410 protein-coding genes, 2 tRNA genes, 1 other RNA gene, 1 pseudogene, 1 CRISPR repeat array, 4 riboswitches and 2 other annotated features are annotated in these 461,373 nt (G+C 46.0%); of the genes and pseudogenes, 333 read left to right on the forward strand and 81 right to left on the reverse strand.

Going from position 1 to position 461,373, the window contains the following annotated elements:
• Positions 1–448: 448 nt before the first annotated feature.
• Together BN1938_RS04815 and BN1938_RS04820 are read left to right on the forward strand one after the other, a co-directional pair.
• Positions 449–904, forward strand: a complete 456-nt coding sequence (locus tag BN1938_RS04815) for an EamA family transporter (RefSeq protein WP_050639520.1) — start codon at positions 449–451, stop codon at positions 902–904.
• Positions 905–939: 35 nt separating this feature from the next.
• The gene (locus BN1938_RS04820) at positions 940–1,392 is read left to right on the forward strand and encodes an EamA family transporter (protein ID WP_050639521.1); all 453 of its coding nucleotides are present in this window, start codon (positions 940–942) and stop codon (positions 1,390–1,392) included.
• On the opposite strand, the gene BN1938_RS04825 is transcribed toward BN1938_RS04820, so the two are convergent.
• Complete coding sequence (locus BN1938_RS04825) at positions 1,381–1,935, reverse strand: helix-turn-helix domain-containing protein (RefSeq protein ID WP_050639522.1); 555 nt, start codon at positions 1,933–1,935, stop codon at positions 1,381–1,383. The genes BN1938_RS04820 and BN1938_RS04825 overlap by 12 nt on opposite strands.
• A gap of 13 nt (positions 1,936–1,948) precedes the next feature.
• Entirely contained in the window at positions 1,949–2,389 is a 441-nt protein-coding gene (locus BN1938_RS04830) for a MarR family winged helix-turn-helix transcriptional regulator (protein ID WP_025656851.1), read from the reverse strand.
• Positions 2,390–2,728: 339 nt separating this feature from the next.
• Between BN1938_RS04830 and hisD the strand changes: the two genes are divergently transcribed.
• From hisD to BN1938_RS04875, 8 genes are all read left to right on the forward strand, one after another.
• Entirely contained in the window at positions 2,729–4,015 is a 1,287-nt protein-coding gene (gene hisD / locus BN1938_RS04835; protein ID WP_050639523.1) for a histidinol dehydrogenase, read from the forward strand.
• A gap of 47 nt (positions 4,016–4,062) precedes the next feature.
• The gene (gene hisS / locus BN1938_RS04840) at positions 4,063–5,313 is read left to right on the forward strand and encodes a histidine--tRNA ligase (RefSeq protein ID WP_050639524.1); all 1,251 of its coding nucleotides are present in this window, start codon (positions 4,063–4,065) and stop codon (positions 5,311–5,313) included.
• Positions 5,314–6,284: 971 nt separating this feature from the next.
• Positions 6,285–6,393: riboswitch (TPP riboswitch) on the forward strand.
• 73 nt (positions 6,394–6,466) lie between these two features.
• Positions 6,467–7,288: a hydroxyethylthiazole kinase gene (thiM, locus tag BN1938_RS04850; protein WP_050639525.1), complete on the forward strand. Its 822-nt coding sequence runs from the start codon at positions 6,467–6,469 to the stop codon at positions 7,286–7,288.
• On the forward strand, positions 7,275–7,958 hold the full coding sequence (gene thiE / locus BN1938_RS04855; protein WP_050639526.1) for a thiamine phosphate synthase: 684 nt from the start codon (positions 7,275–7,277) through the stop codon (positions 7,956–7,958). Before thiM ends, thiE begins: the two co-directional genes overlap by 14 nt.
• Positions 7,955–8,632 (forward strand): HAD family hydrolase, encoded by a 678-nt coding sequence (locus tag BN1938_RS04860; protein WP_050639527.1) that lies wholly within the window; start codon positions 7,955–7,957, stop codon positions 8,630–8,632. The genes thiE and BN1938_RS04860 overlap by 4 nt, the downstream gene beginning before the upstream one ends.
• Before the next feature lie 117 nt (positions 8,633–8,749).
• Positions 8,750–9,577 carry a bifunctional hydroxymethylpyrimidine kinase/phosphomethylpyrimidine kinase gene (gene thiD / locus BN1938_RS04865; protein WP_050639528.1) on the forward strand — a complete coding sequence of 276 codons (828 nt, stop codon included), beginning with the start codon at positions 8,750–8,752 and terminating at the stop codon, positions 9,575–9,577.
• 2 nt (positions 9,578–9,579) lie between these two features.
• Positions 9,580–10,782 carry a putative hydroxymethylpyrimidine transporter CytX gene (gene cytX, locus BN1938_RS04870; protein ID WP_050639529.1) on the forward strand — a complete coding sequence of 401 codons (1,203 nt, stop codon included), beginning with the start codon at positions 9,580–9,582 and terminating at the stop codon, positions 10,780–10,782.
• 94 nt (positions 10,783–10,876) lie between these two features.
• Positions 10,877–11,773 (forward strand): damage-control phosphatase ARMT1 family protein, encoded by an 897-nt coding sequence (locus tag BN1938_RS04875; RefSeq protein WP_050639530.1) that lies wholly within the window; start codon positions 10,877–10,879, stop codon positions 11,771–11,773.
• A gap of 75 nt (positions 11,774–11,848) precedes the next feature.
• On the opposite strand, the gene pepI is transcribed toward BN1938_RS04875, so the two are convergent.
• On the reverse strand, positions 11,849–12,733 hold the full coding sequence (gene pepI / locus BN1938_RS04880; RefSeq protein ID WP_050639531.1) for a proline iminopeptidase: 885 nt from the start codon (positions 12,731–12,733) through the stop codon (positions 11,849–11,851).
• Between the two features lie 234 nt (positions 12,734–12,967).
• Here pepI and BN1938_RS04885 point away from each other — a divergent pair, with 234 nt between their 5' ends.
• The 8 genes from BN1938_RS04885 (at position 12,968) to metF (ending at position 20,006) form a co-directional block, all read left to right on the forward strand.
• A complete protein-coding gene (locus BN1938_RS04885; RefSeq protein ID WP_050639532.1) occupies positions 12,968–13,246 on the forward strand; it encodes a hypothetical protein in 279 nt (92 codons plus the stop codon).
• Between the two features lie 74 nt (positions 13,247–13,320).
• On the forward strand, positions 13,321–15,015 hold the full coding sequence (locus tag BN1938_RS04890) for a glycosyltransferase family protein (protein WP_050639533.1): 1,695 nt from the start codon (positions 13,321–13,323) through the stop codon (positions 15,013–15,015).
• Positions 15,016–15,046: 31 nt separating this feature from the next.
• Complete coding sequence (locus tag BN1938_RS04895; protein WP_050639534.1) at positions 15,047–15,964, forward strand: NAD-dependent epimerase/dehydratase family protein; 918 nt, start codon at positions 15,047–15,049, stop codon at positions 15,962–15,964.
• Between the two features lie 110 nt (positions 15,965–16,074).
• A complete protein-coding gene (locus BN1938_RS23300) occupies positions 16,075–16,248 on the forward strand; it encodes a hypothetical protein (protein ID WP_156320695.1) in 174 nt (57 codons plus the stop codon).
• A gap of 366 nt (positions 16,249–16,614) precedes the next feature.
• On the forward strand, positions 16,615–17,196 hold the full coding sequence (locus BN1938_RS04900; RefSeq protein ID WP_050639535.1) for a hypothetical protein: 582 nt from the start codon (positions 16,615–16,617) through the stop codon (positions 17,194–17,196).
• 55 nt (positions 17,197–17,251) lie between these two features.
• Entirely contained in the window at positions 17,252–17,899 is a 648-nt protein-coding gene (locus BN1938_RS04905) for a response regulator transcription factor (protein WP_050639536.1), read from the forward strand.
• A 1-nt stretch (position 17,900) separates the two neighbouring features.
• Complete coding sequence (locus tag BN1938_RS04910; protein WP_050639537.1) at positions 17,901–19,010, forward strand: sensor histidine kinase; 1,110 nt, start codon at positions 17,901–17,903, stop codon at positions 19,008–19,010.
• A gap of 132 nt (positions 19,011–19,142) precedes the next feature.
• Positions 19,143–20,006 carry a methylenetetrahydrofolate reductase [NAD(P)H] gene (gene metF, locus BN1938_RS04915; protein WP_050639538.1) on the forward strand — a complete coding sequence of 288 codons (864 nt, stop codon included), beginning with the start codon at positions 19,143–19,145 and terminating at the stop codon, positions 20,004–20,006.
• Positions 20,007–20,022: 16 nt separating this feature from the next.
• Here the strand turns inward: metF and BN1938_RS04920 are convergent, their stop codons facing one another.
• Positions 20,023–20,946 (reverse strand): LysR family transcriptional regulator, encoded by a 924-nt coding sequence (locus BN1938_RS04920; protein WP_050639539.1) that lies wholly within the window; start codon positions 20,944–20,946, stop codon positions 20,023–20,025.
• A gap of 193 nt (positions 20,947–21,139) precedes the next feature.
• On the opposite strand from BN1938_RS04920, the gene BN1938_RS04925 reads away from it, so the two are divergent.
• From BN1938_RS04925 to BN1938_RS04960, 6 genes are all read left to right on the forward strand, one after another.
• Positions 21,140–21,703: a DUF305 domain-containing protein gene (locus BN1938_RS04925; protein WP_050639540.1), complete on the forward strand. Its 564-nt coding sequence runs from the start codon at positions 21,140–21,142 to the stop codon at positions 21,701–21,703.
• A 161-nt stretch (positions 21,704–21,864) separates the two neighbouring features.
• The gene (locus BN1938_RS04930) at positions 21,865–23,106 is read left to right on the forward strand and encodes a DUF6070 family protein (protein WP_050639541.1); all 1,242 of its coding nucleotides are present in this window, start codon (positions 21,865–21,867) and stop codon (positions 23,104–23,106) included.
• Between the two features lie 114 nt (positions 23,107–23,220).
• Positions 23,221–24,426 carry a DUF6070 family protein gene (locus BN1938_RS04935; RefSeq protein WP_050639542.1) on the forward strand — a complete coding sequence of 402 codons (1,206 nt, stop codon included), beginning with the start codon at positions 23,221–23,223 and terminating at the stop codon, positions 24,424–24,426.
• Positions 24,427–24,549: 123 nt separating this feature from the next.
• A complete protein-coding gene (locus BN1938_RS04940; RefSeq protein WP_050639543.1) occupies positions 24,550–25,425 on the forward strand; it encodes a ribokinase in 876 nt (291 codons plus the stop codon).
• A 1,198-nt stretch (positions 25,426–26,623) separates the two neighbouring features.
• Positions 26,624–28,153 (forward strand): Na+/H+ antiporter NhaC family protein, encoded by a 1,530-nt coding sequence (locus BN1938_RS04955; RefSeq protein ID WP_050639546.1) that lies wholly within the window; start codon positions 26,624–26,626, stop codon positions 28,151–28,153.
• Positions 28,146–28,757 (forward strand): C39 family peptidase, encoded by a 612-nt coding sequence (locus tag BN1938_RS04960; RefSeq protein WP_242843808.1) that lies wholly within the window; start codon positions 28,146–28,148, stop codon positions 28,755–28,757. Before BN1938_RS04955 ends, BN1938_RS04960 begins: the two co-directional genes overlap by 8 nt.
• A 52-nt stretch (positions 28,758–28,809) precedes the next feature.
• Here the strand turns inward: BN1938_RS04960 and asnA are convergent, their stop codons facing one another.
• On the reverse strand, positions 28,810–29,820 hold the full coding sequence (gene asnA, locus BN1938_RS04965; RefSeq protein ID WP_050639547.1) for an aspartate--ammonia ligase: 1,011 nt from the start codon (positions 29,818–29,820) through the stop codon (positions 28,810–28,812).
• Between the two features lie 704 nt (positions 29,821–30,524).
• On the opposite strand from asnA, the gene BN1938_RS04970 reads away from it, so the two are divergent.
• From BN1938_RS04970 to BN1938_RS04985, 4 genes are all read left to right on the forward strand, one after another.
• A complete protein-coding gene (locus tag BN1938_RS04970) occupies positions 30,525–31,526 on the forward strand; it encodes a helix-turn-helix transcriptional regulator (protein ID WP_050639548.1) in 1,002 nt (333 codons plus the stop codon).
• Positions 31,527–31,556: 30 nt separating this feature from the next.
• Positions 31,557–32,540: an ABC-2 transporter permease gene (locus BN1938_RS04975; RefSeq protein ID WP_050639549.1), complete on the forward strand. Its 984-nt coding sequence runs from the start codon at positions 31,557–31,559 to the stop codon at positions 32,538–32,540.
• A 131-nt stretch (positions 32,541–32,671) separates the two neighbouring features.
• Entirely contained in the window at positions 32,672–32,875 is a 204-nt protein-coding gene (locus tag BN1938_RS04980) for a hypothetical protein (RefSeq protein WP_050639550.1), read from the forward strand.
• Between the two features lie 151 nt (positions 32,876–33,026).
• Positions 33,027–33,857: a PHP-associated domain-containing protein gene (locus BN1938_RS04985; protein ID WP_050639551.1), complete on the forward strand. Its 831-nt coding sequence runs from the start codon at positions 33,027–33,029 to the stop codon at positions 33,855–33,857.
• Positions 33,858–33,887: 30 nt separating this feature from the next.
• On the opposite strand, the gene BN1938_RS04990 is transcribed toward BN1938_RS04985, so the two are convergent.
• A complete protein-coding gene (locus BN1938_RS04990; protein WP_050639552.1) occupies positions 33,888–34,772 on the reverse strand; it encodes an AraC family transcriptional regulator in 885 nt (294 codons plus the stop codon).
• Between the two features lie 204 nt (positions 34,773–34,976).
• Between BN1938_RS04990 and BN1938_RS04995 the strand changes: the two genes are divergently transcribed.
• The 6 genes from BN1938_RS04995 (at position 34,977) to BN1938_RS05020 (ending at position 43,386) form a co-directional block, all read left to right on the forward strand.
• The gene (locus BN1938_RS04995; protein WP_050639553.1) at positions 34,977–37,229 is read left to right on the forward strand and encodes a glycogen/starch/alpha-glucan phosphorylase; all 2,253 of its coding nucleotides are present in this window, start codon (positions 34,977–34,979) and stop codon (positions 37,227–37,229) included.
• A gap of 345 nt (positions 37,230–37,574) precedes the next feature.
• On the forward strand, positions 37,575–38,936 hold the full coding sequence (locus BN1938_RS05000) for an ABC transporter substrate-binding protein (RefSeq protein WP_050639554.1): 1,362 nt from the start codon (positions 37,575–37,577) through the stop codon (positions 38,934–38,936).
• 69 nt (positions 38,937–39,005) lie between these two features.
• A complete protein-coding gene (locus BN1938_RS05005; RefSeq protein WP_050639555.1) occupies positions 39,006–39,848 on the forward strand; it encodes a carbohydrate ABC transporter permease in 843 nt (280 codons plus the stop codon).
• Entirely contained in the window at positions 39,848–40,720 is an 873-nt protein-coding gene (locus BN1938_RS05010) for a carbohydrate ABC transporter permease (protein ID WP_025656881.1), read from the forward strand. Before BN1938_RS05005 ends, BN1938_RS05010 begins: the two co-directional genes overlap by 1 nt.
• 17 nt (positions 40,721–40,737) lie before the next feature.
• On the forward strand, positions 40,738–42,219 hold the full coding sequence (gene malQ, locus BN1938_RS05015) for a 4-alpha-glucanotransferase (protein WP_050639556.1): 1,482 nt from the start codon (positions 40,738–40,740) through the stop codon (positions 42,217–42,219).
• Between the two features lie 135 nt (positions 42,220–42,354).
• Positions 42,355–43,386: a LacI family DNA-binding transcriptional regulator gene (locus BN1938_RS05020; RefSeq protein WP_050639557.1), complete on the forward strand. Its 1,032-nt coding sequence runs from the start codon at positions 42,355–42,357 to the stop codon at positions 43,384–43,386.
• Between the two features lie 584 nt (positions 43,387–43,970).
• Here the strand turns inward: BN1938_RS05020 and BN1938_RS05030 are convergent.
• On the reverse strand, positions 43,971–44,645 hold the full coding sequence (locus BN1938_RS05030; protein WP_050639559.1) for an MgtC/SapB family protein: 675 nt from the start codon (positions 44,643–44,645) through the stop codon (positions 43,971–43,973).
• A gap of 182 nt (positions 44,646–44,827) precedes the next feature.
• Between BN1938_RS05030 and BN1938_RS05035 the strand changes: the two genes are divergently transcribed.
• The 3 genes from BN1938_RS05035 (at position 44,828) to BN1938_RS05045 (ending at position 47,024) form a co-directional block, all read left to right on the forward strand.
• Complete coding sequence (locus BN1938_RS05035) at positions 44,828–45,745, forward strand: LysR family transcriptional regulator (protein ID WP_050639560.1); 918 nt, start codon at positions 44,828–44,830, stop codon at positions 45,743–45,745.
• A 126-nt stretch (positions 45,746–45,871) separates the two neighbouring features.
• On the forward strand, positions 45,872–46,402 hold the full coding sequence (locus BN1938_RS05040) for a hypothetical protein (protein WP_050639561.1): 531 nt from the start codon (positions 45,872–45,874) through the stop codon (positions 46,400–46,402).
• A 13-nt stretch (positions 46,403–46,415) separates the two neighbouring features.
• Positions 46,416–47,024, forward strand: a complete 609-nt coding sequence (locus BN1938_RS05045) for a signal peptidase I (protein ID WP_050639562.1) — start codon at positions 46,416–46,418, stop codon at positions 47,022–47,024.
• 387 nt (positions 47,025–47,411) lie between these two features.
• Here BN1938_RS05045 and BN1938_RS05050 read toward each other — a convergent pair whose 3' ends face one another.
• Positions 47,412–49,532 (reverse strand): sensor domain-containing phosphodiesterase, encoded by a 2,121-nt coding sequence (locus BN1938_RS05050; RefSeq protein ID WP_050639563.1) that lies wholly within the window; start codon positions 49,530–49,532, stop codon positions 47,412–47,414.
• A gap of 63 nt (positions 49,533–49,595) precedes the next feature.
• Complete coding sequence (locus BN1938_RS05055; protein ID WP_050639564.1) at positions 49,596–50,579, reverse strand: putative ABC transporter permease; 984 nt, start codon at positions 50,577–50,579, stop codon at positions 49,596–49,598.
• A 217-nt stretch (positions 50,580–50,796) separates the two neighbouring features.
• Here BN1938_RS05055 and BN1938_RS05060 point away from each other — a divergent pair, with 217 nt between their 5' ends.
• The 6 genes from BN1938_RS05060 (at position 50,797) to BN1938_RS05085 (ending at position 55,833) form a co-directional block, all read left to right on the forward strand.
• Complete coding sequence (locus tag BN1938_RS05060; protein WP_050639565.1) at positions 50,797–51,024, forward strand: FeoA family protein; 228 nt, start codon at positions 50,797–50,799, stop codon at positions 51,022–51,024.
• Positions 51,021–53,066, forward strand: coding sequence for a ferrous iron transport protein B (feoB, locus tag BN1938_RS05065; protein ID WP_050639566.1), 2,046 nt, complete (start codon positions 51,021–51,023; stop codon positions 53,064–53,066). The genes BN1938_RS05060 and feoB overlap by 4 nt, the downstream gene beginning before the upstream one ends.
• Before the next feature lie 112 nt (positions 53,067–53,178).
• Positions 53,179–53,580, forward strand: a complete 402-nt coding sequence (locus BN1938_RS05070; protein ID WP_050639567.1) for a ribosomal maturation YjgA family protein — start codon at positions 53,179–53,181, stop codon at positions 53,578–53,580.
• A 70-nt stretch (positions 53,581–53,650) separates the two neighbouring features.
• Entirely contained in the window at positions 53,651–54,385 is a 735-nt protein-coding gene (locus BN1938_RS05075) for a tRNA pseudouridine synthase A (RefSeq protein WP_050639568.1), read from the forward strand.
• A 488-nt stretch (positions 54,386–54,873) separates the two neighbouring features.
• On the forward strand, positions 54,874–55,359 hold the full coding sequence (locus BN1938_RS05080) for a hypothetical protein (protein WP_050639569.1): 486 nt from the start codon (positions 54,874–54,876) through the stop codon (positions 55,357–55,359).
• Positions 55,360–55,833, forward strand: a complete 474-nt coding sequence (locus BN1938_RS05085; RefSeq protein ID WP_025656894.1) for an acyl-CoA thioesterase — start codon at positions 55,360–55,362, stop codon at positions 55,831–55,833.
• A 40-nt stretch (positions 55,834–55,873) separates the two neighbouring features.
• Here BN1938_RS05085 and BN1938_RS05090 read toward each other — a convergent pair whose 3' ends face one another.
• A complete protein-coding gene (locus BN1938_RS05090) occupies positions 55,874–56,152 on the reverse strand; it encodes a hypothetical protein (protein WP_025656895.1) in 279 nt (92 codons plus the stop codon).
• The gene (locus tag BN1938_RS05095; protein WP_050639570.1) at positions 56,112–56,909 is read right to left on the reverse strand and encodes a hypothetical protein; all 798 of its coding nucleotides are present in this window, start codon (positions 56,907–56,909) and stop codon (positions 56,112–56,114) included. The genes BN1938_RS05090 and BN1938_RS05095 overlap by 41 nt, the downstream gene beginning before the upstream one ends.
• Positions 56,910–57,037: 128 nt before the next feature.
• Between BN1938_RS05095 and BN1938_RS23635 the strand changes: the two genes are divergently transcribed.
• Positions 57,038–57,184: a hypothetical protein gene (locus BN1938_RS23635; RefSeq protein WP_187376287.1), complete on the forward strand. Its 147-nt coding sequence runs from the start codon at positions 57,038–57,040 to the stop codon at positions 57,182–57,184.
• A gap of 127 nt (positions 57,185–57,311) precedes the next feature.
• Here the strand turns inward: BN1938_RS23635 and BN1938_RS05100 are convergent, their stop codons facing one another.
• Positions 57,312–57,551 (reverse strand): hypothetical protein, encoded by a 240-nt coding sequence (locus tag BN1938_RS05100; protein WP_050639571.1) that lies wholly within the window; start codon positions 57,549–57,551, stop codon positions 57,312–57,314.
• Positions 57,552–57,826: 275 nt separating this feature from the next.
• On the opposite strand from BN1938_RS05100, the gene BN1938_RS05105 reads away from it, so the two are divergent.
• The 9 genes from BN1938_RS05105 (at position 57,827) to trmD (ending at position 65,934) form a co-directional block, all read left to right on the forward strand.
• Positions 57,827–60,505 (forward strand): sensor histidine kinase, encoded by a 2,679-nt coding sequence (locus BN1938_RS05105; protein ID WP_050639572.1) that lies wholly within the window; start codon positions 57,827–57,829, stop codon positions 60,503–60,505.
• Positions 60,502–61,230 (forward strand): response regulator, encoded by a 729-nt coding sequence (locus tag BN1938_RS05110; protein WP_025656898.1) that lies wholly within the window; start codon positions 60,502–60,504, stop codon positions 61,228–61,230. The genes BN1938_RS05105 and BN1938_RS05110 overlap by 4 nt, the downstream gene beginning before the upstream one ends.
• A gap of 67 nt (positions 61,231–61,297) precedes the next feature.
• Entirely contained in the window at positions 61,298–62,209 is a 912-nt protein-coding gene (locus tag BN1938_RS05115; protein WP_050640008.1) for a S8 family peptidase, read from the forward strand.
• A 118-nt stretch (positions 62,210–62,327) separates the two neighbouring features.
• Positions 62,328–62,678, forward strand: coding sequence for a YlxM family DNA-binding protein (gene ylxM / locus BN1938_RS05120; protein WP_330377547.1), 351 nt, complete (start codon positions 62,328–62,330; stop codon positions 62,676–62,678).
• A 1-nt stretch (position 62,679) separates the two neighbouring features.
• On the forward strand, positions 62,680–64,035 hold the full coding sequence (gene ffh / locus BN1938_RS05125; RefSeq protein ID WP_050639573.1) for a signal recognition particle protein: 1,356 nt from the start codon (positions 62,680–62,682) through the stop codon (positions 64,033–64,035).
• Positions 64,036–64,082: 47 nt separating this feature from the next.
• Positions 64,083–64,328: a 30S ribosomal protein S16 gene (gene rpsP, locus BN1938_RS05130; protein WP_009003357.1), complete on the forward strand. Its 246-nt coding sequence runs from the start codon at positions 64,083–64,085 to the stop codon at positions 64,326–64,328.
• Between the two features lie 23 nt (positions 64,329–64,351).
• Positions 64,352–64,582 carry a KH domain-containing protein gene (locus tag BN1938_RS05135; RefSeq protein ID WP_025656902.1) on the forward strand — a complete coding sequence of 77 codons (231 nt, stop codon included), beginning with the start codon at positions 64,352–64,354 and terminating at the stop codon, positions 64,580–64,582.
• A 156-nt stretch (positions 64,583–64,738) separates the two neighbouring features.
• On the forward strand, positions 64,739–65,245 hold the full coding sequence (gene rimM, locus BN1938_RS05140; RefSeq protein WP_050639574.1) for a ribosome maturation factor RimM: 507 nt from the start codon (positions 64,739–64,741) through the stop codon (positions 65,243–65,245).
• The gene (trmD, locus tag BN1938_RS05145) at positions 65,242–65,934 is read left to right on the forward strand and encodes a tRNA (guanosine(37)-N1)-methyltransferase TrmD (protein ID WP_050639575.1); all 693 of its coding nucleotides are present in this window, start codon (positions 65,242–65,244) and stop codon (positions 65,932–65,934) included. Before rimM ends, trmD begins: the two co-directional genes overlap by 4 nt.
• Before the next feature lie 309 nt (positions 65,935–66,243).
• Here trmD and BN1938_RS05150 read toward each other — a convergent pair whose 3' ends face one another.
• Entirely contained in the window at positions 66,244–66,927 is a 684-nt protein-coding gene (locus BN1938_RS05150) for a type II toxin-antitoxin system PemK/MazF family toxin (protein ID WP_050639576.1), read from the reverse strand.
• Between the two features lie 272 nt (positions 66,928–67,199).
• On the reverse strand, positions 67,200–68,012 hold the full coding sequence (locus tag BN1938_RS05155; RefSeq protein WP_050639577.1) for a CAP domain-containing protein: 813 nt from the start codon (positions 68,010–68,012) through the stop codon (positions 67,200–67,202).
• A 448-nt stretch (positions 68,013–68,460) separates the two neighbouring features.
• On the opposite strand from BN1938_RS05155, the gene rplS reads away from it, so the two are divergent.
• The 9 genes from rplS to BN1938_RS05200 all read left to right on the forward strand — a co-directional run bounded on the left by rplS (position 68,461) and on the right by BN1938_RS05200 (position 75,342).
• Complete coding sequence (gene rplS / locus BN1938_RS05160) at positions 68,461–68,808, forward strand: 50S ribosomal protein L19 (RefSeq protein ID WP_025656905.1); 348 nt, start codon at positions 68,461–68,463, stop codon at positions 68,806–68,808.
• 150 nt (positions 68,809–68,958) lie between these two features.
• Positions 68,959–69,627, forward strand: a complete 669-nt coding sequence (gene lepB, locus BN1938_RS05165) for a signal peptidase I (protein WP_050639578.1) — start codon at positions 68,959–68,961, stop codon at positions 69,625–69,627.
• Positions 69,628–69,640: 13 nt separating this feature from the next.
• Complete coding sequence (gene ylqF / locus BN1938_RS05170; protein ID WP_050639579.1) at positions 69,641–70,492, forward strand: ribosome biogenesis GTPase YlqF; 852 nt, start codon at positions 69,641–69,643, stop codon at positions 70,490–70,492.
• A 33-nt stretch (positions 70,493–70,525) separates the two neighbouring features.
• Positions 70,526–71,071 (forward strand): signal peptidase I, encoded by a 546-nt coding sequence (gene lepB / locus BN1938_RS05175; protein ID WP_050639580.1) that lies wholly within the window; start codon positions 70,526–70,528, stop codon positions 71,069–71,071.
• Positions 71,064–71,828, forward strand: coding sequence for a ribonuclease HII (locus BN1938_RS05180; protein WP_050639581.1), 765 nt, complete (start codon positions 71,064–71,066; stop codon positions 71,826–71,828). Before lepB (BN1938_RS05175) ends, BN1938_RS05180 begins: the two co-directional genes overlap by 8 nt.
• A gap of 147 nt (positions 71,829–71,975) precedes the next feature.
• Positions 71,976–72,338 carry a YraN family protein gene (locus BN1938_RS05185; protein ID WP_050639582.1) on the forward strand — a complete coding sequence of 121 codons (363 nt, stop codon included), beginning with the start codon at positions 71,976–71,978 and terminating at the stop codon, positions 72,336–72,338.
• A 14-nt stretch (positions 72,339–72,352) separates the two neighbouring features.
• The gene (gene pgeF, locus BN1938_RS05190; RefSeq protein WP_050640009.1) at positions 72,353–73,213 is read left to right on the forward strand and encodes a peptidoglycan editing factor PgeF; all 861 of its coding nucleotides are present in this window, start codon (positions 72,353–72,355) and stop codon (positions 73,211–73,213) included.
• Positions 73,214–73,225: 12 nt separating this feature from the next.
• Positions 73,226–74,116 carry a mechanosensitive ion channel family protein gene (locus BN1938_RS05195; RefSeq protein ID WP_050639583.1) on the forward strand — a complete coding sequence of 297 codons (891 nt, stop codon included), beginning with the start codon at positions 73,226–73,228 and terminating at the stop codon, positions 74,114–74,116.
• Positions 74,117–74,130: 14 nt separating this feature from the next.
• Positions 74,131–75,342, forward strand: a complete 1,212-nt coding sequence (locus BN1938_RS05200; RefSeq protein WP_050639584.1) for a metallophosphoesterase — start codon at positions 74,131–74,133, stop codon at positions 75,340–75,342.
• Between the two features lie 115 nt (positions 75,343–75,457).
• Here the strand turns inward: BN1938_RS05200 and BN1938_RS05205 are convergent, their stop codons facing one another.
• Positions 75,458–75,808, reverse strand: a complete 351-nt coding sequence (locus BN1938_RS05205; RefSeq protein WP_050639585.1) for a hypothetical protein — start codon at positions 75,806–75,808, stop codon at positions 75,458–75,460.
• A gap of 373 nt (positions 75,809–76,181) precedes the next feature.
• Between BN1938_RS05205 and BN1938_RS05210 the strand changes: the two genes are divergently transcribed.
• From BN1938_RS05210 to BN1938_RS05290, 17 genes are all read left to right on the forward strand, one after another.
• Positions 76,182–76,580, forward strand: coding sequence for an SRPBCC family protein (locus BN1938_RS05210; RefSeq protein ID WP_050639586.1), 399 nt, complete (start codon positions 76,182–76,184; stop codon positions 76,578–76,580).
• A gap of 277 nt (positions 76,581–76,857) precedes the next feature.
• Positions 76,858–78,222, forward strand: coding sequence for a phage portal protein (locus BN1938_RS05215; protein ID WP_050639587.1), 1,365 nt, complete (start codon positions 76,858–76,860; stop codon positions 78,220–78,222).
• Between the two features lie 31 nt (positions 78,223–78,253).
• Complete coding sequence (locus BN1938_RS05220) at positions 78,254–78,655, forward strand: head-tail connector protein (RefSeq protein WP_050639588.1); 402 nt, start codon at positions 78,254–78,256, stop codon at positions 78,653–78,655.
• Positions 78,639–78,980 carry a putative minor capsid protein gene (locus tag BN1938_RS05225; protein WP_050639589.1) on the forward strand — a complete coding sequence of 114 codons (342 nt, stop codon included), beginning with the start codon at positions 78,639–78,641 and terminating at the stop codon, positions 78,978–78,980. The genes BN1938_RS05220 and BN1938_RS05225 overlap by 17 nt, the downstream gene beginning before the upstream one ends.
• A gap of 33 nt (positions 78,981–79,013) precedes the next feature.
• Positions 79,014–79,403 carry a hypothetical protein gene (locus BN1938_RS05230; protein ID WP_050639590.1) on the forward strand — a complete coding sequence of 130 codons (390 nt, stop codon included), beginning with the start codon at positions 79,014–79,016 and terminating at the stop codon, positions 79,401–79,403.
• Between the two features lie 12 nt (positions 79,404–79,415).
• Entirely contained in the window at positions 79,416–79,913 is a 498-nt protein-coding gene (locus BN1938_RS05235; protein ID WP_050639591.1) for a phage tail tube protein, read from the forward strand.
• 38 nt (positions 79,914–79,951) lie between these two features.
• Positions 79,952–80,398, forward strand: a complete 447-nt coding sequence (locus BN1938_RS05240) for a hypothetical protein (protein WP_050639592.1) — start codon at positions 79,952–79,954, stop codon at positions 80,396–80,398.
• Positions 80,398–81,000, forward strand: a complete 603-nt coding sequence (locus tag BN1938_RS05245; protein WP_050639593.1) for a Gp15 family bacteriophage protein — start codon at positions 80,398–80,400, stop codon at positions 80,998–81,000. Before BN1938_RS05240 ends, BN1938_RS05245 begins: the two co-directional genes overlap by 1 nt.
• A 15-nt stretch (positions 81,001–81,015) precedes the next feature.
• Positions 81,016–83,238: a phage tail tape measure protein gene (locus BN1938_RS05250; protein ID WP_050639594.1), complete on the forward strand. Its 2,223-nt coding sequence runs from the start codon at positions 81,016–81,018 to the stop codon at positions 83,236–83,238.
• Position 83,239: 1 nt separating this feature from the next.
• Complete coding sequence (locus tag BN1938_RS05255) at positions 83,240–83,902, forward strand: hypothetical protein (RefSeq protein WP_050639595.1); 663 nt, start codon at positions 83,240–83,242, stop codon at positions 83,900–83,902.
• A gap of 10 nt (positions 83,903–83,912) precedes the next feature.
• Positions 83,913–85,721, forward strand: a complete 1,809-nt coding sequence (locus BN1938_RS05260) for a phage tail spike protein (RefSeq protein ID WP_050639596.1) — start codon at positions 83,913–83,915, stop codon at positions 85,719–85,721.
• Positions 85,722–86,165 (forward strand): endolysin-like domain-containing protein, encoded by a 444-nt coding sequence (locus BN1938_RS05265; RefSeq protein ID WP_050639597.1) that lies wholly within the window; start codon positions 85,722–85,724, stop codon positions 86,163–86,165.
• Between the two features lie 13 nt (positions 86,166–86,178).
• Positions 86,179–86,940 (forward strand): hypothetical protein, encoded by a 762-nt coding sequence (locus BN1938_RS05270; protein WP_050639598.1) that lies wholly within the window; start codon positions 86,179–86,181, stop codon positions 86,938–86,940.
• 13 nt (positions 86,941–86,953) lie between these two features.
• Positions 86,954–87,502: a collagen-like domain-containing protein gene (locus BN1938_RS05275; protein ID WP_050639599.1), complete on the forward strand. Its 549-nt coding sequence runs from the start codon at positions 86,954–86,956 to the stop codon at positions 87,500–87,502.
• 11 nt (positions 87,503–87,513) lie between these two features.
• The gene (locus BN1938_RS05280; RefSeq protein WP_050639600.1) at positions 87,514–88,110 is read left to right on the forward strand and encodes a hypothetical protein; all 597 of its coding nucleotides are present in this window, start codon (positions 87,514–87,516) and stop codon (positions 88,108–88,110) included.
• A gap of 95 nt (positions 88,111–88,205) precedes the next feature.
• Positions 88,206–88,430, forward strand: a complete 225-nt coding sequence (locus BN1938_RS05285) for a hypothetical protein (protein ID WP_050639601.1) — start codon at positions 88,206–88,208, stop codon at positions 88,428–88,430.
• A 4-nt stretch (positions 88,431–88,434) separates the two neighbouring features.
• Positions 88,435–88,728 (forward strand): phage holin family protein, encoded by a 294-nt coding sequence (locus BN1938_RS05290; protein WP_050639602.1) that lies wholly within the window; start codon positions 88,435–88,437, stop codon positions 88,726–88,728.
• Positions 88,729–88,782: 54 nt separating this feature from the next.
• Here the strand turns inward: BN1938_RS05290 and BN1938_RS05295 are convergent, their stop codons facing one another.
• Positions 88,783–89,253, reverse strand: coding sequence for a hypothetical protein (locus BN1938_RS05295; protein ID WP_050639603.1), 471 nt, complete (start codon positions 89,251–89,253; stop codon positions 88,783–88,785).
• Between the two features lie 55 nt (positions 89,254–89,308).
• A complete protein-coding gene (locus tag BN1938_RS23845) occupies positions 89,309–89,626 on the reverse strand; it encodes a helix-turn-helix domain-containing protein (RefSeq protein WP_082202811.1) in 318 nt (105 codons plus the stop codon).
• A 137-nt stretch (positions 89,627–89,763) separates the two neighbouring features.
• Between BN1938_RS23845 and BN1938_RS05305 the strand changes: the two genes are divergently transcribed.
• The 17 genes from BN1938_RS05305 (at position 89,764) to BN1938_RS05385 (ending at position 108,807) form a co-directional block, all read left to right on the forward strand.
• Positions 89,764–89,970, forward strand: coding sequence for a toxin-antitoxin system, antitoxin component, Xre family protein (locus BN1938_RS05305; protein ID WP_242843809.1), 207 nt, complete (start codon positions 89,764–89,766; stop codon positions 89,968–89,970).
• Positions 89,971–90,050: 80 nt separating this feature from the next.
• Complete coding sequence (locus tag BN1938_RS24060; RefSeq protein ID WP_255350406.1) at positions 90,051–90,173, forward strand: hypothetical protein; 123 nt, start codon at positions 90,051–90,053, stop codon at positions 90,171–90,173.
• A 2-nt stretch (positions 90,174–90,175) separates the two neighbouring features.
• On the forward strand, positions 90,176–90,385 hold the full coding sequence (locus tag BN1938_RS05310) for a hypothetical protein (RefSeq protein ID WP_050639605.1): 210 nt from the start codon (positions 90,176–90,178) through the stop codon (positions 90,383–90,385).
• Positions 90,386–90,422: 37 nt separating this feature from the next.
• The gene (locus BN1938_RS05315; protein ID WP_050639606.1) at positions 90,423–90,626 is read left to right on the forward strand and encodes a hypothetical protein; all 204 of its coding nucleotides are present in this window, start codon (positions 90,423–90,425) and stop codon (positions 90,624–90,626) included.
• Positions 90,627–90,712: 86 nt separating this feature from the next.
• Entirely contained in the window at positions 90,713–91,144 is a 432-nt protein-coding gene (locus BN1938_RS05320; RefSeq protein ID WP_050639607.1) for a sigma factor-like helix-turn-helix DNA-binding protein, read from the forward strand.
• Between the two features lie 46 nt (positions 91,145–91,190).
• Complete coding sequence (locus BN1938_RS05325) at positions 91,191–92,159, forward strand: LysM peptidoglycan-binding domain-containing protein (RefSeq protein ID WP_050639608.1); 969 nt, start codon at positions 91,191–91,193, stop codon at positions 92,157–92,159.
• Positions 92,160–92,295: 136 nt separating this feature from the next.
• Positions 92,296–92,889 (forward strand): hypothetical protein, encoded by a 594-nt coding sequence (locus BN1938_RS05330; RefSeq protein WP_148487127.1) that lies wholly within the window; start codon positions 92,296–92,298, stop codon positions 92,887–92,889.
• 12 nt (positions 92,890–92,901) lie between these two features.
• Entirely contained in the window at positions 92,902–93,726 is an 825-nt protein-coding gene (locus tag BN1938_RS05335; protein WP_050639610.1) for a transglutaminase domain-containing protein, read from the forward strand.
• A gap of 289 nt (positions 93,727–94,015) precedes the next feature.
• On the forward strand, positions 94,016–94,303 hold the full coding sequence (locus BN1938_RS05345) for a ribosomal-processing cysteine protease Prp (RefSeq protein WP_242843810.1): 288 nt from the start codon (positions 94,016–94,018) through the stop codon (positions 94,301–94,303).
• Positions 94,304–94,709: 406 nt separating this feature from the next.
• Positions 94,710–95,237 carry a phage major tail protein, TP901-1 family gene (locus BN1938_RS05350; RefSeq protein WP_050639612.1) on the forward strand — a complete coding sequence of 176 codons (528 nt, stop codon included), beginning with the start codon at positions 94,710–94,712 and terminating at the stop codon, positions 95,235–95,237.
• Positions 95,238–95,283: 46 nt separating this feature from the next.
• Positions 95,284–95,646 carry a tail assembly chaperone gene (locus tag BN1938_RS05355; RefSeq protein WP_050639613.1) on the forward strand — a complete coding sequence of 121 codons (363 nt, stop codon included), beginning with the start codon at positions 95,284–95,286 and terminating at the stop codon, positions 95,644–95,646.
• 89 nt (positions 95,647–95,735) lie between these two features.
• The gene (locus BN1938_RS05360) at positions 95,736–96,020 is read left to right on the forward strand and encodes a hypothetical protein (RefSeq protein WP_187376288.1); all 285 of its coding nucleotides are present in this window, start codon (positions 95,736–95,738) and stop codon (positions 96,018–96,020) included.
• On the forward strand, positions 96,007–98,514 hold the full coding sequence (locus BN1938_RS05365) for a phage tail protein (protein ID WP_050639614.1): 2,508 nt from the start codon (positions 96,007–96,009) through the stop codon (positions 98,512–98,514). Before BN1938_RS05360 ends, BN1938_RS05365 begins: the two co-directional genes overlap by 14 nt.
• Before the next feature lie 59 nt (positions 98,515–98,573).
• Positions 98,574–100,028 carry a distal tail protein Dit gene (locus BN1938_RS05370; protein WP_242843820.1) on the forward strand — a complete coding sequence of 485 codons (1,455 nt, stop codon included), beginning with the start codon at positions 98,574–98,576 and terminating at the stop codon, positions 100,026–100,028.
• Positions 100,028–104,632, forward strand: a complete 4,605-nt coding sequence (locus tag BN1938_RS23640) for a phage tail spike protein (protein ID WP_050639616.1) — start codon at positions 100,028–100,030, stop codon at positions 104,630–104,632. Before BN1938_RS05370 ends, BN1938_RS23640 begins: the two co-directional genes overlap by 1 nt.
• A gap of 4 nt (positions 104,633–104,636) precedes the next feature.
• Positions 104,637–106,541 (forward strand): DUF859 family phage minor structural protein, encoded by a 1,905-nt coding sequence (locus BN1938_RS05380; RefSeq protein ID WP_082202814.1) that lies wholly within the window; start codon positions 104,637–104,639, stop codon positions 106,539–106,541.
• A 331-nt stretch (positions 106,542–106,872) separates the two neighbouring features.
• The gene (locus tag BN1938_RS05385; protein ID WP_050639618.1) at positions 106,873–108,807 is read left to right on the forward strand and encodes a sialate O-acetylesterase; all 1,935 of its coding nucleotides are present in this window, start codon (positions 106,873–106,875) and stop codon (positions 108,805–108,807) included.
• A 245-nt stretch (positions 108,808–109,052) separates the two neighbouring features.
• Here the strand turns inward: BN1938_RS05385 and BN1938_RS05390 are convergent, their stop codons facing one another.
• Both BN1938_RS05390 and BN1938_RS05395 read right to left on the reverse strand, forming a co-directional pair.
• The gene (locus tag BN1938_RS05390; protein WP_050639619.1) at positions 109,053–110,603 is read right to left on the reverse strand and encodes an exonuclease domain-containing protein; all 1,551 of its coding nucleotides are present in this window, start codon (positions 110,601–110,603) and stop codon (positions 109,053–109,055) included.
• A gap of 188 nt (positions 110,604–110,791) precedes the next feature.
• Positions 110,792–111,010, reverse strand: coding sequence for a hypothetical protein (locus BN1938_RS05395; RefSeq protein WP_050639620.1), 219 nt, complete (start codon positions 111,008–111,010; stop codon positions 110,792–110,794).
• A gap of 267 nt (positions 111,011–111,277) precedes the next feature.
• Between BN1938_RS05395 and BN1938_RS05400 the strand changes: the two genes are divergently transcribed.
• The gene (locus BN1938_RS05400) at positions 111,278–111,868 is read left to right on the forward strand and encodes a hypothetical protein (RefSeq protein WP_050639621.1); all 591 of its coding nucleotides are present in this window, start codon (positions 111,278–111,280) and stop codon (positions 111,866–111,868) included.
• A complete protein-coding gene (locus BN1938_RS05405; RefSeq protein WP_050639622.1) occupies positions 111,865–112,287 on the forward strand; it encodes a YkgJ family cysteine cluster protein in 423 nt (140 codons plus the stop codon). Before BN1938_RS05400 ends, BN1938_RS05405 begins: the two co-directional genes overlap by 4 nt.
• A gap of 105 nt (positions 112,288–112,392) precedes the next feature.
• Here the strand turns inward: BN1938_RS05405 and BN1938_RS24175 are convergent, their stop codons facing one another.
• Positions 112,393–113,625, reverse strand: a complete 1,233-nt coding sequence (locus BN1938_RS24175; protein WP_082202818.1) for an Ltp family lipoprotein — start codon at positions 113,623–113,625, stop codon at positions 112,393–112,395.
• 218 nt (positions 113,626–113,843) lie between these two features.
• Positions 113,844–114,452, reverse strand: coding sequence for a hypothetical protein (locus tag BN1938_RS05415; RefSeq protein WP_050639623.1), 609 nt, complete (start codon positions 114,450–114,452; stop codon positions 113,844–113,846).
• Positions 114,453–114,845: 393 nt separating this feature from the next.
• Here BN1938_RS05415 and BN1938_RS05420 point away from each other — a divergent pair, with 393 nt between their 5' ends.
• On the forward strand, positions 114,846–115,043 hold the full coding sequence (locus BN1938_RS05420; RefSeq protein WP_050639624.1) for a helix-turn-helix domain-containing protein: 198 nt from the start codon (positions 114,846–114,848) through the stop codon (positions 115,041–115,043).
• 836 nt (positions 115,044–115,879) lie between these two features.
• On the opposite strand, the gene BN1938_RS05425 is transcribed toward BN1938_RS05420, so the two are convergent.
• From BN1938_RS05425 to BN1938_RS05430, 4 genes are all read right to left on the reverse strand, one after another.
• Positions 115,880–116,953, reverse strand: coding sequence for a DEK C-terminal domain-containing protein (locus tag BN1938_RS05425; RefSeq protein ID WP_050639625.1), 1,074 nt, complete (start codon positions 116,951–116,953; stop codon positions 115,880–115,882).
• A gap of 195 nt (positions 116,954–117,148) precedes the next feature.
• Positions 117,149–117,250 carry a Uma2 family endonuclease gene (locus BN1938_RS23850; RefSeq protein WP_242843811.1) on the reverse strand — a complete coding sequence of 34 codons (102 nt, stop codon included), beginning with the start codon at positions 117,248–117,250 and terminating at the stop codon, positions 117,149–117,151.
• 219 nt (positions 117,251–117,469) lie between these two features.
• On the reverse strand, positions 117,470–117,679 hold the full coding sequence (locus BN1938_RS24180) for a helix-turn-helix domain-containing protein (protein ID WP_369794744.1): 210 nt from the start codon (positions 117,677–117,679) through the stop codon (positions 117,470–117,472).
• Positions 117,680–118,763: 1,084 nt separating this feature from the next.
• A tRNA-Thr gene (locus BN1938_RS05430) sits at positions 118,764–118,836 on the reverse strand.
• A 198-nt stretch (positions 118,837–119,034) separates the two neighbouring features.
• On the opposite strand from BN1938_RS05430, the gene BN1938_RS05435 reads away from it, so the two are divergent.
• Positions 119,035–119,481, forward strand: coding sequence for a MarR family winged helix-turn-helix transcriptional regulator (locus BN1938_RS05435; RefSeq protein WP_082202820.1), 447 nt, complete (start codon positions 119,035–119,037; stop codon positions 119,479–119,481).
• Positions 119,481–120,251 (forward strand): sulfite exporter TauE/SafE family protein, encoded by a 771-nt coding sequence (locus BN1938_RS05440; RefSeq protein ID WP_050640012.1) that lies wholly within the window; start codon positions 119,481–119,483, stop codon positions 120,249–120,251. Before BN1938_RS05435 ends, BN1938_RS05440 begins: the two co-directional genes overlap by 1 nt.
• 149 nt (positions 120,252–120,400) lie before the next feature.
• Here BN1938_RS05440 and BN1938_RS05445 read toward each other — a convergent pair whose 3' ends face one another.
• From BN1938_RS05445 to BN1938_RS05460, 4 genes are all read right to left on the reverse strand, one after another.
• Entirely contained in the window at positions 120,401–121,555 is a 1,155-nt protein-coding gene (locus tag BN1938_RS05445) for a glycerate kinase family protein (protein WP_050639627.1), read from the reverse strand.
• Positions 121,556–121,678: 123 nt separating this feature from the next.
• Positions 121,679–122,140, reverse strand: coding sequence for a GNAT family N-acetyltransferase (locus tag BN1938_RS05450; RefSeq protein ID WP_050639628.1), 462 nt, complete (start codon positions 122,138–122,140; stop codon positions 121,679–121,681).
• Between the two features lie 416 nt (positions 122,141–122,556).
• A complete protein-coding gene (locus BN1938_RS05455; protein ID WP_050639629.1) occupies positions 122,557–123,615 on the reverse strand; it encodes a CdaR family transcriptional regulator in 1,059 nt (352 codons plus the stop codon).
• A gap of 162 nt (positions 123,616–123,777) precedes the next feature.
• Positions 123,778–124,608, reverse strand: coding sequence for a prepilin-type N-terminal cleavage/methylation domain-containing protein (locus tag BN1938_RS05460; protein ID WP_050639630.1), 831 nt, complete (start codon positions 124,606–124,608; stop codon positions 123,778–123,780).
• Between the two features lie 455 nt (positions 124,609–125,063).
• Between BN1938_RS05460 and BN1938_RS05465 the strand changes: the two genes are divergently transcribed.
• The 28 genes from BN1938_RS05465 (at position 125,064) to BN1938_RS05605 (ending at position 167,838) form a co-directional block, all read left to right on the forward strand.
• Complete coding sequence (locus BN1938_RS05465; RefSeq protein ID WP_050640013.1) at positions 125,064–125,924, forward strand: NAD(P)-dependent oxidoreductase; 861 nt, start codon at positions 125,064–125,066, stop codon at positions 125,922–125,924.
• 56 nt (positions 125,925–125,980) lie between these two features.
• On the forward strand, positions 125,981–126,781 hold the full coding sequence (locus tag BN1938_RS05470; RefSeq protein WP_050639631.1) for an MBL fold metallo-hydrolase: 801 nt from the start codon (positions 125,981–125,983) through the stop codon (positions 126,779–126,781).
• Positions 126,782–127,074: 293 nt separating this feature from the next.
• The gene (locus tag BN1938_RS05475; RefSeq protein WP_050639632.1) at positions 127,075–127,542 is read left to right on the forward strand and encodes a prepilin-type N-terminal cleavage/methylation domain-containing protein; all 468 of its coding nucleotides are present in this window, start codon (positions 127,075–127,077) and stop codon (positions 127,540–127,542) included.
• 40 nt (positions 127,543–127,582) lie between these two features.
• Entirely contained in the window at positions 127,583–128,032 is a 450-nt protein-coding gene (locus BN1938_RS05480) for a hypothetical protein (RefSeq protein ID WP_050639633.1), read from the forward strand.
• Positions 128,033–128,233: 201 nt separating this feature from the next.
• The gene (locus BN1938_RS05485) at positions 128,234–129,016 is read left to right on the forward strand and encodes a prepilin peptidase (RefSeq protein WP_050639634.1); all 783 of its coding nucleotides are present in this window, start codon (positions 128,234–128,236) and stop codon (positions 129,014–129,016) included.
• A 42-nt stretch (positions 129,017–129,058) separates the two neighbouring features.
• Positions 129,059–130,258, forward strand: coding sequence for a type II secretion system F family protein (locus BN1938_RS05490; protein ID WP_050639635.1), 1,200 nt, complete (start codon positions 129,059–129,061; stop codon positions 130,256–130,258).
• 13 nt (positions 130,259–130,271) lie between these two features.
• Positions 130,272–131,774 (forward strand): hypothetical protein, encoded by a 1,503-nt coding sequence (locus BN1938_RS05495; RefSeq protein ID WP_050639636.1) that lies wholly within the window; start codon positions 130,272–130,274, stop codon positions 131,772–131,774.
• A complete protein-coding gene (locus BN1938_RS05500; RefSeq protein ID WP_050639637.1) occupies positions 131,746–132,462 on the forward strand; it encodes a hypothetical protein in 717 nt (238 codons plus the stop codon). Before BN1938_RS05495 ends, BN1938_RS05500 begins: the two co-directional genes overlap by 29 nt.
• A 10-nt stretch (positions 132,463–132,472) precedes the next feature.
• A complete protein-coding gene (locus BN1938_RS05505; RefSeq protein ID WP_154253307.1) occupies positions 132,473–134,164 on the forward strand; it encodes a GspE/PulE family protein in 1,692 nt (563 codons plus the stop codon).
• Between the two features lie 92 nt (positions 134,165–134,256).
• On the forward strand, positions 134,257–135,306 hold the full coding sequence (locus tag BN1938_RS05510) for a type IV pilus twitching motility protein PilT (protein ID WP_050639638.1): 1,050 nt from the start codon (positions 134,257–134,259) through the stop codon (positions 135,304–135,306).
• Positions 135,307–135,358: 52 nt separating this feature from the next.
• Positions 135,359–147,844 (forward strand): GLUG motif-containing protein, encoded by a 12,486-nt coding sequence (locus BN1938_RS05515; protein WP_050639639.1) that lies wholly within the window; start codon positions 135,359–135,361, stop codon positions 147,842–147,844.
• A gap of 45 nt (positions 147,845–147,889) precedes the next feature.
• Entirely contained in the window at positions 147,890–148,603 is a 714-nt protein-coding gene (locus tag BN1938_RS05520; protein ID WP_050639640.1) for a hypothetical protein, read from the forward strand.
• Between the two features lies 1 nt (position 148,604).
• Positions 148,605–148,994, forward strand: coding sequence for a hypothetical protein (locus BN1938_RS05525; protein WP_050639641.1), 390 nt, complete (start codon positions 148,605–148,607; stop codon positions 148,992–148,994).
• 64 nt (positions 148,995–149,058) lie between these two features.
• Complete coding sequence (locus BN1938_RS05530; RefSeq protein ID WP_050639642.1) at positions 149,059–150,264, forward strand: type II secretion system protein; 1,206 nt, start codon at positions 149,059–149,061, stop codon at positions 150,262–150,264.
• Positions 150,265–151,258: 994 nt separating this feature from the next.
• The gene (locus BN1938_RS05535; RefSeq protein ID WP_050639643.1) at positions 151,259–151,960 is read left to right on the forward strand and encodes an ABC transporter ATP-binding protein; all 702 of its coding nucleotides are present in this window, start codon (positions 151,259–151,261) and stop codon (positions 151,958–151,960) included.
• 11 nt (positions 151,961–151,971) lie between these two features.
• Positions 151,972–152,625: an ABC-2 transporter permease gene (locus BN1938_RS05540; RefSeq protein ID WP_050639644.1), complete on the forward strand. Its 654-nt coding sequence runs from the start codon at positions 151,972–151,974 to the stop codon at positions 152,623–152,625.
• A 34-nt stretch (positions 152,626–152,659) separates the two neighbouring features.
• Entirely contained in the window at positions 152,660–153,370 is a 711-nt protein-coding gene (locus BN1938_RS05545) for an ABC transporter ATP-binding protein (protein WP_050639645.1), read from the forward strand.
• Positions 153,371–154,948 (forward strand): putative ABC exporter domain-containing protein, encoded by a 1,578-nt coding sequence (locus BN1938_RS05550; protein ID WP_050639646.1) that lies wholly within the window; start codon positions 153,371–153,373, stop codon positions 154,946–154,948. It abuts the gene before it with no gap.
• 85 nt (positions 154,949–155,033) lie between these two features.
• The gene (locus BN1938_RS05555) at positions 155,034–155,510 is read left to right on the forward strand and encodes a methylglyoxal synthase (protein ID WP_050639647.1); all 477 of its coding nucleotides are present in this window, start codon (positions 155,034–155,036) and stop codon (positions 155,508–155,510) included.
• 686 nt (positions 155,511–156,196) lie between these two features.
• Entirely contained in the window at positions 156,197–157,051 is an 855-nt protein-coding gene (locus tag BN1938_RS05560; RefSeq protein ID WP_050639648.1) for a helix-turn-helix transcriptional regulator, read from the forward strand.
• The gene (locus BN1938_RS05565) at positions 157,044–159,128 is read left to right on the forward strand and encodes a HelD family protein (RefSeq protein WP_050639649.1); all 2,085 of its coding nucleotides are present in this window, start codon (positions 157,044–157,046) and stop codon (positions 159,126–159,128) included. The genes BN1938_RS05560 and BN1938_RS05565 overlap by 8 nt, the downstream gene beginning before the upstream one ends.
• A 531-nt stretch (positions 159,129–159,659) precedes the next feature.
• Complete coding sequence (locus BN1938_RS05575; RefSeq protein WP_050639651.1) at positions 159,660–160,637, forward strand: LacI family DNA-binding transcriptional regulator; 978 nt, start codon at positions 159,660–159,662, stop codon at positions 160,635–160,637.
• A 402-nt stretch (positions 160,638–161,039) separates the two neighbouring features.
• A complete protein-coding gene (locus BN1938_RS05580; RefSeq protein WP_050639652.1) occupies positions 161,040–162,059 on the forward strand; it encodes a Gfo/Idh/MocA family protein in 1,020 nt (339 codons plus the stop codon).
• A 3-nt stretch (positions 162,060–162,062) separates the two neighbouring features.
• A complete protein-coding gene (locus BN1938_RS05585) occupies positions 162,063–163,058 on the forward strand; it encodes a VOC family protein (RefSeq protein WP_050639653.1) in 996 nt (331 codons plus the stop codon).
• Positions 163,059–163,165: 107 nt separating this feature from the next.
• Positions 163,166–164,230, forward strand: a complete 1,065-nt coding sequence (locus tag BN1938_RS05590) for an autoinducer 2 ABC transporter substrate-binding protein (protein ID WP_070102455.1) — start codon at positions 163,166–163,168, stop codon at positions 164,228–164,230.
• A 129-nt stretch (positions 164,231–164,359) separates the two neighbouring features.
• Positions 164,360–165,856 (forward strand): sugar ABC transporter ATP-binding protein, encoded by a 1,497-nt coding sequence (locus BN1938_RS05595; protein ID WP_050639654.1) that lies wholly within the window; start codon positions 164,360–164,362, stop codon positions 165,854–165,856.
• Positions 165,853–166,851 (forward strand): ABC transporter permease, encoded by a 999-nt coding sequence (locus BN1938_RS05600; protein ID WP_050639655.1) that lies wholly within the window; start codon positions 165,853–165,855, stop codon positions 166,849–166,851. The genes BN1938_RS05595 and BN1938_RS05600 overlap by 4 nt, the downstream gene beginning before the upstream one ends.
• A 12-nt stretch (positions 166,852–166,863) precedes the next feature.
• Positions 166,864–167,838 carry an ABC transporter permease gene (locus BN1938_RS05605; RefSeq protein ID WP_050639656.1) on the forward strand — a complete coding sequence of 325 codons (975 nt, stop codon included), beginning with the start codon at positions 166,864–166,866 and terminating at the stop codon, positions 167,836–167,838.
• A 413-nt stretch (positions 167,839–168,251) separates the two neighbouring features.
• Here the strand turns inward: BN1938_RS05605 and BN1938_RS05610 are convergent, their stop codons facing one another.
• Entirely contained in the window at positions 168,252–168,908 is a 657-nt protein-coding gene (locus tag BN1938_RS05610; protein WP_050639657.1) for an Rpn family recombination-promoting nuclease/putative transposase, read from the reverse strand.
• A gap of 116 nt (positions 168,909–169,024) precedes the next feature.
• Here BN1938_RS05610 and BN1938_RS05615 point away from each other — a divergent pair, with 116 nt between their 5' ends.
• From BN1938_RS05615 to BN1938_RS05630, 6 genes are all read left to right on the forward strand, one after another.
• Positions 169,025–170,059 (forward strand): MerR family transcriptional regulator, encoded by a 1,035-nt coding sequence (locus BN1938_RS05615; protein ID WP_242843812.1) that lies wholly within the window; start codon positions 169,025–169,027, stop codon positions 170,057–170,059.
• A gap of 295 nt (positions 170,060–170,354) precedes the next feature.
• The gene (locus BN1938_RS05620; RefSeq protein ID WP_050639658.1) at positions 170,355–171,509 is read left to right on the forward strand and encodes an alpha/beta fold hydrolase; all 1,155 of its coding nucleotides are present in this window, start codon (positions 170,355–170,357) and stop codon (positions 171,507–171,509) included.
• Between the two features lie 435 nt (positions 171,510–171,944).
• Entirely contained in the window at positions 171,945–172,088 is a 144-nt protein-coding gene (locus BN1938_RS23660) for a hypothetical protein (RefSeq protein WP_187376289.1), read from the forward strand.
• 118 nt (positions 172,089–172,206) lie between these two features.
• Entirely contained in the window at positions 172,207–172,329 is a 123-nt protein-coding gene (locus tag BN1938_RS23865) for a 4Fe-4S binding protein (RefSeq protein WP_255350409.1), read from the forward strand.
• A gap of 91 nt (positions 172,330–172,420) precedes the next feature.
• Complete coding sequence (locus BN1938_RS23005) at positions 172,421–172,957, forward strand: GyrI-like domain-containing protein (RefSeq protein WP_070102452.1); 537 nt, start codon at positions 172,421–172,423, stop codon at positions 172,955–172,957.
• A gap of 228 nt (positions 172,958–173,185) precedes the next feature.
• The gene (locus BN1938_RS05630) at positions 173,186–174,556 is read left to right on the forward strand and encodes a sodium-dependent transporter (RefSeq protein ID WP_050639659.1); all 1,371 of its coding nucleotides are present in this window, start codon (positions 173,186–173,188) and stop codon (positions 174,554–174,556) included.
• Positions 174,557–174,913: 357 nt separating this feature from the next.
• Here the strand turns inward: BN1938_RS05630 and BN1938_RS05635 are convergent, their stop codons facing one another.
• Positions 174,914–175,243 carry a type II toxin-antitoxin system RelE family toxin gene (locus BN1938_RS05635; protein ID WP_050639660.1) on the reverse strand — a complete coding sequence of 110 codons (330 nt, stop codon included), beginning with the start codon at positions 175,241–175,243 and terminating at the stop codon, positions 174,914–174,916.
• 398 nt (positions 175,244–175,641) lie between these two features.
• Between BN1938_RS05635 and BN1938_RS05645 the strand changes: the two genes are divergently transcribed.
• From BN1938_RS05645 to BN1938_RS05665, 5 genes are read left to right on the forward strand one after another with little or no spacing between them, the layout of a single operon-like run.
• Entirely contained in the window at positions 175,642–177,378 is a 1,737-nt protein-coding gene (locus BN1938_RS05645; RefSeq protein WP_050639662.1) for an NAD(P)/FAD-dependent oxidoreductase, read from the forward strand.
• The gene (locus BN1938_RS05650) at positions 177,375–178,664 is read left to right on the forward strand and encodes an NAD(P)/FAD-dependent oxidoreductase (protein WP_050639663.1); all 1,290 of its coding nucleotides are present in this window, start codon (positions 177,375–177,377) and stop codon (positions 178,662–178,664) included. The genes BN1938_RS05645 and BN1938_RS05650 overlap by 4 nt, the downstream gene beginning before the upstream one ends.
• Positions 178,661–179,053 carry a DUF1667 domain-containing protein gene (locus BN1938_RS05655; RefSeq protein ID WP_050639664.1) on the forward strand — a complete coding sequence of 131 codons (393 nt, stop codon included), beginning with the start codon at positions 178,661–178,663 and terminating at the stop codon, positions 179,051–179,053. The genes BN1938_RS05650 and BN1938_RS05655 overlap by 4 nt, the downstream gene beginning before the upstream one ends.
• Entirely contained in the window at positions 179,050–180,789 is a 1,740-nt protein-coding gene (locus BN1938_RS05660; protein WP_050639665.1) for an FAD-binding oxidoreductase, read from the forward strand. The genes BN1938_RS05655 and BN1938_RS05660 overlap by 4 nt, the downstream gene beginning before the upstream one ends.
• A 47-nt stretch (positions 180,790–180,836) precedes the next feature.
• Positions 180,837–182,402 (forward strand): FGGY-family carbohydrate kinase, encoded by a 1,566-nt coding sequence (locus tag BN1938_RS05665; RefSeq protein ID WP_050639666.1) that lies wholly within the window; start codon positions 180,837–180,839, stop codon positions 182,400–182,402.
• A gap of 915 nt (positions 182,403–183,317) precedes the next feature.
• On the opposite strand, the gene BN1938_RS05670 is transcribed toward BN1938_RS05665, so the two are convergent.
• A complete protein-coding gene (locus tag BN1938_RS05670) occupies positions 183,318–183,968 on the reverse strand; it encodes a helix-turn-helix transcriptional regulator (protein ID WP_050639667.1) in 651 nt (216 codons plus the stop codon).
• 168 nt (positions 183,969–184,136) lie between these two features.
• On the reverse strand, positions 184,137–185,030 hold the full coding sequence (locus tag BN1938_RS05675; protein ID WP_050639668.1) for a LysR family transcriptional regulator: 894 nt from the start codon (positions 185,028–185,030) through the stop codon (positions 184,137–184,139).
• 459 nt (positions 185,031–185,489) lie between these two features.
• On the opposite strand from BN1938_RS05675, the gene BN1938_RS05680 reads away from it, so the two are divergent.
• From BN1938_RS05680 to BN1938_RS05715, 7 genes are all read left to right on the forward strand, one after another.
• Positions 185,490–186,434 carry a glycyl-radical enzyme activating protein gene (locus BN1938_RS05680; protein ID WP_050639669.1) on the forward strand — a complete coding sequence of 315 codons (945 nt, stop codon included), beginning with the start codon at positions 185,490–185,492 and terminating at the stop codon, positions 186,432–186,434.
• A 149-nt stretch (positions 186,435–186,583) separates the two neighbouring features.
• Positions 186,584–188,953: a glycyl radical protein gene (locus BN1938_RS05685; RefSeq protein WP_050639670.1), complete on the forward strand. Its 2,370-nt coding sequence runs from the start codon at positions 186,584–186,586 to the stop codon at positions 188,951–188,953.
• Positions 188,954–189,406: 453 nt separating this feature from the next.
• Positions 189,407–190,522 carry a YkvI family membrane protein gene (locus BN1938_RS05695; protein ID WP_050639672.1) on the forward strand — a complete coding sequence of 372 codons (1,116 nt, stop codon included), beginning with the start codon at positions 189,407–189,409 and terminating at the stop codon, positions 190,520–190,522.
• Positions 190,523–190,629: 107 nt separating this feature from the next.
• A complete protein-coding gene (locus BN1938_RS05700) occupies positions 190,630–191,853 on the forward strand; it encodes an iron-containing alcohol dehydrogenase (protein ID WP_050639673.1) in 1,224 nt (407 codons plus the stop codon).
• A complete protein-coding gene (locus tag BN1938_RS05705; RefSeq protein ID WP_050639674.1) occupies positions 191,840–192,751 on the forward strand; it encodes an NAD(P)-dependent oxidoreductase in 912 nt (303 codons plus the stop codon). Before BN1938_RS05700 ends, BN1938_RS05705 begins: the two co-directional genes overlap by 14 nt.
• A 98-nt stretch (positions 192,752–192,849) precedes the next feature.
• Positions 192,850–193,230 (forward strand): RidA family protein, encoded by a 381-nt coding sequence (locus tag BN1938_RS05710; RefSeq protein WP_050639675.1) that lies wholly within the window; start codon positions 192,850–192,852, stop codon positions 193,228–193,230.
• Positions 193,231–193,387: 157 nt separating this feature from the next.
• A complete protein-coding gene (locus tag BN1938_RS05715) occupies positions 193,388–194,599 on the forward strand; it encodes a MalY/PatB family protein (protein ID WP_050639676.1) in 1,212 nt (403 codons plus the stop codon).
• A 39-nt stretch (positions 194,600–194,638) separates the two neighbouring features.
• Here the strand turns inward: BN1938_RS05715 and BN1938_RS05720 are convergent, their stop codons facing one another.
• From BN1938_RS05720 to BN1938_RS05750, 6 genes are all read right to left on the reverse strand, one after another.
• Positions 194,639–195,256, reverse strand: coding sequence for a hypothetical protein (locus BN1938_RS05720; protein WP_050639677.1), 618 nt, complete (start codon positions 195,254–195,256; stop codon positions 194,639–194,641).
• A 546-nt stretch (positions 195,257–195,802) separates the two neighbouring features.
• The gene (locus BN1938_RS05730; RefSeq protein WP_050639679.1) at positions 195,803–196,063 is read right to left on the reverse strand and encodes a Txe/YoeB family addiction module toxin; all 261 of its coding nucleotides are present in this window, start codon (positions 196,061–196,063) and stop codon (positions 195,803–195,805) included.
• Entirely contained in the window at positions 196,060–196,317 is a 258-nt protein-coding gene (locus BN1938_RS05735) for a type II toxin-antitoxin system RelB/DinJ family antitoxin (protein WP_050639680.1), read from the reverse strand. The genes BN1938_RS05730 and BN1938_RS05735 overlap by 4 nt, the downstream gene beginning before the upstream one ends.
• Before the next feature lie 524 nt (positions 196,318–196,841).
• Positions 196,842–197,774: a DUF4097 family beta strand repeat-containing protein gene (locus tag BN1938_RS05740; protein WP_050639681.1), complete on the reverse strand. Its 933-nt coding sequence runs from the start codon at positions 197,772–197,774 to the stop codon at positions 196,842–196,844.
• 9 nt (positions 197,775–197,783) lie between these two features.
• On the reverse strand, positions 197,784–198,452 hold the full coding sequence (locus BN1938_RS05745; protein WP_050639682.1) for a permease prefix domain 1-containing protein: 669 nt from the start codon (positions 198,450–198,452) through the stop codon (positions 197,784–197,786).
• Complete coding sequence (locus BN1938_RS05750; RefSeq protein WP_050639683.1) at positions 198,442–198,798, reverse strand: PadR family transcriptional regulator; 357 nt, start codon at positions 198,796–198,798, stop codon at positions 198,442–198,444. Before BN1938_RS05750 ends, BN1938_RS05745 begins: the two co-directional genes overlap by 11 nt.
• 227 nt (positions 198,799–199,025) lie before the next feature.
• Here BN1938_RS05750 and BN1938_RS23325 point away from each other — a divergent pair, with 227 nt between their 5' ends.
• The 12 genes from BN1938_RS23325 to BN1938_RS05805 all read left to right on the forward strand — a co-directional run bounded on the left by BN1938_RS23325 (position 199,026) and on the right by BN1938_RS05805 (position 211,235).
• A complete protein-coding gene (locus BN1938_RS23325) occupies positions 199,026–199,334 on the forward strand; it encodes a hypothetical protein (protein ID WP_148487133.1) in 309 nt (102 codons plus the stop codon).
• Positions 199,316–200,365 carry an RAMP superfamily CRISPR-associated protein gene (locus BN1938_RS05755; protein WP_148487134.1) on the forward strand — a complete coding sequence of 350 codons (1,050 nt, stop codon included), beginning with the start codon at positions 199,316–199,318 and terminating at the stop codon, positions 200,363–200,365. The genes BN1938_RS23325 and BN1938_RS05755 overlap by 19 nt, the downstream gene beginning before the upstream one ends.
• A 27-nt stretch (positions 200,366–200,392) precedes the next feature.
• Entirely contained in the window at positions 200,393–202,102 is a 1,710-nt protein-coding gene (gene cas10, locus BN1938_RS05760) for a type III-B CRISPR-associated protein Cas10/Cmr2 (protein WP_050639685.1), read from the forward strand.
• A complete protein-coding gene (gene cmr3 / locus BN1938_RS05765; RefSeq protein ID WP_050639686.1) occupies positions 202,090–203,301 on the forward strand; it encodes a type III-B CRISPR module-associated protein Cmr3 in 1,212 nt (403 codons plus the stop codon). The genes cas10 and cmr3 overlap by 13 nt, the downstream gene beginning before the upstream one ends.
• Positions 203,294–204,319: a type III-B CRISPR module RAMP protein Cmr4 gene (gene cmr4, locus BN1938_RS05770; protein ID WP_050639687.1), complete on the forward strand. Its 1,026-nt coding sequence runs from the start codon at positions 203,294–203,296 to the stop codon at positions 204,317–204,319. The genes cmr3 and cmr4 overlap by 8 nt, the downstream gene beginning before the upstream one ends.
• Complete coding sequence (gene cmr5 / locus BN1938_RS05775; protein ID WP_187376290.1) at positions 204,316–204,753, forward strand: type III-B CRISPR module-associated protein Cmr5; 438 nt, start codon at positions 204,316–204,318, stop codon at positions 204,751–204,753. The genes cmr4 and cmr5 overlap by 4 nt, the downstream gene beginning before the upstream one ends.
• A gap of 28 nt (positions 204,754–204,781) precedes the next feature.
• Positions 204,782–205,663, forward strand: a complete 882-nt coding sequence (gene cmr6, locus BN1938_RS05780) for a type III-B CRISPR module RAMP protein Cmr6 (RefSeq protein ID WP_050639689.1) — start codon at positions 204,782–204,784, stop codon at positions 205,661–205,663.
• Positions 205,664–205,851: 188 nt separating this feature from the next.
• Positions 205,852–206,420: direct repeats of the CRISPR family, unit length 33 nt; unit sequence GTCACCGCTTGCGTATGCGGTGTGGATTGAAAT.
• A 154-nt stretch (positions 206,421–206,574) separates the two neighbouring features.
• Positions 206,575–207,918 carry a GNAT family N-acetyltransferase gene (locus BN1938_RS24185; protein ID WP_330581543.1) on the forward strand — a complete coding sequence of 448 codons (1,344 nt, stop codon included), beginning with the start codon at positions 206,575–206,577 and terminating at the stop codon, positions 207,916–207,918.
• A 2-nt stretch (positions 207,919–207,920) separates the two neighbouring features.
• Positions 207,921–208,340 (forward strand): DUF1810 domain-containing protein, encoded by a 420-nt coding sequence (locus BN1938_RS05790; RefSeq protein WP_082202828.1) that lies wholly within the window; start codon positions 207,921–207,923, stop codon positions 208,338–208,340.
• 151 nt (positions 208,341–208,491) lie between these two features.
• Positions 208,492–209,244, forward strand: a complete 753-nt coding sequence (locus BN1938_RS05795) for an N-acetyltransferase (RefSeq protein WP_050640018.1) — start codon at positions 208,492–208,494, stop codon at positions 209,242–209,244.
• A 252-nt stretch (positions 209,245–209,496) separates the two neighbouring features.
• Positions 209,497–210,588, forward strand: a complete 1,092-nt coding sequence (locus tag BN1938_RS05800) for a radical SAM/SPASM domain-containing protein (RefSeq protein WP_050639691.1) — start codon at positions 209,497–209,499, stop codon at positions 210,586–210,588.
• 26 nt (positions 210,589–210,614) lie between these two features.
• Positions 210,615–211,235, forward strand: coding sequence for a TetR/AcrR family transcriptional regulator (locus tag BN1938_RS05805; protein WP_050639692.1), 621 nt, complete (start codon positions 210,615–210,617; stop codon positions 211,233–211,235).
• 24 nt (positions 211,236–211,259) lie between these two features.
• Here the strand turns inward: BN1938_RS05805 and BN1938_RS05810 are convergent, their stop codons facing one another.
• The 4 genes from BN1938_RS05810 to BN1938_RS23870 form a co-directional block, all read right to left on the reverse strand.
• Entirely contained in the window at positions 211,260–211,586 is a 327-nt protein-coding gene (locus tag BN1938_RS05810) for a hypothetical protein (RefSeq protein ID WP_025656968.1), read from the reverse strand.
• 70 nt (positions 211,587–211,656) lie between these two features.
• A complete protein-coding gene (locus BN1938_RS05815; RefSeq protein WP_050639693.1) occupies positions 211,657–212,922 on the reverse strand; it encodes a DNA polymerase Y family protein in 1,266 nt (421 codons plus the stop codon).
• Between the two features lie 42 nt (positions 212,923–212,964).
• Positions 212,965–213,627, reverse strand: coding sequence for a DUF3298 and DUF4163 domain-containing protein (locus tag BN1938_RS05820; protein WP_050639694.1), 663 nt, complete (start codon positions 213,625–213,627; stop codon positions 212,965–212,967).
• A gap of 80 nt (positions 213,628–213,707) precedes the next feature.
• Positions 213,708–214,142: a hypothetical protein gene (locus tag BN1938_RS23870; protein ID WP_050639695.1), complete on the reverse strand. Its 435-nt coding sequence runs from the start codon at positions 214,140–214,142 to the stop codon at positions 213,708–213,710.
• A 460-nt stretch (positions 214,143–214,602) separates the two neighbouring features.
• Between BN1938_RS23870 and BN1938_RS23330 the strand changes: the two genes are divergently transcribed.
• The 6 genes from BN1938_RS23330 to BN1938_RS05850 all read left to right on the forward strand — a co-directional run bounded on the left by BN1938_RS23330 (position 214,603) and on the right by BN1938_RS05850 (position 219,334).
• The gene (locus BN1938_RS23330) at positions 214,603–214,779 is read left to right on the forward strand and encodes a hypothetical protein (protein ID WP_156320696.1); all 177 of its coding nucleotides are present in this window, start codon (positions 214,603–214,605) and stop codon (positions 214,777–214,779) included.
• 157 nt (positions 214,780–214,936) lie between these two features.
• Positions 214,937–215,554 (forward strand): GNAT family N-acetyltransferase, encoded by a 618-nt coding sequence (locus BN1938_RS05830; RefSeq protein WP_276508102.1) that lies wholly within the window; start codon positions 214,937–214,939, stop codon positions 215,552–215,554.
• A gap of 49 nt (positions 215,555–215,603) precedes the next feature.
• The gene (locus BN1938_RS05835; protein WP_050639697.1) at positions 215,604–216,296 is read left to right on the forward strand and encodes an aspartate/glutamate racemase family protein; all 693 of its coding nucleotides are present in this window, start codon (positions 215,604–215,606) and stop codon (positions 216,294–216,296) included.
• A 128-nt stretch (positions 216,297–216,424) separates the two neighbouring features.
• On the forward strand, positions 216,425–217,177 hold the full coding sequence (locus BN1938_RS05840) for an arginase family protein (RefSeq protein ID WP_082202831.1): 753 nt from the start codon (positions 216,425–216,427) through the stop codon (positions 217,175–217,177).
• Between the two features lie 163 nt (positions 217,178–217,340).
• Complete coding sequence (locus BN1938_RS05845; protein WP_050639698.1) at positions 217,341–217,709, forward strand: YkvA family protein; 369 nt, start codon at positions 217,341–217,343, stop codon at positions 217,707–217,709.
• A gap of 437 nt (positions 217,710–218,146) precedes the next feature.
• The gene (locus BN1938_RS05850; protein WP_050639699.1) at positions 218,147–219,334 is read left to right on the forward strand and encodes an MFS transporter; all 1,188 of its coding nucleotides are present in this window, start codon (positions 218,147–218,149) and stop codon (positions 219,332–219,334) included.
• Between the two features lie 175 nt (positions 219,335–219,509).
• Here BN1938_RS05850 and BN1938_RS05855 read toward each other — a convergent pair whose 3' ends face one another.
• Entirely contained in the window at positions 219,510–220,292 is a 783-nt protein-coding gene (locus tag BN1938_RS05855; protein ID WP_050639700.1) for a class I SAM-dependent methyltransferase, read from the reverse strand.
• Positions 220,293–220,446: 154 nt separating this feature from the next.
• On the opposite strand from BN1938_RS05855, the gene BN1938_RS05860 reads away from it, so the two are divergent.
• The 9 genes from BN1938_RS05860 (at position 220,447) to BN1938_RS05900 (ending at position 228,724) form a co-directional block, all read left to right on the forward strand.
• Complete coding sequence (locus BN1938_RS05860) at positions 220,447–221,058, forward strand: TetR/AcrR family transcriptional regulator (protein ID WP_050639701.1); 612 nt, start codon at positions 220,447–220,449, stop codon at positions 221,056–221,058.
• Between the two features lie 371 nt (positions 221,059–221,429).
• Complete coding sequence (locus BN1938_RS05865) at positions 221,430–222,122, forward strand: ABC transporter ATP-binding protein (protein ID WP_050639702.1); 693 nt, start codon at positions 221,430–221,432, stop codon at positions 222,120–222,122.
• Positions 222,110–222,865 carry a hypothetical protein gene (locus BN1938_RS05870; RefSeq protein WP_050639703.1) on the forward strand — a complete coding sequence of 252 codons (756 nt, stop codon included), beginning with the start codon at positions 222,110–222,112 and terminating at the stop codon, positions 222,863–222,865. The genes BN1938_RS05865 and BN1938_RS05870 overlap by 13 nt, the downstream gene beginning before the upstream one ends.
• 2 nt (positions 222,866–222,867) lie before the next feature.
• Positions 222,868–223,950 (forward strand): hypothetical protein, encoded by a 1,083-nt coding sequence (locus BN1938_RS05875; protein WP_050639704.1) that lies wholly within the window; start codon positions 222,868–222,870, stop codon positions 223,948–223,950.
• Between the two features lie 200 nt (positions 223,951–224,150).
• Complete coding sequence (locus tag BN1938_RS05880) at positions 224,151–224,591, forward strand: MarR family winged helix-turn-helix transcriptional regulator (RefSeq protein ID WP_050639705.1); 441 nt, start codon at positions 224,151–224,153, stop codon at positions 224,589–224,591.
• A gap of 4 nt (positions 224,592–224,595) precedes the next feature.
• Positions 224,596–225,966 (forward strand): MATE family efflux transporter, encoded by a 1,371-nt coding sequence (locus BN1938_RS05885; RefSeq protein WP_050639706.1) that lies wholly within the window; start codon positions 224,596–224,598, stop codon positions 225,964–225,966.
• Entirely contained in the window at positions 225,963–226,496 is a 534-nt protein-coding gene (locus BN1938_RS05890; RefSeq protein ID WP_050639707.1) for a methylated-DNA--[protein]-cysteine S-methyltransferase, read from the forward strand. The genes BN1938_RS05885 and BN1938_RS05890 overlap by 4 nt, the downstream gene beginning before the upstream one ends.
• A gap of 132 nt (positions 226,497–226,628) precedes the next feature.
• Complete coding sequence (locus tag BN1938_RS05895) at positions 226,629–227,324, forward strand: response regulator transcription factor (RefSeq protein WP_050639708.1); 696 nt, start codon at positions 226,629–226,631, stop codon at positions 227,322–227,324.
• Positions 227,324–228,724: a HAMP domain-containing sensor histidine kinase gene (locus BN1938_RS05900; RefSeq protein ID WP_050639709.1), complete on the forward strand. Its 1,401-nt coding sequence runs from the start codon at positions 227,324–227,326 to the stop codon at positions 228,722–228,724. The genes BN1938_RS05895 and BN1938_RS05900 overlap by 1 nt, the downstream gene beginning before the upstream one ends.
• Positions 228,725–228,910: 186 nt before the next feature.
• Here BN1938_RS05900 and BN1938_RS05905 read toward each other — a convergent pair whose 3' ends face one another.
• From BN1938_RS05905 to treR, 10 genes are all read right to left on the reverse strand, one after another.
• Positions 228,911–229,450, reverse strand: a complete 540-nt coding sequence (locus BN1938_RS05905; protein WP_050639710.1) for a DUF1697 domain-containing protein — start codon at positions 229,448–229,450, stop codon at positions 228,911–228,913.
• A gap of 96 nt (positions 229,451–229,546) precedes the next feature.
• Complete coding sequence (locus BN1938_RS23875; protein WP_369794745.1) at positions 229,547–229,744, reverse strand: GNAT family N-acetyltransferase; 198 nt, start codon at positions 229,742–229,744, stop codon at positions 229,547–229,549.
• 118 nt (positions 229,745–229,862) lie between these two features.
• Positions 229,863–230,303, reverse strand: coding sequence for a GNAT family N-acetyltransferase (locus BN1938_RS05915; protein WP_050639711.1), 441 nt, complete (start codon positions 230,301–230,303; stop codon positions 229,863–229,865).
• Between the two features lie 240 nt (positions 230,304–230,543).
• Positions 230,544–231,008 (reverse strand): GNAT family N-acetyltransferase, encoded by a 465-nt coding sequence (locus tag BN1938_RS05920; RefSeq protein WP_242843813.1) that lies wholly within the window; start codon positions 231,006–231,008, stop codon positions 230,544–230,546.
• 50 nt (positions 231,009–231,058) lie between these two features.
• Complete coding sequence (locus BN1938_RS05925; RefSeq protein WP_050639713.1) at positions 231,059–231,694, reverse strand: CatA-like O-acetyltransferase; 636 nt, start codon at positions 231,692–231,694, stop codon at positions 231,059–231,061.
• A 27-nt stretch (positions 231,695–231,721) separates the two neighbouring features.
• Positions 231,722–231,964: an AbrB/MazE/SpoVT family DNA-binding domain-containing protein gene (locus tag BN1938_RS05930; protein ID WP_050639714.1), complete on the reverse strand. Its 243-nt coding sequence runs from the start codon at positions 231,962–231,964 to the stop codon at positions 231,722–231,724.
• Between the two features lie 109 nt (positions 231,965–232,073).
• Positions 232,074–232,541 (reverse strand): GyrI-like domain-containing protein, encoded by a 468-nt coding sequence (locus BN1938_RS05935; protein WP_050639715.1) that lies wholly within the window; start codon positions 232,539–232,541, stop codon positions 232,074–232,076.
• The gene (locus BN1938_RS05940; protein ID WP_050639716.1) at positions 232,538–233,872 is read right to left on the reverse strand and encodes a replication-associated recombination protein A; all 1,335 of its coding nucleotides are present in this window, start codon (positions 233,870–233,872) and stop codon (positions 232,538–232,540) included. The genes BN1938_RS05935 and BN1938_RS05940 overlap by 4 nt, the downstream gene beginning before the upstream one ends.
• A 110-nt stretch (positions 233,873–233,982) precedes the next feature.
• Complete coding sequence (locus tag BN1938_RS05945; RefSeq protein WP_050639717.1) at positions 233,983–234,576, reverse strand: SOS response-associated peptidase; 594 nt, start codon at positions 234,574–234,576, stop codon at positions 233,983–233,985.
• Between the two features lie 21 nt (positions 234,577–234,597).
• Positions 234,598–235,329 carry a trehalose operon repressor gene (gene treR, locus BN1938_RS05950; protein WP_050639718.1) on the reverse strand — a complete coding sequence of 244 codons (732 nt, stop codon included), beginning with the start codon at positions 235,327–235,329 and terminating at the stop codon, positions 234,598–234,600.
• Positions 235,330–235,638: 309 nt separating this feature from the next.
• Between treR and asrA the strand changes: the two genes are divergently transcribed.
• The 3 genes from asrA to asrC are packed head-to-tail and all read left to right on the forward strand — an operon-like array spanning position 235,639 to position 238,564.
• On the forward strand, positions 235,639–236,673 hold the full coding sequence (gene asrA, locus BN1938_RS05955; protein ID WP_050639719.1) for an anaerobic sulfite reductase subunit AsrA: 1,035 nt from the start codon (positions 235,639–235,641) through the stop codon (positions 236,671–236,673).
• Between the two features lie 13 nt (positions 236,674–236,686).
• Positions 236,687–237,478, forward strand: a complete 792-nt coding sequence (asrB, locus tag BN1938_RS05960) for an anaerobic sulfite reductase subunit AsrB (protein WP_050639720.1) — start codon at positions 236,687–236,689, stop codon at positions 237,476–237,478.
• An 18-nt stretch (positions 237,479–237,496) separates the two neighbouring features.
• The gene (gene asrC, locus BN1938_RS05965) at positions 237,497–238,564 is read left to right on the forward strand and encodes a sulfite reductase subunit C (RefSeq protein ID WP_050639721.1); all 1,068 of its coding nucleotides are present in this window, start codon (positions 237,497–237,499) and stop codon (positions 238,562–238,564) included.
• Between the two features lie 115 nt (positions 238,565–238,679).
• Here the strand turns inward: asrC and BN1938_RS05970 are convergent, their stop codons facing one another.
• Positions 238,680–239,159, reverse strand: a complete 480-nt coding sequence (locus BN1938_RS05970; RefSeq protein ID WP_082202834.1) for an alpha/beta hydrolase fold domain-containing protein — start codon at positions 239,157–239,159, stop codon at positions 238,680–238,682.
• 183 nt (positions 239,160–239,342) lie between these two features.
• Between BN1938_RS05970 and treP the strand changes: the two genes are divergently transcribed.
• The 4 genes from treP to BN1938_RS05990 all read left to right on the forward strand — a co-directional run bounded on the left by treP (position 239,343) and on the right by BN1938_RS05990 (position 245,192).
• Entirely contained in the window at positions 239,343–241,367 is a 2,025-nt protein-coding gene (gene treP, locus BN1938_RS05975) for a PTS system trehalose-specific EIIBC component (RefSeq protein ID WP_050639723.1), read from the forward strand.
• Positions 241,368–241,370: 3 nt separating this feature from the next.
• Complete coding sequence (gene treC / locus BN1938_RS05980) at positions 241,371–243,002, forward strand: alpha,alpha-phosphotrehalase (protein ID WP_050639724.1); 1,632 nt, start codon at positions 241,371–241,373, stop codon at positions 243,000–243,002.
• Between the two features lie 357 nt (positions 243,003–243,359).
• Positions 243,360–244,199 carry a MerR family transcriptional regulator gene (locus tag BN1938_RS05985; RefSeq protein ID WP_050639725.1) on the forward strand — a complete coding sequence of 280 codons (840 nt, stop codon included), beginning with the start codon at positions 243,360–243,362 and terminating at the stop codon, positions 244,197–244,199.
• Complete coding sequence (locus tag BN1938_RS05990) at positions 244,200–245,192, forward strand: serine hydrolase domain-containing protein (protein WP_050639726.1); 993 nt, start codon at positions 244,200–244,202, stop codon at positions 245,190–245,192.
• 7 nt (positions 245,193–245,199) lie between these two features.
• Here BN1938_RS05990 and BN1938_RS05995 read toward each other — a convergent pair whose 3' ends face one another.
• Complete coding sequence (locus BN1938_RS05995; RefSeq protein WP_050639727.1) at positions 245,200–246,288, reverse strand: AraC family transcriptional regulator; 1,089 nt, start codon at positions 246,286–246,288, stop codon at positions 245,200–245,202.
• Positions 246,289–246,482: 194 nt separating this feature from the next.
• Between BN1938_RS05995 and BN1938_RS06000 the strand changes: the two genes are divergently transcribed.
• From BN1938_RS06000 to BN1938_RS06075, 14 genes and pseudogenes are all read left to right on the forward strand, one after another.
• Positions 246,483–247,841 (forward strand): MFS transporter, encoded by a 1,359-nt coding sequence (locus BN1938_RS06000; RefSeq protein ID WP_050639728.1) that lies wholly within the window; start codon positions 246,483–246,485, stop codon positions 247,839–247,841.
• A gap of 41 nt (positions 247,842–247,882) precedes the next feature.
• A complete protein-coding gene (locus tag BN1938_RS06005; RefSeq protein WP_050639729.1) occupies positions 247,883–250,564 on the forward strand; it encodes a family 78 glycoside hydrolase catalytic domain in 2,682 nt (893 codons plus the stop codon).
• Positions 250,565–250,747: 183 nt separating this feature from the next.
• Positions 250,748–251,032, forward strand: coding sequence for a hypothetical protein (locus BN1938_RS06010; RefSeq protein ID WP_050639730.1), 285 nt, complete (start codon positions 250,748–250,750; stop codon positions 251,030–251,032).
• Positions 251,033–251,202: 170 nt separating this feature from the next.
• A complete protein-coding gene (locus BN1938_RS06015) occupies positions 251,203–251,763 on the forward strand; it encodes a glutathione peroxidase (RefSeq protein WP_050639731.1) in 561 nt (186 codons plus the stop codon).
• A gap of 139 nt (positions 251,764–251,902) precedes the next feature.
• On the forward strand, positions 251,903–252,325 hold the full coding sequence (locus tag BN1938_RS06020; protein WP_050639732.1) for a helix-turn-helix transcriptional regulator: 423 nt from the start codon (positions 251,903–251,905) through the stop codon (positions 252,323–252,325).
• A complete protein-coding gene (locus BN1938_RS06025) occupies positions 252,322–252,912 on the forward strand; it encodes an ATP-dependent Clp protease proteolytic subunit (RefSeq protein ID WP_050639733.1) in 591 nt (196 codons plus the stop codon). Before BN1938_RS06020 ends, BN1938_RS06025 begins: the two co-directional genes overlap by 4 nt.
• 242 nt (positions 252,913–253,154) lie before the next feature.
• Complete coding sequence (locus BN1938_RS06035; protein ID WP_050639734.1) at positions 253,155–254,375, forward strand: hypothetical protein; 1,221 nt, start codon at positions 253,155–253,157, stop codon at positions 254,373–254,375.
• Positions 254,376–254,445: 70 nt separating this feature from the next.
• On the forward strand, positions 254,446–255,201 hold the full coding sequence (locus tag BN1938_RS06040) for a GDSL-type esterase/lipase family protein (RefSeq protein ID WP_187376291.1): 756 nt from the start codon (positions 254,446–254,448) through the stop codon (positions 255,199–255,201).
• A gap of 133 nt (positions 255,202–255,334) precedes the next feature.
• A complete protein-coding gene (locus BN1938_RS06045) occupies positions 255,335–255,718 on the forward strand; it encodes a hypothetical protein (RefSeq protein ID WP_050639736.1) in 384 nt (127 codons plus the stop codon).
• A gap of 371 nt (positions 255,719–256,089) precedes the next feature.
• Positions 256,090–256,716, forward strand: coding sequence for a hypothetical protein (locus BN1938_RS06050; protein WP_050639737.1), 627 nt, complete (start codon positions 256,090–256,092; stop codon positions 256,714–256,716).
• Between the two features lie 117 nt (positions 256,717–256,833).
• Positions 256,834–257,535, forward strand: a complete 702-nt coding sequence (locus tag BN1938_RS06055) for a hypothetical protein (RefSeq protein WP_050639738.1) — start codon at positions 256,834–256,836, stop codon at positions 257,533–257,535.
• A gap of 228 nt (positions 257,536–257,763) precedes the next feature.
• Positions 257,764–258,830: pseudogene (locus BN1938_RS23880) on the forward strand (SNF2 helicase associated domain-containing protein); the annotation flags it as partial.
• Positions 258,831–258,842: 12 nt separating this feature from the next.
• A complete protein-coding gene (locus BN1938_RS06070; RefSeq protein ID WP_242843827.1) occupies positions 258,843–259,667 on the forward strand; it encodes a DEAD/DEAH box helicase in 825 nt (274 codons plus the stop codon).
• A gap of 19 nt (positions 259,668–259,686) precedes the next feature.
• On the forward strand, positions 259,687–259,896 hold the full coding sequence (locus BN1938_RS06075) for a DEAD/DEAH box helicase (protein WP_050639742.1): 210 nt from the start codon (positions 259,687–259,689) through the stop codon (positions 259,894–259,896).
• Positions 259,897–260,061: 165 nt separating this feature from the next.
• Here the strand turns inward: BN1938_RS06075 and BN1938_RS06080 are convergent, their stop codons facing one another.
• Positions 260,062–260,859 (reverse strand): ABC transporter permease, encoded by a 798-nt coding sequence (locus BN1938_RS06080; protein ID WP_050639743.1) that lies wholly within the window; start codon positions 260,857–260,859, stop codon positions 260,062–260,064.
• Positions 260,852–261,619 carry an ABC transporter ATP-binding protein gene (locus tag BN1938_RS06085; RefSeq protein WP_050639744.1) on the reverse strand — a complete coding sequence of 256 codons (768 nt, stop codon included), beginning with the start codon at positions 261,617–261,619 and terminating at the stop codon, positions 260,852–260,854. The genes BN1938_RS06080 and BN1938_RS06085 overlap by 8 nt, the downstream gene beginning before the upstream one ends.
• A 538-nt stretch (positions 261,620–262,157) precedes the next feature.
• Here BN1938_RS06085 and BN1938_RS06090 point away from each other — a divergent pair.
• The 19 genes from BN1938_RS06090 to leuD all read left to right on the forward strand — a co-directional run bounded on the left by BN1938_RS06090 (position 262,158) and on the right by leuD (position 283,516).
• Entirely contained in the window at positions 262,158–263,576 is a 1,419-nt protein-coding gene (locus BN1938_RS06090; protein ID WP_050639745.1) for an FGGY family carbohydrate kinase, read from the forward strand.
• Positions 263,563–264,132 (forward strand): P-loop nucleotide/nucleoside kinase family protein, encoded by a 570-nt coding sequence (locus BN1938_RS06095; RefSeq protein WP_050639746.1) that lies wholly within the window; start codon positions 263,563–263,565, stop codon positions 264,130–264,132. The genes BN1938_RS06090 and BN1938_RS06095 overlap by 14 nt, the downstream gene beginning before the upstream one ends.
• 19 nt (positions 264,133–264,151) lie before the next feature.
• Entirely contained in the window at positions 264,152–265,432 is a 1,281-nt protein-coding gene (locus BN1938_RS06100) for an ABC transporter substrate-binding protein (protein ID WP_050639747.1), read from the forward strand.
• Between the two features lie 134 nt (positions 265,433–265,566).
• Positions 265,567–266,490 carry a carbohydrate ABC transporter permease gene (locus BN1938_RS06105; RefSeq protein ID WP_050639748.1) on the forward strand — a complete coding sequence of 308 codons (924 nt, stop codon included), beginning with the start codon at positions 265,567–265,569 and terminating at the stop codon, positions 266,488–266,490.
• A complete protein-coding gene (locus tag BN1938_RS06110; protein ID WP_050639749.1) occupies positions 266,480–267,331 on the forward strand; it encodes a carbohydrate ABC transporter permease in 852 nt (283 codons plus the stop codon). The genes BN1938_RS06105 and BN1938_RS06110 overlap by 11 nt, the downstream gene beginning before the upstream one ends.
• Before the next feature lie 33 nt (positions 267,332–267,364).
• Positions 267,365–268,573, forward strand: a complete 1,209-nt coding sequence (locus BN1938_RS06115) for a cupin domain-containing protein (RefSeq protein ID WP_050639750.1) — start codon at positions 267,365–267,367, stop codon at positions 268,571–268,573.
• A 15-nt stretch (positions 268,574–268,588) separates the two neighbouring features.
• Entirely contained in the window at positions 268,589–269,614 is a 1,026-nt protein-coding gene (locus tag BN1938_RS06120) for a LacI family DNA-binding transcriptional regulator (protein ID WP_050639751.1), read from the forward strand.
• Complete coding sequence (locus BN1938_RS06125; protein WP_050639752.1) at positions 269,615–270,583, forward strand: 1-phosphofructokinase family hexose kinase; 969 nt, start codon at positions 269,615–269,617, stop codon at positions 270,581–270,583.
• Positions 270,583–271,440 (forward strand): class II fructose-bisphosphate aldolase, encoded by an 858-nt coding sequence (locus BN1938_RS06130; protein ID WP_050639753.1) that lies wholly within the window; start codon positions 270,583–270,585, stop codon positions 271,438–271,440. The genes BN1938_RS06125 and BN1938_RS06130 overlap by 1 nt, the downstream gene beginning before the upstream one ends.
• A gap of 46 nt (positions 271,441–271,486) precedes the next feature.
• A complete protein-coding gene (locus tag BN1938_RS06135) occupies positions 271,487–272,113 on the forward strand; it encodes a YesL family protein (protein WP_050639754.1) in 627 nt (208 codons plus the stop codon).
• A 295-nt stretch (positions 272,114–272,408) separates the two neighbouring features.
• Positions 272,409–272,846 carry a tetratricopeptide repeat protein gene (locus tag BN1938_RS06140; RefSeq protein WP_050639755.1) on the forward strand — a complete coding sequence of 146 codons (438 nt, stop codon included), beginning with the start codon at positions 272,409–272,411 and terminating at the stop codon, positions 272,844–272,846.
• 141 nt (positions 272,847–272,987) lie between these two features.
• Positions 272,988–274,730: a potassium-transporting ATPase subunit KdpA gene (kdpA, locus tag BN1938_RS06145; RefSeq protein ID WP_050639756.1), complete on the forward strand. Its 1,743-nt coding sequence runs from the start codon at positions 272,988–272,990 to the stop codon at positions 274,728–274,730.
• 19 nt (positions 274,731–274,749) lie between these two features.
• Entirely contained in the window at positions 274,750–276,816 is a 2,067-nt protein-coding gene (gene kdpB / locus BN1938_RS06150; protein WP_050639757.1) for a potassium-transporting ATPase subunit KdpB, read from the forward strand.
• Positions 276,817–276,862: 46 nt separating this feature from the next.
• A complete protein-coding gene (gene kdpC / locus BN1938_RS06155; protein WP_050639758.1) occupies positions 276,863–277,468 on the forward strand; it encodes a potassium-transporting ATPase subunit KdpC in 606 nt (201 codons plus the stop codon).
• Positions 277,469–277,965: 497 nt separating this feature from the next.
• A complete protein-coding gene (locus BN1938_RS06160; protein WP_050639759.1) occupies positions 277,966–278,595 on the forward strand; it encodes an epoxyqueuosine reductase QueH in 630 nt (209 codons plus the stop codon).
• A 121-nt stretch (positions 278,596–278,716) separates the two neighbouring features.
• Positions 278,717–280,093, forward strand: coding sequence for an argininosuccinate lyase (gene argH, locus BN1938_RS06165; protein ID WP_050639760.1), 1,377 nt, complete (start codon positions 278,717–278,719; stop codon positions 280,091–280,093).
• Between the two features lie 118 nt (positions 280,094–280,211).
• The gene (gene asd / locus BN1938_RS06170) at positions 280,212–281,297 is read left to right on the forward strand and encodes an aspartate-semialdehyde dehydrogenase (RefSeq protein ID WP_050640020.1); all 1,086 of its coding nucleotides are present in this window, start codon (positions 280,212–280,214) and stop codon (positions 281,295–281,297) included.
• A 453-nt stretch (positions 281,298–281,750) separates the two neighbouring features.
• Positions 281,751–283,025 carry a 3-isopropylmalate dehydratase large subunit gene (gene leuC / locus BN1938_RS06175; protein WP_050639761.1) on the forward strand — a complete coding sequence of 425 codons (1,275 nt, stop codon included), beginning with the start codon at positions 281,751–281,753 and terminating at the stop codon, positions 283,023–283,025.
• A complete protein-coding gene (leuD, locus tag BN1938_RS06180; RefSeq protein WP_050639762.1) occupies positions 283,025–283,516 on the forward strand; it encodes a 3-isopropylmalate dehydratase small subunit in 492 nt (163 codons plus the stop codon). Before leuC ends, leuD begins: the two co-directional genes overlap by 1 nt.
• 121 nt (positions 283,517–283,637) lie before the next feature.
• On the opposite strand, the gene BN1938_RS06185 is transcribed toward leuD, so the two are convergent.
• A complete protein-coding gene (locus BN1938_RS06185; RefSeq protein ID WP_050639763.1) occupies positions 283,638–284,783 on the reverse strand; it encodes a DDE-type integrase/transposase/recombinase in 1,146 nt (381 codons plus the stop codon).
• A 734-nt stretch (positions 284,784–285,517) separates the two neighbouring features.
• Here BN1938_RS06185 and BN1938_RS06190 point away from each other — a divergent pair.
• The 6 genes from BN1938_RS06190 (at position 285,518) to BN1938_RS06215 (ending at position 292,709) form a co-directional block, all read left to right on the forward strand.
• Positions 285,518–286,504 carry an ornithine cyclodeaminase gene (locus BN1938_RS06190; protein ID WP_050639764.1) on the forward strand — a complete coding sequence of 329 codons (987 nt, stop codon included), beginning with the start codon at positions 285,518–285,520 and terminating at the stop codon, positions 286,502–286,504.
• A 180-nt stretch (positions 286,505–286,684) separates the two neighbouring features.
• Positions 286,685–287,485, forward strand: a complete 801-nt coding sequence (locus BN1938_RS06195) for a TrmB family transcriptional regulator (RefSeq protein ID WP_050639765.1) — start codon at positions 286,685–286,687, stop codon at positions 287,483–287,485.
• A gap of 17 nt (positions 287,486–287,502) precedes the next feature.
• Entirely contained in the window at positions 287,503–288,801 is a 1,299-nt protein-coding gene (locus tag BN1938_RS06200; protein WP_050639766.1) for a Na+/H+ antiporter NhaC family protein, read from the forward strand.
• 68 nt (positions 288,802–288,869) lie between these two features.
• A complete protein-coding gene (gene thrC / locus BN1938_RS06205) occupies positions 288,870–290,408 on the forward strand; it encodes a threonine synthase (protein WP_050639767.1) in 1,539 nt (512 codons plus the stop codon).
• A 3-nt stretch (positions 290,409–290,411) separates the two neighbouring features.
• On the forward strand, positions 290,412–290,759 hold the full coding sequence (locus BN1938_RS06210; protein WP_050639768.1) for a hypothetical protein: 348 nt from the start codon (positions 290,412–290,414) through the stop codon (positions 290,757–290,759).
• Between the two features lie 258 nt (positions 290,760–291,017).
• Positions 291,018–292,709: a phosphoenolpyruvate carboxykinase (ATP) gene (locus BN1938_RS06215; protein ID WP_050639769.1), complete on the forward strand. Its 1,692-nt coding sequence runs from the start codon at positions 291,018–291,020 to the stop codon at positions 292,707–292,709.
• 779 nt (positions 292,710–293,488) lie between these two features.
• Here the strand turns inward: BN1938_RS06215 and BN1938_RS06220 are convergent.
• Positions 293,489–294,271 carry an EFR1 family ferrodoxin gene (locus BN1938_RS06220; RefSeq protein WP_050639770.1) on the reverse strand — a complete coding sequence of 261 codons (783 nt, stop codon included), beginning with the start codon at positions 294,269–294,271 and terminating at the stop codon, positions 293,489–293,491.
• A 162-nt stretch (positions 294,272–294,433) separates the two neighbouring features.
• On the opposite strand from BN1938_RS06220, the gene ssrS reads away from it, so the two are divergent.
• The 25 genes from ssrS (at position 294,434) to BN1938_RS06340 (ending at position 326,788) form a co-directional block, all read left to right on the forward strand.
• Positions 294,434–294,612, forward strand: a non-coding RNA gene (gene ssrS / locus BN1938_RS23015) — 6S RNA.
• Positions 294,613–294,833: 221 nt separating this feature from the next.
• The gene (locus tag BN1938_RS06225; RefSeq protein WP_050639771.1) at positions 294,834–295,694 is read left to right on the forward strand and encodes a YihY/virulence factor BrkB family protein; all 861 of its coding nucleotides are present in this window, start codon (positions 294,834–294,836) and stop codon (positions 295,692–295,694) included.
• A 77-nt stretch (positions 295,695–295,771) separates the two neighbouring features.
• Positions 295,772–295,998 (forward strand) — a binding site (T-box leader).
• 345 nt (positions 295,999–296,343) lie between these two features.
• Positions 296,344–297,363 (forward strand): phenylalanine--tRNA ligase subunit alpha, encoded by a 1,020-nt coding sequence (pheS, locus tag BN1938_RS06230; RefSeq protein WP_050639772.1) that lies wholly within the window; start codon positions 296,344–296,346, stop codon positions 297,361–297,363.
• A gap of 64 nt (positions 297,364–297,427) precedes the next feature.
• Positions 297,428–299,845 (forward strand): phenylalanine--tRNA ligase subunit beta, encoded by a 2,418-nt coding sequence (gene pheT, locus BN1938_RS06235; RefSeq protein ID WP_050639773.1) that lies wholly within the window; start codon positions 297,428–297,430, stop codon positions 299,843–299,845.
• Between the two features lie 122 nt (positions 299,846–299,967).
• Positions 299,968–300,975 carry a signal peptide peptidase SppA gene (sppA, locus tag BN1938_RS06240; protein ID WP_050639774.1) on the forward strand — a complete coding sequence of 336 codons (1,008 nt, stop codon included), beginning with the start codon at positions 299,968–299,970 and terminating at the stop codon, positions 300,973–300,975.
• A gap of 19 nt (positions 300,976–300,994) precedes the next feature.
• On the forward strand, positions 300,995–302,020 hold the full coding sequence (gene queA / locus BN1938_RS06245) for a tRNA preQ1(34) S-adenosylmethionine ribosyltransferase-isomerase QueA (protein ID WP_050640021.1): 1,026 nt from the start codon (positions 300,995–300,997) through the stop codon (positions 302,018–302,020).
• Between the two features lie 550 nt (positions 302,021–302,570).
• Positions 302,571–303,908 carry an ABC transporter substrate-binding protein gene (locus BN1938_RS06250; RefSeq protein WP_050639775.1) on the forward strand — a complete coding sequence of 446 codons (1,338 nt, stop codon included), beginning with the start codon at positions 302,571–302,573 and terminating at the stop codon, positions 303,906–303,908.
• Between the two features lie 39 nt (positions 303,909–303,947).
• Positions 303,948–304,805 carry a carbohydrate ABC transporter permease gene (locus BN1938_RS06255; protein WP_050639776.1) on the forward strand — a complete coding sequence of 286 codons (858 nt, stop codon included), beginning with the start codon at positions 303,948–303,950 and terminating at the stop codon, positions 304,803–304,805.
• Between the two features lies 1 nt (position 304,806).
• Positions 304,807–305,637: a carbohydrate ABC transporter permease gene (locus BN1938_RS06260; RefSeq protein WP_050639777.1), complete on the forward strand. Its 831-nt coding sequence runs from the start codon at positions 304,807–304,809 to the stop codon at positions 305,635–305,637.
• A gap of 150 nt (positions 305,638–305,787) precedes the next feature.
• Complete coding sequence (locus tag BN1938_RS06265) at positions 305,788–307,602, forward strand: cache domain-containing sensor histidine kinase (RefSeq protein ID WP_050639778.1); 1,815 nt, start codon at positions 305,788–305,790, stop codon at positions 307,600–307,602.
• Positions 307,590–309,119, forward strand: a complete 1,530-nt coding sequence (locus BN1938_RS06270) for a response regulator transcription factor (protein WP_050639779.1) — start codon at positions 307,590–307,592, stop codon at positions 309,117–309,119. Before BN1938_RS06265 ends, BN1938_RS06270 begins: the two co-directional genes overlap by 13 nt.
• Positions 309,103–312,228 (forward strand): glycosyl hydrolase, encoded by a 3,126-nt coding sequence (locus tag BN1938_RS06275; protein WP_242843814.1) that lies wholly within the window; start codon positions 309,103–309,105, stop codon positions 312,226–312,228. Before BN1938_RS06270 ends, BN1938_RS06275 begins: the two co-directional genes overlap by 17 nt.
• A 353-nt stretch (positions 312,229–312,581) precedes the next feature.
• Complete coding sequence (locus BN1938_RS06280; RefSeq protein ID WP_050639781.1) at positions 312,582–313,025, forward strand: LytTR family DNA-binding domain-containing protein; 444 nt, start codon at positions 312,582–312,584, stop codon at positions 313,023–313,025.
• 2 nt (positions 313,026–313,027) lie between these two features.
• Positions 313,028–313,432, forward strand: coding sequence for a hypothetical protein (locus BN1938_RS06285; protein ID WP_050639782.1), 405 nt, complete (start codon positions 313,028–313,030; stop codon positions 313,430–313,432).
• Positions 313,433–313,536: 104 nt separating this feature from the next.
• Positions 313,537–314,232 carry an ABC transporter ATP-binding protein gene (locus tag BN1938_RS06290; protein WP_050639783.1) on the forward strand — a complete coding sequence of 232 codons (696 nt, stop codon included), beginning with the start codon at positions 313,537–313,539 and terminating at the stop codon, positions 314,230–314,232.
• A 3-nt stretch (positions 314,233–314,235) separates the two neighbouring features.
• Positions 314,236–315,948, forward strand: coding sequence for an FtsX-like permease family protein (locus BN1938_RS06295; RefSeq protein ID WP_050639784.1), 1,713 nt, complete (start codon positions 314,236–314,238; stop codon positions 315,946–315,948).
• A gap of 120 nt (positions 315,949–316,068) precedes the next feature.
• Positions 316,069–316,947 carry an AraC family ligand binding domain-containing protein gene (locus BN1938_RS06300; RefSeq protein ID WP_050639785.1) on the forward strand — a complete coding sequence of 293 codons (879 nt, stop codon included), beginning with the start codon at positions 316,069–316,071 and terminating at the stop codon, positions 316,945–316,947.
• Complete coding sequence (locus BN1938_RS06305; protein ID WP_050639786.1) at positions 316,931–317,353, forward strand: DUF2000 domain-containing protein; 423 nt, start codon at positions 316,931–316,933, stop codon at positions 317,351–317,353. The genes BN1938_RS06300 and BN1938_RS06305 overlap by 17 nt, the downstream gene beginning before the upstream one ends.
• 192 nt (positions 317,354–317,545) lie before the next feature.
• Positions 317,546–319,087 (forward strand): ABC transporter substrate-binding protein, encoded by a 1,542-nt coding sequence (locus BN1938_RS06310; protein ID WP_050639787.1) that lies wholly within the window; start codon positions 317,546–317,548, stop codon positions 319,085–319,087.
• A gap of 259 nt (positions 319,088–319,346) precedes the next feature.
• The gene (locus BN1938_RS06315; protein ID WP_050640022.1) at positions 319,347–320,279 is read left to right on the forward strand and encodes an ABC transporter permease; all 933 of its coding nucleotides are present in this window, start codon (positions 319,347–319,349) and stop codon (positions 320,277–320,279) included.
• A 17-nt stretch (positions 320,280–320,296) separates the two neighbouring features.
• On the forward strand, positions 320,297–321,169 hold the full coding sequence (locus tag BN1938_RS06320) for an ABC transporter permease (RefSeq protein ID WP_050639788.1): 873 nt from the start codon (positions 320,297–320,299) through the stop codon (positions 321,167–321,169).
• A 12-nt stretch (positions 321,170–321,181) separates the two neighbouring features.
• Entirely contained in the window at positions 321,182–321,766 is a 585-nt protein-coding gene (locus BN1938_RS06325; protein ID WP_050639789.1) for a TetR/AcrR family transcriptional regulator, read from the forward strand.
• An 89-nt stretch (positions 321,767–321,855) separates the two neighbouring features.
• A complete protein-coding gene (locus BN1938_RS06330) occupies positions 321,856–322,860 on the forward strand; it encodes an ABC transporter ATP-binding protein (protein WP_369794746.1) in 1,005 nt (334 codons plus the stop codon).
• A 12-nt stretch (positions 322,861–322,872) separates the two neighbouring features.
• A complete protein-coding gene (locus tag BN1938_RS06335) occupies positions 322,873–323,844 on the forward strand; it encodes an ABC transporter ATP-binding protein (RefSeq protein WP_050639791.1) in 972 nt (323 codons plus the stop codon).
• A 145-nt stretch (positions 323,845–323,989) separates the two neighbouring features.
• Positions 323,990–326,788: an ATP-binding protein gene (locus BN1938_RS06340; RefSeq protein ID WP_050639792.1), complete on the forward strand. Its 2,799-nt coding sequence runs from the start codon at positions 323,990–323,992 to the stop codon at positions 326,786–326,788.
• A gap of 105 nt (positions 326,789–326,893) precedes the next feature.
• Here the strand turns inward: BN1938_RS06340 and BN1938_RS06345 are convergent, their stop codons facing one another.
• Complete coding sequence (locus tag BN1938_RS06345) at positions 326,894–328,348, reverse strand: GntR family transcriptional regulator (RefSeq protein WP_050639793.1); 1,455 nt, start codon at positions 328,346–328,348, stop codon at positions 326,894–326,896.
• A 348-nt stretch (positions 328,349–328,696) separates the two neighbouring features.
• Here BN1938_RS06345 and BN1938_RS06350 point away from each other — a divergent pair, with 348 nt between their 5' ends.
• The 14 genes from BN1938_RS06350 (at position 328,697) to BN1938_RS06415 (ending at position 352,021) form a co-directional block, all read left to right on the forward strand.
• A complete protein-coding gene (locus tag BN1938_RS06350) occupies positions 328,697–330,424 on the forward strand; it encodes a two-component system response regulator (RefSeq protein WP_050639794.1) in 1,728 nt (575 codons plus the stop codon).
• Positions 330,408–334,019, forward strand: coding sequence for a response regulator (locus tag BN1938_RS06355; RefSeq protein ID WP_050639795.1), 3,612 nt, complete (start codon positions 330,408–330,410; stop codon positions 334,017–334,019). The genes BN1938_RS06350 and BN1938_RS06355 overlap by 17 nt, the downstream gene beginning before the upstream one ends.
• Before the next feature lie 49 nt (positions 334,020–334,068).
• Complete coding sequence (locus BN1938_RS06360; protein ID WP_330377751.1) at positions 334,069–334,443, forward strand: Hpt domain-containing protein; 375 nt, start codon at positions 334,069–334,071, stop codon at positions 334,441–334,443.
• Positions 334,440–338,327, forward strand: a complete 3,888-nt coding sequence (locus BN1938_RS06365) for a PAS domain-containing hybrid sensor histidine kinase/response regulator (protein ID WP_050639796.1) — start codon at positions 334,440–334,442, stop codon at positions 338,325–338,327. Before BN1938_RS06360 ends, BN1938_RS06365 begins: the two co-directional genes overlap by 4 nt.
• 72 nt (positions 338,328–338,399) lie before the next feature.
• A complete protein-coding gene (locus tag BN1938_RS06370; RefSeq protein WP_050639797.1) occupies positions 338,400–339,515 on the forward strand; it encodes a glycosyl hydrolase family 18 protein in 1,116 nt (371 codons plus the stop codon).
• Positions 339,516–339,659: 144 nt separating this feature from the next.
• On the forward strand, positions 339,660–340,454 hold the full coding sequence (locus BN1938_RS06375; RefSeq protein ID WP_050639798.1) for a Fic family protein: 795 nt from the start codon (positions 339,660–339,662) through the stop codon (positions 340,452–340,454).
• 509 nt (positions 340,455–340,963) lie between these two features.
• Positions 340,964–341,317 carry a MazG nucleotide pyrophosphohydrolase domain-containing protein gene (locus BN1938_RS06380; RefSeq protein WP_050639799.1) on the forward strand — a complete coding sequence of 118 codons (354 nt, stop codon included), beginning with the start codon at positions 340,964–340,966 and terminating at the stop codon, positions 341,315–341,317.
• A 378-nt stretch (positions 341,318–341,695) separates the two neighbouring features.
• The gene (locus BN1938_RS06385; protein ID WP_050639800.1) at positions 341,696–344,335 is read left to right on the forward strand and encodes a family 78 glycoside hydrolase catalytic domain; all 2,640 of its coding nucleotides are present in this window, start codon (positions 341,696–341,698) and stop codon (positions 344,333–344,335) included.
• A gap of 69 nt (positions 344,336–344,404) precedes the next feature.
• Entirely contained in the window at positions 344,405–344,920 is a 516-nt protein-coding gene (locus BN1938_RS06390; protein WP_050639801.1) for a VOC family protein, read from the forward strand.
• Positions 344,920–345,957 (forward strand): zinc-dependent alcohol dehydrogenase, encoded by a 1,038-nt coding sequence (locus tag BN1938_RS06395; RefSeq protein ID WP_050639802.1) that lies wholly within the window; start codon positions 344,920–344,922, stop codon positions 345,955–345,957. Before BN1938_RS06390 ends, BN1938_RS06395 begins: the two co-directional genes overlap by 1 nt.
• A gap of 297 nt (positions 345,958–346,254) precedes the next feature.
• Positions 346,255–346,698 (forward strand): VOC family protein, encoded by a 444-nt coding sequence (locus tag BN1938_RS06400; protein WP_050639803.1) that lies wholly within the window; start codon positions 346,255–346,257, stop codon positions 346,696–346,698.
• A gap of 12 nt (positions 346,699–346,710) precedes the next feature.
• Positions 346,711–348,135, forward strand: a complete 1,425-nt coding sequence (locus tag BN1938_RS06405) for an MFS transporter (RefSeq protein WP_050639804.1) — start codon at positions 346,711–346,713, stop codon at positions 348,133–348,135.
• A 148-nt stretch (positions 348,136–348,283) separates the two neighbouring features.
• Complete coding sequence (locus tag BN1938_RS06410; protein ID WP_050639805.1) at positions 348,284–350,914, forward strand: glycosyl hydrolase family 2 protein; 2,631 nt, start codon at positions 348,284–348,286, stop codon at positions 350,912–350,914.
• A gap of 21 nt (positions 350,915–350,935) precedes the next feature.
• Entirely contained in the window at positions 350,936–352,021 is a 1,086-nt protein-coding gene (locus BN1938_RS06415; protein ID WP_050639806.1) for an AraC family transcriptional regulator, read from the forward strand.
• A gap of 153 nt (positions 352,022–352,174) precedes the next feature.
• Here BN1938_RS06415 and BN1938_RS06420 read toward each other — a convergent pair whose 3' ends face one another.
• The 4 genes from BN1938_RS06420 to BN1938_RS06435 form a co-directional block, all read right to left on the reverse strand.
• Entirely contained in the window at positions 352,175–353,134 is a 960-nt protein-coding gene (locus BN1938_RS06420) for a glycyl-radical enzyme activating protein (RefSeq protein ID WP_050639807.1), read from the reverse strand.
• Positions 353,135–353,178: 44 nt separating this feature from the next.
• On the reverse strand, positions 353,179–354,852 hold the full coding sequence (locus BN1938_RS06425) for a PucR family transcriptional regulator (protein WP_050639808.1): 1,674 nt from the start codon (positions 354,850–354,852) through the stop codon (positions 353,179–353,181).
• A gap of 388 nt (positions 354,853–355,240) precedes the next feature.
• Positions 355,241–355,489: a hypothetical protein gene (locus tag BN1938_RS06430; RefSeq protein WP_148487139.1), complete on the reverse strand. Its 249-nt coding sequence runs from the start codon at positions 355,487–355,489 to the stop codon at positions 355,241–355,243.
• 10 nt (positions 355,490–355,499) lie between these two features.
• On the reverse strand, positions 355,500–358,145 hold the full coding sequence (locus BN1938_RS06435; RefSeq protein ID WP_050639810.1) for a pyruvate formate lyase family protein: 2,646 nt from the start codon (positions 358,143–358,145) through the stop codon (positions 355,500–355,502).
• 304 nt (positions 358,146–358,449) lie between these two features.
• Between BN1938_RS06435 and BN1938_RS06440 the strand changes: the two genes are divergently transcribed.
• The 6 genes from BN1938_RS06440 (at position 358,450) to BN1938_RS06465 (ending at position 365,753) form a co-directional block, all read left to right on the forward strand.
• Positions 358,450–359,472 (forward strand): biotin synthase BioB, encoded by a 1,023-nt coding sequence (locus BN1938_RS06440; protein ID WP_242843815.1) that lies wholly within the window; start codon positions 358,450–358,452, stop codon positions 359,470–359,472.
• Positions 359,473–359,520: 48 nt separating this feature from the next.
• Positions 359,521–360,885 carry a uroporphyrinogen decarboxylase family protein gene (locus BN1938_RS06445; protein WP_050639812.1) on the forward strand — a complete coding sequence of 455 codons (1,365 nt, stop codon included), beginning with the start codon at positions 359,521–359,523 and terminating at the stop codon, positions 360,883–360,885.
• A 65-nt stretch (positions 360,886–360,950) separates the two neighbouring features.
• The gene (locus BN1938_RS06450; protein ID WP_050639813.1) at positions 360,951–361,871 is read left to right on the forward strand and encodes a CobW family GTP-binding protein; all 921 of its coding nucleotides are present in this window, start codon (positions 360,951–360,953) and stop codon (positions 361,869–361,871) included.
• 118 nt (positions 361,872–361,989) lie between these two features.
• Positions 361,990–362,628 (forward strand): corrinoid protein, encoded by a 639-nt coding sequence (locus tag BN1938_RS06455; RefSeq protein WP_025657088.1) that lies wholly within the window; start codon positions 361,990–361,992, stop codon positions 362,626–362,628.
• An 8-nt stretch (positions 362,629–362,636) separates the two neighbouring features.
• Positions 362,637–362,820, forward strand: a riboswitch (cobalamin riboswitch).
• A gap of 198 nt (positions 362,821–363,018) precedes the next feature.
• The gene (locus BN1938_RS06460; protein ID WP_050639814.1) at positions 363,019–365,199 is read left to right on the forward strand and encodes an ASKHA domain-containing protein; all 2,181 of its coding nucleotides are present in this window, start codon (positions 363,019–363,021) and stop codon (positions 365,197–365,199) included.
• Positions 365,200–365,276: 77 nt separating this feature from the next.
• A complete protein-coding gene (locus tag BN1938_RS06465) occupies positions 365,277–365,753 on the forward strand; it encodes a superoxide dismutase family protein (protein ID WP_050639815.1) in 477 nt (158 codons plus the stop codon).
• 196 nt (positions 365,754–365,949) lie between these two features.
• Here BN1938_RS06465 and BN1938_RS06470 read toward each other — a convergent pair whose 3' ends face one another.
• Positions 365,950–367,059: a GGDEF domain-containing protein gene (locus BN1938_RS06470; RefSeq protein WP_050639816.1), complete on the reverse strand. Its 1,110-nt coding sequence runs from the start codon at positions 367,057–367,059 to the stop codon at positions 365,950–365,952.
• Between the two features lie 168 nt (positions 367,060–367,227).
• On the opposite strand from BN1938_RS06470, the gene cobK reads away from it, so the two are divergent.
• The 38 genes from cobK to BN1938_RS06665 all read left to right on the forward strand — a co-directional run bounded on the left by cobK (position 367,228) and on the right by BN1938_RS06665 (position 403,554).
• Positions 367,228–368,049 carry a precorrin-6A reductase gene (gene cobK, locus BN1938_RS06475; protein ID WP_050639817.1) on the forward strand — a complete coding sequence of 274 codons (822 nt, stop codon included), beginning with the start codon at positions 367,228–367,230 and terminating at the stop codon, positions 368,047–368,049.
• 151 nt (positions 368,050–368,200) lie between these two features.
• Positions 368,201–368,728 carry a cob(I)yrinic acid a,c-diamide adenosyltransferase gene (locus BN1938_RS06480; RefSeq protein ID WP_050639818.1) on the forward strand — a complete coding sequence of 176 codons (528 nt, stop codon included), beginning with the start codon at positions 368,201–368,203 and terminating at the stop codon, positions 368,726–368,728.
• 78 nt (positions 368,729–368,806) lie between these two features.
• A riboswitch (cobalamin riboswitch) is annotated at positions 368,807–369,003 on the forward strand.
• A 104-nt stretch (positions 369,004–369,107) separates the two neighbouring features.
• Positions 369,108–369,857: an energy-coupling factor ABC transporter permease gene (locus BN1938_RS06485; RefSeq protein ID WP_025657094.1), complete on the forward strand. Its 750-nt coding sequence runs from the start codon at positions 369,108–369,110 to the stop codon at positions 369,855–369,857.
• 1 nt (position 369,858) lies between these two features.
• Positions 369,859–370,170: an energy-coupling factor ABC transporter substrate-binding protein gene (locus tag BN1938_RS06490; RefSeq protein WP_050639819.1), complete on the forward strand. Its 312-nt coding sequence runs from the start codon at positions 369,859–369,861 to the stop codon at positions 370,168–370,170.
• Positions 370,171–370,191: 21 nt separating this feature from the next.
• Complete coding sequence (gene cbiQ, locus BN1938_RS06495) at positions 370,192–370,965, forward strand: cobalt ECF transporter T component CbiQ (RefSeq protein WP_050639820.1); 774 nt, start codon at positions 370,192–370,194, stop codon at positions 370,963–370,965.
• Complete coding sequence (locus tag BN1938_RS06500; protein WP_050639821.1) at positions 370,962–371,822, forward strand: energy-coupling factor ABC transporter ATP-binding protein; 861 nt, start codon at positions 370,962–370,964, stop codon at positions 371,820–371,822. The genes cbiQ and BN1938_RS06500 overlap by 4 nt, the downstream gene beginning before the upstream one ends.
• A 51-nt stretch (positions 371,823–371,873) precedes the next feature.
• A complete protein-coding gene (locus BN1938_RS06505; protein ID WP_050639822.1) occupies positions 371,874–372,656 on the forward strand; it encodes a sirohydrochlorin cobaltochelatase in 783 nt (260 codons plus the stop codon).
• 19 nt (positions 372,657–372,675) lie between these two features.
• Complete coding sequence (cbiD, locus tag BN1938_RS06510; protein ID WP_050639823.1) at positions 372,676–373,842, forward strand: cobalt-precorrin-5B (C(1))-methyltransferase CbiD; 1,167 nt, start codon at positions 372,676–372,678, stop codon at positions 373,840–373,842.
• On the forward strand, positions 373,839–374,654 hold the full coding sequence (gene cobI / locus BN1938_RS06515) for a precorrin-2 C(20)-methyltransferase (RefSeq protein ID WP_330581546.1): 816 nt from the start codon (positions 373,839–373,841) through the stop codon (positions 374,652–374,654). The genes cbiD and cobI overlap by 4 nt, the downstream gene beginning before the upstream one ends.
• Positions 374,655–375,428 carry a precorrin-4 C(11)-methyltransferase gene (gene cobM, locus BN1938_RS06520; RefSeq protein WP_050639824.1) on the forward strand — a complete coding sequence of 258 codons (774 nt, stop codon included), beginning with the start codon at positions 374,655–374,657 and terminating at the stop codon, positions 375,426–375,428. It begins immediately after the preceding gene.
• The gene (gene cobJ / locus BN1938_RS06525; RefSeq protein ID WP_050639825.1) at positions 375,421–376,152 is read left to right on the forward strand and encodes a precorrin-3B C(17)-methyltransferase; all 732 of its coding nucleotides are present in this window, start codon (positions 375,421–375,423) and stop codon (positions 376,150–376,152) included. The genes cobM and cobJ overlap by 8 nt, the downstream gene beginning before the upstream one ends.
• Positions 376,145–377,377 carry a bifunctional cobalt-precorrin-7 (C(5))-methyltransferase/cobalt-precorrin-6B (C(15))-methyltransferase gene (locus tag BN1938_RS06530; protein ID WP_050639826.1) on the forward strand — a complete coding sequence of 411 codons (1,233 nt, stop codon included), beginning with the start codon at positions 376,145–376,147 and terminating at the stop codon, positions 377,375–377,377. Before cobJ ends, BN1938_RS06530 begins: the two co-directional genes overlap by 8 nt.
• A 49-nt stretch (positions 377,378–377,426) precedes the next feature.
• Positions 377,427–378,866, forward strand: coding sequence for a cobyrinic acid a,c-diamide synthase CobB (locus BN1938_RS06535; RefSeq protein WP_050639827.1), 1,440 nt, complete (start codon positions 377,427–377,429; stop codon positions 378,864–378,866).
• Between the two features lie 3 nt (positions 378,867–378,869).
• Complete coding sequence (gene cobT, locus BN1938_RS06540; RefSeq protein WP_242843816.1) at positions 378,870–379,949, forward strand: nicotinate-nucleotide--dimethylbenzimidazole phosphoribosyltransferase; 1,080 nt, start codon at positions 378,870–378,872, stop codon at positions 379,947–379,949.
• A 76-nt stretch (positions 379,950–380,025) separates the two neighbouring features.
• Entirely contained in the window at positions 380,026–380,793 is a 768-nt protein-coding gene (gene cobS / locus BN1938_RS06545) for an adenosylcobinamide-GDP ribazoletransferase (RefSeq protein WP_050639828.1), read from the forward strand.
• Positions 380,784–381,383, forward strand: coding sequence for a histidine phosphatase family protein (locus tag BN1938_RS06550; protein ID WP_050639829.1), 600 nt, complete (start codon positions 380,784–380,786; stop codon positions 381,381–381,383). Before cobS ends, BN1938_RS06550 begins: the two co-directional genes overlap by 10 nt.
• The gene (gene cbiB, locus BN1938_RS06555; protein ID WP_050639830.1) at positions 381,380–382,348 is read left to right on the forward strand and encodes an adenosylcobinamide-phosphate synthase CbiB; all 969 of its coding nucleotides are present in this window, start codon (positions 381,380–381,382) and stop codon (positions 382,346–382,348) included. The genes BN1938_RS06550 and cbiB overlap by 4 nt, the downstream gene beginning before the upstream one ends.
• 92 nt (positions 382,349–382,440) lie before the next feature.
• A complete protein-coding gene (locus BN1938_RS06560) occupies positions 382,441–383,526 on the forward strand; it encodes a pyridoxal phosphate-dependent aminotransferase (RefSeq protein ID WP_050639831.1) in 1,086 nt (361 codons plus the stop codon).
• Positions 383,514–385,034 carry a cobyric acid synthase gene (locus BN1938_RS06565; RefSeq protein WP_050639832.1) on the forward strand — a complete coding sequence of 507 codons (1,521 nt, stop codon included), beginning with the start codon at positions 383,514–383,516 and terminating at the stop codon, positions 385,032–385,034. Before BN1938_RS06560 ends, BN1938_RS06565 begins: the two co-directional genes overlap by 13 nt.
• Complete coding sequence (hemC, locus tag BN1938_RS06570; protein WP_050639833.1) at positions 385,031–385,912, forward strand: hydroxymethylbilane synthase; 882 nt, start codon at positions 385,031–385,033, stop codon at positions 385,910–385,912. Before BN1938_RS06565 ends, hemC begins: the two co-directional genes overlap by 4 nt.
• A gap of 1 nt (position 385,913) precedes the next feature.
• Entirely contained in the window at positions 385,914–387,455 is a 1,542-nt protein-coding gene (gene cobA, locus BN1938_RS06575; RefSeq protein ID WP_050639834.1) for a uroporphyrinogen-III C-methyltransferase, read from the forward strand.
• A 34-nt stretch (positions 387,456–387,489) separates the two neighbouring features.
• Entirely contained in the window at positions 387,490–388,410 is a 921-nt protein-coding gene (locus tag BN1938_RS06580; protein ID WP_050639835.1) for an ABC transporter permease, read from the forward strand.
• Positions 388,407–389,288, forward strand: a complete 882-nt coding sequence (locus tag BN1938_RS06585) for an ABC transporter permease (protein ID WP_242843817.1) — start codon at positions 388,407–388,409, stop codon at positions 389,286–389,288. The genes BN1938_RS06580 and BN1938_RS06585 overlap by 4 nt, the downstream gene beginning before the upstream one ends.
• Before the next feature lie 6 nt (positions 389,289–389,294).
• The gene (locus BN1938_RS06590; RefSeq protein ID WP_050639837.1) at positions 389,295–391,136 is read left to right on the forward strand and encodes an ABC transporter ATP-binding protein; all 1,842 of its coding nucleotides are present in this window, start codon (positions 389,295–389,297) and stop codon (positions 391,134–391,136) included.
• Between the two features lie 10 nt (positions 391,137–391,146).
• A complete protein-coding gene (locus BN1938_RS06595; RefSeq protein ID WP_050639838.1) occupies positions 391,147–392,763 on the forward strand; it encodes a peptide ABC transporter substrate-binding protein in 1,617 nt (538 codons plus the stop codon).
• Between the two features lie 104 nt (positions 392,764–392,867).
• On the forward strand, positions 392,868–393,920 hold the full coding sequence (locus tag BN1938_RS23020; RefSeq protein WP_082202845.1) for a bifunctional adenosylcobinamide kinase/adenosylcobinamide-phosphate guanylyltransferase: 1,053 nt from the start codon (positions 392,868–392,870) through the stop codon (positions 393,918–393,920).
• A complete protein-coding gene (locus BN1938_RS06605; protein ID WP_050639839.1) occupies positions 393,917–394,552 on the forward strand; it encodes a precorrin-8X methylmutase in 636 nt (211 codons plus the stop codon). The genes BN1938_RS23020 and BN1938_RS06605 overlap by 4 nt, the downstream gene beginning before the upstream one ends.
• 70 nt (positions 394,553–394,622) lie before the next feature.
• Positions 394,623–395,096: a precorrin-2 dehydrogenase/sirohydrochlorin ferrochelatase family protein gene (locus BN1938_RS06610; RefSeq protein WP_050640026.1), complete on the forward strand. Its 474-nt coding sequence runs from the start codon at positions 394,623–394,625 to the stop codon at positions 395,094–395,096.
• A 15-nt stretch (positions 395,097–395,111) separates the two neighbouring features.
• Positions 395,112–395,342 (forward strand): hypothetical protein, encoded by a 231-nt coding sequence (locus BN1938_RS06615; protein WP_025657116.1) that lies wholly within the window; start codon positions 395,112–395,114, stop codon positions 395,340–395,342.
• Positions 395,343–395,629: 287 nt separating this feature from the next.
• Positions 395,630–395,700: transfer RNA gene (locus tag BN1938_RS06620), tRNA-Gly, on the forward strand.
• Positions 395,701–395,893: 193 nt separating this feature from the next.
• Positions 395,894–396,163: a type II toxin-antitoxin system RelB/DinJ family antitoxin gene (locus tag BN1938_RS06625; protein WP_050639840.1), complete on the forward strand. Its 270-nt coding sequence runs from the start codon at positions 395,894–395,896 to the stop codon at positions 396,161–396,163.
• The gene (locus BN1938_RS06630) at positions 396,156–396,425 is read left to right on the forward strand and encodes a Txe/YoeB family addiction module toxin (RefSeq protein WP_050639841.1); all 270 of its coding nucleotides are present in this window, start codon (positions 396,156–396,158) and stop codon (positions 396,423–396,425) included. Before BN1938_RS06625 ends, BN1938_RS06630 begins: the two co-directional genes overlap by 8 nt.
• A gap of 596 nt (positions 396,426–397,021) precedes the next feature.
• Positions 397,022–398,428, forward strand: coding sequence for a group II intron reverse transcriptase/maturase (gene ltrA / locus BN1938_RS06640; protein ID WP_050639843.1), 1,407 nt, complete (start codon positions 397,022–397,024; stop codon positions 398,426–398,428).
• 373 nt (positions 398,429–398,801) lie between these two features.
• Entirely contained in the window at positions 398,802–399,269 is a 468-nt protein-coding gene (locus tag BN1938_RS06645) for a hypothetical protein (RefSeq protein WP_050639844.1), read from the forward strand.
• Entirely contained in the window at positions 399,266–400,606 is a 1,341-nt protein-coding gene (locus BN1938_RS06650; protein WP_050639845.1) for a TrkH family potassium uptake protein, read from the forward strand. The genes BN1938_RS06645 and BN1938_RS06650 overlap by 4 nt, the downstream gene beginning before the upstream one ends.
• Positions 400,607–400,621: 15 nt before the next feature.
• Positions 400,622–401,275, forward strand: a complete 654-nt coding sequence (locus tag BN1938_RS06655; RefSeq protein WP_050639846.1) for a potassium channel family protein — start codon at positions 400,622–400,624, stop codon at positions 401,273–401,275.
• Between the two features lie 91 nt (positions 401,276–401,366).
• Positions 401,367–402,803 carry an ATP-binding protein gene (locus BN1938_RS06660; RefSeq protein WP_050639847.1) on the forward strand — a complete coding sequence of 479 codons (1,437 nt, stop codon included), beginning with the start codon at positions 401,367–401,369 and terminating at the stop codon, positions 402,801–402,803.
• A gap of 58 nt (positions 402,804–402,861) precedes the next feature.
• Positions 402,862–403,554: a response regulator gene (locus BN1938_RS06665; protein ID WP_050640027.1), complete on the forward strand. Its 693-nt coding sequence runs from the start codon at positions 402,862–402,864 to the stop codon at positions 403,552–403,554.
• 33 nt (positions 403,555–403,587) lie between these two features.
• Here the strand turns inward: BN1938_RS06665 and BN1938_RS06670 are convergent, their stop codons facing one another.
• From BN1938_RS06670 to BN1938_RS06695, 6 genes are all read right to left on the reverse strand, one after another.
• Positions 403,588–404,307, reverse strand: coding sequence for a PHP domain-containing protein (locus BN1938_RS06670; protein ID WP_050639848.1), 720 nt, complete (start codon positions 404,305–404,307; stop codon positions 403,588–403,590).
• Positions 404,304–404,636, reverse strand: a complete 333-nt coding sequence (locus BN1938_RS06675) for a hypothetical protein (RefSeq protein ID WP_050639849.1) — start codon at positions 404,634–404,636, stop codon at positions 404,304–404,306. The genes BN1938_RS06670 and BN1938_RS06675 overlap by 4 nt, the downstream gene beginning before the upstream one ends.
• Before the next feature lie 3 nt (positions 404,637–404,639).
• Positions 404,640–406,046, reverse strand: coding sequence for a [Fe-Fe] hydrogenase large subunit C-terminal domain-containing protein (locus BN1938_RS06680; RefSeq protein WP_050639850.1), 1,407 nt, complete (start codon positions 406,044–406,046; stop codon positions 404,640–404,642).
• A 44-nt stretch (positions 406,047–406,090) separates the two neighbouring features.
• A complete protein-coding gene (locus tag BN1938_RS06685; RefSeq protein ID WP_025657127.1) occupies positions 406,091–406,513 on the reverse strand; it encodes an ATP-binding protein in 423 nt (140 codons plus the stop codon).
• Positions 406,514–406,858 (reverse strand): DRTGG domain-containing protein, encoded by a 345-nt coding sequence (locus BN1938_RS06690; RefSeq protein ID WP_025657128.1) that lies wholly within the window; start codon positions 406,856–406,858, stop codon positions 406,514–406,516.
• Positions 406,859–406,959: 101 nt separating this feature from the next.
• Positions 406,960–407,181 carry a hypothetical protein gene (locus BN1938_RS06695; protein ID WP_050639851.1) on the reverse strand — a complete coding sequence of 74 codons (222 nt, stop codon included), beginning with the start codon at positions 407,179–407,181 and terminating at the stop codon, positions 406,960–406,962.
• 773 nt (positions 407,182–407,954) lie between these two features.
• On the opposite strand from BN1938_RS06695, the gene BN1938_RS06705 reads away from it, so the two are divergent.
• The 9 genes from BN1938_RS06705 (at position 407,955) to BN1938_RS24065 (ending at position 418,811) form a co-directional block, all read left to right on the forward strand.
• On the forward strand, positions 407,955–408,449 hold the full coding sequence (locus tag BN1938_RS06705; RefSeq protein ID WP_050639853.1) for an NADH-quinone oxidoreductase subunit NuoE family protein: 495 nt from the start codon (positions 407,955–407,957) through the stop codon (positions 408,447–408,449).
• 4 nt (positions 408,450–408,453) lie between these two features.
• The gene (locus BN1938_RS06710) at positions 408,454–409,014 is read left to right on the forward strand and encodes an ATP-binding protein (protein ID WP_050639854.1); all 561 of its coding nucleotides are present in this window, start codon (positions 408,454–408,456) and stop codon (positions 409,012–409,014) included.
• 31 nt (positions 409,015–409,045) lie between these two features.
• Entirely contained in the window at positions 409,046–409,432 is a 387-nt protein-coding gene (locus BN1938_RS06715; RefSeq protein ID WP_025657131.1) for a (2Fe-2S) ferredoxin domain-containing protein, read from the forward strand.
• A 15-nt stretch (positions 409,433–409,447) separates the two neighbouring features.
• Entirely contained in the window at positions 409,448–411,235 is a 1,788-nt protein-coding gene (gene nuoF / locus BN1938_RS06720) for an NADH-quinone oxidoreductase subunit NuoF (RefSeq protein ID WP_050639855.1), read from the forward strand.
• Between the two features lie 15 nt (positions 411,236–411,250).
• Positions 411,251–412,993, forward strand: a complete 1,743-nt coding sequence (locus tag BN1938_RS06725) for an NADH-dependent [FeFe] hydrogenase, group A6 (RefSeq protein ID WP_050639856.1) — start codon at positions 411,251–411,253, stop codon at positions 412,991–412,993.
• Between the two features lie 958 nt (positions 412,994–413,951).
• Positions 413,952–415,664, forward strand: coding sequence for a [Fe-Fe] hydrogenase large subunit C-terminal domain-containing protein (locus BN1938_RS06730; RefSeq protein WP_050639857.1), 1,713 nt, complete (start codon positions 413,952–413,954; stop codon positions 415,662–415,664).
• A 1-nt stretch (position 415,665) separates the two neighbouring features.
• Positions 415,666–416,841 (forward strand): SpoIIE family protein phosphatase, encoded by a 1,176-nt coding sequence (locus BN1938_RS06735; protein ID WP_050639858.1) that lies wholly within the window; start codon positions 415,666–415,668, stop codon positions 416,839–416,841.
• A gap of 59 nt (positions 416,842–416,900) precedes the next feature.
• Positions 416,901–418,334 (forward strand): phospholipase D-like domain-containing protein, encoded by a 1,434-nt coding sequence (locus tag BN1938_RS06740; RefSeq protein ID WP_050639859.1) that lies wholly within the window; start codon positions 416,901–416,903, stop codon positions 418,332–418,334.
• 342 nt (positions 418,335–418,676) lie between these two features.
• On the forward strand, positions 418,677–418,811 hold the full coding sequence (locus BN1938_RS24065; RefSeq protein WP_255350407.1) for a hypothetical protein: 135 nt from the start codon (positions 418,677–418,679) through the stop codon (positions 418,809–418,811).
• 387 nt (positions 418,812–419,198) lie between these two features.
• Here the strand turns inward: BN1938_RS24065 and BN1938_RS06745 are convergent, their stop codons facing one another.
• The 3 genes from BN1938_RS06745 to BN1938_RS06755 are packed head-to-tail and all read right to left on the reverse strand — an operon-like array spanning position 419,199 to position 422,569.
• Positions 419,199–421,322, reverse strand: a complete 2,124-nt coding sequence (locus BN1938_RS06745) for a DUF6449 domain-containing protein (RefSeq protein ID WP_050639860.1) — start codon at positions 421,320–421,322, stop codon at positions 419,199–419,201.
• The gene (locus tag BN1938_RS06750; protein WP_050639861.1) at positions 421,297–422,199 is read right to left on the reverse strand and encodes an ATP-binding cassette domain-containing protein; all 903 of its coding nucleotides are present in this window, start codon (positions 422,197–422,199) and stop codon (positions 421,297–421,299) included. The genes BN1938_RS06745 and BN1938_RS06750 overlap by 26 nt, the downstream gene beginning before the upstream one ends.
• Positions 422,192–422,569 (reverse strand): GntR family transcriptional regulator, encoded by a 378-nt coding sequence (locus tag BN1938_RS06755; RefSeq protein ID WP_050639862.1) that lies wholly within the window; start codon positions 422,567–422,569, stop codon positions 422,192–422,194. Before BN1938_RS06755 ends, BN1938_RS06750 begins: the two co-directional genes overlap by 8 nt.
• 1,159 nt (positions 422,570–423,728) lie before the next feature.
• Between BN1938_RS06755 and BN1938_RS06760 the strand changes: the two genes are divergently transcribed.
• From BN1938_RS06760 to folK, 9 genes are all read left to right on the forward strand, one after another.
• Positions 423,729–424,202, forward strand: coding sequence for a complex I 24 kDa subunit family protein (locus BN1938_RS06760; protein WP_025657141.1), 474 nt, complete (start codon positions 423,729–423,731; stop codon positions 424,200–424,202).
• Positions 424,203–424,206: 4 nt separating this feature from the next.
• On the forward strand, positions 424,207–426,093 hold the full coding sequence (gene nuoF, locus BN1938_RS06765) for an NADH-quinone oxidoreductase subunit NuoF (RefSeq protein ID WP_050639863.1): 1,887 nt from the start codon (positions 424,207–424,209) through the stop codon (positions 426,091–426,093).
• A gap of 12 nt (positions 426,094–426,105) precedes the next feature.
• Complete coding sequence (locus tag BN1938_RS06770) at positions 426,106–427,794, forward strand: [FeFe] hydrogenase, group A (protein ID WP_050639864.1); 1,689 nt, start codon at positions 426,106–426,108, stop codon at positions 427,792–427,794.
• Between the two features lie 776 nt (positions 427,795–428,570).
• Complete coding sequence (locus BN1938_RS06775) at positions 428,571–429,845, forward strand: class 1 isoprenoid biosynthesis enzyme (protein WP_050639865.1); 1,275 nt, start codon at positions 428,571–428,573, stop codon at positions 429,843–429,845.
• 230 nt (positions 429,846–430,075) lie between these two features.
• Complete coding sequence (locus tag BN1938_RS06780; RefSeq protein ID WP_050639866.1) at positions 430,076–431,371, forward strand: bifunctional folylpolyglutamate synthase/dihydrofolate synthase; 1,296 nt, start codon at positions 430,076–430,078, stop codon at positions 431,369–431,371.
• Positions 431,371–431,922, forward strand: coding sequence for a GTP cyclohydrolase I FolE (folE, locus tag BN1938_RS06785; RefSeq protein WP_369794747.1), 552 nt, complete (start codon positions 431,371–431,373; stop codon positions 431,920–431,922). Before BN1938_RS06780 ends, folE begins: the two co-directional genes overlap by 1 nt.
• 18 nt (positions 431,923–431,940) lie before the next feature.
• Complete coding sequence (locus BN1938_RS06790) at positions 431,941–432,423, forward strand: HD domain-containing protein (RefSeq protein WP_050639868.1); 483 nt, start codon at positions 431,941–431,943, stop codon at positions 432,421–432,423.
• A 17-nt stretch (positions 432,424–432,440) separates the two neighbouring features.
• Positions 432,441–433,265: a dihydropteroate synthase gene (folP, locus tag BN1938_RS06795; RefSeq protein WP_050639869.1), complete on the forward strand. Its 825-nt coding sequence runs from the start codon at positions 432,441–432,443 to the stop codon at positions 433,263–433,265.
• A gap of 36 nt (positions 433,266–433,301) precedes the next feature.
• On the forward strand, positions 433,302–434,123 hold the full coding sequence (folK, locus tag BN1938_RS06800; protein ID WP_050639870.1) for a 2-amino-4-hydroxy-6-hydroxymethyldihydropteridine diphosphokinase: 822 nt from the start codon (positions 433,302–433,304) through the stop codon (positions 434,121–434,123).
• 115 nt (positions 434,124–434,238) lie between these two features.
• On the opposite strand, the gene aroA is transcribed toward folK, so the two are convergent.
• Together aroA and BN1938_RS06810 are read right to left on the reverse strand one after the other, a co-directional pair.
• The gene (gene aroA, locus BN1938_RS06805) at positions 434,239–435,531 is read right to left on the reverse strand and encodes a 3-phosphoshikimate 1-carboxyvinyltransferase (protein ID WP_050639871.1); all 1,293 of its coding nucleotides are present in this window, start codon (positions 435,529–435,531) and stop codon (positions 434,239–434,241) included.
• Between the two features lie 29 nt (positions 435,532–435,560).
• Positions 435,561–436,655 (reverse strand): prephenate dehydrogenase, encoded by a 1,095-nt coding sequence (locus BN1938_RS06810; protein ID WP_050639872.1) that lies wholly within the window; start codon positions 436,653–436,655, stop codon positions 435,561–435,563.
• A gap of 1,099 nt (positions 436,656–437,754) precedes the next feature.
• On the opposite strand from BN1938_RS06810, the gene BN1938_RS06820 reads away from it, so the two are divergent.
• The 4 genes from BN1938_RS06820 (at position 437,755) to BN1938_RS06835 (ending at position 445,177) form a co-directional block, all read left to right on the forward strand.
• Positions 437,755–439,827 (forward strand): elongation factor G, encoded by a 2,073-nt coding sequence (locus BN1938_RS06820; RefSeq protein WP_050639874.1) that lies wholly within the window; start codon positions 437,755–437,757, stop codon positions 439,825–439,827.
• 751 nt (positions 439,828–440,578) lie between these two features.
• Positions 440,579–441,937 carry a Trk system potassium transporter TrkA gene (trkA, locus tag BN1938_RS06825; RefSeq protein WP_050639875.1) on the forward strand — a complete coding sequence of 453 codons (1,359 nt, stop codon included), beginning with the start codon at positions 440,579–440,581 and terminating at the stop codon, positions 441,935–441,937.
• A 10-nt stretch (positions 441,938–441,947) separates the two neighbouring features.
• Complete coding sequence (locus BN1938_RS06830) at positions 441,948–443,393, forward strand: TrkH family potassium uptake protein (protein ID WP_050639876.1); 1,446 nt, start codon at positions 441,948–441,950, stop codon at positions 443,391–443,393.
• 83 nt (positions 443,394–443,476) lie between these two features.
• Entirely contained in the window at positions 443,477–445,177 is a 1,701-nt protein-coding gene (locus BN1938_RS06835; RefSeq protein WP_242843818.1) for a CvpA family protein, read from the forward strand.
• A 287-nt stretch (positions 445,178–445,464) separates the two neighbouring features.
• On the opposite strand, the gene BN1938_RS06840 is transcribed toward BN1938_RS06835, so the two are convergent.
• Positions 445,465–445,887, reverse strand: a complete 423-nt coding sequence (locus BN1938_RS06840) for a hypothetical protein (protein WP_050639877.1) — start codon at positions 445,885–445,887, stop codon at positions 445,465–445,467.
• A 274-nt stretch (positions 445,888–446,161) separates the two neighbouring features.
• On the opposite strand from BN1938_RS06840, the gene BN1938_RS06845 reads away from it, so the two are divergent.
• From BN1938_RS06845 to BN1938_RS06890, 8 genes are all read left to right on the forward strand, one after another.
• The gene (locus tag BN1938_RS06845) at positions 446,162–446,761 is read left to right on the forward strand and encodes a DUF3793 family protein (RefSeq protein WP_050639878.1); all 600 of its coding nucleotides are present in this window, start codon (positions 446,162–446,164) and stop codon (positions 446,759–446,761) included.
• A 4-nt stretch (positions 446,762–446,765) separates the two neighbouring features.
• On the forward strand, positions 446,766–447,197 hold the full coding sequence (locus BN1938_RS06850) for a flavodoxin (RefSeq protein WP_050639879.1): 432 nt from the start codon (positions 446,766–446,768) through the stop codon (positions 447,195–447,197).
• Between the two features lie 79 nt (positions 447,198–447,276).
• The gene (locus BN1938_RS06855) at positions 447,277–448,059 is read left to right on the forward strand and encodes a ZIP family metal transporter (protein ID WP_050639880.1); all 783 of its coding nucleotides are present in this window, start codon (positions 447,277–447,279) and stop codon (positions 448,057–448,059) included.
• Positions 448,060–448,897: 838 nt separating this feature from the next.
• A riboswitch (glycine riboswitch) is annotated at positions 448,898–448,992 on the forward strand.
• A gap of 2 nt (positions 448,993–448,994) precedes the next feature.
• A complete protein-coding gene (locus tag BN1938_RS06865) occupies positions 448,995–450,410 on the forward strand; it encodes an alanine/glycine:cation symporter family protein (protein WP_050639882.1) in 1,416 nt (471 codons plus the stop codon).
• 478 nt (positions 450,411–450,888) lie between these two features.
• Complete coding sequence (locus tag BN1938_RS06875) at positions 450,889–452,109, forward strand: MFS transporter (RefSeq protein ID WP_050639884.1); 1,221 nt, start codon at positions 450,889–450,891, stop codon at positions 452,107–452,109.
• Between the two features lie 135 nt (positions 452,110–452,244).
• Positions 452,245–452,464 (forward strand) — a binding site (T-box leader).
• Between the two features lie 114 nt (positions 452,465–452,578).
• The gene (gene leuS / locus BN1938_RS06880; RefSeq protein WP_050639885.1) at positions 452,579–455,008 is read left to right on the forward strand and encodes a leucine--tRNA ligase; all 2,430 of its coding nucleotides are present in this window, start codon (positions 452,579–452,581) and stop codon (positions 455,006–455,008) included.
• Between the two features lie 76 nt (positions 455,009–455,084).
• Entirely contained in the window at positions 455,085–455,456 is a 372-nt protein-coding gene (locus tag BN1938_RS06885; protein WP_050639886.1) for an ACT domain-containing protein, read from the forward strand.
• An 18-nt stretch (positions 455,457–455,474) separates the two neighbouring features.
• Positions 455,475–456,554 carry a cobalt-precorrin 5A hydrolase gene (locus BN1938_RS06890; RefSeq protein WP_050639887.1) on the forward strand — a complete coding sequence of 360 codons (1,080 nt, stop codon included), beginning with the start codon at positions 455,475–455,477 and terminating at the stop codon, positions 456,552–456,554.
• Positions 456,555–456,630: 76 nt separating this feature from the next.
• Here BN1938_RS06890 and BN1938_RS06895 read toward each other — a convergent pair whose 3' ends face one another.
• The 3 genes from BN1938_RS06895 to BN1938_RS06905 all read right to left on the reverse strand — a co-directional run bounded on the left by BN1938_RS06895 (position 456,631) and on the right by BN1938_RS06905 (position 461,229).
• A complete protein-coding gene (locus tag BN1938_RS06895; RefSeq protein ID WP_050639888.1) occupies positions 456,631–457,641 on the reverse strand; it encodes a uroporphyrinogen decarboxylase family protein in 1,011 nt (336 codons plus the stop codon).
• 150 nt (positions 457,642–457,791) lie between these two features.
• Positions 457,792–459,039, reverse strand: a complete 1,248-nt coding sequence (locus BN1938_RS06900; protein WP_050639889.1) for a PocR ligand-binding domain-containing protein — start codon at positions 459,037–459,039, stop codon at positions 457,792–457,794.
• A 189-nt stretch (positions 459,040–459,228) separates the two neighbouring features.
• Positions 459,229–461,229, reverse strand: coding sequence for a hydantoinase/oxoprolinase family protein (locus tag BN1938_RS06905; protein WP_050639890.1), 2,001 nt, complete (start codon positions 461,227–461,229; stop codon positions 459,229–459,231).
• Positions 461,230–461,373 lie beyond the last annotated feature (144 nt).

Consider the following 461,373-nt stretch of genomic DNA (forward strand, 5'->3'; position numbering starts at 1 on the left):
CCTGAAGCGCCTGGAAAAGGGCGAGGTAAAGATCCGGGAGGCAGAGGGGAAAGAGCCCCGCATCGTGCAGATCCCGGGGGGCCATATCCACGTGGGAAAGACGATGGCAGTCTATACCAGATATGCCGGCTGGAAGGCGGAGGAAGAACAAAGTGTGCAAGCCCCTCACTCATAAGGGGCTTGCACACTTTGGGGCCGCCGCGATGCCGCTTTGCGGCTATATACCTTATCGCGGCGTGTGCATCCTCCCGGAGGGTTTTTATGATATAGGAAATTCCAGAGGAATTTCCTATATCATAAAAAATAAGACGCCCTGATATCATAAAAGGTATCAGGCGCGTCTTTTCACTATAGATCAGAGGGTCAACAGTTCGTTTAAAAGAACTTGATCCTCAATACTTTTATTACGATTCGTGCAGCGCCGAAGGCGCGCGGAAAGGAGATTTATATGGGTTTTTTGATATTTATTTCACCACTTTTATTGGGAATTCTGGGCAATGTATTTTACAATGTAGTAGGAAAATCGACACCTGAGAAAATAAATCCTTTTGTTTCTCTTGCAGTTACCTACTGTATGGCGCTTCTGGTTTGTATTGCCCTGTTCCTACTGACAAGCAGAGACAAAAATTTGCTTGCTGCTGCCGCTGAAGCAAATTGGACGTCCTATTGTCTGGGAGTGTGTATTGTGTTTGCTGATCTTTCACTCATTTTATTGTTCAGAGCCGGCTGGGATATCAGCATTGGATCTTTGATAGCGAATATTGCCTGCTCAGTCATTGTTGTAATCATTGGCGTGTGTTTTTTTGGAGAAAATATCACCGCGATGAAAATTACTGGTGTAATTGTCTGTGCGGTTGGACTTTATATCATTAATTCCCCTGAAAAGGCTGCAAGTAAAAAATGATAAGCTAATGTCACATTTACAATGGAGGATAAAATATGAAAGATACAAAAAAAGTTGCAAAATTAAATTATCTGGCTCCAGCAATCTTAATGGTTGTCTCCCGTGTTCCTTATATGATTATTCAGAAGGTTACACCAGAAACCATCGATCCTTATGTTTCTCTTTGTCTGTGCTATGGTGTGTGTCTTATTGTTGTTATTGGAATGTTTTTTTTAACGAAAAAAGGGCAAAACTTTATGTTGGAATTGAAAAAAATCAACTGGACTGCACCTGCACTTGGCATATGCCTTGTATGTATGGACGTATCCGTACTGCTGATGTTCCGTATGGGGTGGAATCTCAGCGTTGGAAGTGTCTTACTATATGTATTGCTGGCAATTGCCCTGGTGATTGTTGGAGCCGTTTTCTATAAAGAAAAAGTTACCCTTAAACGGTTGGTCGGCATAATTATGTGTATTGTCGGCGTTATTTTAATTTCAGAGATATAGGTCACAGGGCTCTTCTTTGTGGTGGTAATTCAAGCGGTATTCTCTGGGAGAAAGACCTGTGGCTTTTTTAAATACTGTGCTGAAATAGGAATAATTTTCATACCCCACGCTTGTAGAGACCTCGTAGACCATAAGATCAGTGGAGGATAACAATTGCTTTGCCTTATTGATGCGTAAAAGAGTAAGATAGTTGACAAATGTTATCCCCACTACTTTTTTAAATATGAGACTCAGATAGCTGGGTGATATATGTATGGATTTTGCTACAGAAGATAAGGAACAATCAAAATCCATGTAATGATTGTCCAGGTAATCCTTAGCCTGATTAAGTATCATCTGCTGCTGGTTTCTACGGGATACGTCGAAGGATGCATCATTAATAACTGGTTTATCCGGCTTCGGCTCAAGGATTTGTACCGGTGCGGATTTCTCATTGCCCGTCACAAACATGTCAACGTCCAACAGCGAGCAGATGCCGTCGCCGACGCAATTCCGCAATAAGTTAAAATCAAAAAACCTCTCATCGACCAAAAGAACTTTCATATTCCCTCACCTCTCATTTTACATCAATTTCCTCGTAGTTAATTGTAGATATAATGTCTAACATTCTGCAAAATTGCTGGATCTCTTCCTCGGAAAAATTTTCTTGGATTCGTGCGATCGCTTCATTGTCCTGCCTGCGGTAGACTTTGTATTTTAGTACAGCTTCCTCATTGACAGTTAAAATGTTCTGTCTGCGATCATCGGGATCCGGGACTTTCAGTACCAGCCCCTGACGGATCAATGCATTGATTTTCAGCGTAATGGCAGGTTTTGAGACCTGGAGTAAATTTGCAATTCTGGAAGCCGTGCATTTTCCCTTCATTGAAAAAATAAGCTCCAGGTAGAGCAGGCTGTTATAGGTAAGAGTCTCATCTACAAACTGCTTGTTCATCAGTCGCAGGTCACATAAAACAGTACTGTAATAAAATGCATCCAAAGCCGTTTTTAAATCCATTGGTTTACATCCCCCCGGGTGAAGTTTAATTTTCTCTTTTGTAAATAGTTAAGTTGTTTTAATTATTATAGCTTAACTAAATTGGCTTGTCAAGAAAGTTTTTGGATAACATTGGGCTTGACAAATGAGAGTTGTATTGCTATTATTTTAACTGATATTAGGCAGATGCTTGATCCACGCTTGTTAGGGAAAAATTCTCTTGCAGGCGTTTTTTTTATTTTAAAACGTAAACGTCCGGAACAGAGAAAAAAACATATAAAGTGTAAGGAAACCCAGTAAAATCAATGGGCCCAGGCGTTTAACAAACGTCTATATAATCAAAAGAAAAGGAGAAAAGCCATGGTAACAATCAGCAAATTTAGTTATGAAAACCCAAGATTCAATCATCTTCTTAAACGAAGAAGCAGCATTCCAGAAGAGGTGGAAACTACGGTCAGGGAAGTGCTGAAGGATGTAAAGACACGGGGCGACGAAGCTTTGTATGAGTACATGAAGAAATTCGACCATGTTGATATGAATGAAATTGGCTTATTCGTAACAGAGGAAGAATTTGCAGATGCAAGAGAAAAAGTATCAGAAGAATTTAAAGAGTCTGTAAAAAGTGCCTGTGACAATTTATTTAGATTTCATAAAAAGCAATTACCTGTGAGCTTTTCAGAAACCTATGAGGATGGTGCTGTACTCGAACGAAGATATACTCCCATTAACAGTCTGGCTATTAATGTTCCCGGGAATATGGCGCCGCTCGTCTCTACATTATATATGAACGTGATTCCCGCCATCGTGGCCGGAGTTCCGAACATATACATACTGACAAAACCAAGAATAGACGGAACAATTGATGAACATTTACTTTATGTTGCTGACTATCTGAATATCAGAAATTATTATAAAATTTCCGGTTCCCAGGGCTTAGCTGCTGTCGCTTATGGAACGGAAACTGTCAGAAAAGTCGATGCAATAACGGGGCCTGGGAATAACTTTACACAAATGGCAAAGAAGCTGTTGTTTGGTGAAGTGAAAATTGATTCCATCGCCGGGCCTTCTGAAATTGCAATTATCGCTGACAAAAATGCGAATCCTGTTTTTATAGCTGCAGATATGATGTCTCAGGCAGAGCACGGCACGGGATTTGAGGCAAGTACTGCTTTCTGTTTATCGGAAGAGCAGGCACAAAAGATTAAGGCTGAAATCAACCGTTTGTGTAAAGAACATGGTCTTGTAAAAGCAACCCAAAAAACATTTGAAAATTATGGAGATATTTTTATTGTTGATTCTATCGAGGAAGCTGTGGATGCCGTAAATGAAATTGCTCCGGAACACGCGGAACTGTTATTGGATGATTATCAGGATGCACTTACAAAATTAACGAATGCCGGCGCAGTATTTGTGGGTGAGTACAGTACCGAACCCGTGGGTGATTATTTCTGCGGAACAAATCATATTCTCCCAACATGCGGGACTGCAAAATTTTCTTCCGGCATGTCAGTATTGGAATTTATGAGAGGATATAGTGTCATCCATTATCCGGAAGCTGCATTAAAGAAGAATGCGGATTATATCATTCAGCTTGCAGAGTCCGAGGGAATGTCGGCACATGCCCTGGCAGTTAAAATTAGAAAATAGAATCGAAAGTATTGGTATTTTACCGATGCTTAAAAAGGAGTAAGGTTATGGCGTTAAAGAAAAAACCGGTTACCGGAATGAAGGACATGATGCCCGGGGAAATGGAAATCAGGGATTATGTGATTGGGCTGATCAAGGAGACATATAAATCATTTGGATTTTCCTCAATCGAGACTCCCTGTGTAGAACATATTGAAAATTTGTGCAGTAAGCAGGGCGGGGACAACGAAAAACTAATCTTTAAGATTTTGAAACGCGGAGAAAAGCTGAAGATCGATACAGCCAAAGCGGAGAGCGATCTGGTGGATGGCGGTTTGCGTTATGATTTAACGGTGCCGCTGTCCCGGTATTATTCCAATCATGCGAATGAGCTGCCATCTCCCTTTAAAGCTTTGCAGATCGGAAATGTGTGGCGTGCGGACAGGCCGCAGCGGGGACGCTTCCGTCAGTTCATGCAGTGTGATATTGACATTTTGGATGAACCGGGCAACCTGGCGGAGATAGAGCTGATTCTGGCGACCACGACGCTGCTTGGAAAACTTTCCTTTCAGAACTTCACCATCCGTATCAACGACCGCAGATTCCTGAAAGCAATGGCGGCATACAGTGGATTTGCAGAAGCGGATTATGAAAGTGTCCTTATCACACTGGATAAGATGGATAAAATCGGTATAGACGGCGTGGCAGCAGAATTAGAGGAAAACGGATATGCGAAAGAATCCGTGGACAAATACCTTCAGTTATTTAAAGAGATTACGAATGATGTGGAGGGTGTACGAAGCTGTAAAGAAAAACTAAAAGGTTTTCTTGAGGATGAGGCGGCGGATTCATTGGAAATGATCATTACCAGTGTGGAAAGTGCAAAAGAAGCGGATTTTAGAATCAGTTTCGATCCTGCGCTTGTGCGGGGAATGTCCTATTATACGGGAACCATTTTTGAAATCGCAATGGATGAGTTCGGCGGAAGTGTCGGCGGCGGCGGGCGCTATGATGAAATGATCGGAAAATTTACCGGACAGAGTATCCCTGCGGTCGGCTTTTCCATCGGATTTGAACGCATCGTTATGCTTCTGCTGGAGCGGGGCTTCGTGGTGCCGTCAGGCAGGGAAAAGAAAGCATTTCTAATAGAAAAGAACCTGCCGGCGGAAGGAATGCTCAAAGTATTGGAGCTTGCCAAAAGAGAACGCGCGGCGGGCAGGCAGGTCATGATTGTAAAAATGAAAAAAAATAAAAAGTTCCAGAAAGAACAGTTGATAGAACAGGGATATACAGACATTACAGAGTATTACGGGAGTTAGCGACGAGCTTTAGCCTCGGTGCGGATGGGGGCGCTCCATAAATGGATAGCCGAAAGCCTCCCGGAGAACATCCATGTCCTTTCAAAAACGCGGCCGCGGGCCTAAGAAATTCTAGGCGGGAAACAGCCCTGAAAATGGAGCACCACTGACACATCACGAGAAATCCGATGATTTCTCGCGCTGGGTCAGCTGATTTTTGGATTCGGAATCCAAAAATCTCTCCATTTTCAGGGCTGTTTCCCACCAAGAATTTCTAAGGTCCGCTTTGAGCGTTTTTGAAAGGACATGGATGTTCTCCGGGAGGTTTTCGGCGATCCCTTCATGGAGCTGGTTCATCCGGCCGGCAGGAAAAGGACACGTTCCTAAGGTGGGGCCTCAAACGAGGGCAGCGTATGGATATAGAATTGGCGGGACTTTTTTGTCCCCAGTAGGTGTACATAAGCAAGGGGATACGGCTTACAGTTAATATACACCTTGAAGATGAAAAGATACGCATAGCCAATCCACATCCGTTGCCCTGGCCGAGGATCCCACCCGGTTGGCGAGCTTTCCTGCCGATTGGATGAGCCAGCTTTATGACAGGGAGGCCGGGGAGGCGCTGGGGCTGTATATGCCGTTGCGAAATGCTGGAGTGNATGCTGGAGTGCGCTTAGTGATTCTTGAACAGCCGATGCCGGATAGGCGGGGAACAACTTGATCTCCAAATCAAGTTGTTGCTGAACCCAGCGCGGGAAATCATCAGATTTCCCGTGATGTGTTCAGCGTACCCGCCTATCCGGCATCGGCTGTTCTAGAATCACTTAGCAGCATGGGTGCATATCGCAACGGCATATACAGCCCCAGCACCTTCCCGGCCTCCCTGTCATAAAGCGTCCCCATCCGTCGACAAGTCTAAAGCTAGCCGACTAACTCCCGATTTTTTTAAAGTTATAGTTGAAATTCTTTGAGAATAGAGTATAATGATTACTGTAAAACCTGGAAAGGGGAGCTTGCATGAAGCAGGCTGAGAGTAAGCTGTATTGCTTAGACCCATAACCTGATTTGGATAATGCCAACGTAGGGATACATTGAACTGCATTTTATGCGGATATGCCTTATTTTGGTGTATCCGCATTTTTACATTCAAAATAACGATACACAGGAGGTAGGTACCATGATGAGAGAATGTTTTGACAAAGTTAGAGAAAAGTCGCCGCTGGTGCATAATATTACCAATTATGTGACAGTAAATGATGTGGCGAACATCCTGCTTGCATGCGGCGGCAGCCCGATTATGTCGGATGAGCCGGAGGATGTGGTGGATATCACTTCAATCTGCGGCGGACTCAATATCAACATCGGGACACTGAACCAGCGGAGCATCCGCAGTATGTTCCTGGCGGGGGAGAAGGCCAATGAGCTGGGGCACACCGTGCTTCTGGATCCCGTGGGCGCAGGGGCCAGCGGCCTTAGGACCGGCACGGCGAAGGAACTGATGGCAAAGATAAAATTCGATGTAATCCGGGGAAATATTTCGGAGATCAAGACACTGGCTCAGGGGAGCGGTACGACAAAGGGCGTGGATGCCGATGTGGCGGATGCAGTTACGGAGGAGAACCTGGAGCAGGCGGCAGCCTTCGTAAAAGCCTTTTCAAAAAGCTGCGGCAGCATTGCAGCTGTGACCGGGGCCATCGATTTGGTCAGCGACGGAGAAACCTGCTATGTGATCCGCAACGGGCGTCCCGAGATGGGAAGGATTACGGGAACAGGATGCCAGCTGTCCGGTATGATGACCGCCTTTATCACGGCGAATCCGAATCATAAGCTGGAAGCGGCAGCGGCTGCAGTCTGCGCTATGGGGCTTGCAGGGGAGAGCGGATTTGCACGGATGCAGGACGGGGATGGAAATGCAACCTACAGGAACCGTATTATAGATGCCATTTATAATATGACGGGTGAAGAACTGGAAAGAGGTGCAAACTATGAAGTGCGCTAAAGAAGAGCTGCTCTTGTATGCAGTAACAGACAGAAGCTGGCTGGGAGAGTCCACACTTTACCAGCAGGTGCGGGATGCTCTGGAAGGCGGCGCTACATTTATCCAGCTGAGGGAAAAGGAGCTGGAGACGGAGGCCTTTCTGGAGGAAGCCAGAGAGATCAAAGCTCTGTGTAAAAAGTATCAGGTTCCTTTTGTCATCAATGACAGTGTGGAGATTGCCCTGGCCGTGGATGCGGACGGTGTGCATGTAGGCCAGAGCGATATGGAAGCGGGAGATGTGCGCAGGAGGCTGGGAGAAGATAAGATCATCGGCGTATCCGCCCAGACGGTAGAGCAAGCCCTTCTGGCCCAGGAACACGGGGCCGATTACCTGGGGGTCGGGGCTGTCTTTCCGACCGGCTCGAAGTCGGACGCGATAGAAGTGGATATGGAGACGGTCAAGGCAATCTGTGGGGCAGTGAATATTCCGGTTATCGCAATCGGCGGCATTGGGGCGGGCAATGTCATGGAGCTTGCCGGCAGCGGTATTTGCGGTATTGCGGTCATCAGCGCACTCTTTGCACAGCAGGATATTAAAGAAGCGGCGCGGGAACTGAAGGAATTAACGGAAAAGATGCTAAAGGCGCCTTTTGAGGACGCAGCTGTATCCGGGCTGCAGCAGAAAAGATGAGGCAGATACAGGGGGCAGTATTTGATGTAGACGGAACACTTCTGGACTCCATGGAAATCTGGGAGAATCTCAGCGAGAGATATCTGGAATCCATGGGTGTGAAACCAGAGCCGGGACTGAGCAGAATCCTGAACACGATGAGTACAAGGCAGGGAACGCAATATCTGATTGAACACTATGGGCTGCAGCTGGATATCCGGCAGGCCATGGAAGGGATCAATAAAATGCTGTACGGGTTCTACAGCTGCGAAGCCCCTCTCAAAGAAGGCGTGGCGGAATGCCTGGAAGAACTGAAAAGGCAGAAGATTCCTATGATTGTTGTGACTTCCAGTGACCGCGTGAATGTAGAAGCAGCGTTCACAAGACATGGAATTCTGTCCTATTTTCAGGAGATCCTGACCTGTTCGGAGATGCATACAGATAAGACAAAACCGGATATTTTCCTGGAAGCGGCACGCAGGCTGCAGGCAGCGCCTGCAGATATCCTGGTTTTCGAAGATGTTCTGCATGCCCTGAAAACGGCAGGAAAAGCAGGCTTTCAAACTGCTGCCGTTTTCGACAGATATAGTGCCGGACAGGAGAAGGAAATCAGAGAAACAGCCGATTATTATTTGAAAACATTTAAGGAATTCAGTACCTGCGCAGCAAAGTGCACGGTACGGTCTGAACAGTAACTGAATTCAGCCAGATCATAAGTTATTAAAATCAACAAACCCAGCGGCAGACCGGGGGCACCACTCTCTGCCGCTCTATAAAATTAATGCAGACATAAAGAAGGGAAACGAAAGATTATGAGAACAGCATTAACAATCGCTGGAAGTGATTCCAGCGGAGGCGCCGGCATCCAGGCAGATATTAAGACGATGACAGCAAATGGCGTGTACGCCATGAGTGCAATTACCGCTCTTACCGCTCAGAATACGACCGGCGTAACAGGAATTATGGAAGTAACACCAGAATTTTTAAAGGAGCAGATGGACTGTATTTTTACAGATATCCGGCCGGATGCAGTAAAAATAGGGATGGTATCATCATCTCCGCTCATAGAGGCCATTGCCGGCAAGCTGCTTGAGTATCGGGCAGAACATGTTGTTCTGGACCCGGTTATGGTAGCCACGAGCGGTTCCAGGCTGATCAGCGAAGACGCTGTGCAGACACTAAAAGAGAAACTGATTCCTCTGGCAGAGGTAATCACGCCTAATATACCAGAGGCAGAGGTTCTTTCCGGCATGCAGATTTTGTCAGAAGAGGACATGGAAAAAGCTGCCGCAGCAATCAGTACCCGATATCAGTGTGCGGTGCTCTTAAAAGGCGGTCACGAGTTAAACGACGCGAATGATTTATTACACAGCAGAGGACGTGCTCACTGGTTTTATGGTAAACGGATTGAAAATCCGAACACACACGGCACCGGATGCACGCTTTCCAGCGCCATTGCCTCCAATTTGGCAAAAGGATTTCCGATGGAGCAGGCAGTAGAACGCGCAAAAGATTATATATCCGGTGCCCTGGGGGCCATGCTGGATCTGGGGCAGGGCAGCGGGCCGATGAATCATGGTTTTGCAATAGATGGCAGCTTTACGGCGGAGGCACCTGAAGCAGAAATGGAGGTGGGCTAAACATGAAAACAAAACGAACATCTATTTTTGAAAACGGATTGATCTGGTTTGGCGCAGGGGTTTCTATTGCTGAGATCCTGACGGGGACCTACCTGGCCCCTCTGGGGTTTTCTAAGGGAGTGCTCGCCATTATACTGGGCCACGTCATTGGCTGTACCATGCTTTTCCTGGCCGGCCTGATTGGTGCTAAGACCAGAAAGAGTTCGATGGAAACCGTTAAGATGAGCTTTGGACAGAAGGGAAGCCTTTTGTTTTCGATCCTGAATGTGCTCCAGTTGGTGGGCTGGACATCCATCATGATATATGACGGAGCTCTGGCCGCCAATGGTGTTGTGAAGACAGGCGCCTGGGTATGGTGCCTTGTGATTGGAGCACTGATTATTCTTTGGATCGCAATCGGGATAACAAATCTTGGAAAGATTAATACAGTGGCAATGACAGCCCTGTTTATCCTGACCCTGATTTTGTGCAAGGTGATTTTCTTTGGAGGCGGAGCCCCCGGAATGATCAGTCCGGAGGGGATGACCTTTGGAGCGGCGGTAGAGCTATCCGTTGCCATGCCGCTGTCCTGGCTGCCGCTGATCAGCGACTATACACGTGAGGCGGCAAAGCCGGTGAAAGCAACCGCGGTCAGCGCCATTGTCTATGGGATCGTAAGCTGCTGGATGTATACCATAGGTATGGGAGCCGCCATCTTTACCGGTGAAGGAAATATTGCCTCCATCATGGTGAAGGCGGGGCTGGGCATTGCCGGGCTTCTGATCATTATTTTTTCTACAGTTACAACTACGTTTTTGGATGCATACTCTGCGGGTGTATCCAGTGAATCTATTATCAAAGGAATCAGCCCAAAGCAGGTGGGAATCGTGGTAACAGTAGTTGGAACCGTGGCGGCAATTGCATTCCCCATGGATGATATCACAGATTTCCTCTACCTGATCGGTTCTGTTTTTGCCCCAATGATCGCCATCCAGATAGCAGATTTCTTCCTGTTGAAAAAGGACGAGAGCAGCAAAGCAGCAAATGTGCCGAATCTGGTTATATGGGTGATCGGATTTCTGGCTTACAGAGGGCTGATGCATGTAGATATGCCCGTGGGCAATACGCTGCCGGATATGCTGATCACGATTGTAATCTGCTTTGCAGTCAGAAAGGTTGCACTATTGGGAAAAAACACCTATAATGTGAATAGTGAGAATCCATAGTTATTGTTTACAGGTTTGACTGTGAACGGTAAAAGAGGGATAATCGGCAGCTTGGAGACAGGCTGCCGGTTCAATTATAAGGAGGTGGAAAAGAATGAGGATAAGTGCAGCATGTATCCAGTGCATGGTGGATAAACAGTCGGAAAACATAAAGGATTTTGAGGATGAGCAGATAAAATCAGCATATCTGAAGGAAGTCCTCCGCATAATTGGCAACAGCAGGGAAGAGGACACGACACCCGTTTTGTCGGCTTGCGTACAGAAGGCATATGAAAAATACTTTGGGGAAAGTATGGATTACAGCACAATTAAGCATTCCTTTAACAAGAAAATGCAGCTGGCGGAGGAGGGGATCAGGAAAGAAATCGAAGCCGCCCAGGATCCGCTTTCCTGTGCCCTTTCATTTGCAAGAACAGGAAATTACATAGACTTTGGCGCCCTGCGGGAAGTTGAAGACTCAGTTCTGGATATGCTGGTGCGTGAGGCGGGTAAAAAAGAGGTAGATAAGGATACGCTAAAACGCTTTGAAAGGGATTTGGAGAAAGGCGGCAGCCTGGTATATCTGACCGATAACTGCGGTGAGATCGTATTGGATAAGCTGCTGATCGAATTTTTGAAGAAGCAGTACCCGGCTCTTCGGATTACAGCAATTGTAAGAGGAGAGGCGGTAATCAATGATGCAACTGTTGAGGACGCAAAAGAGACCGGCCTGACAGATATCGTGCCCGTAATAGGAAATGGAACTGATATCCCGGGAACATCCCTTTCTGATATCAGCGATGAGGCCTCCCGGCTGATTCACGGTGCTGATATGATTATATCCAAAGGGCAGGGAAATTTTGAGTCGCTTCATGGATGCGGGCTGAACATTTATTATCTTTTTCTATGCAAATGCTACTGGTTTGTTAAACGTTTCCGGATGGAGAAGAACGGAGGGATATTTATACACGAAAGCGCGCTTGGAGCGGGCGGTATCTATATTGCAAAGTAGAAGTGAAATTCTTGTAACAGTTCAGAATTGTCTGAACTGTTACAAATTCTTTCGCCTGTCATCTGAGAAGCCGCCCTATGAATCGTACTGATCCATCCACTCATTCAGGAGTGTACAGTACTTCTCATTTTCTTCCACAAAGCACATATGCCTGCATCCGTCAAATAATTCCCAACGTGAATTCGGGATCAGATCATACATGGTTTTGGCTACAAGCGGTGTGCAAAGGTCATTTGTACCGCTGATTATCAGTGCAGGTTCCCTCATATCTACGATCTTATCCCTGTATTCCCATCCGCCCAGGCTGCCGGTCGGGTTGTATTCATTCGGTCCCCAGCCTGCCACATAAGCCTCGGTTCCGGATTTTTTCGGACGGCGCAGGCATTCCGGTGAATCTTCAGTTACAGCTCCCGCACAGTGAAGCAGCATAAATCTGTCATTCGCGGCAAGATAAGCCGGATCATCAAAATCCCCGGTTACTTCCGCTTTTGCAATAGCATCCTGATCTTCCTGCGACATAAACCTGATCATACGGTGCTGTTCGTGAGCCCACAGCTCTGCGGCAGGCAGCGTGCTGGAGAGAATGACCGACTTTATCCCCTTAGGTTTGTAATCACAGAGATATTCAATTGCAAGCATGCCTCCCCAGGATTGTCCGAGCAGATGCAGTTCGTCCAAACCGAGATGCTTTCTCAGTTCAATCAGCTCGTTGTCCCATGTCTCGGAACACCATAACTCAGGATGGCCGTCCACATAAGAATTGCCGCAGCCAATCTGATCGTAGGAGATGATGGCGCGTCCCTCCTCCGCAAGCCTGTCCAGCACCTCAAAATAGTTGTGTGTGGATCCGGGTCCGCCGTGCAGTAAAACAAGCGGTTTCTTATTACCTTTGCATTCCCCAACAATGCGGTAATAAGTCTGATACCCTAGATAAGGCATATAACCTTCAATGACTTTCATATAAGTTCCTCCTTGCCGTTTTCGGCTTTTTCATACTTTTCGATTATAACAGACATAATAGGCACTTTCAATTCGGACTATGTGGATTCTTTTACAATCTATATGGGAAGTAATAACAAAAATGTTATAAAATGGATAAAAAACTCGAAAACCGGCTTTCTAAATTCATACAATTCTCTTGTTTTAGAACATCCGGTTTGGTAAAATAATAAGAATAAGATTTGAGATGATGAAATGGCGGACAGTTTATACCAAAAATACATCCTGATGCACAAAAATATACCCGTTGCGGAGATTGAGCTTGACAATGCTTCTGCTTCTGTTTCCGCCATTGGTGAAATATACGCACCGGCTCATGTTCCGGTTGGTATTGCCGTAAAAAAGGGCAGAATTGACCGCACCGCTCTCAATGAGTGGTGGAAAGGCAGGGCGTTTGTGGCCGTTGACAATCTTAGCGCCGATGTAGGGGAAGATATTGCTTACAGTGGCTCCGATAAGGAACTGGACAGATGATATATTTAGTGCGGTTGCTCTAGAGCGGGCAGCGTCATTTTGAAGTAAGGGATTGAGCGGAAGGCGGATACACGATGGGAAAATGCTCGCAAAAGACAAAACAGTTTCATAAGCAGAAGGTTGCCCTTATGATTATCACAATCGCAGCGGTCACCGGCTTTCCATATCTGCAAAAAGGCTTGTGCGGGTATTTCCCGGATCTAATGTACCACATGCTGCGGATTGAAGCGGTAAAAGATGCATTACTGGAAGGGGTGTTCCCTGTCCGTATCTATGAAAGATTCTTCAATGGATACGGCTATGGAAGCCCGTTGTTTTATCCGGATATTTTCCTGATTTTTCCAGCTTTACTCAGAATACTATCGGTTCCCCCCTTAGCAGTATGGAAAATATTCGCGCTGTGCCTGACAGCTGGGACATCACTGACAAGTTACTTTTCTATAAAATACATTTGCCGGGACCGGGAATTTTCAATTGCGGCAGCCTTTATGCTGATGCTGTCCCAGTTTTACCTGGCAGATCTGTGCCATCGGGTCGGGCTGAGTGAATATCTCGCATTTATATTTATCCCGGTCTTGATTGCAGGAATTTATGATTTTTTTGTATATGGGGGAAGAAAAACATGGCTCATGGGAATCGGGTTTGCGGGGCTGCTTCTTTCACATACAATTATGACCTTCATCGGCGTGATACTTACGGTTCTTATATTTGTCAGAATGCTTTTTGTGCGCAGGGAGAATCTCTTTTTATTAGATATGGAACGTATGCGGAGACTATTTGTTACGGCGGGAGCAGTGATTCTTTGTACCGCATACTTTACGTTTCCCATGTTAGAGCAGATGATTTCGGGAACATTTCAATACATGACTCCATGGGCGAAGGTCGGAGATTATGTACAGCCCTTTTCTACATTTTTTAGGGTTACAGGATACTTCTCCCACATTGCATACGTAGGAATTGGAATTCCGATTCTGATTCTCCTCATTGTATGCCTTTTTTTGAAGAAACCGAAGAATAAATGGACAGTAGCTTTTTTTGTTGGGGGATGCGGGATGTTTTTACTGACAACACCGTTATTTCCGTGGGAAAAGCTGAATGATACCATTCTTAATATGATACAATTTCCTTATCGTTTTTATCCCTACGCGTTATTTTTTCTTATCGTAGGAATTACGATGATATTAGTAAAGAATTTCCCGACGGGAGTGAAAGGGCGCAAAGCAGTTTTAGTATTTGTGATCGCAGGTTCCGTGCTCGGGGGAATTGTGCAGAATGCAACGATTATAAGCAGTGAAGAGTCTAAGCAGATTGATGCCGCCTATCTGGAGGAGAATACGGGTTATGTGGGCGCAGGAGAATGGCTGCCACAGGGGCTTGACCCGGATGTGACCGGTTTGACGGCGGGTAAGACGGTCAAAGCAGATGAAGAACTAACGAACCAGAAGCTGAGGCATGAAGGAAAATACTATTATTTCACTACAGAGGATGATGCACATACGTATATACTTCCCCTGATGTACTATAAAGGCTATGAAGCATGGCTCTCTTGCGGGGACGGTTCCTCAGTCCGGCTTATGCTGGATAAATCAGATAATTCGCTTGTTCGTGTGCACAATACAGAGGGGAAAGAAGGGGAAGTACGGATAGAGTACGATGGGACTGCACTGCAGAAGATTTCCAGTATCATCTCATTGGTAGCACTTTTGGGGATATTATTGTATATTGTGATAAGCCATATAAAAAAGGTGAATATTAATAACACGGAATAACGAATCAACTATTCTTAGAGGAGGGAAGACAATGAGTAAAAAGATTTTAGTGTTGGGCGGGAGTTATTTTGCAGGAAGAGTATTTGTAATGGTGGCATCTCAGCGAGGGTATGAGTTGACGGTAGTGAACCGGGGAAGATTCTCCGTGAAGTCCTATGAGAATGTAACAGAATATGCGTGTGACAGGCATGACTATCAGACGCTGTCCAAACTTCCGCTGGAAAAAGAATATGATGCGGTGGTGGATTTTTGCGCATATGCGCCGGGAGATATTGAGAACTTGTGGAATTACCTGCCGTGCAGCGCCCATAGATATATCTATATCAGTACTGCAGATGTACATGAGAAGACAGCAGGAATAAGGAATGAAGAGTCCCCAATGATGAGCGAAGGAGGAGCAGACCAGGTACAAAGCTATACATACAACAAAATGCTCTTAGAAAAGGAATTATTTGTAAGCGCAAGGCAGCATGAGGCTGAATATGTAGTCCTGCGTCCCACATTTATCTACGGTCCATTCAACTATGCGCCAAGGGAATCCTATTATATTAAGAAAATAATAGAGGGAACGCCCCTTCCGGTGCCGAAAGAAACTTCGGGTAAGTTCCAGATGGTCTTTGTAAAAGACGTGGCAAATGCGATTGTAAGCTGTATAGAAGAAGAGAAGGCGGCGAATCAGGCGTATATTTTGAGCGCCCCGGAAGTGCTGGATTATCATTCATTCATCCAGCTGCTCAGAGACATCAGCGATCTGCCGTTTACAGTAGACGAAGTGCCGCTCAAAGAGATCACAGAAAAGAACATGCCCCTGCCATTCCCGCTTACCGAAGCGGATAATGAATTATTTGCCGGTGAAAAAATCACAAAGGATCTGCCTTTCCAGTACAGCAGTCTGCAGGAAAAAATGAAGTTTACATATCAGAACTTGCGCTCTGTGTACCAAAAATAAAATGAGTTGTCAATAAATCCCCAAATAAAGCATCCTTATGGGCGTGATCATTTTTTTATGTTTTTGGTTTATAAATTACCGTATGATGATTTTGAACAATCAGATCCAGTATGTTTTATCCGGTAAAAGCATTTTCCCCGAATGTAAGAATCGGATATATTATGCTGAGCATTTCTAAAAATAAAGTCCGGGACATGATTAATGTATATATGAAAGAGAATTCCCGGTTCTGGTTATCGGATGAGAATGGGAATTTTGTGCTGGGTACAGGAAGAGCGGACTAAAAAACGCCAGATATGAAGGCCTGATTTCCGTCAGCATTTCGCAGATAAAGGAAGAGCCGGTGAAGTGATGGTCTCGGGGCATCTGCACCTCGCCGTAGGCGACTTTAAATGGGCAGATGCCGTTACTGTGCACGCCCGTAGGGTGTGAACAGTAACATCATAAGCAGAAAATAATTTGTATGTGCCTAACGCCGTTGACGGACAAGCCCCCGCCTGTCTGCCAACGGCTCTTTTTATTTTATAAACTTTTCCCTGCCCCTGTAATAAGTCTGCAATATGTGGAGAGTATGATTGTTTTGTAAGGGGAGTTCCTCTTTACGCATTACGCAATAGGAAGTTATAATAAGCAGAAAGGAGAGTATATTGATGAAGGAAAAATGGAGCAGGTACAAAGTTGCACTGATGGCAGCAGGGCTTGTGATCTGTATGACGGCTGCGCTGGGTGCAGGGATCGGCTGGTCTAATTCCATGGCAGAAAAGGACGTGGTGAAGGCTGCATCGAAGGAAGTCGAGGAGAATTTGATGGAGGGAGAAATTACATATTCACCTGGATGGAAGGATACGGATCTGTATCGAGACCATGTGGAAGATGCAGATCTCGGGAAGAAAACCTGCGAGAAGTTCGGCAAGGATTTCGAGACGCTGACTATGGGTGAGGTTACCCGGGAGATGACGAATTATGAGGAAGCGCTCTGGCTTTTGAAGAATATCGGAGACTGTCCGCTGTATGCGAAACATGCAGAGAAAAAGGCGGACGGTACGACACAGTGGTCGCTGGAAGCCTATATCGGGGATATTTATGCATTTACCGGAGCTGAAAAAGTGATTGAGCAGTTCTGCCGTGAAAAAAGTATTAACGGAGATACCGCAGTTGTCTCGAATCTTTCCGAAGAAGATCTGATTGAGATCGGAATCAGGGCCTATAATACATCGGATCATCCCAAATAAGAGCGCTGCCTTAATGACACAGATATATCATAACAAAATGAGAAGAGGGACATCAATGGCAGATATTTTGATTGTTGAGGATGATAAGAGTATTAATGAACTAATCAGGCGAACCGTCCGGATGACCGGTCACAGGGGGCTTCCTGTCCATGACGGACGGGAGGCCTTAAAGGCCGTGGAGCAGAAGGCACCGGACTTGATTCTGCTGGATATGAACCTGCCTGACATCAGCGGATTTGAACTACTGAAGCACTGGAAACAAATTCCGGTGATCTGCGTGACTGCCAGGGGAGAGATTGAAGACCGGGTGAGAGGGCTCAACGGCGGGGCAGAAGATTATATTGTAAAGCCCTTTGCAGTAGAGGAGCTTGTAGCCAGAATCCAGGCTGCTCTGAGACGCCGGCACAAGGAACAGACATATTACCGGCTGGGCAGTGTGGAAGTAGATACGGCGCAGGCCGTGGCCAGAAAAGACGGGATACCGGTGGAGCTGACAACCAGGGAATATGAACTTCTGAAGGTGCTCCTGGAGAATAAGAATATCGCACTGTCCAGGAACCGGCTTTTGGATCTGGCGTGGGGGATGGACTACTGTGGGGACGACAGGACTGTGGACGTTCATATCCGGCGTCTGCGGCAGAAACTGGGACTGGAAGATTACATCAGGACCATATTCAAATACGGTTACCGATTGGAGATATAACATGCAGTTATGGAAGAAAAACTTTCTGATTACATTTCTGATGTTCCTGCTTATTATCTACGGAAGCCTGCTTCTTCTCCACGGCCTTCTCTACAGGAATGAGCTGGAGCAGTGGATATCCCGGGCCGTTTCAGAAGAAAAGGGAATTGCACTCTTTCTGCGGGAAATCCAGACTGATGAAGGTGAAACATCACGAATCAATCTGTCGTCGGTGTTTCGGAGTTATATGCTCTCGGGTGTGAAACTGAGAGTGGAGCAGGATGGGAGAATCAAAGCAGACCTTTTGCCGGCGGATCTGCCGAACGATAAACCTGTACAGATCATCGAGCATCAGAACATCTCCTATGTACTGATTCAGGACAGGCTGGAAAATGCGGGATCGGTCACAAAAATTGCATATATGGAAAGTATGGCTCCCCTGCAGCAGAATCAGCAGCGGCGTGCGCTTTTCATGGCTGGGATGGGGATACTTCTGTCTGCAGTTGTGGGGGGAATGCTGTACTTTACGATGAAGAGGATCAACCGGCCCGTCAGCCGGATCGCCCACGAGTTAAGGACTCCGCTCACGGGAATCCAGGGGTATGCGCAGTACCTGATGCTTGGAAATCTAAGCGAAGAGGATCGTTTTTTTGCGGCACAGCAGATGGAACAAAGTGCGCGGGAAATGAATGATATCGTCGAAAAGCTGCTGATTATGGGCGGCGTGCGGGAAGGCAGGGTTCTGATGCAGAAGATAGATCTGGCCCGTATGTTAAATGATATTCAGAGTCTGTATCCATACATTGAGGTGAAATGCACACGGGATTTCGTGCAGGGCGACAGGACACTGGTGCGGTGTATGCTGGAAAATCTGATCCAGAATGCGGCCGCCGGGGGCAGTCAGGTGAGAGTCAGTGCGGATGCTTACCGAATCACTGTGTGGAATGACGGTCAGGCAGTCAGTGGAAAGAAGCTGAAATGGATGAACAGAAGCCAGGGGACTCCGGCATCTTATACAGACCGGCATGGGTTTGGCATCAGTCTTTGTCATGACATTGCCGGCGTGCATGGCTGGAAATTGTTTTATAGATCATCTGAGGCGGATGGGACGACGGCGGAGATCCTGCTGTGAGTCCGGGGAAAGAGCCGGAAAACGATTGACCATAGTTATTTTCTATGCCAATCTATATAAAATGCATATTACCTGATAACATTCTTTTCATGCTATACTCTTTTCACACTACTAGGGAAAGGAAAATCAGCCATGAAAACAACAGAAATATTTAAAGAACATACCGTTTTGTCTTTTGAGGTTTTTCCACCGAAACGGACGGGGGCAGTAGACACCATATACAGTACCCTTGAGGAATTGCAGAAGCTGCATCCGGATTTTATCAGTGTTACGTATGGGGCGGGAGGGAGCGAGAACTGCAAGGCAACTCTTGAGATCGCATCGGCCGTTAAGAATAATTACCACATCGAGAGTGTGGCGCATCTGCCGTGTATTGGCCTGAGCAAAGAGGATGTCTTATCGCAGATCCGGCATTTTAAGGAGGCAGGGATAGAAAATATACTGGCTCTTCGGGGCGATATCCCAAAGGACGAAGAGATGAGCGGAGACTTCCGGTATGCCGGCGAGCTGATCGCTTTCATCCGGGAACGCTGCAGCTTGAACGTGATAGCGGCCTGTTATCCGGAGGGGCACACAGAATCAGAAAATATTGCAGCGGACATCCGTAACCTGAAAACAAAAGTAGATGCCGGTGCAGATCAGCTGATCACACAGCTGTTTTTTGACAATGATTATTTTTACAGATTCAGGGAAAGATGTTCTCTGGCCGGAATCCATGTACCAATACAAGCCGGAATCATGCCGGTTGTCAATAAAAAACAGATCGAGCGCATGGTATCGCTGTGCGGTGTGCATCTGCCCCGCAAGTTTACCGCAATGATGGAGCGCTACGAGCATAATCCGGAAGCAATGCGCGATGCGGGTATCGCCTACGCGGCAGACCAGATCATAGATCTGACGGCACAGGGCGTCGACGGGATTCATTTGTATACCATGAATAATCCTTACATAGCCGCAAAGATATATGAAGCGGTACACCGGGTGCTTGCAGCATAGAAAGAAGATACAGCGGCTACTGCAGCACAGGATATCCGTATTCCCCGATCAGTTTTTTTAACTCTGCGATATATTTTTTGGCGGCAGAGCTTAAGGGCGCCTTCTTGTTTGTGATGAGGCCGACACGCATGATTTCCCCGGTTTTTAATTTGACAGAAACGATATGATCACCGTTTAAATCACTGCTCAGCACGCCGGTACAGATCGTATAGCCGTTGAGTCCGATCAGCAGGTTGAACAGAGTTGCCCTGTCGCTGACATGGATGATTTTCCGGCGGGGTTCTGTACTTAGTATCTCTTCCGAAAAATAGAAGGAGTTGTATGTTCCCTGTTCAAATGTCAGGAAAGGATAGGGCTCCAGGTCTTCCAAAGTGACCTCTTCTGCTTTAGCAAGCGGATGGGCAGCGCTGACAAATACATGGGGGTGGGCATGAAAAAGCGGTGTAAATTCCAGCTGGTTTTCCCTGAGCAGTTTCTGCAATACTTTTTGATTGAAGTCACTGAAATAAAGAACACCTACCTCACTCCGGTAATTGGCTACATCCTCGATAATCTCATAAGTTCTCGTCTCACGCAGTGTAAATTCATATTCCTCCGCATCCAGGGACGCAATCAGATGAACAAAAGCGTTGACTGCAAATGCATAATGCTGCGTGGATACGGAGCAGAGCTGCTTAGCCGGCTTCCTGTCTGTATATCTTAATTCCATCAATTCCGTTTGTTCGATAATCTGCCGTGCATAGGAGAGAAACTCCGTGCCGTCTGCGGATAAAGAGATCCCTTTAGGCGTGCGGTAAAATATCTCGATGCCATATTCCTGTTCCAGTTCTTTCACGGCAGCAGACAGACTGGGCTGCGAAATAAAAAGCTGCCGTGCGGCTTCCGTAATGGAACCGCATTCTACAATCTTAATTATGTATTTTAACTGTTGAATTGTCATAATATCACCTCATATTGAGAATATTCTAAAACATAATGAAGGAAAACACAAGGGAGTCCGCTATGCCGGTGGCTGGGGCTCCTGAATCATTTTTACAGAATCACATATGTTGAGCCTCCGGAACCAAACTGTGTTCTTACGCATAAAATAGCATAAGTGAACGAGATCAGGCCATCATAGAGGAGAATAAATTATGCAGGATCAGCAAAGATTCAGTAATGTTACAAAATCATACCTCTGCTGCTTTTACGGGATATTGGAGGAAATGATTGAGAATATGACAGGAGCAGCGCTTACGGACAGTCTTTCGCATAACTTCATCGTTCAGATGATTCCGCACCACAGAGCAGCAATTGAAATGTCACATAATCTGCTGCAGTATACCACTTGCGTGCCGTTACAGGACATTGCCCTAAATATCATAGAAGAACAGACAAAAAGCATCGGGAATATGCAGAATATACTTCAGTGCTGCAGTAAAGTGCAGAATTCACAGCAGGATATATGCTTATATCAAAATGCCTTTCAGCAGATTACGCAGACGATGTTCAGCCAAATGGAAAATGCCTGTGCAGCCAATAACATCAATGCTGATTTCATGCGTGAAATGATCCCGCACCACCAGGGCGCGATTCAAATGTCTCAGAATGTACTTCGCTTCGATATCTGTCCGGAGCTGGTTCCCATCCTGCAGGCAATCATAACATCACAGCGGGAGGGTGTAAATAAGATGGAGCGGCTGCTCCGATGTATCTGAATTTAACAAAGTGTAAAGGGGGATTCCGGCCGCGGGGATTATATGGTTACTGTCAGACCATGCCGCGTATCTTGGAATCTCCCTTTTATGCTGCTCTTGACTTTTGCAGGACAGAGGTGTAAAATTATGAAATCCTACAATTGTAAGATTAAGGAGGCGGCATGGGGAGAAGAAGAGCGGCTGTTATTTTTATAATGGTGATATTAGCCTTTGCGGGCATTATGCTGGTCTGGGGCATGGGAAAAGCACAACGGGAACCGGATTCTGGGGAGGAAGAGACGATTGATGTAAGAATGCTTCGCCCGGATGAGCGGGAGAGCACGGAGAATATGGAACCGGTCCTGATTACGATGGGCGAAGAAGAGAAGAGCAGGATACGTGAGACGGTCCTGCAGGCAGTGGCAGGCTGCGGTGATATTTACCAAAGTGTGGATAAGGGCAGTGCAGATAATGTTGTGCTGAAGGAGGAGGATATGCACCGGCTGGCAGTCTGCCTTGCCGGCCAGGGATATGCTTCGGCATGCAGTTCCAATGACTTTAATATGCAGGGCGCAGAAGCTTTGGATGAAGCGCTGAGGCAGGCAGAGCAGGGAAAGTCAGTATCAACGGAGTTTTTTACTGTCACCAAAAGCGGGACATTTGAGTGGAGGCAGTTGGAATTTGATGCAGGTGAGCTGGTGATGACCTATGCTTCGGCAGCGTGGGAAAAAGGCAGGGATGCGAACATTTCCTATATGGAAAAGGTTCGGATGTATGACTGGAGATATACGGAAAAGGGCTGGCTTATGCTGGAGAAAGCGAAGTCCAAAAACCATGAACTGGACATGCACAGCATGTACCGTGTACTGCCCCTTACAGAGGAATGCAGGGAGTACTGCAGAAAATATATTGAGCCGGTAAAATATAAAACAAGCAATCTTTTCCTGACGGAATGGGATGAGGAGACCATGGATAAGCTTGTGTTCAATGATATATTTGATACCTTATATGAGATGGAATACGGGCAGGTCTACGATGACCGGCAGAGTCCGGGAAAGGTACCTGCTGCACTGTATGAGAGCGTAATAACATCCTGGTTACCGATATCAGCGGAGAAGCTGCAGCAGATGCCGGGATATCATGAAGAAGAGAAAAGCTATGACTGGACGGCTGTGGGACTATGGAATACGTCGCATCAATCGCAACAGGAACCTGAGGTTGTAGAGGTCAGGCATGAACCGGGCGGTACGGTGACATTGGTGGTGGATGCAGTATATATTCTGGAGGGGCAGGACGCCGCATTTACACATGAAGTGACGATGAAGCCTGATGAAAGCGGACATATGAAGTATGTGAGCAATCATATCCTGGAGGCCGGAAAAGACAGGATTCCTGACTACATACCAAGGATGGACTATAAGTAAAAGGAAAAAATAGGCTGATTTTGCTTAAACTGCGGCATGTCTTTCTATAGCGGCGGGAACTGAAATCTTGCACGTTAGATATACTCAGGGTGGATACAAAAAGGAGCAGGCATAATGAAAAAGAATAGAATAAAAAAATGCTGCAGAAGTGGGCTGTTTATATTGGCAGGTTTTATACTTTCCTTATCCGGCTGTCAGGGACAGATGGAGCCGGCCCTGGAAGGCAGTCCGATTCAGTCCGGTGTGGATACGCACGATACAACTGAAAAACCAGACGGCCGGAAGAAACTGGAAGACAAAGAGATTCTCCGTGAGGCAGAAAATGCTGCCGGCCTGTATGAAAAAATATACAGGGAAGCACGGAGCAGCCAGGCACTGGACAGTCTGGCAACGAAGGATAAGATCTTAAAAAAGCTTGGAGATGCTGGATATTCTGCCGTGGATTGGGACAATCAACTGGACATGTACAATTTTAAATCTATGCAAGACTTCTGTACCCGTGCGGTACAGGGGGAAGCCGGAGATAAAGTCCTGCTGCGCCTGCTGGATGACGGAGGCCTGATCTGGTACAGCCTTAAGTCCGGTAAAAAAGAACTTAAGATAGATCGGTATGCCGTATCCTGGGTAAACGGCACATCTGCTGCCTCTTATCTGGATACATTTACGGCCTGTACATGGAATTATACAGAGAAAGGTTATTTATTATTTGAAAAATACCAGCCTCCGGGCTATGACGGTCCAACCGGCCATCATGCAGTGCGGATAGAACCGTTGGATCAGGAATGCCGGGAGTTGAACAGAAAATACATTCTGCCGATAGGGTATGAGGACAACAATCTGTTTTTAACAGACTGGTCAGAAAATGATTATGGTGAACTCAGTTTTGAAGATTTGTATGAAAAACTTTACGAGATAGAACATGGCCGCCGGGCCGATGCACACGATGATGAAATACGTGTAACGCAGCAGGAATTTGCGGAAGTGATGCAGCCCTGGTTCCGGGTAGATGAAGCGGTACTGCTAATCATGTCAGCATTTGATGCAGATGAAGGGAGCTATAAGTGGAAAGTGCGCGGTATGGGAGACTTTCCTTCCTGTATTCTGCCGGTTCCGGAGACGACCTCATACAGAGATAATGGGGACGGCACCCTTACGTTAAAAGTGGAGGCCGTCTGGGAAGACGAAAATACGGATTGTGCCTTTACACATGAGGTGACTGTACGCCCGGAAAGAGATGAAAAGTTTCAATACGTATCGAATCACATCCTTCCAACTCCGGATCAAAAAATCCCTCCATATATAAAAAGGAAAGGAGAATAAGATAATAGGATATTCGGATATCTGTCCTTGTACTTGCGGGCCGGATTTTGTATAATAATCTGTATATGTAAAATACTGAAATAAATTGGCGGGCGGGAGTCCGGCAAAGAAAGTGAGGGAGTCATGAAGGTATTAAATTTAGGTTCTTTAAATCTGGACTACGTTTATTCGGTTGACCATATGGTGTTACCAGGTGAAACGCTGAGTTCTTATGGAATGGAGACATTTTGCGGGGGCAAGGGGCTTAATCAGTCCATCGCGCTTGCAAGGGCAGGTGCAGAAGTATATCATGCCGGACTTGTAGGAGACGGCGGAGAGATTCTGATTGATACCTGCAGAGAAGCGGGCGTGCACACAGACTTTATCCAAAAACTGGAGGGGCCGTGCGGACATACTATAATCCAGGTAGACAAAAACGGCCAGAACTGCATCCTCCTGTACGGCGGATCAAACCAGAAGATGACAAAAGAATACATAGATACAGTACTCGGACATTTTGACAAAGGGGACATCCTATTGCTGCAGAATGAGGTGAACCTTGTAGACTACATGATTGACCAGGCCTATGCAAAACAGATGATGATCATTTTGAATCCATCTCCATATAACAGCGCCCTGGATACCTGCGACTATTCCAAAGTGTCCATGTTCCTTATGAACGAAATAGAAGGAGCACAGGTAACAGGAAAGCAGGAGCCGGAAGAGATCCTGCAGGAGCTGAGAGAACGGTATCCCACAGTAAAAACCGTGCTCACACTCGGAGGCGACGGCGCAGTTTACCAGGACGGTGACAGCATCTGCCGTCAGGCAATCTTCCCCGTAAAAGCAGTGGACACCACCGCAGCCGGAGATACCTTCACCGGATATTTCATCACATCCATCATAGAAAAAATGGAACCGTCCGAGGGGCTGAAACTCGCGGCAAAAGCATCCTCAATCGCGGTATCCAGGGCGGGGGCAGCTGCCTCCATCCCGGCACGCGCAGAGGTGGTGGTTTAAGGGGGAGGCGGTATTAGCGGCTGAGAGGTCGCCTGTCTGTAACGGCACTCCTGCCGCAGCCCGGGAAACTTTCCTGCCCCTTCTGACGGCAGCCCATTTGCCAAGTATCACTAGATAAAAACCACACCGGATTGGGAGGCACCGGCGGCATTCACCCCGCAATTCTGATGAATTGCGCGGCTCAGGCCGCCTTAAATGCTGCTTCGGAAGCAGCATTTAGCCTCCCAATCCGGTGTGGTTTTTATCTAGTGATACTACGGCGCATTCTATGCCGTCAAAAGGGGCAGGAAAGTTTCCCGGGCTGCGGCAGGAGTACCGTTACAGACAGGCTGCGTTCATCAAGGCGCAGGAAAACCCGCTCCATGGAGGCAACCTGACGGGGCAGCGGATGGAGTTGGATAAGGGCATACGATACCCCCATAGGAAGTAAAATAGAGGAGTTACTGCTGGGCACGCTATATTCCGATAAACTCCCCCTTTCATGCAGCCCGGCCCCTACAACCAGCATCCGTTGCTCTCGTCCAGAAGCCCCATCCGGCAGGGAGATCTTTTCCTACCGATTGGATGCGTCAAGCTAAGTGAAAGGCGGGCCTGGTTCCCGCGGCGGGGAGGTGTGTGCCATTTCAAACTCCATAGAGCGCGCGTTAGAATCCGTTAGTGAAAAAACAGGAAACTTGGAGGGCAGAATTTGTTTTACCAAAACAAATTCTGTTGCCGCCGGCGGCGCGAATGCATCGGCATTCGGGCCAACTGCGGCAAGCACCCTCCAAGTTTCCTGTTTTTTCACTTACGGATTCTTCGCAAGCGGACAGGATATTGAAATGGCACACACCTCCCCGCCGCGGGAACCAGGCCCGCCTTTCACTTAGCGCCCCCGCACAAATTACAAAAAAAGATTGTATTCTGCGCGTTAATTCGATAAAATAAGTATAGTGTCGGCAAAAGCAGACGCGTCCATATCTGTATTTTCCCGTTTTTTCGCCCCGGAGAACGCCTGCCATACATATTTCCGGGAGAGAGGCTGTGCGGTGAAGTATCCATGGAGATACCCCGCACCTGGCGCCATGCGGACGGGCCTTCAGCAGAACTGCAGAATCAGGTATCCACAGGAACATCCCGTTATTTATACCTTGTGGGCGGTGCAGGAGCAAAACTTTGGAATAAGATACAGGAATAAAAATGAGAGAGAGGTTGATTTATGGACGGTTCAATGTTTATCGGAACATGGTGGTCTTTGGTACCGCCGCTTTTAGCCATTATTCTGGCTTTTGTAACAAAAGAGGTTTACAGCTCATTATTCATCGGTGTTGCGGTGGGAGCGCTGCTGTATACCGGGTTCCAGCCGTGGGATTCTTTTGTTGCATTTTTTGATATCATGAAGAGCAGTATGAATCTGAATATTCTGATATTCGATGTACTGCTTGGTATGATTATCGTATTGATGGCGAAATCAGGAGGGTCTGCCGCCTATGGAAACTGGGCGGGGAGCAAGATTAAGACGAAGAAGAGTGCGCTTCTTGCGACATCGGGCCTGGGTCTTCTGATTTTCGTGGACGATTATTTTAACTGCCTGACCGTTGGTTCTGTTATGAGGCCGGTAACGGACAGGTATAAAGTTTCCAGGGCTAAGCTGGCGTATATCATTGATGCCACAGCGGCGCCGGTCTGTATTATCGCTCCGATTTCAAGCTGGGCTGCAGCAGTAAATTCTTATGTTCCTGAGGATGCTGGTATCACAGGTTTCCAGTTGTTCTTAAGAACGATACCTTACAATTTATATGCATTGCTGACGATTGCCATGGTGTTCTTTATTATCATCTCAGGTTTTGATTTCGGCCTAATGAAGAAACATGAGGACAATGCGGCAAAAGGGGATCTGTTTACCACAGGAGCGGAAGAATTTGATCAGATTAAGGAGGAGACTTCTTCTGCAAAGGGAAGGGTTATCGATCTTGTACTTCCCGTGGTAGTATTGATTATTTCGGCCATAGGGGCTATGATATTTACCGGTTTTCAGGGCGGCGCCACGGGCGTAGTCGATGCATTTGCGGGATGTGATGCGGAGACAAGCCTGATCTTTGCCACCATGTTAACCATTATATTTATGCTTCTTTTATATCTGCCGCGAAAGGTTATCACATTCAGAGGCTTTATGGACAGCTTTGTGGAAGGGTTCAAGCTGATGATTCCGGCTGTTGCAATTCTGATTTTTGCATGGTCTCTGAAAGGAATGGGCGATGCGCTTGGTATTGCTGATTTTGTAGGAGGTATTGTAGGGGCGAATGCATCCGCAAGCGTGGCAATCCCGGCAATTATGTTTGCAGTGGCAATCTTCCTGGCATTTTCCACGGGAACTTCTTGGGGAACTTTTGCAATCCTTGTACCGATCGTTGTTGCCATGTTCTCTTCCGCTAATAATATGGAAATGATGGTTATTGCTGTATCTGCAGTTCTGGCAGGCGCAGTGTGCGGCGACCATATTTCTCCGATCTCAGATACGACAGTTATGTCCTCGGCGGGGGCACAGAGCAATCATATCAATCACGTATCGACGCAGATGCAGTATGCGATGGTTGTTGCAATCGTTTGCGTGGTTGGTTATATTATTGCCGGATTTGTAAAGGTATGGTGGATTACGTTGTTGCTGAGCCTTGCAATTCTGTTTATTGTTTTGTCACTCATGAAAAAGTTTACGCCGAAATGCGATGTGGTGAATGCAGATGATTAAACTTGAGGTACCTTACATAGACCAAAGTGTCAAATACCCGACAGGGTGTGAGAGTGTATCAGCAGTTATGCTGCTCCAGTATCTGGGGTATTCTATAACTGTGGACGAGTTTATTGAAAAATATCTGGAGCTTGGGAAGCTGGAAGAGCAGGATGGAGAGCTTTACGGACCAAATCCTAACGAATGCTTCTGTGGAAGCCCTTATGACGAAGAATCCTTTGGCTGTTATGCGCCGGTCATCAAAAATGCACTGGAGAAAGCGGTTGGAGATTCCTACGAAGTCATAGATGAGACAGGGACACCGATTGAGCAACTGCTGAAAATGTACATTGACCAGGGAATGCCCGTTGTTTTCTGGGCATGTATCAACATGCGTGAACCAATTACCGGCCCATGCTGGAAGCTAAGGGGCTGCGGCAGCGAGTTTACCTGGATATCCAACGAGCACTGTATGCTGCTGGTAGGTTATGATGAGGAAGGATATTATTTTAATGATCCCTATGAAAATAATGGGGTGATCCGCTATGCAAAAGATGTAGTGGAGGATCGTCATGCGGCACAGCATTCAATGGCTGTGGGGCTTAGGAAAGTGAGAGTAGAATAGAAAACAGGAGGGAATCTGCGGCGTATGCCTTCAGATTCCCTCCTGTTCCTAATTATAAAAGCTGTATTCCGTTCTCCAAAGCCAGGTTCAGCACATCTTCGGGCCAGATGGAAGACTGTACCTCTCCGATGTGGGCCTTGCGCAGATAATACATACAGATTCGGGACTGCCCAATTCCGCCGCCCACGGTATAGGGAAGCTCTCCGGCAAGGAGCGCCTTCTGAAAAGAAAGTTCGGCCCGATCTTCACAGCCTGCAAGCTTTAACTGCTTTCTCAAAGCGTCCTCATCGACACGGATTCCCATGGAGGAAAGTTCCAGACCGATATCCAGTACCGGATAGTAGACGATGATATCCCCGTTCAGTTCCCAGTCATCATAATCCGGGGCACGGCCGTCATGCTTTTGGCCGGAAGCCAGTGTCTTTCCGATCTGGGAAATAAACACGGCTTTTTTAGCCTTGGCGATCAAATGTTCTCTTTCTTTCGGCGGCTTGCCCGGATACATCTCTTCCAGCTCCTGGGCTGTTATGAAGTAAATATCATCCGGCAGCAGGGGCTCTATGTAATTATAGCGCCTGGAAATGAAATCTTCTGTCTCCTTCAATGCGCCGTATACTTTGCGAACTGTATATTCCAGCGTTTCCGTATTGCGTTCTTCTTTCGAGATGATTTTTTCCCAGTCCCACTGGTCCACATAGAGGGAGTGGATGTTATCGGTATCCTCATCCCTGCGGATCGCGCTCATATCCGTGTATAACCCTTCTCCGGAATGAAAATCATAATGCTTCAGTGCATACCTTTTCCATTTTGCAAGAGAATGCACGATCTCAGCGGGGGCATCCTCCTGTTCCCTGATTCCGAAGGAAACGGGACGTTCCACGCCGTTTAAGTTGTCATTCAGCCCGGATTCGGGGCGGACAAAAAGCGGTGCGGACACACGGGTTAAATGAAGTGACTTTGCCAGTGAACGCTCGAAATGGTCTTTTATTTCCTTGATGGCGACTTCGGTTTCCCGTATGGTAAGGGGAGAGCGGTACCCCTGGGGAATTGTCAATTGTTCCATAATATAAACTCCTTTGTTATTTTCTATACATTAATATTATTGAAAATCCGATATTCCTATTCTACATTCTCATGATAAAGAAGTCAATGAGGAGTGAAGAATGATAAATTAACAGATAATTGGAAGATTATATGACAAATAACTAAAAATATGTTGACAATAAAAGAGATAAATGTTATTATTATAACAAGAATAAAACTGATTGAACAATCATTTAAAAAGAAGAAGTAATCTTGTAAAACAAGAGGAAAATTCTTCGTAAATGAAAGCTCAATACAGTTTTAGCTTATCGGATCACAGTGAATGGTTAGAAAAGAGAGATGGAGAAATTATCATAATGACGAGAAAGTTATGAGAGAAGTAAAATCCATCAGGGAGAGAAGATCAGAGAATCTAAGTCCGGTAAGGAAGTCTAAGAATAGGAGGTACGGTCCGCCAGCATACTTAATTTAAAAACCAAACCCTATCAAAAGATAGAGAAAGAGGTAAAAAAAGAATGATAGAGATATCAGAATAGAGATGGGTGTTAATCATTATTAGGTTAGCATCCATCTTTATATTGTATATTTTAAGGAATGTTGTTAAAATAAGATAGGTACAGGTTTGGACGTGTTTAAGATTCATGGTTGCAAAATGGAGTGGCTTTTGCGGCAATGAATTTTCAAACATACCCTAAAATGTGGGATTATACAGGGGAGAATATTATGGCAAAATCTTGCAACCAAAAGGAGAAAATCCTGTATCTGATGAGGCTGTTTCTGGAAGAAACAGATGCAGATCATCCATTATCAAGAAAACAGCTGGAGGAAAAGCTTGGAGAGTATGGAATCCGGACAGAGAGAAAGAGCCTGTACAGTGATATAGAATCGCTGAAAAGGTTTGGCCTGGACATTGCGTACAGAAAGGAGCGGCCGGAAGGCTACTATCTGGCAGGACATGAATTTGAACTGGCAGAGCTGAAACTTTTAGTAGATGCAGTCCAGTCCTCCAGATTTATCACTGAGAAGAAATCACACAGCCTGATCCACAAGATTGAAGGGCTGGCCAGCCGCCATGAGGCGAAACAGCTGCAGCGCCAGGTCGTGGTAACCAACAGGATCAAGGCGATGAATGAAAGTATCTATTATAATATAGACAAGCTGCACGCGGCAATTGCTTCGAACCAGCAGATTCTTTTCAAGTATTTTGAGTGGACGATTGACAAAACCATCCGTCTGAAGAAGGACGGCAGCCCCTATCAGGTCAGTCCGTGGGCGCTGACGTGGGATGACGAGAATTATTATCTCATCGGATTCGATATGGATGCGGGGATGCTGAAGCATTTCAGAGTGGATAAGATGCTGGAGATCGAGCTTTTGGAGGAGCCAAGGTCCGGCAGGGAGGAGTTTGGCCGGTTTGATCTGGCCCATTATGCGAAAAAAACATTTGGTATGTTTGGTGGGGAGGAGGAGACCTTACGTATCAGATTTCATAATAAATACATAGGTGTTGTCATTGACAGATTTGGGAAAGATGTATCTGTGAGGCCGGATGGTGAGCAGCATTTTATCGCCAGGGTCGAAGTGGCGGTGAGCGATCCGTTTTTTGGATGGCTGACGGGACTTGGGAAGGATGTAAGGATTCTTTCACCGGCACATGTGGCGGATGCATATCTGACTCTGCTGCGGGAGATCTCGGAGGTATATGACAGCGGGGAACAAAGGTAAATATTAACAAGGGATAAGGAGATTTACAAAATGGAAGTAAACTTAATATTTCAACGACTGCAGGTCGAGATCAACGGCGGCCTGACGGCATTGACAACGAAGGGGCGGAACCTGACGCCGGAGGATATGATTACTCTGGCCGTGTTTGCAGCTATTGGCCTGCTCTTCTGTTTCTTTGGGCTGAAGATGGTCCGTTTCTGGGCTGCTTTCTTTGGCCTGGTGATCGGAGTGACAGGCGGTACTTATGCGGCCTATTACTTTAACGTCAGTGATAATATTGCCTGGATTATAGGCCTTGTTGCAGGTATTATTCTGGCGGTTCTGGGAGCGCGGTTTTATCTGGCGGGGGTCTTTGTTGTCGGGTGGTTCCTGGGAACCGTGGCCAGTGCCTACTTTATACAGCCGGCGGATTGGATCTATACGCTTGTTTGTGTTGGAATCGGCCTGGTGATCGGATTGATTACCCTGAAGTTCGCGGAGCCGGTCACGATGGTAGTTACTTCACTGTTCGGCGGATTTACTGCGGGACAGGCGGTCTATGGGCTGCTTCCTCTGGAAAATGAGATTGTGCGGATTGCGGCGATTGCGGTTCTGGTTATTCTGGGTGTGATCGTACAGTTCTTACTGGAATCCAAAAAGCGCAAAAGACTTCATCTGAAAAAAGCGGAAGAGATAAGGAAAAAGCATTCTACTGCCAATGAAGTGGACAAGGCAAGGGCAATGATCGACAATCTGGACAGTGCAGAGCCTGTCAAAAAGAAGAATCCTGCTGCCGGTGCGGCAGCTGCAGCAGGGGCTGCTGCCAGTAAAGCGGCTGTGGAGGCAGAGAACGAAGCAGAGGCAGACGAAGCGTTCCTGAATGAAGAAGAATTTATGGAAGACGATGATCTGCTGGATGAGGAAGAGTATCTGGACAACGAGGATCTTCCTGGTGATGAGGAGTATTTGGACGGAGACCTGGATGATGATATTACTATTCTGGATCTGGACGATGATAAAGAGACAATGAGATAATAATATACTTTTAGTTCCAATTACAATAGTTTAAAATTATTGTAAAATGATTTGAAATAAAAAAGTAAAGTCCGTTTTATGACACACCCTTTCTGATATGATGGATTCATATGAGAGAGAGGTGTGTTTTTATGTCATTAAGAAAATCATTGCTGAGCGGAGCTGTCATGGGAATCGGAGCGGCTGTACTGTTGATTATGGCCGTATTATATTGTTTTACCGAGGTTCAGGTTCCGGGATATGTTTATATATTTGGATGGATCGGAAGTATCCTGGCCATAGTGGATATAGTTGGAAAGATAGAACGGCAGGAAAATGGACAGAATATTAAATAAATATAAACCTAAATCGTAAACCCCCTGAAATAAAGGAAAGCACATGACGGTAAAAAATGCGGCAGATGAAAAGACTGTGAATTTATTGCCAGCCCTCTGACAAAGTTGTATAATACATATAAATATATAAACTAAAAAAGGGGGCTTACTTATGAAGATTGATATGCACTGCCATGTAAAGGAAGGTTCTATAGACAGCAAAGTAAGCTTGGATGAATACATTACGATTCTAAAGAGCAAAGGGTTTCAGGGTATGGTGGTGACAGATCACAATACTTATAAGGGATACCGCTACTGGAAACATCACATGAAGGGGAAGATCCATACCGATTTTATTGTACTGAAGGGAATCGAGTATGACACAAGGGATGCCGGACACATCCTGGTTATCATGCCGGAGGGGGTTAAGATGAGACTGCTGGAGATGCGCGGCATGCCCGTATCCGTCCTGATCGACCTGGTGCACCGCAACGGCGGGATTCTCGGGCCTGCGCACCCATGCGGCGAGAAGTATCTGAGCATTACGAATACAAAGAGATTTTATACGAACCCGGAAGTGATGAAGCGTTTTGATTTTGTGGAAGTATTTAATTCCTGTGAATCCGAGGCATCCAATGCAGGTGCCCGGAAGCTGGCCGAAAAGTATGGCAAGGTTACGGTAGGTGGAAGCGATTCCCATAAGCCGGGCTGTGTGGGACGGGCCTATACCATTCTGCCCGAGCCGGTGAACTGTGAGACGGAACTGATCTCCATGATCCATAAAAAGACAAAGCTGGAGACCGGAGGAACGCTGTATGAGAAGACGACAAAAGACCGGATCGGGAAGGTCAATAAAGTGCTTGTCTACTCTTTCTGGTTTTACAACAAAGGCGGAGAACTTCTCAAACGCCACGGAAGGAAAGAGAAGATGGAGGTAGAGAACCCCATCGATCCCATAGATCCGATTGAAATGTACTATACAGGAGAACAAAAGCTGTCATAAACGGCAGCTTTTGTGACAGTTCAGGTTTACCTAATCTGTTAGGGCCTTTCTGTATTCTCTGGGGGTCTGCCCATATTTGCGTTTAAAAAGCCGGTTAAAGTAGGAGAGATTGTCAAAACCCGTCCTTGTGGCAATCTCCAGTACAGATAAGCCGGAGGCGGCAAGCAGCCGGGCGGCCATGCTGAGGCGGTAGTCGTTCAGATATTCTGTGAACCCCATATCCATGTGGCCCTTAAAGAATTTCATAAAGTGGGATTTGCTGTAAAAAGTTAGGGCGGCCATATCCGCTATCGTGATCGTATCGGCATAGTGTTCTTCAACATATTTCAAAATCGTTTTTAATTTTTCCAGAGATTTCGCCTTGATTTTTGCGGCGGAATCTCTGTTTGTCTGTGAGGAGACCAGCAGAAAAAAGAACTGGAAGAGATATCCTTTCACCGCCAGCTGGTATCCCTCCGGCCGGGCGGCGCATAAGTCATCAATATGGCTGATGCAGCCGGCAAGATCCGCATATGCTAAACAGGAGGGGGTGAGGAAGGTGAGGACGGCACGTTCTGCACTCAGCAGAGGCTGCAGAAACTGTGTGGTACAAAGATCGCTGCTATCTGACACCAGCAGCGCAGGCTTAAACAGAATATTTTCGTACTCCATGCTGCATCCGTCTTTCTGCCGGATCGAGTGGAGCTGGCCGGGAAGGATGAAGACGATATCTCCGGCGGTTATTTCCCGGGTCTGAAGGTTAACAGATACCAGGCCCTGTCCTTTTTTTATAACAATAAACTCAATTTCTTCGTGCCAGTGGAGCGGAACTTGTATAAAATCAAGCGGAATGGAACATAGATAAGTATTATAAGGAAAATCAGCATTTGTATGGGATTTGGTTTCATGGTAATTCTGGTACTCCGTGAGATTCAAAACGGTGCCTCGCTTTCTGTAGCAATGTAGGTGAGTTATAAAAGAATGATAGTATTGTACTATAATTTAAGAGTATTTTGCAAGAAAATGAACAGGAATCGTATTAAAATGCATAACATAGATGACAGTTCAGGCCTTCCTGGACTGTTTCTGACATAGACTTAATGTAAGGCCAATTAGAGTTTTTATGAAAGGAGTAATATTATGAGTATACAGGATACAATGACACAGAAGCTGGGGAAAGGGATTTCAGAAGCTTCTAACGAGGAGATCTATTTCGCACTTCTGGAGATCGTGCAGGAAATGGCCCGGCAAAAAGAGAAAAACGGCGGCAAAAAGAAGCTCTATTATATTTCTGCTGAATTTTTAATTGGAAAATTACTCTCCAACAATATGATCAATCTGGGTATCTACAATGAGGTCCGGGATGTTCTCGCGGGAAACGGCAGAGACATCTGTGAGATCGAAGAAATAGAGTCTGAGCCATCCCTGGGAAATGGGGGACTTGGAAGGCTGGCGGCCTGTTTTCTGGACTCGATCGCTACACTGGGGCTGAACGGGGACGGAATTGGCCTGAATTATCATTTCGGCCTGTTTAAACAGGAGTTTAAGGAGGAACTGCAGAAAGAGACCCCGAATCCATGGATTGAGAAGCAGAGTTGGCTGACTAAAACGGATGTGTCCTATCCGGTCAGCTTTAGGGGAATGACCCTGAATTCCAGAATGTATGATATCGAAGTTACGGGATACAACAATATCACAAATAAGCTGCATCTCTTTGATGTAGAGACTGTAGATGAGAGTATTGTGGAGGAGGGGATTGAATTTGATAAGAAGGACATCGCCAGGAATCTGACTCTGTTTTTATATCCGGACGACAGTGATGAGGATGGACGCCTGCTGCGGATTTATCAGCAGTATTTTATGGTCAGCAACGGTGCAAGGCTTATTCTGGATGAATGTGTGGCAAAAGGCTGCAGACTCTATGACCTGCCGGATTACGCGGTCATACAGATCAACGATACGCATCCGACAATGGTAATTCCGGAGCTGATCCGGCTGCTTATGGAGCGGGGGCTGGAGATGGATGAGGCCATCGATGTTGTTTCACGCACCTGTGCCTACACGAACCATACAATTTTGGCAGAGGCACTGGAGAAATGGCCGGTGGATTATCTGAAAAAGGTGGTGCCCCAGCTGGTTCCCATCATCGAAGTGCTGGACGATAAGGTGAGAAGAAAGTATGCAGATGAGAGCGTGGCTGTTATAGACAGAAATGATACGGTCCATATGGCTCATATCGATATCCATTACGGATTCAGTGTGAATGGGGTTGCATCTCTGCACACGGAGATTCTCAAAGACAATGAGCTGAATCATTTTTATAAGATTTATCCGGAAAAATTCAATAATAAAACGAACGGAATTACATTCAGAAGATGGCTGCTTCACTGCAATCCGCAGCTTACCGAAATGCTTGATTTTATCGTGGGTACGGGATACCGTTCTGATGCAAAACAGCTGGAAAAGCTGATGAATTACCGCGGGGATAAGAATGTACTGAGCCGTCTCCTGGAAATAAAGAAGGAGAATAAGAAGGTTCTCTGCGGTTATCTGAGAGATACCCAGGGGCTTGAACTGAATCCGGATTCTATCTTTGATATCCAGGTAAAACGTCTCCACGAATACAAGCGCCAGCAAATGAATGCCCTGTATGTGATCCATAAATATCTGGAAATCAAAGCGGGCAGACGGCCGTCCACTCCGATTACCGTCATCTTCGGGGCAAAAGCCGCGCCGGCCTATGTAATTGCAAAGGATATCATCCATATGATTTTATGTCTGCAGGAGATCATCAACAAGGATAAAGAGGTAAGCCCTTATCTCCAGGTGGTTATGGTAGAAAATTATAACGTGACGAAAGCGGAAAAACTGATCCCTGCCTGTGATATTTCCGAGCAGATTTCCCTGGCATCCAAGGAGGCCAGCGGCACCGGTAATATGAAGTTCATGCTGAACGGAGCTGTTACACTGGGCACGGAAGACGGGGCTAATGTGGAAATCCATGAGCTGGTGGGAGATGATAATATCTTTGTATTCGGAGCATCCAGCGATGAAGTCATTGAACACTATGCAAAGGCAGACTATGTGTCCCGGGATTTCTATGAAAAAGATAAGGATATCAAGGCGGCCGTGGACTTTATCACCAGCAAAAAAATGCTGGCGGTGGGGAATGAGGAAAACTTAAAGCGCCTGCAGAAAGAACTGATGAGCAAGGACTGGTTCATGACGCTTCTGGACTTCAAAGAGTATGTGAAGAAAAAAGAGGAAGCGCTCAAAGCCTATGAGAACAGGACCGAGTGGGCGAAGAAGATGCTGGTAAATATTGCAAAGGCGGGATATTTCTCCTCAGACAGGACAATAGAGGAATATAATAGAGATATCTGGAAACTATAAAAAGGTATAATACTGGCTTCAGAAAACAGCCTGGCATTGCACCGTATCTGCTCTAATGACTGGGGGCACAGTGCACCGCAAAGCGATGTTATAACAAGAAGACAGTTGGGGGCGGAGCCTTGCGGCGGAGGCCCGTCCCGAATCTCAATACACCTGTACAAATTGCACAAAATACGTAAGAAAAAACTGTGAGAAATTACAGAATCTTAATTCTGGGATTGCAATTATGATGTGGCAGGTGTATATTTAATACCAGGATTGGAAACGTTACCGAGATCGATACCGACAACGATTCCAAAACATAAGGAAACAAGAAAAAGTTTATTCAGAAAAGGAGAAGTAAGTATGAAGATGAAAAAGTTTTTATCAGCAGCACTGGCAGCTGCGATGACTGCAGGCCTTTTAGCCGGATGCGGGAGCAATAAAACAGATTCCGCATCCTCTGATTCATCCAAAAAAGATGATAAAGGTTCTGTCTATTATTTAAGCTTTAAGCCGGAGCAGGCAGAACAGTGGGAAGCAGTTGCCAAAGCATATACGGAGGAGACCGGAGTGCAGGTAAAAGTGCAGACTGCGGCTTCCGGGACCTATGAGCAGACGCTGAAGTCCGAGATTGCAAAGAAGGATGCCCCCACGCTGTTCCAGGTCAATGGACCGGTGGGATACCAGAACTGGAAGGACTACTGCATGGATCTGTCCGACACAGAGCTGTATTCCTGGCTGAATGACAAGGACATGGCCATTAAGGGAGAAGACGGAGGCGTATACGGTATTCCATACGCGGTGGAAGGATACGGCATCATCTACAATGAAGAGATTATGGATAAATACTTTGCCCTGGAAGGCGCGAAGGCCTCCTCCATCGAAGAGATCAACAATTTTGAGAAGTTAAAAGAAGTGACCGAGGACATGACAGCCAAGAAAGACCAGCTGGGAATTGAAGGCGTATTTGCTTCCACATCCTTTGCACCCGGCGAGGACTGGAGATGGCAGACACATCTGATGAACCTTCCGATCTATTATGAGTACCAGGATAAAAAGGTGAAAGATGAGAAAGAGATTACTTTTGAATATAACGAAGAGTTCAAGAATATTTTTGATCTTTATCTGAATAATTCCGTTACAGAGCCGGCTATGTTGGGTTCTAAGACCGTTTCTGATTCCATGGCTGAATTTGCGCTTGGAAAAGCAGCGATGGTGCAGAACGGTAACTGGGCCTGGGGAGACATCAGCGGCGTTGACGGTAATACGGTAAAAGAAGATAAGATTAAATATCTTCCGATTTATACAGGCATCAAAGGAGAAGAGAAACAGGGCTTATGCGTAGGCGGCGAGAACTATTTCTGCATCAACAGCGAGGCTTCTGAGGCAGACCAGAAGGCGTCTCTGGACTTCATCCAGTGGCTGTTCAGTTCAGATGAAGGCAAGGACAAAGTAACAAATGAACTGGGATTTATCACACCGTTCAACACCTTTGAGGACGACCAGAAGCCGACCGACCCGCTGGCACAGGAAGTGATCCGCTATATGGAGAATCCCGACCTGACAAGTGTATCCTGGGACTTCCAGACATTCCCGAGCCAGACATTCAAAGACAACCTTGGGGCATCACTCCTGGAATATGCGTCAGGCAATAAGGAATGGAATACAGTCGTGACAGATTGTATCGAAGACTGGAAAGCAGAAAAAGAAGCAACAGCTGAATAAAGAAAACAAGGAGGGTGAGTGCGGAAAATCGGTCTGCCTCACCCTCAAATACAGAACAGGAGGAGTATTATGCAGAAGACATATAAAAAATATTTTTGCATATTCGTGCTTCCGACACTGATTGCATTTACATTATTTTTCGTGATTCCATTTGTTCTTGGTATTGGATTATCATTCTGTAAATTTACCACAGTGACAAATGCAAGATGGGTTGGATTAGATAACTATCTGAAGGCATTTGCAAATAAAGACTTTTTGAATGCCCTCTGGTTTACCGTAAAGTTTACAATTGTTTCTGTCATCAGCATTAATGTGATCGCCTTCATCTTTGCATATGCGCTGACAAGAGGAATCAAGGGAACAAATCTGTTCCGTACTACATTTTTCATGCCGAACTTAATCGGCGGTATCGTGCTCGGTTATATCTGGCAGCTGATGATCAACGGTGTGCTTACCAGATTCGGCGTGACTATAACGACAGATGCGAAATACGGATTCTGGGGCCTGATTATTCTCATGAACTGGCAGCTCATCGGATATATGATGATTATCTATATCGCGGGCATCCAGAATATCCCCACAGAACTGGTGGAGGCCGCTAAGATTGACGGGGCCACAAAGCTGCAGGCGCTGTTCAAGGTGACCATACCGATGGTGATGTCCTCCGTGACGATCTGCCTGTTTCTGACTCTGACCAACTCCTTCAAGCTCTTTGACCAGAACCTGGCGCTGACGGCAGGCGCTCCGTCCAAGAAAACGGCAATGCTGGCGCTGGACATTTATACGACTTTCTATAATAGAAACGGCTGGGAAGGCGTAGGCCAGGCAAAGGCGGTTATATTCTTTGTAATAGTAGGAATCCTGGCTCTGACGCAGCTTTATTTTACGAGAAATAAGGAGGTGGAAAGCTAATGGCTGGAAAGAAGAGAAAACAGGAAGAAGTACAGACAATGGAAGTATCAAAAGGCACAGGGGCTTTGATGACCGTGATTTTTGCCGTACTGGCCCTGGTATTTATATTCCCGATTATCCTGGTATTTATCAACTCCTTTAAGAGTAAGCTTTATATCAGTGATCAGCCTTTTGCGCTTCCCAGCAGCGATACGTTTGTGGGCCTGAATAACTATATTGACGGCGTGGCTAAAACAGGACTGATCAAGGCGGCCGGTTATTCCATCTTCATAACGGTATTTTCGGTGCTGCTGATCGTACTGCTGACGGCAATGACTGCATGGTGGCTGACGCGGGTAAAAAGTAAAATATCTACGGTCTTGTATTATCTGTTCGTATTTGCTATGATTGTACCGTTCCAGATGGTGATGTTTACGCTGTCCAAGGTGACGGATACGTTAAATCTGGGGAATCCGGTTGGGATAATCTTTGTATATGTTGGGTTCGGTGCAGGACTATCGGTGTTCATGTTCGCAGGTTTTATTAAGGCGATACCGATTTCCCTGGAGGAGGCTGCGATGATCGACGGCTGCACGCCGATCCAGACGTTTTTCAGGATTGTGCTGCCGGTACTAAAGCCAACTGCAATCACCGTTGCAATTCTGAATGCGATGTGGATATGGAATGATTATCTCCTTCCCCTGCTTGTATTGGGAAGCGATTATCAGACGATTCCGATCGCAGTGCAGTATCTCAGGGGCGGATATGGTTCGGTGGATATGGGAGCCATGATGGGTATGCTGGTTCTAGCAATCCTGCCGATCATCGTATTCTACCTGCTCTGCCAGAAATATATTATTAAAGGCGTGGCTGCAGGGGCAGTGAAAGGATAACAGAAAGGGGAAACGCGATGAGAGAAAGTGGAATTTTATTACCCGTTTTCGCATTGCCTTCTGAGTATGGGATTGGATGTTTTTCAAAAGAAGCCTATGAGTTTGTGGATCAGTTAAAAAAGGCGGGACAGAGTAAATGGCAGATTCTTCCGCTGGGGCCGACCGGATACGGAGATTCTCCGTACCAGTCTTTCTCTACATTTGCCGGAAATCCGTATTTCATAGATTTGGAGACTTTAATCCGGGAAGGACTTCTGACGGAGGAAGAATGTAAAGCATATGATTTTGGGAAAACGAAGGACAGTATAGATTATGAAAAGCTGTATCTGGGCAAATTCAAAATCCTGGAGCAGGCGTACCGCAGGTTTGACGGCAGCAGGAGTGGGGAGTACCATGCATTTCTGGAGGATAACAGGGAATGGCTGGACGAATACTGTCTGTTTATGGCCCTGAAAAACCAGCATGGCGGTGTCAGCTGGAGGGAATGGAAAGCTCCTTACAGGGACAGAGATGAGAAAGCCCTGGAGGAGGCCAGAGGGGAACTGGCAGAAGAGATTGATTTCTACCGTTTCCAGCAGTTTGAATTCAACAGGCAGTGGAAACGGCTGCATGCCTATGCCAATGAAAATGGCATAGAGATCATCGGTGATATTCCGATCTATGTGGCGTTTGACAGTGCTGATACCTGGGCGGCTCCGGAGCTGTTCCAGTTTGATGATAATAAGGAGCCGACCGCGGTGGCAGGCTGTCCGCCGGATGGATTCTCCGCCACAGGGCAGCTGTGGGGAAATCCGCTGTATGACTGGGAGTACCATAAAAAGACTGGTTATTCCTGGTGGATGCGGAGAATCGCCTACTGCTTCCGGCTGTACGATATCGTCCGTATCGACCATTTCCGGGGATTTGACGAATATTATGCGATTCCTTATGGTGAGAAGACCGCCGTGAACGGCAAATGGATGCCCGGGCCGGGAATCGGTTTTTTCAGGGCAGTGGAGGAGAAGCTTGGCAGACTGAATATTATTGCGGAGGATCTGGGGTTTTTAACAGACAGTGTCTTAAAGCTTTTGGAAGACACTGGTTTTCCGGGAATGAAAGTCATACAGTTTGCATTTGATTCCAGAGAATCGGCGAACTATCTGCCGCACACATATACCCCAAACTGCGTGGTATATACCGGGACCCATGACAACGATACAACACGGGGCTGGTATCATCATGTGGATAAGGAGTGCCGTGATTTTGCAAAAGAATATCTGCACAAGCATGCGCTGGATGAAGATGAGCTGGCATGGGACTTTATCGCCATGGCCATGGGCAGTGTGGCGCAGCTGTGTGTGATACCGGTTCAGGATTATCTTTGCAGAGACAGTGAGGCAAGGATCAATACACCTTCGACACTGGGAAATAATTGGGTATGGCGGTTGAAAAAAGATGAGTTAAATGATACTCTTATAGAAGAGATACGTAAGATAACGAAACTGTACGGTCGTCTGTAACAGTTTAGACATGTCGGAACTGTTACGGTCTTCTATCTCGTAAAGGACAGCATACCGAAGAGAAACTTCTATAAAAATAAAATTGGCCCGGTGGAGCGTGCATGTCCAAAATACTTAATAAGGGCAGGAATCAGCATGGAGACAATTAAGGATATAGCCAGGATATGCGGGGTTGGAGTCAGCACCGTATCCCGTGCAATCAACAATCATCCGGATATCAATCCGGAGACGAAAGAGATGGTTATGCGGGTGATTAAGGAGCATAATTACATCCCCAACAACAGTGCAAGGAACCTGAAACGTTCCGATGCCAAAGCCATAGCAGTTTTGGTCAAAGGGATAACGAATCCCTTCTTCAATGACATGATAGGCATTATCGAACAGGAAACACAGCGGAAGAAGTATACGTTCATCCTGCAGAGGGTGGAGGAACACGAGAACGAACTGGATGCGGCGATTGAGCTGGTTAAAGAAAAAAAGTTGAAGGGAATTATCTTCCTGGGCGGCTTTATTACGCACTCCAGTGAGCATCTTGCACAACTGGATGTCCCCTTTGTCCTGAGCACTTCCGGGATCGTCAATGAAGAGACTGAGGAGGGGCCGCTCTGGTCTTCCGTGTCGGTGGATGATTATGCCGAGAGCTATAAGATGACGGATTATCTGTGCAGGGCGGGCCACAAAAAGATTGCGATTATATCTGCGGATCAAGAGGATGAAAGCATTGGTAAGCTTAGGTTTGAGGGATATCTGAAGGCTCTGGAAGACAACCATATACAGCCGGATGAAGCGCTGATCTGCCATATGGACTACGTGACGGACAGCTATTCCATGAAGACCGGTTACCGTCTCATGAAGTCCCTGCTGGCAAAAAAGCAGGAGTTCACTGCGGTATATGCGATTGCTGACAGTCTTGCAATCGGGGCATGCCGTGCACTCACAGAGACCGGTATCCGGATTCCGCAGGACTGTTCAGTGGCGGGATTTGACGGTCTGGAGATCGGGTCATACTATACTCCGACACTGACGACCATCCGTCAACCGGTAGAGAAGATGGCGAAGGTTACGATCGATCTGCTGTTTAACATAATACGGAAGAACGGGCAGCATAAAAAGGTTGTGCTTCCGGGAGAATTGCTGGTTCGGGAGTCTACCAGAGGATTGGTGTGAGGGACGCCTGCCGTGGAACGGGACGGAGACGAGCCGGGAAGGGATAGACGCGGGCAGTCGGAAGGGCATATATGTCATTTTATAATGCGGACACGGAGCTAAGAAATTCTAGGAGGCAAACAGCCGTGAAAATGGGGCACAGCTGACACATCGTGAGAAATTTGATAATTTCTCGCGCTGGGTCAGCTGATTTTGATTCGGGATCAAAAAATCTCCCCATTTTCACGGCTGTTTCCCTCCAAGAATTTCTAAGCTCCGCTTTAGCATTATTGAAATGACATATCTGCCCTTCCGACTGCCCGCGTCGCTCCCTTCCCGGCTCGTCTCCGTCCCGTTCCACGGCAGACTGGTTCATCAATGCGGAAGCAGAAGCTTGCTTTGCAGGAAATGCTCCCTGGTGGGAGGCTAGGGGCATCGGCATCGGATGGTTATAGGATGTGCGCAATGTTATCCTATATGGAAGATGTGTATATATTTGTTAATATATTACAGGTATGTATAAGGAAAATTATAGTATATACAAATACGCTGCTCCCGATACGCGTCCCCCATCCGCATAAATAACTAAACCACATTCGCTCCGCTTAGATGTCCACGGATTTGATTTGTGGGTTTTCTTTGAGCAGGTCTATGACATCCTGAAATGTATAATCGTCCGGAAATGCCACGTTCAGTTTCAGTTTTAATGTTTCTTCGTCTATACGGGTTGCTTTCATCGTTAGAATCTTAAGGTCCCGGATGGCGAAGGAATCTTTCAGGATACTTTTGAGATGATCTGTTTCCCGGATCTCGAGGGTGATCTGCTGGATTGAAAGTGTTTTGAGCCAGCGGAAATTTTTGTGCAGGATGAACTGGATTATGATAATGCAGATGGTCGTCATTACCCCGAGCACATACATTCCAGCCCCGAAAGCCATTCCGATTCCTACGGTTGCCCAGATGCCGGCGGCAGTTGTGAGGCCGCTGACGGTTACATTGCGGGTGAAGATGATGCCAGCCCCGAGAAATCCGATGGCAGTTACGATGCCTGCCGCCACACGGGAGGGATCCAGACCGATGTGATTCAGCGGCAGTATATCATTGAATCCATATTTGGAGATAATCATCATGACGGCGGAAGCGAGGGCTACGATTGTATGGGTACGGATTCCGGCGGTTTTAAAATGATTTTCCCGCTCATACCCCACGACCATACCGCAAAGAGCCGCACCTAAAATTCTGGCAAGATATTCAAGCTGTACTAGTACTTGTGGCAACATAAGGGTTCCTCCTTCCCGTATCCGGGTTTGTTTAGATAAAAGATTTTTATGCTTAATATTATTTTACCATGGAAGAGGGGAAAACACAAAAACTGGAAAAGTTTTTCAGGCTCTTCTGCTATCATTGTATGCGCAAATAAGGTATAATTCTTGAAAAGAATATAATTATGAGGGCGGAACGAATGGAGATAAAAGATTTAAAATACTTTGTAGAGATAGCGGAGCAGAAGAGTATGCGAAAGGCTGCAGCCAGCTTGTATGTTTCGCAGCCGAATCTGACCCGGGCGATACAGAGTCTGGAACATGAATTCGGGTCAGCGCTTTTGAACAGAACAAATAAGGGTGTGGAGATGACCACATTTGGCGAGGGGTTCTATTATTATGCCAAATCAATCTTAAAGCAGGTCGATGAGATTTCTAAGATAAAGATGAGTACTGAAAACTACATAGAGTCCAGAATCAGTATCGCAATCGGCAAATTGATTATGAGGGATGACATGATCTACCAGTATTACGAGACAATTCGCGCCAGACGGACCGGTATTCATATCATAGAGACGACGATCGAAGATGTATTGAACCAGGTTGAACAGACCAAGGCTGACATCGGAATCGTGACAATCAACAACATGCAGAGAGCCGCTTTCCACAAGCTGACCGAATTAAAGGAGCTGGAAATGTATGAGATCGGCGAGGGCACCCTGTATATCCACCTAGGTAAAAAGAATCCATTTTATGAGAGGACTACAATAGATGCTGAAGAACTGCTGCCATACAGCCGTGTCAGGCTTCCGCTCGACTTCTTTGCCAATATAAACAACAGCACGACAATAGATGGTAAGCTCCAGGTCAGCGATTTTGATAAAACAATCCAAATGAACAACTACCATGCAATCATCAACATGGTAAAAAGAACCGATTCCTTCATATTTGGAAACAAATGGCAAGTAGAAGAATTAAAAAGAGGCCAGATCAACAGCCTGTTACTGAATCACTGTGACGTACACCAGAAATTAATCTGGATAAAGCGCAAAAGAGAGATATTGTCCCCGCAGGCCGAGGACTTTTTGAAACTCTTCATGGATTGCTATGCCGACTAAAAATCATAGTTGTGATAATCAATACGTATCACGGGACAATAAGATATAAGCATTAGCCAAACCTCCTGTCCCAGTATATAATGAAGTCAGTTAAAAATTGGAGCAAACCTTAGGAGGGAATTTGGTATGAAAAAATGGCAATTAAGTAAAAAGAAAATGCTGGGGTTCTTAACAGCAGGAGCAATCGTGGTAACAATGGCGGGGTCTTATGCGGTGTGGGATGAGCTTTCAACATCCACCAATACAGCATTAACAATAGGGAAGCCAATTACTTTATCTGTTGGAACTGGCATAACATATGACAATACTGCAGAAGCAAGAGACTGGGGGGATACAGCACCTGTTTATACAAGTGGAGAGGTGACATTTTCAGCAACGAATATACCTAGTGGTGAAACAGCCAATCTGACTTTAACACCAGAGGTCTCAGTAACGACACAACCTACGGGTGGTGGAGTAACAAAAGATGATTTTACAGTCACAGTAGTAGAATCAGGGTCTGATGTAGCCATAAAGGATGCGGTTCCCTTTGATGCGTCAAAAAAATATAAGGTAAAAGTACAGCCTACAGGAGCCAATGCGGAAAAGACTGCGGAAACTGTTTTAGATGTAAAATTAAATGCATCATTGACAAAGGCAACTACGCCAGCGTCATAAGGTAATCTATTTTATGTTAAAACTTATAAAAAAGATACCCAATATTTTGTTAGTAGTTTTAGCGTTATACTTTGTATTAATAAAAATGTACCCAGAAAGAGTAAAAACATTTTTAGGATACCAAACATTTGTAATTCTAACAGACAGCATGGAGCCAGTCATACCGACTGGCTCTGCTGTGCTTGTTAAAAACCTAAAAGATGACGAAGAACCTAAAGAAGGAGATATCGTATCCTTCCGTGTAGACCGTCTGGGTGAGGATGCCGTCTTCACTCACTATTACCGTGGAACAGAAACCGAGGAAGACGGTTCTATCCGATATCTGACCCAGGGAGCAACGGCCGAGCGGCCAGATGACTATATAACCCATCGTCAGGACATCATAGGCACCTACGTTTTTCACATCCCCTATGCCGGCAGGATCGTCCTATTCCTAAAAAGCCCATTTGCATTAATAGAACTAGGTATCATAATGATCATCATGATAATCTACCAATTACTTTGGGACAAATTCGACAAAGAAGAGCAGGCAGAAAAAGAAAAACAGGAGACAGAACAAAAACCAGAGAACCAAAAAACATTAGAGGGCACAGAGACAAAAAACAATATATGCACCAGTTAAACCAGAAAAAAATGAGATACAGGCCTGCACAGCCAGTCCAATCCGCCGCACCCGCCGCGAGTCCCAAAGGGACGAGAAAATCCTCCCGCCCTGATGCGTCCAGCTGAGAGAAAGGGGAGTCTGGCTTCTGCAGGGGATGCCTGTGCCGTTGTAAAATCCTAAGAGCGCGCATAGAATCAGTTACAGAGAAAATATGGGGAATAGAGGGCAGGATTTGATTCACAAAATCAAATCCTGTTGCCGCCGGCGGTGTGAATGCATCGGCATTCACGCCAACTGCGGCAAGTACCTCTATTCCCCATATTTTGTCTGTTACTGATTCTCAGCAAGCGGCCGGATATTACAACGGCACAGGCATCCCCTGCAGAAGCCGGACTCCCCTTTCTCTCAGCGCCCCTCAGCCAGTATTCCTCCGTCCCCTTCAAGCCCCCGTAAAAGATCCGCAACCTCCAAAGGCCGATAAAAGTAAAACCCCTGTATCATATCGCAGTCCGTCTGCCGAACAATCTCCAATTCCGCATCTGTCTCCACGCCCTCCACGCAGACCTGTTTCTTCGACCGGTGGCAGGCGTAGACAATGCTCATTATAAAATCAAGATTCTCCGAAGAATGCGTGATCTCATTCATCAATGTACGATCCAGCTTGATGACATTTACCGGATATTTAAAGAGCATCTGCAGAGAAGAGAATCCATTCCCAAAGTCATCTAATGCAAATTTGATTCCCATTTTCAGGCATTCGGCGACGAATTCCTGCAGCCGGATGGGCATCTCATCGAAATGGGTTTCTGTCAGTTCCAGCATCAGATGCCCTTGCAAAAGCCCGCTTTCCGCTATGGTCTGCCGGATGAAAGGCAGAAACGTGTCATCCAGTATCTGCAGATAACTAACGTTAAAGGATAAAAGAAAATCAGGCTGGAAGACCAGGATCTGTTTGCAGAGTGAGACAACCTGCCCAAAAACCCATTTCCCCACGGGAAGTATCATGCGTGTCTCCTCCAGCAGGGGGATAAATACTACAGGAGATATTTCCTGTCCGCGATAGCGCCAGCGAAGCAGTGTCTCTCCCCCAATGATCTTTCCTGTATCGCGGGAGACTATGGGCTGTACCACGATCCGGAAGCCCTCGCAGCCTTTTTCTACATTTTCACTCAGGCTCAGGGCCATGCTGGACTTATCTTTCTGTTTTGCTATCACATCGGAAGAAAATTTACTGTATTTCAGATCAGAATTAAGTTTGGCAATGCTGATCAATGTCATTGTATTTTCAAGAATTTCCTGCGGAGTGTCGCCGTTATCCGGGAAATGCAGAATCCCGAAGGAAGCCGCCTGCTTTGTGGACAGCTTCTGTTTGGAATAGCACTCCTCAATGGTGAGCCTGATGTTTTCAACGGCTTCATTTTCGTTATATGACACATTCTGTTTTGAAACAGCCATAAAGCGGATCCCATCGAGCCGGTAGAAGGTGAAGAGACTTCCCAGTTTCTCCAGCAGGCAGTTTGAAATTGCACGCAGCAGCATATCGCCGGATGCACGTCCTTTGGAGTCGTTGATGTAGGTAAAATGGTTGAGGCCAAAGCCCACAATCAGGGTGGTCTCCATTGTGCCATTGCGTGCCGCCAGGTCATTCAGTGCGGACTGCTCACGCAGAAAACCGGTGACAGCATCCAGGGAGAAGTCGCTGTCCAGCCTTGAGACACAGCCGGAAAAAAAGAGGGCCGTGTTTTTATCCCCTGACCATTTTACAATACCGCGGCAGTGTACCCATGTAGAAATCCCGTTTTTGTCTGTAATCCGGTAGCGCAGGCTGTGCACCCCTTTTTTCTGCTCCATTATGTGCCGAAGATCCTCGTGATATAACATACGGTCCTGCTCATTGCTGATTTTCTCTCCCCATGCATCAATCAGATTGTAAACAATGTTGTCCAGGAATCCGAAATCATCTTTCATATTATCCGATATGTAATAAAGGTTGCTCTGTAAATCGCCGAAATACAGGTAATAAGGCGCGTCAGGTATGGCAACAGACCGGAAAAAGGCTTCCGCGTCAAAATAATTATTACGGATAAAGGTCTGAAAAGCTGTGCTGCCATCAGAAAGCGGGGTTATATTGTCATCCCAAAACTTTTTTGTGTCAGGAGTAAAGCTTTGCCTTTCACTTTTTTCTATATCCCTGCTGTTTTTATCATAGGCGAGTTCAATTCTATATATTTTTTCGTTCAGTTCGAACAGAGTATCTCTTAATATATAAGTTACATGAGTCAGAGGATTGGTGTATTCCCAGTCATGGAACCTGCCCATTGCAAGAACGGAATCCGTACAAAACGGGCATGGTGTCGAAAGACCCTGAAGAATTTCATAGCATTTTCTGTTCTGGTATTCCTTGTGATCGGGGCAGCCAAAGGCATTCCTGGCACTATGATTCATGTAGGCCATTGTGTGGTTTTCCATATCTATCACAAAAATGAGTTCCTGCAGATTTTCAAAAAACTCCCAATTATTCTCCATAAATATAATCCCTTCCCTATGGCGGCGCCATTTCCATGTTATGAATTATGATTTCATAGCAGGCTATTTTTTCTTTTTAAGATTAAACTTTTTTCGCAATTCTTCCAGTTGATGCTTACTGCTTCTGGATTCCATCTTAGGAAATGCTTTTACAAGACGGCGGCTGACACGCGGTGTTTTACTGCCAAGTTCCTGGTAGTGGTTTTTAAGTTCTGCAATGCGGCTGCGCATTTCTTCGGAGACTTCCTGGGTCTTTTCCTTCAGATCAGCGGCGGCTTCCTGCGTCTTTTCGCGTAAGCCGGAGGTGGCTTCCTGTGTCTTACCCAGCAATCCGGAAGTGGCTTCCTGTGTTCTTTCTTTCAGTCCGGAGGCGGCCTCCTGTATGTTTTCCCTTAGTTCAGCAGCGGCCTCGTCCAGTTTCTGCTTGGAAACCTCCTGCTTTTCCATGGCGAAGATTACTTTTTCATAGATATCTTCACCGATCTGATTGGATATCTCGTGCAGTTCTCCCGCAATCTTTTCCATGCTGGCCAGACGCTTGTTAAACTTGAATATTGCGGTTGCAGTCACATAGAGATCCGCAAACATAGCAATTCCCAGTAACACAATCAGTACAATCCCTGCCGTACGGGGGAGAAAAGTCAGCAGTTTATGGATCAGCGGGTGGATAAAATCCATGATGGCCACGCAGGCGATTCCCCAGACCAGAGAGAAAATCAGGCATACATAACCGCCGATATTAAAAGGCTGTTCCGAATAGTCCCACCATTTATTGTGGAATATCTTGTCCATTGCCCATCCGGTAACGCCTTCGAGAAGGGTGACCAGAATGACGGAAGAAACATACAGAAGAATCAGGTTGTCCTTGTAGGGTGTGAGAAATGCAATAACTATAGTGACTCCCACACCATAGATAGGGCAGATAGGGCCGTTCAGGAATCCTCTGTTCACAAATCTGTGCTCCTTGAAAGCGGCAAATCCCACCTCAGAGCACCAGCCTAAAAATCCGTATACAAAAAAGTAAAGTAATATGTAATAAATGTCCATAATCATGTCCCTCTTTAGCGGCAGTTATTTTATATTTCGATGTTCTGCATCTCATATGAATCCCGCATATCAGAATCACAGAAATCGGAAAGCTATTATTTATAGAGTAAATCTTGTGACAAAAAATGTCAATCTATTTGACTTACTGTGTGAAAAGATTTATAATTCCTTATGGAGAATAATTATCAATACCAAATACATTTTACAGGAGAAAGCCATGAGGTTAAAAGAAGGCAGAAACCATCATACTTACCAGGTACAGGAGATCAATACGGAGCTGAATCTGGAGCGCAGGCTGGAGGCGCTTGGACTTACTACGGGGGCTAATATCACAATCTTGAATAATGATAAAAAGGGCGCCATTACGGTAAGGTTCCGCGGAACGAGATTTGCAATGGGAAAACGGATCGCAGACAATATTGTGGTCGAGGAGGTCCGGGCATGAGCGATAAAGTGATTAATGTTGGATTTATAGGAAATCCGAACTGCGGGAAGACAACGTTATTTAATGCATACACGGGCGCCAATCTGAAAGTGGCGAACTGGCCGGGAGTTACGGTAGAAAAAAAAGAGGGAAAGGCATTTTATAAGGATCAGGAGTTCAAGCTGATTGACCTTCCGGGTATATACAGCCTGACTTCGTATACAATGGAGGAAAAGGTATCCAGAGAATGTATTATGAGCGGCGAGGTAGATGTCATTGTGGATGTGGTTGACGCCTCCTGTCTGGAGCGGAATCTTTATCTGACGCTGCAGCTCATTGAGCTGGGAAAGCCAGTCGTACTGGCGCTGAATATGATGGATATCGTGGAAGAACGCGGCATGGAGATCGACCTGCACCGTCTGCCTGAGATGCTGGGCATCCCTGCAATACCGGTTTCCGCCAGAAAGATGAGCGGTCTGGAGATCCTGATGCATGCGGTGGCACACCACAAGGATTATGCAAGACAGAGCCCTTTTATTCATCACCATACTGAAAACACAAAACATATACATAACCATCACCGTGATTACGCAATGGTTTATCAGGATGAGATAGAAGATAAGATAGACCTGATTATAGAACAGTTTCTGCGTCTGTATCCAAGGATGGAAAATAAAAGATGGCATGCCATTAAGATGCTGGAACAGGACCATGCAGTTATGGAGAAATACCCTGTGAATATGCCGGAGGTTATGGACCGTAGTTATGAGAAGGATATCATTAACCAGAAATATGATTTTATAGAAGAGATTATTCAGGAGACCCTGGTGAATAAGAGCAAGAAAGAGGAACGGACGGACAGAGTCGACCGGTTTATGACCAGCAAATGGCTGGGGCTGCCTATCTTTCTAGGAATCATGGCTCTTGTCTTCTTCCTCACTTTTACCGTGGGGGACTGGCTGAAGGGATACTTTGAGATCGCACTTGAGTGGATATCCGGAGCGGCAGGCAGCCTGCTTACCGCCTGGAATGTGAATGCCATGCTGCAGTCTCTGATCGTGGATGGAATTATCTCGGGCGTCGGAGGGATCCTGACATTCCTGCCGAATATCTTTATCCTGTTCCTGGCGCTTGCCTTTTTGGAAGACAGCGGCTACATGGCGAGGGTGGCGTTCGTCATGGACGATATCATGGGGCACCTGGGGCTTTCCGGGAGGGCATTCCTGCCTATGCTGCTTGGATTCGGATGCTCCGTCCCGGCTATTATGGCATCCAGGGCACTGGAAAATAGAAAGGACAGGCTGAAAACGATCATGGTGACGCCATTTATGTCCTGCAGTGCGAGGCTGCCGATTTATGTGCTGTTTTCTTCTATGTTTTTCGGAAAACATGCCATGATGGCCTGTTATTCCATGTATCTGCTGGGAATTATTGTTGCGATTACAACGGCCTTTGTTCTTTCGAAAATCGACGGAAGCAAGGCGGAACATTCCCTTCTGATTGAGCTTCCGGAGTATAAGACTCCGAACGCGCGTACAATTGCGATCTATGTCTGGGAAAAGGTAAAAGATTATCTTACCAAGGCGGGAACCGTTATTTTTATAGCTTCGATTATTATGTGGATCATCCTGAATTTTGGAACTGCGGGATATGTGACAGATATTTCCCAGAGTTTCGGATCTATGATCGGAAAGGCCATTGTGCCAATATTTAAACCGCTGGGTCTTGGCTACTGGCAGATCATTGTAGCCCTGATTGCGGGGATTGCCGCGAAGGAAGTCGTGGTATCCAGCTGCAGTGTACTGTTTGGTATCCAGAATATTACCACAGGCCATGGAATGGCAAGCTTTGTGGGAACACTGGGGGCTATGGGCTTCGGAGCGGCCAACGCCTATGCATTAATGGTATTCTGCCTGCTCTATGTACCTTGTACGGCTACAATCGCTACGATTAACCGGGAGGTAGGGAGTAAAAAGATCACAGTCGGGATCGTGCTATTCCAGCTGGCAGTGGCCTGGTGCGTAAGCTTCCTGGCTTATCACATAGCAGGGATATTCTTCTGAGGAGTTTAAGCAGCAGAGGTATTTTCGAAAAAATGATGTCTGCTGCCTATAGCTGTAATTGGCAACATCAACAAAGGGATCGTGCAGGCCAGCCTATATAAAAGGAGTACTTATGAAAAGGAGTAGAATTATTTATTTTGCTTTCATTGTAATTACAATGGTATTAGGGCTTGCGTCAAGGCAGTTTGGTGATTGTCTGCCGGTATTTCTAAGGAACTATGCGGGTGATGCCTTGTGGGCTATGATGGTATTTTGGGGAATTGGATTCCTATTTTATAAAATGTCTGCTGCAAAAGTGATGCTGGCGGCATTGGCGTTCTCTTTTGCAATAGAGTTTTCCCAATTGTATCAGGCAGATTGGATAAATGCATTGCGCCGCACTACATTGGGAGGATTGATTTTGGGATATGGTTTTTTATGGAGTGATTTGGTGTGTTATACCGTTGGAATTCTGATAGGAGCAGGTATTGAGCTTGGGATATCGAACTGGACGGGAATGAGGCGAAAAAAGTAGCTGGCATGGTGCGGCCGCTGCAGGTGTGAGTTTCGCATGCGGAATTCGATGATATGGAGGAGTGATAAGAATGCATAATATTAAGTTGGTTTTGGAGTATGACGGGGCGCGTTATCAGGGATGGCAGAGGCTTGGTAAGGGGGAGTCGACAAATACTGTGGCGAACAGGCTGCTGGATGTGATTCATAAAATGACCGCGGAGGATGTGGAGCTGTTTTGTGGGGCCAGGACTGAGGTTGGGGTTCACGCTTATGGGCAGGTGGTTAATTTTAAGACTACTTCGGATATGAAAGCGGATGAAATACGGCAGTATCTGAACCGTTATCTGCCTATGGATATTGCGGTTCTTTCTGCGGAGGAGATGCCGGAGCGTTTTCACGCTTCCCTGAATGCGAAGTCCAGGACTTATCTGTATCGGATTGCTATTGGCGCGGTGCCCAGTGTATTTAACCGGAAATATACTTATTATGCATTCCGCACCCCGGATGTGGGTGTTATGCAGCAGGCGGCTCTTTTATTGGCCGGAAGACACGATTTTAAACATTTTTCAACTGTTAAGAAGAGTAAGTCTACGGAAAAAGAGATTTATAATATCGACATCTATGGTGATGCGGAAGAGATTCAAATTCGTCTTCGGGCAAATGATTTTCTGCATAATATGCCAAGGATGATTGGTGGGACCTTGCTTGATATCGGGCTTGGGAAACGGAAGGCGGAATGTATTGATGCAGTCTTTTCGGGGGAGGAAGAGGCCAGCGCGCCTTGTGATCCGAAAGGGATGTTTTTGGAGATGGTGGAGTATTAGGGGTGGCGGGTATGGGGCCGCTGTGCGGAATTGGAATATGCCTCTCCCGGATGCGGTATTAGGGCATAAGTGCCGCTAATCAAAATCGGAACCGGCATGGTGAACACCGCGGACACTTGCGAGAATTCTGATGAATTCTCACTGCGGGTCTGCTTGTTTACAGTCCTTGTGGGCCTGTAAACAGTTCACATGCCGGTTCCGATTTTGATGAAGCGGCACTAATGCCCTAAAAGACGCATCCAGGAGAGGCATATTCCAATTCCGCACAGCTGGTCTCATGACGGCCGGCAGGAAGGACGGCGGCACGGGGGAGGTGCTTTATGCGGGGGCGGTGGATTGGGTTGGGCGGATGGTGCTGGATGATTTATGGGATTGAGCGCCTCCATACGCAGGCTTGGCTAAAGCACGCTTGCTAAACTTTGCTTGATTTATGGCGCGGGGGGATATTATAATGAGGGGGAAGGTGTAGGGGATTATAGGAGGAGATTATGTTTCGGTCTTTGAGTGAAGGGGAACTGGCGGCGCGGGGGGCGCTTTTGATTGAGAATGTTCAGGATGGTTTTTTGCGGTTTGAGGCTGTGACTCTTAGAGGGGATAAGCTGGCTATGCAGTGTTTTTTGGAGCGGTGTCTGGTGGTGAATGAGGGCGCTTCTTTTGCGGATTTTTATTATTCGGTGCTGGCTGAGGAGAAACAGCGGGGATTTGTGGCCGGGTTGAGTGATGCGGAAAAAAATGTGTTTTTGCAGTTTGAAACGGAAACCAGGCAGGTATACTATCCTTTGGTGGCGGAAAATCTGGTTTTTCTTGCGGAGATTACTGCCAGGAACTGGCTGTTTTCTACTTTTTATTTTACGAAGCAAAAGGCGGTGGTCTGGGGGAATTATGGCCTGGAATATCCTTTGTTTTGTGAAGAGGGGGAGACGCTGGAGAGTTATAAAAATATAGCGCAGGAATGCGGATTGGAGTTGTTTTAGATGATAGAAGAGAGAAGAGTTGCGGATTCCAGGGTGGAAACGGTGCATATGGTACGGCCGAATCATTTGAATGCCGCGGGGCGTTTGTTTGGAGGTATTTTGATGCAGTGGCTGGATGATGTGGCCGGGCTTGTGGCGAAGCGCCATACCAGGAGCAACATTATTACGGCCTCGGTGGATAATCTGCGGTTTATTCAGGGGGCTTATCAGAAGGATGTGATTGTGATTATCGGGAAGGCGACTTATGTGGGGAATACGTCCATGGAAGTCAGGGTTGATACTTATGTGGAAAATATGGACGGGATGCGCAGGCCGATTAACCGAGCCTATTTTACGATGGTTGCGCTGGACGAGAATGACAAGCCTAAGCGGGTGCCGCGCCTGATTCTGGAGAGTGAGGAAGAGAAGGCGGAATGGGAAGCAGCAAAAAAGAGAAGAGAGATGAGGATAAAAAGGAAAGAAGAAGGTTTTTAGGCCTTCTTCTTTCTTTTTTATCCTCCGGGGTATTGGGGGATCATTTTTTCTTCATAAAAGAGCTGACCATATTGATGGTTCTGTCGATCTGCGCCTGTTCATCTTTGGATTTTCCATCTTTCATTATTTCCAGGATCAGAGACATCTCGTCCCCGGAAAAACTGATGCCCTTTTTGTTTGCGTTTGTGATCAGGGCCATCATGATGGGAGCCAGGTCTCGGCCGGATTTGCCGGCGGTCTGGGAAGCTGCCATCTGAATCAGTTCCAGTTTTATGGGGTCAATATTTTTCATAGCCGGATTGTTCATCCATTCGTTCATCTGTATCATCTCCTTCCATAAATGAATCATTTCCCGTAGGGACATTGTCTGCTGTGTCAGTTTGGGGTGGTGCATTTTCCGCCGAAGCAGGGGCCCATGGTTCATTTCCATGGGAAATGTCTTCTGTGGTATCTTCCATGGAGGAAGCCTCTTTTGGGGCATCTGCGTGAGCAGGATCCTCCCCGGTGCCCGGGTCAAAGGATGTATCCCCGGAAAACATGCTATTGTACATCTGGAACATATTCTGCTGGTCAGGAGTCAGCATCCCCATCATCATATCCATGGGGTTGAAGCCTCCGGAAAACATATTTCCCATGCCGCCCATGTGGCCAGTTCCGCCGCCGGAAGCTCCGGCAGAACTGTTTTCGGATGAAAAACCGCTGTCTGTGTCTGAAAAACCATTTTCCTGGCCCTGTGAGCTTTCCTGGAACATTTGCATCATTTCCATTATATTCATCATGTTCAGAAATGTGTCCATCATTTCCGCCTGCTGCTGCGGCAGATAGGGCCTTAACTCCTGGAGCATCTCCATCATCGATGGCGCCTGGCCGCTGCCAAAGGCCTGGCTATGTAAATCATTTTCGAAATTCTGAAAAAAAGAAATTGTCTGCTGGAGCTCCTGGAATTTTATGAATACTCCCAAAAACTGCTGGTTAGAAGCAGGAGTGTAGGGCAGAAACAGCTTCAGCATCTGAAGCTGGGGCGGTGTAACCAGTTCATCAAAGGGTGTCATTGGTTTTGGCGTTTTCTTTTCCATATTCACTCCTGTTTATCACGTTGTAAATATATATGATGAGAAGTATAAAAATATGAGGATGGGATAAGACTAAAGTAAGGGTTCCTACATACTATAATAGGGAATAGAAAGGAAAGGGCGGTATCAAGATGAAAAGAAAACTGATTATCGATGGAAATGCGGTGTATGAGATAGACGAGGATTGCATGCTGAAGAAACGGATGGAAGAGAAGAAAGGGAACAAAGAGCAGGGGGGAAAAGAAAGACCGCAGGATCAGAATAAGGCAAAACCATAAAATAGCCCCGGTACAAAGATCTGTACCGGGGCTGTTTTTATTTCCTGCCTTTAGGCGCCCGAAACGTAAGTGTTACGGGATGGCCCGGGCAGGAATTCATGTTCTGGTAAGTTTTACTGGTTTGGAATTAGCATCCGCAGCTGTTTCCGCATCCGCCGCCAAAGCCGCCGCAGCAGCAAAGCAGGATGATGATCCACAGGCAGCTGTCGTTTCCGCCGCAGCCATTGCCGCATCCGCCGCCAAAGCCGTTGCCGCCGCAGCAGCAAAGCAGGATAATGATCCACAGGCAAGAAGACATCCCGTTTCCGCATCCTCCGCAGCTAGTTTCGCATCCACATCCGCAGTTTGTAGCACTTAAATCACTCATGTTAAATCCTCCATATATGTTTGATTACAGTTCATAATATGTAGGTGGTTACAAATGTGTGAAAAGATTTCCCTAATTATTTTTTTAAAAAGATTTTAATACGATTTTAATATCCGGCCTGGGTTCTTTCACACCTATTTTATGGTGCATATGTTATTTTATAGTAAGAATAACCCGGACAGCGATGTATCCTAAGGTCGGAAAGGGTTTCATCTTGCAATGCAGAGGATTCTGAAGTAAGATAGCAGAAAGGAAACGGCAAAGGAAATGATATGATGAAGGAAGACAGCAGAAAGCCGGATCTGTTTTTGAAACAGCTGATGGAGGCTGAGAAGGAACAAAGCGGAAAAGGCAGATTAAAAATATTTTTTGGTTACGCGGCAGGCATAGGAAAAACCTATGCCATGCTGTCGTCTGCCCACAAGGCGAAAGACGCAGGGATTGACGTGGTCGCAGGCTACATAGAACCGCATACCAGGCCGGAGACGATGGCTTTGACGCAGGGCCTGGAGATGCTTTCGGTAAAAGAGGTGGAATATCACGGCATACGTCTTCATGAATTTGACCTGGAGGCAGCACTGTTCAGAAAACCCGAACTGATCCTGGTGGATGAACTGGCGCATACAAATGCACAGGGCTGTATCCACGCCAAACGTTACCAGGATATAAAGGAGCTTTTGAAGGCGGGGATCAATGTTTATACTACGGTCAATGTACAGCACCTGGAGAGCCTGAATGACACGATTGCAGGGATTACGGGGGTGATTGTGCGGGAACGGATCCCCGACAGCGTATTTGACGAAGCGGATCAGGTGGAGATGGTGGATATTGAGCCGGAGGAACTGCTGGAGCGGCTGAAGGCCGGGAAGATCTATAAGGAAAAACAGGCGGACCGGGCGCTTTCCAACTTTTTTACAAAGGATAACCTGATCTCTCTGCGGGAAATTGCACTGCGGCGTATGGCTGACCGGGTGAATCTTGCCCAGGACAGTATGATCCATGCCAGCAACGAGACGGCGGAACATCTTATGGTATGCCTGTCCCCGTCGCCCTCCAACGGCAAGGTGATCCGGCAGGCCGCCCGGATGGCGAATGCATTTCACGGCAAACTGACTGCGTTATATGTAGAAACGCCGGATTCGGCCAATATGTCGAAGGCGGATCAGAAGGGGCTGAATGATAATACGCGGCTGGCGGAACAGCTTGGGGCAAAGATCGTAACATCCTACGGCAATGATATCGTAGAAGAAATTGCGGCATATGCGCAGGCGTCCCGTGTCTCCAAGGTTGTTCTGGGCAGAACTTATACGAAACGGAGGCTGTTGTTTATCCGGGACAGCGTATCCGAACAGCTTTCCAGGCTGGCACCGAACCTTGAAATCTTTCTGATCCCGGATGCATTTGATAAGAGGTACAGAGGCCGCGTAAAGAAGAGGCGGGAGGAGACATACAAGAAGGCCTGGCTTGATGCGATTATATGTATTGTCAGCCTGGGCGTGTCCACGGCAATTGCCCTGATCTTTACCAGGCTCGGCTTCAGCGACGCCAATCTGGTCATGGTATATATCCTGGGTGTGTTGACATCAGCCATGTTTACCAGCCATCAGATCTGGGGGATAATTACAAGTGTTTTCAGCGTGCTTGTGTTTAATTATTTTTTTACGGATCCGGTGCGGACGCTGTCTGTCAATGATCCGGGATACTTTATTACGTTTTTCGTGATGTTTGTCACTTCCCTGTGCAGCTCGGCGCTTACCAAGCAGGTGAAGAACTATGCCCGCCAGAATGCCAGGAAGGCCTACCGTACCGAACTGCTTTTGGAAACCAGCAGAAAGCTGCAGGATGCGGGTACCACCCAGGAGATTGCTTCAAGAACAATTCAGCAGCTGGGAATGCTTCTGGAGAAGAATATTTATTTCTATCTCGGGAAACCATCGGCGAATAACAGACCGATTGTATATAAGAAAGATCCGGATGCGCCGGATGTGCTGGGGGAGGAGGAATTGGGAGTTGCCCAGTGGACCTTCCGCAACAATAAGCATGCAGGCTTCTCCACCCAGACGCTTCCGGGTTCCCGCTTCCTTTTTGCCGCGGTCAGGAGCGGGGAGAGAGTCTTTGCGGTCGTCGGGATTGATATGGAGAAGAAGGCGATCCCGGCTTTTGAAGAAGGCGTTATGGGGGCTATTTTGAACGAGTGTGCGTTTGCGTTGGAGAAGGAGGCGCTCCTCGTACAACAGCAGGAGATTGACCTGAAGCTGCAGAAGGAACAGCTGCGTGCGAATCTTCTGCGCTCTATTTCCCACGATCTGCGTACGCCTCTTACCAGCATATCGGGCAATGCCGAGACCCTTTTGATCAATGAAGGCGAAGTGGAAAGAGAGCAGAGAAAGAAGATTTACAAAGATATCTATGATGATTCCATGTGGCTGATTAATCTGGTTGAGAATCTGCTTTCTGTCACCAGAATTGAAAATGGCACGATGGAACTGAATCTTCAGGGAGAGATCGTGGAGGATGTGATCGAAGAAGCACTGCATCACGTGAACCGGCGCGGAAAAGAACAGAAGATCCACGTGGAATGTGATGAGCTGCTGATGGCGAAGATGGATGTAAAACTGATGCTTCAGGTATTGATTAATCTGACGGACAATGCGGTAAAATATACGCCGGCAGGCTCCGAGATCTGGATTAAAGCGCTAAAACAGGGAAACAGGGCCGTGATCTCGGTAGCGGATAATGGACCGGGGATTCCGGCAGAGCACAAGCCCAAGCTGTTCCAGATGTTTTATACCGCAGGCCATGCGGTTACCGACGGCAGGCGGGGGATGGGCCTGGGGCTGACTCTGTGCAAATCCATTATCAATGCTCATGGAAGCGAGTTAAAAGTATATGACAATGTTCCGAAGGGAACCGTATTTTGTTTTGAATTGGAAGTGGAGGAAGTAACATTATGACAGTGAATGGCAAACCTTTTATTCTTGTTGTCGAGGATGATATGCCGGTCAGAAATCTGATCACCACAACGCTGGAATCCCAGGATTATAAATATGAGACTGCTGCTAACGGAAACCAGGCGGTCATGGCCGCGGCTTCCGGCAATCCGGATATCATACTGATGGACCTGGGGCTGCCGGATATGGATGGTATTGAGGTGATCCGAAAGATCCGGACGTGGTCTGTAGCGCCGGTGATCGTGATCAGCGCAAGAAGTGATGACAGGGATAAAGTGGAGGCTCTGGACGCCGGGGCGGATGATTATCTGACAAAACCGTTCAGTGTGGAGGAGCTGCTTGCAAGGCTGCGTTCCACGCTGCGCAGGGTGCAGTATCTCATGCGGACGAAGGATCAGAACTCCAGTGTGTTTAAAGATGGGGATCTTGTGATTGATTACGGCGCGGGAACGGTCTTTGTGGGAGAAAAAGAGATTCATCTTATGCCTTTGGAGTACAGCCTGCTCTGTCTGCTCGCGCAGAATGTTGGAAAAGTGCTGACATACCAGTTTATCCTGGATAAAGTCTGGGTGAATGCGATTGAAAGCGATATGTCCTCTCTCAGAGTATATATGGCGTCACTCCGCAAAAAAATTGAAAAAGACAAATCCAATCCGCAGTATATCCAAACCCATATAGGCGTAGGGTACCGGATGCTGCGGGTAGATGAGAAGACGGAGGTTAGCTGACAGGCGGGGCACAAAATTAGTAGACAGGGACAACATTTCTGAATATCATATTAAAAAAGGTGTTTTCATGAAATGGGTAAAGCAGACTGTTGGATATTGGTGCCCGGATATCATTACTAATAAATACCTGGGACAGGGTGTGCGCGCAGCGGTACTGGATACCGGAATCACGCTTCACCCTGATTTTGATAGAAGAATTATTGGTTTTCGCGATTTTGTTAATCATAAAGAGAAAATATATGATGATGGTAAGCACGGAACGCATGTTTCTGGAATTTTGGCCGGGAGCGGGAGACTGTCCTCGGGGGTATACGCCGGGATGGCGCCGCGGGCGGAGATTCTGGTAGGGAAGGTACTGGATCATACGGGGAACGGCTCGGTGGAAGATGTTCTTGAGGGAATTGACTGGCTGCTTATGATCCACAAAAGGGTGAAACTCCGCATTGTGAATATCTCTGTGGGAACACAGCCGGGAGTGGAGAGAGCACAGGAACAAAGGCTTGTGGATGCTGTGGAAGCGCTTTGGGATGCAGGGCTTGTGGTGGTCGTCTCAGCAGGAAATTACGGACCGGGCGCGGGGACAGTTGCTGTTCCGGGTACCAGCAGGAAAGTGATAACTGTAGGTGCAGTGGGGGAGAAAAGATCGATCATTGCGGGGCGCGGCGGCAGAGAATGGAATTATTCGGGGAACGGCCCCACGGATGCTTGCGTTATTAAGCCGGATCTGCTGGCGCCGGGGACGAATATCCTGAGCTGCAACGGAGATTATACCAACCGCTGGCAGAAGCCATATGTCACAAAAAGCGGCACGTCGATGGCAACGCCTGTGGTGTCGGGAGCGATCGCCTGCATGCTGTCAAAATTTCCGGATATGACCAATGTGGAGGTGAAGCTTAAGCTCCGTGAGTCTTGTGTCAGAAATGAGTGCGCGGCACAGGGCTGGGGGATGCTCAACGTAGGGAAACTGCTTACGATGTAATTTGCTGCAAAAACAGGTTGGAAAATCAAATAAAAAACAGATGAAAAATAAAGCAGGTGTCAAGAAAAAATACTTGACACCTGCTTTGCTTTTTAGTATGATAACAAAGGTGATGATTGTGAATGAGATTTTAGAACAGGCGTTGTTATATGATTTTTATGGTGAACTACTCACAGATCACCAAAAAGAGATTTACGGGCAGTTTGTGCTGGAAGATCTGTCATTAAGCGAGATAGCGCAGTCTGAAGGGATCAGCAGGCAGGGTGTCCACGACCTGGTCAGGCGCTGCCAGAAGATTCTGGAAGGGTACGAGAGCAAGCTGCATCTTGTTGAGAAGTTTCTTTCTGTAAAAAAGATGGTGCAGGAGATTAATGATGTGCTTGACTCTTACGAGAGTCGGGATGTGGAGCCGGAAGTAATGGCTGAGAGAATCCGGAGGATTTCGGATACTATTATAGAGGAGTTATAGAATGGCATTTGACAGTTTAACTGAAAAGCTTCAAAACGTATTTAAAAACCTCCGCAGTAAGGGACGGCTTACGGAAGACGATGTGAAGACGGCCCTGAAGGAAGTAAAGATGGCGCTACTGGAAGCAGACGTCAATTTTAAGGTAGTCAAGGGATTTGTCAAAGATGTACAGGAACGCGCGGTCGGGCAGGATGTGATGAACGGACTGAATCCGGGCCAGATGGTTATCAAGATCGTAAACGAAGAGATGGTCAAGCTGATGGGATCCGAGACGACGGAGATACAGCTGCAGCCGGGCAGTGCGATCACGGTGATTATGATGGCGGGCCTTCAGGGAGCCGGTAAGACGACGACGACGGCTAAGCTGGCGGGAAAGTACAAGTTAAAGGGCAAGAAACCGCTGCTTGTGGCATGTGATGTATACAGGCCGGCAGCAATCAAGCAGTTACAGATAAATGGAGAGAAGCAGGGCGTGGAAGTATTTTCCATGGGAGACAAGAACAAGCCTGCGGACATTGCAAAGGCCGCTTATGAACACGCGGTAAAGAATGGCAACAACATTGTGATACTGGATACCGCCGGACGTCTTCACATTGATGAGGATATGATGGGGGAGCTTCAGGAGATCAAGGAGGCAGTTACAGTGCATCAGACGATCCTGGTCGTGGATGCAATGACCGGACAGGATGCGGTGAATGTTGCCGGAAGTTTCCATGAAAAGATCGGAATTGACGGAGTCATTGTCACGAAGCTGGACGGTGACACCCGGGGCGGGGCGGCGCTGTCGATCAAAGCCGTAACCGGAAGGCCGATTTTATATGTAGGTATGGGAGAAAAACTTTCCGATCTGGAACAGTTTTATCCGGACCGAATGGCTTCCCGTATTCTGGGTATGGGGGATGTCCTGACCCTGATTGAAAAAGCAGGGGCGGAGATAGACGAAGAAAAAGCCAAAAAGATGACAGAGAAGATGAAGAAGGCCCAGTTTGATTTTGATGATTATCTGGAAAGCATGAGCCAGATGAAGAAGATGGGCGGTCTGTCAAGCGTCATGAGCATGATGCCGGGACTCGGCGGCATGAACTCGAAGCTGCCGGATTTGGATTCCGAGGAGAATGATAAGAAAATGGCTCGGATGGAGGCCATGATCCATTCCATGACACTGGAAGAACGCAGCAACCCGGATCTGTTAAATCCATCCAGAAAGCACCGGATAGCCAGAGGCGCCGGCGTGGATATATCAGAAGTGAACCGTATGGTGAAGCAGTTCAATGAGGCCAGGAAGATGATGAAGAAACTTCCGGGCATGATGGGCGGCAAAGGTGGTAAGAAAGGCAAGTTCAGGCTTCCTTTTTAACACATAAATTAACAAAAAAGAAAAAATAATAAGAAGAGGTGAAAAAAATGGCAGTAAAAATCAGATTAAAAAGAATGGGACAGAAGAAGGCTCCTTTCTATAGAATCGTAGTTGCAGATTCCAGATCTCCAAGAGACGGTAAGTTCATCGAGGAAATCGGAACATATGATCCGAACCTGGAGCCAAGCGGGATTAAGGTAGACGAGGAAGCAGCTAAGAAGTGGTTAAACAACGGAGCTCAGCCTACAGAAGTAGTAGGAAAAATCTTGAAAGCAGCAGGCATTGAGAAATAAGCTGTTCCGCGGAGGTGGCTTAGATGAAAGAATTAGTTGAAGTAATTGCGAAAGCATTAGTAGACGAACCGGACAGCGTTGTTGTGACTGAAAGACAGGACGGCAGGACTACTGTGTTAGAAGTTCGTGTCGCCGACGGCGATATGGGCAAGGTTATTGGAAAACAGGGCCGTATTGCAAAGGCAATCCGTTCTGTAGTGAAGGCAGCTGCTGCCAAGGAAGATAAAAGAGTTGTTGTTGATATTATACAATAGCAGAATTTAAGGGGACAGCCTTCATGCGCCAGCATAAAGAGACTGCCCCTTTCCTTTTATCCGTAGAATGGCAGGTGTCTGACTCGTTTTATGGAGACTGGACGAGATGCAGTCTTATGTGACGTTAAATTAAGAATACAGATACAGGAGAAGAATATGGAACAGTTCTTACAGGTAGGGGTGATTTCCTCTACTCATGGAATCCGCGGGGAAGTCAAGGTGTTCCCGACGACGGACGATGCGGCTAGATTTAAAAGTTTAAAACAGGTGATACTTAATACGGGAAAAGAACACATTCTCATGGAGATACAGGGCGTAAAGTTTTTTAAGCAGTTCGTCATTGTAAAGTTTAAGGGAATTGATGATATAAATGATGTAGAAAAATATAAAGGAAAAAGCCTGCTGGTGTCCCGGGAGGATGCGGTCAGCCTGGAGGAGGACGAGTACTATATCGCGGATCTGATCAGTATGAAGGTGTACACAGAGGACGGTGAGTTCGGCGTGCTGAAGGATGTGATCGAGACCGGAGCGAACGAAGTCTATGTGATAGAGTCACCGGAACATGGAGAGGTGCTGATCCCGGCGATTCACGACTGTATACTGGATGTGAATGTGGAGGAACAGACGATGAAGGTGCATCTGCTGGAGGGACTTATATCATGAATTTTCACATACTGACTTTATTTCCGGAAATGGTAATGGACGGGTTGAATACAAGCATTATAGGGCGGGCTGTGAGTAATGGCCTGCTGTCAATTGAAGCCGTAAATATCCGGGATTATGCATTTAATAAACACCAGAGCGTGGATGATTATCCTTACGGTGGAGGGGCCGGCATGCTGATGCAGGCGGAGCCGGTGTATCAGGCGTACCAATCGATCGCCGGGAGGCTGGAGAAACAGCCCAGGGTGGTGTATCTTTCACCGCAGGGAAAGACTTTTACTCAAAAGATGGCGGAGGAACTGGCGCAGGAAAGTGAACTGGTGCTTCTTTGCGGGCATTACGAGGGGATCGACGAGAGGGTGCTGGAAGAGATTGTGACGGATTATGTCTCCATTGGGGATTATGTGCTTACAGGGGGAGAACTTCCCGCTATGGTCATGGTGGATGCGATATCACGGCTGGTTCCGGGTGTTCTGCACAATGACGTGTCGGCGGAATTTGAATCCTTTCAGGATAACCTGCTGGAATATCCGCAGTATTCCAGGCCGGAGGAATGGCATGGAAAAAAAGTGCCGGAGGTGCTGCTTTCCGGGCATCATGCAAATATTGAAAAGTGGCGGCGGGAACAGGCTGTATTGAGAACCAGGGAACGGCGGCCGGATCTGCTGGAGAAGAGGGGCGGGGTGTAAAGAGCCATTTCCTTTAATAGTATGGAAGAACAAAGTATGCAAGCCCCTCAAGAGTGAGGGGCTTGCATACTTTGGCAATGCCGCAGTGCGCCTTATGGCTATATATCTTATTGCGGCATCCCCCGGAGGGGGTTATATAATAGGAAAGTGCACTGCACATTCCTATTATATAAAAAGAGATCGCCATAAATGACGATCTCTCGGTTACAAAATTACTAGGATTTCTCCTACGTTTACAACATCATACTAGCATAAAGCAGTAGATATGTCAAACTATTTTGTAATCTATATTAGCATATGTACTAGGTTTTAAGCTATACCACAAGTTTTCATTTTCTTACTGATTTCATTCAAAATGGCTGGCTTCACATCACCAATCTTTTGGTAATGTACTCTGGATAAGCTTACCTGTGTAATACGTGTCACATTAGCCCACCTGTCCATCAAAGGATATCCGTATACTTTGTCCACTTTTACATTATAGTCCATACTTTTAGGCTCTTGAGAGGAAAGCGGTATAACAACCAGGGAATCCTTGAGGTTTTTTAATATAATGGCAGGATGTCTGCCGCCAAATTCACTGCCGATGTTATATCCAAAATCTACCCATACAACAGCTTTACGTATTAAAACCAAAGAACGGGAAATTAGTTCTATAGCATCATTTGGAATATCGCTTTTTTTGACGGAAATAACGTATTTACCGGTGTCTTTATTGTATTGATAATACTTGGTTACGACAGCTTGCTTTTCAGGGAGGAGCCACTGAAAAGAAGATGGTTTGATGGTATTAGGCAAGGCAGAGGGAGGGATTTGAAAAGACTTTTCATTCATAATTAAATTAGTTTTTAGGGATGTCCATTTATAGTATTCATTTGCTAATTTAATCTGTTCTGGTTCGGTGTGATTTGTATGAGTAAAATGTTTCCGCAATGTGTAAACGGCTTCATCAAAAGAGTGGCTTGCATCTTCCAGTGTTGCTGTATGCTTCATAGATTTCTCCTTTTGGAATTATGATTTTATTTTAGCAGATTTTCTGGCATAGTACAACAGGAGAAAGAATCAAACTAACAAACTAAAAGTGATGAATTGGAGGAAGGGTTTCTTAAATAAGGTCTAGGCGAGTATTCTGTTAGTGCACCTTCAGGACAAACTGCGGGCAAACATTTTGCAGGTTATTTAAAGAGGGATATCTGTGCGCATTTCGTGATGCTTCCACAGATATCCCATTCCTTAATATTGGCAGAGTTTTACTGAATCTGAGTTTAATAGGTAAACAACTGGGTCCAGTAGTTAGTTCCGGAGGCGTTCTGATAGAGCCCTACCCCTATTGTGGTGTAATTCTTATTGAGAATATTGGCTCTGTGTCCGTCACTGTTCATCCAGCCGTTCATAACCTGCTCAGGAGTTTTCTGTCCCCAGGCAATGTTCTCGCCGGAACCTCGGTAGGTGACGCCCTGCTGTGTTAATGCAGTGCTGAAGGAACTGCCGTCCGGGCGTGTGTGTGAAAATGAGGTCTCGATTTCTTTCGCACGGACCTGAGCGGCTGCCTGTACAGACACGTCTGCTTTGACAGGGGAAAGACCGGCTTTGGCGCGTTCCTGGTTTACCAGAGTTACGACCTGCTGGATGAATGCGTTATCGCTCTCGTCAACATCCGGCTGCTCGGGAGTTTCCGGTTGATTATTGTCCGGAAGCTCTGGGGTACCAGGCTGGTTTCCGTCCGGGAGATCCGGATTCTCTGGCTGGTTGTTGTCCGGAAGTTCCGGGTTTTCCGGCTGGTTGTCATCCGGGAGATCCGGGTTTTCCGGCTGGTTGTTATCCGGGAGATCCGGATTCTCCGGCTGTCCCGGAATGATGCAGTCAAGCCAGTCCGGGATGGTGCAGTCATAGCCGAGTGCTTCAAGTTTTTGTTTGAGTTCCTCTGTGCTGCTCAGAGGGCCTGCAATATAGATCCCTTTGGATTGAAGCACCTGTCTGGTTTCTTCAATAGATACCGCCTGTACTGTGAGGGGCGAGAATCCTGCTGTTCCTATGGCTGCTGCAGTGAGCAGAGCCGGTAATATCTTATGTTTCATGAATATGTACCTCCTAAAATGTTGTTTAATTGTTACAAAAATATTACGGAATGATCGTATCATGAAAAAAAGAAGAAATATACAGGTAACATCTGGAATGACGGCAGTTTCTATGGTAAACTATATTTAATTTGCTGCCGCAAGAAGGTATAATTGGGCAAAAGCCCCCAGATAGGCTGAGCAGCGATAACAGTTCAGGCTTGCCTGAACTGTTACGAGTAACGTGGAAAAGAGACGAAAAAAGGCTTGAAACTTATAGGAAAGTATGGTAAAATACAACAGTTGTGAAATGAAAAGCGATGGTCCTCTGATGCAATAACAGACTTGCTGGTATCGGATATTTTATTGCAGAGCATCTGCACGGAATCGTGTGTGCTGTGTGACAGGAATACTGATAGGAACATGTAAGCAGGCATTAAGAACGTCTAAATATTAAGGAGGTCACACAATGAACGATATTATTAAGAGTATTGAAGCAGAGCAGTTAAAAGAGAATGTACCGGAGTTTAATGTAGGTGATACCGTTAAAGTATATGCCAAGATTAAAGAGGGTAACCGTGAAAGAATCCAGGTTTTTGAGGGAACAGTCCTGAAGAAACAGGGGGGAAGCACAAGAGCTACTTTCACAGTAAGAAAGAATTCCAACGGAATCGGCGTTGAAAAGACTTGGCCGTTACACTCACCAAACGTTGAAAAAGTAGAAGTTGTACGTAAAGGTAAAGTAAGAAGAGCGAAACTGAACTACTTGAGAGACCGCGTTGGTAAGAGAGCAAAGGTAAAAGAATTAGTAAAATAGTAACTATGAGAGGGACAAGTACAACATGTATATTGTCCCTTTTATATATCATGAAGATATTCAGTGAATTTTACTGCAGACAGTTTCGGGTTGCTGTTTACAGGCTCGCCTTTGAACAGTACCAGTTTTGGCAGTTTATAGGGGAAGAATATGCGGGATTTAAACTTTCGGAAAAAGCGCCGGGGACGGGCGAATCAGAAGCGCAGGCGGAAAAAGAAACAAGAGCTGAAGTTTGACACCGGCAGGCCGGAACTCCGATTCCGGAGAGAAAAGACCCAGGCACAGAAGCAGAACAGGGGAGAGATTGCGAACTGGATCGTACAGATTATCATTGTCTGCGCCATAGCTTTTATGCTCGTCTGGTTTTTTGGACAGAGGGTCAGCAATGCAGGGGACTCCATGAAGCCTGTTTTGAAGAATGGAGATGTTGTTCTGGTAAACAGGCTTGTTTATAATGCAAGCAAACCAAAACGCGGCGATATTGTTGCGTTTAAGCCAAACGGAAACGAAAATACTCATTATTCTATTAAAAGGATTGTCGGACTTCCGGGGGAAACCGTGCAGATTAAAGACGGAAAAGTCTTTATTAATGAGGAAGAAGTGACACAGCATATTTTTGCGGAGGATATAGAGGAGGCAGGAATCGCCGATGAGCCGCTGCAGTTGGGCGGGGATGAATATTTTGTGATGGGCGATAACCATGCCGGCAGCGATGACAGCCGGATGGCAGACATCGGTAATGTAAAACGAAGCGAAATCTTTGGGAAGGTCTGGTTCGTGGCCAGTCCGGGCCCGGATTTTGGCTTTGTCAGGAGATAGAGGAGGAGTACAGATGCATTTTCAGTGGTACCCGGGTCATATGACCAAGGCAAAACGCATGATGCAGGAAAATATAAAGCTGATAGACCTTGTCATAGAGCTGGTGGACGCCAGAATTCCGGTGAGCAGCAGAAATCCCGAGATCGATGATCTGGGAAAGAACAAGGCCAGGCTGATACTGCTGAACAAATCGGATTTAGCAGAGGACAAGTGGAATGATGCGTGGGCAGAATATTTTAAGGAAAAAGGATATTCCGTAGTAAAGGTGAATTCCAAAAAAGGCGGAGGGATTAAGTCCATACAGGGCGTAATCCAGGAGGCCTGCAAAGAGAAGATAGAAAGAGACAGGAAACGGGGAATACTGAACCGTCCCGTCCGGGCAATGGTAGTGGGGATTCCGAATGTTGGAAAATCTACGTTTATTAATGCACTTGCAGGGAAGGCCTGTACAAAGACCGGCAATAAACCCGGCGTAACAAAGGGAAAGCAGTGGATCAGGCTCAATAAAAATGTGGAGCTTCTGGATACTCCGGGAATACTCTGGCCCAAATTTGAGGATCAGACCGTGGGGCTTCGGCTGGCATTTATCGGATCTATAAAGGATGAGATACTGAATACAGAGGAACTGGCTATGGAGTTAATTGGATTTTTGAAGCAGTCCTATCCCGGAATTCTGGAGGAAAAATATCAGATAGAGGAATCGGAAGATCATTTTGCCTGCCTTAGAAATATCGCGGAGAGCAGGCACTGTCTGGTAAAGGGAAGCGAGCTGGACACGGAAAAAGCCGCCCGTCTTATGATGGACGATTTCCGCAATGGCAGGCTGGGAAAAATAACACTTGAATTTCCTCAGGATTATGCATAATATAGAAAGAGACGCCAGAAAGAAGGTTAAGATATGGACCAGGAAAGAAGCATCATAAGAGAACTGCTTGGCTGGATCGTGTATATATTGATTATTGTTGGGCTGACCTATGTGATTATTACATTTGTTGGTCAGCGCACACGTGTCAGCGGCTCTTCTATGGAGACGACACTGTCGGACGGAGATAATCTGATTGTGGATAAGATCTCATTCCGTTTTCGAGAACCAAAGAGATATGAAATCATCGTATTCCCTTATCAGTATGAGGAGGATACATACTATATAAAACGGATCATCGGACTGCCGGGAGAGACTGTGCAGGTGATGGGAGGCCGTGTGTATGTTGACGGGGAAGAACTTGATGAACACTATGGAAATGAAGAGATGCAGGATCCGGGGATTGCGGAGAATCCGATCACTTTGGGAGAAGATGAGTATTTTGTACTGGGAGATAACCGGAACCACAGCGCGGACAGCCGTGACGCCAGTGTAGGAGTCCTGCATAGAAAAGACCTGCTGGGAAGGGCCTGGATTCGCATATGGCCATTAGACAGGTTCGGGGTGATCAAACATGAGTAACAGTATCCGCAGTATTAAATTAGAGTTTGAACAGGCAGAGCCCCGTGAATTATCGGTACTATACGAAAAATATGAGGGGGATTCCCGCAGCGGGGTACAGAATCTGATTGCCAGGTATAAAAAACAGGAAGCAAAGCTGAAGGAAGAACGATTCCGTCTGGAGCAGATGAGATGCTATGAAAAGAAGTATCAGGAACATACATTTATCTGCGGCATTGACGAGGTGGGCAGAGGACCTCTGGCAGGCCCGGTAGTAGCGGGAGCAGTGATCCTTCCCAAAGATTGTGAAATCTTATATATCAACGATTCTAAAAAGCTCTCAGCGAAAAAGAGAGAAGAGCTTTACGACGAGATTCTGGATAAAGCGGTAGCCACAGGGATCGGGATGGCCAGCCCCGCAACCATTGATAAAATCAATATACTCCAGGCTACATACGAAGCCATGCGCATAGCGGTGCAGGAGCTGAAAACGGCTCCCACGCTTCTTTTGAATGATGCGGTTACCATACCGGGAATCACGCTTCCCCAGGTACCGATCATCAAGGGGGATGCCAAAAGCGTTTCAATCGCCGCGGCAAGTATCATCGCCAAAGTGACCAGAGACCGGCTGATGGCAGAATATGACAAGATCCTGCCCGGTTACGGGTTCGCAGAGAATAAGGGATATGGCTCTGCTGCTCATATCGAGGCTTTGAAAAAATTGGGACCGACACCGATTCATCGGGTATCTTTTATAAAAAACTTTGTTTCAGAATAAGATTTGTGGTGTTTTCTGGGTACAGGATGAAATGCCATACCGCAAATACAGACGGTATGGCAGGTGTTGGCAATAGAGTGTGGAATCGTTACTATGCACGGCCCATAGGCCGTGAAAAGTAACGTGAAATTGCAGTAGTAACAGAATATGAAATATGCAGAAAAGCAGAATAACCGGAGAACCGGCACGGACTATGAAAAGGCGGTCGGATACTATCTGGAGCAGCAGGGATATGTAGTTCTGGAATATAATTACCGCTGCCGCATCGGAGAGATCGATCTGATCGCAAGAGACGGGGAATATCTCGTGTTCTGTGAGGTGAAATACCGTCGGGATTCAGGGAAGGGCAGCCCACTGGAGGCGGTAGGCCCAAAGAAGCAGAGGGTGATTTACCGCTGTGCCTCACATTATCTGATGGTGCATGGCCTTACGGAGATACCGTGCAGGTTTGATGTGATCGGGATTGAAAGAGGTAGGATTACACATATCCGGAATGCTTTTTGCGGATGACAGAAAGGGAGTATATGAGCTTAGGACTGCAGTATAAAGATCAGAAAAAGATTTTTCAAGAGATAGAGACGGATACTCCATATTTGGAATATCCGTTGTTTCAAAATACGGGGATCGTGCATCATGGATTTTCAACCAGACTGGGGGGCGTCAGTGAGGGGTGCTATTCTTCGCTGAATTTGAGCTTTACCAGAGGGGATAAAGAAGAATCTGTGAGGGAAAACTTCAGGAGGATTGGGGAAGCTATGGGGATAAAATGTGAAAACATGGTATTCACCCAGCAGACTCATACCGCAAATGTCCGCGTGGTTACGGAAGCAGACCGCGGAATGGGGATAACCCGGGAGAGAAGTTATACGGATGTGGATGGGCTTGTGACAAACGTTCCCGGTATATGTCTGGTTACGTTTTTTGCGGACTGCGTGCCGCTGTACTTTGTGGACCCGGTGAGAAAGGCGGTGGGCTTAAGCCACTCAGGGTGGAGAGGAACTGTATCCAAGATTGGCAAAGTGACGGTAGAACTGATGGAGGAACAGTATGGCTCCAACCCTTCGGATATCCTGGCGGCGGTAGGGCCGTCGATTTGCCAGGAATGTTATGAAGTAAGCGAAGATGTGATTGAACAGTTTAAACTGCATTATAAAGAGGAATTCTGGGGAGAGTTATTTTACAGGAAAGAAAACGGCAGATATCAGCTGAATCTCTGGAGGGCAAATGAGCTGGTCTTTCTTGAGGCGGGGATAAAACAGGAACATATTGCGGTGACAAATCTGTGTACACACTGCAACAGTGAAATCTTATATTCCCACAGAACGGCAGGAGATAAGCGGGGAAACCTGTGTGCTTTTCTGGCCCTGAGGGAAAAGACAGAATAAGGAGGCTTAAATATGATATTAGCAGCATCTGATTTGAAATCGGCGGAGGAAGTGGCGGCAGAGGTGACAGGGGAAGTGAACCGTGTGGCCGAGTATTTTCAGGAACATCTTCCGGCGCTGATCGGATTTGGGATAAGAGTCGTTCTGGCATTTGTATTCTTTCTGGCAGGGCGTGTGGTAATTCGATGGATCCAAAGGATTGTGAAGCATTCGCTGCAGCGCACCAGCGCCGACCAGGGCGTCATCCAGTTTGTAGATTCTCTGTTAAAATTCAGTTTATATGCGCTGCTGATTTTTACGATTGCTACAAAGCTGGGCGTGGAATCGTCTTCTGTAGCGGCACTGATTGCTTCTGCCGGTGTCGCAATCGGCCTGGCGCTGCAGGGCAGTTTATCCAACTTTGCGGGAGGCGTGCTGATCCTTTTGCTGAAGCCCTTTGTGGTAGGAGATTATATAATAGAGGACACAGGGAAAAACGAGGGAACCGTAAAGGAGATTCAGATATTTTATACAAAGCTGTCTACCGTTGATAATAAGACGATTGTGATTCCAAACGGTACGCTTGCGAACAGCAGCCTGACAAATGTTACCGCCAGGCCGGAGCGTCAGCTGGACCTGAAAGTGGGGATCGCCTATCATGCCGATCTGAAAAAGGCGAAAGCGCTGCTGGAGGAGCTGCTGACAAAGGATGACGCGATTATGCAGGATGAGGATATCAAGGTGTTTGTGGATTCTCTGGCGGACAGCGCGGTGATTCTGGGCCTGCGTGCGTGGGTAAAAACAGATGAGTTCTGGCCCACAAAATGGCGGCTGCTGGAGGAGATTAAGCTGACTTTTGACAGAGAAGGAATTGAGATACCATATAATCAGCTGACGGTGCATATGTACGGGGAAGAAAAGTAGAGGAGCTGGACTAAATGCTGGCAGTTTTTTTATCACCTGTTTATATTTTGCTGAATGTTTATATGCTCAGATGGCTGCTGCGGTGGATGAAGGCCTGCAGCAGCCATTTTGGCAGAAAAAGCGTGCGGGCTGCTATGATCGCAGTATATATCATTTTGTCGACGGCAGTACTGACCGGATTTCTGTTTCCGCTGGGGGAGCTGGGACGTCTGCTGAAGCTGACCGGAAATTACTGGCTGGGGGTAATGCTTTACTCCTTGCCTGTGATTGGCGCGGCGGATGCGATCCGGCTGATCCTGCGGCGGTTCGGGCGGTTATCCGGGTCTGAGGAGGCCGGCAGAAAGCGACTTGCTGTGACCGGCGCTGTTTGTATTACAGCGGCGGCTGTTCTGTGTATAACGGGAGCGGTAAATGCCAGGATTGTGCGGGCTACGGATTATGATATTACGGTGAATAAAGATGCGGGAAGGCTGAAAGAGCTCAGGATTGTGCTGGCAGCGGATTTGCATATGGGGTACAATGTGGGCTGCAGCCAGATTGAGAAGATGGTGGAGAGGATTAATGAGCAGAGACCCGATATCGTAGTGCTTGCAGGGGATATTTTTGATAATGAGTATGAGGCGCTGGACGATCCTGAACGCCTAATATCTATCTTAAAAGGGATTCGGAGCCGGTACGGAACCTATGCATGTTATGGAAACCATGATATAGAGGAGAAGATTCTGGCTGGCTTTACATTTGGAGGAAAGAGGGATAAGAAGGAAAGTGATGTCCGTATGGATGCCTTTTTGGAAAAGGCGGGGATCACACTTCTGCAGGATGAGGGCCTGCTGGTGGATGACAGCTTTTATCTGTACGGGCGGCCGGATCTGCACCGGCCCGGCAGGGGGATTAAAGAGCGGAAGACTCCGGAAGAAATCACGGCGGACATGGACAAGCGCCTGCCGATTATCGTGATCGACCATGAACCGGCTGAACTGGATGCGCTTGCCGGCGCGGGAGTGGATATGGATCTGTGCGGACATACGCATAATGGGCAGACATTTCCTGGTAATCTGGCAATCGGCCTGATGTGGGAAAATCCTTATGGTTATCTGCAGAAAGGGCAGATGCATAATATAGTGACCTCGGGAGTCGGCGTGTTCGGGCCTTATATGAGAGTAGGGACTAAGGCGGAGATTTGTACGGTGAGAGTTGAGTTTAACAGATGGGCGGGCATGGATTAGCATATTTAATAAAAGTAGACAGGTTATTCTTTAAGTGATTTTTTAAACTTGGTTTAAAAGCTATTTAGAGAATAACCTGTCTTTTTTCTTTTATTTAGTTGTTGTTATTATGTGGTCAAGCTTTCTTACCTTTCACGAGTGAAACAATAGCAAGTATGGCACAGATTAAGCACCATCCTGCCCAGATCTTAAGGTCAGCGTAGCTGCCAGCCAAAGCAAACCCGCATATAGCACCAATACCGAATATGACGATTAGAGCGATATTTCCACCTTTACTCCCTTTCCTAGTGACAATGGAAATGATACCACCTGCCAGCAGCATGATAGCTACAATTAATCCGGCTGATCCGCTTACTTCTCCGGTTGCGTCCAGTGTATTAGCAACACCGGCTGCACAAGACTGAAATGTTACGAATACAAACATGATGATTGACAAAATTCCAGATACGAGTTTCCATGTTTTCATTTTTAGTTCCTCTCTTTCCTCTTCCAGTGATAAACTTTAGGTAACATTTTTATGTTAAGCAGTTAAGCATAACATCGGTTAAGTGAATTACAATAAGTCAAACATCTTGTTATAAATGAAACATATGTATAAATATATTATAAACCAACTGATATTATTTGCAATACGAAATTAAACGAAAATTGTAAATAATGATAATCTATGTGATTAAAGATTAATGTTGATAGTTCAACCATTTTAATGTATTCTGTTAAATAGAAAGTTTAATTCAAGCTAATAGGGTTCGTTAGAGAAATGGTTACCGGTTAATGATGGGATAATAGTAAATGAATATCTTTGAATGATGATACTAAATAATACAGGGAGAACAAACATGGCTATTTCAAATATGAAAGCAACGTTCCAATGTGAGATCCAGAAAGTATGGAATATCGTAACTTCACTTGATAATTATTCATGGAGAAGTGATCTGGACAGGATAGAAGTGATCGACGAAAACAGATTTATTGAATATACAAAAGAGGGATATGCCACAACCTTTACAATTACAAATACAGAGCCTTGCCGGCGATGGGAGTTTGATATGGATAATGACAACATGAGCGGGCACTGGATTGGCATTTTTACGTACGCGAACGGAATAACCACCATCGATTTCACAGAAAATGTCACGGCCAAAAAACTCATGATGAAGCCTTTTGTCAAGTCGTACCTGAAAAAACAGCAGTCTGCTTATGCTGCGGATCTTGAAAAGGCAGTCTCCACTCTCTAACACAATTAACAAAAGCAATATGCTATTATAATTATAGAACAGTTCAAGGAATTGTTCGAGGTATTTCTCATTAACATGTCTCCTTTGATACGGCGCCGATTTTTATGATCCTAGGGGGCTTTTAGTCATGACCTTTCAAATATGCCGCGATGTAATCCGCCAAACAAGTATCCTGAAACAGGGTGCTTTTTTTGTGGATAAAATCCAGCATCAATTTAATAAACGAGAAATTACCAGATATTTTATATCCTGTACATTGCAGAATGAGAGGTGAAAAATGAGAGTTATACAAAATTATTTACAAACACAAACATCCTACAGAACTGTCAGCGATTCGATGTATGACAAGATAGGCGAATGGCTTACCTGGTATCAGAATGCCGGCGGACCTGTGGTTTCGGAAGGGGCTGCAGAGAGTATGCTGAAATACCGCAGGCTGGGGCTGGCAAAAAAAGTCTGTGAGGACTGGGCAGATCTGCTGATGAATGAAGGGATCTCTGTAACGGCAGGGAGTTTTGACAGCCGGCTGAATCAGATTTTGGAAGAAAATCACTTTACAGTCAGAGCAAAACGCATGTTAGAAACGTCCTTCGCACTTGGTACAGGAGCATTTACAGAGTATCGGGATCCGGATGGAAACATACGGCTTGATTGCATTCGGGGCGATATGATCTGCCCGATTACCTGGAATGGAGGAGAAATTACAGAATGTGCATTTGGTTCAGTCAGGACTGTAAATGGGAATGATTACATTTATCTTCAGATTCACAGGAAGGGGATGCCGGGAAGCGGAGAAAACAGCAGTCTTTACTACATAGAGAATAAATACCTGGATGTAGTGACCGGGGAAACAGCCGAACTTCCGACAGGTATGCAGGAAGTCGTTCCGACAGGGTGCAATATGCCGATGTTTCAAATTATTACTCCAAATATAGTAAACACCCAGGAGCCTGACAGCCCGATGGGAAGTTCTGTTTATGCGGATGCAATTGACCTGATTGAAGGCTGTGACCTGATCTATGACAGTTACATGAATGAGTATATTTTGGGTAGGAAAAGGCTTCTCGTTCCCTATTCTGCCGCCAGGATGATGCAGACACAAAACGAAGGGGGCGCAATGCCTGTATTTGACCCTAATGCCGCAGTTTATTTTACCATGCCGGGAGAGCAGGAACGAGACCTGAAGCTGACAGAGCAGGATATGAACATCCGTATTACCGAGCACGAGCAGGGGCTTCAGAAATGTCTGGAACTTTTATCGCTGAAGTGCGGCATGGGGGCCGGATGGTACAGATTAAAGGACGGCAGGGTAAAAGCGGACAGGGGGAGTATAGCGGATAAAACAGATTTATACCGTAATCTGCAGAAACATAGGATTCCCATAAAAATGGCCGTTAGGGCAATGGTCAAGTGTCTGCACTTTTTAGAAAATGCCACGGATGAGATTGAGGTTCAGGTTTACTTTGATGATTCAGTATTAGAGGATCCCGATACAGTCGTTGACAGAAATATCAGGCTGGTACAGGCGGGATTAAGGTCAAAGCAGACCGCGATTCGTGAGATCATGAAGTGCTCGAAGGAAGAGGCAGAGCAGGAACTGGCTTTGATTGCTGCGAATCCACAAAAGGAGGTACTTATATGAAGTACACGAGTAAGGAAGGAGGAGCGGTAATATGCCATATGTGACAGAGCAATATTATCATGAAGTTTTTCATGGTGAGCCGGTCGAGCATGCGGAATTCCAGGCCCTCTGCGAACGGGCAGGGGAGATCGTCGAAGAGATAACCATGTACCGTCTGACTTCAGAGGCAATGCTGGTTATGCCGGATCATATACAGCAGCTTGTAAAGAAGGCAGTCTGCGCCCAGATTGAGTATCTGGATGCCAATGGCGGACCTGAACTGGATCATGGATTTGAACTGCAGAGCGCACGGCTTGGGAAATTCAAATATAGCAGCGGCCGGGAGAAGGACAGCAGAAGCCAGCCGGCGGTTTATGCACCCCGCGCGATGCGCATTTTAGCAGCCACAGGGCTGCTATACCGGGGAGGTGGCAGTCATGCGTCCGATTCCTAAGAGACTGCTCATCCATACAGCTTTATATGCCAGGGAAGATAGCGCCGGACGCTGGGCGGAGGCAGCGATTTCCAACCAGCAGGATCTGCAATTCGTGCGCATAGAACCGTCAGAGGAGATGGTGCGCGATAAGAATAATGCGGAAATCCAGTCGGCCGCCACTTTATTTTATGATTGTAAAAACAGTCTCCCAAAAGATATAAAATTTGCCGTTGATGATGTAATCTTTTTCAATGGACAGAAACTTAAGATCCGGTCTGTAGAGGCGATGTACGATGAAAAGCGCCTGCACCATTATGAAATAGAACTGATGAAACATGCCTGAACTTCCGGGTATGAATGAGAAGGAGGCAAAAAAATGGCACCGCAAACAGAGTTTTTGGATGTATTGCTGAATACAGTAGAGGCAAACTGCAGCCTGGGTACAGAGATATCCTTAAAGGAGCTGGGAGCAAATGAAGGCATATATGTGGAATTGGGGCAGGGATCCACGGATACGGTTTACTATAATAAACAGATGATCAAAGTCATCCCGGCAATGTTCATGAGCAGGCATAAGAGCCAGAAACAGTGTATGGACTGGCTCTGCAGTATATGCGATTATCTGCAGCGGCTGAAAATATATCCCCATGGTGAAACATTCGCCTGGCTGGATACAGCTGTTGTTGAGGAACCTAGTAAAACAGGCAGGGACGAAGACGGAACATACCGTTATTCCTGCCTTTTAAATTGTAAAATTTATTTTTGAAAGGAAAAGATTATGATGGAAAAATATGACATGCAGTTATTTGCAGAACCGGGACTTCCGGTAAACACAGTTACACCAGAGATTAACTATGAGACAGAAGCATTTATCAACACAACGCCGGATGCTGAGACTGCAAAATGGGAGTCTCTGGCAGCCCTGACAAAGAATATGACGCAGACCCTGAACGAAGTACTCTATCAGACCAGCTATTACAAAGATAAGGGCTGGGGCAGCACAGAAGTAACGGGAGCACAGCTGACCCTGACCCTGACCGGCGATGTAAAACCGGGAGATCCTGCGTGCGACTATATTCTCAGCGACGCAGTAATGTATGAGCTGGGAAGCGCCAGAAAGACACACCTGAAACTACAGAAGGGTTCCGATGTGATTATCTGGCCTGTAACACTGGCTAACATTACACCGGGCTATGGGGACTCCAATCAGCCGAACGCGCTGACTGTCACCATCCATGGAAATGGAAAACCGGTGATTGGAAAAACGGAGGCTTAGGAAGGCGTAAAGCCTTCCTTTTTTTGGAGGAAGAAGATATGGCATATCAGGCAAAAAGAAACCAGCATTATATAGAACAGTTGGAGCTTGTCGACGAGGCAGGCAGCATTGTTCATACACTGAATGTGGATTTGGATCCGGATGAAGTGGCGGAAAATCTGAGTAAAAAGTATGTAGAGCTGCTGCGTATTAGAGCCGAAGCACAGGGAATTGATATCACCAGCCCTGAATCCCTGACAGAAGCTTACACAAAATTAGGCGACGCGGTAATGGCGATGATTGAGTCCGTATTCGGAGCCGGGAATACAAAAATAATTTACGAATTTTACGGCAGTCGTTATAACCAGATTCTAACAGAAGTGATGCCGTTTATTACCGAGATTGTTGTACCCAAGGTAAGAGAGCTGGCCCGGGAGAACCGGAAGAACGCACTGGAGAAATACAGCCGGAAGAAAAAGCGGTTCTCAAAAAAGAAGGTGGGCTGATGGGATTTCTGACTGATATTCCCGCTACCCGGATACCTACCGATAAGGCCGCTGTCTTTGTGATCCCTGCTTTTGATGTTGTGCTGGAGGTACAGCAGCTCTTTCGTGAAGAAAAACTGACAGAGTGGGAGAAACTGGATACTGCTCTTAAGATGCTTGTGAAAAATGAGTGGAACCTGAAACTGTTTTCTGCTAACGAAAAAGCAGAGCTTCTGAACGAAATTTATAATCGCTGCATCAGCATGAAGAGACGCCCTGAAATCAGGAAGAATCCGGTTCCGATTCTGGATTTTGAGGAGGACGGGGAGTATATTTACGCCTCCTTTATGCAGGATTACGGGTTGGATTTGATCGACATGCAGGGACAACTATCGTGGCGTAAATTCATTGCTCTGTTTGATGGCCTGTCGGATGATACAAAAATAAAAAGGGTAATGAAGATCCGGAGTATGGAGATGCCGCCGTTCAATGGAAAGAACCAGAAGCAAATCCAGGAACTCTCGGAGCTGAAATCTTATTATGCTCTGCCAGTGCGCGGAAACGGAGGGCAGAGGGGGCTGGATGCACTCTTCGCCGCACTGGAGGGTATGGCAAAACAATAAAAGGAGGTGAGAAATATGGCAGTAGATGAAAACGCGCAGATCGTGCCATGGAAACCATCGAATCAGATTGCTGAATACAAACTTCCGAATCAGATTGTGGAATATAAACCCCCGGATATAGTAATTGATGTAGAGGATGACATTATTGATGTAGACTACATAGAAATGGCCGAGGCTGACAAGAAAACCGAGGAAAAAAAGAAAGATCCTAAGACTATCCTGAAAGAAAATACAGGAAAAATGATAAAAAGTTCTCTTGATGATGCCGCAGGCAGTATTTCTCCTATTTTTAAAAGCATAGCCGGTCTCAGTGAGGGGATGACCGGTACAGCAAAGTTAGCATTCGACATGGGATCCGCTTTTTTGGATGTAGGTGCAGTTGTTTTAGGCTCAGCAGACGATATGCGCGGCGCGATGAATGGATTTATGATCCAAACCGGTAAGAGCAGCGAGGAAATGGACCGGTATCAGGGTGTCCTGGAAGATATATATGCCAATAATTATGGACAGAGCTTTGATGAGATTGCAAATGCGATGGCACAGGTTACAACAAACATGGGAGATATGGATGATGTAAGCCTGCAGAGTATCACAGAATCGGCATTTACGTTGAAAGATGTATCGAACGGGGCACTGGAGATTAAGGATACCACAAAGGCAGCCAAAGTAATGATGGATCAGTTCGGAACATCGGGCGAAGAGGCGATGAATCTGCTTGCTGCCGGATATGAGGGAAATCTGAATTCTTCCGGAAAACTGCTGGAAAGTATATCCAAGTATTCGGAAAGTTTTTCAGGCATTGGACTGGATGCGGATGACATGTTCAACATATTCCAGAAAGGTGCAGACTCGGGGGCCTGGAGTGTGGAGAGCATTAGTCAAGCCATGGGGGAATTTTCAAGCCGTGTACTGGAGGGCTCAGAGGAGACCAGGAAGAGCTTTGAGACAATCGGGCTGAACGCCGACGAGATGACGGAAAAATTTGCAGCCGGAGGAGAAAGCGCAAAGGAAGCCTTTGAAGAAACCATGGAAGCCCTGGCCGGGATGGAAGACCCGATGGAACAGAATGCTGCGGGAATGGAGTTATTCGGCAGCATGTGGGAAGAACTGGGGCCGGAAGCGGTGGCACAGCTGACGGAAATACAGGATGGTGTTTATGGTACGGCCGATGCGATGGGGCAGATGAAGGAAATGAATTCCGACGATCTGGGATCCATGTTCGGAGAATTGCAGCGGAGTGTTGAACTGCTGATGATACCTCTGGGGGAGGCGCTGCTTCCGTTGATGATGGAGTTGGTTGAATCTGTTCTGCCGTTGGTGCAGGAGGTGCTGATGCCAATTATCAAGTTGTTCGGAGACTTCTTGTCACCAATAATGGAATTAATTAGTGATGCACTGACACCGTTAATAGACATATTTATTGCGCTGATAGAAATTGCGCTTGCTCCATTAATGCACAATTTGGAAGAAAAGTTTTTACCGCTGTTTCAGATTGTATTTGCTATAGTCATAGCGGTTGTAGAAGAGGGAGCCGGGAAAATTGTCACAGCAATACAAAATATTAGTGAGTTTGTTAAGAATGTGTTTGCAGGAGACTGGCAGGCGGCATGGGAGAATATTAAAAACATTTTTTCTTCGTTATTTGGAGACAGTGTTTTTTCTTTGGCAGAGCATATTAAAAATATTTTCAGTGGTCTGATCGATTTTGTGAAAAATGTATTTACTGGAAACTGGCAGGGAGCCTGGGAAAATGTAAAGAATATTTTTTGGGATATTGTTGGTGGATTAGGAGATATTTTCAAGACTCCGCTAAATCATATCATTGATATATGGAATAACCTGGCGGGCAGACTCGGAAGCATTAAAATACCGTTTTCAGGCGGCAAGACATTCAGTCTTCCAACACTGTCAAGACTGCGTGTGGGTATGGATTATGTCCCATCGGATGATTTTCCGGCATTATTACACAGGGGAGAGGCAGTGCTGACCGCAGAAGAAAACAAAAAGCTGCATCAGCTAGGCGGCCTGGCAGGGATAGAAAAAATGCTGGCTGCAACGGAGTTAAATGTAAGCGGAATGCCGGCCATGGAGGCAGCATTGCATGCCGTGGATGTAAACATTTCCAGTAAAGCGGGGCCTCCGGTCAGAATAGAGGTTCCGGTGAACATAGAAGGCCGGGAAGCTGCCAGGGCAATAGCCTGGTGGATGGGCGAACAGCTAAGTTGGGAGGAGATGTAAGATGTGGATTAATAATAAGCCATTATATTTATTCGGGGGAAAACTCCGTATGGATTATTCCTATACTTCCCCCGAGTTGGAAAATGAATATTTTCAGGGGAGGAACAGGTCGGGCTTTACCCTTCTGGCGAATAATTATAATTTGGGGACATTAACCTTGCCTATTGTATTTGAGGGGAAGGACAGTCACGATGCAGCCCTGAAAAAATCTAAATTTGAGAACGAAGCTTTTGGGCGTTCCGATATCATTATTGGGGACGGGTTCATGTATTTTGCTTTTCTGGAAAGTATTGGGGAGGCATCATTTCCTTCTGGTCAGCTGATCGAAGTTACTTATGTATTTAAGGGGATTCGGCATGGGAGGTATCGGGAAGTTAAGAAGAATACGGTTTATTGTGAAAGCACGCTGCCCAGAACGGACTGTATTCTGGAAGTTACGGTAGGTCAGAACGGTAAAAATTATAAAGTGGGGACTGTTGCATTTCCAGATGTGATACAAGGACAGTTAATAAAGGTTGATGGGATTAATAAGAGAATTCTAATCAATGGCAAGAATTCTGCAGAGAAAGCAGACTGGGTAACAATGCCTGCTCTGGTACCCGGCAGAAACTATTTTGAATGTAAGGATACCCTGACAATCGGGTACTATCCAGTATATTTTTAGGAGGTTTTGTATGCTTAAATTAGTATCAAGCGGAGGTGTAATGATCGACACAGATGCTTTCTATATTATACAGAAAGCATCTGGAATTGATGAACTGATATTTAATATATCTGTTTTTGATAAAAACTACCCTAAGATTATGGAAGAAACAGTAATCGAATATGAACAGCCGTACCTGATAAAAGCTATAGATGCGGGACCACAAACAGTGAAAGTAAAATGTCAGCTTAACCTGGATGAACTGAAGGCAAATTTGTATCCTAAATATTCTAACGGAACAAAAACTCTGGGGGAAACGATCAACAAGGTATTACCTAAGGGCTGGTCATTTATAGATCAGTCGGAGTCTACAGAAAGGCGTAAGATAGAGGGCGGGTATACTCCTTATGAAATTATAATGGAGTGTATAAACACTTATGATGTGGCTTTTAGGTTTGATGTGAAGGGGAAAAAAATAACGGCATATAAGACTGATAATTTTAAACCGCTTGGTGCATTTGCATCAGGCGATTTGAATCTAAAAGAGATTAACTATAAAGGAAAGTCTACATCTTTTTTCACAAGGCTCTATGCCTATGGGAAAAATGGGATTTCTTTTGCCAGTATTAATGAAGGAAAACCGTATATTGATAACTTTCAGTATTCGAAAAAAGTCATTTGTGCATATTGGCAGGATGATAGATATGAAGAAAAAAAGGATCTGCTGGAGGATGCGAAGAAAAAACTGAATGCCGCATCTATACCTGATCGAATTTATGAATGTACAGTAGCAGATCTGGCAAAAACGAATCCAGATATGTACAGCTTCCAAGATTTTTCTTTGTTTTCAATAATTAGGCTGATTGATGATATTAAAAAAACCTCCGTATACTATCAGGTGGTGGAATATCAGCAATATCCGTTTTACCCGGAGAAAAATGTGGTTACTCTGTCGAGCACTGTGCCTAAGATACAAGAGTCTGTCAAAGATATTAAAAATGAAATAACAAATCAGAACAGCAGCTTTTGGAGTGTAATGCGCAATGCTATAGACTCTGCAACGGATTGGGTTTCAGGAGTGAATGGTGGTTATGTAGTATTGCATAAGGACGAGAGCGGTATTCCCTATGAGCTCGTGATTACGGATACACAGGATCTTGTCACTGCAAAAAATGTGTGGAGATGGAATCAGAATGGCCTTGAACAATCCACGCACGGATACAGCGGTCCTTATAATCCTGCAATTAAGATTGACGGTACTATTGTCGCTGACTTTATAACAGCAGGTACGATGCTGGCGGACAGAATCAGGGGTGGAACGCTTGAACTTGGCGGAAAAAATAACGAAAGCGGAGTTATAGTCGTGCGAGACGAAAAGGGCGAAAATATAGTTTTACTTAATAAAGATGGTGTATATTCAGAGGGAAGATTTCATTCGTACTCACCAATCAATAAGCAAAGCGTAGAAATAGCATCAGGAAATCTGATACTGAGAAAAAATAATGAACCAACCGCTGAAATATACGCTGTTAATGAGGGTGCTTATAAAGGTATGACGATTTCTACACGAGATGATATTGGGAAAATTAGTTTAACTACAAATTCAACGAAGGTAGAAGGCAGAGAAGTAATAGTAGACGCTGTTAATGATACAATTATAAGAACCAACGGTACACAGACTAACTGGGTGGGAGGGAACCTAATGGAAACAATAGAAGGACGGGCTATAATAAATGATAGAGAAACAATATCTGGTCGTGCAGAGTTTTCAGACGGAACTTACCTGGAGTTTGAAAAAGGGCGGTTAGTCGGTGGAAATTCAAAAAATGGAGGTTTTTAAATGGCAGATTTGGGACAGGCGATACGGAATATGGTGAATATGTGCAATGATAATACATATGGGTACCAGCTTGGCGGTTGGGGGCCATACGATTATGATTGTGCCAGCTCCATTATAACGGCATTGCGAAACGCGGGTTTTGATACCGGTGCAGCGCAATATACAGGAAACATGAGCGCAGAATTATGTGCAAGAGGCTGGGAAAGGTTACCTGCGGATGTCGCTAAAGAGCCTGGTGATATCCTACTTAATGAGGTAAATCATACTGCTATGTATGTTGGAGACAACCAGATTGCAGAATTTTCATCGGATTATGATGGTTTAAGCGGAGACAGCTCTGGCAACGAAGCAAGCGTGCACGGGTACTATGACAATCCATGGGACTGTGTGCTGAGATGGCCGGAAGGCATAGGAATAACTCTGGTCCGATGGATCCCGGCATAAGGAGGTGAAAACTATGAACAACATGGAACGGGACGTATACGTCCTTACAAATACATACAAAGAACCAATAGAGATGGTTCAGGGAACAAATGGAATTCCATTGATTTTTTATTTTAGAGACTATGATATACCGACAGGCACAACTGCTAGTGTATTTATTCAGAAACCGTCAGGAAAAGCGATACAGGCTGCAGGGGTAGTTAGTGTGAATGAAGACTCTGTTACAGTAAATACGACGACACAGATGACCGCAGAAGTTGGAGAATCTATTCTACAGATGCAGTTGATGTTGAATGGGAAAAACATTTTTACGTTTAATCACCCGCTAACAATTTCAAAATCAGCTATTCCGGTGAATTCGGAAAATGGATCTTCATTTATAGACGAATGTATTGAAAAGCTGGAGATGGCAACGGCAAAGGCAGAAACGGCAACAGATGAGTCGAAGGAAGCAACGGAATCGTCAAAAAAGACAACAGAGGAGATGAAACAAAAGGCTCAAAATGGAGAGTTCTCAGCAACAGTAGATGCAGGCAATACAATAACAGGTGAACCGGGCACAACGGCCATTGTCAGAAATTCAGGAACTGCCAAAGATGCAGTGTTTGATTTTACAATCCCCAGAGGAATGCCGGGGGTGTCGACATCCTTGTCACCCGGGATTTTCGAAATGTATGTGAACGATTCAGGGCATTTGATGCTCAGACACAATGACAATGAACCAGCGCCGCCATTAACAATACAGGATGGACGGCTGATTTACACTTTATTATAAGGAGGAAAAGATTATGGCACAGACAATAGATTTAGGCAGCGTAATAGGCCCCCAGGGACCGAAAGGAGAAACAGGCGCAACAGGCGCGATAGGGCCGCAGGGGCCAAAAGGCGATACTGGGGCAACAGGCCCGCAGGGGCCAGCCGGCGCAAAGGGCGCAACGGGTGCCGCCGGCCCACAGGGGGCTGCAGGGGCCAAGGGAGCTGATGGGGCAACCTGGATTTTTGGAACAACGGCTCCAACTACGCAGGGGAAGACGGGAGACTTTTTTTTAAACACTGCGAATTACGATATTTACAGCAAATCCACGGGAAGCTGGGCTAAAACAGGGAATATCAAAGGCGCTACAGGGGCGCAGGGCGTAAAAGGTGATACCGGTGCTACCGGCCCTCAGGGGCCGCAGGGACTAAAAGGCGATACGGGCGCAACAGGAGCAAAAGGTGCTACTGGCGCACAAGGCCCTAAAGGTGACACAGGAGCGCAGGGACCGAAAGGGGATACCGGTGCTGTTCCGACGTTTTCTATTAATGCAAGCGGACATTTGATCGCTACTTATGAATAGGAGGAGATGATATGGCAATCAGAGAAGTTGACCTCGGTAAAGTCCGGGGGGATATCAATGATTCCCAGGCTACATTTACCCAGTCTGAGACGCGTACTAATATCGTAAGCGGAGAAAAGGGAAGTGTGATATTTGGGAAAATTAAAAAGTGGTTTGCAGATTTGGGGGCGGCTGCATTTTGTTCTGTCGCGAATAACGCAACAACAACAGCCGCAAATACGGTACTTGATGGCAGAATGGGAAAAACGCTGCAGACTGGTATAGATGAACTGAATAGCAGTTTGAACACTGCAAATTTTAATCTTACTGTATCCACCTATTACCCTACAACCAATGTTATTGTAAGTGGGCGCACTGTACAGCTACATTGCGCTGGATTGCTGGCAAAAGATGTCCCTATAGACGCAGAGCTTACAATTGGTACGCTGCCGGAAGCATATCGCCCTGCATATACAATCATTAAATACGTACTTGGAACAGGGACAACAGGTCGATTGTTTCGGATATGCATTGATGCTGACGGTAAAGTAACCTATAAAGCTACAGCAGCCGTTGCAGCAAACGTAGGTGTAAATATCAATGAGACCTTCATTGCAAGAGTAAGATAATTGTTGTTGAGTATAAATTCTGGAATTTTTATCGTTTTAAATTGAAAATCTATGTGCTTTGTGATATGAAGTCAGAATTATAAAGGAGCATTTAAATGGAACCAGAGATCGCAGTTGCCATCTGCTCACTCATAGGTACACTAGTCGGCAGCTTAGCTGGAATCATGACAGCGAATAAGTTGTCTACATACCGGATTGAGCAGTTGGAAGAAAAAGTTAAAAAACATAATAACCTAATGGAACGTATGATAATCGTGGAGCAGTCTACAAAGTCGGCACACCACCGGCTGGACGAGCTCTATGCGGAAAGAGAGGAGTGAATACATGGAGCAGATAATGAATTATGTCAAACCTGAATTGCTAGTGGTGGCTGTTGTACTTTATTTTATTGGTTTAGGGCTCAAGAGTGCGCAAGCAGTGAAGGACAAATTTATTCCGCTGATATTGGGCGGTGCGGGCATTGTACTTTGCGCCGTCTGGGTATTGGCGGGCAGCCCGCTTACAGGCGGACAGGAGGCGGCGACGGCAGTATTTACAGCGGTTACGCAGGGAATACTTGTTGCAGGCCTAAGTACATATGTGAATCAGATTGTTAAACAGGCAGGGAAGAAAGAATAATCCAAAGACTTACTGGAGATCGGGAGAGCGGTGTATCCGCTCTCCTTTCGCTTTTTACTTTACAAGTTTTCCTACAACGAAATAAGGGATGAACATGATGTAATAATTGTTGATCACGATCCCTTCCCCATATTTAGCAGTATAGTTGGAGATACATTCCTGCAGGAACTGTTCTGTTACTTCCAGAAAATCAGCCGTCTCGTGGCAGTTCTGGCAGCCGTGTTCATAGGCGTCGATGAGACCCTGCAGACCGATGCGCTTATTATAAGCCCACAGCCTTGCCTGCCGTTCCTGTTTGCGGTTCCATGCATCTGTTGGATCCAGAATGTCTCCTGTTGTTGTGTGATGATGGCCTAATTCCTCCGCGATGATACAATTTTTTTCCACCGAAGTCTCCAGTTTATTCGAAAGTGCTATATTCCCATCTATATATAAACCGGAAGTCTTACCCTCGAATGGAAAATCTTCATCAACGTTGACTCCATCTTCATAGGCTTCGTTTAATAATTTTTCGTATTTATTCATTTTATCAACTCCTGTTTCTACATTATACAAAGAAACATGTACAATAAACAGGACTTTACAACTTTCTTCTGTTTCTTAAAAATTCAATATAAGTGGCAACATCATCCAGCTCAGCCTGAGTCAGATCCTCTGTGTCCAAATGAGCCGCAATCGTAGTTGGCTGAGATTTTGTTTCGCCATCCATCAGATAGGATGTTGTTGTGCTGAGCGCCCTGGAAAAAGCCACTATTTTGCTTTGTGGAAGATCCACCTTTCCTGCTTCAATTTTAGCAATGGATGTCTTATCAGCGTAGCCTACTTTTTTTGCCAGCTCTTCCTGAGACCATCCTAAGCTATTTCTTAATTTTTTGATTCTGTCGTACATGGTTTCCATTCTAACACCTCCGTATATTAGAAGGATACCACAAAATTGAATTAAACTCAACAAAATCAATTTAAATAGTTGACATAAATTCAACTTTAATGTATGCTTGTCTTAGGTTGAACCAAAATCAACAAAAGGGAGGGCGCATGATGACAGATACGGAAGCATTGGAAGAAATGATGATCCGTTCAAACGCTTCAATTTCGTTTGTTTCCGAAAAGATTGGAATCACAAATAAGGCGTTTTCTATGAAAATGCACAATATTTCAGAGTTTCTGGCCTCAGAAATCGTTAGTGTAAAACAGATACTTAATCTTTCCAATTTGGAACGGGATAGAATTTTTTTTATGTGAAAGGTTGAATTAAAATCAACGAACATAAAGCGTAAGAACTTGAAAACAACGTGCAAATGATGATAAGGAGGCAAATTTGAATGAGTGATAATGAATATTACAGAGCATTAATTGATGCGGTGGCCAGATATGTTGATAAAGAAAAGTATCCGGATATTAAAATTATCTGTGCCATACTTGGGATTCAGTACGAGGAGGGATAAACATGTATATAAGCCTGGATGACCAAAATAAAAAGCAGGTAAGCGATAAAGATGCGTTTGCGTATGCGTGCGGCAGGATCAGATATGGATGTGCCAAGGAGCAGGATACATTTTTTTATCTGGCCCGTATTTGCGAAGATATGGAAGACTTTGCAGAAACCTTGGTGGAATGGTGGTATGCCGGGAATTGGATGTATCAGATAGAAGTTTAAATTCGGAATTGAAGTAAAAAATAAGGAGTATAAGAATATGAAACACAGGAGAAACCGTAAAGAAATCAGGAGAGACCGTCAAAGCCATTATGCGGGACTGGCCAATGATAATCCGGATGCAAAAGCCGGAAATATATTCAGGCGTCCGGCATATCAGGCGGGAAAATTGCTGCAGGAACAGGGAAGACAGCTGGAACATAAGACCGTGTCCGAATATCTTGCTGAGAAATATGGCGTATAGCATGTCTGAAAATTGCCTGTGCAGGATATTGTTCCAGTTTGCCACAATGAATTTTCAGATACGCCTGAGGGAAAGGAGGGAGCGATATGGATAAGAAGCAGTTAATGCAGTACCGGGCTCTTCTAAAAGAACAGCCGGACCTGGAGCGGGAGATCAGCAGGCTGTATAGATATCTGGAATGCAAAGCCGCAGAAGGAAAAATAATAGGTAATGAGGGCATGTTTATAGAAACAGAAACTGACAAACCTGGGCCTGCTACAAAATCAGGGACTGTGGTTGAGATTAAGAGACAAATTATAATTAAAGAAAAGCGTCTGGAAAAAATTGAAAAAGAAAGAACAAGAATTGAGCAGTTTATAGCAGATATGCCGGATAGTATGGTCAGGCAGATTTTTGAACTCTGTTTTCTGGCCGGAAAAACACAACGTGAAGTAGGAGAGTCTGTAGGGTACAGCCGAGGACGGATTTCTCAAATCATAAGTACATATTTGAAGGATCAGGAGGAATCGTTTATATAGATTTAAAACATTACATCTTAAAGTTCTTTTAGTGGAGGAAATTAAAATGAGTATGAAAATAATTGACGTAAGTGAACATCAGGGAACAATTAACTGGGAGGCTGTTAAAAGCCAGATAGACGGTGCGGTTATTCGCTGCGGATATGGAGATAATGCAACATCTCAGGATGATATACAATGGAACAGAAATTCCAAAGAGTGTGAGAGGCTCGGTATTCCTTATGGAGCATATCTGTACAGTTACTGTAGCAGTGAACCCCATCTGGAGAGTGAAGTTGCCCATATTAAGAGATTACTTTCCGGGCGGAAATTGAGTCTTCCATTTTATATTGATATTGAGGACCCGGGACTTTCGTTTTCTACATTTAAAGCTGATTATTTTATCAGGATGGGGCAGGCCATCGAAGATGCGGGGTACTGGTTTGGCGTTTATGCAAATTTAAATTGGTTTCATAATTGTATTGGCGGAAAATTGAACAGATTTACAAAGTGGTGCGCTGCCTACGGCACCAATAATGGGCAGCCACAAACGCGGCCGAATATCGGAGAGGATATCTGGCAGTATAGCAGTGTCGGAACCGTGGGAGGCATTTCCGGAAATGTAGATATGAACTTATGTTACAGAGACTTTGTAAAGGAGATAAGAGGCAGCAGTTCCGGCAATAACTCAATAAAACCGGCACCGGCCCCAACACCGGAGATACACCATAAAACACAGATATACACTGTGAAGAGCGGAGATACCTTGTCAGGCATTGCTGAAAAATATGGAACTACTTATCAGCAATTGGCACAAATGAATGGGATTTCAAATCCGGATCTAATCTACTCAGGGCAGGAGCTGAAGATTAACGGTACAGCAGATCCGGCTGTAAAAATGTACACTGTTAAAAGTGGAGATACGCTGTCTGGAATCGCAGCCAGATACAACACTACCTACCAGAAATTGGCCCAAATAAATGGGATTGGTAATCCGGATCTTATACATCCGGGACAGGTTATTAAAATAAGGTGAAATAATAATTTGTACCGTGGGTGTAAAACGGTATGAAGGATAAGCAAAAAGGACCTATGATAAATCAGCTAACAGGGAAATGACAATGGCGTTTTTCTCAGTTATAGTCATGACAGCAGAGCAAAGGAAAAATATGATGAACGAAAATATATTAAATGAGATTGAAAGCGATTGCTTTCATACCATACTTACCGAAAATCAGGTGGCAGCGTTAGCAGCGGATGGCAGTATCTTTGGAAGTGGCCTGGCAATTAATGACCTTATGTTAAAGCCTAATATAAGTGCAAGCGGAGCTTTGGCAGTCTTCGATAACAAAGGCAATCTCATCCAAACAGGATTAAACAATATATCATTATTAAATGTATCGGATTTGATCACAAATGATCAGAATCCACTATTAGTAAAAGTACAGAAAGATGGAATTATTAGGTTTACAAATGGATTGCAATTTTGCTGGGGAATGAATTCTCAAATAATAAATATCAATGAGCAGATGGGTAACTCCGGTATTTATAGAAATAATGGAGTAATCGACCCAATTGGGTTTTCACATTCTTTTAGCAATATACCTGTAGTAACTATGAGTATAAAGACATCTAGTAGTGTATGGCTGGGCGGGATTCGAGCTTCAAAGGGGGGCATTACTTCATTTCGAGTTTTATATCCCGGTTTGGTCGAGAATATAACAATTGAAATATGTTGGACTGCGGTAGGAGAATGGAAAGAATAGGAGGAGTATACAGTGGATGTAAAAGGTGCGATAGATTATGTAAGAGATCAATTGATACAAAGATTAAATATAGTTCCGGTTTCGATTGATACAGAAATGAATGATATAAAGACACTTGCCAGTTATATTTTTACTCAGGCCTGTTTTAGCAGAAATATTAATGCAGAAAACGGTGATTATCTTTGGTACAACATGTCTGGTGTAGATTTTTATGGTACTTATAGTAACGGAGTAGTGACTATTACATACTGTTTTAATTATTATTCCACAAAGGACGAAGAGCGGATGGCTACGGCTAAAGCTAATGAACTCATTGTACAATTGGGACTCCATTCAATGGAAAAAGCTCAGCAAGTGAAGGTTTTATATAATTATCTGGCTGATAAATGCCGCTATGATAAATCAATGAAAGCAATAGCTTTCCAAAAGAACGATGGAACGTTAACGACCAAAAATATTGGTAGAAATTCTATGTATGATGTTGTTGTATTAAATAAGGCAGTGTGCCAGGGATATAGTAATACAATGTACTATATCCTTAATAAAATTGGAACAAACACGAGGATTATTCAGGGGTACGAATGGTATAAAAAAGAATTGTATACTCATGCATGGAATTTGATTCAATTGTCTGGACAATGGTACAATACATGTCTAACGGCTGCTATTCATTATTTACATGATCAGGCCGCAGGATCGAATGTGGACAATTGGCTATTAAAGAATGATGCTGATTTATGCATGAATCCAGTTAAATATATCCGACTAGTGAATTTTGAAAAGAAATCCTTTATCGCGGGCCATTCTATGACAAGTGAAAGTTTTAATTTTGAATAACCATTTAAGGGTGGCGAATTATGACTATATAGTAAAAGTAAGACCGGATGAGATAGAGAAAGAACGCACTATAACCGAAGTAAAACGATTAGGAGCGTATGGCAATAAACTAGAGATTATATTATTCAGATTAAAAGAATCTATTTCAAAGATTAACACATTTAACAGAAAAGATATGCTATTTTATAAATATAAGAAACATAGAGGCATCCCGGAAGGGGTGCCTTAAGTATAATTTAATAAATGATAAACGTAAGATAAAAAATAATTTTTAAAGAGGAATAAAAAATTGATTAAAGTAAGAGCCCGGAGGGGGAAGATAACAGTCACCGGACACGCAGGCTACGGAGCTCCTGGCAGTGATATTGTATGCGCCGGGGTTTCCGTTTTATTCCAAACTATGCTGAGGGCGATTCAGGATGTGACGCCTGACCGTATAGATTATAAAATTGCCCCGGGAGAAGCAGAGATGACATATGCTATATTGTCTGACAGGGGCGTCGCAATTGTGGACGCTTTTTTTACAGGCATAGTAATGATGGCTGAGGAATATCCGGAAAATGTTCAAATTATATAAGTGTGAAGTAACAGATCCGATACCCGGATCTTTTATTTTGTCTTTTACTTTTGCAGACATAAAAGAACAATAGTATTGGATTATAACAGTGTACTGAAAATCCACCTCAATTGAAAGAGGAAAGCCAAATTCGGAAATATGGCAAAATGAAAAAAGCAGTTTACTGGAGTCCAGAGCATAACAAGGATCTTTTAGAAAAGGGTCCCTACAGAGCAGGGGGTGATGGACATGCTTGTGTAAAGAATGTGTCTATGAAAAATTTATAGCACAAAAAGGCTCATACGCTGAATCTCAAATGTCTCTAAAATATACAGAGCAAAGAGACACAGAACAAAACAACATAAGAAGCGCATGCCATGTCATCATGGAGCAGAAGTTTCAATTTTATTAACGGAGGTAAAAAAGAATGAGAAAGATGAATTTACAGTTATTTGCAGAAGCTATTCAGGGAAAAAAATTGGTATACCTTTATCGTATTAAAAAAGATGCTGCAGCAGAAGGTGGTACACTGCTGGCTTTTACAACGGAAAATGGACGCACCAAAAGCAAGGAAACAGAATCCACAGCAACGAAAGACGGTTCCATCAGAACACCTGGTACTACAGAGGTGGAAGTAACAGCAACCAGTATCCTGTCAAAAGGCGATGTTATGATCGATAAGCTGGAAGATGCAATGGACAACGATGAAGTTATTGAGATCTGGGAGGCCAACCTTGCTGAACCGGCAGCAGAAGGCGAGAACAAGTTTAAGGGCATGTATTTCCAGGGATTTCTGACTAGTTTTGAAAAGACATCCTCTGCTGAGGCATTTGTAGAATGCTCCCTTACCTTTGGAATCAACGGCAACGGAAAGCGTGGAGAAGTATCCGTTACTCAGGAGCAGCAGGAAGTAGCGGATTATGTATTTACTGATACACCGAAAACAGGAGTCTAAGAGAGTGGGGCAATCCCCTCTCTTTTTTCGTTAAGGAGGAAAAAAGATGTTATTGAATATAAAAAATAAAGAAGTGGATGTACACTTTGGCATCAAATTTATCCGCGAGCTGGATAAATCAAACTATTTCGTAAAAGACGGCACAAAGTTTGGTGCGGGTCTGGAACTGAAGGTTCCCATGCTTTTTACATACGATACAGTTGCTTTATCTGAAATTATTTACGCTGGCACTTGTATGGAAAAAAGCAGGCCGACGATCAACGATGTGGACGAATTTATTGAAAACTGTGAAGATCTGAACGGTTTATTTGACGAGGTGCTCAGTGAACTAAAAAAGGGAAATGCTACCAGACTGAAGATGGAACAGCTGGAGATGAGTCTGGGTCTGGCAGAGCAGAGAAAGAAGTAAATGCCAGTTCTTCGAAAGAAACTTATGAAGAAATTATATTAAACTGCCTGCGGTTTCTTGAGATCAATGATCTGGAAGAAATTGACCGCATGACTTTCTATGAATATGAGCTCAGAATGAAAGCCTGCCGCCTGAAAAGGGTGGATGAGGAATACAGGATATATCTCCAGGCCTGGGTGAATAGAGAAGTAAAAGCGGAGAGAAAGAAGGGGAAGGGGAGGACAGAACCCGTGTATAAGAGATTTGACCGTTTCTTTGATTATGAGAAGAGGCTGGAAGAAGCCAGAGGGAACTCTGTCCAAAAACGGCCTGTTTCTAGTACTGCGGGCAGGTATATAGAATTTCTGGAAAGGAGGAAGAATGGAGAATTATAATATGGAGGCGGTAATAAGCGCAAGAGACAATGGATTTACCAGTACAATAAATAGTGTGCTTAGCAGCCTTAAAAATTTAGAAGGCGCATCGGAGTCTGCTGTAAAGTCTGTTGAATCCTGTGCGGATGCTATATCCGGGTTGATGGGCAGCGTAGGAGGGTTAGGTGACCTTCAGGAATTGTGTAGCGCAATGAAAACATTCGGAAATGTTACAAAAACAGCATTCCAGCAGATAAACAAGTTTGCAGGGAAAATGGATGCTGTTAAAAAATTAAAAAAAGATATTATCGACTCCGTGGCCGAATTGAAGGGACTTAAATCAGAAGCAGAAAAAACTTCTAAGGGTGCCCAGAAAAGTAAAGAGACATCTGCGAAAAAAAATGAAGATGAAACTGGAGAAGCAAAAAATCCTATAAGTGCTCTTAAAAGTAAGGGGGCATCTGCAAAGAAAAGAGTTGAATCAATGGGAGACAAAGTAGGAGAGGCGTCTTTCATATTCGGTTCGGCCACTGGCAGATTCTCAAAAGACCCACCAAATGCCTGGAAAAAAATTGATAAGATACGGAATGAAGGTGTACTTAATTCATTAGGAAACAAAGTCGGAGAAGCCTCTTTTAAATTCGGTTCCGCCACTGGTAGATTTTCGCCAGAACCACCGGCTGCGTGGAAAAAAATTGATAAGATACGTGATGCAGGCGTGTCTAATATATTAGGAGATAAAATAACGGAAGCAATCTTCGCATTCCAAACGGTTACTGGTAAATTTGAGGGTTCGGCTATGTGGAAAGGAATTGACCTGTTAAGCAAAAAGGTTTCAAATATGCCTCAGATGATACAGAAAATTGGATCTTCGTTTCAAGCAGCGTTTAAACTGGGGGAGGCAGCTATGATGGGGTTGACACCAATCATGGGTGCAGCACTGAAAACCATAGGGCCTGCAGCGATAATCGGAGCGGCAATTGCAGGATTAGGCTTACTACAGGGTCAATTTGGAGACCAGATAAACGGATTATTGCAGATAGCTGTTGAGCAGGGACCTCAAATTATTCAAAGTTTAGTTGACGGTATTGTAAACAGTCTGCCTGTATTTATGCAAGCCGGAAGTGAACTGCTGGTAAATCTTTTAGATGCCATAACAGCGAATCTTCCAGTAGTCGTGCAGGGCGGAATTCAGATAATTTCCTCATTGGTACAGGGACTAATTGATAACTTGCCGCAGATTATACCTGCTGCGTTAAATATGCTCACAACACTTATAGAAGCAATTATAACAAATTTGCCGATGTTGGTTCAAATGGGGCTTTTGCTAATTGTTGCACTGATTACCGGAATTGTAGACAACCTTCCACAAATTATCACCTCGGGAATAGCACTTATTATGACGCTTATTGCAGGTATAGGTTCTATGATTCCCGACATTTTGGCGGCTGGCTGGGAGATTATCAAAGCTCTGGGAATGGGAATAATAAAAGCAATCCCTGAAATTTTGACCTGGGCTATTGATGGTATTAAAGGCCTTTTCAGTGATTTATGGGACTTTATAACGGGAAAGAATGAAGAAGGTGTTGATAAAACATCAGAAAAAATGGAGGAGCTTGCCACCGATCTGACAGACAAAACTTATGGGGCTACTACACAAGCAAAGGTAGATTTTGAGGTTTTGAACACGGAAGGTTCTGGCAATATTGATAATTTACTTCAGAATGTGGGGAATTTAAGTGACACCATGCAGACTGTGCCGGTAGAAAGTATGGATGCGATGCGGCAGCAATGCGGCGAAAGTGTCACTACGATGGAAAATGATGTTTCTGAGGGCATGAACAAAGTAGTAGACAGTACAACACTTGCTATGGAGAGTTTCGGGCAGGCCATAAAGGCGGGCATGACGAATGCGCAGCGTAATGTAGAATCAGGAATGAAGCGCATGCAGGCGGCTGTATTGGAGGTAATACCCGGTATGTATTCAGCGGGAATGAATATTATGTCAGGATTGGCTAATGGGATTTTTGCCGGGTCAGGAATGGTCATTGATGCCGCATATAGTATTGCTAATAGAATAGCCCAGACAATGAGGCGTGCACTGGACATTAAATCTCCTTCGAAGGTTACCACTAAGATTGGAGAATATGCAGGGCTTGGCCCGGCTATAGGCCTGATGAACATGCTTCCAAAGGTGCAGAGGGCAAGTACAGAAATTGCAGATGCAATGCAGCCTGTTGTAACATCTGATTTCCTTGGAACATCCAGCAGATATGGCATAAGTTCCCCCAAAATTTCTGTGAATGCAGACAACCAGGGAATGGTTAATACATATCTTAAAGCTGTGCTTAATGAAATAAGAGATGCTGTCTGTGAGCAAGGCAACAAAACTTATGTATTTGAAGCTCCGTTAAATCTGGAAGGAAAACAGATCGCAAAGGCAAGTGCAGTGTATACACAGGCGGAGATAGACAGACAGGAGAGATTAAAAAAATGGATGGGAGGCTATAGGTAATGTATGACTTTATAGATATAACGCAAGTTCAGGACAGTCCAAGCCTTCCGGCCGAAGCAATGAGCATTAATGGTGTATACCTGGAACATGAGGTGGAGGGGTATCGTACCCTGTATGTAACCGGACGCGAACTGCCGGAGGCCGAAATTGAAGAACAGCAGATTGGGAAATCGGATGGAACAGAATACTTGAGTAAAAGATTTGTTCCAAGAGTGATAACAGTGACATATCAGCTTATGGGTGATACTCCGGAAGAGTTCAGGGAAAGAGTTAACAGGATGAACCAGATTTTAAATCAGGAGGAAGCTAAACTTGTTTTTCAGGATGAACCTGATAAATATTTCATTGGTACAAAGAGTACAGGAGATGAGATTCCCGGCGGAATATTAAATGTGACTAGTAGTTTTCAGTTTTACTGTACAGACCCATATAAATATTCCGCAACTGAGAAGACATTTCAGGCATCAGCGGGAAGTAATGGTGTATTAGAAGCTACGATTGTCAATAATGGAGCAGGTGCTGTTCCTATTAACTACGGGATAACACACAATCATGAAAATGGGTATATTGGGATTGTATCAGATCTGGGAGTACTTCAGTTTGGCGATGCTGACGAGGTAGACAAAGAAATACGGCAGAAATCACAGGTTTTACTTAACTATAAGACTGCATCAGATTTTTCAGCAATGACAGACGGTCAGGGGGTTATGGCTGAAAGTTTCCCTAAAAACGGTACCTTCAAAACAACTACGGTTAATGGTAAACAATGGCTGGGACTAGATAATGTAGGAACCGGAAGTAAATGGCATGGTGCCTGTAAAAAGGTTACGATTCCAGCAAATACAAACGGAGCTGTTAACTTTACTGCGAAGGCAAAAGTGTGGTTTCAGACTGCCAAGGTAAACGAAACCGGATTACTCCAGCTTACTGTTGGAGATACAGACGGGAAGCATTTGGCTTCAATTCACATATTTAAATCTAATTTGGTGGCAAATGAAGCCGTCTATGTTATGCATATTGATACAAAAGAGAGAAAAAGAGTATCATATACGCCTAATAGTAAATCCAGCTCAAGTGCAGATAAAGGTTCCATATACATAAAAAAGATGGGAGCAAAGTTTGAGTTTTATTGTAATGGCACGAAACATAGTTTCCAAATGCCGGAATTGAAAGATAAGAAAGCTTTGACGCTAAGTGTATTTTTAGGACAATTTGGAACATGCGGTGCAGAAAATTTAGTAAATAGGATGTATTTTAACAGTGTCTCTTTTCAAAAAGATAATGTAAATTATTGGTACAATATTCCAAACAGATATACAAAGGGCAGTTTTGCTTATGTGGATGGAAAAGAAACAAAATTTTATGTAGATGGAGTGGAAAGTTTGGGAGATGAGATTGTCGGCAGTAAGTATTTTCTTGCTCCTCCGGGAGAAACGAAAGTACAGTTTTATTGTTCTGATTTCAGTTCACCGAAACCTACAATATATGCAAAAATAAGGGAGGCATTTTTATAGTGGACAATATTAGAATTGCAGTATTGAGCGCATACGATAACGTATGCGCTTTTATAGACAATGAAGCTCCGGATGCAATGCACTACTATGACGATGAACTGCATATGTATCTGGAAGGTGCAGCGAGCACCTACACATTCAAAACCAGTGCAGATCACCCGGATGCCCTGAATTTAATTGAGGGAAATAAACTTGCTTTCACGTATCGCCAAAAAGATTATTATTTTAATATTATGCGTGTGGTACAGGACGAATATGAGATAGAAATCGAAGCATATTCACTCGTGTTTGAGCTGCTCAATGAGGAAAAAGGTCCATACAATGCAGAAAAAGCGATGACGTTGGCAGAATACGTGAAAGCGTTTAACTATGAGCAGACCGTTACCCTCGGCATTAATGAAGTGACTGATAAATCGATAAAAAATGAATGGAAAGATACAGAAACGATACTGGCACGGTTCTATTCTCTGGCAGATGTATTTAATGCAGAACTTGAATTCATACCGAAGCTCAATCCAGATTACTCTCTTAACAGTATTATAGTAAATGCATACCGTAAGCATTCGGATACGGATCAGGGAATGGGGACTGACCGGACCGATATGGTACTGCGCTATGGGAGAAACGTAAAAGGTGTTACGAAGACCAGTGACATAACAGAGCTGTATACCGCAATAAGAGCCACCGGAAAGGATGGCCTTACTGTTATGGGATTGGATAAAACGGAATTGGATGCAAAGGGAAATATAGAATATATAAGCCCTAAAAACAATGGTAATATCTATGCAGTGCAGGCCAGAGACCGTTTCCCATCCAATTTAATGATGAATGAAAATGAACGGTACATAGCTAAAATATGGGAATGCGATGCAGAAAATGCCAATACTCTGTACGAGGAGGCGCTTAAGGAACTGAAGACGTACTGCGTTCCTCAGGTTGAATACGAAGTGGATGGATACTTTGATACAGATATTGGCGATACAATTACGATTGCAGACGATGAGTATAATCCACCGTTGTATCTGCAGGCCAGAGTAACCGAGCAGCTGCAAAGTTTTACAGATCCATCAAGGAATAAGACGACATTTAATAATTTCAAGGAACTGAAAAGTCAGATAGATCCAAAACTATTAAAAAAAATGAATACTTTGATCGCAGCAAACAAAGTGTATTCTTGTTCTATTATAACAGATAACGGTATTACCTTCAAAAATGGTCAGGGCGAAACAACACTTATGGCTTCTGTTATGGACAGTGGTGCAGACAGAACTGCAGATGTGAAGATAAAATGGTATAAAGATAATACTGCAGCCGGTTCAGGTTCTTCTTTATTGGTAAAAGCCGCTGAGGTCTCCGGAAAAGCAGTGTATAGGTTTGAGGCTCTGGAGGGAACCAAAATTCGCGGTTCGTACGAAGTAACGGTTACAAATATTGATGATGGTGCTGTCGGTCAACAGGGGCCTTCAGGAGAAAAAGGGGATCAGGGTGCAGCCGGTCCACAGGGCCCACAGGGGCCCCAGGGTGAAAGAGGCGAACAAGGGATGCCGGGCCCGTCTGGAGATCCGGGAAAAACTTCTTATTTTCATGTGAAATATAGTCCTGTAGATAACCCAACCTCATCTCAAATGACTGAAATTCCAGATAAATATATCGGTACCTATGTTGATTTTAAAGAAGCCGATTCAAATGATCCGGAAGTATATAGATGGCAGCGACTGACAGGTGCGCAGGGCCCTAAAGGGGACCGTGGCATACCTGGTGAAAATGGTGAGGATGGAAACACTTCGTATTTGCACATAAAATATTCAAATGACGGAGGTGTCACATTTACGGAAAACAATGGTGAAACGGCAGGAAGCTGGCTTGGAGTATATGTGGATCTCTATCAGCCGGATTCATTAGACCCAGGGGTATACAAATGGAAAAAGATAGAAGGCGATGCAGGAATAAAAGGTGATCAGGGAGAAGCCGGAAAAGGGTTAGCAGAAAGAAAAGCATATTATCTGGCTTCCCCTCAAAACACCGGAATTATGGTGAACAGCAGCGGGTGGGAGCCGTCAATTCCAACGATCACGGCAATAAACAAATATCTGTGGATATACGAAGAGTATATATATACGGATGGCACCAGTGACAACACGACGCCGCGAGTAACCGGCGTATATGGTGATAAGGGAGACAAAGGTGATAAAGGCGATCAGGGTGACCGAGGGCTGCAGGGCCTGCAAGGAGTCAAAGGAGACCAGGGAATACCGGGCTTAAAAGGTGAAGACGGAAAAAGCAGTTACACCCATATAGCCTACGCAAATAGTGCAGACGGCATGACGGATTTCTCAGTCTCTGACAGTAACCGGACTTACATAGGAATGTATGTGGATTATACGGCAGCTGACAGTACAACGCCTTCCAATTATGCGTGGAGCAAGATAAAGGGAGCAGACGGGGCACAGGGAACGCCGGGAAAAGCAGGGGCCGATGGAAAAACACCATATCTGCATATTGCTTATGCAGACAGTGCAGACGGCACAAGTGGTTTTTCTGTATCCGACAGTGTAAATAAGTTATATATAGGACAGTATACAGATTATACATCTGCAGACAGCACAGATTCCTCCAAATATTCATGGACGAAGATTAAAGGCGAAACCGGAGCGGCAGGTCCTCAGGGGCCTCAGGGCGTCCAGGGCCCGAAAGGGGCTGATGGAAAAACGTATTACACGTGGTTAAAGTATGCAGACAGTCCCACTACAGGCATGAGTGACGATCCGACGGGTAAATCCTATATTGGTCTGGCTTATAATAAAACAACAGCTGCAGAGAGCAATAATTACAGCGATTACACATGGTCACTGACAAAAGGGGGCAAAGGCGATCAAGGTGCGGCCGGCAGCAAAGGGGCTGATGGAAAAACTTATTATACATGGATAAAATATGCCACAAGTGCAGCCGGGGCAAATATGTCTGATGATCCTGCAGGAAAGACATACATCGGTTTGGCCTACAATAAAACAACTTCTTCCGAAAGCACAAATGCTTCGGATTATACATGGTCTTTAATCAAAGGTGATAAGGGAGACAAAGGGGAAAAGGGCGATAAAGGCGATCAGGGTGACCGCGGGCTGCAAGGGCTTCAGGGTCCAAAAGGCGATCAGGGAATACAAGGTGCAAAAGGTGCTGATGGAAAGAGCAGCTACACACATATCGCGTATGCGAACAGTATGGATGGAGTAACTGATTTTTCTGTTTCTGACAGCAACCGGGAGTACATTGGAATGTATGTGGATAACTCAGTCATAGACAGTACATCACCGTCCAAGTATGCATGGAGTAAAATAAAAGGTGCAGATGGTGCGCAGGGTATGCCAGGAAAAGCAGGGAGTGATGGAAAAACCCCTTACCTGCATATTGCATACGCAAACAGTGCGGACGGAAAGACAGGCTTTTCCGTATCTGACAGTGTTAACAAGCTGTATATAGGACAGTATACAGATTATGTGTCAGCTGACAGTACGGATGCCACAAAATACTCATGGACAAAGATTAAAGGAGAAACCGGAGCCACCGGGCCTCAGGGACCGCAGGGAATTCAGGGATCTCAAGGTGTTCAGGGACCAAAAGGAGCAGATGGAAAGACTTATTATACCTGGTTAAAATACGCAGACACACCTACCACAGGGATGAGCGATGATCCTGCAGGCAAATCCTATATTGGTCTGGCCTACAATAAAACGACGGCTGCTGAGAGTACCAGTTACAGTGATTATGCATGGTCATTGATTAAAGGTGCTAAGGGTGACCAAGGCGTAGCCGGAGGCAAAGGTGCAGATGGAAAAACATACTATACATGGATAAAATACGCCACGAGTGCAGCCGGGGCAAATATGTCTGATGATCCTGCAGGAAAGACGTACATTGGTCTGGCCTACAATAAAACGACTTCCGTCGAAAGTACAAACGCTTCCGATTATACATGGTCTCTGATCAAAGGAGATAAGGGCGATGATGCAGCTATAGTTAGCGCAACGGAACCATCCGATAAAACCAGGCTCTGGTGTGATACATCAAAAGAGATTCCTTTGATTAAGCGCTATAACGATACTACGGAAGCCTGGGAAATCGTAAACGATCAGACACAGGATATTTGGGAACTTACTCAAAGCACTAACGTATCTTTTACTAAGACATTCAAAGAAATAGAATCAGTAGTGCAGCAGCAAACTCATATACAGGGCGAACTGGAAAACTTAATAGATGATGTAGGCACTCAGTTTAAGCAGACAAAAGAATCTTTTGAATTTAATTTTGAACAGCTTACTAAAAATCTGAACGTACTGGCTTCAGGTACAGACGAAAACTTTAATGAACTAATAAAGTATATACGTTTTTTGGACGGAAATATTATTATTGGTGTAGAGGGAAACCCCTTAACATTAAAAATGCAGAATGACAGGATATCATTTTTTGAAAATGAAAATGAAGTGGCGTATATCAGTAATAGGCGAATGTACATCAATGATGCTGAAATCTTATCATCATTTATACTTGGGAATTTCGCTTTTTCTCCTCGTGAAAATGGAAACCTGTCATTTGGGAAAGTGAGGTGACATAATGGCAAGTTACGAAACACGAATAAATTTAGTCAGCGAGACAAACAAAGATATAGAGAAAAATACCAGTAAAGTAACAGTAGCCTTGGAATTTCGTCGTACAGACTATCCATATTATGGATATAATTTGACTGGAGAAGCAAGTTGGAATATAACAGTAGATTCTCAGACTACAGGTAATATCAGCTTTACATTTAATTGGAATATTCCCCAGAATGTATGGCAAGAGGTAGGACGCAAGACATTTACGGTTACTCACAATAAAGATGGTACCAAAATAATTGGAATGTCAGGTATGATCTATTTTGGATCAGGAGTTTCACCCGGCACACTTTCTGCCACAGGTAACGCAAGGTTAAGCACAATACCAAGGGCGACTACTCCGACACTGGCTAATAATAACCCATTGATAGGGAGTGCCGTTACAATCAATTTGCCAAGAGCCAGTAGTGCATTTACTCATACATTGAATTATACTTTCGGCAAAGAATCAAGTAGCATTGCGTCTGGTGCAGGTACTTCGGTAAGCTGGACTCTTCCTAAGACACTTGCTGAACAACTCCCCAAGACGTCGAGTGGCACTGGAAAAATAACGTGTATGACATATAACGGATCAGAGTTAGTTGGAACCAAAACCATAAGTTTTACAGCAACCGTTCCGTCAACAATGAAGCCGTCTATAAAAAGCATTACGATATCGGAAGCGGTAACTGGACTGAATGCACAATTTGCAGCCCATGTACAAAACAAAAGTAAGCTTAAGGTTGTTACGGATGCAGAAGGTATATATAAAAGTGAGATTACTTCTTATAAAACAGAAGTTAACGGCAAATCGTATGCCGGAAGTTCTGTAACTACCGGATACATAACAGCGTCAGGGAGTGTCGAAGTAAAAGTTACGGTAACGGACAGCAGGGGCCGGTCGTTTTCTAAGTCAGAGCATGTAAATGTTGCAGCATACTCAAATCCCCAAATTACCTCATTTACTGCCGCTAGATGTACAGCAGCAGGTGATCTGGACGATGAAGGAACAGAATTAAGTATTGGACTGAACTTCAGTGTATCAAATGTTGGAGATAAAAATACGAAAAGCTATGTTGTGGAGCTGTTAAAAAATGGTACATCGTCGTGGACTCCAGTAGTAAGCGGAAGTAAATATTCTTACAATAGTACGTATATAACTTCTTCGTCTTTGAGTTTAGATTCCTCATACACATTACGGCTTAGGGTCACAGATTACTTTACAACAACAACAGCAACGGTTGACATAAGCAGCGGATTTACCCTAATGGATTTTCGTTCAACAGGGAAGGGAATGGCAGTTGGTAAAGTAAGTGAAAAAGATGCTTTTGAGGTGGGGATGGATGCGGACTTTAAAGGCAGCGTGATGATCGGTGGAAAAAAACTGCTTGATATAATTTATCCTGTGGGAAGTATCTACATGAGTGTAAAGAACACAAATCCCGGTACGTTATTTGGCGGCACATGGGCTGCCTGGGGGGCTGGAAAAGTGCCGGTGGGGGTGAATACTGCTGACGGTAATTTTAATACAGTGGAAAAGACCGGTGGTGCATCGACACACAAGTTAACGACAGCACAGATACCAGCTCACAGCCATAGTATACCAGCGCTATCAGGCTCAGCAGCATCTGCAGGTGCCCATACACATACCACAGATGTTTATGGCAGTACAGGAGACTTTTCCAATAATGCAACAAACCTTTGGATCAGGGGCGGTGCAAGTGTTGCTGCCGCATACGGCGTATCAAAAGCAACAAAATCTGCTGGTGCCCACACTCACACTGTAACCACAAAAGCAGGTACTTCTGGAAGCGCAGGGACAAGCGGCGTACATAATAACCTTCAGCCTTATATTACTTGCTACATGTGGAAAAGAACTGCTTAAACAGAAAGTGTTATAAGGGGTAATTAAAAATGGAGAGGGCGAGGAACATCGTCCTCTTCTGTAATTTAAATTATACAAAAAAGCATTAAGACAGTGTAAACGAGTGAAAATAAGCGTAAATTTTATAGAGGTAAAAGTATAGATGGTATTCCAAGTGAACAGACAGTTGTCAGGAAGAATCCGCTACATAGATCTCATTCTCAATCGTGTATGGACAACCTGGATAACAGGTTCTGTTGAATTGACAATAATAATATAAAACAAAAGTACAATGCTATTTATGCATTATAAATGGTTTTTAAAGATCAATTAGGAATGGAAGGAGAAGCGTATGAAAAAAGTAATCATTACGTTCGTAATAACTATTATTTTATTTCTTACTCAGGATGCAGATGTACATGCACTGGTAAAATACGATGATAATAAGAGTTATTCAATGAACGATATGGAAATTCTCAATATTACGAATGAGCAAATAAAAGAACAAACAGAAAAAAACGCACAACAACTAGAAAATAAGCAAGTAGACATTATAGTTTTTGCAGGGCAAGACAACATGCGGGGGAGTGAAATGCCCGAAGAGATAACAACTGAGTCAATATGGAATTCAGGATATGAATTGAGATACAATGCTGGCAATCATGTTATTGGCATCAAAAGATTGTGTGATTCAGAAAGGTTAAATAGTACTTTGATACCAGCATTTGTAAATTCTTACTATAATAATACAGGAGCGCCTGTATTAGCAATAGATGTTACAAAAAGAACCTCTTCCATTAATGATTGGTCAGAGAATGGAGAAAAATATAAGGAATTAAAAACTAAACTGGAAGAGGGGATCAAATATGTTACTAATAATCCACAGAGTTTTACATTAAGAAATATTTACATGGTATGGTATCAGGGAGAAAGTGACGTGTATGATTTAGAAAACTACGAAATAAAGCTAACTAAATTTTTGGAAAATGTTAAATCGCTCGGTGTTAAACAGAATTTTATGATACGTATAGGCCACTTATATCGTGCTTCGGGTACTAGTGACGACAATAGACAACGAGACAGTTTTGACAGTTTTACACAGATGATTAAACTACAGACCGAGTTTAACAGAAAAAGTGATTTATCTGTGTTAGTTTCTACAAAAGCTGCGGTTCTCTCTTTAGTAAAAGGACCGTCGTCTGGCAGAGAGAAAATCTCTGATATGATGATAAATCAGTTAAGGCTATCTCAGCGGGCATTAGAAATAGTTGGGTCTGAGGCTGGGAAAAATGCCGCCTATTACGTAAACAAAAATAAAGAACCTCGTTTGCTGGATTTAGAATATAAAGATGATGATTTTGACTATTACTATACTGGTTTTGATGACTCACAAGGATTAACAGATTTGCAGTCAAAGTTTTTATACAAGAAAATGAAAAAATACATTAAAGAGGGAAATGAATCCGGCGTTCTGCAATATGGCAGCTATGCGAAACAGCGTGCTTACCAACTGGAACTAGTTAGTTATAATGAGGAATATTTAAACGGCAATAAAATCATATACATGGATAACGGATTTAAGAGTGGAAACTATATCGGGTTGGATTGTTCGGGTTTTACTTCTTTTGTATATCATTATACTTTTGGATTACCATTTGATTATACTCGGTATGCACCAACAGTAAATGGTAGAAGAGCTCCCATAAAAGGCACCCCTTGGACTACCAGAGAGTATTTAAACAATCCAACTTCATTAGAATTTGGGAAAAATAATAAAATTAGTACATTAAAATATGTAGGAGAATTAAAAAGTGAGACTCAAGATTACACCTTATATTCAGCGGCGCAGAATTTTCCTTTAAGGACAGGTGATTTAATCATTGGAAAAAATAATGATATTGACGCCCATATTGTTATATATATTGGAAAAGACAGTATAAATGGTAATCACGTGGTACTGAATTCAACCTCATTATCTAATCATAATGTTTCTAACAATGGTATTAGATATCATGTGGATTTTGCATATTTAACTCCAGATAATTTTGACGGCGCAACTAATTTCAGTCATAAATATACAGATGTTACCGTGCTAAGGTTGAATAATAATGTAATGCCGAATAATTTCATTGGCAATGAGTTTAATGTTAATTTCTCTAATCTTCAAACCAAAGTGTCAGGATATAAGTTCCAGGGGCTTTATAAAGAGAATACAGAAATTCCAGATCATGAAACTTGGTTAGAAAACCATAGCGTATATATATCAAAAGAAGAAAACCAACTTTAAGACGCTTTTTTTAGCGTACACATAGAATAATTTCCTATGTGTTTGCACGGTTGTCAAAGAATCAGAATAGGATGCTCATTGATAATAGACAGGGGGTATCCTGAGGAGGCATTTTTAGGATATCCCCTATAATATGAAATCTTTAACTATTTAATTTGTTATTTGAAATCAGAACAATATGGAGATTACACGTGTTTGATAGTGTATTCAAAAGCTATTCCTGCTGACGCAAGTATCTTAATTATTTATATATTTTTGTTTCCCCCATAAAATATCCTTCCATTCTCAAGATTATACTTATAGGCGCAGGCAGTTGCATAAAGTTTATTTACATGAATACACTTTTTGGCATTAGAACATTCCATGAATTTACTGCAGCATCCGAAGCTTCTCACTCTGGAATGATAGTTTTTTAAGCAGTACAGCACATTTTCTTTTATATACCCAAAGATTGATCGATCAGAATAATCAAAGATAATATGTCGGAATGTCTTATCTGACGGCACAGCTTTTCGCTTTCCGGTATGCGGCAGAGGTATATTTTCAAATTGCAGATTCCTTATAAGCAGTTCTATGGTATCATTCATCTGAATATTCATTACGACGAAGTTCTTTCCGGGATTCACGCAGTCATCTTTTACCGGAGGGTATTCGGGCTCGAATATGCAGATGGACTTTGACATTTCCTCCTTTGACGTGGTCGATAGATTTGCATACAGATGCAGAGAGTTCAATGGAAGCTCTTTTTCCTGGATAATAGATAAAAGCATCTGATTAAGTTCTGCTTCAAAAGAGGTGACGGCAGCAAAAGTATTAGAAATCGCCTCCTTTTCCAGAAGATTTAACATATCAAACAGATCCTTCTCACTGCAAATCCTGATATCAGATCCCTTTGCCTGCAATTCCATAGCTTTTTTGATTTTTGAACCATAATTACCGCATGCCCATTGTTCGCTGCCATAGGTACCGACAATTACATAGTCCGTTTTACCCGAAACAGATCCGACGCATCGCCCGCCGTGGCTCTCAATGATTTCCTTGATTTCTGACTTGCTGCCGTGAGAAAAATCTCCGGTAAGGCAGAAAGCCATTCCGGCTACAGCATCAACTTTATCATGACAGGATTCTGTTAAAGCATCATCTGTAATCACACTTGGAAGAGATTCGTGTAATATGTGGAGCGCCTGGTTTTCTTTTTTCTGCAAAGATGTTCTCGCGTTTGAGCGGTCATCGGTGTATTGGAATTGCTTAGTGGTGACGATAGTATCTGGCAGATGTTCTTTCATATATTGAAAACATTCGTGTACCATAAGGGAGTCAGACAGTGCTCGGTGTGCAGATACTGTACTGCAATGGCAGAATGATGCTAACGCACCGAGTTTGTGACTGCTCAATTCAGGAAGCATCTTTCTGGATAATGTTAAAAGATCGATGTAATAATTATCGATAAACCTTCCTAATAATTTTGCGGTAAACCTGTTCAGGATGTGCAGATCAAAACTTGCAATATTATAGCCAATGAGAGGCTTATCATCAATAAAAGCAATGAATTCAGGAAGAACATTATCCAGTGACGGAGCAGCAGACAACATATCATTAGTAATACCGGTTAAGTTTTCAATCTCTGACGAAATACGGATTCCTGGATTAACTAAACTGCTGAATTCCTCTTTGACTTCATTATTTCGGACAAGAATCCCTGATATTTCAATGATTTCACATGTTTTAGAGTTACGCCCTGTGGTCTCTAAATCAAAAGAGATGTAGTCTGAAAAATCATATAATTTTTGTTTCATGGCCTGAGTATCCTCTTTAGTCAATACCCGCACTGAGAAAAACACCACAATGATGTTAAGTATTTGGCTTAACATTGCTTGCATGATAAATATAAATCAACATAAATTAATAATAGCAGTTGCTGGAAAGTAAATCAATAAGAATACCATAATATTGGGATCAGACATTTCCAGGGTCTCTTTCTATCTTAGGTATTCTCCTGTAAAGAGGTATGTATCTCAGCGTTTTTTGATGAGTTAGCTGTATCCTTTTCGTTTTCAAGCTGTTTTATTTTCTTAAGAAGAGCGCTTTCCATCCGGTCAGAAACTTCCAGGTTTTCATTTTCCTTATTATACAATATATCTTCCTCTATTATTTTTGCCTGCTTTTCGATTTCCTTTTTTAAGGATAATTTTATTTCATCCATATAACGCACCCCTGTAATAATTATAACGCTATAAGAATAAAAAATATCTGGAAAAATATGGAAATAATCAATACGACACGATTGATTCTTAGTGGTAAGAGTGGTAGTATAGCCTTAACCCCACATCTTTTTATGAGAGGTGAATCATATGCCAGATGGCGGAGGAAAAGCTTTAAAAGAACATATTAAACATATTGCCGATAAAAATAAAGAAACTGAAAAGAACAATAAAAATAAGAAATAGTTTGTAACTTAGGAGCGCTGATTATGATGTGGGGGAGTATAGTCAAGTTACTTGATGAGATTGTTATAGCTGCTATCATTTCAATGTTAGGTTTTATATGTGGAAAGACATATAAAAAGATACGGAGCTTTTTTTACAAAAGGGCTATGAGCTTCTCCATAGACGGGCTCTGGTATTCCCGCCATAATAATTTTCAGGGAGAAAATATTATTGAGATCATTCAATTTAAGCAAAACAGGGAAGATGTCCTATTTAAACTTATACAATACAAAGAACATAAAAAGAACAGATATACATTCCGGGGAAGAGGGGTTTTCACCACAGATGTGGTTTCTTTATTCTATTGCTCAGATAGTAAAGATCTGAGACAAAATGGTGTTATGACATTGAAAATCTCTTCGCATGATATTAATGATATATGTATGAAAGGTACCTACTATGAGATAAATTCAGAAAGAGCTAAATCCCAGGGATTCTATCCATTTGGGGCATATGAGGTTTATAAGTTAAAAATACCCTTTTTAAAAAGAGCAGATCTCAGATGGAACAGGGGAACATTTTCAAATTATAAAACGGTTGACGAAACGGTAAAAAAGTATGGGGAAACCAAATGAGTTGCAGGAAATGCGGCAAGTGCTGTAGAAGTACGGATTTAGAAAAAAGAATCGTAATTATTTATCCAAGTGATCTGATACATATATCAAATACACTTCACATAAGCAAAAAAGAGTTTATCCACAAGTATTGTGAGAAGGATGATATCCAATGTGAAGGGTATGTTATAAAAATATATATACTAAAAAATATCAATAATCAATGCATTTTTTTATCTGATAACAATTTATGTGAAATATTTGAACACAGGCCTATACAATGCCGGAAGGCACCTTACAGCTATTTTGCATACGAGGATATATGGGAACATATGCCTTGTTTTGATCTGGAGGAAATGTCTAAAAGCAATAGCGCTGAAAATGATGAGGAGCTGGTGTTAGAATTATTGAGAGGGTATAATATTGAATCTAAAGTATAGATACTACGGGTTTTTCCATTCAATAAAAAGCCGCAATCCCGGGGAATGGGGCTGCGGCTTTTTTGAGTAATTTTTTTCAACTGAAATATGTTCTCAACGCAGATATTAATTCAAATGTGAAATTGCATAATCAGCTTCTTCGGCTGTGAACTGTTCACCGTATTCGGAGGTCAGTTGTTCCCGGATAGCTTCAGCAGACATAGCCAATGATTCCTGGTAGTCTTTTGCTTTTGCTAATGCGTTGGCATTCCAGTCAGCCTCCAAATTATCCATGGCATATTGAGCTTCTTCGGCCGTGAACTGCTCTCCATTTTCAGAGATAAGCTGGTTGTATATACCTAATTTTGACATATGCAAGGAATCGCTATAAGATTTCGCCTTTGCCAATGCATTGGCATTCCAATCAGCATTCAGATTGTCCACAGCATACTGCGCTGCTTCTGCAGGAAATTGCTCACCATATTCGGAAGTAAGCTGGTTATATATTCCGGCTTTAGACATATACATCATATCACTGTAACTGGCAGCTTTTGTTAATGCAGCTTTATACTCAGCAGGAACATCTGGCTCGGGTTCTGGTTTCGCTGTGCTGTCTGTTTTGGTTTCAGGCGTTTTTGCAGTATCATTTGGCGCTGTCTCATTTTCTTTTGCTGTCGAACTTGCCGTTTTATTCTCCGTATTCTTTGTGGTTTTATCCCCTGCATTTCTTGTCCCAGATCCTGAAATTCCGACGAACAAGCATATGATGACTACAATTACTATAGGGACAATGATAGAGATTAAAGCCTTAGTGTTCTTACTTCTGAACATGAATAATACATGCAGTGCACCGAATATAGATGCTAACACGGCCCATATTCCTAAATCAGAGTAACTTCCTACATTTGCTGCAGCGAGAAGTGCGCCGACAATATAAAATCCGGCAGGAACAAGATACCCAGCTGTTGTTTGTTTTTTCTTTAAGCATATTGTAACAATTCCGGCAATCAACATGCATACAGCCAATAAAAATCCGGCAGATCCACTGACTTCACCATTTGAACTTAAAGCATTTGCTGCTCCTGCAACACATGATTGCAGCGAGACTATTAGAAACAATATAATTGAAATGATTCCTAATACCAAACGGAATGTTTTGAAAGCCGCGTTTTTTGGTACCGGAGGATTTGCTTTTGGATGATTTCCATTATTTTGGTCCATGGTATAATAAGTTTGTTCTGCCTCCTGTTGTACAGGCGGGGTCTCTTGAACGGCTGCATCCCCGGATATTTTTGTTCCGCATTCAGTACAAAACTTTGCTCCTTCTGGAATTTCTGCTCCACATTTGCTACATTTCATAAATAATTCCTCCCTCTTTTTCCTTAGTTTATATTATAGAAAAAACACGACAGATGTGTTAATTCTACTCCTTTAAACTTGATGGCGGCGTTTGCTTGTTTAGATGCAACACCGCTCCCTCCTGGATTCAATTACCTTATCAGCCCAGATTTTATCATCGGATAAATCATTGCCGAATTAAGGCTGGAATGGTCTGCTGATGAGGGAGCGGCTTGTGTTTAGTTAATTGGTGTCAGATCAAATGTTAATTCTTTAGGTGTTCCATATTTGCTTTTGAATTCCTCTTCATTCATCTCTCCCGACACGATTTTGCCAAAGTCCTTCCAATAATCTTCGTTGTAATCCATAAACGAATATGTCGCTATTATCTCATCAAGATTCGCGGAATCATCCGCAAGTAAATAAGCTGCGTCATCAATAGAACCACCGGAGGGAACCTGTATTAAGTCTAAATCTTGTGCCTCAATCAGGCTTTCCAATTTGAATCCGTCAGGTAATCTGCCTTCCCAGCTTTTAACATAGCCAAAGGCACTGTCAGTTTCGTTTTTGATATTGAACATGATAGAGATTCGTTTTGTAAATTTACCGTTCGGATCATTATATGGTTCAACTGAATAATGTTCTGCTGTGATTGTAATCTGATCAATAGTGTAAGAATTTTGAACTTTCTCTTCTTTGTCAGTACTCTTATCTTGAGACTGTTTTGTATCGGAGCTCTCATCGGCCGTTTTGTCTGTTGATTGTGCCGGTTTGTCGCTTGCTGAACAAGCGGTCAGTAAAAGCGCCATTCCCAGGATTGTTAAAACTTTAAGTATTTTGTTTTTCATATGATGCCTTCCTTTCTTTTTAACCTTATTTTGAACCTACACGTCCTATTCCATAAAACATTTTTGGCTTAATAATTATTTCATTAAGCACATCTTTTCTTTTATATCCAAATTGCTTTTTTGTATTGTACCATAGACATATTCAATAAGCAAGGAAAGGAGATTTCACAAAAGAGAGGCGCAAAAGAGAGGATCTAGAAATGCATTCAAATTGCTTTCAGTGTATGACAGTATTTATATGCTGTAATATAGAAACATTTCCAAAATTGACTTGTCATTATACGAGGTGGAATGAACTCGTTAAAAAATGAAAATAGTTAATATACGACACGTTACGTATACTTTTCTTGGAAAGCATGATAATGTAGAAATATAGGGGGGACGGTCGATTTTATGTCAGATATCGGTTTTAGTATACGTAAGTTACGGCTTCAGAAACACATGACACAACAGCAGCTTGCAAGATTTCTGCATATAACAAGGACGACTCTTTCAAATTATGAACGGGGGAAGCGTTTGCCTGATATTTATATGATTAAGAAGATTGCAGATATCTTTGAGGTTTCAATAGATTCTCTTTTGGAGGGATAGTGGTAAAAAGATGGCTAACTGCAACCATCGATTTCTTCATGATGAGATCAGAAAATGGAAAGTACATTACTGTGATTCAAATAAAGTAATGCCCGGAATCTTCAGGACTCCGGGCTTGAATGTGGTGGGAAAGGAACTATTTTGAGGAGTAGTTCCAATCTTGTATATATATTAACACATTTCATGATGAATACGCAACATTATGTGCCGCTTATCCACTAAAATATTCATATAGCGAAAGAATTTTTGAAAATATTCATAACACGGAGTTTTCTTCTTGATATATATGTACTTTGACATCCGTTTTCAGATGGTTGTGATATTCAGTATTTATCTTGAACAGATCTGGTTCCTTAACTATCTTTTCCAACAATATAAAAAAGGCCGCAACCCCTTAATACCTCCGGGTTTGCGGCCTTTTTTACGAAAGCTGGAAATCGGACTTGAACCGACGACCCCTTTATTACCAGTGTTCTGACATAGTCCTGCTAACGCCCATTTTAAGCCATTCTACGGCTAAAAAACTCAATTTGACTAAATTACTTCAAATTTGCTTAAAAAAAATTTCTGGAAGCAGTGTTTTAGTTAACTATATTTAAATGATACTCGTGGGAATGGTGGTATGATATCTACCATCCGCTCTTATCTTGTATCTTGCCATATTGTATCACCCCTTTTATAAAATGGCAGAAAAATAGTGTGTTTGACTAAACCACGCTTGGAATGGTACAACATCCTTGTTCGGGGGATATTGTCGCTATGTTTCGGGCGTAGATTGAAATGGGGGTGATAGTTTCTCAAGACCACTCGGTATTGGCGTACCGGGCGTTTTTTATTTATCCAACGCCAGGATAACCCATCCGGAATAAATTTCCTGTTATTCCATTATACTGCATTGTCTCATTATATTCGCTAGGTATATACAGCGGCTCTAATCCATATATCTCCATAACTTTGTATGATGCAATATCCCCCAAGCTGTTAAATTTAAAGTACAAATGATACTGTTCCCCAATAAACTCATAAAATCCAGCACCGTTGTAGTGAGCAATGTGTTCTAAGAAAATAATATCCTCGGAAACGTTGCCATCTTCGTTAAGCACTGCTTTTGTTATGTAGAAACTGAAATTAGCATCATCTATATTTTCGACATGAAGAACGATACTTGTATTGATGTCAGCAAGGTTATGTATCTTGTAAGTACTGCTTACTGGAGGCAGAGGGCAGGCAATGTTGCCGATATAGTCTCCGGTCATATCTATCTCTTGCTGTGGAGGTGTTGTTGGCTGTTCCTGTGATGTTGTTTCGCTTTCGTCAATTATATCTGAACTTTCTGTCTCGGAAGAGTTACCGTGTTCTATTATGTTGCCGGTATTCTTATCAACAAAATTCACAATAGTTATCAATTGGTCTTCCGGAACAGCGCTAAGTGCTTGGTATATATTGCCCTCAATGTAGAATACTAAGGCAACAAATCCTTGAATCTCATTATATGTATCTGGATTTACCTTAATCGTAAATTCAGTAAGATCATCATTGTAGGAGATAGAATTAAATGAAGGGTAATTCTCTTTGTCTTTAAGGATTTCATCAATTCCATCGTCAATACTGTCTTTATAGTCAGAAAGCAGTTGTTGGTGAGCTCGCTTAGTCATTTTCAGAGTAATGGAACCGTTGGCATTTTTGACAATTTCTTTTACTCCTGCAGCTTTCGCTTCTTCATCTAGGGTATCATCTGAATCACCGACTAACGATGCCGGTAACGTGATCTCAACGTCAAAAAGGTTCTTTTCGGCTTTCAAAGTTACATTATCTCCGGAACTCTTATCAGATGCATCTGGTTTGCTACATCCAACGATTGAAAGTAACATCACTAAAATTAAAGAGATTCCTAATATCCTTTTCTTCATACAAATAATTCTCCTTTCGTTATCATACATTTCAAAATATATGTTAAGTCGTCTGACGTAACATCGATTTATCCGGTCCTGTTGGCACAGAGGCGGTTCTTATTAAATTAATTTTGCAATATTGATAGTAAAATCATCATATATGCAGACATTAATATCTTCATCTAATGTATATAGAGTAGATTCCTGTTCCTTCTAAAAATCATATACCATGACGATATGTTTCTGTGGATCCATAATCCAGTATTCGCGGATTCCAGCTGTGCGGTATTTGAAAAACTTCACACCGTAATCCATCTGTGGATTAGACGGTGATGTTATCTCTATTACCCAGTCGGGCGTGCTACTGCAGTCTTTGTTGGTGAGCTATTTTTATCGCATATAACACTTATTCAATGACCTTATCGTAATATGTGGACATAAGGCTGTAAATTCCTTTTAATCTATGTTCGGTCTTTACGATTTCTTCAGCAGATTTTTCATCTTCCCACCCCATTAGATATGAAGGGGTGATGCCTATGTTTTTGCTATCAGTTCTATTTTATAGGAAGGTATATTTGTTACAATGTTATTTTCGTATTTGTATAATGTTTGCTTAGAAACACCGATTTTTTCGGCTAATTCTGTTTGTAAAACATTTATTGATTCGCGTAGATTCTTAATGCGATCACCTTTTAATTTGATAGTAACTTTATTATACCATAAAAAAGTTATAAATGCATTGATATGATGCCGGTAGCTTAAGGAGTTACTGAGAAGTGAGAAGAGGTGAAGTTAAAGTGATTCTTACTAGATAAGCAACGTGGGGGTATCGCAGAAAAAGGTTATTCACAGGCACTGGGCGTGGATCTAACATATCCGTGTTATGTGTAGAAATATGCTTATTGTTCCAGGACACTGGATCCTGACGTGGATGTATGGAATGAGTCATATTTCGTTGATATCTGGGAGCTTTATATAAAGGACTATGAAATTCAAAGCAACATATCAGATGAACGGCTGTGGTGGTATGCAAACCCATCCGTATAAGTTATGAAAACGGGCGTTCCGAAATACGGGAGGCTTTTGAGATTGCCAAGGAAATCCCAGAAAAGATGACCGCATTCCCTTCGAAGATGCTGAATGTCTGGGGACAGGCACAGGGAAAGAAATCATCAAATACATAGTGTATTGGCATTTATTTATCCCAAATAGCAAGAAGATAGCTGAACGGAAGAGAAAGGATAAAGTTGATTATGATGCATGAAAGAAAACAGGTGTTTTGACCGTAACGAATACATCTATGTTGTACAGAACGCGGTCATGAAGTATGTCATGGATATATGCAGGGAGAATGAATGCAAAATAGAATGTCTCTGATTCGATCTTGCCAACGCGGCGAAACTGATGCTCGACCTGTCAAACGAAGGGGAGGTGGTGGAAGAAGGGATCCTTCTTACTTTTAGGCATAAAACCCGGAAATTAAACCGGACTTGAATGTGATGGGAAAGGAACTAATTTTGAGGAGTAGTTCCAATCTCATAATCATTCTAACATATCGATGATTGGCTGACAAGAAAACGTGTCTATTGTCCACTGACACCCTTGTTTTCTGTCCAATTTCTTAATTTGACTAAATAAAATTTTAAAAAGTACTTAAAAGCCTTTAAATATAAGGCGTAAAGGACGTTTGTTTTGACTACTTTTTTCGGAATTTCTGGGTATTTTTAAGGATTTCTGGGGATTTTTCGAAAACACGTTCGATTCAAAAAAGACCGCTAAAAAAGCCGCACCCCCTTAATACCCACGGGTTTGCGGCCTTTTTTACGAAAGCTGGAAATCGGACTTGAACCGACGACCCCTTCATTACGAGTGAAGTGCTCTACCTACTGAGCTATTCCAGCCTGTGGCTCGTCAGACGAACCTTGATTATTATATCTCTTTTTTCTATGAATTTCAACTGTTTTTTTTAAAACGTCTATTATTTTAAAATCATTTGACAAATTTTTCTTTTATGCTAATATAGTTCATTGAAGAACAGTTCATAAATGAACTATATTTTGCATGAGCGGGTCAGTTAAACTAATCAATCAGGAGGCAGAATGATGATTTCTACAAGTGAATTTTTATCTATTACGAATCAATTCAATAAGCTGTACAGCGGAAGCATTAATGCGGTTGCGGCCGGGTACGGCATGAGTAAAGTGGAAGTGGATGTACTTTTATTTCTTCACAATAATCCTCAGTACGATACGGCCAGAGATATCGTGGAGTACCGCCATATAGCCAAATCTTATGTATCTAAGGCAGTTGAACTGCTGGTAAAGAGAGGGGCGCTTTCAATCAGGGAAGACGATAAAGACAGAAGAATCAGCCATCTGCAGGTTACAAAAGAAGCAGCCGGGCCGCTTGAAAAAGCGCTGGAGGCACAGGCCGCGGTTATGGAGCGGGTTTTCAGGGGGATTACGAGTGAAGAAAAACAGATGTTTGCTAAAATTCTCTATCGTATATCAGGTAATCTGGACACAATGAAACGAGGTGAGGAATGATGATAGTGAAGATACTTGTCTGTCTGGCCGCTGGAATGGGGGCCGGGATCGGAACGGGACTGGCGGGACTTTCTGCGGCGGCAGTGATCTCCCCCATGCTGATTACATTTCTGGGATTTGATGCATATGAAGCGGTGGGAATATCACTGGCATCTGATGTGCTTGCATCGGCAGTCTCTGCTTATACATATGGAAAACATAAAAACCTGGATATCAAAAACGGGATCGTGATGCTCCTTACCGTCCTGGTATTCACCCTGTTCGGCAGTTATATCGCTTCTTTGGTTCCGAATACGACAATGGGAAGCTTTTCTGTCTTTATGACACTGCTTCTGGGTATTAAGTTTATCGTAAAACCGGTGATGACGACAAAAGAAAAGCAGGCGGAAAAAAGCGTCAGGACAAAAATTATCCAATCAATTCTGTGCGGAATCGTGATCGGATTTATCTGCGGATTTATTGGTGCAGGCGGAGGCATGATGATGCTTCTGATGCTGACAAGTGTTCTGGGATATGAATTAAAGACAGCCGTGGGGACGAGTGTTTTCATCATGGCATTTACGGCTTTTACAGGTGCCGTATCCCATTTTTCAATCAGCGGCGGGCTGCCGGATATACCTGCCCTTGTGTTATGTATTCTGTTTACTTTGATTGGCGCGAGATTAGCGGCTAAATTTGCGAATAAAGCCCCGGCGAAGACCCTGAACCGGGCTACAGGAATTGTTCTGTCTGTGCTGGGGATTGCGATGATTGCAGTGAAAATTTTCTAAAAGAGCCGCCAGAGTGCGGCATCCGGACAGGAAAGCCGGCACTTCGGGAGCGGAACAGGAGGGAACGGGAGATGTGCGTGAATTGACGATTCGTTTGTGGGTGTTTAGCTGTCGTGCCCTATGTAAATTTCACATAGGGCAGTTCCTTTTTATTTGTAGCTGTGGTTTGACAGTGCTTCTATAAGGCGGAAGACCTGCTCTGTGCTGTCTGTAAGGTTTTGAGCAGCATTTTCCGGGATGAGGGCCTCTTCCAGGGTGGTAATTCCACGCACTATGGGGAAGTAGGCGTCTATTCCGGCGCTGTTGCAGGCACGTGCGTCCGGGGTGACGCTTCCGGCGAATGCCAGAACTTTGGCGCCGTATTTTTTTGCGAGGGCGGCCACTCCGGCGGGGGCTTTACCCATGGCAGTCTGGTTGTCAAGACGGCCTTCTCCTGTGATTACGATGTCTGCGGTTTTCATTTCTTCTTCCAGGCGGACTGCATTTAGGATCAGGTCAATGCCGGGGGTAAGACGGGCGTTCAGGTAACTGAGGAGGGCAAAACCGAGGCCTCCGGCTGCACCGGCTCCGGGAGCGGCGGCGTGGCTGACGCCAAAGTTGTCAGCGGTGATTTGGGCAAAATGGTCCATGGCGGCGTCCAGTAAGGGCTTCATCTCTTCGGTAACCCCTTTTTGCGGGCCGTATATGTATGTGGCGCCGTTGCTGCCGCAAAGGGGATTGGTTACGTCGCAGGCGGCCTGAAAAGTACATTCGGACAGCCATGGTAAGACGTGATCGCTGCAGATGCTGGTAATTCCGGCGAGGGCCTGGGCGCCTTGGCCTGCTTCAAGTCCGTTTTCATCCAGAAATTCATATCCAAGTGCCTGGAGCATGCCGATTCCGCCATCGTTGGTTGCACTTCCGCCGATTCCGATGATAAAATTGCGGCATCCTTTTTCTGCCGCATCTTTGATCAATTCTCCTACACCATAGGTGGTGGCGGCCATTGGATTTCGTTTGTCTCTTGGAATCAGGGTGATCCCGGCGGCAGAGGCCATTTCGATAATGGCGGTGTGGGTTTCTTTCAAATATCCGTAACAGGCGCATACCGGTTCGCCCAGAGGGCCTGTTACGGTAAGTTCTATGCGCTCCCCGCCCAGCCCTTCTATGAGGGCATCGGTTGTGCCTTCGCCTCCGTCCGCCAGCGGTCTGACAATCACATTTGCTAGAGGATTGGCTTTTTGAATACCTTCCCGGATTGCACGTCCGGCTTCCATAGAACTTAAACTGCCTTTAAAAGAATCAACAGCAACTACTATCTTCATAATAAAACCTCCGTATTTGAAATATAATTTTTATTGATTGATTAGACGAATAGTTACGCAGCAGAATGCCATTTTGCCGCAAAGCAGAGACATACGGAATATACCCATTTTGTTCATAGTGGACTATAGCTTTTTAGCCATAAACAGGCATGGGTTTTCTTCATCCCAATGAAGTGGAAAAATCTCTAATGGCACGAAACCCATCTTGTGGTAAAATCTCCTGGTTCTCTCATAGGGTTCATATTGAACGGTATCGGCTAATGTTTTAACGGTTAAAAATTCGAAATTGTTGGAACAACAATATTCTTCCACAGCCGATATAAGTCTTGTGCCTAAACCGCCACGCTGATACCTGTTGATAACACCCATGACGCATACCTCGGCCGTATATGTATTATGAATTTTTATCGCAACAAATCCAACAGGATTCTGCTCATCAAATACTGCATAAAAAGGCATCGTCTTAACTTTACTAACATAATCAACAATAGATGCCTCAACTCCAAACCAATCGGGTAATTCACGCAAAATAATATTGCATATATCGGACTTTACTTTTTGGTCAAAAACTTCTTGTATTTGCATCTCTTACACCTCACAAAATATAAAATTTTTTCTATGTTACATTTGAGTTTGTTTGAAAAGAACGTAGTATAATCACCTGCTTGTTTTCCATATCATTCAAGGTGTGCTTATGGACATCCAATTAAAAAACAAATAGGGTTTTATATTAAAATCATAACCTACAAATCATGGAAAGAACTGTGTTTATGCGGGGGTATATCACTTCACATCGAATCGCTTACTATTGACATTTACTATGCTTTAGTACAGACACAGAGACAATGATGTCCTGCATGTATTTAGTATATCAAAATTTCAGCGCACATCCATGTTACAGATACTAAAAATAGAAGGAAAAACTGTTGATATTTGTTGTTAGTAACAAAGCGTGTTTGAAAATCATCCCCGCATACAGTGGTATAAATAAACAAGGAACTTTATGAATGCTGCTTGCAGAGTAAAGCAAACTGCAGCATGAAAGCATCATGGAATACCCGCGGATTGAGTCCTGTTCTTTCAGTGATCTTGTCCAATTGGTACTGCAGAGTATTCTTGTGGATAAAGAGTTCCTCGGAAGCAGTTTTTAAAGAAAGGCTGCAGTTGAAGTACGTTTTCAAGATATGCAGCTCCCTGGGGTTCAGCTGCTTTAGGACATGATCCGCATAAAGCCTCTGTATACTGCCTGGCAGGCTTTCCATGACAAACTCAATGGAAATGTCTTCTATATCACAGAATACGGCGTTCCGCTGCCGTGCATGTTCCCGGGCGATCTGGGCACTGTGATAGGACTGGTTCAGTTGATAGAGTGTACAAAACGGCCCCATGCCGGAATGAACACGTTCCTGAAACCTGCTGCTGAATTCAGACGGAGAAAAACGGCCGTAGGTTTCCCTGTCAAATATGACGACCCACTCATTGGGATAAAGATAAAGGGAGAGCCGGCATCCCAGAGCGGCAAAATAAAAACGCAGTGCAGGCTCCAGGGTGGTGTCCGGCATTTTTATAGAAAGCACGGCATATTCCCGGGCGGGATCGAGCGCGTATTTATCCAGAAGCAATTCCAGCTGCTTCTGATTCTGAATGTTGTCATAAATAAGCGATGTCACCAGATAATGCAGGGATCGGTTTTCAGAGAGCATTTCTTCATTCAGCTGCTGCTCCTTGAGAAAAACTTCTGTGATTTTAGTAATGAGGAAGCCGAACTGCCTGAGTTCATCCGGATTTCCGGTGATTCCGATTGCAGCGACTGGATGCCCTTCCAGAAAAATGGGGTAGTTAATTCCATTCTGTGTGCCTTTAAAACGATGTCCGCTGTCTACATATACGGGGGCGCCGGTTTTCACAGCTTCACTGCCGGCCTCATGGAAAGTACCGATTCGCTGAGGATTCGTACTGCCGATGATGATGCCGGAGGCATTGATCAAGTTGATGTCATTTTTGACCACCTCGTAGACTGCATTGACAATCTGTGAGGCGAGCTGCCTGGAAAGTTCCATAGAGAGTCCTCCTGTCTGGTTGATATGTATATTGTAATATACTTTTGGTATCAATGCCAGGAAATGTTTTCCTATGGCAGACAAAATGAGCAAATTAAAAAACCACCGCTGACCGGCTGTGCCAGCCAGTTGGCAGATGGTTTATATTTTATATGAGGTGATTTAGTTTACTTCCGTGTACGCATTATCACCAAGCCAAGCCTGAAGAGAGGAAATATCATATACGGGTGGATTAGCAGCCCCCCAATTTCCTATACTTATATTTTTAACATCTGGTGCTTTATATACTTTTCCATCCACATAGATCAAATTAGCATACCATGAGCCCCAACTAGTGGAAGAAGTATTGGCGAAGAGAATAACGGGAGGACTGTCCTGTTTGATGCTGCCTAAATAATAAGGGTGCCAATACAAATCCTTGTTTTCAAAAGGTGTTCCCTTTTTCTGAGAATCTGTTACCGATAAGAGCCCTCCGTTATTTACTGCATTTTCTATAAGTTTATTGCGGTCCAGAGAAGTTAGCTTAGGATCCTTTTTTTGTTCTGTAATAAAGTCGCTCGCCTGTTTTACAAAATTATTCATCCTCGTAAGGGTGGCAGTTCCCTCTACGTCTATGTAAATCCGGGGATCATGTTTGATATCATAAATCACATGAAGATTGTTTTCCGATAAATATCCGAAGGATAAGATCTCCGCATCATCGTCTTCAAACTGTATAGTAGTCTCAAATGATCCGCCTGCGTTCGCCTGTTTCAAGATTACAGGCCTGCTGTCGTTCAGGATCTGCGAGGTAAGGGTTCCTTCGGCAGCAAGATCAACGGCAGTCCTGGCAGCAGCCTGAAGTACTTCGCTGCACTCATTAATAGCAGCAGCATTTTTGGCTTTAGACACATATCTTAAGAGTGAAGGGACAAGGACGGCCGCTAATACTAAAATGATAACAATCACAACAATTAATTCGACTAATGTGAACCCACCGTTTTTCCGCTTCATAAAATACCTCCCCAGATATTCTCTTTTGTAAAATGTGTGTTCAGTATAGCATTTTCAACGGAAGATTTCAATGTGATTTAGCGTTACTATTTACGGGACCGTGTACCACGATGCACGACATCTGCGCCAATAAAGTGATGGGGCCGGGCATCTGGCTCCTAGCCACAGGCGGCTTTAAATGAGCCGGATGCCGTTATTATGTACGGCCCATAGGCCATGAATAGTAACGAGTTGGCAGTGTGATGCAAGAAATAATAATTTATCTATTGTGACAGGTTTTCTAATATACTATAATAAAACAATGAGTCTTTGCAGTAACAGTTCAGGCAGGCCTGAACTGTTACGCAGTGTGAAGTTAAATCATGAATCAGCAGAAGCAAGATAACAAAATACAAACTAAGATCCGGAAAAAAGTTGAAATCATTTTCCGGCAAAATGAAGACGAGGGTGATGGAATGAAGAAGATAGGGTTTATTGGAATAGGAATCATGGGGAAATCTATGGCGCGAAATCTGATGAAAGCGGGCTATGAACTGCATGTCTTTGCACGGGACAAAGCGAAGGCAGAAGATTTAATTGCAGAGGGGGCGCTTTTCCATGACACGATCAAGAGCTGTGTGGCGGGATGTGAGGCCGTTATTACAATTGTGGGATTCCCAAAGGATGTGGAAGAGGTATATTTTGACGCAGGCAATATTTTGGACAGTGCAGAAGCAGGAGCATATTTGATCGATATGACAACGACCAGCCCGCAGATCGCGGAGAAAATATATACAGAAGGTACAAAGAAAGGCTTCCATGTAATGGATGCCCCTGTAACCGGCGGTGATACCGGAGCAAAAGAGGGAACCCTCTCTATCCTTGCCGGCGGGGACCGGGCGGACTACGAAGCGTGTCTTCCGCTGTTTGAAGCTATGGGGACAAATATCAATTATCAGGGGAAGGCCGGTTGCGGACAGCACTGCAAGCTTGCAAATCAGATTATGATTGCCGGGGCGCTGTCGGGAGTCTGTGAGGCGCTTGCCTACGCCAGGGCAAAAGGGCTGAACCTGGAAATTGTTTTAAAATCAGTATCCACTGGTGCGGCAGGCAGCAGACAGCTGGATACATTCGGGCCGAAGATTCTGGCTGACGATTATGCGCCCGGATTTTTTATGAAGCATTTTATAAAGGACATGAAACTGGCTTTAATTGAGGCAAATATGAGTGAGCTGGATCTGGGGATGCTCAGCCAGGTGCTTGCTAACTGTGAAGAACTGGAAGCAGAAGGATATGGAGAGCTGGGAACACAGGCGCTGATGAAGTACTATGAATAGGCGGCAGGCCGCCTAAAAGGGGCGAGGGAAATGTACATTAGAAAAGGGTGCAGGCTATGAAATTGACGATATTAGGTACGGGGAATGCAACGGTGACAGACTGCTATAATACGTGCTTTGCTTTGACGGAGGAAAACAGGCATTTTCTGGTAGATGCAGGGGGCGGCAATCAGATCCTCCGGATTCTGAAGGAGACGAATATACCGTTGGAAGAAATTCACGATATATTTATTACGCATGAGCACATAGATCATCTGCTGGGGTTGTTCTGGCTGATAAGAATGATCGGGCAGAACATGAATCAGGGAAAATATGAGGGAAAGGTCAGGATTTACTGCCACAGCGGTCTGATCCCGACGATCACAACGATAGCGGAACTGACGATCATGAAAAAGGTGACGAAACACCTTGGAGGACGTATTCAGCTGATTCCGCTTGAAAGCGGGGATACGAAACAGATACTGGGCTGCGAAGTTACCTTTTTTGATATAGGATCAACAAAGGCCCGGCAGTTTGGATTTACTTTGAAAACAGCGGACGGGAAAAAGCTGTCCTGCTGCGGGGATGAACCATATAATCCGTGTGAAGAGGAGTATGTCAGAGACAGCGACTGGCTGATGCATGAAGCATTCTGCCTATACCGGGAAGCAGATAAATTTAAGCCATACGAAAAACATCATAGTACGGTAAAAGAGGCATGTCTGCTGGCAGAGCAGCTGAGAGTCCCAAATCTGATACTTTATCATACAGAAGAAACGCATTTGGAGGAACGGAAAGAACTATATACCGAAGAAGGAAGAAAATATTACAGCGGAAATCTGTATGTACCGGATGACCAGGAAGTCTTCCGGATCTAGCAGATTTTGTGCTGTAAAAGTGAAATAAACGGGCGTACTTGCTCAGAATATATATTTTGAGATGAAAAGAACAAAGAAAGCACAAATAATAGCTTCAAATCTCATGAAAATTAAAAAGTAATCAGGCAAATGCGCCACAGCTTATTGACAAAAACTGACAAACAGAGGTAAAATCAAACCAGTATCAGATACGCATGTCATGATGCATGATATGCGGTCTTTCCGAGAGTCATATTATTGATTCTATTCGGTGCAAAGGGAGGACGACTAACATTATCCAGGAGGAAAAATTTATGTTTAAAAAATTAAGACAGAAGGCTAAAAATAAGAAAGGGTTTACGCTGGTTGAACTGATTGTTGTAATTGTAATTATTCTGGTTCTTGCGGCGGTATTGGTCCCAAGTTTATTGAGATATGTAGATAAAGCCAATAAAGCTAATTGTAAAGCTGATGCAGCAACTATCTTATCTCAGTTGCAGGCAGACTATGCAGCCAGCCAGGCGAATGAGCAGACAGGTGTGTCTGCATTAGGTGATGATTATAAAGTAAATGGTGTTGAAGTTTTGAACAGAGCGGCAACTGTTGAAGCACCTGCTAACAAAGCTGTATATACTGTGACGGCAGTTGCTGATTCAAGCGCTGGTGCCCAGACTTATAACGAAATTACTCGGTTTGCATATAACAACGGTAAGTATACTGCAACTTGGAATATGAATGGTGGAACTGGAGTTACTGCAGGCTGGACAGTAACAAAGAACTAATTCTTGAATTTAGTTCCAGAGAGGAGGTTCATAATTACATATGCCCAAGCAAAATTATGAATCCCTCATCTACAAAAACAAGTTCCTAAGAGCATGTAAAACGGCTCTCATAGTCCTGCTGATCTCCGCAGTGGTTCTTGCACCGACCCTGTGGATATGGGACCAGTCAGTTCAGGAACGGCAGGCTCTGCGTGAAGCGAAGAATGTTGTTCTGAACATGAATCTCCTCAGCCTGGAGTATTATGGCTCCCCCACCTCCATAATGGACAGAATCCGTTCAAGCGGGATGGTGAAGTCTGCGGAGGAGGAGATCGTCAGTTATTCAGGAGCGGAGGGAGAGATCCATTTAGTTTCATGGAATACCAGAAAGAACTGCGTAGATACCATGAGTTATCGGAAGGGAAGATTTTTGGTGCAGTATCAGTATGATTCAACTGATGATACTGATACATGGGAAGTCTACTGGAAGATTCATCAATATGCTGATTAGATGAGGAGTGGGAATTTATTCGGTTGAAACCGGGTGAATTCCCCTTTTTATGAAAGGGAAAAAGTGGAAACGAAGTAGCAATTCAGGCAGGCCTGAACTGTTACGAAAAAACACTGTTTTCTTTTCATAAGAAGTAATTGATTTAAGCAATTCAATGTGCAATCACCGAGCGTGGTTTGAAACAAAATTCGGAGAATAAGTATGGGTTTAATTATATGTGAAGCGCTGTTGTGTATCCTTTTGTTTTTTGCCGGCGCCTGTGTGTTTTCTTTTTTAAACGTGATTGTCTATCGTGTCCCCAAGAAAATGTCCTTTATCCGGGGGCGTTCCGTCTGTCCGGCCTGCCACCATGAACTGGGGGCGGCGGATTTAATCCCCATTTTCAGCTATCTATTCCTGCGGGGGAAGTGCCGTTACTGCGGCGGGAAAATTGGAGCCAGGGATACGCTTGCCGAGGCAGCAGGCGGTGCGGCTGCACTGTTTTGCGCCATATACTATGGATATGACGGCGGGGATTATGCGAAAGCTGTGCTTGTCTTTGCATTCGCAGGGGTTCTGACCGTTGTGGCACTGATGGATCTAGACACCATGGAGATTGCGGACGGCTGCTCCATAGCCATTGTGGTTCTGGCTGCAGCGGGGCTGTTTTTTATGAAAGAGGTTACGATCGGGCAGAGGCTGATCGGAATGGTTTGCATCAGCGTGCCTATGCTGCTTCTTGCGATCGCAGTCCCTGGAGCATTTGGAGGCGGCGATATCAAGCTGATGGCAGCAGGCGGGCTGTTCCTTGGATGGCGGACGGTTCTGGCGTCCGCGATTATCGGTATCCTTTTGGGAGGCGGATATGGAATCTATCTGCTGGCGTCGGGAAAGAAGGGGCGCAAGGAACAGTTTGCATTCGGGCCGTTTCTGTGTGCGGGCATGATACTGGGCCTGCTCTTCGGGAACCAGATGATTGACTGGTATCTGGGGATTCTGATATAATAAAGTATTACCTAAAATTAGGGGATCAGGGAGGGACGTCTGATGGCACAATACAAGTATAAGGCTCAGACGATAGACGGAAAAAAGATATCGGGCGCCATGAATGCGGGAAGCGAGGCGGAGCTGCAGCTCAGGCTGCACGAGCAGGACGCTTTTCTGCTTTCAGCAAAGGAAGTGCGGTCCGGAAAGAACCGGAAGCAGTTTAAGGCAAAGGTGCTGGCGGATTTTTCCAGGCAGCTGTCCACGCTGGTCGGTGCGGGCGTTACTTTGGTGCGGGCGCTCAATATCATTGCAAACGGGGAGTCCATTAAGCCAAATGAACGGCAGGTGTATGAAGACATGATTCGCCAGATCCGGCAGGGAATATCCCTTTCGGAGGCGATGGAGTCACAGAACGGGGCATTTCCTCCCCTTATGATTTATATGTACCGCTCTGCGGAGAGCAGCGGCAATCTGGAACTGGTTTCCATGCAGATGGCTCTGATGTTCGAGAAAGAGCACCGTCTGAACGGAAAGATATCCAGCTCCCTTGTGTATCCTAAGATACTGGGTGTTATGATCATCGCGGTTATCATGGTGCTCACAAAGTTTGTTATGCCGCAGCTTCAGGAGCTGTTTGACACCATGGATACTCTGCCGCTGCCGACACGTATTCTAAATGGGATCAGCGATTTCATGCAGAGCTACTGGTATCTTGCCATAGCGGCGCTGTTGGGGCTGTGGGTCGGATGGAAGGCGCTGCTGAGGATTCCCGGTTTCCGAAGGAGATGGCACAGGGTGCGTCTGCATATGCCGGTATTCGGCAAGCTGCAGAAGGTGATCTGTACCGCGCGTTTTGCAAGGACATTAAGCTCCCTTTATTCGGCGGGAATTCCGATCGTACCCGCACTGCAGATTGCAAGAAATACGGTGGGCAACGATTACATAGATTTACAGTTTGACGAAGTGATTCCCTATGTCCGGGCCGGCAACAACCTGAGCGATGGCCTGGATATGGTGGACGGGTTTGTAAAGAAGCTGTCTGATACAATCCGGGTAGGGGAAGAAACCGGAAGTCTTGACTCCATGCTGCTGGCAACGGCGGATGCCATGGAATTTGACGCGGACATTGCGATCAATAAGATGGTGTCGTATGTTGAGCCAATCATGCTGATCATCATGGGGATTGTGGTGGCATTTGTTATGGTGGCTGTGTTCAGCGCACTGTACGGTTCTTACGACAGCATAGCAGGCATGGAATAGGAGGCAGAAGGATATGGTAGTTGTATATTTGTCAAACCGGTATATCCGCGTTGTGGACGGGGAGGTATCCGGGGGAAGCATACACGCAAAATCTCTTTATTATACAGTGGATACCAGAGGATGTATCCTGAACGGAACTATTACGGATGAGGACGGGTTCCGTGAAATGATCCGTAATCTTTGGGAGACCAATCATATACCCAGAAAAAATGTATATCTGGTGATCGACAGCAGCCAGTTTACTACGAAAGTGGTGGACGTGCCGGCTCTCAAGCCAAAACAGATGATGGAATATATCAGCCGTGAATTCACGGATGTGGAGCGAATCTCCAATCCGGTTTACGGCTATTTCCCGTTATCCAGGGGGGAGAGGAAGAAGGAAAAGCTTAAACGGGTCTTTGCATCCGTAGCGCCTAGAGAACTTGTACGCGGATATGTGGAATGCTTTGCCGGCCTGGATATTGCAATCAGCGGTGTGGAGAGCGCAGTGGGCGTGACCATGAGGCTGGCTGAAAAGCTTTCGCAGCTAAGTGACGCAACCTGCATCGTACAGTTTGCGGACGACATGTCGCTGATCAATCTTCTTCTGGTGAACGGTGAATATAAATATTCCAGCAGAAACAGGATGTTTTCCGAGTCCGGAACCCCGGAGTTTGCTGCGGAGACGGCGCGTACGGTCAGCACGCTTCTACAGTTTGCCAAGGCACAGGATCTGGCACAGAAGATTCCGCAGGTGTACATAGCCGGATTGTCGGAAGACGAACTGCAGATTTATCAGGACAGTATCTATCAGATTGATGCGGAGATGGAAGCGGATGCATTACAGCTGGAGCCGGTGGTGAAGCTTGGAAAAGCTGCCGGAGGCAGTCAGGAACTGACACATTTTGCTCTGACTGTGGGAGGGCTGTTGAAGACAGATCCCAGGACCTCCATTATGTCCCGGGTTGTGAAGGATCCGGAGAAAGAAGCCGGGAAGAGAAAGCGCAGAAAGATGCTGGTTCCGGTGTTTGTTCTGGCTGCGGTCATGTTCCTGCTTGCCGGGATTCTGGGCGGCCGGGCCATGTATTATAATGTGCAGCTGAAAGAATTGGAAGCGTACAACCAGAGAACGGATGTTGTGGCGGCATGTGAGGAGTATGACAGGCTGAATGAAGAACTGCAGGCGGCTTCCTCGCTGGGAAACAGCATGGTGAGCCTTAAGAGCAGCGTGCTGGCCTATCCGAGAGTGGACAGCGCAACCGAAGAGGTTGTAGCCTCCTGTGCATCAGGGCTGGTTACGGCGGAGATCAGCAGTTATGATGCGGAGAACGGCCTGCTGAGCTTTGACGCAAAGGCGGGGAATGTAGATCAGATCAACCGCTTTATCGGTCTGTTAAGCAAACAGGAGATATTTGCCGCGGTAGATTACACAGGATATTCCCAGGGAACAGATGACCAGTGGAGTGTAAAGGTGAACTGTATTATGGCGGCAAGACAGGAGGAAAGTGATGACACTGAAGCTGACAGAGAGGGATAAAAAGTTATTGGTGATACTGGCAGTGTTCGTCCTGATCGTCGGCGTTGGGGCCGGTGTGCTGATGCCGCTGCTGGATAAGGGGCAGGAGCTTCAGGAAAAAGCAGCAGATGCCAGAATCGAACAGCAGGAACGGGAACAGAAGGTCGTTTCCCTTCCGGTTCTCAGAGACAGGGAATCAACGGTGCTGAGTAATATCGAAGAGATGAGGAAAGACTTTTATCCTGTCATGAAAAGCATGGAGATTGATAAGATGCTCACAGAACTGGCCCTGTCGAAGGGGCTGATCGTGAAAGATCTGGACATTAAAATGCCTGCGTCGGGCGAATTCAGTACGATGAAGGATTATTCGGCATTTACCGATGCAGGTGAGCCGGAAACAGCTGATGCCGGGGTTACATACAATGGAATCTATACAGCCGTGGTATCTATGACACTGCAGGGAAGCAGGGGGGAGATCCAGTCGATGATGGATGACTGCGCGGCAAATGAGCCGGGAATAAGAATTACCGATTTTATGTGGCAGACATTAAAAGAGTCCGAGACCAGAACCCTTGGCATGACTCTGGAAATATATATGTGCAGGGATACCGAACAGTACATTATGGAACAACAGGCGGCGCAGGCAGCTGCCAATGCGGCGGATCAGGCGGCGCAGACAGACGCCGCGGATGAGACAGAGGGAGAATAGAGGCGGTTTTATGGAGACAGCAAGTATTAAGAACCTCAGAATCGGGGATATATTAAAAGAATACAAGTATGTGACGGATGAACAGATCCAGATGGCCATAAACTACCAGAAGGAGCACAAAGGAGTGCGTATCGGCGGCGCTCTCATAGAGCTTGGCTGCATTACGGAAGCACAGATGCTCCAGGCGCTGGGACAGCGCCTGGAGATGCAGGTTGTGGAGATTGCCAATCTGGATGTGGATCCCGAAGTGGTGGAGAAGATTCCCAGGCAGCTGGCGGAAAAGTATGAGATGCTTGCGGTAAACGAAAAGGACGGGCTGCTGAACCTTGTCCTCAATGATCCCATGAATTTCTATGGAATCGAAGATATCCGCCAGATCACGGGTATGCAGCTGAATATCAGCCTGAGTCCGCGTGCGGAGTTACTTCGGGCAATCCATTACTACTACTCGGAAGTCGGGGCCAAGAAGGCGGCCCGGGTCGCAAACGAAAGCATTCGGGAAGAGGAGCGGTTGGAGGAGCTGGAGATCAGCGAAGATGATGACGATGATACGCCGGTCATCAATCTGCTGAACCGTTTGATTAACCGGGCGTACAGCACCAATGCTTCTGATATCCATATTGAACCTTTTGAGGATAAAACTTTGGTTCGCATGAGGATCGACGGCGCTATCGTGGAATACGTTTCTCTGCAGAAAAGCCTGCATGCTTCTTTGGTCGCACGTATTAAGATTCTCGGCGGGATGGACATTGCGGAGCGGAGAATCCCCCAGGACGGACATTTTCGGATCAAGGTGGAGGGACTCTACATCAATATCCGTGTATCCGTGCTGCCCACGGTATTCGGGGAAAAGGCCGTACTGCGCCTGCTGGCAAGTAATTCCCCGATCGATTATCCGGATACGTTCGGCATGGAGGAGAGCGATTATCAGAAGATTCAGAGGATGCTCTGCTCGCCAAATGGTATTATTTATTTTACAGGCCCCACCGGTTCGGGGAAGACAACCACGCTGTACATGATCCTGCAGGACATCGCCAAAAAGGCGGTAAATATCTCAACGATTGAGGATCCGGTAGAAAAGAATCTTCCGAAGGTGACACAAACCCAGGTGAATAACCAGGCAGGGCTTACGTTCGAGTCCGGACTGCGGGCACTGCTCCGTCAGGACCCGGATGTCATCATGGTCGGGGAGACACGTGATGTGGAGACAGCAACGATTTCGGTGCGTGCGGCGATCACCGGGCATCTGGTATTTTCCACGCTGCATACCAATGATGCGTCCTCCTCGATCATCCGTCTTGAGGATATGGGGCTGCAGCCCTATATGATCGCAAACTCTCTGGTGGGGATTATCGCCCAGCGTCTGATGAGAAAGGTATGCCCTGACTGTGCGGAAGAATACGAGGCCTCAGAAGAAGAGCAGGATATGCTTGGTGTCAGCGGCCCCGTGCGTATGAAACGCGCCAAAGGCTGTCCCCTCTGTAACTATACAGGATACCGGGGGCGGACTGCCATCCATGAGATCCTGATGATCGATAAGAATATCCGGAAGCTGATCACGATGGGAGCAACATCGGAAGAGATCGAAGAGTATGCAGCGGAGAATCAGGATATGAGAACACTGAAGTTATGCGGCACACAATTAGTGCTGGAAGGAGTCACTACTATAGAGGAGCTCCGAAAGGTAGCCTATTATTCATAGTATCGTAACAGTTCAGGCAGCCTGAACTGTTACATTAAATCAAATAGTCCGCAGGCGGGACCGTGCGCGGCAATTGACAGGAGGCAGCAGTTATGCAGGATATAAACAGTATTATATTAATGGCAAGAGAGCTGGAGGTGTCGGATGTACATATGTCATCCGGTATGCCTCTGTTGTTTCGGATTCACGGCCGTCTGACACAGGCGCCGGTGCAGCCGACAAAGGAAGAGACGGATGCGATGCTGTATGGGTTGCTGAGCGGGAAACAGAAGGAAGCGCTGAGTGAAGGCTATGATATTGACTTTGCGCTGCAGACCTCCGATGGAAACAGGCAGAGGGTCAATGTATTCCGGCAGCAGGGGGAGGCGGCCGCCACAATACGGCTGCTGAACAGCCATATCCCCACGCTGGAGGAACTTCATATGCCGAAGAAGCTGTATGAACTGGCAGAGGAACCGAGAGGGCTGATTCTGGTAACGGGGCCTACCGGGAGCGGGAAATCTACAACGCTTGCGGCAATGATTGAACACATCAACCAGCTGAAACCGGTTCACATTATTACAATCGAGGATCCGGTGGAATATAAGTATGAAAGCAAGCAGGCCCTGATCCACCAGCGGGAGACCGGGAAGGATGTCATCAGCTTCGCATCGGCTCTCAGAAGTGCATTGCGTGAGGATCCGGATATCATTCTGGTGGGAGAGATGCGTGATTATGAGACCATATCTGCGGCAATGACAGCGGCTGAGACAGGGCATCTGGTTCTGTCAACGCTGCATACGACCGGAGCGGCACAGACCATCGACCGTGTGATCGACGCCTGCCCTAGCGGCAGTCAGAATCAGATTCGGACACAGCTTGCAGGTGTTCTGAAAAGTGTCGTGACCCAGTGCCTGATGCCCACGGCGGATGGCCGGGGGCGGATTGCGGCTACAGAGATGCTGCTGGGAACGGATGCGGTTTGTAATCTGATTCGTGAAAATAAAACACATCAAATGGGCAGTGTTATGCAGGCAGGGAATGCGAGCGGCATGCATACGCTGAACATGGATCTTGTCCGTCTGGTATCACAGGGGAGGATTACCAGGGAAACGGCGTCACAGTATACCAATGACAAAAGGGATCTGGAGCAGTATTGGTAAGCTAAACTGTTTGGGAGCGGTGGAATAATTAATATCAACGGGAAGTGGGCCTATGCGGGAAAGAAGAAAGGCAGAAAACTTTAAAAAGGGATATACGACAGTGGAACTGGTTGTCGTAACAGTGATTATGCTGATACTTGCCGGTACCCTTGTTGTGAGCCTGGTCACATGGTATCGTAATGCGCAGTTTCGAAAACAGAACGAATATGCGCAGACGATTTTTTCTGCTGCCCAGAACCGGCTTTCCGAGTACAGCTATTCCGGCTATCTGGGAAAACTGGAGAGCCTGCTGGAAGATAACGGAGCGAAGAGCATAGATGAAGAGCTGAAAAACAAAGAACTGATCGGAAGCAGCGGGGATCCTTACGATCTGGAGAAAGTATGGTACGAGTCTGAGGGAAAGGGCACAAAAGCCAAAAAGTATCAGGGCACCATCTATTCTCTGACCGGTACGCCTGCCGATTATAAAGCGTATAAAAACAGCAGCTGGAACGGCGTTTCACCGGAAAAACAAAGATTAGTACAGGCATTGTACAGGATGCTGGAAACTTACATATATGATACATCCATATTCAGCGGCGGCACGGTCTGCGTGGAATTTTCTGCGTCGGACGGACAGGTGTTTGCAGCAATGTACAGCGACAAGCAGGAGAACTTCGTATACGGAACCCCGGATGCGGAGGCAGAGAAAACAATTGACATAAGAGACCGTACTTATTCCAGGCGCAAGAGCGTAATGCTGGGCTATTATGGTGTTGATACGATGGCAAAAGCGACCAGTCCGAATGCAGAAAAGCCGGTGATAAGCGAAGTGCGGCTGAACAACGAAGATACGCTGAACCTGTCTTTCCGGCTGAGCAAGGCAGAGGAAGCATGGAACCAGCTGACGTATCAGCTGGATGTCTATAATGCAACATCGAATAAAATCGGGCTGACGATTCTGCTGAATGCACAGGAGGAGTCAGACAGTGGAAAATACCAGTGGCCGTCCGCTTATAATGAGAAAAAACAGGTACTGGGTACCGTTACACGCTATTGGTATGATAAAAAGGGAAAGCAGACAGCAAAGACGCTTGGTAACTACAAATTTTATCTATATGTGGAGACAAATGGGACGGTGCATCTTGTACTGGATGCAGCCGATCTGAACGCTACATCACAGACCTATATTGAGGGATACCAGGGGAACGGAATAGGCAATAAGAATTACAGCAGGCCGTCCTATTCCGGTATGGGCGGTGCAGCGGAAGAATTGAGCGACAGTTATAGTTTCCACAGATTCGGACTGAGCGCAGAAAAGATCTACTGCAAGATAAAAGGGAGCGGTACGGGATATAAGCCCACTGCATTAAAGAAAAGTAATCTGGCGGATATCTACTACGGCGATGAGAGCACATCCTCAGAGAAAGACGGCGTGACAACTTACCGCTATGAGATAGCCAATCCGCGCCATCTCTTTAATATGCGTTACATAGAGGATATTGAGGAAACAGGCGGAAATTATACAAAGCTGTTTGCAGGTAATGAGCAGGAACTGGAGGAGTATGCGTATCAGCTGCCGGAGAACATCACGTGGCTTTTGACAAAGGATATTAACTGGAAAGCACTTGTAAAGAATAAGTACCTGTTCCATGGCGGCATCGTACAGGAAACAAACACAGATTTTCCCTCCATCTGCTATCTGCGGCAGAAGTCCATTTTCGAGACCAAAGGATACTCTGCCAAAAACTGGAAGGCGGAAAAGGAGAATCATACGATAAAGGGGCTGACGGTCACAGCACGGACAAATGATTCTTTGGAATTAAAAGGTACGGGAAAAGAAATCAATTCCACAGGCTTGTTCCTTGAGAACAAAGGAAATATCCGGGGAATCAGCCTGGATTCCATTGTTGTGTCGGGGATCAGCAACGTGGGGGCATTCTGCGGCATTAACAGCGGCAGCCTGGAGAATCTGGCAGTGAAGAGCACGTCAAATGCCAGCAGTATATCCGGAAAACAAAGGCTGGAAGACAACGGTTCTTATACAGGAGGGGAAAATGTAGGCGGCATTTTTGGCGCACAGGATGGGAAGGCTTCGGCGGACAAGCAGACTTTTCAGAAGCTTTTGAACCGTGCCTCGGTGAAAGGTACCCGGTTTGTCGGCGGAATTGCGGGAAGACTGACAGGGGATAAGCAATCCGAAATAAAAATGAGTGAATGTGGGAATTATGGCGCCGTATCCGGAATAAGTGAGAGCGCAGGGATAGAGCCGATGTTTATTGGCGGAATCATCGGATATGCGGAGAATAAGACCCAATCTACGGATCATTTTGTGATTGAGGACTGTACCAGCTCTCCGCAGTATGAAGCGAAAGCGGTTGAGGAAATCATAGAGGGGATCCAAAACGGCGGCAGCGAATTAAAGGGAACCTATGTAGGCGGGATCGCAGGTTATAACCAGTGGTGTGAGATCAAAAACTGTTCCACAGAAAACGAGAACAGCCGCCGCCAGGGATATATTTTCGGCAATCAGTATGTAGGCGGGATTGTGGGATTTAATTCCGGCCCTGCCAGCGGGATTGAGGGCAACAACCGTGTCAATGAAGCACATGTGATCGGTGATACATACGTAGGCGGAATTGTAGGCTGCAATGCAGGCGCGCAGAGAAACAGGGGCGGAAATTATGTGGATGCCGAAGGAAATGTCTTTCAGGATGTCGCCGATGGAGTCCACGTGGTGGAGCCGGAGAAAGAACCTTCCCTGGAGGTGAAGATCAGCGGATGGATCAATAAAGGCATCATAGTGGCGGCAGGCAATTATGCCGGGGGAATTACCGGATTTAATGCCGGCTGGATCTTTGGATGCAACAGTGATGTGGCAAACAGCGCAGAGGACGATTCCCTCAGCGAGGTCACGAATCTTGGCGGGGATTATGCCGGCGGAATTGCCGGATATAACAACGGGATTATCGGAAATACAAAAAGAGGTGCGGACGGGAAAGCGACGGAGGCAAGCGGAGATGCATTATCTGCGATCTGTTATATAGCAGGGCGCAATTACGTGGGCGGAATCGTCGGTTATAATGATGTGGATGCGCTGGTGGAGGACTACGAGCTGGCCGGCGGATATGTAAATGCATCCGGAAACTTTGCCGGTGGTTATGCAGGCTTAAATGCGTCGGTCTGCCTGCTGCAGTATACGTATGATACGGCTACGGATACCTATGGGGCGGGCAGCGCCAGAAAGCTGGTATCCAAACCAAATGCAGTAGAAGGCGCCTATTTCGTGGGAGGCATCATCGGGGGCAATCTGGTATGTACAGACTCCATTATTCAAACGGTATTCCAGACCGATAACTTTCTGGGAAATATAGAAGCCAAGGCATATGCGGGAGGATTTATCGGATATAATGCGCTTCTTACTGCTGAAGGGAACCAGAAGGCGAAGGTGGCGGCATATCAGGAAGGCCTGAATATCAAAGCAGACGAAAATGCTGAAATAACATACAATTTTGTGGAGGAAGTACCCGGTGATTTTGCATTCTATACGAATACAGGGCTTAAAATCTCAGGCTATGAAGAGGGCGTAACCAGCAGCAAATTTGGCGGGGTGCGCGCGGAAGTCTTTGCCGGCGGCGTACTTGGCTACAGCAAAGATTTGAATAATCTGACCATACAGAACGTAGAGAACCTGACACCCGTGACTGCAAGCGGTGTCATCAGGGAAAGCGTGGCAGGGGAGCAGACTGGCCGGGATGAAGCTGCTGAATTCGCATATGCGTATGCGGGAGGTATTATCGGTATAGTAGGTAACAATACCACATTGGAAAGCTGCAGCAACAGAGACGTGGGTGATGTTACTACGACAGGAGGAGCAACCTATACGGGGGCGCTCTGTGAGATTAACAGAGGAATTATTGAGAAATGTAAGGCTTCCAGCATCGGCGACAGCAGCAAGGATCAGGTAGGCGGGGTCTGCGGTATCAATCTGGGAATCATAATGGATTGTGAGATTAACAGCAGTACAATCACCGGAAGAGATAATGTAGGCGGAATAGCAGCCGAGAATTTCGGCCTTATCCACAACTCGAAACTGAGAACGGCCAGAATATTATCTTCCGGCAAGAATGCCGGAGCTGTAACAGGATTTAACGGGAAGTTCGGAGGACATGAGGGAAGAGTTGCATTAACGGATGTGGAAACGCTGGACAGCAATGTGGTTTATGTGACCGGAAATATAAATGCAGGTGGCCTGATCGGAAAAAATGAGGGCAGATTAACTGCATCCGGATATGCCAAGGTTACGATCAGTGGTTTTGTAAGCGGTACACAAAATGTAGGCGGTATCATAGGAGAGAACAGTCAAAGCATATCGTCATTTATCAGCCGCTCTGTTATTACCGCGAGTGAAGGAAATGCTGGCGGCATCATTGGAAGAAATACGGGCAACTATTCCATAACAGAATGTGATAACTATGGGACGGTCACGTCAGTATCCGGATATGCCGGCGGCATTGTGGCAGAGAACAGCGGAACGGTTAAAAACTGCAAAAATGGCGGCAATATTTTAGCTTCGGCAGGAAATGCCGGCGGTATCAGTGGAAATAACACAGGTAATATAGAACTGTGTGAAGTGAAAGGCAATCTGCGGATTACTCTTACGGCTCTGAAGCGTGTCGGGGGAATCAGCGGCTCAAACAGCGGTATGATCCAGCAGTGCACAATAGACAAGATCTCCGTCAGGAATACTTCCAAGAGCACAAACGAAAGCCTTGCAGGGGGGATCGCGGGCCTGAACAGCGGCATGATCCGGCTTGCAGGGGGAGAAATCCTGGATTCTGAAGTGATCACCTATGCGAATGGCAGCAGCGCAGGAGGAGTCGCAGGGGAAAACTCAGGGGGCGGAAAGATTTCAGGCGAGACAGGGAACGGGACTTCCGTACTGATAAAGAATGTGGATCTTCAAACAGCACCTACCGTATCCTACTGTAATCTAGGCGGCGTAGCGGGAAGGCAGCTGGGAGCATCTAGTGCGATCGAACACTGTGAAGTTGTGGATACCGCCATTGGCACCATAGCATTGCTTGGCAATACGGATATGGGTTATGGAGGAATCGCGGGAATCAACGAAGGGAACCTTTCAGACTGTTCCTTTGACGGAACCCTCCAGGTCGGCGGAAATGGAAGCAATATCGTCAATGCGGGCGGGATCACCGGAAAGAATACGGCCGGCGGTCTGATCGAGCACTGCTACATTGGTGTGGATAAAAACAATGAGAGCACGGTAATCCGTTCCGGAGTAAGCAATAAGGATAACCAGACGTATACGGCATACCTTGGCGGGATAGCAGGCTGGAATTTTGGTACGGTACGAGAATGTGATAACTTTGGTGAAGCGGATCGCCAGAAGTCTACAGACACGGTAGTTATCAGCGGAAACGGCGGTATCGTTGGCGGTATTGTGGGCAGAAATGAGGCAGGAGCTGTAGTTACAGGTACCGATGCAGAGAAGCTGTCCACTGGAAAGGGCTGGTCTGTACAGCACTATTATTACATCAACGATTCCGGTACCGGCGGAATCTGCGGCTGGTCCGGTTCAGGAAGCAGCATGAGCTTTGTGGAGAATCATGCCAGTGTAGCGAACAAGAGCGGCATTAAGGACAGTACTGCAGTTGGAGGACTGATCGGCCGTTTAGAAAATCAGGAAAGCAATACATTCTCGATGGACCACTGCTTAAATACAGGAAAGGTGGATGGGCCATCTAATACAGGCGGATTTGTGGGGAGATGGAAGTATAATGGCGGATCCATCCAAAACTCTTCCAATACTGGAAAAATCGGTACAGAAGTGACCTCCCTTGTTAGCGGAGGGATGATCGGATCGTTGTATGACCTGACGGATCACGCCAGAATTTTATTTACAGGATGCAGCAATCAGGGAGAGGTAAAAGGGGGGTATGCAGGCGGTCTTGCAGGCAGGCCCGCAGTATGCAATACGTCAAACCAGGCCATCTTCAGTGACTGTATCAATACGGGCAAGGTAACCGGAACTACGGCCGGCGCGGGAATAATGGCCAACTTTAACAATGAATTTATGAGCGTTTCATTCAGCCGGTGCAGAAATTATGGGACAGGTACGAATTTTTACGGGATAGCCAACTATAACAATGGTTTGGTGAGAATGCAGGATTGCTTTGACTTTTCCGGGGCAGGTCTGACTCGTAAAGTATCGGATTCCGATAAGGCCAAGATTGTGAATTCCTACTACTATACAAAGGAAATAGAGGCAGGGATGACGGAGGAAGAAGCCCAGTTAGCAGTTGAGACGGCGAAAGAGAAGAAGGAAGAATCGGAGGCTGCATTGCAGTCTGCAAAAACAAAAGTAAATCAAATCAAGAACCCCGGGTATGGGGATGGGATTTATTATTCTTTAGATGTGGAAGAGAGCTTTTATAGTTCTGTAAAAAATGACGGCGGCGCATTTAAAGATATGTTTGACGGAAAGACCGAAAACGGAAACGGATGCCAGGTACGGCCTGCCGATGGCGGGGAAATTAAACAGAGCAATCCCCTGACTGTGAAATATACCCTGGCTGAGACTGCTCTTGGATATGATGAAAGTGAGGGGGTCCAGGAACTCTCATATCCTTCCGTGAAGTCCTTTGGCGTCTACTGGGGAGCAAATTCCACCGGATCATGGACCAGGTACTATATCTATACAGTGTCCTATACAGCGGCAGACGGATCGGTCAAATATCTGAAGGCAAAAGATGAAAGCCCGGAAAACTTTATAACTGCAAAATTCACAGACGGCAAAACAGTCAAAGCTTACAAAAACTTTGGAGACAGCCTGTGCCAGGCAGTGACAACGGATCATCCGGATGAGGCTACCAGATTTTTTACATTTGGGTTAAGCTATGTATCTGGCGGAACACAGAACTCATTTGGAAGATTTGAGCTGGATAACAGCAGCCAGATCAGTGATATTACCTTTCAGGCAGATTATGTTGCCACATATAAGGGGAATATCTATGGTTTATTGAAGGGAGACAGCATAAGCGGAACGGGATACAGTACGGCAGGAACGGTCTGTGAATTTGTTGCAAATGCTGTTCTGCCGGGCATAGAACTGAACGTAACCGATGGTATTGTGCGCAATGTCTCCGAACCGGAAAACCCGCTGGATAAAGAAGCATGGGACAGTGCATCTGCCGCTTATGAAACTGCAAAGCAGAACCTGGAAACAGCGGCTGCCGCCCTGGAACAGGCGGAAGAAGATCTGGAAACGATAAGGAACGGCGGGAGCGTTGGTGTTGACGGGCAGGCACCGCTGGATGACCCGAACAAATCAGGATCCTCCATGTATGCCTCAAAAACGGCACAAACAGAGTATCCAAGCTATAACCTGAGATCCGCAAGCAAAGCGGTTCCCAATTTCCTGGAGGCTGCAAAGATTCCTTCGATCACCGCAAGAGAGGCAAAAAGAAGGCTGGAAGCTGTCAGCTATTCTAAATTAGATCAGAAGAATGGAAACCCGCTGACGCTGGTAGAGCAGTATTATCTGGATGCGTATGACTTAAAGATGAAGGCAGAGGCTCCGGAGTTTTCCGTGATAAATGCCGGCGGTAAGACAACGCTGAAGATAAAGGAAGTGCCGGGGGCATATGGATATCAGGTCTGCTGGCAGGCAAAAGAAAAAGGCAATCCGGACACCCCGTATTTTGTGCCGAATACAGTAACTTCACTGGAGAACGGGCAGGGGTATGCAGAATATGACATCCCGCAGGATGCCGAGTGGTTCGGCCGGGAGTACACATTTTATGTCAGGGCTGTAAATGGGACTGCCTACATGACCTATTATGACGCAGACGGAACATTTCAGGATAAGGATGGGCAGTACAGGGCGCCCACCGATCCGATGCCGGAAAATGACGGACAGTTTATAGCCGCCAATGTTTCAAAATGGGGCAGTATCAAGATGCTGCTGACAAAACCTCAGACCGCACCGAAGGTACATCTGGAACTGGTGTATCTGGACAACACCAAGTCATTTGGGTGGAAACCAGTACTGGAAAATCCGGAAGATTTTGAAGAGGGAACAGTGATTCCGGTCTACATGTCGGTGTCACCGGCAGGCACTGTGGCAACAGAGGGCAATAAGCAGGCAGTGATCACGGTTCAGGCCGGCCATACATACACAACGGATAAGGTCATTACCAAATTTGCAAATGACCGGAGGGACAACATTAATTTTGCTGTGAAGGCGCTTGCCATAGAAGGCAGGGCATCGGAATCCCCTCTTATCATGTACCAGTCAGCATATTATGGGATAGACACTTTAAAGAATGAGGATCTGTATACCGCAAAATGGAACGGCTTTTATGGAAATACACCGGACGGCCTGAGTTATCAGCTAGGAAAGACTCCAAGCGGATCAAACGTAGATCTGTATATCGAGGCGGAGCTGATCGTGCAGAATTATTTGAAATATGAGGATGGCACTAAAATTGATATTTCTGTTTCCAACGGCCAGTCCCATATCACAAGCACAGGAGGCGCCACCAAGATCAGCACGCTGGCGAACCTGCCATCAGACCTTCTGGAGGAATACGATCAATATAGTATACAAAGTTATCCATGGCAGAATCAATGGTATATCTGCCAGTATGGGCATATTGTGAAGCAGAATGCCACAAAAGAAGAGCTGTATACGCTGAAAGATGCGGACCGTGACAATGAGTCAATTGTAAACAGCGGTACAAAGAGGCTGAATCCGGGGTATGTGGTGCGCCTGGAGAAAGACGGCACTTATACGATCATATACAGCGCACTGCTTGCGCATAGCGATACCTTCAAAAATCAGGTGAAACAAAATGTGCTGAATGTCCATGATAATCCTGCAAATGGGCAGAGGGATTATATCAGCCAGTCAACATCGGCGAATCAGATTCCGATTCAGCCAAACCCGGTTATTTCAAAGGATGATTACGAGGTACAGCCGCTGGAAAATGGAGCCGCTTACACGTTTAAATGGGATCAGTGCCTGTTGGAATCCGGTGCAGAGTATATCCTGCAGCTATACGGGCATACTTCTTCGGGAGAACGGACGCTGCTGGAATCGCAGACCGTTGTGAATGCAAATGAGTACACCTTTAAAGACAGCGGCGGAAGCTGGAATTATTCAAAAATGACGCTGCGGGTGACCCGCAAGGGCATACCGGCCGGGGAGACGGCTGTACAGTCGAAAAAACTTCCGTTTTACACGGAGCATACTTTTGAAGTGAAGCTGGCACTGGAACAGATTGCCATGCCTGCCGTACAGCTGCACAAGGATGCGGCCGGGGTGACGGATAAGGATCACATGTATTACGACGTTAAATGGACAGGAATTGCGGATGAGAATTCAGAAGGCATCATGGATCATCTGGCCGGATACACCGTTACCATAGAGCGCAGCGCGGATGATAAGGTCTGCAGTCAGTACAGCGCAGAGGAAACGGAAGTATTAAAGAAAGATTTAAGGGAAAATGGCTATGAGGAATCTGTGGATGAGGCAGCGGGGACGGTTACATACAGCAAAAGAATAGAAAATTCAGACGAGGACATCTACCGCGATGCAACACAGGTGGATAAGACCGTAGTTATTACAAAGAACGCAGACGGTTCCTATGCGGTAACTCGCAGAGAGATCTGGACATTTTTATCTCTGAGCGGAGCGGAAAGAGTTTCTTCCGCCGCTTTAGAGCGAAGTGTTGACCTGAGTGAATTTACCGGCGGAATGACAATCCATGTATCGGTCAAAGCATTAGCAGAGAAAGATTCCGTGATGTACAAGGACGGTCCCGCAGGTGTCATCCGCGAGATGGAACTGCCGTCAAGGCTTCCTGTGCCGGATGTGGCAGACCTGGCCATGGCAGAAAAATACAGCACCGAAGAATATATGACCATAGATGCGATGAACGATGACGGACTGCATCTCACAATGGATGGCAGCGGCTATGGCACGGCAAACGGCAGGTATGAACTTCATCTGTTATTCTTTGAGGCAAGTGCAGTAGGTGCGGACGGGGAATTGATTCAGGGTGCACAGCCCAAATATGTCATGAAGGATACCATATCCATGGGCGGCAATCTCGCAGGCGGAACATATAACCTGCATGGAACAGAGATAGAAGTTACGGACCATACCGGAAAGACGTCCTCAATCAGTCTTTCCGATTGTGCTGGAATGTATATGGCAGCGGCTGTCCGTGCGGTATCTGACAGCCAGATCAGTTCCTACTGGTCTCATGAATACAAGTATAACAGGAGTTACGCCGAATTCCGGATACCCCGTGTACAAAATGCGGTTCCGGAAATGACAAAGTCCAGAACCAGTGTGGTATACACAGAATCAGGTCATTACGAAGGAGATACGGCGGGGCAGGATGACAACAAGACGGAACAGACTACGCTGATTTGTACAGTGGAAGCGTATGCAGAACACTATTTGCTGCAGATCATCCACAATTCCCAGAACAGCAGACAGGAGGCAGGTTATGATACGCTGCTGGAGATGGACTGGATCTATGCAAAACGGGACGGAGACAAGTACCACATTTATGTGCTGTCATCAGATGCAAAAGAGATGGAAGGCCTGGGCGAAAAACTGGAGGATACGTATCTTCCGGATGCAAATCTGGCCAATGCGGGATATGCAGGCAGTCTGCCGGCCGACGGCGGCAGCCTGGATCTGCCATATGAGCTGCAGATCACAGCAGACGATGGTACTGTATTTACGGCAGTATCTTATCTAAAATGCCAAACATCTGAAAAAGGTAAACAGGAATTTGTTCTTGTACTGGCGGACCCGGAAACGGTGAATGGCGCAGGAGCTTCAGAGAAAATCAGGACTTCGCAGGTAATGGCAAAAGGCATTTCAGAAAATATAGAACGGTATGAAGACTCTGCCTTCGGAAGCTGGTACCAGAAGTCGGACGAAGTAACTGAGATTGCAGGTACGACAGGACCGGTCGAAGGCCAGGATGCTCCGGCCGCTCTATCTGCAAGAGATGGGGCTGCCTTGGAAGTGGACGGCAGCAACGCCCGGATGAGACACTTTATTTACAAGCTGCCAGATGAGGCGGGCGGGGTACAGTATAGAAGTGCATATGCCAGAGCGGAGGAAAATTCGATGAGTTCCCTGCTGCTGCTTGAAAACGGGCAGTATCAGATTGCAGACGGAAAGCTGGCGGATACAGAAATCATGGCAATTGAGCCGGATGGAAAGGGAATCAGCGACTGGACAGCGGTTGACATTTCTGTAAATGCAGTATCAAAACTGGAGCATAATGCGGCAGCGCAGGAGGGCTATCCGGTCAAAGTGGAAGCGGAACATCCGCAGATCCGTATGAATATACGGCCGGATGCAGCAGATTACACCGCGGAGATATCGGGAGCATCCCAGGCGGCGCAGATTTATATGCTGCAGTTTACAAAGGGGAACGGAACTTATTATCATGTATTTTATAAGGATACGTCGGACGCAGATCTGGCAGCCGGATATCCGCTTGCAGGTTCACAAAAGTCAGACAATCGTTATGCGGATGTGGACCATGCCATGATTACTGCACCAGCCCCGGGAGAGTATTACCCGTTATGCAGTGCTTATGATGAAAATGTTTATTATTTAGGAGACATCGGCGCAGGCAGAACCATTGGACTGCCTTGGAAACTGGAGACGGAGGATCAAGGCAGTACGCTGGTTACCTACGGGCAGCTGTCACAGGATGGCGCGGTATTTCTACTCACTCTGCCGGATATGGATCGAATCGTATCTGAGAATTTTGCAGGGAACAAGGACACCAGGCAGGTCACATTCCTGTCCTGCGATGCGGATACCGGAGAAGGCGGGGCAAGCATGTCCAGCTGGTACCGCAGTGATTCCGGGAACATGGTGAAGCAAAGCTACAGGAATCAAACTTCATGCAGTGCCGTATGGCAGGAAGAGGATTCCGGCATCAGCATCCGGTATTCAAATACAGATAATGGGTATGAGCATACCGCGGAATTCGCTGCGGTATGGGACGCCGGCGAAAAAAGGTACACGGTAAATGAGGCGGGTGCCATCGGAAACTATGGAATTCTATTCCGGTTTGAATATGAGGACGGAAACGTAAGCCTGAAATATGCTTCAGATCAGACCAAGAGATTTACTCTGACAGATCCTGAAAGCATAAAAGCAGTTAAGATTAAAGTAACGGACTGGTCCGGATATGGATGGACAGAATGGACCAGTCTGGAAGATCTTATCCTGACATCAGAAGCAGATCAGTATGTTGCAGATGAGCCGGATCATGCTGCCGTGCCTGCAGGAGATGCGAATGCAAAAGGCTATAAGGCGCAGGAGATCCCGGATGTCAATGAGAAGGAAAATGAAAAATCCGGGCAGCAGGACAGCGGCACGGGTGCAGAAAACAATGATAATGCAGAACCTGCAGAAAATGCAGAAAGTACAGGAAATACAGGGAAGTCCGGTGATCCCGGAGGTTCCGGAGGCACTGAAGACAGCAGGCAATAATTAGCAAAAGGGGTCAGACCCCTTTGAGGAAAGGAGGCGTAAAAGATGAAAAGGAAGAAATACAATCAGGGTTCCGCAATGGTATATGTGCTGGCGGTTATGGCAGTTATCGTCGTTTTGTGCCTCTCCCTTCTGCTGTTATCCTATTCCCTGTTTGCAACATCTCTGAATTATGGGGATCAGGAGCAGTGCCAGATTCTGGCGGCTTCACTGAGCAATGAACTGCAGGACGAGCTGGAAAATGACGGCAAGTCCTGGTACATTCCCTACAATGGGGAATGGGTAGACAAGGGGCAGAAAATATACTCCTATAATGTAAAAAATGAAGATGGCAGCAAAATAGAAAATACAGAAGCCTCCGGCCTGGTGACGTTTATCACGCAGAATATATGGACCGAAAACTGGCCGTATTACAGTGAGGATGAAGACGATAAAAAACATAATAAAAAGAATGCTGCGCGAAAACTACAGTTTGACAGCGAGAAAATAGAAGATGAAAAGTTTCAGAAACTGGCAGCCGGTCTTACGGTTGAAATGTACTGGTATAATGTAATGGCAGATTACGACAGTGCGGAAGCCTCTAAGAAGGACGACACGACGCTGGTAATCACCGTAAACTGTGAGAGCGGGAAAAACTACAGTACAATTACCCGCGCATACCAACTGAGCTGCTCCGAAGACAAGAGCGTACCAGACGGGAAGTATGAAATCTGGAATTGGTCTTTGACAGATACTGGCGACGAAGTGGGGGAAGAGTAAGATGCAGAATGAAGCGAAAAACAGAAAAACGTGTCATCCCTTTGATTCAGACAATAAACGGAAAGGGTCTACCATGGTAGAATTGGTTGTGGGATTTGTAATCCTGGTGCTGCTTGTCGGTACCTTCACAAAAGTAATCTCACAGTCCTACAAGCTGCTCACACGTTCCCAGAATATGAGGCGAAATACAGAGGCTGTTTATTCATCCTATTACAAGCAGAAACACGGAGCAAAAGACAGCGGAGAGGCAGTGTTAAACAAAACAGAAGAGAAAATGACCCTGCAGCTGGTATACGAAGGAGAAAACCTGCCTCTGAAAAGCCAGAAAATAGGAATTACCAAGGGAAACAACATAACAATTTATGATTTTACAATTGAGGATACTCCGTAACAGTTCAGGTCAGCCTGAACTGTCACGATACGCTTAATAAACCGTGATAATGGTGGGGAAACAGATGGAAAAATGGATTGCCGGAATTCGTAAAAACTTCAAATCCAAAAAAGGGGTTACCATGGTTGAGATGGTAGTAACAATCGTCTTAACGGGTATTCTTTTCACCATGGCCTGCAGCATGCTGATCTCCTGGGTGAAGGTATATGACGAGCTGAAAACGACAGAACAGGCTGAGCAGCTGGCAGATACCCTGATGAATAAAATTTCAGGTGAAATCGCAGGCGCGCAGACCGGAAACATTGTGGATGCCGGAAGCGCAGGGGCCGGGGAAAGCACCAGGAAAGCCATACGCATAAGTACAGATAATCAGTCGATCGAGTTATATGACAGAACAGGAAGCCACATCACGATCGGCACGACAGAGCGTAGGCCAAAAGACGGCGGAGGGCGCGAGCTTAACATCCATTATGAAGCGGTAAAGAATCCGGATCCAAAAATATCAGAAAACATATACGACGAGATTGACTGGAAATATTCCACCAAAATGTACATGAAATACAGCATAGAATCTCTAAAATTTGAAACCGTGCAAAACGCAGCGGACGAGATTCTCCCTCTTGTAGATGTAACACTAAAGATTAAAAGCGGTAAATACGGGACTGCCTGTACGGTGTCGAAAACGGTGGAGTGCTATAATTCACCGGAGATCACGGGTCCTGTTACCGGAGGCACGACAGAGCCGGAGCCTCCTCCGGTAGATCCCGAAGTCCCCCCGTCCCCTCCGAATCAAGAAGAAAATAACAGCGGCGGATATATAGAGGTAAACGGCGGTACGTTGAGTTACCATGCCGGAGTGCCAACCTTTCAGGATTTAAAAGATCAGGCAGATGCGATGAAACCGCCGAATGATACAGAAATCATAAAAGTACCGCAAGGTATTTATTATGACGAGAGTGTTCAAAGATATTATTATGTAACCGAGGATACGATTACCCAGAAATACAATTGCGGCAGCATGGCACAGATTAAAAATTACACGAACAATTGGACGAAAGTCCTGGCTTTAAATGATCAGTTGATCACAGAGGATGATATTATAGGCGGAGACCATTTCGGCAGTAAGCTGCAGGAGGGCAGTATCTATAGTTTTGGCGGTAAATATTACATATGCGTCAGCCCCAGCGGCGGATGGCCGGGCGTCAATCCTGAAAATAATAATAACTGGAAACAGATCGATAATTCCTACTTCAGAACAGGGGGCAGTTAGTAAACTCGCTTTGGGGACGCCGAAAAACCGGGAAGCCGGCCCCATGCCGTGAGTATATATGCCATTTTAAAAATCCGCTCCGTTTACGTAAGAGTCCCTAAAGGAAAAAACATAAAAAATCGCGGTCCAGCGGCATGCAACCCCAAATTTGATAATTTGGGGTCTTAGGCCGCTTCAGAATTTGACGTGAGACGTCAAATTCTGCCCGCCATTTTTTATGTTTTTTCCTTAAGGGACTCTAACGTACACTCTAGGACTTTTAAAATGGCATATATACTCACGGTATGGGGCCGACTTCCCGGTTTTTCGGCTGGCGCATCCGACCGGTAGGAAAAGCTTGCCCACTGGGAGGGGCTCGGAAGCGGGGGCGGCGTATAAATTCGTATGGTGAAACATATCAGCATTACTTACCCTTTTCTTCAATGTCTTGGGCTGATTCAGTAAGAACCAAACGAATTAATACGCTGCCCCGGTTACGGAGCCTTCCTCAGTAAGCAAGCTTAACTGCCGATTGGATGAGCCCAGCAATATGAAGGGATAGCCACCTGCCAAATGCATATATGCCGCTGCGAAGTGCTAAAGCGGACCTTAGAAATTCTTGGAAGCCGACAGCCGAAAAAGCAGGGAGATTTTGTGATCACCAAATCACAAAATCAGGCGACCCAGCGCGAGAAATCATCGGATTTCTCGTGATGTGTCGCCTTGTGCCCTGCTTTTTTGGCTGTCGGCTTTCTAGAATTTCTTAGGTTCGTGTCCGCACTTCGCAGCGGCATATATGCATTTGGCAGGTTTGCGGCTATCCCTTTATTTTGCGGCTTTCATTTTGCGACCTTCATTTTGCGGCCCCATCCATCGACAAAACTTACTTGACAAGACGATGGTTTCATTGTATCATTGTACTAAAGGAATAATACAGATCTGCATATTAGTGAAGTGAAGTTACCGCTGTATAGATTTATACACAATCCGTTTTATAGATGAGGAGGGATGACGAATGCTGGTAGTATCAAACCTGAGTAAGAACTACAAATCCTTTTCTCTGGATCATGTTTCGTTTACTGTCAGAGAGGGCCGGATCACCGGTTTTATCGGCAATAACGGCGCCGGTAAAACAACAACGCTGAAATGCATCTTAGGCCTGGTCCCATACGATTCCGGCCATATACTTCTTGAAGGAAGAACGATGTATCATAATGAGCTGGCGTATAAAGAGCGGATCGGCGTGGTCTTTGATGACGGATATTTTTATGATAAGTTTACTATGTCTGCTATGAAAAACATTGTGGCCGGGGCTTATGACGGCTGGGATGATTCGGAATATCACAGGTATATGGAGAAGTTTGGACTAAAGGAGTCTCAGAGGATCGATACACTTTCAAAGGGCATGAAGATGAAATTTGCGCTTGCCCTGGCGTTATCCCATCATGCGGAGATCCTGATTCTGGATGAGCCGTCCGGCGGTCTGGACCCGAAGACGCGTCAGCTATTCTGTACGGAGTTGTCAGAACAGAAAGAGAAAGGGAAGACGATCTTTTTTTCTACGCATATTACTTCTGACCTGGATAAAATCGGGGATGACATCATCCTGATTGATGAAGGGCAGATATTAGCCGCGGCATCGAAAGAGGAGTTCCTGAGACAATCAAAGCTTCCGGATCCTACAATCGAAGAGGCTATGCTAAAAATAATTGGGTGAGGAGGTGCATCATGAAGATTATTCATCTCATAAAAAAAGATCTTTTACTGGCAGGGATGTATTTCGTTTTTGCCATCATGATACTGCTTGCAGTCCCGATATTTTTAAGCAATCAGACTGTTCATATGAGCAGCGTGTATATTCTGTTCATATCGGTCAGCTTTGCCTGCTATTTCCTCTTTAATAACATTTTTTTAATGGAGGATAAGTATAAGGGCAACCTATATCTGCTGGCGGTTCCATATAAGAAAAGCATGATTGTGGCCGTAAAATATATCCTGGGTCTGCTGATAACTATACTGGAAATGCTTATATACTTTTTGCTTTCCAAAATTACGCTTCAAAATATAGTTTTAGTAAGGGAAGACTTAACCTTATCCTCCCTTTCTATTACATTTTTGGCGATGTCGGTTGTTTTAAGTATTTTCTTCCTGCTGTATTTTCGATTTTCCTATACGAAAATAAAAGCTGCGTTGCTTGTTGTAATGATTATGCTGCCCACATGGGGGCTGGTGGCTTTGTTTTCAATAATTGGGAAAAATTTGATTGCGGAAGCAATCGTAATGGATACGGGCATATCCGTATTGTTGATAGTATTGGGATTAGCTGTTATGATAGTGTCTGCGGGACTTTCTGTTAAGTTTCTCAAACAAAGAGAGTTTTGACTGGAATAAATTTAAAACATGAGGAGGAGAAGTTATGCTGGAGATACAGGAGTTGAGTAAATCATATGGGAAGCACCTTGCCGTGGATCAGGTGAGTTTTTTTATCCCGGACGGGCAGGTGGGGATTCTTCTGGGGCCGAACGGCGCAGGAAAGTCTACGATTATTAAGAGCATCGCCGGGCTTTTGAGGTACAAGGGAAGGATCGGTATACAGGGGATCCCGGCCAAGCAGCTGGAGGCCAAGAAGCTGTTTGCCTATGTACCGGAGATTCCTTCTATGTTTGAGGCGCTGACCGTGAGGGAGCATATAGAATATGTGAGGATGGCATATGGCAGCAGTACTACAGAGGAAGAGGTTACGGCGCTGCTGGAGCGGTTTGAGCTGGACGACAAGCAGGATAAGCTAGGCAATGAGCTGTCAAAAGGGATGATGCAGAAGGTCAGTATCTGCTGTGCTCTTGTCATTAAACCCAAAGTGATTCTTCTGGATGAGCCCATGGTCGGACTGGATCCCAGAGCGATTAAAGAACTGAAAGAGGTGATCCTTGAGCTGCGTGACCAGGGTGCTACCGTTCTGATCAGTACACACATGCTTGAGATGGTTGAGGAACTGTGGGATGTGATGTTTGTGATGGAGAAGAGCCACATCATAGGTTCTTATCAAAAATCAGAGGTCGGGGAAAAGGACCTGGATGCCCTGTTTTTTGAAATGACCAGTAGTTGGGAGTCAGGTGGTGAAGCATAGATGAAGGCATTATTATATCTTACAAAACGGAGTTTTATAAACAACCTGAAAAAAGCGGTGAAAAAACCGGCATCTCTGCTGGTCATGATTATCTGTATTGTTTATGCCATCTTTTTAGCGGTTATGCTGGGTCAGCTCGTAACAAAGATACATTTCAGCTCGGCAAAGGGATTGACTGTCATAATTACACTTTGGACCTTATACATTTTCCTTAGTAATTTTGCAGGCTACGCCTCTAAAAAAGGCGTTATTTTCAAGCCATCCCATGCACACTTTGTATTTACCGCCCCGATCAGTCCGAAAAAGGTCCTGCTGCACAGTGCCTGGATGAACTATCTTCTTACTATTGCGGTGAGCGTTTTATTCCTGATTGCGGGACTCACGGTATTTGGCATTACGCCGTGGAAGATGATCCTGTTTTTCCTGGTGGAGTGTGTCGTGGAAACGGTTTTTGAGGTCAGTGTGATGATCTTTTTGTACACGAATGATAAAATACCTCAAAAAGTAATGAAGGCGCTTAGCACAGGGATCAAGATCTTTCTCGTGGGAGTTGCGGTTCTGATCGTTATTTATTTTAAGAAGCAGGGAGTTACACTCGAAACTGCGGCTGCATTTTTCGACTGGCCGGGGCTGCAGATGATACCGGTTGTGGGCTGGAATATCTCCGTCTACCGCCTGATTCTTCTGGGCCCGGATGTACTGAATGTAATCTGTACCGTGCTGTATCTGCTGACAGTGGCGGTGATGATCACGGCAGCCGTCCGTATGAAATGCGATGGCGACTATTACGAGGACGCCGCCAAATTTGCAGATGACTATGCGGAAATGAGAAGGCGGAAAGTAAACGGCGAGATGGTCATGTCGATAGGAGAGAAGAAAAAACGCTTCCGCCGGGTAAAGGACACATACAAAGGAACCGGTGCAAAGGCCATTTTCTACAGACAGCTGCTGGAATACAAAAAGGAAAAGTATTTTATATTTTCCAAAATGACTCTGCTATGCCTGGCCATCGCGATCCTGCTTTCCCGCGTTATGAGAGACAACGCTTTAAAATCCGGGGTGCCTCAGATGTATATGCTGGGCATTATCATGTACATGACACTGATCCTGACCGGATACCTTGGAAAATGGGAAAATGAGCTGAAGACGCCCTATCTGTTTCTGATCCCGGACAGCCCGGTCAGAAAATTGTGGTACGCGACTTTGATGGAGCATATCAAGGCTCTTGTGGATGGCTGTATTTTCTGCATCCCGTTGAGTATAGCGTGGGGAATCGGGCCTGTTCAGAGCATCCTGGCAATTCTGACATACGCGGTACTGCAGGCTAACCGGCTGTATACCAAAGTCATTGCACAGTGCCTTCTGGGCGATACACTGGGTAAAACCGGGCAGGACTTTGTGCGTGCGATTTTCCAGATGACGATCCTTGGAATCGGGCTTGCAATTGCGCTGGCAGCAGGATTTATGGTTAATGTTGATTTGGTCTTTCCAATTATTTTCATTTATAGTATGATAATGACAGTAGTCATCGGTTTACTGGCCTCTATCCGTTTTTATTCTATGGAGCAGCTGGCATAGCACAGACGATTACAAATACTTTGAAAAAGATGAGCTGCAGGAGAGTTCACGAAAGTGGTCCTGCAATAATTGGGAGGTATTATTTATGCTGGAAGACAGTTACGTAACTTTAGAAATTGGAAAAGCAAAGCACATAGCACTGGTAGCCCATGACGGCAAGAAAAAAGAACTGGTGGACTGGTGTGACAGAAATAAAGACATCTTAAAGAGTCATTTCTTATGCGGAACAGGTACAACGGCGAAGTTGATTTCGGAAAGAACCGGGCTTCCGGTGAAAGGCTACTGCAGCGGTCCCCTGGGCGGTGACCAGCAGATTGGCGCTAAGATCGTGGAGGGCCAGATTGATTTTATGATCTTTCTCTGGGATCCGCTGGAGGCGCAGCCGCATGACCCGGATGTAAAGGCTCTGCTTCGAATCGCAGTGGTTTATGATATTCCGATTGCGAATAACCTGGCAACGGCGGATTTTATGCTGAATTCTAAGTTTATGAATGAGACTTACTGCAGACAGGTGGAGAACTTTAATAAGACTATTCAGGAACGGGTTGAGAGAATGAAGTAGGGGCGCTGGGGCGCTGAGAAAACGGCGGGTATGGCTTCCGGCAGAGACGTGTATACTAAAGGGCGTCCCGCAGCTCATACCCTGTGGGGGGAGCCGAAGCTGAACTGCGGAATCATGTATGCCGTTTCAGAATCCGCGCCACTTGCTAAGAAACAGTAACAGAGAAAATGTGGGGAATAGAGGTACTTGCCGCAGTTGGCCTGAATGCCGATGCATTCAGGCCGCCGGCGGCAACAGGATTTGATTTTGTGAATCAAATCCTGCCCTCTATTCCCCACATTTTCTCTGCAACTGTTTCTAAGCGCGTTCTGAGGGTTCTGAAACGGCATACATGATTCTGCAGTTCAGCTTAGGCTCCGCCCACAGGGTATGAGCTGCGGGACGCCCTTTGGGTATACATGTCTCTGCCGGAAGCTATACCCGCCGTTTTCTCAGCTGGGTGCATCCGGACGGGAGGCGGCTCGGAGGATGCGGAGATAAAATATAAATGAGGGATGAGATGGAATCTTTTTTTGTTTGTTGTTTGGGGGAGGAATTTGGGCGGGATTTGAGACGATGGGAGAAACGGAAGGGATGGGGGATGAGGAGTTAAGACTGGGCGGAGTGAAATATAAGATAGCAAGAATGCGCAAAACAAATCTTGTGGAGTTTGATAATATTAGGAATTGTGAAAGGAGGAGATTTTTATGGATAAGAATGTTGTTGAGAAAGTTTCGGCGGCAATTGAGTTTATTGAGGAGCATTTGATGGAAAAGCTGGATTTGGATCGGATCTCGACTGCTGTTCATTATTCGAAGTATTATCTTCACAGAGTCTTTATGCGTACGGTTGGGCTGACAATTCATGATTATGTGCAGCGCCGGCAGCTGACGGAAGCGGCTAAGCTTTTGGTTTTTTCTGAGAAACCGATTGTTGAGATTGCGGCGGCAGCGGGGTATGAAAGCCAGCAGGCATTTACAAATATTTTTAGGGAGATGTATAAGCTGCCGCCGAATCAATATCGCAGGAATGAAAAGTTCTATCCTTTGCAGTTGAGATTTCAGTTTGAGGGGGAATATGAAATGCTTCAAAGTAAAGATTTTATGGAATGGAGTATTGATTTTGCGGCAGAAGATGATATTCCCTGCTGGATGGATCTGGTGCGTCTTGTTATTGATGGGTTTCCGCATTTGTATGAAGATGAATATGAGGCGGAGCTGAAACGGCGGATTAGATGCAGGCAGGCTCTGATTTTAAAGGACGGACCGATTGCGGTGGGGATTATGCTTTTTTCATATGAGAACGGTTGTATTGATTTTATGGGAACCCACCCTCTTTACAGGGACAAAGGGATTCCGAAGGCTTTTTTGGAGAAGGTTTCGAGCGAACTGGTAAAGGGGAAGGAGATCAGCGTTACCACTTTCAGGGAGGGTGATAAAGCGGACACAGGGCAGCGTCGGGAGATTCAGGGACTGGGCTTTTCGGAGGCGGAGCTTCTGATTGAGTTTGGCTATCCCACACAGCGCTTTGTCCTGTCTGAGGAGGCTGTAAATAATGAGTGAGCTTAGCAGAAGTGATAAGAAAACGGAAATCGAATGTGTTGAATCCGTGCAGTTTCCGGAGGAGGCCGCCCACCTGGATATGATCAATGGCAAATTGGATGCCGCTCTGCAGGAGGCCCATTCCGATCTGGAACGGATGGATCAGGAGTATATGGATGCGAAAAGGTACATGGCAGATTACCGCGGAGAACTGGATCCCCATGAAATGTTTCAGAACGAGCTGGCGCTCAGGCAGATCGACCATACGGGGGCTTTCGCCGCAGGGGTATGGGAAAAACTTTCAAAGCTGAAAGGGTCCCCCTATTTCGCCCGGATAGATTTTCAGGAAGAGGGCAGGAAAATGGCCGAAAAGTACTATATTGGGCGTTTTACTTTCAATTATGAAAATGAACTTCTGATCTATGACTGGCGCTCTCCGGTTGCCGGGATGTTTTATGACTGTGAGTCCGGACCGGCTGGATATGACGCACCTATAGGCAGAATTGAGGGTAACCTGACACGCAAACGCCAGTATAAGATAAAAGACGGTGAATTGGAATATACGCTGGAAAGCGCGGTAAATATTCAGGATGATGTTTTACAGCGTGAGTTGTCCCACACCTCGGATGAAAAGATGAAATCGATCATTTCCACCATCCAAAAGGAACAGAACCAAATCATCAGAAACGAAAATACCGGAACCATTCTCATTCAGGGCGTGGCAGGCTCCGGGAAAACGTCCATAGCGCTGCACCGGATTGCATTTTTACTGTACCGGTTCAAGGACAGGCTGAAGGCGGGAAATATCACAATCATTTCGCCTAATAAAGTCTTCGGAGATTACATATCTACCGTTCTTCCGGAACTGGGAGAAGAACCCATTTACGGTGTGAGCTTTACCGATATAGCCGCCGTACAGCTGGAGGGAGTCATTGCCTATGAGCCGGATAAAGACCCTCTGGAAACCAACGACGCAAAATGGGCGGAGCGGGCGCGCTTCAAATCCACTTTAGACTTTGTGGAAAAGATGGAAGCCTTTTTAGAGGAACTGCCCCACTTTATCTTTGAACCCCAAGCCTATACTTTCGGTCGCTTTACTGCAGAGGCAGACTTTATACAAAGCCGTTTCCTTGCTTACCCTTCATATCCAATCAAAAAAAGGCTGCAGCAGACCGCGGAAGATATCCATGACCGTTTTGATACAGATAACTTCATGGGCGACGATATTCCACGTCCGGGAAGCATATTAAAGAGCCTGAACAAAATGCTGAAGATAAAAAGCAGCCTGGCCCTGTACAAAGCGTTCTATCAATGGATTGGACAGCCTGGCATGCTTGTATTCCCTGCAAAGCAGACCCTGGAATGGGCGGATGTATACCCGTTTCTCTATCTGCACGCGTCCTTTGAGGGGCTGCAGCAAAGCAAGCGGATCAAGCATCTGGTAATCGATGAAATGCAGGACTACACCCCCATCCAATATGCCGTCATCAACCATCTGTTTCCCTGTCCCAAAACCATCCTGGGAGATTTCGGGCAGTTTATCAATCCCAACCATCTTAACACTATCGAAGACCTGCGCCGTCAGTACAGCGAAGCAAGCCTGGTGGAATTAACCAAAAGCTACCGTTCAACATACGAAATCATCACATTTGCAAAGCAAATCCAGCAGACGGCCCGCTTAGAGCCCATAGAACGCCACGGTCCTGCCCCCCAGATGATCCCATGCGAAGACACCCGGGACGAAATCCGAAAAATCAAAAAAGCAATAAAAACCTTCCAGGAAAGCGGATACGCGTCAATGGGAATCATCCTGAAAACAAACAAAAAAGCCGCCGCAGTACATAAACAGCTCTCCCGGGATCACAAGATCCACCTGATCTCCCCCGAAAGCACCAGTTTCACCAACGGAATATCCATCACCTCCATCCAAATGTCAAAAGGTTTAGAATTCGACGAAGTCATAATCCTGGATGCTGATTCCGAAACCTACAAAACCCAATACGACAAAGGCCTCCTCTACATAGCCGCCACCAGAGCCATGCACCAGCTCACAATACTATATACCGGCTCCCCATCCCCATACCTGCCGAAGAGATAAAAGCCCCCAATCCTATCAGCTTCTCCAACCCAATCCGCCGCTCCCCCACGATTTCCTCCAAAATGAGCAAACCTTCCGTCTTGATGAAGCCCAGCCTGATGGAAGGGGGATGCGGTGATCCGGCGGGGACAGCTCCGGGGATTTTGCAGGCATAGAATACGCGTTAGAGACTGTTACATCAAAGCGGGAGTCTCACATGGACAAAATTTGCTCACCAAAGCAAATTTTGAGAAGACCTGAGCCGGAAAATTCATCAGAATTTTCCGGTGAATGTCTTCGGTTCCATGTGAGGCTCCCGCTTTGATGTTACAGTCTCTTCGCGTATGGACAGCCAGCAAAATCCCCGGAGCTGTCCCCGCCGGATCACCGCATCCCCCTTTCATCAGGCGCCCCTACAGCCTACAGCCAAATTTACTCATCCCCAAATATCTCATCTTGTGTATCGCTGTGTATTGTGTTAGTCTTGAATCATAAAGTCACGAAAGAAAACAGCAAAAAGTGAAAGCAGTAAATACAAGGAGGTCTTTCAGTATGGCTACCATTAAAGATGTAGCAAAGCGTGCGGATGTGGGAATTGCTACGGTGTCACGCATGATTAACGGAACCGGTTATGTTTCGGAAAGTTCCAGAAAAAGGATTGAGGAAGCGATCCGTGAACTCAATTTTATTCCGAACGAACGCGCGCGGAATTTATCGAGGAAAAAGTCGGGAATCATCGGGGTAATTATTCCAGATTTCCAGACGCCGTTCTATGCTTCTTTTATCCGCCAGGCAGAGATAGAGCTGTACAGATATGGGTATAAGACGATGGTCTGCAATACGGTTAAGACGAGCGACCGGGAGCAGGAATATATTGATATGCTGGACCGGAATATGGTGGATGGGATTATTACCTGCGCCCTGTCTGTGGAGGATACGGTGTACCAGCAGATCGACAAGCCGATTGTCAGTATGGACCATGATCTGGGACCTAAGATACCGCTGATCCATTCTGACCACCGCAAAGGCGGAAGGATTCTGGCGGAATATCTGGTGGAACAGGGGTGCAGGAGAGTGATCCAGATCGGCGGATTTTTCAGGGTAAATACGCCGTCCAACGACCGGTATCTGGAATTTGAAAATGTGATGAATAAATACCATATCTCAGTCCGCACGCTGGAAATGGAGTGGAATCGGATGGACTATTCCTATTATGTAAATCTGCTGAAAAATTATGAAGATGAAGTGCGGCAGGCAGATGGGATATTTGCTTCTGATATGGGGGCCATAGCGCTGTATCATTTTGTGACCGACATGGGGATAAAGGTACCCCGGGATTTGAAAATAGTGGGATATGACGGCACGGATTTTACCCGCATGGTGACACCGGTTGTGACAGCTGTCTGCCAGGATATTCCGCTCCTGGCTAAGAAATGTGTGGATACAATTATGAAACTGATACAGGGAGATCAGGATATTGAGTACCACCAGATTACGGATGTGTATCTTCAGAAGGGTGGTACTGCTTAAAGATAGAATTGTTAAAAACGACCAAAACAAGAATGATTACTATTTTATGGAAACGTTTCCTTTATGCATTGTGCTTATATGGAAACGTTTTTATAATGTTTATTAGTAACAAATAAATAAAAAATGATAAAAACGCATTGACAATTATGGTAAAAGTGCACATAATTAATATATGGCCGACAGGACATAACATTACGAACTTGTTACTGAGAATGCTCCGTAACGCATGCCCTGGCGGGCGGGTCTGCAGCAAAGGTGCAGAACAAAAGATAATCAACGCATGCGAAAGTAAAAATATCCGGATAGGAATCAAGGGTGAAATAATTTTAGAAGAAAGGAAAAAATGCAGGCACACCGATCACCCTGTGTGTATGCATCTTTCAACTACAAGCAGGCTTGTGCTTGAAAGTCTTGGTACAAAATATGAAACAGGTAAAATGGGCGGTCGTTGGCACAGGCTATATCGCCAATGAATTTGCAAAAGGGATGCAGGAAGTAGAGGATGCCGTGCTTGCGGCAGTCGTTTCAAGAAGTATCGTAAGCGGAAGGGCATTTGCCCAGAAATATGGCTGCGTTCAGGTGTATACAGACTTTGAGGGTATGCTCGAACAGGAAGAGATCGATGTTGTGTACATAGCAATTCCGAATGACTGCCATTATGCATATATCATGGCGGCGCTCGACAGAGGAATCCCTGTTTTGAGTGAGAAGCCGATGGTAGATAATCTGCGGCAGCTGGATGATGTGTTCAGAAAAGCAGAGGAGAAACAGGTCTTTGTGATGGAGGGAATGTGGACAAGATGCTTCCCGGCGGTAATAGAAGCCAGGAATTGGATAGAAAAAGGCAGGATCGGAAAACCTCTGGCCGTACACGCGTCTTTTGATATCAAACCGGACATTGACGACTGGCAGCCGTGGAAAGGCGGTGTGCAGCATGCTGCGGGAGCACTCAGAGATGTGGGGATCTACTCGCTGGCGATGGCTTATCTTGCATTCCCGGAGGGGCCTGTTCAGGCTTATTCCACAATGAAGTCTAACGGGGAAGTGGATGAGAGTTTCCATATGCTGCTGGAGTACGAAGATGGCGGGGCCGCATTTGTTGGAGGTGCATTTAATCAGGTAAGTACACCTGAGACGGAAATTGTCGGGGAAGAGGGCAGAATCATAATCGGTTCAGAGTTCTGGCATCCGACTACGGCTACACTGATCATGAATGATGGTACTAAGGAAAAGTATATGGAGACATATCCCGCCTCCGGCTTCCAGTTTGAGATCAGGGAAGTACAAAAGTGCCTTAGAAACGGTGAGTTGGAATGCCCGCATTTTACCTGGGAAGAAAGCAGGAAGATAGCAGCCTTAATAGAAAATACAAGAAAAGACTGGGGCATTTATTACAAGGCAGACACGGAAGGAGAAGTTTAGGACATGAAGGGCGCAATCAAACAAATCTGTGTTCTGGTAGATGATCTGGATACAGCAATGAAAAACTACTGGGAGAAATTTGGAATAGGGCCATGGGATATCCGACATTTCACGCCGGATACCGTCAGAGATTTTTATGTACATAACAAACACATTGAAACGGGATTTGATTTCATCTGTGCGGTAACCTGGGAGGGAGATGTAGAGTATGAACTGATCCAGCCGGTCGAAGGACCGAATATCTACTGGGAGTATCTGAAAAAATACGGAAGCGGCCTTCACCATTTTAAAATTGTGATTCCGGATGATGAAGAACTGAAAGCATATGTAAAAGAACTGGAGGAGAAAGGGCTCAAGGTGATGCAGACGGGGTGGATCGACAACGATGTACACTATTATGTGGATTCTCACGAGCAGCTGGGCCTGACACTCGAGCTTGGAAACGGAGGCAGAATCGGCGAGGCCCCGGAAGTATATCCGGCAAAGGATGCAAAGAGACCAGTGTCCCACAGGCAGAATATCAAGCAAATTGCAATTGTCGTGGACGATGCAGAAAAATACATGGAGAATTACGCTTATTATCTTGGAATTGACGGATGGGATGTGAGGCATTTCACACCGGAGAAGTTAAGAGACTTTAAGGTGAACGGCGCGCACATTACAGAGGGATTTGATTTTATCTGTGCAGTGAAATGGGTTGGCGGCATGGAGATCGAGATCATACAGCCCATAAAAGGAGATAACATTTACTGGGATTTCCTTGAAAAGCATGGCCCCGGGTTCCATCATATCAAAGATGTATACCCGGATGAGGAGATCAAAGAGGAATGCAGGAGACTGAGCGGATACGAAGTCCGGATCATGCAGACGGGATGGATCGATGGAGACAGCCATTATTACATGAGCACAGAGAATCTCCTCCACATGATCGTGGAATTCGGCAATGGCGGCAGGATTGAAGCGCCGGATTACGTATACTGCGCAAAGAACGGGAAATGAGAGAGTCATCTCTGGTTTTAAGCAGAGGATTCAGAGAAGCGGGCTGGGAAGGGTTTCCCGCGGACCGCATCTTCAGGAGAAAAGTAAAAGAACAGGAGCGATAAAATATGAAAAAGAAAATCGTAAGTCTGGTATTAAGTATGGCAATGGCGTCAGCACTTTTGGCAGGATGCGGCAGTGTCGAGGATTCCGGTAAGGATTCCGGCAGTAAGGCAGAGAGCGGGCAGACAGAGGATAAAGCAGATAAAAAAGAGGATGGAAATTACACGATTGCAGTAGTACCAAAGCTGACGGCGCTGGCATGGTATGAGAGAATGGAAGAGGGCGTTGATGAGTACGCAAAAGATAACGGTGTGGATGCATTCTTCACAGGGCCGTCCGAGGCAGACGGCGCGCTGCAGGCACAGTGCATTGAGGATTTAATCTCACAGGGCGTTGATGCCATCTGTGTAGTACCATTTTCCACGGAGTCACTGGAGCCGGTATTAAAGAAAGCCAGGGATCAGGGCATCGTAGTGATCACACATGAGGCTCCGGGTATGACCAATGCAGATTATGACATTGAGGCCTTCAATAACGACGAGTACGGCAATCACCTGATGGAAGCGCTTGGCGATTCCTGCCAAGGGAAAGGCGAGTATGTGCAGACGGTAGGAGCACTGACAAGCGCGTCTCATATGGAATGGGTGGCGGCAGCGGAGGCACTGCAAAAGGAAAAATATCCGGATATGAAAAAATACGGAGACCTTATCGAGACATCCGACGACCAGGATACCGCATACAATAAAGTGAAAGAAGCACTGACGGCGAATCCGGGAATCGTGGGAATCCAGGGCTCCGCAATGCCGGACGTTGCAGGCGCCGCACTGGCTGTTGAAGAAATGGGAATGTCAGGAAAGATTAAGATCGTGGGAACGGCTCTTGTTTCCAATGCGGGTGAGTATGTAAAGAACGGCACCATTGATATGATCAGCTTCTGGGACCCGGCCCTTGCAGGAAAAGCCATGGTAGAGACGGCCGTAAAGCTCCTCAATGGCGAAACAATCGAAGACGGTGTTGATCTTGGTGTGGAAGGTTACAACGAGATGAAGCTGGATGGAAATATTTTGATTGGAAATGCATGGATTGATGTGACGAAAGACAATGTAGACGATCCAGCATATGATTTCTGATTCACGGTTAAAAAAACAGGGGTGGGAGGTTCTCAATGGAGCGGCATCCCACCTATTTTCATATTTATCAGCAGGCTGCATTACTTAACAGCTTAGACACGGAGTACTCAAAAGAAGTGGAAGAGAACTATGGATAAAATATTTCTGAGATTAGAAAACATTAAGAAAACATTCGGCGGCGTCCAGGCGCTTAAAAACGTGGAATTGGAAATCCGGGCCGGTGAGATCCACTGCCTTGCAGGAGAAAACGGATGCGGAAAATCAACGCTGATCAAGGTGATTTCCGGCGCCCATGACCCGACAGCAGGATCCATTTATATTGAAGGGGAAAAGATAGAGAAACTGACACCCATTGATTCGATCCGAAAGGGCATCCAGGTGATTTACCAGGATTTTGCGGTCTTTCCCAACCTGACGGCAGCCGAGAACATTGCCATGAATCATGCTCTTTTGACTGGTGCGAAGACTATGAACTGGAAAAGGTCCAGGGAGCTTGCCATCCGTGCAATGGAACAGATCGGCGCCCATATGGATCCGGATGTCCTGGTGGAAAGGCTTTCCATAGCCAATAAACAGATGGTGGCGATCTGCCGTGCGATTATAAATGATGCCAAACTGCTGATTCTGGACGAGCCGACAACGGCGCTTACCCAGAAGGAGGTCGGCATGCTCAACACCATAATAAGGAATCTGAAGGAAAAGGGCATGGCAATCGTGATTGTCAATCACAAACTGGATGAAATCTATGAGATCGCGGACAGGCTGACCATCTTAAGAAACGGTGAGAACGTGGCGACCGGGCCGATTGAGGAGTTTGACAGAAAACGGTTCATCAAGTGCATGACCGGGCGCGATGTGGATGAGGTGTATTACCGCCCCGAGGGCAGCAGAGAAGTCATTCTGAAAGTGGAGAATCTTACGAGAAAGGGTGCATTTAAGGATGTCAGCTTTGATCTGAAAAAGGGCGAGGTTCTTGGCATCACAGGGCTTCTGGGTTCCGGCCGCGGGGAACTGGGAGACGCGCTGTTCGGCATTGCTCCGGCCAGCGGGGGAAAGATTACGCTGAATGGAAAGCCCGTATCCATTAAGTCCATAGGGGATGCCATGAAAGCGAGAATTGGATATGTACCGGAGGACCGGCTTACCCAGGGACTTTTCCTGGACTGTACAATCCAGGAGAATACCGTGGCCGCATCCATTCGGAAATATCTGAAAAAGGGCAGGCTGAACTACCGGGAGATGTATGACGCGACGCAGGCATGGATCCGGAAAATCGGCTGTAATGCGAAGTCGCCGAAACCGCTGATCCGGACTCTTTCCGGAGGAAATGCGCAGAAAATGGTCATTGCCAAGTGGCTGAATACCAATCCGGCGCTGCTTGTGCTCAACGGCCCCACCGTGGGTGTGGATATCGGTTCTAAGGCAGACATCCATAAGATACTGAGGGAACTGGCGGAGCAGGGCGTTGGAATTATTGTGATATCGGATGATGTCAGCGAGTTGATACAGAACTGCAGCAAGATTTTGATTATGAAGAACGGCAAGACCGCCGGCAGCATCAATTCAAAGGAATTAGATGAGACAAGGCTTTCCCGGCTGCTTACAGGTGAGGAGGAGACAGTATGAAAGACAGAATAAAAAGAGGGCTGACTGCAAACGAAATGATTGTCGTATACATTATTGCCGCCCTGTGTATTCTTATTGGGGCTGTCAATCCGGCATTTGCAAGTGCATCCACGGTGGTTTCACTGCTGCGTTCCATGCTGGTAACCCTGATATTCGCAGCGTTTGAAATGATGGTTATCATTTCCGGCGGAATCGATGTTTCCTTCCCGGCTGTAGCCAGCTTTGCAATGTATGCAACGGCAATGATCATGAATGCAGCAGGGCTTAACAGTGTGGTGCTGGCTTTTATGATAGCAATCGTGATCGGTATGCTGTTTGGTTTTCTCAATTCCGTTCTGGTTGCACGACTCGGAGTTCCGCCGCTGATTGCGACGCTCGGGGTGAGCAGTGTGGCAAACGGGGCCACGCTGGCATTCCTTGGCTCCAGGGAAATCAACCGTCTTCCGGAGAGCTTTGGAAGATTGTCTAAAGTATTCATTTATGAATATGTGGGAGACAGCGGAATTACATATCAGCTGACGGCACTGATCCTGATACCGGTTGTGATCTATATCGGGCTGTGGATTCTCCTGAAATATACCATGCTGGGCCGTGGAATCTATGCAGTGGGCGGAGACAAGAATGCGGCCAGAATTGCAGGCTTTGGGGTTGTATTTATCCAGTCCTTTGTGTACATACTTGCGGGGGCGCTGGCTGGAGTCGGCGGCGTGACTTATATGATCCTGATGCGGCAGGCGCATCCACAGGTTTTGATGGGAACAGAGATGATGGTGATTGCGGCGGTTGTCATGGGCGGCACGAGAATCACAGGCGGGCACGGTTCCATATCTGGGACGATACTGGGCGTCACGCTGATAGCCCTGATTCAGAACAACCTGATCATGCTGGGGGTTCCGACCTATGCACAGACATTTGTGGTAGGGCTTTTGATCGTAGCCGGTACATCCATCACCTCACTGAGAACTAAGAAAATACAAAATAGTGTGAAAATATAGGAAGGTGGCACGATGGAAAATATAAAAAGCAGACTGAAAAATTCAGATAAAAACAGCATGATGCTATTGCTGATTGCCGTCCTTATTTTTGGAGTCATGGCAGTCCTGGCGCCTTCTTCCTTTCTTGGCATAAAAAATATCCAGGGAATGTGCACACAGTTTCCGGAATTCGGCTTGATTTCATTTGGCATGATGCTGGCTATGATCTCGGGCGGGATTGACCTGTCGCTGGTTGGAATCGCGAATTTTTCCGGGATCACTGCAGCCTATATCATGGTGAAAATGGGCGGAGGCCCTGTGTCTATTCTCCTCGGGTGCATTGCTGCTGTTATAGTGGGGGCGCTTTGCGGCTGTTTTAACGGCTTTATGATCGGATACCTTCAGATCCCCGCCATGCTGGTAACTCTGTGCGGACTGCAGCTGTACACGGGCTGTGGGCTGATGATTACAAAGGGTCCCGCAATCACTGGGCTTCCGGAAGGCTACAGCATTCTGGGAAACGGCACACTGGCTGGGGTACCGATTGCATTTATTCTTTTTATCCTGGGCGCCCTGCTTGTTTCCTTCCTGCTCCGTTCAACCGTATATGGACAGCATGTGCGGTATATGGGAACCAACTCTATGGCGTCACGGTACAGCGGGATCAATAATCTGGCGGTTACGATCAAGACGTATGCCGTATCCGGTGTGCTGGGAAGCCTGGCCGGATTGATCATGGTGTCCAGATACAATTCTGCAAAAACAGACTATGGCAGTTCTTATACACTGCTTTCCCTGCTGATTGTCGTTCTGGGCGGAACAAACCCGGATGGGGGAAAGGGCAGCGCAGTTGGGGTGCTGCTGTCTGTAATCGTGCTGCAGCTGGTGTCCAGTGCGTTCAATATCATGCGTGTCGATTCCTCTTTGAAAACATTTGTCTGGGGGGTGATACTTATAGTAGTCATAGTAATTGGGCAGATTGGGGGAAGAAAGCGGGGGCGGGAGTGAGATGGGACGCTCTGCGCCAGGCTTGCCGGGAAGGCTGCGGGGCTGTGTATGTCCTTTCCGTATGCACCCGTGCTGCCAACTGATTCTAAGAGATAATAATGCCGGGAATGTGGGCACGGGATGACACAGCGAGAGAAATTTGATAATTTCTCTCACTGGGTCATCCGGAAACATGATTCGGAATCATGTTTCCTCCCACATTCCCGGCATTATTTTCTCTAAGAATCAGTAAGCGCACTCTAGCATACGGAAAGGACATACACAGCCCCGCAACCTTCCCGGCAAGCCTGGCGCAGAGCTGGTGCATCCTGGCGGGAGGAGAGGATGGTTCTTTCATTTTTAGAGAGTTCTGTCGGGGGCAGACTATGGAAAGGCTGCACGTTGGGTCTTGATTATAATAGGTGGTATTTTGGTTAGTTTTTATTATTTCCTTGGAGGGAGTGTGGATCTGTTGAGGGAGCGAACTTGTTATAGTACCTCATGGAATCTTCAGGGGTTAAGGAGAAGCCTTTTGACAGTTTGGTCAAGATGGTTTCCTTACTGTATCCTTCTTCTGTATAATCTTTTACTAGTACTTTGATTCCTTTCTCAAGCCCCTTCCCAATTCCTTCTTGATATAAGTCATCCAATGCTTTACATATAGTTATGGTTCCTCCTTTTTCCGTAATTGACGCTTTTAGATGTTGTGCTGATCCCAGCATTGTGCGAACGGCATTATAGGAATCCTGATCGATTTGTGCGAAATATGAGTTATGATTCAGCACATAATCTTTCATATCCTCTTTATTTTTTCTATATTTTAACATGTCAAATATGATCTGTAAATCAGTTTGAAAACACTCCAGGTTTTCTAATTTTTTCGGATCTATCAGGTTGATTCTGTAATTTGGGACATACTTTTTCAGCATATGGCAGTCTTTCCTGTCTACCCCAAGGAGTCCGTACAGATCCAGGCTGCCATCCCAGTCCTCTTCGCCGTAGTAAAAAACAATATTCAGGACTGGCGATAATAAATCCATCTTTTTCAGCCCGGAAAGAAATTCAGCCGATTCTTTTAAATCCTTTTTCATTATTTTCTATTCTGTTACAAATAAAATATCTATAAAATTACCCCAAAGGATAACCTACAAGGAAACGATTTGATTGTATATTTCAGATATACGAAGTATAATTGACAAAGGAGGGAATGGAATTGGAGTATTTAACATCAAATGAAATCGCAAAAAAATGGAATGTCAGCAGCAGAATGGTTGCTTACTATTGTAAAGCAGGAAAAATTGTGGGCGCAATTATGAGGGGGAAGACATGGCTGATCCCTGCTCACGCAGAAAAGCCGAGTGACCACCGCTATCGAAAAAATAGGATGATGGTTCAGGACAATCCAGAACTTCAAGGCGCCTTGCAGAGCATTAACAAGCTGGATTCAGATAACAGCACTGTTTACAGAGTAAAGGATTTATATCAAAATCTTGGCCTTACGAGGGAAACCCTGCGTTACTACGAAGAGATTGGATTGATTGCACCGGAACGGAATCAGAGCAGCCAATACCGGGAATTTACCTTTGAAGATGTTTCCCGCCTGATGTCCATTGACTTTTATAAGAAACGTGGGTTTTCGCCATTAGAAATCCGAGAGTTGACAGCAGCCGGGAAGCATAGCGATTTAGACGTGCTGGATAAAAAAATCAGCGATATAGAAGAAACGATTCGAGCCGGACAGCGGATTCTGGGGCGGCTGGCAGAGACAAAAGCGTTCTGTGAATATGCCGCACAGTCTAAAAAAGTATTCTCAGTGAAGGAACTTCCGCCCTATTGGGTTTTGGAAACCTTTGACGCGGTATCCTCTCTGAAAGAGTATCAGGAGCGGGTACTTGTATCGCTGGATTTACAGGAAGAAGATATTTTATCGAACCTGGTGCGTGTCGTTACCTTTGATTCAGCCGGATATAAAGGCACGAAGATGTGTCTGGTAAGTAAGGTCACTAATGAAAGAAAAGCGGCGGGAAGATTGACTTTGGAATACGGCAGGTGTCTGCATATGGTTTTTGACGCGGACAGCCATGACGATTCTCTGATGGAGAAAATGTTTTTTGAAAGCCATACATGGGCCGCTGATCATCAGGAGAGCTTCCGGGGCGTTGTCTATATTTTTGTCCGATTTGTGGAAATGGCTGAATTGGGGGAGCGCAATTTTTACGAGGTTTGGATTCCGCTGAAATAAATAAAAAGCCTATTGACTTGGGGGCTTCCACCACCTTTATACTATTTTCTGAAAGGTGGTGGTGCGGTGAAGATCAGAAGCTATGGCAGGGATTATACGCTTGTAGTTGTGGGCCAAATCGTCTCGTTATTTGGCAATGCAATTCTGCGATTTTCCCTGCCTTTATATCTGCTGCGGGAAACCCATCCCGGTCATTGGCGCAGGAATGGTTTCAATGGGGATTGCGATATATTCGAAAAAAGTACTCAAGAAATTAGGAGGAAACAGCGCTGAGACTAAGAAGAGGTGAACGGAATTGAATTTAAAAGGAAAGAAGGTTTTAAGGGTGACAGTGATTCTGTTGGGCACGCTTGTCGTATTCATTGTCCTGTTGTTCATATTGTTGTGGCTCAATAGTCCGGGCAGGATCGAGCCGCAGGCTCATACAAACGGAAAGCCCATAGAAGGCAGTATATCGGAGATCGTGCGGATGCCTATTGGCGGCGTGGAGCAGGGCATGATCATCCAGGGGATAAATCAAGATAACCCCATACTGCTGTTTTTGCACGGCGGGCCGGGAAACCCCGAATATGTCATGGCAAAAGAGGCGGGAGTAAAGCTGGAGGAAGCGTTCACAGTTTGTTATTGGGAGCAGAGAGGAAGCGGCATGTCATACTCCTCCTCGATTCCCAAGGGCAGCATCACGCTGGAGCAGATGGTGTCCGACACCATAGAGGTTACGAATTACCTGCGGGAGCGGTTTGGCAAAGAAAAAATATATATCATGGGTCACTCATGGGGGTCCTTCCTGGGAATCCATGCTGCATATGAACATCCTGAACTATATAAGGCTTACCTGGGAATCGGGCAGGTCGTCAATCAATTTGAATCTGAAAAATTGAGCTATGATGTTCTGCTTGCAGCCGCAGAGGAAAAAAATGACCAGCAGGCCATAGACAAGCTGAAAAAGTATACATTGACGGTCCCCTCCGATGTAACGACGGAGTATCTTATGCTCCGCTCAGATTTGCTGAGTAAATATGGATATGGTGTATACCACATTGCCAAATCCAAAATGGAACTGCTGATGCCTGTTATGAGCGCGAAGGAATATACGATAAAGGATAAATATGGCTATGCAATGGGGTCATTGCTCAGTCTGGAACAGCCAATGAATCAAGCGCAGTATACCACTGATTTGAACGAAACAGTTCCGGCCCTGGAGATTCCCGTGTATATCTTCCACGGGGCCTATGACAGGCAGGTATCCTTCGACTTGTCAAAGGCATATTTTGAACAGTTGCAAGCGCCGCATAAGGCGTTTTATAGTTTTGAAGAATCCGCCCACAGCCCATTTCTGGAAGAGCCGGAGAGCTTCATGGAGATTGTGAGACGGGAGGTGCTGAAAAACGAGGGTTGTGCGCTCTACGGCCTGGCGGCACCATCCGGTTCCATCATGTGGTGCTTGTAGAGAACTGATGGTTCAGCTTATGCCTGAAAACTATCGGGAGATTGAAATTTTCCTTGACTTTGAAACAGAAAAGGTTGTTACACTTATGGAACTTACTCCCGATTGGTGGATATGAACAATTTTGATTAAGGAGTACAATGGCCAGAAGGGTTTAATTGAACTTACAGTCACATCAAACATGACGCCTATATGTCGTGCTTGGTGTGCTATAATAAGCGCATTGAACAATGCAGCGGTATCTAAATTAGGCAAAGCTATGAAAATGGTTGTAAATTGCTTTCTTACTTCTGGTATGACTATGAAAGAAACTTCTGCAAAAAAGGACGTTTCTATAGAGGATTTAACAACGCTGCTGAACAGTTAACTTCCCAATATAACAGGAAGCTGAGAATTATAGAGAAGTTGACAAATCAGGATTGCAAAGGAGAATTAACAATGAAAAAAATCGGATTAGGGATTTCAATATTACTTTTCGCTATCGTAATCTTTCTTTCTTCATCAGGAATGGGATTGCTTACTATGGGGATTGGTATTGTAGGATTGATTTTTTCACTCATTGGATTTATGGAACATGAGTAATCAAATTCCAGTTTGGCGGAAAAAAACTGAAAATTGTTGGTATAAAGAAATAAAATACGTGGGCTGCGGTGTATGCACGACGCTGTGTCCAATGGGCAATTTGTCAGTTGAAAATCAAATGGCGGTACATCACAATCGATGCACCATGTGTTATCGCTGCATCAGTCATTGTCAGCATCAGGCGATTACGCTGTTAGGCGATACCTTGCATGAACAATGCAGAATTGAGAATAACCTGTAACGGGTAAATCAGGCGATTATATTTTGCGGCATTTTATGGAGAAACGCCGGTTAGATCGGAAAATAGTTGATAAAAGCAGGAGGATAATTATATGTCACGAATATCAAATATTGAAATTAAACAAGAGCCGGAGCATTACACGCTAACAATTCGTAAGACGATTAATTTTATGAAAGACTATTCAGATTTTGCAATGCAGGCGTTTGCGTTGACTGGCGATTACTTGAATGAAATGAATGTATATCCCATAAGCGGCCCCGTTGTCTGCTTCCATAATCAAGAGCTGGAAAGCCTTGATGTGGAAATGGGTTGGCAAATTGCTCAAAAAATTGAGAATAGAGATATTATGCTATGCAATATGATACCAACCCGAAAGGTCGTATCGGCAATTGATTTAGGCCCTTATGAGAAGCAAGACCCTACGCTGATGGATATATTTGAATGGGTAAAAGAAAATGGGTATGAACCGCAAGGCTCAATTTACTATTATTATTTGAATGATACTGAACGGCCAGAAGCAGAGTATCTCACTCAAATGTCAATGCCAATCAAACAGGCAGACGAAGAATATGGAAGCTGCGGTTGCGAGTTAGACCCAATGTATAAAAGAGCTTTAGAATTGATTTAACAGCACTTTCAATTCCGGTTTATAGAGAAGATGATCTGATTCAGCATTTGGCAGTCTTTCCTGTCTATCCTTTCATTTCGCATCCTTTTCCTAAAAACATCCCGCTTGACATACAAAACCCAATGCCGTAAGATTATTCTTGATGTATTGAAAAGTCTGCATTTCAGCGCATTGCAGAGAAAAAGCAGATTTGAGGCAAGCAAAACTAAAGAGAGGTTTGAGAGTGAAATGAAAAGAGAAAAGTTTGGTTCCAGGCTGGGATTTATCCTGATATCAGCAGGATGCGCCATCGGTCTGGGTAATGTCTGGCGGTTCCCCTTCATTACGGGGCAGTACGGAGGGGCTGCGTTTGTATTGATTTATCTGTTTTTCCTATTGGTTCTGGGGCTGCCGATTATGGTAATGGAGTTTGCCGTAGGGAGAGCAAGCCAGGTGAGCGCTGCCTTATCCTTTGACAGGCTGGAGCCTGAAGGGACAAAGTGGCACTGGTATAAGTACGGTGCAATGGCAGGCAACTATCTTCTGATGATGTTCTATACGACAATCGGAGGCTGGATGCTGCTGTATTTTATTAAAATGGCAGGCGGCAGATTCGAGGGTCTGAACGCAGAAGAGATTGCCGGTGAGTTCGGCGCGCTGACCGCCCGTCCGGTTCTTATGGCTGTCTGCATGATCATTGTAGTAGCACTTTGCTTTGGAATCTGCAGCAAGGGCCTGCAGAAAGGCGTGGAAAAAATCACGAAAGTGATGATGCTGATTCTGCTGGCGCTGATGATTATACTGGCAGTACGTTCCGCAACTCTTGAGGGTGCAGAAGAGGGTCTGCGTTTCTATCTGTCCCCTGACTTTTCAAAGGTAAAAGAAGCCGGGATTATGGATGTGGTATTCGCAGCCATGGGACAGGCGTTTTTTACCCTGAGCCTTGGTATTGGAGCGATCGCCATATTTGGAAGTTATATAGATAAGAAGAGAACCCTGACAGGAGAGGCTGTCTGCGTTACGGTTCTGGATACATGTGTGGCCCTGGTTGCAGGCCTGATTATCTTCCCTGCGTGTTTTGCATTTGGGGTAAAGCCGGACAGCGGGCCAAGCCTGATCTTCATTACCCTTCCCAACATTTTCAATTCCATGAGCGGAGGGCGGATCTGGGGAACTTTGTTTTTCCTCTGCATGTTTTTCGCAGCCGCCTCGACAATCATTGCAGTATTTGAAAATATCATATCCTTTGCCATGGATCTGACGGGATGCAGCCGTGGGAAAGCAGTGCTCACCAACTTGGGAGCGATTATCGTCCTCTCCCTACCATGTGTACTGGGCTTCAACATCTGGAGCGGCTTCGCCCCCATGGGTGCAGGCACAAACGTACTGGACTTTGAAGACTTCCTCGTAAGCAACAATCTCCTCCCTCTGGGCAGCCTGATCTACCTCCTGTTCTGCACCAGCCGCATCGGATGGGGATGGAAAAACTTCTGTAAAGAAGCCAACACAGGCGCCGGAATCAAATTTCCAAAATGGGCCAGAATCTATGTTTCCTATATCCTGCCCCTGGTGGTACTGTTCATATTCGTACAAGGATACTGGTCACTGTTCCATAAATAACGGAGATAAAATGAAGAAATTTTATAGCAATTTAAGATAAATGTAAAATATATGTGTTATGTAATAGCAAGTACTTTTAAAAAGCGAATAAAACATCCACCGGGGCATGCTCCATGTGATGGTCATAAAATTTCAGACCGTAGGAAATCCGACCAATGGATTCCTGCGGTCTTTTTTTGCGCCATAAAAAAGGTTTTGTTTTTCATCGCCAGTTTTTCTCATCTGCGCCATGTTAAATCGTATTCGTATAATTATCCAGTCAATTCGGAGGCATAACATACACAAAGCTTTGAACGGAGGCTTGTGCAGATTACAGAGGAAAGACATAGAAAAACACCCTGACAGGCAGGATGTTTTCTAAAGTCCGTGTTTGTTTCTTCGTTTGGCGGCTTCCTGGTATACCTGGTTATCGGCTCTTACGGATACAACGATGATGTTCATAATGCCATCGTGTTCTTCCAACGAGTAGACAACACGAATTCCGATTCCACGGAATTTAATTTTATAAAGACCGGACAGACTTATTCCGTCTTTATTTCCAAGTAGCTTTCCATAGCCTCCCTGGTGAATGGAGACGGGGTTTTCGCTCACCTTTTGGATTCCCTTGGCAACCTGCGGGTGGACAGAGTGGTTCAGCTTTTTCATGTCATCGATTGCTTCGGGAAGGAAGTTGATTTGATATCTCATTCGATTTCCACATCCTCCGCTTCATTCAGTTCGGCTTCGGAGATTCCGAGGTCCGCCATTGCCTCATGGGTCGCCTTCGGCGAGGGGGGCTATGCGCCGGTAGCGCATGTTAAGCACGGACCGAAACAGAGCGGAGACCAGATGCCCCGAGACCATCACTTCATTGGCTCTGATGCCGTGCAGCAAGGTGCACGGCACGGTCTGAACAGTAACATCTCTGTCACCCACCCCCCCCTCTACAAAAGTTGGGGTGGAAATGTCTGATAATTTGACGTATAATGTCAATATGGTATAAATAGTATGAAAATAGATGCGTAGAAACATCATCATACAGAAAATAAAACGGCTTCGGGTGGGCGTCCGGAGATATCGGAATAAAAGGGGAAGGAAGGGATTTCATGAATGTTAAATCGCTTCGAAAGAAGCTTGGCAGCCGTTATGGTTCCGCCGTCACGGTTCGGGTGGAGGATGGATGTATCGTCGTCTCCGGGCAGTTGAAGAGCTGGGATGATATCGTGGCGGCATGCTGTATGTGTGTGGACAAAAAGTCCGGCATGCATGTGGTAAATGATATCTGTCTGGAGGGAGCAGAAAGACCTCCTGTGCGGCTTCCGTCGTTTCGGGACCAGTCGCTGGAGGGGAGCCGTCCGGATGTCCTGATCATCGGGGGCGGTATTTCGGGAACGAGTATTGCAAGAGAACTGTCTAAATGGAAACTGGACATTCTGCTTGTAGACAAAGAGGCGGATCTGGCTGTGCAGGCGTCCGGCAGGAATGACGGGGAGGTCCATCCGGGAGTGGATTTGAATAAGGGCAGCCTAAAGCAGCATTATGTCCTGCTTGGCAATAAGATGTATGACAGGGTCTGCAGAGACTTAAGTGTTCCTTTCGAGCGCTGCGGGCAGTATGTCGGTTTCACAGACTGGTGGATGTATCCTGCCGTATGGGCCTATGCCTGGCAGAGAAAACACATATGTAAAGTGACGGATACCCGCATGATGAGCAGAAAAGAACTGGCAGACAGAGAGCCGAATCTGAATCCGGAATTTAAGTTTGCCATGTACAATTCCTCGGCTGGCTGTGTCTGCCCGTACGGACTCACGATCGCCTATGGGGAAAATGCGGTGGAGAACGGAGCCAGGATATCTTTGAACACGGCGGTGCTGGGAATGGAACTGACAGACGGAAAGATCGTTTCCGTGGAGACAAACAGGGGCAGGATTTATCCTGAAATCGTGGTCAACGCGGCAGGAGTGCTTGCCGAAGACATTGCTAAAATGGCGGGCGACAGGTTTTATTCGATTCACCCGAGGCGGGGAACGAACTCCATACTGGATAAGAAGGCAGGCTCTCTTGTAATGGGTATCTCATCCATAAAAACATGGAAGACGAACGCCTCTCACACAAAGGGAGGCGGAATCCTCCACACAGTACATGATAATCTGCTGGTCGGGCCCAATGCGGTAGAGACGCCGGAAAAAGAGAATTATGCCACAAGCAAAAACAGCATTGATGCCGTCTTTGCAAAACAGAAAATGACTGCGAAAGCACTGAGTGAACGTGATATTATTACCTATTTTACCGGCGTCAGGGCCGCGACCTTTGAGGAAGATTTTATTATTGAAAAGGGACATAAAACCCGGAACCTGATCCACTGTGCCGGCATACAGTCACCGGGGCTGACGACGGCGCCGGCAGTGGCGCTGGACGTCGAAAAGATGGTAGTGGAAGCACTGGAAAAGAAGAGGAAAGTAGAGCCCAATCCGGATTTTGATCCCGTGCGCAAGGCGCCTCCGGTTCTGAGCAGGCTTTCTGATGAAGAAAGGAACCACCTGATCCGGGAAAATCCTGATTATGGAGAGATCGTCTGCCGTTGTGAAGAAATCAGTAAAGGGGAAATACTGGATGCCCTGAAGTCTCCGATATGTGTACCTACGGTTGATGGGATTAAAAAAAGGGTCCGACCGGGGATGGGGAGATGCCAGGGAGGATTCTGCATGCCTCTTGTGACGAAGATCATCAGTGAATATCTGCGGGTTCCGGAAGAGCAGGTGAGAAAAGCAGGGGAGGGAACCGAAATCCTTCTGCGCGATACGAAGAAAATACAAAAGTCGGGGGAGGCGGCAGAGATATGAAAGCGTATGATGTCATAATAATCGGCGGCGGCCCCGCAGGTCTGGCGGCAGCCATATCGGCGGATAAGCAGGGGGCAAAAGTTCTGCTGCTAGAGAGAGAGGCAAGGCTGGGCGGTATTTTGAAGCAGTGCATCCATGATGGCTTTGGGCTGGTTCGCTTTGGAGAGAAGCTCTCCGGGCCGGAATATGTGGAACGTTTTCTAGGCGAATTCCGGGAAAGGAAAATAGAAGCAGAGCTTCTGACCTTTGTAACAAAGATGGAAAAGAAGGACAGAGTGTTTGCGCTGACAGCTGTAAACCGGCGGGGTGTGCAGCAGTACATGGCAAAAGCGCTGGTACTTGCCACGGGCTGCAGGGAGAGAACGGCAAAGCAGGTGCAGATTCACGGTACCCGCCCGGCTGGAATTATGACGGCTGGAACGGCCCAGCACTTTGTGAATCTGCAGGGGAAGATGCCGACAGAGCGCTGTGTGATTCTGGGCAGTGGTGATATCGGACTGATCATGGCAAGGCGGCTGACGCTGGAAGGCGCCCGGGTGCTGGGAGTCTACGAGGTGAAGCCGCAGCCCTCGGGACTTACGAGAAATATTGTGCAATGCCTGGAGGATTACGATATTCCTCTTCATTTGTCCCATACGGTCACAAGAGTATTCGGGGAGGGACGACTGACGGCAGTAGAGGTGGCGGAAGTGGATGAGCATATGAACCCAATAGAATCCACCAAAAAAAGAATAGCATGCGATGCATTAATTTTGTCTGTGGGTTTGATACCAGAGAATGAAATGGCGGAAAAACTGGGGATCAGGCTGGACAGCCGTACAAAGGGTCCTTTCTGCGATAATCATTTCATGACGGAGACTGCAGGCGCTTTCTCATGTGGGAACGCACTGCATGTCAATGATCTGGTGGACTATGTGTCTGAGAGCGGCGAACTGGCTGGAACTGCCGCCGCAAAATACGCATTTGAAGCACCCTGCGGCGGCAGCGGTACAGCCGAAAAGGCAGCGGAGCTGGAGCTGTCCGTGGATTCTTCCCTGCAGTACATTGTTCCACAGAAGCTGCGCATAGGTACAGGCGGTGAGAAGGTGGTTTTCTATTTCCGCAGCAGGGAGAGTGTTGCAGTTGGAAACTTTGTGTTCACCGTGAATGGAAAAGAGGTCTTTATCAAAAAGTACCGGAATCTGAAGCCGCCGGAGATGGAACGGCTGGAATTGGAGCTGAGCCTGTTCGGGGTAGCGCCGGGCAGCAGGATTGAAGCTGCAGTCCGAAAGGAGGCGGGAGCATGAAAGAGTTAACCTGTATTGTATGCCCGAACGGATGCCGCCTTGAAGCAGAGGAGAAAGACGGAAAATGGATTGTCCGGGGCAACCAGTGTAAAAGGGGAGAACACTTTGCCATAGAAGAAATGACGCATCCCATGCGCACAATCAGCACCACTGTGAGCACGGTTTTTCCGGAAGCGCCTGTGATCTCCGTGCGGGTTTCGGCGGAGATTCCGAAAGAACGGATTTTTGATGTGATGAGGGAAATTAATAAAGTGACGGTCCGGGACAGATTTGCAGCGGGCACTCCGGTCATTAGAAATGTGCTGGGACTTGGTGTGGACGTGATCGTGACGAGCGGTATTCTAAAAGAAGAGAACAGTATATGCCAGAAGGGAGAAGAGCAGCTATGAGCAAGCCGTACAAAGATTTTGAACCAAAATGGGTGAAAACACCTGCGCCAAAGGATAGTTACAGATCTATTTTCCGGTGGGGGGATCCGGAATATGTGAAGTATCCGAAGGAATCCCTTTATAAAATGATGAAACAGATATTTAATATGACGGATGAGGATTTCAGTTCTTATGACGGAGACATTGGGATGGATCCGGTGAAGCTGGACGTTCCGTGTGATCTGGCGCAGGAGCATATGGAAGCGTTGAAGAAAATTGTGGGACAGGAATTCGTTACCGCGGAGGATTACCCAAGGCTTGCAGTGGCATACGGGAAGACCGGTTATGATGCGGCCAGGCTGAGACAGCGCAAGATTGAAAATCTGCCCGATGTGGTTGTATATCCGGGCACCACGAAGCAGATCGAAGAGATCGTAGCATACTGCACAAAACACAGTATCCCTCTTTATGTGTACGGAGGAGGAAGCAGTGTGACCCGCGGCGTGGAACCGGTAAAGGGCGGAGTTTCCCTGGATATGCGAAAACGCTATAACAAGATCGTCTCTTTCAATGAGAAGGACCAGACAATCACCGTGCAGAGCGGCATGTCCGGACCGAAACTGGAAAGAGCGCTGAATCATGCCCAGAAACTCATGGGTGCAAAACGCGCCTATACCTGCGGCCATTTTCCGCAGTCCTTTGAGTACAGCAGCGTGGGCGGCTGGGTCGTTACCAGGGGGGCAGGGCAGAACAGTACCTATTATGGATGTATTACCGATATTGTGCTTTCCCAGAAATATGCGACGCCAATCGGAAATATGCAGACCAGTCATTATCCACGGGAGGCAACCGGCCCGAACCTGAATGAGATTATGATGGGAAGCGAGGGGACTTTCGGCGTACTGACAGAGGTGACGCTGAAAGTGTTCCGGTATATGCCAGAGAACAGAAAACGGTTTTCTTATATATTCAAAGACTGGAAGACCGCCCAGGAGGCGGCAAGGGAAATGATGCAGTGCGAGGCCGGATACTCCTCTGTATTCCGCCTGTCTGACCCGGAAGAAACGAATCTGATGCTCCGGCTCTATAATGTAGACGAAACGCCCCTGTGGAAACTGCTGGATACCCGCGGATATGCGGACATGGAGCGCTGCCTGTTCCTGGGATTTACGGATGGGGAGAAGGGATTTTCCGAAAATGTGGCTAAAAATATCCGCAGAATCGCAAAGGAGTACGGCGGAATGAGCCTGACTTCTTTCGTGACAAAGAGCTGGGAAAAGGGCAGGTTTACAGATCCGTATCTCAGAGATACGCTGCTGGACTTTGGCATTATGACAGACACGCTGGAGTGCTCCGTGAACTGGTCCAATATGGGCAGGGTGCATGAAGAGGTGCGCAAGGTCTGCCATGCCCTGCCTAATACGATTGTAACAACGCATATGTCCCACTGTTATCCGCAGGGGGCCAATCTGTATTTTATTTTCATCACACGAATGGACGATGCAGAGGCATTTAAGGCATATCATGCAACTATTCTGGATGCAATTCAGAAGTCCGGGGCAGCCATGAGCCATCATCATGGCATCGGAAAGATGTTCGCACCGTGGCTGGAAGGCCAGATTGGACGCAATGAGTATGGCGTCATCCGCGCCCTGAAGAATTATTTTGACCCCGGATATAACATGAATCCGGGCGGGACGCTGGGGCTGGATCTGCCGGAAGAGGAAAAGCGCTTTTTGAGAGAGGATATTCATTAGGACATCCGGGACTGGTGAAATAAGCGTATCCTTATGGAGGGAAGACCATGGGAGTAAAAGAAGAAAGGATCGTACTGACCTTTGATGTGGGAACCCAGAGTTCCCGCGCTCTGTTGATCAACAACCGGGGGGAGATACTGGGAAAGGGACAGATCAGGCATGATCCGCCCTACATTTCCAGAGAACCTGACTGGGCCGAGCAGGATGCGGACTTTTATTACCGCAGTATCTGTGAAGCTGCGCAGAAATTAAAGGCTGAAACCAGCCTGTGGGATCGGATTGAAGCCGTTTCTGTGACGACGATCCGCGACACGGTTATTTGTGTGGATAAAGTGGGAAAGCCCCTGCGCCCTGCAATCGTCTGGCTGGACAAAAGAAAAGCGGAAGGCGGCCCCAAGTTTTCACAGGTCACACGGATGATGCTTAAGGCCGTAGGGATGGAAGAGACTGCAAAAGTCCAGTACCAGAAAGCACACTGCAACTGGATCATGCAGAAAGAGGCGGATATCTGGGCCAGGACAGAGAAATATCTTCTGCTCAGCGGTTATCTGACATTTCTCCTGACGGGCAATATGACGGATGCAGCAGCCTGCCTGGTGGGGCGCCTACCGATAGACAGCCAGTGCAGGAACTGGCAGCGGAAAGGGGCTCTGACCCGCCCGGTATTCGATGTGGAACCGGATAAGCTTTGCGAGGTCAGGGAATCCGGGGATCTATTGGGGAATATTACGAGGAAGGCGGCGGAGGATACCGGCCTCAGGGAAGGACTTCCGGTGCTGGCATCCGGCTCAGACAAAGCCTGTGAAATACTGGGCCTGGGCTGCATTTCCAAGGAGAAAGCCGCCATTGGGTTCGGCACCACAGCCACAATCACATTCAACATCAGCCGCTACCTCGAACCGGAGCGTTTTATTCCGCCTTATCCGTCCGTAATCCCTGGCTGGTACAACCCGGAAATCGAGATTTACAGGGGATACTGGCTGATATCCTGGTTCAAAAAAGAATTTGCCGAAAAAGAGGTAAAACAGGCGGAGCTGCTGGGCGTAACTGCAGAACAGCTGCTGAACAAGCGTCTGAAAGAGGTTCCGGCAGGCTGCGGCGGCCTCCTCTTCCAGCCCTACTTCACACCAAACGTGACGATGCCGGTAGCCAGAGGAGCCATCATAGGATTCTCCGACCAGCACACAAGGATTCATCTGTACCGCGCAATCATAGAAGGCATCAACTTCGCCCTGATGGACGGCATGCGCTTACTGGAAAAACGTTCCGGCCACACATTCAAAGAGATCAGGCTGGGAGGCGGAGGATCCCAAAGCGATGAAATCTGCCAGATCACGGCCGACATGTTCGGCATACCGGTCAAACGAATGCAGAGCCATGAGGCCACTGGAATAGGGAGTGCTATGGCGGCATTCGTAGGCATGGGAGAGTTTATAAATTACGAGGAAGCGCAGGAGTCTATGGTGCACCTGAAAGATGTATTTGAACCGGATATGAATCAACACCGAATATATCACGATCTTTATCATGATGTGTATCAAAATATATACGGGAAGCTGGTGCCGCTATACGAAAAGCTGCATGAAATATATCACAAGAAAATCGGGAGTTAGTGACGCGCTTTAGTCGCGGCACGGATGGGGGCGCTCCATGAAGGGATAGCCGAAAGCCTCCCGGAGAACATCCATGTCCTTTCAAAAATGCGGCCGCGGACCTAAGAAATTCTAGGCGGGAAACAGCCCTGAAAATGGAGCACCACTGACACATCACGAGAAATCCGATGATTTCTCGCGCTGGGTCAGCTGATTTTTGGATTCGGAATCCAAAAATCTCTCCATTTTCAGGGCTGTTTCCCACCAAGAATTTCTAAGGCCCGCTTAGAGCGTTTTTGAAAGGACATGGATGTTCTCCGGGAGGCTTTCGGCTATCCCTTCATGGAGCTGGCGCATCCAACCGGCAGGAAAAAGCTCGTTTCTAAGGAGGGGCCTCAAACGGGGGCAGCGTATGGATATAGAATTGGCGGGACTTTTATGTCCCCATTAGGTGTACATAAGCAAGGGGATACGGTTCCAGTATCAAAATAATTCAATACGCATCTTGAAGATGAAAAGACACGCATACCCAATCCACATCCGCTGCCCTGGTCCGGGATCCCACCCGGTTGGCGAGTTTTTCTGCCGATTGGATGAGCCAGCTTCATGACAGGGAGGCCGGGGAGGTGCCGGGGCTGTATATGCCGTTGCGATATGCTGGAGTGCGCTTAGTGATTCTTGAACAGCCGCTGCCGGATAGGCGGGGAACAACTTGATCTCCAAATCAAGTTGTTGCTGAACCCAGCGCGGGAAATCATCAGATTTCCCGTGATGTGTTCAGCGTACCCGCCTATCCGGCAGCGGCTGTTCTAGAAACACTTAGCAGCACGGGTGCATATCGCAACGGCATATACAGCCCCGGCACCTCCCCGGCCTCCCTGTCATGAAGCGTCCCCATCCGTCGACAAGTCTAAAGCTAGCCGACTAAATCCCGATTTATTGGTCCGGTAAGTTTTTCAGATGTGCAAGTTCCCTATACACAGTAGGTATGCTGCATCCCAGAATGCGTGCAATCCGCGGAACCGATCCTTTGACCAGGAAGACCTTTTTTTCCTGGAGTTTAGAAAGGATTGCTATCCTGTCATTTCTTGAAAACTCTGTAGGGACGTCCTCATGGTACAGGCCGTGCAGTGTCTGGGCAATCGCATTAGAGACACTGTCCTGAAAGGTTTCACTGTCTGAATTATCGCTGTTGGCAACCTTTGCTTTTCCTGTCTCAAGACCACCAAGCATTAGCGCGATGTTGCTGAGCAGCTGGTAGTCTGTTGTATCCATGTTGATACAGAGCATTCCCAGAAGGGTATCACCGGATTTTATAAAATATGTGGAAGAGCGGAGAAGCTTGTTATTTTCTGTATGACCTGAATAGCTTGCTATGTAATCCCGGTTCCTCCATTCTCCGCTGCTGACCATTTTTTTGGCAAAGTCTGTCATAGGGGCGCCTACGCTGCGTCCGCTGATATGGTTGTTTGTAATGGCGACAATACTTTCTGTTCTGCAATCCAGAACTGCCACCTCAAAGCTCTTTCCAAGAGCCTCCCCCAAAAAAGGAACAAGATTCATGTAATAATTCATAAGATCATCCATATGCATCACCTTAATAAAATTTGTCTTTTAACTATCTTACTGAAAACCATATATAGTTGATTGGTATATTCATTTACCAACATATGGTAAATTCAGCCTATCATGAATTTGACGCAAGGTCAAGGCATCTCATAATCCCAAAATGTCAAATGTTAGTGTAACGTTACTCTATACCGGCCGTGAATCAGGAAACTGGCGGAAATAGTTCTGTGCAAACGTGATAAATGCCCGGCTGATCGGAGAGATGGAATTGAGATCATTGTATATAATCCGTATTTCCCTGAAAGGCTCTTCGATCAGCGGCTTTGCAGTAAAAGGAAGGTTCAGGTATTTTTTAAAGGACATCTCCGGGAGAATGCTGACGCCAAGGTTCTGGGCGATCATGGAGACAGTCAGGTTGTCATCGGAAACGGAGTAGACGACGTTAAGTTTTAACTGATATTTGCGGATCAGCTGCCCAACCTGATGGTTTGGTCCTTCACCCGGCATGATGAATACCTCCGATTCCAGATCGTGCAGGGATAGCGCCTCCTTTTCGGTGAGGGGATGGCCGCAGGGAAGGATTGCCTGCAGGCTCTCACGGAACAGAGGAATCGTCTTAAAAGGAAGCTCTGCAGATACGGACGAAAATCCAAAATCCACCCTGCCGCCGGCAAGCATTTCTTCGACTTCTTCATAATTGCCGTCAATGATTACAATATGAATTTTTGGATACTGCAGATTAAACTGGCGCAGAAGGTCCGGGAAGCATTGGATTGCCAGGCTCGGGATTGTGGCAATGCATAGTGTGCCTGATTCAAATTCGTGGTAAGAAGTAAGGGTAAAGTCCAGCGTGTTCTGTGCGTCTACTATATTGCGTATGTGAGGGAGCACATCAATCCCTGCCCGTGTGAGGCTGATGTCATTATTTTCACGGTTTAAAAGTTTAAATCCAAAGGATTTTTCAAGGGTAGAGATGGAATGGCTGACCGCGGACTGCGTATAGCCGAGTTCATTGGCAGCTTTTGAAAAACTGCGGTGCTCCAGGACCTTGAGAAAAATTTCGTATTTTACAGTATCCATAAATTCCTCCTAAATTGTGCAATATAACGGCAACTTTTATAAGCCACTTACAAATGGCTAAAGAGCCATATAAGTTTACTGGATATATATGTTTATGAACATGCATGCGATTTCATTTCTGATAACCCCGCGGAAGGTGATCTGGTGTTTCGTGCACTATGAACAAAATGATAATATTTTTTTATTAAAATTTACCCTATGAAAAAAAGTGAACAGCAGAATGAAAATTACTTGTTGGATTTTTAACGATTTTATTGGTACGATAATTTTATAAAAATTGATTGATTATTTCGACGAAATCAAATAAAAACAAATGAAATTCTTGAATTATTGAGTAATTATAAAGCAAAAGTTTTGAAATTACAACTACTTTTTTGAGGATGCAATGAAAAGTGAACAGCAGAGCAGAAGAACAAAGTGATAATTAATTATTAAAAAACGTGCGAGGGAGAGAAGATTATGGAAGCGTTGACAGGCAGGATTTTTAATATTCAAAAATGTTGTAACAGGGATGGGCGCGGGATGCGTACCACGGTCTTTTTTAAGGGCTGCGGGCTCCGCTGTCTCTGGTGTGCGAATCCGGAAGGCATCTCCTTTAAGCCGGAAATCACACTGAATCCTGTCAATTGTATGGGATGTGGTTTCTGCCTGAAGAAATGCCCCAATGGCGCCGTCTTTCTGGACGAAGAGGGTGCGATGCAGTACGACCGGGCAAAGTGTACTGCCTGCGGACTTTGTGTACAGCTGTGTCCCACCGAGGCGAGAAAGCAGTTTGGGCAAGATTACACGGTAGATGAATTGTTCAGGCGCATTTATCAGGATCGCTTTTATTTCGAGCATTCCGGAGGCGGAGTAACATTTTCCGGAGGAGAGACCTTGATGCAGCCCCGGTTCCTGTATGCGATTGCAAAGAAATGCAGGGAATATCACATCAATGTTGCGATAGAGACCTGCGGATGCGGGGACTATGAAGCTTTTGCCCCCTGTCTGGACTACATAGATTTTATTTATTTTGACATCAAGCATATGGACAGCGGGATGCACCAGAAGATTACAGGCAGGCCAAACGAAGAAATTCTGGAGAACTTAAAAAAAATCTGCGCCCATGGCAATGAAATCTGTGTGCGCACCCCGGTTGTTCCAGGGTGGAATGATTCGGATGAAAATATCCGGACCACGGCACAGTTTATCAGTACTCTGACTGCCGTACGGCGGTACGAACTGCTTGCATACCACAGGCTTGGCATTAACAAATATAAAATACTGGACATCGAATATCCGCTGCCGGATATCGAGGAGCCGGATACCGGCCATATGCTTCATCTGGTGGAAGCGGCTAATGAAATACTGATTCCTGCAGGAAAGAAATGTTTTTATAACATTGACAACAGTGCAGATGAGTAAGGCGGGCCAGGCACATCACTATGCTGATAGATCGGGAACGGCATCAGAATAAAGCCTGTGAGCGATTGCTAACTTTGGAAGTACAGCAGTATGCTCCAAAGTTCAATAAGATAAACAACTTAACAAATTTTCAAAAAGGAGGAAACACAATGAGCAGTAACAAAGTTGAATTCTTAAAGGCGCGGCTGCGCGACACCAATCCGTCTATTTCCCTGGACAGAGCCAGACTGGTAACCGAGTTTTACCGGACCCCTTCCGTTGAATCTCCGATTTCCAGGAAGGCACATTTGCTGGAATATCTGTTGAAAAACATGAAAATTTTCATCAATCCACAGTCCATTTTTGTGGGAGACCATGGTGAGAGATACAGATCTGTTCCCGCATATCCGGAATGGGGCTCAAACTGGATACTGGAGGATATCGATACCTTTGATACCCGCTCCACCGACAATATGGAATGGGTGAACCCCGGAGACAAAGAGGAACTGATCCGGATCTGTACGGAATGGAAGGGACATGGTTTCAGAGAGATTGTAGACAGTAAGATTCCGGACGATATGAAGCAGGCCGCCCTGGACGGTTTAATTACAATCGGTTCACGTATCGTTTCCACAGCAAGCCATATGCCGCAGTATGATGTGATTTTCCAGAAGGGCTTCCGTAAATTGATGGAAGAGATTCAGGAAAAGCTGGATCATATAGAGCATTATGACTTTATTACCCAGGAGCAGAAGGATACATGGGAGGGGATGCTGGTCACATTAAATGCAGCGATTATGTTCGCACACCGTTACGCGGATCTTGCCCGTGAAATGGCACAGACAGAGGAAGACGAAAAACGCAGAGAAGAGCTTTTACGCATTGCCGTCACCTGCGAACGTGTTCCGGAATACCCGCCGGAGACATTCTATGAGGCCATGCAGTTTTTCTGGTTCATTCATTTGATCTATCAGATAGAGAATGCGGGACACAACCATTCAGTGGGACGTTTTGACCAGTTTATGTATCCCTATTTCCAGCATGACATTGAGGCGGGAATCGCTACGGAAGACGATATCGTTGAGATGATCGAATGTATGCTGATCAAGTGGACCGAAATATTCGAGCTGCGTGACCATATTGAAGCAGAGGCCTATGCCGGATTCCCAATGTGGACGAACCTTACCATCGGCGGGATTGATGCGGACGGTAAGAATGCGTGCAACCGCCTGACTTACCTGTTCTTAGAGGCTGCGGACGGGGCACAGACGACACAGCCTGCGATCTCCTTCCGTTATAACAAGAAGATCGACAGGGAAACCTTCAGAAGAGCTCTTAAGCTTACCCAGAAGGGTCTCGGACAGCCGGCATTCTTCAATGATGATATTAATATTCCGCGTGTACTGGCAAATGGATGCAATGATATCCGCGAAGCCCGTGACTACGCGATTGAGGGATGTGTAGAGGCACAGGTTCCGGGCAAAACGGATTTCCGCCCTGTTGCCGGATTTATCAATATCCTGAAAGTACTGGAACTGACGATGTTCAATGGAGTGGATCCGAAGACGGGCCGCCAGTTTGGGCCGAAGACAGGCACAATGGAAGAGATGGATACCATGGAAAAATTCATGGACGCCTATAAGGCACAGCTGTCTTATATCATCGATTACCACCTGAAGGCATATGGAATCTGTTCCGCACTTCATTCACAGATCTGTCCGACGGTATTCGCATCTACCCTAGTGGACGGCTGTATTGAAAAGGGCCGCATCCTGCAGAAAGATGGCGCAAAATACAGCAGTACCGGCACCTTCATCAGCGGCGTGGCTAATGCAGCCGATTCGCTGGCCGCGATTGACCAGGTTGTTTTCCGCCAGAAACTGCTGACCCTGCCGGAACTGGTTGAGATACTTGCCAATAATTATGAGGGGCATGAGGAATGGCATCAGATGCTCCTGAATAAATATGTGCACTTCGGCAATGATGAAGATTTAGTAGATGATTACTGCCGCCAGGTTGTAACCTACTGTGCAGAAGAAAACCGTGCACATAAAGATTCCCGCTTTGGCCAGTATGAACTGATCCTTCTGAACCAGACTTATAATATCTGGCAGGGACGTGTCGTAGGCGCTACGCCGGACGGACGTATGGACGGGGAGCCGCTTGCGAACAATGCTTCACCTTCCAACGGTATGGACCGCAATGGCCCGACCGCAGTAGGCAACTCCATCGGAAAGATGGATACGATTATGGTTCCAAAGGGAGTTCTGGTAAATCACAAGTTTGACCCTGCCGTTGCAAAGGGCGAGAAAGGGCTGGAAATGCTGGAATCATTTGTGAAAGGTTACTGCGAAGCAGGCGGGCAGCATGTGCAGATCAATGTAGTGGATTCGGAGACCCTGCGTGATGCCCAGGCACATCCGGAGAACCATAAGAACCTGATGGTGCGTGTGGCAGGCTACTCCGCATTCTTCGTAGAGCTTGACCCGCGTGTACAGGAAAATATCATCGGGCGTACAGAACATACCAACTGCTGTTAATTCATGGGGCCGTATCATAGCTTATTTTGCAGCTTGCAGCGAACCCGCCCCGTCGGGGTATACATTATTCTGCAGCTATGCTGCAGATCCGCCCGCAGGGCATGAGTTACGGGGTGCCCTTTGGGTATACATTATTCTGCAGCTTGCTGCAGACCCGCCCGCAGGGCATGAGTTACGGGGTGCCCTTTGGGTATACATTATTCTGCAGCTTGCTGCAGACCCGCCCGCAGGGCATGTATTACGGGGTGCCCTTTGGGTATACATTATGGGAACGCTTTAGTATACATACACGGCCCCAGTCTCTCCAGGCGGATATAGAATGCCCCGGTGAATCAATATTATAAATCATGCAGGAAGCCGCCCGGGAGAGTGGTGTTTCTCCGGGCGGCATAGAAAGAGGCGTAACAAAAGAACAAGAGAGTAAAAGAACAAGAGAGAGAGGGATACAAATATATGGATAAGAAAAATATGAGCTGGTTCACATTTTTTAAATTAGCCGGTGCGCTGCTTGCATTCCTGATTGGCTCCGGTTTTGCATCCGGGCAGGAGACCATCCAGTACTTTTCAGGCTATGGTTATATGGGGATTGCGGTGGGCATCATCAACTTCCTGATGATGTATCTGACTTATGTAGCATATGCATACGCGGGGAGGACCCGCGGCCTGGCCAACCTGAACGAAGTCGCCACATTTTACGCCGGGAAATATGCAGGAAAATTATTTGAGATCTTTGCGTGGCTGTTTGTAGCCTGCTGTTTTATCTTCATGTGTTCAGGCGGCGCATCCACATTTAACCAGCAGTGGGGCGTACCGATGCCGATCGCTACCGCTATCATGGTAGTGGCTGCTGTAGCAACCGCAATCTTCGGGTTGAAGCGCACGGTTGACGTAATCGGATGGCTTGGGCCGGTTATCGTCTGCTTTACGTTGATCGTCGGGCTGATATCGGCTTTCACATTCTTCCCACGGATTTCGGAAGGCATAGCCCTTCTCGACAGCGGGGCCGTTACGATTACCCGGGGAACCAATCATTGGCTGACAGCAGGATTTTCTTTCGGAGGCTGTTCCCTTCTTCTGGTTTCCAACTTTGTTTCTACTCTGGCATATGACCAGCGTGAATATAAATTTGGCCGTTTCAAAATGATTCTTTTTACAGGTGCATTCTTCATTTCCACAGTTTCTGTCCTGATGGGGCTGAACCATTTGGGAAATATTGAAGAGGCAGCAACAGTTGCGATTCCTAACCTGGCACTGGCTTCCCATATCATGGGTTCCGTGGGCACGCTGTTTGCGGTTGTCATCATATTGGCCATATATTCCACGATCTGTCCGTCACTGTGGAATACCATTAACTTTTTCATTAAAGATGATAAAAGCCCGAAGTACAAGATTGCGATTGCAGGATTTGGCGTGCTTACTTATGTACTGTGCCTCTTCGTGCCATATCAGAAGCTGCTCGGTGTTATCATGACCTATTGCGGCTACACAGGATTTATCGTATTCTTTGTGATTGTGATCCGGTACTTTATGGTAAAATCCAAGGACGACAAAGAAGGAATCAAAGCTTAATCCATCCGGCAATGTGATGGAATGAAAAAAATTTACCGAGTACATCATTAGGTCTGCTTAAGTGGCGGTTAATTATTATATGATGTACTGGCTTAGGAGGTTTTAACATGTTTAGACCAGTTGCACAGCTGCCTTTGGATTACAGCGTATTTAAAGATAAAAAGTCCATTTTCTCCTGGGCGCCGTCCGGAGCAATTCTTTTCGGAAACGGTGCTGCCGCAAAGACAGGGGAAGAATTGAAAAAACTGGGCGTAAAGAAGGCGACGCTCGTAACGGATCAGGGGCTGGTGAAGTTCGGGATTGCTGCAAAGATTATTGAATCTGTAAAGAATGCGGGCATCGGGCTGAACGTATACGACCAGTGTGAACCGGATTCGTCTGTAGAGACTGTAGAAAAAATAGCAGATTTAAGCAAAGAAGCAGATGTCATAATTGGCCTTGGCGGCGGGAGTTCTATGGATCCCGCCAAGGCAGCCGCAATTGTTGTTACGAATGGCGGCAGTATCAGGGATTATCAGGGGTGTGACAAATTCAAGACCGCACCGCTGCCCATTGTAGCCATTCCGACTGCGGCGGGGACTGGAAGCGAGTGTACGCCGTTTGCGGTGATTGCAGACCGGCAGAGAGAATGGAAGATGCCGATCGGCGGTACCGGGATCATGCCGGCGCTTGCGATCTGTGACCCGGAACTGACCTACTCCCTTCCGGCAGGTATTACTGCGGCAACGGGGATGGATGCACTGACCCATGCAATTGAGGCTTACACATCCCGCTGTACGGAACCGATTTCTGATGCGCTGGCATGCCAGGCTGTAAAATTGATTGCACACGCCCTGCGTCCGGCAGTCTACCGCGGTGACAGCGACAAGGACGCCCGCTATGATATGATGATGGGCGCGATGCTGGCAGGCTATGCATTTACTACGGCCAGCCTTGGGATTTCCCACTGCATGGCACATCCTTTGGGAGCACAGTACCATGTTCCGCACGGCGTCGCGAATGCCCTGTGCCTTCCGGTGGTGATGGAATTCAACATGGGGGCCTGGCCGGAGCGTTATGCAGATATTGCCGGTTTTTTTGGGGTCAATACTGCGGGGTTGTCCGTGAGGGAGGCCGCGAAAAAGGGCGTTGCGTGTGTCTATGAACTTCTGGAGGATATGCCGGTTCCGCCGCTTGCCTCCTACGGGGTGACAGAAGAGAGCCTGGAACGCCTGGCCGACGATGCAATGCTGGGGGGCGACCGTCCCAACAATGCAAGGATGACGACAAAGGATGATTTTATCCGCCTGTACAGGAAAGTTATGGAGCTCAAGAAAGATGAGAAAATTTAAAAAGCTTGTAGTGCTGGAACCTGTCCGGTTTGATAAAGCGGCAGAAGAAGCACTGTTTGAATATGCGGAAAATGTACGGATCTACCGCGACATTCCTCCTGATGACGCGGAAAAAATCAGACGTATGAAGGATGCAGAAGCGGTGCTTGTGTTCTATACGAGCCAAATCAGTGCACAGGTGATTGAGGCCTGCAAGGATCTCCGGTACATCGGAATGTGCTGCAGCCTTTATACGCCGGCAAGCGCGAATGTGGATATTAGTTATGCCCGGGGGAAAGGAATCACTGTGACCGGAATCCGGAAGTATGGTGACCAGGGCGTACCGGAGTTCATCTCGAGTGAACTGGTGCGCCTGTTCCACGGATTTGGACCGAGGCGCTGGCGGGAAGAGGAAATGGAGCTTACAGGAGTAAAGCTCGGTATCGTGGGCATGGGAGATGTGGGCACAGCAGTTGCAGAATTAATGCTTGCATTTCAGATGGATGTTTATTATTTCAGTCGGACCCGCAAGCCCGGTATAGAAGACAAGGGCGCAAGGTATCTGCCATTTCACAGGCTGTTGGAAACGGTGGATGTGCTCACGACACATCTTCATAAGAATACGGTCATCATGGCGGAGAATGATTTTAAGCGCTTTGGAATGGGGAAAGTGCTGATTAATACGACTTTTACACCGCCTTACCCGCTGGATGCGCTAAAGGGCTGGCTGCAGCAGCCGGGTAACTATTATATAGTGGACAGTGCGGTTTCGATCGGAGGGAAGGATGGAGAAATCTATCAGATGCCGAATGTGATTTGTCCGGATGTCATAGCGGGGCAGTCTGTTTTGTCAGGCGTCCTGCTTAGGAAGAAGGTATTGCAGAATATAGAAGAGTACCTGTCTTCACAAGTCTTTTGATACCCGCTCTTGCAGCAATGAATTTTCAGATACACTGCCAGGGGACGGGATCGGCTGCTCGAAAGAGCATATTATATTTTAAGTTAAGGAGAGAGCTTATGCGAGAAATTATATCAACTTCATCAGCCCCAGCGGCTATAGGACCTTATTCACAGGGAAATCAGATCGGGAAACTGCTCTTTTTGTCGGGGCAGCTTCCGGTTGATATGGGGACCGGCGCTTTTCCGGAAAGCGTGGAAGAACAGACGGAGAAATCGCTGACCAATATCCGTTCCATTCTTGAGGCCAAAGGAGGTACGATGGATCACGTTGTAAAGACAACAGTATTCCTTAGCGACATGAACCATTTTGCCGCCATGAACCGTATATACGAGAAATTCTTCACAACAGGCGCATATCCCTCACGCAGTGCGGTAGAAGTGGCAAGGCTGCCCAAGGATGCACTGGTGGAGATTGAGGCAATTGCCTATATTGAATAATCTTAACAGTTCAGGCGTGAATATTACGTTGAAAATGTACCCCTGTTCCGGAGGAACACTCGGAATACTCAAGGCGGGCGTGAACTGTTACACATCATCTCATGGTCTACAGACCGCCCTATAAATGGACAACTGCATCAGGTAAGGAGAAAAAAACATGAAGTACAATTTTGATGAAATTATTGACCGGCGCCATACAAGCTGCATGAATACTGACGGGTTCAGACAGTACATTTTCCATGCGGACGAAAACATGAAATTCCCCTATGCGGATGAGGAGTTTATCCGTATGTGGATTGCAGACATGGAGTTTGCCACACCGGACTGCATTATCGATGGAATACAAAAAAGACTTGACCGAAAGATTTTTGGATATACCAGACTCTTTGGGGATGCGTATTTTCAGGCATTTCAGGCATGGACCAGAAGGCTGTATGGCTGGACATTTCCTCAGTCAGATCTCTACATATCCCATGGAGTTATCCCTGCGTTATATGAACTGACCGGTTATATATGTAAGCCGGGCGATAAGGTACTGATTCTGACCCCGTCCTATGCATACTTCAAGTATGCCGCAGAATATAACAATGTGGAATATGTCTGCTCAGACCTGCTGAACCGGAAGGGGGACGGCTATTATGAAATGGATTTTGAGGATATCAGGAATAAGGCGGCGGACCCGGATGTGAAATTATGTATATTCTGCAGTCCACACAATCCTTCCGGGCGCATCTGGACAGAGGAGGAACTGCGTACATTTGCAGATATCTGCATGGAGAACGGACTGCTGATTATCTCGGATGAAATCCATTGTGATCTGATCCGCAGCGGGCTTTCACACACTCCCCTTGCAAAGCTGTATCCCAATAGTGACAGGATTATCACCTGCATGGCTCCGAGTAAGACATTTAATACCGCCGGCCTGCAGTTTTCCAATATTATCATTCCGAATGAAGATGTACGCAAGCTCTGGCTGGCACGGCATAACTTTGACCTCAACCCGCTTTCGCTGGCGGGTGCGCAGGCGGCCTATGAAGGTGGATACGACTGGATGATGGAACTGAGGCAGTATCTGGATGCGAACTTCGAATTTGTGAGGGCTTATCTGGAGAAGCATCTGCCGAAAGCCGTATTTCGGATTCCGGAGGCAACCTATCTTGGATGGGTGGATATTGCGGCATATGTAGAAGACGGTATGAATCTGCCATTGTTCTTTGCGGAAAATGCGGGAGTACTGCTGGAGGGAGGCAATATGTTTGTACGGAATTCAGACACGTACATCCGCCTCAATGTGGCCTGCCCAAGGGCTCTGCTTAGCGAGGGGCTTTCGAGAATCTGCGGGGCTCTGAATAGACGTGAACGGAAGTGACAGTAAAGGAATACTTTATGTGATTGTTTTTTGAGTCGTTCAGAGGTTTTTTCGACAACAGGACTCCGGCAAATCGTCGTCTTCTAAGGATGAATATCGCAGAATGCTCCAAGTGCTTTTTAGCAACAATGTGTTCATATGTATAAGTCCTATGACCGGTTTCGCATCTTTGCACACGACACTTTTAATAACCGATTTTGGAACTATTATTTGTGGCACCAGTCTTTTCATTGCATGGTGCCACAAACAATAGCGATCTTGTAAAAATTTGCACGCTGCCATGTAAAGTATGTCGGAATAGTACTGAACATCAGACTCGCTTCCGTACTCGGACAGCTCTTTCGCAGTGGCGGCGATCCAGATAGCAGCAAGTTCTTCTTCGTTTTGAGCCTCTATCAGCATTTTAGCCGTTTGGATCGTTCCCCTATTTGTTAGCTTGGTGAAATAGAAAAATTGTTTTGGATTTTTTTCTATCAGCGCTTTCCGCTCTGTTACTTCTTCATGCTGAAGCCAATCGTATCCGTAGAAATAACCGTCTTTCTTATAGTCTACAAATATTGTTTCAGCGGATACAGGGGTGGAGAGCATCTTAGGAAAGTGATTGCTGCTATTCTTCCAGACCTTATAGACGTCCTCCCACTCTATTTCCTCAAACATAAACTTCCTCCATTCTCATCCAGTTTATACTTTGATTCTTTTTATTCCAAGCAATATAAAACGGCTGATTCCCTAGCGTGATAAATGATACGGGTGATCCGAACCTGAGTACACATCAGAATACAGAAAGCTGATGATATCCTTATCATTAATCAGATTAACCATCCATCCTTCGAAATCTGCATCCTCATTTCTCGCAAAGTACATTTCATCTGATATACAAACTGGTAGCCATAATGCATTAGGAAGTGGTTCGGGAGGTTTTTATACAGCAAAGACACATTCAGTTGCCCGATGTGGAATTCAGCAGGCGCATAGAAGCAAGCGCTGTCATCCCCTTCTTGATATGGCCGAGCCTGCAGCAAAGGATATGACGGCCCCCGGCGCCAAATTCTTTCTTAAGAAATCGAGACCACGCCTCATGGTCTTTAAATTCTTGAACCGAGACTCGCATATCTTCAACTCTGTCCTGATCCGGGAACACATGCCAGTTCCGTATCTTTCAAATCCCTTTGCATTTATCAATGAGAATGGCTTCCCTGTCCTCTAATCTTCGTAATGTCCCCGACATGATAGTATTTCTAGTACTCCGCTACTAATACGATAAACAAATCGATTTGTGTCATCAATACGCCTACTCCAAAAGCCACTCAACTCACCTTTTAACGGTTCGGGCTTGCCGATGCCATCAAAATACCCTCGCTCTATATCCTTTAGCAAGACATTGATACGTTTCAGCGTTTTCCTATCCTGCATCTGCCAGTATAGATAATCATCCCATGCCTCATCAAACCATACTTTTTTCATTCACCCTCTACCTCGATTGGCTCATGCTCTATACCCTTTCCGGCATTAAGGGCGGAAACACCGCGTCGTAGGTGTGCCATATTGCTTTCGGAATAGAATGGATCAGCAGACAATTCAAAAGGTATACGCCGTTCTCTTGCAACTTTTTTTAAAAAGATATTGATTGCCGTTGACATACTCAAACCAATATCATCAAAAGTCTGCTCTGCACCACGCTTAACATCATCATCAACACGTAAACTAATCTGTGCCATAAAATCACTCCTTCCTTGTGCTTTTATTATACTGCTTCATAAAGCAAAATACAAGCATTTTTATATACATTTGCTTCTCAATACAGTATGCCACTTTGCCTGCAGATAATATAAATTGCAATTAACGCTGAATGTTTCATATGATTTTTAAGGATATAATGTCAAATCCTGTTGCCATCATCTCCGACATGCTAATGCTTCAAAAGGAGTTCAGTCCTATACCCAGGTGATAGCTACAGGATCGGCGAGACAGTTGCAGTTTCATGCAGAACATATTATGAAACATATTACAGATTCCGTGTTGCAGAGTCTGCCGATTATGGCAGGAGAATCGTGAGCGGCAGTATGTTAGGAGATACGAATAAGAAGCAGTTACTTTATAAATGCGTGTCGTGAAACATTTTTATAAATTCACAGGAGCAGTATAACATGTATGAGTTATACTGCTCCTGTGTCCTGCTTAGTGAAAGGGGGCAGACCCTTATGCAAAGGGGGCTGACCCCTTTGAGGTTTTTATAAGTCCATTACAGTCTCTTCACTTCAGCCCCTCCGCTGACACTCTCAAAACTGAAGGAAGCTCCTCCGCCCTTATAAGTACCCCGTCCTTCTTTCTGTGACATCTCGAAGTCGCAGTTAAAATAACCGCTGACGGTGTCCAGTTTGTAAGTGAATCCGTCGTTCTCCGGTATGGTGAAGGACGCATTGCCACTGACGCTGTCGGTTCTTATCTTATCCGGGCAGACTTTTGAGGTTACGGAGATGAGCCCGGATACCGTATCGGAATCAATATTCCGGAAGCTTCCTTCTACTTGTATATCGCCGCTGGTTGTATTCGTCTCCAGTTTGCCGTCTACATACAGCGTGTTTCCGGTCAGACTTCCGCTGGTACTGTCCATGGAGAGCCCACTGGTTTTGCAGCCGGTCAGATCAAAATCACCGGACGTGGAATCCAGGAGGAACTGGCCTGCCGTTATTCCGCTTATCTCTGCATCTGCGGAGATCGTATCAATCCGGAACGAGCCCATGGATTCTGCGGTTTTCTCCGGAATTTTAACAAAAAGTTCCTTGTTAAGAGTGGAGTTGTTAAAAAACCCCCTTTTCTGTGCCTTTTGATATTGAATGATCAGTTTGCCGTTTTTAACATAATATTGAAGCTGTTGTTTTTCGCTCAGATCCTGTGATGCTTTTTCATAAAACTGTACGGTCTTGCCGTCGTATGTTGCCACATGGATCCGCCCGTCAAGCCAGTTGAGTTCCAGGTCTTTTATCTCATTTCCGTCGATCTTGGCACTTCCTGTTTTATATTTTCCGGAATCAGCATAGTTGTAACCGTTGTTGATTCCAATGGAAATGACGTTGATCTTTCCGAACAGACCGAGAATAAGTATTACAGTTAGGGCCACAGCCGCGATTGTCCAGGCTATGATCCTGATGACTGCCGATTGCCTTCTATTCATGATTGCCTCCTATTTTTTCAGTTCAAATATAGCCTTCAGGATTCCTTCCACTGCAACACCGATCAGGAATATGACCCAGGTGATATGCCATGCCATTGTCCAGAAGCTGACTACGATATAAATGACCACAATGACAGCCCACAGTGCGCTGCTGAGCGCTCTCATTGCCCTGCGGCTGGAATCCGTCTGCTCCTGCCATTCCTTGAATTCTTCCACGATAGAGTCATCGGTTCTCTGGTAGCGCGGTTTGGTCAGGTTGTTGTAAATAAGCAGTGCCGTTGCGACTGCAATCATAATAAACATGAGAGCCGGTGCTAGTTTGTTCTCGAAAACAGTATCGGAGAGCAGGATAGGAGGGAGAACACTCATAATGTACATCATTACCGCAACAGAAATCAGGACTGCCGACTTCCTGCGTCCCTTATCCAGCGCTTCTTTCGTTACAGGCAGGCTTTCGGAGGATGGCGCCCCGTGAAGCCCTGCCAGGAGCTCATCCATATCGCCGATGCTTGCAACCGCTATGTTGTATGCCGCCTCGGGGGTTCTGCCTTCTGCGATCATGTCGTGGTACTTATCGACTAGATTCTGCAGAATCTCTTCCTTTAACTCTACGGACTTCCTGGTCGGTTTGACATCCCGGAACAGATGATCCATATATGCTCTTAATTTATTTTCCATGTGTATCCTCCTTCTTCTCACCACTCCTGATTAAAATATCAATGAGCCCTTTGGCTTCCTCCCACTCCGCTTTCATCCGCTGGTAAGCCAGATCCCCCTCCGGCGTGATGGAATAGTAACGCCTTCGGGCGCCTGTGTTCTCGTCCCCCCAGTAAGAACAGATATATCCCGCGCTTTCCAGCCTACGGAATGCCGTATACAGGGTGGCTTCTTTGAGCTCATACTGATTGTCTGTCTTTATCTGAATGTCTTTGTTAATCTTATATCCATAACTGTCTTCTTTGGTCAAATGGGCCAGAATGATTGTGTCCGTATGTCCGCGAATCAAATCGGATGCTATTGACATATATTCATACCTCCTTTTCTGTACTTACATTTAAGCATAGTATACCTCGCCTGTCAATGTATATATGAGAATAAAATATATTCATGACAAATGTCATGTGGTTTTATGGTGTACTATGGTGTTTAAGAAAAAACGCTTTATTTATAGAATATAGTACGAAAAAGGACATATTCTATTGTTGGTTTTTTTAATACATGATAAAATACTAAAGTGGTGATAAAGTTTTCTTGGAAAATTTCAAGGGGATTTTATTGCCTTTTTATTTTACATGGAAGTTTGAGGGACTTATAAATAATAATAGAAGTAACAGTTCAGACGCATCTGAATTATTGCATATAGAAAATCCTCTAACTGAAATAAGCAGCATACAAACGATTGTGTTGGTCATAAAAGGAGCCGTTATGGCAGAAAAAACGGAAAGAGAAAAAAACAAAGAAACAGAAGAATTAAAACAAATAATTGTAGACAACATCATTGAGAATTATATACATAAGGAAGGACAGAAAGAAGGGAAAGCATGGAGAGTAGAACACTAACAGGCCATTTGCTGACGCCTATGTTCAGTTATGGTGAGAATCAAAAATTTCCTGAATTCAGAGCCACGGAGCTGAAGGGCATGATGCGCTATTTATATCGGATTGCATGTCCTGCTAAGCTTAGTGTGCTTAAGCAAGATGAGGCGGAACTTTTCGGAGGAAGTACCGGAGACAGAAAGGAACAGGCAGGACATGCATCTCCTGTACAATTGTTTTTGATGCAGGCAAGGCAGGAAAGGTTTGAGGCTGAGAGTTTATTGCTGCATGATGAAAAAAGACAGAGATCCATATTTAATTGTATATTTCAAGATGAGTTTAAACTAAGAATCAGTATGGACAAACGGATATCCATTCAAAACGAATTGCTTTCAAAAATAGCAGATATAGATTGGTATAAGGAAGAGGCGGCTTTGGCGCTTGTTCTCTGCGGCATGGGAAAACGCAGCAGAAAAGGTAGGGGAAGAGTCATGCCGGACGAATATCAGCAGAAGGATAAGGCTCAGGCATTGGCCTGGATTTGCGATGGTTTGAACAAGATCGCGAAAGCAACGAGTGAAGAGCTAAAACCAGAAGAAAAGAAATATGAAATAAGAGACGGCACAATATATCCGTACGTACAGAAGAAAGGGCGGAATTCTGGTAATAGGGATCTGAAACGGCCCGCCATAAAGAAAATTGTTTTGGGAGAGTGTCTGTCAGAATGGAAAGAATCTGCTTCACGCAGCGGGGGCAAAAAAAGCCTGGATGTTTTTTTGAAGGCGGTTGATACGGAATGCCATTATTTGAGGGGAAAACAAAAATATGAATTCCTTAAAGATGGGCAGATACTTAAGTTGAGCAAAGCCATTGGACAAATCGATGGAAAGGAACGCTTTGCATCTTCACTCATCATTGGGTTCATACAGACAGATGAAGGGATATATCCGGTTTACACCTTTGTAAAAGCATTTCCAAATCTAAAAGAGGAACTGGATGCAGACTGCTCCCTGCGTGAACAATTTATCGAAATGGTTGAAAAGTACAGGATATAGTACAAAAACGAGAAGGGAGATGAAGGTGTGAGACATTTGCTGTTATTTACAATAGGGCCGGTACAGCCATTGATTGTAAATTCACGGAAGGTAAGCGACATGTTTGCGGGAAGCCGCCTTTTATCAAGTCTGATGCAGGATGCGCTTCAGATTTTGGAGCATCAGCAGGAGGTTCGGATTTTATTCCCCTTTATAGAGAAAGGGGAGGGGAATTGCCCCAATATACCGAACAAGCTGATTGCAGAATTGAACCTCACAGAAGGAAAATCGCCGGAGGAGATTGCCACATTTTTGGAACTGTATATTAAAAAACAGTTTTTTACAGTCTGCATGGGTTATTTGAATGATGTAGGAATTATGGAAACAGAGGAGGGATCGGCGGCGCGGCAGCTCCGGGATTTTTTAGAGGTTTTTTGGATTGCCGAGGAATATGAGAGCCAGCCCTATTCAGAAGTGTACCAAAAGCTTTTCAGAAAGATGAATCTGGTAAAAAGCATACGCACGTTTTCTCAAAATCAAGAACCCTGGAATCGAAAATGTGCTCTATTTCCTCAATATAATGCCATCTATGCAAAATGCGGGAAAAGTGCAGGTGTCAGGCAGTATCCGGCAAATATAAATCCTACAGACGTTTATGATATTTCCGAAGTTCCCAAATTGACGTACGCAGTAAAGCCGAAAGAAGCACTTTCAGCGATTGCCATGGTGAAACGTAGTTATGGCAGAATATTAGGAATGTATTCATTGCGTCAGATGCTGCTCAGGCATCAAATCGGTAAAATAAAAAACGGGAAGCAGATCTTAGTAGATCTGGAGAACAGGGCAGGAGGAAAAACAGTAAGTTCGACAGGAGATCAGATTGCTAACGCTGTGTATGATTACGGCCATGGCAACCCGCCTGATTATGAAGAGTATGATAAGGATGCGTGGGAATACGCGGTGCAGCTATATCACACCATACAGGAAGAGGATATATCCCTCAGCGATTATTATGCAATGCTGAAATTTGACGGCGATAATATGGGAGAAATATTTCTGAATAAGCATACAGTGAAAGAGCAGCAGGAACTGAGCAGGAGTATCAGCGATTTTGCGTCAGAGATACCCAATGTACTAAAGGAATTTAATGGACTTCTGGTTTATGCAGGAGGGGAGGATTTCCTCGGTTTTTTACCATTGGATACACTGTTGGCGTGTCTGGATAAGCTGCAAAAATTATTTCAGGAGAGGGTGAAGCTGACCTTTTCGGCGGGAATAGTGATAGCGCATCTAATGCAGCCTTTGAAAATGGTTGCACTTGCTGCTGAAGAGATGGAAATGAAAGCAAAACAGGCAGAAGGAAAGGATGCATTTGTGCTGGGCATCTTGAAACGGAGCGGAGAAAGAGTGGTATCTCCACCGTACAAATTCGATGATTATTCAGGATGCGCCTATCCGAAGATGACGGATTTAAGGCGGCTGCTGGAGACGATCTGTAAGAATGAATGCCCCAGGGCCCTGCTGAACAATATTATCACTTTGTTCCGTTGTTTTCTAAAGGAAGACGTCCGACCGGAGAAAGCAAGGGCAGAGATTTTATTGAGAGAGTCTGTCAGTGTTTCTAAAGCACAGGATGCAGATGAACTGGCGGACTGTCTGGTACTTTTTTATGAAAGAGAAGAAAGCCTGGATGCTTTTCTGGACACATTGAATGCGGTATTATTTCTTGCAAGGGAGGTGGGATCATGTATTATTTAATAGAACCACTGGATAATTTTTTCTTCCGTACGTCCGTACCGTTTGAGGCTGGGGGAGAAACGACGGCTATTGAGAGCCTGGATATGCCATTACCCTCCGTGTATGCAGGAGCATTTAAAAATTTACTGGGGATGAACTCAGGTGTGGATGGAAAGATTCAAATCGGCTTTAACGGACTGTTTTTGGAAAATGAATTCCTGCTTCCTGTACCGGCAGATCTAAGCTGGCAGGAGGGGACGGAAAGTGATTGTGGAGATTCTCCAAAAGGAGACTTGGAAAGACTTGGTACGATGGAGCTTACACCGAAACCTGTCTCTAACTTTCCTTTAAAATATTGTCTGTGCCAAAGAGGGGGGCATTCTAAAAAGAAAAAGGAACCAAAGAATTTATTCATGCCGGATCAGGAAATCGAGGCATACTTAAATGCGGAGAAAGCGGAATTTAGCGGCATAGATTTGGATGACAGATATCTGGTAAAAGAAGAGAAGGTCGGAATCGCAGTTGATGCCGGAAGCGGAACATCAAAAGAACATCAACTGTATCAGATCAGCATGGTCAGACCTGCGAAGGATCAGGAGTTAAAGCTGGCGGCAGACGTGAGGATTCGGAAACGGGACATGCCCGGTTGTAAAGATAAGAACAAAGAAACGGGGGGAATTCATGATTCCAAAACGACAGGCGTGGTGAGATTTGGCGGAGAAGGTAAGCTGGCTTTTGTCAAGGAAGGTCCATGCAGCCTGCAGATAAAGGTAAAGCAGGAGGATGCAAAGTATTTTAAGATATATCTTGCAACACCTGCAATTTTTGAAAAGGGATGGCTTCCCGGCTGGGTGGATGAGAATCGGTTAGAGGGGATGTTTACCTTTAAGGAACGTCAGGTAAAAGTCAGGCTGTTAGCGGCCTGTGTTGGAAGGTACATTCCCTGCGGCGGTTTTGGGTTTGATAAAGAAGAGGACAGATATCATCCGAGGGAAATGCGATTTGCAGTACCGGCGGGAAGTGTCTATTATTTTGAATTGCTGTCCGGCACCTTTGCAGATGCAGTAAAACTGTTCCATGGAAAATGTATGAGCGATTATAGAGAAAGCAAAGGGTTTGAATATCCGAAATATAAAAAATACCGTTATTGTGACAGAGGGTTTGGATATGCCCTGGTGGGAAAACTGCGGAAAGAACAGGAGGAAATAATTCATGGATAAAGAGACATCTACGTTAATGATGATGCAGACACTTACGCCAACTCATGTTGGAAGCGGGACAGAATTAAGTTATGTAGATTTGCCGCTTCAGCGGGAGACACATACAGGATTTCCCAAAATAGAAGCGTCTACTTTAAAAGGCAGTATTCGAAATGCCGTGAGTTCTTCAGAAGGCTTAAATAAGAAAGGCACTGTGTATGCAGGCGTAAACATGCTTTTAGGAGATCCTGACAAAGGGGACTATGCATCCGCCGTGTCTATCACCGATGCAAGGCTCTTATTCTTTCCGGTCAAGTCTGCTCTTGGAATTTTTGCATGGATAACCTGCCCTTATGCAATGAAGCGTTTTTTGAAAGATTATGAGATTGTTTCGAAATGTGTATTAAAGAACGGCATACATGTGGGTTATGGCGGAACGGATCAAAAGTGGGAGCCGGAGAAGCTGGAGCCGGAAGAAGGAAGCGTCTATTATGCTGATCGAAAGAACTTGGAAATAGCTAAGAGGAAAGGCAATTTTTACGAAGTGAAAAAAGATACAGCTGAGCTGCAGATTATGCTGGAAGATTATACTTACAGAGCTGAAGAGAATAAGACGTTTGGAAAACTGCTGGAGATGATATCCTCGCATCTGAAGGATATGGGAATGGATTGGAAACAATTTATCAGTCATACTGTGCTGGTGCAGGATAATGATTTTGTCCACTTTGTCAAGCATTCCACAGAGGTGGCAACCAGAATAAAAATAGATTCGGATACAGGCACTACCCAAAGTAATGCGCTTTTTACGGAGGAATATCTGCCGCCGGAAACTATAATGTACAGCCTCTTCTTTTTTGGAAAATCGAACCAGCCTCAGAAAAGAGCGAATACGGACGGTGAATTCAATAAACAGCTGACCCCAAAAGAGGTTAGAGAAGAATTTCTAAATCAGTTTAACCAGGATATATTTCAAGTCGGAGGAGACAGTTCATTAGGAAAAGGTTTTGTGAAAAAATGTTTTTGGAAGGAGGAGGAATGATGGGAGCAATCCATGACGAAATGTCCAAAGAGGCTTATGAAATGGTGCGGAAAGCAGGCATTAATAATTCTGAATTTCGAAGTTTGGCAAGAGCTTTTCCATCAATGCTCCAGGTAAATGGTTTGGGTAATGCAATCGCGTTTTTATATGCAAAAAAGAATGATCAAAACAAGAAAGATAAGAAAAATGAAAAAGATGTCAAGAATGTTCATGACATACTTTATAAGGAAATAGAATGCTGGACATGGAGAATGTTAGAGCAACAGCAGGAGGAGCAAGCCCAAAAGTCAGAATATCCAAAGCTTCCCCTCGATTTGATGGAGCGGATTACAAAACTCGATAGCACTGGATATCGGATCTATACAGACGAGATTATGCATCTGTGCTTGTGGATCAAGCGGTTTGCAGAAGGTATGATTAAAGCAGAGAAGTAAGCCATGCACAGCCGGAGGAAGGGGAAAAATGATTGAGATGAAAGAGATTTATCAGCCAGCCAGGCTGGGGCAAAATAGTCAGAATGAAAAAGTGACACAACGTTTGGGCTATCTGCCCAATGACTCTGTAGATTTCATATGTCAGATGAATAAAAAGGAAGTAACCCAAGTAAATCTTTATCTTTTACAGAATCGATTTCGTATCCAAACAAAAAAATATATTAAAGGAAAGCCTTCGTATAAGGAAAGCCCATTTTTAGCGGAAATCATAAAAAACCAATATGAACATACGCTTTCTTCAGAAATACTTTACGGAAGGAAAATGGAAATATTCTTAAAGCAGCTTTTAGAGCGAAATAAGGAGATGGCAGGGGCTTTTAGTGAAAAAGAGGAGTATTGTTTTCACATCCCGAGTAAAATGATTTTAGGTGAAGGCGGGAATTCGGCTTATTCTGACCATGTATTGATGAAACTGCACCCACTGTATGGCGTGCCATATTTACCGGCCAGTACAATAAAGGGGGCGTTACGGAGCTGTTGGAATGAACTTTTTGAAAGGAAAGATGAAAATAATACAGGGAGCGTGGAGTATCAGCTGTTTGAAGAAGGCGAAAAATTGATTTTCTTTGATGCCTATCCCCAGAGTTTTTCTATATCTTTAGATGCACAAAGTCCGCATTATAAAGACTATTACGAGCGGCAGGCTGCACCGACTGATAATCAAAAGGTAGTGCCCATTACATTTATATGTATAAAAGATGTTACATTTAAATTGCATATCGCCTGTCAGAATACAAAATTGTGGAAACAGGAAAAAACACGGATAGATGAAGCAGTAAAATGTATGGTGGAAATATATGGATTAGGGGCTAAAACAGCATTGGGGTATGGCGTAGGAGTAATGCAGTAAGTGTTAAAAACAATAAAGTGCGAATCGGTAGCGGACAGGAATTTCCCGGGAGATTCGCACATTAAAAATAAGGAGGGGAAGGAGATATAGACGGAAAAAATAGAAATTTAAAGAGATGAATCAATTGATTTTGTGGGAAATGTATATTATTATGATCTTGAAGTAAATCAAACTTGTTTATTTTTGCTGTCACCGCTTGCGTATGCGGTGTGGATTGAAATTTCCTGAAGGAGAATCGTATTTCGGTAACGAAGGGTCACCGCTTGCGTATGCGGTGTGGATTGAAATCAAACAGGACATTTCTTGCGAGGGCATCAACTACGTCACCGCTTGCGTATGCGGTGTGGATTGAAATACGAAAGACGGACAAGTGTTTATCGGAAAAGAGGTCACCGCTTGCGTATGCGGTGTGGATTGAAATAGCCAAGCATCCAGCATCTGGCGTGGTGACAGATCATGTCACCGCTTGCGTATGCGGTGTGGATTGAAATTTCCATGTATGCGCCAACTTCAATTCGGCTTGAGTCACCGCTTGCGTATGCGGTGTGGATTGAAATACCCATATACCAGGCAATTGCGCGGGCGGCTTCCGTCACCGCTTGCGTATGCGGTGTGGATTGAAATAAAAGATGATGTAAATAGTTATAGGAATACAGTGTCACCGCTTGCGTATGCGGTGTGGATTGAAATTCGTGGATAACGCTGCTATTTATGACGGAACGCCGTCACCGCTTGCGTATGCGGCGTAGATTGAAATAAATAAGATTACCAGCTAACCCACCGGGAAAAGCCATTGTCACCATCCTAGTACCTCGAATAATAATTAATTTGCTGTTAAACTAACCTAAATTTTCGATGTACTAAGTATGGTTTAAAATTTAAAGAAAATAGCAATTATTAAGGACAAAATTATGTTAAAAGCAATTATTATTGGAAGTCCTGGTGCAGGAAAAAGTACATTTGCCCGGAGGCTTAGAAATTTGACAGGATTACCGCTATATTACCTGGATATGCTGTGGCATAAGCCGGATCAAACAAATATCACAAGAGAAGAGTTTGATACGCTGTTGAATGACATTATAAAAAAGGATAGCTGGATTATTGACGGTAATTATCAGAGAACACTTGAAGCCCGTCTGAAAGCATGCGACACCGTTTTTCTAATGGATTATCCGCTGGAAATCTGCCTTTCAGGTGCAGAATCCCGCATAGGAAAAAAACGCGAGGATATGCCATGGGTCGAATCGGAATTTGATGAAGAATTTAAACAATGGATGATTGATTTCCCGGATAAGCAATTGCCGCAGATATATGAACTGCTGAATAAATATCGGAAGGAAAAAGAGATCATCATTTTTACATCAAGAAAAGAAGCAGATGATTATTTATGTAACGCCAGTAAAAAGGTATCCCCAGGGGTACCCCTTAGTGCATGTCCTGCGGGCGGATTTGCAGCAGAGCGGCAGAATAAGGTATATATGTTGCAGCAGCGTCACAAAGCAGAACCGCTCTTTGCAGGTTGGGATGAGACGCTTATCTGGTCATGCCTGCAGAATGTGATGGGGCACATATATGTGGATGATATAGAGGCCCCCAACTCTGTTATGGCTATGTTAGGAGATTTTTGTTTTCTGGCGGGAAAACCGGATGAAGAATTAGCCGCATATAAGCCCGATTGCTGTAAACAAGACTTTATGATTATGATTCCGCAGACTGATCAGTGGAGCAAAGTGATTGAAAAGTATTACGGGGAAAAGGCGAAAAAGGTTGTGCGCTATGCCTTTAAAAAGGAAAAAGAGATCTTCGACAAAGCTGCATTAGAAGCAGCAGTTGCCGGGCTGTCGGCGGATTATCGAATAGAGATGATAGATGAATCCATTTTCAGGCAGTGCAGTCTTTTCGAATGGAGCCGGGATCTGGTATCTCAATATAAAGAATATTCAGAGTACCGGGACCATGGGCTGGGAGTGGTGATTTTGAAAGAAGATGAGATTGTTTCCGGTGCTTCTTCTTATGCATGCTATATAGGCGGAATCGAAATAGAGATTGATACAAAGGAGGAATATCGCAGACAAGGTCTCGCTTATGCTGCCGGTGCAAAGCTGATTTTAGAATGCCTGGAACGGGACTGGTATCCCAGCTGGGATGCTCAGAATAAAGGGTCTGCCGCATTGGCAGAAAAGCTGGGGTATCGTTTTGACCATGCCTATAGTGCTTATGAGATTTGGGGATATGGATGCAATAATGGAGAATGAGAATGAAGGATGAATTAGAGCGTTTTCTATCCGCACAGCAGAACTATTATAAGATTGCTCTGCAGGAGATACAGGCCGGGCAGAAGAAAAGCCATTGGATGTGGTTTATTTTCCCGCAGATTGCAGGACTTGGTCATAGTACAGCGTCTCAGTATTATGCAATCAAAGACCTGAATGAAGCGAAGGAATATATGGAAGACTTGATCCTTGGAAGAAATTTGATTGAAATATCACAGGCTCTGCTGGATTTAGATTCTAACGATGCGCTTAATGTGATGGGCTGGCCGGATCATCTGAAACTGAAGTCATCTATGACACTATTTGCTTTGGCAAAACCGGAGTGCGAAGTGTTTCAGCAAGTGCTTGATAAATTCTTCTGCGGGGAAAAGGATCAGAGAACAATAGATATTTTGAAGTACTGAATTCACTGAAATTAAAATATTGAAATGTCTTCGTTATTTTACCTCGCAGGGGTTATATATGACATACAGATGTCATGTTTTATATGTTAACCTGAATAAAGAAAATAATCGCTGCGCAGGTTATGCGGCGGAGAAAAGAGAGAAAACATATATGGAATTGATTGTATTGACAAAGGAAAATCTGGAGAAGGAACACATCTGCTGTGCAATTTCCAACAATAAGGACTGCCAGGTTGCCTCCAAGAAGGCATGGCTGGGGGACAGACTGGACGAAGGCCTGGTATTTTTGAAGGGGGATGTGCGGGGGAAATGCTTTATAGAATATATTCCTGCGGAGTCGGCCTGGGTGCCGGTCAAAGCGCCGGGATATATGTATATTGACTGCTTCTGGGTATCCGGTAAGTTTAAGGGACAGGGATATTCCAGTCAGCTGCTGGAAGAATGTATCCTGGACAGCCGTAAAAAAGGGAAGAAAGGGCTTGTTGTACTGTCTTCCGCAAAGAAACGGCCATTTCTGATGGATCCAGGATATTTGAAGTATAAGGGATTCGAAACGGTGGACACGGCAGAGCCCTTTTATGAACTGATGTATCTGCCATTCACTGAAAATGTGGACAAACCGGCATTTATGGAACATGTGAAAAAGCCCCATGTGGACGAGAAAGGATATGTAGCATACTATACAAATCAATGTCCGTTTACGGCAAAATATATTCCGATTCTGGAGGCGGCAGCACTCAAAAATCAGGTGCCGTGGCGCTCGGTAAAAATAGAAACAGCAGAACAGGCTCAAAGTGCGCCGGCGCCCTTTACCTCTTTCAGTCTTTTCTATGACGGAGAATTTGTAACAAACGAGATATTGTCGGAAAAGAAGTTTGAAAGTATGATACAGAAAAAGAACTAGTTGTGGGGGCGCTGGAAAATGAATGATTCATACGCTATATTGCTGCCCGGCTTTATAATCTGCCTCAATATGTAGTTTGTGAATTTCATTTCCAAACACCCCCTTAAGTATTGCAAATAAAGAAAAATTTTTATCTGCTCTTGACAGGCTAATGTTTGCTAGCTATACTGGAAATGTAAAGCGAGTGGTCATTAGCCTGTCCGTTTACTGTGCAAGGCAGGTTGATATTTGCAGAAAGAAAAGAGGGAAAGGATGCAGACATTTGAATTAGAAGAATATTTAAGCGGTGGTGTAGAAAATATTATAAAGGGGATACTGAAAGCTTCCCTGGACAATCCGAAGGAAAGTGCATTTATGGTGCAGTATGCAGCAGCTTCGCGGGCAGCGCGGAAACTGCGCCAAAGAGCGGAAGCGGGAGGGGAACATATACCTCCGTTTTTGATAGCAAGTATTACCAGTCTGTGCAATCTCCACTGCAAAGGCTGTTATGCACGGGCAAACCATCTGTGTGAGGAAGAGATTACAAAGAGGCAGATGACCCGGGAAGAGTGGGGCAGCCTTTTTTCACAGGCCGAGGAGACTGGAATCGGCTTTATTTTGCTGGCAGGAGGGGAACCTCTATTAAGGCGGGATGTTCTGGAAGAGGCGGCAGTACATAAGCGGATTTTATTCCCTGTGTTTACAAACGGGACCATGCTGGATGCATCCTATGAACAGTTATTTTCCGATCACAGGAACCTGGTGCCGGTCTTCAGTATTGAAGGAGAGCGGGGAAGAACAGATGCGAGGCGTGGAGACGGCGTTTATAAAATATTGTCAGATTCCATGGAACGGATGAAAAAAGCGGGAATTCTGTTTGGCACATCCATTACTGTGACAAAAGAAAATATAGCAGAAGTGACTTCCTGCGATTTCACAGAAGAACTCGAAAAGGCCGGGTGTAAAGCTGTGATTTATGTGGAATATGTTCCCGCTGACGGGAAGACGCAGGAGCTGGCGCCGGATGATGCAGACCGGGCCTTTATGGATAAAAGACTTGCAGAACTTCGAAGCCGGAATACGTCCATGCTGTACATATCCTTCCCGGGAGACGAGAAATCATCGGGCGGCTGTCTGGCGGCGGGCAGGGGATTTTTCCACATCAACGCGGACGGAGGGGCAGAACCGTGCCCGTTTTCCCCATATTCAGATACAAATATCCGGGGGAAAAGTCTGCGGGAAGTACTTCGTTCCCCCCTGTTTGCGAGGCTTCAGGCCGGTGGGCTGCTGAATGCAGAGCACAGCGGCGGCTGTGTACTGTTTGGACGGGAGAGTGAAGTACAGGCGCTGCTGCAATGCGAATAAATCATGCACATTTAGAGGAGACACGTATGACAACGAAAGAACGGATTATGGAGGAAGCGTTGACACTCTTTGCGGAAAAGGGATATCAGGGAACCAGTGTGAAGAATATTGCGGATGCAGTGGGGATCAAAGACAGTTCTCTGTATAAACACTACAAAAGCAAACAGGAGATTTTTGATACGATTGTACAGGAGATGTCCCTTAGGATGGAGCGGATCTCTCTGGATTTCGGCCTTCCGGGTGAATCGGATATGGGAGAAGCCGCTGCACTGTATGGCGGTCTGTCGCTTGAGGCATTGCAGGCACTTAGCAGGGGTATCTTTCTGTTTTATCTGAAGGACGAATTCGCTGCCAGGTTCAGAAGGATGCTGACGATAGAGCAGTACCGCAGCAAAGACATATATAAAGTATACCGCCAGATCTTTATGGAAGCCAGCATCTCCTATCAGAGCGCCCTGTTTGAAGAAATGTGCAGGAGGAAAATCTTCAGAGAGGCAGATCCGGAAGTGATGGCTCTTCACTTTTATGCCCCCATTTTTTTCCTCCTTAATAAATACGACCAGGAGCCGGAGCAAGAAAAGGAAGCGCTTATGGTTCTTGAGCGGCATGTGAGAGAGTTTGCACGCATTTATCAAGTGGAAAACTGAAATAGTAAAAAAGGCCCCGGCGGGTCATATGCTCTGGGAGGACTTCCAGAGCACCGTCCATTTCTGATGCTCTACATAGTAGAGCAGATGGAAGAGATAGCGGCGGGCATCTACCACTGCATCACATTCGTATTCTACGGTGGGAATGCCGCAGTAATTCTTTTTTTCAAAGGAAAGCACATGCAGATTTGTCAGTGTGCGGATCTCGCCGTCCTCCCCCTGGAATTTGATCAGTTTTGGGATGGCGGTTCCGGTGCTTGTATACCAGACACCGCAGGCCACTGGTTCCTGGCGTCCCCGGATCTTACCGGCATCCGGTGTATGAACATTAATTCCGATTCCCATACCCATAACTTATATACCTCCTGTCTTATAGCGTAAGATACACATCAGCTTTTTCATCTCTTAACAGATCCCTGTATTAAAAAATAGTAAGGCACGAATAGTCTACATCCCGCTTTTCCCGGGAAATGCCTCCTTCCAGATGGTCGATCGGCGTGTCCAGAAAAGCGGCCCGCCGGACCGTATCCATGCCATATCTCTTCCGGATAGAATCGATGGTGCTGTCCCATGTTTCCAGCTTTGCGTAGTCCGCCGTATCAAAAAGGCTCATTTGCCGAAGGGCCGTCCCATCCTGCAGCCTGCCTGTATGGATGCCCAGATGCCGGATTGCTGTTCTGCCATCCCAGAGCTGGTCAAACAGGCGGCACGCAGAACGGTACAGCTCCGTGGTAATGTTAGTGGGGTTGTCCAGAATCATCTGATGGCTGGCATAGCTCAGATCAAAACTTTTGATTCCCACAGACATCAGTTCTGCCTGTACCTGATTCTCCCTGAGCCTGGAGCCCACCGTCTCGGCAAGCCCCAGAAGTACCAGGTGGGCGATCCCGGCATCCGTCACATCAAAGGCAATGGTGGTAGAATTGCCAAAACCCTTCTGCGGCGGCGGGTCAGGCTCCACAGAGGAAAAATCAATTCCATTGGCAAAAGCCCAGATAACCTTGCCGTGTTTTTTTAAATGAGAGGAGAGAAGCTCGGGATCGCTTGCCGCAAGTTCGCCAATCGTTCGGATACCAAGCTTCAGGAGCTTGGAGGCCGTGGCCCTGCCCACAAAAAATAAATCCGAGACGGGCAGAGGCCACATTTTTTCCTGGATTTCCTCCGGAAAAAGGGTGTGGACCCGGTCAGGCTTGCGAAATCCGCTGGCCATCTTTGCCAGCAGCTTGTTGCTGGAAATCCCTATATTTACGGTAAAGCCAAGCTCTTCACGGATACGGTCTCTGATCCTCATGGCGGTTCCGGCAGGACTTCCAAAGAGGTGCAGAGTGCTGCTCATATCCATAAAGGCCTCGTCAATACTGTACTGTTCCACCGTGGGCGTATATTCGTTCAGGACTTTGATAAAGGCATCGGAACATTTCTGGTAAAGTCCATAATTGGGGGGGACCATATAAAGGGAGGGACATTTCTGACGGGCCTCCAGGACCGTCTGCCCGGTATGGATGCCGAAGCGTTTTGCAGGAGTGCTTTTGGCCAGAATAATGCCGTGCCTTGCGGCCACATCCCCGGAAACCGCGGAAGGAATGGTGCGCAGATCCAGGGTGCCGCCCAGATGATGAAGACGGTATGCGGCTTCCCAGGAGAGAAACGCACTGTTTACATCAATATGGTAGATAACAGTATTCATGGATACTACCTCCTTTAAAACAATTGTATCAGAACATATGTTCTATATACAAGAGGTAATATTTTCCGGGTAAGGAAGCCTGAATTCGGGGATTCCCGTGGCATAGGGGGCAATGTCATACTGCTGATAGTATATGACAATACTGCGCGGTTCAAGAAAATAACTTTGAGGATTAAAATGCTCCCGTATAAGAGTCGGATAATTATCAAAATAAGAAGAGGGGGAGGACGCCAAACGCTCTGCGGTCTGCCTCTCAATCTCTTCCAATATGTTTTCCGGATAAGAAGAATCTCCGGAATATATCGTCCGGAGGCAGATACGGTAACCGGTAGTAAAGTCCCATGTATCTGAGTTCCGGCGGGTCATGCCGTGGGCCCCGCCCATGTAGGTATACTGGTCGTTATAAAGGCTGGCGATAGAATCATGATTCAGTGTGATTTTGAACTGGGTATCCATCTCGTAAGAATTAAAGGGAATATGATCATCTTGAATGTACCGGGCACTTTCAACGGCCTGGGGGAAAAGAACTGTTTGGCAGTAATTTTCTGCCGCCCGGGAATTACAGATATAGTATTGGTTAATCTTCCTGGCGGCAGCCAAGCTGCATGTGGTTGTAAAAAAGGGATAACGGATCTTGTAGATAAAAACAGGGATATTGTGGTAGTACATTGTACTTTCCAATGTTTTTTGGGAAACTGTCTGCATGGCGGCCTCGAAAAAATAAAATTAATATACTATATTGCAAAATGCCGGGAAATATACCTTCCAGAGAATGAGCCGGCACATCAATAGCCCCATGTCTTTAGGGTCCATGCTTCGCTATCGGAATTGCGGACGAGAATCCAGTTCCAGTCAGTGTAGGTGGAATTGGGATTCAGGCTTCCGTCTCCTCCGGAAGCGTCCACATCGAAATTGGACAGCAGGACGAGCGCATCTTTGGCTTCATACTGTTCGGCCCATTCATCGGCCTGTTTGCGGCTGATTTCTTCGTCATACCACAGGTCGGTCAGAGTACAGCCGGTGAACGTTTCTGTAAATTGGTCACGGACAATCTGCTTGGCGTCTTCAATCTCCTGTGCTGTGTATACGCCCGGAAGGCTTTCTGCATTTTCGGCCGGCTCCACATCTTTGTCTCTGCGTGGGCGGGTTATGAAAAAGATTCCGATGCATACACAGATCACGGAAACGATTCCTATAATAAGTACTTTTTTCTTTGACATTGAAACCTCCTGTTAATCTCGTATTGTGGTGACACGGACATACCGGGAAATACTTATAGGCTTTTTGGGCCGGCCGGCTGAGTTATCTTTATCTTAACATAGGAGCGGAATGGAAAAAAGGTGGAATTTCAGCTCCTTAAAATAAAAATTGCCAAACACATCATATGCCTGTTAGTAATCTCCCGAATTTACAGTTGTGTTGACAAAAACCGCCAATAGGCTCTGAAAACCCATGAAGCCCAATATCAACCCCAATATTTCTGGTGCGCCCAGAATACTATTGTTTTATTCGTCTGAATATCGTATATTAATATATACTAGGAGAATTATCTTTGGGAAATATAAAGAGAAAAGTGATGCAATAGTTATTAAAAAAGCTTGAAATATTCGTATGAATGATGTGCGATAAAGATAGTTAAGGAAGGCAAGTTTCTTACAAAAAATTATTGGAGGTATTCATATGACAGACAGTGAAAAATTAGATTTGTTGCTTGAAAAAATGGGGGATCTTGAAAAAAGGATGAAAGAACTGAAACGCCAGCAAATGAAAGATACCGCAGAACTAAAAGCAATGGATGAAATTATTTTTGATGAGGTTAAGCGGGCTTGCCACCGCTCCGTATCAAATAACTTATAACAATCACAAACAGAGAAATCAAGCCCGGAATCCATAATCAGGATTCCGGGCTGTAATTATAGGTTACTATTTTAAACTTTAACGGGAATGTCGTTTTTCGTTACCGCTAATTTGCGATTTAGTTCATCAATTCTATTCAATTAGAATTTAGTGAGGTATGGTTTTGAAAATAGAAATTAAAGATATACGAAAAAAAGATCATAAAAAAGCAATTCAATTTGCAATTAAGGGTATGCACTTTGATTGGTATCTGGACAATAAATTTCTGCTTAATGCTTATGGCAGATATTTTTGGTATCTCGAAATAAATCGTGCAACACAGATTTTGGCGGCATATGCAGATGGTGAATTTGCAGGTGTTTTATTGGCAGAAATAAAAAGCGAAGAAAAGAAATACCAGAGTTTTCTGCAAAAAAGCTACATTAAAATTGTTGATGTGATACAGAGGACTTTTTTTAAGGGTGGTGCTGATCTTTATGAAGATACCACAAAAGAACTGTTAGCACATTATTTGAAATCCAATACGCCTGATGGTGAAATTCTATTTCTTGCTGCAGACCCGGATTGCAAAATTAAGGGTATAGGTACGGCTCTGCTCAATGCTTTGGAAGAAAAGGAAAAGGGGAAAACGCTTTATCTTTACACGGATGATGCCTGCACATATCAGTTTTATGAGCATAGAGGATTTGAAAGAGCGGAAGAGAAAGAAATCATCTTGAAAATGCCGAAAGGCAGAGTTCCATTAAAATGTTTTGTTTACAGTAAGACAGTATAGTAAATTCTCGCTTGCCGGGAAGGAAATCAGAATTCGAGGAGGTCTGGTAATGAAAACAATTGGGCTGATTGGCGGAATGAGTTGGGAGAGTACAGTTCCATATTATCAAATCATAAATAAAGAGGTTAAAAACAGACTTGGCGGACTTCATTCTGCAAAGGTTATTCTTTATAGTGTAGAATTTGATGAAATTGAGAAATGTCAGTCAAACGGTGATTGGGAAAAGAGTGGAGATATTCTGGGCAATGCAGCGAAAGGATTAGAGGCTGCCGGGGCAGACTTCATTCTGATTTGCACGAATACGATGCACAAAGTAGCCCCTCAAATCCAATCAATGATACATATTCCTATCATACATATAGCGGATGCCACGGCAGAAGAGCTTGAAAAATGTCAAATCCGGAGCGTGGGATTGCTGGGAACAAAATACACTATGACACAAGAATTTTACAAGCAAAGGCTGATTGACAGAGGCATAGATGTGGTGATTCCGGATGTAGAAGATATTGATGTTGTGAATGATATTATCTTCCAAGAACTATGTATAGGCAAAATCAAGGAGGAATCCCGTAAAAAATTCCAAAAGATCATTGATAGTTTAAAAGATAAAGGGGCAGATGGCGTTATCCTTGGTTGTACGGAAATCGGACTTCTTATACATCAGGCAGATTCTTCACTGCCTGTTTTTGATACAACTGTGATCCATGCAAAACGGGCAGTAGAAATAGCATTAAACAGTTAACACTCAGCAGATATAGAAAAGTTAGGATTTATGGAGGAGAACATGAAACAGGAGTATATGATAAATGCCTGTAATGGAAATCCTGGGACATGGAAAATGGTGAAGCAAGAGGAAAGGAGAACAGATAGTTGAGAAATCTGATTATGGATTTTACGCATTGTTATTCCGAAATGACATGGAAAGAACTGCAGGACATCCAATACATAGACTGTTCTGATATCCCGCAATGCAGCATGTACTGTACACCCGAAGCCGAAGATGAGATCCGGTGCAGACTCAAGTCCTGGGGCCCCTCGGGAATTCATTTTCTGGATTCGGGAAATTATCATTATGTTACGAAACTTTTCCTGGAAAAAATCAAGTTTCCGTTCTCTCTGATATTGTTTGATTATCACAATGACATGCAGATTCCTCTGGTCCATGACCTGACAAGCTGCGGGAGCTGGGCGGGAGAGGTGCTTTTCACGCATCCATATCTGGAGCAGCTTGTGCTGATCGGACCGGACAGCCGGACGATCGAAGAAATACCGGATGCCAGAAGGCGCCGGCTGCTCTGTGTCAGTCTCCAGGAACTGGAACAGCATAAAGCAAGACAGGCTTTGAAAAAGATACCGGAGCATATCCCCCTGTACATTTCTATTGATAAGGATGTACTGGGGAAAAATTATGCAAGAACAAACTGGAGCCAGGGAGGAATGTCTGTCAGGATGCTGGAAGAGATTCTGGAACTCCTGCTTGTGAACAGAGATGTTATTGGTGCAGACATCTGTGGGGAATGCCCTGCGGGGGAGGCACTTCCAAAGTACCTTGAGGATGAACGGATAAACAGCAGGACAAATAAGGAACTATATCTGTTTCTGAAAAGGTTTATTGTAAATTAAAGCCGTATAATAACAGTAAATGTCAGGAGAATTATTGGTATATCTGTACTATCCGTTCCTATATTGACCTATCATGCGATGTAATAACAGTAGAAAGCCGGAGTTGGTTATCGCAACGGGTGATCCTAAAACAAGCATTACTAATACAGGCAGGGAGATTATGATGAATCTAAAAGAACGGGCGAAAAAAATTAAGACGGATATACCGGCTGTTTACTTGGCCTTAAAAGACGAGAATACTCCAATTGCAGCAAAGATTTTTGCTGCAATTACAGTTGACTATGCTCTTTCACCAATTGATTTAATTCCGGATTTCATACCTGTTTTAGGATATCTGGATGATATTATTTTACTACCTGTCCTTGTTGCAGTTACTATAAGCTTTATACCAGAAAATATCATGGAAAATCATCGTAAATCAGCCGGGGATCTATGGAAAAATGGCAGACCGAAGAAGTGGTACTATGCTTTTCCTATTGTCTTAATCTGGGGGTTATTAATTTGGCTAATCGTAAAGAACTGGATAAGATGAAAAATCTGGTTATAGAATTGACACATTGCTATTTAAAGAAAATTTGAAACCACCCTTTCATTACAGTTAAATATCCCCGTAAGAATCAGGACGTACAAGCCCTGATTCTTACGGGGATATGTCTATTTTGTGTTAGATAAACTCTCCTCCGCCAGGAAGGCAGGGCCCTCGGCCCCAGACGCGGACAGCTTGTGCACCGGAGTGAAGAAATAACAAAAATTGTGCTGTATAGTAAATGCTGTATAGTAAATAAGTAATATATTGACAAAAGTTAGTGATATTATTATAGAGTGGTAATTTTACCTTTGATATTATTATTTTGAAAGCGAATAGATATTCACAGAGACTGGAAAAGCCTTTTGAGGATTCTGTGTAACAGTTCAGACCTGTCTGAACCGTCAGGATTCTGTTAAGAAAGTAATATTGGAGGAACCGAAATGAAGAACAAAAATACGACATATTTTATACTGATATATGGATTGTTTTTTACCTATGCGGTAGGGACATCTATTTTGGGCACGTTCATGGTAGATTTCCTGAACGATTTTGGAATGGATGTCTCGGAAGGCGGCATTTTCACAGTTCTGTACAATACTGGCTGTTTAGCAGGGGTAATTGTATCCGCTTTTGTATTGAAATACTTTCAAAACAGGATATGGATTTTAATTACATACGGGGTATTTGCTTTGGGAATGCTCGCTGTAAGCCGGGCAGATACCCTTACGGTTTTTCTTATATTGCTGCTTCTGATTGGAATAGCAACCAAATTTCTGGATTTGACGGTAAACACGGAGATATCAGCATATCATGATGAACAGAAAGGATTCTATATGAATCTGCTGCATGGCTGCTTCGGCGCGGGATCCTTTGCCGGGCCGCTTCTGGCTGCAAAGCTTCTGACAGTTTTGCCGCGGTGGCAGATGATTTATGGCTATATCGGAGCTGTGAGTGTGGTTTTGCTGGTGTTTTTTTTGCTCAAAGGGAAAGCCCCGGTGAGAACGGCGGCAATCGGGACACAAAACCAAAACCGTATGAAATTTGGAATATTAAAAAAGCCGGCTATTATATATTTACTGCTTGCCATGTTCTTTTACTGTGGACATCAGGGCGGAATCAGCACATGGGTGCCGCTGTATCTGCAGTATCAATATGATGCCGGGACATTTTCTGCAAGTATGGGTTCTTCATTGTTCTGGGTCTGCCTTGTTATAGGAAGACTGGTCTGTGCCAGGCTGACGATCCGGTTTAAGGAAGAGTATATACTGGCAGTGGGGCTGGCGCTGGCTATTGTGCTGCATCTGGCGGGCGTATTGATACCGGTGATGGCTTTTGCAATGATTGGATATGCGGCGGCAGGACTGTTCGCAGGAGCGGCCATTCCGTTAATTTTGACCATAGGGTACAAGGAATGCGCGGACTGCCAAAGTACTGTCTCGGTTGTTTTCTTTGTCAGTATCAGTATGGGGCATACTGTTTTTCCATGGATTATGGGAATGATCTGCGGGACATTCGGGCTGACTTGGGGCATGGTCTCCAATGTTCTATGCCTGGTGGGAACGTTAGTATTTACTATTTTATATTTAAAAACAAAGCATACGGCGGCACCGGCGAAAGTAATACGGTGAAGCTGAACTAAGCGCCTAGTACATCGTATAATAATTAACTGCCACATAAGCAGACCTAAATTTCCGATAGCACTGCTCCACAAGCCTCAGCGTAGCCCACTACGCCTGCGTTTGTGGAGCAGCACTCTCAAAAATTTATTTCAGCTTATGAGTCAGTTACTTATTTTACGATGTACTAGTTCTTCTGCAGAAGCCATGCCGCACCTATCAAGTTTTCCTCCAAATCATTGTACTCGCTCCTCTGGCTTATGACATACCGTTCAAACATGGCCTTATGTTCAGGATAATGGATCATGAGTTCATTTGCCCGGGATGTAATCCAACTCATTTCTTTTTCCGCAGTATCAGAAACAGGATCTGTACAGGATTTGCATTCAATCATATGCAGTCCCAATTCATGAAAACACTCACACCATTCATCATATGTAGGATACGGCTTTTCAAACTGCAGCTGCCCGTTTGCCGCCTGGTCTGTAACATACGCATCGTCAATCAGGAGAAATCCCTCGTTTTTAACGGTGGACATCAATTTGGATATCGTTTCCTTAAAACTGCCTAAAATGTTGCCTACTGCACCAAAGATTACACAGTCATAATTTTTTTCAGTCTCTACTGAAATATTAACATCCTGCACCTCAAATTTACACAAGTCAGAGACACCATATTCCTGCGCCTTACATTTTGCATAGTCAATAAACTCCGGCAGTATATCGACTCCTTTAAAGTGGATATTTAACTCTTTTGCGAGCCGGACGGAGACCGCGCCCTTACCGCAGGCCAAATCCAATACCTTTGTGTCTCTGTTCATGGGTATATGATTTTGAAATGTAAGCAGCATCTCTTCGGGGGAGCTGCCTAATTCCCAAAAATCCTGTAACAGATAGGGCAGGAATGGGATGATTCCTGTTTCGTCAGATGTAAGAGATTCGGCTAATTTTTCTTTTACTTTTTCATTCATGTGTTAGCTCCTTTTAAATGCGAATTATAATTCATATTCTTATTATACAGATCGGGCGCCGCCGTGTCAATAAAATACGAATTAAACTTCGTATTTTAGTTGCGGCAGATTTTTTTATATAGTATAATATTCCGGAAAGCAGGTGAATCATTATATGCCAGATATTAGAAAACCTCAGCAGACCCGTTCCATAGAGAAAAAGAACAAGATTATTAAGGCCGGATTTGAACTGTTTTGCGAACAAGGCTACTATGCTACCACGACGACACATATCTGCCAGAGGGCGGGGATATCTACCGGCGCTCTATACAGCTATTTTAAGGATAAAAAAGATATATTTATTGCGGCTTTTAAGGATTTTCTTGAGGGAGAGTATTTTAATGAGCTCCTCGAATCACTTGGTAGTTCCGTGGAACCTTTCAGCATTGACTCATTTTTAGACCGGTGCATTGATGTTTTAATTGAAATCTATCAAGGTTCCTATACAGCCTTAATAGAACTGGCTAACATGCAGTTAGAAGATAAGGAAATCATGGAAAAGTTCAGCCACTTTGAAGATACTTTTATGGCTGCGGTTGTGGAAGCATTAGCAGCACATAAGATTAAAACAGATAACTTGTCTGAAAAATATTATCTCGTTTATATACTGATTGAGGCATTAGCGCAGGAAAAAGCATTCAATAACCATGACTCTGTAAACTATGATAAGTTGAAAGAGGAAACGTACAAAATCATCAAAGGATATCTATTATTAGAGCACAGCTGACCGGCCAGATCTTCCGGGTGTGCAAGAAACGGAAGGCAAATCGGGTGTGCGGGTGGGAACCCATTGGAGTAAAAAAGAGAACATGCTGGGCGGAATTTATTTTACCAAACAAATTCCGATGCCGTATGCGGTTCGAATACAACAAGCAGTATTCGGGCCAAAAGCGGTATGTATCAGCATGTTCTCTTTTTTGTGTACGGATTTTCTGAAGATAGCCGGAATGTGACATATGATACACGGTTTAGTTTGGAGTATGGTTTACCTTGGAATTCGTTTCTCCTCTTCAACATTAAGGTTAACTTTAGGTTGCATTTATCTTCTCTTTAAGGTGCCGCCGTAAGATGAATGTATCTTAACAAGGGAGGTTACATATGAACATGTTATCATGCAGCAATCTGAAAAAAATATACCAAAAGCAGTGTGCAGTCAACAATCTGAGTTTTTCTGTCCGCAGAGGCGAAGTCTTTGCCCTGCTCGGAAGCAACGGCGCGGGCAAGACGACCACCATAAAAATGATTCTGAACCTGATCCCAAAGGATGCGGGAAAGGTGGAGATAGAGGAGGGGATCCGGATCGGGTATTCCCCGGAGACTCCGTATTTTCATCCGTTCCTGAACGGCCGGGAGGTGCTGGAATTCTACGGAGGCCTTCAAAAGATACCGAAGGCAGAGTTGAATAAACAGATTCCCGAATTGCTCAAGCGGGCGGGGCTGGAAGAAAGCAAGACGAGGGTGAAAGATTATTCCAAAGGGATGCTGCAGCGGCTGGCTCTGGCACAGGCCCTGCTGGGGGATCCGGAGCTTCTGATCCTGGATGAGCCCTCTGCCGGCCTGGACGCGCTGGGGCGTGTTGAGATGATGCATACGATTCAATGCTTAAAGATAGAGGGGAAAACAATTATCATCAATTCCCATATCCTCAATGACATTGAGCGTGTGTGCGACAGAGGAATTATTATGAAAAAAGGCTGCCTGCTCCATGAATGGGAAAAGGGAAAAGACAGGAGAAGCCTGGAAGAGATATTTGTAGAGAAGATCGGAGGAGCAGATAGATGGGAATCATGAAAAATGCTTTAAGAGAGCGGATAAGAAGAAAAGATATTTATGTTGTACTTGTAATCGGTATTCTGATAGTCATGATGTGTATGAGCGGAGCGGCGACACTGTCCATAAACGGCGTGCCGGTGACCGAATTCAGTATGATGATGCCCTTAGTGCTGAATGTGGTCTCCGTAATCGGCGGTGGGATCGCCATTGCGCTTAGTCTGCGGACGATACCGAATGAATATGAGAGAAAAACCAGCCATCTGGTCTGGATCCGCGGCATCAGCCAGTGGAAATATCACGGGCAGCTTGCCCTTGCAGGCATTATCAGTTCCTTGGGCGCTTTATTCATCCTGTATGCCGGAGTCATGATATTTGCGGTAGTCAAAGGGGAATATGCGGTTCTTGCAAAATGTGTCCCTGCATTTTTGCTCTTTTCAGTCAGCACGGCGGCCGTGAGCCTGTTTGCAAGCGCGGTCAGCCTGATTTTGCCCTCAATGGCAGCAGGAGTGCTTGCCGCAGCGTTCATGCTGGCGGGAACAATGCATCCCGTTTTGGAAACTCTGTCAGGAATTGTATCCGGCCTGGCACGGCAGGTACTGCGCGGTATCCTGTTTCTAATACCGGATCTGTACGCAGTGGAGTCACAGGCGGGAAGGTTTCTTTCCGGCAAAAGTATTCAGATCCACAGCATACTGGGCGGTCTTCTGGTTCTCTACGTATGTGGGTTGCTGCTGTATCTGTTCCGCAGAAAGGAGGCGTAGAGATGAAGAAAAATATGAAAAAGGCAGTCACAGAGATGCCTGGTATAAAAAAAGACAGCACAGAGAAGCCCAGTACAAAGAAGGATAGCATAAAGAGGATCAGCAAAAAACGGATCAGTGTCCAGAAGGTGATCGCAGCCGCAGTCGGAACAGCACTGTTGGCAGGCTGGATTTTTACGGCAGACCGGGGAATCGGAATCCAGGAGAAGCAGATTTACAGCAAAGCACTGGAAGAACAGGAACAGGCAGATAAACTGGGCTTTTCTAATTTCAGGCTGGAGGATTATCCGGTTGCCATGTACGATGGAAAAGCAGACTACGTATTTTACAAGGGCAGCATAGAAAAGCGTTCCCCGGTACTCGAAACATTTGCGGGGACGGCATATCCGGTGGGAGACCACTATGAAGTAATCATTCCCACGCTGGAGCGGTTCGATGGCCTGCTGTCCCTGGCGGGAGGCGTAGAAGGTATGGTGTCAGGAAGCGGATATGGAGAGAAAGAGCAGATTGCTACAATCTGGCACGAGGCATTCCATGCATGGCAGCTCAGTCATTACAAGATTCTGGGGGAGGACCTGTCACCCGCCGAAATGGAGAAAGAACTGGAGCAAAGCGGGAAGGAAACCGGTGATTCGGACGAAGCCCTTTTTGTAAAAGAAGTGGATCAGAATAAAGTGCAGAAGCAGCGCCTGGAAAAGGAAATGCAGCTTTTGAAAGCAGCAGCTGAAGAGAAGGACACTGATAAGATGAAAGCAGTTATATTGCAATATAAGGAGCTGCAAAGGCAGCGGCGGGAAAATATGTCTCCGGAAGCAATTACTGCAGAACAGCGGTGTGAGCTGACGGAGGGAACGGCATATTATGTAGAGGGAAACATTCTGAGATCCCTGCGCAGCGAGAAAGAATACCAGGATAGGTATCTCGATTCTCTGGATGTGTTCGAGGGCGGCAGGGGAAAGTATTATCGCACCGGTATGGCCAAATGCCTTATTCTGGACAGACTCGATCCGGACTGGAAAGAGAGCCTGGATTTTACAAAGAGTCTGGACCAGCTGCTGGACAAAGCCACGGACTACATGCTTTAACCGGCTGCGCCTAAAGCGGTAATTCCCCATAGTATTGGTTCAGACCTGTCCGAACCGTTACAATGCCTCTATGTTTTTGGATGTGATTTTGGGATGGTTTTTTGGCTGTAAACGGCTTAAAAGGTTGACAAAGCATTACGATGCCTTTATTATTACTAATAGTAATTATTAACGGTAAATAATAGAAGGAATAGAGTCTTATGAATGCAAAAGAGTTGGAAAAATTATTGGACTGCTGTTTTATTGCCAAGAAGATAATCGAAACACTTCCCGCACTCCCAAAGGGGATCAAACCCCGCCATATCCACGTTTTACACGTGATTTATAAACTGGAGGTTCATCAGGAAGAATGCTGCGTGAGTGATATAAGCAGGACATTAAACATTACTTTGCCAAGCGTTACCAAGCTGGTAAAAGAACTGGAAGAAAGGGAGCTGATAAGAAAACTCACAAAGTCACAGGATAAGCGCACTATATTACTGAAACTGACCGATAAGGGAGATGAATATGTAAAAAAGTATGTTCTGGAGTTTCATGGTAAATGGGCAGATAACCTCGCTGATATTTCAACAGATCAAGTAGAGCAGACAGTCCAGACTATCACAAGACTGCAGAAAACGATGCCGGGATTGGAGAATTAAAATTATGGAAGCAAAAGGGAAAAAAGAAATTTCATTTACGGAAGGTTCTGTGGGAATTGCGCTTATAAAATTTGCAGTTCCCGTTTTGGGCGCATTGGTTCTGCAGGCGGCATATGGAGCGGCTGACTTGCTGATCGTCGGAATATTTGGCGATGCGGCAAGTATCTCAGCAGTAGGCACAGGCAGTGTATTTATGCATATGATTACATTTATCATTACAAGTCTGGCTATGGGTTCCACGGTCATTATCGGTCAGCATATTGGGGAGAGGAACCCAAAGGCGGCGGGGGATACGGTCGGCACAACCATTATTATGTTTGGGGCACTCGGTATCATAGTGACCATACTGCTGGAAGTATTTGCGGAAAATATCGTGCATATCCTTCAGGTGCCGGCAGAATCAGTGGAGAAGACAATTCAATATATTCAGATTTGTTCGGGTGGTATTATTGTTATTATTGCTTATAATGTCATTAGCAGTATCCTCAGAGGTGTTGGAAATGCGAATCTGCCGTTTCTATTTGTTGGGATAGCATGCGTGGTAAATATTATCGGAGATTTATTTTTTGTGGGAGTCTTACATATGGATGTTGTCGGAGCCGCACTGGCAACGGTTCTTGCACAGATGGTATCGGTAATCATATCATTAGCGGTTTTAAGACGGAAGAATCTGGGCATTATTTTTTCAAAACAGCAGCTGAGGGTATCCGAAACGGAGCTGAGGAAAATTCTGCGGGTTGGAGTCCCCATTGCTTTGCAGGAGACAACGGTACAGATTTCGTTTCTGGTGATTAATTCTATTATTAATGGTATGGGGCTGATGCCATCAGCAGGCTATGGAGTTGCACAGAAGTTGGTTTCCTTTATGCTGCTGGTTCCTGTTTCTGTTATGCAAAGTGTGTCCGCATTCGTTGCACAAAATGTTGGTGCAGGCAAACATAAACGCGCATTCAAGGGATTCTATACGGCTATGCTTGGCGGCGGTATAGTGGGAGTTTTCATGTTTTTATTCAGCTTTTTTGGCGGAGAGCTTATTTCTTCCATATTTTCCGGTGATCAGGAAGTTATTGCGCAGAGCGCCGCTTATCTGAAAGGATACTGCCCTGAATGTATTCTGACCTGTGTATTGTTCAGCAGCATCGGATACTTTAATGGAAATGGGGTGTCAAAGCCTGTCATGTTCCAGGGAATCATCTCAGCTCTGTGCATTCGGATTCCTGTCTCTCTTTTTATGTCAAGGCTGCCGGGTTCATCACTGACATATGTAGGATTAGCCACGCCGATCGCAACGGTTTGGGGAATTGCATTTTTTGCATGTTGTTTTATATGGTTCAGAAAAAAGCAGAAGAACTTATTTGGAGGTGTAATGCAATGATTTACGTATATCATTATAATTCCCCATTGGGGGGCATTACGATTTCAAGCAGCGGAACAGCGATAACAGGTCTTTGGTTTGACGGGCAGAAATATTTTGGTGTTACACTTCCAGAAAACTGTGAAGAAAAGGAGCTGGCTGTTTTTGATGAAGCAAAACGCTGGCTGGACATTTATTTCAGCGGAAAAGAGCCGGATTTTACACCGCCGTTATTGATGCAAACCACGCCCTTCCGCAAAGCAGTATGGGAAATTCTGCTTACCATTCCCTACGGGCAGACGATGACCTACGGCGGGATCGCGGACAGGATTGCAAAGCAAAAAGGCCTCGATAAAATGTCGGCACAGGCAGTCGGAGGCGCCGTTGGGCACAATGCCATTTCTTTGATAATACCCTGCCACAGAGTAGTCGGAACCAACGGAAGTTTGACGGGTTATGCAGGCGGGATCGAGAAAAAGGTGCAGTTGCTGACACTGGAAAAAGCAGATATGTCGGCATGTTTTGTACCAAAAACAGGAACGGCAGTATAATCCGGGAATAGCGCGGTCACGTAAAATCGGAGTAATATGTTATACCCAAAGGGCATGAGTTACGGGGTGCCCTTTGGGTATGCTATTTTACATAGGAATACCGGATTCACAGCGAAATGGGAGGAATGGATAATGTATACAATTCTGGCGGCGGACGATGAGGCAGAGCTTCTGGATGTACTGGAACTATATCTGGACAGAGAACATATCGGGATCAGAAAGGCGAAGGACGGGATCGAGGCAATGGAAATCTTCCGGAGGGAGGAAGTGCACCTTGTCCTTCTGGATATTATGATGCCCGGGCTGGACGGATATGCGGTACTCAGAAAGATCAGGGAGACCAGCCGGATTCCGGCCATTATGCTGACTGCGAAGAGTGAGGATTATGATAAGATCCTGGGGCTGGAACTGGGGGCGGATGATTACATCACAAAACCTTTTAATCCTCTGGAGGTTGTGGCACGTATCAAAGCGCAGCTCAGAAGAAATTATGACTACCGTGAAGAAACAAAGCAGGCCAGGGAAGTGCTCCGTCTCAGGGGACTGCTGCTCAGCGAAGAGGAAGGGACAGTGGAGCTGGACGGCAGGGCAGTAGAGCTGACATCCACGGAGTTTAAGATTTTAAAGCTGTTCATGGGACAGCCGGGAAGGATCTTTACAAAACAGCAGATTTTTGAAAGCGTGTGGGAGGATTCCTACGCGGGGGACGACAATACTGTTATGGTACATATCAGCAACCTGAGGGGCAAGCTGGAGCAGTCGGGCGGGCAGCCGCCTCAGATTAAGACAGTAAAGGGCCTGGGTTACAAGATGGAGAGGGAGACGTGATGAGAAAGAGAAAAAAGTCAGGCAGCGTATTCAGGCAGCTGGTGGGCAGTTATGTTCTCTTTGCTGTCTTTCTGGTAATAGGACTGAACGTATGCATGTTCGGGATACTGATTGGCATCGGGGGCGGCAGTATCGAGACTCTGGCGCCCTATGATATGGTGGACGGCAGCGGCAAAATCCAGAATCTGAGTGTACTTGAAAAAAATGGCGGCTGGATTGAAAAGCTGGATGAAGACTATCGCGTTCTGGAGGTATACGGAGATAAACTGGATGAACCAAAGTCGTATACCCAGGAAGAGATCTACGAATATCTGGTGACCGATAATTATCTAGAAACGACTGCCTCAGCAAAGGATTACAGAGGATTTATAAAGACGGTGAAAAAAGGGGGACAAACTTTCTATTATTTAATTAAAATAGACCGGAAGGCGCTGTCAATGACTTATAATTATAATGCAGGGAGCAGCCAACAGGGCAGGAAGCTGACCGTCGGGTTTCTTTTATTGTTTGTACTGTTCTTTGCCGGCAATTGCTTTCTGATGAGCCGTTATCTATCCAGAAAGATACGCAGGCCATTGAGGGAGATCACCGGTGGAATGGAGCAGGTGATTAAAAACGGTGTGGATCAGGTGCGGCTGGATTTTCGTGCACAGCGTGAGTTCGAGGAGATACGTGATAGTTTTAACATCATGACGGAACGCCTGGAAGAGGAGAAGCGGGAAAAACGGATCAGCGAAGAAAAGAAAAACCGTATGCTGCTGGAATTGTCCCATGACATCAAAACCCCTGTCTCTACGATTAAAAGTTATGCAAATGCGCTGGAGGAAGGGCTGGTAAAGGCGGAAGACTTGAAGGAATGCTATCGGATTATAGACAAAAAGGCGGCCAGGGTGGATGTGCTTGTCAATGAAATGTTCCTGCTGCTGAAGCTGGACAACCCGGAATATGAGCTGGAGCCGGAACAGACAGACCTCTGCGAGCTGGTGCGCTCAGCATGCGCCGAATACTATGAAGAGCTGGAAGACAAGGGAATTGAGATGCATATTGAGATCCCGGAGACTCCAATTACGGCGGCTGTTGACAGAAAAGAGTTTACCAGAGTCATTGAAAATCTTCTAAGTAATATTGGAAAATACAACCGGACCGGGCAGGGAGCCTGGATCACCGTCAGGGAATCAGGGGGAAGAGCGGAGATTATTGTACAGGATGACGGGGAGGCGGTTGCAGAAGATATCCGCCCGATTCTGTTTGATCCGTTTGTGCGCGGGGATAAAGCAAGAATATCCAAAGGCGGAACCGGGCTGGGGCTTGCCATAGCCAGGAAGATTGTGGGCAAGCTGAGCGGAACGATCGAGTATGCTTATGAGGAGGGGAAAAACCGGTTTAAGATTACACTTTGAATGATGATGTATAGGATCATGCAACAGAGATCCTGCAGTACTTTTGCAGCACTGTGCCAGCTGGATAAAAGTACTGCAGGGCCTTTGTTTTCCAAATGAAAATTGTACTCTCAACGATCTCTGTTGCAATAGAGAAGACTGGATGCTGTCAGGCTATCAGCTTTCAAACGGCCTTGCTGCTTTATATCACAGCCCAACTATTTTTCTTACAGTATTTGCTGTTCGTATTGTAATCTTGTCCTTAACATTTGCACGGGCTGTCTTTGACCACCAATTTGTTTTCTGATAATCCTTCCGGCTAAATGACCAGAAAATTACATTTTTGTAATTATGCACTTTCTCATATTCCGCTTTCGGCTTGCCGATTTCATCAAAAAACTCTTCATAAGATAAAGGGGGCAAAAGAAATATAATGTTGTCGTATATTTCCTTATTACTATCTCCCCACCAATCAGGAGCATTAATTAATAGTTCTTTTAATTTTTCCTGCAAAACAATAAAAACTGGAATATCTAAATCAAATCTATCTTTAATTATTCGTTTAACTTTGTTGGAAAGAACGTTTTTATCATCAATAACACTTGAAAAGATTACATTACCACTATTAAGATAAGTTGTAATATCTGTAAAACCAAGTTCTGCAAAGGCCTCTTTTAATTTACTCATGTCTATCTTGTTTTTACCGCCAATATTTATTCCCCTAAACAAGGCTATATATCTTTTCATATGAGACTTTTTCCTTTCTAAACACCGGGTTATTATTTGGAATCGTCAGCTAATGGCTTTTCCTATCGGAAATCACACTCCTAATTAGAATGCCGCTCAGATGCTGCTTCTATGTATATACATCCTATACGCTCTTGTAATCTCGGGTTCGCCATCTCCCTGAACCATACAAAAAAATTCCCAGCCATAACGCTCATAAAAAGAGGTGTGATTTGTTATAAGATATAAGGTATCAATTCCTTTCTCCTTCATGTCCATACATACATAATTCAATAAAGTACCGGCAACTCCAATGCAGCTTGATTCTTTATTTCAGGCATTTCTATTAGACGTATTATTTTATAATTCATTTGATTTATTCCTCCGTCAACTCCCCATTTCTATGCTGTTGAACTTTCAAATAATTGGGGATTTATCGTTCTCTTTTCAGATAAACCATATCAACCAGTTGTATTCCATCTTCAAACATTGGGTGATCGTAATTATCTACAAAAAAGTTCTTAATTCTATGGGATTCTGTAAAACCACATTTTTTATAAAAAGATAGGGCCGAAGGACAGTCTCCAGTACCAACATACAGAACAGTGCAGTCGGAATAAGAATTAAATAAAAATTCTATCAGGCTTTTCCCGTAGCCTTTACGTTGACATTCGGGCAGCACTGCAATGTTTTTAAGCTCATAAATGCCATCGTTTTCATTGGTTATCACACATTCAGCTTTTATGCCATTATCATCCAGAACAAACATTTCGCCTTTTTCAAGGTATTTGTCTATCATACTTTCCTGCTCATCAGCCAACAACAGCAAATCAATATATTCTTTTTTTTCACCTGTAACTTTTTTGATATTCATTATTCACCTCTACAACTTGACAATGACCTTACTACTTTTTAAATCTTTGAACCGCCGAGACTGTAATGATAAAAAGGATTAAGCCAATACCAGTGACGGAGTAAAATATTCCTGTACTCCAATATAGATAAGCGCACACAATCAAAAGAATCAATAACAAAATTGCCATGACATTCAAAATTATTACGCTCTTTTTCATACATATCTCCTCACAAATTCTGATTATTAACGAACTATAAATTAACGAATCTTTTCTTTTTTCTTGATATTGAATCCTGTTTTTAAATATAGCTTTATAGCACCCTGGTTCCATTCGGCTACCTGTAAGACAATTTCATTATAGCCTTGTTCTTTTATATGATTCATTCCCCATAGTAACAACTTTTGTCCTATTCCCAACCTTTGAAATGATTTTCTGACAATCAGATCGTCTATTTCATTTCCAAAACAAGTAACAGCCCCTGCTATAACTCCGTTTTGCAGGTAAATAAAAGTAGTGTCTATTTTATCGCTCATTTGAGAATATTTAGAATAATAATTAATTGGTTCAATCTCCAAATCTTTTCTCATTTCATAGAAACATTCATTATAAATCCGCATGTATTCATCCCAATATTTTTCTTGGAAGGGAACACAAAGTATATCATTATGGTATTCTAAGGCTTCTTTAAATGACAACTCATAAGCGATTATCTCTTTCATCATGATATCTCCATCGATTCAAATTTCCCAATCCTACAAACTGAAATTTGATATTATCCAACATTCAATTCTTCCTGAAATTTTTCAAAAAACAATGCAACATGATAACCATCTGCGATTGCGTGTGATACTTGTATGGTAATAGGTAATATATAACGGTCATTTACTTGTTCATATTTCCCTAAAGTAATCATCTTTACAATCTTATTCTCCAATGATTTTGAATTAGAAGAAAAATGTTCAAAATGTAACCACGGTATACAAGAAACATTAAATATATTGGCTGGCAATTCTCCTTGAGGAACAATTGTTGTAGAGTTTGCATACTTTTCCACTATTTCTTTATATTGAACATTATAGTCATCACAATCTTCTTGCATTTCTGCATAAAGGGTGCAGAATAATCTAGTATCTTTATTCATTGAAGAGAAAGTAGGTACTATCTTATTCCATTTAATCAGTTTATCATTCAAAATATCATATTTGAAATTTTCAATTACATTTATCGCTTTATAAAGTCGATACAACATTACTGCTTGAAAATTAAGAGTTTCTTTTTTGCATTTTTTTAGAACCTCTGTTACGTCTACTTTAGCAGTGAATTCAATTGTAGTTCCTACACTCATAAAATAATGAAAATAATCTGCTCGATTTAATCTTTGTAGGTCTATCAATTCATATTTTTCCATAAGCACCTCGTTCAATTCTAATTTAAATTACCAAACCTCTCTTCCTACGGTTTCACCCCAGTCATACTCGCCGTCCAAATTTAGTTTTCCCTGAAACTCGGCAGCTCTTTCTTCAAGTGTTTTATGTCTAAATGGTTTAACCAAAGTGATCATGCCGTTGGCTACTTGAACATCTAATACATCATCAATAGAAATATTTGCTTCCTGCAGGATATCTTTCGAGATGCGTATTCCCTGACTATTGCCCCATGCTTTAATATGTAACTGCATAAAAACACCTCCATTTGTTATGGTATATACCATTGACGTAAACGAATCAACTAGTTCTACCCGTTTGATTTATCTTGTTATTCCTGAATATTACCTTAACAAACTGCAATTACTGAACTCTGTCAATAGGAAAGAACATATAATTTTTACCGGTTTTAGGACAAGTAAAATCATGTACTGCTCCTGCCAATGTAAGATTATTATCAACCATATACTGTATCATCTCAGAAAATGTATCATTACCAGCACATTCCACATATAAATACTCATAGCCAGGAATGTTCCATTTCGTCCACCCCTCTGGTGCAGCGGCGTCATCATCACATTCTGCTCCCGCAAGGTATACCCCTTTAGTATAATTCTCTTCCCAGGGTTTAAATGAATAGGAGAAATCAGACATAGCTCCCCAGATACCCACGATATGTCCTTGTTCATCTTTTTTTGCCAGATGCTGTATTTCACAAAATGCTCCATTCGCATCTTCCCATAATTTCTGTATAAAACCATCCCCATCTAACGTGGAGCCTTCTTTTCCGATCACAACAAATGATTCTTTTACACATCTCTTTACTTTCATAATTCTCCTGAGGGGGGCATATCCCCTTTCCATTTCCGGATCGCTTCGAACCTCTTTTTAACCTGCAGTTCCTCCCCTTGTCCGGTCGGATGATAATAGTGCCGGTCTTTCAGGGAATCCGGCATGCACTGCATGTGCGTCAATTTTTCTTCCGTATCGTGCGCATATTCATATCCTTTTCCGTACTCCAGTTCTTTCATCAGGCGGGTAGGCGCATTGCGGATCTGCAGAGGAACCGGTTCGGCCCGCAGATTGCGGACATCCTTTTTACAGTCTTCACATGCGGTATAGAGTGCGTTCGACTTTGGAGCAAGAGAGAGATAAGTGACCGCGTGTGTGAGATGCACGTCGCATTCCGGCATGCCCAGAAAATGACAGGCCTGATACGCAGCTACCGTAACCTGCAGGGCATGGCTGTCCGCCATTCCGATGTCCTCGCTGGCAAAACGGATCAGGCGGCGGGCAATATAGAGGGGATTCTCCCCGCCCTCCAGCATTCGCATCATCCAGTAGATAGCCGCATCGGGATCACTGTTTCTCATGGATTTATGCAGAGCAGAGATCAGGTTATAATGTTCTTCTCCATTTTTATCATAGAGGAGCGATTTTTTGCTGATACACTGTTCCAGCCCCTCATTCGTTACCGTGATTCCGGCTGCGCTGATTTCTCCATTCAGCACCGCCATCTCCAGTGTGTTCAGGGCCGTTCTGGCGTCTCCATTTGCAAAAGCAGCGATGGCCTCAATCTGGGCAGGCGTAATATGTACATTCTGACCGCCGAAACCGGAAGGACTCACCAGGGCATGGCCTAAAAGTTTCACCAGATCCTTTTCTTCCAGTGCTTTCAGTACAAATACGCGGCAGCGGGAGAGCAGAGCGGCATTGACTTCAAAGGATGGATTCTCTGTCGTAGCGCCAATGAGTATAATGCTGCCCTTCTCGACAAAAGGCAGAAATGCATCCTGCTGGGCTTTGTTAAAGCGATGGATCTCGTCTACGAACAAAACGGTACGAATTCCCATGCGCCGGCTCTGTTCGGCCTGATTCATGACTTCTTTGATTTCTTTTATTCCGCTGGTAACGGCGCTGAAATTAATAAAATCAGCTTTTGTCTGTCCGGCGATAATGCTGGCAAGAGTGGTCTTGCCAACACCCGGAGGCCCCCAGAATATCATAGAAGAGATCTGGTCCCGTTCGATCAGCTGCCGGAGGACCTTCCCCTTTCCGAGCAGATGCTCCTGCCCCACAAAATCTTTGAGCGTATCCGGACGCAGGCGGCTGGCAAGAGGGGCCGTCTGCCTGCGGTCGTCAAATAAATTCATTTGTTCCATAATGTTCATCTCCTGTTTCAACATCTGGCGGGATGCCTGCCGGTCTATAATCAGACGCCGGTCGGTGTAAAGCGGAACATCCCGGAAGGGAAAATGTCTGGCAGAGCTGTTTACATGTTGGTAAATGGCAGGCTCTGCTGTTCGTATTCGGTGTCTTTTTTCAGTGGGCCGGGAACTTTTCTGAGAATCAGCTCCGTCTGATCATCGTCAAACAGCCAGGCGTCCAGCTCCTGCCTGTCAAGGACCAGCGGCATCCGGTTGTGTACGCTCTTCATAGAATCGTTGGCCTCTGTTGTCAGGATCACAAAGCGGGGGCCTTCCTCATATTCCTTATAGAACCCGGCCAGAAAGCAGATGCTGCCGTCCGGGTTCTGAAAGGTATATTTTTCTTTTTCGGAATTCCATTCATAAAATCCAGTGGCGGGTACGGCACACCTCCTGGTACGTACACTGTCTTTAAACGTTCTTTTTTCCATAGCAGTTTCGGCCCGGGCATTGATAATCAGGCTTTTACTGCCGAATCCGGGGAATCCCCAGGTAAACAGCTCCTCTGCAAATTCATTGTGATGCCCGGTAATGACGGGGGCTGTATTAGACGGATAGATGTCTTTTTTTCCGGAAACAGACATTTTCCTGTCCAGATGACGGACAAGCTTTTCAATCTCCTGGGCTGTCTCGTCGTCAATATAATAACGTCCGCACATGTCTCAAACTCCTCTCAGATGTTATACAGGCCCCCGCTTTCTGGTTGCAGTATCCTGGAAGCAGAAATAATCGGGGCGGTGCCTGGACTGGGTAAACTCAAACATGATACCGTCAGAATTAAATGTCTGGCCGCTGATAACTGCAAGGCAGTTATAATCGTTCAGTTCCAGATACTTTTCGTCAATTTCGGTGGCACGCTCCACGGTCATCTTTCTCTTACTGGTTACAATAGCCATTCCCAGTTCATTTTCAATATATTCATAAATGGATTTTTCCGCGATTTTTTTTGTAAGCCCCGGCACAAGAGATTTGAGAAACATATTAATATCCAGGATCAGTGCCTTATCCTCCAAATAACGGACCCGCTGAATATAATACAGCTCGCTTCCCACGGCAAAGCCTGTATTTGCCGATACTCGGGCATCGGCCGTGATTTCTGTGAACTGAATGACTTTCGTGGAAGTCTTCCGGTGGTTTCTCTCTGCGGATTCCTTAAAACTTTCGATCCCCCCCAGCGTAAAATCAGCCTGATCCACCGGCTGATAGATTACGCGGACTCCCTTTCCGTGCAGGGACTGTACATAGCCCTGCTCTGCCAGTTCCAGGACGGCACGCCGGATTGTGTTCCGGGAACTGCTGTATATGTCCACCATTGTATTTTCAGAGGGCAGCAGCTCCTGATAAGGGTATTCACCGTTTTCTATTTTTTGTTTCAGATCCTTGTATATGGATTCAAATTTTGCTTTTGGCATGGTATATTTTCCTTTATATTGGCATACTTGTTTAAACATCTAATTTTATTATAATTCATAGGATAGAGATGTCAAGTCTTTGTGAGGGAAGGTTGGTGTTTATCTGCGGAGAGAAAATAACAACAATAATTATATTTTATCATATAATAATAATAAATAATTTTTTATTATAGTAAATTAATGGTAAGATAAATAGGAATGTGATACCGGAGTTACTGGTCAGACCGAACAGTAAAATTTCTGGAACGAAACAGTTCAGGCAAGTCTAAATGGTTACTCTGGGACAACAATGAAAAGGAGGCTTTCAGAATGGATTATGTACTTAATACCGCTCAGGCCGATGAGGTTCTGTGCGCACTCAAAAAGGACTACTGCGTTTATGCCCCGAAGCGTTTCCTGAAAGAAGGGCGTTTTTCGGATACCGACATTATCCGCTATGACCAGGTGGATCATGTCAGCGAGATTGTATGGGATGCAAAGTCAGATTATCCTGCAAAGGAGGTAATCAATCCAATCCAGGAGACAATTCTTTATTTCACGGAAGACGAGTACCGTGAGAGTAAAGGACCTAAAAAACCAATTCTGATACTTGCCCGTCCCTGTGATATCAATGCACAGCATATTCAGGCAAAGATTTTTGCTGGCAACGGAGGGTATGAGGATTTCTATTATCAGCGTGTCAGAGAGCGGGTTAAGTTCGCCATGATGGAGTGTAATGGGGGAGACGATACTTGTTTCTGTGTTTCAATGGGAACGAACCGGACGGATGACTACTCACTGGCGCTTAAGTTTTCAGAAGAAGGGCTGAAGGTTCATGTGACGGATGAGAGTTTCCAGCATTATTTTGAAGGGATGCCTGACACCAGCTATACACCGGTATTCGTAGAGGAGAATGAACTGAAGGTCAGGATTCCTGATCTGTCGGATAAAGAGGTGCGTAAGGCACTTAAAAAACATCCGATGTGGAAGGAATTCGATGGAAGATGCACATCCTGCGGCAGCTGTACGGTGGCATGTTCTACCTGTACCTGCTTTACGACACGGGATATTCTCTATGGGGATAATCCGGAAGTGGGAGAGCGCCGCCGGGTGACTGCTTCCTGCCAGGTGGAAGGGTTTGACCAGATGGCAGGGCAGAGAGAGATGCGAAGTACTGCGGCGGACAGGATGCGCTTCAAGGTCTTACATAAGTTTTATGATTATAAGGCGCGGTTTGGGGATTCCCACATGTGCGTTGGCTGCGGCCGGTGTACACACCGCTGTCCGGAAATGATATCGATTAGTGCAACTGTTAACAAAATGAATCATGCGGTGGAGGAGATTAAAGCCGGCATGGAACAGTAAAGGAGGGACTGTTATGATGAATCCTGTTATGCCAAAACCGTGCACAATTCTGGATGTGCACAAAGAAAGCGAGCATGAGTGGACTTTCAGAGTCGCTTCTGATGTCTGTCCAGCTCATGGCCAGTTTATGCAGCTGTCTATCCCAAAGATTGGTGAGGCTCCAATCTCTGTTTCGGCACAGGGCGAGGGATGGCTGGAGTTTACGATCCGTTCAGTAGGGAAAGTGACGGACTGTATCTTTTCAAAGGAGCCGGGAGATATACTGTTCTTACGCGGACCTTATGGAAAAGGGTGGCCTGTCGATGAATTTGCCGGGAAACATATAATCGTTATTACAGGGGGAACGGGCTTGGCACCGGTGCGCTCTATGCTCCGCAGTTTTGCAGAGAAGCCGGAATATGTGAAGAGCGTGCATCTTATTTCTGGCTTTAAGAATGAGGAAGGAATCATTTTCAGCGGGGATCTGGCGAAGTGGAAGGAGCAGTTTGTTACGACCTATGCGCTGGATACCGACAAGAAGGAAGGCTGGAGGACTGGCTTTGTAACAGAATTTGTAAAAGAGATCCCATTTGACGAATTTCAGGGAAATTATGCAGTAATTGTAGTAGGACCGCCGCCGATGATGAAATTCACCGGGCTTGAACTTATGAAATACAACGTAGATCCGGAGAAGGTCTGGATGAGTTTTGAGCGGAAGATGTCATGTGCCATCGGAAAATGCGGGCACTGCAGGATTGATGAGGTCTATGTCTGTACAGACGGACCTGTGTTCCCCTATACAATAGCACGTGATTTGGTGGATTGAGAAAGGAGTGTAAATGGTATGAATCAGGATATTAATATCAAAAAACTGCGGATTAACTGCTTTCGCCAGTCCAAAGTCCCCGGACAGTTTATGCTGCAGATGAGGGTTCCGGGAGGATTCATTGATTCCTCCTATCTTTCAGTGATTGAGCATATTGCAAAGACTTGGGGCGATGGGAACTTCCATTTTGGAACAAGGCAGACGTTCGATATAACCGGTATTCCTTATGAGAATGTTCCGGCCGTGAATGCTTATTTGGAAGATTATATCAAAGAGGTGGATGCCCAGCTTTGCCAGGTAGATATGGACACAGTATCGCATGAACCTCAAGAATGGGATCCAAAGAGCGGATACCCGACAATCGGTGCACGGAATATTACGGCATGTATCGGGAATTACCACTGTATCTGTGGAAACTGCAATACATATGAACTGGCGCGGAAGATAGAGCCTATCATTTTCCCAAGCCATTATCACATTAAGATTAATATTGCGGGATGCCCGAATGACTGTAATAAGGCACATTTGTGTGACTTCGGAATCATCGGGGTGGCGCGTATGGTTTATCACCCTGAACGCTGCATTGGCTGCGGCGCCTGTGCACGCACATGTGAAAAGGCATCTACCAGAGTGCTGAAACTCAATGAAGATACCGGAAAGATCGAGAAGGATGCCTGCTGCTGCATTGGCTGCGGCGAGTGCGTCAGAGCATGTCCAACCAGTGCATGGACCAGAGAACCCACGAAGTATTACCGCGTAATCTTAGGCGGCAGGACAGGACGCCAGACTCCGCGTACCGGTAAGATGTTTCTGAATTGGGCAACAGAGGATGTAGTTCTTTCCGTTCTTCGCAACTGGCAGAAGTTCTCTGCATGGGTTATGGACTATAAGCCGGAATATCTCCATGGCGGCCATCTGATTGACCGTGCGGGTTATAAGAAGTTCAAAGAGATCATTCTGGATGGGGTGGAGTTGAATCCGCAGTGTCTTGTGGCAGAAGATATTTTCTGGGATGAGACAGAATACCGTTCGAACTTTAATGTGAAGCCGCTGGGAATGCATCAGACGGCAGGGCCGGCTGAGTAAAACTTTATAGAGTTTATGGGGCAGCAGTACTGACGGATTAACGTAGTGCGGCTGCCTTTCTTTAAGTACATTAAATTTACTTTTTAGTTAATCCTCTTTGAACTGGAACGTGTCATCACCTTTCACTAATCAAATTTTTAATGAAATCTATTCGCTTTTTTACATTTGTTCGACTAATTTTTGCATTCAAACAAGAATCATATCTATGGAAAGTACCGTGCGTTTCGTTTAAAATGACGCTTGTACCCATTAATTTCAATTTATATGCATATGCAATTCCTTCGTCATGGAGGCAGTCATATTCGGCGGTTTCTATATAAGTTTTAGGTACCTTGCCCGGTAATTCATTATCCAGCGGAGAAGCTTTTATTCGCTCCTGTTCATTTTTCCCTTTCAAATAATACTTCCACATCTTTTGATTATTAACAGCATTCCAAAGAGGCGTGTCCACATATACTTTCATTGATTCTGAAGATAGTGTAGCATCTGTAACCGGATAAATCAGCATTTGCCCGCAAGGTGGTACTAATTGCTCTTTTTCGCAGATGTTTATAAGACAAGCTGCTATAGCTGCACCTGCACTATCGCCGGCGATTCCCCAGGTGTCCCGCCATCCATTCCATAGTTATTATAAAAAACTCTTGACTTGTTTAAACAAGTATGGTATAAAATGATTAAAGGACTTGTTTGAACAAGTTGGACAACGACAGGGCAGGCAGTGAATAAACAGACACGTAAAAGCAAAATCTAACAGATGTTAAGATTAGGAGGAAGAGTAATGGGCAGATATGCAGAAGACGCAAAAGAGCTTTTGGAACTGGTCGGTGGAAAGAAGAATATCGCCGCAGTTTCTCATTGTATGACGAGGATGCGGTTTGTTTTGAACGATCCGTCTGCAGCGGATGTGAAAAAAATCGAAGCCATGAAGGTTGTAAAGGGCAGTTTCACACAGGCGGGACAGTTCCAGGTCATTATTGGGAACACAGTGGCGGATTTTTACAATGATTTTGTTGCTACTGCCGGAATTGAAGGAGTATCCAAGGACGCTGTGAAGCAGGCTGCCAAGAGCAATCAGAATCTCCTGCAGCGCGCAGTGGCGGCGATAGCAGAGATCTTCGCGCCTCTGATACCGGCGATTATTGTAGGAGGTCTGATTCTGGGATTCCGTAACTGCATCGACAGCCTCTACCTATTTGAAAACGGAACCAAGACACTGTGCGATATTAGCCAGTTCTGGTCCGGGATAGACAGTTTTCTCTGGTTGATCGGCGAGGCGGTATTCCATATGCTGCCGGTGGGAATCTGCTGGTCAGTGACCAAAAAGATGGGTACGACTCAGATGCTGGGAATTGTTCTTGGTCTGACACTGGTTTCAGGGCAGCTTCTGAATGCCTACTCCGTAGCGTCCACGGCAGCGGCAGACATTCCGTTCTGGGATTTTGGCTTTTTCAAGGTAAACATGATCGGATATCAGGCACAGGTGATACCGGCGATTCTGGCGGCTTTTACTCTTGTATACCTGGAAAAATTCTTTCGGAAGATTACGCCGCAGGTGATTTCCATGATTGTAGTACCATTCTGCAGCCTGCTCCTGGCAGTAATCGCAGCACATTTTATTCTGGGGCCGGTCGGCTGGCAGATAGGTTCTGCCATATCGAGTGTCGTATATGCAGGAATTACAGGTTCGTTCAAAATCGTATTCGGGGCGGTCTTTGGATTTGTCTATGCGCCGCTTGTTATTACCGGGCTTCACCATATGACGAATGCCATTGATCTGCAGCTTATTGCGGATTACACCGGAACCATGCTGTGGCCGATGATCGCACTCTCTAATATTGCACAGGGCTCCGCAGTACTTGGGATGATCTTTCTGCAGAGAAAGAACGCGGAGGCACAGGAAGTGAATGTACCGGCATGTATCTCTTGTTATCTGGGTGTAACAGAGCCGGCGATCTTCGGTGTTAACTTGAAATATCTGTTCCCATTTGTATGCGGGATGATAGGTTCCGCCTGCGCGGCAGTTGTCTGTGTGGCTACCGGAACGACGGCAAATGCCATCGGTGTCGGTGGAATCCCCGGAATCCTTTCCGTCAAGCCGCAATATATGCTCTACTTTGCTGTGTGCATGGTGATTGCGATTGTAGTGCCTTTTGTACTGACCATAATTGCAGGAAAGAAAAAGGGCGTGGCATCAGCCGGAAACAAAGAAGATTCCCCGGAAGTAATGGGAGAAGAGAAAGGGCCTCTTAATTGTGTACAGGCGGAGGAGATACTGGGGGAAGATGTTGATTCAGAAGCACAGCTCACAGAGAAATTCCCGAAAAAAGCACACGCAGAAATGGAACTGAAGGCATTTTTAGACGGAAAAGTCATTTCTTTAAAAGAAGTGGGAGACGGCGTATTCTCAGAGGGAATCATGGGCGACGGCCTTGCCATTCTCCCGGAAAGCGAAACGCTCTGTGCACCGGCTGACGCAAAAGTGACGGTACTCATGGAGGATTCCCGCCATGCCTGCGGCCTGACGCTGGACAACGGCATGGAAGTGCTTCTTCATATAGGAATCGATACGGTGGATATGCAGGGTGATGGATTTGAATATCTGGTAAAAGAAGGCGAGGATGTTATGACAGGAACCCCTCTTATCAGATTCAGCAGGGAGAAGATAAAAGCTGCAGGCCATCCGGACGTGACGGTTTGCATCATTACCGGAGAAGGGGATGCAAAAGAGATTCAGTATCATACGGGCGGCCGGGCGGCAACAGGCGAAACGGCAGTTGTAACCTATTGGAATACGGAGGCATGAAACATGGCAGACTTTAAAAATAAAACAGTGTACCAGATTTATCCCAAATCTTTCAGAGATTCGAACCAGGACGGAGTTGGCGACCTGCGCGGAGTCCTGGAAAAGCTGGATTATCTGCAGGAACTGGGCGTAGATTATCTCTGGCTGACACCATTTTTTGTGTCGCCTCAGAATGACAATGGCTATGATGTGGCGGATTATCGGAACATCGATCCGCTGTTCGGAACAATGGAAGATCTTGAGGAACTGATTGCCGGGGCTGACAGACGGGGGATTGGCCTGATGCTGGATATGGTATTCAATCATACTTCCACAGAGCACGAGTGGTTTCAAAAGGCTTTGATGGGCGATGCGGAGTATATGGATTATTATATTTTCAAAGCTGGGTCTCCGGAGAAAGCGCCGTCGAACTGGGTGTCCAAATTCGGCGGCCCCGCATGGGAATATGTGCCTCATCTTGAAAAATGGTACCTTCATCTGTTCGATGTAACACAGGCGGATCTGAACTGGGAGAACCCGAAAGTGAGAGAGGAACTGAAAGAAGTCATCCGTTTCTGGAAGGAAAAGGGCATCAAAGGGTTCCGGTTCGACGTTGTAAATCTCATATCTAAGCCGGAAATATTCGAGGATGATTCACAAGGGGACGGAAGAAGATTCTATACGGATGGCAGGCACGTGCATGAGTTTCTAAAGGAACTGGTACATGATACCGGGATTGAGGATATGGTAACCGTCGGAGAGATGTCTTCCACATCACTGGATAACTGCATTCGTTATTCTAATCCGGAAGAAAAAGAGCTTTCTATGTGCTTTAACTTTCACCATTTGAAAGTAGATTACAAAAACGGAAATAAGTGGGAGTTAATGGATCCGGATATAAGGGCATTGAAATGTCTTTTTGAAGAATGGCAGACCGGAATGCAGAAAGCAGGAGGCTGGAACGCGGTATTCTGGTGCAATCACGATCAGCCGAGAATCGTATCCCGATTCGGAGACGATAAAAAGTACTGGAAGGAATCCGCCAAAATGCTGGCCGCGGCTATTCATCTTATGCGCGGTACCCCATACATTTACCAAGGAGAGGAATTGGGAATGACCAATGCAGGATACCGGGATATTTCCCAGTACCGGGATGTGGAAAGCCTGAATTATTATGAAATCCTGCTGTCTCAGGGAAAGACTCCCGGAGAGGCATTGGATATCCTCTCCGCGCGTTCCCGGGATAATGGGCGCACCCCTATGCAGTGGACTGCTGGAGAAAATGCAGGTTTCTCAGAGGCGTCACCGTGGATCGGCCTGCCGGAAAATTATAAAACCATTAATGCAGAATCGGAGGCGGCAGACGAGGATTCGATCCTCAGTTTCTACAAAGCATTAATTCGTCTTAGAAAAGAAAACCCGGTAATAGCCGAAGGGGAGATAGAATTTTTGCATCAGGAAACCCCGGATGTACTGGCGTACAAAAGATCACTTGGGGGAGAAGAAATGCTTGTGCTGTGCAACTTCAAAGACAGAGAAGTGGTGCTGGAGGAGCTTTCGCAAGAGGGGTATCATAAAATCTTGGGGAATTATAAAGATTGTGCACCATCCCTGCGGCCATACGAAGCTGTGGTATTTGGAAGGGGTGTAAAGTGAGGCGGAAATGTTTGGAATTCTGACAAAATTTGAAAGGGTACTTGAAAAATTCAAGTACCCAATGTATAATTTACTTAGAAGTAATCAAAAGACTTTGGTTCGTCTGATGATTGCGCTTCGGATACCATAGTAATTTATAGTTACCAGCTATCCTCTATTGCCGTAGAGGATAGCTGTTTTTTGTTCTGATGGTTATCTATGTAAGCAAGTGCTGCAAAAATTACCAGCACTAATGTCAATACTTCAAGTGTATTCATGCTTCATCCCTTCTGCTCAAAATTTCCCGCCTTGACTTTCCCCTTGGGGCAAGGTGTAAGATTAGGGTAGATTTTCTACATACCAAGAGGAGGAAAACGGATGCTAACGATTGGAGAGTTTTCAAACATATGCAAGGTGTCCACGAAGACACTGCGCTACTATGCAGAGATAGGGCTGCTCCTGCCCAATGAGGTGAACCCGGAGACCGGTTACAGATATTATTCCATTGACCAGCTGGAAACGATGTTATTGATTAACCGGCTGAAGTCTTATCAATTTTCTTTGGAGGAGATCGGCGAGATTCTTCGATCTGAGGAAGAACAGGAGGCGAAGCTTTATATTGCGCTCAGCAGGAAGGCGAAAGAGATCGGGAATCAGAGCAGAAAACTGAATGAGACGCTGGAACAGCTAAGTAGTGATATTTCAAATCTGAAGGCAGGTAAATCAATGATGTCCTACTTGGAGACGATTGATGTTCAGCTTACAGAAGTGCCGTTGATGTATCTTTTGTCAATCCGGAAAATGGTGAACGAACAAGAATTTTCCGAAGCATATGGGAGCTGCTATCACAAATTGTTCCGGAAGATTGAGGCGGATCGACTGACTGTATCCGCGCCGCCTATGGTACTTTTCCACAGTGCGGAATATAGTCCTTTTGGTTTAGATACTGAATTTGCCATACCGGTGAAAGAATACGCGACCGGCACCAGGGATTTTTGTCCGGGATTGTGCCTGAAAACGGTTCTTCACGGCTCATACTCCAATCTGCCTTCTGTGTATACAAAACAGCGCGAATGGGCGGAAAAAGAAGGGTATGAGAGCAGCAATGCTCTGTATGAAGTGTATGTAACGGATCCATCCCAGGTTTCGAATGAAAGCGAACTTATTACGGAAGTATACTATCCGGTAAAAAGAAAAGCAGCAGAGAGGAGCGTTTAAATGAATCTGGAACGAGTGGCAGAGCTTGAGAAGACAATTAAAAATGAGTATAGCAATACGGCAGGAATCGTAGTACTAAAAGAAGGACAGATCCGGTATGAAAACTACTTTAACGGATGTACCGCGCAGAGCCGTCTTCATGTTTACTCCGTGACAAAAAGCATCATTTCCATATTAATCGGGATTGCCATAGAGAAGGGATGCATTCAAAGTGTCAGCCAGAAGGTACTGGACTTTTTCCCCGACTATACAGTGAAGAAACGAGAAAAAACAATTCAGAATATAACGCTTGAAAATCTGCTGACAATGACAGCACCCTATAAATATAGGTTCGCTCCCTATGTCAAGTATTTTACAAGTGATGATTGGGTGTCATTTGGTCTGGACTATCTGGGAGGACGGGGAAACATAGGCGATTTTAGATATGCGCCTCTCATAGGTCCTGATATTCTAACAGGGATTCTCATGAAAACAACGGGACAAACCGTGTTGGATTTCGCCAGGGAGAATTTATTCGGACCGCTTGGCATTACCGTGGAGCGCAGTATCACTTTCCAAAGCAAAGAAGAACAACTCGCATTTAATAAGGCCACGGACATCAGCGGATGGGTATCCGATCCGGCCGGAGTAAATTCCGCCGGATGGGGACTGACCCTTTCGCCTGCAGACATGGCAAAAATAGGACAGCTTTACCTGGACAGAGGAATCTGGGCCGGAAAACAGATCGTTTCCAGGGCGTGGGTAGAAGAAAGCACAAAGGAACACAGCCGCTGGAAAGGCGAGAACCTGCCCTATGGGTATTTATGGTGGCTGGTGGATGAAAAAGGAAAGGGGTATGCAGCAATGGGCGATGGGGGGAATGTCATTTATGTCAATGCGGAAAAGAAAATGGTTGTAGCTATAGCCTCTATGTTTACGCCTAAGGCGAAAGATAGGATAGAATTTATTAAAAAGGATATAGAACCGATATTCGGAGAGGAATCCGGTGAATAGCGGCAGGTTAGTCCGGCGGTTTTACCCTTTTGGCCTTCCGGTACTCGGAGGGTGACATTCCGGTTTCCAGCTGAAAGGATTTATAAAAATAAGAATGATACTGATAGCCCAGATATATCAGTATTTCAGAAACAGACATGTCAGTATTCACTAAAAGATTTTTTGCTTTCTCCATTTTCAGGGCATGCACATATTGGGCATAGTTCAAGCCGGTATTTTTTTTGATCAGTCTGCCGTAATAATCAGCCTGGTAATGAAAGTGGTCACAGAGTTTTTCCAGGCTGATATCGGCTATGTGGCTGTCAATATATCTGGCGACAGCCTGAAATAGTTTATTCCCCTGAAGTCGTTTGGAAAAGGTATAGATATCGGTAGTATCGGAGCGTTCGAAAGCATTCAAAATTCTCAATGTATGTATCTGGGCGATTCTTTCATATCCGGGTTTGGTCGATTCCATTTCACGGAAGATAAAATCAAGGTTCTCTTCGATATCTTTCGCCAGTTCTGGAGCTGCATGGAGCTTCAAATAACTTACATCACTCTTGGCCGTGCCTTTGATAAGAAAAAAATTGCGGATGCTTTTATTGGTCAAGTGGTTCAGAAAATAGGAATCCAGCATTTTACTTGTGATACAGCAGTAAAAAGCAATTCCTTCACTTTTGGAGCGAATGTCCAGATGGGCGCACTGGGTATCAAAAATACAGATATCATGTTCGGTTAAATGAATGGTCTGGTTTTCGATCTGCGTGGTTCGTGTGCCTTTGTATACATAGATCATCTCAAAATAATCATGTCTGTGAAGATTGTCGTCTTCGTTATTATTTTCCAGGAGATAGGTTTTTTGTGATACCGGCAGGGGGCATGGGGAGTATGTAGACAAAACATACCCATTCTCCTGCGTTGGTGTACAGTATTCTACTGTCATAAAATAGTCATAGGGAATCTGCAGAACCTTATCGATGTATCCCTCAGAGCTGTAGGGCTGCCAGGTGTGGGCCTTTTGTGTAAATGAGAGATGCTCTGCCGCATAATTCTTCAGGTTCTTTTGTTCTTCCCGTTTGAATACCTGTTCAATGTATTCTAAAATCTGTTTCATGAGTCGTTCCTCCAATACGATTGGAATCCCTATGTTTACTCGTATTTTAGCAATTCCATAAAGAAAAATCAATGATAAGTCGGATTAAAGTCATTACATTTATGGCAAAGTCGGATTATGCAAATTGTAGAGTTGAGAAATAAAACTTAAGATGAACCTGTGATTAATAGTTGTTGAAAAAGGAGGAAATCAACATGAGTAAACAAAAGACAGGTTCATTGCCAATGTGGAAAAAGATTGCCTATGGACTGGGAAATGCAGGGGGCGGCTTTACCTGGGGAACCATCACCACATTTTTATTACTTTATTGTACGAATGTGATTGGGGTCAGCGCCGCGATTATCGGTACGCTTCTTATGTTTGCAAAGGTATTTGATGGTATTACAGATATCTTTATGGGCAGGATCATTGACCTTACAAAGTCTAAGATGGGAAAAACAAGGTTTTGGTATTTAATGAGCTGTATTCCAATGGGAGTCTGTATGTTCCTGATTTTTAATGTCCCGGGATCGCTGGGGGAAGGGGCAAAAAGTGCATGGATTTTTATTTTCTACCTGCTGATCAGTGCTGTTTTTTATACAATGAATCAAGTTGCCTATAATATGATGCTTGCCCGTGTAACAAAGGATCAGCATGACCAGGTTACGATGAGCGGCGCGGCAATGTTGAGCGGAACCATAGGAAGTGTGGTGGTAGCATCCGTTACATCCGGCCTGGTCGAGGCATTTGGAGGAGGGCAGCAGGGATGGAGAATGATTGCTCTGATCTATGCGGTTGTTGGCGTTGGGATCCTGTTAATCCCGTTTTTCACACTAAAAGAACTGCCGGAAGAAGAATTCGATTCCTCTGTCAGGGAGAGCGATACCGAAGCACCGGCAAAAACAGCAACGATTTCATTCGGCCGGACCATTATTGAACTGTTTCAGAATAAATACTTTATATTAATCCTGTTATTGTATTTTGTGGGATATGCAAACTCCGGTATTATGCAGTCAAGCATGGCGTACTACGCAACGTATTCGATGGGAAATGCGGGTCTTATGGGCATATTAGGTATGTGTACCACGATTCCTCTGATACTGGGGCTTCCGTTTATGCCGAAATTCATCGACAAACTGGGAATGCGCAGGGCCTGTGTTTACGGGGCCGTCCTCTCGGTTGCAGGCTGTATTGTGGCAGTTTTTGGACAGTTTACAGGAATGATAATTCTAATTGCAGGCCTGCTGATTAAAGCGCTTGGAATGGTTCCGGGATCTGCCACCTACACGCCGTTTTTAGTAAAAGCAGACGAATTCCATTACCAAAAAAAGGGGCATCGTGTTACCGGCTCACTGTTCTCCTGTGCAACAGTCGGAACAAAGATAGGCCAGGGGCTTGGGACTGCTATCTGTGGATGGATCCTGACATGGAGCGGGTTCGACGGAACAGCGGCAGTCCAAACTGCAGCGGCTAATAATGCCATTAACTTTTTATATCTTGGATTCCCTTTCATCTTTTCAATTATTACGGCTATTATTTATGCAAATATGAAAGTGGAAGAAGAGATCAGATGATTGTATGGGAAACAATGTATTAGCCGCGGAAGGAGAACATTATGCTGAGATTAAAAGATTTGAAATGTATGCACCTGGTGCAGCCTTTGGGAATTGAGGGAATACCATACTTTTCATGGATTTTGGAAAGTGATGAGGAAAATGTAATGCAGCGGTCATATCACCTCCAGGTGAGGGACAACGAAAATAGGATTGTATGGGACAGCGCGAGGCAGACTTCTGAACAGTCTACATATGTGGAGTACAGAGGGGATGACTTAAAAAGCAGAACCAGGTATCTTTGGAAGGTCAGGGTTGAGGATAATCATGGAAACAAAGCTGAGGCTTCCAGCGAATTTGAGACAGCATTCTTAAACAGAAAGGACTGGCAGGCGAAATGGGTAAAATCGCCGCTTCCGATCATAGAACGCCAGGCACATCTGGGGGATCAGCCTCCGGCAGCCATGTTCCGCCAGAAGATCATTCTTAATAAGAAGGTGAAAATGGCGAGGCTTTATGCAACCTGCCACGGGGTCTATCGGCTGACAGTTAACGGGAAACGTCCAGATGACCGTGAATTTGCGCCTGAGTGTACTGTGTATAGAGAGTATTTGTGCTATCAAACTTACGATGTTACGGAACTTTTAAATACTGGTATAAATATCATAGGGATGCATGTGGGCGATGGCTGGTATCACGGATTTATGACAAAGGCCCAGGATGAAACTTATGATCCTGCGCTTGCGGTCTTGACGCAGCTGGAAGTGACATATGAGGATGGGACTGCAGATTGTTTTGGCTCAGATGAAACCGTAAAGGTGAAGGAAAGCCCTGTCCGGTGTTCGGATCTGTTTGCCGGCGAACGCTATGATGCAAACAGAATGCCATACGGATGGGAAAGCGCAGAGTTTATTGACGACGAATGGTTAGATGTGGTGCCGGCAGATTTTGGCTATCAGAACTTAAAAGCGCAGTATGGGCAGCCGGTGCGCCCTATTATGATTTTGCCGGTGAAAAATGTCCTGACTTCACCGAAAGGCGAGCGGATTATTGATTTCGGCCAAGTAATTGCCGGCCGTGTGCGTCTGAACATCCATGAACCAAGTGGGACAAAGGTGACAGTGATCCATACGGAAGGGCTGGATGCAAAAGGAAATTTTTTCGACAACAATCCGACGGCAGATCAGAGGATTGAATATATTTCAGATGGAAATGAACAGGTATACGAGCCGTATTTTACATTTCAGGGGTTCCGTTATGTTATGGTCGATGGTATAAAGGATTTAAATGAAGAGGATATTACTGCTGTTGTATTAAGTTCTGAAAAAGAAAATGCCGGAACATTTGCCTGCTCCAATGCAGATATTAACAGATTATATGAGAATACGCGCTGGTCACAGCATGCGAATATGCTTTCGCTGCCCACTGACTGCCCACAGCGTGAAAAAGCAGGATGGACAGGAGATATTCAGGTATACACAAAAACAGCATTATTAAATGAAGATATCACTCCGTTTCTGACCAGATGGCTTGAAAACCTGGCATGTGAGCAAAAGGAAAATGGTTCCGTGCCCTTCGTAGTGCCATTGGCAGGAGCCTATATCGGGCAGTATGAAATGTATGCCGAACAGTTCAAGACGCCGGAGGCAGTGTCTCCCGCGGGCTGGGGAGATGCGGCAGTATTGGTTCCATTTTACATGTATTGCCTGACAGGAAACATGCAGATTCTGAAGCAGCAATATGAGTCCATGAAAAACTGGTGTGATTTTGTTCTTAGGACGGCAAGAGAAAACCGTCCGGATGGCAGTATGATTCCTGAGGAAGTGGAGCAATATCTGTGGAATACCGGACATCATTACGGGGAACATTTAATACCGAGTTATTCCAGGGACGGGTATGGGGAAGGAACCTTTGAGGCGATACGGGTATCGACAAAATATGTGGCTCCGATCTATGGATATCATTCTGTATCAAGTATGTCGGAGATTGCAAGAGTTCTTGGAAATGATGGAGATGCAGATTATTATGGGGAAATGGCGCAAAACATGAAAGCTGCTATTCAGAAAGGCGTAATCGATGAGAAAGGCAATATGCCTGCTGATCTCATGGGCGCATATGCAATGCCTCTTTTTTATAGGCTAGTACCGGAAAATCTCAAGCAGACCTTTGCGGAAAACTTAGTTCGTAAAATAGAAGAGAACGACGGGTGCCTGGATGTCGGATTTTTAGGAATACCGGTTCTGCAGGACGCCCTGTGCCGGATTGACCGCCGGGATCTGGCTTATGATCTTTTATTTAACGAAAAAGCACCGTCGTGGCTATATGAGGTCAAACACGGTGCAACGACCATCTGGGAGAGCTGGTTTGCCCTAGATGAAGACGGCGCCCCTTTTATATCAGAGATCTATGGAATGCCATTCTGTATGAGCCTGAACCATTATGCATTTGGCTGTGTGGACGACTGGATGTTCCGCAACATAAATGGAATTAATTATGAAGAACCCGGCTTTAAAAAGATTCGGATTCAGCCGCAGCCAGATGACCGGCTGGACTGGGCGAAACGTACTTTTAAATCAGCGTACGGAGAGATCGTTTCGGAGTGGGAGAAGAAAGACGGGAACTTTGAGTTATTTGTTAAAATCCCCTGCAATACAACTGCGGTTATTGTTCTGCCGGACGGGCAGAGGTTTGAACGAGGCAGCGGGGCATATCGCTTTCGGACGGATAGTTCGGATGCCCGATAAAAGGAGGAAGATTATCATGGTAACAACAGCCCTTTGTGATTGTATGCGCCGGCGGCCGGTATATGGGATGCGCGCCTATGATTGAGGCATACCCGACATGCGTGCATTTGAATCAGCTGGGATATCATGCATTTGCTCTGAATTACCGCTGCAAAGAACATGAACGGGACATACAGAAGGCATATGGATGAAGGCAATCCTCTTTTTTTAAATAAGACACCAAAACAGATCCTGGGCAGTTTGAGGGTGGAAATCCGGACAGATGCTGATATAAGCGATAAGTATGATGAGTTTATATTGGAATGGATGGCAGATGTATATACTTATATGCAGTGGAAATGTGAGATCTTATCCAGCAAGATTGCAGCAAAGATTAAACCTGAAGAATTATATTCTTTATATAATCCCTTACATGAGACTTCATTGGAAAACAGCATAGAAAAGCTGAAGACTATATACAAACCGTAAATAGAAAGCTTTACCAGTATATAACAAAAAGGCAGAAGAGGAGGTTACTGCCGACATCCTGCTGCGTTGGCTGCGTATTATGTAAACTTTAAAAGGACATACTAATACTGCATTGAGTAATTAAAAGTGAAGGAATTATAAGCAATAAACGCAGGAAAGGAAAAAATGAAATGGATTTAAGCAAGATAGAACTGGAACGGATCGATGGAACCAAAGAGAGTATGGAGAAATATCTGGGCAACATTCTACTGATTGTCAATACTGCCAGTAAATGTGGATTCACACCTCAATATGAAGCACTGGAAGCGCTTTATAAAAAATACCATGAAAAAGGATTTGAAATCCTGGGATTTCCCTGCAATCAATTCAAGGAGCAGGAACCGGAAGAGGAGAGTAAAATTGCAGAATTCTGTAAATTGAACTATGGCGTCACCTTCCCTCTTTTTTCAAAAATAGATGTAAAAGGCAAAAATATGCATCCGCTTTATCGGTTTCTCACAGAAAAGAAAGAATTTCAGGGGTTCGATGAAGGACATCCTTTAAGCGGAAAGCTGCACGAGATTATCTCGGCAGAGGAACCGGATTATAAAAACAGCAGTGACATTAAATGGAACTTTACAAAATTCCTGATCAACCGGGACGGAACTGTGATTGACCGGTTCGAGCCTACTGCGGATATGGACCGCGTAGAACATGCACTGGAAGAGCTGTTTCCAGAAAAGGAAGTCTAACAGTAAAAAGAAAATAAGGTGAGCAGCTGTGGAAAACCATAGCTGCTTCTTTTAGATTTCGCATTTGGCGCCAAAACCGCACTTTTTATTAAGACACGCGATCGGAAACTTGTTATAATGATAAAAAGGAGGCGTAACTATGGAACAGCAAAAAGAGATTGTCGGTAAGGTCTTGAATTATATCGAGGATAATATTGAGAAAGAAATTAACGTAGATAAAATTGCTAAAAATGTTGGCTATTCAAGATTTTATCTTAATCGCATATTTTCCGAATGTACGGGAATTACCATTTATAAATACCTTCAAAGCCGCAGGCTTACAATGGCTGCTGAAAAATTGATATTATCAAACGAGCCGATTACAAAAATTGCTTATGAAGCTGGATATGATTCTCAACAGGCATTTACACTCGCTTTTAAGCAATTGTATTTATATCCGCCTAAAATTTATAGAAGTATGGGGGTGTTTGTACCAAAGCAAAACAGAATTTCCCTTTGTGGAAATTTCAATAACACAAGATATAATCTATTCATCAGTATGTTCAAGGAGATGGCAGCATGAGTACAATTCCTTACGTTATTGAGCAGACGAGCCGGGGAGAACGCAGCTATGATGTTTTCTCTCGTTTGTTGTCAGACAGAGTTGTTTTTCTGGGAGAAGAAGTAAGTGATACTTCTGCCAGTTTAATCGTGGCGCAATTCCTCTTTTTAGAGGCCCAAGACCCGGAGAAAGATATTCATTTATACATTAACAGTCCGGGAGGTTCTGTTTCTGCCGGATTTGCGATTTATGACACCATGAAATACATCAAGTGCGATGTCTCTACAATATGTATTGGTATGGCTGCAAGCTTTGGTGCATTCTTGTTAGCGGGAGGTACACATGGAAAGCGTATGGCTTTGCCTAATGCTGAAATCATGATACACCAGCCGGCCATGCATGGAAACGGTATTCAAGGACCAGCCAGCGATATAAAAATAATGTCTGATTATATGCAAAAAAACAAACAAAGATTAAACAGAATATTATCTGAAAACACAGGGCGTACTATTGAAGAAATTGAAAGGGATACCGATAGGGATAATTTTATGAGTGCCGAAGAAGCATTAAAATATGGTCTGATAGATTCCGTTATTTCCAGTAGATAACAAAACCAGCCGAGTAATCAAGGGGGGCGACAGCAAAGAAAGCCTTTACGATTTGGCAAAACACATCCCTGTTCCGATCGATCCTGGAGTGTTTGTAAAAACATGGATATTTACGCATGGTATAGCAACGATTGTTTCCACGAACACAACGAATATCCAACCGGAAGAAATAAGGCGGTTACTTACAGAAGCATGTGCAAGTTTTAAGTTATATCACAATGAAAATGATTCGGAGAAAAGATATGAAATCGGATAAAAATTATGTGTATACAGAACGTGCGCATTATATGTGCCCTAATATGCACTTTGGGATTATGGCAAAGATAGAATGTAATTATGATGAAAGACTGCTAAGGCAAAGTATAGACACTCTTCAAAAAGCACACCCGTTTCTGCAAAGTTTAATTGCAGAGGAAACAGACACTGGCAGATTGTTTTATCAAATACAAGATTCTTTGCATATTCCCGTAATTGTAAAAGAAGAGGTTGATTTGTGGCAGCAGGATTATGAAGAAATATCTTTGCGCGGATGGAATGTCAAGAAAGAATGTCTGCTAAAAATAGTGATTTATCCAAAGGGGAAAGAATTTCAAATATTATTTATTGCCCACCATCTATTGTGTGACGGCAGAGGGCTTTTACAACTGGCAGAGGAATTTTCAGAGCATTATGCGAATGGAGTAATGCCGCAGTTTGTAGAGGAACGCTTAATTCAAGGCTTACATGATCTTCCCTCAAACAGTGATTTACCTTTAATCAGTAAATTGATGATAGGCGACGCAAATAGAAGGTGGAAAAAAGAGGGAAAGCAGGTAATGTATGAGGAATATAGCAGATTTGAAAGGGCCTATATTCAAGAACACAAAATGAAACGGGAAGTACTCACCGTTTGCAAACAGGAGTTAGCGGAAATACAGACTTTATGCAGACAACATTGCATTACCGTAAATGACTGGCTGATTGCAAAAATGATGTTGGAAGAAAATACAGATAAAGTGGTTATTGCAGCTGATATTCGTAATCAGACGAAATGTTACAGACAAGGAGCAATGGGGAATTATTCGACTGCTTTTAGCGTTTCTGTGAAAAAGACTGGGGAAAATGTTATATCCCTTGCAAAGCGCGTATCGTCACAAGTCCTAAATATATGTCAGCACCCGCAGAAAGAAATGCTTGTGCTTGCCTGTTATATACATATGCAGCCAGAGCTAATTGACGCTGTTGCAATATCTGCATTAGGAGATTTTGGAAGTAAAGCAGGAACATTTGTAGGAAGAAATATGTTTGGATATGGTTCACAAAACGGTTATAGCATTACTAATTTAGGGAAAATTCAAAGTAATATAATTGCAGAAGCTGTTTTTATACCGCCTGCTTCACCTGCCAATAAAAAAACTTGGGGTGTTCTAACGGTGAATAACCAAATGAAAATATGCGCGTCAAAATTAATTGCAGAAAGTTAATATTGTAATGCAGGAAAAAGGGGGACGCTGTTCTGTCTGCGGAAAGAAAATAGGAAGGACTTCAGGGAGAATGAATAAGGCCATCAAAGGAATTATTATAATCGCCGCAGCATTGATTGTGGCTGCAGGCGCAGTTCTTTTCTGCTTTGTTTATAAAGCAAAAGAACCACCGGCGCCCCAAATAGAGTCAACGGGAAAAACAGAAGACAAAAAGATAAGGGTCGCATGTATAGGGGACAGTATCACATATGGAGCCGGAGTACTTGCTACCCGGGACAGAGATTCCTATCCTGCCATTTTACAGGAATTACTAGGGGATTGCTATCAGGTACTTAATTATGGGCTGAGCGGCCGTACTTTGCTCGATGAAGGGAACAAGCCATACAAACAAGAAGATTTCTTCGAAGAAGCGCAGGAAGCAGAGCCCGATCTTGTTTTGATTATGTTAGGCACGAACGACTCCAAGCCAAATAACTGGGATTCCGCGGCATATGAAAAAGAGCTCGGGGAGTTCGTGGACTTGTACCAGAACATACCCAGCCATCCCGAGGTATATCTCATGACATGCTGTGATGCCTTTGCCACAGACGGCAAGAAAGAAGTTGCATTTGGCGTAGATAAAACGGTTATTGGAAATGAAGTAAATGCAATTATTAAACGGGTAGGGGAGTATTGTGAAGTGCCGGTTATCGATATTTACGGTACGACAAAAGACCATCCGGAGTATTTTGCTGACGGAGTCCACCCGAATGCCAGGGGGAATCGAATCATCGCAGAAATGGTGTATCAGTGTTTGTGTGAACATATCCGCCGTCAAGAACAGTAAGGCTATTTTATTAACAATCCCGTTAAGTTAATAACTTTGGTTGTAATTTTCCTCCCATACGCTTATCATTAAATTATAGAAGAGATGCTGTGTGTAACTATTCAGATTCCACGTGAGAAAGGGAGGGACTGATATGGGCGGAAAACTTGCAAAACCTTTACTGTTACTTGACAACAGCAATATGATGTCGGTATTGAACGAGGGCGAATTTAAATGCAGCAACCTTACGTTTGAAGAAACGAAGGCAATCATAGACATGTACGATGAGGATATGATTCTCCGCTGCTTTACCAATGTTGACATTGAGACAGTTATTTTTGACTACCTTGGTATTACAAAACGGAACTTCGAATTTAAAAAGATCAGGAATATGAGGTCGGGACAGGATGCGATTGTGTTTAAGCTCTACGTCACCCCCTCGGAGACCCAGCCTGTGATACAGGCTGATGACGGCGTAGAGGCGAGGAAGATCCAGAATATCTATGTCTACTGTCAGCATTTGACACGTATTAAATAATTAGTGGAGTAATTTGGGTAATATTTTGAGAATATGACGCAGATTGTAAGAGATGAGCTTTAGTTTTAGCGACAGATGGGGGCGCACCGGAAATTGACAGCCGGCTGGCGCCCCCATCTGCCGTCAAGGCTGAAGCTCGCTGTATATGGTTCATGTTTCGTTACTGTTTTATAGTATGTTTTAGTTTATTGACACAGCTTTTAAAATCAAATTTTATTAACAGAATTAAAGAGATTTTTTTATTTCTCTGTGGTATGATGTTTTATAGTGAATAAATTAACAGAGTGGTTTTTTATTGAGGGAAGTCCAGTGATGGCTGAGGGGGAACAAGTGGAAGCCGCGGAGAAGCGATATCAGATCGAGGAGGACATATGCATAAAAAAATCCGGACAGCGAATGAAGAAATCGGCAATGTAGTATTTTTGATTTTGTTTACAATCGTATGGTATGCAGGGCTTTTGGGAAACATACTGCGGGAAGGGTTTCAGCCTTTTATCCTGATCTTTCTGGCAGCAGGGCTTCTGCTTCCGTTTCAGGCAGTGCGTATGGTGCAGAAGGCAGTTTACTACAGAAGGCTGCATGCGCAGTGCGTGGAGGAGGGGCATCCGAAGAAGGGCAAGATCGTGAATATTGTGCGGGAGTATTATGTAGATTCCAACAGCAGAAACAGGCAGTATATTACATATTATTTTCTGATTATTGAAGTATTCGATTCGAATACGGGGGTCTCACAGCGGATCAAGAGTGAGCCTTATCGGATCCCGCTGCACAAATATCTGGGAGCGCCCTATGTGAAGGTGTATACTGATTCCACAGGGTGGCACCATGTTATCGAGGACTTTCAGTTGAAAGAGAACCGCAGTGAACCGGGGATCACACTTGAAAATCCTAACATTTATCTGAAGGACTTTAATAGTCCGCATCCGTTTCAGAAAGTGATCTCGGCGGTAATCCTAATATGGATTCTGTTATTTGTGCTGGGAATCTTTCGGAAGTAAAAGGGGTCAGTCTCTTCTGCAAAGGGGACAGGCCCCTCTGCATTTAGAGAATTTTTGTTGAGTGGCAGAATCCATTATACTATAATCATTTTATAAAGCACTGTCAGGAGGTTACAGATGCTGCTTTTATTGAGAGACAAAGTTTTATTGGAAGTGTATGACAATGGAATATGTAATGTGTTGGATTTTGAGCGCCTTCCGTTTGCGCTTAGAAAGCAGAACATAACACTGGCGGATTTTATCGAATGGGCCTCTAACCGAACATTATCTATTGGGAGAAGTTATGCAAAAGAGATCTTGAACAGTTTACGGCTGTCCCAGACTAACCGCTATGCAGTATGCAAAGCCTGCAGAGGATTAAGTCTGGAGGATTCGTACTGGAGCAGGCAGGATGGCGATGGAAAAACATGGGAAGAGGTTAATTTATTTCATAACCCATTGACGCTTTTTATTACCGAAATATCTCTGTCGGGAAGAAATGTCCGACATCCGGCAAATATTTCGTCAAAGAGCCAGATCCATACGCCGGAACTTACAACTTTAGGAGCCAGTGCGAAAGCATGGATCAGGCGGGAAAATGCTCTTTATCTTCATAAGGTTGGGAAATATGAAATCCCGGCACACGACCATGCATTTTCTAGTAATCCGCATGTGATGTCCCAGACAACAGCGGATGAGAAAACTTTGTACGAGGCGGCTTCAGAGGCGCAGGCGGAGCTTAAAATTGATATGAGTAAGCTGAAGGCTATGAGGCGTCCCGGGTTTTTAACGGCGGAACAGTGGAGACAGGTGCAAAAAAGAGCAGACATGATTTCTTAACCGGCGGGATCATATTACAGAAGATTTGAAAAGGTACAATTTGATAAGTTTAAGGAGAAAACTTGGCAATGCAGGAATGGGAAAGGAAAATTCAATGAACAGGTGCAGAATTCGGAGACTGCCATTTACGGAACAAATACCAGGATGAATCATAAACTGAGCAACTTTACGGCACGGGGACAGGAATGGGCCGGTTATATCCATAGGATTGTAGAGGAAGAACTGGAAATGGAAAGGCGTCTTTGTGAATCCGGCTGGTATTATGGCAAGCAGACGAATAGGCACAATGTTATAGATCTGTCCGGATGGAAGCTGGATGAGTTCTATCAGCTGCTTGGATCAGAAAAGGTTGAGTATGAAGACCGAAGCGCAGCGAAAAAGGAAAAACGGATGATCTGCTGCAAAGAAGCGACTCCAAGAATCAGCATGGAAATTAGAAAAAATACGATGGAAACACAAAAAGAGTTCCACGGCGTGCAAATAACCTGTGAAATGCCGGTGTTTTTTAAAGGGGTGGAAGCATCCTATTTTGTGGAAAAGGATTGTTTATGCAGAACCGGACAGGAATATATGGAACGCATCAGGCTTCTGGCGGATCAGTCAAGGAATGGGTTGCTGTCTTTCAAAGTGGGAAGGAACAATTTGTCAGAGTTTTATTATATGGTGCTGCCGAGGCTCCGGGATGTGGTCGATGTTACGGAAGCAGATACAGAAGAGATTCACGAATACCTGCGCCCGAGGTACAGTTTATGTTCTATCTGGATGCCAGAGATCACAATAGCAGCTGCCGGCTGCATGCAAAATATGGAGAACGCGAAGTGTCGGTATTTGACCTGTTAGACGAAAATCAGGACAGGCCGCTGGAACGCTTCAGAATGGAAAACAAGGAGGCTGAAATACTGCTTATCACAAGGCGCCTGTTTCCGGAAATTGATGTGGAAGAAGATGAACTGCATTGCGGGCATGATGAGGACCTGATGTATTCCGTGCTGGAGCATGGGGTGGAGACACTATAGGAGTATGGAGAAGTCCAGTGTACCCAGAGATTCCGCAATATGAATGTGCTCAGAAAGGTAAAGGTGTCGGTGGGGGTATCGATTTCCAGCGGACTTTTGAATCTGGATATTACGACAGAAGATATCCCACGGGAAGAACTGCTGGATGTTCTGAAAAGCTACCGTTCCCGCAAAAAATTTTACCGTCTGAAGAGCGGGGATTTTCTGAAGCTGGAGGATAATACGCTGGAACTGCTGGGTGAGCTGATGGATTCTATGCATCTTTCCCCAAAAGACTTTGTGAAGGGGAAAATGCATCTCCCGGTTTACCGTACTCTTTATCTGGATAAACTGCTGAAGGTGCTGCTGATTACAGGAAGCCAGGAGGAGCGCCGGCAGAAGCTGGATGAATATACGTCCTATGATGTGCTGGTTACTTCGTATGACCTGCTGAAAAGAGATATCGTTTCTTATGAGGATAAGGAGTTTCTGTATGAGATTATCGATGAGGCTCAGTACATCAAGAACCATACCACGGCGGCATCCAAGGCGGTAAAAGTGATCAAAAGCCAGTTCCGGTATGCAATGACCGGAACTCCCATCGAAAACCGGTTAAGTGAGCTGTGGAGTATTTTTGATTATCTGATGCCGGGATTTTTATATAGTTACGAAATATTCAAGAGAGAGATAGAAACCCCGATCGTGAAAAATGGAGACGAGGATGCAATGAAGCGCCTTCAGAAAATGACGGGTGCGTTTATCCTGCGCAGGCTGAAAAGCGATGTATTAAAGGATCTTCCGGATAAACTGGAAGAAATCCGATATGTTAAGATGGAGAAGCCGCAGCAAAAGATTTACGATGCACAGGTGGTGCATATGCAGACACAATTAGCGGAACAGGATGACGCTCAGTTTCATAAGAATAAGATTCAGATTCTGGCGGAGTTAATGAAGCTGCGGCAGATATGCTGCGATCCGGGACTTTGTTTTGAAGATTACCGGAATGAATCGGCCAAGCTGGAATCGTGTCTGGAACTGATCCAAAGCGCCATTGACGGCGGGCATAAGCTTCTGCTGTTTTCGCAGTTCACCACAATGCCTGAACCTGACCGGGGCGGATGTAGTTATCCATTATGATCCCTGGTGGAACCTGGCGGTGCAGAATCAGGCGACAGACCGTGCACACCGTATTGGACAGACCAAGAAGGTGACGGTGTATAAATTGATTGTTAAACACACAATAGAGGAAAAGATTCAGAAACTGCAGGAGGCCAAAATGGATTTGGCGGATCAGATCGTGAATGCGCAGACGGGTGGGCTTGGCGGCATGAGTCAGGCAGAACTGCTGGAACTTTTGGAGGCATGACAGCAGATATTAGGAGACAGATTCGGATATAAGGAGAGATTGAAAATATGTAGGGCAGCTGTGGGAATAAACCGCAGCTGCTTTTCAAATGTTCAGAACGAACATATAGAGAGAAGATGTGAGCAAAGGGGTCAGACCCCTCTGCAAAAGGGTCAGACCCCTTTGTCAAACTCTTTTCTGATAAACTTTTTCAAGCAGGTTGATCAGTGCGTAAAGCCCCATTGCCATAATACAGAGCAGGACGATTGACATGAGCAGCCAATCCATTTTGAATACCTGTGAAGAGTATATAATCAGATACCCAAGTCCATTGCGCGCCGCCAGGAACTCCCCGATGATGACGCCGACCAGGCAGAGCCCGATATTGACCTTCATGTTGCTGATTATGGCCGGTATGGAACTGGGCAGAACGACTTTCGTCAAGGCGTGCCATTTGTTCCCCCTCAGTGTATAGATTAATTTTATCTTTTCCTCGTCCACCGTCGTGAAGCTGGTGTAAAGATTCAGTATGCTGCCAAATATTGCGACGGACATGCCGGCTACAATGATTGTAGTTTTAGTGGCGCCCAGCCAGACGATCAGAAGAGGCGCCAGAGCAGATTTTGGCAGGCTGTTAAGGACAACCAGATAGGGGTCCAGGATTTCCGATAGTTTTTTACTGCACCAAAGGGCGACCGCCAGCATAACGCTGATCAGGGTGACAAGCAGGAAACTGACGATCGTTTCATACAAAGTGGTCCAAATATGGAGAAAGATCGTCTTATCCAGAACCATTCCCCAGAAGCAGAGGGCTATTTTAGACGGGCTGCTGAAGATGAAGGAGTCAATGATTCCCACATTTGCAGTGAATTCCCACAGGAACAGAAAACTCAAAAGGATTGCAATCCGGGAGACCCGTACAATCCTTTTGTGGCGTTTCCGGCTGTCCAGATAACTTTGCTGTCCAACAGAAATCTCATTCATTTTTATTCAACTCCTCCCATATAATATTGAAATAATTTTTGAACTCGGGAGCGTTCCTTCGAAGAAGGGGGGTATCCTTCTCAAGGGTAAATGTGATCGGGACTATCTTAGCAATCGTGGCAGGCCGTTTTGTCAGGATTATGACGCGGTCCGCAAGGCTTACGGCTTCCGAGAGGTCGTGAGTTACCAGCAATGCGGTCTTGTGTGCATTTCTAATAATCTGTCCGATATCATCGCCTACGGAAAGACGAGTCTGGTAATCCAGGGCGGAAAATGGTTCATCCAACAAAAGAATATCCGGCTCCAGGACAAGGGTGCGGATCAGAGCAGCGCGCTGCCGCATCCCTCCCGACAATTCGGAGGGTTTTGAATTCATGAACTGTTTGAGGCCGTACAATTCGAGAAGCTCTTTTGCCTTCGCTTTCGATTTTGCAGAAAGCATATGCTGGATTTCCAGACCAAGCAGCACATTGCTGTAGACGGTCCGCCACTCGAAAAGATGGTCATGCTGGAGCATGTATCCGATATTCATGGTACTTTCTCTTAAATATTTTCCGTTTGTTTTCAACAGCCCCTTTTCCGGCTCCAGCAGGCCGGATATAATCGAGAGCAGCGTAGATTTGCCGCATCCGGACGGACCGACAATGGCGACAAATTCTCCGGAGGCGATGGAAAAGGAAATATCTGTCAGTGCTTTGGTTTCTCCTTCTAATGTGTGATAAGCATAATTTATGTTCTTTAATTCAAGTATTGGTTCCATGCAGACACTCCATTCGACAAGTATATAGTTAGTTTATGAGAAAACTTAAGATGGGTGAATGAACTCGCAGATAGAATCAGGAGCTGCCCTTTAATTTCCGATTTTACAGGTATATCTATGATAACTGACCGGAAACTGCAAAAGTCATTTCGCAATTCTATGAACGTTATCTGTCATGTAGAAAGAAATACGGCGGAAAATGTTTTTCATTGGAAAACAAAAAGAAACAATAAAATAAGAAAAAAGAATACACGGGTGTAAAAAATACAAAATCATGAGTCAAAACCCGTACATTCATTTCTGCCCTTTGCAAGTTGATGTTAACAAAGATGGAATTCTTAGAAACACTAAAGAATTATTTGTTTAAACCGATTTAAAAATAGAATATTAGTAATAATATCAGAAAATTATAGTTTAAAATTGTTAAATATTGACAAAACTGGATGCGAACTCTGAAAATAATTGACAAATATATTTAAGTATAGTATATTCAAATTAAATTTAAAGCGCTTTAAAAACGAAAGGAGGTGATAGCAATATGGATGGATTTTTGGGAATTGATGTCGGAACAACGAATAGTAAAGCAGTTCTTTTGGGGGGAAATGGCGACATCCTCTCAATATGGAAACAGGAGACCCCTCAGGTTTTAAAGGGCGGTCGTTCTTATTTTGATATTGAGAAAATAGATGCCTGTGTTGACCATTGGATAGAAGAAGCCGGAAAAGTCTCTGAATTAAAAAGTGTTGGATTTTCAAGTGTAGGAGAATCGGTGATCCCTTTGAAATCAGGTAAAGTCTTAAGCATGCCGCTGGTCTGGCATGAACAGACAGATGACATTCCAAAATGGAAAGAAGAGATCTTTTGTAAGAAATCCGGGTTTGCTAATACAGGGGTACATAAATCATCAACATTTGCCGTGTATAAGATGATATGGATGATGGAGCACGTGCTGTCCGGGATTCCGGATATGTGGCTACCGATCAGCAGTTATTTGACTTATAGCAGAACGGGCATTGCAAGATGGGATACATCCCAGGCAGGGCGCAGCTATCTTTATGATATCCATAAAAAGACATGGGATCTGGAGACTGCAGAGAAGCTGCATATAAAGCTTCCCAAATCTGTGGGAAGCTTAGGCGGGTACTGCGGGAGTAAAGACGGGATCGTGTATGGTCTGGGCGGTCATGACCATTATGTTGGCTTGTACGCAGTGAGAAAGCTATATGGAAGTTCAGATTTGTTTTACGATTCCATGGGCTCTTCTTCTGTACTGGCGATGGTAAAAGCAGACGGCGAAAAAAAACTGCGGGGCACAGCCACATTTAATCCAAAGGGCGGCTGTCTGGTTACAGGATTTGAACCGGAGGAATATGTGGTGAACAGATCCCTGGACTATTATGGGAGAGTGCTGAAATGTCTGGCAGGGTTAGCCGGAAAAAGTGCCGATCAGGCATTCTATGCTGATGACAATCAAGGACTTTTTAACCTGCCGGATGCGGACAGGCTCTGCAGGCTGGCATGCCCGAAAGATTATGGCAGATATGCAGAGCATGCGCGCCATATTAACTTGCTGGATGTAAAGGAAAACATGTCCTTTTCAGAGCTGATCTTAAGCGGTTATGTCTATATGGCGGTCGGGACAGAGAAAATGTATGCGGATTTAAGCAGGTACTGTAACGGTTCCCAAAAGGAGATGCCATATTTCACAGGCGGCGGCATTACGGATAACCAGTTATTTATGCAGTTCAAAGCCGCGGCGCTTGGCAGAGAAATTACAATTTTAAAAACATCAGAAATCAGTGGGCTGGGTGCAGCGATCTCCGGACTATGCGCCAGCGGAAGGGAAAACTTGTTAAGGGACATGAAAAAAAAGCTTCTTGCGGAATCAAAGGTTGTGCCCCAATTGCAGTACGCAGATTACTTAGCGGAGATGAAAAAAAGATATGAAGCAGGATAGCGGAAGATTAATTTTGATATCTGGTCTGCCAGGGAGCGGAAAGACAACATGCGGCAGATGGCTGTCTGACAAATATAAGATACCATACGTGGATTACGATGGAGTCATCCAGCCATTTATGACAGAGGTTTATGACAGATTTTATCAGGGAAGAGCATACGATGAATTTTGTGCTATCTGGCGTGAGTGCTGTTATGAAACCTTTTGGAATGTAATTGCGGAAAATTTAAGGGCAGGCATAAACATAGCGGCGTCCGCACCGTTATCTCAGGAAATGAGGCAGCCGGACTTTTTTGCCGGAATAAAAAGTAAGTATGACATAGAGTTCATGGTTTTGTCCCTTATTCTGCAGGTGCCGGAAAAAGTACTCTATTCAAGGATTGTCAGCCGCCAGGCAAAGCGCGATGAGCAGAAGGTCAGGCAGTGGGACGATTACTATAGACAGCAGGAGCACACAATTCTGTGGCAGCCGGAGTATCAGATTATATGCCATACCGGAGAGGAATACAGAACGGACGAAAGTGTCCGGACATTTTTGTATGATGAGGAAGTTTAAGTGAAAAAGGAGGAAAAGTATGAAAAAATTAGTTTCCATTTTATTAACTATCATGATGATTGGAACGCTGGCAGCCGGATGTGGAAAATCTTCGGAGGACACAAAGTCTTCTGATGGAGAAAAAGTAAAACTGACCTTTTGGGCAGGCTTAACCGGGGATGACCAACAGGCAATGGCTGATATGGTGAAGCAGTTTAACAGTGAACAGGATAAGATCGAAGTTGACTTTTATTCCGTTACCTGGGGAGAGATTTTTACAAAATTATCTGCCGCAAGCAATACAGAAAGCGGACCGGACGTCATGCTGATGCATCCGACGGATTTGTCTACATATGCAGGCAAGGATATGATCGTACCCCTGGATGATTTAATTAAAACAATGGATGTGAACCAAGAGGATTATTCAGATGTCATATGGAAAGGAAACCAGGTGGATGGGCAGCAGTATGGAATTCCGCTGGACTTCCATTGTATGTCAATGTTTATTAATCTGGATTCTTTTGAAGCGGCCGGCCTTACTGCAGAAGATGCAAAAGTTACATCCGTGGATGAATTTAATGCACTCTGTGAGAAATTAAAAACGGATGACCAGTATGCAGTCGGACTTGGCAGTAATTACGCACATACCTACAGATATTGGTACGGACTTCTGGGACAGGCAGGCGGCAGTTTCCTTGATGAGGATATGACAAAAGCCGAATTTAACAGCGAAGCCGGTGCAAAAGCGCTGGATTTTTTGGCAGATTGGGTTGCAAAAGGTTATGCCCCCGAAGCTGAAGCCGATATCGATGCGGACTGGCTGGGCGGAACAACTGCAATGGTGATAGAAGGACCGTGGTTTACACCGTCCGCTATGGCATCTGATCTTAATTTTACTACCGTACCATTCCCGCAAGTTTTAGGAGATAATTCTGTCTGGGGAAGTTCTCACACGATCACGGTGCCCAAATACGATAAAAGAAGTGACGAAGAGACCGAGGCAACACAGGAGTTTATCGGATGGGTAGTAGAAAATTCATTTAACTGGGCCGCACAGAGCGGACAAATCCCTGCAAACCAGAAGGTACGTGATTCGGAGGAATATAAGGCGCTCGAGATGTACCAATATGCACAGGCATTTATTGATCAGGCAGAATATGTGAAATATGAGCCGCTGTGTCCGGGAACCAGTGAATTTGGTGCGGATAATGAGCTGTCACCGGTTGCAAATGCAGTATACAGTGTGATCAGCAAGGAAAAGGATTCCGTTTCGGCTCTGGATGAAGCTGCAGAGAGTGTGGATAAAATACTGGGTAATTAAAGGCGGGAGAACATCGTACGGTAACGGGCAGGCCTCAATGAATATGGCGCCTGCTGTCTGAGAAATACCGTATTAGGCGGCAGTGCTGTAAATCTCACCATACACTGCCGCCGGATAATAACGGAGGGATGAGCGTGGTAAATAAAAAGAAAAAAATGAAAAAAGCCGGGATACTGATCCTATTTCTCGCACCATATTTTGTGCTGCTGTTTATATTTAAAATTCTCCCGATATTTGCCAATTTTTACTACAGTTTCAGAGAAATAGAGGTGCAGACGGCAGGTACTTTCATCGGGCTGGAAAATTATAAGATGCTTTTTCAGGACCCTTTGTTTTATAAGGTTCTGAAAAATACATTTACATACTTACTGTATGTAGGCCCCGTGAATATTATATTTGGTTTTCTATTGGCATTGCTTTTAAACCAGAAACTGAAAGGGACAACCTTTTCAAGGGCTGTCATATTTGTGCCCTATATTTTAATGACAACCCTGGTCGGTATTACATTTAGATACATATTGGATGGAAACAATGGGATCCTAAACCACTATCTGTCGTTTCTTGGTATCGAGCCGGTCTTCTGGCTGACAAAGACTTCCACAGCAATGCTCGGAATTGCGGTGGCTTCCATATGGTGGACGATCGGCTATAATACGGTGATTTATCTGGCGGCTCTGCAGGATGTTCCTCGGGATTTGATAGAAGCTGCTTCTATTGACGGAGCCAATCGGTTCCAGAGATTAGTGCGGATTATAATCCCATATGTAAAAAACACAACATTTTTCGTAGTGCTGACAACGGTTATTTATTCCATGCAGGTATTCGGGCAGGTTTATGTTATGACATCGGGAGGCCCTAATTATAGTACACTTACATTTGTGCAGTACCTGTATATCAAGGCATTCAGGGAGTTTAAACTGGGCTATGCAGCAGCGATAGGCGTGATTTTATTTATCATCATTCTGCTGCTGTCAGTTGTGATTTACGGGGGCTTCCTGGACCGCGATGAATGGAGGATCAAGCGGAGCCAGAAAAGGAGGGGAAAACATGAAAAGTAAAAAGAAAAACAGTCGGATTACAAAAGGTATATTATATATCATACTGATTCTGGTTGTTTTATTGTTTATATTTCCTCTGATTTGGATTGTATCAACATCCTTTAAATCGACGGCAGAGATCTTCAATGGTCTATATAATTGGCTTCCGATTCAGCCAACTCTTGAAAATTACGCAGAGGCCGTGCAGGCCTATCCGTTGGGCGTGTGGATGAAAAACAGCGTGATTGTCGTTGCATTGGTTATTGTATTATCCTGTGTTTTCTATATACTGCCGGCATATGCACTGGCAAGAATAGAGTTCAAGTATTCGGGTGTACTTGTCATGCTGATGGTTGCAACGATTATGATACCCAAAGAATTATCTTCGATTATGTCTTATAAAATCGTAGCAAAATTGGGGCTTCTGGATACCTACTCGGCAGTAGTGATTCCACAGATATGCGATGCCATCGGTGTGTTTTTACTGTATCAGTTTTTCCGCGGCATCCCCAAAGAGTACAGCGAGGTATGCCAGTTAGACGGAGGAGGCCATTTTACCATACTGACGAAGATATGTCTTCCGCTGTCGGGGCCGGCCATATCGGTTATGGTCATTTTGACTTTTGTATCATCGTGGAATAACTTTTTCTGGCCGCTGCTGGTGACATTTACGGATAAATCCATGACACTTCCGGTCGGGCTGGCAACGATTATGACTAGTTACAGCGAGTCATCGGCCTCGAGGCAGTATGGTCTTCTGATGGCAATCTCGATTCTGACCTCTATCCCTGCGCTTGCCATTTTTATCGGGATGCAGAAGAAGTTCGTGGAGGCGATCACATCTACAGGAATTAAGGGATAAGAACACAAAATAACAGCATAGGAGACAAGAAAGATGAAAGATACAAAAGCGGTTTTATCAGATTATATTCAAAATATGCACGGGATACTAAGGCTTCGTCCGGCCTGGGTGGCGCACGATTTTCTAAAGCCGGGAAAAAGGCTGGGGCTGAAGGAGGAAGACTATGATGCAGGTGAACGCGGCAGCATAATGGAAAGATGGTTCTGCTCGGAAACGCATGCAGATAACAGAATTGATATACCGGATGAGGGCTATTCTTATCTGGAGATCCCGGGTGAAAATATAACGGTGCGTGATGCACTGCAATTATGCAGGACAGAGATTCTGGGAGCGGAATATGCAGAAAAGCACGGCTGCCTGGGACGGCTGATTAAAATATATGATTTTGGCACCAGGCTGTTTTTCCATATCCATCCAAGGGCAGAGGACATGAAAAAGATAGGAAAAAATTCCAAGGATGAAGCATATCATTTTCTGGATGCGCCGCTTGGAAAACATCCGGAGAGTTTTTTTGGAGTACATCAGTATATTGTGGAGCAAAACCTCCAAAAAGAGATATTCCTTCCGATCCTGAAAGAATGGAAAGCCGGAGAGGAGGAGGTCTTAAAGCATTCCCGGGCTTTTTTAAATGTACCGGGAGAAGGATTTTTCCTGGATTCGGGAATACTTCATGCGCCGGGAAGCGCATTGACAATGGAGATCCAGGAGTCTTCCGATGTCTGTACCGTATTTCAGCCCGTTGTGGAGGGCTGCAGCATCCCAAAAAGCATGCTGTATAAGGACGTGGCACAGGAAGCGGTTGAGAATAGAGGGGAGGAAGCGGCCTTAGATCTGATTGACTGGGAGGCAAGCAGCGATCCGGATTTTTATGAGAAGAGGCATATTTATCCGAAACCGGTAGAGGAGACAAGACAGGGGGATATCTCGGAAGACTGGATCTATTATGGGACTCCGAAATTCAGCGGGAAAAGGCTGATTCTAAAACCGGGTGAAGAATTCTTCAGCCGTGAAAGAGGCGTACACAATATCTTTGTCTGGAAGGGGCAGGGGACCGTCGGCGCCCAGGAGGTGGCTGCAGGACAATTTGACCTGCATTCCTGTATGGATGAGCTCTTAATTACTTGCCAAAGGGCAAAGGAAGGTTATATAATTAAAAACACAGGCAAACATGACCTTGTCTTATATAAGTATTTTGGACCTGACATCAATATAGAAAATCTGCCGAAAATGGGGCACAAGTAAGAAAAGGAAGAGATAATGGGGAACATAACACTAAAGGATATTGCAAAAAAAGCAGGTGTTTCGGAGGCAACTGTTTCACTGGTATTGAATAATAAGAGTGTCGTGAACAGCCGTACACGGGAGCGGGTACTGAAGTGCATAGAGGAGATGAACTATAAGCCGAATCCCCTGGCGAGAGGGTTAGCTCTCAGAAAATCTATGACAATAGGGTTAGTCTGCCCGGATTCCGAGAACCCCTATTACGGGAAGCTCATGAAGCTGCTGGGGCATTACTGCAATCAATATGGGTACTCACTTGTGCTTGGCGTGTCCAATAATAATCCGGATATGGAAACTCGCATTATGGAAAATTTTGTGGATAAACAGTACGATGGAATTATTGTGCTTCCGCTGAATATCAGGAAAAATGAAAGCAGAGTTTTTACGGATGTGAAGGAGAATAAGATTCCGATCGTGTTCTGTACTTCCTATTATACAGGCTTTAAAAAGGAATGTGTTTTGACAGACTATGCGGAGGGCAGCTACCAGCTGACCCGTTACTTATTAGAAAATGGGCATCGCGAGCTATGGTATTTTGTTACCAGTGATAAAAAGCTGCCGGTCGCTCAGGAACGTATCAGCGGTTACAGGAAGGCATATGAGGAGAGGGGGCTGGACGTGGAACAGGACTGGATTGTAGGCTGTGATGATATCAGTGTGGAATACGGTTATGTAAAAACGAAGCAGCTTCTCCAGAGCGGCCGGACACCGGATGGGATACTGGCACTGAATGATTATATGGCATATGGAATCAAAAAGGCGATCCAGGAATGCGGATATCGTATACCGGAAGATATTTCTCTGGCGGGATATGATGATGTCTTCTATCATCTGATTGCCGATAAACCACTGACAACGGTACACCAGGATTTGGACAGCATGGCAGCCAATACCGTAAATCTGCTGATGCAGAAGATGAATAAAGACTTCCAGCCAAAACAGCCGGTTCAGCATCTGATTCGTCCGTCTTTAGTGGTGCGCAAAACGACAAAGGGGGATTAAATGAAGGGCGGAAGGTACTTTATTTTAAGCCTGAATCCCGGCTATGACCAGTGGCATATTGTGCGAAGCAGACCTGCCGTACAGAATGTGTTCCGGGCAGACGAGGTGCTGCATATCATATCGGGAAAAGGGCTGAATGTAGCCAGGGCATTAAAGAATCTGGCATGTGAAGAATATGTTTGCATGAATATTTTAGGCGGAATGACAGGGGAAATAATCCGGGATCTGGGCAGGAAGGAGCATCTGAACTGCCTGGAGTACCGTGTTGCCGGCGAATCCCGGATCAATACATGTGTCATGCTGGAGTATGACAAAAAGACACTCTCTTATAATGATCCGGGACCCGTGCTTTCCAGAAAAGAGGTCTCGGGCCTTAAGATATTTTTAAAGGGCATAATGGACACAGAAGAAAAGCAGTCTTTTGTTATAAGCGGTGCGCCCTGCAGGGGAATATCGGAACAAGATTTTCGGGAGATCCTGGAATATGCGGTTTGTAAAGGACATCGTTTAGTTGCGGATGTTTCAGGAAGCTGGCTGAAAATAGCAGGGGATTACCCATTAAATTTGATGAAAGTGAATAGAGAGGAATTCCAGGAAGCGTTTCAGTTGGATGCTTTTCTTTTTACAGAAGAATTAAAGCGCTTTAAATACGAGAGAGGAATCGAAGAACTGATTGTTACGGATGGTGAAAATGGAGGTATAGCCTGTGGTAAAAACGGGGAATGCCTATTTGGAAAAGCCGAAAAAGTACAGGGCGGAAACTATTCAGTAGGTTCGGGGGACTCTTTTTTAGCAGGATATCTGGCAAAATATGCACAGGATGCGTCTTTAGAAGAATGCCTGAAATACGCCGGTGCATGTGGCCTTGCAAATACATATAAATTTGGTCCGGCAATGATAACGAAAGAAGAAGTAAATAAACTGGAAAAATACATAACGATAGGAAAGAAAGGAGAAAGTGTGGTATAATGTCATTAGTCACGTTAAAAGAAATCTTAAAAGATACAAGGGAAAAGAAATATGCAGTTCCGGCATTTAATTTTAATGGTTATGAGGATGCACAGGGGATGATGAACAGTGCGCTTCGGGTGCGTTCCCCCATAATTCTCATGGCTTCTATGGGAGCAGCCAGATATATCGGGCTCAAACAGACAGTCGGGATGATTAAGGGGATGGCGGAATCCGTAGACATTCCGGTGTGTCTCCATTTGGATCATGCAACAGATGCGGCGTTTCTCAAAGAAGCGGTAGTCGCCGGTTTTACCTCGGTTATGATAGATGCATCCAAAAAAGATTTTGAGGAGAATATAGAAATCACGAGAGATGTCGCAGCATATGCGAATAAATTCGGATGTTCGGTGGAAGCGGAGCTTGGAAGAATCGGCGGGCGGGAAGAAGAGATCGTTGTTGATGATGCCTCGAGTGCACTGACTGACCCGGAGAGAGTACCGGAATTTGTAGAAAAAACAGGAGTAGATGCACTTGCAGTCGCAATCGGCACTGCACATGGCTTTTATAAGAGTACGCCGAAACTGGATTTTGAACGCCTTAGGAGAATCGCTGAGCTGACATCCTGTCCGCTGGTTCTTCACGGGGGGACTGGGGTGTCGGAATCAGATTTTCAGACATGCGTCAGCCTGGGCATGAGTAAGATCAATGTGGGGACCGAATTTAAAGCGGCGTATACAAATGCAATCAGAGATGCTGTTGCTGTGAATGAAACAGCGGAGGTAGATCCAAGAAACTACATGAAATATGTAAAAACAAAGTGTGAAGAAATTGCGGAAGGAAAAATGAGATTATTTCATTCCGCCGGTATGGCCTGATTCATCAGACTGCCACATTCGTCTTCACATAGAAGGGAGGCTATGTATGATTCAGAGAGTGTTCAGCCAGGATAACGGTTTTATGCCGGTTCTTTATAAAATCAGCAACCTGTTTTTACTGAATATATTATGGATTCTTTTCAGCCTTCCCATAATTACGGCCGGTGCCGCGGCGGCGGCCCTCTATACGGTTACCCTGAAAATGTGCAGGAATAAAGAATCCTATATATGCCGTTCCTTTGTAAAGGCCTTCCTGAAAAATTTCAGGCAGGGGACATTGATATGGCTGGCGTATGCAGCAGTTGGGGGAATACTTTATTTCAATCTTTATGCGGCGGCGTCCGGGAAATTGTTTGCGCAGGCTTTTTTCCTGACGGTATTTACAATCATGTCGATTTTATATGTAATGATAGGAATCTATCTGCCGTCAGTATTGGCGAAATTTGATACAACAATTAAACAAATATTGAAAATATCCATATTTTTATGCTTTAGGCATATTGGCCGCACAATCCTGATGCTGATTGTAATACTCATACCGTATCTGGCAGTGGCCATTGATCTGTATCTTTTGCCGATATTAATTATCATTGCTGTTTCAGGAACAGCATATATTTTAGCCTGTATCCTGAATAAAATATTTTCAAAATATATACAGGAAGTTGAAACATAAAGTAAGAATCAGAAAATTTGAAGATGCGATAAAAGCGGGAAGCCGTGGGAAAAGAATACCCACGGCTTCCTGCTTTTTTAAGAATATTCTGAAAACGGAGGTCAAGGGGGTCAGACCCCTTTGCAAAGGGGTCTGACCCCCTTGACCTCCTCCTTATGGTTTTTATACTTTTTTAATACCCTCCCCATGTTCTTTCACACCTATTTAATACAAAGCATGCTATTTTTTAGTTGTAAAGAGAAGATAGGGGTGCGGCGGTTAAGCAGTATGCATCCGAAGCAGGGAGGCTTTTATAATGAAAAAAGAATCTAACGAATATGGGAGTGGAAAATTATTTGATATGGAGGATGACCTGAAGAACCTCTGCAGGGTCATCAGGAATTATGTGTCCGAACATAAGTGGGAAGAGTGTGACCGCCTGATTCCTAAGTATATGGAGTTATATCCGGACAGTGCGGTGCCGCATAATTTACGGGGTATTGTTATGGAAAAACAGGGCAGGCATGCGGAAGCCATGAAACACTTCCGGGCGGCACAGGCCTTGGACGCATCCTATGTACCTGCAAACTTTAATATGGAACGGTTCGCCTCTTTTGAAAAAGAGGGCAGGGTGGAACCGGCATTTGACGTGAATGACTGTATCAGGATGAAAGGCGAAGTGAAAGGGAAAAAAAACTATTTTTTTCTGAGAAACCTGGGGTATGATGCAGAACTGGAAAATCCCTGGTCCTGACCGCTTATTTCTGGGAAAAGATTAGAATTGCGGACTGCCCTTAATAGGGTTTTAATGCCATTTTAATACCAGAATGTATTTTTATTATCCCAATTTTATATAGACTGGCGTAAATTAGAGACCTGTAAGGAGGAGAAATAAATGGGAAATACAATTTTACAGTATGTGCTTTATGTTGTCATCCTGGTAGCGCTTGCAATACCGCTTGGGTGCTACATAGGAAAAATTATGAATAGTGAAAAGGTATGGCTTAGTAAGATATTGTCACCGGTAGAGGGGCTGGTTTATAAAGCCCTCAGAGTGAATAAAGAGGAGCAGATGGGCTGGAAAAAATATGCGGCCAGCGTAGGACTTTTCAGTATTTTCAGCTTCATTGCGTTATTCCTGATTCTTATGCTGCAGGGACATCTGCCATGGAATCCGGAAGGAATCAGCGGAATGAGCCCGGACCTGGCGTTTAACACAGCGGTCAGTTTTGTGACTAACACAAACTGGCAGGCTTACAGCGGTGAGACAGGACTCTCTTATTTTTCACAGATGGTGGGTCTGACCGTACAGAACTTCGTATCTGCGGCAGTCGGAATCTGTGTACTGTTTGCCTTAATCCGTGGATTTATAAAAGTAAAGTCGGAAGGGCTTGGAAGCTTTTGGGCCGATCTTACGAGAGTGGTCCTGTACATTCTTGTTCCATTGTCAATCGTAGTAAGCGTTCTGCTTGTGTCTCAGGGTGTTGTGCAGAATATGAACAGCTATGAGACAACACAACTGGTAGAGCCGGTCACAACGGAAGAGGGAGAGGAGATAACAGAGGCAACAATCCCTATGGGGCCGGCGGCAAGTCAGATCGCTATTAAACAGCTGGGCACAAACGGAGGCGGTTTCTTCGGCGTGAACTCAGCGTATCCGCTGGAGAATTCGACGCCATTTTCCAACATGATTGAGATGCTGTCTCTTCTATTAATACCTGTGGCGCTGTGCTTCACCTTCGGAAGAAATGTTAAGGATAAAAAGCAGGGCATTGCGATTTTCGCTGCAATGATGATTATGTTGGTTCTTGCATTGTCAGGTGTTGCAATCTCAGAACAGAATGCGACTCCCCAGCTTGCTGCAGATGGTGCGGTTAATATAGAGCACACGGACGGACAATCCGGCGGTAATATGGAAGGCAAAGAATCCAGATTCGGGATAGCAACCTCTTCCACATGGGCAGTCTTTACAACCGCGGCCTCTAATGGCTCCGTCAATTCCATGCACGATTCCTACACTCCGCTGGGAGGGGCCATACCGATGCTCCTGATGATGCTTGGCGAAGTCGTATTTGGAGGGACCGGATGCGGGCTATATGGAATGCTTGGATTTGCGATCATGACGGTCTTCATCGCCGGTCTGATGGTCGGGCGGACGCCGGAATATCTGGGGAAGAAAATCGAACCGTATGAAATGAAGATGGCATGCGTTGTCTGCCTGGCAACACCGGTTGCAATCCTGATTGGCAGCGGTATCGCAGCGGTGCTCCCATCTACGTTAGACAGCCTGAATAACCCGGGAGCACATGGATTGTCCGAGATTTTGTACGCATACTCTTCAGCCGGTGGAAATAACGGCTCCGCCTTTGCCGGATTCGGCGCGGATACGCTCTTTATCAATCTATCACTCGGGCTGATTATGGCCTTTGTCAGATTTGTCCCGATGATGGCGGTTCTGGCGATTGCCGGAAGCCTTGTCAGGAAAAAGAAAGTGGCTGTCACGGCAGGAACTTTGTCCACCAGCAATGCAATGTTTATTGGACTTCTGATCTTTGTAGTCCTGCTGGTTGGAGCCTTAAGCTTCTTCCCGGCATTGTCGCTGGGGCCAATTGCAGAATATTTTCAGATGATAGGATAAGTTGGGAGGCATAACGAAAATGGCAGAAAAGATGAAAGACACAATGGTGAATAAAAAGATGCTGATGCGGGCAGTTAAGGACGCATTCATCAAGCTGTCACCGAAAACAGAAGTAAAGAATCCGGTTATGTTCCTGGTTTATGTATCGGCGATACTGACAACAATCCTTTTTGTACTCGCATTGTTCGGCATCCAGGACGCAGGGGCTGGTTTTATCTTAGGAATCGCAGTTATACTATGGTTTACCGTACTCTTTGCAAATTTTGCGGAGGCAATTGCGGAAGGCAGGGGAAAAGCGCAGGCAGATTCTTTGAGGGCATCTAAAAAAGATGTGATGGCGAATAAAATTCCTTCTGCTGACCAGAAGGATCAGATTGAATATGTCAAATCTGCTTATTTGAAGAGAGGGGATCTGGTGCTCGTTCATACAGGGGAACAGATTCCTGCAGACGGAGAAGTCGTAGAAGGCGCTGCATCTGTCGATGAAAGCTCGATTACAGGGGAATCTGCTCCCGTAATCCGCGAGGCGGGAGGCGACAGAAGTGCAGTCACCGGGGGAACAACGGTCATATCGGACTGGATTGTTGTAAGAGTGACCAGTGAGGCTGGAGAAAGCTTCCTGGATAAGATGATTGCCATGGTGGAAGGCGCATCCAGAAAGAAGACCCCAAATGAGATTGCACTGGAAATCTTTCTGATAGCGCTGACGGTAATCTTTATATTAGTAACAGTATCCCTGTATGCATACTCCAGGTTTTCAGCGGGCCAGGCAGGAATCGAGAATCCGACATCAGTGACATCGCTGCTTGCACTGCTTGTTTGCCTGGCGCCGACTACAATCGGCGCGCTGCTCTCGGCAATCGGCATTGCCGGAATGAGCAGACTCAATCAGGCTAATGTATTGGCCATGAGCGGAAGGGCAATCGAGGCGGCAGGAGATGTTGATACACTACTTTTGGACAAAACAGGAACCATCACGCTTGGAAACAGGCAGGCAAGCGAGTTCATCCCCGTAGACGGACACACGGAACAGGAAGTAGCCGACGCTGCACAGCTTTCTTCTCTTCCTGATGAGACGCCGGAGGGAAGAAGCATAGTTATATTGGCGAAGGAGAAATTTAACTTCCGTGAGAGAAGTCTGGAAGAGCTTCATATGGAATTCATTCCATTTACTGCTAAGACCCGGATGAGCGGAGTGAATACTGCGGAGAGTGAAATACGGAAAGGTGCGGCAGAGGCTGTACGTGAATATGTGGAATCATATGGGCAGAAATTCAGCGCTCAATGCGATGAAATCGTACGCAGGATTGCCGAAAAAGGAGGTACGCCGCTGGTTGTAGCCAAAGACCATCAGGTTTTGGGAGTGATTTACCTAAAGGATATCATCAAATCAGGCGTGAAGGAAAAATTCGCCGATCTGCGCAAGATGGGGATTAAGACGGTTATGATTACCGGAGATAACCCGATGACGGCAGCGGCGATCGCGGCAGAAGCGGGCGTGGATGATTTCCTTGCGGAGGCAACGCCGGAGGGGAAGCTGGATATGATCCGTACGCTGCAGGCAAAAGGCCATCTCGTGGCAATGACCGGGGACGGAACAAATGACGCACCAGCGCTGGCGCAGGCCGACGTGGCAGTTGCAATGAATACAGGAACACAGGCCGCGAAGGAAGCGGGAAACATGGTGGATCTGGACTCTTCGCCGACGAAACTGATCGAGATTGTAAAAATCGGAAAGCAGCTGCTGATGACGAGGGGAAGCCTGACTACTTTCAGTATCGCCAATGACCTGGCAAAATATTTTGCAATCATCCCCGCACTGTTTATGAGCCTGTATCCCGGATTGGGGGCTTTGAATATCATGAATCTGCACAGTGCAGAGAGCGCAATATTTTCAGCAATTATCTACAATGCCCTGATTATCATTGCCCTGATACCTCTGGCATTAAAGGGTGTAAAGTACAGGGAAGTATCCGCAGGCAAACTATTGTCGAGAAACCTGCTGGTTTATGGATTGGGCGGAATCATAGCACCGTTTATCTGCATCAAATTAATAGATATGCTGATAGTAGCTTTAGGATTCTAAATATCAGCCAGTGTGCAGAAAGTAAATAAGAAAGAGGTGTCGATAGATGAAGACTTTAAAATCAGTAGTTGGGAAAGCGTTTCTGGCGCTTGTCATATTCAGCATTTTATGCGGGGTAATCTATCCCTGGCTGATGACTGGCATATCACAGTTGTTTTTCAAAGATAAGGCAAACGGAAGTATCATTGAAGTAGATGGCGTACAGTATGGGAGTGAGCTGCTGGGACAGCAGTTCACAGGTGATGAGTACCTGTGGGGAAGGATTATGAATATCAATACCGAGACCTTCACAAATAAAGATGGGATGGCGACGGTATATGCAGGACCTTCTAATAAGACTCCTGCCGGTGAGGAATTCGAAGCACAGATTCAGGAACGAGTCGAGAAAATCAAGGCAGGAAATCCGGATGCAGAGGAGGAGCAGATACCTGTAGACCTGGTAACCTGTTCCGGCAGCGGCCTGGATCCGCACATCAGTGTGGACGCCGCAGAATATCAGGTTCCACGGCTTGCAAAGGAGCGGGATATGACGGAGGAAGAGGTACAGGATATCATAGACAGGTATACAACCGGGAGATTCCTTGGTATTTTTGGAGAAAAGGTGGTAAACGTACTTCAGGTGAATCTGGCATTGGATGGGATACTAAAGTGATTTGGATACGCAGTGGGAGCGGGGGGACGCCGAATAACCGGGCAGCCTGTCCCATGCCGGGAGCATATATGCCATTTTATTAATCCGCTCCGTTAGCGTAAGAGACCCTAAAGGAAAAAACATAGAAAATGGTGGTCCAGCGGCATGCAACCCGAAATTTGATAATTTCGGGTCTTAGGCTGCTTCAGAATTTGCAGTGAGACTGCAAATTCTGCCCATCATTTTCTATGTTTTTTCCTTAAGGGTCTCTAACGTTCACTCTAGGATTTATAAAATGGCATATATGCTTCCGGCATGGGACAGGCTGCCCGGTTTTTCGGCTGGTGCATCCAGTCGGTAGGAGAGGGGCGTCCAATGGGAGGGGCTTCGAAGGCGTAGCTGTGTATTAATTCGGTTGATGGGGCGTGGAATATATGCTCATAAGTTGCGGGATGTCAGGGAGGTGTGATATAATACCTTCAGATTATTATGAATCGATAGAAAGGTCTCTGTTAAAAATGAACTATCGCTATGTAAATTATCAGAAAGAACTGGACCGCCTGATTTCTTCTCTGCAGAAAGAGGGGCGGGTGCCGAGGCTTCTGCTGCACAGCTGCTGCGCTCCCTGCAGCAGTTATGTGCTGGAATATTTATCGGAATATTTTGAAATTACAGTTTTCTATTACAATCCCAATATTTTCCCGGAAAGTGAATACACAAAACGGCTGCTGGAACAGCAGACATTAATTTCGGACATGAATTTTAAGCATCCGGTTTCTTTTCTTGCCGGGAATTATGATAAAGATAAGTTCTATAGCATGGCCGCAGGCCTTGAACATGTAAAAGAGGGCGGTGAGCGCTGCTTTAAGTGTTACGAACTGCGTTTGAATGAGACCGCGCAGATGGCGGCAAAAGGCGGTTTCGATTACTTTACAACCACGCTGAGTATCAGTCCGATGAAAAATGCGGAAAAGCTGAATACAATAGGAAAAGAAGTAGCATCCAGATATGGGATAAAATACCTGCAGTCCGACTTTAAAAAGAAAAACGGCTATAAAAGGTCCATAGAACTCTCGAAAACACACGGGCTTTACCGCCAGGATTACTGCGGATGCCAGTTTTCGATGGAGAGCAGAAGAAAAGAATAATGAGAAGATTCTGAAAACGAACCGCAAAGGGGTCAGACCCCTTGAAATTTATTGTAGACACCAGCACGTTACTATGATAAACTAATGAGAAAATCTAAAATACAGAAAAGAGGATAAGGAAATGGCGCAGTTATGGGGCGGTCGTTTCACAAAGGAAACGGACCAGTTAGTGTACAATTTTAATGCATCAATTTCTTTTGATAAAAAGTTCTATGAACAGGATATCCGCGGCAGTATCGCGCATGTGACGATGCTTGCAAAACAGGGAATTCTGACAGCGGAAGAAAAAGAGCAGATTATAGATGGGCTGGAAGAAATTCGGGCCGATGTGGAAAACGGCGTTCTGGAAATCACGGACGAGTATGAGGATATCCACAGCTTTGTGGAGGCCAATCTGATTGACCGTATTGGGGAACCCGGGAAGAAACTACATACAGGAAGGAGCCGCAATGACCAGGTGGCTCTGGATATGAAGCTTTATACCAGAGATGAGATTCTGGATCTGGATAAGCTGCTCAAGGAGCTTCTTGAGGTTCTGCTGAATCTAATGAAGGAAAATACGGAGACTTACATGCCTGGATTCACACATCTGCAGAAGGCACAGCCGATCACGCTGGCACACCATCTGGGCGCATATTTCGAAATGTTCAAGAGAGACCGTTCACGTATGAAGGATATCTATAAGCGCATGAACTACTGTCCGCTTGGTTCCGGGGCGCTGGCAGGGACGACTTATCCCCTGGACAGGGAGTACACGGCCGGGCTTCTGGAGTTTGACGGGCCAACGCTGAACAGTATGGATTCTGTGTCGGACAGGGATTACCTGATCGAGCTTCTGTCTGCCATGTCAACTGTGATGATGCATCTGAGCCGTTTTTCCGAAGAGGTGATCATCTGGAATTCCAATGAATACCAGTTCGTAGAGATTGACGATGCCTACAGTACAGGAAGCAGCATTATGCCGCAGAAGAAAAATCCGGATATCGCAGAACTTGTCCGCGGAAAGACAGGACGCGTATACGGTGCTTTGATGTCACTTCTCACAACGATGAAGGGAATTCCGCTTGCCTATAATAAGGATATGCAGGAGGACAAAGAGCTGGTGTTCGATGCCATTGACACGACAAAGGGATGTCTGGCGCTGTTTACGGGAATGATCCGGACAATGCGTTTTAATGAAACGCGTATGGAAAACAGTGCGAAACACGGATTTACGAATGCAACGGATGCAGCGGATTATCTGGTCAATCATGGCGTGCCGTTTCGGGATGCGCATGGTATCGTGGGGCAGCTGGTTCTTTACTGTATCGAAAAAAATGTCGCGCTGGACGATATGTCCCTGGAAGAATTCAAGGCAATATCCCCGGTATTTGAAGAAGATATCTATGAGGCAATCAGTATGAAAACCTGCGTGGAAATGCGAAACACAATCGGCGCTCCTGGAAAAGCAGCCATGGAAAAAGTTATCGCTTTGCAAGAGGCGTATTTGAGCATATAACATATAAGAAAATAATATTCCAAAGGACATCCGGTAAGGTATGCCTGGTCGGGCGGGATCCGCAGCAGGCTGTGGAACAAATATTGTCAAAACCAAAGGAAAAGAGAAGGAGAGAAAAATGGAACAGAAATTAAGAGTAGGTATTTTAGGCGCAACAGGAATGGTCGGACAGAGATTCATCTCTCTGCTCGAGAACCATCCTTGGTTTGAAGTAGTAACTGTAGCGGCAAGCCCGCGTTCTGCAGGTAAGACATATGAGGAGGCAGTGGGAGACAGGTGGAAAATGGATACGCCAATGCCGGAAGCCGTAAAGAGCCTTGTTGTGCTGAATGTGAATGAAGTTGAAAAAGTAGCTTCTACCGTAGATTTTGTATTCAGTGCGGTGGATATGACAAAAGAAGAAATCAAGGCAATTGAAGAAGAATATGCAAAGACAGAGACTCCGGTTGTATCAAACAACAGTGCACACCGCTGGACACCGGACGTTCCGATGGTAGTGCCGGAAATTAATGCAGACCATTTTGAAGTAATTGCAGACCAGAAAAAGCGTCTGGGAACAACAAGAGGATTCATTGCCGTTAAGCCAAACTGTTCGATTCAGAGCTATGCTCCATGTCTTGCAGCATGGAAAGAATTCGGACCGAAAGAAGTTGTGGCAACCACATACCAGGCAATTTCCGGAGCAGGAAAGACCTTCAAAGACTGGCCGGAAATGGTAGAAAATATCATCCCCTATATCGGCGGTGAGGAAGAAAAGAGTGAGCAGGAACCTCTCAGAGTGCTGGGAAAAGTGGAAAATGGCGAAATTGTAAAAGCAGAGCTGCCTAAGATCACATGCCAGTGTATCCGTGTCCCGGTTCTGAACGGACATACGGCTGCAGTATTTATAAACTTCGAGAAAAAACCAACCAAAGAGCAGCTGATCGAGAAACTGGTGAGCTATCAAGGCTTTCCGCAGGAGGCAAAACTGCCGAGTGCTCCAAAGCAGTTTATCCAGTATCTGGAGGAAGATAACCGCCCGCAGGTTAAAGTTGACGTAGACTATGAAAATGGTATGGGCGTGTCCATCGGACGGCTGAGAGAAGATACCATGTTTGATTATAAATTCGTGGGACTGTCACATAATACAGTACGCGGAGCGGCAGGCGGAGCGGTATTGTGCGCAGAGGCACTGACAGCGAAAAAATATATTCAGGCAAAATAAGTTGGGAAGGGGCGCCTGCCGCCAGAACGGAGTGCCAACCCCCTGGGGACGCATCTGGTGATTTCTGGTGCAGGCCGTTTGCAAAGAAAACGTAACATCAAAACAGGAGCCTCACAGAGAACCGACGGCATTCACTGCATAATCTTTATGATTATGCAGTGAATGCCGTCTTAGAATTTGCTTTGGTAAGCAAATTCTATCTCTGTGAGGCTCCTGTTTTGATGCAACGTTTTCTAATGCGCACTTTGATGCACCAGAAATCACCAGATGCGTCCCCAGGGGATTAGCACTCCGCTCTGGCGGCAGGCTGGGCGCATCCGGCCGGGAGGACGGGGACGCTGGGGACAGGGATGGGCGGCGGGAATGGAAAAAGGATAAGATCTCATCTTTTCTTTGACGCTTTATTATGATAGAATGACAGGTAGAATTTATTTGAAAGAGGAGGTTGTTGTGATGGGAATGACTATGACGCAGAAGATTCTGGCGGCTCATGCGGGGCTTGATTCTGTTGTGGCCGGGCAGTTGATAGAGGCGAAACTGGATGTGGTAATGGCAAATGATATTACCGGGCCTATGGCTCTGCCTATTTTTAAGGAGATGGCGGAGAGGGTTTTTGATAAAGATAAGGTTGTTTTGGTTCCGGATCATTTTACGCCGAATAAGGATATTAAGTCGGCGGAGAACTCTAAGTCTATCCGTGAGTTTGCTAAGGACCAGGGGCTGAAATGGTATTTTGAGCAGGGAAAATCAGGGGTGGAACATGCGATTCTGCCTGAGGCTGGTGTTGTGACCGCAGGCGAATGTATTATCGGTGCGGACTCCCATACCTGTACATATGGCGCTCTTGGGGCATTTTCAACGGGCGTGGGCACGACGGATATTGCGACGGGAATGGCAACGGGGGAATTGTGGTTTAAGGTGCCAAGTGCAATAAAGTTTGTTCTGACCGGCAAGCCGGGGGCTTTTGTGAGCGGTAAGGATATTATTATTCATATTATCGGAAAGATCGGTGTGGACGGCGCTCTCTATAAATCTATGGAGTTTACAGGGGACGGCCTGAAGGAACTTTCTATGGATGACCGTTTTACGATGGCGAATATGGCGATCGAGGCAGGGGCAAAGAACGGGATTTTCCCGGTGGATGAGAAGGCGCAGGCTTATATAAAAGAGCATTCCGTGAAGGAATATAAGATCTATGAAGCAGATGAGGACGCCGATTATGATGAAGTGATTGAGATCAATCTGTCAGAGGTGCGTCCGACCGTGGCATTCCCGCATCTTCCGGGGAATGCAAAGACCATTGACGAGATCGAAGCTATGGAGCCGATCAAGATTGATCAGGTGGTCATTGGTTCCTGTACAAACGGAAGGATGGAGGATATGCGCAAAGCTGCTGCAATTCTGAAAGGCCGTGAAGTTCATCCGGATGTGCGTGTCATGGTAATTCCTGCCACACAGAAGATATACAAACAATGCATGGCAGAGGGACTTCTGGATATTTTTGTAGATGCGGGATGTGCGGTCAATACACCAAGCTGCGGGCCCTGCATGGGCGGACACATGGGCGTAATGGCAGCCGGAGAAAAGTGCGTTTCCACAACGAACCGCAACTTTGTAGGCCGTATGGGACATGTGGAATCCCTGATTTATCTGGCTTCCCCAGAAGTGGCTGCTGCAAGTGCAATCGCAGGATGTATTGCAAATCCTGAGAAAGTAGGTGACAAATAATGAAAGCATTGGGACACGTTTTTAAATATGGAGATAATGTAGATACCGACGTAATCATACCGGCAAGATATCTGAATTCCTTTGATGCACAGGAACTGGCAAGCCACGCGATGGCCGACATTGACCCGGAGTTCGTAAACAAGGTACAGCCGGGAGACCTGATTGTGGCAAACAAAAACTTCGGCTGCGGCTCCTCCAGAGAGCATGCGCCGCTTTGCCTAAAAACTGCAGGGGTAAGCTGTGTAATCGCAGAAACATTTGCCAGAATCTTCTACCGCAACGCAATCAACATCGGACTTCCGATCATTGAATGCCCGGAAGCTGCCCAAAATATAGACGCCGGAGACGAAGTCGAAGTAGACTTTGACAGCGGAAAGATCTATAACCGCACAAAAGGCACAGAATTCCAGGGACAGCCGTTTCCGGAATTCATGCAGAAACTAATCGTAGCCGGAGGCCTTGTAAACTACACGAACAGTAAGAAGGGGTAGGCGGTGCTTGTGGAGGGGGGGGGCCGCCGCCGGATTGACCAGTCAGGAGATAGGTAAGTCTTTTGTTTCAGGAGATAGGTAAGTCGATTCAACAGGTGGTAAGTCGAATTGTTAATTAGTATCAGTTTAAAACATCCATTGCCGTTATACAAGCGGTTTTTGTATCAAGCATACCAAGTGGAAAGTCGTGAAGCCAAATGATATATGTTTTATCACCGTTTGGCTGCACTCCTACCTGTAAGCCTCGAAGTGATGAACTTACAGAATACAGTGTTTTGTTGATTTTTACTTCTCCATGTTTGTTAATCTTTCTTGGCAGGTAACCAATCGGATATTCCAGTTCTGCTAACGCTTCTTCGTATAGCAGAGTAGATTTTTTATAAAAATCGGATGGAGTACTCATTTGTAAGGCTTCATGTGGGCGGATGTTGTTGTATTCTTCCACCCACAAATCAATGGCGGCTTGATTGGCCTCTCTGCCACCAGGTATTTTTCCTTGAATCTCCCTGCTTATATCTGCATGCATGCGTTCGTGGGCACCATTTTGCGTTGGACAGCCTGGATCGGTACGATCCGGAAGAATGCCAAGAGACATCCACCATGCGCTTAAGGTTGTCAAACCAAGGAAGCCATTTGAGGAAGCAAAAGGAGTACCATTATCACTGCGAATGATTTTGGGAAGTCCGTAGTGATAGAATAATTCTTCAAATACAGCTTTGACAGCATCAGCAGTTGTTCTCTCCATCAGGCGGATGGTAAGAATGTATCGGCTGTGCAGATCACGTACGGTCAGTGGAACACAGCGTTCCCCCTGGGACATCCACCAGCCTTTAAAATCAACGGTCCAGACATCATTGGGTTGAAGAGCTTCCAACTTATTACGCAGCTTGGAAGCAGTTGGATCGGGATGCCGAAAGCGTCGTTTGGGAATCAACCCAGCTTTTCCCAAAATGCGATAAATACTACTCTCAGATGGTGTTGGCGACTCTGGATAAGCGCTCTTGTAAAGAACGGCCAGTTTCTTAGGCCCCCAGGCCGGATGAGCGGAACGCATTTTAATTAAACGAATGACGGTATCTTCATCCAGCTGATTCGGAGAATTAGAAGGGGCCTTGCTCTGATCCGCGAGGCCGGAGAAGCCAAATTCCAGAAAGCGGTTTTTCCACTTATGTCCAGTTTTTTCTGAGATTCCAAACTTTTGACAGAGAGCCTTAAAGCTATCAGTTCCACATAGATATTCTGTGATAAATTGTTTACGTTGTTCCATAACAGAGGTCTCCTTCCATGGCATACAGAAACACCTTCTTTCGTTGGTTATTTCTGTATAGTTTAACATTTGGACTTACCTATGTCCTGAAACTTTTTACTTACCTATGTCCTGAAACTGGACAGGAACCGGATATAGGGATGTCTGGAAACGGGTTACTGCTGTAAGCCGGAGTAAAGTAAAATAGAAGGAAAACCGGGGCAACCTGGCCACATCATCCGAAGCCCGATGGCTTCGCATGCTGAGGCCAGGGAATCTTTTGATTCGGTATCAAAAGATTCACCCCGGTTTTCCTTCTATTTTACTTAACTCCGACTAACAGCAGTAAGACGCTTCCAGACATCCCTATATCCGGTTCCGGCGGCTGGACGCATCCAGGCAGAAGCAAACGCTTACCCCGGGAGGGACTGAAGACGGGAGCAGCGGATGTGAAGCGGCGATGCGGAATGTGTGGAAATAGTGATACTCTTGGAGTGGGGATTCCCTGGGATACTTGCTGCGCGTATCCCAGTACATTTGGCTGAGCGGAAAGAATTTAATGCGTATATATGTTTCACACCATAAAAGGCATAAGGACTTTGCCCCGCCCGCCCAGCAGTTCCCCCTCCGCACAGGCGACCTCCCCCTAATTGACAAATTTCGACTTCCTGCCTATAATGATAATAATAGTCACCCAAGGGGGATACTACGGATACGGATTTGGGGACCGGAATTTTATTTTAGGAGGAAGCAAGATGCTGCTATTGTCTAAGGAGGATATGAAAGAGGTATTCACAATGCGGGATGCCGTGGAAGCGGTGAAGGAATCTTTCCGGCTTTTTTCTGCCGGGAAGGGCGAGGCGCCGGGGCACGCGAATATACATGCACCGGAACATGGAGGATCTATGATGTATACGCCGTCTTTTGTGGAGGAGATGGATCTGGGGTGCCTCAAGGTCGTTAACGTAATACCGGAAAGTGGTGAAAAGGGAATGCCGCCATCACCGGCTCAGGTTATACTGATTGATTCTACGAATGGAATGGTTGTTTCCGTGCTGGACGGGCATTATGTGAATGAACTCCGCACGGGCGCAGTTTCTGGTGCGGCTTTTGACGTACTGGCAAATAAAAGATGTGAAAAGGGGGCTCTGATCGGAACCGGCGGCCACGCGGCCACGCAGCTGGAGGCAATGCTGACAGTGAGAGATTTGAATCAGGTTAAGGTATTTGATCAGGATAAAGACCGGCTTTGGGCATTTGTGGAGAAGATGAATCGGGAGCTGGGGGATTACGGAGCACAGATTCTGGCGGCTGAAAACTCGGATGATGCCGTGGAGGATGCGGATCTGCTGATTAGTGCAACTCCTTCCGTGGCGCCGGTATTCGATGGCAGAAAGGTGAAGAAGGGGGCCACTGTCAGCTGTGTCGGTTCTAACCAGCCTCATATGCAGGAACTGGATCCGGTCGTGCTGAAACGGGCATCCGGAATCTATTTTGATTCCAGGAAGGCAGTGCTGTCGGAGGCGGGGGATATTATTATACCTCTGGAAACAGGGCTGATCACAGAGGATGATTTTACCGGTGATCTGGGCGATGTGCTTTTGGGGGATATAGAGGGCCGCAGATCTGAGGAAGATATTATTGTTTTTAAGACAGTTGGAATCGGAACCCAGGATCTGGTAACAGCAAAAAAGATATATGATAAGGCGGTTGCGGCCGGAGTAGGGACATTCCTGGCGTAGGAGCAGCGAAGGGGTGCAAAAGCCTGGAAAAAGATTGGGAAAGGAGAGCGGTAAGAATGGCATATCCGCCGCTGAAGGGGCGGAAGGTGTGCCCGAATCTGTCTGCCGTAACAAGCAGACGGGCATAACAAGGTGATGAGATGCGGCTGTGTGAAAAGGCTGCAATAAAAGGAGAGAAAAATGCTGCAGGATGACAGAGTTTATCTGTTGAATAAAATCGGGTTTACAGATTCGGAGGCAAAAGTATACCTTGTTTTGCTGAAAAATGGGGGCATGACAGGATATGAGGCAAGTAAGTATTCGGCGGTTCCCCGTTCGAAAATTTATAATGTGCTGGAATCCCTTGTCATGAAAGGATTTATATTGTATTCTGAGGAGGAGTGTTCAAATCGTTACGCGGCAGTGCCGTTTGAGGAGATTTCAGGAAGGGTCAGGGATGAGACGGATAAGATCTTGAATCAGCTTGAGGAGCTGCTGCATGATTACAGGGCGGAGACGGATTTGGACAGATTCTGGCATATTCGGGAGTATGATAATGTGATCGCAGTATGCCGCAGCATTCTGAAGGATACACGTTCGGAACTACTGTTGCAGATCTGGGCAGAGGATCTGCCAAAGATACTCGAAGAGATACAGGAACTGGAGAAAAAGGGAATCCGCCTGGGGATCGTTTACTTTGGAGAAGAGCAGGACGAATTGCCGCTGGACCACTGCTGCAGACATGGAATGCTGGAAGAAAAGAAACAGGAGATGGGAGGGCGTTTTCTGACGTTGGTTTCCGATAAAAAGGAAGCGCTATTCGGCCAGATCGTCAGTGACGCTGTATCAGAGGTCATCTGGACAAAATCAAAGCCTATGGTCGCTATGGCGGCGGAATGTGTCCGGCATGACCTGTATTGTTATAAAGGCGCAGATTTATACAAAAGCCAGATACAGGAGGAACTGGGGATAGATATCCGAAGTTTACGGGAAATATTTTGACAAAGAGAGGGTATGGAATGAGACAGGAAAGTACAAAAACAGAAGCAGATAGAGGAAGGGCTGTGGCGCTGCTGCCCATAGCCGTATTTCTTGTTATATTTCTGGGCGCGGGAATAGTGACCAAAGATTTTTATGCAATGCCGGCAATCGTAGGATTTTTGATAGCGCTGTTTGTGGCATTTATGCAGAATAAAACAGTAAGTTTTGGGGAAAAGATAAAAATCGTTGCATCAGGGGCAGGAGACGAGAATATTATCACAATGAGCCTGATCTTCTTATGTGCCGGCGGATTCTCCGGCGCTGTGACGGCGGCAGGCGGCGTGGAGAGCACGGTTAATTTCGGGCTCTCCATTCTTCCGGCAAGATTTGCCGTGGTTGGTCTGTTTGTGATTGGCTGCTTTATCTCGATTTCTATGGGAACTTCCATGGGGACGATTGCCGCTCTGGCTCCGATTGCAATCGGAATCTCGGAAAAGACAGGATTCTCTCTGGCAATCTGTATCGGTGCGGTCGTCTGCGGCGCCATGTTCGGAGACAACTTATCCATGATCTCGGACACGACCATTGCGGCAGTTAAGACACAGGGATGCGAGATGAAGGACAAGTTTAAAGCGAACTTTCTGCTGGTGCTTCCGGCCGCTGTTATTACAATTATTATTTTTCTGATTATTACCAGAGATGTACGTCTGAGCAGCACTACAATCATGGAGTATAATCTTTGGAAGGTGCTTCCTTATATATTGGTACTGGTGGGGGCGCTGATTGGAATCAATGTATTTCTGGTTTTGATCGGCGGCACGGTAATATCGCTGATTGTGGGTGTTGCAACAGGCAGTATAGCGGTGGCCGATTTGTTTAATGTAGTCGGAGACGGCGTGACCTCCATGTATGACATTACGGTGATCTCTATTATTGTTGCCTGCATTGTTGCTCTTGTAAAAGAATACGGGGGGATACATTTTATACTGAGACTGATTAAGAGCCGGATCAGAGGAAAACGAGGGGCGGAACTTGGCATTGCACTGCTTGCACTGTTTGTAGATCTGTGTACGGCTAATAATACGGTGGCGATTGTTATGGCAGGGCCGATTGCAAAGGAAATCAGTGATGAATATGAGATCGCCCCAAAACGTTCGGCCTCCCTGCTTGATATGTTTACCTCGGTGGGGCAGGGTATGATTCCCTACGGCGCACAGATGCTGTCGGCTGCAACCCTGACCGGCCTCACACCGTTCGATATCACCCCATATCTGTTTTACCCCATGCTGATGGCGGCGAGCGGAATTCTGTTTATTATATTTCGCAAACAAAATTGATAAAAACTAAAACATATGATATAATGCAGTGCAGTAACACAGCGAAGAAAGAAAAAGAGGGTAAGAGAATGAATCTATTATACAAAAGTACAAGGGATGCCAACAATACAGCGACCGCTTCCAAAGCAATTCTGAAGGGACTGGCCGAGGACGGCGGTCTGTTTGTGCCGGAGAGCATTCCAAAACTGGATGTAACAATGGACGACTTGAAGGATATGACCTATCAGGAGACTGCCTATGCGGTAATGAAGCAGTTTTTAACTGATTTTTCCGAAGACGAACTGAAGCACTGTATTAATTGCGCATATGACGAGAAGTTTGACACAGAAGTAATTGCGCCGCTGGTCAAGGTGGGGGATACTTATCACCTGGAACTTTTCCACGGAGCTACCATTGCGTTTAAGGATATGGCACTTTCCATCCTGCCGCACCTACTGACAACTGCAGCCAGGAAAAACCATGTAACAAAGGACATCGTCATCCTGACGGCAACCTCCGGGGATACAGGGAAGGCTGCTCTGGCGGGATTTGCGGATGTTCCTGGTACCAAGATCATTGTATTTTATCCAAAGGACGGTGTGAGCAGGGTACAGGAACTGCAGATGGTGACACAGAAAGGAAAGAATACATCCGTAGTTGCCATCCACGGCAACTTTGATAATGCCCAGAGCGGAGTAAAGGCTCTGTTCGAGGACCGGGAGCTGGAAAAAGAACTGGCTGATGCAGGATATCAGTTCTCTTCTGCTAACTCTATTAATATCGGCAGACTGGTGCCTCAGGTTGTGTATTATGTGTACGCGTATGCAAAACTTCTGCTGAATCAAGAGATTGAAGCGGGAGAAAAGATCAATGTGACCGTGCCCACGGGGAACTTTGGTAATATCCTTGCTGCATATTATGCAAAACAGATGGGGGTACCGATTGAGAAGCTGATCTGTGCATCCAATGAAAATAAAGTGCTGTTCGATTTCTTTAAGACAGGCAGATACGACAGGAACCGCGAATTTGTGCTGACCTCTTCCCCTTCTATGGATATACTTATTTCCAGCAATCTGGAGCGCCTGATTTACACGATTGCAGGCCAGGATGCACGGAAAAATGCCGCTCTCATGCAGCAGTTGAAGACAGAGGGGGCATACGAGATAACCCCGGACATGAAAGAAAAACTGGTTGATTTTATCGGCGGCTGTGCTTGTGACATGAAAGAAAAACTGGTTGATTTTATCGGCGGTTTTGCAGACGAAGAGGAGACAAAGGCGATCATCCGTGATACTTACCGGTCCACCGGCTATGTGATGGATACACATACGGCGGTAGCCGCCCATGTGTGCAAAGCATACAGGGAGGAGAGCCAAGATAGTGCAAAGGCGTTGATTGCATCAACTGCAAGTCCATATAAGTTTGCGAGAAGCGTTATGACAGCGATTGACGAGGGGTATGACGCCATGGATGAGTTCGCACTGATTGATGAACTGGAGAAAGTTTCCCAGGTTGATGTGCCTAAGGCAATCGAAGAAATCCGTAATGCAGAGATTCTGCATACAAGAGTATGCGATGCAGATAAGATGAAGGAAACCGTAAAAGAGATCCTGGGAGTAGAGGTGTAATATATGGAAGATATGTTTGGGGCGCTTAGCCTCCTGATTTTTGGCTGTGGCATCTATGGGCTGTATGCTTATGTGAAGATGAAAAAGGACGGACACATTAATGAAATCCTGCTGCTTGGCAAGGGAATCACGGAACAGATGTGCAGCAACAAAGAGGAATTTGTTCAAAAAGCTCTCCCTGCTGTTCTTGTATTTGGCATTTTCACAACCCTGTATGGAGCGGTGGATGCAATCCATTACTTTATATTTCCTATGAAAGTTTTGGATCTGATTACTATGGTGGTATTTCTTATTGTATTGATCTGGTATATGGTATTTACAACCAAGCTGAAGAAGAAATACTTTGAGTAGTTAGTGAAACATTTAACGAGGAAGTTGCAAAAATACGGATAAAAAGATATAAAATATCAATAAAAAGATATATATTCAGCGCGAAAATGCAAGATGCAATGCGGTATCTTGCATTTTCGCGCTTTTTTATATGCTTTTGCCCGAAAAAACGATGATAAATGAAACTGTGGCAGAGATGTCTTTCAATAAAACTGTTGACTTTTTATAACGAACATGAGATAATAGAACAAATTTCGATTTGAAGGAGGAAATTACACTATGTCAACAAAAGCATATTATCCAATTAGTGAAATTGGAAAAGGCAAACCAGGATTTTCAAAAACAAGATCCATTATTGAAGCAGCATTTTATGGAAACAATGTAGTTCCAGTTAACACATTAAAAGAGGCATACAATCTGGCGAAGAATTCTCCGGGAACAATCGTTACAGATATGCCCGTATATAGAGGTGAAGAATTTGGTCTGGATGCAGACGCTAAGGTGCTTTTATTCAATGACGGCGCAATTACAGGACGTTATGCCGCAGCACGCCGCATCGCAGGAGAACCTGGAGTAGACTGTGACAAATTAGACAAAGTGGCTATGGATGCTATCTACAGCGCCCGTTACAAAAAGTTGTATCATGCGACTGTATATGCAGGGCTTGACCCGGAATTCATGGTTAAGGTACACCTCCTGATTCCGGAAGGCGAAGAGAATATCATGTATTCCTGGATGCTGAACTTCCAGTATATGTCAGATGATTATGTAAAGATGTATAAAGAATCGGTTGCAGTTGGCGATGGAAAAGAACCAGACATCTATATCTTCTCCGATCCGCAGTGGACACCGGTTTCTCATCCGGGAGTTGACTACAGCTGCCTGAGCGATCCTCAGACACTGTGCTATTTCAACACAGATACCAACTGTGCATGCATCCTTGGTATGAGATACTTCGGAGAGCACAAAAAAGGAACACTTACTATGGTATGGGCGATTGCCAACCGCAACGGATACGCTTCCTGCCATGGCGGACAGAAAGAATACACACTGGCTGACGGAAGCAAATACGTTGCATCCGTATACGGTCTGTCAGGATCCGGTAAATCTACAATCACACATGCAAAGCATGACGGAAAGTACGATATCAAAGTTCTTCACGATGACGCTTTCATCATCAACACCGATACCTGTGCATCTATTGCGATTGAGCCGACTTACTTTGACAAGACGCAGGATTACCCGACAGGATGTGAAGACAACAAGTATCTGCTGACAGCGCAGAACTGCTCCGCAACACTTGACGAAGACGGAAAGATCCAGTTAGTAACAGAAGACGTAAGAAATGGTAACGGACGTGCTATCAAATCCAAATTATGGTCACCAAACCGTGTGGATAAGGTTGACGCTCCTGTTAACGCAATCTTCTGGATCATGAAAGATCCTACCATTCCGCCGGTAGTAAAATTAAAAGGAGCTTCCCTTGCATCCGTAATGGGAGCTACACTGGCAACAAAGAGATCTACAGCAGAGAGACTTGCTCCCGGCGTAGACCCGAACAAACTGGTAGTAGTACCATACGCAAACCCATTCAGAACCTATCCGCTGGCTAACGACTATGAGAAGTTCAAAAAATTGGTTGAAGAAAAGAACGTAGACTGCTACATCATCAACACAGGCGATTTCATGGGCAAGAAGGTACAGCCAAAAGACACCCTTGGAATCCTGGAAGCAATCGTAGAGAAAAAAGCAGACTTCCACAAATGGGGACCGTTCTCAGACATCGAGATCCTCGACTGGGAAGGCTTTGTACCGGATATGAATGATCCGGAATATGTCGGACAGCTGAAAGCACGTATGAACGACCGTGTCAACGAGATCAAAGCTTTCGAGACTGCAAAAGAAGGATATGACAAACTTCCGGATGATGCACTCGCAGCAATCCAGAAAGTAGTAGATGAGTTGAACTAACTCACGAGCTTTAGCCTCGGGAGTGGATGGGGGGGACGCCAAGCGGACTGTAAGACGCAGGGCTTCCCGCCTGTAAGGTCGGTTTAAAATCCTGACCGCTTAACGAAGAAGATCTAATAGAGCCAGAGGCGCCCGGAAGGGAACATCCGGCATGCGCTGAAAAAATTGATATTTTTTCAGCACAGGCCGGAATGAAACTTGATTTTGTGAATCAAGTTTCATCCCTTCCGGGCGTCTCTGGCTCTATAAGATCTTTTAATCGTCCGCTATATGGACGTTTTAAACCGACCTTACAGGCAGGAGGCCCCGCGCCTTACAGCCCGCTTGGCTGGCTCATCCAGCCGGCAGGAAAGACCGCGATCCCCCCGGTTGGGAACAGACGGGGGCGGCGGATGTATCCGGGCAGCCCATACACATCCGCTGGCCCCACTCCGGCATTCCCTCCGGGACGGTATTTTTACCTACCGGTCGGATGAGCCAGCCTGACGTGGGACGGGACGGGGGGCAGACGGAAGCATAGATCTGTTTGAGATACATATAGCGAGCTTAGCAGCAGTTAGAGGAAACACACAAAATCAGCCGGAGAAAAGTTGCTACCGAAGCAACTTTTCACTACGCCTGAGCCGTCCAATCATCAGATTGGGCGGTGAATGCGTAGGATTCCGGCTGATTTTGTGTGTTTCCTCTTACTGCTGCTTAGCACAGCGGCCAGTATTCAAACAGATCTATGCTTCCGTCTGCCCCCCGTCCCGTTCGACGTCAGGCGTTCCCTCCTCCGTTTACAAGAATACGTCAGCCGCCTTATCGTTCTGGCAGATTTTGTTCATTTTTTTGAATGCCATTTTTGTTTTTAAGTTGCCGAGATAACGTGCCTTTTGCTTACAGATACGGATGCACTTATGGCAGGTGATGCATTTCTTTTTGTTTATCTTTTTGGGGCTCTCGGCTGATATTGCACCTGCCGGACAGGACTTGGCACAGGCTCCGCATTCTGTACAGCGGTTTACGTCTACCTTTGGACAGAGCGGGGCACGGCGGTACTTTCTGTATGGCGTATTGCCTGGAACCTGGATGTTAAATTGATCGAAGGATTCTTCCTTCTTGATGCGGCGGTTCAGCTGAATACCAAAGTCTGCAATGATTTTCATGTCCGCTTTGTTCGGACGGCCGAGACCGGCGGAGCGTACGATGGAATGTTCTGTGGGGAATGCGGCGGCGCCGATTACTTTGAATCCGCGGTTTTCTACTTCTGTTTTGAGTTCCAGAAGCGCATCCTCATAATCACGGCATCCATATGTAGCGACCAGGGCGGCAGGAGTGTTGTCCCCGTTCAGGCCGTCAAAGTATTCCAGAAATGTTTTCGGCACGCGGCCGCTGTATACAGGAATACCAAATAAAACAAAATCATCTTTTTTAAACTGAAGAGGCGCTCTTTTCTCTTTGTGGATCGTAAGGTCAAAGGAGACGGATTTTAGATCAATATTTCTCGCAACTTCCATGATGACCTTTCGTGTTGTGCCTGTTGGACTGAAATAGACAAGCTTTAACTCATTCATTTTCATAAATTAAGACTCCTTTATCGAAATAAGTATACCATTAACTATATCATATAACAGCATAAAATGCACGGTTTCGAAATAAGAAATAATCACAAAAAAAGGAAATAAAAATAGCCATTAATAGCAGTTGTAAATTTTAGATAAATGGGGTATAATACTTTTAAAGAAAACCTGGAATGTTCGATAACCCTGTTATTTTGAACCTACAATACTTTAAACGGGATTCTTATATTTCTGTAATATGTCAAGCCTCCGATTAGCAGTGGAAGACAGAAAAGCAGATGCGGTTGCCCACCTAGCTGCGGCTAGGAGTCAAAATACAGGACCGGCATTTTGGGGAAACTTACTAAAGATAAAGACAGCTGTCAGCGTGCAGCTGTCTTTTTCTTTATCTTATCAGATAGTTCACCTGTTTCATATAAGGGGATGGAAGCGGTTATACTATTTCTAACAGAAAATATGGGAATGCCGTTAAATAGGGGATTCAGGGCTCTTTAGCTTGAATAAATTCTATCTTTATGGTATGATTTGAAAAGTTTATTAATAGGATAGGCAGGAGAACAGGATGAAGGGAAGAGTGAAAAATATTACACGAAAAATCAATAGACTGGCTTCTATATTGGGTTCACACCATACAGGGGCGTATGCGGCGCAGGCGGCATATTTTTTCGTGCTGTCTTTAATTCCTATTATACTGCTGCTTCTGACAATGGTACAGTTTACTCCGGTAACACGGCAGGATGTGATGTCTGCAGTAACGCAGGTGTTTCCAACGACTGTGGAAGGGCTGATCTCCTCCATCGTGGATCAGGTATACCGGCAGTCCAGTACGATCATTCCGGTGACCATAATCGTAGCTCTGTGGTCTGCGGGAAAGGGCGTGCTTGCGATGACATCGGGTATGAATTTGATTTATGAGAATACAGAGACCAGAAATTATTTTTACCTGAGGCTGCGTGCCTCCTTTTACACAGTCATATTCTTACTGGCGATCGTATTATCTCTGTCGCTTTCTGTATTCGGCAATAGTATTAGTATCATAGTATATAAGCATGCCCCGGTATTGACGACGATTATGGATTTTTTGATCCGTATCAGAACACTGTTGACTCTGGTGGTTCTGACTTTATTCTGGGATATGGTCTATAAGTACCTGCCTAACAGGACTAACCTGTCCAAGACAACCATGAAACAGCAGCTCCCGGGTGCGGTGTTTACTTCCTGCGGATGGCTGTTAATTTCCTTTATATTTTCCGTTTATCTGGATATTTTCACAGGATTTTCCAGTATGTACGGCAGCCTTACAACAATTATACTGATCATGCTGTGGCTGTATGTCTGCATGTATGTCATTCTCCTTGGCGGAGAACTGAACGCCCTGCTGGAAGGCCTGGAGGAGAGACGAGAAGACAGAATGAGAAAATAAGAAAATCCTTGACAATAAAAAACCTTGTGATACAATAATAAAGTAAATCCGATATAATATAAGATATATCAGAATAGAAAAAAGCGATAACCGTGTATAGTAGAGAACCATTTTCTATCAGAGAGAGAAAATCACTGGCTGCAAGTTTTCTTTAGTTCAGATGGCAATCGAAATTCCCACGATAGCTGCATTTTTGAACCAACAGTAGAGAATGCCGTATGTTGTACGTTACACAAAGCTAAGAGCCTGCAGGAATACTGTGGGAATTAGGGTGGTACCGCGAGTGTAGAACTTCGTCCCTTTCCGGGGATGGAGTTTTTTTATGATATAGGAAATTCCTTTGGAATTTCCTATATCATAAAAAAACTCCGGGGGATGCACACGCCGCGATAAGGTATATAGCCGCAAGGCGGCATCGCAGCGGCGCCAAAGTGTGCAAGCCTCTCATGAGTGAGGGGATGGGGAATTAAGGTGGGCTTGCCCACTTTGTTCTCTTAATTGGAAAGATCGCCTATAAGATAAAAAGGCCCTCCCGGCGGGATACCCTAATGATTTTGGGATGTTTTATTAAAAAGAGATACAGGTGAAGCGCTGTCTGAGACGCAGTTTATGAGAGGCTGCTGCGTCCGCTAAGAAAGGAGAATGCTAAATGAAAGAGAGATTGGAGCGAATCAAAGAGGAAGCGATTGCACAGATTCAGGCATCGGATGTTCCGGAGAAATTGAATGATGTGCGGGTTAAATTCCTTGGAAAGAAAGGGGAGCTGACCGCTGTCCTGAAGGGAATGAAAGATGTGGCGCCGGAGGACAGGCCGAAGGTGGGGCAGCTTGTGAATGAGACAAGAGCGGCGATCGAGGCCGTGCTGGAAGAGTCCAAAACAAAGATGGAACGTATTCTGAGGGAAGAGAAGCTGAAAGCGGAAGTCATTGATGTGACACTGCCCTCTAAGAAAAATATGGTTGGCCACAGACATCCGAACACAATAGCCCTGGAAGAAGTGGAAAACATTTTCGTGGGTATGGGCTACGAGGTTGTGGAAGGCCCGGAAGTAGAATATGATCTGTACAATTTCGAGAAGCTGAATATTCCGGCGGACCATCCGGCAAAGGACGAACAGGATACCTTCTATATCAATAAAGAGATTGTACTGCGTACCCAGACTTCTCCGGTACAGGCGCGTGTGATGGAACAGGGGAAACTGCCGATCCGCATGATTGCACCGGGCAGGGTATTCCGGTCTGATGAAGTGGATGCGACACATTCTCCGTCTTTCCACCAGGTTGAGGGGCTTGTCATTGATAAAAACATTTCCTTCGCCGATTTAAAGGGCACGCTGGAGGTATTTGCAAAAGAATTGTTCGGACCGGATACAAAGACCAAATTCCGTCCGCACCATTTCCCGTTCACGGAGCCAAGCGCGGAAGTGGATGTGAGCTGCTTCAAATGCGGCGGCAAGGGATGCCGATTCTGCAAGGGCAGCGGGTGGATTGAGATTCTCGGCTGTGGAGTGGTACATCCGCATGTACTGGAAATGTGCGGCATAGACCCTGAGGAATATTCCGGCTTTGCATTTGGTATGGGACTGGAGCGTATTGCCCTGTTAAAATATGAAATCGACGATATGAGGCTGCTGTATGAGAATGACATCCGTTTCCTGAAACAGTTCTAGAACAGACAGCGGGTATGGAAAGTATATTGGATAATATGAAGAAGCAGAAAGAGAGGAAATAAGATTGAATACTTCATTATCATGGATTAAAGCGTATGTTCCTGATTTGGATGTAACTGCGCAGGAGTATACAGATGCAATGACATTGTCCGGAACAAAGGTAGAAGGCTACGAAGTGCTGGATGCGGATCTGGACAAGATTGTGATCGGACAGATCGACAAGATTGAAGGACATCCGGACGCAGATAAGTTAATCGTCTGCCAGGTGAATGTAGGGAACGAAATATTACAGATTGTTACTGGTGCGGACAATGTCCACGAGGGGGATAAGGTACCGATTGTGCTGGACGGCGGAAGAGTGGCCGGAGGACATGACGGTTCTAAGACTCCCGGAGGAATTAAGATTAAAAAGGGCAAACTCCGCGGCGTGGAGAGCTGCGGGATGATGTGCTCCATTGAGGAACTGGGCTCCACGAAGGAAATGTATCCGGATGCTCCTGAAAGCGGTATCTATATTCTGCCTGAGGATGCGGAGATTGGGGCCAGTGCGGTGGAGGCATTGGGTCTCAATGATGTGGTTTTCGAGTATGAGGTGACATCAAACAGAGTGGACTGCTACAGCGTGATTGGAATTGCAAGAGAAGCTGCGGCTACATTTCGCAAGGAATTTCATCCTCCTGTTGTAAAAGAGACAGGCAACGAAGAGGACGTCAACGATTATATAAAGGTAAGCGTGGAAAATACAGACCTCTGTCCGCGTTACTGTGCAAGAGTTGTGAAAAATATTAAGATCGGCCCGTCACCGGAATGGATGCAGAGAAGGCTGGCATCTGTGGGAATCCGCCCGATCAATAATCTGGTCGATATTACGAACTATGTAATGGAAGAGTACGGACAGCCGATGCATGCCTATGACCTGGATACCATTGCGGGACGCCAGATTGTCGTTAAGACCGCACAGGATGGGGACAAGTTCACAACCCTTGACGGGCAGGAAAGAAAGCTGGACAAAGATGTGCTGATGATCTGCGATGGTGAGAAAGAGATCGGCATCGCAGGAATCATGGGCGGGGAAAATTCCATGATAACAGACGATGTACAGACGATGCTGTTTGAGGCGGCCTGCTTCGACGGGGTAAATATCCGGAAGTCCAGCAAGAGAGTAGGGCTGCGCACGGATGCATCCGGCAAGTTTGAAAAGGGACTGGATCCGAACAATGCCAAAGCTGCAATTGACCGTGCCTGCCAGCTGGTAGAAGAGATGGGGGCAGGAGAAGTAGTGGGCGGAACCGTAGATGTATACGGGAAAGTAAAAGAACCGGTCAGAGTGCCCTTTGACGCTGCAAAGATCAATGCATTGCTGGGAACAGAGATAGCAGAAGAGGAAATGCTTGGTTATTTCGGAAAAATCGGCCTGGAATATGACGCCGCAGCAAAAGAAGTGATTGCACCAACCTTCCGTCACGATTTGTTCTGCCTGGCGGATCTGGCAGAGGAAGTTGCCAGATTTTACGGATATGACAACATCCCGACCACTCTGCCCAGCGGAGAGGCAACGGCAGGAAAGCTCTCCTTTAAGCTCAAAGTGGAAGAAGTGGCAAGAGACATTGCAGAATTCTGCGGTTTCAGCCAGGGAATGAGTTACTCCTTTGAAAGTCCGAAAGTATTTGATAAATTACTGCTTCCGGCGGATTCTGTGCTCAGAAATACAGTAGAGATCATGAACCCGCTCGGGGAAGATTACAGTGTCATGCGAACAACATCCCTGAACGGAATGCTGACCTCGTTGGCAACAAACTACAACCGCAGAAACAAAGACGTACGTCTGTATGAATTAGGTAATATTTATCTTCCGAAGCAGCTTCCCCTGACAGAACTGCCTGAGGAACGTATGCAGTTTACACTGGGAATGTACGGGAACGGTGACTTTTTCAGCATGAAGGGCGTAGTGGAAGAATTTTTTGAGAAAATCGGCATGAAACAGAAAGAAACCTACGACCCGAATGCCGGGAAGCCATATCTTCATCCTGGCCGTCAGGCAAACATCATCTATGAGGGCAAAATCGTTGGATATCTTGGTGAGGTACATCCGGAGGTGGCCGACCATTACGGGATCGGAGAGCGTGCATATGTGGCAGTGATTGATATGCCGGAGATACTGGAGTATGCTACATTTGACAGAAAATATTACGGAATTGCAAAGTATCCTGCGGTTACCAGGGACATCAGTATGGTGGTTCCGAAGAACATCCTGGCGGGACAGATTGAAGAAGTCATCGAGAAGAAGGGAGGCTCTTATCTGGAGCGTTATGCGCTGTTCGACTTGTATGAGGGAGCCCAGATTAAACCTGGTTTCAAATCAATTGCATATTCTATCGTATTCCGTGCAAAGGATAAGACTCTGGAGGAATCTGATGTGGCAGCAGCCATGAAGAAGATTCTGAGCGCGCTGGAGGAGATGGGAATCGAACTGAGACAGTAGGGTGTGTTAAACCATCCATGTGCCCGGCTGAGTGTCCCGCCTGACGGGGCTTTCAGACGGGCACAGTGAATTAAAAACACATTTTGTACTTTCTATATATTAATAGAAGAAAGGCAGATCACATGAAAAAGAAAAATCATACTGCGGAGATTATAATTGCAGTTGTTATTGCGGCAATCCTGATCGTGGCAGTCTTTGCCAGGCTCGTGGTGAGAACTTTATTTTATACGGCGGACCCTTCCGCGCAAGAGTCCTCGGAGTGGGTTCTGACCGGAGGAAATATGTCAATCACGCTGCCAACGGAGCCGTATGTGGGGATTGTCAGTGTCTACGGCACAATCGAACCGCAGGCCAGGACCGGTATGTTCGACCAGCCGCAGAGCTACCAGCATCAGGCATTGATGGACTATATCGATGCCATGATGTATGATTCAAATAACAGCGGGATTCTGCTGGATGTGGATTCACCGGGTGGAACAACCTACGAGGGTGTGGAACTCTATGACAAGATTGCAGAGTATAAAGACACAACGGGACGGCCGGTATGGACATACATGAATCATTACGGCGCCTCCGCCGCTTATTATATTGCTGCGCCCTCGGACAGGATTGGCGCGAATAAAGGAACCTTGACGGGATCCATCGGGGTGATTATGTCCGGCTACGATCTGTCCGGTTTGTATGAGAAGCTGGGTATCAAATATTACAGTGTGACAACCGGGGACAACAAAGACATGAGCAGTCCCGACGAGGAACAGCTGGAGATCTACCGGGATATTATTGAGGAAGAATATGACCGATTCGTAGGCGCTGTGGCCCAGGGCAGAGGGATGCCGGAAAAAGCGGTCAGAGAACTGGCTGACGGACGCCCCTATTCCGCACAGCAGGCCCTGGATAACGGTCTGATTGATGAGATCACCACATTTGAGGATCTGGCCGTGGAAATGCAGTATGAGGTTGGCAACACTACATTTTACCAGCCGGATATGAAAGAGACGGCGCTGGCCTCTCTTTTTGGCAGGGCGGAAGATATCCTGCCCAAATCGGACATGCAGGTGCTGAGCAGTCTGACAGAAAAATACGGGAGCGGCGTCCTGATGTCCTATGCAGGGCAGACGGTTCCCGAATAGCAGAAAGAAGGATTTAAAGTTGAAGACAAGTGATTTTTATTATGAACTGCCGCAGGAGCTGATAGCCCAGGACCCGCTGGAGGACAGATCCGGTTCCAGACTACTGGTTTTGGATAAAGAGACCGGAGAGACGAAACACCGGCATTTCAAAGACATCATTGAATACCTGAACCCGGGGGACTGTCTGGTGATCAATGACACCAAAGTGATACCTGCCAGACTGATTGGCTCCAAAGTAGGCACGGATGCAAAGATAGAGGTACTGCTGCTGAAACGGAAAGAAAATGATGTGTGGGAGACCCTTGTGAAACCGGGCAGAAAGGCAAAACCTGGGACGAAAATCAGTTTCGGGGATGGTATCCTGATGGGCGAAGTGGTGGATGTAGTGGACGAGGGAAACCGGCTGATACATTTTGCGTATGAAGGTATATTTGAGGAAATACTGGACCGGCTGGGGCAGATGCCGCTTCCGCCTTATATTACACATCAGCTGCAGGATAAGGATCGGTATAATACGGTGTATGCCGTGCATGAAGGCTCCGCTGCGGCGCCTACGGCCGGGCTGCATTTTACCCCGCAGCTTTTGGAGGACATCGGAAAAAAGGGCGTGGATATCGCCAGAGTAACACTCCATGTGGGGCTGGGGACTTTCCGGCCTGTAAAGGTGGAGGAAGTCACGGATCATCATATGCATTCCGAGTTCTATCTTATTGATGAAGATGCTGCGGATAAAATCAACCGCGCGAAGGAACAGAAAAAACGCGTGATCTGCGTTGGGACGACCAGCTGCAGGACCATAGAGTCTGCAGCAGGGGAGGATGGAAGGCTGAAGGCGTGCAGCGGCTGGACGGAAATCTTTATTTATCCGGGTTATCGGTTTCAGGTGCTGGATGGACTGATCACGAATTTCCACTTGCCGGAATCAACTTTGATTATGCTGGTGTCTGCACTGGCGGGAAGGGAGCATGTGCTGGCGGCTTATGAGGAGGCAGTCAGGGAAGAATACAGATTTTTTAGTTTTGGCGACGCAATGTACGTGATGTGAGAAAACATTCATTTAAACTCGTTTATAATCTCAAAATTAAAGGCAAAAAACTGCAAAGGCGCATTACTAATTGCTTTACCGAATATCTCGGTTGTCAGAGTTACGGAGGTATTTATAGATATGAGTGATAATGTTACTTCAAAATATGATCTTGGGTTAAGCCGTATTCACCCGGCTTCACTCGGAACATGAGATACGGGCAGGGCACATCACAGGAAATCCTTCCGTGGTCGTCTAGCCTCCTGGATAATTGACGCAGTAATCAGAAATAGTAACAGATGAAAATCCCCCAGTAAGATCAATACTGGGGGATTTTTCTTTATTAAGATACGGGTTATTACTTACTAACAAATAAAGTCTCACATCTTATAAATGTTTTTATTGTTTCATGGGCAATGGAAATATTCGTATTAAAAATGGAAAAATTGACACAGGAAAGAAAAATCTTATTTGAGACAGAATATGTACATTTTTAATTGCGGATTTATCCATGTAAATAAACGCTGGTGAAGTGTTAAGATGTGTATATCAAAAAAAGGAGGATACAGAAATGAAAAGGAAAAAAGTCATTGCTCTATTCGCTGTTTTAATAATGGCAATAGGAGCACTCGGCGGATGTAACGGCCAGGAGAAATCCGACCAAAACAAGCAAGAGTCAAAAGTGGAAACTGATACGAAAACAGGGGACAAGCCCTATGATGGCGTGAAACTTACGATGCAGGTGGAGAATGGTCTGGAACCAGCAGGATATGAGGCGGTGATAGAGCTGGCAAAGGAAAAGCTGGGGATAGAAGTAGCGGTGGAAACACGTTCCAGCGGAGACGAAGGGAATAACATCGTGAAAACACGGCTGGCATCGGGAGATATGGCAGATATTTGTGTATACTCTTCAGGCGCCATGCTGGCAGCATTAAATCCGGGAGAATACTTTATTGATATGACGGATTCTGAGGCTGCTTCGGCATTAGATGATAACTTCATTCAGGCGGCCAGTGTGGATGGCGTGCTTTATGGCGTTCCATTGTCAAGCAGCTCTTTTGGAGGAGTCATGTATAACAAAGACATCTATGAGAAATATGACCTTCAAATCCCCGTGACCTGGGATGAATTCATGGAAAATTGTGATACGATTAAAGAAGCAGGAGATACAGCGCTTATAGGCTCTTTCGGAGAAAACTGGACTTCACAGGTTCCGTTTCTGGTAGATAATTATGAACTTCTTCAGGAAGAACCTGATTTTCCGGAAAAATTTACACAGGGAACAGTTAAATATGCAGATTCAAAGGCCGGAGTTAGAAGCTGGGAAAAGCTTACCGAATTGACCCCTTATTATAACGCGGACTATCTGGCAACAAATTATAATGATGCCTGCGATATGCTGGTAAATGGAGAGGGAGCACATTACATCATGACAAGTGCGGCGCTTCGCAATATCTATACTTTGTATGGAGACAAGGTAAATGACATTGGCTTTTTTGCTTATCCGGGGGATGAGGAAGATAAAACAGGTGTGACTATATTTACAGCAGCGGCTCTCTATGGCAATAAGGATAGTGATAATGTTGACGCAGTAAAAGCATTTATGGAGTGGTGGTTATCAGACGAAGCAATCGATGCCTATGTTTCAAAAGTTCTTCCTGACGGCCCATTCCATAATGGTTATCAACTGCCGGAAGATGCGTTTGATGCGGTAAAAGATTCCCAAAAATATATAGAAGAAGGACGGGCAGTGCTGGCTATGGAAGCATTATCGCCTGTGAAGGGAGCAAACTGTCCTGCACTCTGCCAGGAGCTCGGATCCGGACAATCAACACCGGAAGAGACCGCAAAAGCATATGATGAAGATTGTAAGAAGCAGGCCGTGCAGCTTGGACTAGACTGGAAATAGACAGAAGAATAGAAAAACAGACAAAAAAAGGGTGGGAATATGGACAAGAAAAAAATATATTCACTTTGGTTTTTGGCGCCTGCATTGACAATCTTTCTGGTTTTCTTCATTATTCCCATGGTAATCTCTCTCTTTTTTAGTTTGACGGTGTGGGATTTTGAGAAATTCACCTTCGTAGGGCTGGATAATTTTAAGATGTTCTTTTCAGAGCGGACATTGAATATTGGAATTATAAACACATTGATCTACGCGGCTTTGACATCAGGCTTAAAGGTTGTGCTGGCTTTTTTAATAGCAGTTTTTCTGACAAGTGCAATTCGGACAAAAAATATAATCCGATTAATGGTTTTCTTCCCAAATCTGGTAAGTACCATTGCTGTCGGGATCACATTTACGGCATTTATGCATCCTACGAAGGGGGTTTTCAATAAATTTATTGAATTTTTTGGAGGTACCGGAATTGACTGGCTTGGAAATGCGGACCTGGCGTTATACTCGGTGATTGGGACAGACGTATGGAAGGGATTGTCGATTGCCACTATGATATATATAGCGGGGATTTCTTCAATTGATAAAACATATTACGAAGCGGCAGCTATAGACGGGGCAAATGGATGGCAGAAAATCAGACTCATTACACTGCCGCTTTGCAGGCCTGCTATGAATTCTGTTATTATATTATCCTTCATTGGAGGCCTGAGATGTTTTGACTTAATCTGGACAATGACAGGCGGGGGACCGGGATTTTCAACAGATGTAATGGCTTCTATTGTGTATAAACAGTATGCTTCCGGTTTTTATGGCCTGTCTACGGCCGGGAACGTGATTATGTTCATTTTAATTGCTATTCTGGCATTCCCATTGCAAAGATTTTTGCAGAGAAGGGAGGTGGAATAGTGTGAAGCGTAAAAAAAGAATCCTGCTTTTGGGTGACATTGTGGGAATGGCAGCGGCTGTAATTGTATTTGTATTTCCATTTTTATTTATGTTCGTTAATTCTCTGAAAGACAGGAGAGAGGCAAATTTACTTAGTATGGCACTTCCTGTGAAACCTTTATGGAGCAATTATAAGGAAGTGTTCGAGTCAAATAATTACATCATTCTGACAGCATTTAAAAACAGTTTATTACTGACGGTATTTTCCTTATGCGGACTTGTTTTCGTATGTTCCATGGCCGGATATGTTCTTCAGAGAAGGCGGGGACGCACCATGTCTTTTGTAAACTTTATTATCATGACGGGACTAATGATTCCACCGGCTATACTGCCAACGATCTGGATCATGCAGGGACTGCATATATATAAAACCTTATTTGGAATGATTTTGATTGAGATTGCCCTGCAGATTCCGTTTGATATTATGATTTACCGTGGCTTTATGAGTTCCATTCCGGTCGAATTGGAGGAGGCGGGCTATATAGATGGGTGCAGTAAAATCAGATTATTCAGTTCCATCATTTTTCCGCTGTTAAAACCGGCTACGGCTACGATCATTATTCTGAATGCGGTTACCATATTTAATGACTTTACAAATCCACTCTATTTTCTGCCAGGGAATGAGAATACTACAATTCAGCTGACACTGTACAATTTTAAGGGTCAGTATGCCAGTTCCTATAATCTGTTATTTGCAGATGTTATATTGATAACCATTCCAATGCTCATCTTGTTTTTAATCTTTAATAAGCGGATCGTGGACGGCATGGTAGCCGGATCAGTAAAAGGTTGAGCGCGCTCCGAATAATGATCTTTCAACGGCGGCTGGAACGGGTGCTTTGGGTAGTAACCCGCCCGCAGAGCTGCGGAATAAGGCTGAACATCGTGTAGTATAACCGGAAAAGAATATGTTATAATGGGCAGTAGAATAAAGGAGAGACTGATGAAATTTCAGAAAAAAATATTTTTAGTCTATGCGCTTTTTGGAATTGTATCTGCAGTTGCAACAGGCAGCATATATTATTCCATGAGTAAGTCCCATTTTATACAGCAGGAATGCATGAGCCTCAGCAGCACGGCTAAACAAATAAATCAGCAACATGTAGAAATGCTCCGGTCGATGGAAGATGTCAGCCATTATCTTTTAAGTGACAGTGATACCCTATCAGCGATACTGATGCTGGCGCATCTGGAAAAAACGCCTCAAAACAGTAATTACATACAAGAAGGTAAAAAGAAGATCCAGACAATGATGAGTACGGACTATCTGAATCAAAAATTTTACAGGGTCATTTACTATAATAAACATGGCGACGTAATAGCCAGTAATAATTGGGGGAGTCGGGAAATTAAGTCCGGTATGGATATCAGCCAGCTTGACGCATACAAGAATATGGGTGAAAACCGGGGTGAATTATATATACAGGGACTTCACGGGGATCCCTGGGGAAAAGCAAAACAAATGCAGGTGTTTTCAGGGATTGTAAAAATCCAGGGACAGGACATAGGGTTTATTGAAGTGCAGAAAACAGAGGCAGATCTGGAACAGATATTCCAGGTTTCAGACAAAACGGTAAATGTCTGCCTGCTGCAGGAAAACGGTACTATTTTATTTCAATCAGGAAATGAAGACAAAGCATTTTATCAGCAGTTTATGCAGGAGAAACAGATTACTCCCGGCAGCTACGAGTCGGTGAATGGTAAGAAGATACTGGCGGCGGGAATATATAATAAAGAATTGGGTGCAAGAATCATTGTAACAGAAGATGTTAAAATTCTGGCTGAAAAAATGGAAGGTATCTATATGATTACTGCACTTATGATCGCTATTATTTTGGGCTTTTCATTCTTTTATATTATTTTCACGTCCAAAAAGCTTACAGAGCCAATAGAGCAGCTCCGTATATTTGTAAGAAATGCACATCTGGAAAATCTGGAAAAAGCGGAGAATATCCCGGCTGCGGAGAACGAATTTAAGGAACTGAGCCAGATATATAAAGAAATGAAAGAACAATTAAATCAATCCATCATCCGCGAGGCACGGTTATCAACGCTGCAGCTGCAGGCCCAGCTGGATGTTTTACAGGCACAGGTAAATCCGCACTTTTTATATAACGTCCTGAATATAATTTCAAACCGCGGGGTTCAGGACAATGACGAGGTCATTTGTGATATTTGCGATGATTTAGCCGGAATGCTCCGGTATACCACAAATACAAATGAAAGATATGCGGATATCAGCAGCGAAAAAAGTTATCTTCAAAAATACTTTTCATTATTAAAGTATCGATATGAGCATAAGCTCTCCTATCAGATAGAGATTGATGACAGGATATCACAGCAGATGCTTCCCAAGATGATTCTGCAGCAGTTTGTGGAAAACAGCGTTTCCCATGGGTTTGAAAACAGCACTGAAGTGATGCGCATCTGTGTTGAGGGCTGGGATGAAAATGATTTCTGGTATGTAAGGATAAGAGATAATGGAGACGGCTTTCGGCAGGATGTTTTGAGCGCATTGAAAGAAAAGATGGAGAATGTGCAAAAGGCATTAAGTGTCAACAGACAGTATATTGAATTAAAAATAGGCGGAATGGGTCTTGTCAATACTTATGCGAGACTATATCTGTTATATGCGGAGAAAACCGTTTTTAAGCTGGGAAATTGGAAAATGGGGGCAGAAGTTTTAATTGGGGGTCCCAGAGACCATACGCAGAAAGAGGGGGATCCCAAACAAGGGAGGCAGAGATGTATCGAGTAATTGTAACAGAAGACGAACCGGCAGCACTTCGCCATATTTGTACTTTAATCGAACTAAAATGTCCGGAATTTGAGGTTGTCAAAACGGCGGATAATGGGCAGGGCGCTCTGGACCTGCTGGAAAATACAGATACCGATGTGCTGACTACAGATGTAAAGATGCCGATTATGGATGGTGTAACTCTGGCGCGAAAAGTAAAAGACAGGTATCCGCAGATCATGACTTTGATTATCAGCGGCTATCAGGAGTTTGAGTATGCAAGAGCGGCTATTCAGACCGGGGTATGTGACTATATTTTAAAACCGGTCAAGCCATCCGCTTTTCAGGCCAGTATGAGGATGATACAGGGCTGTCTGGATGAATTGTATTATAGTAAACGGAATAAAATCCTGCGGGAGATGTGTATGGGAAAAACCGACATTGAAAAACAAAAGGATTTTTACCGTGTTTTTTCAAAAGAAGAGTATTATGCAGCACTTTTGCGAAAAAATGGTCTTCCGCGCAGATTTGTGAATTCAAAAGAAACAGAGATATTTTCAGTGAAAGATGAGCAGATGGCCGTCTATGGAAGGGACGAAAGGGAAGCACTTTATTTACTTCCAAAGGATTTTCTTTTATCCGGAAGCTTCTTTCGTCTGATGACTCATATGGCAGAAAAAGAGAAAAGGACAGCCGACTATTATACCCTGGTACTGCTGGAGGATCCGCTGAAACCAAAAGAACTGCCGGATGCAGTAAGAAGGCTGTATCAGACGCTGGATGCCTCCCTGGTAATTGGAAAAGATCAGGTTGTGCCTGTAAATGATAAACAGGAAAGAAAACAGCAAAAACAGGAATATAATAGCGGGCTGGAGAGACTGAATATACTTGTGAAAGAAGGAAACCGGAGGCAGATACGCGAGGAAGTTAAAGGCTGTTTTGCAAAATGGGAGCAGGAGGAACGAACTCAGTTATGGGTTGAAGAAAAGGTGAGAGAGTTGTTCAGTCTGTTTCGCAGACAAAATATGCTATGGGAATCTGTAGACACGTATGAATACTTTTTAGATGAAGCCTTTTATTTTGCATCGGATATGCAGGAGCTTTCAGACAATATTCTTCAGATTTTCAGCGAGAACTTCGAAGAAGAGGCCCAAAGAATAAAAATTGACACGCCGGAATTTTTCGAAAAGATTTTAAAATATATGAAAGAAAATTTAACGGATCCGCTTTCTCCGCAAAGCATCAGCCATGTCTTTGGAATCTCCCAGACATATCTGAGCCGTTTATTCCGCAAGTATTGTGAGCAGAGCTTTAACAGAGTTCTGAATTCTTTCCGTATTGAAAAAGCAAAGGAAATTATGTCCGGCAATCCGGAGCTGTTTATAAAAGATGCCGCCGCAATGGTTGGGTTCTCGGATCAGTTTTACTTTAGCAGAATCTTCCGCACTGTTACGGGAATCAGCCCGTCAGAGTACATAGAAAAAGCAGTGCGGGATAAAAACAGTTTAAACAAGGGGGAGAATGATGCTATATCCTAAAAATGAATTTCCCTTTCAGGAAGCGCAGTTCCAGAATCCGGACAGTGAATACAGAGGTACGCCCTTCTGGGCATGGAACTGCTATATGACGAAAGAAAAAATCAGCATGACCATAGATACCCTAAAGGCAATGGGGATGGGCGGCGGGCATATTCACTGCCGCACAGGGCTTGACAATCCCTATATGGGAGAGGAATTCCTTGGTCTGGTTGAGGATGCTCATAAAAAATTTAAAAAAGAAAAGATGCTGACCTGGTTATATGATGAGGAGCGCTGGCCTTCCGGATCGGGAGGCGGAATGGTGACAAAAAATGAAAAATACCGCATCCGTTTTCTGGTATTTTCTCCCTGCCGTCTGGAGAAAAATCAGACCGGAAGTAAAGTTACCTCTACGGGTCAGGCTGTCAGAAGCGATAAGCGCAGGCTCTTATCCCGCTATGAAGTACTGATCAGGGATGGATGGCTTATAGATTATCACATACTGTCAGATTCAGAAGTACCACGGAGCGGCTATGATGAATGGTTTGCATATTTAGAAATCTCCGGGGAGAATCCATGGTTTAATAACCAGGCATATGTGAATACACTGGATAAAAAGGCGATACAATGTTTTATTGAAGTTACACATGAAAAGTATAAGGAAAAACTGGGCGCTGAATTTGGAAAGTCTATTCCTGCGATCTTTACAGATGAACCGCAGTTTTGCCATAAAACAAGGCTATGTTATGCGGAAGACAAAACGGAAGTCATCATTCCTTACACAGATGATTTTGACGAGACGTTTACGGAAGCGTATGGGCATGATTTTCTGTCTTATCTGCCGGAATTATTTTGGGAAAAAGGTGAAAACTGTGTTTCTGAAATCCGTTATCAGTATCATGACCATGTCTGTGAACGGTTTGTATCCGCTTTTGCAGACACGCTGGGGAACTGGTGCAGACAAAACGGGTTCATGCTGACAGGACATATGATGGATGAGCCTGCTCTTGAATCGCAGACAGCAGCACTGGGAGAAGCCATGAGGTCATACAGAGCATTTCAGCTCCCGGGAATCGATATGCTTTGCGACAGGCGGGAGTTATCAACTGCCAAACAGGCCCAGAGTGCAGCCCGCCAGTTTGGCTGTCCGGGTGTGTTAAGTGAAATGTACGGTGTAACAAACTGGGATTTTGACTTTCGGGGACATAAACTGCAGGGAGACTGGCAGGCGGCCCTGGGTGTAACCGTGCGTGTCCATCATTTAACATGGACTTCTATGGGAGGCGAAGCAAAGCGGGATTATCCGGCGGCCATTGGTTACCAGTCACCCTGGTACAGAGAGTATCATTATGTGGAAGATTATTTTGCAAGAATCAATACGCTGCTGACAAGGGGAAAGGCTGTCGTAAAGATCGGTGTGATCCATCCCATTGAATCTTATTGGCTTTACTGGGGATGTGAGGAAAAAACAAGCGGAATACGAAAGGAGATGGAGCAGAATTTTGAAAAAGTGATAGAGTGGCTGCTCTATGGTTTTCTGGATTTTGACTTTATCAGTGAATCGCTATTACCAAACCAAAACAGCATAGAACAAATAAACGGCGAAATATTCCCGGTGGGAGACATGAGGTATGAGGCAATTCTGGTACCGAATTGTGAGACGTTGAGAACAACGACGTTCAAGCGTCTGAAAGCATTTTACAAAAAGGGCGGCAGCGTTTTATTCACAGGTAACACGCCGAAGTATCTGGATGGAAAATATTCAAAAGAAATGGAAGAATTTGTAAAAGTATGTGAATATGTTCCATTTACGCGCACTAAGCTTTTAAATAAATTAGAGAATAGAAGAGTGTTAGATGTAAAAAATGAAAATGGCATGAGAGCGGATAATTTGATTTATCAGATGCGGGAGGACAAGGAAGAAAAAATACTTTTCCTTGCACATGTAAACAAAATGGAAAATCCGGATGTACCAGAGCGTGAAAATAATACCATTATAATACAAGGAGTATACAAGGTTATATGTTATAATCCCCTGGATGGCACAAAAACAGAATTAGCCCCCGAGTATTTTGATGGGAAAACGATCATCCGAAAAGAAATGTATAATCATGACAGCCTTCTGCTTCGCCTTTGTCCTGCAGAAACTGCGGAATATCAAAAAAAATTGATGCCGGTGATACCGGAAAGGGAAAAAACGGAAGCTCTGAAACGAATAGAAATTCCGGAAAAAGTACCGGTTGTTTTATCGGAACCGAATGTACTGGTGCTCGATCAGGCGGAGTATATTTTTGACCAGGGGCCATGGCAGAAAAAAGAGGAAATACTGCGTATCGACAATAAGTTCCGGAAGGTTCTGGGTTACCCCCTTCGTATGGAAGCCTTTGCACAGCCTTGGCTGGATCAGGAGGCTGAACCGGTGAAACACTGGTTGTTTTTGCGGTTTAAGTTTTTATCAATGGCAGATATAGCGGGAGCAAAACTGGCCCTGGAAAATCGGGAGGCAGAAGTTTGGCTCAATGGAAACCGGGTTTGGAGCAGGGGGGATGGATGGTATGTGGACAAGGACATCATATGCAGGGAATTAGGTATCATCAGCCGGGGTGAAAACGAACTGATTGTAAAAATCCCTTATAGGAAGAAGGCAAATATTGAGGCGATGTTTCTGCTGGGGGATTTTGGAGTACAGACGGCCGGCGCGGAATCAATCCTGACAGCGCCTGTAAGAAAACTGGCATATGCGGATATCACTCGCCAGGGACTTCCGTTTTATGGCGGGAACATAGAATATCATATCCCATTTCAATTGGAGAAAAGACAGAAAATCCTTGTTGAGGCATCCCGATTCAGAGCGCCTCTTTTAAAAGTCCAAATTGACGAAGGCAGGAAACACACAATCGCCTATGCGCCATACCAAGTAAAGGCGGAGATTGAGGAAGGGGAGCATGTACTGAAGCTCACTGTTTTTGGAAATCGTATCAATACCTTTGGTACGCTCCATAATTGCAATGAAACGGAGCAATGGTATGGCCCAAATGCATGGAGAACGGAAGGAACGTGCTGGGCCAGCGAATATCAGTTAAAACCGTCCGGGATCTTAAAGGCGCCTCTTTTATACGCGTGCGATTAAAAAGAAGCATGTCCAGAAATGATATGAAATTCATAAAATAAGCGGCCCATGACTCCGGCTCTAATTTCATAATTGGTAAACAAGCAATTAAAGAGACAGTTGCTTCTTCACTATGAAGAGCAGCTGTTTTTTATGTTCAGGTCAATTTCTTATGTAAGTCAGTTATATCATTTTGCATGTCAGTTATTTCCCAATTGCCTTTTCTCCGGACAATGCTTATACTTCTTTTAAGCCGTATGCTGTCCGTCAGTTGTCTGACATATATAAAGCATCAGGTCTTTCGAATGCGATATCCTCAAAATAAGTGTCCAACGACTTCGGATCTAAATCCATAAAAAGCAGGAGGTACTACATTGTTACTCAAGCTGGAACAAGATACAACCCAGAAAGAAATCGAGGTTTCCATAAAATATCCGGAAATGAACCAGGATGTAATGAGGCTTATTTCGCTGGTCCAGTCAGCAGATACCCAAATCAGATGTACGGCTGACGGGAATGAGAGGCTGCTCAATGCCTCAGATATTTACTACATTGAAAGCGTGGATAAACGTACTTTTGTCTACTGTGAAAACGAAGTTTACCGTACAGACATGCGCCTGTATCAGTTATTAGAAACGCTGGCGCCGGTCGGGTTTGTCCAGATCAGTAAATCCTGCATCCTGAATATCCATGTGCTGGACTTTGTACGGCCTCTATTAAACAGCCGTATGGAAGCCACATTAAAAAACGGGGAGCGGCTGAATGTTACCAGAAAATATCTGGCTGATATTAAACGTAAATTACAGGAGGATATGTAGTGATGAAAAAAGTAGTGATTCATATTATGGCATCTACAGGTATTATTGTGCTTGCCCTTTCTGTTGTCGCATTACTGTACGGCGGAAAAGCCATTTTTATTCATACAATTTTTGAGATTGCGGTACTAAGTACCATGATGCATTTGGGATTCCTTATGACTCATCGACTTGATATCCAATATCCGGTTTTTGAAATAATGCTGGACATCAGCTATACCCTGTTGATGACACTGATACTGGGCGCTGTTTTCCACTGGTATCAGAGTACACCTGTATGGGTATTAATCATTATGGTTTTCGTGATTTATTTGGTTGGCTGTCTCATGGATCTATACCGGACGAAAGAAGAGGTCAGGATGATCAATGAATTACTGGAAAACAGGAAGAAGAACATCAACAATGAATAGGGTGTAACAGCTCAGACATGTCTGAACCGTTACAATAGTACAGTGCCTAAATAGCTATGTAATACAGGAATACGGAAACGGCAATGAATAAGGAGGAAATGCGCATGGAAACAATTATGGAAGCAGAAAACCTGACGAAAGATTTTGGAAAAGAGCATGTGATAAAAGGAATTACTCTCACGATACATGAAAATACATTCACCGCCATCTTGGGCCCCAGCGGCTCCGGGAAAAGCACCCTGGTAAATATTCTTTCCGGGCTGATAAAGCCAACAGGAGGAAGCGTAAGGTGTGGAGATGCCGTCATTACGGACTATACTGAAAGACAGCTTGCCGGATGGAAGCGCAGGGATGTCGGAAATGTCTTTCAGGACTATCTGCTATTGGATAACCTGACGGTAAAGGAAAATATAAAAATTGGAATAAGCCCCCAAAAACCATCCCTATCCTTTGACCGTTTGGTGCGGATACTCCAGTTGGAAGATTTGCTGCATAAGTTTCCCGCTGAGCTCTCCGGGGGACAGCAGCAGAGAACCTCTATCGCACGGGCTGTGATCAAAAGTCCGCGGCTCCTGTTCTGCGACGAGGCTACCGGTTCTCTAGATGAGGAGAACAGCAAAATTGTGGTGGAGCTTTTGCATAACCTGCAGGCGACTTTTGGCATGACCATTCTTTTCACGACGCATAATCCGCAGATTGCCAGGACAGCCGACCGGATTATTACAATGAAAAATGGCGTCGTACAAAGTGATGCCCTGAATGAACGACCAATAGCAGCCAGAAACATGGTATGGGGGTAAGATATGAGTCTATTATATAAACAACTGGTGAAACAAGTAGGGCGGAATAAAGTCTTTGTCGTCCTTCTCTTTCTATTGACCGGACTTACATCGCTTTCCTTTTTCTTTGTTATGTTCTCCGTAGACGGGAATATGGCAACGCTGGATTCCTATGTCTCGTTAAGTGATAACCAGCTGAAGTATAAGGAGGCCCTGCTTTCCAATACGAGACTGGCTTACATCTTTCTCTTTTCTATGGCAATACTTACTGCCTTTGTATTTATCATGTTTTTCTACCGTTTTTTCCGCTCGGCCAAAAAACAGATTGGCTGTTTAAAGTCATTGGGCTTTTCAGACCGTGATTTATGCACATTTTTTATCATCTTGACTGCATGTATATCATCAATAGGGGCTGCGGCTGGTATGCTGTCCGGATATTATTTGTCCGACATTCTGGTTCAGGCGAATGAGGAGACATGTTCCGTCAGCGGATTGACCAGGGCAGTTACTCCTGGCAGCGCAGCCATTGGTCTTCTGGGAGGGACGCTTGTCTTTTGTCTCACAGCTTTCCTTAGTTATTTCTTTATCCGTGGGAAAGAGCCTGGCCTGCTGATTGCCGGAAAGAAAACAAAGCAGAGTATAACAGGCGGTTTGTCGTCTGCGGAATGGATTGTAAAACGAATTCCTGTCAAGGATAAATTTCCTATTCGTATTGCACTGCGTAAACCGCTGGCAGTAATCCTGATCTTTGCCTCCGTTATGGCATTCAATGTCTGCTTTATTCTGGGGCGATCATTAAATATCAGCAGCCAGAAGATTATGGATTCCCAAACAATAGGGCATCACTATCAATTCAATACTGGATATACACAATACAAAGATGAAGCACTTCCGGAAGATGCACTGCCATATCTTTTCAGTGATTCTGTCATAGAGGCCGGCGGTCATGAGATAAAGGAAAGTGTTTATGGATTGTACGGACTTGGGAATGTATTTGTACTGTTGGATAAAGGGGGCAGGGCATTCCCTGTACCAGGAGCAGATGAGGTCTATATCAACCCCGAGCTGTCAGAAACCTACGGTGTCAATCCTGGTGATGACCTCGCAGTTACGACAGACAAGGGGAGTGTTATTTACACCGTTCGCGGGATCGCCGAAAACGCACAATTAAAAACGATCTACGTGAATGCGTCTGGGTTGTCGGAGGTTATCAATGCGCCCACAGGAAGCTACAATGGAGTATGGAGTATGAGCCCGGTGTCCGAAGATGGTACGATGATCAGCAAAGAACAGGTGAAGCAGATGCTTCAGAGGGATGCCACCTCTAATAAAACGAGTGCAGTCATAAATCAGGTGATTGGCGCGGTTATAGGATGTATACTGCTGTTCCTTGCGCTGTATCTCAACTTTCAGGACAATCAGAGGGATATGTCCATCCTGCATCTTTTGGGATACAGCCAGAAGGAAATCCGAAGAATGCTGGTTTACATTTACCGCCCGATTGTGTGGGCTGCTTTTATGATAACACTTATTCCAGGCGTTTTGACTGCGAAAGCTGTCCAGAAAGCATTGTCCATTGCAATTCAGGACTATATGCCTTTTGGGATTCATGTAAACACAATACTGATGCTGTTTGTCTTCCTGAATGCAATCTATCAGATGGTTGAAATCGTATTTTCAATAGGGACATCACGGGTTTGCAGAAAGGGAAACCTAAATGAGATCTCAGCATTGTGATGAAAAGGGGACGTCGTGAAGACAGTCCCTGTTTTGTTTCATCGTGTCATATTATACAAGAAAAAAGTAAATCCTACATGCTATAATGATCTAATCCAATATGTAGGAGGTAAACATACCATGATCGAAAAGCAGGAGCAGCGTCATATCTACTATGACCGTGATCTGGGAATAGAGGCATATCAGCTAAGCGGGATCGTACAAAAGTTTCCGAATCATTTTCATGAATTTTATGTAATCGGCTTTATTGAGGGCGGAAAGCGCCACCTTTGGTGCAAGGGACAGGAGTACGATCTGAGCGCGGGAGACCTGGTCTTATTTAATCCGAGGGACAACCATTATTGTGCCCCCGTAGGCGGGGAACTGTTAGATTACCGAGCTGTGAACATCAACTCAGATGTCATGACAGGCATTGTCAAAGAAATTACCGGAAAGAAGTACACGCCATATTTTACCCGGAATGTCATTATCCAAAGCGAAATCGCCCCATCCGTAGCAGACGTGTACGATGCAATCCTTATGGATTCGCCAAAGCTTCAGAAGGAAGAAGCCCTCTTTTATCTGATAGAACAGATTCTGCAGGAGTATGCGGTCCCGCTTGAAAAGGTTGGAGATACAGAACCTGATAAGCAGACGAAAATGCTCTGCAGTTATATGGAACAGCATCTGGCTGAAAATATTACACTGGACGATCTGGCTTCCATGATTGGCGCCGGAAAATCTTACCTGCTGCGTTCTTTTGCGAAACAAGTAGGGGTATCCCCCTACCGGTATCTGCAGACGATCCGCATAGAGAGGGCAAAGAGGCTGCTGGAACAGGGGGTTGTGCCAATAGACGTTGCGGGGATGACTGGATTTACCGACCAAAGCCATTTTACCAATTATTTTAAAGAATTTATAGGGTTGACGCCAAAGCAGTATCAGCGGATTTTTACCGATACGCCGGCATTTGAATCAGGAGAAGATAAAGGAGAAAAAAGATATGGAACAGAACTCTAATAAATGTGTGATGGTGATTGATGAGGCTCTGCCCCTCGGCGTTATAGCAAATACTGCCGGTATCATGGGGATTACTCTTGGAAAGTATATCCCGGAAACAATTGGACCGGTAGTTACGGATAAAAGCGGCAGTTCTCATTTGGGGATTATTCAGATACCGGTTCCGGTTCTGAAAGCGGATAAAGAGAAAATCAAAAAGTTACGGGAACGCCTTTTTGAACCGGAATTTGAAGGCCTGACCGTGGTGGATTTTTCCGATGTGGCGCAGAGCTGCAATGTGTATGAAGATTATATTCAAAAAGCGGCCTCTGTGGAAGAGACCGATTTTAACTATTATGGGATTGGGATTTGTGGAGAGAAAAAACTGGTAAGCAAATTAACGGGGAATCTTCCTCTGCTGCGATAGAATCATGTTGTCATATCATTTAAATCCTTGCTTAACTGTGTTAAGATATGCCAGAATGTCTGACAATTTCCTCTGAGAATCTAAAATGCGGCTTTACAACATGAAAGCATAGGTGTATTATATTACTATGTAAAAGTGAACAGGTTCATACTCTTTGAGATGCACTCTGTTCGATCAAAAGGAGGAAAATTTATGAAAAAGGCAGCAGCGGTAGTGATGACGGTCATGCTGTGCATCGGAATGCTTTCCGGCTGTGGAGGAGGCGGCGAAGACAAATCCGCTTCGAAGTCAACGGGCAGTGATGCAGCAAAGGACACATTGAATGTTATTGTAGGGGATGATGCAAACCAGTTTAGTCCTTACGTGACGAATTCTTATTCGGATATCATGTCGGTTTATCAGATTTATGAACGTCTGGTATACATGAAGGAGGGGGAGCCTGTCCCAGGCCTTGCCGAATCATGGGATGTCAGTGATGACAAGAAGACGATAACCTTTCACCTGCGCGAGGGTGCTAAGTTCCATAATGGAGAGACATGCACGAGTGAAGACGTTATTTACAGTTTTGAACTGAATTCAGAAAAATCTCCTTCCAATTCCTTTAAACCTAAGATCGAATCATGGACTGCGATAGATGACAATACGGTAGAATTAAAGCTGAAATATCCTTGTGAAAGTATTTTCTCAAGCCTGAGTTCACCGGGACTTGGAATTGTCTGCAAGTCTTACGTAGAGGAAAAGGGCGATGACGCCTTTATCGAGCCGGTAGGTACCGGAGCATATAAGTTAAAAGAGTGGGTAAAAGGAAGCAAGATCAGTTTCGAAGCCTTCGAAGATTACAATGGCAAGAAGGCAGAAATTAAAAATCTCAATTTCAATATCATTACGGATTCCGCAACGGCTCTTGTAGCATTGGAAAATGGTGATAACGACTTTATGATCAACGCCTCAGCAGCGGATTTACCGTTGATTGAAAAGAACGAGGAATTAGTGCTTCAGAGCGCACCATCGCATAGTACCGCGTCGTTGGTATTGAATGTCCGCAATGGCGTTCTCGAGAACGAGAAACTCAGACAAGCGATTGCCTGCGCAATTGACAGAGAGGCCATTAATACATCTGCATTTGAAGGTACCGGTACAATAGCTACCGGGTCCTATGAAGATTTCCTGTACTATGACGGGAAAGACTATACATATCCGTTTGATTTGGACAAGGCAAAAGAGCTTATGAAAGAAGCAGGATATCCGGATGGCGGTGTTTCCTTTACAATCAAAACATCCGATACCTATGGCGATGTTGTTCCGCAGATTATTATGGATAATCTGAATCAGATCGGAATAGAGGTCAAGATTGAGACGCTGGAAATGGGGGCGCACTCTCAGGACTGGCTGAACGGGAACTTCGAGGCTATCTACCAGAGTGGTTCCGAAATCACGCCGGACTTAAGCGAGGGACTTTACAACAGTTATTATTGGCCGGATAATACATGGAGCGCATCCTCACCGGACAGCGATATTTATAATGAAAGACTGGATGCAATCCGTTATGAAGTAGATTCAGATAAGAAAACTGAAGAGACCTGCTCTCTTTTAAAGGATATTATGGCATCGGCAAATGAGATTCCATTGGTAACGTTGACATCTAATATCGTTTACCGTCAGGGGCTGCAGGATACATATATTGATCCAAACGGAATGTTCTATTGCTTCAAGGATTTCAGCTGGGGTGAATAAGAACGGGTTGAAAGTTGAGAAGGCGGCCCTTAGAGGCGGCCTTCTTTTTCTATAATAAGAAAGTGCTTGGCACTTTCCTATAATATAAAATCCCTCCGGACGGGATGCGCACTGGGGCGTAAGAGGCAGATGTCGCGATGCCGCCGCAGGCGTGATTTTCCCAAGGGAACTCAATTTTAATTATGAAATCCGTGGAATCCATATCCGCCTTCAGGGCTATAAGGATACACCCTATTTTAGAAATGTGGGGAGAAACAGCATGAAAAAATATATTATTAAAAGATGTCTTTTGGTGATCCCGATTACGCTGGGAGTCACATTTATCGTATTCTTTATATTATCTCTGACACCGGGTGATCCGGGAAGATTAATTCTAGGTATGAATGCAACGGCGGAAGAAGTCGCTAAGCTCAACCATCAGCTGGGCGTGGACCAGAGTTTTTTCGTCCGGTTTTTCAACTTTATAGGGGGCGCGCTTCATGGCGACTTTGGGATTTCCTATAATTCACAGAGGCCGGTTATCACGGAGATCGTAGCTACATTTCCGCATTCTTTAAGGCTGGCAGTTTGGGGAACCATAATTGCATATCTGATCGGAATACCGATCGGGATTTATTCTGCGGTCAGGCAGTACTCGGCAGTCGATGTGGGAAGTACTGTGGTTGCTATGTTTTTTGCGGCGGTGCCGCAGTTCTGGCTTGCGCTTATGATGATTCTTCTGTTTTCCTTGCAGCTGCACATGCTTCCGCCCAGCGGAATCGATAGCTGGCGGAATTTCGTAATGCCCATCGCTGTTATTGCACTGCCTCAGGCCGCAATTACCTCCAGGCTGACCAGAACCTCCATGCTGGAAACGATTCAGCAGGACTACATCCGGACCGCGAGGGCGAAGGGCCTGTCGGAATGGAAGGTGATCTGGAAACATGCATTTAAGAATGCGCTGCTTCCGATCTTAGTGACATTGATTACGACCTTTGGTTTGTCCCTTGGCGGACTCGTGTTAATTGAGAATGTATTTTCAGTACCTGGGATTGGCAATCTGATTTTGACAGGCATCAGGCAGAAAGATGTCCCTGTTGTTATGGCTGCCACTATTTTCCTGGCATTGATATACTGTATGCTTGTATTGCTGGCTGATATTATTATGGCTTATATTGACCCAAGAATTCGCAATGTATATCTTAGAAAATAGAGGAGGCAGGGAAAACGATGGAGACTCAGCAAAAATGGAAACGTAAGACGGACCGCTTTTTAGACGTCTGGCGTTGTCTGCGCAGAAATAAGGCGGCCATGACCGGATTGATTGTGATACTGATCTTTGTGCTGCTGGCAGTCTTTGCAGGCGTAATCTGCGATTATGATATGGTTATTAAACAGGATACCGTGAACCGGCTTCAGGCTCCGAGCGGAGAACACTGGCTGGGAACGGACCATCTGGGAAGAGATATTTTTGCACGCATGATTTATGGGGCAAGGGTGTCAATCGGGGTAGGTTTTCTGGTTGTGATTATTTCCGCAGCACTGGGCGGATTTATAGGTTCCTTGTCGGCTCTGCTCGGCGGGAAACTGGATAATTTAATCATGAGGGTGGTGGATATCTTTACGTGTATCCCTTCAATGCTGATGACACTTGCTATGGTAGCAGCGTTAGGACCCGGACTCCGTAATCTGGTGGTGGCGCTTTGCATCAACACCACAGTCGGATTTACAAGAGTAGTGCGTGCAGCGGTGCTGTCCATTGTAAACCAGGATTATATCAGTGCGGCAAAGGCGTCCGGATTCAGTACATGGAAGATTGCAGTCAGGCATGTGATGCCCAATGCGATGGGAATTATTATCGTGGAGGGAGCCATGACAGTGGCCGGGACCATCCTTTCAATTGCAGGCCTGAGCTTTCTGGGACTTGGCATACAGCCGCCGTCACCGGAATGGGGAGCCATGCTGAACGAAGGACGCGCTTATATGAGAACGTTTCCTTACATGATTGTATTTCCCGGAATCGCAATTATCCTGTCGGCATTGGCTATGAACCTGCTGGGTGACGGACTGAGAGACGCGCTGGATCCAAGATCCAAGCGGTAAAAGGAGTAAAAAATGCCAAAAATGACTTTTTTTAATCTAACAGATGAAAAGCGGGAAATATTTCTAAAAGCGGCAGTGGAGGAATTCTCCACGCATTCCTATCATGATGCAAACGTCAGGGAGATTGTGAGAAAGGCAAATATCTCAATCGGATCATTTTACTGCTATTTTGACTCAAAGACAGAGTTGTTTGTTTATATCACAGACTATATGTTTCAGAAGTTTTTAAAACAGCAGGAGGCGTTGGGAAAACAACTGAACCGGGATGTGAAGACGGAAGAAATTCTGGAAATGGAGCCGCTTCAGAAGGCCTTTTGGGATCAGTTTGAAAAGTGCTCTCTGGATAAGCGGAAACATTATTATCTGAGAACGAAGAACAACCAGCTGTTTGAACGATTTTTGAGAGAAGTAGAAGAGTATGGGACAAAGACGGAATACACCCAGCGGGAGAAACGGATGGTAGCCTTTGTGATGAATTCTCTGCAATATATACTGGATGAATTTGCAGAGGCCGATGAAACCGGCCGTGTAGTCGATGAAGAGTTATTGTTATTAAAAAAAATGCTGAGGATTGGATATCAGAATTTGGAGCGATAAGTATGAAGGATGGAAATAAGCAGAAATATAAAGAATACTACAAGAAAAAAAAGAGAAAAAATGTGCCGGAATCAGAATATCTGACGACCATGAATTCACAGGAGAATATTCTGGAGATTGAACAGTTATGTACCTGCTTTTATACTGATCGCGGAACGGTAAGAGCAGTAAACGGAGTGACGTTGGACATCCCGGCGGGAAAGACTATTGGTATAGTGGGAGAGTCTGGATGCGGCAAGTCTGTAACCAGTCTTTCCGTTATGGGGCTGCTTCCCGGACCACAGGGGCAGATAGAAAGCGGCAGTATACGTTTTCAAGACAGGAAGAGGGGCAGAACCGTCGATCTGACGAAGATTCCGGAAAAGGAATACCGGGAAATAAGGGGAAATGATATTTCCATGATTTTTCAGGAACCGATGACCAGCCTGAATCCGGTCTATACAATAGGAAACCAGATGGAAGAATGTGTGCGCACCCATCAGCCAGGCGTCTCGAAGAAAGAAGCAAAAGTAAAAATTCTGGATATTCTGAAGAGAGTGGGTATCACAAGAGAAAATGTTTATGATAATTATCCGCATGAGTTGTCCGGAGGGATGCGCCAGCGTGTGATTATAGCAATGGCATTGATTGGGAATCCACAGCTGATTATTGCAGATGAACCGACGACAGCTCTAGATGTTACGATTCAGGCGCAGATCCTGGATCTGCTGCGGGAACTGAAACAGGAGATCAGCGCATCGATCATGCTGATTACGCACGATCTGGGTGTGGTGGCAGAGATGGCAGACTTTGTGGTTGTCATGTACGCTGGAAGGATTGTAGAATCGGGGACGGCCAGTGAAATATTCCATCATCCCAAACATCCTTACACGGTTGGGCTGCTGCGGTCAAGGCCCGTGCTGAACGAAGAGACAAAAGAACTCTATGCCATACCGGGAAGCGTCCCAAATCCGCTGGAACTGCCGCCCGGATGTTATTTCCAGAATCGCTGCAGCAGATGTCAGGAGCGGTGCCGGGAGTCCTATCCGGACGTAGTAAAATTAAGCGAAACACATCTGGTCAGCTGTTTTGACAGCAGAGAATCGGCCGGTTAGGAGGGATAAGGTATGAGCAACACGGTTTTAGAAGTCAATCACTTGAAAACGTATTACACAATGAAAAAAGGGGTGTTTGGCAAAAGTGCAGGTCTGGTGAAAGCGGTGGATGATGTCAGCTTTACAATAGAAAAAGGAAAGACATTTGGACTGGTGGGAGAATCGGGCTGTGGGAAGACTACCATCGGCAAAACAATCCTGCGCCTGACAGAACCGACAGAGGGCGAAGCAAAGCTGTTTGGCAGGGATCTGTTTTTAATGGATAGAAAAGAATTAAAGGAGATGCGCACAAAGATTCAGATGATTTTCCAGGATCCATATTCCTCGCTGGATCCCAGGATGAATGTATTTGAATTAATTGGGGAAGCGGTAAGGGAACATCATCTGGTACCGGGGAATGAACTGCGCAGTTATGTTGAGGAAACTATGGAAAAGTGCGGCCTTTCCCGGGAGTATATAGAACGTTTTCCTCATGAATTTTCAGGCGGGCAGAGACAGCGTATCTGTGTTGCAAGAGCGCTGGCGCTGAATCCTGATCTTATTATATGCGATGAGCCGGTATCGGCACTGGATGTATCGATCCAGGCGCAGGTCATTAATCTCATGAAGAAGCTGCAAAGGGAGCAGCAGCTTTCATACTTGTTCATTTCACATGATCTGTCAGTGGTAGAACACATATCAGACGAGGTAGGGGTGATGTACCTTGGTTCAATGGTAGAGGTTGCGCCGAAGAAAGAGTTATTCAGGAACCCCCTGCATCCATATACAAAGGCGCTTCTGAGCGCTGTGCCAAGGCCGGATCCTGACCGGAAAGGAGGCCGGATCATACTTGAAGGAGATGTTCCGTCAGCAGACCAGCCGCCGTCAGGCTGTAAGTTCCATACCCGGTGCAGACACTGTATGGACATCTGCAGAGAAAAGGCGCCAGTATGGAAGGACTGCGGGGGCGGACATAAAGCAGCCTGCCACCTGTTAGAATCCTGAGGACATAAAGCAGCGAAACACGCAATAGAATGAAAGATGATTCTGCTCTTTCGTCATAGATAAAACCCGCAAAGGCATGGTATGCTGCTCTGCATCATCTCACATGATCAGATAACGAATTTGAAGAAACAAGAGGTACTAGGAAATGGAAAGCTGTAAAAGATCTCAAAGTAAATACAGGAAGAGGATTGCCATGGTTCTAATGACGGTACTTCTTGCAATTTCATTTTGTGTTCCGGTCAAAGCGTCAGAAAAGACTTCCCGGGTACTTCGGGTCGCCTTTCCACAGGTACAGGGAATCAGTGAGACTGCGGGGGATGGAACCCGTTACGGACTGGTGGTGGATTACCTCAATGAAATCGCAAAATATACGAACTGGGAGTATGAGTACATTGATGTGGACAGCAGTGATGAACTGCTGGAGCGCTTTGATCAAGGTGAATTCGACCTGATGGGCGGCAGCTATTACATGTCTGGTTTAGAGGATTATTATGGATATCCGGATTACAATATGGGGTACAGCAGATCCGCCCTTCTGGCCCGCAGGGACGATGGAAGCATCCGGATCAATGACCTGGAGAGTATGAACGGCAAGTGCATTGGAGTCTATGTAAATGCGAAGGAAGCGATCCGTCGTCTGAAAGAGTTTTTGTCTATTAACAATTTGGACTGCCGCATCAAAGAATACTCCTATGAGCAATTATCGGCGGCGGGGAATCTCTATGCATATTTGGCTAACGGGGAGATAGATCTGCTGCTGGGTAATTTTACCGAGCGCGGCACGGATTTTCGTATTGTGGCGTCCTATGACTCCCAACCGTACTATATTGTAACTACGCCGGGAAACCAGGAGGTTCTGGACGGGTTAAATATGGCGCTGGCGCATATCAGTGCATCTAATCCCAACTTTGGCACGGAACGATTTAATGCAAACTTTACCAATCTTACGGCGGATATCCTGCTTGACGAAGACGAACTGTCCTATATTAAGGAGAAGAAAGAGGTAACCGTGGCTGTACCGGAGGGCTGGCACCCTTTATTCAGTAAGACCACGGCAAAAAGTACACATGAAGGAGTGGTTCCAGATCTACTACAGGAGATCGAAGATTACACGGGCCTTACATTTACCTATATGTACGCCCGGAGTTATCTGGAAGCCATCGGGATGGTGAAGGAGGGGCAGGCAGATATTCTGGGATTTTATCTGGACTCGGAAGAAAACGCGGCGGAGCAGGGACTGGCTGTTTCGGCCCCCTATGCCAGCTTAAACAACATTATTGTACGCAACAAGGCGTCAAATTATCCGGACAATGGGCTGGTGGGCGGCATCGTTGAGGGGCGGCAGCTCCCCTCCAATATTCCTGTATCGGAAGTCAAAACCTATCCGGACATGGCCGAGGCTCTGGCAGCGGTTGATCATGGGGAAATCGATTTTTGCTATGGTCTCTCCAACCGTATCGAGCAGGAAATTCAGCGCAGTTACTTCAACAAGGTGGTTACGGTGGCGCTGGTCAATGATAACAGCAGTGTGGGGTTTGCGTTGGCACGGCCGGCGGATACTACGCTTCTTACTATACTGAACAAGGCCATAAACAGTCTTGATGATGATGAAAAGGAAGACCTCCTTAATCGAAATATGGTTTCCATTGGCACCAATCAGTTTTCTCTGGTGAATTTTATTTATGCCAATCCGTTTTGGTTTGCGGCGGTTCTGGGGAGCGTACTCCTGCTCATTGTAGCGGCGGTGGTTCTGATTGCCCGTTCCCGTATGAAGGCGGCCGCGATGCGGAGCAATCTGGAAAAAGCGGAGGCGTCCAGCCGGGCCAAGGGGGAATTTCTTTCACGCATGAGCCACGAGATCCGCACGCCGATGAACGCGGTGGTGGGGCTGGCAGACCTGACCAGTATGATGGAGGGGGTTCCTGAGGACGCACGGAAAAACCTGTCTAAGCTTCGCACCTCCTCACAGTATATGCTCAGCCTGATCAACGATATATTGGACATGAGCCGCATCGAAAACGGAATGCTCGCCACTGCACACGAACCCTTTAACTTGAAGCAGATGCTTCACGATCTGCAGAGCATGATGGATGGAGAGGCTGAACGTTACATGCTTTCCTTTTCCTTGGATACAGAGATTTCCCACAGCAGTCTAAAGGGAGATGCTGTGCGGCTGCACCAGGTACTGGTAAATCTTCTTTCAAATGCTTTTAAGTTCACCCCTGCAGGAGGCAGGGTGCTGCTGCGTACGACCGAAACAGAAGCCAGTGGACAGGAGGCTTCATTTACCTTCCGGGTTATAGATAATGGTAAGGGAATCCGTCCGGAGGATCAAAAGCGAATTTTTAAATCCTTCGAACAACTCGGCAGCAATATATCGAGAAGTCAGGGCACCGGGCTGGGGCTGGCAATCAGCAGCAATATCGTCAGGATGATGGGCGGGGAGCTGCGAGTTAAGAGCCAGTTGGGGAAGGGGAGCGAATTCTACTTTACGGTTACGCTTCCATTCTGTGAGAGGAAACCAGAGGAAGAAGAAAAGCAGGAAGGACAAATACTGGAAGGGATCCATATTCTGATGGCTGAAGACAATGATCTGAATGCGGAGATCGCTGAAGATCTGCTGAAAATGCAGGGCGCCCTTGTGTGCCGGGTGGAAAACGGTGTGCTGGCGGTAGAACGATTTAAAGAGAGTGAACCAGGGGAGTTCCAGGTGATTCTGATGGATGTGCAGATGCCGGAGATGAACGGACTGGACGCCACACGGGCTATCCGTGCACTTCGGCGCCAGGACGCTGCTTCTATCCCAATTGTGGCTATGACTGCAAATACCTTTCAGGAAGATGTTGATGCGGCAAGGGAGTCCGGAATGGACGATTTTCTTGCAAAGCCTCTGGATGTGAACCGTCTGTTTCATGTATTGCACACGCTGATATACGAAAAATAGAAGTACCTGCAAATATACGAAAAAAAGTACTTACATAGAAAGAAGGGGCTGTCATTTTGACAGTCCCTTCTTTCTGGGGAGACGGCAGCAATGTGGTGCATCCGTTCAAGCCTTCGAATTGGAAGGAATCAGCAGAGATTCGACTTCTGAAAATCCCAGTTCTGCCATAAGCTCCACAGAAAGGTTCAAAAGACAGGTGACAAGTTCCTCCAGAGTGGCGGCAAATGCAACCGGAGCAGGGCGGTCCAAACAGGCAATAAAGTATTCAATATAGGGAAGAAAGAAGCCGCTGAAGCCTTCCTGATTCTTTCGAATGCTGCGCAGAGGATTTCCCCAGAAAAGAAGATGGAGTAATTCCGTGTAGACTGTACGTATTGTGCGCAGGGGGGTGCTGCATGCAATGAATTCAAGGGAAACATAAACGACCAGTTCCGGCTGACCCGTTTGTTTGATTTTAAGCAGCCTGTTCTTACATTCGGCAAAAGCCTCGCTGTCAAGTGAGGCAAGCGTACTCTCCGCTGTCATTCTGCAGGATAAGGCAAAAAACTGCAGGCACTGTACATAATCCAGCAGGCGTTTGCGGATTACCGGCTGGGTAAAATCGCAGTTTTCTGTGTTGTCCCCGAGAGGCAGGATTTTTGTGCCAACTCCATTGAGCGATTTGACTGCACCGATCTGATTGAGAACCAGAAGCGTGCGCCGGATCGTGCTGACCGAAACCTGCTTTTCCTTTGCCAGTTTTTCCAGGGAGGGAAGATAACTGCCGGCCGGGTATTCATGCCGGCTGATGGAGCCCAATATCTCTCTGCAAAGAGAATAACAGATCTGTGAGGTTTTTTTATAACTGCTCCAGATAAAGGTGACCTGCTTTTCTGTTGGAGGCAGTGAAATCTTTTCTTCATAAAAACCTGATAAGGCGCAGGAGAACTTTTCAAAAAAAGCCTCCACAGCAGACCAAAGCCCTGCCCAGTCTTTTCGGCGGCAGCAGCCGGTCAGATCCAAAAGAGGGTTGCTTTCTGCAATCAATCGTGTCACGTTATCGGAAATACTTAAAAACGGCGCCTGAAAAAACATGAAGGTCTGCCAGACAAGACGCATCATCAGTTCGTTATGCAGGGAACCGTAAATAAGCTGCAGATGCTGGGTATATGAAGGCAGGATGTCTCTGTTTTGTAAGACAAGGAGGTCAATCTCATCAAGTATCTCAGGCGGTGCATGTTTCAGGGCAGTCCACAGGGCGTTGCAAAACAGAAAACGCATGGATTGGCTCAGATCTAAGAGAGAGTCTTTCCTCTGGGAATAAAACTTCTGTATATTTTGAGCTATTTCCGCCTCAGTGTACTGTACCTTTACCGTTGCACCGGTACTTTTGGACAAGGTAATGAAGCCATCCGCCTGAAGCCGCCGGTAGGCTGTACGTACGGTGTCTATAGAAACCATCTGCAGATGGCTTAATTCTTCTAAGGTTGGCAGCTGGTCGCCAAACCGGTATGCGCCAAATCGTATTTGTGTGGCCAGATTATTGTAGACCACCTGACATAAATCCATTTCTTTCTTCAAGTGTTATTCCTCCCAGGTTAGGTATAGTTGATCAATGAAAGGTATACCATATGGTTTAGACTGTCTTTATTGTAACATTTTTTGAAGACAAATACCAGTCGTTCTAGAGGCCTGTCCGGGATATCCGGTTGTGATGAAAATGAGCATAAAATCATTTCAAATGGGTTTTGCCCCCGCAGTTTTCCGGAAGAAGAAAACTGTGGGGCAGAGCCTGGGTATTATAAAAATATTACGTAGAAAGCGGCGGGAGAAAGATTGTGTTTTCACAGGCGCTATGGTAAAATTAGTTAAGAAATAAGGCTTTTTTATACATTGTAAGAATAACTTTTAAACAGAAGGACGGAAATTATGTTTTCAAAGAAAAAAATTCTAGTTGTGGAAGACAATGAACTAAACAGAGAGCTGCTTTGCCAGATACTTTCTTCGGAATATGATGTTCTGAAGGCCGAGAACGGGCAGGCAGCTTTAGATATTTTAAAACAATACGGGGAGGTTATTTCACTCATTCTTCTGGATATTGTTATGCCGGTGATGGACGGTTATACATTTCTCTCAATTATGAAAGCGGAACCGGCATTCTGCTCGATCCCGGTCATCGTAGCAACGCAGAACGACGGAGAGTCCGACGAGGTAGCTGCATTGTCCCACGGCGCCGCTGATTTTGTTGCCAAGCCCTACAAACCTCAGATTATCCTGCACAGGGTAGCCAATATCATCAATCTGCGGGAGACAGCGGCCATGATCAACGTGATTCAGTATGACAGGCTGACAGGGCTGTACAGCAAAGAGTTTTTTTATCAGATGGTAAAAGACATACTGCTAAGAAATCCGGACATAGAATATGATATTGTCTGTTCCGATATCGAAAATTTTAAACTGATCAATGACGTGTTTGGTGTACCGACCGGGGATCGCCTGCTCTGTGCGGTGGCAGACATGTACAGCCGGAAAACGGCGGACAGAGGCATCTGCGGCCGTCTGAATTCAGACAGGTTCGCTTGCCTGCTGGAAAAACGTACAGATTATACGGCTGCGATGTTTATGGAAGCAATTGAGCAGGTGAATGAAGAGGCGGATATTAGGAATATTGCAATGAAATGGGGCGTTTATACGATCGTTGACCGCACTATTTCGGTGGAACAGATGTGTGACAGGGCGCTGTTGGCGGCCAGCAGTATTAAAGGCCAGTACGGAAAGTATTTTGCGGAATATGATGATATGCTCCGTAATATGATGCTGAAGAAGCAGGCGGTTACGGACTGTATGGAGTCTGCGCTGGAGCAGCACCAGTTCCAGGTATATTTCCAGCCCAAGTACCGGATATCGGATGAAAAGCTGGCCGGAGCAGAGGCGCTGGTAAGGTGGAAGCATCCGGAATGGGGGCTCCAGTCACCGGCTGAGTTTATTCCCCTTTTTGAACAGAACGGATTTATTACAAAGCTGGATCAGTTTGTGTGGGATAAGGTATGCAGCAGCATGAAAAAATGGGATCTGGAAGGACTGCCGCGGATCTCAGTATCTGTTAATGTATCCCGGGCCGATATATACAATGCGGACTTGTCCGAGATTCTCAGGGAAACGGTTAAAAAGTATCACCTCCCGGCCTCCCGGCTGCATCTGGAGATTACGGAAAGCGCCTATACAGAGAATCCGAAACAGATCATAGACACGGTCAGCCGTTTGCGGGATATGGGATTTGTGATTGAAATGGACGATTTTGGCAGCGGATATTCCTCGCTGAATATGTTAAATGAAATGCCGATTGATATCTTGAAGCTGGATATGAAGTTTATCCGGAGCGAGACCGCCAAGCCCAACAGCCAGGGAATTCTGCGCTTTATCATTGATCTGGCCCGCTGGATGCACCTGGATGTAGTTGCAGAAGGAGTGGAGACCGGGGAACAGCTCGAGCGGCTCCGCCAGATCGGTTGCGATTACGTGCAGGGATATTATTTTGCAAAACCGATGCCCTGTGAAGAATTCAAAGCTCTTTTGAAGGAGTGCAGCAACGCTGATATATATAACAATACTGCATTTAGCGGAAAGAAAGAGGACAAGTATGGCAATTACAATTGATGAACGGCAGACAGTGCAGCTATTTTGCAGAGCATGGTTTCAGGAGCGAAACCTGGAAAAAACGCTTTCTTTTTTAGCGGAGGATATAAAATTTGTCGGTACCGGAATGGGGGAAACTGCCCAGGGAAAGAAAATGATGATGGAGTATCTGCGGCAGGACATAAATGAAATTCAGGAACCTTTTCATATGGATTTTTCGGTCATTCATGAGCAGTATCTGGCGGCCGGCATCTTTTCGCAGGCTGCGGACCTGACTCTGATCAATTCCATGTATATGTGGCACCTCCGGTTTTTCTTTACTTTAAAATGTACGGGCGGGAAGTGGCAGGTTGTTTGTTTCCACGCTGCGGAACCGGGAAGCAGCCAGCAGGGCGGAGAGCATTATCCGCAGACCCTCGTCGTGGAAAATGTAATGAAACAGCGCAATGATCTGCTGAATGAGTCCATCGCCGGAGGGATGATGGGCGGGTACATAGAACCGGGCTTTCCTTTTTATTTTATTAACCGCAGGATGCTGGAATATCTGGGGTATGGGAATGAAGCGGAATTCGTGGAAGATATCGGGGGCCTGATCACGAATTGCATGCATCCGGACGACAGGAAGAGGATAGACGAGGAAGTAGAGCAGCAGTTAGCCTGTAAAGGAGAGTATGTGGTCGAATACCGTATGAAGCGGAAGGACGGTTCCTATATATGGGTACATGATATAGGCAGGCAGATGACTGACGAGGACGGCAGGCCTGCCATTACTTCCGTTTGTATTGATATTACGGTACGGAAAAAGGCACAGGACGAAGTGATGCATATATACAATAATGTGCCTGGTGCGGTATTTCGATGCAGGTATGATGCATGTTTTTCGATTCTCGATGCAAACGATGGCTTTTTTGAATTTCTAAATTATACCAGAAAAGAATTTGAAGACATGGGAAACCGTTTTTTCTCGGTGATCCATCCGGAGGATGTGGATGCCTTGCGGGGAAAGCTGGGGGCCGGACTGGCGGACGGGAATACGATCAACAATGACAACCGGGTGATATGCAAAGGCGGCGAAGTAAAGTGGGTTTCCTTGAAAGCACAAATGCTCAAGGAAGAAACCGGGGAACAGTATTTTTACTGCGTTTTTGTTGACATCACGGAGGAAAAGCAGCTGCAGAGCCGTGTACGGGAGCTTTACGAGAAAGAACTGGAGTATTTTGCCGAACTGTCCTCTTCGGAAGGGAGTACACAGGGAAGATTTAACATTACAAAGAACGTGTTGGAAAATTACATGACAGATCCCAACGCGGCGATATCCCATGTGGGCGCCACATATCAGGAGACTATTTTCAATCTGGCGGCCTCTGCTGTTGAAGTGTCAGACCGTGAGCAGATACTCAGCGTGCTGGACAGGGAGAAGGTTCTGGAAGACTATTCTGCTGGCAATGTTGACTACCGTTTTGAATATTTGCGCCGCCGCAGCGATAAAAGTTTATTTTGGGCAAGCACCAATTTCCGCTCCTACCTGAATCCGGAGACGGGAGATGTCATTGTCTTTTTCTATACATTTGATATAACGGAACAGAAGCTCAAGGAACAGCTGCTTCATAAGATTGCGTCTCTGGATTATGATGTCATTGTGGAAATTGATATCAAAAAAGACATATTCAGGGGGCTTACCTTTGCAAGCAGCGGCTTGGGGCCTGCGTGGCAGGAACTGCATTTTCAGGAGAAGATCCGGAGAACCGCCGAAAGCTTTATGAATGAGGCAGCCGCACAGGAATATCTGAAACAGCTGGATTACGACTACATGCAGGATATGCTCGGGCAGCAGGAAGCCTATACCTTCAGCCTGGAGATGTGTGACGAGGACGGCAGTATCAGAACGAAAAGATTCCAGGTCTTCTATATCAATCAAGAGCTTGGGAGGGTATGCCTTGCCCGCACGGATGTCACCGATGTAGTGCAAAAGGAACAAAAACAGAAGGAGGAACTTGCAGCGGCGCTGGTCGCAGCGGAACAGGCAAATGCCGCCAAATCGGATTTCTTGTCCAGGATGAGCCATGAGATCCGCACGCCTATGAACGCAATCATCGGGATGAGTGCAATCGCGGCACAGTCGATCGGAGATGATGAACAGGTGGAAGACTGCATATCGAAGATCGGTATTTCATCCAGATTTCTGTTGTCTCTGATTAACGACATACTGGATATGAGCAGAATTGAAAGCGGCAAGATGCTTTTGAAGAATGAAAAGATTCCTACCGAGGAATTTATGAATGGGGTCAATTCGATCTGCTATGGCCAGGCGGCGGCCAAGAATGTGGAATACGAGTGTATTGTCGATCCGGTGTTAGATGATTATTATATCGGGGATGCGATGAAGCTGCAGCAGGTGCTGATTAATATTTTAAGCAATGCCATCAAGTTTACCGGAGAGGGCGGAAGAGTCACTTTTTCTGTAGAACAGAGGCAAAGGACAAAGAACGACGTTGTATTGAGATTCATTGTTAATGATACGGGAGTAGGAATGAGTGAAGAATTCCTTCCCCATATATTTGAGCCGTTTTCACAGGAATCTACCGGAACCACTGCACTGTATGGGGGAACGGGGCTGGGTCTGGCAATCTCTAAGAATATTGTGGATATGATGGACGGCAGGATCACGGTGCGGTCAATTAAAGAGATCGGCACAGAATTTATGGTCGATGTAAAGCTTGGCATCAGTGAGGAGGAAAAGCAAAGGCATAATCAAAGGAAGCAGGATTATAATTTTTCTCATTTAAAAACCCTGGTGGTGGATGACGATGTGGCAGTGTGCGAGGGCGCCGTTGCGACACTCAAAGAGATCGGGATTAAGGCGGAATGGGTAGACAGCGGACGGAAAGCCGTTGACAGAGTGGAGATACTATGGGCTGAGGGCCGGTATTACGATATGATTCTGATAGACTGGAAGATGCCGGGAATGGACGGTATAGAGACTGCCCGGCGGATACGCCGTATTGTAGGGCCTGAAGTGACCATCATTATCATGACCGCTTACGATTGGATTGCCATTGAGCATGAGGCGAAGCTTGCAGGCGTCAACCTTCTGATGAGTAAGCCCATGTTCAAGTCTTCTCTGGTCTCTGCATTTACTAAGGCCCTCGGGAAAAAAGAAGAAGAGGCAAGGCAGACGGAAGACGTTGATTATGATTTTGCCGGAAAACGTGTTCTTCTTGTAGAAGACAATGCAATCAATACAGAGGTGGCGGTTATGCTGCTGGAAAGCCGTAATTTTGCTGTTGATACGGCGGAAAACGGGCTGCGCGCCCTGGAAAAGTTCAGCAAATCGGAAGAAGGGTATTACAATGCCATCCTCATGGATATCAGAATGCCGCTGATGGATGGGCTGACAGCGGCCACAAATATCAGGCATCTCAGCAACAAGGACGCAAAGTATGTGCCGATTATTGCAATGACCGCCAACGCCTTTGATGATGACATCGAGAAAAGCAAAGCGGCAGGAATGAATGCTCATCTGGCAAAGCCTATCGAACCAAAACGGCTGTACCAGATATTATATGACTTTATTCAGGAGAGGGAGAATGCACAGGACTCCCAGAATGGTGAGTAGCGATAACAAAGATAGCAGGCAGTATTGGAATCAGTAAGGAGGCATGGAGATGATGAGCGGATTTAAAGAGATATTCGAGGCCTATGGAGGAGACTATGGGATCACTATGGCGCGTTTTATCAATAATGAAGAGATGTACATGAAGTTTCTGGACAAGTTTTTTGAGGATGATAGTATCAGCAGATTACATACGGCGCTGGAGGGCAATGACCTGAAAGGCGCTTTTGAGGCGGCTCACACGCTGAAAGGTGTTGCGGGGAATATGGGGCTTACCCCGCTGTTCGATAAGGTATGCGCTATTGTGGAACCTCTCCGGGTCTGTAAGGAAGAGGCAGCGTATGCTGAATTATATCAGGAAATTAAAGGCGAATTCGAAAGAGCGGATGAGCTGAGGGGGGCCCTGAAAAGGGCGGTTCAGCCATGACCAGCGATACTCCTCTAGTTCTGCGGCTGGAGGATATTATCAATGCGATACCGGGCGGAGTTGCCGTCTATAAGGTATCGGACAGATTCGAGACAGTCTATTTTTCAGACGGCGTGCCTGAATTGTCAGGTTATACGGTAGACGAATACTATGAATTAAGTAAGGGCGATGCGGCAGAACTTATCTACCGGGAAGACACCGGCATGGTGGTTCAAATGGCAGAACAGGTCATTCGTACTCACGATACGGTGGATTTTGAATTCCGCAAACAGCACCGTGACGGGCATATAGTCTGGGTGCGCGTCCAAGTAAAATGGAGCGGGGAAGAGGATGGGTGTCCTCTGTTGCTGTGCGTGTTCCATAATATTTCTGAGCTGAAAGAGGCGCAGCTGGAGATGCGGCATCTGATCAACTCGATTCCCGGGGGGATTGCCAGTTATCGCGTGGAAAATCACCGTTTTATTCCTACATTTTTCTCTGACGGTGTTATGGCCCTGTCGGGGCATACGAGGGCGGAGTACGAAGCACTGATCGGGGATAATGCCCTGAATATTGTATATGGGCAGGATCGGGAACGGGTGATGGAAGCAGCAGAGGCCGCTTTGTCCAGCGGAGAGGTTCTGGATGTTTCATACCGGATGCGCCATAAGGATGGCGGTCTGGTCTGGATCCACCTCAATGGCAGGCGCATGGGGCCGCTATCGGAAAACACCAGGTTCTATGCGGTATTTACCGGTATGTCCTTGGAGACCCGGCTGTTTCAGAGTATTGCCAACGAAATGGCTGACAGCATTTATATCATTGCAAAGGATAGTTATGACCTTTTGTATGTGAATGAACCAAAAAAAGACGGTCTGACTAACCGTGACTGTGTGGGAAGAAAATGCTATGAAGCACTCTATGGCAATCACACGCCCTGTGAATTCTGCGGTCTGACAAAATATGAGGCGGACGGGCGGGAACATGAGATGAAGATCAGCGGACAGGACCGCTTTTTCAGTACGCGTTTCCGTGAGACGGACTGGAATGGCATCCCGGCATATGTAAAATATGTCCGTGATATAACCGAAGAGGTGAAGACACGCAGGGAAAAAGAACGTTTAGAACAATATTTCCAGACGGTTGTCAAGAATCTGCCGGGAGGGATTGCAGTAGTTAAACTCTGCGGGGATGGCAGCATGGTGCCGGAATTCGTGTCGGAAGGTTTTGCTGAGTTGACGCGCATGTCCCAGGAAGAAATATCGGACCTGTACAGTGAGGATGCTATGGCCGGTGTGAATGCCCAGGATCTGGAGCAGGTGAACGCGCGTCTAACGGAATTCATTGAAAGCGGGGCGAGCCAGTGTGAACTGGTGTACCGGCTGAAACGGGGAGACGGCAGCTACGTGTGGGTCAAGAATAACCTTTCTCTGATCGAAATGGAGAGCGGCGAAAGAAAATTCTACGCAGTTTATCACGATATCAGCGGAGAGATCGCCGAGAAGGAGCAGCTCCGGCAGCAGTATAAAGAGATGATTATGCAGCATTACCGGACGCCGGATCCGAATGCACTGATTATCGGGCACTGTAATATAACCCAGAACCAGATTCTGGAGATTATTGACCATACGGATTCGGATCTGCTGAAGACATTCAGCGCAGTACGGGAAAAGTTTTTTACCGGTATTTCCAGCCTCGTGACAGACGAAAAAGAGAGGCAGCTCTTTTTAGATACCTATTTGAACGAGCCCTCGCTGAGAGCATTTGGCCGAAATGATACGGAGCAGACACTTCAGTGTTTTATTAAACTTCCTAAAGAGGAAAAGGGACGTCATGTAAAGTTTAAAGTGAACATGGTAGAGACTCCGGATACAGGCGATGTCACCGGGATTCTGACGGTAACAGACATTACGGACGAGACGGTTACAAACCAGATTCTGCATCAGCTTTCTGTGACCAGCTACGATTTTGTGATTGACCTGGATCTGATAAACGATACTTATAAGCTCCTGGCATATAATAAGAATTCGGACAGACTGCCGGATTCTTTTGGAAGCCATTCAAAAAGAATCCGTTTCATGGCAGAAGAGGTTGTCGTGCCGAAAGACCGCGTACAGTATTGGGGATCGCTTGAGGCGGGAGAAATGAAGAAACGCCTGACGGAAAAGGGCTCCTATACCTTTGCATTTTCCATTACGGATGAGCAGGGCGACATACGTACAAAGAATATGACGGTCTCAGCCATTGACCTGAGAATCGGAAGAGCCTGCCTGGTGCGCTCCGATATTACGGAATCCCTGCGCGAGCAGCAGGGTCTGCTCAATATGATTGCCTATACTTTTGAGCTTGCCTGCTTTATAAATATGAATTCCACCTCCCTGACAATGTATACGCGTGAGACGGTGCTCAAGAACTTAGCACCTAATTATCTGGATAAATACGAGGACGCGCTGAAAGAGTTTGCCCTCCACTTTGGAAGGGCAGAAGACAGGGAAGAAACCTCCAGGCAGTTCCGGGTGGAAACGATGGTGGAAAGGCTGGGACAAAAACCGGAGGGATATGATTTTGTATTTCCTTATGAAGAGGGAGATGAAGTGCTGTATAAGCAGATCAATGTCCTGTGGGGTGACGAGAATCACCGGACAATCTGCATGGTACGGGCAGACGTAACAGATATGCTGGCGGCAGAGCGCCAGACAAAACGGACGCTGGAGAAGGCGCTTGTACTTGCCGAGGAGGCAAACCAGGCAAAGAGCGAATTTCTCTCGGCCATGAGCCATGATATCCGGACTCCGATGAATGCGATCATGGGGATGACTGCTCTGGCATGTGCACATATTGACGACCAGGACAAAGTATCGAACTGCCTGAAAAAGATTTCAATATCATCCAGGCATTTACTGAGCCTGATCAATGATGTCCTGGACATGAGCAAGATTGAGCGGTCCCAGATTGCTCTGGGAAGAATGAAAATTCATCTGCCAAAACTGATGGATGAACTGGCAGCGATCATAGAACCCCAGGCGAAGGCAGCAGGAATCCAGTTTCATATGCAAGCAGAGGGCATCACAAACCCCAGGTTTTATGGCGATATGCTGCGCCTGAATCAGATCTTTATCAATATTCTAAGTAATGCGATTAAATTTACACCGGAAGGCGGTTCAGTCGGATTTCTTGTGAAAGAGCTGCCTCCCGTACGGGATGATGGCTATGTCCGGTATTGCTTTACAATTCGGGATACGGGTGTGGGGATAAAAAAAGAGTTTTTGGAACACATTTTTGAGCCGTTTACCCGCAGCAGCAATACTTCACGTGTCGAAGGAACCGGACTGGGGCTGAGTATCACAAGGGGTCTGGTGGATCTGATGGGCGGAGTCATAACCGTGGAGAGCAAAGAGCATCAGGGAACTGTATTTCAGGTCATTCTGGAATGTGAGAAGGCGGGGGAACCGGACAGGAAAGCTGTGAATCCTGATGATGGGCGAGAAAGAAGAGACCATGCTGCATTCCTTGAAGGCCGCCGTTTTTTGATAGCCGAGGATAATGCAATCAATGCGGAGATACTCTGTGAGCTGCTGGAAATGTATGGGGCCAGTTCCCTTGTAAAAACGGATGGTCTGCAGACGGTAAAAGAATTTGCGGACAACAGGTCCGGCGTCTATGATGCAATTCTCATGGATATACAGATGCCGGAGATGAACGGATATGAGGCAACCCGAGCAATCAGGCGGATGAACAGGCCGGATGCGGCGCATATACCGATTATCGCTATGACTGCCAATGCTTTTGCCGAGGATATCCAGGCGTCAATGGATGCCGGAATGACGGCGCATGTTGCAAAACCAATTGATGTTAGCGTGCTGCAGTCAACGCTCTGCAGAGTATTGGGAATCGAGTACAAATAAGATAGCCGTGGGATACCCTTTGGGCATAAATAAAAAATCACTCTCATATGTTATTGCATAGGGGGTGATTTTGTGATTTATGTTGTGAAACAGGGAGACACTTTGTTTTCCATTTCAGCGCAGACGGGTGTGCCCGTCTGGAAAATGGTATATGACAATCAGCTGGCGAGCCAGGATCAGCTGGTGATCGGGCAGGCACTCCTTATCCTGCAGCCGGAAGAGTCTGCGAGTATGCGTGGAGATATGTTAGTCACGGGATATGCATATCCATTTGTGGAGCCGTATATTTTGGAACAGGCGTTCCCGGCCCTGAATGAATTATTGGTCTTTTCATATGGTTTTACATTTGAGGGAGAACTTGTGCCGCCTCCCCAGGACGATCTCTGGATGATTGAGGCGGCCTGGGAGGCAGGGATTGAGCCGCTGCTGGTACTGACACCGTTTTCGGGAGGGGCTTTTAATAACCAGCTGGTGAAAGTGCTGGTGGAAAATGAAGTAATCCAACAGCGGGTAATAGACAACCTGCTGTACACCGTACAGGACAGGGGATATTCAGGAGTGGATATTGATTTTGAGTATATCCTGCCGGAAAACAGGGTTGCATATGCGGAGTTTGTTGGCAGAGTACGGGAAGTTATGAATGCACAGGGATATAAGACATCTGTTGCGCTGGCGCCCAAGACTTCCACCGATCAGCCGGGCCTTTTATATGAGGGCATGGACTATGCACTTCTGGGTGCGAATGCGGACAATGTTTTTCTAATGACATATGAGTGGGGCTATACATACGGACCGCCGATGGCTGTGGCGCCTTTGAATAAGGTGCGGCAGGTGGTGGAGTATGCGCTGACACAGATACCGAAGGAGAAGATACTGATGGGGATTCCTAACTATGCTTATGACTGGGCGCTGCCCTATGAAAGAGGGATCACCAAGGCAAGGCTGATCGGCAATGTGGAGGCTGTGCACATTGCGGCAGAAAACGGGGTATCTATACAATACGATGATCTTGCACAAAGCCCTCACTTTAACTATACAAGGAACGGGATTGCACATGAAGTCTGGTTTGAGGATGTGCGGAGCATCGAGGCAAAGCTGAACCTGGCACGGGAATATGAACTGCTGGGGGTGGGGTACTGGAATCTGATGCGGCCGTTTCGGGCGAATTGGCTGCTGTTGGAAAAATAGGTAAATAAGGGAAAAATTACCGCTATGGAAACACAAGCGTCAATTAACAAAATACAATCAATATGTATTGTAACAAGGCGCTTCTTGTAGTATGATACATCTATGAAGAGCCTTATGAAAAGGGAAAGAGCGGAGGAGAAAATAATGTCAATCATAGATAACGCAGAGCAGTTTTTAGAAATTGAAAGCGGTCTGAGAACGATTGGACAGGAGAGAGAAGATACGCTAATTAAAGAGCCGTTTACAAAAGATTTTGCTCTTCGTTTCTGCTGGAGCAGCAATGCGATTGAAGGAAATACTTTAGATTTAGAAGAGACGGTATCTGTCATTGAATATGATGAGGTGCGCAGTGGTCACACCTACACAGAATATCAAGATACCAAGAATTTATATCGGGCAATCAGCACGATGATGATTCCGTTTCAAAAACGAGACATCACAGCAGACTGGCTGAAAAATGCAAATGGGATCCTGCGCGGAATAGAAAGTGATTACAGGACAAACCAGGTCTATATTGGAACCTTGGTTGAGGCGGTATTTTATCCACCAGATGCGGAAGCAGTTGCCGGATTAATGGAACAGTTTTTGGCAGAAATGCAGAATAAAGGCAGAACAGTTCAAGACGTTATGGAACAGACTGCTTTGCAGCATATTCAATTTGAGCAGATCCATCCTTTTAGGGATGGTAACGGCAGAGTAGGCCGAATGGTTTTGAATCAGCAATTAATAAATTACGGATTCCTTCCTATTATAATTGAACCGAAAGGAAAATACCGTCAGGCATTTCGGCAATTCGAAAAAAACAAGGACTTATCGCTGATGACACATATTTTGTGTAAAGGAGAACTAGACGCTATTCAAAGTATGCAATGTCTTATTCAAAAAAGAAAACAACCATTGGAATGTTCAAAAGAAAGTGCGAGGGCTCCCGGAATCTAACGTATTCCGTGCAATGCAATAGAAGCAGTACAGAAGGATAGCGAGCTGCTAAAGAAGGTAGAACGCGAATACAGTGCAAAACTGGAAAAAGTTTTATAATAGTGAAATGTAGTTATGGAGGGCAGGAATGCCCTTCATTTTTAATATTCATTATGACTGTGCAGCATCTATGGGGCTATATATATGGCCCGCCTATGGCTGTGGTGCCTTTGATTAAGGCGTGTCATAAAAGCGATTTTCATAACAACCTCTAGCATAATAAATAATCCGCCAAGAACTATAAATATGTTCCCCTAATTGAACGAGTTGTGTTTACAATAAATATAGAAAAGCAGTAAGAGGAAGCTATGAAAAGTTTCTATTTGAAAGGGGCTAGGCGGGGAATTTACTATGATGCAGGTCCTGTATGCTTGGTTTTGTAAAGATACGTAAATCTAAATTCACAACCAATGATATGGTTTATCAAGTTAGAGAATTATAACCCAAAAAACAAATGAGGAGGAGATAAAGTGAATAATAAGCAAAAGAAACTATTTGACGAAATTTGCAAGTCACAAAGTCTAAATGATATTCAAAAGTATACAGAAAACATTTTAGAAATACGAGGTTTTAATATTCAAAGTGCTCAAGATAAGATGCTTTTGTTGACGGAAGAAATAGGAGAATTGGCAAAAGCAATACGTAAAGCAGAAACTAGGATTTCTATTGATTATGATAAAATAGAAAATTATAGTTCTATTGAAAGTGAAGTGGCGGATGTATTTATAGTACTAATGTCTTTATGTAATGTATTAAATATCAATTTATATAATTCGTTTATTGATAAAGAAAAAGAAAACATAGAAAGGGTATGGAAAAAATAAATGAAATGCTCATTTCCGATTTGCAGAACGATAATATTAATAGATGACAGTAGCATAAGCTCCTTTTCTTCAATGTGTGTTTTATTCAGTTCAGAATGGCACATGGAAAGAAAAGGAGCTAATTTTATGTAATAAAATATAGTTTTCGGACGGCTCTGATGGGATGGACGACAAAATCCTTCTAATAAAGGATGGTTAGAGTAAAGTAATCGAAAAAGATTAAGTAAAATTTCATAGCAGACACTGTATATTCACAGAATGAGAAAAACATATAAAAAACTTAGATATATGCAAGTAAAAACGGACATATATACAATTTTACAGATGTATCTTTCTTTATAATGAAATCATAAATTAAGAATGTAAAGGAGAAAATGCATGATTAAGATTATTGATTGTCATCACTCATACAGCGAAAATAACGAGTTTTCATGGAAAATAAGTGGAGATACAGATCAAGCGGCATATTGTGTTCAGATACAAAACCGTATGAGAGAGATTGTATGGAACAGCGGAAAAGTGGAAAGTGAAAATCGGCACAATGTTCCCTGTACCGTACAATTAGAAAAAGAAGAAAAATACAATTGGAGCGTAGAATGCTGGGGTACAGACGGAAGCGCAGACAGGATAGAAGGTAAGACCTTTTATTCTGGAATTGATGGCTGGGAGGCTGAATGGATAGAACCAAATCGAACCAGAAAACCAATGATGGACAGCACAGAACCAGTAGAACCAGTAGGCCGGGGAGAAAGAGTAGGGGATGCACTGGAACGTTTGGATCCGGTTGTTTACATGAGAAAGTGTTTCAACTTAGATAAAATACCAGAGTATGGAGTTATATATGCGACTGCACGTGGTATTTATCACATTTGGGTCAATGGTGTAAGAGTTTCGAATCTGTTTGCTCCTGGGAATACATCTTATAACAAGCATATAGATTATCAATGCTATGATGTAACGAAAGTATTAAAAACAGGAGAAAATGTCATTGCGATTGCACTTGCAGACGGATGGTACACCGGGAAAATCGGCGCAGTTGGAATTGGCAGACAATTCGGAGAGGAAAATGCAGTTCTTTGGCAATTGATATGCAAAGACAAAGAAAAAAATAAATTGGTATATTATTCAGATGAATCAATGAAATGGAGTTATGGTGCATTACGTTATGCAGATCTTTATATTGGGGAATATTATGATGCAGGTATGGAACTGATTGGCTGGAAACACAGCGGCTTTGATGATTCAGAATGGTATCCGGTTAATATTAGAAAATATGGCTATCAAGAGCTTGAACTGCAGTCAATTCCAGATATTAAAGAAACCAGGACGATTGAGCCAAAAGTAATAAGAACAGAAAAAAATGAAATATTATTAGATGCGGGTGAGAATATCGTTGGATACATATCTTTTGAATTACAACTTCAAAAGGGACAGATTATTTCTTTTGAGCACTCGGAAACAGTTGATAAAGACGGGAATTACCTTCAGAACATTATAGGTCAGAACAAAGATCAGGCAGATTATTATAAGGCGGATAGAAATGGGATTGCAAAATGGAAACCACAATTTACATACCATGGATTCCGTTACGTGAGAGTAAATGGTACCGATGACAGGCATCCGAAACATTATCAGATTCATGTGATTGAAACGCCAATGAGAAAAACAGCTGATTTTACATGTTCAGATGAACGTCTAAATACCTTACAGGAAAATATTTATCGTTCTCAGCAGGGAAACATGATTAGTATTCCAACGGATTGTCCGCAGAGAGAAAGAGTGGGTTGGACAGGTGATATGCAGGTGTATGCACCAACTGCTTGTTACGAAGCAGATGTAGAGCAATTCTTAAGGCACTGGATGAGAGATGTACAAAATGAACAGCTTGAGGATGGACAGGTCCCCCATATTGTTCCTTGTATGCCATCACATGATATTATGAAACCGGCAGGTATCAAAGGCGTGTCTGCTGCCGGATGGTCAGATGCGGCAGTGATTGTTCCGTGGAGACTCTATCAGGCATATGGAGATATTCGGATTTTGGAAGAAAACTATGAGTTAATGAGCCGGTATATGAAATCCACAGAAAACTGCGTTGCAGAAATTCCTGACAATTTTGAGGAATTAACACCGCAAAGGCAGGCTGTACAGAAATACTTATGGAATACAGGATTTCAGTATGGAGATTGGTTAATGCCTTCAATTCAAATGTCTGGACGATCAATTTTCGAAGTAGTACAGCAGACAGGATATGTAATGGCAACGCTTATGTTTGCATTGACAACGCAGCTGATGAGTGAAATCTGTTCCGTGCTTGGAAAAGAGGAAGAGGCGAAACATTATCAGGAGTTAAATGAAAATGTTAAGTATGCATTTAACGTTGAATATGTAAATGAAGATGGATTGATTACGAAGGATTATCAGGGGGTTTATGTACTTGCACTTTGGACAGATGCACTTCCGGAAAAGCTGCGTGGAAAAGCATTGGAACATTTGATTCAGTTAATTCATAATAATAATGATTTGCTTGATACAGGATTCTTGTCCGTGGCTTATTTACTCCCGGTATTGCAGAAAATGGGGAGAAGTGATATCGCTAATCTGCTGCTTATGAGGGATCAATGCCCATCCTGGCTTTATGAAGTAAAAATGGGTGCAACGACTATGTGGGAGTATTGGAATGGATATGCTGAGGATGGAACACCAGGGGATTGTTCCATGAATCATTTTGCATTTGGTTGTGTGGGGGAATATTTATACCGTACTATTCTTGGTATTCAGGCAGAGAATCCGGGATTTAAAAGAATGAAAATAAAGCCGGATGTCACGTGTGGTTTATCCTATGCAAAAGGATATTTTGAAAGTATCTGGGGGAAAGTAGAGGTGCATTGGAAGAAGAAGGAAGGCGGATATACTCTTGATGTGGTAATTCCGCCAAATACAACTGCGGAAGTAGAGATTGGGCGGCATAAAGGTATTTATGGATGCGGCGCCTATCATATAGATACAGAATCATAGCATGGAAGCATAGCTTGTCAAAGCAGGCAAAGGGTTAGCGAATTTGAGCCAAAGAAAGTGAGGATAAATATGAAACCGGAATTTAAACGTTTGATGCAGATTGGAATTATAGTAAGAGATATAGACGAGGCAGTGAAAAAGTATGAGGCTATGGGAATGGGACCATGGGATATCACGGTTATGAGAAATGATCAGCCGCCATTTGAAGATTTAACATTTAATGGGGAAGCAATTTCAGAAAAAGGGCCGGTTATGAAAACAGCAATGATGACATGTTATGGATTTGAATTTGAATTAATTGAACCTATAGCAGATACAGTATACAAAAGATGGTTGGATGAGCATGGACCAGGAATCCATCATGTTGCTTTTGATACAGAAAAAGAATACGAGACATTATTGGAAGATACGAAAAAAGAAACAGGAAAGGAACCTTGGGTAAGAGGTCAGGGAATTCATGGACTTATGGATTTCTCATATCTCGATTTGAGAGATGAGCTGGGATTAATCGTTGAATGCTACAGTACACTCCAACCAGGAAAGCCAGCGCTTCCATACGATATGAAAGGAGAAGTTACAGAATAATGAAAGCATTAATATATTATGGACCAAAGAATATTAAATTAGAAGAAATTGAAAAACCAGCAGCTGCGAGTACGGATGTAATCGTTAAAGTGAAACGTGCCGGCATCTGTGGCTCAGACCTTACAGCATATCTTTTAGATGGAATGAAAGTTGGAATTCCAATGAAAGGGCAGTTTGGACATGATGGACAGTTTGGGCATGAGATGGCAGGAGTAGTGGAAACTGTTGGAGCAGATGTAAAAGATGTAAATGTTGGTGATCGTGTATTTATCAATCCAACTGTCTGCAAACGTAATGGAATGATGGGGTGTGATGTTGCGGGGGCATTTTCGGAGTATGTTCTTGTTGAAGATGCAGCTTATGGCAAAAATCTTCTTCAATTATCTGATGACGTAACATTTGATGAAGCGGTAGTCATTGAGCCGTTAGCTGTTGGTACGCATGGTAAGAATTGTATTAATGTAAAACCGCACGAAAAGGTTGTGATTTTTGGGGCTGGGACAATTGGTCTTTGCACACTGAATGCAGTGCTTGCTGTCGGCTGTAAAGAACCGGTTGTAGTAGAGATGAATGAGCAGCGTTTGGATTTGGCAAAGAAGATGGGAGGGACTCCTTTTTCACCGAAAAATGGTGATCTAAAAGGGTTTCTGGAAGGACATTTTGGATATGTGTCTAATCCATTTGGAATGAAAAAAGCAGATGTGGATGCCTTTATCGATTGTGCCGGAGCAACTCCAATAGTGGGACAGGTTATTGAAGCTGCGAAAGAACATGCAAGGTTATCCATTGTGGCTGTTTACAAAAAATCCATTGATTTCAATATTGCGGATATGATGTCAGGGCAGATGACCATTCAAGGATCTTGCGGATATGAAGAATCGGATGTTATTGAAGCGTTCCAGAATATCAACGGAAAGCGTACATGTACACCTGAAATCGTAACACATCATTTTTCAATAGATGAAGCGGTGGAAGCATTTGAGTTTGCAGCAAATCCAAAATCAGGAGCTGTCAAGGTCGTTATTGATTACGAATAATATACAATTTTTTTATGAAAACAATGCAGGCACTTGATATTATACAAAGAATAAACTTATTTTTGTACAATTAGGAATCAGGAAATATCCAATTATTTCAGATGCTTCTTCTATATACTTTTCTTATGCAATGAAAAACTTATATACCCAAAGGGCACCCCGTAACACATGCCCTGCGGGCGGATCTGCAGCTAAGCTGCGGAATAAGGTATACCCAAAGGGCACCCCGTAACACATGCCCTGCGGGCGGGTCCGCAGCTAAGCTGCGGAATAAGGTCTAGAAGGAGGGAACATTGGGTGGAGGCAAAGTTCGGAAAAGTGATTCATCTTGGCATTGTGGTGGAAGATGTATATAAGGCTGTGGAAATCTATGAAGAAGAATTCGGGATTACACCATGGGAAGTCAGTGATCATGCTGATTTCTTCGCAGATAAGATTGTGAATGGAACAGTGGGAGTTGATTTTGCCAGTGCAATTTATAAAGGGAATGGATATGAATTGGAATTAATCGCTCCAAACGGACCGAGTGTGTATCATGATTGGCTGAAGGAACATGGACCAAGTCTGCATCATGTAAAGTTAGAAACAAAAGAGAACTATGATGATGTGATGGCTATGGCAAAAAGAATTTCAGGAAGAGATCCATACTTAGAGATGAAATGGCAAGACGGGAAACCAATTGTAGGGTATGCAGATATGTTGAAGGAGACAGGTTTGCTACTTGAAATTTCAAAAGAATAAGAGGAGGAAGAAATGAGCAGTATAGCAAAAAATGAAAAAACCAGTCCAAAGCTGGCCTTTGGATATGGAATGGGTGAAGTTGCCAACCAGATCAGTTGGTATATGATTAATACATATTTGACAATTTTCTACACAGATGCAGTAGGTCTTTCAGCATCAGCAATTTCTCTGATCATGTTAATAGCCAGAGTGTGGGATGCAGTGAATGACCCAATCATGGGTAATATTGCAGATAAGACAAATACAAGATGGGGAAGATTCAGACCTTACTTAATGTTTGCCCCGCCATTTTTAGCGATCTTTAACATTTTAACATTTACAGTATTCCCTGTGACAGGTACTTTGAAGATCGTTCTTTGTCTGGTAACTTATATCGGAACCGGTATGGTTTACACAGTAATTGTTACAGCACATGCAGCACTTGTAAACGTAATCGCGATTGACTCACAGGTACGTATGAATCTTTCTACAGCTCGTGGAATTGGCTCCTCTATTATCAGTATCGTTCTTTCCGCAGTTGTAATGCCAATGATTCTTTTCTTCGGAAAAAGTGATTCAGCAAATGCAAAAGGGTACCTCGGAGCAGCGATTGTATTATCTATTGTAATGATTCCTTGTTTCCTTATTGAAGCATTCATCTGTAAAGAAAAATATACAAAAGTACTTCATTCGGAAGCGGCAGAGGGAGCCCAGCCTAAGAGAGGCTTTATTGGTAACTTAAAAGAACTGTGCAAAAATGATCAGCTTCTTAGTATTGTAATTATGACATTCCTTGGAGCAATTTGTGTAACTGCTCGTATGAGTTTGATGGCTTACTATGTAATCTATGTAGTTGGATCATATACTGCAGTATCACTTGTATTTACTGTAATGACGATTGCACAGCTTGTAGGTACCGCATTAATTCCATTTATGACCAAAAAAATTGGTAAAAGAAACTATATGTATGTTCTTACCTTTATTATGGTTGGTTCATTCGTCGGCATTTACTTCTTTGCAGGCAATAACATTCCGGTATTATTAGTGTTCAGTTTCTTCAGCGGATTATGTAATTCATCCGGAGCATTAAGCTATGGTTTTGTATCTGACAGTATTGAATATGGAGCATGGAAAGTTGGAACTCGTCAAGAAGGTCTTGCAACGTCATTCCTTTCGCTTGCAGTAAAAGCGTCTACTGCTGTTTGCGGCGTTCTTGGAGTCCAGATGCTTGCAGCAGTCGGATATGTAGCAAATGCAGAACAGACTGCAAGTACGATTAGCGGTATTAATTTTGTAGTTAATATGATTCCGGCAATCTGTGGAATTATTTCATTGATTCCATTGTTCTTCTACAAACTGACAGAAGATCGTGTATCTGCAATTCGTGAAGATTTGGATCATGGTAAGACAGCGGCAACTTCAGACCTTTCATTTGCAAAAGGATGGAAAAATAAATAAGCAAAATCCTAAAAAGAGTATACCCAAGGGCACACCGTAACACATGCCCTGCGGGCGGATTCGCAGTAAACTGCGAAATAAGGTATAGTAAAATGCGAAGCGGACCTTTTTTACAGGGGTCCGCTTTATGAGAAAAAGGAGATTTAAAATGAAGAACAATTACATCTTCCCATTTTTGTGGATGCGTAATCAGAATGAGGACGTGCTTCGAACAGAGATTAAAAAAATATATGAGTGCGGAATTCGTGCAATTTGCTTAGAATCAAGACCGCATCCAGATTTTATTGGAGATGGATGGTGGAAAGATTTTGATATTGTGATGGAAGAAGCTAAGAAATATAGTATGAAAATATGGATTTTAGACGATGCACATTTCCCGACAGGACAGGCCAATGGAATGATTCCGGAAAAATATCCGGAACTTGCACGTAAATATATTATGATGCAGCACACAGACTGCGTGGGACCGGTAAAGAATGCTGCATTAGATGTAAAGCTGATGATGACAAAGCGGTTTACCTGGTTAGATTTCGGAAAAAAAATTGAAAAGCCTTTGATTGACAAACAGGAACTGCTTAGTGTGGCTGCAGTGAAAATTATAGAAGGTGATACACTTGAAAATGAAGTGATTGATTTGACTCCTTATGTGGAAAAAGGCACATTGAAATGGGATGTTCCGCCAGGTGTATGGCGTATCTGCATTTCATTTACCACTTATGATTTTGGTGCGCGTAATGAATACATTAACTATGTAGATGAAAAATCGGTACATACATTGATTGAAGCAATTTATGAGCCCCATTTTGAACATTACAAAGATGAATTCGGTAAGACAATTGCGGGATTTTTCTCGGATGAACCAGGTTTTTATAATGTAGAAGGATTTGACATGGATGATTCGATTGGAAGAAAAAAAATGGCACTTCCCTGGTCAGATGAGATGCAGGAAGTTATGGATTGCTCTGAGTATAAAGATTGGAAAACATCACTTGTTTATTTATGGATGAATGCAGAGAATGAAAATAAATCTGCTTATGTAAGAAAAATTTATATGGATCTTGTAAGTAAGATGTATGCAAAGAATTTTTCACAGCAGCTTGGAAAATGGTGTGAAGATCATGGCGTTGAATATATTGGACATGTTATTGAAGATAACGGCGAACATAACAGATTAGGATGTGGCGCAGGACATTATTTTCGGGCAATGTCAGGTCAGCATATGGCTGGTATTGATACAATCGGCGGACAGATTATTCCTGGAAATTCATATGCTTCACGCCATGGTATAGCTTATATTGGAAATGGAATCTTTCATCATTTTGGATTAGCAAAACTCGGAGCGTCTGATGCACAAACAGATCCAAAGAAAAAGGGGCGTCTCATGTGTGAAGCTTTTGGTGCGTATGGATGGAATTTTGGGGTAAAGAGCATGAAATGGGTTGCGGATTTCTTGTTAGCTCAGGGAGTGAATCATTTTGTGCCGCACGCATTTTCAATGGCAGATTATCCAGATATGGATTGTCCGCCACATTTCTATGCAAGAGGAAACAATCCTGAATTCCCATTCTTTGCAGAGTTGATGAAATATACAAACCGTATGTGTGATCTTTTAAATGGAGGAAAGAATGTTCCGCAGGCTGCACTTTTGTATCCGGCAGAAAATGACTGGATGAACGATTGCATGCAGATGGAAGTCCCAGGAAGAGTTTTGCAGGAAAATCAGGTAGAATACGAAGTTCTTTCAGAAGATATCTTTGTGAAACGTGATTATTATGGAACAAAGATTCGAGATAGAAAATTAATTGTAAATGAAAGAACAATGTATGCACTTATTCTACCGGAGACAAAGATGATTGATGAAGTGCAGGCGAAAATTGTGATAGAAGGGATAGAAAGCGGACTTCCAGTGTTCTTTATCAATGCAATGCCTGAAAGAGTGGCTGGTGTGAATTCTAAGATACAGGAAATGTATTTACAGAAAATGTCCGGATGTAAGGTGGCTGCGCTTGAAGATATTGCAGACGAAGTGAAAATGGTTAGTGCGGCAGGGGTTACATTTGAACCGAAATGTAAATCACTTCTGACATACCATTATGAAAAAGATGGAAAACAAATTTATTTACTATTTAACACTTCTTTATCAGAACAGATAAGTACAAAAGCAGTATTTGCAGAAAAAGAAGAGGCTGTTTCTTATGATGCGATGAGAGATGTATTTTGTAAGATTTCACAGGATGCTAATAATGGTAAAGTCGCAATTAATGTTGAATTGGCACCATATGAGAGTCTTATTGTTTGCTTTGGATATGATAAAGTTGATCTGGAAGAAGAGCGGGAAAAATTTACTGGTAATCAGATGGACATTTCTGCAAATTGGAAATTCTCAAAAGTAAAAGCAATAGAGTATCCAAACTTCGGTGAAACAGAGATGATGGGAGAACTGATTCCTGTATCTGAAATTGCACCAGAGTTTTCTGGAATTATGAAGTATGAAAAAGAAATCGTGCTTCCAAGGGCAAGTTGTGTTATAGTAAAGCCAGAATTTGTATATGAGGCAGCCGAAGTGTTTATAAATGGACAGAGTGCAGGCAAGAAAATGACGCCCCCATATGCATGGGATATATCAGATTGGTGCATAGAAGGAAACAATAAACTTGAGGTGGAAGTTGTAAATACACCTGCGAGAGATACACTAAAATTCCCGGGTCCATTTGGTCCGGAGCGAGAGATTATGGAACCATCGGGAATGTTTGGCAGAGTAGTTGTAGAATACAAATAGTTTTTTGATGAGGATGATGGAATGGATAAATTATTTGAACTAAGTAATTTGGAAAAAATTTTTAAAGCGGAGTATGAAAATGGTGGTCAGATGTATCTGAATAAACCCATGACAAATCGTATGTATAAGGAAATTATTTCAAAGAAAAGAAAGTTCAAAGAGTATTATTCTGAAATTGAGATACATCATGAGGGGATTTTAAACGATACAATGGGAAATACGATTAAAGATGTGAATATAGATGGTGAGTATATTGAACTCTCGCTTCATGGCAGATATAGTTTTCCATTGCTGCATAATCATGAATATATTGAATTGATTTATGTGTATAGTGGGAATTGTACGCATTTTGTAGAAGACCAATCATTTGAGATGAAAGAAGGAGATGTGTGCATTTTGGCTCCGAATGCCATGCATGCAATCTCTGCGGTTGATGATGAAGCTGTTATTATTAATATCATGATGAGTAAAAAGATGTTTAACACATCTTTCCTGAATATTCTAAAAGGAGAACAATTGCTTTCAGACTTTTTTGAAAATGTATTGTATAATCGGCGGGTAACACCCTATATCATATTTCCGACAGCAAATGATCCATGGCTGCATCAGACGGTGATGACAATGTATCGTGAGAGCATTCATAAAGATTACTTGTTCAATGAAATTGAGATACTATATGTAAAACAACTATTCATTCATTTGATTCGTCGTTATGAATTGATGGCAATTGTTTCAAATCCTATAAACTCTTCACCTGAGAATAATATCGTTTCGGTTGTAGGATACATTTCAGTTAATTATAATCACATTACACTACACAAAACAGCGGAATTTTTTGGATACAATGAAACGTATCTTGGACAGATGCTTAAGAAATACACAGGGAAAAAATTTACAACATTGTTGAACGAAGTTAAATTATCTCATGCAAAGAATCTCTTAGAAACAAGTACGATGAGTATTACAGAGATTGGATGTGAAGTTGGATTTTATGATTCAAGTCATTTTACAAGAAAATTCAAGGAGGTTTTTGGAATCACTCCAAAATCATATCGGACAAATCTAGAAAAAATAGAGCAGAATACTCGTACAGCATTGCACTCATAAATCAGCAATAAGCAATTAGCACCTGCTTTCTACGCCATAGCTGTAACTGCTTTCGCTAGACGCAGGAACCACTACGCCGTCGCGAAAGCAGGCACAACTCTGATGCAGATATCAGGCACTTATTACGGAAGGATGAATGCACTGCTGTACAGCTCAGAAGGGTGTATCACTGCCGACATAACAGGTTAATCCTGCCGTCTGGAACTGTGCTTGAATACGATGCAGAATATCTTCAGAGCAGCCAGTCATATCGCGGCAGTCATATATACGGCCAAGCTGCTCATATTTAGAGGCTCCCAATCGATGGAATGGTAAAATATTAACCTCTTTCGTTCCGATCTCTTTTATGTAAACAATGGTTTTTACAATATTATCTTCATCAGAATTATAACCATCAATGATAGGAATTCGCACGATATGGCGAAGTTTCCCCTTGTGGCCAAGCTCAGCAATTTTTGCTATATTTTCAAGAATCAACTCGTTGCCAACCCCTGTAGCATCCTTGTGCTTTTCGGTATCCATATGTTTGATGTCGGTAAATGCCCAGTCTACATTTTCATAAATCTGCTCAAGATGGGGCCACGGTGCAAAGCTGCAGGATTCCGTTGCGGTATTGATATAACGCTCATGGCAGCGGCGCAAAAGCTCAGCAGCAAACTTATACTGCACGGCAACCTCACCGCCTCCTAAAGTCACACCGCCTCCCGGTCCCCAAAAACGGCTTTCCCTTTCTATTCTGTGCATAATCTCTTCAATCGTGTATACTTTACCGGCCGTTTTTAGGGCTTCATGATAACAATTTTCAGAACATTCAATTGTCTCGCAGCTGTCACATTTATTACGGTCAAATGAGACATGATCCCCCTTTTGTTTTGGCAGGGAAATCGCATGATGCGGGCAGATATTCCTGCCTACACAACCGTAGCAGTCAACGCAGTTACTAACACGATACATGAGCTGAGGCTGCAGCTGCTGACTCTCAGGATTACAGCACCAGTAGCATTTTAACGGACAGCCCTTAAAAAATATTAATGTCCGGCCGCCAGGACCATCATGTACCGAGAAACCCTGGATATCAAAAATGACAGCCTCGTTATTTGAATTGAGTTTCATTTTCTAAACGATTCCTTCCCGAACGGAGACCATGCAGATCAATATCACTTTAGATAACGATCAATGCTTAAGGCTAACCAAATGCTGCATCGACCGTCCTGGGTGGAAAGATCTACTGACAACCGTTCTTGTATTTGTTTAATGCGGTATTTTACTGTGTTAACGTGCAGAAAGAGTGCACGACTAGTTTCTACATAGCTACAATTTTTATCCAGGTATGTACTAAGTGTACTAACCAACTCATCCGCATCTTTGTCATTATATAATTTGCCAAGCACCGTTTGGCTATAACGCAGTGCGGCCTCATCTTTACGCAGGATAGAATTCAGCAGAGCATAATGCCCAAGTTCATCGTAACACATCACATTTTCCTTCAGACCAAACCTGCGGATACAACGCACAACATCAAGAGCTTCCAAACAGCTTTCACGGTAAGAGGGAATTCCCTTGCCTATGCATCCGATCCCCATTACAACGTCCATTTTCATTCTTCCGCCAGTTAAGGATTCCCAAATTGACATACCAATTCTTTTCATGTCCCGAATGCCCTTAGATCCGGTATCAACAAATACTACAAGGAATCCGTAATAACCACCCAGAATAACCTTGAAATTTTTCTGCGCTATGAAACTCTGTATGCTGTGAACTGCATACTCTGTGAAATAGTGGTATTTAGACCAATTTTTACTATTAAACTGCTCTTTCTGCGCTTTGCTGATCGGACTGATGACGATTGCTGACATATTCTTCTGTTCATCGAAGCCCATCATTTGGGCAAAATAGCTGACAACTTCTTTTTGATAATTTTCCGCTAAAAGAGCCTGTAAAAAAACTTCTCCGGTATGCCATGCAGTACTGTCAATATAGCTTTGATGATGATAAATTGTCAAAGCCAGAATATCAAGGCACCGCTCGACAAGCTGACGGTTTTCGGATGTTATTGACCCCTCATATTCACAAATACTGAAATAGCCAATGACATTTTCTTTGAATATTATTGGCCATGTTTCCTGCCAAATCGTTCTATTATCCATGACCACTTGCGTGCGGATGGATGACTCGCCAACAATATGATCTACTATCACTTGCAGATTTTCTTCCCGGCGGCGGGCAAGCAAGGCTTCGGCAGCTCCGGCGGATTGATTGTCGCAACACGTCACATAACGCCACTCATGATCCTCGATTAAAACCGGATTGTTCAAATACCCTGCAAATATTCGTGATATATCGACGATGGATGCCCCATTAACCACGGCATCATGTAGATTAGAAAGAGCCGTTAAACTGCGATTCTTCCCTTGTTCTTCCGCCTCCATAACAACTCTTAAAACGCATTGCGTTACATCATTCTGCGTATCTCCCGGCGGCAGTTCGATGATGGGGAAATCATTTTCATTGCCTAACTGCAGCAGAGGTTCCGGAATTTCTTTTAAATACCGCTTTGTTTTAATAGCAAGGCAGCTGGCGCCGTGATCTATTAAATTTTGCGTCCATTCGCACAAGGCCTCAACGGATAATTGATTCTCACTGTGTTCATCCATAAAGGAGGCCACGCTATGTACAAAATCTCCGCCCTTTAAATAAAAGGCGATATCGAGAATTTCTGCCACTGTCACCGCCTTCACTTCGCGATCTAAGCCTGCCTCTCCGGCTAATACAATGGCTCCCTGCAACTCTGGTTCTTCTAAAACTAATTTTACAGTTACTTTTGGTGGCATAATACTTCCTCTTTCTGATATATTTAGGTACTCAAAACGAACCAATCATCCAGAAAACAGTCTCATTAACTGCCTGTTGATTATTGTTGTTTCAACGTACCGATATACATGATATATATAAGATATTATATCATTATTTAAAGAAAACGGAAGTAAGAAAAAATAAATGCCTTTGTGAACTTGATTTTGTTCCTCTTTGGAAATGTACCCCATGAAAATCGTCTTTGGCGAGGGAGGCCTGCTATTGCATATCTGATGTTTCCGTACGGACTGTGCAGGGAATGCACAGTCCTGTACCGAACAGTTAGAAACTTATACAATTATTCTGCGGCTTTGCTGCAGACCCGCCCGCAGGGCATGTATTACGGGGTGCCCTTTGGGTATACAATTATTCTGCAGGAGTAAAATCCTCGCAGCCGCCGAGATCCGGGTAAACCATATCGCCGTCGCAGGTGCCGAGATTGGGATCCTTCTCAGATACGATATATTTGCTGCAATATTTGCACTTATTAGCACGTAAAAATTTTTCACAAACAGGTGCGTCGATAGAAACTGTTTCCTTGCTGATTATGCATACACCGTTAAACACATCACGGGCAGACAGATTGGCGCAATCCTTACATTTATCACACATCATATTATCCTCCTTAAACTTCTTCATATTCTGTACGGGCAATCAGTTCATCCTGAATAGGCTTGGAAACTTCGCACCAATACTGCGTAAACCCTGCCACACGGACAAGCAGATCACGATAGTTGTTCGGATTGTCCTGCGCATCTTTCAGCATACGGGAATCAACAACATTGAACTGGATATGGAATCCCCCGTTATCCATAAAGGAACGAATCATATCGAGCATCTTCGCGGAACCCATATTGCCTTTGATAGATGCAGGATGAAGCTTCATATTCAGCTGGGTATTCTTGAAATTGGTATGGTCAATAACAGTAGCAGAACTAAGTACAGCGTAAGGTCCATTCTGGTCAGTGCCGGGGTAAGGTGACTGACCGCCGTCTGCCAAAGTAACGCCTGCGAGCCGGCCGTCTGCAGAAGCGATATCAGCCTGGCCAAGCGGTCCGTGGGTACCTACAGACAGCATGGATGCACACCACTTGTTTCCGAATACATCGGTAATCTCTTCCACGGATTTCAGGAAGCAGTCCGCTACCTGAACATAGATATCGTCAACGTAAGCGTCATCATTTCCGAATTTAGGTGCGCGCATACACAAAGCGTGTATTCTTTCCCAGTCAGGATTAGAAACATCCTTAGTCTGTTCCATCATGGAGAAGTTGCCCGTATCCAGCGCACTGATAAATCCAAAGTTATTTAGTAAGACATCCTTAAGCTCATCAAGTGTAAATGCACGGTCGTCAAACACATTCTTCTTTATAGATGCAAGAGAGTTTGCTGTGTTAACCTGCCCCGTAATCCATGTTGTGAAGCAGCGGTTGTAACGAGAACCTGCATGGTCAATATCGGCGCCCTTTTCAATGCAGTCAGCAGACAGTGCAGAGAAAAGTAACGGCTGATCAAGCTCAAACGTTGCGGATACCTTCATATTATAGGTTTCTTCAAAAATCTGGATCACCTTTTTGAAATATGCCTTAAAAGTGTCCATAAGTTCATCAAATGTTTCGTATTTTTTACCGGTTGCCGGAAATACACGGACATTTGTTCTGGGATCTACACCATCAAAAAGTACCAGTTCAAGAACCTTTGGAACATTAATGAAATTGATGCCTGAAGAACTGTATGAACCTGCGCCGATCTTGTTGTCATATACAGCACCGGGCTGAATCTCAAGGCAGCCGCCTATACTCCATGCCCTTGCATCTTCCAGAGTAATCCCTTCACATGCATGGTTCTTCATGCAGTATTCAATGCCGACGCGGTTGCTTACCCATGCAGGCATACCGCAACCGGTCTTGTTGCATTCAATCCCCTTTTGCAGGAAAGTGTTGGACAGCCTGCCGTCATAAATGATCGACAGAGTCGGAGAAACAGTAGGACAGTTAATTGCTGCCTGGATGAATAAGTATTCCAGTTCATTTTCGGCGCTGGAGCCATCGGGCTTAACCCCGCCGAGACAGATGTTGTTGAAGGTGTTGCCTGCAAGGATACCAGTGGTACCTGCACAGGTTGCAATCTCAAGTTCTGTGTATTTAACACGCATACATTCGAGAACCTCAAGAGTTTGCTCTCTGGTGATTTTGCCTTCATCAATGTCCTTTTTCCAGTAGGGATAAAGAACCTGGCCAAGGCGTCCGGGAGAAAATCCAGAGCCCTGCATTTCATTATAAACTTCAAGCTGGCAGGTCCAGTGGAGCTGAAGGGCTTCCATGAAATCACGCGGAGGATTCGATGAAATCCATTCAAGGCGCGCTGCCATGGCTTCGTAAACAGCCTTCTGCTCTGCGTCCTCTTCGATAGAAGCAAGGCGGGTTGCTTCTGCGGAATACTTGCGAACCCAGGTCTGTACGCCTTCGATTGCATAAATTGTAGCCTGCCAATAAGCAACTTTATCTACCGCGGTACCATCGGCCACATTAGCGGCGATCAGCTCTTTACAACGGTCAATCATACCCTGGAAGCCTTTTTCAAATACGATCTGGTAGTTTGTGACACTTCGCCCGTGACGGTTGCCGTACTCCATATCGGCTGCCATAAGGACAGCATTCTTGAAATTGACAAGGGTATCATACTCGGGATGCAGGGTACCCCACTTCCAGCAGGTATCCTCGGCGGACTTGTTCTGCCAGTAACGGCAAATCTCAATCAAAGCCGCATGTTCTTCAACGCGCATACCATAACGGCGTGCCATAGAGAGAACCTCCGGAGTGCTTTCAGAAACGACGCCGCCGCCGGTTGCAAGAATCGTAATTTCCTCAAGAGCCTTATTTGAAGCCTTCTTGCTGTCTTTTTTTGCACGCTCTTCATCGCTCAGAGGAAATTCGTTTGCCGTCCACGGAGTGATACTGGCGCCGCGGACATACTTATTACGGCTCATGACTAATATTTCATCAGGGCGGATCGCTGCCTCAAGATGGGAGAATGCACTCTTCATTGCAAGTCCGCGGCGGACCAGCGGATGCTGTCCCTCTTCTTTTATCCAGGTTCTTGTGTACCAGTAAGGGAACGTTGTGTCAAGAGAAATCTTCGCATCGTAAAATTCCTGCAATAATTTTCTCGCACGGGGACAGGTGGTCTTTTTTACTTCACGGTCCTCTACTTCCTCAGGGGGTGTGCCGCAGGTGAAACATAAGTACTGGTCATTTGTTGTTGCTTCCATAAATACTCTTCCTCCTTTATAAATCTTTTTGCTTATGGTGTGTTTGTGTTAATATTGCACAACATACATTAACTTATCTACGTAAAAGTATACAATATATCAACACGAAACTGTATATCTGTCAGCAACAAAATTAACCGTACTTTTTTGTTACTAAAAGAATTCATTTATATCGTGTGTCCACTCAATAGATAACTTCATACAATAAGTACGTCTGATAGAATATAGAGGAATTTTAAACACCTTAAAAAAATCACAATATAGCTATAGAAATTGCAAGAAATAAAAGAGAAGAAATCTTACTATGAATTCAGAACAGATGGGAGGCATAGTGATGATTTCTTTTTCTATTAATGTTGACGGTCTTGAAGCGATCTTCAGGAAAGTGGATGAGAATCAGGATTTGACAAAGGAGGATGCAGTAAAACTTCTAAGTATAGACAGTCACTCTTCGGAGTTTTATGCATTATTGGCTAAGGCGAATGAACTTTCCAGAAGAGAGTATGGAAGAAAGGGATATGTATTTGCACAGATTGGGCTCAACAGTGCGCCATGTACCGGGAATTGCAAGATCTGTTCCCTTGCCAGGGATAGTTTTGTAGTAGAGGAAAAAACTGAAAAGCCGTTGGAAGACATCCTTGCAGAAGCCTCCAGGGCAGTGGAGGAGAAGGCGGATGCCCTGTTTCTTATGACCACGGCGGATTACGGGGTTGAGAGATTTCTGGAAGTTTCCGTTGAAGTGAAAAAACTGCTGACACCGGAGATGATGTTTATTGCCAATATTGGCGACTTTGGACTGGATACGGCAAAGCGGCTCAAGGAAGTGGGATACACAGGCGTTTACCATATTGTCAGGATGAACGAGGGAGAGGATACGGATCTTCCAAAGGAGCAGAGAATTGCGACTCTGGATGCCATTAAAGCGGCGGGACTGGAGCTGATCTACTGTGTAGAGCCGATCGGACCGGAACATACATACGAACAGATTGCAGATGAAATGCTGCGTGCCAGAGAATACGGCGTTAATGTTATGGCTTGCATGAAACGGGTCGGCGTGCCGGGCACACCCCTTTTTGATAAAGGAGAGATTACAGATCTGGAACTGACCAAGATTGTCGCTGCGGCAAGGCTGGTGACCAGGCCCAAACAGTCTATGAATGTCCATGAGCCGAAGCAGATGGCCCTGCTCGCGGGCGTAAACCAGCTGTATGCGGAGATCGGGATTAATCCAAGGGACTGCAGTGTTGAGACCGGGAGAAACCGGGGCTGTTCCATACCGGAAGTCAGGGCAATGCTTGCACAGGCAGACTATGATACATATAAATAATTTAATAGATTTATTAGAATTATAGTAAAAAGAAAGTGAGGAAACAAAATGAATCAGAAAGAAATTCTTATCAAAACACTGCACCATGAGGAGACAGACCAGGTGGCATGGGTACCATTTGCAGGCGTGCATGCGGGCAGCCTTCTGGGCTATACAGCTACGGAAGTGCTCCAGGACGGAGACAAACTGTTTGAATCTCTGATGGAAGTGAATAAGCTGTATAAACCGGCGGGACAGCCAGTTATCTTTGACCTGCAGGTTGAGGCGGAATGCCTGGGATGTAATCTGGTGTGGGCAGACGACGCTCCGCCGTCTGTAGCCAGCCATCCGATGGAAGGAGAAGAGGAACTGGAAACACCCTGCTACTGCACGATTCCGACAAAAGAATCCGGTCGTATTCCGATGATCATGGACGTCATGAAGCGTATGAAAGAAGCGGTCGGCGACACAACTGCATTATACGGCCTGATCTGCGGACCTTTTACATTGGCAACACATCTGCGCGGCAATGACATTTTCATGGATATGTACGACGATGAGGATGCAGTGATTGAATTCCTGGAATACTGTGATGCGATCGCTATGAAGATGGCCGAATATTATATAGAAGCAGGTATGGATGTGATCGCAGTAGTGGACCCGCTGATTTCCCAGATTTCTTCCGACCATTTTGAGATGTTCATGAGTGCGCCGTTCAAGAAGCTGTTTGACCATATCAGAGAACTGGGCGCACTGTCTTCCTTCTTTGTATGCGGCGATGCGACAAGGAACATCGAGGTAATGTGCCAGACAGGCCCGGATTCCATCTCTATCGATGAGAACGTAGACCTGCTTGCAGCAAAGGCGATCACGGATAAGTACAACGTGGCGCTTGGCGGAAATATCCCGCTGACAACGGTTATGCTGCACGGTACACAGCAGGATAATATGAAGTTCGTGATCGACCTTCTGGACAATATGCCGAACAAGAAAAACTTTATCCTTGCTCCGGGCTGTGATATGCCGTATGCTGTTCCAGTTGAGAACACAATCGGTGTAGTACAGGCAATCCACGAGCCGGACTCTGTAAGAGAAATCCTGAAAAACTATGTGGCTGCAGACGAGGACATTGATGTGGAACTGCCGGATTACGAGCATCTGGAGAAACCGCTGGTGGAAGTATTTACACTGGATTCCGCAACATGTGCGGCATGTACGTATATGATGGGCGCTGCCAATGAAGCAAAGGAGACATTCGGTGACGCAATTGATATGATCGAGTATAAGTTTACGATCAAGGAGAACATTGCACGCTGCAAGAAAATGGGAGTTCCGAACCTTCCGTCTATGTATATCAACGGCGAATTAAAATTCCGTTCTCTTGTACCTGCAAAGGAAGAATTGGAGGCAGCAATCAAGGCTGTTATGCCCTAAGGGCACACCGTAATTCAGGCCCTAACGGGCGGTTCGCAGTAAACTGCAGAATGAGGTTTGAAATAATGAGTAAACTGTATTTAATTACCGGCTTCTTAGGAGCCGGTAAAACTACTTTTTTAAAAAATTTTATAAACGAATTGTCAGACTACCGGCTGCATTTGATTATCAATGAATTCGGAAAGGAAGGCGTGGACGGGGAGCTTTTGAGAGAACTGGGAACGGCGATGGATGAGATCAACAACGGTTCCATATTCTGTTCATGCAGGCTGGATAAATTCGAGGAAGTGCTTGAAAAAGCCCTTTCGGAAAAACCGGACATGATCATTGTGGAGGCTTCCGGTCTCTCCAATCCTATGAATGTGAGAAAAATTCTGCATCAGGAAGGTAAATTCTCAGAAGTGGAATACATGGGAAGCATCTGCCTGGTTGATGCCAGACAGTTTCTGAAGGTTTATGAGACGGCAGTCGTGGTAAAGAAGCAGCTGGCAGTCAGTGATCTTGTGCTGATCAATAAAACGGATCTGGCGTCCAAAGAACAGATTGAGGAAATAAAGGGCATTATCAGAAAACACCGCCCGGAGGTCCCTGTCCATACGACCACATTCGGCCGGATCGAAAGCGGCTGGCTGAATTCTGCCGCTCCTTGGGATAACCAGACGGAAGAGCCTGTGATACAGAGCGCGGATATTACCCTGAAAAAATACCTGCTCCGTTTGAATCCGGGACTGGAACTGAAAAAACTTCAGAAATTCATTGAAATGTTTCTGGATGATACTTACCGCGTCAAAGGATTTGTTGAAGTGCAGGGGGAGATTTATCTTGTGAACTGCGTGGGCAGTATCTATCAGGCGGAAAGGTTTGAAGGGAAGCCGGAACACGTCAATGATCTGGTGATTCTCTCCGGAAACGGCCTGCCCGTCAAAAAATCTTTAAAGAAAGCCATGGAATGGTATCCTGAGATTGCCGCAGAACTGAAAAAGTAAACAAAAAAAGAGATATTTGTACAAAGAGTTCCAAAAAAAATTACTAAAAACAGAGCAGCAGATATTGTAAAATAATATCTAAAGCAGACACGCTTAATGAATGATGGAGGTATGTAAAATGTCAAAGATTCAGGAAATTTCAGAATTCCTTCAAAAAGGAAGGGCAAAGAACGTAAAGGCACTGGTACAGGAGGCCCTGGATGAAGGGCTCGATCCAAAAGAGATTCTGAATGAAGGTCTTTTATCAGGAATGATGATCATCGGTGCAAAGTTTAAGAACAACGAAGTATTCGTACCGGAAGTTCTGGTAGCTGCAAGAGCTATGAATGCAGGTCTTACAGTCCTGGAGCCAAAACTGGTTGAGGTAGGAAATGAGCCGGTTGGAAAAGCTGTAATCGGTACAGTACAGGGAGACCTTCATGATATCGGCAAGAACCTTGTCGTAATGATGCTTAAGGGAGCTGGATTTGAGATCCATGACATCGGTGTAGATGTGGAACCGGCTGTATTTATTGACAAGGCTGAAGAAGTAGGCGCAGACGTGATCTGTATGTCAGCTCTTCTTACAACAACCATGCCGAAGATGCAGGACTGCATTGACCAGCTGAACGAAAAGGGACTTCGCGACAAGTATATCGTTATGGTCGGCGGCGCTCCGGTTAATGACAGCTTTGCAGAGCAGATTGGTGCAGACTACTATACACCAGATGCAGCAACAGCAGCAGAAGTTGCGAAAAAAGCAGTTTTGGAGAAATAAGCGCTCTTTTGGAAAAAAGTGCGGATTGTAGTGACAAAGAGCATCAAGTGAAGGAAACCGGTGTAAATCCGGTGCAGGCTTACCCCTACTGTAAACGTGGACGAAGAATAACAGCCATTGTCCGTCAGGATGAGAAGGCATTCCAAGGATGAAACGTGAGCCAGGATACTTACATATCCCTATGGACCTGTTTTGGGTGGGAAACAGGATTCCGTTTGAATTATATAAAGTGTGTCAGCAGCGAACTCTTTTTACAAGGAGTTTTTCTTTTTATACTGGAAAATGAATGAAAGACAGATATTTGTCCGTGGTTTTGGGCAAGTATGTATATGGTTGTCAAAACTGCTGGGGCAGAGCTAAGATTTCCGGCAGTTGAGAGAGGATAAGAATATGAAAATAACGGAATTTAATATAGAGATATGCAGAGAGAATGTATTTGCCCTGATAGACTGTTATGAAGACAGCGCTACCTACGAGGATGTAGTGGAAGAATATGAGGAAATGCTTCCGGAGGCATATAAAAAAATAGAACCAATCGCACTGCTGGAATTCGGTGATGTGGAGGAATTTGACCTCAGCAGGTACGGAGAGGGAATCCGCCAGGCGCTTTACTGTGTAACCTCGGTGGGCGCTCAGCTGAGCCAGTGGTCCACCCAGCTGTTCAATGAGGGGGATTATCTTGGCGGTATGCTGGCGGATGCCATTGCGGATGACTACCTTTTCCAGATGGACCATCAGCTACAGCCCTATATCATCGCTATGTGCAGGGAGAAAAAATGTGGTGTTTCCCACCGCCTGGAGGCGCCTCAGGATATTCCGATGGAGGTCCAGAAAAAGGCGCTGGAAGTGACGGGAAGAGAAAACAGTGCGGGGATTCATGTACTGGACAGCTGTATGTATGATCCGGTCAAGACGACTTGCCAGGTTTACCTGACGGCGGATCATTCGGATATGTTCCGCATTCATCATAACTGTGCGAGCTGTCCGAATGTCGGCTGCAGCCTTAGAAATGTCTCGGATTACATAATCACGCTTCATGACGGAGACGACCTTAGAGTACTGGAGGGCAGAAAGGGACATTCTCTGATGGAACTTCTCCAGGAACAGGGAATCTTCCTGCCGGCAGTCTGTGCGGGCAGGGGAACCTGCGGTAAATGCGGGATACAGGTCCTTGAGGGGGACATTGCGCCTTCAGAGCAGGACAGGAAGTTCTTCAGCGGGGAGCAGCTGCAGGAGGGATACCGCCTGGCATGCAAGGCCTATCCTGAGGATGACTGCGTGATTGCTGTCGGGCTGCATAAGGAAGAAGAATTTGCGGTTCTGGCGGATGAGGAGCAGACAGCGGGAAAAGCAGCGAAGAGCAGTGCTAAGACCGGAGGCCGGTATGGAATTGCTGTGGACATCGGAACGACGACGATCGCCATGCAGCTGATCAACATGGAGACACAGGAAGCAGAAGACGTTTTCACTACAATCAACAGGCAGAGGGCGTACGGTGCGGATGTAATCAGCAGGATTGAAGCCTCCAACGGAGGTAAAAGAGAGGCTCTGAGAAAAAGTATCCAGACTGACCTCATGCAGGGAATAGAGAGCCTGACAGAAAATGGGAAGATCCGGGTGGAGAAGATGGTGATCGGAGCCAATACGACCATGGTACACCTGCTGATGGGGTACTCTTGTGAAACGCTGGGCGTATTTCCTTTCACGCCAGTTAACATAGATACCATACATACAACGTACGGAGAACTGTTTGAGCAGGCAGACAGGGACTTTGAGGTAGTGATTTTCCCCGGAATCTCTACTTATGTGGGCGGCGATATTGTGGCGGGCCTGTATTCTCTGGATTTTGACAAGAGAGAAAAGGTGTCTGTCCTTGTGGATCTGGGAACCAATGGGGAGATGGCGATCGGCAATAAGGACAGGATATTGACGACTTCAACGGCAGCGGGCCCTGCATTCGAGGGCGGCAATATTACCTTTGGGACGGGAAGTGTGCCGGGAGCGATCTGCAAAGTTGAACTGAAGGACGGCCATGCAGTTACCGGGACGATCCAGGATGGCAAACCGGTTGGAATCTGCGGCACCGGGGTGATCGATATGGTATATGAGCTGGTAAAGGCCGAGCTTGTGGATGAGACGGGGCTTATGGAAGAAGATTATTTCGACGACGGCTTTCCGCTTGCGGTCGGCAGCGATGGTACGGAGATCTCATTTTTCCAGAAGGATGTAAGGGAAATACAGCTTGCCAAATCCGCAGTACGTGCCGGGCTTGAGACATTAATCCTGAACTTCGGTGCATCCTATGAAGATATAGAGGCTATTTATATTGCAGGCGGCTTTGGATATAAGATGGATATCGTAAAAGCCGTGGGAATCGGACTGCTTCCGGAAGAATGCCAGGATAAGATTGAGGCGGTAGGAAACAGCTGTCTGAAAGGAACCCGGACATACCTGTTAAGCAGCGACTGCACAGAGCGCGTGCAGCGTATTCTGGAGAGTTCATCGGAAGTACAGCTCTCCAATGACAAACATTTTAACGAATTTTATATGGACTATATGTATTTTGAATAGGCGCTGTGATTTTTGTTTACGCAAAGCATGAACATCCTCCGAGATGCTGCATATACTGAGCAGAGGAGGATGATGATATGGTTGAAAAATTAAACGGAATGCCGGAAGCTTCTGCAAAGATAAAAGGATCGGATAAATACCCGGAGATCCATGGAATGGTTTATTTCTATGAAGTATACGGAGGGACGATCGTGATGGCGGAGGTATACGGGCTGCCGGATGAAAATGCGCCGGATATGAGCAGATTTTTTGCCTTCCACATTCATGAGGGAAAACAATGTTCCGGGAATGCAGAGGAGCCTTTTGCAGATGCCGATGGACATTTTAATCCCGAACATACGGAACACCCGGAACATGCCGGTGATCTGCCGCCTCTGCTGTCTACACACGGTGCAGCCTGCAGTGCGGTGTATACCGGAAGATTTTACCCGGATGATGTGGTCGGCAGAACAGTAGTCATCCATATGAACCCGGATGATTTTAAGACACAGCCGTCCGGGGACAGCGGCGAAATGATTGCCTGCGGCGAGATCCATGAGTGGGTGGGGGAATGAGATAGTGAGAAGGGGGCGCTCCATGTCAGGGATGGAGGAAAGTTACCGGGGCTGAATATGCCGCTGCGATTTGTACCCGTACTACTGACTGCTTCTAAAATACCGGTGCCGGATATGTGGGTAAGGAGCACACATATCCGGCACCGGTTTTTTGAAGCAGTCAGCGTATACATACACATGAAGATCTTTACTGGGATCATTCTTTGTTCAGGTTTTGGACGATACAGTTGTTTTTTCCGGATGATTTTGCTTCGTACAGGTATTTGTCGGCAAGGGTGTATGCGGTTTGGAAGCTGATGGACTGTCCTTTGACCAGAAGTGCGCCTATACTGCAGGTAGCCTGCACTCCGTGGTTCTGCATAATCTGCTGGAGAGTGCGCTGCAAGGTGGTGCACCTCTTTTTCAGAGACTCCTTTGAATCCTGGTAGTTTGTGAGTAGTACCATGAATTCATCTCCGCCGACACGGCCGATGATATCTGAGGCGTGGAATGTTTTGTGGAGTAATTTTCCGGTCTCTTCCAGAAGACGGTCGCCGGCGGAGTGGCCGATGGTGTCATTGATCTTTTTGAAGTCGTCCAGATCCAGAAATAGCAAGGCGCAATGCACGGGGGTGTTTGTATTCAGATACTGGGAAATTGCATTTTCACAGGACTTTTTGTTTAGAATGCCGGTAAGGGAATCCAGCATGCTCAGGCGTTTGTAACGGCTGCGTATGTCGTGGTCATCGGCGCGGAGTTTCAGGATTACGTGGGCAACTGCCAGCGAAAAGATAAAGGCAACGACAGAATTAAAGATGTCATTTTCTGCCATCAGCGGATTTTTGATCTGTATAACTGCAACGGCGTAAACGATCTCGACCAGAAACATGATCGTGAACATCTGGCGGAAACGGAGGATAAACAGCGCTGGAAACGCAATATATAAAAGCGGGAGGAAAGAGCTGGGAGCATCCGGGTAAGGAAAGACATCTATAGAAATAACAAAAGCAAACAGCGTGACTTCAAAAGCCAGGCAGATGCCGGTTATCACGCGCTTGTTTCTGCGGCCTGTTTTTGCATAAACCGTAGAGATGATGAAAAAGGCCAGTGCAGCCGGAAGAAAGAGAAAATGTTGTAATGTGATTGCCCAGCCTTTAATGATAAACGGGGTTATTATATAAAATAAGACAAGGAGAAGGGCGTTGAGCAGACTGGAAATCTGAAGAAGAACCAGATTTTTTTCTGCAATTTCATTTTCCGCACTTTTAAAATAGGCTTCTTTTAGGTCTAAGTCTTTCCGAATAAATCCAATTAGATTAAAAAACATATAAAAGCTCCCTTATGTTTGTGGTTTCAATTTGTTATGTGATATATTATACTGTGAAAGAGGTTCAAACACAACCGGAATATTTCCAGAATATGTCAGTTGCTTACTTAAAATAAACTCTAATATCAGAAATAAACAGTCTGCGGAAGAGGCGGGAGGAAAAGGAATATGAAGAACGGAAGAATGAGTATTCTGCTGTTTGCGGGAACATCAGAAGGAAGAATGCTGGCTGAATTTTTAGGCACGCTGTCTGCGCCGGCCTTCGTCAGTACGGCTACAGAGTACGGAATGGAATGTGTGGAGGGAATTCAAAATATCCAGGTCACAGCGGGACGGATGGACGAAGAGGCGATCTCCGGATTTATCAGGGAGAATCAGATCAGGTTTGTGATTGATGCCACTCATCCCTTTGCGCGCCTGGCCACGGAGAATATACAAAATGCCTGTAAGAGGAGCGGCGCCGGTTATATCCGCTGTCTGCGGGACGCAAGCGGGACAGGCGGCGCCGCCGGTTCTTACCGCAATATGGTAATCGTAAATTCCGTAGCAGAAGCAGTAGAGTTTCTCAAAACACGGGAAGGCCGGATATTTATTTCCACAGGTAGCAAAGAATTAAAGCTGTACACAGCGATCGATCATTACAAAGAACGGTGCTTTGCCAGGGTTCTTTCGACAAAAGAGTCTGTGGAAGAGAGCGTGGCGCTTGGCTTCAAGGGTTCCCACCTTATCGCCATGCAGGGGCCCTTCTCAAAAGAATTAAATACCGCCATGCTGAAATACACAGGAGCAGACTATTTTGTGACTAAGGAATCAGGCAAAGCGGGGGGATTTGAGGAAAAACTGGAGGCTGCCAGAGAGACCGGGGTAACGCTTGTAGTGGTTGGAAGGCCTGCAGAATCAGGGTACAGTGTGGAAGAAATAAAGGAGTATATTCAGAATATTCTGAATACGGAGGGCAAAGGGGTCAGACCCCTCTGCAGAGGGGTCTGACCCCTTTGCCCTCCGTCCTTAAAAAATTACATAAAAAAGAGAAAAAAGTACAAACGGAAGAACGGAAAATCATATACAATGATAGATAGTGAAAATTGCATAATCAGACAATTTATGATAAAATAAAAGAGGTTTTGGATGAGGTGAGTGCATGAAAAACGGGCTGATACATATTTACTGTGGAGATGGAAAAGGGAAGACGACTGCCGCAACAGGGCTTGCTGTCAGAGCGGCCGGAAGCGGTATGAAGGTTCTTTTTTCGCGTTTTCTGAAGAATGAGGATTCCGGAGAACTAAAGATTCTGGATGCCGTGGAGGGAATTACGGTACTCCATATGGACAAATCATTTGGATTCTTCAACACGCTGTCCGACGCGGAGAAAGCAGAGGCGCAGGAGACTTATGCCCGGCTGTGGGATACAGTTTGTGAAAAGGCTTTATCCGGAGAGTATGATATGCTTGTGGTCGACGAGTTTATGGCTGCTTATCATTACGGCCTTATTGATCACGCTAAGTCGCTGGCCTTTTTGGAAAAGAAACCTAAGGAACTGGAGGTCGTCCTGACCGGACGGAATCCGGACGAAAAGTTGATCGGACTTGCGGATTATGTTTCCGAGATCCGGAAAATCAAACACCCCTTTGACCGGGAGATCCGGGCAAGACGGGGAATCGAGTATTAGGGGGAGATACCTCCGATAAAAAGCAGCCAAAAGGGGAATGTTACCCTTTCGGTATATAGTTCAGGTCTGGCATACAATTTAAAAGTAAGCTGTCCAAGTGGAGTATAGAATCTGCAGCGGACGGCCGCAGGGGAAGCAGGTGGGAATCCTGCACAATACCCGTTGCTGTATAGGTGGAATGGTATCCATGATGTCACTGTGAGAATTCTCATGGGAAGGCGGAATACCGTGTTGATGCCTGAGTCAGAAAACCCGCTTTTAAATGGATCTGAATGGTTACGGGGATATGACCGGGTGTTATGCCGCAGATCTCATACGATTTTGTGGTATACCTGGGAGGTATTTCGAGACAACATATCACAAAAAAGGAGAGAGAAACATGTCAAAAAAAGAAAAATTCTTACTCAAGGCAGCCATCGCGTTTGCGCTGATGTTTGCCGTCACACCGGCAGTGAATGCAATGCACATTATGGAGGGGTACCTTCCGGTTAAATACTGCATTGCCTGGGGCGTTATCTGTGTCCCGTTCCTGGTTGCCGGCCTGATTTCCCTGAAAAAAAGATTAAAAGAAAACAGAAAGACCATCACATTGATTGCAATGGCGGGGGCGTTTATTTTCGTGATTTCTTCCCTGAAGATTCCTTCCGTGACGGGAAGCTGTTCCCATATGACGGGCACAGGGCTGGGGGCAATCCTATTTGGTCCGGCGGCAGTCAGCGTACTGGGAATTATCGTGCTTTTGTTCCAGGCGATTCTGCTGGCACACGGCGGACTGACAACACTGGGGGCAAACACATTTTCCATGGCTATAGCGGGACCGCTTCTGTCATTTGGAATCTTTCAGCTCTGTAAAAAAATGAATGTGAACCGAAAAGTATCCGTTTTTCTGGCGGCTTTTCTGGGCGATATCTTTACATACTGTGTGACCAGCATCCAGCTTGCGCTCGCTTACCCATCCGAGGCCGGCGGTGTTGCGGCATCTGCCGTTAAATTTCTGGGTGTATTTGCACCGACCCAGCTCCCGCTGGCAGTAATCGAAGGCATCCTTACGGTTATCATCGTCATCGGCCTGGAATCTTATGCAAAACCGGAACTCAAGGCAATTGGATTTTTAAAGGAGGCAAAATAGGATGAGTAAAAATATGAAAACAGTTATTATTCTTCTGATCGCAGCTGTATTAATTGCAATTGTGCCCTTGTTTGTGAAAAAAGGCGCTGAGTTCGGCGGTTCTGATGACGCGGGGAGCGTCATGATAGAAGAGATTCAGGGGGAATACACTCCGTGGTTTACACCGGTGCTGGAGACCGCACTGGGCGGCGAACTGCCGGGTGAGGTAGAAAGCCTGATCTTTTGTATCCAAACAGGGATCGGGGTCGGCATCATCGCTTTTGTGATGGGACGATTCGTAGAAAGAAAAAAATGGCAGAAAAAGATGGAATAAGATTCCGGGAAGGAAGGCGGCATGATTGTAGTAGATAAGCTCTGTTATCGCTCCAGATTAAGATACGTAAATGCGGGTGAGAAATTTGCATTTTCCATGATAACTCTGCTGTTCTGTGTGGTCAGCCGCTCACTCATCGTTGCAGGCGTGGTGTTTGCAGTCAATACATACCTGACCGTGAAAAAAGGGCGTATAGCAGCGGGACAATACGGAAAGCTGCTGGCGGTGCCTTTTACATTCCTGATATTGAGTACACTTGCGATTATAGTCAATATCTCAAAAGTCCCACTGGATGCTTATGCAATTCCAGTGGGCAGCTTTTTTATCACAGGGAGTTATCATTCCCTTCTATTCGGGATACAGCTGATTGCGACGGCCATGGCGAGTGTGTCCTGCCTGTACTTTTTATCACTCAATACGACGATGACAGATATTCTGGACGTGCTGGCAAAACTGCATTGCCCCGAGATATTGACGGAGCTCATGCTTCTGATCTACCGGTTCATCTTTGTGCTTATGGAGACTGCTTCCGCCATGATGGTGTCACAGAAGTCCAGGCTGGGCAACAAAGATCTGCGGACCTCGGTCAGTTCCTTCGGGAAGATGGGGGCGGGCCTGCTGCTCCGTGCGTTTAAGCGATCCAATGCATTGTATGATGCGATGGAATCCAGGTGTTACGACGGCAGGATCAGAGTACTTGCGGAACATCATCCGGCCAGAAAAAAAGAGGTCGCTGCAATCGCAGTGTTTGAACTAATCCTGCTTGCACTGACAATATGGAGGAGATTCTTATGAATACAGAGGAACAGGATGTCATAATAGAGGCGAGAGATGTCCACTATGCTTATGAAGAAGGCGGCCCACACTCCCTAAACGGGGTAAACCTGAAAATAAAAAGGGGGAAGAAGGTGGCATTCATGGGTGCAAACGGCTGCGGAAAGTCCACTTTTTTTCTATGCTGCAATGGGATATATAAACCGGATAAGGGAATGGTTCTATTTGAAGGAAAGCCGGTGGATTACTCTAAAAAGGGATTGCTGGATCTTAGAAGCAGGGTCGGCATTGTCTTTCAGGATCCGGATAATCAACTGTTTTCGGCAAGCGTGTACCAGGAGATTTCCTTTGGAATCCTGAACATGGGTGTAACGGAAGAGAAAGCAAGACAGGAAGTGGACCAGGTGATTGGCCATCTTGAGATAACACCCTTCCGGGACCGTCCGGCCCATGCCCTGAGCGGAGGACAGAAAAAGCAGGTTTCCATCGCCGACATCCTGGTGATGCATCCGGAAGTCATCATACTGGACGAACCGGCGGCCGCGCTGGACGCAAAACATACAAAGATCGTTAATCAGATTGTAGATGGGCTGGCGGAAGAAGGGATTACGATCCTGATGGCTACGCACGATATTGATTACGCACTGTCCTGGGCTGATGAGATCGTGCTGATGCATGAAGGAAAAGTACTGCGCCATGCGGATCCCGTGACTGTGTGTACGGATCAGGAGGCGCTGGCCATGACCAATCAGGAAGAACCAGCCGTCTTGAAGCTGTTTGAACGGCTTCAGAAAAAAGGGATACTGGGAAGCGGACTGAAGCCGCCTGTGAATATAAGAGAACTTGAACATTATATAGAGGTCTCCTCAAGGGCATAAGAGGCGGAGAAGGCCGATACCAGAGAGAATAGGAAAGAGAGGGAGCAGGAAATGGATAAGATAACAGGTAAGAAGGCAATACTTGTCGTGAGCTTCGGGACGAGTCATCTGGACACTCTGGAGAAAAACATAACGGCAATTGAAAAGCAGGTTGGGGAGTCATTTCCGGACTACAGAATCTATCGTGCATTTACCAGCAAGATGATCAAGAATAAACTGCAGAAAAAGGAAAATATATTCGTAGCGAATGTGAAAGAAGCTATGGAACAGATGGCAGAGGACGGCATAGAGCAGGTCATTGTACAGCCGACTCATATCATCAACGGGATTGAGAATGACAGAATGCTCAGGGACGTGATGGATTACACAGACAGATTCCGCAGGATACGCGTGGGAAATCCGCTTCTTACCAGTGTGGATGACTATAAGAAATCCATTCATGCCATGATGGCGGAGGTCACCCTGGAGGAAGGCGAGGCGCTGATCCTGATGGGACACGGCACAGACCATCATGCGAATTCAGCATACCCGACCCTGGAGTATACCTTCCACTCACTGGGATATAATCAGGTGCTGGTGGGCACGGTAGAAGGCTTTCCTGATCTGAGGAACGTCATGACGAAACTGGAAATCTCCGGAATCCGAAAGGTGACGCTGATGCCGTTTATGGTAGTGGCGGGTGACCATGCGAAGAACGATATGGCAGGGGAGGATGATTCCTGGAAGGCAGAACTGGAGGACGCCGGCTATGAAGTGAAAGCACTGATCCGGGGGTTGGGCGAGATGAAGGGAATCCGCAATATCTTTATCGAACATATTGAAGCCGCTATGTAACAGAGAGAGGAGAAAGGCCATGGAAAAACAGCTGCCAAAGGGCAGGACGCAGGGAAAGACAGTATGGAAAAATCAAAAGCAGCTGCGCTCGGGATATACCACCGGCAGCTGTGCGGCTGCGGCAGCCAAAGCCGCCGCGTACATGCTCCTTTCAAAAGAAGTCATTACACAGGTATCCCTACTGACTCCGAAAGGCATCACATTGTACTTGGACATCGAGCAGATAGACATTGGCCCGGACCGGGTCCGGTGTGCCGTCCAGAAGGACAGCGGGGACGATCCGGATATTACAGACGGCATCTATATCTATGCAGAGGTGAAAAAGACTGCGGATGGGTCCCTTCGCCTGGATGGCGGAGAAGGGGTCGGAAGAGTTACAAAGAAAGGACTTCAGCAGGAGATCGGAGAGGCTGCAATTAATAGGGTTCCCAGGCAGATGATTCTGGGGGCGGTCGAGGAACAGAGAGAGAGGTTCGGCTACAGCAAAGGGCTGGAGATTGTAATCACGGTTCCCGAGGGCAGAAAACTGGCTTCGAAGACATTTAACCCCAGACTGGGGATCGAAGGAGGCATCTCGGTGCTGGGCACAAGCGGGATTGTAGAGCCGATGAGTGAAAAGGCCCTCACGGATACGATTTTTCTGGAAATGAAAGTATTGAAGGAAAACGGGCATGACTGGTGTTATGTGGTGCCAGGCAATTATGGGAGCGATTTTCTGACAGAGACTTTAAAATATGACGGCAGACTGGCCGTAAAATGCAGCAACTATATCGGCGAGACCATCGATGATGCGGTGAGCCTGGGAATGAAAGGCATTCTGCTGATCGGCCATGTGGGCAAACTGGTTAAACTGGCAGCCGGAGTCATGAACACCCATTCCCGCCAGGCGGACTGCCGGATGGAAGTGCTCGCCTCCCATGCGGCAATGGCAGGCGCCTCAGCGGCGGATGCAGAGAAAATCATGGACTGTATCACGACAACGGAAGCCCTGGATTATTTGAAAGAACGACAGTTACTGCGCCCTGTAATGGAGACGGTAATCAGACGGATTGAATATCATCTGAGGCAGCGCGCAGGTGATAAGCTGACAATCGGGGCGGTCGTATTTTCCAAAGAGGAAGGGATACTAGGGAAAACGAAAAATACAGAGGAATTATTGGAACAGATCAGAAGGGAGCAGGTATGAGCGAAGGAACAATGTATACCCAAAGGGCACCCCGTAATTCATGCCCTGCGGGCGGATCCGCAGTAAACTGCGGAATCATGTATGCAGTAGGTGTGGGACCGGGAGATCCGGAGCTGATGACGCTGAAGGCGGTGAACACCATAAAAGAATGTGAGGTCGTTGCCATTGCGGTTTCAAGCCCGGAGTTGAAGGACGCGGTATACGAGGAGGCAGGCACTGAGAGCAGAATGCCTGTTTACCTTGAAAAATGTATAGCATGGCAGATTGTCCTGCCCGTGATCCCGGAGATTGCCGGTAAAGCAAAGCTGTTCCTTCCTATGCCGATGATGAAGGAAAAGACACAGCTGAAAGAGATTCATGACAAATGCGCGGATAAGACAGAAGAAGTTCTGCGTTCGGGCAAAAATGTGGCGTTTATTACGTTGGGGGACCCCAGTGTATACTCCACCTGTCTCTATGTCCACAAGCGTTTGAAAGAACGGGGATGCAAGACCAGCCTGGTGCCCGGCATCACTTCTTTCTGCGCGGCAGCGGCCAGGATGGACTCCGGCCTCGTGGAAAACAGGGACGAATTACATATTATTCCGGCCTCCTATGGGATCGAGGAAAGCCTGGAGATGCCGGGAACCAAGGTCCTGATGAAGGCCGGAAAAAAGATGCCTTACGTAAAACAGGCAGTGAAAGAGAAGAAGCTACGGGTTCAGATGGTGGAGAACTGCGGGATGCCCGGAGAGAAGATCTACTTCCAGGCGGAGGACATTCCGGATGAGGCGAGCTATTATTCACTGATCATTTTAAAGGAGGAAAAGTAAATGATTGCATTTGTTGGGGCAGGAGCCGGAGCAGCAGATCTGATTACCGTGCGCGGACAGAAGTATCTGCAGGAGGCTGACATCATTGTATATGCAGGGTCCCTTGTAAATCCCGCATTGCTGGAGGTTAGAAAAGATGGCTGTGAGGTACATAACAGTGCGTTAATGACCCTGGAGGAAGTGCTGGACGTCATGATCCGGGGAGAGAGAAATCACAAGAGGGTGGTGCGTCTCCACACCGGAGACCCGTGTCTGTACGGCGCGATCAAAGAACAGATGGATGCACTGAAACAAGAAGGCATTGACTATGAAGTCTGCCCGGGAGTCAGTTCATTCTGCGGGGCCGCTGCAGCGCTGGAGGCAGAGTATACCCTTCCCGGGGTATCTCAGTCCGTGGTAATTACCAGAATGGCCGGCAGGACACCGGTGCCGGAGAAAGAGTCCATCAGGAGCTTCGCCGCACACCGTGCAACCATGGTCATATTCCTGAGCACGGGAATGCTTGCGGAACTGGAAAAAGAACTGCTGGCGGGGGGATATGAGAAGGATACACCGGCAGCTATTGTGTATAAGGCCACCTGGCCGGAACAGAAAGTCTGCCGCTGTACCGTGGACACTCTGGCTAAAACCGCGGAGAGCGAAGGCATTACCAAGACGGCGCTGATTGTAGTCGGGGATGTGCTGGAGGGCGGCTATGACCGATCCGAACTTTATAATCCGTCTTTTACTACGGAATTCCGGAAAGCAAGCAGAGAGGGGAAGACAAATGAGTAAGGTATATGTGGTAGGGCTGGGGCCCGGGGCGGACAGGCAGATGACACTGGAGGCAAGGGCGGCGCTGGATACATGCCAGGTCATCGTAGGCTATACGGTGTATGTGGATCTGATTAAACAGCAATATCCGGAGAAAACGTATCTGACCACTCCCATGACCCAGGAAGTAAAGCGCTGCCGGATGGCGCTGGATGAGGCGGCAGGGGGCAGAGACGTGGCGATGGTGTGCAGCGGTGACGCCGGGATCTATGGCATGGCCGGCCTGATGTACGAGACAGGAGCGGAGTATCCGGATGTGGAGATCGAGATTGTGCCGGGGATTACCGCCGCAAATGGCGGCGCCGCGGTACTGGGAGCGCCTCTGATGCACGATTTTGCAGTGATCAGCTTAAGCGACCTGCTGACGCCATGGGAAAAGATAGAGAAGAGGCTGAAGGCGGCCGCCATGGCGGACTTTGTGATCTGCCTGTATAATCCGTCCAGCCGGAAGCGTAAGGACTACCTGCAGAAGGCCTGTGACTACATGCTGGAGTATAAAAGCCCGGATACGGTCTGCGGCACCGTGCGCAATATCGGGAGAGAAGAGGAAGCCTGCAGGATCCTGACCCTTGGAGAACTGAGAGATACGGAGGTTGATATGTTTACCACCGTGTTTGTCGGAAATGAACAGACAAAAGAACTGAACGGGAAGATGGTGACTCCCAGAGGATATCGGAATGTGTAAAGAAAAACAGATCATTTATCTCACCGGAATCGGGATGGGAAACAGAAACTCCCTGACCGCACAGGCGGAACAGATATTCCGGGAATGCGACTGCATTATCGGGGCTCAGCGGATGACTAACGCCCTGCAGTCATTTGGAAAGCCCGTATTTCACTCTTATAAACCGAAGGAAATCCACGATTTTCTGAAAGCACACGGAGAATACAGGAAGGCGGCGGTGGCGCTTTCCGGAGATCCCGGCTTCTACAGCGGGGCCAGAAAGCTGAAAGAAGAGCTTGCGGATTATCCGGTTTATACGATACCGGGAGTATCTTCTGCGGTGTATCTGGCGGCAAGACTGGGGATTTCCTGGGAAGACGCTGCTCTTGTGAGCATACACGGAAGAAAACAGAACTTCATTTATGAGATCGCAAAACACGAGAAGACATTTCTGCTGTTCGGAGGAATCGAATGCGCCCGTGAGATTTGTGAGAAGATACGTGATTATGGCCTGGGTGAGACCGAATTTTACATAGGAAAACATCTCTCCTATGAAGAGGAGGAGATTCTCCATAAAAGGGGCAAGGAGCTGAAACCGCAGGATCTTGACGGTCTTGCCGCCGCGTATGTACTGAACCCCAGTCCGGATAAGCGGGTCTGCCTGCATCTGGAAGATGAAGAGTATATCCGCGGCAGGGTGCCTATGACAAAATCGGAAATCCGGGCGGTCAGCCTCGCAAAACTTGCGCTTACGGAGGATGCCGTGCTCTATGACGTAGGCGCTGGAACCGGGTCAGTCAGCATGGAAGCAGCCTGCCAGTCGGGAAGCATCCGGGTGTATGCCATCGAGAAAAATCCGGAGGGCGTAGAACTCATCGGCCAAAACCGCAGGAAGTTCTGCTGTGACCAGGTGCAGATCGTGGAAGGAACGGCGCCGGAGGCAATCGAGACGCTGGAGCCGCCGACCCATGTATTTATCGGAGGCAGCTCCGGTAATCTAAAAGATATCTTAAGACGAGTACTGGAGAAGAACCCTGATGTACGGATCGTGCTGAATGCCATCTCTCTGGAGACGGTAAAAGAGGCCATGGAAGCGCTGGAGGAGGGGCTCCTGCCCGATGCGGAGATCGTGCAGCTGACCGCAGCCAAATCCAGGAAACTGGGTGCTTACCATATGATGACGGGACAGAATCCCGTATACATTATTTCTGCCGGAAAACGTAACTGTTTACGGCTCCGTGAATAGTAACCGGATAACGGCAGTACGGACAGGAACTGAGAGGAGAAGAGCAGGTATGCAGATTCCAAGTTTTATGATAGCCGCTGCTTCCAGCGGGAGCGGTAAGACCGTGATTTCCTGCGGACTGATGGCGGCTCTGAAACAGAAGGGGATGAAGGTGGCCGCATGCAAATGCGGACCGGATTATATTGACCCCATGTTCCACCGGGAAGTTCTGGGGATTGAATCCGAGAACCTGGATTTATTTTTCTGCGAGCCGCAGGTCATGCGGGCCTTATTTCATGAGCATGCGGAACAGGCAGACATAACGGTTATAGAAGGGGTCATGGGATATTATGACGGAATGGCGCTGGACAGTGAAAGAGGCAGTTCCTACGATGTGGCGCGGACCCTGAAGGCGCCGGTAATTCTCGTTGTCCAGTGCAAGGGCATGGCGCTTTCTGTTCTTCCTGTCATTCAGGGGATCCTTGGATTCCGCAAGGACAGCAATATCAGCGGGATCCTGTTAAACCGTGTATCCGGGATGCTCTATCCGAAGATGAAACGGATGATCGAAACCGGCCTGGCACAGGCGGGGTATCCGATCCCTGTGATAGGCTATGTGCCGGAGAATCCGGTGTTTGGGCTGGAGAGCAGGCATCTGGGCCTGGTGACGCCGCAGGAAATCGGAGAGATCAGAGAGCGCCTGGAAGAGGCCGGAAGGATCCTGTCAGAGACCGTGGAACTGGATTGCCTGCTGAAGATCGCTGCACAGTTTTCGGGGGGAATGCCGGAGGTCTGGTACAGTGATAAAAAGGCGTTTTATGCCGCAGGCACAAAAGCCGCGCGGGCGAAGCAAACAGGAGGGAAAGAACCTGCTGCCGGTGCTACGGTCAGGATTGCGGTTGCCAGAGATGAAGCCTTTTGCTTTTACTATAAAGACAATCTGGAATTTCTGGAAAAGGCGGGCTGTGAGCTGGTTCAGTTCAGCCCCTTAAGAGACCGCTCTCTTCCGGATGACATCCAGGGCCTTATCCTGGGAGGCGGCTATCCCGAGCTGTATACAGAGCAGCTGGAAAAGAATGCGCCCATGCGCAGTTCGGTAAAACAGGCGCTTGCAGACGGCCTCCCCTGCCTTGCAGAGTGCGGCGGCTTTCTGTATCTGCATGAAGAGATGGAGGACGATAAAGGCATTGTACGCCGAATGGCGGGAGTGATACCAGGAAAAGCATTCCGGACAAAGCGCCTGGTACGCTTTGGCTATATAGAATTGGAAGCCATGAAAGCGGGGCCATATCTGGAAAAAGGGGAAAAGGTAAGAGGACATGAGTTTCATTATTGGGACAGTACAGACAATGGAACAGACTGCCTTGCCGTCAAGACCGATCGTAAAAGAAAGTGGGAATGCATTCACATGGAAGGCAGCCTGTTCGCAGGATTTCCCCATATCCACTTTTATTCAAACCAGGCATTTGCCGGCCGTTTTATAGAAGAATGTAAAAAAAGGAGACCTTGAGAAATGACTGCAGAAAAAGAAGATATGACATTGGAAAGACTGAGGGTACAGATCGAGCCGGCCGATGAAGCCAGCGCTGAGGCTGCCCGGAGGCGGTGGATGTCCGTGGCAAAGCCCCTGTTCAGCCTGGGGAAGCTGGAGGATGCTGTCATTCGGATTGCGGGGATGAAAAGAAGCGCCCAATATGAACTGAAAAAGAGGGGCCTGGTTATCATGTGTGCGGACAACGGCGTTGTGGCGGAGGGGGTCACACAGACGGGTCAGGAAGTCACAGCAATCGTTGCGGATAATTTTACGAAAAAAGCGGCAAGCGTCGCAATCATGAGTGAGGTCGCGGGCGCGGATCTGTTTCCGGTGGATATCGGGATGGTGACAGATGTTCCTTCCGTTACGAGGGCGGACAGAAAAGTGGCCTGCGGCACGAAAAATCTGGCAAAGGAACCGGCCATGAGCCGGGAGGAAGCCTGGCAGGCCGTGGTGACAGGGATCCGGATTGCGGGAGAACTCAAAGAGCAGGGATATGACATTCTGGCCACCGGTGAAATGGGAATCGGCAATACGACGACAAGCAGCGCTGTGGCAGCAGTCCTTCTGGACAGGCCGGTGGAAGAGGTGACTGGCAAAGGTGCCGGGCTGACAAGTGAAGGCCTGGAACGCAAAATCAGTGTGATCAAAGAGGCAATCCGCAGACACAGGCCGGACAGGGACGATGCCCTGGATGTGATGGCAAAAGTCGGAGGCCTGGATATTGCCGGGCTTGCCGGAGTCTATCTGGGCGGCGCGCTTTATCATATTCCGGTTGTTGTCGATGGCTTTATCTCTGCAGTTGCAGCGCTGTGCGCAGCCAGGCTCGTGCCGGCATCGCTGGATTATATGATGCCCTCCCACGTATCCAAGGAACCGGCGGGACAGATGCTGCTGGATGCGCTTGGGCTGGCGCCATTTCTGACCTGCGACATGTGCCTTGGGGAAGGAAGCGGCGCGGTGGCGGTATTTCCGCTCCTGGAGATGGGGCTGCAGGTATATCTCCAGATGAGCACCTTTGAAGAAACAAATATTGAGAAATACGAAATACTAAAATAAAGTAAATCCGGAGACACACGCTAAGACAGGGCAGTGATGTTACCGGGAGTAATCTGAGAAAGAAAAGAGGAACCTTATGTATCTGCTGAAATCCTGTGCGATTGCATTTTCTATGTATTCTAAAATTCCTATGCCGCGGGTGGACTGGAATGAAAAAAATATGAAGTATGCGATGTGTTTTTTCCCGGTAGTCGGGGCCGTGCTTGGCGTTCTGGAAGTCATAGTGGGCGGACTTCTGCTGGACTTCGCCACAGGTAAGTTTCTGCTTGCGGCGGCAATGACGCTGCTGCCCGTGCTGGTGACCGGAGGCATCCACATGGACGGCTTTATGGACACCATGGATGCGCTCAGTTCCTACGGTGACCGGGAGAAAAAGCTGGCTATTCTGAAAGACTCTAATTCCGGGGCGTTTGCGATTCTCGGCATGTGCTGCTATTTTCTGTGGAATGCCGCGGTATGGAGTGAAGTGACCAAAGATATGCTGCCGGTGATCGCATGCGGATACGTGATTTCCCGCTCCATGAGCGGATTTTCTGTCGTAACTTTTCCGGCGGCGCGCAACAGCGGGCTGGCGAGGACATTCCAGGACGGGGCCCAGAAAAAGATCGTGCGTGCAGTGACAAGCCTGTGTTTTCTTGCCGCAGGTGCGCTGATGCTGGTCCAAAGCCCTGTGCTGGGAGCAGCAGCTCTGGCGGCAGCGGTATTGGTATTTCTATACTATAGGCATACATGTAAAAAACAATTCGGGGGCATAACCGGAGATCTGGCGGGGTACTTCCTGCAGCTCTGTGAACTGGCCATGCTTACCGTGATTGTTCTGGCAGGAGGGATTGGATGGAGATAATCATGATCCGGCATTTTCAGACACCGGGAAATATTGAGAAAAGATATATAGGAAGAACTGATGAGCCGCTGGCAGACCTGAAGGGAAGGGAGCAGCTTATCCGAGAAAGGCAGGACTTCTGCCGGGATGCGGAGCAGGTAATCATAAGCCCCATGAAAAGATGTATCCAGACGGCAGCCTGCATATTTCCGGATAAAACTCCTGTTCTTTCTGAGAAAATGCGGGAATGTGACTTTGGTCTTTTTGAAATGAAACGCTATGAAGAATTGAAAGAGATTCCGGCTTACCAGGAATGGCTGGAATCAAACGGGACCATAGCTTTCCCAGAGGGTGAGGATCCGGAGCTGTTCAAACAGCGCTGCGTGGAGGGATTTTGCGAATGCGTGGACCGTCTGATCTCGGAAGGTGTGAAAAAGGCGGCCATGGTAGTACACGGCGGCACGATTATGGCGGTGCTGTCCCGCATTGATGAAGAAAAAAGAGAGTTCTATCACTGGCAGCCGGAAAACGGCGGAGGATACCGGGTGGTGCTGGATGAAGAAGCCTGGCGTCAAGGCAGCAGAGTAAGCGGGGAGATTGAGAAGTTATGATGTCACTGATCGCCTGTGGGACAGGATTTATATTAGATTTTATATGCGGCGATCCGGTGTGGCTTTATCACCCGGTGAGGCTGATCGGGGCCTTGATTGCATGGCTGGAAAAAAAGGCGAGGGCCCTGTGCGGGAGGGATGAAAAGAAACTGCTCCGGGCAGGAACCGTGCTCTGTATCCTTGTGATTGCGGTATCGGTTGCGATACCCTGTATCTTCTTGTATGCCGCAGGGAGGATCCATCCGGCGCTGCGGTTCGTACTGGAGAGTTTCTGGTGCTATCAGCTTCTGGCGGCGAAATCCTTAAAGCAGGAGAGCCGGAAGGTATACGATGAGATCAAAAAAGGAGACCTTCCGGGAGCACGCAAAGCCGTGTCCATGATTGTAGGAAGAGATACGGATCAGCTGGATGAGGCGGGCGTGGTTAAGGCAGCAGTGGAGACCGTAGCTGAGAATACTTCTGACGGAGTGACGGCCCCTTTGATCTTCATGATGATTGGCGGTGCGCCCCTTGGATTTTTCTATAAAGCGGTTAATACGATGGACTCCATGATCGGTTATAAAGATGAAAAATATCTGTATCTGGGAAGGACTGCCGCAAAGCTGGATGATGTGCTGAACTTTATCCCGGCAAGGCTGTCCGCCTGGCTGATGACGGCGGCCGCATATCTGCTGGGGATGGACGGAAAGAATGCCTGGAGAATCTACCGGAGGGACCGGATGAACCATGCCAGCCCGAATTCCGCCCAGACAGAAGCCGTTTGTGCCGGGGCGCTCCGGATACAGCTGGCGGGGGATGCATGCTATTTTGGAAAGCTGTATAAGAAAAAATACATTGGGGATGCGCTCAGGCCCGTGGAGGCGGAGGATATTGTGAGAGCATGCAGACTGCTCTATGGGACGGCGGTTCTTACATTTCTTCTGGCAGGCGCAGTAAAGATTCTGCTGCTCTTGTTCTGGTTCTAAACCATAGAAGAGGCCATCCCATAACACAGGCCCTAGCGCGTGTCTGCAATTTTGTTTCGAATATGGCATATAACGAAAATAAGGAGGTTCCCATGGACTACATACATGGCGGAGATATTTACACATACAGAGGAATGACCGATTTTTCCGCAAATATCAACCCCTTTGGGCCCAGTACCGCGGTGAAGGAGGCGGCATGCCGGGCGATGGACTCGGTCGGGGCTTATCCGGACAGCAGGTGCCGTGCCCTCAGGGAGGCGCTGGCAAAACAGCTGGACGTGTCCGGGGAGAGGCTGGTATTCGGGAATGGGGCTGCGGATCTGATCTTCTCACTCGTTTCCGCCGAAAGGCCGAAACAGGCCGTGCTGACAGCGCCTTCTTTTGCGGAATATGCGCAGGCGCTTGCAGCGTCGGGCTGCGGGATCAGATATTATTATCTCAGGGAGGAAGAGAGTTTCCGGCTTGGAGAGGAATATCTTGATATGCTGACAGAGGATGTGGATCTGATTTTTCTCTGCGCACCGGATAATCCTACAGGCAATATGATAGAGCCGGATCTGATGGAGAAGATTGCAGAAAAATGTGAAAGGCTGGGAATCCGGATGGTACTGGATGAATGCTTTTACGAATTTCTGGAAAATCAGGAACTGGTTTTCGCTCCCGAAAAAGTACGGAAGTACCGCAAGCTCTTTCTGCTCCGCGCATTTACAAAGATGCATGCCATGCCGGGGCTGCGTCTGGGATACGGAATCTGTTCGGATGAGGAACTGCTGGAAAAACTGGAACGGGTGAGACAGCCATGGAGCGTGTCGGCTCCGGCACAGGCGGCGGGAATTGCGGCCCTGAAAGAGGAAGAACGGGTAAAAACTACCAGGGCTTTTGTGAGTGAGGAACGGAAAATGATGGAAAAAGAATTTGAAAGAATAGGAGTCAGGTATTTTCCGTCCTCAGCAAATTATATGCTTCTGAAAAGCAGTTATGACTTATTTACACTGCTGAAAGAAAAAATGATATTGATCAGAGACTGCAGCAATTACGAAGGACTGAAAAAGGGATATTACAGGGTGGCCGTGAAAGGCAGGGAGGAGAACCGCCTGCTGATCCGCGCACTGGAAGAGATCTGCGGGCGGAAAGAAATACAGAGTGCAGAAAGGATGGGAGAACAGTGGCAAAGGTAATTATGATCCAGGGAACAATGTCTAATGCAGGAAAAAGCATACTGGTGGGAGGGCTTTGCAGAGTCTTTCGGCAGGACGGGTACAAAACAGCCCCTTTTAAATCACAGAATATGGCGCTGAACTCCTATATCACAAAGGAAGGCCTGGAGATGGGCAGAGCACAGGTCATGCAGGCGGAAGCTGCGGGGATAGAGCCCTGCGTGGAGATGAACCCGATTCTTCTGAAACCGACCAATGACACGGGCTCCCAGGTGATTGTAAACGGCGAGGTAACCGGTGTGATGTCTGCGGCAGAGTACTACCGTCATAAAAAAGAGTATATTCCGGCTATTTTGGAGGCATATCACAAGCTGGAGAAACAATATGATATCATTGTGATCGAAGGCGCGGGAAGCCCGGCGGAGATCAACCTGAAGGACGATGATATCGTAAACATGGGGATGGCAAAGCTGGTGGATGCTCCGGTGCTGCTTGTAGGGGATATTGACAGGGGCGGTGTGTTTGCACAGATCGTGGGAACACTGGAGCTTCTGGATCAGGAGGAGCGGGACCGGATTAAAGGCACCGTGATCAATAAGTTCCGGGGGGACAAGGAAATCCTGCGCCCCGGCCTGGATATGCTGGAGGAAAGAACAAAGGTGCCGGTGCAGGGGGTGATTCCCTATTTTTACCTGGACATTGACGATGAGGACAGTCTGACGGAACGGTTTGATAAAAAGGGAACCGTGGGGATACTGGATATCGCGGTGATCCGTACTCCCCGTATCTCGAATTTTACGGATTTCCTGGCGCTGGAATGCATAGAGGGCGTTTCGGTGAGGTACGTAACCTCTGCGGGAGAATTCGGCAGCCCGGATGCCGTGATCGTGCCGGGCAGCAAGAATACTATCGAAGATCTGCTGTGGATGCGCCAGAACGGGCTGGAGGCTAAAGTGATCCGCCATGGAGCGTCGGGCAAACTGGTCTTCGGCATCTGCGGCGGCTACCAGATGCTCGGGGAAGAAATCGTGGATCCGCAGGGCATGGAACATCAGGGATCTGTAAAGGGGATGGGGCTGCTTCCCGTGAAAACAGTATTTGAGCCGCAGAAGACAAGAACCAGGGTCAGCGGGCAGTTCCGGAATCTGAGCGGTGTTCTGGAGGAGCTAAACGGAGTGGAAATCGAGGGATATGAAATTCACATGGGAACTACACATTTTATAGGAGATGAGAAGCCGGTTCTTACGCTGGAAGACGACGTACAGGGAAAAGCGGTTAAGCTGGACGGTGCGGCTTCCGGGAGCGTGTGCGGCTGTTATGTGCACGGGGTTTTTGACCGGCCGGAGGCGGCCGGAGCGGTTGCGGCTGTGCTTCTGAAGCAGAAGGGTCTGGACGCCGGGGCCGTTAAAGCGGTGGATCTTGCAGTTTACAAGGAAGAACAATATGATAAGCTGGCGGATATTATCCGGGAAAATATGGATATGAAGGCAATTTATGAGATCTTGGAGAAAGGAAACCATACATCATGAGCTCTGTCATTCGGATAGGAAGCCGGGAGAGCCGGCTGGCCGTCATTCAGGCGGAAATAGTGAAAGAACTGATACAGAAGAACCATCCTGAGATACAGGTCGAACTGGTTACGATGAAGACGACGGGTGATAAAATCCTGGACAAAAGCCTGGAACTGATCGGCGGCAAGGGATTATTTGTGAAGGAACTGGATAAAGCACTCTTAGAGGGAAGCATTGATATTTCCGTGCACAGCCTGAAGGATATGCCCATGGAGATACCAGAGGAGCTGCCTATTGCCGCATACAGCAGACGGGAAGATCCAAGAGATGCGCTGATCTGCAGGCCGGGATGCGGCGGGGTTCCCGAAAACGGCGTTATTGGGACTTCCAGCAGACGGCGCAGCCTGCAGCTTGGGAAACTGTATCCGGGATGTACGTTCCGCGGGATCAGGGGAAATGTCCAGACCCGCCTGCGCAAGCTGGAGGAAGAGGGCTATGACGGAACGATCCTGGCAGCGGCAGGGCTGAGCCGTCTGAACATGGAGCATGTCATCGGACGGATCTTCAGCACAGAAGAGATGGTTCCTGCAGCCGGCCAGGGGATACTGGCCGTCCAGGGCAGAAAAGGGGAAGACCATTCCTTCCTGGATTGTGTGGAGAGCGCAAAGAGCAGGTCCGAGGCTCTTGCGGAACGTGAATTTGTAGCAGCTCTGGACGGCGGCTGCACTTCACCGGTCGCGGCGCACGCGGAGGCAAATGGCAGCGAACTGAAACTGACCGGTCTGTATTACCGCGAAGAGGATGATACTTACTGGACAGAGACAAGAATCGGCAATACGGCGGATGCCAGGCAGCTTGGCGCAGCTTTGGCGGAAGACATGAGACGGAGGGATTGAGATGGAAAAGAGCGGAAAAGTCTGGCTGGCAGGCGCCGGCCCGGGGGATGCGGGACTTCTGACCGTAAAGACGAAACAGCTGCTGGAAGAGGCGGATGTTATCGTATATGATGCGCTGATCAGCGCAGAGATTCTGAGCCAGATTCCGGATGAAAAGGAACTGATCCATGTGGGAAAGCGGTCCGGACACCACCTGGTTCCCCAGGAGGGGATCAATGAGATTCTGCTGGAGGAGGCCCGGAAAGGAAAAAAAGTGCTGCGGCTGAAAGGCGGAGACCCGTTTATATTCGGGCGGGGCGGTGAGGAACTGGAGCTGCTGAAAGAAAACGGGATTCCTTTTGAAGTAGTCCCCGGCGTAACTTCTGCGGCAGCAGTACCTGCCTATGCGGGAATCCCGATTACCCACAGAGATTATACCTCCTCCTTCCATGTGATTACAGGACATCCGAGAAAGGACGGAACCAGCAGAATTGACTATCCTTCCCTCGTGGGGCTTGGGGGGACACTCGTATTCCTGATGGGGATTGCTTCCATGGAGACCATCTTAAAAGGGCTTATGGACGCGGGGATGAACGAAAATATGCCTGCGGCTGTACTGGAAAAGGGAACACTCGCTGCCCAGCGGCGGGTAGTCTCCACTGTGTCAGGGCTGCCAAAAGCAGCAAAAGAAGCCGGCATCGGTACCCCGGCCATTATTCTGGTGGGGGAGGTCTGCGCTCTGGCAGATACGTTCCACTGGGCGGAAGACCGGGTGCTGGGGGGCAGACAAATCCTCATCACAAGGCCCCGGCAGAACAGCTCCAGGCTGGCGGCAAGGCTGCGCGGACTGGGAGCCCAGGTGATAGAACTGCCCGCGATTGTGACGGAGGCGCTTTCCCCCAATCCGGTTCTGAAGGAGGCGCTGGAAAGATTCGGAACCCGTGCCAAAGAAGAATGGCTTGTGTTTACAAGCCCCATCGGGGTAGAGGTCTTTTTCGAACAGCTGGCTGAGATGAAAACAGATCTGCGCCGGCTGTTTGGCAGGCCGGCAGTGATTAAGCTTGCTGCGATTGGAAGCGCCACCGAAAAGGCGCTTCAGGAATATGGCCTGTTCCCGGATCTGGTGCCGGAGGTCTACTGTGCCGCCAGTCTGGGGAAGGCGCTGGCAGAAGCGGCAGAACCGGGAAGCTGTGTAACCATAGTCCGGGCTAAGATTGGTTCCGAGGAACTGCTTCCGCCGTTAAGGGAGGCAGGGCTTAAGGCAGAAGATATCGCGCTTTATGAGACGGTTTATAAGACGCACAGCCATATCCGGGAGAAAATCACCGGCCTCTTTGAAGAGGGGGGGATTGATGCAGTTACATTCACAAGCGCGTCCACGGTCCGCGGTTTTGTAAATGCCATGGAGCTTAAGGACTACAGCAGTATACTGGCAGTCTGTATCGGAGAACAGACCGCAGCCGAGGCAGCAAAATATCACATGCAGATCCGGGTTTCCGAGAAGGCGTCCATAGACAGCCTGACCGATCTGCTGATAGAAGAATTGGCTTCAAAAGAGTTGTAAACCCGGAAGCACAGTACGAAAGGAGGAAGTTCTAATGCTGAAATATACAGGCAAACGGATATTTATCGGTATCCTCTCTCTTTTCGTGCTGGTAACAGCCGCGTTTTTTCTGACCCGCCTGATGCCGGGAAGCCCGTTTCAAAGCGGAAATGTGTCCGGTGATGTTCTGAAATCCATGGAGGAGGAGTACGGTCTGGACAAGCCCATGACGGAACAGTACAGGCTGTATCTGGGCAATCTTCTTCAGGGTGACCTTGGCGTCTCCTATAAGAAGCCGGGAGTGACTGTGGCGGAGGTGATCCGCCGTGCCTGGCCTATGACAGCGGCCCTTGGAGGGCTGGCAATCCTGGCGGCCGTGGTGTTGGGAACACTGCTTGGCATCTGGCAGGCATCTTCGGACAGGAAGGCCGTGAAAGGAGGCATATTCCTGGGAGGCATACTTGGAACCGGGATTCCCAATTTTGTCATAGCCCTGCTTCTGATGTTTTTCTTCGGGGTGAAGCTGAAACTCCTTCCCATTGCAGGCCTGACCGGCCCGGAGAATTATATACTGCCTGTGATCTCGCTGGCAGTATATCCGACGGCGGTGATTGCCCGGATGATGCAGAATACATTCCGGGAGGAGATGCAGAAGGACTATGTCTTGCTGGCCAGGGCGAAAGGTCTGAAGCCGGGCAGGACGGCGCTTACCCATATCTTGAAAAACGCCTGGATTCCGGTGCTGAATTATATCGGTCCTGCGGCGGCATTTCTGCTGACCGGAAGCTTTGTAGTTGAAAGTATATTTACTATACCGGGACTGGGCCGGGAATTCGTGAATTCCATAGGAAACCGGGACTACACGCTGATCATGGGGCTGACCGTATTTATGGGAATCGTGGTGATCGGTATCAATCTGCTTACGGATCTGCTGTGTGCATGGCTGGATCCACGTGTAAGGAGGGCCTGCCGATGAAAAAGACGATTTACCAGAGACAGTCCTTAAGTGTCTGTCAGCCGGACAGTTCTCCTGCAGGTTTCAAAAAGAAGTTAAATCCCTATGTGCTGACAGGCGGGATTCTGCTGGCTGCGCTTATTCTGCTGGCTCTTCTGGTACCGGCGTTGTCACCCTATTCCTATGAAACACAGAATGTGGAGATTCAAAACGCCGGTTCTTCCCTGCAGCATCTCTTTGGGACAGACAAATTTGGCAGGGATCTCTTCGTCAGAGTGTGGTACGGCACCAGAATCAGCCTGCTTGTGGGGGCTGGCAGCGCCCTGTTCTGCGGTGTAATCGGTATCTTCTACGGAAGTATCGCCGGATATGCAGGTCAGAAAACGGATATGCTCATGATGAGGCTTGCAGATATCATTGATGCGATCCCCTCCCTTTTGTATGTTATACTCATTATGCTTGTTCTGGGAGCAAATGTGGGCAGTATCCTGCTCGGTATCTGCATATCCGGCTGGATAGACCTGGCCCGGATTGTCCGGGGCGAGGTTATGCGGCTGAAAGAAAGGGAATTCTGTGTTGCTGCCAGGATGGCAGGAGCGAGCACTGTAAGAGTTCTGAGGAAGCATTTGCTGCCGAATGCGGCAGGGCCGGTAATCGTGAATATCACCTTTCAGATACCGAAGGCGATATTTACGGAGGCGTTCCTCAGCTTTGTGGGCGTGGGCATAGCCGCACCGGTGGCGAGCCTGGGCACATTGATACAGGATGCCAGGAGCCAGATGCAGGTCTATCCGTCCCAGATGTTTTATCCGATTGCGGTGCTGTGTATTTTGATATTTTCTGTAAATTTGATCGGGGCAGGGCTTGAGAGAGCGTCCCGCCTGGAAGAGGAAGGTTAACTGTAAATGAATGTATTGAGTGTACAGGATTTAAGTGTACAATTTCATGACAGACATGCAAATGGCGAGGCCGTGAGCAGTCTCAGCTTTGAGATCGGTCCGGGAGAGATCGTGGGGATTGTCGGAGAGTCGGGCTCGGGGAAGAGTACGGCTATGCAGGCGGTTCTGGGGCTGCTTCCCGAGCGCGCAGAGGTGATGTGCCAAAAAATGCTTTTGAATGGGGAAGAGATCGCGCCTCCTCCTTACCGGGAAGGCAGGCCCCGGAAACAGGAACAAAAAGCCTATGAGAAAAAGATGCAGCAGATCCGCGGCAGCCAGATCGCTATGGTGTTCCAGGATCCGCTGTCCTATCTGAATCCCACGGTAAAAATCGGAAGGCAGATCACAGAGGCGGTGCGCGCGCATAATAAAAGCTGTACCCGTGCGCAGGCGAAGCAAAGAGCCGCACAACTGCTTGACATGGCAGGGCTGCGGCGGCCGAAAGAGTGCCTGGACAAGTATCCTTTCGAGATGTCCGGAGGGATGCGCCAGCGGGCGGCTATCGCCATAGCACTGGCCTGCGATCCAAAGCTTCTGATAGCCGATGAGCCTACCACGGCGCTGGATGTGACGGTCCAAGGCCAGATCCTCAAGTTGCTGGCCCGAATCGCCGAGGAGACGGAGACCGCGGTTCTGCTTGTGAGCCATGATCTTGGCGTAATCGCATCGGTGTGCCGCCGTGTTCTGGTTATGCAGAATGGAAAAATGGTAGAGGAGGGTACCGTAGAGGAAATCTTTTATGATCCCCGGGAAGAATATACACGTCTGCTCATTGAGCGGGCTAACAGCCTAAGCGCTCTGACAAAGAAAAAAATATCCTCCGAGCCGCTGCTCACACTGAAGCATGTGACAAAATCCTATTCCGGCGGGGGCGGGCAGGCAAAAGGGAATCAGCCAGAGGCCGTACGAGACGTCTCTTTTGAGATTGATAAGGGGGAGACCTACGGCCTGGTCGGAGAGAGCGGGTGCGGAAAAACAACGGTCGCTAAAATGATAACCGGTGTACATGCCCCTTCGGAGGGCACGATAATTTACCGGGGGAAAGAGCTGGAGGGGATGCGCCGCCAGATCCAGATGGTGTTTCAAGATCCTTATGCGTCCCTGAATCCAAGGATGACAGTCCGGGAGACACTGGAAGAACCGCTGCTTTTGAACACGGCGGATCCGCCGGATGAGAGAAAGAAGAAAGTTGCGGATATCATGGAATTGGCAGGGCTGGATCCGGATGACGCCGGAAAATATCCCCGGGCTTTCTCCGGTGGACAGCGTCAGCGAATCGGGATCGCCAGGGCATTGATGTTAAGGCCTGAGCTGATCGTCTGCGATGAGCCGGTTTCTGCGCTGGATGTTTCGATTCAGGAGCAGATACTGGAACTGCTGGAAAAGATTCAGAGAGAAACCCAGGTTTCCTATCTGTTTATATCCCATGATTTAAACGTGGTAAAAAGAATCAGCCAGAGGATAGGGGTTATGTACGCCGGAAGTATTGTGGAATCCGGGGCGACACAATCCATCTACGAAGATCCCTGGCATCCTTACACGAAAGCGCTTCTTTCGGCGATCCTGACCCCGGATCCGCGGACAGCAAGGAAGCGCCGGGGGATGGCAGCAGCAGGAGAACAAGGACAGAAGGCAGAGAGCGCCAGAGGCTGTCCGTTTGCACCCCGCTGCGGATATGCGATGGAGTGCTGCCATACAGGCCGGCCCAAAACCTACTTTTTTGGTGAAAGGAAGGTAGCCTGTTTCCTGTATTCGAAGGAGTATACGGGAAGAAGAAGCGGTGATTACAGGATGACTTCACAGATATAAGGAGAAAAGCATGAAAAAAATACTGAGTGTTATTGTGTCCGTGTCTTTGCTAGCTACATTTGTACTGAGTGGATGCGGCAGCAAGGAGGAACCTGAGAAAGCAAAAGAAAGTAAGGAAATCGTGGTGGCTACGAACAGCGAGACCGGGGGACTGGATCCGGCGGGGATGATTGCCCTGACCTATCTGGCATATTCCGTGTCCGCACTGGACGAGCTGCTGACCTACAATGCCCAGGGCGAGATTGAATACCGGGCGGCAGAATCCTACGAGGTGAACGACGATTCCACGGTATGGACCTTCCACCTGCGAAAAGATGCGAACTGGTCGGACGGAACCCCGGTTACATCTGCAGATTTTCTGAACACGATGGTCAGATCTCTGGATCCAAAAAGCGGCAACGGATACGCCAATTATCTGTTCCCTATAAAAAATGCAGAAGCCATCTACAACGGGGAAGCGGACGTGGACAGCCTGGGAGTGGAAACACCGGATGACAATACCCTGATCTTTACACTGGAGAAGCCCTGCGTATACTTTTTGGATTTGCTGCGGCTTCCGGTATACACGCCGTCCTGCACGAAATATGCGGATTCTGTAGACAGCGGGTGGGACAAGAATCCTGCAACCAGCGTATCCAACGGCCCGTTTTATCTCACAGAATATGTGCCGGAGCAGTATTTTGTCCTGGAAAAGAACCCAAAATACTGGAATGCAGAACAAGTGAAGCTGGATAAAATCACCTACCGTTTCTTCGATGACACGCAGTCAATGGCAAATGCATACGAGACCGGCGAGGTAGACGTTGCCCCGTCTCTCCAGTCCTCTGTTATGGAACTGTATGAAGGAAAGGATGATCTGGTGATTACCGATACGATTGCCACCAGGTATATCTATCCGAACCTGAATGTAAAGCCGCTGGACGATGTGCGGGTGAGAAAGGCAATCAATCTCGCCATTAACCGGGAGGAGCTCTGCCAGATCGTGGGCGAAGACACAGAGCCTACCGTGAATTTTATCGCAAAGTACATGAAGGATAAAACCACCGGTGAATATTTTGTGGACGGTGCAGAACCTCCCTTTGAAGAAAATGTGGAAGAGGCCAGGAAACTGCTGGCGGAGGCCGGGTACCCGGACGGAGAGGGATTTCCAACGCTGACTTATAACTATCCGTCCCTGGAAATGGATTCCGATACGGCCCAGGTTTTCAAAGAGCAGCTGAAAAAGAACCTGAATATAGATATTGAACTCAATGCCCAGGAACTGCAGGTAAACTATACAGAACGCCGTGCGGGCAATTTTGACCTGTGCAGAATGAACTGGACAGCAGATTTTGCGGATCCCTATACGTATCTGTCCATGCTGCTTTCTAACGGAACCTATAACTGCAGCGGCATTCAGGATGAAAAATATGACAGTCTGGTTGCACAGTCTGACACGGAGACAGATCCTCAGAAGCGGGCGGCTCTGATGCATGAGGCAGAGCAGCTGGCAGTAGGGGAAGAGTTCTATATCATCCCGTTGTTTTCCATGAAGAGCTGTAATCTGATCCGCCCGGAGATCACCGGGGTGACACAGATTCCGGCTACGGGAGCACTGGAATACCGGTATGCAGATATTGAGAAATAAGAAGCAAGAAAATATAAACAGTTCATACAGCAGAAAAGTGAAACAACGTAACAGTTCAGGCCTGCCTGAACTGTTACGAGTCAGCGCAGGAAAGGGGCAGGGGGATGTTTTATGTAGTAACAGGAGGCAGCGGCAGCGGAAAGTCGGCCTTTGCAGAAGATTTGATCTGCCGGAATTATCATGCGCCCGGGGCAGATCACCCCGCAGGCAGCCTGATCTATATTGCGACGATGGTTCCTTACGGGGAGGAAACCAGAAGCAAAATCCGGCGCCACCGCGACATGCGCATGGACAAAGGATTTTCCACAATCGAGTGCTATACGGGTTTGGATGCGCTGACCGAACAAGGCGGGCAGCTGCACGAAGATGCTTCCGATTCTTTGAAAAGTCAGGGAAAGCCCTGTGTCCTGCTCGAATGCATGTCTAATCTGGTGGCGAACGAGATGTATGAACCGGGCGGCGCCGGTAAGGATGCGGTGGAAAGCGTGCTTGCGGGAATCGAAAAGTTGAGAAAGCGCTGCCGCCATCTGGTCGTAGTGACAAATGAAATTTGTTCGGAATCAACCGAGGATACCAGCGAGATGGAACTGTATAAGAAAATGCTTGCGGAGATTAACCGGGGAATGGCAGCGACAGCAGATGGAGTGGTGGAAGTCGTGTATGGGATGCCAGTCTTTGTAAAAGGACAGAATCCGGCCCGCAGGGAACAGGAGGAAAATGTCATGCAGAAAGAAAACAGAAAGCAAAAGAATACGCCTTCCGTATCCCTAAAAATGGTGATTGGCGGAGCTTTTCAGGGAAAACGTAAATTTGCAGAGCAGACCTATGGAAACATACAATGGGCTGACGGTGCAGACTGCCCTGAGGAGGCGCTGTACACTTGCGGCGGTATTTTCCATTTTGAAGAGTATATAAAAAGAAGAATGAAAAAAGGGGACAATCTGGACGGTCTGGTACATTCCATCGCAGAGCGCAGCCAGGAGCTGGTAGTTGTGTCACGGGAGATTGGATACGGTCTGGTCCCCGTCGATGCATTTGAAAGAGAATACAGAGAAAAAACGGGACGCATCTGCACGGAACTGGCTGCACTGGCATCCAGAGTAGACCGGGTCATATGCGGAATCGGAGTTCCGCTGAAAGGAGATAAACAGGCATGAATCATATAAATCTGGAAAAGGTACTGCCCGGAGAAATTGAGGCAAGAAGTTTTGAAATTATAACGGAAGAGCTGGGAGATACACCGCTGATTCCGGGAACGGAACAAATTGTAAAGCGCTGTATCCATACAAGTGCAGATTTTGATTACGCAAAGAATCTGGTGTTTTCGGACGGATCCGTTGATTGTGCGCTGGAAGCCTTGAAAAACGGGGCATCCATCGTTACAGATACCCAGATGGGAAAAGCCGGAATCAATAAAAAGAGACTGGAAAAGTATGGAGGGAAAGTCTACTGCTTTATGGCAGATGAAGATGTTGCAAGGTCTGCAAAGGAGAATGGCACCACCCGCGCAACGGCAAGCATGGAAAAAGCCGCAGCTCTCGATGAAAAGCTGATATTTGCCATAGGCAATGCACCCACTGCGCTGGTACATCTATATGAGATGATTCAGGAAAAGAGGCTGGATCCGGAGCTGATCATTGCAGTACCGGTCGGTTTCGTGAACGTTGTACAGTCCAAAGAGCTGATACTTGCGCTGGAGGAAACTCCGTCCATTGTAGCCAGGGGCAGAAAAGGCGGAAGCAACATCGCAGCATGCATATGCAATGCACTGCTGTATATGCTGGATTAACAGTTAGAAGAAAAAGGTGTATTCAATCATTGAAATAAGTGCGCACCGCAGCGTGCTGGTGGGGGTGAAAATGGAAAAAGCATATTTCCCATTATTTGTGGATCTGTCAGAAAAAAAGATCATCATTGTGGGCGGGGGAAAGATTGCGGCCAGGAGGGCTGCAGTGCTCACCCGTTTTGCGTCGGACATAACCGTCATAGCGCCAGAATTTTCGGAGGCTATGGAAAACCTTGCGGCAGAGCAGAAGGTCCGCTGTAAACGCCGCATGTACAAAGCCGGTGATATCAGCAGCGCAGATCTGGTTCTGGCCGCTACCAATGACAGTGCGCTGAATCGCCGTATTGCCGGGGAATGCAGAGAACTTGAGCGTTCCTGCAGCAGAAGAATACTGCTGAGCGTAGCAGACGACAGGAGCCTCTGCGATTTTTATTTCCCGTCGGTGATCCAGAAGGATGAAATTGTAATCGGAATCAATTCCGGCGGAAGCGATCCTGGAAAGGTGAAGAAGTTCCGGGAGGAGCTGGAGAAAAAAATGGAGTTATAGAAAGAAGGATAAGTAATGAGAACCATGGAATTCACGATAGAAAACATAGAGGCATTTCGTATAGGCCAGACCCTCGAGGTAACGGAGGGTAAGCTGCCAACCTCTTATTTTTATACAATCGAACACGCACTCGGCATGAGCGGAAACTTCAAAAATGCAGAACGATTGAAGACAAGAACAGGGACTGTCGTGGAGATAAAAGAGACTCCGAGGTTTCATGTGGCTGTATTGGAGTTTGACGAGTAGAGTATAGGGCGGGTTACTGTTCAGACCGTGCCGTGCACCTCGCTGCACGGCATCGGAGCCGATGAAGTGATGGTCTCGGGGCATCTGGTCTTTGCTCCGCTTCGGTCCGTGCTAAACATGCGCCACTGGCGCATAGCACCCCTCGCCGTAGGCGACTTTAGATGGGCAGATGCAGTTACTGTGCACGCCCGTAGGGTGTGCACAGTAACTGGGGCGGCGAAATATTTATTAAACTGGAAAAATTACTTGCATTTGAAAATCAAACGATGTATAATATTTTTTGTGATGCAGATATAGTTCATTGGTAGAATGCCAGCTTCCCAAGCTGGAGAGGCGGGTTCGATTCCCGTTATCTGCTTTTTTATTTACCGACAAACTTTAATACAATTTTACGGAGCAAATACGGCGCATACCCATCCAAGAGGGTGTGCGTCGTATTTTATATGTATATTTTCAAACAAAATTTATGACTAACGTATTACAATAGCTTGTAATATGCACACAATAATGCTATAATAAAGATAGATAGAATACGGAAAGGAGATGATATCATGGCACAATCAACCATAACTGCACGAGTAGACGAAAAAGATAAAGCCAGATTTGACGCCTTTTGCTCCAATGTCGGCCTAAATACCTCAACAGCCATCAATCTATTTGTGAAAGCAGTTTTACGCGAAAACCGAATTCCATTTGAAATCACACAGGCCACCGATCCATTTTTTTCAGAATCAAATATGACCTATGTAAAAAAATCCGTCAAGGAACTCCGAGAAGGAAAAGGAACGGCGCACGAACTGATCGAGGTAGAGGATGAGTGAAAAAATCTGGTCAGACGATGCCTGGAAAGACTATATCTATTGGCAGACCCAGGACAAAAAAACAATAAAGCGTATCAATCAGCTCATAAAAGACATTGAGCGCAACGGCTGCATGGAGGGCATTGGAAAGCCCGAACCCTTAACCGGGGACCTACAAGGCGAATACAGCCGCCGCATCAACGATAAAGACCGGCTGGTCTATCATATGGAAAATGGCCGCATCTATATTGCGCATTGCAGAGGACATTACGGAGACAAATAGCCAATACCATCCGTCTCCCCCGTCTCGAGATCCCACCTGGTTGGCGAGTTTTCCTGCCGGTCGGATGCACCAGCTCCATGAAGGGAGAGCCGAAAACCTTCCGGAGAACATCCGTGTCCTTTCAAAAACGCTCAAAGCGAACCTTAGAAATTCTTGGTGGGAAACAGCCCTGAAAATGGAGAGATTTTTGGATTCCGAATCCAAAAATCAACGTGCGCCCGGCATGGGCAGGTTCTAACGGGTGAAAGTCCCGAGTGCAGGTCGATTAGCGCCAAGCACATAGCCAAGGGCAAGGGTGTCCATCGCGAGGTGGAATCTGAAGGAAGCCGGCGGCAAACTTCCGGTCTGACGGACAGAAATCACATAAGGCATGATAGGATGGGTAAAGCTGCGTCGAAAGCTGAAGCCCGAAAGCTAATCCGGAATCCCATGGTGTGCATGTGGCAGATAGATGGAAGGAAAGAACCTGTTCTTACCCGGGGAGGTCTCATGGACGCATGAAAATGCGGTTGAAACAAGATTTGTCATGAGAAGTCAGCAGATGTCGTAGTACCAGTTATGTGCTGGGAAGGACAAACTTTAGGAGGAAGCAGTAAATGAATGTTACAGAAACAGGATCAGAGTACAGACAACTTCGGATAGAAGACTTTCTGGAGGCGGAACCTGCGGAACAGGTGGAGTGTCCAGAAGTGTACACCCTGGAGATGATAACTGAAAACAACGCGGACATCACATGGAAAAAGAAACTAATGGAAAGCATCCTGAGTCCCAGTAACCTAAAAAGGGCTGTCAAGAAAGTAAAGAGCAACCGGGGAGCGGCTGGGGCAGACGGGATGGAAGTGGAAGAACTGGAGAAATATTTCGAGGAGCATCAGGAGGAACTGGTGCAGAGTATTCTCTCAGGGAGATACCGGCCAAAGCCAGTCCTACGGGTAGAGATACCTAAAGAAGGGACGGGGAAAATGAGAAGGCTTGGAATCCCGACCGTAGTGGATCGAGTCATCCAGCAGGCAATTGCCCAAAAACTAAGCCCCATCTATGAGAAGCAGTTCCAGGAGACGAGTTATGGATTCCGACCGAAACGGAATGCCCATGATGCAGTGAGAAAATGCAGGGAATATATAGAAGAAGGGTATGAATATGTGGTGGATATGGACTTGGAGAAGTTCTTTGACACCGTCTGCCAGAGCAAAATGGCAGAAATATTATCCCGGACGATAGAAGATGGGAGAGTAATATCGCTTATCCATAAATATATGAGGGCAGGAGTGATGGTAGGACACAGATACGAAATAACGGAAACCGGGGTTGCACAAGGAGGGCCACTGAGTCCGCTGCTGAGTAATATTATGCTGAACGAGCTGGATAAGGAACTACAGAAAAGGAACCATAAGTATGTCAGATACGCGGACGACGCAGTCGTATTCTGCAAGAGTTTAAAGAGTGCAGAAAGGACATACGAAAAGATAGTGCCTTACATAGAAGGAAAGCTGTTCCTGAAAGTGAACCGGGAGAAAACGAAGGTAGGCCGGTACACAGAAATAAAATACCTTGGATATGGGTTCTACCATAAAAGGAGCAGAATCCGGCTGCACCCAGAGACGCTGAAGCGGATGAAGAGAAAAATCAGGGAACTGACGAAACGCAAGAGTCCATGGACGGAAGAGGTCAGACAGAAAAAGCTGACGGAATACATCCGGGGATGGGTAAACTACTTCAAGCTGGCAGACATGGGAAGCATCCTGGAGCGTATAGACAGGTGGATGCGCAGACGTATCCGGGCAATATATCTGAGAAGATGGAAGAAACCAAAGACAAAATATAAGATGCTAAGAAAGCTGAAAGTAAAAGAGTCAGAGGCCAGAAAGCTGGCATACAGTTCAAAGAAAGAATGGCGAATCGCCTTCTGTCAAACCATACACCAGGCCTTGGGGGTAAAGAAGCTCAAGAGGCTTGGATATCCAACGTTTTCTTTTTATTATTCCAAAGTATGTGAAAACTAAAGAACCGCCGTATACGGATCCGTACGTACGGTGGTGTGAGAGGTCGGCTGCCCAATTAATGGACAGCCTCCTACTCGATTGACCCAGCGCGAGAAATCATCGGATTTCTCGTGATGTGTCAGTGGTGCTCCATTTTCAGGGCTGTTTCACGCCTAGAATTTCTTAGGTCCGCGGCCGCGTTTATGAAAGGACATGGATGTTCTCCGGGAGGTTATCGGCTCTCCCTTTATGGAGCGTCCCATCCGCGCCGAAACTAAAGCTCGTCGCTAAATCCCGATTTCCTAAACACAATCTTAATACAATTCAATTTAATTTTATCACCGCCTAAACGCGTTAAGTACTATGATAGAGATAAGAAAAGAGGGTGATGGTTATGTTAACGAATCTAATTTTAGGAATCATTGTAACAGCGGGAATGCTGTACGGTCTCTACCTAATGAGGGGAATTGATAATTTCATGGATGAGGAAAAGAAACTCCAGAAGAAAGACAGGAAGAAAGAATATGCAGTCATATTCGGTAAGAGCAGCGGAGAGGAAAAAATTGCAGGATGGTTTGAAAAAGCAGGAATCCGACCGATTTATCTGGAGAGCATTTATATTGATAAAAATTGGAAGAAGGTGAACTATCTGGCCGCAGTCTCAGAATCCGATATTGATAACCTTTCGGTATGCAATCTGTTCCATAAGATGTACCCGGGCGTGCAGATGTTCAGCATTTGTAATGCGAAAAGCAACATGAAGCTTTACAGGCAGTCACACATCAATGTATTTACCGAAAAAGAAGAACTGCTGCAGCGGCTGGAGCTGCTGGCAATGGAAAATGAGGTTGGTGCGGCATGAAACTGTTTACAAAACGTCTGACCCAGACACAGATGATTGTCTTGGGGTACTGTATTATCATTTTTCTGGGAGCAGGGCTCCTGATGCTGCCTGTCTCAACTAAGGCCGGGGTATACACCCCTTTTACGGATGCGCTGTTTACTTCAACTTCTGCTGCATGTGTAACCGGACTGGTAATCGCGGATACTTTTCAGTACTGGTCCACATTCGGACAGTGTGTTATTCTGTGTATCATACAGATTGGCGGACTGGGATTTATGACCATCGGCGTATGCTTCGCAATTCTTCTGCGTAGGAAGATTGGTCTCTGGACAAGAGGGACGCTCCAGGAGAGCGTCAATATTATGCAAGTAGGCGGAATTGTACGGCTGGCTAAAAAGATTATTGTCGGAACTGCGATATTTGAAGGAATGGGGGCTCTGATCCTGGCGGTCAGATTCAGCCGGGAGATGAGCCTGGGGAAAGCGGTATACTTTGGAGTCTTTCATTCCATATCCGCTTTCTGTAACGCCGGTTTTGATCTGATGGGGGAGCGCGGGGCATATTCCTCCTTTACTAAGTATTACAATGACCCGGTCGTGAATCTGGTGATTATGAGTCTGATTGTCATTGGAGGAATCGGTTTTTTTGTCTGGAATGACATTTCGGTAAATAAGCTGAAGTTCCGGAAATACCGGCTGCACACTAAAATTGTACTTATATCAACAGCAATACTTATTTTCGGAGGAGCGGCGCTGCTCTTTTTCTTTGAAAAAAATAATACCATTGCCGGCATGCCTTTTGGGGATCAGGTGCTATGTTCCCTGTTCGGATCCGTGACCGCAAGAACTGCCGGGTTTAATACAGTGGATACGGCCGCGCTAACCGACAGCAGTAAGCTTCTAACTACGATACTCATGTTTATCGGAGGGAGCCCGGGGTCTACGGCGGGAGGCATAAAAACCACCACGTTTGTGGTACTTTTGATTTATGTACACGCCAATCTACGGAAGGAAATGCACTGTAATATCCTGGGAAGACGGCTGGATGAGGATTCCATCAGGAAAGCCAGTGCGGTATTGTGCATCAATTTGTTCGCAGTGATCATAGCGGTGCTGGTTATCGTAACTGTACAGCATGCGGAAATGACAGATGTTGCATTCGAGGTGGTGTCGGCTATTGGTACAGTGGGAATGTCCACTGGTATTACAAGGGATATGGAGACTGTCTCTAAGTTGGTGTTGATTTTTTTGATGTACTGCGGAAGAATCGGCAGTATGACATTTGCCCTTTCTCTTAGAGGGCACAAAATAGAGGCACCAGTGAAGGTGCCGGTAGAAAAGATTATGATAGGATAGGCAGAGGTGAATATTATGAAATCAGTATTAATTATTGGACTGGGCAGGCTGGGGCATCATTTGTGCGTTAATATGTCCCAATTGGGCAATGAAGTGATGATTGTTGACAGGAATGAGGAATGTATGCAGGATCTTCTCCCTTACGCCACGATGGCGAAGGTGGGGGACTGTACAAATGAGGATGTGCTGAGGAGCCTTGGCATCGGGAATTTTGATATCTGTTTTGTATGTATTGGTTCAAATTTCCAGAGCAGCCTTGAGATTACCAGCCTGATCAAAGAAATGGGCGCAAAATACGTAGTAAGCAAGGCGAACAGGGACATTCACGCAAAGTTCCTGCTGCGAAACGGAGCAGACGAGGTTATTTACCCGGACAGGGATATTGCGGAGCGCCTGGCGGTGAAACACAGTGCCAACCATGTGTTTGACTATATCGAACTGACCGAGGGGTATTCTATATTTGAGATACCGCCGGTGGAGGAGTGGATAGGGAAGAGTATCCGGCAGCTGGCTATACGCTCTAAATACCATGTCAGCATTCTGGGCATCAAGAAGAACGGGCATCTTCAGCTTCTTCCCCATGCGGAGCGGATTCTGGAAAGAGAGGACCATTTAATGGTGGTGGGGCTGAAAAAGGACATCGACAGAATCTTGGCAAATATCCGTTAAAGTGTTATGATAGTACGGAATCAGTAAGAAAGTAATCCAGGAGGGTTACTGTTCAAACGCCGCGGTAGAGCACAGTAACCAGGAGGAAGCCATGGATGGAATGGGAAAGAGGATCAGGAACCTTGCCAGGAATATAAAGCTTATCTATGCACTGCGGACAATACTGATCGTATTGTCTGCCAGTCTGGTCTGCCTTCTGCTTAATCAGTTCGGTGTGGAAAAGGAAAACGGGCTGATGGTATTTATGGTGGCTGTGCTTCTGATCAGTGTATTTACAAAAGGATATGAGTACGGTATCATAGGCGCTATTGTAAGCGTTATGATGTTCAACTATTTTTTTACGGTTCCGGTACACACCTTCGCGATTATGAATCCGAATGATGTGGCGCTGATGGGCTTTTTTCTGATCACAGCCTGTATATCCTCCAGTCTGACGGCACGCTTCCAGAAACAGCTGGTAATCGCACAGGGCAGCGAGGAGACGGCTCTGAGACTCTGTGAGATGTCAGAAAAGTTCATCAATGTAACCGGCAAAGATAATATTATCCATCTGGGAATCCACTATATTTATGAGCATACGGGATATGAAAGCATTGTGGAGCTGGAGGGGGAGACGATTCCCGCTGGTTCCGGCAATGAGTACACATCCAAGGACTACCTGATATTCCCGATCATCGGAATGGCCAGACAGCTGGGGACTTTAAAAGTGTTCAACCACAAACAGGGGCTGGCGGCAGAAGCGGAGATGCTGGTGAAAACAGCAGCCAACCAGATCGGAATCGCATTGGACCGAGAACTGATCTATGCGGAGCAGGAACAGACCAAACTGGAGGTGCAGCGGGAACACATGAAGAGCAGTATGCTGCGAAGTATTTCCCATGACTTCAGAACACCCCTGACAGGGATTATGGGGGACTGCAGCCTGATGATCGAGAACCAAACTATGGACAGACAGACAAGAGACGATCTTCTACGGGACATTATAGAGCAGTCCATGTGGCTGATGAAGATGATGGAAAATGTACTGAGCATGACCAGAATCGAGAGTGGACAGCAGTTCATCGAAAAACACCAGGAGGTCGTCGATGATATTGTCTATGAGGTGCAGAAGCATGTAATCGGCCTGAAAAGCAGAAGAGATTTCAGAGTGTCCCTGCCTGACCGCGTGGTCGTAGCGGACATGGACGGGAAGATGATCATGCAGGTTCTGGTGAATCTCCTGGACAATGCGGTGAAGCACACGCAGGACGGGGGAAGCATTTCCCTGGATGTTTCCTACCGCAAAAACAGGGTTTATTTTGTTGTGAAAGATGATGGCGATGGAATCGTAGAGGACATGAAGGAAAAGATCTTCGATGAATTCGTATCGCTTTCCGATAAAAGCACGGACAGGAAACGCGGAATTGGCCTGGGCCTTGCAATCTGCAAGGAAGTGGTGGAGGCTCATGGCGGAAAGATATGGGCAGAAAACTGCAGGGAGGGCGGTGCCAGGTTTACTTTCTGGCTGGAAGCAAGAATTGCAGATTAAGGGAAGCAGTTTACAGGCTTGTCAGGGAATAGTTACGACTTATGAACGGGTGGTAAAGATGAACGAGAAAAAGACAATTTTAATTGTTGAAGATGACAAATATATTGTAAATTTCATGAGTATGACTTTAAAAGATGAGGGATACGGCTATTATGTTGCGAAGTCGGTAAAGGAGGCAATCAGCCTTTTCTACGCAAACCAGCCGGATATGATCCTGCTGGATCTGGGGCTTCCGGATGGGGAAGGCCTGGAAGTGGTCAAGCATGTCAGGGAGTTGTCCAGCACTCCGATTATTGTTGTATCTGCAAGGCAGGAAGAGCAGGAAAAGATACAGGCACTGGATGCAGGGGCCGATGATTATGTTACGAAACCATTTTATATGGGAGAGCTGATGGCAAGAATCAGGGTTGCCATGCGCAAGATGGAGAAGATGGCGCCGGACAGCGCCCAGGAAATGTTTCATCAGGATTATCTGACCGTTGACTATACAAAACGAAGTGTCATGGTGGACGGAGAGGAGATCCACCTCACTCCTATCGAGTATAAGATCCTGACGCTGCTTATTTCAAACCGGGGAAAAGTACTGACCCACAACTATATATTAAAAGAAATCTGGGGATATGGTGAAGGCGTTGAAGCCGGGACACTTCGGGTATTCATGGCCACGCTGCGCAGAAAGATCGAGAAGAATCCTGCAGAACCCCGTTTTATAGTGACAGAAGTAGGCGTAGGATACCGGTTCAAGGAATAGGGCCAATCTGCCCGTATTCCTTGCATCCGTTTCCTATATCTTTGTCTGAAGCGCATCTAGAATATCGGGAATCTCCTTTGATTCCGAAAAAATCTGATATTCCGGTTCCCGGATATCCTCAAGATAGTGGGCATCTGAACTGCTTACGATATTACATTGTAAGAAGTACGGATGCTCTTTTTGTATTCTGTGCAGGTTCTTCAGGTCATGGAACTCCGCACATGTAAAGGTACTGTCCGGCGGAACGAAGCCCAGGTTGGAAAGTACACTCGTTGAGCTCTTATCCACATGGGCCGGATAGGCGATGCCGCCGTAGGAAGCAGCCAGGGAAAAGGCATCGTCGAACGCAATGTCCGTGGCATTAATAAGCAGATTTTCCACCGTCCCCGTTATTTCGTCATTCTCGTCCATGATCTGCTGTTTGCCGAATATCGCTTCCCTATTCTTAATGGGAAGCATATGTTCATACACATATCCGTCGAATGCAAGGGCATTCTCCAGTGCGGGAAAGAGGCAGATGACGTGAACCTCCTCAGCAGTGCACAGCTCCATCCCGGGAATGACAATGACGCCGTATTCCCTGCCGTGAACCATTGCTGCGGGGCAGTTTTTGCAGCTGTTGTGATCCGTGAGTGCGATGACGTCCAGGCCCTTGATGGAAGCCATTCCTGCAATATTGGCAGGAGTCATGTCGTCATCTCCGCAGGGGGAGAGGCAGGAGTGGAGGTGCAGGTCATAATATAACGGAATCATGATAATCCTGCTTCATAAACTTCCAGAGCCATGTCAAAAACCGGAAGTTCTGTGGTCAGGACCGCAATGCCTTCGCTTTCTGCCTGCTTAAGCGTCCCCTCGTCCAGCCCAACTCCCTCCGCCAGGATAATGCAGGCAGTTTCCGTCAGAGAGGCAACCGCCAGGGTGTTTTTATTCCCCATTACCGTCACCCAGACTCCGTCGGCCGGGGCCTTGCTCATAGCGATGCTGAGCAGGTCGCAGCAGAATACTTTCGACAGCTCACGTTCCGGATTCCCCTTTACCAGTACTTTGCATCCTGGTATATCTAAAACAGACTGTAGTTTCATGGTCTACTCCTCCCTCTTCTTTTTATGTCGTTCAGGAACTCCAAATGCATCCAGTTCTGTCGTGAGTTTGTGTATGTACTCATGGAGCAGCTTTGCGTTGTCATCATCGGTGTTACAGGACAGATTGGATGTTTTGGAGAGAAAATCAATCTCTTTGGAGAGACTGGAAATATGTTCCCTCAATACATAGATACAGTCATTGCTGGTAGCCGCGCCTCTTACAATATCTTCTGCGAGAGTCTGGCAGGTGGGCGCCCCGCAGGATCCGCAGTCCAGGCCCGGGAACTTCTTGGTCAGTTCTTCCACCGTGCTCATCATTTCCAGGCTTTCCTTGAAACTGTTGCCAAGACGGAAGACAGGTTCATACTCCACATCGTCATCCCAGTGTACGCTTTTCAGTTCGGGATGGCTGGAGAGATGGCTCTTGGAGACAGGCTGATAGCGCAGCAGTCGTTTCGTCTTGGTAGTTGCCACATAAGCGTTCTCTACGGTAAGTGTGCCGCCCACACAGCCGCCGTTGCAGGCACTGAGTTCGATAAACTTCAGGCCGTGGATCCTTTCATCCTCGATCTCTTCCAGAACCCGAAGGATATTGACGATACCGTCGGCAGCCAGATAGCTGTCAATCAGAAGGCCGCCCACTTCGCCGCCGACATTGCCCCAGCCAAGCCCGATCCTTCCGGAATTGGAGAGCGGCTCAAGCTGTGACTCATCCCGGCTCATATGCGGGAGCAGCAGCGGATAAACATCCTTGATGGCGACCACTTTATCAATGTTGCTCTTGTCGATTCCCAGAGGCGCCTTAGAATAAGAAACCTTGGAGGGGCACGGGGAGATAAAGATGATCCCGATATCCTCGGAAGGCAGCCCCGTTTTCTCTATGGCATGCGCCCTGGCTATCTCGGCGGCAACCTCTACCGGCGGCTTGATCGGAAGCAGCTTGGAGAGCAGGGAGGGGAACTTTACCCGGATCAGCCTGACCACGGATGGACAGGCGGAACTGATAAAAGGCCCTTCATCTTCATGTTCCTTCATATACTCCCTGGAAGCTTCGGAGACCAGCTCCGCCGCCGCACTGACCTCGTATACGTCGTCAAACCCCAGTTTAAGCAGTGCGTTCAGTATAATGTCCACATTTGTCAGGTTGTTGAACTGAGAATAGAGTGACGGCGCGGGCAGTGCAACGGTATACTTATAATCATTCAAAACATTTAAGGAATCATAGATTGGTATTTTTGCATGGTGCGGGCAGTAACGGATACATCTGCCGCAGTCTATGCAGAACTTATCGATAATATGGGCTTTCCCATTATGTACACGGATTGCCTGGGTCGGGCAATACTTGATACAATTAATACAGCCCTGGCAGAGGTCTTCCTTGAGTCGGACAGACCGCATAAATTTGTCCATGACAGCTCCTTTCGTTACAGTGATTCATAAATCCGGCTGTGCGGTTAGATAAATACTTTCATGGTAACAGTAGTGCCCTTCCCGGGCACGGATTCTATGTGAAAATCATCCGAATATTTCTTCATATTCGGAAGTCCCATGCCGGCCCCAAAACCGAGAGAACGCACTTCCTCCGGCGCAGTAGAGTACCCCTCCTGCATTGCCTTGGAGATATCCTCGATACCAGGCCCCACATCGGCCAGGACCATTGTGATCTCAGTATCCGAGATTGTAACGGTGATTTCTCCGCCATTGGCATGAATCACCATATTGATCTCACCTTCATACATGGCGATGGCGACCTTGCGGATAGCGGAAGCATTCACTCCCAGCATCTTCAGCTTGTTTTTAATAGCGCTGCTGGCCTCCCCTGCACGGGTAAAATCATCCCCGGAGATTGTATAAGTAAATGTCAATAATTCATCCATTCAGGCACCTCCCCGGAGTCCGTGTTCGTACAGGATCCCACATGTCGTAAACATAAAATGTTTGGTGGCCAGAATAGCCATTCCCTTGCCGCGGGCCAGCGCAATGATATTCTCATCCGGCATCTTACCGCGTACAAATACAATACAGGCAATGTCCAGCATCTCCGCCGTCCTGACGACCTGCGGGTTGCACAGCCCGGTAATCAGGACAGAGCACTGATCGGCAAAGGCAAGGACATCGCTCATCATATCAGATGAAAAAACGAATTCTGCATCCAAATCCAATAATTCTTCGCCGAACAGAATGTCGGCATCCAGCAATTTCTTCATTTCCCCTATTGTCATAAGCCCTCCTAAATTCTGAAAATAAAGTATTAACCCGAGAAAATATCAGGTAAAATCATGGGTTTAGTATAGCATTTGTACCTATAAAAAGCAATCGGGAGTTAGCGACGAGCTTTGGTCTCGGCGCGGATGGGGACGCCAAGCGGACTGTAAGCGGCAAGCCCTTTGGCCTGTATGGTCGGTTTAAAATCCTGACCGCTTAACGAAGAAGCTCTAAGAGAGCCGGAGGCACCCGGAAGGGCACATCCGGCATGCGCTGAAAAAATTGATATTTTTTCAGCACAGGCCGGATTGAAAATTGATTTCGGAGAATCAATTTTCATCCCTTCCGAATGCCTCCGGCTCTCTAAGAGCTTCTAGTCGTCCGCTATAAGGCGTTTTAAACCGACCATACAGGCCAAAGGGCTTGCCGCTTACAGTCCGCTTGGCTGATTCATCCGACCAGCAGTAAAGAACTCGTCCCCTGGTTGGGAGCCCGAGACGAGGGAGGCGGATGGAATTGGCTATGCGTATACTTACCAGGGACATGAAAGTACCATCAATTCTATATCCATACGCTGCCCCCGTTTGAGGCCCCACCTTAGAGACGGGTCTTTTCCTGCCGGCTGGATGCACCAGCTCCATGAAGGGATAGCCGAAAACCGCCCTGGGAATATACCTGCCCTTTCAAAAACGCTCAGAGCGGGCCTTAGAAATTCCAGGTGGGAACCAGCCGTGAAAATGGGGGGATTCTTTGATCACCGAATCAAAGAATCGGCTGACTCAGCGCGGGAAATCATCGGATTTCCTGTGATGTGTCAGCTGTACCCCATTTTCATGGCTGGTTCCCACCTGGAATTACTTAGGCCCGCGGCCGCATTTTTGAAAGGGCAGGTATATTCCCAGGGCGGTTTTCGGCTATCCCTTTATGGAGCGTCCCCATCCGTGCCGAGACTAAAGCTCGTCACTAACTCCCGATTTCGTGAATATTAGTAATAATGAGAATAGTTATCGGTAAATATGAACAAAAAGTAACGTAAATAGTTCTGGAATTTTGTCATATCTCATGGTATTATAATATGGGTACAAACCCAAAGAAAAGAATGGAGGTTAAGCGATGCTCGCGAAGAAACAAACCGTTCCGTTTACAGGAACAAAGGAACAAGAAGAATCTTTATTAAAAGTGATAGCTGAGCTGAAGGATGAAAAAGGCGCCTTGATGCCGATTCTTCAAAAAGCCCAGGATATCTATGGATACCTTCCAATAGAGGTACAGACGATCATTTCTAACGAAACCGGGATCCCTCTGGAAAAGATATACGGAGTTGTTACATTCTATTCCCAGTTTACATTAAACCCGAAAGGAAAATATCAGATTTCCGTCTGTCTCGGAACTGCCTGTTATGTTAAAGGCTCCGGGGATATTTACAATGCGCTCATGGAAAAACTTGGCATTGTTGGCGGAGAATGTACGCCTGACGGCAAGTTTTCACTGGATGCATGCCGTTGTGTAGGCGCCTGTGGACTGGCTCCGGTTTTGATGGTTAATGAGGAAGTATACGGCCGTCTGACAGTGGATGATATTGACGACATTTTAGCAAAATACGAATAAGCCTATGATGCCGGAAATATCTCTGAACATATTGGACGTTGCTGAAAATTCTGTACGTGCAGGAGCATCACTTATTGAAATAGGGGTTTCTGTGCAGACAGAGGAGGACACGCTCACCGTTGTAATCAAGGATGACGGATGCGGTATGTCTGCAGAACAGGTAGAAAAGGTGCAGGACCCATTTTACACGACTAGGACTACGAGAAGAGTAGGTTTGGGAGTGCCTTTTTTCAAACAGGCTGCAGAGAGTACAGGAGGTAGCTTCTCCATTATGTCGGAATTAGGAAAGGGAACAGTGGTAACAGCTGTTTTTGGATTATCACATATAGACAGAATGCCGCTCGGGGATATTAGTTCTACCATACATACACTGGTTGTTTTCAATGAACAGATTCGATTTATTTATACTTACCGGTATAATGACAGTGAATTTGTTCTGGATACTCGTGAGATCAGAGAGATTCTGGGGGAAGACATTTCTTTCTCAAGTCTGGAGGTCTCCGGATTTATCAGGGAATTTCTTGAGTCAAATAAGGCTGAGGCAGACCAGGGAGCGGATATATAGATGATTTTGAAAATAAGAATGGAGGAAATATATGAAATCTCTCGAAGAATTACGCGCAATTAGAGAAAAAATGCAGGGTAAAGTCGGCGTCCGCGCAGAGAGCGAAGACCAGATCAGAGTGGTAGTCGGCATGGCTACCTGCGGAATCGCAAGCGGCGCAAGACCAGTGCTGACAGCGCTTTCCGATGCTGTTCAGGAGCAGGGCCTTAACAATATTAACGTAACACAGACAGGATGCATCGGACTCTGCCAGTACGAGCCTATCGTAGAAGTTATGGAACCAGGCAAGGAGAAAGTTACATATGTAAAGATGAATCCGGAAAAAGCATTGGAAGTATTAAGAATGCATCTTCTGGACGGCCAGGTCGTAACAAAGTATACATTGGGTGCAGTACAGAAGAGTGTTGAGAAAAAATAAAGGAGGCTAATGATTATGTATCGTTCGCACGTTTTGGTTTGTGGTGGAACAGGCTGTACTTCCTCCGGAAGCCCGAGAATTATAGAAAAACTTGAGAAAGAAATCAAGGCCCAGGGTCTGGCTGATGAAGTCGGTGTTGTTAAAACCGGCTGCTTCGGACTGTGTGCGCTGGGACCGATCATGATTGTATATCCGGAAGGATCTTTCTATTCCATGGTACAGGAAGACGATATTCCGGAGATTGTATCCGAACATCTGTTAAAGGGAAGGGTAGTTACTCGTCTTCTTTACGATGAGACAACAAAGACAGACAAGATTCTTCCTCTGAATGAGACAAACTTCTATAAGAAGCAGAAGAGAGTCGCTTTGAGAAACTGCGGTGTTATTAATCCGGAGGATATCGAAGAATACATAGGTACAGGTGGATATGAGGCTCTGGGTACCGTACTGACGGAAAAGACACCGGAAGATGTCATCCAGATCCTGCTGGACAGCGGCCTCAGAGGACGCGGAGGCGCCGGCTTCCCGACGGGTCTGAAGTGGAAATTTGCGGCGGCAAATGACGCGGATCAGAAGTATGTCTGCTGTAATGCCGACGAGGGAGACCCGGGTGCATTTATGGATCGTTCCGTACTGGAAGGTGACCCGCATGTAGTTCTGGAGGCTATGACAATCGCAGGTTATGCGATCGGTGCTTCCCAGGGATATATTTATGTGCGTGCAGAATACCCAATCGCAGTAAAGCGTCTCGAAATCGCGATCGGACAGGCGAGAGAGTACGGCCTGTTAGGAAAAAATATTTTCGACAGCGGCTTCGATTTTGATATTGAGCTGAGACTTGGTGCAGGCGCCTTTGTCTGCGGTGAGGAGACGGCTCTCATGACTTCCATCGAGGGCAACAGAGGAGAGCCAAGACCTCGTCCGCCATTCCCGGCACTGAAAGGTCTGTTCGAGAAACCGACCATATTGAACAATGTTGAAACGTACGCGAACATCCCGCAGATTATCGTGAACGGCCCGGAATGGTTTGCATCCATGGGCACAGAGAAGTCTAAGGGTACAAAAGTATTCGCTCTCGGCGGTAAGATTAACAATACCGGTCTTGTGGAGATTCCAATGGGAACCACACTCCGTGAGATCGTAGAAGAGATCGGCGGCGGTGTTCCGAACGGCAAGAAGTTCAAGGCAGCCCAGACAGGCGGACCATCCGGCGGATGTATTCCGGCCGAGCACTTTGATGTGCCGATCGACTATGACAACCTGATAGAAATCGGCTCCATGATGGGATCCGGAGGTCTGATTGTTATGGACGAAGATAACTGTATGGTAGATATCGCGAAGTTCTTCCTGGAATTCACAGTAGACGAATCCTGTGGTAAGTGTACGCCATGCCGTGTCGGCACAAGACGTATGCTGGAGATCCTGGAGAAGATCACGAAGGGCCAGGCAACAATGGCAGATCTGGATAAGCTGGAAGAACTGTGTTACCACCTGAAATCCAATTCTCTGTGTGCATTGGGGCAGACAGCGCCGAACCCGGTACTTTCCACGCTTCATTACTTCAGGGACGAATACATCGCACATATCGTAGACAAAAAGTGTCCGGCAGGAGTATGTAAAGACCTGCTCCACTACAAGATTGATGCTGACAAATGTAAAGGGTGTACCTTATGTGCAAGAACCTGTCCGTCTGATGCAATCATCGGCAGCGTAAAAGAACCACATATGATTAACCCAGAAAAATGTGTGAAGTGCGGCGCTTGTATGGAGAAATGCCGTTTCGGTGCGATTTACAAAGAGTAATGGAGGATAGAGACTATGGAAAATGTAAATATTAAAATTAATGGCATAGATGTCTGTGCACCGGCAGGCTCTACGATTCTGGATGCGGCACATATCGCAGGGATTAAGATCCCCACTCTGTGCTTCCTGAAGGAAATCAATGAGATTGGTGCCTGCCGTATGTGCATCGTAGAAGTAAAAGGTGCAAGGAATCTGGTTGCAGCCTGTGTACACCCGATCAATGAGGGAATGGAGGTCCTGACAAACACCCCGGAGCTGATCGCATCGAGAAAGCGTACGCTGGAACTGATTCTTTCCAATCATGATAAAAAATGTCTCTCCTGCGTCAGAAGCGGAAAGTGCGAGCTTCAGGAGCTATGCCAGGAACTGGGCGTGGAAGATGAGAACTATTTTGCAGGAGAATCACCGGAGTTTGAGCTGGATGACAGCGCACCTCATATGATCCGTGACAATAACAAGTGTATCCTCTGCAGAAGATGTACGGCTGTCTGTGAAAAAGTACAGTCCGTAGGCGTGATCGGGCCAAACAACAGAGGATTCGCATCCTCTATCGGTTCACCGTTTGATATGGGACTGGCAGAAACAAGCTGTGTATCCTGCGGTCAGTGTATCACCGCATGTCCGACTGGTGCTTTATATGAAAAAGACTTTATCGACGACGTGCTCGCTGCAATTGCGGATGAGAGCAAACATGTCATCGTTCAGCCGGCTCCTTCCGTAAGAGCTGCCCTTGGAGAAGAATTCGGATATCCGATAGGAACAGACGTGGAAGGCAAGATGGCGGCGGCACTCAGAAGAATCGGATTCGACGGAGTATTCGATACAGACTTCAGTGCAGACCTTACCATCATGGAAGAGGCACATGAGTTCCTCGACCGTGTACAGAACGGCGGAGTGCTTCCGATGATGACCTCCTGTTCACCGGGATGGATCAAATACTGTGAGCACTACTATCCGGATCAGCTGGAACACCTGTCCAGCTGCAAATCACCACAGCAGATGTTCGGCGCTATTGCAAAGACATATTATGCCGAGAAGATGGGCATAGACCCGAAGAACATCGTATGTGTCAGCGTAATGCCATGTACGGCGAAGAAGTTCGAGATCAACCGTGACGACCAGGATGCAGCAGGAGTACCCGACGTTGACATCTCAATCACCACAAGAGAACTTGCCCGTCTGATCCGCAAAGTCGGAATCAACTTCAGAAGCTTGCCGGACGAAGGATTTGACGATCCGTTAGGAGAGTCCACAGGTGCGGGCGTGATCTTCGGAGCAACCGGAGGCGTTATGGAAGCCGCGCTGCGTACAGCGGTTGAGACTTTGACAGGCGAAGAACTTGCAAGCCTGGAGTTCAACGAGGTCCGCGGTACAGAAGGCATCAAAGAGGCTACATACAATGTGGCAGGAATGGATGTCAAAGTAGCAGTAGCATCCGGACTGTCCAACGCAAAGCAGATTATGGATAAAGTACGTGCAGGGGAAGCAGACTATCACTTCATCGAGATCATGTGCTGCCCGGGCGGATGTGTAAACGGAGGCGGACAGCCTCAGGTACATGCAGACGTACGCAACTATGAAGATGTCAGAGCTATCCGTGCAAAAGCACTGTATGATAATGATAAAGCAAAAACTATCAGAAAATCACATGACAACCCGTCTATCCAGAAACTCTATGAGGAGTTCCTTGGAGAACCGGGAAGTGAAAAGGCACATCATATACTGCATACAAGCTATGTAAAAAGAAGTATTAACTAAGGAGCGGATTTTAGCGAGTGGATGGGGACGGGACGCTAAGTAAAAGGTGAGCCGGATCCCCCTGTGGGGCTGTGCATGCCATTTCTGTATCCTGCCCGCTTGCTAAGAATCCGTAAGAGAAAAAACAGGGAACCTGGAGGGACTTGCCGCATTTGGCCCAAAATCTTGATGATTTTGAGCCGCAGGCGGCAACAGAATTTGTTTTGGTAAAACAAATTCTGCCCTCCAGGTTCCCTGTTTTTTCTCTAACGGATTCTATCGCGCGCTATTAAGGGTACAGAAATGGCATGCACAGCCCCACAGGGGTATCCGGCTCACCTTTCCCTTAGCTGGGCGCATCCGGCCGGCAGGAAAGATCGTTCCCCCTCGGAGGGGAGATTAAGGCGGGAGAGGCGGATGGTGCGGGCCTGGATAGGACGGTATCGTAAGGGGTGCGTTATAATTGACTACAGGAGGGCTTTACGCGTATCCAAAAGGATCCACCGGCCCCGTCAAACTTCTCCATGAACAGCATCCAACCGTCTGGATGCACCCAGCCTGTGGAAGGAGGGACTTGTGCCGGGGGGCGGGAAACTTCCTTACCCCTTTCTGACAGGCATAGAGTGCGCCGTAGTGTCACTTGATAAAAACCGCCGCCAGGGGGGGGGGCTAAAAGATGCTCACCAAAGCATCTTTTAAAAAGGCCTGAGCCGCGCAATTCATCAGAATTGCGGGGTGAATGCCTTTGGTGCCTCCCCCCTGGCGGCGGTTTTTATCTAGTGACACTTGGCAAACGGACCGCCTGCAGAAAGGGGTAAGGAAGTTTCCCGCCCCCCGGCACAAGTCTCTCCTTCCACAGGCGGCCTCCTCCCCCCATCCGTTCATTCCTCCTGTCATTCACTAAAATTTATGGATATTTGGTGTGATCAGTGGTAGAATGGTTTCAGAAATGTTTTGAGATGAGAGGAGCTTAGAAGTCATGAGAGTGATTGATTTTAAGGATGCGAAATGCAGGCACTGCTACAAGTGTGTGCGCTACTGTATGGTGAAGGCGATTTCCGTACGGGATGAGCAGGCGCATATTCTGAAGGACCACTGTATTAACTGCGGCCGGTGTATGGAGATCTGCCCGCAGAATGCCAAGACGTTTGCCAGCGATATGGATCGGGTGAAGGGGTATCTGAGGCAGGGGTTTAAAACGATTATTTCGATCGCTCCGTCTTATATTGGAGTACTGGAATTTGACAGGCCGGGACAGGTTGTGGATGCTCTTTTAAAACTTGGGTTTGCAGAGGTCAGGGAGACGGCCGAAGGGGCAGCCATGGTGACGAATGAGTATAAAAAAATCATTCGGGAAAATAAGATGCCTAATATAATTACGACATGCTGTCCGAGTGTCAATGATCTGGTGGAAAAGTATTATCCTGACTGTGTGGATCTGCTGGCGCCGGTGGTTTCACCCATGGTGGCACACGGACGTTATATAAAGAAGCTGTACGGTAATGATGTGAAAGTGGTATTTTTGGGGCCGTGTATTGCGAAAAAACAGGAGGCAATCGGGGATGAAAGAGTATTCGGAGCGATTGATGCGATTCTTACTTTTGAAGAACTGTCGATCTGGCTGGAGGAGGCAGGTATCGATATCTATGCCTGCGAGGATAAGCCTATGGGTAACCCGGATCCTAAGGTTAACCGAATGTATCCGATCAGCGGAGGCGTGATTCAGTCAGTTGTGACCGAGGAGGAGGCCGATACATATCATAAAGTCTATGTGGACGGACTGGCAAACTGCATGGAGATGCTGGAGTGTCTGCAGCGGGGAGAACTGGAGCACTGCTTTATTGAGGCAAATGTCTGTGAAGGCGGATGCGCGAAGGGCCCAGCATCCGCAAGGTGGAACACGTCTTATGTGAAGGCGAAAGTAAAGATTGAAAATGAGGTATCTTATAAGGCTGCAAGGAACCTGCCGGAAATGAGCACGCAGGAACTGGCAAAGGCATTTGAGGACAACCACCTGACGGACCGTATCCCTACGGATAAGGAAATCCGGGATATTCTGAAGTCTACCGGGAAATATTCCGAGGAGGATGAATTGAACTGTGGAGCCTGTGGTTATCCTACCTGCAGGGATAAAGCGATCGCCGTTTATCAGAATAAGGCAGAGCTGTCCATGTGCATGCCGTATGCGCTGACGCAGGCGGAGTCTATGTCCAATGTGGTGATGGATGTTACGCCGAATATGATCTTTATTATAGATAGCAGCATGAAGATCAGGGAATGTAATAAAAAGGCGCAGGAACTGCTCGGAGTGGGAAGGGATGAGGCCGTTCAGCGTTACATTTTCGAATTCATAGAGGCCGAGGATATTGAGGAGACACTGCGCACCAAAGAACCCGTTATCCACAAAAAGATCCAGCTGGAACATGGTAGAATGACTGCGGAGGAGACGATCGTTTATATTGAAAACCTGGATTCCGTGCTTGTAACCTTCCAGGATGTAACCAGAGAGGAGAAAATCAAGGAGCAGCATTATTTCCTGAAAGTGGAGACCGTTAAGATGGCGCAGGAGGTCATCGAGAAGCAGATGATGGTTGCCCAGGAGATTGCAGGTCTGCTCGGTGAGACAACAGCAGAGACAAAGGTGACGCTGACAAAACTTCGGGATTCTATCCTCAATGAAGGGGAGGAATGATATGAGCGTAAGTATAGACGTGGCATGGAAGAGCCTGAATAAGCACCATGAAGAACTGTGCGGCGATAAAGTGGAGATCTTAAAGACGGAGGACTCCGACATTGTGATTCTTGCGGACGGAATGGGGAGTGGTGTGAAAGCTAACATTCTCGCAACACTGACATCCAAGATACTCAGGACGATGCTGTTCGAAGGCGCAGCCATAGAATCCTGTGTGGCGACAATCGCCAAAACGCTTCCGATCTGCCAGGTGAGGAAGGTGGCTTATGCGACATTCAGTATCCTGCAGATCTTTCGTAACGGAGACGCCTATCTGGTGGAATATGATAATCCGGCCTGTGTATTTATCCGGGACAAGAAAATTGTAAATTATCCCTACGAGGAAAGGGTGATTGAGGGAAAGAAAATCCACGAATACCGTTTTAAGGTCCAGCAGAATGACTGCTTTGTACTGATGAGCGATGGCGTGATTTATGCCGGCGCGGGTGAGATACTGAACCTGCAGGGATGGACCTGGGAGAGCATGGCGGAGTATACCCTGCAGTGTACGAAAAAAACGATGTCGGCCTCCAGGCTGGCTGCCCTTCTGAGCCAGGCATGCGATGACCTCTATGTACAGAAACCGGGCGACGACACGACGGTGGCTGTGGCGAGGGTGATTGAGCGGAGAGTAGTAAATATATTTACAGGGCCTCCGAAGAGCAAAGAAGACGATGAGAAACTGATGCATGAATTTATGCATAAAGAAGGCCGGAAAATCGTATGCGGCGGGACAAGTGCCAACATCGCTGCGAGGATTCTCAGGAAGGATATTATCACCAAAGTAGATTACAATGATCCGAACGTGCCCCCCATGGCAACGATAGAAGGGCTGGATCTGGTTACAGAGGGCGTGCTGACACTGGGTAAGGCGCTGAAATTGCTGAAACGGTATGTGAAGGATGAATTTGACGTGGAGTTCTTCGACGAGCTGGATGCCAATAACGGTGCATCCCGGCTTGCAAAGATATTGATCGAAGAGTGCACGGAGCTGAATCTCTTTGTGGGGACTGCCGTGAACGAAGCACACCAGAACTCGGAACTGAGTTTTGACCTCAGCGTGCGGATGAATCTGATAGAGCAGCTGGAGTCCGTAGTCGGTAAGATGGGAAAAAAAGTCAAAGTAAATTATTATTAGGAGGGAAGTACTCAGCCTGCGTATGAGGCTATTATGCCGCTGCAGGCTGAAAAACAGCAATGGAAGGCAGAAGAAACAGGAAACATTTTAAAATCAGATACCTTATCATCGGTATTCTGGTATTTGTTCTGTATGTACTTTTGGGGACAATCATATCTTATATCCGGCAGCCAAAGGTAAGCAGGGAATACAAAAAATCTTTTGATGCGGAGGACTGCTACTCAGATATTGTATCCGGTGACAGGGCATGTATCATAGAGGACAATGCGGACGGACTGGAAGAACGTCTGAAGATGCTGGAACAGGCAGAGAACCGGATTATCCTTTCAACATTTGATTTCCATGCGGACCAGAGCGGTAAAGATGTCATTGCCGCTCTGATCCATGCTGCCAGGCGGGGCGTGGATGTGAAGGTCCTTGTGGACGGGTTTTCCGCGTTTCAGCAGATGGATGGAAATGAATATTTTTACGCCCTCTCATCGGAAAAAAATGTAGAGGTGAGGATTTACAACCGGATTAACCTGCTGACGCCATGGAAGAGCATGGGCCGTCTTCATGATAAATATCTGATTGTGGATGACGGCCTGTATATGCTGGGCGGAAGAAACACCTATGACTATTTCCTGGGGGACAACGGATATAAGAATTACGACAGAGATGTCCTGGTCTACACAAGAAATCCCGATGATGAAAGTTCCATACATCAGCTGGAATCCTATTTTGATTCCGTGTGGGATCTGGATGTATGTAAGAAGTTCAGAACCACCTCCTGGAGAGTGCGTGCCAAAGACCTCACCCGTGCCAAAGAAGAGCTGGAAGCCAGATACCAGGAGATCTTAAAAAACAATCCGGCTCTAAAAGAGAAACCAGATTATCAGGCCATGACTTTTGAGACAGGGAAGATTACCCTTCTGAGCAATCCGACCCATGTATACGCCAAAGAGCCAACGCTGTTTTATGCCTTGACCAGCCTGATGAAGGACACCGATGAAGAAATCGCGATCCACACGCCATACATCATCTGCAATGACTGGATGTATCAGGAGTTTGAATCGGTCTGTGAAGCCAATGAAAATGTCCTTTTAATGACCAATTCCGTAGCCAACAACGGGAACCCGTTCGGCGCTTCGGATTACAGGAAAAATAAAGGAAAACTTTTAGATACCGGTCTGGAAATCCATGAATACGAAGGCGGAGTTTCCTATCACGGGAAAAGCATCACAATCGGAGATGATCTGGCAATCGTAGGCTCCTTCAACATGGACATGAGAAGTGCCTACCTGGATACAGAACTGATGCTTGTGATCGACAGCAAAGAAGTAACAAAACAGCTCAGGGGATACATGAAAAGCTACGAAGACGATTCCGTGCAGGCACTGCCCGACGGAACATATAACATCCCGGAGGGAGTCACAAGACAGAAAATCAGCAAAAGCCGTGAAAACCGCATAAAACTCCTGACCCCCTTCAACTGGATGAGATTTTTGATGTAATGGGGGGAGGACGCCTGTCTGGGGAGTGGCTTTGGCGGCTGCGGGGGAGCTTTTTGTGCTGCTTTTTGGAGCTGTCCGTTTGCTAACAAATCCTAAATAAAAACCATGCCGGATGGAAAGGCCCGGCGGCATTCACCCCGCAATTCTGATGAATTGCGCGGCTCAGGCCGCCTTAAAATTTGCTTTGGTGAGCAAATTTTACCCTTTCCATCCGGCATGGTTTTTATTAAGGATTTGTAAGCGCACTCTATGCTTCCAAAAAGCAGCACAAAAAGCTCCCTCCGCAGCCGCCAAAGCCACTCCACAGACAGGCTGGTGCATCCGGTCGGTAGAAGCTTGACATTGGTTGAGAAACTGACGGTGAGGCGGATTACGGATGGGAGATGTGGGTTACAAATGGGAGGCGTGGATTATGGATGGGAGATGCAGGCAACTGACGGGAGGCGTGGATTATGGATGGGAGATGCAGTCAACTGACGGGAGATGTGCATTACTGCTGAGGAGACTTTGGTATCAACATTGAAGCACAATCCGCCTCTCCCGTCTGCGTTCCCACCCGGGAAGTGACAGTAACTTCTGACAGGATGCGACCAGCTGTGTGAAAGTGGAGGAGGGCTCTCCTGGATGCGTCTTTTAGGGCATTAGTGCCGCTTCATCAAAATCGGAGCCGGCATGTGAACTTCTTCCAGGCCCACAAGGCCTGGAAGAAAGCAGACCCGCAGCGAGAATTCATCAGAATTCTCGTGAGTGTCTGCGATGTTCAACATGCCGGCTCCGATTTTGATTAGCGGCACTTATGCCCTAATACCGTATCCAGGAGAGCCCTGCTCCACTTCCACACAGCGGCCCCTTTGCCACCCTCCCTCACTCCCCATAAACCGCATAAGTATTGGGATAAGCCTTTCCGTTGAGGGTGATTTCTACGGACCCCGTTGTGGTTTTATAGTTTCCGAGGAGTCCGCTGCATTCGTCATAGCTGATCTGATCCAGAAGTTTCTGGATTTCTTCAGGACTGGTGACGGGGATTCCGTCTCCGAAGGAATAATCATAGGATGATTTCTGCTTTTCTATGGTTGAATAACCGAGGTCAGCATTTTGAGTATATACATCGTCTGTGCCTTCATTCGGATAGTAGGTCATTAGTGCAACGTCATTGGGACTGATTTTGGTTCGGAATTTGTATCCGTGTTCCTCCAGCAACTGCAGTGTATTTGTATAGGAACGATAGACATAAAACTGCCCTAATTGAATTTTATGCACGCTTTTTCCGGTTACGGGTTCGGCAGCATACTTGTCGGGGAAATCTACGATAAGTTCACCCAATGGGGCTTCGTTCTGTAGTTCTGCAATATCTGCGCTCAGGACGTCTTCTTTGTAGGCATCGATAAGCTGGTTTTGCTCTTTCCTGCTTAAGGAAAGTGAATCGGCCTTGTAATAGATATCCTGCATAGAAATACCAAGGATGTCTTCCGGGTTCAGATGGAAGACCGGGAAAAGCTCTTTTCGGTATGCTTCACTCTCGCAGGCCTGTTTCATTGCACTCAAAAGCGCTGTCTTATCTACTGCATACTGACGGTAAACATTTTTCCCGTTTGTGAGTCCAAAACGCATTGTGACAACGACAGCATCCTGGGAGCTGTCTCCCTGATTAATGAATTGGGGTGTGATCCCCTGCTTTAGGTTCTCTATGCCTTCTTCTGACAGACGGTACAGTGTCTCGTAATCAGTGATGGCTGCGGCCGGAGCATTCAGCTGGTCGTAGAGGACTCCTTCATAGCTTTCCGGATAGTCAAAATATCCGGAAAAATTATCGGTGTATACGGACATTTCGGCAAGCTTTTTTTCTTTGGGCAGATAGGTGTCATATCCGAACAGGTCAAACTGCAGGATGCAGAGAATTGCCGCTACGGCACAAAGGGAAAGGGCCGTTGATGCTTTTCCCGACAGGATCTGCCGGATGTCCTGGTGGTATATGAATTCAATCAGCAGACAGAGCAGAATTACGGTAAGTATACTGAAGGAAATAATCCACCGTGAGCCGCTGCCGGCGCTGAAAGAATCGATAAACAGACCGATAAATAATGCAGTGGGTACCGCGATCAGGATCTTGATGACAGGGGCTGATTTGGAAAAGGCCAGTGCATTTTCAGCCGCCTCTGCCGGATAATATTTATAGATCAAAAGGGCGGCTGCGATCAGTATGACAGCACACAGAACCGCACAGATCAGGACAGCCGGAGACGACGGCCGCAGGGTAGTCGTACGTAATGTCCGCATATATAGGGTGGCTGGCGTCATATATTCCACGATCTCCTGTAGAATAGCGGGGGAGCTGCTGGTCCAGGTATGAAAGAATTTAGAGGCAAGTCCTCCCATAAGAAACATAATAATGTTCCCGTATATAAGCAGGACAAATGAAGCAAGAACTCCTGTAACAATGCGACCTGTCAGGAACATGGCCAGAATACTGGTGTGATAACAGATCAAAAAACCCAGGACGCCTCCCAGCACGGAGGTAAAGGCGGTTAGCAATATCTCCCTGTTCAGTATTCCGTGCGCCTGGCCTATCAGCAGTGTGGACAATGCGAACAGGAGATAGGGTACCAGAAAAATAATCAGGCCGCCCCAGTATGAGACTGCAAACCACTGTACACGCCTGACCGGCATGGAATGATAAAAGTCCTGTTTGTCTCTGGAGTGCAGATAGGAGAATCCGGTTACCGCACAAAGAATTGCCAGGATCACGATCAATACAGCGAAATAGCGGTTAGTGGAACCGTTAAAAAACCCGGGAAATGTTCCGGAGGCCCAGCTTTGGAAATCCCCGCTGCCGGCCTTGTACCAAGGCTGATTCTTTACACTGTCGATGGAGAGAAGCGTATAAACCGGAAGGATGAGAAACAGCAGGACTGCGCTCAGGGCGGCAAGCCATCCCCGGCGCCTGATGTCGGATTCTATAAATTTAAAGTATGAGATTTTTGATGTCATAGCCGGCTACCTCCGTTTCGCTGATAAAGATTTCTTCTAAAGTTAATGGCAGTATTTCTGCAAATACAGGAGCCTTTGAATTAACACAGTTGAGAAGCGCTTCCTTTGTTCCCCTTGCTGTGATCAGCATCAGGGAACCGGATTTCTCGTACTGCAGGACCGTTAGTTCCTGGAGAAGCTGCTGCTCCCTGGCTTCGTCCGGAAGGACGCACTGGATCTTATGGACATGGTATTTCATCTGATCCAGATCCTGGGTGAGCAGAAGTTTTCCCTTATGAAGCAGCCCGATGCTGTCACAGATATCCTCCAGCTCCCGGAGATTATGGGAGGCAATGACCGGAGTAAAATCCCGCTTCATCAGCTCTGCGGCAAACAGGCTCTTTACTGCCTGCCGCATGACCGGATCCAGTCCATCGAATGTCTCATCACAGAGGAGGTATTTTGTCCCCGTGCATAGGCCGAGCAGCAGGGATACCTGCTTTTTCATGCCCTTGGAAAATGTATTCAGTTTCCTGGTGAGTGTGATGTCCAGCTTTTCTGCGAGACTGTCAAATGCCTTGCTGTCAAACTGAGAATAGACCATCGCGTAGTAATCCCGCATGACCGCGGGTGTCGCATTTGGAAAAAAATAGGCGGAATCAGAGAGAAAGCAGATATTCTCTTTGGCCTCCCGATTCTCGTAGGCGGGCTGTCCGTCCACAAGAAGAGCCCCGTCATCTGGTTTCAGGATCCCGGAAATCAGGCGCAGAAGAGTACTTTTCCCAGCTCCATTGCTGCCCACCAGTCCAAAGATCATCCCTTCGCTGATCGATGCGGTAACATGATCTATTGCATGGATATTCTGAAATGTTTTGTCTATATTTTTTAATTCAATCATGCAGAACCTCCTTTTGATATAGCTGATCAATTATTTTACTGCATTCTTCGCGGGTGACTCCCATCTCCCTGCCATAGAAAATCAGTTTTTTTAAGTCCTCAAAAAATGCCAGTTTTTTCTGCTTTGCCAGCTGCCCGCTGCCGGAAACAAAATTCCCCCGCCCCTTAACCGGATAAATATATCCCTGCTGCTCCAGCTGGGCAAAGGCCTTCTGGATCGTATTCGGATTAATGGACAGCTGTAATGCAAGGGAGCGAACGGAGGGCATCTGGTCGTCTGGTTTTAATACGCCTTTAAGAATGAGCATCTGGAAACGTTCGACAATCTGCTCATAGATGGGCGTCCTGCTTTGATAATCAATGTTTATCATGCGAACCTCCTGTATGGTTGGTGTGTGAAGTGTACTAATTCAAATAATACACTTAATGTAACATATCAACTCAATAAAGTCAATCGGGATTTAGCGACGAGCTTTAGTTTCGGCGCGGATGGGGACGCTCCATAAAGGGATAGCCGAAAACCTCCCGGAGAACATCCATGTCCTTTCAAAAACGCGGCCGCGGACCTAAGAAATTCTAGGCGGGAAACAGCCCTGAAAATGGAGCACCACTGACACATCACGAGAAATCCGATGATTTCTCGCGCTGGGTCAGCTGATTTTTGGATTCGGAATCCAAAAATCTCTCCATTTTCAGGGCTGTTTCCCACCAAGAATTTCTAAGGTTCGCTTTGAGCGTTTTTGAAAGGACATGGATGTTCTCCGGGAGGTTTTCGGCTATCCCTTCATGGAGCTGGTGCATCCGACCGGCAGGAAAAGGATTCGTTCCTAAGGTGGAGCCTCAAACGGGGGCAGCGTATGGATATAGAATTGGCGGGACTTTTATGTCCCCAGTAGGTGTGCATAAGCAAAGGGATACGGTTCCAGTATCAAAATAATTCAATACACATCTTGAAGATGAAAAGACACGCATAGCCAATCCACATCCGCTGCCCTGGTCTCGGATCCCACCCGGTTGGCGGGTTTTCCTGCCGATTGGATGAGCCAGCTTTATGACAGGGAGGCCGGGGAAGTGCTGGGGCTGTATATGCCGTTGCGAAATGCTGGAGTGCGCTTAGTGATTCTTGAACAGCCGCTGCCGGATAGGCGGGGAACAACTTGATCTCCAAATCAAGTTGTTGCTGAACCCAGCGCGGGAAATCATCAGATTTCCCGTGATGTGTTCAGCGTACCCGCCTATCCGGCATCGGGTGTTCTAGAATCACTTAGCAGCATGGGTGCATATCGCAACGGCATATACAGCCCCAGCACCTCCCCGGCCTCCCTGTCATGAAGCGTCCCCATCCGTCGACTAGGCTAAAGCTAGCCGACTAAATCCCGATTTTATTGAGAAAAAGTGTATTTTACTATTGCCTAAAAGCCACATTTACCATATAATAAACAGTGATTGATAAAATTTTAACTATATCATACAAAAGTACAGTTTATAAGGATTTTGAAGTCTTATAAACGCAGTTTAAGGAGGTATCTCATGTTAGATCAGACCTACTATGACAAGGCAGATGAAATCATAGCGTCACATGGGGCGGAACAGGCATCACTGATTCCAATTATTCAGGACATTCAGACGGAATACCGTTATCTGCCGCCAGAGCTTTTGAGCTATGTGGCAGGGAAGCTTGGCATTAATGAGGCAAAGGCTTACAGTGTGGCAACATTTTATGAGAATTTTTCTTTTGAGCCAAAAGGAAAGTACATCATCAAGGTATGTGATGGAACAGCCTGTCATGTGCGTAAATCGATTCCGATCCTGGAGCGTCTCTACAGCGAACTGGGCCTTTCCAGCGAAAAAGCAACAACAGACGATATGCTGTTTACTCTGGAAACGGTTTCCTGTCTCGGGGCCTGCGGGCTGGCGCCGGTGCTTACGGTGAATGATAAGGTTTATCCGGCAATGACGCCGGATGCAGCAGCTGAATTAATTCGCGAGTTGAGAGGAGCTTAGAGATATGGAGAGAATTGAGAATAGAGAAGCTCTCGGACAGGTACGTGAAGCTTCGAAAGCACAGATAGAAAACAGTAAATGCAGGGTGCTGATTTGTGCAGGGACAGGCTGTTTGGCAGGCGGTTCCGGTGACATTTACAGAAGAATGTGTGAGCTGGTTGATGAAAATCCGGATGTGGAAGTACATTTTGGGGAAGAGATCGCACATGGGGATGGAGAACTTGGCATTAAGAAGAGCGGATGCCATGGATTCTGCGAGATGGGACCTCTGATGAGGATAGAACCCCAGGGAATTCTGTATACAAAGGTACAGCTGGATGACTGCGATGAGATATTCCATAGAACGATTGAAAAAGGAGAGATCATCAGGCATCTTTTATTTAAACAGGATGGCATTGAATACCAGAAACAGGACGAGATTCCATTTTATAAAAAGCAGACAAGAAATGTTCTGAAAAATTGCGGGCATATTGATGCGGAGCATATCCAGGAGTATATTTCCACAGGCGGATACCAGGCTCTTGAAAAGGCACTGTTCAATATGAAGCCGGAGGAAGTGATTGAGGAAATTACAGAATCTAATCTGCGCGGCCGCGGGGGCGGCGGCTTCCAGACCGGTTATAAATGGTCACAGGTGGCGAAGCAGCAGGAAAAAGAACGTTATGTTGTCTGTAACGGTGACGAGGGAGACCCGGGTGCATTCATGGACCGGAGCATTATGGAGGGAGACCCGCATAAGATGATTGAAGGCATGATGATCGCTGCTTATGCTGTTGGTGCTTCCGAAGGTTATATTTATGTGCGTGCCGAATATCCGCTGGCGATCAGCCGTCTGAAACTGGCGATCTCACAGGCGGAAGATTGCGGTCTGCTGGGAGATCACATTCTGGGTACTGATTTTTCCTTCCGTTTACATATTAACAGGGGAGCGGGAGCTTTCGTCTGCGGGGAGGGCAGCGCTCTTACAGCTTCAATAGAAGGAAACCGCGGTATGCCGCGTGTGAAGCCTCCAAGAACGGTAGAACAGGGTCTGTTTGCGAAACCGACCGTGCTGAATAACGTAGAAACATTTGCAAATGTTCCCATGATTATCAACGAAGGCGCGGAATGGTTTAAAAGTATCGGGCCGGAGAGCAGTCCCGGAACCAAGGCGTTTGCTCTCACTGGAAGCGTAAAGCATACAGGTCTGATCGAGGTTCCCATGGGAACTACTCTCCGCGAAGTTATTTATGACATTGGCGGCGGAATCAAAGGGGACGGAGAATTTAAGGCCGTACAGATCGGCGGTCCCTCCGGCGGCTGCCTGATTACGCCGCATCTGGATATTAATCTGGATTTCGATTCCTTGAAAAAGATGGGCGCAATGATTGGATCCGGCGGACTGGTTGTAATGGATAACCATACCTGCATGGTGGAGGTCGCAAGGTTTTTCATGAACTTTACGCAGAATGAAAGCTGCGGAAAATGCGTTCCGTGCAGGGAAGGCACAAAGCGCATGCTGGAGATCCTGGAAAGAATCGTGGCCGGAAACGGAAAATTAGAGGATCTGGATCTGCTTGAGGAGCTCGCGGATACGATTACGGATACTGCACTGTGCGGTCTTGGCAAGAGTGCGGCTCTGCCTGTTATCAGTACGCTGAAGCTGTTCAGAAAAGAGTATGAGGAACATGTAGTTGAAAAGAAATGCGTATCCCACAACTGCACCGCAATGCGGCAGTTTATCATCAGCCCGGAACGATGCAAGGGATGTTCCAAATGTGCGAGAAACTGTCCGGTAGGTGCGATCAGCGGACAGATTAAAGAACCTTATGTCATTGATAATGAAAAATGTATTAAGTGCGGCGCTTGTGAAAGTGCCTGTGCATTTGGTGCGATACATATTGAAGGGTAGGAGGAAACGAACATGAGTTATATGACAATCAACAACAGAAGGGTCGCCTTTACGAATGAAAAGAATGTTCTTTCCGTCATCCGCAGAGCCGGGATTGACCTTCCTACTTTCTGCTATCACTCGGAGCTGTCTACATACGGCGCCTGCCGTATGTGTGTAGTCGAGGATAACAGAGGAAGGATATTTGCATCCTGTTCAGAGACACCCAGGGACGGAATGGTAATTTATACAAATACGCCAAAGCTGCAGCACCACAGAAAGATGATTATCGAATTGCTTCTGGCATCCCATTGCCGTGACTGTACAACCTGTGCTAAAAACGGAGTCTGTACACTGCAGAAGCTGTCCAGACAGCTTGGAATTATGGATGTAAGGTTTGAAAATAATAAAAAGCAGCTGGAGAAAGATACGACATCAGAGTGTGTTGTGAGGGATCCAAATAAGTGTATACTGTGCGGTGACTGTGTTAGAACCTGCGACGAGATTCAGGGCCTTGGCATATTGGATTTCGCATTCCGCGGTTCCAAAATGCAGGTGACGCCGGCATTTAACAAGGATTTGTCACAGACGGATTGTGTAGGATGCGGACAGTGCCGCGCGGTATGTCCGACAGGTGCAATTACGATTAAACAGAATGTAGATCCGGTATGGCGTGCGCTCAGTGACAAGAATGTCCGCGTGGTGGTACAGATAGCCCCGGCGGTCAGGGTGGCTATGGGAGATAAGTTCGGCATCAAAAAAGGTGAAAATGTGCTTGGACGCCTTGTAGCGGCTCTTCGCCGTATCGGTTTTGACGAAGTATATGACACCAATTTCGGCGCGGATCTGACGGTTATGGAAGAATCAAAAGAATTGCTGGAACGCCTGGAATCAGGAGAAAACCTTCCGCTTTTCACATCCTGCTGTCCGGCATGGGTTAAGTTCTGTGAAAATAGATATCCTGAATTCAGGAAGAATATTTCCACCTGCCGTTCTCCGCAGGAGATGTTCGGTGCATTGATTAAGGAAGAGGCGCGCATGAAGGCGGCGGAAGACACCAGGAAGACCATGGTTATCTCGATTATGCCATGTACGGCAAAAAAGGCAGAGATCACAAGACCGGAGCACTTTACAGACGGGGAGCAGAACGTGGATTATGTGCTGACAACCACAGAGGTTACCCGTATGATCCAGGAAGCAGGAATCGATCTTGCACAGGTGAAGCCGGAAGCACTGGATATGCCATTTGGACTGGCATCCGGCGCAGGCGCAATCTTCGGGGTTACCGGAGGTGTGACAGAAGCAGTGCTGCGGCGTCTTGTTAACAGCAATAAGGCGGAAGACCTGGAAGCAATCAGTTTCACCGGAGTGCGCGGCGTAGACGGCATCAAGGAAGCCAGGGTAAAACTGGGAGAAAGAGAAGTTAAAATCGCTGTTGTGAATGGTCTGCAATGTGCCTCCGAAGTACTGGAGAAGATGAAAGCAGGAGAAGTGCACTATGATTTCGTGGAAGTGATGGCTTGTAAGAGAGGGTGTATCGCCGGAGGCGGGCAGCCTGTGCCGATCGGCCCAAGAACAAAGAAAGCAAGACTGGAAGGACTTTATAAGATCGACACAATGGCACAGATCAAACTTTCAAACCAGAATCCGATCGTTGAGGCGGCTTATGAGGGCATATTAAAAGGAAAAGAACATAAGCTGCTGCATAATGAGGTGAATTAGCTTACAGCTGACGAGACGGTAAGGAGAGCGTCCGCCTCTTTGGGCTGCGGGATGCGGCGCGGGGCGGGATGTCTTCCGGTGCTTGCGGATGCCGGCCGTTTTGCCTAGTTTACGTAGGGATAAAATAGAAAAATCTGATGGAACCGGCGACATGCGGTCCCCAATTTGATAATTGGGGACCTTAGTCGCCTCAGACTTTGCCTGGTAAAGCAAAGTCTGTCCATCAGATTTTTCTATTTTATCCCAACGTAAACACGGCACACTCTAGTACAGCATTGCACTAATAATTCAGCAATAAGCACCTGCTCTCTACGCCATAGCTGTACCTGCTTTCGCTAGACGTAGGAACCACTACGCCGTCGCGAAAGCAGGCACAACTCTGACGCAGATATCAGGCACTTATTACTGAAAGATTAATGCACTGCTGTACTAGGCATCCGCAATCACCGGAAGAAATCCCGCCCCGCGCCGCATCCCGCAGCCCAAAGAGGCGGGCGCTCTCCTTACCTTTTAGTGGCTGTTCGGAAGGGGATTCATGGCGGAAGGTCGAGGAGGGGGACGATAGTGTAGGATTAAGGAAAATATCGTGGACAGTCAGGAGATAGATAAGTCGGATTCGTGTTGGTTTCTGGCTATCCCTTTCATTTACACTTCTTTTCTTCATAATAATAGTCCCATTCCTTTCGTTGTTTTTTGTGAAGGATCGTGGTATACTTTTGAAGTATTGGGAACAGGGAGCGTGTTAACGGCTGCAGCTTTTTACAGGAGGGCATATTATGGACACTTGGGAAACGATTCGGGAGGATGATCGGTATGGAATTGCTGCGGCGGTGAAGACCGTGACGGATGTTTGGAAGAAAACTCCTGCGGCAGCGGGGGCGGGGATGTTCCGTGCTATTTCTGTGAAGGAGCAGGCTGAAAATGATAAAAGGTGCAGGGAGGTCTGGGGGAAGCTGAACGGGCATTTGCAAAGTTTTCCTCAGGCAATTCAGGGGCAGAAGATGTGGCGGGAGAGGGCAGAGAAGGTTCTGTCTGACGCTATGGATAAGGATGTAATGTTCCAGCTGGGACAGCTGCCGGGCGATGTAAGAAAAGGGTTTTTAGAGGCGGCCAGAACCTTTGTCCGGCATACACGAGTGTTTGACAGGGAGCTTGTACTGGAGGATCTTGGACAAGCGCTTAGAAATTATTTTGTATATTTTATGCTGTGCCTTGCGGATGGTTCTGACAGGTGGTTCCATGAGGCGATCTGGGGGTACAGCCTGCTTTATCCTTATACGGATAATTTTCTGGACGGTGACAAAACGAGACAGGAAAAGGCTGCATTTAACCGCAGGCTGGAGCAGAAACTGAACGGATTCAAAACAGAGGCGGAAGACGATCTGGAACAGAAGGTCTTCCACATGGTGGATTCGGTCGAAGATATTTATCCAAGAAAAATATTCAGCGGTCTATATGATTTTCTTCTGACTATTTATGATGCCCAGATAAAAAGTATGGAGCAGCAGGGAAAGACGGAGAAAACGGCACAAGAGCTTCTGCAGATGTCGGCTTATAAGGGCGGGGCTTCTATCTATGTGGATCAGTGCTTGATTGATGGGTATCTGAAGGAAAAAGATATCCTGTTCCTTACGGGGTTCGGGCTCTTTTTGCAGCTTGCAGATGATTTGCAGGACGTGGATGAAGACGCCGAAAACGGACATCAGACTTTGATGACGCTGAGTGCGGGGGCCGGCTTTCTGGATGAAATTGTGGGACGCCTGCTGTCTTTTCTGAAATATGTGTTTGAAAATTATTGGAGCGGGGAAGAGGCGTATAAAGGTTTTGTGCTGGATAACAGCGTGCAGTTGGTAATTATGACTGTGTTCCAAAAGAAACAGTATTTTTCGGAAGCGTTTAAAAGAAATATGGAAGAATGGTCCGTACTGCCCGCGGGTTTTTTTGCATGGATGGATGCGGAAAATGCCAAAAACCGGGAGAACATGCAGCACAGCCCGGTAAATATGATGGAGATACTGGATGTCTGGTGCCAGGTACCTTCTTTGGAGTAGGGATGATGTTAAATGCGCTTCGGCAGTACCGGGATGACGAGAAAGGGAGACGGCTGGTTACTGTTTAGACCGAGCGTCTACCTCGCTGCACTTGAAAAGCAGGGAAATAAATTTCTCTTGTGATAAAATGCATTTAGTGCTATGATTGACAACAGTGGAATACATGATTCTACAGCGTAGGCTGATAAATTACATAATTATAGAAGAGATAGGGAAAGGAAACGAGAAACGTGACCTATAAAGAAGCAAGGGTATATTTGGACGAAGTGTCGAAATACGGAAGTGTACTTGGCTTGGATACGATTCGAGGTCTGTTGCGTGAACTTGGGAATCCTCAGGATGACTTGAAGTTCATACATATTGCAGGAACGAATGGCAAGGGATCTGTGCTTGCATACACTTCAACAATTTTAAGTGAGGCAGGGTACAGAACCGGCAGATATGTATCACCAACAGTGGTTTCCTATTTGGAACGGATTCAGATAGACGGAAAATGGATACCGGAAGATGAGTTCGCAGAATTAGTGGAAGAAGTTAAGAAAGCTATTGCACGCATGGAAGCCAGAGGTGAGGCCAGCCCCACCGTTTTTGAGGCAGAGACGGCAGTAGCTTTTTTGTATTTCAGAGAGAAGCGCTGCGACTTAGTCGTTTTAGAAACCGGGCTGGGCGGCCTGCTGGATGCGACGAATATTGTGAAGAATACGGAGCTTGCCGTATTCGCATCCATCAGCAGGGATCACATGGGATTTCTGGGCGAAACTCTGGAGGAGATTGCGGCAAATAAGGCGGGAATTATAAAGCCTGGCTGTACGGTTGTCACATCGCTGCAGAAGCCGGAAGTGATGGCGGTACTCGGCGGAAAGGCCCGGGAGCTGAAATGCGGCATGGAGGTTGTGTATCCCAGGGAGGCGGTAGTGATAGAAGAAAACTGGGATGGACAGCGGTTTTCCTACCGGGAGTGGGAAAACATTAAAATCTCGCTGGCAGGCAGATACCAGATTGAGAATGCCGTTACAGTTCTTGGGGTTATCCGGACGCTTAGAAACAGTGGATATGCGATCTCAAGGCAGGCCGTAACAGAAGGTTTTGCGAAAACAACGTGGCCCGGACGGCTGACCTGTGTTGCCAGGAATCCTCTGGTAATTGTGGACGGGGCGCATAATGAGGAGGCAGCGTTGAAACTGCGGGAGTCTTTGATACAGTATTTCCCCGGCAGGCGTATAATATTTATTATGGGAGTATTCCGGGATAAGGAATATGGCAAGATAGCAGAGATCATGGGACCTCTGGCGGACAAGATATATACTGTCGAACTGCCGGATCAGGGCAGGACGCTGGGCGCGGATGAATTAAAGCAGGCATTGCTGCCATACTGTGTGGAGGTAGAAGAGGCATCCGGGATAGAAGAGGCTGTGAGGGAAGCATGTGCTTCTGCTAAAAAAGACGACGTAGTACTGGCTTTTGGTTCGCTGTCCTATCTGGGACAGGTTATGGAATTGGCTGAGGATATGGGAGAGAAGTTATGATAGATCAGGAAAAGATAAAACAGGCGGTAAAGCTTCTTCTGGAAGGGATCGGGGAAGACACCGGAAGAGAAGGCTTAAAGGAGACTCCGGAGCGTATTGCCCGTATGTATGAGGAAATATACGGCGGGATGGACGAAGATGCGGCAGAACATCTGAAAAAGACATTTCACGTAGAGAATAACGAAATCGTAATGGAAAAAGACATTACCTTTTATTCTACTTGTGAGCATCATCTTCTTCCCTTTTATGGAAAGGCCCATATTGCATATATTCCCGATGGAAAGGTGGTTGGCTTAAGCAAACTTGCCAGAACCGTAGAAGCATTTGCCAGAAGGCTTCAGATCCAGGAGCAGCTGACGGGGCAGATTGCAGATGCCTTGATGGAGCATCTGAATCCAAAGGGAGTACTTGTGATGATTGAGGCGGAACATATGTGCATGACAATGCGGGGAATAAAAAAGCCGGGGAGCCAGACCGTGACGGTAGTTAAGAGAGGCGTGTTTCTGGAGGATCCGGAGCTGACCAATCTGTTTTTCCAGATGATCAGATAAAGGATAGGGGGATTGTCTATGAAAGAGATCGAATTGATCAGAAAGCATCCTCTGTATCTAAGCTGCTGCAAGAGGTTAGAGGAATTGGAACGGGACCGGCAGTTCTGCAGGCATCAGATGCCGCATCTGCTGGATGTGGCCCGGATCGCTTATATCCGGAGTCTGGAGAACGGTCTGGGGTTGAAGAAAGAGGTGATCTATGCGGCGGCAATTCTGCATGATATCGGCAAGGCCAGCCAGTATACGGAAGGCATACCGCACGAGACCGCCGGAAAAGAGACGGCAGAAAAGATACTGGAGGATACGGATACATTTACAGGAGAAGAAAGACAGATGATTCTTCAGGCAATTATGGAGCACAGACGGGACAGTGAGAATCAGTCTGTGCTTGGCAGGCTTTTATATGAAAGTGATAAATTGTCCAGAGCATGTTATGCATGCCCTGCGGAGAAGGAGTGTAACTGGAGCAGCGGTAAGAAGAATATGGAGATAAAATGGTGAAAGGACTGGTATAAGAGATGAGAATAGGCAGCAGGGAGTTTGACACGGAACATCATACCTATATCATGGGGATTCTGAACGTGACGCCGGATTCATTTTCCGACGGTGGAAAATACAATGATCTGGACAAGGCGCTTCTGCATGCACAGGAATTGGTGCGTGACGGTGCGGATATTCTGGATGTGGGCGGAGAGTCGACTCGTCCGGGGCATATCCAGATTACGGAGGAAGAAGAGACCGAGCGGGTTGTGCCCGTGATTGAAAGGCTGAAGCAGGAGTTTGACACCCCCATTTCCATCGACACATACAAGAGCAGCGTTGCAAAAGCTGCAGTTCAGGCCGGAGCCGCACTTGTGAATGATGTCTGGGGGCTCAAATATGATGCCGGGATGGCGGACGTAATCGCTGAAAGTCAGACAGCGTGTTGTCTGATGCACAACCGGGAGAAAGCAAAATACGTCAATTTTCTGCCGGAGGTTCTGATGGATCTGCAGGAAAGTGTTGATATAGCAAGAAAGGCCGGCATTGCAAAAGACAAGATCATACTGGATCCGGGGGTCGGCTTTGGAAAAACGTATGAGATGAATCTGGAAATCATCAAGGAATTGAACCGTCTGAAATTCCTGGAGTACCCTATTTTGCTGGGAACCTCCAGAAAGTCCGTAATCGGCCTGACACTGGATCTGCCGGCCGGACAGCGGGAAGAGGGAACCCTCGTAACCACCGTGCTTGGGATACTAAGCGGGTGCGCCTTTGTGCGAGTGCACGATGTGAAGGGAAACAAACGGGCTATTCAGATGACAGAAGCCATTATGAGGGAACATGACTGCAAAGGGGTCTGACCCCTTTGGGAAAACGATATGTAGAGGGACGGGATTATGGATCAGATTAAGATAGAAAATCTGGAGATATTTGCAAATCACGGCGTATTTCCGGAGGAAAATGTGCTGGGGCAAAAGTTTTTGATTTCAGCGGTTCTTTATACGGACACCAGGCGTGCCGGAAAGACAGATGACCTGAAGGCTTCAATCCATTACGGTGAGGTCAGCCAGTTTATGGATACTTTTATGAAGAAGAATACTTATAAACTGATTGAACGGGCCGCGGAGTGCCTGGCAGAAGAGCTTCTTTTGCATACTGCACATTTGGAGAAGGTAGAGCTGGAAGTGAAAAAGCCGTGGGCTCCGGTGGGCCTTCCGGTGGAATACGTGTCAGTCAGGATTACCAGGCAATGGCATACCGCATATATTGCGTTGGGATCTAACATGGGGGATAAGGAAGGCTATCTGAATGCTGCGGTCAAAGAGCTGGATCGAAGAGAGGACTGCCGGGTAGTGAAAACCTCCGGCTGGCTTGTTACCCCGCCTTACGGCATGACAGATCAGGATGATTTCCTGAACGGCTGCCTGGAGCTGCGGACGCTGCTGCCGCCTGAGGAACTTTTGGAGGAGCTGCATATGATCGAAACGCATGCAGGGCGGGAGCGCATCATACACTGGGGGCCAAGAACCCTGGATTTGGATATTATCTTTTACGATGATCTGATTGTGGAGACAGATACACTTTGTATCCCACACGTGGAGATGCATAAACGTGATTTCGTGTTGAAGCCCCTTCATGAGATTGCGCCATATAAGCATCATCCTGGAAACGGGAAGACAGTGCGCGAGCTGCTCGAGGAGATTGAGCAGAGTCATTAAGCGGAAAGCGAATAGCGGAGAGGATCCCGGTGAAACATTTGCGGTGTAAAAAAACCGGGCCATTCAGTCTCAGTGACTGCATGGCCCGGTTTTTTTGTTATGTGCAGATGCAATTTTAGAGTAATTGTTCAAAAGTATCGTAGAAGGTCGGGTAGGACACATCCACACAGTGGCTGTCCAGTATATTCGTATTACCTTCTGCTACAAGAGCCGCAATACTGAATGCCATAGCAATCCTGTGATCCAGAAGGGTGTGGATCGTTGCTCCGTGAAGCGGTTTCCCACCCTCTATGATCATGCCGTCCGAGGTCGGCGTTACATCGCATCCCATTGCCTTGAGATTGTCGGTGACAGTCTCGATTCTGTCGGTTTCTTTGACCTTGAGCTCTGCGGCATCACGGATAATTGTAGTGCCTTCCGCCATGGAGGCCATGACCGCAATGACCGGGATCTCATCGATCAGTGTGGGAATGATATCGCCTTCTACTGTGGTACCGTGAAGACGGCTTGTACGAACCAGAATGTCGGCAATTTTCTCGCCGCTTTCAGTGCGTTCATTTAAAAGCGTGATATCTGCGCCCATATCTTCACAAACCTTCAGGATGCCGGCACGTGTTGGATTGATGCCGGTGTTTTTAATCAGAATCTCCGAATTCGGTACCAGCAGCCCCGCCGCGATAAAATAGGCCGCAGATGAAATATCTCCCGGTACGGTGATCGTGCGTCCGTAGAGTTCTTTACATGGACGGAGTAAAGCTGTCGCTTTCGTACTGCTGAGATCATGAGTCGTGGAGATATCTGCTCCGAATTCGGCAAGCATCAGTTCCGTATGATTGCGGGACAGGCTTGGCTCCGTCACAGAAGTTTCGCCGTCCGCATACAGTCCTGCAAGCAGGACACAGGATTTAACCTGTGCGGATGCAACGGGAGACTCATAGTGAATGCCATGGAGGTTCCCTTTTGAAATATACAGCGGTGCACAGCCATTGCGGAGGATGCTGGAAATATTTGCTCCCATCAGAGTCAGCGGTTCGATGATCCGTTTCATGGGGCGGGAATTCAGGGACTCATCACCTGAAAGTTTGGAATCAAAGGACTGTCCTGCCAGAATTCCGGAAATCAGCCGGGTTGTTGTGCCGCTGTTACCCACATCCAGGATCTCGGAAGGAGCTAAAAGACCGTGGAGACCCTTCCCATGCACCGTAATGGTGTCCCCGGACTGCCGAATATCAATCCCCATTTTCCGGAAACAGTCGATGGTAGCCAGACAATCGGCACCTTCCAGAAAATTATGAATCGCGGTGATTCCCTTCGCGATGGAGCCGAACATAACACAGCGGTGGGAAATAGATTTGTCTCCGGGAATGGTCACTTCTCCTTTTAATCCCGTAATATTTGTTAATTCCATATCTTTAAAAATCCTTTCTCTTATGCAAATTACACTTCGTAGACGATATAACGGTATTTTTTCAGCAGTTCAGCCGCCTTGGCAGAAGAACTTTCGTCGTAAAATTCGATACGCAGAACGCCTTCTTCAAATTCACGGTTATGTACAATACCGATATTTTTGATACTGATATTATTGCTGGCCAGTATGGTTGCAATCGTGGCGATTCCTCCGGCCTCATCGATGATATCACAGTAGACCGCAAAGCGCTTTTTGATAGGCCCGGCGGAACTGTTGGGCATGGAATCCCGATAGTCTTTGGAGGATTCGAACAGGGAAAATAGGTCGTTTTCTGAGCCTTCATCCACGGAGTCCTTCGCCTGTTTCAGTACTTCAATATAATCCCCCAGGATCCGGGAAATATTTTTCTGGTTTTTCAGGCAGATCTGTTGCCACATCACAGGAGAGGAAGAAGCAATTCTGGTAATATCCTTAAAACCTCCTGCGGCCAGGTTTTTCATAAGTTCGTCTTCCGTATCCGTATCCCTGACAAAATTGACCAGACTGGACGCGATAATATGAGGAAGATGGCTGATCGTTCCTGTAACATAATCATGCTCCTTATAATCCAGTATAATAGGAAGCGCCTTCAGGGACTCCACAAAACTTTTATATTCTGCAACCTTTTCTTTCGGAACCCTGGAAGAAGGAGTCAGAATATAATAGGCATTTTCAATCAGCACAGGTTTTGAGTTCACGAATCCGCTTTTCTCGGAGCCTGCCATAGGATGCCCCCCAATAAAATTATCTTCCAGCCCCAGCCGGATAATCTCTTCATGAATCGAAGTCTTTACACTCCCCACATCAGTCAGAATACAGTCCGGATGGATATACTCCTTCAACTGCGTAAGATATGCGGTATTATAGGAAATAGGGGCACAGAGAAAAATGTAACTGCACCCTCTGAAGTTCTCATCAATCGAAGAACAGGAAGTCTGGATAGTGCCTTCCTGGACTGCCAGAGCCAGTGTCTCCTTACTTTTGTCAAAGGCCAGCAGTTCATAATCAGGATAGTACTGCCTGACAGCCTTAGCGATAGAGCCGCCAATCAGGCCGAGGCCGATGAAGCCAATCTTTTTAGTCATGGTGATTCATTCCTTTCAGTAAAATCAAATACAAAAACAGTTTAACACCTCCTCCCCAAAAAGTAAATAAAAAGGAGGGGGGTCCGCCTGCCAGGAGGCCGTTTGCTGCAGTGCTATTCCCGACCCGTGCAATGTGCGGCTCCAGGGGGACGTCTGCCGGTTTTGCAGGCTGCCCATTCGCTAAGAAGCGCTAAATGCCGTACCGCAGGATTTTATGGAACCACGGGGATTCACCGTGCAATCTGATGATTGCACGGCTCAGTCCCCGCTTGGGAGCTGGCCTGGAAGCCAGCTCCCATCCATAAAATCCTGCGGTACGGCATTAAGCGCTTCTAAGCTTATTCTATGCCCGCAAAACCGGCAGACGTCCCCCTGGAGCCGCACATTGCACGGGTCGGGAATAATGCACTGCAGCAAACGGCCCCTGGCAGGCTAGGTGCCCTAAGGCGGAAGGGTGGCGGCGGATGGGACTGGCTGGTACGGGGAATGAATGGCAACCGACAATGAAGGGAAAGAGAGGATATTGCTGCTTTAGCAAATAAAAAATAAGATCTAGCAGGCCTTGCACATAAATATCATCCCCAAGCACAGCACAAAAATATCCGCCCAGCAGATCAAATACGCTGCCCCCGCAAGAATCCCCCTGGGAATTGACCTGTAAAAATTGGATGAACCCAGCGTACGGGGAAGGGGAATGGGATTGCCTGGATGCGTCTTTTGCGGGATTACTGTCCCTTTATCAAGACGGAAGGCAAAATGCAGACTTTGCGCAGGACCACAAGTCCTGCGCAAAAGTTGACCCGCAGGGAGAACGCATCCGGCGTTCTCCCGAGTGTCAACGGTGTCTGTCATTTTGCCTTCCGTCTTGATATAGGGACAGTTATCCCGCAATTCCGTATCCAGGCAATCCCATTCCCCTTCCCCGTACGCGGCCCTTCACCCAATACTTCCCGCCAATTCCCCCCTAAATTCTTTGTTAAAAATTCATAAAGGAGTTGTAATGGCCTTAGTTTTTTAGTACAATATACACATAATACGTGTGCGCGGCGAGTATGATAGAAACCATGCACATAATAACGACACACAAGGAGGCAGCAGCATGAAGGTTTACAGAACAGACGAGATTAGAAACGTAGTATTGCTTGGCCACGGCGGGAGTGGCAAGACGAGCCTCGCAGAGGCAATGTTGTATGTATCAGGGGCAACAAACCGAATGGGTAAGATTTCAGACAATAATACGGTCAGTGATTTTGATAAAGAAGAGCAGAAGCGTGGTTTTTCTATCAGCACATCTCTGATTCCTATTGAGTGGGAGAAGGCCAAGATTAATATTCTGGACACGCCGGGATATTTTGACTTTGTCGGGGAAGTTGAGGAGGCAGTCAGTGCAGCGGATGCAGCTGTAATTGTAGTTTCAGGAAAAGCCGGTGTACAGGTTGGGACGGAGAAGGCATGGGAATTATGCGATAAGTACAATCTTCCGCGTATGATCTATGTGACTGAGATGGATGTGGATGACGCCAGCTTCCGCCAGGTTGTAGAGGATCTGACAGCGAAATACGGCAAAAAGATAGCTCCGCACTTCCAGCCGATCCGCGAGAATGAAAAACTGGTAGGCTATATCAATGTGATTAAGAACGCAGGCAGAAGATATACAGGCATCGGACAGAGAGAAGAATGCGAGATTCCTGAATACTGCCAGCCGAACCTCGAGATACTGAGAGACTCCCTGATGGAAGCAGTGGCAGAGACAAGTGAAGACTTCATGGAGCGGTATTTTGCAGGGGAAGAGTTTTCTGTTGAAGAGATCCGGGCAGCGATGCGTACGGAAGTTATGGACGGAGATATCGTTCCGGTAGGGATGGGCTCCAATCTCCAGGCGCAGGGTGTTGCCAATCTCCTTTCTGATATTGTCAGGTTCTTCCCGAGCCCGGATAAAAGAACCTGTGCAGGAATTAACAGAACGACCAATGACATTTTTGAGGCGAATTATGATTTCTCAAAAGCAAAGACAGCCTATGTGTTTAAGACAATGGTCGATCCTTTTATTGGAAAATATTCTTTGATTAAAGTATGCTCCGGCGTATTAAAGGGAGACGATATCCTTTTCAATGCGGATACGGACGCAGAAGAGAAGCCGGGCAAGCTTTATACGATTTGCGGGAATAAACCATCCGAAGTTACCGAACTGTTTGCAGGAGACATCGGAGCAATTGCAAAGCTGTCCAATACAAGGACAGGAGACACTCTTTCCACAAAAGCAACGCAGGTTTCCTACGCCAAGACAGACTTCTCCATCCCATATACATATATGAAGTATTCCGTAAAGAACAAAGGGGATGATGATAAAGTGTCACAGGCGCTGGCTAAGATGATGGCCGAGGATATGACACTGAAGGCAATGAATGACAGCGAAAACCGTCAGTCTTTACTTTATGGTATGGGGGACCAGCATCTGGAGATCACGGCTAGCAAGCTCGCGAACAGATACAAAGTTGAGATTATACTGGAGATGCCAAAGGTTGCATTCCGGGAGACAATCCGCAAGAATTCTGATGTGGATACGAAGTATAAGAAACAGTCAGGCGGACACGGACAGTATGGACATGTTAAGATGAGATTTGAGCCGTCAGGGGATCTGGAGACGCCATACGTATTCGAAGAAGTAGTAGTCGGCGGAGCAGTGCCTAAGAACTACTTCCCGGCAGTTGAAAAAGGACTGCAGGATTCCGTGGGAAAAGGCCCGCTCGCAGGTTACCCGGTCGTAGGAGTAAAAGCAGTTCTCTATGATGGTTCCTACCATCCGGTAGATTCCTCTGAGATGGCATTTAAGACAGCAACAGTGCAGGCATTCAAGAAAGGATTTATGGAAGCAGGCCCGGTACTTTTAGAACCAATCGCGTCCTTAAAGGTTACAGTACCGGACGAATATACAGGTGATGTCATGGGAGACCTGAACAAGAGACGCGGACGCGTGCTTGGAATGAACCCGATCACGGGAGGCAAACAGGTCATAGAAGCCGATATCCCAATGACCGGATTATTCGGATACTGCACAGTACTCCGTTCCATGACAGGAGGCCGCGGCACATATGCTTACGAATTCGCAAGATATGAGCAGGCGCCATCCGACGTACAGGAAAAAGAAATCGCAGCAAGAGCTGAAGAGTAGAAGGCGGGAAGGGGCGGCTGATTTTGGAAATCAGCCGCCTAGCCAAGAAGTTCTGGCAGCAAAAAAGCCGCATCTTATGGAACCGAGCATATTTACGTAGAAAGCCGATGCTTTCTAAGCAAATACGCTCTGGAAAATTGATTCGGAATCAATTTTCCTCCATAAGATACGGCTTTTCCGCTACAAGAACTTCTAAGGCACACTTAAAGATTCCCAAATCAGCATACCTACTATTACCTTCCCAAACAGTCACAGACCCACCAGTTCAGCATAATCCCCCTCACCCGCTGAAGCCCCCACCGGGAAGGCAGTGGTTTTATTGACGGCCGGATGAGCCAGCTGTGGGGAATTGGAATATGCCTCTCTCGGATGCGTTTTTCAGGGCATTAGTGCCGCTTCATCAAAACCGGAGCCGGCATGTGAACTGCTTTCAGGCCCACAAGGCCTGGAATCAAGCAGACCCGCAGTGAGAATTCATCAGAATTCTCACAAGTGTCCGCGGTGTTCATCATGCCGGCTCCGGTTTTGATTAGCGGCACTTATGCCCTGATACCGCACCCGAGAGAGGCATATTCCAATTCCCCAAAGCGTCCCCATACCCGCCTAAATCCCTCCTTGCGCACCCGGTAATTTGAAATTTGTTAAGAAATCTGGAAAACGATTGTAGTTTATGAGCAAAAGTGCTATAATTGCTCTGCCATTATAGAAAAATGACCAAAATATAATAAGTAATGAAGTTGAGGGCAGACGAATGAAGATAGTCATTATTGGGGATGGAAAAGTCGGCTATAAGCTGGCGAAACAACTCTCCGCGGAAAATTATGACGTTATTATGATTGACAGCAATGAGAAAAAGCTGCGTGCCGCGATTGACAGGCTGGATATTTTTTGCGTTACCGGAGACGGTGGAAGTGTGGCTGTTCAGAAGGAAGCAGATGTTCCGCATACAGATCTTGTGATTGCGTGTACTTCCACAGATGAATGTAATATGCTGAGTTGTCTGATTGCAAGACGATTGGGGGCAAGGCATACCATAGCTAGGGTGCGTAACCCAATATATTATCAGCAGATTGATATATTAAAAGAGGACTTACATCTGAGCATGGCGGTGAACCCGGAACTGGCTGTGGCGGGGGAGATTGTCAGGCTCTTATTATTCCCGGATGCAAGTAAGGTAGACACGTTTGTCAAGGGAAGAGTGGAACTGATTGAACTTCCTCTGTTGGAAAAGAGCTGCCTGATTGGGATGTCATTGGCGGATATGTATAATAGATTTCAGATTAAGCTTCTTGTCTGCGCGGTAGAGCGGGAGGAGGAAGTCTTTATTCCTGATGGTGATTATGTGCTGCGAGCCGGGGACAGGCTGCACATAGCTGCTTCTCACATGGAGATCGAGCTGTTCTTCAAACTGCTGGGTCAGAGAAAAGAAAAGATTAAAAAGGTAATTATCTGTGGCGGCGGGCGTGTCAGTTACTATCTTGCCACACAGCTCTGCAAGATTGGGATGCAGGTTAAGATCATCGAAATAGACGAAAATAAGTGTGAAAATCTGTGTGAACTTCTTCCCAAGGCTACGGTCATAAACGGGGATGCTACCGACCATGACCTGCTGATCGAAGAGGGGATACAGGATGCGGACGCACTGATCGCCCTGACGGGGATGGATGAAGAAAATATCATTATGTCGCTCTTTGCAAAGAGCCAGGGTGTTTCCAAGATTATTGTCAAGGTAAATGAAGACAGAAGAGCCAGAATGATACAGGAATTTGGCATCGACAGTATCGTGTCAGCCAAGGCTGCTACGGCGGATGCAATTCTCAGCTATGTGCGTGCCCGCAGGAACTCTCAGGGAAGCGCGAATGTGGAAACGATGTACCAATTGGTTGACGGAAAAGTGGAGGCTCTCGAATTTATAGTGAAATCTCAGACAAGCTATACGGGTATTCCATTAAAGGATCTGTCACTGAAGGTGAACAATCTGATTGCATGCATTGCGAGAAAGCGCAAAATTATTATACCTAACGGTGATGACTGCATTCAGGTAGGAGACAGCGTTATTATCATTACAATGGAAAAACATATCCAGGATATCCAGGATATTTTGCTGTAGGTGCAGATCAATGAATTATAGAATGACAACTTTCATAATAGGAAAGATGCTGGGGGTGGAAGGTGCGCTTCTCCTGCTTCCGGCAGCGGTTGCTTTTTTATATGGAGAAAAAAGCGGATTATCATTTTTGATGGTAAGCGCAGTACTTCTCATCATATTCCTGGTATTTGGACGGAAAAAACCGGGCAATAAGCTGATTTACGGCAAAGAAGGACTTGTTATCGTGGGTTCTGCCTGGATATTGTGGTCATTATTCGGCGCGTTGCCGTTTTTCATATCAGGGTGCATACCGAATTATCTGGACGCATTTTTTGAAACCGTGTCCGGTTTTACTACAACAGGGTCAACCATATTGACAGACATTGAGGCCCTGCCGATGGGAATGGCTTTTTGGCGGAGCCTGACGCACTGGATTGGCGGTATGGGAGTGCTGGTTTTCGTTATGATGCTTACTTCTCTGGATGATGAGAGTTCTATGCATCTGATGCGTGCAGAAGTGCCCGGGCCGGAGGCTGACAAGCTTGTGCCAAAGGCGAGAAGTACGGCTAAGATTTTGTATTCCATGTACTTTGTGCTGACAGCAGCGGAAGTAGTTTTTCTGCTTTTTGGCGGAATGAGCTTTTATGATGCGCTGATCCATTCATTCAGTACGGCTGGAACGGGCGGATTTTCAAATAGAAATGCAAGTATCGCCTATTACGACAGTGCATATATTGACGGAGTGATCACGGTATTTATGATTCTGTTTGGAGTGAACTTCAATATCTATTTCCTGCTGCGTCTGAAAAATTGGAAGGCCGCACTGAAAAATGAAGAACTCCGTGGATATCTGGGCATAATTCTGGGCTCCATGGCGGTTATTACTCTGAATATCATGGGTATGTACGGCAATATTGTGCATGCATTTCGATATGCCTCCTTCCAGGTAGGTGCGATCATTACGACGACGGGATTCTGTACGGCCAATTTTGACCAGTGGCCCGAATTGTCAAAGGTAATCCTGTTGGGACTGATGGTGATCGGAGCCTGTGCAGGTTCTACAGGAGGGGGGATCAAGGTATCTCGTTTTCTGATATTAATGAAGAGCGTAAAGCAGGAGATCAGAAGAATGCTGCATCCCAAGTCCGTTACGATTGTGCAGATAAACGGGAAAAAAGTGGGAAGAGATACCATGCACGGCGTATATATTTACTTTATTTGTTATATCCTGATAATGATGTTATCTGTATTGCTGGTTTCCATCAATGACTACGATTTTACGACGACATTCAGTTCCGTATTGACGACGCTGAATAATGTAGGGCCTGGGCTGGCGCAGGTGGGGCCGATTGAAAACTTTTCTGGCTTTTCACCTCTGTCCAAAATTGTGTTCTGCCTGGATATGCTGATAGGAAGATTGGAGATATTCCCGTATCTTCTGCTTCTTTCTCCGGATCTTTGGAGAAGGAGGTTCTAATAAATCTTGGAAACTGACAGAACTTTGGCAACATGCCGGAGAGTACTTAAAGACTTAAGGAAGAAAGACAGAAAGGGTAATGTATGAAAAAAGGGAAAGTAAAACTGTTGGCTGTGATAGGAATCATATTGCTTGCTGCGATTTATTATTATGTAACGCTGCCGGCAATCAATATCCACTCCTCAGATTTCTGGATGTTTTTTATTGTGATAATTATTATTGCTGCCTTGATTTACATCAGAAGGAAGAAGCTTAACCGATATGAGCTGAAAAACTCGAAAGGTGTAAAAATCATTTTGGGAATCCTGGTGGTAGTGGTAGCGGCTTATTTGATTGGCACATTGCTATCTTCACCAATTGTAAATGCGAAGAAGTATCAGAAACTTCTGGATGTAAAAGACGGCGAGTTCACCAAAGATATCGAGGAATTATCTTTTGACCAGATTCCGCTTCTGGACAGGGATTCTGCTGCAATCCTGGGCAATCGTAAAATGGGCAGCATGGTGGATATGGTATCTCAGTTCGAGGTGGATGATCTGTACAGCCAGATTAATTATCAGGATCAGCCGGTCAGAGTTTCTCCGCTGCGTTATGCGAGCGTGATTAAATGGCTTACAAACCAGAAGGAAGGGATTCCGGCATATATAAAAATTGATATGGCAACGCAGAATACGGAACTTGTAAAGCTGAAAGAGGGCATGAAGTATACGACAAGCGATCACTTTAACAGAAACATTTACCGCCATCTTAGATTTAAGTATCCGACGTATATTTTTAATGATCTCAGTTTTGAGATTGATGATGACGGAGTTCCATATTGGATCTGCCCGGTGAAGAAGTTCAACATCGGCCTTTTCGGCGGAACTACCATCGGCCGCGTCGTGTTGTGCAATGCCATTACGGGAGAGACAAAGGACTATAAGATAGAAGATGCGCCGGAATGGATAGACAGGGCCTACTCGGCTGATCTGCTTGTGGAACTGTATGACTATTACGGATCATTAAAACACGGCTATTTTAACAGTATTCTGGGGCAAAAGGACTGTCTGAAGACAACAACCGGTTATAACTATCTGGCAATCGACGATGATGTGTGGGTATACACTGGTGTGACTTCTGTCAGCGGGGACCAGTCCAACGTAGGATTTGTCCTTATGAACCAACGTACAATGGAGACAAAGTTTTATGGCATTGAGGGCGCAACAGAAGACTCTGCGATGTCCTCGGCGGAAGGACAGGTACAGAACCTGAAGTATAGGGCAACCTTCCCGCTTCTTTTGAATATTTCCGGAGAACCGACTTATTTTATCGCCCTAAAAGATGATGCGGGGCTGGTTAAAAAATATGCGATGGTGAATGTACAGAAATATCAGATTGTGGCAATCGGAGATACGGTAAGTTCGTGCGAGGCAGCCTATACAAACCTGATGTATGAAAACGGAATCAAAGAGGTTGAAAAAGATACCCGTGAGATTGAGACTATTACTGCGAAGATTACGAAAATAGCGCAGGGAGTTATTGACGGTAATTCTCACTACTACGTAATGCTGGAGGGCTCAGATGAGATCTTTGATGTGTCAGTAGTGGACTTCATAGATATTATAAAATATGAAGTAGGGCAGGAAGTAACTGTGGAGTATAAAGAGGGCGACAAGACAAATACAGTACTTTCTTTCAACGGAGAAGAACTGCAGAATATGGCGCCGTCTTCCGACGGGAGAAATGCAGACACCGGACAGCAGGACGGTACGGCACAGGATGAGGAAGGCACAGTACAGGAATAAAAGAGCTTCACTAAGAGTAAGGCAGCGGATATGACGGACGTAGTCATATCCGCTGTTCTTTTAAACAGCGCGTTTTACCGAATCAGCCCGCTAATAATAAAGATCCATGCACGGAATTCAGTTATCAAATATTCGATTAGATCAATTGGGATTCTTGAAAAAATATGACTGCCCGGACGTGAGGAAAACAGGGCATAATTTTCTTGGGATTGAAATTAGAAAACAGGATAAAATAAAAGGGTGTACCAGGCAGGTTGAGATCTGCAGATACACCCTTTTTGGCCTCATTAATTCAGAACGGCATAATCCGGTGAATCAATGTTTGGTATCTCTTTTCTCTCAGCGCTGACACTGATTACAAATTCAATGTTATTTTCTTTTGAAATTTTATTCAGTTTTTCGAGGAATTTTGACAGGTTGTCAATGGAAATATCAGCTTGTTTTAATACTCCGTCAATGAATATGGTTTCAATGTCGTGGTTGCCGGCTACCATGCCGTATATAAATCCGATAAATTCATCCAGCGTTTGAATATCTCTGTAATCTGCCATACAGATTGCGCGAACCTGAAAGTCCACGATGTATGTATCACGATGGCTCTTTTTGATTAATACTACGTTTCCATTGGAAGTTTTCACCTTCTCGTTTGCAAGTTCGATCATCTGCTTAGTTTTGCCGCTGCCTTTCGGGCCTGTTATTAAATTTACCATGGCGAATCTCTCCTTTATGTATGTTTTTTTGAGACCTCTCAATGCTCAAATGTCTTTAATTCATTATACACTAAAGTACGGGTGGTAACAACTAAAAAAAGGATAAATTCCAACTTTATCGAAAGGGTTTGCCATATAAAACAGGGGAAGGAAAAAGTACAGAACTGCATTGATGTAAATGAGAATACTTATCATATAGTGGGATTGAATAGTGGACGGAAGTGTGGTAAAATCTACTTAATTGAGAATCATAATCATTTAACGGGAGGGTGCTATGCCTGCAGAAGTGCTGTCTTATTTTCTAAAACATGAGGATATACGTTTAAAGCTGCGGTTTCAGATTGTACTTCAGTGTGCACCGTTTCTAAAGGGGAAAAAGGTGTCCTGCGGAATTACAATGGAGGACTCTATGTATGATGAGCTGCATAATATCTTGAGCGGGTCAGGAATATCTTACCGCAGGCTGTCAGCAGCAGAGGGTAGATGCCTGGTTTTGTTTTACCGTGAAAAAGAGTTATCCGAGTATGTGAACCGGGTCGGGATCAGAAGCTTTATCCGAGAATTCGGTTACATTGAAATGGAACTGGACGAGATGTTGGAAAGGCTGTCCTGCCGCACGGCTTTATTTTCAAGGGAGGAGATAGGATATCCGCATGAGATCGGAATCTTTTTTGGATATCCTGTGGAGGATGTACAGGGGTTTATCCGCAATGCAGGCAGAGAATACCTGTTCCTGGGTTATTGGAAGGTTTACAGCAATCCGATGGCCGCGAAAATGATTTTCAAGGAATATGACCAGGCAAAAGTATGTGCGGTCAACGAATTTTTAACAGGAAAGAGCATAAAAGATATCGCGCGTAATAAGGAGGATTAAAAACATGAATGTATCAGTTGTCTACTGGAGCGGAACCGGCAATACACAGGCAATGTCAGAGGCGGTTGCAAGAGGAATAGAAGCGGCGGGAAAGCACGCAAGGCTGATGGAGGTAAGTGCGGCAGATGCGTTTGAAATTGCGTCTGAGCAGGCATTTGCGCTGGGCTGCCCATCGATGGGGGCAGAGGAATTAGAGGAGAATGAGATGGAGCCGTTTGTGGAGTCACTGGAAGCACTTGTATCCGGTAAGCATATTTTATTATTTGGATCCTATGGATGGGGCGACGGCGAATGGATGCGGAACTGGGCAGAAAGAATGAAGGCAGCCGGAGCTGAGCTGGTGCGTGCAGAAGGCATTATTGCCAATGACGCCCCGGATGAAGAAGTAATAGAAGCATGCGAGAAAGCAGGAAGAGAACTTGCAGAACTTACATAGATTTTATTGACAAATCGTCCACTCCATGCATAAGATAGTTTCATACGTATGAAACTATAAGATGAATGGGGGAAAGAACATGAATCAGAACATGCTGCTTGGAATATTAATTCCTTTTGCAGGAACCACCCTTGGCGCAGCCATGGTATTCTTTATGCGTAAGGAAATGAATGATAAACTACAAAAGGCACTGCTTGGCTTTGCCTCAGGTGTTATGATAGCAGCTTCCGTGTGGTCCCTGCTGATCCCGGCCATAGAGATGGCGGAGGAGAACGGCTCACAGCCCTGGCTGCCTGCTGCTGCAGGTTTTCTGCTTGGGATGGGTTTCCTGCTTCTTCTGGATACCGTGACGCCGCATATGCATCTCAATGGAGACGAGGCGGAAGGAGTAAAATCCAGTCTGAAAAAGTCAACCATGCTCGTGCTTGCAGTAACGCTGCACAACATACCGGAGGGAATGGCCGTGGGAGTAACATTTGCAGGGGCAGTATCCGGGAATACAACCATATCCCTTGCCGGTGCATTTGCCCTGTCAGTAGGTATCGCAATCCAGAACTTCCCGGAGGGAGCCATCATATCCATGCCGCTGCGGAGTGAAGGAGTATCAAAAGGCCGCTCCTTCCTCTATGGAACTTTGTCCGGTGTAGTGGAACCAATAGCGGCGGTTATAACTATCCTACTGACAAGCCTTGTCGTGCCAATCCTCCCGTATCTGCTCGCATTCGCGGCGGGAGCGATGATCTATGTTGTTGTAGAAGAACTGATACCGGAAGCACAGGCAGAACCGCATACAAATATCAGCACAGTGGGGGTGGCAATCGGATTCACCCTTATGATGATATTAGATGTGGCTTTGGGGTAGGGAGGAGTGTTGGATGGCTGGTATGGGGACGCTCCTGGGAACCGGAGTGTCCGGAGGTCTTTTTGCGCAGGCTTATGCTGATTCTGGAAACCGGCCGCTTAGCCGTTAATTGCTAACTGCGAAAAAGCCGCATCTTATGGTACCGAGCGTATTCACTTAGAAAGCCGATGCTTTCTAAGCTCAGACGCTCTGGAAAACTGATTCGGAGATCAGTTTTCCCCCATAAGATGCGGCTTTTTCGCAGCAAGCAATTAATCGGCACGCTAAAGGATTCCAGAATCAGCATAAGCCTGCGCAAAAAGACCTCCGGACACCCCGGTTCCCAAGAGCTGGCACATCAAAGCGAAAGGCGTCCCTACCACGGATGGGAGCCAGACGGGGGAGGTGGATCGTGTGACAGATGCTGCACGTTTGTTCCGCTACTGGATGGACCGTCCGCTGCCCCCGCAGTTTTCCGCCCCGGAATTGAGGCGTTCTGTCTGGTTATGAACAGCTCTCCGGGAGGCGGATATGCCCTTTTCGGATGCGTCTTTTGGGGGATTACTGGCGGTTCATCAAAAGAAGTTCTGATATGGGGGCTTCACTCAGGGCCACAAGCCCTGAGTGAAAGCCGGCCCGCAGGGAAAATTCATCAGGAATTTTCGTGAGTGCCGGCGGTGCCCGCCATGTCAGAACTTCTTTTGATTTACCGCCAGTTAGCCCCCAATACCGTAGCCGAAAAGGGCATATCCGCCTCCCGGAGAGCGTCCCCATACCATCCAACCTTCCTACCTCGATTCCAAAAAAAGTACTTGAAATGGTGAGGATTTGGTGATATGCTTTAAGTTGCGTGTTAAGACACGACAACTCAGGAGAGTCTCTTATTTTAAGAGCGCCGAAGGTGTACGCAGCGTGGGCTGTAAATCTCTCAGGCAAAAGGATGGAGGAGTAATATTATGTTTAGTCAGATCAACAGTTTTATCAAGTGGGTCGATGATGCCGTGTGGGGGCTTCCATTGATCATTCTGATCCTGGTGACAGGAATCTATTTATCAGTTCGTTTGAAGGGCCTTCAGATCAGGCATCTGGGCAAGGCGCTGAAATTCATGGTGAAAAATGAAGAGGATGGACGTGGGGAAGTAACGAGTTTTGGAGCGCTTTGTACTGCGCTTTCTGCTACAATCGGGACAGGGAATATTGTCGGTGTGGCTACGGCGATTGCCGCTGGCGGGCCGGGGGCTTTATTCTGGATGATTGTTGCTGCTTTTTTTGGTATGGCGACGAAATATGCAGAGGGGCTTCTCTCTATTAAGTACCGTACTATTGATGAAGAAGGGCATGTGCTGGGCGGCCCTTTCTATTACATAGAAAATGGAATGGGGAAGAACTGGCGGTGGCTTGCTAAGATTTTTGCCTTTTTTGGAGCAGGTGTCGGCCTGTTCGGAATTGGTACATTTACGCAGGTTAACGGGATTGCCTCTGCCGTGAAGAACTTCTTTGATCCGGATCTCGCCAACACGGTCAATTTGTTCGGCGGTACATACTCATGGGCAACCGTGATTACGGGAATTATCCTGACCTTCTGTGTAGGGCTGGTTGTGATTGGCGGAATTAAGCGTATTGCAAAGGTATCGGAGATAGTTGTGCCGTTCATGGCGGTTCTCTATGTACTGCTGGCGCTGATCATCCTGCTGACCCATATACCGGCGATCCCGGGCGCGATTGCGCTGATTGTTAAATCCGCATTTTCCGGCAGCGCGCTTGCCGGCGGTGTGATGGGAACGATGGTGATCGCCATGCAGAAGGGAATTGCAAGGGGGATCTTTTCGAATGAGGCTGGTCTGGGAAGCGCCCCGATTGCTGCCGCAGCTGCTCAGACAAAAGAGCCTGCACGCCAGGGATTGGTGTCCATGACAGGTACTTTTATTGATACAATCGTTATCTGTACGATGACCGGATTATCTATTGTGATTGCGGGGACGTGGAATACGGGCCTGGAAGGGGTGGAGATTACGACGGCTGCTTTCCAGCAGGGACTGCCGTTTCCGCCGGCTGTGGCATCCTTTGCCCTGATGCTGTGCCTTGTATTTTTTGCTTTCACTACGATACTGGGGTGGAATTATTATGGAGAACGCTGCCTGGAATATTTGTCCAACAGAAATATGAAGGCAGTGAAAACTTACAGGTGGCTGTATATCCTTGCGATCTTTATCGGACCTTATATGACGGTGGAGGCTGTCTGGAATATTGCAGATATTTTTAATGCATTGATGGCGCTTCCGAACCTCGTTGCCCTGATTTCGCTGAGCGGAGTAGTAGCTGCGGAGAGCAGGGATTACTTTGCCAGGCTGAAACAAATGGGGATGAAATAGATTTGAATCCCCACATTAAAAAAGCTTGCAGATTCAATCGTAAGATGATAAAATATGAAAAAATGTAAGGAGGTACTATGGATGTTATTTTCTATTCGTTTTAAATAATTGCTCAATAAAAAATCAGCGATACACTCATTTAGAGAGATTTTGTTGTGCTTATTTTTACGGATAAAAGATCAGTCCATGGTACTTCTTTTATTTCACCGGCGGATGTGTCCTTTGTAATAAAAGGCCTTTCGGACGGAATATCTGCTGCGGCGAAGGAATTCATGCCGCAGGCGGTACTCTGTTTCTACCTGCCGTGTTCAGCCCGGGATACAAAAAAAGCTGCTGCAGAGAGCAGGGCCCCCGGGGAAAGAAGACGTGTGTGTCCGTATATTAAGTGTGCAGAGATCTTTGATATGAGGGTCCTGCATTTTTTATTGCAAAAATTAAAGTCAATAAGTTAATAAAAAATGTAAGGAGAATCATAGTTATGGAACATCAGAATAACTGGAAAAAACAGATTTTTCTGTTTTTAATCAGTCAGAATCTTTCACTCTTCGGCTCATCAGTGGTAGGATTCTCAATTATATGGTACATTACACTGAAAACGTCTTCCGGGGCCTGGATTACGGCTGCAACGATTGCGACACTGGTACCTCAGGTTCTTGTTTCCCTATGGGCGGGGGTCGCGGCCGACCGCTATAATCGGAAATGGCTGATAATGCTTTCGGATGGTTTTACAGCGCTTGCGACTCTGGCCGCATTTATTGCCTTTGAAAGTGGAAGAGAAAGTGTGATTTTATTGATCATCATTTCCTTTTTCCGCTCTCTTGGCGGCGGAATCCAGGCGCCTGCGGTCAATGCGCTGTATCCGCAGATCGTGCCTGCAGAACAGCTGGTCAGAATTAACGGATTGAATCAAACAATCAATAATATTCTTCTTCTAATTTCACCGGCGGCGGGCGGCGTCATACTGGGCGTTCTTGGAATACGCTGGACATTTCTCGTGGATGTCGTGACCGCAAGTGCGGCGATATTAATAATGTCATTTATGAAAATTGAGAAAAAGAAAGCGGAAATGGGACAGGAGTGCGGGGCCGTGGGAAAAGGCAGCGTCATCGGGGAACTGAAGGATGGCGTAAGATATACCAGGAGGCATCCTCTTCTGAAGATAATCATGCTTTGCTATGCTGTGACATTTATCCTGATTACTCCGGCATCCGTACTATCTCCGTTGATGGTATCACGGACATTTGGGGAGGAAGTATGGAGGCTGACGGCCAATGAGGTTCTGTGGACCGTGGGATCCCTGCTGGGCGGTGTAATCGTTGTCTGGAAAGGGGAGATTAAAAATAAAATCACTGCGATCGCGGCGGCGTTGGTCGGATTTGGGGTGACATTTGCCCTGATGGGGTGCAGCAGTACATTCATCCTTTACCTCATGCTCGATTGTATATGCGGGATGTTCCTGCCGGTTCTGGTGACCGCGCAGACGGTACTGATTCAGACGAATACCGAACCGGAGTATATGGGGCGGGTGTTCTCGCTGCTTCAGTTTGTCTCGCAGGGTGTGATGCCGGTTGCTATCCTGGGATTCGGCCCTTTGAGTGATCTGGTAAAAATACAGTATCTGATTATCATATGCGGAATCCTGCTGGCGGTCTGGGGAATCTGGTTCAGACAGGCGGCGGAGAAGGCTGAGGGAGTGTAGGTAACGAGCTTTGGTTTGGCGGATGGAGGGACGCTTAATGACTAAAACTCGCCCCCAAATCCCGATAAATTATGAAATCAGGGAGAAAACTACTTGACTTATTTTAACATTCTTCCTATAATAAATAAGAATATTGCAGAAACTTGGATGAGGAGTACTAAGAGCCTATCGTTTTCAGAGAGCTGCCGGAAGGTGTGAGGCAGAAGCGTAAACTCCCAACTCGCCTCGGAGTTCTTTTATTGAATTAAAAGTAGATAAAAGCGGGACTTCCCGTTACAGAAGTAATGAGTGCATCCGGAAACATTCGGATGAATGAGAGTGGTACCACGGAAGTCAAAGCCTTTTCGTCTCTTAATGAGATGTGAAGGCTTTTTATAAGTGTGGAAGAGGTAACAGAAGCGGCCCGCCCACTTTGGTTAATTCGTCCGGTAATCGCGGACAAAAGTGTTGAATGTAGGAGGATATTGTAATGTCTAAGATTGTGTACAATCACAAAGCAATTGAAAAGAAGTGGAGAGAGCAGTGGGCGGAGAACCCGGTGAATCCCAAGGTAGACGATGACGGGAATAAGAAGCAGAAGTATTACTGCCTGGATATGTTCCCGTATCCTTCGGGGAACGGCCTCCATGTAGGCCATTGGAGAGGTTATGTCATCTCTGATGTCTGGAGCCGTTATAAACTGCTGCAGGGCCATTATATCGTGCATCCGATGGGATGGGATGCCTTCGGCCTTCCGGCGGAAAACTATGCCATCAAGATGGGCGTTCATCCGGCAAAATCCACAGCTGAGAATGTAGCTAACATCAAACGTCAGATCGATGAAATCGCTGCGCTCTATGATTGGGATATGGAAGTGAATACAACAGATCCTGAGTTCTATAAATGGACCCAGTGGATCTTTGTAAAGATGTTTAAAGAAGGTCTTGCATATGAGAAGGAATTCCCGATCAACTGGTGTCCGTCCTGTAAGACCGGCCTGGCAAACGAGGAAGTTGTGAATGGAAAATGCGAGCGCTGCGGTACGGATGTGACCAAGAAGAATCTGCGCCAGTGGATGCTGAAGATTACCGCTTATGCGGAACGCCTCCTGAACGACCTGGACAAGCTGGACTGGCCGGAGAAAGTAAAGAAGATGCAGTCGGACTGGATCGGTAAATCCTACGGCGCGGAAGTGGATTTTCCGGTTGACGGAAGAGAAGAGAAGATCACGGTCTACACGACAAGACCTGATACTTTATATGGAGCCACCTTCATGGTGCTGGCTCCGGAGCATGAGCTGGCGGCATCGCTGGCCACACCGGAGACGAAAGAGGCGGTAGAAAAGTATATTTACGATGCGTCTATGAAGTCCAATGTAGACCGTTTGCAGGATAAGGAAAAGACGGGAGTATTTACAGGGAGTTATGCCATCAATCCTCTGAACGGAGAAAAGACACCGATCTGGCTGTCTGACTATGTACTTGCAGATTATGGAACAGGAGCCATTATGTGTGTACCGGCGCATGATGACCGTGACTTTGAATTTGCAAAGAAATTTGATCTTCCGATCGTGCAGGTTATCGCAAAAGACGGCGTAGAGATTGAAAATATGACGGAGGCTTACACGGATGCTGCCGGCACAATGATCAATTCCGGCGAGTGGAACGGCATGGAATCTGCTGTGCTTAAAAAAGAGGCGCCGCATATGATTGAAAAAAGGGGAATCGGCCATGCTACGGTAAACTACAAGTTGCGTGACTGGGTATTTTCCCGCCAGCGTTACTGGGGGGAACCAATTCCGATTATCCACTGTCCGGACTGCGGAGCTGTTCCGGTTCCGGAAGAAGAACTGCCGCTTCGCCTGCCGGATGTAGAATCCTATGAGCCGACAGGGACAGGCGAGTCACCGCTTGCCGGAATCGAAGACTGGGTTAACTGTACCTGTCCGGTCTGCGGAAAGCCTGCAAAACGTGAAACCAATACGATGCCGCAGTGGGCAGGATCCTCATGGTATTTCCTGCGCTATGTAGACAGCCATAATCAGAACGAACTGGTATCCAGAGAAAAAGCGGATGAGATGCTCCCCGTAGATATGTATATCGGCGGCGTTGAGCATGCGGTACTGCATTTACTGTATTCCCGCTTCTACACAAAGTTCCTGTGCGATATAGGGGCCATTGATTTTGATGAGCCGTTCCAGAAACTATTCAATCAGGGTATGATTACCGGAAAGAACGGCGTTAAGATGAGCAAGTCCAAGGGAAATGTAGTTTCACCGGATGACCTGGTAAGAGATTACGGATGTGATTCCCTGAGAATGTATGAGCTCTTCGTAGGCCCTCCGGAGCTGGATGCGGAGTGGGATGACCGCGGAATCGACGGCGTCAACCGTTTCCTGAAGCGTCTCTGGAATCTGCTCATGGACAGCTGCGGCAAGGATATCAAAGCAACGAAGGAAATGATCAAGCAGCGCAACAGGCTGGTCTATGACATCACGACCCGTCTGGAGTCATTCAGCCTGAATACAGTAATCTCCGGTTTTATGGAGCATAATAACAAGTTGATCGAGATCGCTAAGAAAGAGGGCGGAATTGATCAGGAGACACTGGAAAACATCGCAGTACTTCTTGCGCCGTTTGCACCGCATTTTGCGGAGGAGATGTGGGAACAGCTGGGGCATACGGATACGGTATTCAAAGCAGGATGGCCGTCATATGATGAGTCCAAGATGAAGGACGATGAGATCGAAGTTGCCGTTCAGATCAACGGAAAGACTAGAGCCGTTGTGACAATCGCGGCGGATGCAGACAAAGATACAGCCATAGCAGCCGGTAAAGAAGCGGTTGCGGATAAACTGACGGGGACGATTGTAAAAGAAATCTACGTGCCCGGAAGGATTATAAATATTGTGCAGAAGTAATTGGGAAGATTCGGCGCGGGTAATGCAGACATTACCTGCGCCATTTTATCAAAGAAGGGGCAGGAGGGAATGCCATATGATAATAGAGGTGCTGAGACAGGAGTTTTCTGTGTGCAGGGTAACAGACCTGTCAGAAGTGAATATGAAGGATGAATTTTGTTTTATTGGAAAAACGGATGAGGAGAATTCCCTGGTCTGCAGTTCACAGCATGTCCCGTCCAATGCGGCTGCCTGCGACAATGGCTGGCGTGCTTTCCGCATCCAGGGAACTCTGGACTTTTCCCTGACCGGAATACTTTCTAAGATCTCCCGCCTGCTGGCAGGGCATAAGATCGGAATATTTGCAGTATCAACGTACAATACAGACTATATACTGACTAAGAGTGGGAATTTACAAAAGGCGCTTGACGTACTTGAGGACAGCGGGTACCAGATCAGTTTTTTGTAGTTCCCGGGAGAGATATATATGGAGAATAAAGGAAAAGAAGAGAAACCGATTGTCATATTCAGTTTTACGGAGGAAGGGTGCAGGCTGAACAGAAAATTGAATGCACTGCTGGCAAAGGCAGGTTACAAGTGCGGAAGTTATACAACGGAACGTTTTGCCGCAGGATTCGGGATGAAAACGATGGATCAAGATCTAAAGCAATGGATAGGGGAGCGATGGGGGCGCTGCTCCTTTCTGTTCATCGGGGCAGCAGGAATTGCAATCCGATATATTGCTCCATGGGTGGCAGATAAGTATCGGGATTCGGCCGTGCTATCTATGGATGAAAAAGGAGGATTTGTCATTCCGCTTCTTTCGGGCCACGTAGGCGGAGCTGTCAGACTGGCGATGCTGATCGCTGAGCAGACGGGGGCAGTACCGGTAGTTACAACGGCAACCGATGTACAGAATAAGTTTGCTGTGGATGTATTTGCAAAAGAAAACCATCTGCACATCGGGAGCCGGAGGCTTGCAAAAGAGATTTCCGCAGCGGTACTGGAGGGAAAGAAGATCGGGTTTTACAGCGCTTATCCGGTGGAGGGCAGGATGCCGGAGGAACTGTGTGTCTGCCGCAGCCTGGAAGAACTGAGCGGGCTGCCGCTGGGGATTGCGGTGGCAGATGCAGGGGCAGAGATAAAAGAGGGGAAAGGCATCTTGTTTCTTCCGCCAAGGAATCTTGTGGCAGGGGTCGGATGCAAAAGAGGAACCCCCGGGGCCAGGCTGAAGGAAAAGTTGGAAATACTCTTAAAAGAGCTGGGCGTATCCCTCTGCCAGATCCAGGCACTTGAAAGTATTGACCTAAAAAGGGACGAGGCAGGACTGCTGGAGCTTGCACAAGAGTGCCGGGTTCCCTTCGCAACGTATTCAGCTGACGAACTGCAGGAAATCGAAGCCGTCAGTTCTCATTCTGAGTTCGTGGAAAAGATCACCGGAGTGGATAATGTCTGTGAGCGGGCTGCCAGAAAATATGCACCCGAAGGCGTTCTGATACAGCCGAAGATCAAGCTGGAAGGGATCACTTATGCGGTGGTCAGAGAAAATACAATAATAAGATTTTGATTCCGGAATAAAAAAGCAAAAAGGGGGAAACAAAAAGGAAGAAAGCGGCAGGTTAAGCCGTTTTCTTCCTTTCGTTTTAGTCTGCGTAAAATTCATTGACAGCCTCGAAGAATGCATGTATATTCTCCCATTTTGAAAGCGGAGGGATGTCGCATCCTGAAGATATTACAAAGTTTGGATACTTACAGCATGCTTCCATAACGGCTTTCGTCTCTTCTTTGATGGACTCCACCGTACCGTTTCTGAACTGAGAAGCAGGATCTACGTTGCCGGCAGCAGCGATATGAGCAGGGATATGCGGCATCATTTCTGCCATGCTGATCGCATTGCCAAAGTGAAGCAGCGGGCATCCGGTTGCGATAATTGAGTCGATCTGCTGTATCGTGCAGTTTCCGCAGTTATGGTATACGATGATGAATTCGTCATCCTGAACGGCATCTACAATTTGTTTTACATAATCTGCTGAAAATTCTTCGGCAAGCGCCGGGGAGAGCAGTCCGGCTAGAGGCTCAGCCAGAACAATACCGTTAGCACCCACACGTTTGTATTCTGTACAGTAGTTAATGATGAATTTCGTGACTTTTTCCAGAACGGTATGTACCATATCCGGTTCTTCATAACAGTAAATCATTGCCTCGGACACATCCATCAGTCTTCCGGCGAGTGAAAACGGTCCAATAGCGCCTGCCAGCACAGGTCTGTCTGTTATTAACTTTGAGGCCTTTTCAATTGCTTCTATATAGAGTCCGGTACGTCCGCTTCCAATCTCAGGAATTTCCAGAGCGTCTGCTTCCTCCTCTGAGCTGACCACACTTCCTATTACGGTAGGCACTTCTTCATCAGAGACACGGATTGTTGAACCAAAGCACTCTGCCTCAACAGACAGGTCCATTAGGCTGACAGAAGCGGCGGCGTCTGTGTTTTCTGCAACCAGCTGCATACCCCGTGCCTGCAGATCACTGCTGGAAATCAGATCCTTTACCGTTATGTCCATTAACTGGATAGCAGGGAATGATAATACCGGCATTGCCTTTTTCACCGGTGCATTGATTGTATCCGCGATCCACTGTTTCATGTTCATTTTCATAAAAAATTACCTCCTGGCTCTCTTCTTTTTTATTTGTATTTGATGACTCAAGTATAGAAGATCTGCGGGGAGGTTTTTATGAAAAATATTCTATTTTTTGGTTTTTTTTAAGTTTATTTAAAAAAGATCAATATTGGATAAACGAAATTGCTACCGGTACTGCTTAGGTGTCAGTCCGGTATACTTTTTAAACACTTTAGAAAAGTAACTCTGGTCCTCAAAACCTACGGCGACGGCAATATCAATGATTGAAAAATCCGTATTGGAAAGCAGGCGTTTGCTTTCCTCTATACGCACCATGTTCAGATACTCTTTGAAAGAAGAGCCGGTGGACTGCTTGAACATGGTAGAAAAATAAGACGGATGGAGATGAACGTGGGAGGCAACATCTTCCAGGTTAATCGGTTCGTTAAAATGTTCCGATATATAAAGCATGGACTTTTTTACAAGTTCACTGTTTTTGGAAGGAATATAGTTAAACATACTTTCAGAAAATGCCTCTACAATCTCCTGCAGTTTAAAACAAAGCGTATCCATTGTGGTAATCTGCTGCAGGTTTTTCAAAAAATGGTTATTCAATTTTAAAATGTTATCAGTAGGAGCGCCACTCTCAATTGCCGCCCTGGAAAGCAGGGAACATAGCTCAATCGCCCTTGACTTCACGATCTCAATGCTGTTGCCCTCTGAGAACAGAACATAACCGAGCAGGTCATTGAGTATCGCATTGGCCTCGTGGACATTGCCCACCTTTACCTTTGCGATGAGGTCCTTTTCCTTTTCATAAGGATAGGATGCAGTGCTGATATTTTCGGCTTTGTAACGCTGTATGGATTCATTGATCCTGGACTGCTGGAGCAGTTTTTGGCTATTCTGTTTGAGCTCTTCTTTACTGTCGTCGATCAGGTTAGCGAACAGATAATATAAGAGGTGGCTGATATGATTGACCATGGACGGAGATACAACGGGAATATTGCTCGTTTCATCGTATAATTCCAGGGCCTCATCGGTTGGAATGTTGTACTTCCTGGCAATGTCCGAGATCAGGATGGAGTCCGGGGAATCCATCAAAAACGGCCCTACCAGAATAGAGCCGAGGAATGTCTTTTTGCTGATCAGAGGGAACACGATATGATTCAATTCAGCATGACAGGAAAATATGTAAGGCTCGCCAAGCGTGATCGCTTTTTTACTGGCTGATATATGCATTTTTTCACAGCTGTCGTTGGGAGGAAGATAGTCCTGGAAACAGCGGCAGAAGCTGGACATCTGTCCGCTTACAGCCAAAAACTCCCCATGTTCGTCTATAACCTGGATAGGAAGCCTCATACAGGCATAAAATGTGTCTACCATGGAGTGCAGTGTATCTTCCGAAACGATGGAATATAATAAAGGTGCCATTCGTAAGCCTCCGTTTCACTAATTTTTAGTACCATAAGTGTAACACACTTTTCTAAGAATATGGTTAGAAATTGTAAGAAAATATCAAAAAAAGTAAAAAGAAGTAACAGTTCAGGCCTGTCTGAACTGTTACAAAAAGAACGCAGCAGTCCGGGATTAACTGTACTGTTACAAAAGAACAGGAAAAGCCTAAATGGCTTTTCCTGTTGCGGTCGTGCATACAAGTTCGTAGAGCAGGAGCGGATTGGCGCTGATGGCGGCTTCCTTACGCTCTATGCGGCGGGAAGTGGTCAGTGGCCCGATGGCACCCTGGGTTCTGGCAATCTCCATTGCCAATGACTTGGAGGCTTCCTTGGCATACTTTAGCGCATCTTCATACTCTTCAAAAAAGACAGATTCGGAAGCAGTTGTGACATGGAATCCGTTCATTTCTTCCTCCTCGTAGGCGGGCTTTACTTCGGCGGTGGCGGTGGCTGATATATTGCCCACAATCGCACCGATCGCATTTGCCACAGAGGCGTGAGGCGGGATCACAGCTTTCGTTCCGAGCAGCCTTGCCACAGCGGGCAGAAAAATGTGTGTAGGAGCTCCGACGCCGACCAGAACAGCCTTTGTAGAAAAGCGGGCTGAAAACAAAGAATCGTCTCCTGATTTCAACTGTGCGTAGCTGATATGGATGAGTGTTTCTATCTGTGAATCGGACATCGTATGTTTTAAGCCCTCTAATTCCGTGTCCATCAGAATACGGATCAGATTACAGTAGAGCTTTTCCTCCACCATATCATAAATTTTCCGGCAAAGTTCTTCCCTGGAGATATGGGCGTATTTTGCAATAAATTCCACGCCGGCCAGGGAGGCGTCTTTGTCAAAGGCTGTAAAATCCCCGCATATATGCATCACGTCAGTTGGTGTCAGACCGGATCTTAATAAAATGCCGTCCTCCTCAAGACGGGCAGTTTTTAGTCCGTAGATATCTTTTCCGATCGCCTTTGCCGCATTTGGGTACATCAGAGGCCCGTTTTTCAAGGCTTCACAGAGAGCCAGTTCGTCCTCCGTGTACTGCGCATGCACAGAGACATCTTTCATAAGCACGAAGAATTCATACAACGGGAAGGTATGTCCCTCGGGATATGCATCCAGTCCGGTCAGCTGTTCCTTAATGCCGGGATAGTTGGAGGCGAGCATGCACAGAGGCATGATCCGGTAATTCTCAAGGAAAAGGCCGCCGTCGTAATTATAATGTACGGCGGTATCGCCGCCCAGAGCAAAGGTGTCTACATAAAGGCCCTTTACAAAGGTCTTCCAGTCCCCGATCTGGATCCCGTCGTATGCACTCAGGGGTTCCCCGCCTTTAATGATGGCAATATCGGTAGTCGTACCCCCCATATCTACAATGACCGCATTTTCTTCCGAGACGAGATGCTGAACCCCCGTAATGCTGGCCGCGGGTCCGCACAGAAGCGTCTCCACCGGGTGCCGGCAGGTGTATTCATCGGACATCAGATTGCCGTCGCTGCGCATAATCACCACCGGAAGAGAAAGCCCATGGCTTAAAAAGACAGCTTTTACCGCGGACATGAACTCATGGATGACCGGGATCAGCCGCGCGTTAAGCAGCGCCCCGGCGCCCCTTCGTAAAATATTTCTGTCGGGAAACAGATCGTGCCCCAGAATTACGGGAATATCAAGCACCGATTTTACGATTTCCGCCGCTCTTTTTTCATAACTGCCAAGATGCTCTTTTGCGAAGAGCTGTACAATACTGATACAGTCACAGTCCCCTGCAAAGTCCTGCAGGTCTTTGGCAAACTGTGTCCAGTCGGGCTGAGTACTTTTAGAGGGCTTGGAAGTCAGTTCACATTCAAGCAGATACACGTCCTCCAGCGATTCGATCCCGTAATCCTGATAAGAAGATTCCAGCGTCTGGCGGGCCAGCCCGATCAGGACAAGCTTTCCTTTCCCGCCCCTGTTTTCCACGCATGCATTGGTTGCGAGTGTTGTAGACAAAGAAAGCGCTCCGCAGGAGGAGAGCATGTCACCGGGAAGTTTTGCCAGTACATTGTGGATCCCTGTTTTTAAATCTTCTTTCGTTGTCAGAGACTTAGCAGATGCCAGTATTTGATTCGTTTCCAGGTTATACACAACTGCATCCGTATAAGTGCCTCCGGTATCAATTCCAATTCCTATCATAAAAATCCCTCTTTTCCACATGATCTATGTTAAGTTTAACACTTGGAAGAGACCAAAGAGAGTAGTTTTTTAGGGAGAAAAGGTAAAAAATACGTGAATTTGCTTATCGGGATTCAGTTGACAGGCTTCAGTCCTGTCGACGGA

The sequence above is a fragment of the Eubacterium sp. SB2 genome (genome assembly GCF_001244405.1).
Taxonomy (GTDB): Bacteria; Bacillota; Clostridia; order Lachnospirales; family Lachnospiraceae; genus Faecalicatena; species Faecalicatena contortus_B.

What these genes read in the sequence shown, in the direction of transcription:
- BN1938_RS06775 (WP_050639865.1), top strand. Translation starts at nt 428,571, where the DNA reads ATGGACACTTGGGAAACGATTCGGGAGGATGATCGGTATGGAATTGCT.
- BN1938_RS06375 (WP_050639798.1), top strand. Translation starts at nt 339,660, where the DNA reads ATGTCAATCATAGATAACGCAGAGCAGTTTTTAGAAATTGAAAGCGGT.
- BN1938_RS05055 (WP_050639564.1), bottom strand. Translation starts at nt 50,579, where the DNA reads ATGGACATTTATTACATATTACTTTACTTTTTTGTATACGGATTTTTA.
- BN1938_RS06130 (WP_050639753.1), top strand. Translation starts at nt 270,583, where the DNA reads ATGTCATTAGTCACGTTAAAAGAAATCTTAAAAGATACAAGGGAAAAG.
- BN1938_RS05820 (WP_050639694.1), bottom strand. Translation starts at nt 213,627, where the DNA reads ATGCAGACAGTTTCCCAAAAAACATTGGAAAGTACAATGTACTACCAC.
- BN1938_RS23005 (WP_070102452.1), top strand. Translation starts at nt 172,421, where the DNA reads ATGTCACGAATATCAAATATTGAAATTAAACAAGAGCCGGAGCATTAC.
- BN1938_RS06670 (WP_050639848.1), bottom strand. Translation starts at nt 404,307, where the DNA reads ATGATTCCGTTATATTATGACCTGCACCTCCACTCCTGCCTCTCCCCC.
- BN1938_RS06715 (WP_025657131.1), top strand. Translation starts at nt 409,046, where the DNA reads ATGAAATCTCTCGAAGAATTACGCGCAATTAGAGAAAAAATGCAGGGT.
- BN1938_RS06360 (WP_330377751.1), top strand. Translation starts at nt 334,069, where the DNA reads ATGATGAGCGGATTTAAAGAGATATTCGAGGCCTATGGAGGAGACTAT.
- feoB (WP_050639566.1), top strand. Translation starts at nt 51,021, where the DNA reads ATGAGCGATAAAGTGATTAATGTTGGATTTATAGGAAATCCGAACTGC.
- BN1938_RS04900 (WP_050639535.1), top strand. Translation starts at nt 16,615, where the DNA reads ATGAAGGAAAAATGGAGCAGGTACAAAGTTGCACTGATGGCAGCAGGG.
- BN1938_RS06330 (WP_369794746.1), top strand. Translation starts at nt 321,856, where the DNA reads ATGAATTCACAGGAGAATATTCTGGAGATTGAACAGTTATGTACCTGC.
- thiE (WP_050639526.1), top strand. Translation starts at nt 7,275, where the DNA reads ATGAAGTGCGCTAAAGAAGAGCTGCTCTTGTATGCAGTAACAGACAGA.
- BN1938_RS05285 (WP_050639601.1), top strand. Translation starts at nt 88,206, where the DNA reads ATGGAACCAGAGATCGCAGTTGCCATCTGCTCACTCATAGGTACACTA.
- BN1938_RS05330 (WP_148487127.1), top strand. Translation starts at nt 92,296, where the DNA reads ATGAACGAAAATATATTAAATGAGATTGAAAGCGATTGCTTTCATACC.
- BN1938_RS05805 (WP_050639692.1), top strand. Translation starts at nt 210,615, where the DNA reads ATGACAACGAAAGAACGGATTATGGAGGAAGCGTTGACACTCTTTGCG.
- BN1938_RS06535 (WP_050639827.1), top strand. Translation starts at nt 377,427, where the DNA reads ATGCAGATTCCAAGTTTTATGATAGCCGCTGCTTCCAGCGGGAGCGGT.
- BN1938_RS06210 (WP_050639768.1), top strand. Translation starts at nt 290,412, where the DNA reads ATGGAAGATATGTTTGGGGCGCTTAGCCTCCTGATTTTTGGCTGTGGC.
- BN1938_RS05020 (WP_050639557.1), top strand. Translation starts at nt 42,355, where the DNA reads ATGGAGACAATTAAGGATATAGCCAGGATATGCGGGGTTGGAGTCAGC.
- BN1938_RS06865 (WP_050639882.1), top strand. Translation starts at nt 448,995, where the DNA reads ATGTTTAGTCAGATCAACAGTTTTATCAAGTGGGTCGATGATGCCGTG.
- BN1938_RS04960 (WP_242843808.1), top strand. Translation starts at nt 28,146, where the DNA reads ATGATTAAACTTGAGGTACCTTACATAGACCAAAGTGTCAAATACCCG.
- BN1938_RS05185 (WP_050639582.1), top strand. Translation starts at nt 71,976, where the DNA reads ATGAAATATGCAGAAAAGCAGAATAACCGGAGAACCGGCACGGACTAT.
- BN1938_RS06850 (WP_050639879.1), top strand. Translation starts at nt 446,766, where the DNA reads ATGAATGTATCAGTTGTCTACTGGAGCGGAACCGGCAATACACAGGCA.
- BN1938_RS06905 (WP_050639890.1), bottom strand. Translation starts at nt 461,229, where the DNA reads ATGATAGGAATTGGAATTGATACCGGAGGCACTTATACGGATGCAGTT.
- BN1938_RS05350 (WP_050639612.1), top strand. Translation starts at nt 94,710, where the DNA reads ATGAGAAAGATGAATTTACAGTTATTTGCAGAAGCTATTCAGGGAAAA.
- BN1938_RS04980 (WP_050639550.1), top strand. Translation starts at nt 32,672, where the DNA reads ATGTCATTAAGAAAATCATTGCTGAGCGGAGCTGTCATGGGAATCGGA.
- metF (WP_050639538.1), top strand. Translation starts at nt 19,143, where the DNA reads ATGAAAACAACAGAAATATTTAAAGAACATACCGTTTTGTCTTTTGAG.
- BN1938_RS06895 (WP_050639888.1), bottom strand. Translation starts at nt 457,641, where the DNA reads ATGAAAATGAACATGAAACAGTGGATCGCGGATACAATCAATGCACCG.
- BN1938_RS06250 (WP_050639775.1), top strand. Translation starts at nt 302,571, where the DNA reads ATGAAAAGGAAAAAAGTCATTGCTCTATTCGCTGTTTTAATAATGGCA.
- BN1938_RS06845 (WP_050639878.1), top strand. Translation starts at nt 446,162, where the DNA reads ATGCCTGCAGAAGTGCTGTCTTATTTTCTAAAACATGAGGATATACGT.
- BN1938_RS06365 (WP_050639796.1), top strand. Translation starts at nt 334,440, where the DNA reads ATGACCAGCGATACTCCTCTAGTTCTGCGGCTGGAGGATATTATCAAT.
- BN1938_RS05230 (WP_050639590.1), top strand. Translation starts at nt 79,014, where the DNA reads ATGGCACCGCAAACAGAGTTTTTGGATGTATTGCTGAATACAGTAGAG.
- BN1938_RS05030 (WP_050639559.1), bottom strand. Translation starts at nt 44,645, where the DNA reads ATGTTGCCACAAGTACTAGTACAGCTTGAATATCTTGCCAGAATTTTA.
- cobM (WP_050639824.1), top strand. Translation starts at nt 374,655, where the DNA reads ATGATTGCATTTGTTGGGGCAGGAGCCGGAGCAGCAGATCTGATTACC.
- BN1938_RS04825 (WP_050639522.1), bottom strand. Translation starts at nt 1,935, where the DNA reads ATGAAAGTTCTTTTGGTCGATGAGAGGTTTTTTGATTTTAACTTATTG.
- BN1938_RS05795 (WP_050640018.1), top strand. Translation starts at nt 208,492, where the DNA reads ATGGAATTGATTGTATTGACAAAGGAAAATCTGGAGAAGGAACACATC.
- aroA (WP_050639871.1), bottom strand. Translation starts at nt 435,531, where the DNA reads ATGGAATTAACAAATATTACGGGATTAAAAGGAGAAGTGACCATTCCC.
- BN1938_RS06410 (WP_050639805.1), top strand. Translation starts at nt 348,284, where the DNA reads ATGAAGAACAATTACATCTTCCCATTTTTGTGGATGCGTAATCAGAAT.
- BN1938_RS06645 (WP_050639844.1), top strand. Translation starts at nt 398,802, where the DNA reads ATGTTAACGAATCTAATTTTAGGAATCATTGTAACAGCGGGAATGCTG.
- BN1938_RS06090 (WP_050639745.1), top strand. Translation starts at nt 262,158, where the DNA reads ATGGATGGATTTTTGGGAATTGATGTCGGAACAACGAATAGTAAAGCA.
- BN1938_RS05370 (WP_242843820.1), top strand. Translation starts at nt 98,574, where the DNA reads ATGAGCATTAATGGTGTATACCTGGAACATGAGGTGGAGGGGTATCGT.
- BN1938_RS06580 (WP_050639835.1), top strand. Translation starts at nt 387,490, where the DNA reads ATGCTGAAATATACAGGCAAACGGATATTTATCGGTATCCTCTCTCTT.
- treP (WP_050639723.1), top strand. Translation starts at nt 239,343, where the DNA reads ATGGGCAGATATGCAGAAGACGCAAAAGAGCTTTTGGAACTGGTCGGT.
- BN1938_RS04890 (WP_050639533.1), top strand. Translation starts at nt 13,321, where the DNA reads ATGGGAAAATGCTCGCAAAAGACAAAACAGTTTCATAAGCAGAAGGTT.
- BN1938_RS05305 (WP_242843809.1), top strand. Translation starts at nt 89,764, where the DNA reads ATGATGACAGATACGGAAGCATTGGAAGAAATGATGATCCGTTCAAAC.
- folK (WP_050639870.1), top strand. Translation starts at nt 433,302, where the DNA reads ATGGATCAGATTAAGATAGAAAATCTGGAGATATTTGCAAATCACGGC.
- BN1938_RS06875 (WP_050639884.1), top strand. Translation starts at nt 450,889, where the DNA reads ATGGAACATCAGAATAACTGGAAAAAACAGATTTTTCTGTTTTTAATC.
- BN1938_RS05290 (WP_050639602.1), top strand. Translation starts at nt 88,435, where the DNA reads ATGGAGCAGATAATGAATTATGTCAAACCTGAATTGCTAGTGGTGGCT.
- BN1938_RS05945 (WP_050639717.1), bottom strand. Translation starts at nt 234,576, where the DNA reads ATGTGCGGACGTTATTATATTGACGACGAGACAGCCCAGGAGATTGAA.
- BN1938_RS06140 (WP_050639755.1), top strand. Translation starts at nt 272,409, where the DNA reads ATGAAAAAAGAATCTAACGAATATGGGAGTGGAAAATTATTTGATATG.
- BN1938_RS06070 (WP_242843827.1), top strand. Translation starts at nt 258,843, where the DNA reads ATGCATCTCCCGGTTTACCGTACTCTTTATCTGGATAAACTGCTGAAG.
- BN1938_RS06005 (WP_050639729.1), top strand. Translation starts at nt 247,883, where the DNA reads ATGCTGAGATTAAAAGATTTGAAATGTATGCACCTGGTGCAGCCTTTG.
- BN1938_RS06595 (WP_050639838.1), top strand. Translation starts at nt 391,147, where the DNA reads ATGAAAAAAATACTGAGTGTTATTGTGTCCGTGTCTTTGCTAGCTACA.
- BN1938_RS05655 (WP_050639664.1), top strand. Translation starts at nt 178,661, where the DNA reads ATGAAAGAGTTAACCTGTATTGTATGCCCGAACGGATGCCGCCTTGAA.
- BN1938_RS04930 (WP_050639541.1), top strand. Translation starts at nt 21,865, where the DNA reads ATGGGGAGAAGAAGAGCGGCTGTTATTTTTATAATGGTGATATTAGCC.
- BN1938_RS06125 (WP_050639752.1), top strand. Translation starts at nt 269,615, where the DNA reads ATGAAGGGCGGAAGGTACTTTATTTTAAGCCTGAATCCCGGCTATGAC.
- BN1938_RS04925 (WP_050639540.1), top strand. Translation starts at nt 21,140, where the DNA reads ATGCAGGATCAGCAAAGATTCAGTAATGTTACAAAATCATACCTCTGC.
- BN1938_RS06480 (WP_050639818.1), top strand. Translation starts at nt 368,201, where the DNA reads ATGAAAAACGGGCTGATACATATTTACTGTGGAGATGGAAAAGGGAAG.
- BN1938_RS04955 (WP_050639546.1), top strand. Translation starts at nt 26,624, where the DNA reads ATGGACGGTTCAATGTTTATCGGAACATGGTGGTCTTTGGTACCGCCG.
- BN1938_RS06220 (WP_050639770.1), bottom strand. Translation starts at nt 294,271, where the DNA reads ATGAAAATGAATGAGTTAAAGCTTGTCTATTTCAGTCCAACAGGCACA.
- BN1938_RS06660 (WP_050639847.1), top strand. Translation starts at nt 401,367, where the DNA reads ATGGATGGAATGGGAAAGAGGATCAGGAACCTTGCCAGGAATATAAAG.
- BN1938_RS24060 (WP_255350406.1), top strand. Translation starts at nt 90,051, where the DNA reads ATGAGTGATAATGAATATTACAGAGCATTAATTGATGCGGTGGCCAGA.
- BN1938_RS06215 (WP_050639769.1), top strand. Translation starts at nt 291,018, where the DNA reads ATGTCAACAAAAGCATATTATCCAATTAGTGAAATTGGAAAAGGCAAA.
- BN1938_RS05280 (WP_050639600.1), top strand. Translation starts at nt 87,514, where the DNA reads ATGGCAATCAGAGAAGTTGACCTCGGTAAAGTCCGGGGGGATATCAAT.
- BN1938_RS05700 (WP_050639673.1), top strand. Translation starts at nt 190,630, where the DNA reads ATGTTTAGACCAGTTGCACAGCTGCCTTTGGATTACAGCGTATTTAAA.
- BN1938_RS06530 (WP_050639826.1), top strand. Translation starts at nt 376,145, where the DNA reads ATGTGTAAAGAAAAACAGATCATTTATCTCACCGGAATCGGGATGGGA.
- BN1938_RS06625 (WP_050639840.1), top strand. Translation starts at nt 395,894, where the DNA reads ATGGCACAATCAACCATAACTGCACGAGTAGACGAAAAAGATAAAGCC.
- BN1938_RS06425 (WP_050639808.1), bottom strand. Translation starts at nt 354,852, where the DNA reads ATGCCACCAAAAGTAACTGTAAAATTAGTTTTAGAAGAACCAGAGTTG.
- treR (WP_050639718.1), bottom strand. Translation starts at nt 235,329, where the DNA reads ATGCCAAAAGCAAAATTTGAATCCATATACAAGGATCTGAAACAAAAA.
- BN1938_RS06355 (WP_050639795.1), top strand. Translation starts at nt 330,408, where the DNA reads ATGGCAATTACAATTGATGAACGGCAGACAGTGCAGCTATTTTGCAGA.
- BN1938_RS05240 (WP_050639592.1), top strand. Translation starts at nt 79,952, where the DNA reads ATGGCATATCAGGCAAAAAGAAACCAGCATTATATAGAACAGTTGGAG.
- BN1938_RS05845 (WP_050639698.1), top strand. Translation starts at nt 217,341, where the DNA reads ATGAATCTAAAAGAACGGGCGAAAAAAATTAAGACGGATATACCGGCT.
- BN1938_RS23850 (WP_242843811.1), bottom strand. Translation starts at nt 117,250, where the DNA reads ATGGATTACGGTGTGAAGTTTTTCAAATACCGCACAGCTGGAATCCGC.
- BN1938_RS06615 (WP_025657116.1), top strand. Translation starts at nt 395,112, where the DNA reads ATGAGAACCATGGAATTCACGATAGAAAACATAGAGGCATTTCGTATA.
- BN1938_RS05540 (WP_050639644.1), top strand. Translation starts at nt 151,972, where the DNA reads ATGAAGATTATTCATCTCATAAAAAAAGATCTTTTACTGGCAGGGATG.
- BN1938_RS06455 (WP_025657088.1), top strand. Translation starts at nt 361,990, where the DNA reads ATGTCAAAGATTCAGGAAATTTCAGAATTCCTTCAAAAAGGAAGGGCA.
- leuS (WP_050639885.1), top strand. Translation starts at nt 452,579, where the DNA reads ATGTCTAAGATTGTGTACAATCACAAAGCAATTGAAAAGAAGTGGAGA.
- BN1938_RS06295 (WP_050639784.1), top strand. Translation starts at nt 314,236, where the DNA reads ATGAGTCTATTATATAAACAACTGGTGAAACAAGTAGGGCGGAATAAA.
- BN1938_RS05105 (WP_050639572.1), top strand. Translation starts at nt 57,827, where the DNA reads ATGAAGGAAGACAGCAGAAAGCCGGATCTGTTTTTGAAACAGCTGATG.
- BN1938_RS05325 (WP_050639608.1), top strand. Translation starts at nt 91,191, where the DNA reads ATGAGTATGAAAATAATTGACGTAAGTGAACATCAGGGAACAATTAAC.
- BN1938_RS05790 (WP_082202828.1), top strand. Translation starts at nt 207,921, where the DNA reads ATGAAGGATGAATTAGAGCGTTTTCTATCCGCACAGCAGAACTATTAT.
- BN1938_RS05670 (WP_050639667.1), bottom strand. Translation starts at nt 183,968, where the DNA reads ATGGATGATCTTATGAATTATTACATGAATCTTGTTCCTTTTTTGGGG.
- BN1938_RS05205 (WP_050639585.1), bottom strand. Translation starts at nt 75,808, where the DNA reads ATGAAAACATGGAAACTCGTATCTGGAATTTTGTCAATCATCATGTTT.
- BN1938_RS06190 (WP_050639764.1), top strand. Translation starts at nt 285,518, where the DNA reads ATGCTGCTATTGTCTAAGGAGGATATGAAAGAGGTATTCACAATGCGG.
- BN1938_RS06745 (WP_050639860.1), bottom strand. Translation starts at nt 421,322, where the DNA reads ATGACATCAAAAATCTCATACTTTAAATTTATAGAATCCGACATCAGG.
- BN1938_RS05665 (WP_050639666.1), top strand. Translation starts at nt 180,837, where the DNA reads ATGGGAGTAAAAGAAGAAAGGATCGTACTGACCTTTGATGTGGGAACC.
- BN1938_RS06320 (WP_050639788.1), top strand. Translation starts at nt 320,297, where the DNA reads ATGGAGACTCAGCAAAAATGGAAACGTAAGACGGACCGCTTTTTAGAC.
- kdpA (WP_050639756.1), top strand. Translation starts at nt 272,988, where the DNA reads ATGGGAAATACAATTTTACAGTATGTGCTTTATGTTGTCATCCTGGTA.
- BN1938_RS05395 (WP_050639620.1), bottom strand. Translation starts at nt 111,010, where the DNA reads ATGGATGAAATAAAATTATCCTTAAAAAAGGAAATCGAAAAGCAGGCA.
- BN1938_RS06680 (WP_050639850.1), bottom strand. Translation starts at nt 406,046, where the DNA reads ATGGACAAATTTATGCGGTCTGTCCGACTCAAGGAAGACCTCTGCCAG.
- kdpB (WP_050639757.1), top strand. Translation starts at nt 274,750, where the DNA reads ATGGCAGAAAAGATGAAAGACACAATGGTGAATAAAAAGATGCTGATG.
- BN1938_RS23870 (WP_050639695.1), bottom strand. Translation starts at nt 214,142, where the DNA reads ATGTCAAAGAAAAAAGTACTTATTATAGGAATCGTTTCCGTGATCTGT.
- cbiD (WP_050639823.1), top strand. Translation starts at nt 372,676, where the DNA reads ATGGAAAAACAGCTGCCAAAGGGCAGGACGCAGGGAAAGACAGTATGG.
- cmr4 (WP_050639687.1), top strand. Translation starts at nt 203,294, where the DNA reads ATGGATAAAGAGACATCTACGTTAATGATGATGCAGACACTTACGCCA.
- BN1938_RS06200 (WP_050639766.1), top strand. Translation starts at nt 287,503, where the DNA reads ATGAGACAGGAAAGTACAAAAACAGAAGCAGATAGAGGAAGGGCTGTG.
- BN1938_RS05745 (WP_050639682.1), bottom strand. Translation starts at nt 198,452, where the DNA reads ATGGAAAATAAATTAAGAGCATATATGGATCATCTGTTCCGGGATGTC.
- BN1938_RS05680 (WP_050639669.1), top strand. Translation starts at nt 185,490, where the DNA reads ATGGAAGCGTTGACAGGCAGGATTTTTAATATTCAAAAATGTTGTAAC.
- BN1938_RS06770 (WP_050639864.1), top strand. Translation starts at nt 426,106, where the DNA reads ATGAGTTATATGACAATCAACAACAGAAGGGTCGCCTTTACGAATGAA.
- BN1938_RS05135 (WP_025656902.1), top strand. Translation starts at nt 64,352, where the DNA reads ATGAAAGAATTAGTTGAAGTAATTGCGAAAGCATTAGTAGACGAACCG.
- BN1938_RS24175 (WP_082202818.1), bottom strand. Translation starts at nt 113,625, where the DNA reads ATGAAATGTAGCAAATGTGGAGCAGAAATTCCAGAAGGAGCAAAGTTT.
- BN1938_RS05525 (WP_050639641.1), top strand. Translation starts at nt 148,605, where the DNA reads ATGCAGAATGAAGCGAAAAACAGAAAAACGTGTCATCCCTTTGATTCA.
- BN1938_RS04970 (WP_050639548.1), top strand. Translation starts at nt 30,525, where the DNA reads ATGGCAAAATCTTGCAACCAAAAGGAGAAAATCCTGTATCTGATGAGG.
- BN1938_RS05440 (WP_050640012.1), top strand. Translation starts at nt 119,481, where the DNA reads ATGATAGTGAAGATACTTGTCTGTCTGGCCGCTGGAATGGGGGCCGGG.
- BN1938_RS06100 (WP_050639747.1), top strand. Translation starts at nt 264,152, where the DNA reads ATGAAAAAATTAGTTTCCATTTTATTAACTATCATGATGATTGGAACG.
- BN1938_RS06405 (WP_050639804.1), top strand. Translation starts at nt 346,711, where the DNA reads ATGAGCAGTATAGCAAAAAATGAAAAAACCAGTCCAAAGCTGGCCTTT.
- BN1938_RS05220 (WP_050639588.1), top strand. Translation starts at nt 78,254, where the DNA reads ATGCCATATGTGACAGAGCAATATTATCATGAAGTTTTTCATGGTGAG.
- BN1938_RS23660 (WP_187376289.1), top strand. Translation starts at nt 171,945, where the DNA reads ATGAAAAAAATCGGATTAGGGATTTCAATATTACTTTTCGCTATCGTA.
- BN1938_RS04830 (WP_025656851.1), bottom strand. Translation starts at nt 2,389, where the DNA reads ATGGATTTAAAAACGGCTTTGGATGCATTTTATTACAGTACTGTTTTA.
- BN1938_RS06080 (WP_050639743.1), bottom strand. Translation starts at nt 260,859, where the DNA reads ATGAATGAGATTTCTGTTGGACAGCAAAGTTATCTGGACAGCCGGAAA.
- pgeF (WP_050640009.1), top strand. Translation starts at nt 72,353, where the DNA reads ATGAGCTTAGGACTGCAGTATAAAGATCAGAAAAAGATTTTTCAAGAG.
- BN1938_RS05005 (WP_050639555.1), top strand. Translation starts at nt 39,006, where the DNA reads ATGCAGAAGACATATAAAAAATATTTTTGCATATTCGTGCTTCCGACA.
- BN1938_RS05895 (WP_050639708.1), top strand. Translation starts at nt 226,629, where the DNA reads ATGTATACAATTCTGGCGGCGGACGATGAGGCAGAGCTTCTGGATGTA.
- BN1938_RS05985 (WP_050639725.1), top strand. Translation starts at nt 243,360, where the DNA reads ATGCTAACGATTGGAGAGTTTTCAAACATATGCAAGGTGTCCACGAAG.
- BN1938_RS05110 (WP_025656898.1), top strand. Translation starts at nt 60,502, where the DNA reads ATGACAGTGAATGGCAAACCTTTTATTCTTGTTGTCGAGGATGATATG.
- BN1938_RS04940 (WP_050639543.1), top strand. Translation starts at nt 24,550, where the DNA reads ATGAAGGTATTAAATTTAGGTTCTTTAAATCTGGACTACGTTTATTCG.
- BN1938_RS06665 (WP_050640027.1), top strand. Translation starts at nt 402,862, where the DNA reads ATGAACGAGAAAAAGACAATTTTAATTGTTGAAGATGACAAATATATT.
- leuD (WP_050639762.1), top strand. Translation starts at nt 283,025, where the DNA reads ATGAAAGCATTGGGACACGTTTTTAAATATGGAGATAATGTAGATACC.
- cobA (WP_050639834.1), top strand. Translation starts at nt 385,914, where the DNA reads ATGGAAAAGAGCGGAAAAGTCTGGCTGGCAGGCGCCGGCCCGGGGGAT.
- BN1938_RS05450 (WP_050639628.1), bottom strand. Translation starts at nt 122,140, where the DNA reads ATGCAAATACAAGAAGTTTTTGACCAAAAAGTAAAGTCCGATATATGC.
- BN1938_RS05500 (WP_050639637.1), top strand. Translation starts at nt 131,746, where the DNA reads ATGACACTGAAGCTGACAGAGAGGGATAAAAAGTTATTGGTGATACTG.
- BN1938_RS05435 (WP_082202820.1), top strand. Translation starts at nt 119,035, where the DNA reads ATGATGATTTCTACAAGTGAATTTTTATCTATTACGAATCAATTCAAT.
- BN1938_RS06020 (WP_050639732.1), top strand. Translation starts at nt 251,903, where the DNA reads ATGGAACAGCAAAAAGAGATTGTCGGTAAGGTCTTGAATTATATCGAG.
- asrC (WP_050639721.1), top strand. Translation starts at nt 237,497, where the DNA reads ATGAATCAGGATATTAATATCAAAAAACTGCGGATTAACTGCTTTCGC.
- BN1938_RS06730 (WP_050639857.1), top strand. Translation starts at nt 413,952, where the DNA reads ATGAGAGTGATTGATTTTAAGGATGCGAAATGCAGGCACTGCTACAAG.
- BN1938_RS05400 (WP_050639621.1), top strand. Translation starts at nt 111,278, where the DNA reads ATGATGTGGGGGAGTATAGTCAAGTTACTTGATGAGATTGTTATAGCT.
- BN1938_RS06000 (WP_050639728.1), top strand. Translation starts at nt 246,483, where the DNA reads ATGAGTAAACAAAAGACAGGTTCATTGCCAATGTGGAAAAAGATTGCC.
- BN1938_RS05565 (WP_050639649.1), top strand. Translation starts at nt 157,044, where the DNA reads ATGAGTGAGCTTAGCAGAAGTGATAAGAAAACGGAAATCGAATGTGTT.
- BN1938_RS06650 (WP_050639845.1), top strand. Translation starts at nt 399,266, where the DNA reads ATGAAACTGTTTACAAAACGTCTGACCCAGACACAGATGATTGTCTTG.
- BN1938_RS23865 (WP_255350409.1), top strand. Translation starts at nt 172,207, where the DNA reads ATGGCGGTACATCACAATCGATGCACCATGTGTTATCGCTGCATCAGT.
- treC (WP_050639724.1), top strand. Translation starts at nt 241,371, where the DNA reads ATGGCAGACTTTAAAAATAAAACAGTGTACCAGATTTATCCCAAATCT.
- BN1938_RS04860 (WP_050639527.1), top strand. Translation starts at nt 7,955, where the DNA reads ATGAGGCAGATACAGGGGGCAGTATTTGATGTAGACGGAACACTTCTG.
- BN1938_RS05000 (WP_050639554.1), top strand. Translation starts at nt 37,575, where the DNA reads ATGAAGATGAAAAAGTTTTTATCAGCAGCACTGGCAGCTGCGATGACT.
- BN1938_RS05200 (WP_050639584.1), top strand. Translation starts at nt 74,131, where the DNA reads ATGCTGGCAGTTTTTTTATCACCTGTTTATATTTTGCTGAATGTTTAT.
- BN1938_RS04815 (WP_050639520.1), top strand. Translation starts at nt 449, where the DNA reads ATGGGTTTTTTGATATTTATTTCACCACTTTTATTGGGAATTCTGGGC.
- ffh (WP_050639573.1), top strand. Translation starts at nt 62,680, where the DNA reads ATGGCATTTGACAGTTTAACTGAAAAGCTTCAAAACGTATTTAAAAAC.
- hemC (WP_050639833.1), top strand. Translation starts at nt 385,031, where the DNA reads ATGAGCTCTGTCATTCGGATAGGAAGCCGGGAGAGCCGGCTGGCCGTC.
- lepB (WP_050639578.1), top strand. Translation starts at nt 68,959, where the DNA reads ATGCGGGATTTAAACTTTCGGAAAAAGCGCCGGGGACGGGCGAATCAG.
- asnA (WP_050639547.1), bottom strand. Translation starts at nt 29,820, where the DNA reads ATGGAACAATTGACAATTCCCCAGGGGTACCGCTCTCCCCTTACCATA.
- BN1938_RS06490 (WP_050639819.1), top strand. Translation starts at nt 369,859, where the DNA reads ATGAGTAAAAATATGAAAACAGTTATTATTCTTCTGATCGCAGCTGTA.
- asrA (WP_050639719.1), top strand. Translation starts at nt 235,639, where the DNA reads ATGGATTATGTACTTAATACCGCTCAGGCCGATGAGGTTCTGTGCGCA.
- BN1938_RS06160 (WP_050639759.1), top strand. Translation starts at nt 277,966, where the DNA reads ATGAACTATCGCTATGTAAATTATCAGAAAGAACTGGACCGCCTGATT.
- BN1938_RS06340 (WP_050639792.1), top strand. Translation starts at nt 323,990, where the DNA reads ATGGAAAGCTGTAAAAGATCTCAAAGTAAATACAGGAAGAGGATTGCC.
- folP (WP_050639869.1), top strand. Translation starts at nt 432,441, where the DNA reads ATGAGAATAGGCAGCAGGGAGTTTGACACGGAACATCATACCTATATC.
- BN1938_RS06390 (WP_050639801.1), top strand. Translation starts at nt 344,405, where the DNA reads ATGAAACCGGAATTTAAACGTTTGATGCAGATTGGAATTATAGTAAGA.
- BN1938_RS05115 (WP_050640008.1), top strand. Translation starts at nt 61,298, where the DNA reads ATGAAATGGGTAAAGCAGACTGTTGGATATTGGTGCCCGGATATCATT.
- ylqF (WP_050639579.1), top strand. Translation starts at nt 69,641, where the DNA reads ATGCATTTTCAGTGGTACCCGGGTCATATGACCAAGGCAAAACGCATG.
- BN1938_RS05645 (WP_050639662.1), top strand. Translation starts at nt 175,642, where the DNA reads ATGAATGTTAAATCGCTTCGAAAGAAGCTTGGCAGCCGTTATGGTTCC.
- BN1938_RS05850 (WP_050639699.1), top strand. Translation starts at nt 218,147, where the DNA reads ATGAAGAACAAAAATACGACATATTTTATACTGATATATGGATTGTTT.
- BN1938_RS04920 (WP_050639539.1), bottom strand. Translation starts at nt 20,946, where the DNA reads ATGACAATTCAACAGTTAAAATACATAATTAAGATTGTAGAATGCGGT.
- BN1938_RS05915 (WP_050639711.1), bottom strand. Translation starts at nt 230,303, where the DNA reads ATGAATATCAAAAAAGTTACAGGTGAAAAAAAAGAATATATTGATTTG.
- sppA (WP_050639774.1), top strand. Translation starts at nt 299,968, where the DNA reads ATGAAAAAGAAAAATCATACTGCGGAGATTATAATTGCAGTTGTTATT.
- rpsP (WP_009003357.1), top strand. Translation starts at nt 64,083, where the DNA reads ATGGCAGTAAAAATCAGATTAAAAAGAATGGGACAGAAGAAGGCTCCT.
- BN1938_RS06550 (WP_050639829.1), top strand. Translation starts at nt 380,784, where the DNA reads ATGGAGATAATCATGATCCGGCATTTTCAGACACCGGGAAATATTGAG.
- BN1938_RS05085 (WP_025656894.1), top strand. Translation starts at nt 55,360, where the DNA reads ATGATAGAAGAGAGAAGAGTTGCGGATTCCAGGGTGGAAACGGTGCAT.
- kdpC (WP_050639758.1), top strand. Translation starts at nt 276,863, where the DNA reads ATGAAGACTTTAAAATCAGTAGTTGGGAAAGCGTTTCTGGCGCTTGTC.
- BN1938_RS06840 (WP_050639877.1), bottom strand. Translation starts at nt 445,887, where the DNA reads ATGGTAAATTTAATAACAGGCCCGAAAGGCAGCGGCAAAACTAAGCAG.
- BN1938_RS06810 (WP_050639872.1), bottom strand. Translation starts at nt 436,655, where the DNA reads ATGACTAAAAAGATTGGCTTCATCGGCCTCGGCCTGATTGGCGGCTCT.
- BN1938_RS06415 (WP_050639806.1), top strand. Translation starts at nt 350,936, where the DNA reads ATGGATAAATTATTTGAACTAAGTAATTTGGAAAAAATTTTTAAAGCG.
- BN1938_RS05210 (WP_050639586.1), top strand. Translation starts at nt 76,182, where the DNA reads ATGGCTATTTCAAATATGAAAGCAACGTTCCAATGTGAGATCCAGAAA.
- ltrA (WP_050639843.1), top strand. Translation starts at nt 397,022, where the DNA reads ATGAATGTTACAGAAACAGGATCAGAGTACAGACAACTTCGGATAGAA.
- BN1938_RS05520 (WP_050639640.1), top strand. Translation starts at nt 147,890, where the DNA reads ATGAAAAGGAAGAAATACAATCAGGGTTCCGCAATGGTATATGTGCTG.
- BN1938_RS05735 (WP_050639680.1), bottom strand. Translation starts at nt 196,317, where the DNA reads ATGGCACAGATTAGTTTACGTGTTGATGATGATGTTAAGCGTGGTGCA.
- BN1938_RS24185 (WP_330581543.1), top strand. Translation starts at nt 206,575, where the DNA reads ATGTTAAAAGCAATTATTATTGGAAGTCCTGGTGCAGGAAAAAGTACA.
- BN1938_RS05495 (WP_050639636.1), top strand. Translation starts at nt 130,272, where the DNA reads ATGGTAGTTGTATATTTGTCAAACCGGTATATCCGCGTTGTGGACGGG.
- asd (WP_050640020.1), top strand. Translation starts at nt 280,212, where the DNA reads ATGGAACAGAAATTAAGAGTAGGTATTTTAGGCGCAACAGGAATGGTC.
- BN1938_RS05465 (WP_050640013.1), top strand. Translation starts at nt 125,064, where the DNA reads ATGAAGAAGATAGGGTTTATTGGAATAGGAATCATGGGGAAATCTATG.
- BN1938_RS05530 (WP_050639642.1), top strand. Translation starts at nt 149,059, where the DNA reads ATGGAAAAATGGATTGCCGGAATTCGTAAAAACTTCAAATCCAAAAAA.
- cmr3 (WP_050639686.1), top strand. Translation starts at nt 202,090, where the DNA reads ATGTATTATTTAATAGAACCACTGGATAATTTTTTCTTCCGTACGTCC.
- BN1938_RS05730 (WP_050639679.1), bottom strand. Translation starts at nt 196,063, where the DNA reads ATGAAAAAAGTATGGTTTGATGAGGCATGGGATGATTATCTATACTGG.
- BN1938_RS06290 (WP_050639783.1), top strand. Translation starts at nt 313,537, where the DNA reads ATGGAAACAATTATGGAAGCAGAAAACCTGACGAAAGATTTTGGAAAA.
- BN1938_RS06835 (WP_242843818.1), top strand. Translation starts at nt 443,477, where the DNA reads ATGAAAAAAGGGAAAGTAAAACTGTTGGCTGTGATAGGAATCATATTG.
- BN1938_RS05315 (WP_050639606.1), top strand. Translation starts at nt 90,423, where the DNA reads ATGAAACACAGGAGAAACCGTAAAGAAATCAGGAGAGACCGTCAAAGC.
- BN1938_RS05180 (WP_050639581.1), top strand. Translation starts at nt 71,064, where the DNA reads ATGAGTAACAGTATCCGCAGTATTAAATTAGAGTTTGAACAGGCAGAG.
- BN1938_RS05560 (WP_050639648.1), top strand. Translation starts at nt 156,197, where the DNA reads ATGGATAAGAATGTTGTTGAGAAAGTTTCGGCGGCAATTGAGTTTATT.
- BN1938_RS05365 (WP_050639614.1), top strand. Translation starts at nt 96,007, where the DNA reads ATGGAGAATTATAATATGGAGGCGGTAATAAGCGCAAGAGACAATGGA.
- BN1938_RS05095 (WP_050639570.1), bottom strand. Translation starts at nt 56,909, where the DNA reads ATGGAAAAGAAAACGCCAAAACCAATGACACCCTTTGATGAACTGGTT.
- BN1938_RS06890 (WP_050639887.1), top strand. Translation starts at nt 455,475, where the DNA reads ATGGAGAATAAAGGAAAAGAAGAGAAACCGATTGTCATATTCAGTTTT.
- nuoF (WP_050639863.1), top strand. Translation starts at nt 424,207, where the DNA reads ATGGAGAGAATTGAGAATAGAGAAGCTCTCGGACAGGTACGTGAAGCT.
- BN1938_RS06485 (WP_025657094.1), top strand. Translation starts at nt 369,108, where the DNA reads ATGTCAAAAAAAGAAAAATTCTTACTCAAGGCAGCCATCGCGTTTGCG.
- BN1938_RS06040 (WP_187376291.1), top strand. Translation starts at nt 254,446, where the DNA reads ATGAATAAGGCCATCAAAGGAATTATTATAATCGCCGCAGCATTGATT.
- BN1938_RS05875 (WP_050639704.1), top strand. Translation starts at nt 222,868, where the DNA reads ATGAAGAAAAATATGAAAAAGGCAGTCACAGAGATGCCTGGTATAAAA.
- BN1938_RS05905 (WP_050639710.1), bottom strand. Translation starts at nt 229,450, where the DNA reads ATGAAAAGATATATAGCCTTGTTTAGGGGAATAAATATTGGCGGTAAA.
- BN1938_RS06085 (WP_050639744.1), bottom strand. Translation starts at nt 261,619, where the DNA reads ATGGAACCAATACTTGAATTAAAGAACATAAATTATGCTTATCACACA.
- BN1938_RS06710 (WP_050639854.1), top strand. Translation starts at nt 408,454, where the DNA reads ATGATGCCGGAAATATCTCTGAACATATTGGACGTTGCTGAAAATTCT.
- BN1938_RS06820 (WP_050639874.1), top strand. Translation starts at nt 437,755, where the DNA reads ATGAAGGTTTACAGAACAGACGAGATTAGAAACGTAGTATTGCTTGGC.
- BN1938_RS05415 (WP_050639623.1), bottom strand. Translation starts at nt 114,452, where the DNA reads ATGAAAAACAAAATACTTAAAGTTTTAACAATCCTGGGAATGGCGCTT.
- trmD (WP_050639575.1), top strand. Translation starts at nt 65,242, where the DNA reads ATGAATTTTCACATACTGACTTTATTTCCGGAAATGGTAATGGACGGG.
- BN1938_RS06705 (WP_050639853.1), top strand. Translation starts at nt 407,955, where the DNA reads ATGCTCGCGAAGAAACAAACCGTTCCGTTTACAGGAACAAAGGAACAA.
- BN1938_RS23300 (WP_156320695.1), top strand. Translation starts at nt 16,075, where the DNA reads ATGTTTTATCCGGTAAAAGCATTTTCCCCGAATGTAAGAATCGGATAT.
- hisD (WP_050639523.1), top strand. Translation starts at nt 2,729, where the DNA reads ATGGTAACAATCAGCAAATTTAGTTATGAAAACCCAAGATTCAATCAT.
- BN1938_RS06385 (WP_050639800.1), top strand. Translation starts at nt 341,696, where the DNA reads ATGATTAAGATTATTGATTGTCATCACTCATACAGCGAAAATAACGAG.
- BN1938_RS06655 (WP_050639846.1), top strand. Translation starts at nt 400,622, where the DNA reads ATGAAATCAGTATTAATTATTGGACTGGGCAGGCTGGGGCATCATTTG.
- BN1938_RS05885 (WP_050639706.1), top strand. Translation starts at nt 224,596, where the DNA reads ATGGAAGCAAAAGGGAAAAAAGAAATTTCATTTACGGAAGGTTCTGTG.
- BN1938_RS06560 (WP_050639831.1), top strand. Translation starts at nt 382,441, where the DNA reads ATGGACTACATACATGGCGGAGATATTTACACATACAGAGGAATGACC.
- BN1938_RS06505 (WP_050639822.1), top strand. Translation starts at nt 371,874, where the DNA reads ATGGATAAGATAACAGGTAAGAAGGCAATACTTGTCGTGAGCTTCGGG.
- BN1938_RS05455 (WP_050639629.1), bottom strand. Translation starts at nt 123,615, where the DNA reads ATGGAACTTTCCAGGCAGCTCGCCTCACAGATTGTCAATGCAGTCTAC.
- BN1938_RS05060 (WP_050639565.1), top strand. Translation starts at nt 50,797, where the DNA reads ATGAGGTTAAAAGAAGGCAGAAACCATCATACTTACCAGGTACAGGAG.
- BN1938_RS06685 (WP_025657127.1), bottom strand. Translation starts at nt 406,513, where the DNA reads ATGGATGAATTATTGACATTTACTTATACAATCTCCGGGGATGATTTT.
- cytX (WP_050639529.1), top strand. Translation starts at nt 9,580, where the DNA reads ATGAAAACAAAACGAACATCTATTTTTGAAAACGGATTGATCTGGTTT.
- BN1938_RS04995 (WP_050639553.1), top strand. Translation starts at nt 34,977, where the DNA reads ATGAGTATACAGGATACAATGACACAGAAGCTGGGGAAAGGGATTTCA.
- BN1938_RS05425 (WP_050639625.1), bottom strand. Translation starts at nt 116,953, where the DNA reads ATGAAGAAAAGGATATTAGGAATCTCTTTAATTTTAGTGATGTTACTT.
- BN1938_RS05605 (WP_050639656.1), top strand. Translation starts at nt 166,864, where the DNA reads ATGGAAAATATAAAAAGCAGACTGAAAAATTCAGATAAAAACAGCATG.
- BN1938_RS06120 (WP_050639751.1), top strand. Translation starts at nt 268,589, where the DNA reads ATGGGGAACATAACACTAAAGGATATTGCAAAAAAAGCAGGTGTTTCG.
- BN1938_RS05695 (WP_050639672.1), top strand. Translation starts at nt 189,407, where the DNA reads ATGGATAAGAAAAATATGAGCTGGTTCACATTTTTTAAATTAGCCGGT.
- BN1938_RS05320 (WP_050639607.1), top strand. Translation starts at nt 90,713, where the DNA reads ATGGATAAGAAGCAGTTAATGCAGTACCGGGCTCTTCTAAAAGAACAG.
- BN1938_RS06185 (WP_050639763.1), bottom strand. Translation starts at nt 284,783, where the DNA reads ATGGAACAACGTAAACAATTTATCACAGAATATCTATGTGGAACTGAT.
- BN1938_RS04975 (WP_050639549.1), top strand. Translation starts at nt 31,557, where the DNA reads ATGGAAGTAAACTTAATATTTCAACGACTGCAGGTCGAGATCAACGGC.
- BN1938_RS05040 (WP_050639561.1), top strand. Translation starts at nt 45,872, where the DNA reads ATGAAAAAATGGCAATTAAGTAAAAAGAAAATGCTGGGGTTCTTAACA.
- BN1938_RS23635 (WP_187376287.1), top strand. Translation starts at nt 57,038, where the DNA reads ATGAAAAGAAAACTGATTATCGATGGAAATGCGGTGTATGAGATAGAC.
- BN1938_RS06135 (WP_050639754.1), top strand. Translation starts at nt 271,487, where the DNA reads ATGATTCAGAGAGTGTTCAGCCAGGATAACGGTTTTATGCCGGTTCTT.
- BN1938_RS05880 (WP_050639705.1), top strand. Translation starts at nt 224,151, where the DNA reads ATGAATGCAAAAGAGTTGGAAAAATTATTGGACTGCTGTTTTATTGCC.
- BN1938_RS06285 (WP_050639782.1), top strand. Translation starts at nt 313,028, where the DNA reads ATGAAAAAAGTAGTGATTCATATTATGGCATCTACAGGTATTATTGTG.
- BN1938_RS06735 (WP_050639858.1), top strand. Translation starts at nt 415,666, where the DNA reads ATGAGCGTAAGTATAGACGTGGCATGGAAGAGCCTGAATAAGCACCAT.
- BN1938_RS05380 (WP_082202814.1), top strand. Translation starts at nt 104,637, where the DNA reads ATGGCAAGTTACGAAACACGAATAAATTTAGTCAGCGAGACAAACAAA.
- BN1938_RS05420 (WP_050639624.1), top strand. Translation starts at nt 114,846, where the DNA reads ATGTCAGATATCGGTTTTAGTATACGTAAGTTACGGCTTCAGAAACAC.
- BN1938_RS06465 (WP_050639815.1), top strand. Translation starts at nt 365,277, where the DNA reads ATGGTTGAAAAATTAAACGGAATGCCGGAAGCTTCTGCAAAGATAAAA.
- BN1938_RS06610 (WP_050640026.1), top strand. Translation starts at nt 394,623, where the DNA reads ATGGAAAAAGCATATTTCCCATTATTTGTGGATCTGTCAGAAAAAAAG.
- BN1938_RS06900 (WP_050639889.1), bottom strand. Translation starts at nt 459,039, where the DNA reads ATGGCACCTTTATTATATTCCATCGTTTCGGAAGATACACTGCACTCC.
- BN1938_RS05600 (WP_050639655.1), top strand. Translation starts at nt 165,853, where the DNA reads ATGAAAGACAGAATAAAAAGAGGGCTGACTGCAAACGAAATGATTGTC.
- BN1938_RS23020 (WP_082202845.1), top strand. Translation starts at nt 392,868, where the DNA reads ATGTTTTATGTAGTAACAGGAGGCAGCGGCAGCGGAAAGTCGGCCTTT.
- thiD (WP_050639528.1), top strand. Translation starts at nt 8,750, where the DNA reads ATGAGAACAGCATTAACAATCGCTGGAAGTGATTCCAGCGGAGGCGCC.
- BN1938_RS06435 (WP_050639810.1), bottom strand. Translation starts at nt 358,145, where the DNA reads ATGGAAGCAACAACAAATGACCAGTACTTATGTTTCACCTGCGGCACA.
- BN1938_RS06750 (WP_050639861.1), bottom strand. Translation starts at nt 422,199, where the DNA reads ATGATTGAATTAAAAAATATAGACAAAACATTTCAGAATATCCATGCA.
- BN1938_RS06265 (WP_050639778.1), top strand. Translation starts at nt 305,788, where the DNA reads ATGAAATTTCAGAAAAAAATATTTTTAGTCTATGCGCTTTTTGGAATT.
- BN1938_RS05090 (WP_025656895.1), bottom strand. Translation starts at nt 56,152, where the DNA reads ATGAACGAATGGATGAACAATCCGGCTATGAAAAATATTGACCCCATA.
- cobK (WP_050639817.1), top strand. Translation starts at nt 367,228, where the DNA reads ATGAAGAACGGAAGAATGAGTATTCTGCTGTTTGCGGGAACATCAGAA.
- BN1938_RS05075 (WP_050639568.1), top strand. Translation starts at nt 53,651, where the DNA reads ATGCATAATATTAAGTTGGTTTTGGAGTATGACGGGGCGCGTTATCAG.
- BN1938_RS06335 (WP_050639791.1), top strand. Translation starts at nt 322,873, where the DNA reads ATGAGCAACACGGTTTTAGAAGTCAATCACTTGAAAACGTATTACACA.
- cobI (WP_330581546.1), top strand. Translation starts at nt 373,839, where the DNA reads ATGAGCGAAGGAACAATGTATACCCAAAGGGCACCCCGTAATTCATGC.
- BN1938_RS06790 (WP_050639868.1), top strand. Translation starts at nt 431,941, where the DNA reads ATGAAAGAGATCGAATTGATCAGAAAGCATCCTCTGTATCTAAGCTGC.
- BN1938_RS06590 (WP_050639837.1), top strand. Translation starts at nt 389,295, where the DNA reads ATGAATGTATTGAGTGTACAGGATTTAAGTGTACAATTTCATGACAGA.
- BN1938_RS06275 (WP_242843814.1), top strand. Translation starts at nt 309,103, where the DNA reads ATGATGCTATATCCTAAAAATGAATTTCCCTTTCAGGAAGCGCAGTTC.
- BN1938_RS06605 (WP_050639839.1), top strand. Translation starts at nt 393,917, where the DNA reads ATGAATCATATAAATCTGGAAAAGGTACTGCCCGGAGAAATTGAGGCA.
- BN1938_RS05215 (WP_050639587.1), top strand. Translation starts at nt 76,858, where the DNA reads ATGAGAGTTATACAAAATTATTTACAAACACAAACATCCTACAGAACT.
- BN1938_RS06225 (WP_050639771.1), top strand. Translation starts at nt 294,834, where the DNA reads ATGAAGGGAAGAGTGAAAAATATTACACGAAAAATCAATAGACTGGCT.
- BN1938_RS06010 (WP_050639730.1), top strand. Translation starts at nt 250,748, where the DNA reads ATGGATGAAGGCAATCCTCTTTTTTTAAATAAGACACCAAAACAGATC.
- cmr6 (WP_050639689.1), top strand. Translation starts at nt 204,782, where the DNA reads ATGATTGAGATGAAAGAGATTTATCAGCCAGCCAGGCTGGGGCAAAAT.
- argH (WP_050639760.1), top strand. Translation starts at nt 278,717, where the DNA reads ATGGCGCAGTTATGGGGCGGTCGTTTCACAAAGGAAACGGACCAGTTA.
- BN1938_RS06430 (WP_148487139.1), bottom strand. Translation starts at nt 355,489, where the DNA reads ATGATGTGTGATAAATGTAAGGATTGCGCCAATCTGTCTGCCCGTGAT.
- BN1938_RS05225 (WP_050639589.1), top strand. Translation starts at nt 78,639, where the DNA reads ATGCGTCCGATTCCTAAGAGACTGCTCATCCATACAGCTTTATATGCC.
- BN1938_RS05705 (WP_050639674.1), top strand. Translation starts at nt 191,840, where the DNA reads ATGAGAAAATTTAAAAAGCTTGTAGTGCTGGAACCTGTCCGGTTTGAT.
- rimM (WP_050639574.1), top strand. Translation starts at nt 64,739, where the DNA reads ATGGAACAGTTCTTACAGGTAGGGGTGATTTCCTCTACTCATGGAATC.
- BN1938_RS06325 (WP_050639789.1), top strand. Translation starts at nt 321,182, where the DNA reads ATGCCAAAAATGACTTTTTTTAATCTAACAGATGAAAAGCGGGAAATA.
- BN1938_RS04875 (WP_050639530.1), top strand. Translation starts at nt 10,877, where the DNA reads ATGAGGATAAGTGCAGCATGTATCCAGTGCATGGTGGATAAACAGTCG.
- BN1938_RS06350 (WP_050639794.1), top strand. Translation starts at nt 328,697, where the DNA reads ATGTTTTCAAAGAAAAAAATTCTAGTTGTGGAAGACAATGAACTAAAC.
- BN1938_RS05800 (WP_050639691.1), top strand. Translation starts at nt 209,497, where the DNA reads ATGCAGACATTTGAATTAGAAGAATATTTAAGCGGTGGTGTAGAAAAT.
- BN1938_RS06500 (WP_050639821.1), top strand. Translation starts at nt 370,962, where the DNA reads ATGAATACAGAGGAACAGGATGTCATAATAGAGGCGAGAGATGTCCAC.
- BN1938_RS05275 (WP_050639599.1), top strand. Translation starts at nt 86,954, where the DNA reads ATGGCACAGACAATAGATTTAGGCAGCGTAATAGGCCCCCAGGGACCG.
- BN1938_RS06270 (WP_050639779.1), top strand. Translation starts at nt 307,590, where the DNA reads ATGTATCGAGTAATTGTAACAGAAGACGAACCGGCAGCACTTCGCCAT.
- BN1938_RS06755 (WP_050639862.1), bottom strand. Translation starts at nt 422,569, where the DNA reads ATGATAAACATTGATTATCAAAGCAGGACGCCCATCTATGAGCAGATT.
- BN1938_RS05490 (WP_050639635.1), top strand. Translation starts at nt 129,059, where the DNA reads ATGGCACAATACAAGTATAAGGCTCAGACGATAGACGGAAAAAAGATA.
- BN1938_RS05755 (WP_148487134.1), top strand. Translation starts at nt 199,316, where the DNA reads ATGGAGAGTAGAACACTAACAGGCCATTTGCTGACGCCTATGTTCAGT.
- BN1938_RS05475 (WP_050639632.1), top strand. Translation starts at nt 127,075, where the DNA reads ATGTTTAAAAAATTAAGACAGAAGGCTAAAAATAAGAAAGGGTTTACG.
- BN1938_RS05990 (WP_050639726.1), top strand. Translation starts at nt 244,200, where the DNA reads ATGAATCTGGAACGAGTGGCAGAGCTTGAGAAGACAATTAAAAATGAG.
- BN1938_RS05810 (WP_025656968.1), bottom strand. Translation starts at nt 211,586, where the DNA reads ATGGGTATGGGAATCGGAATTAATGTTCATACACCGGATGCCGGTAAG.
- BN1938_RS06255 (WP_050639776.1), top strand. Translation starts at nt 303,948, where the DNA reads ATGGACAAGAAAAAAATATATTCACTTTGGTTTTTGGCGCCTGCATTG.
- BN1938_RS05310 (WP_050639605.1), top strand. Translation starts at nt 90,176, where the DNA reads ATGTATATAAGCCTGGATGACCAAAATAAAAAGCAGGTAAGCGATAAA.
- BN1938_RS05485 (WP_050639634.1), top strand. Translation starts at nt 128,234, where the DNA reads ATGGGTTTAATTATATGTGAAGCGCTGTTGTGTATCCTTTTGTTTTTT.
- BN1938_RS05715 (WP_050639676.1), top strand. Translation starts at nt 193,388, where the DNA reads ATGAAGTACAATTTTGATGAAATTATTGACCGGCGCCATACAAGCTGC.
- BN1938_RS05445 (WP_050639627.1), bottom strand. Translation starts at nt 121,555, where the DNA reads ATGAAGATAGTAGTTGCTGTTGATTCTTTTAAAGGCAGTTTAAGTTCT.
- BN1938_RS06095 (WP_050639746.1), top strand. Translation starts at nt 263,563, where the DNA reads ATGAAGCAGGATAGCGGAAGATTAATTTTGATATCTGGTCTGCCAGGG.
- BN1938_RS06470 (WP_050639816.1), bottom strand. Translation starts at nt 367,059, where the DNA reads ATGTTTTTTAATCTAATTGGATTTATTCGGAAAGACTTAGACCTAAAA.
- lepB (WP_050639580.1), top strand. Translation starts at nt 70,526, where the DNA reads ATGGACCAGGAAAGAAGCATCATAAGAGAACTGCTTGGCTGGATCGTG.
- BN1938_RS05750 (WP_050639683.1), bottom strand. Translation starts at nt 198,798, where the DNA reads ATGTCAATAGCATCCGATTTGATTCGCGGACATACGGACACAATCATT.
- nuoF (WP_050639855.1), top strand. Translation starts at nt 409,448, where the DNA reads ATGTATCGTTCGCACGTTTTGGTTTGTGGTGGAACAGGCTGTACTTCC.
- BN1938_RS06315 (WP_050640022.1), top strand. Translation starts at nt 319,347, where the DNA reads ATGAAAAAATATATTATTAAAAGATGTCTTTTGGTGATCCCGATTACG.
- BN1938_RS06420 (WP_050639807.1), bottom strand. Translation starts at nt 353,134, where the DNA reads ATGAAACTCAATTCAAATAACGAGGCTGTCATTTTTGATATCCAGGGT.
- BN1938_RS05925 (WP_050639713.1), bottom strand. Translation starts at nt 231,694, where the DNA reads ATGGAAAAATATGAATTGATAGACCTACAAAGATTAAATCGAGCAGAT.
- BN1938_RS04895 (WP_050639534.1), top strand. Translation starts at nt 15,047, where the DNA reads ATGAGTAAAAAGATTTTAGTGTTGGGCGGGAGTTATTTTGCAGGAAGA.
- BN1938_RS06675 (WP_050639849.1), bottom strand. Translation starts at nt 404,636, where the DNA reads ATGAAACTACAGTCTGTTTTAGATATACCAGGATGCAAAGTACTGGTA.
- BN1938_RS05515 (WP_050639639.1), top strand. Translation starts at nt 135,359, where the DNA reads ATGCGGGAAAGAAGAAAGGCAGAAAACTTTAAAAAGGGATATACGACA.
- BN1938_RS06305 (WP_050639786.1), top strand. Translation starts at nt 316,931, where the DNA reads ATGGAACAGAACTCTAATAAATGTGTGATGGTGATTGATGAGGCTCTG.
- cbiQ (WP_050639820.1), top strand. Translation starts at nt 370,192, where the DNA reads ATGATTGTAGTAGATAAGCTCTGTTATCGCTCCAGATTAAGATACGTA.
- cobJ (WP_050639825.1), top strand. Translation starts at nt 375,421, where the DNA reads ATGAGTAAGGTATATGTGGTAGGGCTGGGGCCCGGGGCGGACAGGCAG.
- BN1938_RS06760 (WP_025657141.1), top strand. Translation starts at nt 423,729, where the DNA reads ATGTTAGATCAGACCTACTATGACAAGGCAGATGAAATCATAGCGTCA.
- BN1938_RS05245 (WP_050639593.1), top strand. Translation starts at nt 80,398, where the DNA reads ATGGGATTTCTGACTGATATTCCCGCTACCCGGATACCTACCGATAAG.
- BN1938_RS05405 (WP_050639622.1), top strand. Translation starts at nt 111,865, where the DNA reads ATGAGTTGCAGGAAATGCGGCAAGTGCTGTAGAAGTACGGATTTAGAA.
- rplS (WP_025656905.1), top strand. Translation starts at nt 68,461, where the DNA reads ATGAACGATATTATTAAGAGTATTGAAGCAGAGCAGTTAAAAGAGAAT.
- BN1938_RS23330 (WP_156320696.1), top strand. Translation starts at nt 214,603, where the DNA reads ATGACAGACAGTGAAAAATTAGATTTGTTGCTTGAAAAAATGGGGGAT.
- BN1938_RS05385 (WP_050639618.1), top strand. Translation starts at nt 106,873, where the DNA reads ATGAAAAAAGTAATCATTACGTTCGTAATAACTATTATTTTATTTCTT.
- BN1938_RS04935 (WP_050639542.1), top strand. Translation starts at nt 23,221, where the DNA reads ATGAAAAAGAATAGAATAAAAAAATGCTGCAGAAGTGGGCTGTTTATA.
- BN1938_RS05890 (WP_050639707.1), top strand. Translation starts at nt 225,963, where the DNA reads ATGATTTACGTATATCATTATAATTCCCCATTGGGGGGCATTACGATT.
- BN1938_RS05860 (WP_050639701.1), top strand. Translation starts at nt 220,447, where the DNA reads ATGCCAGATATTAGAAAACCTCAGCAGACCCGTTCCATAGAGAAAAAG.
- BN1938_RS05660 (WP_050639665.1), top strand. Translation starts at nt 179,050, where the DNA reads ATGAGCAAGCCGTACAAAGATTTTGAACCAAAATGGGTGAAAACACCT.
- BN1938_RS05595 (WP_050639654.1), top strand. Translation starts at nt 164,360, where the DNA reads ATGGATAAAATATTTCTGAGATTAGAAAACATTAAGAAAACATTCGGC.
- BN1938_RS05940 (WP_050639716.1), bottom strand. Translation starts at nt 233,872, where the DNA reads ATGGAACAAATGAATTTATTTGACGACCGCAGGCAGACGGCCCCTCTT.
- BN1938_RS06050 (WP_050639737.1), top strand. Translation starts at nt 256,090, where the DNA reads ATGCATAAAAAAATCCGGACAGCGAATGAAGAAATCGGCAATGTAGTA.
- BN1938_RS05050 (WP_050639563.1), bottom strand. Translation starts at nt 49,532, where the DNA reads ATGGAGAATAATTGGGAGTTTTTTGAAAATCTGCAGGAACTCATTTTT.
- BN1938_RS04820 (WP_050639521.1), top strand. Translation starts at nt 940, where the DNA reads ATGAAAGATACAAAAAAAGTTGCAAAATTAAATTATCTGGCTCCAGCA.
- BN1938_RS05545 (WP_050639645.1), top strand. Translation starts at nt 152,660, where the DNA reads ATGCTGGAGATACAGGAGTTGAGTAAATCATATGGGAAGCACCTTGCC.
- BN1938_RS05740 (WP_050639681.1), bottom strand. Translation starts at nt 197,774, where the DNA reads ATGAATAGAAGGCAATCGGCAGTCATCAGGATCATAGCCTGGACAATC.
- BN1938_RS05855 (WP_050639700.1), bottom strand. Translation starts at nt 220,292, where the DNA reads ATGAATGAAAAAGTAAAAGAAAAATTAGCCGAATCTCTTACATCTGAC.
- BN1938_RS05935 (WP_050639715.1), bottom strand. Translation starts at nt 232,541, where the DNA reads ATGAAAGTAAAGAGATGTGTAAAAGAATCATTTGTTGTGATCGGAAAA.
- BN1938_RS05070 (WP_050639567.1), top strand. Translation starts at nt 53,179, where the DNA reads ATGAAAAGGAGTAGAATTATTTATTTTGCTTTCATTGTAATTACAATG.
- BN1938_RS05270 (WP_050639598.1), top strand. Translation starts at nt 86,179, where the DNA reads ATGAACAACATGGAACGGGACGTATACGTCCTTACAAATACATACAAA.
- BN1938_RS05610 (WP_050639657.1), bottom strand. Translation starts at nt 168,908, where the DNA reads ATGAAAAAGGATTTAAAAGAATCGGCTGAATTTCTTTCCGGGCTGAAA.
- trkA (WP_050639875.1), top strand. Translation starts at nt 440,579, where the DNA reads ATGAAGATAGTCATTATTGGGGATGGAAAAGTCGGCTATAAGCTGGCG.
- BN1938_RS04905 (WP_050639536.1), top strand. Translation starts at nt 17,252, where the DNA reads ATGGCAGATATTTTGATTGTTGAGGATGATAAGAGTATTAATGAACTA.
- BN1938_RS05460 (WP_050639630.1), bottom strand. Translation starts at nt 124,608, where the DNA reads ATGAAGCGGAAAAACGGTGGGTTCACATTAGTCGAATTAATTGTTGTG.
- BN1938_RS05675 (WP_050639668.1), bottom strand. Translation starts at nt 185,030, where the DNA reads ATGGATACTGTAAAATACGAAATTTTTCTCAAGGTCCTGGAGCACCGC.
- thiM (WP_050639525.1), top strand. Translation starts at nt 6,467, where the DNA reads ATGATGAGAGAATGTTTTGACAAAGTTAGAGAAAAGTCGCCGCTGGTG.
- BN1938_RS05235 (WP_050639591.1), top strand. Translation starts at nt 79,416, where the DNA reads ATGATGGAAAAATATGACATGCAGTTATTTGCAGAACCGGGACTTCCG.
- BN1938_RS06055 (WP_050639738.1), top strand. Translation starts at nt 256,834, where the DNA reads ATGCTGCTTTTATTGAGAGACAAAGTTTTATTGGAAGTGTATGACAAT.
- BN1938_RS06740 (WP_050639859.1), top strand. Translation starts at nt 416,901, where the DNA reads ATGGAAGGCAGAAGAAACAGGAAACATTTTAAAATCAGATACCTTATC.
- cmr5 (WP_187376290.1), top strand. Translation starts at nt 204,316, where the DNA reads ATGATGGGAGCAATCCATGACGAAATGTCCAAAGAGGCTTATGAAATG.
- BN1938_RS05685 (WP_050639670.1), top strand. Translation starts at nt 186,584, where the DNA reads ATGAGCAGTAACAAAGTTGAATTCTTAAAGGCGCGGCTGCGCGACACC.
- BN1938_RS05555 (WP_050639647.1), top strand. Translation starts at nt 155,034, where the DNA reads ATGCTGGAAGACAGTTACGTAACTTTAGAAATTGGAAAAGCAAAGCAC.
- BN1938_RS06690 (WP_025657128.1), bottom strand. Translation starts at nt 406,858, where the DNA reads ATGACAATAGGGGAAATGAAGAAATTGCTGGATGCCGACATTCTGTTC.
- BN1938_RS05575 (WP_050639651.1), top strand. Translation starts at nt 159,660, where the DNA reads ATGGCTACCATTAAAGATGTAGCAAAGCGTGCGGATGTGGGAATTGCT.
- BN1938_RS06450 (WP_050639813.1), top strand. Translation starts at nt 360,951, where the DNA reads ATGAGTAAACTGTATTTAATTACCGGCTTCTTAGGAGCCGGTAAAACT.
- BN1938_RS06115 (WP_050639750.1), top strand. Translation starts at nt 267,365, where the DNA reads ATGAAAGATACAAAAGCGGTTTTATCAGATTATATTCAAAATATGCAC.
- BN1938_RS05360 (WP_187376288.1), top strand. Translation starts at nt 95,736, where the DNA reads ATGACTTTCTATGAATATGAGCTCAGAATGAAAGCCTGCCGCCTGAAA.
- BN1938_RS06440 (WP_242843815.1), top strand. Translation starts at nt 358,450, where the DNA reads ATGAATTCAGAACAGATGGGAGGCATAGTGATGATTTCTTTTTCTATT.
- BN1938_RS06445 (WP_050639812.1), top strand. Translation starts at nt 359,521, where the DNA reads ATGAATCAGAAAGAAATTCTTATCAAAACACTGCACCATGAGGAGACA.
- BN1938_RS05505 (WP_154253307.1), top strand. Translation starts at nt 132,473, where the DNA reads ATGGAGACAGCAAGTATTAAGAACCTCAGAATCGGGGATATATTAAAA.
- BN1938_RS05900 (WP_050639709.1), top strand. Translation starts at nt 227,324, where the DNA reads ATGAGAAAGAGAAAAAAGTCAGGCAGCGTATTCAGGCAGCTGGTGGGC.
- BN1938_RS05720 (WP_050639677.1), bottom strand. Translation starts at nt 195,256, where the DNA reads ATGTTTGAGGAAATAGAGTGGGAGGACGTCTATAAGGTCTGGAAGAAT.
- BN1938_RS06045 (WP_050639736.1), top strand. Translation starts at nt 255,335, where the DNA reads ATGGGCGGAAAACTTGCAAAACCTTTACTGTTACTTGACAACAGCAAT.
- BN1938_RS05835 (WP_050639697.1), top strand. Translation starts at nt 215,604, where the DNA reads ATGAAAACAATTGGGCTGATTGGCGGAATGAGTTGGGAGAGTACAGTT.
- BN1938_RS06300 (WP_050639785.1), top strand. Translation starts at nt 316,069, where the DNA reads ATGATCGAAAAGCAGGAGCAGCGTCATATCTACTATGACCGTGATCTG.
- BN1938_RS06630 (WP_050639841.1), top strand. Translation starts at nt 396,156, where the DNA reads ATGAGTGAAAAAATCTGGTCAGACGATGCCTGGAAAGACTATATCTAT.
- BN1938_RS06725 (WP_050639856.1), top strand. Translation starts at nt 411,251, where the DNA reads ATGGAAAATGTAAATATTAAAATTAATGGCATAGATGTCTGTGCACCG.
- BN1938_RS05010 (WP_025656881.1), top strand. Translation starts at nt 39,848, where the DNA reads ATGGCTGGAAAGAAGAGAAAACAGGAAGAAGTACAGACAATGGAAGTA.
- BN1938_RS06585 (WP_242843817.1), top strand. Translation starts at nt 388,407, where the DNA reads ATGAAAAAGACGATTTACCAGAGACAGTCCTTAAGTGTCTGTCAGCCG.
- BN1938_RS05470 (WP_050639631.1), top strand. Translation starts at nt 125,981, where the DNA reads ATGAAATTGACGATATTAGGTACGGGGAATGCAACGGTGACAGACTGC.
- BN1938_RS05995 (WP_050639727.1), bottom strand. Translation starts at nt 246,288, where the DNA reads ATGAAACAGATTTTAGAATACATTGAACAGGTATTCAAACGGGAAGAA.
- BN1938_RS06195 (WP_050639765.1), top strand. Translation starts at nt 286,685, where the DNA reads ATGCTGCAGGATGACAGAGTTTATCTGTTGAATAAAATCGGGTTTACA.
- BN1938_RS06855 (WP_050639880.1), top strand. Translation starts at nt 447,277, where the DNA reads ATGAATCAGAACATGCTGCTTGGAATATTAATTCCTTTTGCAGGAACC.
- leuC (WP_050639761.1), top strand. Translation starts at nt 281,751, where the DNA reads ATGGGAATGACTATGACGCAGAAGATTCTGGCGGCTCATGCGGGGCTT.
- cobT (WP_242843816.1), top strand. Translation starts at nt 378,870, where the DNA reads ATGACTGCAGAAAAAGAAGATATGACATTGGAAAGACTGAGGGTACAG.
- BN1938_RS05195 (WP_050639583.1), top strand. Translation starts at nt 73,226, where the DNA reads ATGATATTAGCAGCATCTGATTTGAAATCGGCGGAGGAAGTGGCGGCA.
- BN1938_RS05815 (WP_050639693.1), bottom strand. Translation starts at nt 212,922, where the DNA reads ATGAATACTGTTATCTACCATATTGATGTAAACAGTGCGTTTCTCTCC.
- BN1938_RS05250 (WP_050639594.1), top strand. Translation starts at nt 81,016, where the DNA reads ATGGCAGTAGATGAAAACGCGCAGATCGTGCCATGGAAACCATCGAAT.
- BN1938_RS06110 (WP_050639749.1), top strand. Translation starts at nt 266,480, where the DNA reads ATGAAAAGTAAAAAGAAAAACAGTCGGATTACAAAAGGTATATTATAT.
- BN1938_RS06695 (WP_050639851.1), bottom strand. Translation starts at nt 407,181, where the DNA reads ATGAAAATTGATTCTCCGAAATCAATTTTCAATCCGGCCTGTGCTGAA.
- BN1938_RS05080 (WP_050639569.1), top strand. Translation starts at nt 54,874, where the DNA reads ATGTTTCGGTCTTTGAGTGAAGGGGAACTGGCGGCGCGGGGGGCGCTT.
- pepI (WP_050639531.1), bottom strand. Translation starts at nt 12,733, where the DNA reads ATGAAAGTCATTGAAGGTTATATGCCTTATCTAGGGTATCAGACTTAT.
- BN1938_RS05635 (WP_050639660.1), bottom strand. Translation starts at nt 175,243, where the DNA reads ATGAGATATCAAATCAACTTCCTTCCCGAAGCAATCGATGACATGAAA.
- BN1938_RS04885 (WP_050639532.1), top strand. Translation starts at nt 12,968, where the DNA reads ATGGCGGACAGTTTATACCAAAAATACATCCTGATGCACAAAAATATA.
- BN1938_RS05920 (WP_242843813.1), bottom strand. Translation starts at nt 231,008, where the DNA reads ATGATGAAAGAGATAATCGCTTATGAGTTGTCATTTAAAGAAGCCTTA.
- thrC (WP_050639767.1), top strand. Translation starts at nt 288,870, where the DNA reads ATGAATCTATTATACAAAAGTACAAGGGATGCCAACAATACAGCGACC.
- BN1938_RS05355 (WP_050639613.1), top strand. Translation starts at nt 95,284, where the DNA reads ATGTTATTGAATATAAAAAATAAAGAAGTGGATGTACACTTTGGCATC.
- BN1938_RS05630 (WP_050639659.1), top strand. Translation starts at nt 173,186, where the DNA reads ATGAAAAGAGAAAAGTTTGGTTCCAGGCTGGGATTTATCCTGATATCA.
- BN1938_RS05590 (WP_070102455.1), top strand. Translation starts at nt 163,166, where the DNA reads ATGAAAAAGAAAATCGTAAGTCTGGTATTAAGTATGGCAATGGCGTCA.
- BN1938_RS23845 (WP_082202811.1), bottom strand. Translation starts at nt 89,626, where the DNA reads ATGGAAACCATGTACGACAGAATCAAAAAATTAAGAAATAGCTTAGGA.
- BN1938_RS05155 (WP_050639577.1), bottom strand. Translation starts at nt 68,012, where the DNA reads ATGAAACATAAGATATTACCGGCTCTGCTCACTGCAGCAGCCATAGGA.
- BN1938_RS06025 (WP_050639733.1), top strand. Translation starts at nt 252,322, where the DNA reads ATGAGTACAATTCCTTACGTTATTGAGCAGACGAGCCGGGGAGAACGC.
- BN1938_RS05265 (WP_050639597.1), top strand. Translation starts at nt 85,722, where the DNA reads ATGGCAGATTTGGGACAGGCGATACGGAATATGGTGAATATGTGCAAT.
- pheS (WP_050639772.1), top strand. Translation starts at nt 296,344, where the DNA reads ATGAAAGAGAGATTGGAGCGAATCAAAGAGGAAGCGATTGCACAGATT.
- BN1938_RS05550 (WP_050639646.1), top strand. Translation starts at nt 153,371, where the DNA reads ATGAAGGCATTATTATATCTTACAAAACGGAGTTTTATAAACAACCTG.
- cbiB (WP_050639830.1), top strand. Translation starts at nt 381,380, where the DNA reads ATGATGTCACTGATCGCCTGTGGGACAGGATTTATATTAGATTTTATA.
- BN1938_RS05255 (WP_050639595.1), top strand. Translation starts at nt 83,240, where the DNA reads ATGTGGATTAATAATAAGCCATTATATTTATTCGGGGGAAAACTCCGT.
- BN1938_RS05260 (WP_050639596.1), top strand. Translation starts at nt 83,913, where the DNA reads ATGCTTAAATTAGTATCAAGCGGAGGTGTAATGATCGACACAGATGCT.
- hisS (WP_050639524.1), top strand. Translation starts at nt 4,063, where the DNA reads ATGGCGTTAAAGAAAAAACCGGTTACCGGAATGAAGGACATGATGCCC.
- BN1938_RS05830 (WP_276508102.1), top strand. Translation starts at nt 214,937, where the DNA reads ATGGTTTTGAAAATAGAAATTAAAGATATACGAAAAAAAGATCATAAA.
- BN1938_RS06395 (WP_050639802.1), top strand. Translation starts at nt 344,920, where the DNA reads ATGAAAGCATTAATATATTATGGACCAAAGAATATTAAATTAGAAGAA.
- BN1938_RS05295 (WP_050639603.1), bottom strand. Translation starts at nt 89,253, where the DNA reads ATGAATAAATACGAAAAATTATTAAACGAAGCCTATGAAGATGGAGTC.
- BN1938_RS06015 (WP_050639731.1), top strand. Translation starts at nt 251,203, where the DNA reads ATGGATTTAAGCAAGATAGAACTGGAACGGATCGATGGAACCAAAGAG.
- BN1938_RS05035 (WP_050639560.1), top strand. Translation starts at nt 44,828, where the DNA reads ATGGAGATAAAAGATTTAAAATACTTTGTAGAGATAGCGGAGCAGAAG.
- malQ (WP_050639556.1), top strand. Translation starts at nt 40,738, where the DNA reads ATGAGAGAAAGTGGAATTTTATTACCCGTTTTCGCATTGCCTTCTGAG.
- BN1938_RS05930 (WP_050639714.1), bottom strand. Translation starts at nt 231,964, where the DNA reads ATGCAGTTACATATTAAAGCATGGGGCAATAGTCAGGGAATACGCATC.
- cobS (WP_050639828.1), top strand. Translation starts at nt 380,026, where the DNA reads ATGTATCTGCTGAAATCCTGTGCGATTGCATTTTCTATGTATTCTAAA.
- BN1938_RS05480 (WP_050639633.1), top strand. Translation starts at nt 127,583, where the DNA reads ATGCCCAAGCAAAATTATGAATCCCTCATCTACAAAAACAAGTTCCTA.
- BN1938_RS05865 (WP_050639702.1), top strand. Translation starts at nt 221,430, where the DNA reads ATGAACATGTTATCATGCAGCAATCTGAAAAAAATATACCAAAAGCAG.
- asrB (WP_050639720.1), top strand. Translation starts at nt 236,687, where the DNA reads ATGATGAATCCTGTTATGCCAAAACCGTGCACAATTCTGGATGTGCAC.
- BN1938_RS05150 (WP_050639576.1), bottom strand. Translation starts at nt 66,927, where the DNA reads ATGAAGCATACAGCAACACTGGAAGATGCAAGCCACTCTTTTGATGAA.
- BN1938_RS05585 (WP_050639653.1), top strand. Translation starts at nt 162,063, where the DNA reads ATGAAGGGCGCAATCAAACAAATCTGTGTTCTGGTAGATGATCTGGAT.
- BN1938_RS05535 (WP_050639643.1), top strand. Translation starts at nt 151,259, where the DNA reads ATGCTGGTAGTATCAAACCTGAGTAAGAACTACAAATCCTTTTCTCTG.
- BN1938_RS05870 (WP_050639703.1), top strand. Translation starts at nt 222,110, where the DNA reads ATGGGAATCATGAAAAATGCTTTAAGAGAGCGGATAAGAAGAAAAGAT.
- BN1938_RS05650 (WP_050639663.1), top strand. Translation starts at nt 177,375, where the DNA reads ATGAAAGCGTATGATGTCATAATAATCGGCGGCGGCCCCGCAGGTCTG.
- BN1938_RS04985 (WP_050639551.1), top strand. Translation starts at nt 33,027, where the DNA reads ATGAAGATTGATATGCACTGCCATGTAAAGGAAGGTTCTATAGACAGC.
- BN1938_RS05710 (WP_050639675.1), top strand. Translation starts at nt 192,850, where the DNA reads ATGCGAGAAATTATATCAACTTCATCAGCCCCAGCGGCTATAGGACCT.
- BN1938_RS05615 (WP_242843812.1), top strand. Translation starts at nt 169,025, where the DNA reads ATGGAATTGGAGTATTTAACATCAAATGAAATCGCAAAAAAATGGAAT.
- BN1938_RS05100 (WP_050639571.1), bottom strand. Translation starts at nt 57,551, where the DNA reads ATGAGTGATTTAAGTGCTACAAACTGCGGATGTGGATGCGAAACTAGC.
- BN1938_RS06310 (WP_050639787.1), top strand. Translation starts at nt 317,546, where the DNA reads ATGAAAAAGGCAGCAGCGGTAGTGATGACGGTCATGCTGTGCATCGGA.
- BN1938_RS05045 (WP_050639562.1), top strand. Translation starts at nt 46,416, where the DNA reads ATGTTAAAACTTATAAAAAAGATACCCAATATTTTGTTAGTAGTTTTA.
- BN1938_RS06035 (WP_050639734.1), top strand. Translation starts at nt 253,155, where the DNA reads ATGAAATCGGATAAAAATTATGTGTATACAGAACGTGCGCATTATATG.
- BN1938_RS05390 (WP_050639619.1), bottom strand. Translation starts at nt 110,603, where the DNA reads ATGAAACAAAAATTATATGATTTTTCAGACTACATCTCTTTTGATTTA.
- BN1938_RS05510 (WP_050639638.1), top strand. Translation starts at nt 134,257, where the DNA reads ATGCAGGATATAAACAGTATTATATTAATGGCAAGAGAGCTGGAGGTG.
- BN1938_RS06885 (WP_050639886.1), top strand. Translation starts at nt 455,085, where the DNA reads ATGATAATAGAGGTGCTGAGACAGGAGTTTTCTGTGTGCAGGGTAACA.
- BN1938_RS06830 (WP_050639876.1), top strand. Translation starts at nt 441,948, where the DNA reads ATGAATTATAGAATGACAACTTTCATAATAGGAAAGATGCTGGGGGTG.
- BN1938_RS06460 (WP_050639814.1), top strand. Translation starts at nt 363,019, where the DNA reads ATGAAAATAACGGAATTTAATATAGAGATATGCAGAGAGAATGTATTT.
- BN1938_RS04910 (WP_050639537.1), top strand. Translation starts at nt 17,901, where the DNA reads ATGCAGTTATGGAAGAAAAACTTTCTGATTACATTTCTGATGTTCCTG.